The sequence below is a fragment of the Microbacterium sp. 2RAF4 genome, assembly GCF_052115285.1.
Lineage (GTDB): Bacteria > Actinomycetota > Actinomycetes > Actinomycetales > Microbacteriaceae > Microbacterium > Microbacterium oxydans.
Genome location: NZ_JBFRGI010000001.1, coordinates 337,731 through 794,829 on the forward strand (window position 1 = coordinate 337,731; position 457,099 = coordinate 794,829).

Here is a 457,099-nt window from a genome sequence, read left to right on the forward strand (position 1 = left end):
ATTCCCCGAGGCTTCGAGCTGCGCCAGGGCGATGTGACCCGCGTTCGGTTCGGCTCTCGCGAAGGCGCGCCAGCCCAGGTGCCCGCCGACCCAATAGCGCCGGCGCGCAGCCTCGTCACCCAGATAGGTCTGGATCGTCATCGGATCGCTGCGCGTCCTGGCGCCTTCGCCACGATAAGCGGGGATACCGGAGTCGGTGGAGATGCCGGCGCCGGTGAGGAGTGCGATGCGCTTCTCGCGCAGCAACTCGGCGGCGTGGGCGATGGTGGCCGACAGCTCGGCGGGATTGGACACGCTCACAAGACCTCCTCGAGCGAGTCTACGGTGCCGTGACCGCCCAGGGCCTCCACGAGAGCCGCCGACGCAGGAGCGAACGCCTCAGCGAACGGTGCAGCGCCGTGTCCGGACGGTGGCAGAGTGGACATCGTGGATCTCCTGCCTGTGACCGACGCCGCCGACCGACGTCTCGACGACTACCGCGGCCTCACCGATACCGCACTACGAGCCCTGTCGGAGCCGTCTGGGGGGCTCTACATCGCGGAATCGACGAAGGTGATCGCGCGCGCGGTCGCCTCCGGCCACCGTCCCCGCTCCCTCCTGGTGCAGGAGCGCCGGGTGGACGACATCCGGGCCATCGTCGGCGACCTCGACGTGCCCGTGTACGTCGTCCCGGACGAGGTGGCGGAGGCGGTGACGGGCTTCGCGGTACACCGCGGAACCATCGCGTCCATGCACCGACCAGAGCTGCCCTCCGTCCGGGAGGTGATCGACGGCGCTTCCCTCGTCCTGATCCTGGAGAACATCGGGGATCACACGAACGTCGGAGCGGCCTTCCGTGCCGCAGCAGGTCTCGGTGCCGACGCGGTGCTGGTGTCTCCTGGCGGAGCCGATCCGCTGTACCGTCGCAGCGTCCGTGTCAGCATGGGCACCGTCTTCCAGGTGCCGTGGACCCGCATCCCGGACTGGGAGTCCGCGATCGCGGATCTCCACGCCGACGGCTTCGACATCGCCGCGCTGGCGCTGCGCGACGACGCGGTGACGCTCGACGCGTATGCCGCCGAACGCCCGCCACGTGTCGCCCTGGTCATGGGGTCGGAAGGCGACGGACTATCGCGCGAAGCCATGGACGGGGCGGACACCGTGGTAACGATCCCGATGTCCGGTGGGGTCGATTCCCTCAACGTGGCATCAGCGGCAGCGGTCGCCCTCTGGGCGATGAAGGCCTGACGCTCAGTCCCTCCCGGGAAGGACGACAGGGGAGGGCTCCGGACGCTTCGCGGCGAGGTTATCGCCGGATGACTGGTGACGGAGCCTTCTGAGCACCCACGGAACCAGGTGCTCCCTGGCCCAGCCCAGGTCTTCCGAGCGCGCCTCTCGCCAGGTGCGCAGCGGGAACGGCTCGGGTTGCATGGCTTCGAGATCGTTCGGCACGTTCAGGGCGCGCAAGGCCATGCGGGCCACCTCGTGGTGGCCGAGCGCGTTGTAGTGCAGTCGGTCATCGTCGAAGAAGCGCATGTCCTGCACGACCTTGAGCGCCCACTGATCGGCCACGATGCAGTCATATCGCTCGGCGATGGTGCGGATGTTCTCGTTGTAGATCGCGACCTTTCCGCGGAAGGCGCGGAAGACCGGAGTGAAGGCGGTGTCGATGCCGGTGAACAGCAGCACGGCGGCGCCGGTGGAGGACAGCCGGGCGACGGCGTCTTCGAGCTGGCTCGCGATCGCATCAGGGTCGGTGCCGGGACGGATCACATCGTTGCCGCCCGCACAGATGGAGACCAGGTCGGGGCGCAGTGCGACGGCCGGCTCGATCTGGTCGGCGACGATCTGGGCGATCAGCTTGCCGCGGACGGCGAGGTTCGCGTAGGCGAAGTCGTCGACCTGCGCGGCGAGCACCTCGGCGACGCGGTCCGCCCAGCCGCGGTGGCTCCCCGGATTCGCCGGATCGGGGTCGCCGATGCCCTCCGTGAACGAGTCGCCGACCGCGACGAATCGGCGCCACGGGTGCGCGGTGTCGTTCGGGATGTAGGGGGTCCGAGTCGAATCCTGATCGGTCATCCAGCTCTCCTTCGCGAACGATCAGCGACGCGGCGGTGACCGCGACGCAGTGACCGAGCCTACCCGCAGGCCGCGGTGCGGGGCAGGGCACGCGCGGGAATCGCGGGGAGTGATCCGGTGTCCCCGGCAGCGATTATCGTGGACTCGATGCTCTCTCCGTCCTTTCCTCAGCGTGCCCCATGGGGAACCGCGAACAAGCTGCGTGCCTGGCAGCAGGAGGCCCTCGAACAGTACTTCGCAGCGGATCAGCGCGACTTCCTCGTCGCCGCCACACCCGGCGCAGGCAAGACCACGTTCGCACTCACCCTCGCCGTCGAACTCATGCGCATGGGTGAGGTCAACCGCATCATCGTGGTCGCACCGACCGAGCATCTCAAGACCCAGTGGGCGGACGCCGCGGCACGCGTGCACATCCGCCTCGACCCGCGCTTCCGCAACAGCGACTGGGCACCGGCACGGCACTATCACGGTGCCGTCGTGACCTACGCGCAGGTCGCCGCGAAGTCCTCGGTGCACCGGCATCTGACGGAGGACGCCAAGACCCTCGTGATCCTCGATGAGGTCCATCACGGCGGCGATGCGCTGAGCTGGGGCGACGCCATCCGAGACGCGTACGGGCCCGCGAAGAGGCGCCTGCTGCTGTCCGGCACGCCGTTCCGCAGTGACACGGCACCCATCCCGTTCGTGGAGTACCACCCGGATGAGTCCGGCGCCCGCATCTCGCGCACCGACTACAACTATGGCTACGGTCGGGCGCTGGCCGACGGCGTCGTCCGGCCCGTGCTCTTCCACATGTACGCGGGCAAGATGCGCTGGCGCACCACCACCGGCGACGAGCTCGAGACGCACCTGGGCCAGGACAACACCAAGGACGTGACGTCGCAGGCGTGGCGCACGGCGCTCGACCCCGAGGGCGAGTGGATGCCGGCCGTCCTGTCGGCCGCGGACAGACGGCTCACGGAGATCCGCCACCACGTCCCCGACGCCGGTGGTCTCGTGCTGGCGACCGACCAGACGGTGGCGCGCGCCTACGCGAAGATCCTGCACAGCATCACGGGCCAGCAGGCCACGGTCGTGCTCTCCGACGATGCGACGGCGTCGGAGCGGATCGAGAAGTTCAGCGCCAACGATTCCCGGTGGATGGTGGCGGTGCGCATGGTGTCGGAGGGCGTCGACGTACCGCGTCTCGCCGTGGGGGTCTATGCGACGTCGTCCTCGACTCCGCTGTTCTTCGCTCAGGCCATCGGCCGGTTCGTGCGAGCCCGACGTCGTGGCGAGGCCGCGAGCGTGTTCCTTCCGCAGGTCCCCGTGCTCATGGGGCTTGCGAACGAGATGGACAAGCAGCGCGACCATGCGCTCGACCGCCAGTCGAAGGAAGACGACGGCCTGGAGGATTCGCTGCTCGAGAGTGCGAACCGTGAGGAGGAGACCTCGGACGCGCTGACGCAGGAGTTCACCTACCAGGCGCTCTCGTCCGTCGCCCACTTCGACCGGGTGGTGTTCGAAGGCCAGGAGTTCGGACAGCTGGCTGAGCCGGGGACCCCGGAGGAGGAGGAGTTCATCGGCTTCCCCGGTCTCCTCGAGCCCGAGCACGTCCATGAGCTCCTCATGCAGCGCCAGTCCCGCCAGTCCCGCCTGCGGGAGGCGCGAGAGGCCTCCACACCGCCCGACGAGTCGACGACGCTGCCGCCGCCCCTTCACCGCACCCTCAAGGAGCAGCGGCAGCTGCTGAACAGCCTCGTCGGTCTCTACGCGCGTCAGAAGGGCGAGCCGCACGGCGCGGTGCATGCCGAGCTCCGCCGCATCTGCGGGGGACCGGCGGTCGCGCAGGCCACCGTGACGCAGCTGCAATCGCGCATCGAGGTTCTGCGAAAGCGCGTACGCTCCTGACGTGATCTGTTCCATGCCCGCGCAGGGACAGCGCTTCGGATCCCCGAAATGCTGTCAATCCGCGTCTGGGTGAGGTCGCGCTGAGCGTCCGCGGATAGCGTTGAACGGTTGCCCACGTACTGGGCGACCGCCATCTCTGGAGGATCCATGACAGCCCCCGCTGCCGCCACCCCGACTCCCGCCGATCGTCGGCGCTGGGCGCGCTACCTCGTCGAGGAGCGCGCCGAGGGCGCCGTCTATCAGAAGCTCGCCGCACGCAGAGAGGGCGAGGAGCGCGACATCCTGCTGAGCCTCGCCGAGGCGGAACGTCGCCATGAGCAGCATTGGCTCGATCTCCTCGGCGAGGAACCGAGGCGTCTGCCCCGCGCCGGGGTCCGCTCGCGCCTCCTCGGATGGATGGCCGGTCGTTTCGGATCGATCTTCGTGCTCGCCCTGGCACAGAGCGCCGAGGCACGGTCGCCCTACGATTCGGAGCAGTACGCCACTCCGGCCATGAGGGCTGACGAGAAGGTGCACTACGAGGTCGTGCGCGGGCTCGCTGCGCGCGGTCGCAGACGGTTGTCCGGTTCGTTCCGCGCGGCTGTGTTCGGCGCCAACGACGGTCTGGTGAGCAACCTTGCACTGGTGCTCGGGATCGGCGCCACGGGGGTGAGTTCCGGCTTCGTGCTCTTCAGCGGGATCGCCGGTCTCCTGGCTGGCGCGCTGTCGATGGGAGCAGGCGAGTTCGTCTCGGTGCGTTCCCAGCGCGAACTGCTCGCGGCGACGGAGGCCAATGAGGACGCACACGCATCAGCGGGAGATCTCGACATCGACGAGAACGAGCTCGCTCTCGTCTATCGTGCCCGCGGCATGGCGCAGGAGGAATCCCTCGCGCGTGCACGCCGCATCGTGAAGGCGGCGCAGGCCGGCGTGCGTCAGGCTGCGACCGGTCCCGTGAACGTCCAGCGAGGCGATGACCACGAGATCGTCGGCAGCGACTGGACGGCGGCCATCTCCAGCTTCCTGCTGTTCGCCTCCGGTGCGATCATCCCCGTGCTGCCCTGGATCTTCGGGCTTCAGGGCACTACCGCGATCGTCGTCGCCCTCGTGCTCGTCGGCATCGCCCTCCTGAGCACCGGCGCGATGGTGGGGGTGCTGTCCGGGGGCCCGCCTCTTCGTCGAGCGCTCCGCCAGCTCGCCATCGGATTCGGGGCTGCGGCGATCACCTACGCGCTCGGCGTGCTGTTCGGCGTCGGCGCAGCCTGACCGATCCGCCATCCGGCGGGTGGGCTGCGTGCCCGCCGGATAGCGGAAGACGAACCCGATCGCGGAACGCGAAGAAGGCCCCGGATCCTGGGATCCGGGGCCTTCTTCTTCCTGTGCGCGGAGGGGGACTTGAACCCCCACGCCCTTACGGGCACTACGACCTCAACGTAGCGCGTCTACCATTCCGCCACCCGCGCAGGTTTTGGATGATCGTTGCCGACCGAAGAATGACATTACCATGTCCTCCGCGGCCTCTCGAACCGAGGCGCACGCCCGGGCGTGGCGCGACGTTTCGATAGCCTGGACCCATGACTGAACCGTCCCTCCCGGAGGTCGTCCGCATCGCGAGCGACCTGATCCGCTTCGACACCTCCAACTTCGGCGGCGGCAACGCGAAGGGCGAGCGGGAAGCCGCGGAGTATGTCGGGGCCTACCTGGAGGGACTCGGACTCGAGGTCGAGTACTACGAGCCGATCCCGCGCCGCACGAACGTCATGGCACGCGTGGCGGGACGCGACAGGGACAAGCCCGCACTCGTCGTGCACGGGCACCTCGACGTCGTCCCCGCCATGGCCGAGGGCTGGAGCGTCGACCCGTTCGCCGGACTGGTGCAGGACGGGATGCTCTGGGGCCGTGGAGCCGTGGACATGAAGAACATGAACGCGATGATCCTCACCTCGGTCGCCGAGATCCTGCGTGCGGGGGAGAAGCCGGAGCGCGACCTCGTTCTCGCGTTCTTCGCCGACGAGGAGAACGGCGGGGTCGAAGGGTCGGCGCTCGTCGTGCAGAATCGCCCTGACTGGTTCGAGGGTGCCACGGCCGCGATCAGCGAGGTCGGCGGCTACTCGATCACAGTCGACGACCGCCGCGCCTATCTGCTGCAGGTGGGGGAGAAGGCCCTGATCTGGATCCGCCTGGTGGCGAAGGGACGAGCGGGCCACGGCAGCCGCCTGCACGACGACAACGCGGTCACGAAGCTCGCTGAGGCCGTCGCCGCGATCGGACGCACCCGGTGGCCGATCCGCCTGACTCCGACCACCAGAGCGCTGCTCGAGGGACTGAGCACGCTGTCCGGCCGCAGCGCCGACGACCCTGACGCCCTCGCCGCAGCCGCAGGGCCCGCCGAGGCCTTCCTGCGCTCCTCGTTCCGCACGACGACGAACCCGACGGCGCTGACGGCGGGCTACAAGCACAACGTGATCCCGGAACGGGCGGAGGCGCTCATCGACGTGCGCGTCATCCCCGGGACCGAGGACGAGGTGCTGGCCGAGCTCCAGCAGATCGTCGGCGAGGAGATCGTGATCGAGACGGTCGTCCGGGACATCGGAATGGAGACGCCCTTCGAAGGGGATCTCGTGGAGGCGATGGTCGCCAGCATCGGCCGTCATGACCCCGGGGTCCCGGTGATCCCCTATCTGCTCGGTGCCGGCACCGACAACAAGGCGTTGGCGTACCTCGGGATCACGGGCTACGGCTTCGCACCCCTCAGGCTCCCGGCCGACCTCGACTTCACAGGCATGTTCCACGGAGTCGATGAGCGAGTACCCGTAGAATCGCTTGTCTTCGGCCAGCGGGTGCTGACCGATCTGCTGCGCACGTACTGAGCGCCGCGCGCTCCGTGCCTCCTCCGACCTGAAAGCCCTCCATGCACCTGCTCGAAGCACTGATCCTCGGCGTCGTCCAGGGACTCACCGAGTTCCTCCCGATCTCCTCCAGCGCACACCTGCGCATCCTCGGGACGTTCCTCCCCTCGGGTGAGGACCCGGGCGCGGCATTCACCGCGATCACCCAGATCGGCACCGAGGCCGCGGTCGTCGTGTTCTTCTGGCGCGACATCGTACGCATCGTGACCCAGTGGTTCCGCTCCCTCGTGGGGAAGGCGCCTCGCAACGATCCGGACGCGAGGATGGGCTGGTTGATCATCATCGGCAGCATCCCGATCGTGGTGCTCGGCCTGCTCTTCCAGGACCAGATCGAGACCGTGCTGCGCTCGATGTGGATCGTCGCGGTCATGCTGATCGTCTTCGGAATCCTGCTCGGTGTGGCCGATTACGTGGGGGCGAAGCGCCGCAAGCTCGACGACCTGACCTACCCGCACGGCATCGCGTTCGGGTTCGCGCAGGCACTGGCCCTGATTCCCGGCGTCTCCCGTTCGGGCGGAACCATCACCATGGGCCTGTTCCTGGGCTACGAGCGCGCCGCGGCTGCGCGTTATGCGTTCCTGCTGGCGATCCCGGCGGTGTTCGGCAGCGGCTTCTACCAGGTGTTCAAAAGCTGGGACGAGCCCTCGTTCTTCTCCTTCGGCGATACCCTTGCTGCGACCGGCATCGCGTTCGTCGTGGCGCTCGGCGTGATCGCGTTCTTCATGAACTGGATCTCGAAGCGGAGCTTCCTGCCGTTCGTGATCTACCGCATCCTGCTGGGCACCGTGCTGCTCGTGCTGCTCGGCACCGGCGTGATCGCCGCCTGAGCGCGACTCAGCGCTTGCGGTCTCCCGGACCGTCGTCCCGTCGACGGAGATAGCGCTCGAAGGCCTGGGCGATCGCGTCTCCCGAGGCTTCGGGGGAGTCCCACGTGTCGCGCGTGCGCTCGAGCTGGCGGATGTACTCCGCCATGTCCTCATCCTCGGAAGCGGCGGCATCGATGGACGCCTCCCACGCGGCAGCCTCCGTCCGCAGCGCCTGACGGTCGACATCCACGCCGGTGAGCTCCTCGAGCCGGTCCAGCAGCGCGAGGGTCACCTTCGGCGAGGGAGTCGCCGATGCGACGTAGTGCGGCACACTCGCCCACAGGCTCGCGGTGGGGATTCCCGCGTTCTCGGCGAAGTGCTCGAACACCGTGAGGATTCCCACCGGCCCCTCGTACATCGATCGTTCCAGGGCGTGCGCCTCGCGCACCTGCTCGTTCTGGCTGGAGGCGAAGATCGATATCGGCCGGGTGTGCGGCACATCGGAGAGCATCGCACCGAGTGTCACCAGCCCGGTGATGTCGTCGCGCAGCGCGACGTCGATGAACTCGGAGGCGAACGCCTGCCACGTGCGCGCGGGCTCGGCGCCGGTGAGCAGCCAGATCTCGGGACCGGGACCGGGATCGCGCGGACGCCACAGTCCTGCCTCCGGCCAGGTCAGCTGGCGTCGCCCCTCGGCGTCCATGCGTGTCGATGGGCGCGTGTACTGGTAGTCGAAGTACAGCTCGGGGTCGACGGAATGCACGAGGTCGTACTCTGAGGATTTCCGCAGTGCCTCGATGGCGCCGCTCGCTGCTTCACCCGCATCGTTCCAGCCGTCGAAGGCGGCGATGACGATGCGCGGACCGAGAACATCCATCGAGGCTCCCTTCGAGATGGCGGTCGTGATCCTTCCAGGCTAGTCCGCGGAGGCGGGATGCGGGCGGCACCACGGCTAGCATGGGTTCAGTGAGCAGAAAGCCCAGCGCGGTCCTGTGGGACATGGACGGAACACTCGTCGACACCGAACCGTATTGGATGGCGGCCGAGACGGCGCTCGTCCAGTCGTTCGGAGGCTCCTGGACCCATGAGGATGCACTGCAGCTCGTGGGAAGCGGCCTGATCGACAGCGCGGTCATCCTGCAGAACGCCGGAGTCGCCATGGAAGCCGAGGCCATCGTCTCGCATCTGACCGACGTCGTGCAGGAGTCGCTGCGCACCCAGGGCGTCCCGTTCCGCCCCGGTGCGCGCGAACTGCTCCGCGACCTCCGCGACGCGGGGATCCCCACAGGACTGGTGACGATGTCGTTGCGTCGCATGGCGCTCAACGTGGTCGACCTGATCGAGTTCGACGCGTTCGACATCGTGGTCGCGGGCGACGACGTGGACAACCCCAAGCCCCATCCGGAGCCCTACCTGCAAGCAGCCGCTCTTCTGGACGTCGACATCGCCGAGGTGATCGTCATCGAGGACTCGCCGACCGGGGTGCGGGCAGGCCTCGCCTCGGGCGCGCTCACCCTCGCCGTCCCGCACATCGTGCCCCTCGACCACCTCGGCGCTCACGAGCTTTGGGACACGCTGGACGGCCGGGGCGCGATCGACCTCACCGACCTCTACGACAGCCGCGCCACCGCGACAGGAGCCGCCCGATGACCGAAGCCAGCCCGAACCGGCCGAGTGGCCCCTTCCGCGCCGGCGATCGTGTGCAGCTCACCGGGCCCAAGGGGCGTCTGCACACCGTGACGCTCCGCGAGGACGGCGAGCTACACACGCATCAGGGTGTGCTGCGCCACCGCGACCTCATCGGGCTTCCCGACGGCTCCGTCGTGGCGAACAGCTCGGGGCACGACTATCTGGCGCTGCGTCCGTTGCTGCGCGATTTCGCGATGTCGATGCCACGCGGAGCGGCGATCGTGTACCCGAAGGACGCGGCTCAGATCGTGATGCAGGCCGACATCTTCCCCGGCTCGGTCGTGGTCGAGGCAGGCGTCGGTTCCGGCGCTCTCTCCCTCTCGCTCCTGCGCGCTGTGGGGCCGGCGGGAACGCTGATCTCCTTCGAACGCCGCGAGGACTTCGCCGATGTCGCACGCGGCAACGTCGAGACGTTCTTCGGGGAGCGCCCTGACACCTGGCGTGTCGTGGTCGGCGATCTCGTGGAAGCCCTTCCCCGCGAAGTCGCGCCCGCCTCCGTCGATCGCGTGGTCCTCGACATGCTCGCTCCGTGGGAGTGCATGGACGCCGTCGCCGATGCGCTGACCCCCGGTGGCGTCGTGCTCTGCTACGTGGCGACAGCCACTCAGCTCTCCCGCGTGGCGGAGTACATCCGCGCCACGGGCCTCTTCACCGAACCCGATGCCTCCGAGACGATGGTTCGCGGCTGGCACGTGGAGGGCCTCGCCGTGCGGCCTGATCATCGCATGGTCGCGCACACAGGTTTTCTGCTCACCGCGCGCAGGCTCGCGCCGGGTGCGGTCGCCCCCTCCGTGAAGAGACGTGCTTCCAAGAGCAGCTACGGCGACGAAGACGTCGAGGCCTGGACCCCTGGAGCCGTCGGCGACCGCGAGATCAGCGACAAGAATCTCCGCAAGCGCGCACGGGAGGCCGAGAAGGCTGCGGAAGGGGCGCGCCTTGCCGCGGCATCGCGCGATTCCGGGCACGCGACGGAATAGACTGGAGCGCGTGCGTAAAACGTCCGCCGTTCTGGCCTCCCTCAGCCTCGCCGTCCTCGCCCTGACAGGCTGCACCGCGACCGCATCCGACGGTGTCGCCGCCTGTGATCGCGGTGGTGACGACAAGATCCTGAACGTCGCCGACGTGAGCGGCGACCTCGGTTCGCTGCCTGACGTCGAGGTCTTCGGGCCCGTCAAGTCCGACAAGACGGCCTTCGCCGATGTGACAGTCGGCGATGGCATCGCGCTGGGGTCGAAGTTCCAGCCGGTGGTGCTCGACATCGCGTTCTACGGCGGTGACAGCGGCAAGAAGCTCTACCAGTCCGAGTTCAACGGCGACCAGAGCCGCGTGCACAGCATCGACTACTGGGCGCAGCGCTCCGCCGGTCTGTCCGACGTGCTGGAATGCGCGACCGAGGGCAGCCGGGTCCTCGCCGTGCTCACCCCGGAGGACTTCGGCGAGCAGAACGTCCAGGCGTTCGGACTCGACAAGGGCGAGAACATCGTGGCGGTCATCGACGTGCTCGATGTGATGCCGGCGAAGGCATCCGGCGCGTTGCAGTTCAACGACGCGCGAGGACTCCCCACCGTGGTGCGCGCTCCCGACGGCACGCCGGGCGTCATCATCCCCGACGTTCCCGCCCCCAAGGAGATCACCACGCAGACGCTGATCAAGGGCGACGGTCCGAAGGTGAAGAAGGACGACATCGTCGTCACGAACATCATGGGCGTCGGCTGGGACGACAAGAAGGTCACCACGAGCTCGTGGGGTGCCGACGCCAGCGTCAGCGTGGCCGCCGAACAGCTCGTCGGAGCCACGGTCGGCTCCCAGCTCCTCGTCGTGTTCCCGGCCGCAGAGAACGCTCCGGCCACGGCGGTCGTCGTCGACATCCTGGGCGCAGTGACGGCGCCCACGCCGTGATGGCAGCCCGGATCCCCGCGGAGGAGCGTCTGACGAATCTCGTCGTGGCGCTGATGGCCACGGAGATCGGGTTGACCAAGCAGCAGATCCTCGACAACGTCTCCGGCTACCGGCAGCGCGCCGAGGCCGGCACCCGATCGGATGCGCTCGAGAAGATGTTCGAGCGCGACAAGGACGAGCTGCGCTCGCTCGGTGTACCCATCGAGACCATCGGGGATGCAGCAGACCCGAATGATCTCCGCGAGGCGCGCTATCGCATCCCGCAGGCGGAGTACGACCTCCCCAGCGACATCGAGTTCTCGCCGGCCGAACTCGCGGTGCTGCAGCTCGCCGGAAGCGTATGGAGCTCCGAATCGGTCTCCGGGGACGCACAGTCCGGGGTCCGCAAGATCCGCGCACTCGGCATCGACGGCGACGAGCCGATCATCGGGTTCGCGCCGCGCATCACAGCGCGCGATGCGGCGTTCTCGCCTCTGCAGGATGCGATCGAGCGGTGCAGGGTGGTCACGTTCGAGTACCTCAAGCCCGGAGAGGATGCGCCGCGCCGACGCCGCATCCGGCCGCTGGCTCTGGTCGACTACGAGGCGCGGTGGCATGTCTTCGGCATCGACGTCGATGTGGAAGAGGACCGCACCTTCCTGCTCAGTCGAATCGTCGGGGACGTACGCGTGACTCCCCAGAGCTTCGACCCGACGCTGCGCGACGGTGCGGGAGACCGTGCACTCGCCGGGCTGGAGCGTGTCGCCGCCGAGAACTCGGCCCTTCTGGAGGTCACCCCCGGCACGGAGGCGGCGCTGCGGCTGGGACGACGCGCCTCGCCTGCCACGCAGGGCATCAACGTACCCTTCGTGGACCTGCACATCCTCGCCGACGAGCTCGCCTCGTACGGACCGGAGGTGCGAGTGGTCGACCCTGCACCGCTGCGGGACGCCGTGATCTCGCGGCTGCGTGCCGTCGTGGACGCCCACTCCGGAGCGGAGGAGGCGAAGTGAGCGCGACCTCGAAGCCCCTGCTCGCCGCCGATCGCGTGCGTCTGTACCTCACGCTGGTCCCCTATCTCCTGGAGCACGGACAGGTGTCCCTCGAGGAGGCGGCCGCAGAGTTCGGCGTCACAGCGCAGGAGATGCGCGGGATGGTGGAGAAGCTCACCGTGATCGGGCTCCCCGGAGAAGCGGGGTACTGGCAGCAGCCGCAGGAGATGTTCGACATCAACTGGGACCTCCTCGATCTGGAAGACGTGATCGAGATCACCAACGATGTGGCTCTGCGCCGCGTCCCGCGCTTCACCGCCCGCGAGGCTGCGGCGCTGCTCGCGGGGCTCCAGATGGTCGCAGCGGTCCCGGCCGTCTCGGACTCGGGTCTCGTCGCCGGGCTGATCTCCAAGCTGTCCCGCGGTGCGGCCGACGCGCCCGCCGACGTCGTCGTCGCCCCCAGCGCCGTCGACGAGGTCAGGGAGGCGGTGGCCCGCGGACTGCACGAGGGCGTCGCGATCGCGTTCACGTATCAGGCTCCCGATGCCGCGCCGACCACTCGCACCGTGGACCCGATGCAGATCCTCATCACGAACGGTCAGTGGTACCTCCAAGGGTGGTGCCATCTGCGTCAGGCCATGCGCACCTTCCACCTCGACCGTGTCAGCGCGCCGACGCTCACCGACATCCCGATCACGCATCAGGGCGATCACGTCCCCGAAGCCTTCGCAGGGCTCGAGGAGGAGCGGACCGTCACGGTGCGGGTGCCGGAGAGGCTGGCTCCGCTGCTCGGCGGATTCGTGCCCACCGGAACCACCGACGCGGTGGACGGTGCGGTCACCGCGCAGCTGCACCTCGCGGACCCGCGGGGCATCAAGCGGCTCGCCGCGCGCTTCGGCGGCGCGATGGAGGTGCTGGAGCCGACCGTAGCCCGCGCGGCGACCCGCGAGTGGGCTGCTGCGGGACTCGCGCTCTATCACCAGCCCGAAGCAGAGGTTTGATCTGTAGACTGGATCGAACGCTCACCGACGACGGGAAACCTGACATGTTCGCTGGAATGCAAGGCTGGCACCTGCTGATTGTGCTCGCCGTGATCCTCCTCCTGTTCGGTGCGGCCAAGTTGCCGGCTCTCGCGAAGAGCATGGGCCAGTCGGCTCGCGTGTTCAAGGGCGAGATGAAGGCCATGAAGGACGACGACGCCGCTCGCACCGACTCCGCAGCCGCCGAGCCGACCACGGTGAAGGACTCGGGCATCGACCCTGAGACTCCGCCCCGCGCCTGACCGGCCGTGGCAGCCATCGAACCGACCGTGATGCCGAAGGCGGATCGGGATCGGCGGATGTCGCTCGGCGCGCATCTCGTCGAACTGCGCAAGCGCCTGATGTTCGCTGCGCTCGCTCTGCTCGTGGGAATGGTGATCGCCTTCCTCATCGCCGATCCGATCATCAACTTCATCACCGAGCCGGTCCGTATCATCGCCGAGAAGCGCGGAGACGATTTCAGCGCGCTCAACTTCGGCACCGTCACGGCCGCGTTCGACATGCGCATGCGCATCGCGTTCTCCATCGGCATCTTCCTGTCCGCTCCCGTATGGCTGTGGCAGATCTGGGCGTTCATCATGCCCGGACTCACACGCAAGGAGGTCAGGTACACCGTCGGATTCGTGGTCGCCGCCGTTCCGCTGTTCTTCGCCGGCTGCTACCTCGGCGTCATGATCATGCCGCACATCATCGAGCTGATGTGGAGCTTCACCCCGGCAGGGGCGACGAACCTGTACTCGGCGCAGGAGTACTACGACTTCATCTTCAAGCTGATGATCGTGATCGGCATCTCCTTCGTGCTGCCGGTGTTCCTCGTCGCGCTCAACCTCGCAGGTGTGATGTCCGGACGGGCGATCCTCAAGGGGTGGCGCGTCGCGATCATCATCGCGACGGTCTTCGCCGCGCTCGCGACGCCAGCGGCAGACGTCGTCAGCATGCTGATGCTGGCCGGCATCCTCATCGTGCTGTTCTTCGCCGCTGCCGGTCTCTCGCTGATCTTCGACCGACGCAAGCGCAAGCGTGACGAGGCATCAGGGCTTCTGCCGGATCCGGCATGAGCTCGCCCTCGGAGAAGTACGCCCGCGCGCAGGAAGCGGGGGAGCATCCGCAGTCGACGGCTTTCGCAGCGCTGCAGAAGTTCGATCTCGACCCGTTCCAGGTCGCCGGGTGTCACGCACTCGAGAGCGGACGAAGCGTGTTGGTCGCTGCGCCGACAGGCGCAGGCAAGACGATCGTCGGCGAGTTCGCGATCCACCTCGCGATGCAGACGTCGAGCGACAAGGCCTTCTACACGACGCCGATGAAGGCGCTGTCGAACCAGAAGTTCCGCGAGCTGGTCGACGTCTACGGGGCTGATCAGGTGGGCCTGCTCACCGGCGACACCAACATCAACGGCAATGCACGGATCGTCGTCATGACGACCGAGGTCCTGCGCAACATGATCTACGCCGACTCCGCGGCGTTGAGGGACCTGCGCTACGTGGTCATGGACGAGGTCCACTATCTCGCCGACCGGTTCCGCGGGGCGGTGTGGGAAGAGGTCATCATCCACCTCCCCGCCCGCGTCCGCCTGGTGTCGTTGAGCGCGACCGTGTCCAACGCGGAGGAGTTCGGCGACTGGCTGGACACGGTACGCGGCGATACCGAGGTCATCGTCTCCGAGATCCGTCCCGTGCCGCTCGAGCAGCACGTCCTCGTCCGTGACGACCTCCTGCCTCTGTTCGACGATCGGGCGGGTCTGGCCACCGCGCAGGTCAACCAGGAGCTCATGCGGATCCGCTCCGCGACGGGCACGACGTACGAGAACAACCGGCAGGCGCAGTCGTACCGCAGCGATCGCCATGCCGGACGCCAGGCGAAGCGCCCACCGCGCGGGGGACGGCGTCCGGTCCGTGCCGCCAACGCGCGCCGCATCGAGCGGATGGACCGCCCCGACGTCGTCCGTCTGCTCGAACGCGCGAATCTGCTCCCGGCGATCTTCTTCATCTTCAGCCGCGTGGGGTGCGATGCCGCGGTGCAGCAGGTGCGCCGCTCCGGCATCAGGCTCACCTCCAACGAGGAGCGCGCGGACATCCGTACCATCGTCGAGGAGCGCACGCGGACCCTCCAGGACGAAGACCTCGGTGTGCTCGGCTACTGGGAATGGCTCGACAACCTCGAACGCGGGGTCGCCTCGCACCACGCGGGCCTGCTGCCCGCTTTCAAGGAGGTCGTCGAGGAGCTCTATCAGCGCAAGCTCGTGAAGGTCGTCTTCGCCACCGAGACGCTCGCCCTCGGCATCAACATGCCGGCGCGCACCGTCGTCCTCGAGAAGATGGAGAAGTTCAACGGCGAAGCCCGTGTCGCCATCACCTCGGGGGAGTACACCCAGCTCACTGGCCGCGCGGGCCGTCGCGGCATCGACGTCGAGGGCCACGCCGTCGTGCAGTGGACGGAGGGCATGGACCCGCAGGCGGTCGCTGCGCTCGCTTCCCGGCGCACATATCCGTTGAACTCCAGCTTCCGCCCGACCTACAACATGGCCGTGAACCTGATCGACATGTTCGGCAAGCCCAGGGCACGGCAGATCCTGGAGTCGTCGTTCGCGCAGTTCCAAGCAGATCGGGCGGTGGTCGGGCTCGCACGCCAGGTGCGCGAGGCCGAGGAGTCGTTGGCCGGCTACCAGAGCGCGATGGCCTGTGAGCACGGGGACTACCCCGAGTACGCGGCCATCCGGCGGGAGCTGAGCGACCTCGAGAAGAAGAACCGACAGGACTCGCACGCCCCTCGCGCTTCACGCGACAAGCGGATGAAACGCATCCAGTCCTTGCGCACGCAGATGCAGCGGCACCCGTGCCATCGCTGTCCAGATCGCGAAGCTCACGCACGATGGGCGGAACGGTATTGGAAGCTCAAGCGACAGACCGATCGGATCCGCCGGCAGATCGAGACGCGCACCGGCACGGTCGCACGTGTCTTCGACCGTGTCGTCGAGGTCCTGGAGACGCTCGACTACCTCACCGAAGTCGACGGGCAGACGGCGTTGACCGAAGCGGGACGTACCATGCGTCGCATCTACGGGGAGCGGGATCTGCTCGTCGCGGAGTCACTCCGTCAGGGGCTGTGGGCGGGCCTGGATGCTCCTTCGCTCGCGGCGATGGCGTGCTGCCTCGTCTATGAGCCTCGCCGTGACGAGGCGAATTCCGGGGAGCGGGGCCTGCCTCGAGGTGCCTTCCGGGCGGCGTACGAGAAGACCACGACGCTCTGGGCCGAGCTCGACGATCTGGAGCAGGATCACCACCTGCCGGGGAGCGAACCGCTGGCGGCAGGGCTGGCCGGCGCGATGCACTCCTGGGCCCGCGGCGGCATGCTCGACCGCGTGCTCATCGACGCCGACATGGCTGCGGGAGACTTCGTGCGGTGGGCCAAGCAGACGATCGACCTGCTCGATCAGCTCTCGATCGTCGCTGAAGACGCCGCGCTCGCGCGAACGGCGCGGGCCGCGCTCGATGGCGTGCGCCGCGGCATCGTCGCCTACTCGTCGATGTGAGATGGACGGAATGACCTCGACACCCGCGCCACGACGCGCCCTCCTGCCCCTCTGGGCTGCTGTGCTCGCCGCCGGACTGGCCGCCCTGGTGATGAACCTGGCGTATCCGGCGGCCGCGATCTGGATCTTCGCCTTCCCCGCGACAGCTCTTCTGCTGCTCGCGCTGAGAGGACGACGGTTCGGGGGAGCGCTGCTTGTCGGGCTGGTCTACGGCATCCTGTTCTTCGGGCTCCTGGTCTCCTGGACATCGCGATACCTCGGTCCCATCCCGTGGGCGGCTCTCAGCGTCGTCGAGGGGGTGCTGACGGCGTTCGCCCTCATCCCGATAGCGCTCGCGTATCGCTGGCTCCCGAAGGCCTTCCCCGGGACAGCGGGGCGCCTTCTGGGGCTCCCGGCCGTCGTCGCCGCTCTCTGGGTCGGCCGCGAGCTGTTCGTCGGTTCCTGGCCCTATGGCGGCTTCCCCTGGGCACGTATCGGCATGAGTCAGGCCGAGAGTCCCCTCGCATCCGTCTCCTCCTGGGTCGGCGTGAGCGGGCTCAGCTTCCTCATGGTCCTCGTCGTGGCGATGCTGATCGAAGCCGTCCGGCTGCGCGCATGGCGTCGGCCGTTGTGGCTGATCGCGCCGGCAGCCCTCGTGGTGGTGCTGCTGTTCACCCCGCTCTTCCCGACAGCGCCCAGCGGCTCGATGCGGATCGCCGCCGTGCAGGGGAACGGCCCGACGGGATACTTCGACGATCGCGAGCCGTTCGCAGTGATCCAGGCGCAGACAGAGGCGACCGCCCCCCTCTACGGCGAAGACGTCGATCTGCTGGTCTGGCCGGAAGGGTCTTTGGACGGCGACCCTTTCCAGAGCGATGCGCTGGCACGGCGGATGACCCTCATCGCGAACCGGATCGACGCACCGCTCCTCGCCAACGCGGCGACGGGGCGTGACGACCGCTTCTTCAACACCTCGATGCTCTGGAATCTCGACGGCACAGCGACGCAGTTGCACGACAAACGCCATCCCGTCCCGTTCGGCGAGTACGTGCCGGATCGCCCGTTCTTCAACGCGCTCGCCCCCGATCTGATCGGTCTCATCCAGCGGGAGTACACGCCGGGTTCGAACCCTCCGATCGTCGACGTCGGCGGGGTCCGCGTCGGTCTCGCCATCTGCTTCGACGTGATCTACGACGATGTGATCTGGCAGGGCCTGAACGCGGGGGCAGAGGTGCTGGTGTTCCAGACGAACAACGCCGACTTCCGCGGCACAGACGAGAACCTGCAGCAGCTCGCCTTCGCACGGATGAGGGCCATCGAGACCGGGAGAAGCGTGGTGAACGTCTCGACCGTCGGCACGAGCCAGGTCATCCGTGCTGACGGCTCCACGGTCACGAGCCTTGACGCAGATGAGGCCGGAGCCATGCTCGAGGATGTCGAGCTGCGCTCCGGCCTCACGGCTGGTGTGGTGCTGGGCCCCTGGATCCAGGCAGTAGTGCTGTGGGGCGGTGTCGGCGCGCTCCTCGTCGGGTGCTGGCGCGCCAGGAGGCGCTAGGCGCCGATCTTCTCGCGGGTCGGGTCTTCACCGGCACCGCGGCGGGCCCGGATGAAGGCGAGGCGCTCTTCCAGCAGCTCCTCGAGCTCGGCGCGCGTACGGCGCTCCAGCAGCATGTCCCAGTGCGTGCGCGCGGCCTTCTCGTCGCTCGCCTCGAGCGTGACGGCCTGGCCGTCGACGTTCAGTCGAGCCTCGGCACCGCAGGCGCGGCACTCCCAGGTCTGGGGCGGCTCGGCATCCGCCGCGAACATCAGGTTCGTGACGTGGCCGCATGTGTCACAGGTGTAGGTGGTCTCACGGCGCTCCATGAAAACGACGCCCTCTTCGCTCTGTAGGCTCTGGGCGCCGAGTCGGATGCCGCGCAGGCTGCGATCTGCCATTGTGTGGTCCTCTCGTCGCTGTCAGGTATAACGCTCCAGCCTGTGGGCTTCATCCACGCGGGCGAGTTCTCGGCGGAACTCACAGGTTAATCCCAGCGGCGGAGGTTATGGGGCGGGTCGTCGCTAACGAGGGGCGAGAGTTTTCAGGGCGAGATCGGCACGGTCCGACACGATGCCGTCGACACCGAGGCCGATGAGACGGCGCATGTCCGCGGCATCATTGACGGTCCAGATGTGCACCTCCACCCCGTGCCGGTGTGAGGCTCGCAGAAGAGCGGGAGTCAGCACCGTCAGTGCGCGGTGGCGCTCCGGAATCTGCAGAGCATCGATGCCGCGAAGGATGCGCGCGGGGGAGAGGCGGAGTGCCGAGAGCGCGCGCAGGGAGGCGATCGTCGCGCTGCCCCCGGACGTGGCCGGACGCAGCGCCGCCCCTGCCCGCAGCACGGACGCCACCGTTCCGCGCCTGTTGGCGTCGGAGAAGCTCGTCACGAGCACCCGGTGCGTGTCGTCGACCAGGATCTTCCCGAGAGGCTCGACAGCCGACGAGGTCTTCACGTCGATGTTGAACCGCACGTCCGGGAAGGAATCGAGTGCTTCTGCGACGGTCAGAAGCCCCCCGTGGTCCTCGAACAGGGTTCGCAGCTCACGTGTACTCACCTCACGGACCGGCCGGGGGTCGCCGGTGAGTCGTGCGATGTCGTCATCGTGGAAGAGCACCACGTCGCCGCTCGCTGTGACCTGGCAATCGGTCTCGATGTACTCGACGCCGGCGGCGTGGGCGGCCGCGAAAGCCCCCGCCGAGTTCTCCCAGACGCCAGAATCCTCGCCCGCTGCGGTGATCAGACCACGGTGGGCGAGGACTCGGGGACTCCGCGTCTTCGAGAAGTACGGGTGCGTCACGCGCCGGGAAGCGTGTTCGACGGGCTCTGGCCGGGCTTCGGCGTGAACGCGCTGCCGATGCCCTTGAGCGCCTCGGTGAGCTCGCTGGGGATGATCCAGAGCTTGTTGGACTGCCCCTCGCTGATCTTCGGCAGCATCTGCAGGTACTGGTAGGCCAGAAGCTTGTCGTCCGGCTCGCCCTGGTGGATGGCGCTGAAGACATTCTGGATGGCCTCGGCCTCACCCTGTGCACGGAGCACTGCGGCCTGCTTGTCACCTTCCGCACGGAGGATCTCCGCCTGCCGCGCTCCCTCGGCTTCGAGGATCGCGGACTGCTTGGTCCCCTCCGCGGTCAGGATCGCGGCACGGCGGTCCCGCTCGGCGCGCATCTGCTTCTCCATCGAGTCCTGGATCGAGATGGGCGGGTCGATCGCCTTGAGCTCGACCCGGCCGACGCGGATGCCCCACTTGCCGGTCGCCTCGTCGAGGACGACCCGCAGCTGACCGTTGATGTTGTCACGGCTCGTGAGCGCTTCCTCGAGGTTGAGGCCACCGACCACGTTTCGAAGCGTGGTGGTCGTCAGCTGCTCGACCGCGCCGAGATAGTTCGCGATCTCGTAGGTCGCCGCACGCGCGTCCGTCACCTGGAAGTAGACGACAGTGTCGATCGAGACCACGAGGTTGTCCTCGGTGATCACCGGCTGCGGCGGGAAGGATACGACCTGCTCGCGCATGTCGATCAGAGGCCGCAGCCTGTCGATGAACGGCACCAGCACGTTGAGACCGGGTGTCAGCGTCTTGTGATAGCGCCCGAGACGCTCGACCACCCCCGCCGTGGCCTGCGGGATGATGCGGATCGCTCGAGCGACGGTGACCACCACGAAGATGATCACGGCGATAACGAGGATCCACAGGATCGCTGTGGGGATGAACGATGCGTCGTTCACGGGGTTCTCCTAGTCGTTCACGGGGCGGACGATGGCCGTGGCGCCGTTGATCGCGGTCACGGCGACCGGGGCGCCTTGGGGGATGGGAACGGGGGTGGCGGTGCGTGCGGTCCAGGTGTCGCCGTTCGCGAGCTTGGCCTGGCCGGAGATCTGCGTGATGTCGTTCAGCGCGATCCCACGAAGGTCGATGAGGGCGTCGACGTTCGACCTGGTCGGATCCTCGCCGCGGTGCAGACGTCTGAGAAGGGGAGGGCGCAGGAACAGGATGAATAGGGCGGCAGCGGCGGCGGCGATGATCACCTGCAGCCACACCGGGACACCGACCAGATCCGTGACGAGACCGACGACTCCGCCGAAGCTGAGCATGAGGAACGTGAAGTCCAGCGAGAGCATCTCGATCACCAGGAAGACGGCGATGAGAACCAGCCAGCCGATCCACGCCCATTGCTCGATGAACGTGACGAACGTCACGATGTTGTCCATGCGGCCTCCTTTGTGGTCAACGTATCACGCGCAGAGCGCTCGATCAGGGCGCCACTGCGTGCACTTGGTAGGGTGTGAAGGCCGTGCGATCACGGCTTTTTTCGCGCATCATGAGGAGTCACCGTGACCGACGTTCTTCCCGCAGGATCCCTCGACGGCAAGGTCGCCCTTGTCACCGGTTCATCGCGGGGGATCGGCGCCGACACCGTCCGCTACCTGGCGGAGGCCGGTGCCGATGTCGTCGTCAACTTCCGCAACAAGGCCCCGCGCGCCGAGAAGCTCGCCGCCCAGCTGCGGGAGCTCGGTCGCCGTGCACTCGTCGTGGGTGCCGACCTCACCGACCCGGAGTCCGTCGCGGCGATGTTCGAGGCGATCCGGGCGGAGTACGGCCGCCTGGACGTGCTCGTGCTCAACGCCTCAGGGGGCATGGAGTCGGGCATGGCTGCGGACTACGCACTCACCCTGAACCGCGACGCCCAGCTCAACGTGCTCGATGCCGCCACGCCGCTGCTCTCGGACGGAGCGCGCGTGGTGTTCGTCACCAGCCACCAGGCGCACTTCATCCGCACCACACCGACCATGCCGGAGTACGAGCCCGTGGCCCTCTCCAAGCGCGCAGGCGAGGACGCCCTCCGGGAGCGCATCCCCGGCCTCGCTGAGAAGGGCATCGGCTTCACGGTCGTGTCGGGCGACATGATCGAGGGCACCATCACCGCGACACTGCTGGAGCGAGCGAACCCTGGGGCGATCGCCGAGCGCCGGGAATCGGCGGGCAAGCTCTACAACGTCTCGGAGTTCGCGGCCGAGGTCGCCAGGGCGGCCGTCGACGCGGTGCCCGCGGACAACACGCGCCTCGTCGGTGACGTGAGCGCTTTCGCTGCCGAGTAGCAGTACGAGAAGAGCGGCCCCGTCTTGCATCGCAAGTCGGGGCCGCTCTCGTTTCAGACGGTGAGCGTCAGCTCGTCGCTCCGCCCTGAGCGGCGGAGACGTACTCCTTCGCATCCCGACCGAGCGTGATGGCACGGACGATCTGGATGATTCCGAGCACGACCAGCGAGATCCCCAGCAGCAGCCAGAAGGCGAAGCCGGCGATCAGCGGCGAGAACAGCACGATGATTCCCGCGACGATGCTCAGGATCGCGTACAGGACCGTCCAGACGCGTGATCCGTCGCTGCCCAGCAGGGACAGAGCGACGATGCCGTCGACGATCCAGCTGACACCGATGAAGATCACGACCACGAAGGCGAGCGTGGCCGCAGCGACGTTCAGGTTGAAGAATGCGATCACACCGGCAGCGATATAGAGCAGCCCGAGGACGATGTGACCGACGCGCGCCCACCCGCCCTTCGCGCTCGAGAAGATGCCGAGGCCGACATAGACGAGTCCGGCGACGATGAGGTACGAGGCGAAGATCGCCGTCACGATGACCGCGGACTTGACCGGCCAGACGAGGAGGACGATACCCGCGATCAGCGCGAGGACACCGGCGACCGCCAGCGTGACGCGGATCGACTTGAACAACGACTTCGCCTCTGCGAGTGGTTCAGACATGGTGGGGACCCCTTTCTGAGAAAATCCTGTGAGGATGCCCCTCAGGGTAGCGCCCCTGAGGTCAGGAGCGGGGGAGAAGCGCCCGCCCGCGTTTCTCTTCGTCACGCCGGGAAACTCCCCGACATGATTCCCCGACATGGCAAGATCATCCTCGTGACGGACCTCGACCACGCCCGGCTGCGGGAGCTCGCTGTCATGCGACGGGTCCGCGATCGCATCGATCGGGAGTACGCCCGACCTCTGGATGTCGAGGCACTGGCGCGCGGAGTGCACATGTCAGCCGGGCATCTGAGCCGGCAGTTTCGCGAAGCCTACGGGGAGTCCCCGTACTCGTATCTGATGACGAGGCGGATCGAACGCGCCATGGCTCTGCTGCGGCGCGGCGACCTGACGGTGACGGAGGTGTGCTTCGAAGTCGGATGCTCCTCACTCGGCACGTTCAGCACGAGGTTCTCGGAGCTCGTCGGTGTCTCACCCAGCGTGTACCGTGAACGCGCCACCACTATCGAGGGCATCCCGTCCTTCCAGGCGAAGCAGGTCACGAGACCGATCAGGAATAGAGAAGCGCCGCGCCCCGATGCCCACCTAACGTGAGAGCCATGAGAATCAGCATCCACTACGCATTCCTTCCGCACACCGATGCAGAAGCCGCTCTCGCGTTCTACCGCGACGCTCTCGGATTCGAGGTGCGCAACGATGTCGGCTACGACGGATTGCGGTGGCTCACCGTCGGCCCGGTCGGACAGCCGGAGACGTCGGTCGTCCTCCACCCGCCGGCAACAGATCCAGGCATCACCGATTCCGAACGGCAGACGATCCTCGAGCTGATCGCGAAGGGCAGTTACGCTGCTCTCACCCTCGCGAGCGACGACGTCGACGCGCTCTTCGAGAGCCTGGTCGAGCACGGCGCCGATGTGGTGCAGGAGCCGATGGACCAGCCCTACGGTGTGCGCGACTGCGCGTTCCGCGATCCGGCCGGAAACCTGCTCCGTATCAACCAGACCGCATAGACCAGACCACCTGATCTCTCCACCGCAGACCCGAAGGACGCCGATGAGCACCGAAGCGCACCCTGCCGACACCCATGACCTCATCCGCGTCCAGGGCGCCCGTGAGAACAACCTCAAGGAGGTCAGCGTCGACATCCCGAAGCGCCGATTGACCGTCTTCACCGGTGTCTCGGGCTCGGGCAAAAGCTCCCTCGTCTTCGACACGATCGCCGCCGAATCGCGCCGGATGATCGATGAGACCTACAGCGCTTTCGTGCAGGGCTTCATGCCGTCGGTGCCGAGGCCCGATGTCGATGTCCTCGAGGGACTGACAACCGCGATCATCGTGGACCAGGAGCGGCTCGGCGCGAACCCGCGTTCGACAGTCGGCACGGTGACGGACGCCAACGCGATGCTGCGCATCCTGTTCAGCAAACTCGGGCAGCCGTACATCGGCGGACCCACCGCCTTCTCGTTCAACATCCCGACGCAGAGAGCCAGCGGCGTGATGACGGGCCCTGGCGGCGAGAAGAAGATCGTGAAGGACGCGATCTACCTCGGCGGCATGTGCCCGCGCTGCGAAGGCAGGGGAGCGGTGTCCGACCTCGATCTCGCCCAGATCGTCGACGAGTCGCGATCACTCGACGAGGGGGCCATCATGGTTCCCGGCTACACGGCGGACGGCTGGATGGTGAAGGGCTTCTCCCAGTCGGGGTTCTATCCTGCCGATAAGCCGATCTCGCAGTTCACCGACAAGCAGCGTCAGCTCTTCCTCTACGGAGAGGTCACGAAGGTCAAGATCTCCGGGATCAACATGACCTATGAGGGTCTGATCCCGAAGATCACCAAGTCGATGCTGTCGAAGGACCTCGATGCGTTGCAGCCGCACATCCGCGCTTTCGTCGAGCGCGTCGCCACCTTCGCGGTGTGCCCGGAGTGCGACGGCACGCGACTTACCGAGGGGGCGAGGTCGTCGAAGATCGAGGGCGTAAGCATCGCGGACGCATGCCGCATGCAGGTGACAGACCTCGCGGATTGGGTCCGGGGGCTCGACCTTCCTGGCGCGGGTCCGCTGCTCCAGGCGCTCAGCGCGAACCTTGATGCCTTCGTGACTCTCGGGCTCGGCTACCTCAGTCTCGAACGGCCTTCGGGCACACTGTCCGGGGGAGAGGCGCAGCGCATCAAGATGCTGCGCCACCTCGGTTCCTCGCTCACCGATATCACCTACGTGTTCGACGAGCCGACCATCGGGTTGCACCCGCACGACATCCAGCGCATGAACGGGCTCCTGCTGCAGCTGCGCGACAAGGGGAACACGGTGCTCGTGGTCGAGCACAAGCCCGAGACGATCATGATCGGTGACCATGTCGTCGACCTGGGTCCCGGTGCGGGCAGCGCCGGCGGGGAGATCTGTTACGAGGGAACGGTCGACGGGCTGAAGGCCAGCAGCACGAAGACCGGCGATCACCTCGAGGACCGGGCGCAGTTGAAGGAATCGGTGCGCACCGGCACCGGCGCGATCGAAGTCAGAGGCGCGACGGTCAACAACCTGCAGGACGTCGACGTCGACATCCCGACGGGCGTGCTCACCGTCGTCACGGGCGTGGCGGGCTCGGGCAAGAGTTCACTCATCCACGGGTCGGTCTCGAAGCGCGACGGCGTCGTGGCGATCGATCAGGCCGCGATCAAGGGCTCGCGACGAAGCAACCCCGCCACGTACACGGGCCTCCTGGAGCCGATCCGCAAGGCATTCGCCAAGGCCAACGGCGTGAAGCCCGCTCTGTTCAGCGCGAACTCAGAGGGCGCCTGCCCTTCGTGCAAGGGAGCCGGCGTGATCATCACGGAGCTCGGGTTCATGGACACGATCGAGACACCCTGCGAGGACTGCGGCGGCAAGCGCTTCCAGGCAGCTGTTCTCGAGTACAAGCTCGCCGGCAAGGACATCACCGAGGTGCTCGATCTGCCCGTCTCGGAGGCGCGGGTCTTCTTCGGCGATGGCGAGGCGAAGCTGCCCGCGGCTTCCGCGATCCTCGGCCGGATGGAGGACGTGGGTCTCGGCTACCTGTCGCTCGGGCAGCCGTTGTCGACCCTGTCCGGCGGTGAGCGTCAGAGGATCAAGCTCGCGATCCAGATGGGAGAGAAGGGCGACGTCTACGTGCTCGACGAACCCACGACCGGCCTGCACCTCGCAGATGTCGACAAGATCCTCGGGCTGCTCGATCGGCTCGTCGATGCCGGGAAGACGGTGATCGTCATCGAACACCATCAGGCGGTGATGGCCCATGCGGACTGGATCATCGATATCGGCCCCGGCGCCGGCCATGACGGCGGCAAGATCGTGTTCGAAGGGACACCTGCAGATTTGGTATCCCAGAAAACCACGCTGACGGGGGAGCACCTCGCCGCCTACGTCGGATCGTAGGGACCATGCCGGTCGACCGCTCCCACATTCGCGTCAAGGCCATGCCGGTCGACCGCTCCCACATTCGCGTCAAGGCCATGCTTGTGGCCGCCCACAGCGACGGCGCTCGGCACCTCGTCAGCCAGCACGGTGCGACGGTGGAGAACCCACTGGGTTTTCACCGTCTGATCGGCGGCGGTGTCGAGCTCGGCGAGACGCATGAGCAGGCAATACTCCGTGAAGTCCAGGAAGAGCTCCAAGCCGATGTGGTCGACCTGACACTCCTGGGCGTCATCGAGAGCATCTTCCGGTACAACGGCGAGCTCGGTCACGAGATCGTCGCGCTGTACTCCGGCAGACTGCACCCAGAGCCTGCACTGGAGGGCGGCACGCTCACGGAGTCCGACGGATCAATGGTGCCGATCCTGTGGCGCCCGTTCGACGACGACGATGTGTCGGCACCGCTGTACCCGTCCGCGGCGAACGGATGGATCCGAGACATCGTCGCCCATGCGACCGTTCCCGGAGCATGAGGGGCGTCGAGGGCACCGAGACCAACCTCTTCGCACCACTCTCGAGTCCTGAGAGATATCCGATAATGCACATTATGTCAGCATGCGTGCATGCGTATGCGCTATCCAACTAGCGCATACTGTCGAGCATGGCACGTAAACGGCTCCCCCAGGCGCCGGAACTCCTCACGACCGTGTGGACGCTCACGCCTGCCCGAGCACGTCTTCTGCAGCTGCCCGTTCGTCGTCGCGGTGCGTCTGCTGGTCCCGGTACGCGGTGTCGTAGGTGTACTCGTAGCCGGTGCCGGCGGTGAGTGCGAGCTGGGCGGCGCTGAGCCCTTCGACGAGGACGTTTCGGAGGAGGCGCCCGTACTTGTCGACGTCGGTTTGGGGCGGGTCGGGGATGAGTTCGACGTGGCGGCCGTAGAGCAGCTGGTCAAGGAACGTGCGAGCCTCTTCGGCGTAGCACTCGCTCGCCTCTCCCCCGCGTCCGATCTCCGGGGATAGGACGAAGTCAGTGTGTCGAGTGCGTCAGGCTGGCTTCGATCGATGGACGGAGCAGCCAAGAGATTTAGTCGGTTGGCAGGGCTTTGTCTGTCGACCGAACGTCCTACAGACACAGAGCTTGCGGGTCGGCGATGCTGTAGCTTCCAGTTACTCAGGGAGATAGCTCATGACGAAGAAGTTCTTGACAGCATCGTCACGCGGGGCGAAGGCGCTGATAGCCGAGGGCGGTCACCAGGTCGAAAGTGCTACATTTCATTTATGATGGTGTGGATCGTGTACTTGGAGGAATCCCCTGGTTTCATCGGCGTTTTTGACGTCGAAAGCGACGCGTACGAATTCCAGGAAAAGTATGCGGCTGATAGCGGACTCTCAGTTCTACTTACCCCCGTCTCTGTGCCTTATCGGGTCGCAGGAACAGATGGGGCTCTTTATTCGCAGTAGACGCTACGACTCCCCTACCGCGCGTCAAGCGGCTCGAGTGTCTAGCAGAAGTTCTAGTTAACTAGAAACAGATATTCAAAGATGAGGCACCGTCACCACCGCAAGTTCGGTATTATTATCGCTGGATCATTGATCCTCGGGACCGTAGCAGCCGGCGGCAGCCCGTCTTACGCGGCATCATCAGGGAACGACGCGCCCGACCTCCCGCCACTCACAGCGGTGAGCTCGGCGGACGTTCCCGACGAGTACCTCGTCTACCCGGATGGAACACCACTTTCTGCTGATGCGGTGGTGATGACGGACGCGGAGATGGATGCCCTTGGGTCGGACACGAGCATCGGCGCTCCTGAATCGACGCCCGGTGCGACCACGAGGGCGACGGTAGTAGGAAATTGTCATTTTGCGGTGGGACAAATGTGGAAGAGATCATCCGGAAGCGGGCTCCCCTCCAGTTCAGTGGGCGCGAAGCCAGCAATCTCTAGTTGTTGGGGAGCCGTCACCAAGACGTACATCAGGTCCATCGTTTTCATGCATAACGGGTGGCTCTGGGTTCCCGTTACTAAAGCCTTCGAGAGTTTTGGCACGTGGAACATGGTGCAAAAAAGTGTCCAGTACGCATGCAATGGGACCAGGCAGCACACGTTCCGCGTTGTCTCCTATTTCAAAGCCTCTGGGGCCAACGATGTCATCGCTGCGGAAGCTGAGCTCAGCTCCGGCGATTACAAGCTCCAGTGCGGGTAAAGAACTGTCTGATCTCATGACGCGGTGAGCAATCGCTGCACAGAGCCGCGACTACGAACGACGACTACTCTCGAACAAGACGCTCGTCGACGCACTCGAGTCCGCATCAGCGGAAGTCAAGCGAGGCAGGATCGTCCCGGCTGAATAGATGTCATCTCAGGTAGCGGAAAGCAACCCGTCCCCCTCAGACTCGCGTGAGCGGGAGATGCGGGAGCGGCGGGAACTCGACGTCGATCGGATCTCCCGCAGCCACGCGCCCGCCCCGCGACACGATGCCCATCACGCCGGCGAGGCGGACGACCTGGCCGTCACCGGCGTTCCGCACCACCTGCTTGAGCAGCCCGGACTGGAATCCGTTGATCTGCTGGCACGGATTGCGAAGCCCGGTGACCGTCACCACAGTCTCTCCGATTCGCAGTCGTGCTCCGACAGGCAGCGAGAGCAGATCGATGCCGTGCGTCGTGATGTTCTCGCCGAGGTCCCCTGGAGCCACGAGATGACCACTCTCCTTCAGCGTCTCGAAGAGCTCGCCGTGGATCAGATGCACCTGCCGGAGATTCGGCTGGGACGGATCGGCGGCCACCCGCGATCGGTGCTTGACCGTCGCTCCACAGTGCGCATCGCCGTCGACACCCAGACCCTCGAGGAGCGAGATCGATCCCCGTGTCTCCTTGCTGAACGTGTGAGAAGCACTGGAATGGACCGCGACGACCCGAGCGAGCATGTCTTCATTGTTCCACGAGCGACCAGCCGCTCGCCGTGCAATGATCGGGGCGTGACTCCCCCTACGCATGCGCCCGCTGGCTACGTCTGCCCGTTCTGCGCTTTCCTCGAGGGCACGCATGACGACCACAACCTGCCCGCAGACGTCGTCGCTGTCACCGAGCGCGCCTATGCCCGGATCGCTCCGAAGTGGTGGCCTGGGAACCCGGGCGCGGTGCTTGTCATCCCTCGGACGCATGTGGAGAACATCTACGACCTTTCACCGTCGGACAGCGCGGCGGTGTGGGACCTCACCCAGAGAGTCGCCATCGGCATCCGCTCCTCGTACGCGTGTGAGGGCACCTCGATCCGCCAGCACAACGAGCCTGCCGGAGGCCAGGACGTCTGGCATCTTCACGTTCACGTGTTTCCCCGCTATCCGGACGACCGCCTGTACCAGCGGCACGATGAGGCGGAATGGGTCGGTCCGGCCCACCGCGAAGCCTTCGCGAGCAGGCTCAGGACCGCCCTGGGTATGCCGTTCCAGCTCACCTGACATCCGTCAGGCCGAAAGCGTTGCGAGAATGGCCCGATGGCTCTCACAGGCAGCGGCTCCACCCGACTCGTCATCCTTCGCGGCGATGCGGCGTCGGGGAAGACGACCACGGCAACATCGTTGCGCACAGCGCTGGGCGCACGCGTCGCTCTGATCTCTCAAGATCACTTCCGCCGCGAGCTCCTCCATGAGCCGGATCGGCGGAAGCTCTCCCGCGACGCCAGCGTCCTCATCATCGCCACCGCCCGCCAGGCGCTCGACCTCGGGTATGACGTGATCCTCGACGGCGTGTTCAATCTGCGCGACTACTCAGAGGCGTTCGAACGGTTGTACCGAGACCACCTCGGGTCCACACGCATCTACCAGTTCGACGTCGGTATCGAGGAGACGATTCGCCGCCACGCGGGCAGGTCACTCGCGAAGGAGTTCGGGGAGGAAAAGATCCGCGAATGGCACGACGGGTGGCAGCCACTCCCCTGGTTCGAAGAACGACGGATCGGCCCCGAGATCGGGACCGCTGAACTGGTATCGATCATCGTGGAGGATCTCAGGGGACCGGCGCTCCCCTCCCCTGGGCCGTCATAGACTCGCCGCGAAGACGGCTGTACACGAACATATCCCTGCGCTTGTGGCCGATCCTCTGCCAGGAGCGAAGCAGCCCTTCCCGCGTGTATCCCGCCCGTTCCGCCGTCCGAAGCGAGCCATCGTTGACCGGATCGATGTGCAGCTGCAGCCGGTGTATCTCCGGCACACTCCATGCCCACTCCGTGAGGGTCTGCAGCGCGCTTAGAGCGTGCCCCCGGCGGCGGCGCGACGGTCTGATCCAGTAGCCGATGGTCGCCCGACCCTGGTCCCGCTCGCGAAACCACAGCCCGATCTGGCCCACGCATTCTCCGTCGATCTCGATCGCGAAGGAGTACCCGACGCCGGTAACGGCACGTTCGTGCTGTCGCTCCAGCCACTCCTCAGCGAGGCCGACATCGGCCACGGTGGGAACGGTGGTGACATCCGTGATCGCTGGATCCGATGACGCCTCCCGCACAGCATCGGCATCACCGGCCGCGAACGGACGAAGGACGACGCCACGAGCAGACATCCGTGGGACGATCAACCCTTTCAATTCCGCCATCACCCGCCCCTCCCCTAGAGGCCGACGCTGAAGGTGATCATGGGCTCGCCGCCGAGCGGATGAGGAACCGGACCGGAAACAGGCCGGAATCCCTGCTGTTCATAGAGCCGGATGGCGGGGTTTCCTCGCCGCACAGCGAGCTCGACCGTGGAGTACCCGGCGTCCTTCGACGCCAACATCGCGTCCTTGAGCAGAGCCCTTCCGATCCCCTTGCCGGAAGACGCAGGGAGCACCGCGATTCGCTCCAGCACTGCCCCAGTCGCATCACCGGACTTCGGTGCCGTCAGCGCGAAACCTGCAAGGGGCTCCCCTGCCAGAGCGAACCGGATGAGAGGCCTGTCGAACAGCTTGCGCATGCGGGCGGCGACTGCGTCCGCGTCGACCTCTCCGTCGCGGTGTCGAAGAGACTGCACCCAGAGATCGACACATCTCGCGATGTCTTCCACTGTTCCCGCGGTGATGTCCGTCATAGGGGCAATCGTCGCACGGTCGACATGTCCTACGCCGCGAACCGGGCGCTAGCGCGCGGACCACACCCCGAGCTCGGTGCCAGACGGATCCGCGAAGTGCAGCCGCCGCCCACCCGGGAACTCATACGGCTCCTGCAGGATCGTGCCCCCGGCCGCCACGATGGCCTCCTTCGTGGCGTCCAAGTCCTCGGAATAGAGCAGCACCAGAGGGCCGCCCGCGGGACGCGCCTCGTCGGCGAGTAGCAGACCCCCGGCTTCGTTCCCGTCGCTGCGTGGAGACACGATCCCCGCATAACCGGGGCCGTAGTCGTTGAAGTGCCAGCCGAACGCATCGGCGAAGAAGCGCTTCGAGACATCGAGGTCGGTGACGACGAGCTCGATGTAATCGAGTGAGTGATGCAGAGGTGTGCTGGTCATGGCGCCAGGGTAGCTCCCGCCTGCGACATCACAGATCTCATCTGCGGCATCGCAGAGGAGTAGCGTTGAGGGGTGCCGCAGGTCTCCCACTCCCCCGTCTCCACACCGGGGTGGCGGGCCTGGCTGATCTGGTCGGTCGGCGTCGCGGCCTATGTGCTCGCGATCACAAACCGCACCTCGCTCGGGGCGGTCGGCGTCGAAGCAGCCGACCGGTTCAACGCCGACGCGTCGACGCTGGCCCTGTTCGCCGTGGTCCAACTCGCGGTGTACGGCGGGATGCAGATCCCCGTGGGAATACTGCTCGACCGATTCGGGTCCCGGCCGATCATGACGATCGGGATGCTGCTCATGGCCGCCGGCCAGTTGACCATGGCCCTGTCCCCCAGCATCGGCATCGCGATCGTCGCGCGCGTGCTGCTCGGAGCCGGAGATGCCGCCATCTTCCCCGCCGTGCTGCGCCTGGTGGCCACCTGGTTCCCCGCGCAGCGAGGACCCCTCATGGTGCAGTTCACCGGCATCATCGGCCAGGCAGGGCAGCTCATCGCCCTCGTCCCCGTCGCCGCGCTGCTGCACGCCACCACCTGGACCATCACCTTCGGCAGCATCGCCGGGCTCGGAGTGCTGTTCACGATCCTGGTGGCGCTCGTCATCCGCAACCACCCGGTCGAGCGCGGCGCTGATGTCACGGTGAACACCGACACGGGAGTCGTGCGCGTCGTCACCTCAGCGATAGATACCGGCGTCGGCATACGCGCCGCCTGGGCGCACCCAGGGACCCGCCTCGCCTTCTGGTCGCACTTCACCACGCCGTTCGCGGGAACCGCGTTCGTGCTTCTCTGGGGAATGCCGTTCCTCACGGCGGCGGAGGGCCTGGATGCCGCACACGCCGCGGGCATCATCTCCGTATATGTCGTTGCCGGAATGCTTCTCGGTCCCATCATCGGCGATCTCTCGCGTCGACTGCCCAACCACCGCTCTCTCGCCCTCGTGCTTCCGGCCGTGGGAGTCCAGATGGCAGCGTGGATCTCTGTCATCGCTCTCCCCGACACCGCACCGCTCTGGCTCCTCTACGTCCTGGCGATCGCTCTCGGGACCGGTGGTCCCGCCTCGATGATCGCCTTCGATCACGCCAGGACGCACAACCCGACGCACCGCCTCAGCACCGCCACCGGCGTCACGAACGCCGGAGGTTTCATCGCCGCGCTCATCGCGATCTTCCTCATCGGTCTCGCGCTCGATCTGCAAGGCGCCGGCACGCCGGAGACCTACTCGCTGGAAGCCTTCCGCATCGCATTCCTCATGCCGATCCCGCTCTGGATCATCGGCACCGTCTTCATCCTCGTCGAACGCAAACGGACGCGCGTCCGTATGGGGCTCGACCCGGAACGCCGTCGCTGACGCCGCGCACGAGCTGCGTCCGGAGTTCAGCGCAGGAGGTGCTGCAGCGTCTCGATCACGAGCTCCACACTGAGATGCTCAGGAACGTCGGTGTCTCCCGCCTCGAACTCCGCGAGCTCCACGCCCTGCACGGCACCTCCGGGCAGTGCGGCGAAGATCGAAGCGATCTGGTGCGGCAGAAGCCCTCCCCCGATGCGATAGGCCGCAGGGATGTAACCGGGCTCGAGCACGTCCCAGTCGACGTGTATCCATACCGGGCGTCCGGCGATGATGTCGACGATGCGCTCAGGCGTGCTCTCCGCCGGCCCAAGCACGGCGACTCCTGCCTCCGCCAGAAGGTCTCCCTCGGCGGGGTCGATGTCCCGGCCACCGACGACGATCACCTGCTTCGGGTCGATGCCGGAACCGTGGCCGCTGTCCCAGAGGCCGCACGCCGCTGCGAGCACCATGCCGCCGAGGTACCCCGACTCCGTCGTCTCCGGGGTGTTGAAGTCGCCGTGCGCGTCGATCCACAGCACCACCGCATCCGGGTGATGCTCCGCGACCGTGGGGAGCGTGCCGAGGCTCACAGCGCAGGTGTTGGTGATCAGCAGGGGTGTCGTCCCCGCGGCAAGGGCGTCCTGCAGCGCAGCCCGGATCCCCTGGAGCGTCTGCTCCGCCTCCGGCAACGCCGTGGTCCAGTCATCGACGACACCCGGGGTCGGAGTGCCGATGGTCTGTGCCTCGATCGACAGCAGGGACGACACTGCATCGCCCACTCGGCGCGCGCCGACCAAGGCGCCGTCGGTACGGTCGGCCACCCGGCCCTGAGAGACGATGAGCGAATAGGAGGATGCCATGTCCCTCAGCCTGGCATCAGCACGGCCAGAGCGACAAATGCGCTCCTCTCTCGCGGATGCCACCGATGCCATGAGCGGAGGATCGGTGCGCCTCAGTCGCGGCGCGGGGTCCATCCCGATGGCAGCGGACCATCCTGGAAAGCGCGCTCTCGATCGGTTCGCGCGGACCAGCCCTGTGCCTGATCCATGGTGTCGAAGGCACCTCGAGCGAGCCTCAACCCCACGTCGTCGTGATGCATGCGTGCCGCTCCCCCTCGGCGCACGGATGCCCGAACACTCCAGGCGTCGTCGGCGAAACCGCCTCCGCGGAAGACCCGGTAGTCGTCGTAGCGGGCGGGATCGAGCAGGTCCCAGCACCACTCCCAGACATTGCCGAGCGTATCGAAGAGCCCGTTGAGATTCGGGAGCTTCCCGCCCACATCCTGCGGCGAAGAAACCCCGTCCGCCGCCGTCCACGCCGCGTCCGCGAGCGGCGCATAGTGAGGGCCCGTCGAGCCGGCACGACAGGCGAACTCCCACTCCGCCTCTGTGGGCAGTCGGTATCCGTCCGCCGTCGTATCCCACGTGATGTCCTCACCGTCGAACGAGTAGCTCCGCTCCAGTCCCTCCCACTCCGACGCGGCGTTGCAGAAATGCACCGCTCGCAACCAGCTGAGATCCGCGGCAGGGCGGCGGGGATGCCGTGCGGGAATGCCGAGCACCTCGGCGAGTTGTTCCTCCGTCACCGGGTACACGCCGATCTCGAATGATTCGAGAGTGACATCGCGCCTCTCCTGCCGGCGAGCGTCGTGCAGCGACACCGTGCCGGCGCTGATGGCCGCGAGCTCGAAATCACTCACCGGGTTCGGGCACTGTCGAACGGCGTCATGAGCGCTCTGTCGAACGACGTCATGAGGGCACTCGTTCGACCCACGACGGGTACTTCGCCGCGCGGCCGTCTCCCGACGACGTCCTGGTCACACGCCGCCGTACCCAGGGCCCGACGAACTCGCGGTAGTAGGCGAGGCCCGAGGGGCCCGCACCGAGTCGATCGCTCGGAGCCCACCACGTCTCCGGGGGCTCGAAGCCGAGAGCGTGCAGCACGCGGGCGGCCACACGGTGGTGACCCGATGCGTTCATGTGCAGCCTGTCCTCCGCCCAGTAGGCGCCGCGAGAGAGCTCACGGTCAGGCCAGTTGAGTGCGCGGATCACGTCCGGACGATCTTCGACGCGACGCAGCACGGCTTCGGACAGCAGATCACCCCGCCGCTGCACGAGAGAGCCCATCGGGAGCTGACCGCTCGGGTTCGCTCCGGAGAGCAGGATCATCGTCACCCCCTCCTCGTCGCATCGGCGCAGCACACGGCTGAACGCGTCGGCGATGTGCTCGACGTCGGTGCGCGGGCGCAGCATGTCGTTGCCGCCGCCGTTGAACGAGAGATGCGTGGGGCGCAGGGCGAGCGCGGGTTCGAGCTGCTCTTCGACGATCGGCCAGGCGAGCTTGCCCCTGATTGCGAGATTCGCGTACTGGACGGGGTGCCCGGCGGCGTCGGCCCACCCTTGAGCCGCCAGATCGGCCCAGCCCCGCTCCCGTCCATCCGGGAGGACATCACCGACACCCTCGGTGAACGAGTCGCCGATCGCCACGAATCGTACATCTGCCATCATCCCAGCCTATTGCGGGACGACGACGCACGGCGCCGGGACCAGATGGGTCTCCCCGCGTCAGCGGTCGTCGAGAGCCTGGCCTCCGCGATCGACGAGTCCCCACGCCGCAGCCGCAGCACCGAGGAAACACACGCCGAACACCGCGAACAGCAGCGGCGCGCCGCCCCCGACCAGGAGGATCGGCACGGACAGCGGTGCGACGATCGATGCGATGCGCCCCACTCCCGCGGCCCAGCCCGCGCCGGTGCCCCGCAACGAGGTCGGATAGATCTCCGGGGTCACCGCGTACAGGGCACCCCACGCTCCGAGGTTGAAGAACGACAGCGCCATGCCGGCGGCGATGATGGCGCCCTCCGTCGTCGCCGTGCCGAAGATCACAGCCGATACTGCGGAGCCGAGGAGGAAAACGGAGAGCGTCAGCCGACGACCCCAGACCTCGATGAGCCATGCGGCCACCGCGTAGCCGGGGAGCTGAGCCAGCGTGATGATGAGCGTGAACCCGAAGGAGCGCACCAGGTCGAAACCGGCATCGACGAGGATGCTCGGGATCCAGATGAACGCTCCATAATAGGCGAAGTTCACGCCGAGCCACACCAGCCAGAGACATAGTGTGCGCAGCCGGAACTCCCGATTCCAGAGCGTCGCCAACCGCGCGCGGGCGGTGACGGCGATCGCACGTGATGCCGGCTCTCTCCTGATGGCGGGAGCCGCTTCCACGCGCGCCTCCGCCTCGAAAGCGGAGACGATGCGGTCGGCCTCGGCGATCCGCCCCCGCGACGCGAGCCAGCGCGGCGACTCGGGCATCCGCCAACGCACGAAGAGCGCGTACACCGCCGGTATGGCCCCGAGCGCGAACGCCCAGCGCCAGCCGTCCTCGGAAGCGGGGATGACGAGGAACCCGATGAGAGCGGCAGCCGTCCACCCGAGTGCCCAGAACGCCTCCAGTACGACGATCAGGCGACCGCGGATTCGGGCGGGGGCGAACTCGCTCACGTAGGTCGATGCCACAGGAAGCTCGGCGCCGAGCCCGAGGCCGACGAGGAATCGGAGAACCAACAGCGCCGCGAGCCCGCCGACGAGCGCGCTGGCTCCGGTGGCGAGGCCGTACACGAGCAGCGTCAGCGCGAACACCTGCCGCCGTCCGTAGCGGTCCGCCAGGAGGCCGCCGAGGGTCGCACCGATGGCCATGCCGATGAAGCCGACAGAGGCGATCCAGCCCGCCTCCCCCTTGGTCAGCCCCCACTGCTGCGTGAGAGCCGCGAGGATGAAGGAGATCAGACCCACGTCCATCGCGTCCAGCGCCCAGCCGAGACCGGAGCCCGTGAGCAAGCGGAGATGCTTACGCGTGAACGGCAGGACGTCGAGGCGCTCAGCCAACGATGAGCGGCTCGGCAAGGCGGTGTTGGCCATGCTCCTCATCGTAGAGCCGAGCGCCGCGCGCCCTGCGCTCGATGACGTCAGTCGTTCGAGGCGAGGATCCGCTTCACGCGCGGGATCACCTCGGTTCCGTACAGCTCGATGCTGCGCATCATCGACTCGTGCGACAGGGTGCCCGTGGCGTACTTGAGGTCGAAACGCCCGAGGCCCAGCGTGGTGATCGTGTCGGCGATCTTCGCAGCGACCCGATCCGGCGACCCGGCATAGATCGCCCCCTCCGGCCCCACGTCGTTCTGGAAACGTGCACGGCTGTACACCGGCCACCCGCGCTCGCGGCCGATGGTGTTGTTCATCGCCTCGAATCCGGAGTACGCGGCATCCCAGGCTTCCGTGTCTGTCTCGGCGATGTGGCCGGGCGAGTGCACCGATACGGGATGAGATGTGGTGCCGAACGATGCGACCGAGCGGTGGTACAGATCGACGAACGGCTTGAACCGCACTGCCGGACCCCCGATGATCGCAAGCATGAGGCCGAGACCGTGTCGAGCGACACGGACGACCGACTCCGGGCTTCCGCCCACGCCGACCCAGGTACGCAGACCCTTCTCGGTCTTCGGGAACACGTTCGCGTTCTCCAACGACGGACGCATCGTTCCCGACCAGGTCACCGGCTCCTCCTTCAGGAGCTCCACGAACAGTTCGAGCTTCTGCTCGAAGAGCGCGTCGTAGTCGCGCAGGTCATAGCCGAACAGGGGGAAGGACTCGATGAAGGAACCGCGCCCGAGCACGACCTCGGCCCGGCCGTTCGACAGCGCGTCCAGCGTCGAGAAGCGTTCGAACACGCGTACGGGGTCGTCGGAGGACAACACCGTCACCGCCGTGCCCAGCCGGATGTGCTCCGTGCGCGCAGCGATCGCTGCCAGCACCATCTCCGGGGCGGACACGGCGAACTCGGTACGGTGATGCTCCCCCACCCCGAAGAAGTCCACGCCCACGGAATCCGCGAGTTCCGCCTGCTGCACGATGTTGCGGATCGTCTGCGCCCCCGTGAGGAGCTCCCCGTCCGCATCTCGCGTGATGTCGCCGAACGTGTCCAGTCCGAATTCGATGCCCATGTCATCCCTTCCTATTCAGATGAATGAACACGCGCCCGTCCGGACGCATTCCCGTCAGCGCGGGAGCAGAGCGGTGCGCAGCGTGTCGAGCCCGACGCCGCCCATATCGAGCGCCCGCTTGTGGAAGTCCTTGAACGAGAACGCATCGCCTTCCGCCGCCGCGCGAACACCATCGCGGACCTGCTCCCAGATGCGCTGGCCCACCTTGTACGACGGCGCCTGTCCCGGCCACCCGAGGTAGCGGTTCACCTCGAACTGCACGAACTGGTCCGACATGTTCACGTTCGCGCGCATGAAGTCGAGCGCGTACTCCGCGTCCCACACGCCTGTGCCGTCGAGACGGGGCTTGCTGAGATGCACGCCGATGTCGAGCACCACACGGGCCGCCCGCATGCGCTGACCGTCGAGCATGCCGAGTCGATCCGCGGGGTCGTCGAGGTAGCCGAGCTGCTCCATGAGACGCTCGGCGTAGAGCGCCCAGCCTTCCGCATGGCCGGACGTGCCAGCGAGCAGACGGCGCCAGGAGTTGAGCTCTGCCCGGTTGTAGACGGCCTGCGCGATCTGCAGGTGGTGTCCGGGGACGCCCTCGTGGAACACCGTGGTGAGCTCGCGCCAGGTATCGAACTCGGTGACGCCTTCGGGGACCGACCACCACATGCGACCGGGACGCGAGAAATCATCCGTGGGCCCCGTGTAATAGATGCCACCCTCCTGGGTGGGAGCGATCATGCACTCGAGTGTGCGGATCGCCTCGGGGATGTCGAAGTGCGAGGCGCCCAGTTCAGCGACGGCTCTGTCGCTCGTCTCCTGCATCCACCTCTGCAGGGCGTCGGTGCCGACGAGCTTGCGTGCGGGGTCGGCCTCGAGATGGGCGACGGCCTCCTCGACCGAGGCTCCCGGGAGGATCTCGTTCGCGATGGCGGTCTGCTCCGCCACCATGCGGGCGAGTTCTTCGCGACCCCATTCGTACGTCTCGTCGAGGTCGATCGTCGCGCCGAGGAAACGGCGGGAGTTGAGGGCGTACAGCTCGCGGCCGACGGCGTCTACCTCGTCCGCGGCGGGGGCGAGCTCCTCGGCGAGGAAACGGCGGAGTTCGTCGTAGGCGACGCGTGCAGCTGCCGAGTTGTCCGCGAGCGTGCGTGCGAGGGAGGCCGGGAGCTGACCCTCGTCCGGGTCGGCCTCGGCGACGAATGCGGCGAAGAACCCGTCGTCGGCCGTGTATCGGTCGATCTGCGTCGCGACCTCGACCACCTGACGGCGTGCCGGCGTCACTCCTTCGGCGATCCCCGTCCGAAGCGTCTCGACGTACCCCCGGAGCGCATCCGGAACGGCGGCGAGACGGGTCGCGATCACGTCCCAGTCCTCCACGGTCGCGGTGGGCATCAGGTCGAAGGCGGCGCGCACGTCTTGCGCGGCCGAGGCGATGACGTTGAGGTCGCGCAGGTGCCACTTGGCGTCGTGGAGTTCGAGATCGAGGCGGAGTTCGGCGCTGAGATCGGTCTTCGTCACCTCATCGATCGCGTCGACGGGCTCGAGTGCCGAGAGCCGGTCGAGTGTCGCGCGGGTAGCTGCAGCGATCTCCTCATGCCCCTGTGGGCTCAGGTCGCCGAAGCGGTCGTTCACCTCGTCGCGGCCGATGTACGTCCCGAGCGTGGGAGCCAGTACCGCGATCGTGTCGACCCATTCATCGGCGACGGCGTCGATGGCAGAGGGGGTGCGAGGAGCTGAAGTCATACCTTTCAGCCTAATCCCCGGCCCCCTCCCACCGCCGGAGGTCAGTGCGCGGCTTCATTCCAATCACGACCGCGGCCGACCTGCACGTCGAGCGGCACGGACAGCTCGGCAGCATCGCCCATCCGCGCGCGGACGATCCGCTCCGTGGCGTCCCACTCCCCCGGCGCGACCTCGACCACGAGTTCGTCGTGGATCTGCAACAGCACCCGCGAGGAGAGGTTCTCGGACCGGAGGTCGTCATGGATGTGCAGCAGCGCAATCTTCATGATGTCGGCGGCGCTGCCCTGGATCGGAGCGTTGAGGGCGGCGCGCTCTGCGTTCTCGCGGAGCACGCGGTTCGGACTCGCGAGGTCGGGGAACGGGCGACGGCGTCCGAAGATTGTCTCGGTGTAGCCGACCTCCTTCGCCTTCATCACCGATGCCCGCAGATAGTCGCGCACGGCGCCGAACCGTGCGAAGTATTCGACCATTAGCTGCTTGGCCTCGGACTGCTCGATGCGCAACTGCTTCGACAGTCCGAACGCGGAGAGCCCGTAGACCAGACCGTAGGACATCGCCTTGACCTTGGTGCGCATCGCCGCCGTGACATCGCTCGGCTCGACACCGAACACGCGCGCTCCGACGAAACGGTGCAGGTCTTCCCCGCTGTTGAAGGCCTCGATCAACCCCTCGTCGCCGGACAGGTGCGCCATGATGCGCATCTCGATCTGGGAGTAGTCGGCGGTGAGCAGAGCCTCGTAGCCTTCGCCCACCTCGAACGCACTGCGGATGCGGCGTGATTCCTCGGTGCGCACCGGGATGTTCTGCAGGTTCGGGTCGGTGCTCGAGAGCCGCCCGGTCTGGCTTCCGGTCTGCACGTAGGTGGTGTGCACGCGGTGGTCGTCGCCGATCGCCGAATCGAGCGACTCGATGATCTGGCGCAGCTTCGTGGCCTCACGGTGCTGCAGCAGGAGACTCAGGAACGGATGCGGATTGCTCTCCTGCAGGTCGGCGAGCACCGCGGCGTCGGTCGAGTAGCCGGTCTTGGTCTTGCGGGTCTTCGGCAGCTGCAGGTCTTCGAACAGAACCTCCTGCAGCTGCTTGGGCGAGCCGAGGTTGAACTCGCGGCCGACGACGGAGAAAGCCTCTTGTGCGAGACCCTCCGCTCGGGCCGCGAGCTCACCCGAGAAGGTCGACAGCACGTCGTGCGACACGGCGACACCCGCGACCTCCATGTCGGCGAGGGTGAGCAGCGTGGGCAGCTCGATGTCGTCGAGGACCTTCGCGACCGACTCCGGGATGTCTTCGCGGAGAGCATCGGCGACCCGCAGAGCGAACCACGCCTCCTGAGACGGCGTCGCGCCCTCGGTCTCGGGAACGAGCTGGGAAGGATCGGCCTCGGGGAGCTTCTCGCCCAGGTAGCGCTCGACGAGGTCGGAGAGGGTCTTGTCGGGGAAGCTCGGCCGCAGCAGCCAGCCGGCCAGACTCGCGTCGTACGCGAGACCGCGAAGGCGGATGTCCTGGCGGATCAGCGCCTTCACCTGCGGCTTCGCGTCGTGGAGCACCTTCGGCGCATCGGACTCCAGCCACCCGCGCAGAGCACCCGCGCTCTCATCCGACCAATCGGCCTCACGGAGTTCGGTGAGCGTGGCAGCACCGATGCGCACGGGGACACCGCCCTGGGTAGTGACGCGGAGCGCGACATCGCCTTCCTGTGCTGCAGCCCAGTTCGCAAGGTCGGAAGCAGCCACCTCGACGGGCACGGGGAGCACCACGACCGAGGCAGGGTCGTCAGCGACGTCGCCGGCACCGACGGCCTCGAACACCCGCGGCAGAAGGGTGCGGAACTCGAGACGGGCGAAGATGTCGCGCACGGCCTGCGCATCGATCGGTGCGACGGCGAGGTCGGCCGGGCCGACCGGAAGCTCGACGTCGGTGAGCAGACGGTTGAGCTTGCGGTTGCGACGGACGTCTTCGATGTGGTCGCGGAGGTTGCCTCCGACGACGCCTTTGATCTCGTCGGCGCGGGCGATCAGTTCATCGAGCGATCCGAACTGCGTGAGCCACTTGACCGCGGTCTTCTCGCCGACCTTCGGCACGCCGGGCAGATTGTCGCTGGTCTCACCCACGAGCGCGGCGATATCCGGGTACTGCTCCGGTCGCACCCCGTAGCGCTCCTGAACGGTCGTCGGGTCGTAGCGCTTGAGCTGGGAGACCCCCTGCACCGACGGATACAGCAGCGTGACGTCTTCGTTGACGAGCTGTATGGTGTCGCGGTCTCCCGAGACGACGAGCACTTCGAAACCCTGTTCTGCGCCTTGGGACGCGAGAGTGGCGAGGATGTCGTCCGCCTCGATCCCCTCCTTCGTCAGGACAGGGATGGACATGGCGGCGAGGCAGTCCTGCAGCAGTGGGATCTGTCCCTTGAACTCCTGCGGCGACTCGGACCGTGTGGCCTTGTACTCGGGATACTCATCGGTGCGGAAGGAGTGCCGCGAGGTGTCGAAGGCGATCGCAAGATGCGTCGGCTTCTCCGCCTTGATGAGGTTGACCAGCATCGACAGGAACCCGTAGATGCCGTTCGTGTGCTGCTTGTCCTTGGTCGTGAAGTTGTCGACCGGGAGCGCGAAGAAGGCGCGGTAGGCGAGCGAGTGGCCGTCGACGACCATGAGGGTAGGCTTTGCGGAGTCCGTCACCCTGTCAGCCTAACGAGGACGACGGACACCCGCTGAGGAGGATGCATGGGCGATGTCGCGATGAGCGAGGGACTCGACTGGGCGACGGCTCGGGGAATGGGTGCCCTTGCCGAGAAGATGGGTATGGAGTTCGTCGAGTTCAGCGTCGAGCGCTGCGTCGCGACGATGCCGGTCGAGGGCAACACCCAGCCCGTCGGACTCATGCACGGCGGGGCGTACGTGGTCCTCGGGGAGTCCCTCGGGTCGATGGCCGCGAACCTGCACGCCGGGGCCGGAAGGCTCGCTGTCGGGGTGGACATCAATGCGACACACACGCGATCGGCGACCTCGGGCCTGGTCACCGGCGTCTGCACGCCCGTGCACCTGGGACGAAGCATCACGGTGCACGAGATCGTGGTGACTGACGATCAGGGTCGTCGTTGCTCGACCATCCGCATCACCAACATGATCAAGGACCTTCCCGCCGGGCGCTGAGCGGTTCCTCCAGCAGGCGCTGGAACAGCAGATGATCCTGCCACTCCCCCGCGATGAGGAGGTACTTCGGCGCCGTCCCGATGCGCTCGAACCCGTTTCCGAGCAGCACGCGCTGCGAGCCGAGGTTGTGCAGCAGCGTGGCCGCCTGGAGTCGGTGCAGCCGAAGCTCGGTGCGGGAGTGCTCGATCACCCTCGCGACCGCGCGGCTTGCAAGCCCACGGTGCAAGCGCGTCGCGTCCACCCAGTAACCGAGGTCTGCGCTCCAGAACGCCCCCCGGACGATGTTGTTGAGGTTCATCCGTCCGCGGATCTCACCATCGTCGGACTCGATCACGAAGCGGATGCTGCGTCCGGCCGATGCGTCGTCCACACAGTGCTGTGCGTGCTCCTCCTGCGAGGCGACGGTGAAGAACGCCTCCGAGCGCGTGGGCTCCCACGGTTCGAGATGCTCGCGGTTCGCCAGATACGCACGCGAAAGGGCGGCACCGTCGCCCAGGCGCACCGGCCTGAGGATGTGCTCGGAATCGAGCCGGAAGGGTCCGGCGCTCACCGCTACTTCTTGGGAGCGAGCTGCTCGATGATCGCCTTCGCGACGTCCTGCATCGTGAGACGACGGTCCATGGAAGCCTTCTGGATCCAGCGGAAAGCCTCGGGCTCGCTCAGCCCCATCTTCTCGTTGAGCAGGCCCTTGGCCCGGTCGACGAGCTTGCGGGTCTCGAAGCGCTCGACCATATCGGCGACCTCTGCCTCGAGCGTGATGATCTGCTCGTGGCGGGCCAGCGCGATCTCGATCGCCGGAAGGAGGTCGTTCGGCGTGAACGGCTTCACGACGTAGGCGAGAGCACCGGCCTCGCTGGCACGCTCGACGAGTTCCTTCTGGCTGAACGCCGTGAGGAGCACGACCGGAGCGATGTTCCCCTTGTGCAGCTTCTCGGCCGCGCTGATGCCGTCGAGCTGAGGCATCTTGACATCCATGATGACCAGGTCCGGGCGGAGCTCGGTGGCCAGAGCGACCGCGGTCTCCCCGTCACCGGCCTCGCCGACCACATCGAAGCCGTTGTCGCGGAGGATCTCGACGATGTCGAGACGGATCAGCGACTCGTCTTCGGCGACGACGACGCGTCGGGGTGCGGATGACGTGGGCTGCTCAACCTGCTCTTCTTGCTCTGTCACACACCCATCCTAGTGGAGTGCCCCTGTCTGCAGGCCTCAGGCGCTCGGCGCGGACGGTCGCGCCTCCTGCTCTGCGCTAAAGTCGTAGACGCGACACACGAGCCGGCGTGGCGGAATGGCAGACGCGGAGCACTCAAAATGCTTTGTCCGAAAGGGCGTGTGGGTTCGAGTCCCACCGCCGGCACACTGACGTGGTGAGGATCGCGAGCACGTAGCGATCATCCGCCGTTACCGAGGCACCTGGGCGCGCCGTAGTCGTCTCCTTCGGCCCGACCGCGCTACGGGCGCTCATCCGTGCGAGGTGAGACCGGCCGGCCCTGCAGGAGCACCGCTGGTACACCTGAGGCATGACGATTCCGCCGAGCGCACGACCGAACCGGCTCTCCGAGGCGTGGGTACGCGCTCTCACACGCGTCGTCTACGTCTGGGCGTGGGTGCCCACGAACGTGCACAACCGCATAGCGGCCTTCGAACGGCTTCCCGGTCCAGGGCGAATCGGCGGCATGGTGCCTGGCGCTCCTCCAAACCGTGCCTGCATGCTGACGGAGTACATACAGCCCGCGGAGCGGATGGTCGCGTGCCCGAACCAGGACGTGGCTTACGGCGTCGGCTCGCTCGACCCGAAGACGTCTCCCGTCGTCATCCAGGTCCCCGATTTCGGATCCCGGTTCTGGGTCTACGAGCTATGCGATCAACGCACGGACAGCTTCGCCCGCCTCGGCGCGATGTACGGCTCCGCGCCGGGCCGATACCTCGTTGTGGCGGACGACTGGTCGGGTGAGGTGCCCGAAGGAATCGTCGACGTGTTCCGGCTGCCGACGCGCATCGGCATCTGCATTCCCCGTGTCTTCTTCGCGGACAGCGACGAGGACCGTGAAGCGGTGCAGGAAGTGCTGAACCGGATCGACGTGTACCCGCTGGACGAGTACGACGGCACCGAGAAGGTCCGCGACTGGTCGATGATCCCCGACTTCCCCGCTCCGCCGAGTGACGGCGGCGAAGTCGCGTGGGTGGACCCCGCCGACTTCATAGAACGGCTGCAGGATGTACTGCGCGATGTCCCCGCGCGCGACGGCGAAGAGGCTCTATATGCTCAGGCCGCCGACGTGGTGCGGGCTGCGGAGAGTCCCGAGCTCCGCGTCGCCATCCTCGATGAGGCGGCACGCGTGGAGGCGGAAGTGGTCGCGCCGTTGTTCGAGTTCCGCAACTACGGCATCCTTTTGCCCGGCAATTGGACGACCGTCGACAACAATGCCGATTTCGGAGCGGACTACCTCACCCGCACGGCGATCGCCCGGTCGAACATCTTCACCAATGCCCTCTTCGAGACGCGCTACTTCTACCTGGATCTCGACTCTGCAGCGGAGCGCCTCGACGGAGCGAACGACTACACCGTAACCTTCGTCGCTGACGCTCTGCCGCCCGCGCGCGGATTCTGGTCGCTCACCGTCTACAACGAGCAGCACTTCTTCGAGCCCAACCCGATCGGCAGATACTCGATCGGCACCAAGACCACCGGCCTCCGGCTCGACGACGACGGCGCGCTCAGCATCACGATCTCGAGGAACGATCCACAAGACGATCGCAACTGGCTCCCCGCCCCCGCAGAGAAGTTCAGCCTGTACCTGAGGCTCTACTGGCCCGACCAGTCCGCCCTGGACGACTCTTGGACGCCTCCCCCGGCGAAACGCGCCAGAAGACCGCCCGACGCTCGGGTCTCGGCGACGGCCGAACAACCTACTCCGACAGGGCCGCGAGCTCGGCCAGGACGCGTGGATGCGCGAGGATCCGGAAGTGCCCGCCGGTGTCGAGGCGCACGTTCTTGGCGCCGGCCAGTTCGCTTCCCTCGGGGATGTGAGGGTCGAACGCCGCGTACACCGAGACGATCCGCTCGTTCACCGTCACCTGGTGCGCCAGATCCACGATCGACGGGTCACCAGGGGAGAACGCACGAAGCGTTCGGGAGAGCATCAACCGGGCATAGCGCGACCCACCGAACGGTGCTGCGATCGCGAGCATCGACCGCACGCGTGTGCCCGCAGGACCGGTCATCACGGTCTTCCCCGCAAGGCCGCCCTTGCTGTGCGCGACCAGGATCACGTCTTCGAGCCCACGATCCTCGAGAAACGCCGCGACGACCGCGGCCATCTCGGCCACAGGACGCTCGTTCCGGTGGAGCGCGTCGACGATGTGCACGGGATGGCCACGTTCATGCATCGCGACGACCAGCGGCTGCAGGAACCTCCAGGTCTCGTAGACGCCGGGGAGCACGACGATGTGTGCAGCATTCCCGGAGACGAAAGACGACGGGTCGGTGCGGTCGAATGCTGCACGGACCTGCCAGTACCCCGCATACGCATAATCGGCGATCCACCATCGCGCGTTCCTCAACACGCCGATGACGGCCCCCTTCGACGACGATGCGCATCCATGCCTGAAAGCTACCCGATGCGGACGACAGAGGGGGTAGGACCGAAGCCCCACCCCCTCTGGACGACGTACGTCAGACGCCGGCCTTGTAGATCGGCGCGGCACCGCGGATCGCATCGCCGACCTTGTGCACGCGAAGGTCGTTCGTGGATCCGACGATTCCGGGAGGGGAACCGGAGATCACGACGACCTTGTCCCCTTCCTCGGCCAGACCGTTGCCGAGCAGGTACTCATCGACCTGGTGGTACATCAGGTCGGTGTGCTGGACCATGTCGACCAGCGTCGAGCGGATACCCCACGTCAGCGCCATGCGGCGGCGGATGCCGGGCTCCGGGGTGAAGGCGATCATCGGGATGCGCGAGCGCAGACGCGACAGGCGACGGGCGGAGTCGCCGGACTGCGTGAAGACGCAGAGGAACTTCGCGTCGACGAACTCGGCGACCTCGAGAGCGGCGAGGGTGATCGCGCCACCCTGCGTGCGGGGCTTGGCCGTGAGCGGCGCGATGCGCTCCAGGCCGTGCTCCTCGGTCGACTCGATGATGCGCGCCATGGTCTCGACCACCACGACCGGGTAGTCGCCCACGCTGGTCTCGCCCGAGAGCATGACAGCATCGGCTCCATCGAGCACGGCATTCGCGACGTCAGACGTCTCGGCGCGGGTCGGCACCGGGCTGTTGATCATCGACTCGAGCATCTGCGTCGCGACGATGACCGGCTTCGCCATGCGGCGGGCGATCTCGACGGCGCGCTTCTGCACGATCGGAACGGCCTCGAGCGGCAGCTCGACACCCAGGTCGCCGCGGGCCACCATGATCGAGTCGAACGCGTCGATGATCTCCTCGAGCGCGTCGACCGCCTGCGGCTTCTCGACCTTGGCGATGACGGGGACGCGAACGCCCTCCTCCGCCATGATCTCGTGGACGCGGATGACATCGGCGGCGTTGCGCACGAAGGACAGCGCGATCAGGTCGGCGCCGATGCGCAGACCCCAACGGAGGTCCTCCTCGTCCTTCTCGCTCAGCGCAGGGACGTTCACGGCGACGCCGGGGAGGTTGATGCCCTTGTTGTTCGAGACGGCACCGGCGACGATGACCTTGGTGGTGACCGTCACACCGTCGGTCTCGACGACCTCGACGCGGACCTTGCCGTCGTCGATGAGGAGGAAGTCACCGGGCTTGACGTCCTGCGGGAGTCCCTTGAACGTCGTTCCGGAGATCTCCTTGTTGCCGATGATGTCCTCGGTGGTGATCTTGAAGATGTCGCCCTTGGCGAGTTCGTAGGGTCCGCCTTCGAACTTGCCGAGACGGATCTTCGGGCCCTGCAGGTCGACGAGGATCGCGACGGGGCGCCCAGCGTCCTCAGCGGCACGGCGCACGTTGGCATAGTTGTTCTCGTGCACGGAGTAGTCACCGTGGCTGAGGTTCAGTCGGGCGACGTCCACGCCCGCATCGATCAGTGCGCGCACCGTCTCATAGGTGGAGGTGGCGGGGCCCAGGGTGGCGACGATTTTCGCGCGTCTCAAAGATTGCTCCAGGGTAGAAGTGGGGGATGGTGAATCAGGCGACGGTGCCGGCCTCAGCCTACGCGGGCTGGAGTCCGATCGCGACATCGCTCGGACGCACCGGCTCCGGGAGCACGGTGGTGCCCATCAGGAACCGGTCGACGTTGGCCGCCGCTGCACGTCCCTCGGCGATGGCCCACACGATGAGCGACTGTCCACGGCCGGCGTCGCCGGCGACGAACACACCCGGCACCGTCGACTCGTAGGAGGAGTCGCGTCGGAACGCACCCCGATCGGTCACCTGGGGAAGCGTCTCCTCGGTGTAGCCGTCCTGCTCCGGTCCGGTGAAGCCCATGGCGATCAGGATGAGATCGGCCGGGATCTCCCGCTCGGTGCCGCTCTTGGGCACACGCCGACCGTCGACGAACTCCGTCTCGGCGACGCGCAATGCACGGACCTCGCCGACGTCGTTGCCGAGGAACTCGACGGTGGAGGCGAGGAACACGCGCTCTCCGCCCTCCTCGTGAGCGGAGGAGACCTCGAACAGGGTCGGCATCATCGGCCACGGCTGGTGGTCGGGACGGGTGTCACCCGGCTGCTTGCCGATCGCGAGGTTGGTCACGCTGAGCGCGCCCTGCCGGTGCGCGGTGCCGATGCAGTCCGCCCCCGTGTCGCCACCTCCGATCACGATGACGTGCTTGCCCTCGGCACTGATCTGATCCGTGACCTTGTCGCCCGCCACCGCGTGGTTCGACTCGACGAGGTACTCCATGGCGAAGTGGACGCCGTCCAGGTCGCGGCCGGGGATCGCGAGGTCACGCGGAACCGTGGAGCCGGTGGCGATCACGACCGCGTCGTACCGCGCACGCAGGTCCGGCCAGGAGATGTCCTTGCCGATCTCGACGCCGGCGCGGAAGCGCGTGCCCTCCTCCTGCATCTGACGAAGGCGCGCTTCGAGCTGCGTCTTCTCCATCTTGAAGTCGGGGATGCCGTAGCGCAGCAGTCCGCCGATGCGATCGTCGCGCTCGAAGACCGCGACGGTGTGCCCGGCCCGGGTGAGCTGCTGGGCAGCGGCGAGTCCCGCAGGGCCGGACCCGACCACCGCGACCGTCTTGCCCGTCAGCCGCTCCGGCGGCTCCGGCTCGACCCAGCCCTTCGAGAAGGCCTCGTCGATGATCGAGACCTCGATCTGCTTGATGGTCACAGCCGGCTGGTTGATGCCGAGCACGCACGAGCTCTCGCACGGTGCGGGGCACAGCCGCCCCGTGAACTCCGGGAAGTTGTTCGTCGCGTGCAGGCGCTCGATCGCGGCGCGACCCTCACCTCGCCACGTCAAGTCGTTCCACTCCGGGATCAGGTTGCCGAGCGGGCATCCCTGATGGCAGAACGGCACGCCACAATCCATGCAGCGCCCTGCCTGACGGCGCAGGACCTGCTTGTCGCCGGGCTCATAGACCTCTTTCCAGTCCATGATGCGCACGGGCACGGGGCGACGTGCGGGAAGTTCCCGCTCGGTCACCTTCAGAAAGCCTTTGGGGTCAGCCACCGGTCACCTCCAGGATGCGGTTCCACACGATGTCGCCGTCGGGGTCGATCCCCTCGGCCAGCGCCTCCTCGCGCATGCTCCGCACGGCGGCGAAGTCACGAGGGAGCACCTTCACGAACTCTGCGGCAGCCGCCTCGAAGTTCTCGAGAAGACCCGCGGCCAGCGGAGACGCCGTGCGCTCCACGTGTGCGACCAGCAGGCTCCGCAGCACTTCGAGATCCGCGCGGTCGAGCGGTTCGAGGAGCAGCTCGCCGCTGCCGAGCGACTGCGCGTTCACCTTGCTGGTGTCGAGGGCGTGCACGTAGGCCACTCCCCCGGACATCCCGGCGCCGAAGTTCCGTCCGGTCGAACCGAGGATCACCGCGAGCCCGCCGGTCATGTACTCCAGAGCGTGGTCGCCCACGCCCTCGACCACGGCGGTCGCACCCGAGTTGCGGACGAGGAAACGCTCGCCGACGACGCCCGAGATGAACATCGTTCCCGAGGTCGCGCCGTAGCCGATCACGTTGCCGGCGATCACGTTCTCGTGGGGCGCGATCTTGGAGCCTCGCGGCGGACGGATCGTGATGTCACCGCCCGAGAGCCCCTTGCCGACGTAATCGTTGGCATCGCCCTCGAGCCGCAGGACGATGCCCGGCGGCAGGAACGCCCCGAGCGACTGACCGGCAGTGCCGTGCAGAGTCACGTCGATGGTGCCCTGCGGCAGACCGGCTGCTCCGTGCCGTGACGTCACCTGATGACCGAGCATGGTTCCGACCGCACGTTCGGTGTTGGCGATGGGCAGCTCGACCACGACGGGCTCGCCGTTGAGCAGCGCGCCCTTCGCGATGTCGATCAGCTTCACGTCGAAGTGCTTCTCGAGCTCGTGGTCCTGGCTGCGTGCGCTGCGACGCGGTTCGCCCGCCGGGAACACCGGGCCTTCCAGCACCGGAGTGAGGTCCAGCCCCTCCGCCTTCCAGTGCTCGACCGCGGCATTGACCTCGATGAGGTCGGCACGGCCGACGATCTCGTCGATCGAGCGGTAGCCGAGCTCGGCGAGGAGTTCGCGCACCTCTTCGGCGATGAACTCCATGAAGTTCACGACGAACTCGGGCTTGCCCGTGAAGCGCTCGCGCAGAACCGGATTCTGCGTGGCGACACCGACGGGGCACGTGTCCAGGTGGCAGACGCGCATCATGATGCAGCCGCTGACGACGAGCGGAGCGGTGGCGAAGCCGAACTCCTCCGCGCCGAGCAGCGCTCCGATGATGACGTCGCGGCCGGTCTTGAGCTGACCGTCGACCTGCACCACGACGCGATCCCGCATGCCGTTGAGCATGAGCGTCTGCTGCGTCTCCGCGAGGCCGAGCTCCCACGGCGTGCCCGCGTGCTTCAGCGAGTTCAATGGGCTCGCGCCCGTTCCACCGTCGTGACCGGACACCAGGATCACGTCGCTCAGCGCCTTCGCGACACCGGCCGACACCGCGCCGATGCCCGACTGGCTCACCAGCTTGGTGTGGATGCGGGCCTCGGGGTTCGCCCTCTTCAGGTCGAAGATCAGCTGCTTCAGGTCTTCGATCGAGTAGATGTCGTGGTGCGGCGGCGGGGAGATCAGTCCCACACCGGCGGTGGCGTGACGGGTGCGCGCGACCCAGGGGTACACCTTGGTGGGCGGCAACTGGCCGCCCTCGCCGGGCTTGGCTCCCTGAGCGAGCTTGATCTGGATGTCGTCCGCCTCGGTGAGGTACAGGCTCGTCACACCGAACCGCCCCGACGCGACCTGCTTGATCGAGCTGCGACGCTCGGGGTCGACCAGGCGGTCCGGGTCCTCGCCGCCCTCGCCCGTGTTCGACTTCGCGCCGATGCTGTTCATCGCGACGGCGAGCGTCTCGTGCGCCTCCTTGGAGATGGAGCCGTAACTCATCGCACCCGTGGAGAAGCGCTTGACGATGGCGGAGACCGGCTCCACCTCGTCCAGCGGGACGGGCTTGCGGGTGCCGGTGCGCAGCGTGAACAGCCCGCGCAGCGTCTTCAGCTCGGCGGCCTGCTCATCGACGAGCTTCGTGTACTCGCGGAAGATGTCGTAACGTCGCGTCCGCGTCGAGTGCTGAAGCTTGAACACCGTCTCGGGATTGAAAAGGTGCGGAGAGCCGTCGCGGCGCCACTGGTACTCGCCGCCCGTCCAGAGCCTCTCGTGCGCACGCGCTGCCGCATCCTCCGGATAGGCGTAGTCGTGGCGTGCCTGGTTCTCGGCGAAGATCTCCTCGATGCCGATGCCGCCGAGCTTCGACTCGGTGCGCGTGAAGTACGCGTCGATGAACTCCTGGCTGAGGCCGACCGCCTCGAACACCTGAGCCCCGGCGTAGGACGACACGGTGGAGATGCCCATCTTCGACATGATCTTCAGCACGCCCTTGCCGAGCGCGTAGATCAGGTTCTTGACGGCCTTCTCCGTCGTGATGCCGGTGATGTAGCCGGTGCGCACGAGGTGCTCGACCGTCTCCATCGCGAGGTACGGGTTGACGGCGGAGGCGCCGTAGCCGATCAGGGTCGCGACGTGGTGCACCTCGCGCACGTCTCCGGCTTCGACGATGAGACCGACCTTCATACGGTTCTCGCGCCGGATGAGGTGGTGGTGGATCGCCGAGACCATGAGCAGTGACGGGATCGGTGTCAGATCCTTGTTCGAGTCGCGGTCGGACAGGATGATGAACTCGGCACCGTTCTCGATGGCCTCGTCCACCTCGGCGCACATCTCGGCGAGCCGGTCGGCGAGCGTCTGAGGGCCGGCGTCGAAGTGGTACAGGCCGCGGATCGTCGCACTCGACCGACCGGGCATGGCCTTGTCGATGTGGCGGATCTTCGCGAGCTCGTCGTTGTCGATCACCGGGAAGTCCAGAGACACCGTGCGGGTGTGCTCCGGCCCCCAGGTGAGCAGGTTGCTCTCCGGTCCGAGGCCCAGCTTGAGGCTCGTGACCACCTCTTCGCGGATCGAGTCGAGCGGCGGGTTGGTCACCTGCGCGAACTGCTGCGTGAAGTAGTCGAACAGCAACCGCGGACGCTTGCTGAGCACGGCGATTGGCGTGTCCGAGCCCATCGCGCCGAGCGGTTCGACACCGGTCTGCCCCATCGGCGTGAGGAGGATGCGGACCTCTTCCTCGGTGTAGCCGAAGGTCCGCTGACGACGGGTGATCGACGCCGGCGGGTGCACGATGTGCTCACGCTCGGGAAGCTCGGCCAGACGCACGGCACCGGCATCCAGCCACTCCTGCCACGGGTGCATCGTGGCGAGGTCGCGCTTGAGCTCGCTGTCCTCGATGATCCGACGCTGCGACGTGTCGACCAGGAACATCTTGCCCGGCTGCAGGCGCCCGCGACGCTTGATGCGCTCGGGTTCGAACTGGAGAACGCCGGTCTCGGATCCGATGACGACCAGTCCGTCGGTCGTCTCCGTCCAGCGTCCAGGACGCAGGCCGTTGCGGTCGAGCGTCGCCCCGACGAGGGTGCCGTCGGTGAAGATGAGGGCGGCCGGTCCGTCCCACGGCTCCATCTGGTTGGAGTGGTACTCGTAGAACGAGCGCAGCTCCGGCGAGATGTCGGCCTGCTTCTCGTACGCTTCCGGCACCATCATCATGATCGCGTGGGGCAGGCTGCGCCCGGTCAGCGTGAGCAGCTCGAGCACCTCGTCGAACGAGGCGGAGTCGCTGGCGCCGTCGGTGCAGATGGGGAGCAGCGGCGTGATGTCGCCGAGGAGCTCGGATTCGAGCTGCGATTGGCGGGCGCGCATCCAGTTGCGGTTACCGCCGACGGTGTTGATCTCACCGTTGTGGGCGAGCATGCGCAGCGGCTGCGCGAGCGGCCACGACGGGAAGGTGTTCGTCGAGTAGCGGGAGTGCACCACGGCGAGCTCGGACGCGAAGCGCTCGTCCTGCAGGTCGGGATAGAACGGCTCGAGCTGCAGAGTCGTGACCATCCCCTTGTAGCCGAGGGTGCGCGCCGACAGGGAGACGAAGTAGGCGCCGAGCTCGTGGCCCGCGCGCTTGCGCAGACGGTAGGCGACGCGGTCGAGCGCGATGCCCGTGAGGGGCGCGTCGGAGTGCGTCGCGCCGCCCGCGCTGACGAAGAGCTGCTCGAACGCGGGGCGCGCCTCATCGGCGAGCTTGCCGAGGTTCTCGTTGGCGGTGGGCACCTCACGCCAGCCGAGGACGCGAAGCCCCTCGGAACGGGCGATCTTCTCGATGCCGGCCTTCTGCTGGCGGCGCTCGCTGGAATCGCGAGGCAGGAACGCCAGTCCTGCGGCGTACTCCCCCACCGGCGGCAGTTCGAAGCCGACCACGGCGCGGAGGAACGCATCGGGCATCTGCGTCAAGATGCCGGCGCCGTCCCCGGTGCCCGCATCCGAGCCGATGGCTCCACGGTGCTCCAGGTTGCGCAGGGCCTCGAGGGCCAACGCGATGATGTCATGCCCGGCTTCGCCGCGCAGGGTGGCGACCATGGCTAGGCCGCAGGCGTCCTTCTCGAACGCCGGGTTGTACATGCCCTGCTTCGGGGGGTATGCGCCGGAGGCGCCGTAAGGGGGCTGGAAGTACACCAGTTACCGTCCTCAGATCTTCGAGTGAAACCCGGGGACGACGTCGGCCCGCTCGTTCAGTGCAATGGTTCTCCCGCTACGAGGCGGCGTTATCGAGAGCCGTCCTCGCTCGTGGGAGCAGTGCTTGTGGCGGTGGCTCCTGCGGTGACTTCTTCGGCCGGAGGCTCGCTCACGTCTACGAAGTCAGAGGTATTGTCCTGCGATTGTACAACAGCGTCCGGGTCGGTCCGTTCGCGACCGGGCTGGTACGGCGAGGGCTCCAGTCCGGGGTGACGGCGCGTCTGCACGATGAGGATCGCGAGACCGATGAGCACGCCGATGATGGCGGCGAGGACGTTGCTGCGCAGGCCGAGGATGATCTCGCTCGGATCGATGCGGATCGACTCCCAGACGATGCGACCGGCGCTGTACCAGATCAGGTAGATCGCGAAGAGGCGACCCCACTGGAAGAAGAGCTTGCGACCGAGCCACAGCAGGACGATGACGCCGAGACCGTTCCAGATCACCTCGTACAGGAAGGTCGGGTGGAACAGCGTGCCCTCGGGGAGTCCCGGGGGGAAGGCCGAGTTGGTGGACGGGATCTCCAGACCCCAGGGCAGATCGGTGGGGAGCCCGAAGAGTTCATTGTTGAACCAGTTGCCGAAGCGACCCATTGCCTGTGCCAGCAGCAGACCGGGTGCCAGCGCGTCGGCGAGCGTCCAGAAGCGGATGCCTGTCCAGCGGCACCCGAGGTACGCGCCGATGGCACCACCGATGAGCGCGCCGAAGATCGCGATGCCGCCCTCCCAGATGGCCCAGACGGAGCCGGGCTGGAACGGGTTCCACGTGTTGATGCCCTCGCCGAAGTAGTCGTTCGGGTGGGTGAGCACGTGGAAGATGCGCGCGCCGATGATCGCCAGCGGCACCGCGAGGATCGAGATGTCGATCACGACCCACGGCTCCGCTCCGCGCTTGGTGAGGCGGTGGTTGGTCAGGAACGTCGCGGCGATGATCCCGGCGATGATGCACAGCGCGTAGAAGTGGATCCGGACCGGCCCGAGGTCGAAGTACGAGACCGTGGGGCTCGGGATGCTGGCGAGCACGTTCGTGAAGGTGCTGTGGAGCGCGAGTGACATGAGTGCGATTCTAGTTCTCGTGATCGGGGCGTGCCGACGAGGTGCCGGAGGCCAGGTTTCGGGTGACTTCTGCGAGGGCCGGAACTCCGCCGTCACGCAGAGCGCGGACGAGCGCCGTGCCGACGATGGCGCCGTCGGCGTACTCGGAGACTCCGGCGATCTGCTCGGCGGTGGAGATGCCGATGCCGACGCAGGCGCGGTGGGCTCCGTGCGCCCGCAGACGTCCGACGAGAGTGCGGGCAGCGCGATCGAGTTCGGCGCGCTCCCCCGTGATGCCCATCGTCGAGACCGTGTACACGAACCCGGTGGAGGACTTCACCACCAGGTCGAGGCGTTCATCGGAGGAGGTCGGTGCCGCCAGGAACACGCGGTCGAGGCCGGTCCTCTCGCTGGCGGCGATCCACTCCCCTGCCGCGTCTGGTGTGATGTCCGGCGTGATGAGGCCGGCACCGCCCGCGGCGAGCAGGTCATCCGCGTAGCGGTCGATGCCGTACTGCATGACGGGGTTCCAGTAGGTCATCACGAGCACGGGGACATCGGTGGCCTCCGTGATGGCACGGATCGCCGTGAAGAGGTCGGCCATCCGGAAACCCGCAGCCAGAGCCTTGGTGGTCGCCTCCTGGATGATCGCGCCGTCCATCACGGGGTCGCTGTACGGCGGTCCCAGCTCGATGATGTCGACGCCGTTCTCGGCCAGCGCGATGGCTGCCTGGATGCTCGTCTCGAGATCGGGGAAGCCGACGGGCAGGTACCCGACGAAGGCGCTGCGGCCCGCGTCCTGCGCACGCTGGATGGCTTGTTCGACGCGGCTCACAGCTGCGGTTCCCCCTTCGCGACGCGTTCTTCCTCTTCGCTCTCCTGCTCGACGTCGTGAGCCAGCGCGGCCTCGTCGTAGAGCTGGAAGTAGCGTGCCGCAGTGTCCATGTCCTTGTCACCGCGGCCGGACAGGCAGACGGCGATCAAGCCATCGGGCCCGAGTTCGCGACCGATGCGCAGGGCCCCGGCGAGGGCATGCGCCGACTCGATGGCGGGGATGATCCCCTCGGTGCGGCTGAGCAGACGCAGCGCCTGCATCGCCTCGTCGTCGGTCGCAGGGATGTACTCGGCGCGACCGATGTCGGCGAGCCAGGAATGCTCGGGGCCGACACCGGGGTAGTCGAGTCCGGCCGAGATGGAGTGCGACTCGATCGTCTGGCCGTCGGCATCCTGGAGGACGTAGGTCTTCGCCCCGTGGAGCACGCCGGGGCGGCCGCGCTCGATCGACGCCGCGTGCTTCTCGGTGTCGACACCGTCGCCTGCTGCCTCGACGCCGTAGAGCCGGACACCCTCGTCGTCGAGGAACGCATCGAACATGCCGATCGCGTTGGAGCCGCCGCCGACGCATGCCATGACCGCGTCGGGAAGACGTCCCACCTCGTCGAGCAGCTGCGCGCGGGCCTCTTCGCCGATGATCTTCTGGAAGTCGCGGACCATCGCGGGGAACGGGTGCGGACCCGCCGCCGTGCCGAAGATGTAGTTGGTGGTCTCCACCGAAGCGACCCAGTCGCGATAGGCGTCGTTGATCGCGTCTTTGAGCGTGCGCGAGCCGGACGTCACCGGGACCACCTCGGCGCCGAGGAGGCGCATGCGGGCCACGTTGAGCGCCTGCCGCTCGGTGTCGACCTCACCCATGTAGATGGTGCAGTCCAGACCGAACAGCGCTGCCGCCGTGGCCGTGGCCACTCCGTGCTGTCCGGCGCCGGTCTCCGCGATCACGCGGGTCTTCCCGAGGCGCTTGGTGAGCAGCGCCTGGCCGAGCACGTTGTTGATCTTGTGGGACCCGGTGTGGTTGAGGTCTTCGCGCTTGAGGAAGATGCGCGCGCCGCCGGCATGCTCGGCGAATCTCGGGACCTCGGTGATCGCGGAAGGGCGCCCGGCATAGGAGCTGAGCAGATGCGCGAGCTCGTCACGGAACGACGGGTCGACGATCGCGGCCTCGTAGGCCACCGTGAGCTCATCGATCGCCGCGATGAGCGACTCGGGCATGTACCGCCCGCCGAACTCGCCGAAGAAGGGGCCGTGCTGGTCGCGCAGGCTCATCATGCCTCCAGGAAACTCTTGAGGGTGGCGACGGGGTCGCCGGTCACGAGCGCCTCGCCTATCAGCACGACGTCGGCGCCCGCGGAACGGTAGTGCACGACGTCAGCGGGAGTCAGAACCGCCGACTCGGCGATCTTGACCGCCGTGTCGGGGATGCGCTCGACCAGGCGCCCGAACAGGTCGCGATCGAGTTCGAGAGTCTTCAGGTCACGTGCGTTGACGCCGATCAGTGGGGCGCCGAGGTCGATCGCGGCCTCGAGCTCGTCAGCGGAATGCGTCTCGACGAGCGGCGTCATGCCCAGCTCGCCGATGAAGCCGAAGAGGTCACGCAGCACATCGGGCTCGAGGCCGGCGACGATGAGCAGGACGAGATCTGCGCCGGCTGCGCGCGCCTCCAGCACCTGGTAGCGGGTAGCGATGAAGTCCTTGCGCAGCACGGGGAGCGAGACCCGCGCGGTGACCGCCTCGAGGTCGGCGAGGCTGCCACCGAAACGACGTTCCTCTGTGAGCACGCTGATCGCGGACGCCCCACCCGTCTCGTACAGGGATGCCTGAAGAGCGGGGTCGGGGATGTCGGCGAGTGCACCTCTCGAGGGACTCGCACGCTTGACCTCCGCGATGATCTTCACGCGATCCGCAGGGGCGAGGAACGAGAGCGCGTCCTTCGCCGCTGGGCGGGCGAGAGCATCTCGTTCGAGGGCGGCCAGCGGTCGCGACAGGGCGCGACGCTCGGCGTCTGCGACAGCGCCGGCCGTCAGGTCGGCGAGCACCATTAGTGCGCCTTCGGAGCGTACTTCGGACCCTTCACGCCGTAACCGGCCTTTGCCAGCGCCCAGCCGACGATCGCGCCGATCGGGACGAGGGCCACCGCGGCGATGACGAGGGCGGGCTGCTCGAAGCAGAACGCGACCGTGGCGGCGGCGACGCCGACCAGCATGATGACCACAGCGGTCCAAGCGGCAGGCGAGTGTCCGTGGCCGGGATCGGCGATCGGGTTGGTCATGTTCTCCTCCGGGGGACGACGTGCGGTTCGGATTCAGTCTATCGGGGTCAGCGTGTCGGATCGGTTCCCCGGGACAGCTCGTCCCAGGAATCGACGGCATCGACGGGCCCATCGTGCGCGACGTCGACGCGGTCGGTGCGGTACCGGCGTCCACCGGCCTTCCACCCGCGCCAGGTCGTGAGGACCACGACCGAGGCCGCCAGCAGGATCACCCAGCCCACGAGCGCGATGTACGGCCAGGCCGACGGCACGATGCTCGCGACCACCTCATGGACCGCCATGCCTCCCGCCAATCCGGTCACCTCGGTCACGGTGGCCCCGACGGCGTCGAAGGGTTCGGAGAGCAGCAGCTGGAGGGTCGACCAGCCGAGGAACACCGCTGTCGCCGCCGCGAGCACGCCGAAAACGAGGCGCACCGGCTTTCCCGCGATCGACAGTGCGGCGCCGAGAGCGAGCACGGCCAGGCTGAGCGGCGCGAGAAGCACCAGGGCGGACGCTCCGGGGACCAGGATCGCCTCGCCCGCGTCGGCGCGCTCCACGGTCAGCCAGGTCTGAGTCGACGAGATGATGCCGATCGCCCCGGCGAGAAGGAAGCCGGAGACGGACAGCGCGCGACCGCGTTTCGCGAAGCTCATGACCGATCCGTTCCGGTGACGGCCTCGAGGTCGTTGGTGTCGAAGCAGGTGCGCGTGCCGGTGTGGCAGGCGGGGCCGGTCTGCGCCACGAGGAGCAGGATCGCATCGCCGTCGCAGTCCAGGCGCGCCTCGTGGACGACCTGGATGTGTCCGGACGTGTCGCCCTTTCGCCAGTATTCCTGACGAGAGCGGGACCAGTAGGTCGCCCGTCCGGAGGTCAGGGTGCGCCGCAGCGCCTCGGCGTCGACCCAGGCGAGCATCAGCACCTCGCGCGTGTCCCACTGCTGCACGATGACCGGCGCGAGCCCGTCGGCATTGAAGTCGACCTGCGAGATGCGCTCGTCGACGGGTGTGGTCTGTGCTTCCGCGTCGCTCATCGGACGAGAACCCCCTCCGCGCGAAGCGCGTCCTTGACGTCGCCGACCGTGAGAGCGCCGGTGTGGAACACGCTGGCCGCGAGGACGGCGTCGGCTCCGGCTTTGATGGCGGGCGCGAAGTCCGATGCCTTTCCGGCACCGCCGGACGCGATGACGGGCACGGACGCCGCCTCCCGCATCAGGCGCACGAGCTCCAGGTCGAAGCCGTCTCTGGTGCCGTCCGCGTCGATCGAGTTCACGAGAAGCTCGCCCGCTCCGCGCTCCGCCGCCTCCCGGGCCCAGTCGAGGGCGTCGAGGGTGGTCTGCGTGCGGCCGCCGTGCGTGGTGACGACGAAGCCCGAGTGGGTCGTCGGCGCACGTTTCACGTCGAGTGAGAGCACGAGCACCTGCGCACCGAAGCGGTCGGCGATCTCACCGATGAGTTCCGGGCGCGCGATGGCCGCCGAGTTCACGCCGACCTTGTCCGCGCCGACCGACAGCAGGCGCGCCACGTCATCGACGCTGCGCACTCCCCCACCGACGGTGAGCGGCACGAAGACCTGCTCCGCCGTCCGCTGCACGACGTCGTACGTCGTGGCGCGCGCGTCGACCGTAGCAGTGACATCGAGGAAGGTGATCTCGTCCGCGCCCTGCGCCGCGTAGTGCCTGGCGAGCTCGACCGGGTCACCCATGTCGCGCAGGTTCTCGAAGTTCACCCCTTTGACGACACGCCCATCGGCGACGTCGAGACACGGGATGACACGGCTAGCGAGCGTCATCAGAGCCTCGCGTTGTGGATCGCGGTGACGAGGATGGCCCGTGCACCCAGCGCGTAGAGAGCGTCCATCACGGGGTTGACCCGCGAACGGGCCACCATGACGCGCACAGCAACCCACTCGGGATCGCGCAGCGGCGAGACCGTCGGCGACTCCACGCCCCCGGCGATCTTCACGGCGTCGTCGAGGAGCGCGACCGGAAGGTCGTAATCGATCATGACGAAGCGTCGAGCGACCATGACACCCCGAAGACGGCGGAGCAGCGTGTCAGCCCCCTCGGCGTCGACGGGTCCGGCGATGAGCACCGCCTCCGACTCCAGGATCACGGGGCCGAACACCTCGAGCCCGGCCTGACGCAGCGTCGTGCCGGTCTCGACGACATCGGCGACGGCGTCGGCGACACCGAGGCGGACCGCGGACTCCACCGCACCGTCGAGGGGCACGAGGTCGACGGCGATGTCACGCTCGTCGAGGAACGCATCGACGAGGCCGGGGTACGACGTCGCGATACGGAGGCCGTCGAGCTCGCTCACATCGGTATAGCGTCCGGTCGGCGCGGCGAAGCGGAACGTCGAGCCGGCGAAGCCGAGCGCTTCGATCTCGCGCGCACCGGGCATACGTGCATCGAGCAGGAGGTCGCGACCGGTGATACCGACATCGATCGCGCCGGAGCCGACATAGGTGGCGATGTCCTTGGGGCGGAGGAAGAAGAACTCGACGTCGTTGTCGGCGTCGATGACGTGCAGGGTCTTGGGGTCTCGTCGGCCGGCGTAGCCCGCCTCCGCGAGCATGTCGGCGGCGGTCTCGGAGAGCGAGCCCTTGTTGGGAACGGCGATGCGCAGCATGGATGGCTTTCAGTTCGAGGGGGTCGGAACGGAGCGCATCACAGATGTCGATAGACGTCCTGCAGGCTGAGCCCCTTCGCGAGCATCATCACCTGGACGTGGTACAGCAGCTGGGAGATCTCCTCGGCGGCGGCTTCGTCGGACTCGTACTCCGACGCCATCCACACCTCGGCGGCCTCTTCCACGATCTTCTTGCCGATCGTGTGCACGCCGCCGTCGAGCTCGGCCACGGTCCCCGATCCGGCAGGGCGGGTCTCGGCCTTGACGCTGAGCTCGGCGAACAGCTCGTCGAAAGTCTTCACGCTTCCAGGCTAGCGGCTCCGGCGAGGTCTCTCAGCCGGGTGACGGCCGCCTCGATGTCGTCAGCGCCGTACACGGCCGAGCCCGCGACGAATGTATCGGCGCCCGCGGAGGCCGCGATCTCGATCGTGCGGTCGGAGATGCCGCCGTCGACCTGGAGCCAGACCCGGGAGCCGCGCCGACGGGCTTCTTCCGCCAGAGCGCTCAGCTTCGGCATCGTCTCCGGCATGAAGCTCTGCCCGCCGAACCCGGGTTCCACGGTCATCACGAGGATCTGATCGAACTCGTCGAGGATCTCGAAGAGCGATTCGACAGGTGTCGCCGGCTTCACCGCGACCCCGGCCCGAGAACCGATGTCACGAAGGCGACGGGCGAGAGCGACGGGATCGTCGGCGGCCTCGAGGTGGAATGTGACGCTCGCAGCGCCGATCTCGGCATACTCGGGCGCCCACCGCTCGGGGTCCGTGATCATCAGGTGCACATCGAGCGGAATCGGACTGGTGGCCTGGATGCGCTCGACCATCTGCGGACCGAAGGTCAGGTTCGGCACGAAGTGGTTGTCCATCACGTCGACATGCGCGAAGTCGGCGGTCGCGATCTTGGCGAGGTCCGCCTGCATGTTCACGAAGTCGGCGGCGAGGATGCTCGGGTTGATGCGCGGGGCGCGAGGGAGTTCCACAGTCCTAGTCTTCCTTCTCGGATGAGGTGTCGTCGATCGATGAGCGCTGCAGGAGCGCGAGGAACATCGCGTCCGTCCCATGTCGGTGCGGCCAGAGCTGTGCGCTGCCGGAACCCACGCTGCCGGAACCACCCCTGCCGTCCTCCGCGAGATCGATCGGGCCCAGGGCGACATCGGCGATCACGGCTCGCGCATCGAGCTCGCGTACATCAACGCGGTCGCGGAGCACTTCCTTCACGACGCCCGTGGTCTCCGCGAGATGAGGCGAGCACGTGACGTACGCCACGATCCCGCCCGGGGCGAGGGCATCGAGGGCGGCAGAGAGCAGCTCGACCTGGAGCGGCACCAGCTCGGCGACGTCGGCCGGGGACTTCCGCCATCGCGCTTCAGGACGCCGACGCAACGCCCCCAGACCCGTGCAGGGGGCATCCACGAGGATGCGGTCGAACTCCCGCGGTCGGGATGCGGCCAGCGTCCGCCCGTCCTGCTCGTGCACCACGATCTCACCGGGGACGGCCCGCAATGCCTTGCGCACCAATCGGGCCCGCACCGGGACGACCTCGTTCGCCTCCAGTGTGACGTCGTGCTCACGGGCGACAGCCGCGAGGAGCGCCGTCTTGCCTCCTGGCCCCGCGCACAGGTCGAGCCAGCGCTCACCGGCGGTGATGGGCGCGGCGCCGGCCAACGCGAGTGCCACGAGCTGGGATCCCTCGTCCTGCACGCGCACGGTCCCTCCGGACGCCTCGACGACATGCCGGGGGTCGCCGCCGGCCGAGGCGAAGGCCGTGGGCGCGTACGGCAGACGAGGCTCCCCTGGTTCGGCGAGCCCGGGGAGCGCGACGAGCGTGACATCGGGCGATGCGTTGTCGGCCTCGAGAAGCGCCTCCAGCTCCTCGCCGCGCCCCTCGGCGATCAGAGCACGACGCAGAGCGCGGATCACCCACACCGGGTGCGCGGAACGCAGGGCGAGTCGTTCGTCGTCGGAGCGTGCGCTGCTCTCGATGCGTTCCTGCCACTCGTCGCCTGATTCCCGTGCGATACGACGGAGCACGGCGTTCGCGAAGCTCGATGCTCCCCGACCTGACTCCGTGGCGACCAGGTTCACCGACTCGTTCACCGCGGCGTGCGAAGCCACCCGCGTCGCCAGCAGCTGATGCACGGCGAGTCGCAGGGCGTCGAGGACGGCGGGATCGATGCTGTCGGGAGAACGATCCGCCGCCGCGGCGATGATCGCGTCGTAGGTGCCGAGCCGGCGCAGCGTGCCGTACGTCAGCTCGGTCGCGAGAGCAGCGTCCTGGGGGGTGAGCTGTGCTTCGGCGATCGCCGAGGGCAGCACGAGGTTCGCATAGGCATCGGTCTCGGAGACCGCACGCAGCACGCCGTACGCGACTCGTCTCGCGGGCTGCACGGTGCGGGCGGGACCGCGCTGACCCCCGCGATACGCGTCGCCCGATCGCTGCGCCCCACGCGCACCGGCGTTCTTCGGTGCCGTCTGACGGTTCCGTCGTTCATCGCTCATGATCCGGCCACCAGTTCGTCGCCTCCACGCAGACCGTGCCACCAGTCGACCGCGTTCATCGCGCCCTTGCCCGCCGGCTGGACCCTGGTCACCGCGAGTGCTCCCGTGCCGGTGCCGATGTGGAGAGCCGTCTTGGTGCCACGGAGCCGGCCCGGCGCGAGGGGCTCGGCTTCAGGGGCCGGCGTGGCTTCGAGCACCTTGAGAGGTTGACCTGCGACCGTGGTGTGCGCACCCGGTTCCGGGGTCACACCGCGGAAGTGGGCGAACACGGTGTCGAGCGGCCGACGCCAGTCGAGCAAACCGTCAGCGAGCGAGAGCTTGGCCGCGAAGGTGGGCTCGCCCTGTTGCGGTATCGACGACGCCGTACCCTCGGCGATCGCGGCGACCACCTCGGCGAGGAGCTGCGCGCCGTCGGCGGCGAGGAGCTCGAGTGCCTCCCCCGCGGTGGTTGCAGGGGGAACATCGACCTCGCGCATGGCGTAGACATCGCCGGCGTCGAGTTCCGCGACCAGCTGGAAGACGCTCGCGCCGAGCACCTCGTCCCCGGCGATCAGCGCACGCTGGACAGGAGCGGCTCCGCGCCAGGCCGGCAGCAGCGAGAAGTGGAGGTTGATCCAGCCCGCCCTGGGCGCGGACAGCAGCGGCTCGCGCACGAGCCCGCCGTACGCCACGATCACCCCGAGGTCCGCCTCGAGCGCGGAGATCTCCGCTGTCGCCGCGTCGTCCAGGCGCGCCGTCTTGATCACGGGAAGACCCAGATCCGCAGCGGCCTGCGCCACCGGAGACGGAGTCAGGGTACGACGACGGCCCAGAGGGGCGTCGGGGCGCGTGACGACCGCAGCGATGTCGTGGGACTCTGCGAGTCGCTGGAGACTGGGGACGGCGGCGGCCGGTGTGCCGGCGAAGACGAGGCGCATGAAGGTTCTCCGGAAGGGTCAGAGCTCTGGTTCGAGGATATCGAGGCGGACGGAGAGGGTGCTCTTGGTGGCGCGCCCTTTTCGGCGACGACCGCTCACGGCTTCGGCGACGACCGCCGCGCGCAGGGCCGTCGCCACCCGCGCTCCTGCACCGTAGTCGAAGCGGACGAGCGCACGCACCCGTGGGGGCACGTCGTCGGTCTCGACCGGGACCGGGCCGAGCACCGCGTCGGAAGGCAGGGCGAGATCGTCGAGCGCGGCGAGGGCATCAGCGACGGCGGGAACCGATCCCTGTACGAGCGCCACGCGCGTCGTCGGAGGCATGTGCAGAGGTGCTCTGCTCTCCAGCTCCGATCGGGCGTGGCCGACCTGGTTCCAGGTGGCCAGCGCCTTCGCGGCCGCCCCGTTGACGCCCACGAGGTGCACGGGCGCACCGGGGGCCGCCAGCGCGGCCGCATTCGACCACCACCGCAGACAGGACTCGGCGACCCGCAGGTCGGGGGCCTGGAGCATCCTCGGCCCGTCGAGCAGCACGACAGCGCGGTATCCCCCATCGGCGATCGGCTCGGCACCACGGGTCGCGACCACGAGTGCGGGCTTCGCCGGAACCCGCTCCACCGGATGAGCGCCGTCCGCGACGATCACCCTCACGCCGGGGAACGCGCGCCCCAGCTCGTCGGCCGTGCGCTCGCTGCCGGACGAAGCCAGGCGGAGCTTCGTCGACGAGCAGGCGGGACACGTCCACGCACTGGCTCCGCGTCCGCACCATCCGCACACCGGTACGGCACCGCGATGCTTCGCACCGAGTGGACCGCCGCAATGGGCGCACCGGGCGGGTGCCCGACACTCCGCGCACACCAGCGAGGGAGAGAATCCGGGGCGCGACACCTGCACGAGCACCGGACCCTCCGCCGCCGCGGTGCGTGCGGCGAGGAACGCGGACGACGGCATCCGCTGCGCCGTCGGCTGCTCCATCTCCTGGGGCGTGCTGAGGACGACCCTCGGCAGCACTCGACGTGTGGCTCTGACGTCCTGCAGCCAACCGAGGACGACCAGCCGTTCGACATCCGTCGTGCGCGTGTGGCCGGCGAAGAGCAGCGCCGACCCCTCCAGTTCTTGACGCAGCAGTGCCGCGTCCCGTGCATTCACATACGGGGCCAGCGGTTCCCCGAGAAGCGGGTCGCCGTCGTCCCAGATCGCGACCAGGCCGGCGACGACGGGTGAGTACACGGCCGAGCGATTGCCCACCACGATGCACGGGGCGTCTTCGAGCGTGCGGAGGAAGCCACGATAACGGTCGGGGTTGGTCTGCCGGGAGTCGTGACGGACCACTGCGGCGGCGGGGACGAGCGCCTCCAGAGCCGCGAGGAGCCGATCGAGATCGCGACTGTCCGGGACGACGATGATCGATGATCGTCCCGCAGCGAGCATCCGTGCGGCCGATGCCGCAAGCAGACGGGCCCAGCCCTGTACGCCGTCGACGAGCTGGGGAATCGCCTCGACCGCGGCCCGACCACCGGAGTCGAGCACGGCGCCGAGCCCCTCGTACAGATCGACTGTGCTCTCCGCGACGTCCAGTGCATCGGCCTCGGGGACCTCGGCAGGCGTATCGGCCGTCCAGGCCTTCTCGACACGCACCTGACGTTTGGGGATCACCAGGCGCAGCACGTCGGAGGCCGAGCCCGCTGCCCGGTCGGCGACGCGACGAGCGAGTGCGTGCAGACGCGCGGGGAGCACGGGCACCGGAGACACGACGCTCTCGACCTCCGAGAGAGCCCGGTCGGCGTCGTCCTCCGCGTCGATGTCGACGACGTAGCCGTCGATCACGCGTCCGGCGGTTCGCAGGGGCACCCGTACGCGAACACCCAGGGGCACATCCCCCAGCTCGGGGGGAAGGGCGTAGTCGAAGAGCCGATCGAGTTGCGGAAGAGGGGAATCGAGGAGCACGCGCGCGATGCGCCGGCTCTCCGCAGGCATCAGGACCGCGGTCCCATCAGAGCCCGGCAGCGCGGCGCAGCTCTTCGACGCGGTCGGTGCGCTCCCAGGTGAAGTCCGGGAGCTCACGCCCGAAGTGCCCGTATGCCGCGGTCTGCGCGTAGATCGGGCGCAGCAGGTCGAGCTGCTCGATGATCGCCTGCGGGCGGAGATCGAACACCTCGTTGATCGCCCGGGTGATGATCTCGTCCGACACCTTGCCCGTGCCGAACGATTCCACGTACAGACCGACCGGGCGTGCGACGCCGATGGCGTAGGCGACCTGCACCTCGAGACGGTCGGCCAGCCCCGCGGCCACGGCGTTCTTGGCGACCCACCGCGTTGCGTACGCGCCGGACCGGTCGACCTTCGACGGGTCCTTGCCGCTGAAGGCGCCGCCGCCGTGACGCGAGGCTCCCCCGTAGGTGTCGATGATGATCTTGCGCCCGGTCAGACCCGCGTCCCCCTTGGGGCCGCCCGTGACGAAGGGCCCGGCGGGGTTGATGTACAGGGTGACGTCGTCGAGGTCGAGGCCAGTGGTCGCGAGCACGGGGTCGATCACGTGCTCCCGGACCTGGGCCTTGACCTCGTCCTGGGAGATGTCGGGGTGGTGCTGCGTGGAGACCACGACGGCGTCGACGGTCTTCGGCGTGAAGCCGTCGTAGCCGAGCGTGACCTGTGTCTTGCCGTCGGGGCGCAGGAACGGCAGCAGGCCGTTGCGACGCACCTCGGTGAGCCGCTCGGCGAGGCGGTGCGCCGTCCAGGCGGCCATCGGCATCAGCTGCGGCGTCTCGTTCGTGGCGAAGCCGAACATGATCCCCTGGTCGCCGGCACCGAGACCGTCCAGCGGATCGATCGAAGACCCGTCGCGGTGCTCCTGGGCACTGTCGACGCCGTGGGCGATGTCGGTCGACTGCTCGCCCACCGAAACGCTGACACCGCAGGAGGAGCCGTCGAAGCCGGTGTCGCTCGAGGTGTAGCCGATGCCGTTCACGACCTGGCGGACGATCGTGGGGATGTCGACGTAGGCGTCGGTGCGGATCTCGCCTGCCACGTGGACGAGTCCGGTCGTGACGAGCGTCTCGACGGCGACGCGGGAGCCCTTGTCCTTCGCGATGAGTCCGTCGAGGATGCTGTCGGAGATCTGATCGCAGATCTTGTCCGGGTGTCCTTCGGTGACGGACTCGGACGTGAACAGACGCAGGGCGCTCATCGATACTCCAGAACGGGACGGACAGAGGGAGGGTGTTGCACCCATTCTGGACCGCGCCTCCGACAGAACGGAGGCGCGGCCTGGAATATCACTCTGCGTGACGAAGGCGGAGCTTGTCCTCGTTGATCTCGTGCAGCGCGATCGTGAGCGGCTTGTCCTCGACGGACGAGTCCACGAGCGGGCCGACGTTGTCGAAGAGGTTTCCCTCGTGCAGGTCGGAGTAGTAGTCGTTGATCTGACGCGCGCGCTTCGCGGCGTAGATGACGAGCTCGTACTTCGAGTCGACGCGGTCGAGCAGGTTGTCGATGGGGGGATCGATGATGCCGTTGTTGTGTCCGGCCATGGTGAGACCTCCTGATCAGGCGACGGGATCGTCGCGAAGACGGTGCGAAAGGCGCGCGAAGACGCTCAGCGCGCAGAGCTTGTAGACAATTCTACGACCTCGCGGGCCGCAGTGGCGACGTCCTCGTTCACGATGAGGTGGTCGAACTCGTTCTGAGCGGCGAGTTCGACCTTCGCGGTACGCAGCCTCCTGGCCCGTTCCTCGGCGTCTTCCGTACCTCTCCCGACCAGTCGATGCACAAGTTCGTCCCAGCTCGGGGGCAGCAGGAAGATCAGCGTCGCGGCCGGTTCGGCGGCACGCACCTGCCGCGCGCCCTGCAGGTCGATCTCGAGCAGTACCGTCTTGCCTTCGGCGAGAGCGGCGTCGATCGGGGCGCGCGGTGTGCCGTACCGGGAGCGGTTGTGCACCACGGCGTACTCGAGCAGCTCGCCGTCGGCGATCAACCGGTCGAACTCGTCGTCGTCAACGAAGTAGTAGTGCACGCCATCGATCTCACCGGGACGCGGCGGCCGGGTGGTGGCCGAGACCGAGAGGTGGATCTCCGGGTTGTGCTCGCGGATGTGCGCGGCGACAGTGCCCTTTCCCACGGCGGTGGGACCGGCGAGAACCAACAGGCGACTGCGTGCAGCGCGGGGAGCCGCCGGCGGGAACCGGGAGTCCAGCCAGGCCTCCAGCACCCGACGCTGGCGAGCGCCGAGACCTCCGAGACGCTTGACCGGCGATATGTGCAGCTCTTCGAGCACGCGGTCGCGCTTCCCCGCACCGATTGCGGGGAGCGCCAGCAGGAAGTCGGTGATGCGCATCGATCCTTCGACCGAATCGGCGTCTCCCGTCGCGCGGTGCAGGACCGTCTGCGGCGTCACCACGCGCATCGTGAGGTCGCGTTTCACCGACGCCCTCGCGCGCCGACGCTCCACGGCACGGCGTGCGGCGGCCGCCCTGTCGACCTCGGGAACCGTACGCTGCGCGTCAGGCACGCGCCACCTCCAAGTACTCGGCCGCGCGAGCGGTGATCGTGGCAGCCAGATGATCGGGGCCTGCGCCGAGGATGCTGCGGCTCTCGCTCGCGATCACCGCATCCGACATGGGCCCGAAGCGCGCCCGGAGATCGACAGGCGTGGCGCCCTGCGCGCCGAAGCCCGGAGCGAGGATCGGAGCCACGGGGCCGAACGGGTGGATTCCCGCAAGGGCCCAATCCACGGTCGCACCGATGACGAATCCGAAACTGCCCCACTCCCCCGCGTCTGCCCGCGCGGCGTTGCGGGCGGAGACCTCGCCGATCACCGATCCGGAGACGGTCTCACCGGTCGAGGTGACCGCGCGCTGCAGGCCCTCGGCCTCGGGGTTGCTGGTCGCGGCCAGGACGAAGACTCCCTTGTCGTGCTCCTCGGCGAAGGCGAACGCCCCGTCGAGGGCGCCCACTCCGAGGAAGGGACTGACGGTGAGCGCGTCGGCCTCCAAAGGCGAGCCGGGTGTGAGCCATGCGCGTGCGTAGTCGCCCATGGTCGATCCGATGTCTCCGCGCTTGGCATCGGCGATCACGAGCAGATCGGCCGCTCGTGCGGCCGCGAGCACGTCTTCCAGCGCGGCGACGCCCCGCGAACCGAAGCGCTCGAAGAACGACACCTGGGGCTTCACGAGAGCCACTCGCCCGGCGGCCGCCTCGACCGTGCGCAGACCGAAGTCCCGCACACCGCGCGCGTCGTCGGGGAGCCCCCACGCAGCGAGCAGCGCCGCGTGGGGGTCGATTCCGACGCAGAGAGGGCCGTGCGCGCGCAGCGCTGCCCGTACGCGTTCGCCGAAGCGTCGGCTCACAGTGCCGCCTTCCGGTCCAGCGCGTACTCCTGGAGGCTCTTCACCTGGAAGCCCTCATGGGCGGCATCCATTCCGCTCACCGCCGCGCCGAGCACGGCGATCGTGGTGAACAGCGCCTTGTCGGCGGCCACGGCTGCAGCGCGGATCTCGTAGCCATCTGCGCGAGCCGCGCCACCGGACGGGGTGTTCACGACGATGTCGATCTCCCCGTCGTTGATGAGGTCGACGATGTTCCGGGCGCCGGACTCCTGCGTCTCGCTGTACTTCTCGACGACCGTCACCGCGATGCCGTTGCGCGAGAGGATCTCGGCTGTGCCCTCGGTCGCGACGATCGTGAAGCCGAGCTGCTGCAGGCGGTGCGCGGGAAGGATGACCGCGCGCTTGTCCGAGTCGGCCACCGAGATGAAGACGGTGCCGGACGTGGGCATGCCCCCGTAGGCCGCTGCCTGGCTCTTGGCGAACGCCGTCGGGAAGTCACGATCGATGCCCATGACCTCGCCGGTGGAGCGCATCTCCGGTCCGAGCACGGAGTCGACCGTCTTGCCGTCGGCGGTACGGAACCGCTTGAAGGGCAGCACAGCCTCCTTGACCGAGACGGGAGCGTCCAGCGGAACACGCGAGCCGTCCTGCTCCGGCAGCATGCCCTCGGCGCGCAGCTCGGCGACGGTGGAACCGGTCATGATCCGGCTCGCGGCCTTCGCCATCGGGATGCCCAGCGCCTTGGAGACGAACGGCACCGTGCGGCTGGCGCGCGGATTCGCCTCGATCACGTAGAGCACGCCGGCGCTGATGGCGAACTGCACGTTGAGCAGTCCGCGCACGCCCACGCCCTTCGCGATGGCGAGGGTGGCCTCGCGCACGCGATCGACGTCCGTGCGACCCAGCGAGACGGGAGGCAGCGTGCAGCTGGAATCGCCGGAGTGGATACCGGCCTCCTCCAGGTGCTCCATGACGCCGCCGATGTACAGGTCGGTGCCGTCGTAGAGCGCGTCCACGTCGAGCTCGATCGCGTCGTCGAGGAAGCGGTCGACCAGCAGCGGCTTGCCCTCCTCGATGACGACCTCGCCCGCGGTGCGCACGAAGTAGTCGCGCAGTGAGGCCGTGTCGTAGACGATCTCCATACCGCGCCCACCGAGCACGAAGCTCGGACGCACGAGTACCGGGTACCCGATCTCCTCGGCGATGCTCACCGCTCCGTCGACGTCGATCGCCGTGCCGTTGCGCGGTGCGACGAGGCCGGCCTCGTCGAGGAGACGGGAGAACAGCTCGCGCTCCTCTGCGAGATCGATCGCCTCCGGACTCGTGCCGAGAACCGTGTAGCCGGCGGCTTCGATGCCCTTCGCGAGTCCCAGCGGCGTCTGGCCGCCGAGCTGGCAGACGACGCCGAGGATGGTGCCGCTCGCCGCCTCGGCGTCGAGAACCTCGAGCACGTCCTCGAGCGTCAGCGGCTCGAAGTACAGGCGGTCGGAGGTGTCGTAGTCGGTCGAGACCGTCTCCGGGTTGCAGTTGACCATGACGGTCTCGAACCCGGCGTCGGAGAGCGCGAACGACGCGTGCACGCACGAGTAGTCGAACTCGACGCCCTGACCGATGCGGTTCGGTCCAGAGCCGATGATGACCACCTTGGTGCGCTCGGACGGAGCGACCTCGGTCTCGAAGTCGTAGCTCGAGTAGTGGTAGGGCGTGAGAGCGGGGAACTCGCCCGCGCACGTGTCGACCGTCTTGTACACCGGACGGATGCCGAGGCCATGGCGGACGCCGCGGACCTCGTTCTCGGACGTGCCGCGGAGCTCGGCGAGCTGCGCGTCGGAGAAACCGTGCTCCTTGGCGTAACGCAGAGTCGCCGCATCCAGCTCGGGAGCCGTCCGCACGATTTCCGCGACCTCGTTGATCAGCACGATCTGGTCGAGGAACCACGGGTCCATGGCGGTCGACTCGAAGGCCTGCTCGACCGTCGCACCCTTGCGCAGCGCCTGCTGCAGCGTGACGATGCGTCCGTCGGTCGGCGTCTTGGCGACCTCCAGGAGCTCTTCCACCGAGCGGTTCTCCTCGCCCCAGTGGAAGCTCGACCCGCGCTTCTCGAGCGAGCGGAGCGCCTTCTGCAGCGCGGTCGCGTAGTTGCGCCCGATCGCCATGGCTTCGCCGACCGACTTCATGGTCGTGGTCAACGTGGCGTCCGCCGCCGGGAACTTCTCGAATGCGAAGCGGGGCACCTTGACGACGACGTAGTCGAGCGTCGGCTCGAAGCTCGCCGGTGTGACCCCGGTGATGTCGTTCGGGATCTCGTCGAGGCGGTAGCCGAGGGCGAGCTTCGCGGCGAGCTTCGCGATCGGGAAGCCGGTGGCCTTCGAGGCGAGGGCGCTCGAGCGGGAGACGCGCGGGTTCATCTCGATCACGATGATGCGCCCGTTCGTCGGGTCGACCGCGAACTGGATGTTGCAGCCGCCGGTGTCGACGCCGACGGCGCGGATGATGTCGATGCCGATGTCGCGCATCTTCTGGTACTCGCGGTCGGTGAGGGTCAGCGCCGGAGCCACCGTGATCGAATCGCCCGTGTGCACGCCGACGGGGTCGACGTTCTCGATCGAGCAGACGACGACCGTGTTGTCCGCCGTGTCGCGCATGAGCTCGAGCTCGTACTCCTTCCAGCCGAGGATCGACTCCTCCAGGAGCACCTCGGTCGTCGGGGAGTCACGCAGACCCGCGCCTCCGATACGACGCAGATCCTCCTCGTCGTAGGCGAAGCCGGAACCGAGGCCGCCCATCGTGAAGGAGGGACGCACCACGAGCGGGTAGCCGAGCTTCTCGGCACCGGCCAGGAGGTCGTCCATCGTGTGGGCGATGACGCTCTTTGCGACGTCGGCGCCCGCTTCGAGCACGAGTTCCTTGAAGACCTGTCGATCCTCGCCCTTCTTGATCGCATCGACCTTGGCGCCGATGAGCTCGACACCGTATTTCGCGAGGATGCCGCGCTCGTCGAGGGCCATGGCCGCGTTCAGAGCGGTCTGCCCACCGAGAGTCGGGAGGATGGCATCCGGCTTCTCCTTGGCGATGATCGTCTCGATGACCTCAGGGGTGATCGGTTCGATGTACGTCGCATCGGCGAAGTCGGGATCGGTCATGATCGTGGCCGGGTTGGAGTTGACCAGGATGACCCTGACGCCCTCCTCGCGCAGCACGCGGCACGCCTGGGTGCCGGAGTAGTCGAACTCGCATGCCTGACCGATGACGATCGGGCCGGAGCCGATGACGAGGACGGATTTGATGTCGTCGCGCTTGGGCATTACTTGGAGTCCTTCTGGCTGGCGATGACCAGGTCGCGGAACCTGTCGAAGAGGTAGTTGGCGTCGTGGGGGCCCGCAGCCGCCTCGGGGTGGTACTGCACCGAGAAAGCCGGGATGTCGAGGGCGCGGAGTCCCTCCACCACGTTGTCGTTGAGGCCGACATGGCTGACTTCCACCTTGCCGTAGCCGTGGGGGCTGTCGAACGTCCCCTCGATCGGCGCCTCGACCGCGAAGCCGTGGTTGTGGGCGGTGATCTCGACCTTGCCCGTCTGCTTGTCGAGCACCGGCTGGTTGATGCCACGGTGTCCGAACGGCAGCTTGTAGGTGCCGAGACCGAGAGCCCGACCGAGCAGCTGGTTGCCGAAGCAGATGCCGAAGAACGGGAGTCCTTCGTCGAGCACGGAGCGCAGCAGCTCGACGTGATCACCCGATGCCGCGGGGTCGCCGGGGCCGTTCGAGTAGAAGACGGCGACCGGATCGACCGCACGGATCTCGTCGATCGTCACGTTCTGCGGAAGCACGTGCACCTCGAAGCCGCGAGCGGCCAGGTTGTCGATCGTCGCCTGCTTGACGCCGAGGTCGAGCACGGCGAGGTTGCCGATCCGCTCCCCCAGCGCCGTGGTCACGGTGGCGACGTCGACCGAGACCTCCGCCGACAGGTTGCGGCCGGCCATCTCGGGAGCCTCGCGGACGATGCGCACCTGCTCCTCCGGGTCGAGCGCGGCATCCGGACCGGAGAAGATGCCACCGCGCATGGAACCCGCCGAGCGGATGTGTCGGGTGACCGATCGGGTGTCGATACCGCTGATGCCCACGATGCCGTCCTCCACGAGGACGTCGTCGAGCGAGGCGTTCGCACGCCAGTTCGACACGACCCTCGAGGGGTCGCGCACGACGTAGCCGGCGACCCAGATGCGACGCGATTCCGCGTCTTCGTCGTTCATGCCGGTGTTGCCGATGTGAGGCGCCGTCTGCAGAACGATCTGCCCCGCGTAGGACGGGTCGGTGATCGTCTCCTGGTAGCCGGACATGCCGGTCGAGAAGACGACCTCGCCCAGAGTGCGCCCACGGGCGCCGTAGGCGCGGCCGATGTGGCGCGTGCCGTCTTCCAGGACGAGGACGGCGGGGTCGGGGAGCCGGGCCGCTGAGGCCTGCTCGGAGGGCGTGGAGAGTGTCATGACGTTGCTCCTGTGTCGGGGGCGGCGGGGACGAGCCGCTGCAGGTCGGAGATGAGGTTCTGAGGTTCGCCGGTGGCGACGCGCAGGTAGCTGTCGACGATCGTGTCGTCGTCGATGTTCCATGCGATGCGCACGAGACCACCCGGCTCGACGACACGGTCGATCGTGACCGTGGCGCGGTCGACGGCGACCAGACGGTCTTTCGCCAGGAAGACCGTCGGCGTGCCGTCGAGGCAGAGGGCGATGCCGCGATCCGTGACGGCCACTTCACCGCGGGCCCGGTATGCGAGAGGCGACACCGCGAGACGCTCGAGCGGCTGTCCGTGCCGCGTCGTCGACACGTACAGCACCTCGTCGCGGCGGGCGACCTCCGCATGCTCGGGTACACCCAGCGGGGCCGAGAACACGGAATCGCGGCGGATTCGTCGTCGCCAGGCGCGCAGCATCACCAGCAGCACCAGAAGGGCGACCGCGATGGTGATCGCGACGGCGAGATCCCGAGCGCTCATGCGCCGAGCTCCTCGACGACGCTGCCCCCGTCGACCGTGAGGACGCCGCCGTGCACCGTGTACTCCACCCGCCCGGGAAGAGCACGGCCGAGATAGGGTGAGTTCACGCTGCGACCGTGCAGGTCTGCTTCGGTGAAGACGCCGTCCGCCGACGCGTCGTAGAGGGTGAGCTGCGCCGGCTGCCCGACCTCGAGCGGTGTGCCGTGGCCGGAGAGGCGTCCGATCCGCGCCGGTGCTGCGCTCATCACGCGCGCGATGTCCGCCCACTCGAGCAGCCCGGTCTGGACCATCGACTGGTGCACGACGCGCAGCGCGCTCTCGAGACCCACCATGCCGTTCGCCGCAGCCTGCCACTCGCACGCCTTGTGCTCGCTGGGGTGCGGCGCGTGGTCGGTGGCGACGATGTCGATCGTGCCGTCGGCGAGACCCTCGCGCACGGCGAGCACGTCCTCTTCCCGACGCAGGGGCGGATTGACCTTGTAGCGCGCGTCGTATCCCCGCACGAGCTCGTCGGTCAGCAGCAGATGATGCGGCGTGACCTCGGCCGTGACGTCGATGCCGCGCTTCTTGGCCCAGCGGATGATGTCGACGGAGCCGGCCGTCGACAGGTGGCAGACGTGCAGGCGGGAGCCGACGTGCTCTGCCAGCAGCACGTCGCGCGCGATGATCGACTCCTCCGCGACGGCGGGCCAGCCGGCGAGGCCCAGCTCAGCGGACACCGTTCCCTCGTTCATCTGCGCCCCCTCGGTGAGACGGGGGTCCTGGGCGTGCTGTGCGATGACGCCGTCGAAGGACTTCACGTACTCCAGAGCCCGACGCATGATGAGCGGGTCGAACACGCAGAAGCCATCGTCGCTGAAGACGCGCACCTGGGCGCGCGAGGTGGCCATGGCGCCGAGCTCGGCGAGACGTTCGCCCTTCTGTCCCACGGTGACGGCCCCGATGGGCTGCACCGTCGCGTAGCCGGCCGCCTCGCCGAGGGCGAGCTCCTGCTCGACGACCCCCGCCGTGTCGGCGACCGGCGAGGTGTTCGGCATCGCGAACACGGCGGTGAACCCGCCGGCGGCGGCCGCCCTGGTGCCGGTCAGAATCGTCTCCGACGCCTCGTACCCGGGCTCGCGCAGGTGGGTGTGCAGGTCGACGAGCCCCGGCAGCGCGACCAGGCCAGCAGCGTCGATCACGCGCGCGCCGGTGCGGGTGAGACCCGTCCCGATCTCGGCGATCCGCCCGCCCTCGATGATGATGTCGGCGCTCTCGGCACCGAGCAGCTGCGCACCGGTGATGACGAGGGTCTCGTTCACAGGTCTCCCCCTCGTTCGTCGTCTCGTTCTCCTGCGAGCAGCAGGTACAGCACCGCCATGCGGACGGATACTCCGTTGGTGACCTGTTCCAGCACCGTCGAACGGGCGGAATCGGCAGCTTCGGAGGAGATCTCCAGTCCCCGGTTCATGGGTCCGGGGTGCATCACAATGCTACCGCCCGGAAGCGCGGCCACTCGCCGTGCGTCAAGACCCCAGCGACGGGAATACTCCCGCTCAGTCGGGAAATACGCGGCATTCATGCGTTCCAGCTGAATGCGGAGCATCATGACGGCATCCGGCTCGTCCGCGAGCGCCTCGTCGAGGTCATAGACGACCCGGACCGGCCAGAGCGACACGTTCTGCGGAACCAGCGTCGGCGGAGCGACCAGGGTGACATCCGCGCCGAGCGTGGTGAGCAGCCAGACGTTCGATCGCGCGACCCGCGAGTGCAGGACATCGCCGACGATCACGACCCGAAGTCCGCGGAGATCCCGTCCGCGGCTTTCAGCACCGAAACGCCGCTTGCGGATGGTGAAGGCGTCGAGCAGCGCCTGCGTGGGGTGCTCGTGGGTGCCGTCGCCGGCGTTCACCACCCCGGCCGAGATCCAGCCGCTGGTGGCGAGGGTCTGCGGGGCACCGGAACCCGGGTGGCGGACCACGACGGCGTCGGCGCCGATGGCCTCGAGCGTCTGGGCGGTGTCCTTGAGGCTCTCGCCCTTCGAGACGCTGGAGCCCTTCGCCGCGAAGTTGATCACGTCGGCGGAAAGGCGCTTGGCGGCGGCCTCGAACGAGATGCGCGTGCGGGTCGAGTCCTCGAAGAAGAGGTTCACGACGGTCTTGCCCCGCAGCGTCGGAAGCTTCTTGACCTCGCGCGACTGCGTGTCGGACATGTCCTCGGCGACGTCGAGGATGCGAAGCGCGGTGGTGCTGTCGAGGGTGCGGGTATCGAGGAGGTGTCTCATTCGCCGATCGTCACCTCCTCCGCCCCATCGTTCTCGAAGAGGCGAACGTTGACCCGCTCCGTGCGCGCCGAGGGAATGTTCTTGCCGACGAAGTCGGGGCGGATCGGGAGCTCCCGGTGCCCGCGGTCGACGAGGATCGCCAGGCGGACGACGGAGGGTCGTCCGATCGACTGGATCGCATCCAACGCCGCGCGGATGCTGCGGCCCGAGAACAGCACGTCGTCCACAAGCACCACGGTCTTGCCGTCGATACCCCCGACGGGGATCTCCGTCGGCTGCGGCGAGCGGGTCGGGTGCTTCGCGAGGTCGTCGCGGAACAGCGTCACATCGAGGGAGCCGACCGGAACCGACTGCTGCGCGATCTCGCTGATCAGCAGGCCGAGGCGATGGGCGAGAGTGACGCCGCGGGTCGGAACGCCCAAGAGGACGAGGTTCTCGGCGCCCCGATTGGATTCGAGGATCTCGTGCGCGATCCGGGTCAGCGCTCGTGAGATGTCGGCTTCGTGCAGCACAGTGCGCATGCTCATCGGCCGCTCCCTTCTCCGCCTCACAGGACGGTGTTAAAGGTTGCTTGTGATGTCAGTCTATCGGAGCGCTCCGCTCTCCGCTGATCAGCTCGCCTCCTGCAGCACGGGGTCGGTGACCTCGTCGATCTTCGAGGAACGGATCGGGTGCCCGGCCGTGGACAGGCAGCGTCCCGTCTTCAGGTCCCACTTCCAGTCGTGCATGCTGCACGTGAGGATGCCGTCCTCGTCGACCTTGCCGGTCTTGGTGAGGTCGGCGCGCAGGTGCGGGCAGCGGCGCTGCACGACCCAGTCGCCGATCTCGGCGTCCTCTGTCTGGTCGGTCTGCTCCTGGTACCAGTTCTCGACGTACTCGATGCGGTCGACCGAGAGACACTTGAGGAACGTGGTGAGGAACTCGTTGAACTTGCCGCTGCGGCCCACCGAGAACTGCATCGAGAGGAAGATCGAGTTCGACCAGTCGATCTCGTGGTCGACGATGTTCGTCGAGACCAGATCTGCGGGGATCGTGTACCAGTAGATGCACTCCTCCCCCGCGTACTCGCGGACCTTCGCGCGGGGGAAGTCGACCACCATGTCCAGCTCGCCGATGCGGAAGCGGACACAGCCTCCGACGCCGAGCCGGATCGTGCGGGACTTCTTCAGCAGCGGTTCCCACCACTCCTTGATCGCGGCCAGCATCTCGGCGGGCGGGATGATCTCGGCGCGGGAGGCCTCCTCGTCGCGGATCTCCTGCTGACGGGATGCACGCTGCTCTTCGAGGTACTCCCACTTCTCGTCGAAGATGTGAGCGATCTCCGCTTCGGTGTACAGGGTCTGCTCGCTCGTCACCTCGCCGCCCTCGACCGTGACGACGGTGCCGGGGATGAAGAGCTGTCCGTCGTACTGCGGAGCGAGCTCCTTCATGTGCGCGAGGAACTGCTTCTGGTCCGTGAAGATCGACTCGCCGTTCTTTCCGAGACCGTTGAAGTCGAACAGGTCGTCGCGGAGGAACATGGGCGGCCCTGCCATCGGGAAGACGTGCGGGGCATCGACCTTCTCGATGTAGTACATGGCGCGCTTGTTCTGCGCCTCGCGCTTGAGACGCGCGAAGTTCTGCTTGGCATCGAGGGGCAGGTCGTAGACCATGGGCCACCAGATCGCGCCGGACACCTGGGTGAAGTACGCGTCGGGCTTGCCGAAGTCGAGGAGCTTCTCGAGGTCGAGCGGGTGCGAGTCGTTCTGGTTCAGCATCGAGCCGGTGCCGTCGTCGACGCTCAGCGAGGAGTCGCCGATCGGTCCGTCGCTGGGCGCCCGGAGCGGCGTGATCATCATCTTCAGCTCGCCGCGCTGGATCACCTGTCCGGCCGGGGCGTACGTGATGTTCGTGTAGCCGAGGGCGCGGATGTCCTTCTCGAGATCATCCGTCGGGTACTCGGGCAGCAGCACCTCGATGTCCTTGCGGATGTACCGCTCGAGGAGGCGCGGGTCGAAGTGGTCGCGGTGGCGGTGCGAGATCCACAGGAAGTCGGCGTCACGTCCGTAGCGCTCCCAGTCCAGGCCGCGGTTGTCGGGGAACGGGAACCATGATCCGTAGAACGATGGTCCGAGGACCGGGTCGCAGATGATGTTCCCGCCGACCGTCTCGATGAACATCCCGGCGTGGCCGAGTCCCGTGATCCGCATTGCATTCCTCCCGAAAGTGAACCGTTCGATTGTACCGAGGGGTCCCTGTGCGACCGGTCGGCACCGCCGTGAGTATTCCGGTCAGCCCTCGAACAGCCCGCGGATGTCGTCGGCGGAGAGTGACTGCGCGAACAGCGCCTCGTCGTCCAGCACCGCGGTGAACAGCCGCGCCTTCCGGCGCTGCAGGTCGAGCACCTTCTCCTCGATCGTGCCGGTGGCGATCATCCGATAGACGAACACCTGGCTGTCCTGGCCGATGCGGTGCGTGCGGTCGACGGCCTGCGCTTCGGCGGCCGGATTCCACCACGGGTCGAGCAGGAACACGTAGTCGGCCTCGGTCAGGGTGAGACCGAACCCTCCGGCCTTCAGACTGATCAGGAACACGGGCTGCTCGCCGGACGTGAACCCGTCGACGACCTTCTGGCGATGCCGCGTCGAGCCGTCCAGGTGGGCGTACGGGATGCCTGCGGCATCGAGGCGGGCCGCCGCCAGGTCGAGGAACGACGTGAACTGGCTGAACACGAGCGCCCGGAGGCCTTCCGCCTGCAGCTCGATCACACGCTCGATCAGCACGTCGAGCTTGCGGGAGCCGATCTTCGCGTCTTCGGGATCGATCAGCCCCGGCGCGAGGCTGAGCATGCGCATCAGGGTGAGCGAGCGGAACACGATGAATCGGTTGCGATCCAGGTCTTCCAGCAGCCCGAGGACCTTCTGGCGTTCGCGCTGCAGGACCACGTCGTACAGGGCGCGGTGGGAGGCACTGAGTTCGACCTCGAGGATCTGCTCCTGCTTCGCGGGCAGGTCTGGCGCCACCAGCTCTTTCGTACGCCGGAGCAGGAGCGGTCGGATGCGCCGACGCAGCTGCTCGAGACGGCGCTGGCGATAGGCTCCGCCCTCCTCGTTCTCCGGCACCTTGCCCTGCTCGATGGGCTGGATGTACTGCTCGCGGAACTTCCGTGCAGAGGCGAAGAGTCCCGGCGCGGTGAGCTTCAGCAGAGCCCAGAGCTCGCTGAGGCTGTTCTCCATCGGCGTTCCGGTGACGGCGAACGTCACATCCGCTCTGAAGGAGGCGACGGCGCGGTGCAGCTTGGTCGCCGGGTTCTTCACGAACTGTGCTTCGTCGAGGATGAGACCCGCCCAGTCGATGCGCGCGTACTCGACCTCGTCGAGGCGGGCGACGGCATAGGTCGTGATGACGACATCGGCCCCACGGACGCCGTCGTCGAGGGACGGGCCCTGTGTGGATCCCCGCAGAAGCACTCGCAGGCTCGGGGCGAACCGCGCCGCCTCGCTGCGCCAGGTGGCGAGCACCGAGGTGGGAACCACCACGAGGAAGGGCCGCCGCTCCCCCGCTTCCCGCGCGTGCACGATGAGCGCCAACAGCTGGAGCGTCTTGCCGAGGCCCATGTCGTCGGCGAGGATGCCGCCGAGGCGATGACTCCAGAGGAAGGCGAGCCAGTCCAGCCCCTCACGCTGGTAGGGACGGAGGTCGGCCGTGAGACCCGACGGCACGGCGACGGCAGGCACCGAGGCGGCGGTGCGAAGGCCCTCGGCGGTCGCGCGCCAGGTGACGGCGGGCAGAGCTTCATCCGCGAGGTCTTCGAACTCCTCCCAGAGATCCGTCTGGTAGCGGCTGATCCGCGGGCCGGTCTCCCACTCCTCGAGCTCACCAGCCTCGTCGATCAGCTCGCGCAGCCGATCAAGGGCACGATGATTCAGCGAGAAGTAGCTGCCGTCGACGAGGAGGAGTTTCTCCCGGCCCTTGCTGAGTGCCGTGAACAGCGGTTCGAACGGGATGGTGCGTCCGTCGATCTTGACCAGGACTCCGAGATCGAACCAGTCCCGGTCGCTGCTCTCCACGGTCGACACCGTGATCTCGGGCTCCCCCGTGAGCTCGTGGTAGCTCTTCCGACGCCCCGAGACCGCTACCAGGACGCCCTCGGCCTCGAGCGCGGGCACGAGTCGCGTGATGAACTCGGCGGCCGCGACGTCATGGAACGACCCCGTCGAGGTGAGCTCTTCCCCGAGGTGTTCGGCCCATACCGAGCACAGGCCCTCGCGGAGCGCATCCTCGGCGGCGGTGTCGCGCACGGCATCCCCGTCCTGCGCGAACGGAACCCTTCCGAAGCCGCGATACTCCCACTCGAACAGGTACTTGACGGTGTCGCCTCTATGGAAAGACAGCGCGAGCACCGGGCGCGGGGCCGGCAATGCGGGGAGCTCGACACGACCGGTAGGACGCACCTCGATCCGACGCGCCAGCAGCGGGTAGGCGTCGCGGAAGAACGCGCCCTCGTCGCCCGCGGGAACCTCGAGACCTGTCTTCGCACCGAGCAGGGCGTGCACGGGCTCGCTGAGGGGCACCTCGGCGAGCGTCACGCTGATCGCACTCCCCCGCTGGGAGATCTCGTAGACACCGCTGTGTCCGATCGTCTGCACCGAGGAGGGTTCCGCATCGTGCCCGTCGATCACGATGTGAGGGTGCACGATGAGACCTCCGTCGTCACCGCGTCCGACGGTCGCGCTGATCTCGGCGCGATCGGCGAGCACGACGGTCGTGCTCTTCTGCATGGCCACGAGAGGGATCCCCACTTCCGAGGCGGCGCGAAGATGTCCCCAGAGGAGCCCTGACTCGATCAGATCTGCGACGAGCCAGTCGCCGGCCGTGCCGGACAGGAGCGTGTCACGCGCGATGCTGAGCAGGTCGGCGAACCACCGTGAGCGATCACGTCCGTACTGCGTCGGCGAGCGTCTTACCGCATCCCAGGTCGCAGCCCCCTGCACCCAGGAACCGGTCGAGGGGCTCTGCTCGAGCGGCCGGATCCCGAGCAGGATCTCGCCTGTGCGTGTGGCGACATCGCGGGCGGTCGCGGTCCGTTGGGGACGGGATGCCCACGGGTTCGCCCCGCGGCCGTCGCGCACTCTGAGCTCGATGCCGAGCGCGAGCGACGTATCGGCGTCGACGCGCGCCGGACCGAGGATGTTCCTCCAGTTCGCCGACGACGCGTCTTCCGGTCGAGCCGGGTCAGAAGCGAGGGACATGAGGCCATCCTCTCCGACACCGCCGACAGTGCCGCCGCGCGCGACGGATCAGGCGGCTCGGGCCACCCGCGCGAGGACGCCGTGCACGAACGCCCCGGAGTCGTCGGTCGAGAACTCCTTCGCGAGCTCCACGGCCTCGTCGATGGCGACGGCAGTGGGAACCTCGTCGTTGTGGAGGATCTCCCACACAGCGATGCGCAGCAGGGCGCGGTCGACAGCGGGCATCCGCTCGAGCTTCCAGTCCCTGCTGTGGGTCGTGATCTGCTCGTCGATCTCGTCGCGCGAGTCGATGATGCCGTCGACGATCTCCCTGGCGTACAGCCACGAGGCCTCACGGGCGGGCTCGCTCGCCGCGCGCTTCGCCTCGGCAGCCAGCGTCACCGCGAGGTCGTCTCCGCGCACATCGGAGGAGAACAGGATGTCGAGAGCGCGCTTGCGCGCCTTCGTCCGAGCGCTCACGCCTTACTTCTCGCGGCCGAGGTAGTCACCCGTGCGGGTGTCGACCTTGACCTTCGTGCCGCCCTCGACGAACAGCGGCACCTGGATCTCGTAGCCGGTCTCGAGCGTGGCGGGCTTGGTGCCGGCCGAGGAACGGTCGCCCTGCAGGCCAGGCTCGGTGTAGGTGATCTCGAGGATCACCGACGCCGGCAGATCGATGTACAGCGGGTTGCCGTTGTTCAGGGCGATCGTGACGTTCTGGTTCTCGAGCAGGAAGTTCTTCGCGTCGCCGACCGTGGCGGCGCCGACCGTGATCTGGTCGAAGTCGGTCTGATCCATGAAGACGTAGCCGTCGCCGTCCGTGTACAGGTACGTGTAGTCGCGGCGGTCGACGTTCTCGATCTCGATCTTCGCGCCGGCGTTGTAGGTGCGGTCGACGACCTTGCCCGAGACGACGTTCTTGAGCTTGGTGCGCACGAACGCACCGCCCTTGCCGGGCTTGACGTGCTGGAACTCGATGACGCTCCAGAGCTGCCCGTCGATGCTGAGGACGACGCCGTTCTTGATGTCTGCGGTAGATGCCATGCGCTGCGAGTTCCGTTCGTGAGTCTGCGGGGTCGGGCGGAGCCGACAGTCGATTCTAAGGGATGAGTGCTGCGAGCTGCCGCACGGCGTCCGCGTAGCCGTCCACTCCGCGCCCGACGACGCGAACGGCGGCGACGTCGTCGAGGTACGAGTGGTGCCGGAACGCCTCGCGAGCGTAGACGTCGGAGATGTGCACCTCGGCGAACGGGAGCGACACTCCGGTGAGCGCGTCACGCAGCACCACGGACGTGTGCGTGAGGCCGCCCGGATTGATCACGATCGCCGCGCAGTCTTCGCGCGCGGCGTGGATCGCATCGATCAGCACCCCCTCGTGATTGCTCTGCACTGCGCGCACCTCGAAGCCCAGGTCCGCCGCAGCATCGGCGGTGAGGCGCTCGACGTCGGCGAGCGTCGCGGTGCCGTAGATCTCCGGCTCGCGCGAGCCGAGCAGATTCAGATTCGGCCCATTGACGAGGAGGATGCGTCGGGTCACGCGCCCACCTCCTGGTAGGCGGCGAACATCAGCGACTCGTCCGGAGCCTGCAGCACCGTCGGCTTCGCGATGTCGTCGAGCAGGATGAATCGCAGCATGCCTCCGCGGCTCTTCTTGTCGCGCTGCATCGTGGCGAGCAGCTGTGGCCACGCACCGGCACGGTACGACGTCGGAAGTCCCAGCGATTCCAGGATCGTGCGGTGGCGCTCGGCTGCCGTGTCCGACAGTCGTCCCGCGAGACGCGAGAGCTCGGCCGCATACAGCATGCCGACCGAGATCGCGGCGCCGTGACGCCACCGGTAGCGCTCCGCGTGCTCGATCGCGTGGCCGAGCGTGTGGCCGTAGTTGAGGATCTCCCGCAGTCCGGCCTCGCGGAAGTCGTCCGACACGACCTCGGCCTTCATCCGGATCGCGAGCTCGACGGCACGACGGAACTCCTCGGTCGTCGGGTCGACGGCGCGTGCGGGATCTGCTTCGACGATGTCGAGGATCTCCGGCGCCCAGATGAAGCCGGCTTTCACGACCTCCGCGAAGCCCGCCGTCGCTTCGTTCGGGCTCAGGCTGGCGAGTTCGTCGAGATCGCCGACGACGGCCGACGGTGCCCAGAACGCCCCGACGAGGTTCTTGCCCTCGGCCGTGTTGATACCCGTCTTGCCGCCGACAGCCGCGTCCACCAATCCGAGAACCGTCGTCGGCACCTGGACGAGCTGCACGCCGCGGAGCCAGGTCGCGGCGACGAAGCCGGCGAGGTCGGTGACGGAGCCTCCGCCGTAGCCGATCACGGCATCGGAACGCGTGAAGTCGGCCTGACCCATGACCTGCCAGCAGAATGCGGCGACCTCGATCCGCTTGCCCTGCTCGGCATCGGGGATCTCCGCGAGGAGCACCTCACGCGGCCCATCGGCAGCATCGGCGAGGAGGCGGTCGCGCAGTTCGGCAGCGCGCGCCGCGAGGGTCGGCGGGTGCACGACGAGCACCTTGCGCACGCCCGGTGCGAGCGCGGCCGAGACCCGATCGAGGATCCCCCGTCCGATCGTGATGTCGTAGGCGTCGTCTCCGGTGACGCTGATGGTCGTCGTGCTCATCGCTGCTCTCTCCTCCATGCCACGATGTCGTCCGCGATCTTCTGCATCGGACGACGTGAGGTGTCGAAGGTGGCCGAGGAGACCTCGTCGTACCACCCTCGGCGCTCCTCGAAGATCTTCTTCCAGCGCTCCAGCGGGTCCTCCCCCGCCAGCAGCGGACGGCTGCTGCCGCGCAGCCGATCGGCGACGGCCTCGGGGCTCACGGTCAGGAACACCACCGGATGCTCGGCGAGCAGGTCCCGCGTGGCGGCCTTCGTCACCGCGCCTCCGCCGAGCGATATCACGCCCCCTTCGGAGAGCGCCTCGGCCACAGCCGCCCGCTCGAGGTCGCGGAAGTGCTCCTCACCATGCTCCCGGAAGATCACGGAGATCGGACCGTGAGCGGCGACGATCCGCTTGTCGGTGTCGATGAAATCGACCCCGAGCCGGCGCGCCACACGCCGACCCACGCTGGTCTTGCCGGCGGCCATCGGACCGACCAGCACCAGCGTCAGCGGGTCAGCCGCGCTCGTCATGCGCGATGAGCGCCGCCTCGGACGCGGGAGTCGTGCGCAGCTCTTCGGGGATGCCCGCCAGGTATCCGTCGAGGTTGCGACGGGTCTCGCGGATGCTGTCTCCGCCGAACTTCTCCAGCACGGCGTTCGCGAGCTCGACCGCGACCATGGCCTCGGCGACGACGCCCGCTGCCGGCACGGCGCACACGTCGGATCGCTGGTGGTGGGCGGTCGCGTCGTCTCCGGTGGAGATGTCGATCGTTCGCAGCGCATGCGGCACGGTGGCGATCGGCTTCATCCCTGCGCGCACGCGGAGCACCGTCCCCGTCGACATGCCGCCCTCGGTGCCACCGGCTCGATCGGAACCGCGGGTGATGCCCTCGGCGGTGGCGAAGAGCTCGTCGTGCGCCGCAGACCCCCGCCGGCGCGTGGTCTCGAAGCCGTCGCCGACCTCGACACCCTTGATGGCCTGGATGCTCATGAGCGCCTGCGCGAGGCGCGCGTCGAGGCGACGGTCCCAGTGCACGTGGGAGCCCAGTCCGGGCGGGAGCCCGTAAGCGAGGACCTCGACGATGCCACCGAGGGTGTCGCCGTCCTTCTTGGCGTCGTCCACCTCAGCGACCATCAGCGCGGAGGTCGTCGGGTCGAAGCACCGGAGCGGATCCGCGTCCAGCGCGTCCACGTCGTCCGGTGTGGGCAGCGGAGATCCCTCCGGCACGCGCACCGGACCGATCGACAACGTGTGGCTGACGAGCCGGATACCGAGCTCGCCGAGGAACGACCGGGCGATCGCACCGAGTGCGACGCGTGCGGCGGTCTCCCTGGCGCTCGCCCTCTCGAGGATAGGACGGGCCTCGTCGAAGTCGTACTTCTGCATTCCGACGAGGTCGGCGTGACCAGGACGTGGACGCGTGAGGGGTGCGCTGCGCCCACGGGACTTGTCCGTGAGCTCCACCGGTTCGGGGTTCATGACCTCGATCCACTTCGGCCACTCGGTGTTGCCGATGCGGAGCGCGATCGGACTGCCGAGGCTCTTCCCGTGTCGCACGCCGCCCGAGATCGTCAACTCGTCCTGCTCGAACTTCATCCGTGAGCCGCGACCGTAGCCCAGCTTGCGCCGAGCCAGATCGGCCTGGATGGCCTCGGAGGACACAGGGACGCCGGAGGGCAGTCCCTCCATGACGGCGATGAGTTCTGGGCCGTGCGATTCGCCGGCCGTGAGCACGCGGAGCATTGCTCCAGTCTCCCATGGGTTCGACCGGCGCCGCGCCGCGTTTCGTCGTCCGCGCCGACCGTGTCAGAGAGCGGCGCGCATGGCGGCTATCACCGAGTCCTCGTCCGGCAGCGCGATCGCCGGATCTCCGTTCCGGAAGATGCGGATCTGGCGCACGGCCTGGTGCAGCAGCATGCCGAGTCCCGAGATGGCACGGTCTCCGCCCCACAGCGCGGCGAGGGCAGAGGGCCAGGGCGCGTACGCCACATCGAAGAGGGCTCCGCCTGACACAGCCAGTGCCTCGGTGACATCGGCGGAGAGCTCGGCGCCTCCGGGCAGCGTCGCCACGGTGAGGTCGACGTCCGACAGCGGCGCGTCGAAGGAGTCGACGTCGACGATCACTCCGAGCCGTTCGCCGAGTTCCACGAGTGCGGCGGCGGCTTCGGGGCGCCGCGCTCGGACGTCGACACGCACGGCGCCCAGCTCGGATGCGGCGACGAGTGCGGACGAAGCCGTGGCCCCCGCACCGAGAATGCGCACGTGCCCTGCCTCGGGCACGTCCGCCTCGGTGAGAGCGTCGACGATCCCGCCCACATCGGTGTTGAAACCGGCGAGGTGCTCCCCCAGCAGGAGCGTGTTGACCGCTCCGGTCAGCTCTGCGTGACGGTCGACCTTCACCGCCGCACGGAACGCCGCCTCCTTCAGGGGCATGGTCAGCGAGAGGCCCCGCCACGTGTCGTCGAGCCCGTTGAGTGCCGGTTCGAATTCATCAGCGGCGACCCGACGCCGGCCATAGACCCAGTCGAGCCCGAGCACGCGATACGCAGCGGCATGGAGCGCAGGCGACTTGGAATGCGCGATGGGATCGCCCCAGACCGCCAGACGAGAGCGCGTCACCGTCTCAACAACCGGCGTCGGGGTTCGCCCGGCACCACTCGCGCCATTTCTCGATGCCCTGCTCGTGCTCGGCCATCGTCTCGGAGAACTGCGTCTCCCCCGTCGCCAGGTTGATCGTGACGAAGTACAGCCACGGGCCGTCGGCAGGCGCCATCGCGGCCTTGATGGCGGCATCGCTCGGGCTGGCGATGGGAGTCAGCGGCAGACCGGTGCGCACATAGGTGTTCCAGTCGTTGTCGTCCTCCAGAGCTTCCTTGGAGCTCGAGACGACCCCCTCATGCAGCGAGCCGTACCCGTACTGCGCCGTCGAGTCCATCTGCAGCTTCATGTCGATGTCGAGACGATTCTGGATGACCCTCGACACCTTCGCGAAGTCGTCGAGCCGGCCTTCGCGCTGGATGATCGACGCGATCGTGAGGATCCGCTCCGCATCGGCGGCGGGTACGCCTGCCGCGTCGAGCGATTCCCGCGTGCGGTCCACCATGCGCTGGATCACCTGCGGCGCCGTGACTCCCGGGTCGAACTCGTACACCGCGGGGAACAGCCAGCCTTCCAGACTCGGTGCGTCCACCCCGTACGCCGAGGGGTCTTGAACCGCCGCTTCGAAGTCGGCCAGCGGAAGACCGAGCGTCTCAGCCATACCGGGGAGGGACGAGACGATCGTCCCGCCCTCGGAGACCGAGACGGCGTTGGCCATCTTGTTGCCATCGTCCTTCAGCGCGGCCAGGGCGGCTTCTGCCGTCATCTTCTTCTGCAGGCGGTACACGCCAGGGTAGAAGGTCACCGCGAGGTTCTCGTCGACGATGTAGTCGTAGAAGACGTCTTCGGTCTTCGTCACACCGGCCTCATAGAGGGCGGTAGACACAGGACCCCCGGTGTCGCCCTGCTTGATGGTGACGAGGGCTTCGCCGTTGGCCAGCCCGGGCTCCCAGTCCTTCGACTCGCCCCACCCCATCGCGTCACTGATCTTGTCGCCGTAGGCGTTCCACACCCACGCGCCGCCGGCGGCGATCCCCCCGAAGATGGCGAGCACGATCACGAGCGCGATCAGGCAGCCCTTCCGCCGCTTCTTCTTCTTGGGCTTCGCCTCGACGTTGTCGTCGTGGGGAACGAAGAGGGCGTCGAGTCCGCCGCCGATCGCGGGCCCCGGCACATCGGCGACAGGAGCCGCCGCAGGGACGGCCACGGCGTGTGCCCGTGTCGTCGCGTCAGCCTCGTGAGCCGCGTCGGCAGAGGCTCGCACCGGAGTCGGAGACGGTGCCGACGCGTCCGGGCCGGTGGCGTGATCGGCAGATTCGCGCACCGGCGCATTCGAGGGGTGTGCCGCCGGGCCGGCGGTGCCGCGGGCCGGTGTGGCCGTCCCCTCACCCGCAGCCGCTTCCCTCGCGGCGCGTCGCGACCCGGGGGCAGGCGCGCTGTTGTCCACGGTCGGAATCTGTCTCGTGGGTTCGGGCAGATTCTCGAACAGGTCGCCCAGCCGGGCGTCGGTGTCGGGCTCGGGTGTGGCGCTGTCACGTTCAGACATCGTCAGGCGTGCTCCTCGTCAGGCGAGATGGTGGCACCGGCCGGGTTTCCGGTGCTCTTCTCCATGTCGATCGCCTGCTGCAGAAGCACCACGGCGGCGACCTGATCCACAATGCTACGAGACTTCTTCTGAGATCTCCCGGAACTGCGCAAAGCTGCGTGGGCGGTCACGGTGCTCAGTCGTTCGTCCACGAGCCGCACCGGGAGCCCGCTGCGCACCTGGAGCGCGGCCGCGAACTCACGGGCATCCGTCGTCGAAGGGGTGTCCGCTCCCTGCATGTTCACCGGCAATCCGACGACGAACTCCAACAGGTCGTACTCCTGCGCGATCTGGACGATGCGGTCGATCGAGGCGTCATCCCGCGGCACGGTCTCCACCGGCACCGCGAGCATCCCGTCGGGATCGGAGCGCGCGACACCGACCCTCGCTCTTCCCACGTCGATGCCGAGACGCACTCCGCGACGGAATCCGCTCACGCGCTGTGCAGCTCCTGGGAGATGGCGTCGAGCGCCGCGGAGAGTGCGGTGACATCCGCTCCGCCGCCCTGTGCGACGTCGTCTCGTCCACCGCCGCCGCCGCCGAGCACCCCGGCTGCGCGTTTCGCCAGCGCACCGGCCTTCGCGCCGGCCGACCGCGCCGCCTCGTTGGTGGCGACGACAACGACAGGGCGTCCGTTGACCACGGCGCCCAGTGCCACGACAGCCGCATCCGAACCGAGGCGATCACGGACGCCGTTGACGAGATCGCGCACGTCATCCGCAGAAGCCACGTCACCGAGGTTCTGCGCAGCCAGCCGGAACGCTCCGACGCGCGTCGCAGCCTCGACGATCGAGGGAACCTGACCCGCCCGCTCCTTCGCCTCGAACTGCGCGATACGCTTCTCTGCCGCCTTGAGGCTCGCGGTCAGATCGGCGATACGCTCGGGCAGCTGCTCGCGAGGAGTCTTCAACGAGCTGGTGAGCTGTGAGACGATGGCACGCTCAGCGGCGAGCTCACGGAAGGCATCGGCGCCGACGAGCGCCTCGATGCGGCGGTTCGATGCGCCGACCGACGACTCGCCGACCAGGCTCACCAGTCCGATCTCGGCACTCGTGCTCACGTGCGTACCGGCGCACAGCTCGCGGGACCACGGGCCGCCGATGTCGACCATGCGCACCACGTCGCCGTACTTCTCGCCGAACAGGGCCATGGCCCCGGCTTCCTCGGCCTCGTCGAGCGAGACGATGCGCGTGGTCACTTCGAGCGAGTCCTGCACCGCGCGGTTCGTGATCTCCTCGATCTCGCTGCGGGTGTCTGCCGAGAGCGCCTGCGACCACGCGAAGTCGAAGCGCATGTAGCCGGCGCGGTTCAACGATCCTGCCTGCGTCGCCGTCGGACCGAGCGTGTCGCGCAGCGCGGCGTGCACGAGGTGCGTCGCCGAGTGGGCCTGGCGGGCAGCACGGCGGTTCGCTGCATCCACGACCGTGGTCGCGATGTCGTCGACGGCGACGCTTCCGCGCGTGACCTCGACGGTGTGGCTGATCAGACCGGGAACCGGCTTCTGCACATCCAGCACTTCGAGGACGTAGCCCGGGCCCACGATCGTGCCCTTGTCGGCGACCTGGCCGCCGGACTCGGCATACAGCGTCGTCTCGGCCAGCACGACCTCGGCGATCTGCCCCTCGGCGGCGCTGCGCACGGGAACGCCGTCGACGAGGAGTCCGAGCACACGCGACTCGACCTCGAGCGCCGTGTACCCGTCGAAGCCGGTCTCGCCCAGGGCGCGCAGCTCACGGTAGACCGACACGTCGGCGAGCTGCCGCTTGCGGTTGCGGGCGTCGTCCTTGGCGCGCTGACGCTGCTCCTGCATGAGATTGTCGAAGGCGGAACGGTCGACGTCCAGCCCCGCCTCCTCGGCGACCTCGAGCGTGAGGTCGATGGGGAAACCGTAGGTGTCGTGCAGAAGGAACGCCTCCGGCCCGCTCAGCGTCTTCCCGCCGCCCTTCCTGGTCTCGTCGAGCGCCAGGTCGAGGATCGTGGAGCCGGCGACGAGGGTGCGACGGAACGTCTCCTCCTCGGCGAACGCCGACGCCGAGAGCACCGGCCAGTCCTTCTCGAGCTCGGGGTACGTGGTCTTCATCACGTCGCGCGACGCGGCGAAGAGCTCGGGGAAGACCGGCTCGTCGACGCCGAGCAGCCGCATCGAACGGACCGTGCGGCGCATCAGACGGCGGAGGATGTATCCCCGTCCCTCGTTGGAGGGGCGGACTCCGTCGGAGAGGAGCATGAGCGAGGACCGGACGTGGTCGGCGACGACGCGGAACCGCACGTCGTCCTCATGCTGCACGCCGTAAGGGCGTCCGGAGAGTTCGACGGCGCGATCGAGCACGGGCCGCACCTGGTCGGACTCGTACATGTTGTCGACGCCCTGCTTGAGGAAGGCGACGCGCTCGAGACCCATCCCGGTGTCGATGTTCTTCATCGGGAGCTCACCGACGATGTCGAACTCGGTCTTGCCGCGGATGTTCTCGATGAAGTCCTGCATGAACACGAGATTCCAGATCTCCAGGAACCGCGAGTCGTCGACGGCGGGGCCGCCGTCCTTGCCGTAAGCGGGGCCACGATCGAAGAAGATCTCCGAATCGGGGCCACCCGGACCGGGCTGACCGGTGTTCCAGTAGTTGTCCGCGCGGCCGAGACGCTGGATGCGCTCGGGCTTGAGCCCGATGATGTCGCGCCAGATCGCTTCGGCCTCGTCGTCTGTCTCGTAGACCGTGACCCAGAGGTCCTTCTCGTCGAAGCCGAGACCGCCGTCGGACTCCGAGCTGGTCAGCAGCTCCCAGGCGTAACGGATCGCGCCTTCCTTGAAGTAATCGCCGAAGGACCAGTTGCCCAGCATCTGGAAGAACGTCCCGTGACGGGCGGTGCGGCCCACCTCTTCGATGTCATTGGTGCGGATGCACTTCTGCACGTCCGCGATGCGCGGGTGCGGAGCGGGCACCACCCCGGTGAGGTACGGGATCATCGGCACCATTCCGGCGACGGTGAACAGCAGAGAAGGGTCGTCGCTGACCAGAGAGGCGGAGGGGACGATGAGGTGGTCGTTCTTCTCGAAGAAGTCGAGGTAACGCTGCGCGATTTCCGCAGTTTTCATAGAGGTGCCAGGTGTCCTAGGTCGCGTGGAGAGATGGTCGCGTGGAGCGATGCTGCGCGAGGCGCGCGGGAGATGTCAGTTCTGTTCCGGCTCTGCGAGCCGAGCGTCTTCGGCACGGTATGCGTCGCCGATCAGGGAGGTGAAGCCGTTGATGCGGGCATCGACCTCGGCGAGGATGTCATGACCCCGCGGGTCCTTGTTCATGAAATGGGCCGCGACGAAGCCGCCGATCACTCCGATCAGGAACCACTGCAACTTCTTCATGACGCCATCCTTGCCTCTGAGCCGCGAAGGCGCGGTGATCCCATCGTATGCAAAAACGACGAGAGGCGTCGGGTTTCCCCGACGCCTCTCGTGTATGCGGTGTATCAGCGAGCCGCGTAGTACTCGACGACGAGCTGCACTTCACAGGTCACGGGGACCTCGGCGCGCTTCGGGCGACGGACCAGACGCGACTGGAGCTTGTCGAGCTCGACCTCGAGGTAGCCGGGAACGGGGGGCAGGACCTCGGCGTGACCGCCGGCTGCTGCCACCTGGAAGGGCTCGGTGCCCTCGCTCTTGGGCTTGACGTGGATGAGCTGACCCGGCTTCACGCGGAACGACGGGCGGTCGACGAGCTGGCCGTCGACCAGGATGTGACGGTGCACGACGAGCTGGCGAGCCTGCGCGGTGGTGCGGGCGAAGCCCGAACGAACGACGAGTGCGTCGAGACGCATCTCGAGCAGCTCGACCAGGTTCTCACCGGTCAGGCCGTCCTGACGACGAGCCTCGTTGAACGTGTTGCGCATCTGCTTCTCGCGGATGCCGTACTGCTCACGCAGACGCTGCTTCTCACGCAGACGGACGGCGTAGTCGCTGTCTGCCTTGCGCTTGGTGCGGCCGTGCTCACCCGGAGCGTACGGGCGCTTCTCGAGGTAGCGGGCGGCCTTCGGGGTGAGTGCGACGCCGAGGGCGCGGCTGAGACGCACCTTGCGGCGGTCCTGGGACTTCGTGGTCACGAAGCGTTCCTTCCGATGACGCGGTCGCGGCTTTCGCGACTCGCGGACGTATCGTCCGCGTTCTGCCTTGGAGCGCACGCCGGGGCGCCAGCAAGGTGGGGTGTGAACGAGGAGATGCCCGAAAACTCGGTTTCGAGCCGCTCAAGTCTAACAGATCGTGCCTCTCGACCGGATCTGCGGCTCAGCGATCGCCGAGGATGCGACGGATGCGCTCGAGCCGGGAACCGATGTCACGCTCCGCGCCGAGGTTCTTCGGCTGGTAATAGCGTCGACCATCCAGCTCATCCGGCAGATACTGCTGGGGCACGATCCCGAATTCGCTGTCGTGCGAGTAGACGTACCCGCGGCCGTGCCCGAGCCGCTTCGCGCCCGGATAGTGGGCGTCGCGCAGATGCAGCGGAACCCTGCCGAAACCTCCCGCACGAATGTCGGCGATCGCGGCATCGATGCCCACGTAGGCGGCGTTCGACTTGGCCGTGGTCGCCAGGTACACGGTCGCCTCTGCGAGCGGGATGCGTCCCTCCGGCATGCCGATGAACGCCACCGCATCGGCGGCGGCGACGGCGATGACCATCGCCTGCGGGTCGGCGAGGCCGACGTCTTCCGATGCGGAGATGACGAGGCGCCTGGCGATGAACCGCGGATCCTCCCCCGCCTCGATCATGCGGGCGAGATAGTGCAGCGCGGCGTCGGGGTCGGATCCCCTGATCGACTTGATGAACGCGCTGATGACGTCGTAGTGCTCATCACCCTGACGGTCGTACCGCAGCAGCGCCTTGTCGACCGCCTGGGCGATGTCATCGGCGGAGACCTCGGGCGGCCCCGTGCTCTCGTCCTCCTCGCCACCGGCGCCGTCACCGGGCTCGCCTGTCTTGGCGTGTGACAGGGCCACGGCAGCGCCGGCCTCCAACCCCGTGAGGGCGCGCCGAGCATCCCCCGATGCGAGTCTCAGGAGGGCGGATCGGGCTTCGTCGCTGAGCGTGACGGTTCCGTTGAGGCCCCGCGCGTCGGTCACCGCACGGTCGAGGAGCACGCCGATGTCCTCGTCGGTCAGCGGCTGCAGCGTCAGCAGCAGAGAACGCGAGAGTAACGGCGAGATCACGGAGAAGGAGGGGTTCTCCGTGGTCGCGGCGATGAGGATCACCCACCCGTTCTCGACCCCGGGCAGCAGAGCGTCCTGCTGCGCCTTCGTGAAGCGGTGGATCTCGTCGAGGAAGAGGATGGTCGTCTGACCGTAGAGATCGCGTTGATTCACCGCCTCCTGCATGACTTCGCGCACGTCCTTGACACCAGCGGTGATGGCGGACAACTCGACGAAGCGTCGCCCCGACGAACGTGCGATGGCCTGTGCCAGCGTGGTCTTGCCGGTGCCTGGCGGCCCCCACAGGATGATCGATACGGCTCCCGGCGCTGCCGCCTTCGGATCAGCGAGGGCGACGATCGGCGAACCCGCCCGGAGCAGGTGACGCTGCCCGGCGACCTCGGCGAGCGAGGTCGGGCGCATGCGCACGGCGAGGGGCGTCTGCCCGGAGAGCAGCGGCGCGGAAGGGGTCACCCGCCAAGGCTACTCGGGGCGAGCGACATCGCCGTCTCAGGAAGTCGCCGTCACTGGAAGAGGTCGACGAACTCGAGCTGCCTCGCCTGCCCCGTCGTGCCGAGGGAGATCTGGTTGCCCGGCGCCGAGGAGACCACACGTGGTTGCCAACCGATGTTCGAAACGTGCCCTCGCCCTGACACCGTGTTGCCCGGACTCCACACGCGGAGGGCCTCCATCCGAAGCCCTCGACCGGTCGTCCCCGCCGTCACCTCGGTACCGGCACCCTGCGTGCAGACGGGCGTCATCCACCCGATGTTCTGCACGTGCGCCTGAAGGCAGATGACCTTGCCCGTCTGCTGGCGCACCGCGACCGCTTCGAGGCGCAGTCCTTGCCCCGTCGTGCCGCCCCCAGCGATCCATCCCCGCTGGGCGACGTGACTGCGCACGGAGGCGTCCCGCAGCGACACCGTCGGAGTGGGCGTCGATACCGGATACTTGGCGAACACCTGTGTGGCATAGCCGTTGACGAGACCGATGCCGATCGTCGTGTAGTCGCCGAGGATGTTCGCGCGGTGCCCCGGCGAGTTCATCCATGCTGCGACGACAGTCGCCGACGAATAGCCGGACGCGACGTTCTCGGCTGCCCTGCTCCATCCCCCGGGGATCTGGCTCGAATACTGCGGGTTGTGGTACATCCGGCCCTCGCGGGACTGGGTCGCCGACCAGTTCTGTGCGACCGTCGTCACATCCCCGTCCAGCACCAGCGGCGCAAGTCCGTTGGCGGCCCGTGCGGCGTTCGTATCCGCGAGAATCCGTGCGATATCCGCATTCGGCGGTGCGATCTCCGCCGCGCTCACCGGCGGCACGACACCGAGGACGGCTGCCGCGCTGACGACGAGGGCCGCGACGAGGTTTCGGGTCCACCGCATGAGTGTGCTCCTTTTCGGACGGAGGCGATCAATAGCCCAAAAGTAGCCGCTCGGCCACGGAATGGCGAGCCTTCGGCGCCGAGCCGTGCCGAGCGGCCGTACGCAGCGCATCGGTGCGAAGAGTTGACGACGCTAGGCTCTGAGGCGAGGTCGCACAGCGACACAGTGAGGGGAAACAGGGCAGATGGCAGCACGCGGATCCAAGAATGCACAGCAGCGCACGCAGGCGGAACGCGCCCGCATCCATGCGGCACGCAACGCCGTGCACGAAGGACTGATCCGTCGCCGTACCAGAGACAACGCGATCGGGGTCATCGTCGGCATCGTCATCGTGTCGGCTGCGGTCGCGAGCCAGGTCGTGCATGCGCAGGTCACGGCGCCCGAACCCACGCCCACTCCCACGGTTGCTCCGACCGAGACGCCGACTCCCAGCGACGCACCGGCTCCCGCCGAGACGCCCGCTCCCAGCGAGGAACCGGCGCCGACCGAGTAGCCTGCACACGCTCTCATGCCCCTCGCCCTCATCGGGGCTCTGCGACCGCAAGGCGATAACCCCGCTTCACGACCGTCTGGATGAGATCGCTCCGCCCCAGGGAGTCGCGCAACCGCCCGACGGCGACTTCCACCGCTCGATCACTGCGACGCCCACCCGGGAGCACCCGACCGAGCTCCGCACGCGAGAGCACGCGGCCGCGGGCGAGGAACAGTGCTTCGATCAGCGCGACCGCTCCACCCGACAGGGGGACGAAGCCGTCGTCGAGCACGACACCTCCGCTGCGCACCTCGAGGAGCCCGGCCACTGTGAGAACGGATCCTGCTCCGCTTCGATAGTGCGCGAGGACGCTTTCCGCCAGCCCGGCCTGCGTCGACGGCTCGATGTGTCGAGCACGGAGCCCGATCGCTCGCAGCCGGCTCGCCTCCCGTTCCTCGACGGCGATGAGGAGCAGCCGTTCCGCCTCCGCCCTCCGCCGGTTCGCGTCGAGGGCACCGGAACTCGCCACCGCCTCGACCCACGCCGCCGTCGACGCCGTGAACAGCACAGCATCCGCGCCGCCGGCTCCTGCTCGGTGCGCGGCACGACGCAGGCCGACCGGAGCCGGCGTCGGTACGCGCGGCGTCACGACGCGCAGCAGCTCGGCCCCCGCTCTTTCCAGGACGCGACGCCAGTCGTCATCGTTCGACCCGCTGCTCCCCGCGGAGTGACCTCCGGCGGTTCGCGCATCGTCCGACACGATGATCCTGCATCCTGCGAGCACCGGGCGTGCCCCCGAACGCCCGGCCGTCATGCGGGGTTCTCCGCGCGCAGCGGCGAGGCACGGTGCCGACCGATCGAGCGACCGCGATCGGCCCAACCTGCGTCCATCGTTCTGACGATGTTCTGCGAGGCGTCGGTCGACGGCCTCGGTTGCGGTGGCTCGGATCCGCCGCTCGGGAGGGACGGCTCCTGAGCGTCGCCCGAGCCCGTGAGCAGCGGGGGCTCTTCGCCGAGGATCCCGGCCGCGGCCAGTCGTTCCCGCAACGCTGGATGCTGTCCGCGACGGACTCCCCGCAGCTCGATCCGCGAGTCGAGGATCTGCAGCGACAGGCCGAGGTCCAGAGCGATACAGCCGATGTCGACGAGCTGCTGGGGGCCGAGCTCCCCTCCCTTCGCGGCGGAGAGGCTCACGCGGCTGCCGGCCGACGCCGAGCCGACCACACGACGGGCTCGCCCTCCTGGGGCGTCTTCCCCTCGCTGCGGCAACCGCTCGTCAGCCAGCTCCATGAGTGCACGAGCCACAGCCAGGCTGCAACGCGCACAGTCGGGCTCTCGCCCGAGACGCACCCCGAACTCGGTGAAGGTGGTCAACCCTTCTGTGCGGATCACTTCCCGGAGTTCGCGCGATGACATCCCGATGTGGACGCAGACCGGGATCGTCCCACCCTGGTCCGGAGCCGTACGACCCAGTTCCTCGGCGACCTCGCCCCGTAGCCGTGCACCGACGGCCCGCCGAAAGGCGACGTGTCCGCTCGTATCGCCGACGAGGACGCCCCCGAGGAGAGTCTGCGCATCGTCGCTCAGGACCAGCTTGCGGTAGGCACCGCCGCGACGGGAGAGCGTGACGACGTCGACCGCACCCCGAGAAGCCGCCCACGGCTCGCCGAAGCTCACGATGTCGACCCCGGCGATGGTGCGGTGGAAATGGGCTTCGTGCCCGGTGAACCGTGTCACTCCCCCACACACTCGCTCCGCCGCGACCTCCGCCGTGGAGTGCGCGCCGGCGGCGGAATCCACGGCACGTTCGTCGAAGCAGGCCACCTCGCCGATCGCGAGGATGTGCGGATCCGAAGTGACGCACCGCTCGTCGATGATCACCCCGCCCTGCGCGTGCACACCGAGCCCCGCATTGCGGGCGAGTTCGTCACGTGGTCGCACGCCGACGGTGAACAGCACTACATCTGCCCGCCGGAACGTCCCGTCTTGGAACTCGAGAGCGGTGACCGCACCCGAGTCGTCCGCGTCGAGCCGCGTCGTCCTCGTGCGTGTGCGCACCGCGATGCCTCGATCCTCGAGAGCGGACTGCAGCACGCCGGCGCCCACCTCGTCCAGCCGATCGGGAAGCAGGCGATCCGCATACTGCACGATCGTGGTGGCGACCCCCGCCTCGTCCAGCGCGACCGCGGCTTCGAGCCCGCGTCGGCCTCCTCCGATCACGACGCCGCGCAGCGGGCGCCCGAGGACGCCGGATCGCACCTCCACGAAGGTCCTGATCGCTTCCGCGTCCTCGATCGAGTGCAGCACGAAGCACCCGGGAAGCCGAGCTCCCGATACGGCCACCTGCGAAGCGAACGAGCCGGTTGCGAGCACCAGGGTGTCGTAGGAATATGTGCGCCGGGAGCGCGTCCGCACGGTGCGGGCCGTGCGATCGATACGCAGCACGCGGTCATCACGCACCAGCCGGACGCGGTCGTCGCGGAAGACGGAGCGGTCCAACTGGAGCCCTGCAGGATCGTCACCGGAGAGGAGCCCCGCCACCTCGGATCTGTCGTACGGCCCGTGACTCTCATCTCCGATGACGGTGATCCGCGCGGCCGTTCCCGGGTCGCGGAGCAGGCGCTCCACGAACCGATGCGCCGCCATCCCCGCTCCGACGACGACGATCTCGCCCGGTGGGGATGTGGTGTCCTTCATACTGCTCCTGTCGACCGGATGGCTGTCGTCCTGGCGACACTAGGAGGGCCGTGTTTCCCGGAGATGACGAGCTGTGTGTCCTCCGTCGAAAGATCTCATCACAGAACGGTAACGATCCCGCGTGATGCCCGGGCCTCACCCGTGGCGCTCGGGCGTACTAGGCTGAGCCTCGTCCTTTCCGCCTCCCGCGGCCCGACCGCGCAAGGAGAATCACGTGTCTGCCAACGAGCCCACGAAGCCGACTCCCCCCGTCCCCGGACCCCCCTCCGTGCCTATGCCGCGCAAGGCGCCGACGCCGGCCGCTGTCGCGCCTGCCGCACCGGTTCCCGCCGCGTCATCGACGTCGGCGGAATGGGGGCGCGTCACCGAGGACGGAACCGTCGAGGTCAAGGAGGGCGACGCCTGGCGCGTCGTCGGCCAGTACCCGGACGGCACGCCCGATGAGGCCCTCGCCTACTTCGTCCGCAAGTTCGACGACATCGCCTTCAAGGTGCATGCGCTCGAACAGCGCCATCAGGCCGGCGGCGCGTCAGCGAGCGACCTCGTCAAGCAGGCGAAGCACCTGATCGACGAAGCCACCGATGCGGCTGCGGTCGGCGACCTGGCCGGTCTGCGCGATCGACTCGACGCCCTGACCTCGTCTCTCTCGGAGGCGACGGAGCAGGAGGCGAAGCAGGCGAAGGAACTCGTCGACAAGGCGATCGCCGAGCGAACCGAACTCGTCGAGCGCGCCGAGGCGATCGCCGCACGTGACCTCAGCAAGGTGCAGTGGAAGCAGGTCACGGCTGAACTCGGAGAGCTGTTCGACGCCTGGCAGGCGCAGCAGCAGAACGGGCCGCGCCTGTCGAAGGGCATCTCCCAGCAGCTCTGGAAGCGTTTCCGCGACGCGCGGGCTGTCGTAGACAAGCAGCGCCGCGCCTTCTACTCCGAGCTCGATGACGCCCACAAGGTCGCCCGCGACGCGAAGACCCGTCTCGTGGAGCGCGCGGAAGCCCTCGCCCCCCGCGGCACCGACGGCATCCCCGCCTACCGCAACCTCCTCGACGAGTGGAAGGCGTCCGGCCGCGCCGGTCGCAAGGCCGATGACGCGCTCTGGGCGCGCTTCAAGGCTGCGGGCGACGCCCTCTATGCCGCCCGTGCCGAGGAGGCTGCCGCTGAGGAAGCGGATTCCGCTCCGAAGATCGAGGCACGCGAAGCACTCCTCGAAGAGGCGAAGGGTGTCGCAGACGAGCCCAACATCAAGCGAGCTCGCGCTCTCCTGACCCGCATCCAGCGGCAGTGGGACGAGATCGGGCGCATCTTCCCCCGGGACAAGGAGCGCGCGCTCGACGACAAGCTGCGCGCCATCGAGCAGGGCCTCAAAGCCCGTGAAGATGTGGACTGGAGGAAGAACAACCCCGAGACCAAGGCACGCGCGAACGACATGAGCTCCCAGCTGCTGGAAGCCATCGAGAAGCTCGAGGCCGAGGTGGCCGCGGCAGAGCAGGCCGGCGACAAGAAGGCCGCCAAGGCCGCAGCGGATGCTCTGGAAGCACGCCGGGCCTGGCTGAGCGCACTCGGCGGCTGAACCCTTCTCCACAGGTCCCGCACGACGACGGACGAGGCGGGGTGCACTGCGTCAGACTGACGTGATGCACCCCGCACTTCTATACCTGCCCGGCGTTCGGCTGAGTGAGGCGGAGCTCAGCGCGGCGCGGATCGACGGGCATGTGGTCGAGGTCGGAGACGCCTTTGTCCCGGCGGACCTGATCGAAGGCTCGGATGTCAGGGCGAGCAGTGTCGCATCGCTGGTGCGTGCGGGAACCGCGGCGTCAGGGCCGACGGCTGCGTGGATCCATGGCGCCGGCGATCGTGCGCCGGGCGTGCATCATGTGCGACGGTGCGTCGAACGACGGATCCGAGCAACGACGAACTCACGACTCGTCTTCCACGACACCGTCGTCGCCTCTTGCGATCTGGAGTCGATCGGCGGAGTCCTCGTCACCACGCCCGTGCGGACGATGCTCGATCTCGCCACGACGGTGCATCGCGACCCTCGCGTGCTGACCTGGATGGACAGACTCGCGCTCGTGTCGCCCGAGGTGCCGGAGGAGGCCTCCGCCATGCTGCGCGGCATGTCGCGCGTTCCCGGAAGCCGCGCGGGTCGGGCCGTGCTGGACAGGCTCGCAGTCAGGAAGAGGTGACGCGATAGACGTCGTACACCGCGTCGATCCTGCGCACCGCGTTGAGCACGCGATCGAGGTGCACGGCATCACCCATCTCGAAGACGAATCGGCTCAGAGCGAGTCGCTCGTCCGTCGTGGTGACCGTCGCCGAGAGGATGTTGACATGGTGCTCGCTCAACACGCGCGTGACATCGGAGAGAAGTCCCGAACGGTCGAGCGCCTCGACCTGGATCTGCACCCTGAAGACGCTCTTGGTGGTGGGAGCCCACGAGACCTCGACGAATCGATCCTGTTCGGCACCCAGCGCCTTCACGTTCACGCAGTCGGCACGGTGGACCGAGACGCCGCTTCCACGGGTCACGAATCCGACGATCTGGTCGCCCGGAACCGGGGTGCAGCACTTCGCGAGCTTGACGAGGATGTCATTGGCGCCGCGCACCAGCACGCCGGAGTCACCCGACCGCGGCTCGCGCGTCTGCACGCTGCCGGGAAGGTCGATGGCCCCCGTCGCGGGGTCGTTCGCCGCGACCAGTGCGGTGACCTTCTCCAGCACGGATTGGGTCGAGACGTGTCCCTCGCCGACGGCCGCATAGAGCGCGGAGACGTCTTCGTAGTGCATGCCCCGCGCCACTTCCGTGAACGAGTCATGGCTCATGAGTCGCTGCAGCGGCAGGTTCTGTCGACGCATCGCCCGTGCGATGGCCTCCTTGCCCTGCTCGATCGCCTCCTCGCGGCGCTCCTTCGTGAACCACCCGCGGATCTTGTTGCGGGCGCGCGTGCTCGCGACGAACCCGAGCCAGTCCTGGCTGGGTCCCGCGTCGGGGTTCTTCGAGGTGAACACCTCGACGACGTCGCCGCTCTTGAGCTCGGACTCCAGAGGCACCAGGCGACCGTTGACCTTGGCCCCCATCGTGCGGTGGCCGATCTCGGTGTGCACGGCGTAGGCGAAGTCCACCGGGGTCGCACCGGAGGGCAGTCCGATCACGCGGCCCTTCGGCGTGAAGACGTAGACCTCCTTCGCGCCGATCTCGAACCGGAGCGACTCGAGGAACTCCCCGGGATCGGCGGTCTCGGCCTGCCAGTCGGAGATGTGCGCGAGCCACGCCATGTCGGTGTCGGATGCACGGACCTCGGTCTTGCCCCCGCCGTTCATCCGTTCCTTGTACATCCAGTGCGCAGCTACGCCGTACTCGGCCTGCTGGTGCATCTCATGCGTGCGGATCTGGATCTCGACCGTGCGGCCGGCGGGGCCGATCACCGTGGTGTGCAGTGACTGGTAGAGGTTGAACTTGGGTGTGGCGATGTAGTCCTTGAAACGACCGGGCAGCGGAGTCCAGCGTGCGTGGATGGCACCGAGCACCGCGTAGCAGTCGCGCACGGAGGAGACCAGCACCCGGATGCCGATCAGGTCGTAGATGTCGTCGAACTCACGACCGCGGATGACCATCTTCTGGTAGACCGAGTAGAGCTGCTTGGGACGCCCGACGACCTTGCCACGGATGCGGAGATCCCGCAGGTCTTCGTCGATCTCCTCGACGACCTGGTTCAGGTACTTCTCGCGCTGCGGGGTGCGCTGCGCGATGAGGCTGTGGATCTCGTTGTAGATCTTCGGGTGCAGCACCGCGAAGGAGAGATCCTCGAGCTCCGACTTGATCGCCTGGATTCCGAGGCGATTCGCCAACGGAGCGTAGATCTCCAGGGTCTCCTTGGCCTTCTTCGCCGCCTTCTCCGGCGGGACGAAGCCCCAGGTGCGCGCGTTGTGGAGGCGGTCAGCGAGCTTGATCAGCAGCACACGGATGTCCTTGGACATCGCGACGATCATCTTGCGGACGGTCTCGGCCTGCGCGCTCTCGCCGTACTTCACCTTGTCGAGCTTGGTGACGCCGTCGACGAGCATCGCGACCTCGTCGCCGAATTCGGCGGTGAGATCCGTCAGCGCGTACCCGGTGTCCTCGACGGTGTCGTGCAGCAGCGCTGCGGCGATCGCCCGCGGCCCGAGACCGAGCTCGGCGAGGATCTGCGCGACCGCGAGCGGGTGCGTGATGTACGGCTCACCGCTCTGGCGCTTCTGCCCCTCGTGCTTCTCCTTGGCGACCGCGTACGCTCTCTCGATCACCGAGAAGTCGCCCTTGGGGTGGTTCGCCCGAACGGTGCGGATCAAGTTGTCGAGGTCGTTGATCCTCGACGCGCGGGAGAAGATGCGGGGAACCAGCCGTCGCAGACTCGAGCCCTGCGATGACGTCTGCGGTTCCGCCATCTACTCACCTCCTGATCGATCAATCCTACGCGTGCTGTGCGGGACCGGGCCCGCTGAGGAACCGATCAGACCTCGACGGCCGCCCTGCTGCGAGCCTCTCGGATGCGGGCATCACGTGCCTTCAGCTGCGGCTCGTTCTCGCGGAACAGCGAGTAGAGCGGGGCAGCCACGAAGAGCGTCGAGTAGGTCGCCACGAGGATACCGACGAAGATCGACAGCGAGATGTCGGTGAGCGACTCCGCCCCCAGCCAGAAGGCGCCGATGAAGAGCACTGCGCCGACCGGCAGAGCAGCGACGACGGACGTGTTGATCGAGCGCACGAGCGTCTGGTTCACCGCGAGGTTGACCGACTCGCCGAACAACCGGGCAGACTTCTCCCCGTCTTCGGTCGTGTTCTCGCGGATCTTGTCGAACACGACCGTGGTGTCGTACAGCGAGTACGCGAGGATCGTGAGGAAGCCGATCACGGCCGCCGGCGAGATCTCGAAGCCGGCCAGCGCGTAGATGCCCACCGTGATCACGAGCACGTCGAGGAGACCGATGATGGCCGCGGCCGACATCTTCCAGGTACGGAAGTAGATCGCCAGGATCAGGAAGGTCAGGGCGAGGAAGATCGCGAGACCCCACAGCGACTGCTTGGTGACGTTCTCCCCCCACGCGGGTCCGATGAAGGAGGACGTGACGTCGGACGGATCGACGCCGTAGGCCTTCGCCAGCGCCTCGCCGACCTGCTGGGTCTCGGCGGCGCTCATCTGGTCGGTCTGGACGCGGACGTCCTTGCCGCTGACGACGACGACCTTGGTCGCAGCGCCAGGGACGACCGACTGCACGGCTGTGGTCGCCGTCTCCTGATCGAGGCTGTCCGGGGCCTGCACGGTGAACTGCGATCCACCCGTGAACTCGATCGAGAACTGGATCGGCCGGATGAGCGGCACCAGTGCCGAGCCGACGACCAGGATGATCGCGATGATGAACCACAGACGGCGCTTGCCGACGAACGGGAAGGAGGTCTTCCCCGAGTAGAGGTTGTTGCCGAACTCATTCATGGAAGGCATCAGGCGTCTCCCTCACTTCCGGCTTTGGTGGATCTCTCGCCCGTGAGGGCCTCGGCGCGCTTGCGTTCGGCGATCGTCTGTCTGCGGTCGGCCTCGCCGCGAGAGCGCGCGTTCTTCGCGCCCCTCCCTGCCGACGCCGTGGTGACCTCCCGGTACTGCGAGCGGCTGCGATAGACGGCCCCGAGAGCCTCGGGATCGAGTCCGGAGAGCTTGTGTCCGCCCCCGAAGAAGCGGGTGCGCGCGAGCAGTTGCATCACCGGGTGCGTGAAGATCACGAAGATGAACACGTCGATGAGGGTCGTGAGTCCGAGAGTGAAAGCGAAGCCCTTCACCGTGGCATCGGCCAGGATGTAGAGCACGACCGCCGCGAGGATGTTGATCGACTTGGAGATGTAGATCGTGCGCTTCGCACGACCCCAGCCATCCTCGACCGCCGCGGTGATCGACTTCCCGTCACGGAGTTCGTCTCGTATTCGCTCGAAGTACACGATGAACGAGTCGGCGGTGAAGCCGATGGACACGATGAGACCTGCGACACCGGCGAGCGAGAGGCGGAACCCGATTCGCCACGCCAGGATGCAGATGATGACGTAGGTGAGCACCGCCATCACCGCGATCGACGCGATGATCACCGACCCGAGCGCTCGATAGACGATGAGCGAGTAGATCGCCACCAGCGCGAGTCCGATGAGGCCCGCGATCAGACCGATCTGCAGCTGCTGCGTGCCCAGCGTCGCCGAGATCGTGTCGGAGCTCTGCACGGTGAAGCTCAGCGGAAGGGCACCGAACTTGAGCTGGTCGGCGAGCGTGGTCGCGGACTCCTGCGTGAAGCTTCCGGAGATGCTGGGGCGACCGTCGAGGATCTGCCCGTTCATCCGCGGAGCGCTGATCACGTTGCCGTCCAGCACGAAGGCGAACTGATCCCGCGGCGTGAGTCCGTCGATGCGGTTCTGGTTCAGGCGGGTGCTCACCTTGCCGAACGCGTCTGCGCCGTCGCCGTTCATCGTCAGCTGGACGAGCCACGCGCCCGACTTCGGGTCACGGCCTGCCGAGGCATCGGTGATGGCCGTGCCGTCGAGCTCGGCCGGTCCGAGGATGTACTTGGCGCTCCCGTCCGCCGAGCACGCGATGAGCGGCTGGTCCTTCGGCGCCTTGGAGGCGTCGTTGTCCGGGTTCGCGCAGTCGTATGCCTGGAACTCCGCGGCCAGCTTGTCAGTGACCCAGGAGAGATCGCTCGCGTCGGTCGGCTCGGCCGTCGGCGTCGAGTTCAGCCCCGGATCCGGGCTGGGGTACGGCGTGGAGTTGCCGTCTTCGCCCACGAACTCGTTGGTCGCCGCCGTCGTGTAGAGCACGGGACGGAACTCGAGCTGAGCACTGGACTGGATACGCTCCCGCGTCTGCGCGTCGGCCTCACCGGGGATCTGGACGACGATGTTCTGTCCGCCCTCGGTCGTGATGTCGGCCTCGGCGACACCGGACGCATCGACACGCTGGCGGATGATCGCCGCGGCCTGGTCGAGCTGCTCGGACGACGGAGCCGCTCCGTCCTCGGTCTCCGCGCTCAGCACGATCTGCGTGCCGCCCTGCAGATCGAGGGCGAGCTCAGGTGTCCACGAGCTCGCGGCCTCCCCGTTGCTGTCCTTGAAGACGTACACGCCCAGCGCGTTGATGCCGAAGAGCACGCCCGTCACGAGGAGCAGGCCGAGAAGGACCCGCCAGGCGTGACGGACGGGAGAGGATGAAGCCACGTGTGTTCAGCTTTCTGGAAGGACGGAGATCCGAGGGGCCGCGTCGGCCTCGGCGTTACTTGTCGTCGGCGTCGCGCTCGAGACGGGCGCGGGTCTCCTCGGGGGTCTCGACAGCCGGAGCGATCGGCTCATCGGCGACCGACTCCTCGACGACGCGCTCCTCGACGACGTCGTCCTCAGGTGCGTCGACGACGGCGTCCTTCGGCTCGACGACGCGGAGGATGGCCTGGCTGTGCACGTCAATGATGGTGCCGGGAGCGATCTCGACGAGTGCAGGGGTGTCGAGGTCATCGGGGTCGTACGCGACGATCGTCCCGTAGATGCCGCCCTGCAGGAGCACCTTGGCGCCCGGAACGGTCTTGGTGGCCTTCTCCTCCTGCTCGGCCTTCATCTGCTTCGTGCGCTTGCGCGTGTTGAAGATCATGAAGACGAGGAGAACGGCGAGGAGGCCGAAGAGCAGGAATTCCATGGGCATGGGGGAAGCGCCTTTCTCAGGTGCACGCTCCAGCCTTTGGGCGCGCGAAGGTATCCGGGAAGTCTTCAGTGATTATAGGTCATCCAACTTAAGCATCCCGTCCGGATGCGCGACACCCAGGTGCGCGTACGCCTCCGGCATCGCCACACGGCCGCGGGGAGTGCGCCCGAGGAACCCGATGCGCACGAGGTACGGCTCGACCACGCTCTCCACGGTCTCGGCTTCCTCACCGACGGCGACAGCGAGCGTGCTGAGGCCGACCGGGCCACCGCGGAACCGTCGGACGAGCGCGTCGAGTACGGCACGGTCCAGGCGGTCGAGACCGATCGGGTCGACGTCGTACAGGTCCAGGGCCGCGCGCACCTCGCGGATGGTCGCCACTCCCCCCGTGTGCACCAGCGCATAATCGCGCACCCGGCGAAGGAGGCGGTTCGCGATGCGCGGGGTGCCGCGGGAGCGGCGGGCGATCTCGGCGAGCGAATCGGTGGGGAGGTCGACGCCGAGCACGGCCGCAGATCGTGCGATCACCTGCTCCAGCTCGCCCTCCTCGTAGAACTCGAGGTGCCCGGTGAACCCGAAGCGGTCGCGGAGCGGGTTGGGCAGCAGCCCCGAGCGGGTCGTCGCACCGACCAGTGTGAACGGCGAGAGCTCGAGCGGGATGCTCGTCGCCCCCGCACCCTTTCCCACCATGATGTCGATGCGGTAGTCCTCCATCGCGAGGTAGAGCATCTCCTCGGCGGAGCGCGCCATGCGGTGGATCTCGTCGATGAAGAGCACCTCACCGGGGACCAGGCTCGAGAGCAGAGCGGCGAGATCACCGGCGTGCTGGATGGCCGGACCGCTCGACAGCCGAAGCGGACGTTCGCTCTCGTGTGCGACGATCATCGCGAGCGTCGTCTTCCCCAGGCCGGGCGGTCCCGCCAGGAGTATGTGATCGGCGGGACGACTCTGGATGCGGGCGGCCTCGAGAAGCAGCTGCAGCTGACCGCGCACCTTCTGCTGGCCCACGAACTCGCCGAGGCTCGTCGGACGCAGGGCGCCTTCGATGGCGAGTTCGGTCTCGTCGGAGGGCTCGCTGGCGTCGAGGGGATCAGACACGTGCCTGGCCTCCCTGCGCCGGGCCGAGCAGTGCGAGCGTACGACGAAGCAGAGAGGCGACGGATGCGCTCTCCGCCTCTGTGGCATCCGCTGCCGTCTGGGCGGCGGCGTCGGCGGCGACCTTCTCCGACCAGCCGAGGCCCACGAGTGCCGCGGCCACCTGAGTGACGACGTCGGCACCTCCGGCGGCGGCCGGCTTCGCCGGAGCCGCGAACGCCTGGACCTTCCCGGCGAGCTGCAACACGATGAGCTTCGCTGTCTTGGGGCCGATGCCGGACACGCGGCGGAAGGGAGCGTCGTCCTCCGCCGTGACGGCCTCGGCGATCTGATCGCTCGTGAGGTGCGAGAGAACGCCCAGTGCCGACTTCGGACCGACGCCGGTCACGCTGATCAGCAGTCCGAAGATCTCGAGCTCGCCGCGGTCGGCGAAGCCGAACAGCGACAGCGAGTCCTCACGGACGATGAGGCTGGTGTGCAGCAGCAGCTTCTCCCCCACTGTCGCGGTGTGCGCGACGTCGGCGGGCACCGCGACGGCGAATCCGACCCCGCCCACATCGATGACGACCTGATCGGAGGCCGCATGCAGGACGACGCCGTGCAGAGAGGAGATCATCCCCTCAGCCTACGGCGTCGCTCGTAGGTATGTTCGACCGACACGCTTCTCAGCCTCGGCCCAGGCACGCTGGGCGGGCGTCAGAGCACCAGGGGCGGTGGCCGCTGCTCCCCCGCGACGCCAGGCGTGGCAGAGGGCGATAGCCAGCGCGTCGGCGGCATCGGCCGGCTGCGGCAGCGCGTCGAGGCGCAGGATGCGGGCGATCATCGTCTGCACCTGCCGCTTGTCGGCGGCACCGTACCCGGTGACGGCCGCCTTGACCTCGCTGGGTGTGTGCGTGGCGGCGGGGAGCCCCGACTCGGAGGCGATCAGCAACGCGACACCACTGGCCTGCGCAGTTCCCATCACCGAGTGCGTGTTCTGCTGCGCGAACACCCGCTCGACGGCGACGGCATCTGGTCGATGCTCTGCGATCACGGCACGGATGCCGGCGGCCACAATCGAGAGACGCTCCCCGATCTCCGCTTCCGGCGAGGAACGGATCACCCCGACGTGGACGAGCGTTCCGCGGCGCGATCCGTCGACATCCACGACCCCCACACCGCAGCGGGTGAGACCGGGGTCGATGCCGAGCACGCGCAGAGAGGAGGTCACTCCCCCAGGCTAAGCCGCGGAACCGTCACCGGTCACCCGGCGCGCCTAGGCGTCGTCGTTCTCCAGCTCCGCCTGGACCTCGGGGCTCAGATCGAAATTGGTGAACACGTTCTGCACGTCTTCGCTGTCTTCCAGCGCATCGATCAGACGAAAGATCTTGCGCGCGGTGTCGGCGTCGATCTCGACCTTGAGGTTCGGTACGAACTCGACGTCGGCGGACTCGTAGTCGATGCCGGCCTCCTGGAGCGCGCTGCGCACAGCCACCAGGTCGGTCGCCTCCGTGATCACCTCGAAGCCTTCGGCGTGCGGTTCGATCTCCTCCGCGCCGGCCTCGAGCGCCGCCATCATCACGTCATCCTCGGTGGTGCCCTCGGAGCCGACGACGATGACGCCCTTGCGACTGAAGTTGTAGGCGACGCTGCCGGGGTCTGCGAGCGTGCCGCCGTTCCGGCTGAGAGCCGTGCGCACCTCTGCGGCCGCCCGGTTCTTGTTGTCGGTCAGACATTCGATCATGAGCGCGACGCCGTTGGGGCCGTATCCCTCGTACATGATCGAGAGGTACTCGACGGCCTCGCCGCCGATACCGGCACCGCGCTTCACCGCGCGGTCGATGTTGTCCTTGGGGACCGAGGTCTTCTTGGCCTTCTGCACCGCGTCGAAGAGGGTGGGGTTGCCCGCCAGGTCCGGTCCGCCGAGCTTGGCGGCGACCTCGATGTTCTTGATGAGCTTGGCCCAGGACTTCGCGCGCCTGGAGTCGATGATGGCCTTCTTGTGCTTCGTGGTCGCCCACTTGGAATGCCCGGACATAAGTCTCCGCTCGTCGTATCCGCATGAGCTCGCGCTCAGCGCATCGTCCATTCTAACGAACGCCTCGGGTGGCGCAGGATGGGAGCATGCGCAGATCACGACACATCTCTCCCGCCCTCCGCTCGGCAGAGGTTCTTGATGGCGCACCGGCGCCCGCCGACACCTTGCGGTATCTGCTCCACCTCCCGGACGGCTACGACGAAGATCCGAACAGGCTCTGGCCGCTCGTGCTCTTCCTGCACGGTGCGGGGGAACGGGGTTCCGACCTCGATCTCGCCGCCGTCCACGGTCCACCCCAGCTGGCGGACGCGGGGCAGGAGTTCCCGTTCATCCTCGTCACACCCCAGTGCGCCTCAGCGAGTCAATGGGTCGCTGAGCTCTCGACGCTGGCCGCGCTGATCGATGAGGTGAGCTCCGCACACCGGGTCGATGCGGAGCGCGTGTCGGTGACAGGACTCAGCATGGGCGGATTCGGTACCTGGTCGCTCGCGGTGCGCTATCCCGATCGATTCGCGGCGATCGCACCAGTCTGCGGTGGATTGTGGATGCAGAGCGCCGCTCCGATCCGCGCCATCCCCTCCTGGGCGTTCCACGGCGACGCGGACGACGTCGTGTCGATCGCCGAGACCGAGCGGATCGTCGACGAGCTGCGGGCCCTCGATGCCGACGTGCGTTTCACTCGGTACGCGGGCGTCGGTCATGACTCATGGACCGAGACGTACGAGAACCCCGAACTCTACGAGTGGATGCTCTCCCATCGGCGCGGAGTCGAACGCGACGGACCCGGCGTCGAGGGAACAGCATGATGACGACGGGAGCAGATCGGCTCCGGCCCGACTGGCGCACGCTCCCGCCGCCGCTTCGGACTCGGATCATCTCCGCGATCGGGGGTGACCTCGTGCAGGACGCGCCAGCCCATGGCGGCTTCAGCGCCTCCTATGCGGGCGTCATCACGACCACGACGGGGCGCGCATTCGTGAAGGCCTGCGGTGCGGATTGGCACGCGGACTCTCTGCACTTCCTCCGCGAGGAGACGCGCACGCTCTCGCATCTGCCGACCACCATCGCCCCTCGACTCCTCGCCGCCATCGACGACGGGACCGGCACGGCGCTCGTGATCGAAGCGATCGACGGCCGCCACCCGAGCAGGCCGTGGACGACGGCAGATCTGCACGCCGTGGCCGAGGCCCTGCACATGCTGTCGATCACCCCTGCACCTTCGAGTATGTCTCGAGCGGAAGATGTCATGATCCCCGGTTTCACCCGGTGGACGGAGATCGCGGCGGATCGGCGGATGCGCGAGGCACTCCCCCACAGCCTTCCCGCGCGGATGGCGGAGTTGCTGCGCCTCGAGCAGAGCTTCCACAGCGCGGTACACGGCGACGTCATCGTGCACGACGATGTGCGCGCCGACAACATCCTGATCAGCGAAGGACGAGCACACCTGCTCGACTGGCCGCACGCGCGCAGGGGCGCCGCGTGGATCGACCTTCCCTGTCTACTCCCGAGCGTCGAGGCATCCGGAGGCCCTCTCTGCGAGGAGGCATGGGCCGTGTTCGAAGAGCACGGCGCACCTTCTCAGGCTGAGCTGCTCCCCGTGATCTCCGCCTTCGCGTCGTTCCTCTGGTTCCAGCAGGCGCAACCTGAGATCGCGCAACTCCCAGGATTGCGGGAGTTCCAGCGCGCGCAGGCGATTCCGGCCCTGCGATGGCTCTCGGGCCTGATCTGACGATCTACCGCGCCATAGCGCGGCGACGCGCGTCTGCGCGAACGAGGAATCGCTCGTGGAACCTCGTCTCACCCGTGATCTCCGGATGGAAGCTCAGACCGAGCAGGTCACCCTGCTCCACGGCGACCACGCGTCCATCGGGCAGGGACGCCAGCACGTCGGCCCTCGGGCCGACCGACTCGACAACCGGCCCGCGGATGAATGCGGCGGACACCGGATCCCCGCCGAGAGCGGGAACGTCGAGTTGCGCCTCGAATGATTCGACCTGACGGCCGAAGGCGTTCCGGCGCACGACGACATCGAGCCCTCCGAACGGCTCCTGCCCCTCGATGGCGTCGACGATCTCGTCGGCGAGCATGATCAGTCCCGCGCACGTGCCGAGGACCGGCATACCGGCGGTGATGGCTTCGCGGATGGGCTGCTGCATCCCGAAGACCCGCGACAGCTTGTCGATCACGCTCGACTCGCCGCCCGGGATCACGAGACCATCGACCGACACGAGGTCGTCGGGACGGCGCACGAGCACCACGTCGGCGCCCAGCCTCGAGAGCAGGTCGGCATGCTCGCGCACGTCGCCCTGCAGCGCGAGCACGCCGACGCGGGTGCTACCAGCCACGCTCGGCGAGACGGTGCGGCGCGGGAAGGTCGCTGACGTTGATGCCCACCATGGCCTCGCCCAATCCACGCGAGACCTCGGCGATGACTTTGGCGTCGTCGAAGAAGGTCGTCGCCTTGACGATCGCCTTCGCGCGCTCCGCGGGGTTGCCCGACTTGAAGATGCCGGACCCGACGAACACGCCGTCGGCGCCGAGCTGCATCATCATGGCCGCGTCCGCAGGGGTCGCCACGCCACCGGCGACGAACAGCACGACGGGGAGCTTGCCTGTCTCGGCGATCTCTGCAACCAACTCGTAGGGTGCCTGCAGTTCCTTGGCCGCGACGAACAGCTCGTCCTTGGGCAGGGCCGTGAGAGCCGCGATCTCGCCGCGGATCTTGCGGATGTGCTTCATCGCCTCGGAGACGTCACCGGTCCCGGCCTCGCCCTTGGAACGGATCATGGCTGCACCCTCGTTGATGCGGCGGAGTGCCTCACCGAGATTGGTCGCGCCGCAGACGAACGGGACCGTGAAGCCGTACTTGTCGATGTGGTTCACGTAATCGGCAGGCGAGAGCACCTCCGACTCGTCGATGTAGTCCACGCCGAGTTCCTGCAGCACCTGCGCCTCGACGAAGTGACCGATGCGCGCCTTGGCCATCACGGGGATGGACACCGCGTCGATGATGCTGTCGATCATGTCGGGGTCGCTCATGCGGGAGACGCCACCCTGCGCGCGGATATCGGCCGGCACGCGCTCGAGCGCCATGACGGCGACGGCGCCGGCGTCTTCGGCGATCTTCGCCTGCTCAGCCGTGACGACGTCCATGATGACGCCGCCCTTGAGCATCTCGGCGAGGCCGCGCTTGACGCGCGGCGATCCGGTGGTTGTCTGGTCTGCCATGGGAACTCCTGTCGGATGCACCGAAGTCGGGTTTGATCTAGATCAAACATAGCACTGTCCGATTCGACCTAGAATCGCTGAGGAGGACCATGAGCGACCAGATCACAGGCACCACCGCTGCGGACATCGCCGACAGCGTGCGCTCCCTGCGCGACCGCGGAATCCTCCGACCTGGCAGCGTCCTCCCCCCGGTGCGGGAACTCGCCGCCACGCTCGGCGTCAACCGGAACACCGCCGTCGCCGCGTACCGGCAGCTCGCCCAGGCGGGGCTCGTGCTGTCCCGCGGACGAGCAGGGACCATCGTCGCCGGATTGGAAGCAGTGGCGCAGGAAGGCTATGCGCCCGACACCGTCCTCCGCGACATCGGTACGGGGAACCCCGACCCCCGGCTGATCCCCGACCCTGCACCGGCGCTGATGACCATCGCGTCCCGCCCTGTGCTCTACGGCGAGCCCGTGATCGATCGCGGACTCGAGGAGTGGTCGACGCACTGGATCGCGCGCGACCTCGAACGCGTCGACTTCCGTATCACCGTGACCAGTGGCGCGGTCGACGCCGTCGAGCGGTTGCTCGCCCAGGCGCTGATGCGCGATGACGCCGTCGCCCTGGAGGATCCCTGCTTCCTCGCGAGCATCCACACCGTGCGACTGGGCGGCTATCGCGCGGTTCCTGTCCCCGTCGATGCCGAGGGCATGACCGTCGACGGTCTGCGAACCGCGTTGGAGGCGGGCGTCCGTGCCATCATCTGCACACCGCGCGCGCAGAATCCGACCGGCGCGAGCCTCACCGCCTCCCGCGCCGCTGAGCTCCGTGCCGTGCTCGCCGACCACCCGTATGTGCTGATCATCGAGGACGACCACTTCTCGATGCTCTCGCAACGGCCGTACGAGTCGCTCATCGGACCCGACCATCGCAGGTTCGCCCTCGTGCGCTCCGTCTCGAAATTCCTGGGTCCTGACATGTGCCTCGCGATCGCAGCGACGGACGCGGAGACCGCCGAGCGCCTGGCGATGCGGCTCAGCCCCGGAACGACGTGGGTGAGCCACCTGCTGCAGCGTCTCGCCCTCACACAGCTGACCGACGAGACGGCGATGTCGGAGGTGGCAGCGGCCGCGGAGCACTACGCGCAGCGCAACGCCGCCTTCGCCGAACGACTACGAGCGAGCGGTATCGATGCCACGGTGTCCGACGGCATGAGCCTGTGGGTCGAGTTCTCCCAGCCTGCTCGGACCATCGCCGACCGCCTCATGCGCCGCGGATGGCTCGCCCGCACCGGCGACGACTTCGCGCTCGATGAGAAGGCGGAGCCCTCTCATCACCTGCGTCTGACCGTGCATGACCTGTCCGACGATGAAGCCGAGTCGCTGGTCGCAGATCTCGTCGCCGCCGGGCGATGACCACACCTCGCGGGCACCGGCCCGCCCTGAACGAAAGAGTCGGAGAATGAAGATCCTCTCCATCCAGTCAGCCGTGGCCTACGGGCATGTGGGCAACTCGGCCGCCGTGTTCCCGCTGCAGCGCATCGGTGTCGAGGTGCTGCCCGTCTACACCGTGAACTTCTCCAACCACACCGGCTACGGCGCCTGGCGCGGCCCCCTGATCGCGCCGAACGATGTCCGCGAGGTCATCACCGGCATCGAGGAACGCGGTGTCTTCAGCCAGATCGACGCCGTTCTCAGCGGCTACCAGGGCGGAGAGGGCATCGGAGACGTGATCATCGACGCCGTCGCACGTGTGAAGGCCGCGAACCCTGACGCGGTGTACGCCTGCGACCCGGTCATGGGCAACGCGAAGTCGGGCTGTTTCGTCGCCCCCGCGATCCCTGTGCTGCTGCGTGAGCGCGTGGTTCCCGTCGCCGACATCATCACCCCGAACCAGTTCGAGCTCGGCTTCCTCACCGACACCGAGCCTGACACGCTGGAGTCCACTCTCGCGTCGGTCGACCTCGCGCACGCGATGGGCCCGCGCACCGTGCTCGTCACCAGTGTCGAGCGCCCCGATCGCGAAGAGGGCACGATCGAGATGCTCGCCGCCGACGAGAAGGGTGCCTGGCTGGTGCAGACTCCGCACCTGCCGATGAAGGCGAACGGTTCCGGGGATGTGACCGCCGCGCTGTTCACGGCGCACTACGTCGAGACCGGCAGCGCCAAGGTCGCGCTCGAGCGCACGGCGTCCAGCGTGTACGACCTGCTCAAGGCGACGCTCGAGTCCGGAGAGCGCGAGCTGCAGCTCGTCGAGGCCCAGGAGTTCTACGCGAACCCACGGCTGCAGTTCACGGCTCGTCAGGTGCGCTGAGCCGGGCGTCCGTCATCCGGTGGGGATGGGGAGCTCTCGATACGCGGCGAGCCAGTCGGGGTGGTCATCGGGGCAGAGATGCTTCATGCCTGAGATCGCCAGGCCTCCGAGCATGAAAGGCAGAGCGGGGTCGCTCTCTTCGAACGCATTCGACCACGAGCCGATGATCTCCGACGAATCGATGTGCTCGCCGACCTTGCCCGCATCGACCCGGTGCTCGGACTCGATCGCGACGAGGCAGACGTCGATCGTGAGCTCGAGGCTCATCCAGGCGACGTCCTCGTCGGGGATGCCTGCCCAGACTCCGCTCTCGATCACCTCGTCGACCAGCGCCTGCTGTGCCGGGGTCTTCGGGGACAGCCGCCCCTCGTTCTCTGCGAACCCCTGGGCGAGGTAGAAGGCGCGCCCCTCGTCCTCCACGCTCGGCAGTGTCGGTGTCGGTGTCGGTGTCGCCGTCCGCTGGGGATCGGGCTGCGGTGCACAGGCGACCATGGATGAGGCGAGACCGAGGACGATCACGGCCGCGGCGAAGCGACGCCGGAGAGACATCGGGTTCAGCTCAGCGAGGGTCACGCGTTCGGATGCGGCCAGGCCGCCGCCACGGCTTCGCGCACCTCGCCCAGCAGCTGCGGGAGCGCCTTGGTCTTCGCGATGATCGGGAAGAAGTTCGCGTCCGATGTCCAGCGCGGCACGACGTGCTGATGCAGATGGGCGTCGACGCCGGCACCAGCCACGGCACCCTGATTCATCCCCAGGTTGAAGCCGTCGCAACGCGACACCTCGCGCAGCACCCGCATCGCGGTCTGGGTGAGCGCGCCGATCTCGGCCACCTCCTCGGGCGTCGCCTGGTCATAGGTGGCGATGTGGCGGTAGGGGCAGACCAGCAGATGGCCGGAGTTGTACGGGAAGAGGTTGAGCAGCACGTACGCCGTCTCGCCGCGTGCGACGACCAGCCGCTCGGCATCCGGGAACTTCGGCGCCTCGCAGAACGGGCATTCTTCGCGCAGGGGCTCCGGTCCCGCCTGGATGTACGCCATCCGGTGCGGGGTCCACAGCCGCTGGAACTCGTCCGGCACCCCGGCGAGGCGTCCGGCATCCTCCAGCGGCTGCTCCCCGTCGGTCACGCCAGGTCCCCTGCTGTCTGCACGAGGGCATGGGAGTCGATGGCCGCGCGGATGCGAGCCACGGCGTCTGCGATCGGCACACCGTTCTCCTGCGCCCCGTCACGGTAGCGGAACGAGACGGTGCCAGCGTCACGGTCCTTCTCCCCCGCGATCAGCAGCAGCGGCACCTTGCCGGTCGTGTGCGTGCGGATCTTCTTCTGCATGCGGTCGTCGGACGTGTCGAGCTCCGCGCGCACGCCCTGCGCGCGGAGGGTGTCGATCACGTCGCCCAGGTAGTCGGCGAAGTCGTCGGCGACCGGGATGCCCACGACCTGCACGGGCGACAGCCACACCGGGAAGTCGCCGGCGTAGTGCTCGAGCAGGATCGCGAAGAACCGCTCGATCGAGCCGAACAGCGCACGGTGGATCATGATCGGGCGCTTCTTCTGCCCGTCCTTGTCCATGAACTCGAGGTCGAAGCGCTCCGGAAGGTTCGGGTCGACCTGGACCGTCGAGAGCTGCCAGGTGCGACCGATCGCATCACGCGTCTTGAGGTCGATCTTCGGGCCGTAGAACGCGGCCTCACCGGGGACCTCGGTCAGCTTGAGCCCCGAGGCCACCGCGACACGGCGCAGCGCGTCCGTCGACGACTCCCAGAACTCGTCCGAGCCGATCCACTTGGACTTCTCGTCATCCTTCATCGACAGCTCGAGCTCGAAGTCGGTCAGACCGAAATCGCGGAGCATCGAGAGGATGAACTCGAGGACCTTGGCGACCTCGGCCTCGAGCTGGTCGGGCGTGACGAACAGGTGCGAGTCGTCCTGGGTGAAACCGCGCACGCGCGTGAGACCGTGCAGTGCGCCGGAGAGCTCGTTGCGGTAGACCGTGCCGTTCTCCGCGAAGCGCAGCGGGAGGTCGCGGTAGCTCCGGGCGCGCTCCTTGTAGATGAGGATGTGCATCGGGCAGTTCATGGGCTTCAGGTAGTAGTCCTGGCCCTGCTTGGTGATGTTGCCCTCGTCATCGCGCTCCTCGTCCATCACGATCGGCGGGAACATGCCCTCCTTGTACGTGACGAGGTGGTTGGAGGTGAGGAAGAGGTCTTCCTTCGAGATGTGCGGCGTGTACACGTAGGTGTACCCGCCCTCGATGTGGCGCTTGCGGGCGTGCTGCTCCATCTCGCCGCGGATCACGCCGCCGCGCGGGTGCCAGACGGAGAGCCCCGACCCGATCTCCTCGGGGAACGAGAACAGATCGAGTTCCTTGCCGAGGCGGCGGTGGTCGCGCTTCGCGGCCTCTTCCAGTCGGTGCTGGTAGGCGCGCAACTCGTCCTTCGTCGGCCACGCCGTGCCGTAGATGCGCTGCAGCTGCGGGTTCTTCTCACTGCCGCGCCAGTACGCGGCCGCGATGCGGGTGAGGTCCCATCCGTTGCCGATCATGCGCGTGTTGGGCAGGTGCGGTCCGCGGCAGAGGTCCTTCCAGACGACCTCGCCGTCACGGGTCGTGTTGTCGTAGATCGTCAGCTCGCCCTCGCCGACCTCGACGGAAGCACCCTCAGCGGCTTCCTTCCCGCCCTTGAGGCCGATGAGCTCGAGCTTGAACGGTTCGTTCGCCAGCTCGGCGCGTGCCTCCTCGTCGGTCACGACACGGCGGACGAACCGCTGCCCCTCACGCACGATGCGCTGCATCTCCTTGGTGATGGCCTTGATGTCCTCCGGCGTGAACGGGGTCTCAACGCCGAAGTCGTAGTAGAAGCCATCGGTGATGGGCGGGCCGATCCCGAGGTTCGCCTGCGGGTTGATGCGCTGCACCGCCTGCGCCAGCACGTGAGCAGCCGAGTGACGGAGGATGTTCAATCCGTCCGCGCTGTCGATCGTGACCGCCTCGACCTCATCGGTGTCGGTCACGGTCGTGGCGAGATCCTTGAGGTCGCCGTTGACGCGCATCGCAACGACGTTTCGGTCAGTGAACAGGGCGAAGCCGTCATTCGGCCGGGCGTTTTCAGGCACAGAAACTCTCTCCATCTGGGTCGATACCCAGGTTACTCGCATGATCCCGTCGTCCTGACCGCGGCGAGCATGTCCGTGACCGTGGTCTCATGGGAGCCCGTTCATGCGCCGGGGATCACGATTCCCGACTCGTAGGCACGGATCACCAGCTGGGCCCGATCGCGCGCGTGCAGCTTGGACATGATGCGATTCACATGGGTCTTCGCGGTGTGAGGTGAGATCACGAGTTCTTCGGCGATGTCCTGGTTCGAGGCGCCGCCCGCCACGAGGAGCAGCACCTCGCGCTCGCGGTCGGTGAGCCGTCGCAGCGGTTCGCCGTGCCATGCCTCGGCACGCGGGAGCTGCGGCAGCACCGAGCGCTCGATCAGCGAACGAGTCGCGGCCGAGGAGAGAAGCGCATCCCCTCGGTGCACGACCCGCACGGCGTCGACGATCTCCTCGGGCTCCGCTCCCTTGCCCACGAAGCCGCTGGCGCCGGCTCGGAGGGCTGCCACGACATAGTCGTCCTCCTCGAACGTCGTCAGGATGAGCACGCGGGTCGCCGATGACGGGGACGAGCCCGTGATCTGCGCGGTGGCCGCGATCCCATCGAGCTCAGGCATCCTGATGTCCATCACGACGACATCGGGGCTCGACCGGCGTGCCAGCGCGACGGCATCTCGCCCGTTCGCCGCTTCGCCGATCACCTCGACGCCGCCGTCGAGCAGGATGTCGCGGACGGCCTGGCGCACCAGCGGCTGATCATCGACCACGAGCACGCGGATCATCGCCCGCTTCCTTCGAGCGGGATCCGCACATCGAGGTGGAACTCCTCGCCGGCACTACCGGCCTGCACGTCGCCGCGGACGGCGACGACACGCTCGCGAACCCCTCGCAGCCCGTGACCCCCGGGCGCGGCAGGAGGACTCGCCTCAGCTGCCGCGGGATTGACGAGGGTGAGTCGGAGGAAGTCCTGCTCAGTGCGGATCCGGACGAGCGCCGCGTCGCCGGCTCCATGCTTGTGAGCGTTCGTCAATCCTTCGAGGACTGAGAGGAACGCGACGTGGTCGCTTGCCGGCGACAGCTCCGGTCGATCCGGGTCGTCCTGCAGCTCGACACGGAGCCCTGCCTCGCGGAACTGTGCGACCAGAGCGTCGAGGCCGGCGAGTCCCCGCTGCGGGCGCAGATCACGGACGTCCTCAGGATCGTCGGACCGAAGAAGTGCCATCAGACCCCCGATGTCGGCGAGAACCGTGCGCGAGGAACGACGGATCGTGCTCAGCGCCTCCCGCGCACGCTCCGGCCGGAGGTCCAGCGCGGATGAGGCCACACCGGCGTTCAGACTGATGACCGAGATCTGGTGCGCCACCACGTCATGCAGGTCGCGAGCGATGCGCACCCGCTCCTCCGCGACCCGACGTCGCGCCTCCTCCTCTCGTCCCTGCTCTGCACGTTCCGCGCGTTCGGTCATCGCGATGACGAATTCCCTGCGAGACCGGGTGGCGTCTCCCAGTGCCCCGGCGAGAGCGACGATGAACACGAACTGCAGCGCGCGAGCGTCCCAGAGATCGCCGCCGAGCGGGATCGCACTGACGAAGAACACGATCACCGTCGTCGCGCCGACGGCGGTGATCCCCACGAGACGCCCTCGCCGCTCCACCGTGGCGAATGCACTGATCGCCACAGCGATGAGCGCACTCGGCGACACCACTCCAGCGAACGCCAGGAACACCGCGCACGCCAGACTGACACCGAGCGCGAAGAGCGGGAAGCGGCGGCGGAACAGCATCGCGGCCGCCGGCAGGAGTGCGACCACGATCAGCCATCCGTCAGCGCGGAAGCCGTCGTCGGGGAACGGCGACACGGCGAACAGCATCACGACGAGCACGGCGAGCACGTCGCCGGACAGCGCCGCGATTCGTGGAGGACGAACTGCCGGCATCACACCAGTATTCCCCGCCCCGTCGCGCTGTGGATCCCCCGACGGGATGAGGCGGGATACCGCGATCGCGGTACGCGAATGCCCACGGCACGACGATGCGGCAGCACATGCGTATCGGGAAGCTGGAAAGGACGCTGCACACGGAGTGCGCTCGGAGAGGTCTGTATGAACAAGCACGTCAAGAGAACGCTCATCGCGGTCGCCTCCGTCATCGGGGTGGTCGCGCTGGGCCTTGCGACGACCTCCGTGGGAAACGCGGTCGCGACCGCGGTCGAACAGGATCGGATCGAACCCTACGGGCAGAAGGTCACTGTGGACGGTCGGCAGATGAACGTACTGGTCGTCGGCGAGGGCGCGGAAGACGTGGTGCTCCTTCCCGGCTTCGGCACCGCATCGCCCGTCCTCGACTTCGAGCCGCTCGTCGCCGAGCTCGCGCAGGACCATCGTGTCATCGTGGTGGAGCCCTTCGGCTATGGGCTGAGCGACGGCACGGATGAGCCGCGCACCACCGAGAACATCGTGAGCGAGACGCACTCCGCCCTGCAGCAGCTGGGGGTCGACGACTACGTGCTGATGGGGCACTCCATCGCGGGCCTCTACGGCATCCAGTTCGCGAATCGCTATCCCGACGAGGTGCGGGCGTTCGTGGGTATCGACAGCAGCGTCCCCGGGCAGCCGGGCTCAGACACGGAGCTGCCGGTCGGACTGTTCGGCGCTGCGAAGAACCTCGGGCTCGCTCGACTCATCGCCTCTATTCGCGGCACGGGGTACGACGAAGCCGTGTACTCCGAAGAAGCACGCGCGCAGATCGCCCTGCTCACCGATCGGAACACGCTGAGTCCGACGTACCTGAACGCGATGTCGCTGCTCCCCGCGAACTTCCGAGACGCGCTCGGAACGAGTTTCCCCGAAGACCTTCCCCTGCTGCTGTTCGTCGTCTCCGACAACCCGACCGTCCCCACGTGGCTGCAGGTGCACGAGGAGCAGGCCGCAGCCGTCGCGGATGGCACCGTCGTGCCGCTCGACGGAGAGCACTACCTCCATCACACCCACGCTCCGCAGATCGTCGATGCGTTCCGCTCCTGGGAGCGCGAGAGGCCTTCTCTTGCGGAGTGAGTCGGAACTCACAGCGGACGTCGTCCGCGCACCGGGGAGCATCACGTAACGTGAACGGATGGACAGAGCAGTCGCACGATGGATCCTGGCGGTCGCGCTCGGCGCGATCGGGGTCGGCCACTTCCTCAGCACCCGCGGATTCCGTGTGGTCGTGCCCGATTGGGCGACCCGCCTGACCCGACTCGACAAGGACACGATCGTGATCGCCTCCGGCGCCGCCGAGGTCGCGCTCGCCGCAGGGCTGCTCACCCTCCCGAAGGAGCGCCGCCGCATCGGCTGGGCGACCGCCGCGTTCTTCGTCGCGGTGATGCCGGGGAACATCCACCAGTGGCGGACCAAGCGCTCGACGCCGGGACTCGACACGGATGCACGACGTCTCGGCAGGCTCTTCCTGCAGCCGCTCCTGGTCCTGTGGGCGCTGTGGGCCACGGGCGACTCGACGCCACGCGGCTCACGCGGCCGTCGGCGTCGCGCGTGACCCGAGATCGCGCTCTCCAGGAGAATGGCACGATGACGTCCCCCTCGCTCGTGTGGTTCCGTGATGATCTCCGGCTCGCCGACAACCCGGCGCTTCGGGCCGCGATCGATCGTGGAGAACCGGTGATCGCGCTGTACGTGCTCGATGAGGAATCCCCTGGGATCAGGCCTCTCGGCGGCGCGGCCCGCTGGTGGCTCCACCATTCGCTCACATCACTCCAGGAGCGCCTGAGCGAGCGTGGCGGAGCTCTCGTGCTGCGGCGCGGCCCCGCTGAGCGCGTCGTGCGTGAGCTGGTCTCGGAGATCGATGCGGGAGCCGTGTTCTGGAACCGACGGTACGGCGGCGCCGAGCGCGAGATCGATGCGTCTCTGAAGACAGCCCTGCGGGCGGACGGGATCGAGACCGTCTCGTTCGCAGCCTCCCTGCTGCACGAGCCGTGGACTGTGACGACGGGCAGCGGAACGCACTACTCGGTGTACACACCCTTCTGGCGCGCATGCCTCGCCCTCCCTGCCCCTCGCGCTCCCCTGCCGGAGCCCCGATCGATTCCTGGCTTCGGCGATGCACCGGCATCCGATGAGCTCGACGACTGGGGTCTACTGCCCACCCGACCCGACTGGGCCGGCGGACTGCGCGAGGCCTGGGAACCCGGCGAGCCCGCCGCGCGACGACGTCTGCGTCATTTCCTCGATGAGGACCTCCGGGACTATGACAGGGCGCGGGACGAACCTGCCGCCGGAGCCACGTCCCTGCTGTCTCCGCACCTCCGCTGGGGGGAGATCAGTCCCTTCACGGTGTGGCATGAGGCTGTCGGCGTGGACGGAGCGGGAGGGTTCCTCTCCGAGCTGGGATGGCGCGAGTTCGCCTGGCACACGCTGTACCACTCCCCCGATCTCGCCACCGAGAACCTCCGTGCGGAGTTCGATGCCTTCCCCTGGCCGCCTCTGGACCCCGCGCATCTGGACGCCTGGCAGCACGGCGAGACAGGTGTGCCACTCGTGGATGCGGGGATGCGCGAACTCTGGCACACCGGCTACATGCACAACCGGGTGCGGATGGTCGTCGCCTCCTTCCTGGTCAAGAACCTGCTCATCGACTGGCGCCGCGGAGAGGAGTGGTTCTGGGACACGCTGGTCGACGCCGACGAGGCGAACAACCCGTTCAACTGGCAGTGGGTCGCAGGTTCGGGCGCCGATGCCGCACCGTATTTCCGCGTGTTCAACCCCGAGCTCCAGGCGAAGAAGTTCGACCCCCAGAACCTCTACATCTCCCGGTGGGCAGCCGACGCTCCCACAGAGCCGATCGTCGACCTCGGCGAGACGCGGAAGGATGCGCTCGCCGCCTACGACGTGGTGAAGAGAGCGCCGAAGCCACCGCGCGAGTGAGCGGAGCGCGGACGCGGCACGGCGGCCTGCGGTGGGGCGTCCGCGCCGTCCATGCCAGACTGGTGCCGTGACCGAGTCCAGGAAGCCAGCCGTCATCCGCGGCTTCGCTGCTTCCTCTCTGGCGATCTTCGTCGCCCTCGCCGGTCACGTCTCCGGCGGAGGGCAGATGCCCGGACCGCTCGGGATCCTCGTGCCGTGGGTGTTCTCATTCATGATCTGCGTGCTGCTCGCGGGGCGGTCGCTGTCGCTCATCCGCCTCGGGCTCTCCGTGGCGATGAGCCAGTTCCTCTTCCACACGCTCTTCGTTCTCGGCACGGTCACGCCGTCCGGCGTCTCGATACCCCACGTACACGGCGGCCCTCTGGTGATCCCGCCGACGACGGGCATTCCGGCGGAGGTGAGCGCTGACGCGTCCATGTGGCTCGGACATGCTCTCGCCGCCGTGCTGACGATCGCGGCGCTGTACCGCGGTGAGCGCCTGCTCATCGCCGTGCGGGATCTCGCCGCGCAGCTCATCCGCTGGGTGCGTAGGCGTGTCGATCACGTCCTCCAGTCCCCAGGCATCGACGCCGTCGATGCACTTCCTGGGCGGTTCGACGTCGATGAGGCCACCAGCCTCATCCTTCTCGCGACTCTCAGAGGTCGCGCACCCCCTCTCGCCGCTGCGATCTGATCCGCGCCCTGGGCCCACCGGCCTCGTGGTGCGTCACCGCCGCGCGCTCCATGCGCGCGGGGTCTGAACGCATGCATGAACGTCGCGCACGCGACGTCTGATGAGAGGCCATTCCCATGTCCCCTGTCCGCAGGATTGCGGCCGGGTTGGCGTTGGCGACGGTCGCGACCCTCGCGATCGCCACGCCCGCGTCCGCCCACGACCAGCTGGTATCCAGCACTCCGGCCACCGACGAGCAGTTGGCGTCTTCCCCCGGAAGCATCACGATGACCTTCTCCGGCGAGCTCCTGGTCCTCGACGAGTCGCTGACCGGGGCCGTCGTCCTGGTCGTCGACGCCTCGGGAAGGGACTGGGTCGCCGGCGACGTCACGGTCGCCGGGCGCACCGTCACGGCCCCGCTCGCTCCGGAGATGCCTGTCGCCGGCTATCAGGTGCGCTGGCAGGTCGTGTCGGAGGACGGACACCCGATCGCGGGTGTCATCCCCTTCGCGGTCGGCGATGCCGAGCCGATGCGGGCCCCGACGGCCGGCGGCTCGACAGAGAGTCCTCCCGCATCGGCAGAACAGTCGGAGCAGACCGCAGCAGATTCCGGCGGCATCCCCAGGGTGCTGCTCATCGGCGCAGGCGGGGCGGCTGTCGCCGTCCTCGCCTTCGTCGCCATTCGATTCCTTCGCCGTCCTCGGACGGCAGCCGCACCGCCGGAAGCCGGCGAATCCGCGGCAGATGACCTGTGAAAGGCACCATCATGAACACCACGAAGCACCTTCCCCGCCTGGCAGCTGTGATCGCTGTCTCCCTCCTCGCGCTCACGGGGTGCTCTCCGGAGAGCACGCCGACCGAATCGGCGCCCCGCCCGGCCGGCGACACCGTCACCATCGAGGATGCCTGGGTCAAGTCGGCCGACGAGGGCATGTCGGCAGGATTCGGCACACTCGTCAACAGCGGTGACGACGATGTGACCGTCGTCTCCGTCGCGTCCGAGGCGTCGAACATGCTCGAGCTGCACGAGACCGTCGAAAACGAGGCCGGAGAGATGGTGATGCGCGAGAAGGACGGCGGCTTCATCATCCCCGCCGGCGGGAGCCTCCTTCTGGAGCCCGGCGCGAACCACATCATGATGATGGATCTGACCGGTCCCCTCGCCGCAGGCAGTGACGTCACCTTCACCTTGACCTTCTCCGACGACTCGACATTCGAGTTCACCGCACCCGTCAAGGATTACTCCGGTGCGAACGAGAACTACGAGGGCGACGACATGCAAGACGGCTCGGGGCAGTGATGTCGGCGCCCGCTGAGGGCGCCCGCTCCCGTCGCACCGGGTCGACCCGGCGACAGTTCCTCCTCGGAGGAGCTGTCGCCGGCGTCGGCGCGGTCGCGGCCGTCGGAGTGGATCTCGCCCTGAACGATCAGAAGGACGACACGAAGCCGGTCGCCGCTCCGATGAACGGCGAGCAGACGGTGCCGTTCTTCGGTACACACCAGGCCGGTGTCGACACCGCAGCGCAGGCTCACGGTGTCTTCGTGGGCCTCGACCTCCATGATGATGTGGACCGCGACGGGCTCGTCCGCTTGATGCGGATACTGACGGACGACGCGGCCCGGCTCACACAGGGCCTCCCCGCCCTCGCCGATTCCGAGCCGGAGCTCGCCCTCGCACCCGCGCGGCTGACCATCACCTTCGGCTTCGGCCCCGACCTGGTCGCACGCGCAGGCGGAACGAGCCCGTCGTGGCTCGCGCCTCTGCCGGCGTTCGGCGTGGATCAGCTGCGCCCGGAGTTCTCGGACGGTCACCTTCTGCTCCAGATCGCCGGTGACGATCCGCTGACGGTCGCCCATGCAACGAGGATGCTGTTGAAGGATGCCCGTGGCTTCGCGAGCATCCGATGGACCCAGCAGGGCTTTCGTCGCGCCTACGGCACAGAGCGCCCGGGGACGACCATGCGGAACCTCTTCGGGCAGGTCGACGGCACGACCAACCCCGAACCGGGCACGGCGGACTTCGACGGAATCGTGTGGAGCGCAGACGGGTGGCTGGCGGGCGGCACGGGCATGGTGCTCCGACGCATCCGGATGGATCTCGACAAGTGGGATCGGCTGGACCGCGGCGGACGGGATGCCTCCGTGGGGCGGACTCTCGCCAACGGCGCACCGCTGACCGGAACGGAGGAGTTCGACGAACCGGACTTCGAGGCCAAGACGTCGATCGGATTCCCCGTGATCCCGCAGTTCGCGCACATCCGGCGCGCTCGCGGCGATGGCAGCGAGAAGATCTTCCGCCGCGCGTACAACTACGACGAACGTCCGGTCGGCGCCGAGGTCTCCGAGTCCGGGCTGATCTTCATCTCGTTCCAGGCCGACATCGAGCGGCAGTTCATCCCTATGCAGCGTCGACTGGACGAGCTCGACCTGCTCAACGAATGGACCGTCCCGATCGGCTCAGCAGTGTTCGCCATCCCACCCGGATGCGGGGAGGGCGGGTACATCGGGGAGACGCTTCTCGCGTGAACCGGCGGCGGATGTCGGGTCCGATGAACGGATGTCGGCGCGAAAGCCCGGTTCGGGCCCGACATCCGCTCATCGATCCGACATCCCCTACTCGGGGGGGGAAGAGCAGCGCGGAACACGAAAAAACCCCCGGAAATCCGGGGGTTTCTATCTGTGCGCGATACTGGGATCGAACCAGTGACCTCTTCCGTGTCAGGGAAGCGCGCTACCGCTGCGCCAATCGCGCCCGTTGGGGCTATTCAGTTTTCCCGTGAGGTGGCGACGGGATTCGAACCCGTGTAAACGGCTTTGCAGGCCGGTGCCTAGCCGCTCGGCCACGCCACCGTGTGGATTGACCCCACGTGCTGCACGCCTTCCTGAGAAGACCTGCTGCACTCGAGCGGATGACGAGACTCGAACTCGCGACCCCAACCTTGGCAAGGTTGTGCGCTACCAACTGCGCTACATCCGCATTTCGTTCCCGGTTGTCCCGGGCACTCATGAAACATTAGCCGAAGATCTGCACTCCGCCAAACCGGCAGCGAATCTCGCGCGTGTCTCGCCGAGTGGTCTTCACCGCCCCGAAGCGTCCGGTAGTATCGGTTGACGTACCCCACAGGTATGGGCGATTGGCGCAGTTGGTAGCGCGCTTCCTTCACACGGAAGAGGTCATCGGTTCGAGTCCGGTATCGCCCACTATCCAGCCCCCGGTCCTTCCGGGGGCTTTTCTGTTGCATCGCCACGCGCCCCGCGAGGTTTCTGAGAACTTGCTATGGTCGAAAGACGCTCGTCCCCCGAGCGATGATCACCGGCCCACCGTGATCTCACGCGTCAGATGCCCGAACGCTCGCCGACGCGATCCACGAATCCCGTTCGAGGATGCACTGCTGTTCGGTGCGCCCGGAAACGGCCGTCCCGAAAGGAGCCGCACCCCGGGCCACTCGTCTGTGTGCTGCGATGCGCCTCAGTGGTCCAGGTTCGTTCTCACCATGTCGACCGCTTACCGCAGCCCCCGCAATCCCCAACACCAGACGACGCAGTACTCCCCCACCTAGCGGGACTCGTTCTCCATCGACAGGCGGCATCGCCGCATCACGACGAGAAAGCGAGTACCCGGTGGAAGAATTCACCACACTGTCAGGCCCGATCGTGGTCCTGCTCATGCTGCTGTTCTTCGGCGGCAGCCTCTACATGTCCATCCGCATCTCCCGAAGAAGGGAGAACGCCGACGGATACATGACCGGCGGCGGCAAGATCGGCTTCGGCATCTCGGCCGCGTCGATGACGGCCACCTGGATCTGGGCATCCTCGATGTACGCCTCTGCGACATCCGGATACACCTACGGCATCTCCGGGCCCATCCACTACGGCCTCTGGGGCGCGCTGATGATCCTGCTCATCTACCCCTTCGGGCGACGCATCCGCAAGGTCGCGCCCCACGCGCACACCATCGCCGAAGTGATGTTCGCCCGGCACGGGCGCTCGAGCCAGCTCATGCTCGCCGGCTCCAACGTGCTCGGGAGCCTGATCAGCCTCACATCGAACCTGATCGCCGGCGGGGCGCTGGTCGCGATGCTGTCGCCCTTCACGTTCACGCAGGGCATCGTCGCCATCGCGATCGGTGTCCTCGCCTACACGCTGTGGTCCGGTTTCCGGGCCTCCGTGCTGACGGACTTCGCGCAGGTCATCGCCATGCTGGGGGCGGTCGCGATCATCGTCCCGGTGATCTTCTTCGCCGCGGGGGGACCCGAGTTGTTCGTCACGGGCGCGTCGAACCTCACGCCGCAGCAGGGAGACTTCTTCTCCTCGGATGCGTTCTTCAACCAGGGAGCGCCGTACATCGCGGCCGTGCTGGCCTATGCCATCGGGAACCAGACCATCGCGCAGCGTCTCTTCGCGGTCCGCGAGGACCTGATCAAGAAGACGTTCGTCACTGCGACCTTCGGCTACGGCGCATCGATCATCGGTATCGGCATGCTGGGCGTGCTCGCCCTGTACGCCGGAGTCCAGCCCATGGACGGCGATGTGAACAACCTGATCCCGCAGATGGCGTCGACCTATCTGCCGCCGCTGCTGATCTGCGTGTTCTTCGTCATGATCATCGGATCGCTGTCCTCCACTGCGGATGCCGACATGACAGCGCTCTCGTCGATCATGATGGCCGACGTCTACGGACAGAACATCGCGGGGAAGAAGAACGCGAGCCCGAAGACGATGCTGCTCGTCGGCCGACTCACGATGATCGGTGCGACGGCCGCTGCGCTCTGCTTCGCGTCGATGCAGTTCAACATCCTCGACCTGCTGGTCTTCGTCGGCGCGATGTGGGGAGCACTCGTCTTCCCCGTCATCGCGAGCTTCTACTGGGATCGCGTCACGAACTCCGCGTTCAGCATCGCCGTGATAGCCGCCCTCGCCGCATTCCTACCGGTGCGTTTCGAGTGGATCTCGCTATCCGGCGGTTGGGGGCTCGTGAGTGACATCCTGTCGGTCATCGGGATCGGGGTGGTCCTCGCCCTGATGTCGTTCGGCTTCTTCGGCCTGCGGGTGGCACTGATCGTCGGCGTGCTCGCCACCGTCATCTCGGCCCCGTTCGCGATCGGCTTCCTCCACGAGTACCCGGTGCTGTCGGGCTCGCTGGTGGCCTACGCGGTGAGCACGCTCGTCTGCGTGGGGCTCACCATGTTGAACAGGACGAGGAGATTCGACTTCGACCTGATCAAGGAACGCACCGGCAGCTTCGACACCGTGGCGGTCGCGCCGACCGCCGATGTGAAGGGCGACAACACGCTCGCCGGAAAGGACGCCTGATGGAGACCCTGCTGTTGACCGCCTACGTGCTGGTGTGGCCGATCATCGTCGTCGGCGTGCTCACCGTCGTGATCCGCGCTTTCGTGAGAGATGCCAAGGAAGCGAAACGCGAAGGACGCGACATCATCTGACGACCGAGGACCCCGCTCAGGCAACGACGATCGCCTGTGCGGGGTCTTCGGGGTACTGACCGTAACTCCCGGCCTCAGACGACCAGGCATAGCGTCGAGTCATGACCACTCACCTCACACTGAACAACGGCGTCGCGATGCCCGCACTGGGTTTCGGTGTCTTCCAGACTCCCCCCGTCGAGACCGCGGACGCCGTCGCTTCCGCTCTCGAGGTCGGATACCGACTCATCGACACCGCGGCGGCATACGGGAACGAACGCGGCGTGGGCGACGCGCTCCGGGGGTCGGGTTTCCCGCGCGACGAGGTCTTCATCGAGACGAAGGTCTGGATCTCCGACTACGGGTATTCGGAGACGCTCCACGCGTGGGAGAAGAGCGTCCGCAAGCTGCAGGTCGACGTGATAGACCTCTTCGTCCTCCACCAAGCCCTTCCCGGCGAGTTCGATCGCACCATCAGCGCCTACAGGGCTCTCGAGGCCCTGCTCGCGGAGGGCAAGGTCCGAGCGATCGGCGTGAGCAACTTCATGGTGCCCCATCTCGAACTGCTGCTCGCAGAGACCACCGTCGTGCCGGCGGTGAACCAGATCGAGGTGCACCCGTACTTCTCGCAGAAGCCGCTGCAGCGGTTCGGCACGGAGCACGGCATCCTCACCCAGGCATGGTCGCCGATCGGCGGCATCACGTCGTACCGAGGAGACGAATCCCGGAGCACGTTCAACGACCCCGTGATCCGTGCGATCGCCGAGGCGCACGGCAAGACGGCCGCTCAGGTGATGTTGCGCTGGCATCTCCAGAACGGCGTCCAGGCCATTCCTAAGTCCGTCACGCCCGCTCGCATCACCGAGAACTTCGATGTCTTCGACTTCGTCCTCAGCGCCGATGAGATCAGCCGCATCGACGATCTGGACTTCGGTGTGCGCGGTGGACCTGAGCCTGAGGCCATCACGCTTGAGGCGTTCGGGCGCGAGATTCCCGAAGAGTGAGGTCGGCGCCGGCCGCCGCGCTACTCGATCTGGACACGGACGACGCGGTCGTCGCCTTCGCGCGGATCGCCACGCCCGTCCGTGTTGTTCGTGAGGATCCAGAGCGACCCGTCCGGAGCGACCGCGACGTCACGCAGCCTCCCGAGCGCGCCGACGAAGTGCTCCTCGACGCTGCGGAGGTCGGAGAGCGGCACACTCCGAAGTCGCTCTCCTCGGAGGTTCGCGATGAAGATCGATCCCGATGTCATCGCGATGCCACTCGGACTCGCGATGTCCGGCTGCCACTGCTGGACGGGATCGATGAATTCGTCGCGATCGGCGATGCCCTCGACCGTCGGCCACCCGTAGTCGCCGCCCGGGATGATCACGTTCAGTTCGTCCCAGGTGTCCTGCCCGAACTCACTCGCATACAGGATGCCGTCCTCATCCCACGCGAGCCCCTGCGGGTTGCGGTGGCCGAAGCTGTAGACGGGTGATCCGGCAACAGGATTGTCCTGTGGGATCTCCCCGTCGGGCGTGATGCGGAGGATCTTCCCTGCCAGCGAGTCCAGGTCCTGTGCGCCATCGCGATCTCCTGCGTCTCCGACCGTGACGTAGAGCATGCCGTCCGGGCCGAAGGCGATCCGTCCGCCGTTGTGGTTCCCCGCGGCCGGGAGATCGGAGAGGATCGTCTCCGACCGGCCGAGCTCCATCGCCCCCGGCAGCCCCGACAGGGCGAAACGCTGCACCCTGTTCTCGTCGGCGGCCGTCGAATACGTGTACAGCCACGCATCCCGTACCGCGATGCCGAGGAGCCCGCCCTCGCCGCGCGGCTCGACTCCGGGAACCACGCCGACCTCACGCAGCGCCCCCTCTTCCGAGACCTCGACGATGCGGGCGGTGTCACGTTCACTGATCAACGCGACGTCTCCGGAGAAGGCGATGGACCAGGGGGCCGCCAGACCTTCCGCGATCGTCGTGACTTCGCCGAGTGACATCTGCCCGGACTCCGCAGGGCGCGTCGGGGCCGGTGGCGTGGGATTGGTCGGCGCGCACGCGACAAGTGCGATCGCACCAAGCCACAGGGCAAGCGACGTCTTCACCATCCGCACTGCCGCCACCATCCTCGCTCCCTCCGCCGATGGACTCGACACTATTCGCGTCGCAGGCCAGGGAGAAGGCCGCGTGTCCGAGGCGGCGCGTAGCCTGCCACGGTGTCGTCCGAACTCACGCTCCCGGGTCCGTGCGCCCTCTGCGGGAACGCGCGGGGCATCCGCCGAGACGGTGCCTTGTGCTGCACCTCCTGCGGCTGGCGCTACGGTGACGCTCCCGATCCCGACCTCCACCTCCCCCGGGTCGACGTGGTCTACTACATCCGCTTCGACCGCCGCGTGAAGATCGGCACGAGCCGCCGTCCGCGGCAGAGATTGGCGAGCATCCGGCATGAAGAGCTCCTCGCCTTCGAGCGCGGAGGGCGATCTGTCGAGCAGCAACGCCACAGGGACTTCGCCGGCATCCGTGAAGGAGGCGAATGGTTCACGTTCACGGATGAGCTCCGCACCCACGTCGCCGCGCTCCAGCGGGAGGGCGATCCCTGGCGGCTCTATGGCCGCTGGGTGAGCGACGCGCTCCGCGGCGTCGAAGGCACACGGGACTAGCCGGACATGACGATGCCGGGCGACTGCTTCGGGAAGTCCAGTCGCCCGGCACCGCGTCCGGGGGTGGGGTCAGGCCGTCGCGGCGCGTCCCCGGGCGGTCGCGGGCTGCGGCTGGGAGAACAGCACCACGAGGATCACGGCGACCCCGACCACGACGTGCGGGAGCCAGACGTTGAGCGCCTCACCGGCGAATCCGAAGATCCACGGCGAGAGAGCGAGGAACAGACTGGCGACGATGTCGAACACGAGGTGGACGGGCATCGGGATGAATCCGAAGGGGCCCCACTCGTACTTCGTGAAGAGGCTGTAGACGATCAGACCGACGCCGAGCACGATCGGGATGATGACCGCTGCTCCGCCGACGCTCGCGAAGCCGAACAGCCAGGGGGCGGCGATGAGCGCGATGCCGACGATGTAGTCGAGGACTCCGTGGACCTTGGTGGGGATGAAACGCATGATTCCTCCTTGGGTGGCGCCGCTTTTCGCGACTCACCGATGGTTCGAAGCACACGTCCGATCGGATTGCTCCCCGGTTCATGCGATTTCTCCGCGTCGGAGGCAGCCGAGACCTCAGCCGTCGACGGACCAGCCGTAGCGCCGTGCGAGAGCTGCTCCGACACGGTCGTAACGGCGGCGGTCGAGGACAGCGGCCTCGCGACGCAGCCCGCGCTCGTGCACGCTGTACAACTGTTCGATGTCCACCCAGGACTCTCGGCCCTGAGAATCCCACGCGCCCGACCCGATCGAGAGGTAGTCGTGCTCCCCGTCGTGCGGCTTGCTGGTCATCCGCACCGCGTAGACGCGATCGGCGGACTCACGCCCGATCACGAGCACGGGGCGGTCTTTCCCGCGCCCGTCGTTCTCCTCGTACGGGACCCAAGTCCAGACGATCTCGCCTGCATCCGGTGCGCCGTCCCGCTGCGGCGCGTAGGCCACTCGCAGACTCCGGATGCGCCCCGGGTCGATGCGTACGGTCTCCGTGCCGCGACCGCGTCCGCGATCCGCGTCCCGCTCCGAACGCGAGGCACCCTCCTGAGGGGTGCGTAGACGCGCGTCCGGGCGCCTCGGACCTGATGTCCGAGACGCCCGGCCGGAGCCCACTGCCTTGAGCAGGATCTCCGCGAGTGTTGCCAGGATGCCGTTGGTCTTGCTCACACGGTCACCCTAACCGCAGATCACGCGTCGGCGAGTGCGTAGCCCTCCTCGCCGTGCACGACCTGGTCGACACCGGCGATCTCGTCTTCGTTCGTGACGCGGAAGCCGATCGTCTTCTGGATGGCGAAGCCGATGATGAAGGCCACGACGAACGAGTAGATCAGCACGCCGAGGGCGGCGATCAGCTGCACGGCGAGCTGGCGCGCATCCCCACCGACGAACAGTCCGGTCTCGGTGGCGAAGAACCCGAGGTAGAGCGTTCCGATGAGGCCGCCGACGAGGTGGATGCCCACGACATCGAGCGAGTCGTCGAAGCCCAGACGGAACTTCAGCTCGATGGCGAGTGCGCAGACGACACCGGCGAGTGCGCCGAGCAGCAGGGCCCAGCCCGGCGTGAGGTTGGCGCATGCCGGGGTGATCGCGACCAGACCGGCGACGGCTCCCGAGGCGGCGCCGACCGAGGTGGGCTTGCCGTCCTTGATCTTCTCGACCAGGATCCAGCCGAGGATGGCTGCGGCGGTCGCACCCAGAGTGTTCAGACCGATGAGTCCCACACCGCCCATGTCCTCCGCGAGCCACTCGGCGCCGGCGTTGAAGCCGAACCAGCCGAACCACAGCAGGGCGGCACCGAGGAGCGTCAGCGGCACGTTGTGCGGCTTCAGGATGCCCTTCTGGAAGCCGATGCGCTTGCCGAGGACCAGAGCCAGGGCCAGGGCCGCGGCACCCGCGTTGATGTGCACGGCCGTTCCGCCGGCATAGTCGATCACGCCGATGCCGCTGTCCTCACCGAAGAGCGTGGTGCCGAGGTTCATGATCCAGCCACCGCCCCAGACCCACGCGGCCACGGGGAAGTAACCCACCGTCGCGAAGATACCGGCGAAGATCAGCCAGCTGCCGAACTTCGCGCGATCCGCGATCGCCCCGGAGATCAGGGCGACGGTGATGATCGCGAAGGTGGCACCGTAGGCGACGCCGAGGAGAGCGACGTTCGACCCCTCGCCTGCGGCCAGGCTCGACAAGCCGAAGTCGGCGAACGGGTTGCCTGCGAAGGCGGTCGGGCTGTCGACGGCGCTCATCGAGAAGCCGAAGAGAATCCACAGCACGGCGACGAGTCCGATGGAGCCGAAGCTCATCATCATCATGCTGACGACGCTCTTCGCCTTGACGAGACCGCCGTAGAAGAAGGCGACGCCGGGCGTCATGAGCAGCACCAGCGCTGTCGCGGTGATCGCCCACGAGATGTTGCCGGGAGCATCCATAGGAAAACCTCACATCCGAAGTAATTGAGAGCTTCAGTGTGACGACCTGCGGTTTCGCCAATGCGTGAGGTTTGTTTCCCCGCTGTTACAGCGCGGCTCCGCCCGTGAACATCGCGTTACGCGCGCCTCCGGGCTTACGCAGAATGTGTCAGGGCGTTGAGTCGGGAGATGGCGCGCAGGTACTTCTTGCGGTACCCGCCGGCGAGCATCTCGTCGGAGAACACCGCATCGAGGCCGAGCCCGGTGGCGAGGATCGGGATCTGCGCGTCGTACACGCGGTCGACGAAGGCGACGAAGCGCAATGCCTCCGACTGATCGGTCAGCCGACGGACGTCGCGCACACCCACGCCGCCGAGGCCGTCGATGAGTCGGATGTAGCGCGACGGATGCACCTGTGCGAGGTGGCGGATCAGATCGTCGAAGCGGTCATCAGACGCGGCGCCTGTCGCCGCAGCTGCCGCGACGGCCGCAGCGTAGGCGTCGTCGTCGAGCACCACGGCGTGACCGTCGAGGGCGCGCTGGCGGAAGTCGACGCCGTCGATGCGCAGCGTCTGGAAGCTGTCGGACATGGCATGGATCTCGCGCAGGAAGTCCTGTGCGGCGAAGCGTCCCTCACCGAGTGCGTTGGGAGGGGTGTTCGAGGTGGCGGCGAGCCTGGTGCCAGTCGGAACGAGCTCGCCCAACAGGCGCGTCATGACCATCGTGTCGCCCGGGTCATCGAGCTCGAACTCGTCGATGCACAACAGGTCGGCGCCCTTGAGCAGGTCGACGGTGTTCTTGTAGCCGAGCGCGCCGACGAGGGCGGTGTACTCGATGAACGAGCCGAAGTACTTCCGACGAGCCGGCATCGCGTGGTAGATCGAGGCGAGCAGGTGTGTCTTGCCCACACCGAATCCACCGTCGAGGTAGACGCCCGGTTTGAGCTCCGGCTCCTTCTTCGCCCGACTGAACAGACCTCCGCGCTTCACGGGGGCACCTCGTCCGGCGAAGCGCATCAGCGTCTCCTTCGCCTCTTCCTGCGAGGGGTAGGCGGGGTCCGCGCGGTAGCTGTCGAACGTCGCAGTGTCGAACTGCGGCGGCGGCACCAGGCTCGCCAGCATCTCGGGTCCGCTGACGGTCGGCTGGCGCTCGGTGAGGTGCACGATTCCCGTGCGGCTGGTCGGGTCGGTCATCACGGTCCTGGATCAGGTGCTCACCTGTGTCGAAGTCTTACGAATCGGGCGCAGGGTGCTCGGCGGGGATCTATCGTCGAAGGGACGGAACAACACTACGCCGTCTGCAGCAGCACCCTCGTCCGCTCAACGCTTCGGAGACCCCATGGCCATCGAGTTCGATTCCTCCTCCCCCAAGTTCGCCGAGTACGCCGAGCCGGGCCGCCTCGTGACCACGCAGTGGCTCGCGGAGCGGCTGGGGACCCCCGGCCTCGTGGTGGTCGAATCCGATGAAGACGTCCTGCTCTACGAGACCGGCCACATCCCGGGAGCGGTGAAAGTGGACTGGCACACCGAGCTCAACGACCCGGTGGTGCGTGACTACGTCGACGGCGAGGGCTTCGCCGAACTGCTCAGCCGCAAGGGCATCGCCCGTGACGACACGGTCGTGATCTACGGCGACAAGAACAACTGGTGGGCCGCCTACGCCCTCTGGGTGTTCTCCCTGTTCGGCCACGAGGACGTGCGCCTGCTCGACGGCGGACGTGACCGCTGGATCGCCGAAGGACGGGAACTCACCCGGGAGGCGACCTCCCGGCCGGCCACGGAGTACCCCGTGGTCGAGCGCGACGACTCCGTGATCCGCGCCTACAAGGAAGACGTCCTGGCGCACATCGGCAGCCCTCTGATCGATGTGCGCTCGCCCGAGGAGTACTCCGGTGAGCGCACCACGGCACCCGCGTACCCCGAGGAGGGGACGCTGCGAGCGGGGCACATCCCCACCGCGCAGAGCGTGCCGTGGGCGAAGGCGGTCGCGGAAGACGGCGGTTTCCGCCCCCGGGCCGAGCTCGACGCGATCTACCGTGACGGCGCCGGCCTGAATGACGGCGACGACGTCGTCGCCTACTGCCGTATCGGTGAGCGGTCGAGCCACACCTGGTTCGTGCTCAAGCACCTCCTCGGGTTCGAGAACGTCCGCAACTACGACGGTTCCTGGACGGAGTGGGGCAGCGCAGTGCGCGTGCCGATCGTCGCGGGCTCAGAGCCGGGTACCGTCTGAGCGTGTGACAATGACAGGGATGAGCACGAGCGACGTTCCTGACACCCTTGCCGAGATCCGCGAGGGATTCCTGGAGACCCCGGAGTCGGATCGGCTCCTCCTGCTGCTCGAGTTCTCGGACGAGCTCCCGGACGTCTCCGACGAGGTCGCGGCGCACCCCGAGATGTACGAGCGGGTCGCAGAGTGCCAATCTCCCGTGTACATCCACGTCGAGGTGCAGGACGACATCGTGACCATGCATGCGACGGCGCCTCCGGAGGCGCCGACCACCCGCGGGTTCGCGAGCATCCTGGTGCAGGGGCTCACCGGACTCACCGCCGATGAGGTGCTCGCCATCCCGAACGACTACCCGCAGTCGATCGGCCTCACCAGAGCCGTGTCGCCGTTGCGTATCGGAGGCATGACCGGGATGCTGATGCGGGCGAAGAACCAGGTCATGCAGAAGCGCTGAGACCCTTGGCGTCGAGCCAGTCCGTGATCGCGGTGGTCCATCCGGTCTGGTCGTAGTTCCACAGCTTCGTGTGACGGGCGACCGCGAACTTCGGCATCGTCACGAGGTCGGGGCGCGCGTTCTGAAGGGCATGGGACGAATCCGCTGGCACGAAGCCGTCGTCGTCGCTGTGCAGGATCAGGATCGGTGCGGTCAGTTCTTCCGCCCGGGCGACCATGTCCAGGCGATCGAAATGGATCGGCTCGTCTGCGCCGCTGAGGCGCGCGGTGAGAGGCATCTGCAGCGCCCCCATGGCGAGCTCGGGCAAGGGCGGCCGCACTCCGGCGAGCTTCGCCTGGAACCGCAGCACCGTGCGCCAGTCGACGACAGGGGACTCGAGGATGATCCCCGCGATGCGGTCTCTGTGGCCCGAACTCACCGCGGCCTGCAGCGAGACCGCTCCCCCCATCGACCAGCCCATCAGGATGACCTGCTCTGCGCCGTGTCGGAGCGCGTACGCGATGGCGGCATCGACGTCACGCCACTCCGACGCCCCGAGCGCATACGCACCGGCCCTGGTGCGGGGAGCCTCGCCATCGTTGCGGTATGACACCACCAGGGTCGGAAGACCCGCGGCGTGCATGACCGGCACGGCGCGAAGGCACTCCGCCCGTGTCGCTCCTCGGCCGTGCACCTGGATCACCCACGTCGACGACGATGCAGGGAAGTACCAGGCAGGGCACGGGCCCGCGGGAGAACCGATCAGAAGGTTCTCCCACTGCAGGTGCAGCTCGCTCGGAGTGGAGTAGTAGTAGCCGCTGAATGCCGCAGCGCGATCCACTCGCGCACCGGGTTCGATCTGCGTGAGCAGCTTGCGTCGCACGGTCGTGCTGTCTGCACTGAGCACCGCACCGAGCTTGACGTAGCCGTACGTCCCTGTCGTGAACAGGCCGTAGCGCCCGGGGAGCTCGGTGTCGGGAGTGCGCTGCAGTTCGATGGTCTGCGCACCGGTATCGACCGCGAGGATCTGCGTATCGGTCGGTCGGCGCATCGGGGTGACGACCCGACGGGCTACCGCGAACACGACGAGAGCGAACGCTGCCCCGAAGGCGAACAGCGCGGGGACAAGGAGCGTAACGGCGTGCCTGAGACTCTTCATCGCTTCCTGACTCTAGCCTGTTGCCGTGACCGCACACCCCGAGGCCGGGACGCCTTTCGAGAGCGCCGTGGCCGAACTGCGCGAGACCGAGTTCCGCGATGACATCACGGTACGCGAGATCGCCACGCCACAGGGCCTCGCACCCTTCGCCATCGCCCTCGCCGCCGACGTGCGCCCGGAGAGCGACGGCGAGTCGGTGTACGGCACTGGCCGGTTCGTCCTGCTGCACGATCCGGACGAGCCCGGCGCATGGGGCGGCTCGTGGCGCATCGTCATCTTCGCGCAGGCTCCACTGGAGACCGAGATCGGCACCGATCCCCTGCTCGCCGACGTCACCTGGTCGTGGTTGGTCGATGCGCTCGATTCGCGGGATGCGGTCTATCACTCGGAATCGGGGACGTCGACGAAGACGCTGTCGAAGGGATTCGGCGGGCTCGCCATCGAAGGCGACGGCGCGCAGATAGAATTGCGTGCGTCCTGGACTCCGGAGGGCCCGTTCCGACCGCACGTCGAAGCATGGGCCGAGCTGGTCGGAATGCTGGCGGGACTTCCGCCCGGCTCCGAGGGCATCGCCGTGATCGGCGCGCGAAAGGCTGTACGTGACTGAATACTCCGTGATCTCGGATGCTGAGGAGTTCCGCGCGGCCTGCGCCGTGCTCGCTGCGGGCACCGGCCCCGTCGCCGTGGACGTGGAACGCGCGTCCGGCTTCCGTTACTCGCAACGCGCCTATCTGGTGCAGGTGTTCCGGCGCGATGCCGGGGTCTTCCTCTTCGACCCGCCGGCCATCGGCGACTTCGCTCCTCTCCAGGAGGCGATCGGAGACGTCGAGTGGGTTCTGCATGCCGCGAGCCAGGACCTGCCCTCACTGCGGGAGCTGCGCCTCGAGCCTCCGGTGATCTTCGACACCGAACTCGCGTCCCGTCTGCTCGGGCACGAGCGGGTCGGACTCGGCGCCGTCGTCGAGGACACGCTGGGCATCACGCTGAAGAAGGAGCACTCGGCGGCCGACTGGTCGACGCGTCCGCTCCCCGACTCCTGGCTCGAGTATGCCGCGCTCGACGTGCTGCACCTGATCGATGTCCGCGATGTCCTCGTGCTCGAGCTGGGGGAGCAGAACAAGACGGAGTACGCCGCCCAGGAGTTCGCCGCCACTCTCGCCCGCGCGCCCAAGCCACCGAGGGAAGACCCCTGGCGCCGGCTCAGTGGCCTGCACCAGGTGCGCGGTGCTCGCAACCTCGCGGTCGCACGTTCGCTCTGGCAGGCCCGTGAGGCCTACGCACAGGACCAGGACGTCTCCCCCGGCCGGCTCGTTCCCGACCGTTCACTCGTCGCCGCAGTGATGGCCAACCCTCCGTCGAAGCAGGCCCTCGCCGGCATCAAGGAGTTCCAGGGCCGCGCGAGCCGCACGCAGCTCGACAGGTGGTGGCAGGCGATCGTCGATGGGCGGGCATCGGAAGAGCTCCCGCGCGAGCGTGTCCCGAGCGACACGCTTCCTCCCCCGCGCGCATGGGCCGATCGCAACCCCGAAGCGGATGCGCGGCTCAAGGCCGCGCGTCCTGTCGTGGAAGCCATCGCCGAGGAGTTGGGGATGCCGACCGAGAACCTCCTCACCCCGGAGTACCTCCGCCGCGTGGCATGGGATCTCCCCGGTGAGACGGCGGAGGAGATCGGGGATGCGCTGGCAGCACTCGGAGCCCGCCCCTGGCAGATTGAACAGACCGCACAGAAGATCGCGGCCGCCTTTGTAGAGGCGGCGCAAACGCCCGACAGCACCTCCGCACCCGCTTCGTAGGTTCGAACCAACCGATTCCTCCCTGTTTCCCGGGCTTCATAGACTGAGGCCACGCACTAACTTGGAGGCAGAGTGGCCGAGATCTCGGACGTCTTCTTCGTCGATGGAGTACGCACCCCTTTCGGGCGCGCCGGCGAAAAGGGCATGTACTGGAACACCCGCGCGGATGACCTCGCCGTCAAGGCGACCATCGGCTTGATGGAGCGCAATGCCTCCGTCCCGGCCGACCGCATCGACGACGTCGCCATCGCGGCGACGAGCCAGACCGGCGACCAGGGGCTGACGCTCGGGCGCTCGGTGGCGATCCTCGCGGGCCTTCCGCAGACGGTGCCCGGCCTCGCGGTCGAGCGCATGTGCGCCGGCGCGATGACCAGCGTCACCACGATGGGCGCATCGATCGGTGTCGGCATGTACGACTTCGCCCTCGCCGGCGGCGTCGAGCACATGGGGCACCACCCGATCGGCGGGAACGCCGATCCGAACCCGCGGTTCGTGGCGGAGAAGATGGTCGACCCCGGTGCGCTCAACATGGGTGTCACGGCTGAGCGCATCTTCGACCGCTTCCCGCACCTCACCAAGGAACGCTCCGACCGCTTCGGCATGTTGAGCCAGCACAAGGTGCAGGCGGCATACGACGCAGGCAAGATCCAGCCCGACCTCGTGTCCGTGGCGATCAAGGGTGCCGACGGCGCCTGGGGCCTCGCCACCGAGGACGAAGGTCGACGCCCGCAGACCACGATGGAAGACCTCGCCGCGCTGAAGACGCCGTTTCGCCCGCACGGACGCGTCACCGCAGGCACCTCGTCCCCTCTCACCGACGGCGCGACGATGTCGCTGCTCGCCGGTGGTGGTGCGGTCAAGGAGTTCGGACTGGCACCGAAGATGCGGATGGTCTCGTTCGCGTTCGCCGGGGTCCAGCCCGAGATCATGGGCATCGGCCCGATCCCGTCGACCGAGAAGGCCCTCAAGAGAGCCGGTCTCACGATCGACGACATCGGTCTCTTCGAGCTCAACGAGGCCTTCGCCATCCAGGTGATCTCCCTGCTCGACCACTTCGGGATCGCCGACGACGATCCGCGTGTCAACCAGTGGGGCGGCGCCATCGCCCTCGGGCACCCGCTCGCCGCGTCCGGTGTGCGCCTCATGATCCAGCTCGCGGCGCAGTTCGCCGAGCGTCCCGACGTCCGCTACGGCCTCACCGCCATGTGCGTGGGTCTCGGCCAGGGCGGTTCGGTCATCTGGGAGAACCCGCACTACGACGGCAAGAAGAAGAAGTGAGCGCGAACGTGACCGACTACGACGACATCGACTTCTCCCCCATCCAGGCGCTCACCGAGGGCGAGGTCATCACACAGTCGCCGGTGCGCGACATCCGTCTCGCCTCCGGCAAGGTGCTGGCACTGATCACGCTCGACAACGGCCGCGATCACACCCGCCCGAACACGCTCGGACCCGCGACGCTCACCCAGCTGGGCGAGACACTCGACAGCCTCAAAGCCAGGGCAGCGACCGGCGAGATCCAGGCGGTCGGCATCACCGGCAAGCAGTACATCATGGCGGCCGGCGCCGATCTCTCGGACATCAGCAAGGTCGGGTCCAGGGACAACGCGCGCCTCATCGCGCAGTTGGGCCACAAGGTGCTCGGCAAGCTCGGCGACCTCGGTGTGCCGTCCTTCGCGTTCGTGAACGGACTCGCGCTCGGCGGCGGGCTGGAGATCGCGCTGAACTCCACATACCGCACGGTCGACGCCTCGGCGGCGGCAGTGGCGCTTCCCGAGGTCTTCCTCGGCATCATCCCCGGCTGGGGTGGCGCCTACCTGCTGCCGAACCTCATCGGTATCGAGAACGCGCTCGAGGTGGTCATCTCGAACCCGCTCAAGCAGAACCGCATGCTGAAGCCGCAGCAGGCGTTCGACCTCGGGATCTTCGACGCGATCTTCCCCGCGGCGAACTACCTCGAGAACTCGCTCTCCTGGGCGGATGCGGTACTCGGCGGCACGAAGGTCGAGCGCAAGAACGAGCCGGGCAAGCTCGAGCGCCTCACCAAGTGGCCGATCGCGATCAAGATGGCGCGCGGCATGCTGGAGTCGAAGATCGGCACCGTGCCGAAGTCGCCGTACGCCGCCCTCGAGCTGCTCGACAAGGCGAAGAGCGGCACCAAGGCGGAGGGCTTCGCCCGCGAGGACGAGGCGCTGGCGGAACTCGTGACCGGGGACCAGTTCGCCGCGTCGATGTACGCGTTCGACCTGGTGCAGAAGCGTGCGAAGCGTCCGGTCGGTGCGCCCGACAAGCAGCTCGCGAAGAAGGTCACCAAGGTCGGCATCATCGGCGCCGGTCTCATGGCCAGCCAGTTCGCACTGCTGTTCGTGCGCAAGCTCCAGGTGCCTGTGCTCATCACCGACCTGGATCAGGCACGCGTCGACAAGGGCGTCGCCTACATCCATGAGGAGATCGGCAAGCTCGAGGCCAAGGGACGTCTTGACTCCGACAGCGCGAACAAGCTGCGTGCGCTGGTCACCGGCACGACCGACAAGAGCCTCTACGCGGACTGCGACTTCGTCATCGAGGCCGTGTTCGAAGAAGTCGGCGTCAAGCAGCAGGTGTTCGGTGAGATCGAGAAGATCATCGCCGAGGACGCGATCCTCGCGACCAACACCTCCTCCCTGTCGGTCGAGGAGATCGGGTCGAAGCTCGCGCACCCGGAGCGTCTGGTCGGTTTCCACTTCTTCAACCCGGTCGCAGTCATGCCGCTGATCGAGATCGTGAAGACCCCGGTGACCGCCGACGCCGCGCTGTCGACGGCCTTCGTGGTCGCGAAGAACCTGGGGAAGAACGCGGTGCTCACCGCCGACGCCCCCGGCTTCGTCGTGAACCGGCTGCTCGCGAAGGTCATGGGCGAAGCCGCACGTGCCGTCTACGAGGGCACGCCGATCGCCGAGGTCGAGAAGGCCTTCGGACCCCTCGGACTCCCGATGGGCCCGTTCCAGCTGATCGACCTGGTCGGCTGGAAGGTCGCCGCCCACGTGCAGGACACGATGGTGCATGCGTTCCCCGACCGGTTCTACGCCAACGAGAACTTCCACGCGCTCGCCGAGCTCGACACGGTCGTGGAGAAGGACAAGGGCGGACGCGTCGTCGGCTGGAGCAAGCAGGCGGAGAAGGTCTTGAAGCCGGCGGTGGGCAAGACTCCGGCCACGGCCGCGACCATCCTCCAGCGCGTGCAGGACGGTCTGGCGCAGGAGATCAAGCTCATGCTCGACGAGGGCGTCGTCCCCGAGGTCGAGGACATCGATCTGTGCCTGATCCTCGGCGCCGGTTGGCCTTTCATCGACGGCGGCGCCTCGCCGTACCTCGACCGCGAAGGTGCATCCGAGCGGGCTTTCGGCGGCTCCTTCCACACCCCGCAGATCCGCGGCGTCGAAAGCCGCTGATCGCCGGACACGATCCCGCGAAGCGCCCCACAGGATTCTCAGCGAATCCGGTGGGGCGCTTCGTCGTCCGACGCCCCGACAAGCCCTAGCCTGGATCGATGATCTCTCGCCCGTCTCCGCGCACCGCCGAGCAGCCGATGGCCTTCAGCCGGCGCGAGTTCTGGCGCGGCGCCGTTGCGGCCTGGATCACCTTCAACGCCCTGTTCCTCCTGGTGACGACCGTCGTCCTCGCCATCATGTCGCGCTCCCTGCAGACCGTCTTCTCGATCCTGATCCTGGTGGCATGGTTCCAGCTGCTCTTCGTCGTGGCCACCTCCGCTCTGGCGACCGTCATCGGCAGCGGGGCCGCCGTCGTGCTGGGCCGGCTTCTGCGGACCACGGCGGGCATGCGGCGACACCTCATCGCTTTCGCAGGACTCGGTCTCGTAGTCGGAGGCGTCGTCATCGCGGTCGTCGGCACCTGGCCCACGAACCCGACCGGGGAGTTCGGGTCTTTGTTGACGAACATCACCGAGCCGTACATCGCACTTCCGCTACTGGGGATGAGCGCCGTCAGCGTCGCCTACGGCTGGTACTGGACAGCGTCACGGGCGCTGTCCGAAGACCCTGCACCGCATAGCCCTGTCATCGAGGCTCAGCTCTCCGGCTGAACCGGGCGCGCGTCGTCTTCACCGCGATGAGGCCAGTACGACAGCGCCCGCTCCGCCAGTGCGGTGATCGTGAGAGAGGGATTCACCCCGGGATTCGCGGGCACGGCGGCACCGTCGACAACGTGCAGGCCGGGGTGTCCCCAGACCCGGTGATACCCGTCGATGACACCGTCCGTGGGTGACGCCGAGATGACGGCACCGCCGAGGAAGTGCGCGGTGAGGGGGATGCCGAACACCTCCGGCCAGGATCCACGTGCAGCGGCGGGCACCCCGCCATCCGCCTCGACCCGCGCGGCGATCGCCGCCGCCGCCGCATGGGCCTGGGGCAGATAGCTCGGGTTCGGCTCCCCGTGTCCCTGTGCGCTCGTCATGATGAGGCGGCCGAAGCGGCGGCGCAGGGAGAGCGTCAGCGAGTTGTCCGCTGTCTGCATGACCAGCGCGATGATACCCCGCTCGCTCCAGCGGCGGAGGCTCCCGAGACGGAACTGCCGCACCGGGGAACGGAGCATCTGGGCGACCAGACTTCGCAGTCGCACCCCTATCGGGCGTCCACCGGGGACGATGACGGTAGCGAGTGCACCCATCAGGTTCGACCCTGGCCCGTAGCGGACGTTCTCGACGTGCGTCCGGTCGTCGACGTGGAACGACGTGGTGATCGCGACGCCGCGGGCGAGCTGCAGCGAGTTCGGGACGCTCACGGCCACCGCACCGTCGAGGGCCTCCGAGTTAGTGCGGGTGAGCCGACCTACGGCGTCCGAGACCCGCGGCAGAGCCCCGGACTCCTTCATCCGGTGCAGCAGCTGCTGCGTGCCCCAGGTGCCGGCAGCGAGCACGACCTGCCCGGCCGTCACGGTCTTCCGCGCATGGCGGAACCAGGCCCCGCTGCGCTGCGTTGTCACCGCGAACCCTCCTTCGGGGAGCTCACGCACCTCACTCACCGTGCGGAGGGCCTCGATCGCGACTCCGCGGCGCTCCGCGAGAGCCAGGTAGTTCTTCATGAGCGTGTTCTTCGCGCCGACGCGACAGCCCACCATGCAGTTGCCGCACAGTGTGCACCCGGTGCGATCGGGCCCCTCGCCGCCGAAGAACGGGTCCGGCGTGCGCTCCCCCGGCTTCCCGAACCAGACCCCGACCGGCGCGTGCCGGAACATCGAGCCGACGCCGAGATCGTCAGCGGCGCCGGCCATGATCCGCTCCACAGGGCCCGTGTGCGGGTACCGGTCGACGACTCCGAGCATCCTCTTGGCCGTCGCATAGTGCGGTGCCAGTTCGGGCTCCCACTCCGCGATGCCCTGCCACTGCGGGTCGGCGAAGAAAGCCGCGCCCGGCTGATACAGCGTGTTCGCGTAGTTGAGCGATCCGCCGCCCACCCCCGCCCCGGCCAGGATCATCACGTGCGGCAACCGGTGGATACGCTGCACACCGTAACAGCCGAGCGCTGGCGCCCAGAGGTAGCGGCGGACGTCCCAGCTGGTCTTCGCGAAGTCGTCGTCCTCGAGGCGGCGGCCCGCCTCGTAGACGCGAACACGGTAGCCCTTCTCCGCCAGTCGCAGAGCAGCGACCGAACCTCCGAAACCGGAACCCACGATCACGACATCCTCGTCGAACTCAGTCATCGCTCTCCTTCGGCACCATCATCGTCAGCGCGCCGGGAAGCACCGAGATGGTGCACTCATCCTCGCCGATGCGCTCGCCGTCCGCGTAGACCACGAGGCCGGGTGCCGACACCGTGACGGACCGGGCACGACGGTGCGCGACCTCACCGCGCGCGAGATGCGTTCCGCGCAGCAGCAGCGGGAAGAGACGCAGCAGGCGCATGCGGCCCAATGGCGCGACATGGACGATGTCGAGGAGTCCGTCGTCAGGGACTGCTCCGGCGCAGATCGGCATACCCCCTCCGTAGCTGGACGTGCTGCCGGCGGCGATCAGCGTGCCCGGCGAGCTCCTGGCGGCTTCCCCGTCGACGGCGATGCGGAAGTCCATTGTCCGCAATCGCGCGAGCTCGATGAGCAGCGCAAGGTAATAGCGAGGTGCGCCGTGCGACCAGCGGAGCCTGTTGGTGCGGTCGCTGACCTTCGCGTCGAAGCCCAGCGCCGCGATGGTCAGGAAGCTCCGGCTGCCCTTCGCCGTGCGAACGACACCGACGTCGATCGCTCGCGGCACGCCGATGAGGGCGAGTTCGGCGGCAGCCCGTGCGTCAGCACGCGGGAGCCCCAGGGCTCGGGCGAGATCGTTCCCCGTGCCCGCTGGCACCAGGACGACCGGGACGGAGGCGGCGCACACCGTGTCGAGCACTCCGGCCAGCGTGCCATCACCGCCCACGACCACGAGGAGACGAGGGCCGTCGGCCAGCGCGTCGACGGCGAGCCGGGCGGTGTCGGCGGCGGAGGCACCCGCGTACGTGCGCACCTCGGCACCGCGCTCCCGGAGAAATCGAACGGCTGCCTCCGCCGCTCGCCCGCCCCGGCCCTTTCCGGCGAAAGGGTTCGCGAGCACGGCGATGTGCTCGGACACGTCAGTGCGTCCGTTCTGCGGGGATCACGGCGCCGGGGTTGAGTATGCCCTCGGGATCGAGCTCCCTCTTGATGGCGGCGAGGATGCGGACCCCGGTCTCCCCGATCTCCTGACCGAGCCACGGCGCATGGTCCCGCCCGACCGCGTGGTGATGGCTGATCGTTCCCCCTGCGGTGATGATCGCATCGTTCACACGCGCTTTCACCGGCTCCCATGCACGGAGCATGTCGGTGCGGACTCCCGCGAGGACGGTGAAGTACAGAGACGCGCCGGTCGGGTAGATGTGGGAGACGTGGCACATGACGTAGGACTTGGCACCGATGTCCGCGAAGCCCTCCTTGAGTGCCGCCTCGACCGCCGAACGCAGCGCCTGCAGGTTCGACCACGTCGTCGCGGTCTCCAATGTCTCGCAGAAGACACCGGCGTCGAGAAGTGAATCGCGCAGATAAGGTCCGTCGAACCTGGTCCTGAGCCAGTCCTCTGCCGGGCCTTCCCCCGAGGAGGTCCCGCCCGCCGCGGCGAGGTGAGCGCCGGCATGGGCCCGTCGTTCCGCGATGTCCTCGCCCTCGTACACCGTGACCACGCTGGCACCCTTGGCCAGTGCCTTGCCGATCCGCCCGACCTGGGCGAGGCTGACAGCCGTCTCCGCTTCGTCGGAGAGCCGGATGACCGTCGGACCGCCGCTCAGCTGCGCGACACGACGGAGCCCCTCGGCTCCACTGGCGAAGTCCGGAAACGACCAGGCCTCGAACACCCTCGCGCGCGGGATCGGGTGAACGCGCACCCGCACCTCGGTGATCACGCCGAAGATGCCCTCGGAGCCGAGGAACACTCGGATCAGGTCGGGCCCTGCGGCAGAGCCCGGCGACCGCCCGAGCTCGATGTCGCCGGTCGGAGTGGCCACTCTGATCCCGGTCACCATCGTGTCGAAGCGCCCGTTCCCCGCGGAGTTCTGCCCCGAAGACCGAGCCGCCGCGAATCCGCCGATCGTGGCGTAGCGGAAGCTCTGGGGAAAATGACCGAGCTCGAACCCGCGCGCGGACAGCAGCGCCTCCGCCTCCGGACCCGTCGTTCCGGCCGCGAGGACGGCCTCGCCGCTGGTCTCGTCGAGCCGGACCATGCCGCTCAGCCGTCGCAGATCGAGACTGACCACCGCGTGATGCGCGCCCCGTTCCGGATCGAGCGCGCCGACGACGCTCGTCCCGCCACCGAAGGGGATGACGGCGACACCTTGCGCCGCCGCGGCATCGAGACACGCACGGACCTCGTCATGGTCGGCGGGGCGGACGACGGCGTCCGGTGCGTCCTGTCGTGCCTCGCGTCGTCGGAGCAGGTCGGGTGTCGAGCGCCCGCCCGCGTGACGGACGCGGGCCTCCGGTGTGTCGTCGACGTTCTCGAGGCCGACGGCGACGACGAACGCCGCACGGTCCTCCGCTGTCAGACGCGACGGGCGCAGCTGCACCTCCGAGAACTCGACGGCCGGAGCGGGCGTGCGGACACGACCCAACAGCATCGGCAGCAGAGCACGCACCGGCAGAGGCAGCCCCTTCGCCTTCGCCGGGTCGCCCCAGCCGTTCCACCTCATCAGCGGGTCCGCATCGACCCTGCCGTTCTCTTGGCCCATGCGTTACAGTGTGACACATCATGGAAGAACGTCAACCTCTTTGGGATGCCACGCAGACGAAGATCCTCGACGCGGCCGATGCGCTGATCGAGAGGCGCGGCGTGCACGGCGTCACCGTCGCGGAGCTCGCCCGGCGCGCAGAGCTGAGTCGGCCGACGATCTACCGCAATTGGAACGACGCCGACGACGTCGTCCGTGCAGCACTGCTGCGCCGTGTGACCGCCATCCTGAGCGCCTTCCCCGCGACTGCGGCCTCCAGGCCCGCCCTCGTCGACGACGTGCTGCGCTTCATCGGCCTGTTCCGGAGCGACGCCCTGTATGCACGACTGCTGGCCGACGAGCCGGAAGCGTTCACGCGATACACCCTGCAGCGCGTGGGTTCGAGCCAGCGCATGATCCTCGGGTGGCTGTCCGCAGCGATCGAAACCGCACAGCTCGACGGATCGGTGCGCGACGGTGCACCGCAGGAGATCGCCGTCATGCTGCTGCTCATCGCCCAGTCCGCGGTGCTCTCCCACGGAACGGTCTCCGATCTGATCTCGGAGTCAGCATGGGAGCGCGAACTGCGGGCCGCCCTCGACGGACTGCTGCGCCCATGATCAGGGAGCCATCCGCGCTCAATGTCGCGCGACGGAGGACGGAGCTCACGCTCGCAGCCGAGGAACGGGTCGACGTGCTCGTGATCGGCGGCGGCATCACGGGCGCGGGAGTCGCACTCGATGCTGCCTCTCGCGGACTCACCGTGACGCTGATCGAAGCCGAGGATCTGGCTTTCGGCACCAGCAGATTCAGCTCGAAGCTCGTGCACGGGGGCCTGCGCTACCTCGCCACCGGAGACTTCGCGACCGCGCGGGAGAGCGCGCACGAACGCCATCTCCTGATGACGTCGATCGCCCCTCACCTCATCCGCCCCCTCGGACAGCTCCTGCCGTTCTCGCAGGCCGTCACGCTCCGTCAGCGCGTCGCAGGCACTGTGGGCATGGGACTGGGCGATCTGCTGCGGATGCGCGCACATACCCCGCGTCGGGTCCTCCCTGCTCCCGCAGTGGTCTCCGCGCACACGGCCATGCGGTTGATGCCGGCCCTCGACCAGCGGGGCCTCCGCGGCGGGATGCTGTCGTATGACGGTCAACTCGTCGACGACGCGCGCCTCGTCACGACGGCGGCCCGCACCGCAGCGGCTCTCGGCGCCCGAATCCTCACCCGGGTCCGTGCCCTCTCCCTGCGCGCAGACGGAGCCTCGGTCGAGGAGGCGACGACGGGCGAGCGTTTCGAGATCCGTGCACGTGCGGTCGTCAACGCGACGGGGGTGTGGGCGGGAGCACTCGATCCGTCGATCACCGTGCGGCCGAGTCGAGGGACCCATATCGTGCTCGACGCCGCCGACCTCGGCGCTCCGTCGACGGCACTGACGATTCCCCACGAAGGGTCGATCAGCCGATACGTCTTCGCTCTGCCACAAGAACACGGACGACTGATCGTCGGACTCACCGACGAAGACTCACCCGGCGCGGTCCCGCGGGTCGCCCAGCCGACCGAGACGGAGATCGAGTTCCTCCTCCACAGCCTCAACCGTGTTCTCGCCACCGCCGTCCGACGCGATCAGGTTCGTGGCGCCTTCGCCGGCCTGCGGCCGCTTGTCGACAGCGGAACCGACTCGACGGCCGACATCTCCCGTCGGCACCTGGTGGCGGCATCGGAGTCGGGATTCATCTCGGTACTCGGCGGAAAACTGACGACCTATCGACGCATGGCCGAGGATGCCGTCGATCTCGCCGTCACGGCGCGGAGGCTGCCGTCGCGACAGAGCCGCACCGCGTCATTGCGGCTCGCGGATCGTGACGTCCCCTCATCGGACGAGCTGCTGGACCAGGCGACGGCGCTGACCGCGGCGGAGGTCGAGTACGCCGTTCGCGTGGAGGGGGCGATGACGGTCGACGATGTCCTCGACCGGCGCACGCGCATCGGACTCGTCGACGCAGATCGCTCCCGCTGTCGCCCTGCGGTCGAGTCCGTCGTGGCCCGGGCGATCTCCGAGCTTCTCTGAGACCGGATCACGGCGCGGTCGGAGCCGTCGCGTATCCACTGCACAGCCGGGCAGGGAACGTCCGGCGAACACCGCATGAAATCAGTGCGTGCAGGCCGCCCGACGACACGTCGGCACCCGGCGAACCTGCACAGTGGTGACATGGACATGCTCTTCACGATGCTGGGCGGCAAGGGGATGTCGGGCCTGCTGAAGACCGGAACGGCCATCCTCACCACTCTCCTGGTCCTCCCCGCTCTCCTCAAGCTCTTCATCGTCACGGTCGACGAGGGCTGGGCGGCGATCCGAACCCGCAACGGCAAACCCATCATCCGCAACCGCCCTCAACGGCGTCCGTCCCCGCGCGGTGGCGCGGTCGGCGAAGTCGTCGTGCTGGCCCCGGGCTCGCACGGGGCGTTCCCCCTGTTCTACTGGTACAAACTCGTCGACGTGCGGTGCCGCGCGACGGATCTGCCAGCGCGGGAGCTGAGCGGTGCGAGCGGTCATCAGCATCGCGTGCACGCCTCGTTCGAGTGGCGTCCCCTACCGACGGGGCACGATCTGCGCGTCTTCGAGTTGGACGTCGTGAACGTGAAGGAACGCGCCTCGAACATCGTCGGCGCGGCGCTGCGCGATGTGGTCCGCAGTCTCGAAGGAGCCGAGCTGCCGCACAACGATGAGATCAACACCCGGGTCGTCGCGGCCAGTGCCGACGAAGTTCGCCGCGCCTGCGGCGTCGAGCTGGTGCGCGTGATGGTCACCGGCGATGCGCTCACCGACGGCTATCTGCTGTCGACCGCGCTCCGAGACGTGGATCGCGGAGCCCAGGCCGTCGCTGCGCTGCACGCACTGAACTGATCTCCCCCGGCACTCCGCTGGAGCGAGGGCACTCCGCTGGAGCGAGGGCACTCCGCTGGAGCGAGGGCACTCCGCTGGAGCGAGCGCACCGTGGGCGGGGTCTCAGTGCCGTTCGTGCAAGGGAAGGTCGATCGTCCCGGTCTCGCCCGCGTGACGCGCCTTGGGGATGCGCGTCCCGAGCACCTGCGACACGATGTCCTGCGCGATCTTGGGTGCGGTGAGCCCCGCATCGGCGAGGATCTGATCGCGGGAGGCGTGATCGATGAACTCGTCGGGAAGACCCAGCTCGTCCACCGCCGTGTCGATCCCCGCCTCGCGAAGGACCTGCCGGACACGGGTGCCGATGCCGCCCACCCTGATCCCGTCCTCGATCGTGATCACGAGGCGATGGTGAGCCGAGAGCTCCACGATCGACGGCTGCACCGGGATCGCCCATCGCGGATCGATGACGGTGGCGCCGATGCCCTGCGCGCGAAGCCGGTCAGCGACATCGAGCGCCAGTTCCGCGAAGGGGCCGATGGCGACGATGAGCACATCCTCCGTCTCGCCGCGGGCGAGCACGTCGACGCCGTCGCTCAGCCGCTCGATGGCCGGGAGGTCGGCGGACACCTCCCCCTTGGGGAAGCGGATGACCGTCGGCGCATCCTCGACGTCGACCGCCTCTCGGAGGGCTTCGGTCAGTCGGGTGCCGTCGCGGGGCGCGGCGATGCGGATGTGCGGGACGATCTGCAGCATGGCGAGGTCCCACATCCCGTGATGGCTCGGCCCGTCGGGGCCGGTCACACCGGCGCGATCGAGGACGAACGTGACCCCGGCGCGGTGCAGCGCCACGTCCATCAGCACCTGATCGAAGGCACGCCCCATGAAGGTGGCATACAGGGCGACGACGGGGTGCAGTCCCCCGTAGGCCAGTCCCGCGGCCGACGCCACGGCATGCTGCTCGGCGATTCCCACGTCGTAGACGCGGTCGGGGAAGCGCTCGGCGAACGGCGCGAGGCCCGTCGGTCGCAGCATCGCTGCGGTCATGGCGATCACATCATCACGCTGCTCACCCACGGAGACCAGGGCGTCGGAGAAGACGTCGGTCCACCCACGACCGCCCGAGGACAGGGTCTCCCCGGTCGTCGGATCGATCTTGCCGACGGCGTGGAACTGGTCGGCCTCGTCGTCGCGGGCCGGCTGATAGCCGCGGCCCTTCTCGGTGATCGTGTGGACGATGACGGGGGCACCGTACGACTTCGCCAGCTCCAACGTCTCGAGCAGCGCAGGGAGGTCGTGCCCGTCGACGGGGCCGAGGTACTTGATGTCGAGGTTCGAGTACAGCGCCTCGTTGTTCGTGAACCGCGAGAGGAAGCCGTGGGTACCGCCGCGGACACCTCTGAACACGGCACGGCCGACGGGACCGAAAGCACGGAAGAGACGGTCGGAGCGCTGATGCAGGTCCTTGTATGCCGCAGCCGTGCGCACTCGGTTGAGGTAACGCGACATGCCGCCGATCGTCGGCGCGTAGGAGCGTCCGTTGTCGTTGACGACGATGACCAGGTTGCGGTCGTTGTCATCCGAGATGTTGTTCAACGCCTCCCAGGTCATGCCACCGGTCAGCGCGCCGTCACCGACCACCGCGACCACATGCCTGTCGGCGCGGCCGGTCGCCGTGAGCGCCCGGGAGATGCCGTCGGCCCAGCTGAGCGAGCTGGAGGCGTGGGAGGACTCCACCACGTCATGGGCGCTCTCCCCTCGCTGCGGGTACCCCGCGAGTCCGCCGCGCACGCGCAGGCCGGAGAAGTCCTGGCGGCCCGTGAGCAGCTTGTGCACGTAGGACTGATGTCCGGTGTCGAAGATGAAGGGGTCTTCCGGAGACGAGAACACGCGATGCAGCGCGATCGTCAGCTCGACGACACCGAGGTTGGGGCCCAGATGGCCGCCGGTGCGGGACACGTTCTCGACCAGGAACTCGCGGATCTCCGCGGCGAGTTCCGCCAGCTGTTCGGTCGAGAGGGCATCCAGATCGCGGGGTCCAGAGATGCTCTGAAGAATGGGCATCTGCGCCTCCTCACAGGCTTCGTCAGAGACGCCCGACACGGGTGCGGGCGTCGTCCTGATCCTACCGCCCCGGGCAGGGAAAGCTCCGAGGCTGGAGACCCCCTTGACACGACGGAGGGGCCCGTGTCCGAAGACACGAGCCCCTCCGTCATGCGATCAGACGAGCGAGCGCAGCACGTACTGCAGGATGCCGCCGTTGCGGTAGTAGTCCGCCTCACCGGGGGTGTCGATGCGCACGACCGCGTCGAACTCGACCGGCTGCTTGCCCTCGGGCGAGTGCTCGCTCGGGGTGGCCGTGACCCTGACCGTCTTCGGCGTGACGCCGTTGTTGAGCTCCTCCAGGCCGGAGATCGAGACGATCTCGGTCCCGTCGAGGCCCAGCGACTCCCAGCTCTCACCGGCGGGGAACTGCAGCGGCACGACTCCCATGCCGATCAGGTTCGACCGGTGGATGCGCTCGAAGCTCTCCGTGATGACGGCCTTGACGCCGAGCAGGCTCGTGCCCTTGGCCGCCCAGTCACGCGACGAACCGGAACCGTACTCCTTGCCACCGAAGATCACGAGCGGTGTGCCCTGAGCCTGGTAGTTCATGCTCGCGTCGTAGATGTACGACTGCGGACCGCCCGGCTGCGTGAAGTCGCGGGTGTAGCCGCCTTCGACGACCTGCCCGTCGTTCACAGCGGAGACCATGAGGTTCTTGAGGCGGATGTTCGCGAACGTTCCGCGGATCATCACCTCGTGGTTTCCGCGACGCGAGCCGAAGGAGTTGAAGTCCTTGCGGTCGACGCCGTGCTCGGTGAGGTACTGGGCCGCGGGCGTTCCCGGCTTGATGTTTCCGGCCGGCGAGATGTGGTCGGTGGTCACCGAGTCGCCGAGCGTCGCCATCACACGAGCACCTTCGATGTCCTTCACCGGGGTGAGCTCCATCGTCATGCCGTCGAAGTACGGTGCCTTGCGGACGTAGGTGGAGTTCTCGTCCCACTGGAACGTGTCGTCGTCCGGCGTGGGCAGGTTGCGCCAGCGCTCGTCGCCGTCGAACACCGTGGCGTACTGCTTGATGAACTGATCGCGCGAGATCGACGAGTCGACGATCTCCTGCACCTCGTCGGGCGTCGGCCAGATGTCCTTCAGGAAGACGTCTTCACCGTCGCTGCCCTTGCCGAGTGCGTCGTTGTCGAAGTCGAAGTGCATCGACCCCGCCAGCGCGTAGGCGATGACCAGCGGCGGGCTGGCGAGGTAGTTCATCTTCACGTCGGGGCTGATGCGACCCTCGAAGTTGCGGTTGCCCGAGAGGACGGCCGTGACGGCGAGGTCGTGCGAGTTGATGGCCTCGGAGACCTCTTCGATCAGCGGTCCGGAGTTTCCGATGCAGATGGTGCAGCCGTAGCCGACCGTGTAGAAGCCGAGCCCTTCGAGGTCCTTGTCCAGCCCGGACTTCTCGTAGTAGTCGGTGACGACCTTGGAGCCGGGGCCGAGCGTGGTCTTGACCCACGGCTTCTGCTTGAGCCCCTTCTCGAGCGCCTTGCGTGCGACGAGACCGGCGGCGATCATGACCGACGGGTTCGACGTGTTGGTGCACGAGGTGATGGCAGCCAGGGTGACGGCGCCGTTGTCGAGGATGTACTTCTCCCCGTCGGGCGTGGTCACGGGGACGGGCTTGGACGCGTTCGCCGGGGCACCGCTGTTGATGTGCACCGGACGCGTGGTCGTCGGCTCCTCCTCACCGGGAACCGAACCGGGGTCAGACGCCGGGAAGGAGTGCTTCGACTCGAGGTCGACGACCGAGTCCGAGGTCGACGCGGTCGCGTACGCCAGGATGTCCTGCTCGAACTGCGACTTCGCCTCCGAGAGGAGGATGCGGTCCTGCGGGCGCTTCGGGCCGGCGATCGACGGCACGACGGTGCCGAGGTCGAGCTCGAGGTACTCGCTGAAGGTGGGCTCGTGCGATGCGTCGTGCCAGAGCTTCTGCTCCTTGGCGTAGGCCTCGACGAGTGCGACGGCCTCGTCGCTGCGGCCGGTCAGGCGCAGGTAGTCGAGGGTGACGTCGTCGATCGGGAAGATCGCCGCCGTGGAACCGAACTCCGGCGACATGTTGCCGATGGTGGCGCGGTTCGCCAGCGGCACGGATGCCACGCCCTCGCCGTAGAACTCGACGAACTTGCCGACGACGCCGTGCTTGCGCAGCAGGTCGGTGATGGTGAGCACGACGTCGGTCGCCGTGACACCGGCGGGGATCTCACCGGAGAGCTTGAAGCCGACCACGCGAGGGATGAGCATCGACACGGGCTGGCCGAGCATGGCTGCCTCGGCCTCGATGCCACCGACGCCCCAGCCGAGCACGCCCAGACCGTTGACCATGGTGGTGTGCGAGTCCGTGCCGACGCAGGTGTCGGGGTAGGCGCGGAGCACGCCGTCGACATCGCGGTCGTAGATGACCTTGGCGAGGTGCTCGATGTTCACCTGGTGCACGATGCCGGTCCCGGGCGGGACGACCTTGAAGTCGCTGAAGGCGGTCTGGCCCCAGCGCAGGAACTGGTAACGCTCGCCGTTGCGCTCGTACTCGATCTCGACGTTGCGCTCGAGTGCGTTCTCGGAGCCGAACAGGTCGGCGATGACCGAGTGGTCGATGACCATCTCGGCGGGCGAGAGGGGGTTGATCTTGTTGGCGTCGCCGCCCAGAGCCGTCACGGCCTCGCGCATGGTGGCGAGGTCGACGATGCACGGGACACCGGTGAAGTCCTGCATGACCACGCGCGCCGGCGTGAACTGGATCTCGGTGTTGGGCTCAGCCGCTGCGTCCCAGGACCCCAGCGCCTCGATCTGCGCCTTCGTCACATTCGCGCCGTCCTCGGTGCGGAGCAGGTTCTCCAGGAGGACCTTGAGACTGAAGGGGAGCTTCTCGAAACCGGGCACCGTGTCGATGCGGAAGATCTCGTAGTCGGTGCTGCCGACTGTCAGGGTGCTCTTGGCACCGAAGCTGTTCACCGTGGACACGAATCCGTCTCCTTCTATTCGGATGGGAGCGACAGGCGCCTCCATCTTGCTCGCCAGTGAGCCCCTGCGGCTAGCAAGGGGGACCTAACCAGTCTGCTCCGGGAAGCGCACCGGCGAAAGCCTGCGATTTATCTTGATGTCAAGATAAATCTATCACGCCTCGGGGGCATCCTCGCGCGCAGGCTCGCGGGGGTGGAGCGCCCGTACGACCAACCAGGTCACGGCGATGAGTGGTGCGAACAACGGCAACCCCATGATGAGCTTGAGCGTCCCGAGCGCCGTGACGTCGCCGGCGAGATACAACGGCAGCTGGACGGCGAGGCGCGCGAAGAACAGCGAGGCCCAGGCGATTCCGAGCCAGAAGTACGCACGTCGCTTGCGGCGGTCGGTGCGCCAGGTGGTGCCCTCCCCCATCAGGAATCCGACCGCGAGGCCGATCAGCGACCATCCGATCAGTGCGGAGACCAGGATGACCGATCCGTAGACCGCGTTCGTGATGAGTCCTGGCACGAAGTTGTCTGCGCCGCGTCCGGTCCACAACGCGAGCGCTGCGGCGGCCACAGCCGCGATGAGACCACCCAGCGCGGCCGAGGGCGGCGACTTCTGCACCAGCCGGATGAGGGTGAACACCGCGGCCAGGCCGACCGACACCCCCAACGACAGGATCAGCGGTTCCGGACGGATGGTGAAGAGGATGACGAAGGCGAGGCTCGGCAGCACGGACTCGAGAATGCCGCGCCATCCCCCCATCGCCGTCCAGACCACCTTGTGGGTGCTGGAGCTCTCAGCGGGATCGAGACCGGCACGACGCGCGGCACCGCCGAGCGCCGCCCCGAGGATCTCGGAGGTGCTCTTCTCGCGTTCGGCGTCGGGCTCGGGAACGCTCACGCGGAACCCGGAGTCGCCGGCATCTTCAGCGGGATCAGGTCGCGCGGCGGCATCGGCGAACCGCCGCGGACGACGACGATCGAGCGGAAGAGGTCCTCGACCTTCTCGGCGGCCTCAGGGTCGGACGCTCCTGCGCCGCCGATCACACCGCGCAGGAACCAGCGCGGGCCGTCGATGCCGATGAAGCGTGCGAGACGCAGCCCTGACCCCTCCGCCGCGGTGGCGGGAACCTCCGCGAGGAGCTCCTTGCCCAGTGGGCCTTCCCGCTCTTCGACGCGACCGCCCTGCGCTTTGACCTGGTCGCGGAGCTGCACACGGGTCTCGTCCCACAGTCCGCCGGAGCGCGGCGCCGCGAACGGCTGCACCTGCAGCGAGGAGTCCGCGTAGTCGAGGCCGACCGCCACGATGCGCTTCGACTGCTCCTCGACCTCGAGGCGCAGATTCAGGCCTTCGCGCGGCAGTATCTTGATGCCGCCGAGGTCGATGTACGGACGGACCGGGTTCGCCTCGGAGTCATCGAAGGGCCCGTCGGTGGCACGGTTCAACGGTGCCGACTTCGAAGGGGTCTCGTTGTTGTCAGTCATTGGCTCGTCCTGCTTCGCTCTGGTGGGTCGCTGCCTGGTATCCGGTGGAGCCGAATCCACCGGCACCGCGGACGCTGTCCGGCAGCACGTCGACCGGGATGAACGTGGCGCGCGTGACCGGCATGATGATCAGCTGCGCGATACGATCGCCGACCGCCACATCGTACGCGCTCTTGGTATCCGTGTTGATCAGACTCACTTTGATCTCGCCGCGATAGCCGGCGTCCACCGTTCCGGGAGAGTTCACGATCGAGATGCCGTGCTTCGCGGCCAGGCCGCTGCGCGGTACGACGAATGCCGCATAGCCGTCCGGCAGGGCGATGCTCACCCCCGTCGGCACGAGAGCGCGCTCCCCCGGCTCCAGGCGCACCGCTTCGGCCGCGACGAGATCGGCTCCGGCATCTCCCGGATGCGCATACCCGGGCACCACTGCAGCGATAATGGGGACATCAACGGAATCGGTCACCCCATGAGGCTAATGCAGAACCCCGTCACAGACTCACGTCCCCGCTACCGCGAGAGGCTCTCCCCGAGCCTCTGGCTGCTCGTGACCGTCGCGGTCGCCGGCCCGATGGTCTCGCTCGTCTTCGTGCCCATCGGCTCGACCGTCGCGCTCGTGGTCGGTGCAGCGGTCTCGGCCCTGCTCGTGTTCGGTGTGATCGCCGCCACACCGGTCGTGTCGGTCGTCGGCTCCACCTTGCACGCAGGTCGTGCGCACATCGACACGAAGCACCTCGGAGCACCCACTGCACTGACGGGTGAGGAAGCCCGTCATGCCCGCGGCCCCGGTCTCCCGGCACGCGGGTGGCACCTGATCCGCGGCGGCATCGACGGCGTCGTCGTCGTGCCGAACCTCGACCAGGACGACCCCGTCGAGGCATGGACGATCTCGACGCGGACGCCCGACCGGCTCGTCGCCGCGATCCGCGCTTCCCAGGCCTGACAAGCTCACTCAACGACAGCGCGCCCCTGACCGAGACGGTCGGGGGCGCGTGATACGTCGCTCGAAGGACTGCTTACGCAGCGCACTCCTTGCAGATGGGCCCGGATGCGCCCTCGTGGTCGAGCTGCGAGCGGTGCTTCACGAGGAAGCAGCTCATGCATGTGAACTCGTCCTGCTGCGCGGGCAGCACGACGACATCGAGCTCGAGATCGGAGAGGTCGGCACCCGGGAGGTCGAAGCTCGACGGGTTGTCGGAGTCTTCGTCCCCGCTTGAGCCGGAGTTCTTGTCCGGCACACGCTCCTTGAGGGCTTCGATCGACTCGGAGTCGTCTTCGCTCTTTCGGGGGGCGTCGTAATCGGTTGCCATGCGGTAGATCTCCACTTTCATGGTGCGAGTGGGTGGTGCGCCGTCGGGTATTCGGCGGCCATAGTTTGCACGACCAGACGACATAACGCAAATGCTCGTCCGTGCGACAGAGGAAACTCACGGCACGCCCACGCTATTCCCGTCCGCGACCCCTCACGCGTGACACCATGAACGGACACCCATCAGAGGGGCATTCGCATGGAAAACGTCACCATCGTCGGCACAGAAGCAGGAGTCCTCGTACTCGCGACCGAGTCGGGCGAGCGGTTCGCGCTGCCCATCGACGACATGCTGCAGCGCGAGATCCGACGCGCCACCCGTCAGAGCGAGCCGACGGCCCAGAAGCTCGCTGCGAGCCCGCGCGACATCCAGGCTCAGATCCGCGCCGGGCTCACCGCACCCGAGGTCGCGGAGCTGCTCGGCATCAGCATCGAAGACGTGGCTCGATTCGAAGGACCCGTCCTCGCCGAGCGCGAGCACGTGATCGGACAGGCCCTCGCCGTGCCCGTCCTGATCGGCAGCGAGGTCGAGCCGGACGCGCAGCCGACCTTCGGTGTGGCCGTCCGCGCAAAGCTCGCCGAGATCGAAGCCACCTCCGAGCGCTGGGCGAGCTGGAAGGAGGACTCCGGCTGGACCATCAAGCTCGAGTTCACCGCCAACGACGTGGACCACGACGCCCGTTGGAGCTTCGATCCTCGCCGCAGCGCGCTCTCACCGCTGAACGCGGACGCGACGCAGCTGTCACGGCAGGGCTCTCTCCCCGAGGGCCTCATCCCTCGCCTGAGAGCGGTCGATGCAGAACGGACCTCCCCGTACAAGGATGAGAGTCGTTTCGACTCCGGCGCGTTCGGACCCCGACTGGTACCCGCACCCGAAGCGGACGTGGAAGACCCCTCGCTCCCCGCCCGCTCCGACGCGGCGGCGCAGGATGCCGCGATCAAGCGCGCTCCTGCCGCGCAGACGACGAGTCCGGAGACGGCGGACCTCCTCGAAGCGCTGCGCCGCCGCCGCGGACAGCGGGAGACCGCACCACTGCTCGACGAGGTGGAGGACACGGATCGCTCGGACCAGAATCCGATCGCGCTGTTCGAGGCCCTGGAGCAGCCCGACGAAGACCCGGAGCCCCCGCAGCCCGCGCCACAGACCAACAGCTCGGACACCGGCGACTCCACGGGACGCCGCCGTCGTCGGAACGCGATGCCGTCGTGGGACGAGATCGTCTTCGGCGCACGCACCGATGAGTGAGACGCCACCCGTGTGATCCCCGCCCGCGGCGAGAATGAGGATCTTCGTCAGCGTTCGAACGCGCCGAGCCGGATCACCGGTACCTGTCTCTCCTCCGGCGTGAGCGCGCCGTGCTGGCCCACCATCCCGCGACTGCGCTGGTCGGCTGCCGTACCGTCGTAGAGAGCCCAGGCGCCGCGAGCGATCGCGAGCAGGTCGCCGATGCGCGATGCAGCGGCATCGGTGACCTTCGGTCCGAAGAGTCCGTGACGTATCGCCTCCTCGCGGGTGAGCACGTCGGCCACCCCCTCCAGGTCAGCACGCCATCGCGTGGTCACTGCCGCGGGGTCCACTTCGGGCTCCAGGTACGCGTGCAGCATGCGCGGCTCGCCGCCGATGTGGCGAATCCCCGCGACGTGCTCCTGGTCCAGGACGACCTGACGGTTCGGCGCCACATCGACCATCCCGTGATCCGAGGTGACCACGACGCCCACGCCCGCCGGGACACGTGCAGACAGCGCCGCGTCGACGTCTTCCAGCGCGGCGATCCACTCCGGGGAGGCGATGCCGTACTTGTGACCTGCCTTGTCGACCTCCGGCAGGTAACAGTAGACGAGCGACCCCGGGTGCGCGCGAGCGAGCTCATATGCGGCTTCGACCCGCGAGGAAGCGGTCGTCGCGGGAACGAACTCGGCACCGCGCAGAGTGGCTCTCGTGAAGCCGCTGTGTGCGTAACCGGCGAACCCGACGGCGAAACTCCGGTGTCCGTCGCGGGCCGCTCGCTCGAAGATCGTCGGGGCCGATTGCCAGGTGAGGGGATCGATGCCGTCGGTCTCCCAGCCGCTGAGCTGGTTGACGAGCACATCGCGGTCAGGATCGATCACGCGGTAGCCGACGAGCCCGTGCTCCCCCGGCCACACACCCGTGACGATGCTCGTGAGCGCCGCCGCCGTGGTGGTGGGGAACACCGACTGGGCGACGTCCTTCTTCGCCATCCCCGAGGTGAGGGATCGCGCGTGTCCGGCATGTCCACGCAGGCTGATCGCCCCGAGCCCATCGATCACCACGAGCACGACCGATTCCGCGCGCGGCAGAACCTCGGATTCGCCTCGGAGGGCGGCGAACAGGTCGCCCGCCACCCCGACGACACTCCGGGCGCTGGGCGCCGCGGACGGTAGCATGAAGGACATCCGAGCCAGTCTGACACAGGCTCCCGTATGCCCCCCAGGAAGTCCATGCCGAAAACTCCGCCGCCCGAGCCCGTCGAGGAGCGCATCCAGGACATCGACCTCTCCAGCGAGATGCAGGGTTCGTTCCTCGAGTACGCGTACTCGGTGATCTACTCACGTGCCCTGCCCGATGCGCGCGACGGTCTGAAGCCCGTGCAACGCCGCATCCTGTATCAGATGGCCGAGATGGGCCTGCGTCCGGACCGCGGCCACGTCAAGAGCGCGCGCGTCGTCGGCGAGGTCATGGGAAAGCTGCACCCCCACGGCGACTCGGCGATCTATGACGCGCTCGTGCGGCTCGCGCAGGAGTGGGCGCTGCGTGTGCCCCTGGTCGACGGGCACGGCAACTTCGGCTCCCTCGACGACGGTCCCGCTGCCGCCCGATACACCGAGGCACGACTCGCCGCCGCCGCACTGGCCCTCACGGAGAACCTCGACGAGGACGTCGTCGACTTCATCCCGAACTACGACGGTCAGTTCCAGCAGCCCGCGGTGCTGCCGGCCGCCTTCCCGAACCTGCTCGTCAACGGAGCGAGTGGTATCGCCGTCGGCATGGCGACCAACATGGCGCCGCACAACCTCATCGAAGTGGTCGCGGCGGCCACACATCTCCTCGAGAATCCGGATGCGACGACCGAGGAGCTGATGGAGTTCGTCCCCGGACCCGACTTCCCCTCCGGCGGGATCCTGATGGGACTCGACGGCGTCAAGGACGCGTACACGAACGGACGCGGCGCTCTCAAGGTGCGGGGCAAGACCTCCATCGAGCCGCTCGGCCCGCGACGCACCGGCATCATCGTGTCCGAGTTGCCGTACATGGTCGGCCCCGAGCGACTGCTGGAGAAGATCCGCGATGCGGTGCAGTCGAAGAAGCTGCAGGGCATCAGCGACGTCACCGACCTCACCGACCGCAACCACGGCCTGCGCGTCGCGATCGGCATCAAGACCGGCTTCGACCCGAACGCCGTGCTCGAGCAGCTCTACCGGCTGACTCCGCTGGAGGACTCGTTCAGCATCAACAACGTCGCCCTGGTCGATGGCCAGCCGCGCACGCTGGGCCTCAAGGAGATGCTGAGCGTCTACGTCGGTCACCGGCTCGAGGTCATCACCCGCCGCAGCCGATACCGTCTGAAGCGGCGCGAGGAGCGTCTGCACCTGGTAGAGGGTCTGCTCATCGCGATCCTCGACATCGACGAGGTCATCCAGGTCATCCGCTCCTCCGACGACTCGGAGCAGGCCCGCACGCGGCTGCGCTCCGTCTTCGACCTGAGCGAGCTCCAGGCGGAGTACATCCTCGAATTGCGCCTGCGTCGTCTGACGAAGTTCTCGCGGATCGAGCTGGAGTCCGAGCGCGATGCTCTGCTCGCGGAGATCGCCGCGCTTCGGGAACTGCTCGACAGCCCGATGCTGCTCCGCGCCGCGGTCGCCAAGGAGCTCGACGCCGCCGCCGATGCTTATGGGACGCCCCGGCGCACGCTCCTGATGAACGCGGCTCCGCCCAAGCCCCGAGCCACCAAGGGGGCGGTCGATCTGCAGATCGCCGATGCGCCCACCGTGCTCGTGCTCTCGACAACGGGACGCACCGTCCGCGTCGACCTCGGCGAGGGCCAGGAGCTCACCGTCCCTGCACGGCGCAGCAAGCACGATGCGATCCTGACCACCGTCGAGACCACCGTCCGCGCCGAGATCGGGGCTCTGACCAACCTCGGTCGCGTCGTCCGCTTCTCCCCCGTCGACCTCCCGTCCGTGCCGGCGACGTCGGTGCAGCTCGCCGCCGGCACTCCGCTGCGCGACTACCTCGGCATCACGACCAAGGGCGAGCGCGTTCTGGGTTTCGTGCGTTTCGACAGCGAGACTCCGATCGCCCTCGGCACCGCTCAGGGCACGGTCAAGCGCATCGTCCCCTCCAGCCTCCCTGTGCGTCCTGACCTCGAGGTCATCGGCCTGAAACCGGGCGATACCGTGGTCGGGGCGGCAGAGGCTCCGGACGACGCCGAGCTGGTGTTCGTGACGACCGACGCGCAGCTGCTGCACTTCGCGGCTTCCGCTGTGCGCCCGCAGGGCGCCCCGGCCGCAGGAATGGCCGGGGTCAAGCTCGGCTCCGGCGCATCAGTGCTCTTCTTCGGCGTCGTCGATCCCGCCGCAGAGTCCGTCGTGGCCACCGTATCCGGAGGCGACAGCGCTCTTCCCGGCACAGAGCCCGGGCGCGCCAAGGTGTCGTCCTTCGCGGAGTATCCGTCCAAGGGGCGTGCTACCGGAGGCGTCCGCGCCCATGCCTTCCTGAAGGGCGAGGACCGGCTGACGGTCGCATGGGTCGGACCCAACCCGCCGCTCGCCGTCGATCCGACAGGCGCGGTCCGCAAGCTTCCGGAGAACGGAGCGCGCCGCGACGCGTCCGGCCAGCCCGTCGAAGGCGTCATCGGCAGCATCGGTCGCACACTGGTCTGAGCACAGGGCGAGCGGTCCTACCCCGCACAAGAGACGAGAAGCCGGCCCGGTCTGCACCGGGCCGGCTTCCTTTCGTCTGACGTCTCAGGCGTCGATGGACTCGCGCGACAGCCGGTCGGAGGAGTCGATGATGAACTCGCGGCGCGGAGCCACCTCATTCCCCATCAGGAGCTCGAACACGCGCCCAGCGGCTTCCGCGTCTTCCATCCGCACGCGACGCAGCAGACGACCCGACCTGTCCATGGTGGTGTTCGCCAGCTGCTCGGCGTCCATCTCTCCGAGGCCCTTGTAGCGCTGGATCGGCTCGTGCCAGCGCTTGCCCGCCTTGCGGAGCTTCGCCAGCAGCGCGTGCATCTCCTGCTCGCTGTACGTGTAGATCGTCTCGTTCGGCTTCGACCCCGGATTGATCACGATGATCCGGTGCAGAGGCGGCACGGCGGCGAAGACGCGACCGTGCTCGATCAACGGCCGCATGTAGCGGAAGAACAAGGTCAGCAGCAGGGTGCGGATATGCGCGCCGTCGACATCGGCGTCGCTCATGAGGATGATCTTGCCGTAGCGGGCTGCGTCGATGTCGAACGTGCGACCGGAGCCTGCACCGATCACCTGGATGATCGACGCGCACTCGGTGTTCGAGAGCATGTCGCCCACGGAGGCCTTCTGCACGTTGAGGATCTTGCCTCGGATGGGCAGCAGCGCCTGGAACTCGCTGTTGCGCGCATTCTTCGCCGTGCCGAGGGCCGAGTCGCCCTCGACGATGAAGAGCTCGCTGCGTTCGACGTCGTTCGTGCGGCAGTCGACGAGCTTGGTCGGAAGGGTCGAGGATTCGAGCGCGTTCTTGCGGCGCTGGGTCTCCTTGTGCGCTCGCGCCGAGACGCGAGCCTTCATCTCCGACACGACCTTGTCGAGCAGCTGCGACGCCTGGATCTTGTCGTCACGCTTGGTCGAGCCGAAGCGCTCAGCCAGGTCCTTGCGGAGCACCTGAGCCACGATCTGCCGCACGGCGGGGGTTCCGAGGATCTCCTTCGTCTGGCCCTCGAACTGCGGTTCGGGGACGTTCACCGTGAGGACGGCCGTCAGCCCGGCGAGCACATCGTCCTTCTCGAGCTTGTCGTTGCCGACCTTCAGACGTCGGGCGTTCTGCTCCACCTGCGCGCGGAGCACCTTGAGCAGCTCCTGCTCGAAGCCCTGCTGGTGCGTGCCGCCCTTCGGCGTGGAGATGATGTTGACGAAAGAGCGGATCTTGGTGTCGTAACCGGTACCCCACCGCAGTGCGATGTCGACGGCACACACCCGCTCCACCTCGGTCGCGACCATGTGGCCATCCGGCTGCAGGACAGGGACGGTCTCCTTGAACGTGCCCTCCCCCTGAATGCGCCAGTTGTCGGTGATCGGCGGGTCGATCGCGAGGTAGTCGACGAATTCGGAGATTCCGCCTTCGTACAGGTAGGAGGTCTCGGTGGGTCCGAGGGTGATCGTCTCGCCGTCGGAGTCGGGCACGGGGACGACCTGACCCGCCGCACGCTCGTCCTTGACGAGGATCTCGAGGCCAGGCACCAGGAAGGCGGTCTGTCGAGCCCGGGTCTCGAGCTCGGAGAGCTGGAAAGCCGCGTCCTTGGTGAAGATCTGACGGTCGGCCCAGTAGCGGACACGCGTTCCCGTCACACCGCGGGGCGCCTTGCCGATGACGCGCAGCTCGCTGTTCTCCTGGAAGGGAGTGAACGGCGCATCCGGCCGCTTCTCACCGGAGTCCGTGAAGATGCCGGGCTCCCCGCGGTGGAAGGACATCGCGTAGGTCTTGCCGCCGCGGTCGACCTCGACGTCGAGGCGCTCGGAGAGGGCATTCACCACAGAGGCGCCGACACCGTGCAGACCACCGGATGCGGCGTACGACCCGCCTCCGAACTTTCCGCCGGCGTGCAGCTTGGTGTACACGACCTCGACACCGGTGAGCCCGGTGCGCGGTTCCACGTCGACCGGGATTCCGCGGCCACGGTCGTGGACCTCGACGCTGCCGTCGGCGTGCAGGATGATGTCGATCTTCGTCCCGTTGCCCGCGACCGCCTCGTCGACCGAGTTGTCGATGATCTCCCACAGGCAGTGCATGAGGCCGGGCGACCCGTTCGACCCGATGTACATTCCGGGCCGCTTGCGGACGGCCTCGAGGCCTTCAAGCACCTGGAGATGATGGGCGGAGTACTCGGCATTCACAATCTCCGAGTCTAATCTCGCGAGGTACCTCTCCTCTGCAGACACTCCCCGCGCGAGGCCAGTCGGGAAGCCGCGCGTACGCGCTGAGCGAAACACGCCGCAAACCGGGCATGCGTACAGGTGGCGCGTGGTTGTATTGAGCACATCGCTCAGCGAAGCCGACACCCGAGGAGGCACCGAGATGAATGCAACGACCGAACGTGACACCTCCACTGTCGAGTTCCGTCTGACCGCCATGGATCGCTGTGATTCGTGCGGCGCTCAGGCGTACATCGCCGCTGAGGTGAACGGATCCGAGCTCCTGTTCTGCGCCCACCACGGCCGCAAGTACGAAGAGAAGCTCCGCAGCATCGCCACCAGCTGGCACGACGAGACCGCGCGTCTCATCGAGACGGTCTGATCGGTCCGCTGATCCTGGTCTGCTGATCACAGTCCGCTGATTCCGCTCAGCGGCTACGAGATCAGCCGATGACGGTCAGTCGGCGACGACTCTTCGCACTCGCGGTGTGAGCCGGGTGAGGATCTCTTCTCCCACGGTGTCTATCCGCTCGGCGAGGGTCGTCGCCGACGCTTCTCCGTGCGCACCGCACCCGAAGATGACGACCTCCGCCCCCACCTCGGCACCGCGCCACCCCTCGACGATCGATGAGGTGTGCCCGACGGAGACGAGAGCCCTCGCTCCTTCCGGTGTTCCGACCTGGATCCCGGAGAGCGTCGAGGGAAGCCCGTCGAAGCTGCCGAGGCTGATAGTCACACGATCCCCGTCGACGGCGGACACCTTTGCGACGAGGCTCGCTGCGGGGTGGACTCCCTCGAGCTCCGGTCCCTCTGCCGACCGGATGCCGTAGCAGAACGCCCCGATGCGCGAGACGGTTCCGCGCAGTTCGGGACGCCACCACGATGCTGCGGATGCGGTCAGGTGCAGTGCCGCGGGGACCGCGCCGGTCTCCCCCACGATGCGCACCGCATCGAGGAAAGCGGCTTGCGCGATGTCGTCTTCCTCGTCGCTCGCTTCCGCGATATGGCTCCACACACCTTCGAGTTCGAGCACACCGGCGCGCTCGGCCCGTCTCGCCTCGTCGACGGCCGATGCCCAGTCCTCCGGCAGGATGCCGTTGCGGTGCAGGCCCGTGTCGATCTTCAGGTGCACGCGTGCCGTCGTCCCGAGCGCCTCGGCCCGCGCGATGACCCGCCTGAGGTAGTCGGTGGTCCCGACCCCGAGATCGAGACGCTGCATCAGCGCATCGTCGATCTCCGAGTCCGTCGAGGTCGCCCAGGCGAAGATCCTGGCGTCGCCGCCGGCGAGTCTGCGGACGGAGAGTCCGGTGCGGATGTCATAGCTGCCAAACCAGTCGACCCCCGCCTCGACCGCAGCCCTCACTGCCCAGGACAGCCCGTGCGCGTACGCGTCGTCCTTGACCACGAGCATCAACGCGGACGGGGTCACCCGGTCACGCACTGCCTCGATGTTGGCGCGGAAGATGCTGCTGCTCAGGCGCACCTCGGGGCGGCTCACGCTTCCCACCCCCTCACGGCGTGGGCGCCGGCGACGGCGACCAGCTCCGCCGCGGTCATCCCGGTGACATCCGCCCAACGCGCGACTCCGGATGCGGACGGACCGGTGCCTCCGAAGTATGTCACCTCGGTGTCGACATCGATGTCTGCTCCCTGGAGGTCGACGACGCACACGTCCATGGCGACACGCCCCACGATGGGCATGGATGCCTCCCGGATCTCCACAGTCGCGTGATTGCCGAGTGCGCGCACGATGCCCTGAGCGTAGCCACCCGTCACGAGTGCGACCGTGGTCTCTCTCTCCGCGCGATACGTGTAGCCGTAAGAGACGGCATCCCCTGGCTGGAGCCGCTTGGTGGAGAGGACCCGCCCTGCCAGCCGCATCACCGGCCGAGCCGCAAGCTGACCCTTCCCATCGGGGAGACCGTAGAGGAGGTTGGCGTCGATGTCGGGTTCACCGGTCGTGACACCGCGGATGCCCTCGAGCTGCAGCGCCTCGACCTCGCCCTGCGCGTCGACGAGGACGCGCTCCGCACCGGCGGCGGTCACGACCTGGGCGACGGCGAGGACACCGTGTCCCCAGGCATCGCGTCTGAGGTCGGCGATCGTTCCACCGGCAGACACCGCTGCCGAGGCTCCTGCGGCCAACGCCGCGCGGGAGATCATGGCACGTGGCAGGGAGCTGGAAGTCGTCTCACACACGCCCTCCAGCCTAGCTTCAGGCTTCCAGGTCGACCTCGCGGGCCCCCGTAGACTGGAGGGGACCCCGACCCTGGAGCCTCATGTCTCGACTTTCCCTCGCGCCCCGCATCCGCTATCTGATGGGACGTGCCCGCCGCATCGACGTCGGATCGGTGGTGGAACGCGCCAAGGAGGCCTCGGCCCAGCACCACAAAGCCGTGCCGGCGATCGTCGTCGACATGCTGTGGTCGGCTGCCCGTCACAACGTCGGCTTCCAGGACTACATCGACTACGACTTCGCCATGCTCACGAAGGCCGAGCGCGAGACGTACATGACCCATCCGGTCTCGAACCAGCTCTCGCAGCGCTACGATCACCCCGACTACCGCTGGATCTTCCAGGACAAGGTCGAGTTCGACAAGCAGTTCTCTCCGTTCCTGAAGCGCGAGTGGATGGTGGTCGAGGAGGGGAACGCCGAGGCCGTGCGCGAGCTCACCCAGCGTCTCGGCACGATCGTCACGAAGGAGCCGGTCGGACAGGCCGGCACCGGAGTGCATCGCTATCACGCCGCCGAGATCGAGGACTGGGACGAGTTCCACCGCGGGCTGCTGGCGCGAGGCGAGCTCCTCATCGAGGAGGTCATCCGACAGCACGATGCGCTGGCGGCCGTCTGCCCCGGCACGGTGAACACCACCCGCATCACCGCGTTCTTCGACGGCGAGAAGGCTCACATCCTCGCCATGGCTCAGAAGTTCGGCCGCGGCGCCGTGAGCGACCAGATGACGTTCGGCGGCTTCTACACGATGCTCGACGAGAACGGCCACGCGGTCGGTGCCGGGTACGACTCCCACGGCCACGTCCATGAGACCCACCCCGACTCCGGCTTCCGCATCGCCGACTTCCAGCTGCCGTACATGGACGAGGTGCGCGCCTTCATCGATCAGGTCGCGCGGGTCGTGCCGCAGGTGCAGTACGTCGGCTGGGACATCGTCGTCTCCCCGGACGGGCCGGTCCTCGTCGAAGGCAACTGGGGCGCGGGCGTCTACGAGAACAAGCCCAGCGTGACCGGTATCCGCACCGGCCACAAGCCCCGCTACCGCGAGGTCATCGGCTTCTGAGACGCAGAGACGAAAATGCCCCCGGAGAGATCCGGGGGCATTCTTCGTACGGGGCTCAGACTTCGCGGACGATGCCGAGCGGCGTCGACTCCAGCCCCTGACCGAGCGGATTGTCGCCGAGGATCCTGACGAGACGCTGCTCGCCCGCCTTGTCGAGAGTCGAGCCGAGGATGTTCCCGCCGAGGTCGTTGATGTCCACCACGGCGACCTCGGCCTGACCGCCGATGAGCGCCTTCAGACGAGCCGCCACGCCATCGGGATCCTTGGGTCCGAGCACCACGGCCTCGTTGTATGGAGGAATGGTGTGCTTGGTGGGACCGTCGATCGCCCGTGCCTTGTCGCCCGCGATCCGATAGAAGTCGCCGCGACGACCGAAGGCCTTGGTCACGGCTGCGACCGCGGAGGCGAACAGGATGCGCGGAGTGCCGCACTCCCGCAACGCCATCTCCATCGTCTCCGGCATGCCGAGACCGATGCCGTAGGGCGTGCGCGTGACGTACTTCGAGAGGAAGAGCGCGAGCTTCCGAGGCTTGATCTCGTCGAGGCGGTAGGACCGCCCCTGCGTGATGGCCACGATCTTCTCGGTCACGAAGAGGAGGTCGCCCGGCTGGACGGCATCCTTCGCGTACTCGCTGATGATCGCGTCCAGGTCGTCCTGGGGCATGACCACGCGGGTGCGCAGCGGGATGCGGGCGTAGCTCTTGCCGTCGACGCTCGCCTCGAGGGCCTTGCCGTCGTTCGCCTGGCTCATTCGAGGTAGTCCCGCAGGGACTGCGAGCGGCTCGGGTGACGCAGCTTGGCCATCGTCTTCGACTCGATCTGACGGATGCGCTCACGCGTCACGCCGAACGTGTCACCGATCTGGTCGAGCGTCTTCGGCTGACCGTCGCCCAGCCCGAAGCGCATCCGGATCACGCCGGCTTCGCGCTCGGAGAGCGAGTCGAGGAGCTGCTCGAGCTGCCGCTGCAGCATCGTGAAGCCCACGGCGTCGGCGGGGACCACGGCCTCGGTGTCCTCGATGAGATCACCGAACTCGCTGTCGCCGTCTTCGCCGAGCGGGGTGTGCAGGGAGATCGGCTCGCGGCCGTACTTCTGCACCTCCACGACCTTCTCCGGCGTCATGTCGAGCTCGCGGCTCAGCTCTTCCGGAGTGGGCTCGCGACCGAGGTCCTGCAGCATCTGCCGCTGCACGCGGGCGAGCTTGTTGATGACCTCGACCATGTGCACCGGGATGCGGATCGTGCGGGCCTGGTCGGCCATGGCGCGAGTGATCGCCTGACGGATCCACCAGGTGGCGTAGGTCGAGAACTTGAAGCCCTTGGTGTAATCGAACTTCTCGACCGCACGGATGAGACCGAGGTTGCCCTCCTGGATCAGATCCAGGAACTGCATGCCGCGACCGGTGTAGCGCTTGGCGAGGGAGACGACGAGACGGAGGTTCGCGCCGAGCAGGTGGCTCTTCGCGCGCTGGCCGTCGCGGGCGACCCACTGCAGGTCGAGACCGAGCTGGCTCGTCTTCTCAGCCGCGGTCATCGCCGACAGCTTCTCCTCGGCGAAGAGACCCGCCTCGATGCGCATCGCGAGCTCGACCTCTTCGGCCGCGTTCAGCAGTGCGACCTTTCCGATCTGCTTCAGGTAGTCCTTGACCGGGTCGGCGGTCGCTCCCGTGATCTGCGTCGAGTAGACCGGCACCTCTTCGTCATCCTTGGACGAGATGACGATCGCGCCGGTTGGCAGCGGCTCGGTGAAGGCCGGCTTCGCATCCTCGTCTTCGTCCTCCTCGACAGCAGCAGCTGCGGGAGACTCGTCTTCTTCGACGACGTCCTCGGACTTCTTCTTCTTGACGGGGGCGCGCTTCGCGGCAGCACGCTTCGCCGCGCTCAGGGGTGCGGGCTTCTCGGGCGCATCGGTCTCGACCGGAGCGTCGGCGGTCGTCTCTTCGGCAGCCTTCTTCGTCCGGGTGTTCTTCGTCGTGGCAGGAGTCACGTTTCGCCTTTCACGGAGCTGCTGTGTAGCCCCGGGACATTTCGGACACTAGTAAGACCCTTGTCAAGTCCAATGCTCGAAAACACTGATTGACAACGGGTCAGAGTCCTAGTATCGCACACGTGTGGCGATGCGGACGCATTCCGGCGAACTTCGCGCGAATCCCGCTGTGCGCCGCCTCAGCCGCGGCCAGGCTTGTCCTCATCGCCGGACGGCCGAGAGGCCAGGTAGCGCTCCAACTCGGCCGCGAGCTCATCGGCGCTCGGGAGGTCCCGTTCGCTGAAACCCCCCTCGTCGTAGGAGTCGTCGTCGGGGTTTCGCCCCGCCATGTAGGCGTCGTACCGGCGCTCGAGGTTGTGGACCATCTGCTGGAGCTCGTCGTTCCCCGAGACCTGCTCGTCGACGCGTGCCAGATAGTCCTCGCGGCGCTCCAGGACGGAATCCAGGATGAGGACGAGTCCCGTCGATGCCATCAGACGCTCCGCTGCCGCGATGACGGCATCGGGGTTCTCTGTCTCCGCGAGGTAGTGCGGCACGAGCAGGACGAAGCCCACCGATGCGTCCCCACGCTCGACGAATCGGAATTCGAGGAGGTGACCGGCCGTTGCCGGCACCTGCGTGCGCGGACGCCACACGGAGTGCGCGACGGTCAGGTCACGCCGATTCCCACTGACTGTCGTGCCGATCGGACGCGTGTGCGGAACGGGCATCGCGATCGAGTGCACCCAGTGCAGTCCAGAGACCTCGAACTCCGCCGCGAGGGCGAGCACGGTGGTCGCGAAACGATTCCATGCGAAGTCCGGTTCGTATCCGGCGAGCAGCAGGAAGGGACGACCGAGTGCGTCCGTCGCGAGCGACAGTTCGAGCCTCGGCGGCTTGAACTCGGTCAGGTGGTCCTGGTCGAAGGAGATCACCGGCCGCCGCGCGCGATAGTCGAGCAGTGCATCGTTGTCGAACACCACGACGGGCTCAGGGGAGGCGGTCTCCCGAAGGTGATCGATCAGGCCGGAGACGGCGCTTCCCGCGTCCGTGAAACCGGTCAGAAGCAGCACCAGCGGCAGGCCGTGCGGCACTGTCGGCGCATTCGCGACGCGTTCATGGATCTCACCGGAGAGGGGCATGTGTCCATGCTACGAGCAGCTGCCTACCCCGGGGCGCGGCGCATCATGCTGAGAGCGAACACGCGGAGACTGGGCGGACGACCATGGTGTGACGGAGATCCTAGGATGGAGGCATGACGCTTCCCGTGCTCTCGCACACCACCGATCAGTTCCCTGGAAGCGCTGCAGATGCCGCAGTGCTCATCGTCGCCGCTCTCCCCGATTCGGCGGAGTCGCTGGCCGGATACCCCGGACTCGCCGATGCGCTGGCCGGCGTCGGATTCACCGGTTCGGTCGGATCGTTCACCCGCGTGTACGTCCCCGAGGTCACGTCTTCGCCGTTCGCGGTGGTCGGCGTCGGAAGCTCGCCGGACGCTGCCGCGGTGCGCAACGCGGCAGGCACGGCGCTGCGCTCGCTCACCGGCTTCGAGCACGTCGCAGTGGCTCTCGCCGACGGCCTCGAATCGTTCGCCGCTGCAGCCGCCGAGGGGGCGGTGCTCGGCGGGCACAAGTTCGACGGCTACCGCACGGAGAAGGGCAAGGCGCGCGCCACGTCGATCACGCTCCACGCCGCGGTCGACGACGACGACGTCGAGTACGCCCAGGTCCTGGGAGACGCGGTAGCGCTCATTAAGGATCTCGTGAACGTCCCCGCAGAGTGGCAGAGCCCGGCGCAGCTCGCGCAGAGCGCCGCCGACAGCGTGGCCGACCTCGACGTCACGGTCGAGATCCTCGACGAGAAGGCTCTCGCCGAGCAGGGCTTCGGTGGCATCCTCGGCGTCGGTCAGGGGTCGGATCGCCCTCCGCGTCTCGTCCGCCTCGAGTACTCCCCCGCCGACGCCTCACGGCACATCGCACTGGTCGGGAAGGGGATCACCTTCGACACCGGTGGTCTTTCCCTAAAGCCGGCAGCCTCGATGGTCGGCATGAAGTTCGACATGGCGGGCGCGGCGACCTCTCTCGCGGCGATCCGCGCCATCGCCACGCTGGGCCTCCCGGTCCGAGTGACCGCGTGGCTGTGCATCACCGACAACATGCCGTCAGGGCGTGCGCTGCGCCCTGGCGATGTCATCCGCATCCTCGACGGGACCACTGTCGAGGTCCAGAACACCGACGCCGAGGGTCGACTCGTGCTCGCCGATGGTCTCGTCGCCGCGAGCCGTGAGAACCCGGACGTCATCATCGACGTGGCGACTCTCACGGGCGCCATCGTCGCCGCGCTGGGGCATCGGCACACCGGCGTCTTCGGCGACGTCGACACGGTGTCCTCGTTCATGTCCGCCACCGCTCAGGTCGACGAGCCGGCGTGGCACATGCCGCTGCCGGACTACATGGAGGAGTCGCTCGAGTCCCCCATCGCCGACCTGCAGAACGCGAACATGGGCGACAGGATGGGCGGCGCGTCCTACGCCGGCCTGTTCCTGCGTCGCTTCGTCGGTCGCACCTCGGACGCCGAGGATGCCCCGCGCATCCCGTGGGTGCACCTCGACATCGCGGGATCCGGCGAACACGCCGGCGCCCCGTACGGCTTCACCGAGAAGGGCCCAACGGGGGCGATGGTCCGATCGATCGTCGCCTTCGCCGCAGCATCCCACACGGAGGCATGACCTATGACAACCCACACCTTCGACATCGTCGTCCTGGGCGGCGGCAGCGGCGGTTATGCCGCGGCGTTGCGCGCCAGTGAGCTCGGCAAGTCCGTCGCGCTGATCGAGAAGGACAAGGTCGGCGGAACCTGCCTGCACCGGGGATGCATACCGACCAAGGCGCTGCTGCATGCCGCAGAGGTGGCGGAGCACGTGCGCGATGCCGCGTCCGTCGGCGTCACCGCAAGCCTGGAGGGCATCGATCCGGCGGGGGTGCGCACGTACCGCGAAGGCATCGTCGCCAAGAAGTACAAGGGGCTGGAGGGGCTGGTCAAGGCGCGTGGGATCACCACCGTCGGCGGACTCGGCCGGCTGAACCCCGATCACAGCGTCAGCGTCGGCGACGACGTGTACGTGGGTACAGACGTCGTGCTCGCGACCGGCTCGTACAGCCGCTCGCTTCCCGGCCTGGAGATCGGCGGGCGGATCCTCACGAGCGAGCAGGCACTGGCCCTAGACGTGATCCCCGAGCGCGTGCTGATCCTCGGCGGCGGTGTGATCGGGGTCGAGTTCGCGAGCGTGTGGCGGTCGTTCGGGTCAGAGGTCACGATCGTCGAGGCTCTGCCGCACCTCGTCCCGAACGAGGACATCGCCCTCAGCAAGGGTCTGGAGCGTGCGTTCCGGCGCCGCGGCATCCAGTACTCCCTCGGGACCCGATTCCAGGGTGCGGTCCAGGATGAGACATCCGTCACCGTGACCCTCGAAGACGGCAAGGAGTTCACGGCGGACTACCTCCTCGTGGCCGTGGGACGCGGTCCGGTCACCTCCGACCTCGGATTCGAAGAGGCCGGCGTGACGCTCGACCGCGGTTTCGTGACCGTCGATGACAACCTGCGCACCGGAGTTCCCGGCGTGTGGGCGGTCGGAGACATCGTGCCCGGTCTGCAGCTCGCACATCGCGGATTCCAGCAGGGCATCGCCGTCGCCGAACGCATCGCGGGGCTGTCCCCCGTGAACATCCCCGACTCGCAGATCCCGAAGGTCACGTATTCGAGCCCGGAGGTCGCTTCGGTCGGGGTGACCGAAGAGGCAGCAGTCGCCGCCCACGGTGCCGACGCGGTCATCGCCTACGAGTACAACCTCGCAGGCAACGGCAAGAGCGAGATCATCGGGACGGGCGGGCTCGTGAAGGTCGTCCGCCTCAAGGACGGCCCCGTCGTCGGCGTCCACCTGCTCGGCGACCGCGTCGGCGAGCTCATCACGGAAGGACAGCTCGCCGTCGCCTGGGAGGCGCACCCTGAGGACATCGCTCCCCTGATCCACGCCCACCCGACCCAGAGCGAGGCCCTCGGGGAAGCCTTCCTCGCCCTGGCCGGCAAGCCCCTGCACGCCCTCTGAGCACCAACCGGTGCCCGAGTCACTAAGCTAGACAAGCGTCATACAACTTCTTGAAGGAGACTCAGTCATGAGCACATCCGTCGTCCTCCCCGCTCTCGGCGAGAGCGTCACAGAGGGTACGGTCACCCGCTGGCTCAAGCAGGTGGGAGACACCGTGCAGGCGGACGAGGGCCTGCTCGAGATCTCGACCGACAAGGTCGACACCGAGATCCCCTCCCCCGTCAGCGGCGTGATCGAGGAGATCCTCGTGGCCGAAGACGAGACCGTCGAGGTCGGCGCGCTCCTCGCGCGCATCGGCGATGGCAGCGGAGCGGCTCCCGCCGCAGACGCGCCCGAAGCCGCGGCCCCCGAAGCCGAATCCGCCCCCGCGGAGGCCGCCCCCGAGCAGGCCGCACCTGCTGCGAACGCTGCTCCGGCTGCGCCCGCACCGGCGGCAGAAGCACCGGCGCCCGCCGCAGAGGCCGCTCCTGCCGCCCCCGCGGGCGATGCCACCGACATCGTGCTCCCCGAGCTGGGCGAGAGCGTCACCGAGGGCACCGTCACCCGTTGGCTCAAGCAGGTCGGTGACAGCGTCGCCGTCGACGAGGCCCTTCTGGAGATCTCCACCGACAAGGTCGACACCGAGATCCCGTCGCCGGTGGCCGGCGTGGTCCAGGAGATCGTGGCCGGTGAGGACGAGACCGTCGCAGTCGGCGCCGTGCTCGCACGCGTCGGCTCCGGCGCTGCTCCCGCGGCTGAGGCCCCGGCGCCCGCTCCCGCGGCCGAAGCACCCGCTGCGCCTGCAGCTGCAGCGCCCGCCCCCGCGGCCGAAGCGCCTGCTGCTCCGGCTCCCGCCGCTGCTCCGGCTCCCGCCGCTGCTCCGGCTCCCGCTCCGGCTCCTGCGGCTGCTCCGGCTGCCGCTCCGGCTCCTGCGGCTGCGGCTCCCGCCGAGACGAAGCTCGCGCTCCCGACCGAGAACGACAACCTCTATGTCACGCCGCTCGTGCGTCGTCTGGCCTCCCAGCAGGGAGTGGACCTGGCTTCCGTCACCGGAACCGGTGTCGGCGGTCGTATCCGCAAGGAGGACGTCCTGAAGGCAGCGGAGACGGCGACGGCAGCGCCCGCTGCTGCGGCACCCGCTGCTCCCGCGCCGCTCGAGGTCTCTCCGTTGCGCGGCACCACGCAGCCGATGTCGCGTCTTCGCAAGGTCCTCGCGAAGCGTGCCGTCGAGTCGATGCAGCAGACGGCCCAGCTGACTACGGTCGTCGAGGTCGATGTCACCGCGCTCGCGGACTACCGCGACAGCGTGAAGGCGTCGTTCCTCGAGAAGACGGGCGACAAGCTCTCCTTCCTGCCGTTCTTCGCGCTCGCAACCGCAGAAGCGCTGCAGGCGTTCCCGATCGTGAACGCGACGGTCGACGGCGAGAACATCGTCTACCCGGCCAGCGAGAACGTCTCGATCGCCGTCGACACCGAGCGTGGACTGCTCACGCCGGTGCTGCGCGACGCCGCCTCGAAGAACATCGCGCAGATCGCGCACGAGATCGCCGATCTGGCCGCTCGCACCCGCGACAACAAGCTGAAGCCCGATGAGCTGGCCGGCGGGACGTTCACTCTGACCAACACGGGCTCCCGCGGCGCGCTGTTCGACACGCCTGTGGTGTTCCTCCCGCAGTCGGCGATCCTGGGCACCGGTACCGTCGTCAAGCGCCCCGGACTCGTCAAGGTGGGCGGTGCGGATGCGATCGCCGTCCGGTCCTACGTGTACCTCGCGCTGTCCTACGACCACCGGATCATCGACGGCGCGGACGCGGCGCGGTTCCTCGGCGCCGTGAAGGCCCGCCTCGAGGCTGCGCAGTTCGCCGCTCAGCTCGGAGCCTGATCGACACGAGTCATCCTGGCTGGTCCGCGACGTCATAGACGTCGCGGACCAGCCATTTCTCGTCTGTGCGGAGGAGGACGACGACGGTCTCGTCCGAAGACGCGTCGTCGGCCGTGCCCGCATCGCTCTCAGAGGTCGCACGCAATCTCATGACCGCCACGTCGCCGTAGGCGTCGACCAGCTCGGGTGCCGTCGGAACCCGGGTCTTCGCGCTGAGCACATCGACGATCCCCTCCGCGTTCCCGGCCACCGCGCTCGTGCACGCGCCGTCTCCAGCGGCGTCGCACTCCGCGATGATCCGCAGGAGCGCGGACAGCGCCTCGACAGGATCGTCGGAGTCAGCGGACCCCGGCTCCGTGGCCCCGGTCTCCGCGACATCCGTCTCCCGGGGCGTCGGGATGTCGGACGCCTCCCCGGAGGACGCCGGCGGCGGTGTCTCCGTGTCGCCGGGCGCGCCACGGGCGCTTGTCTCCAAGTCACCACCGGGAAGGAGCAGTCCTCCCACCAGTACGGCCGCTGCGGCGCCTCCTGCGATGGCAAGGGAACGCAGACGGGCCTTGGAACGAGCCGTCGATCGTCCGCCTCCCCTCCTCGGCGGTGCGGATCGGGCGTGAGGATCCTGCGACCGTCTCTCCGAGCGCACACGCAGCTCGAAGATCACCGTCTGCGCGGCGTCGACGACCGCGCTGATGGCGCGAGGGCGGCCCGCGTCCCGCTGGCGGACCCGATCTGCGCGCAGGCGCGGCGCGCTCTCCTGAACCACGGCGACGCGGGGACCGACCGCCCGAGCGACATCCCGTGCCCGCTCCGGGGTGTGGAACTCGCGCCGGAGAGGCTGCGGCGCAGCGACATCGAGCACCGTGGTCTCCCATGCTTCCGTGAGCTTGCGAGGCAGACGCGGCTGAGCGAGGGTCTTACGCAGACCCTCTCCGATGGCAGACAGGGCGCGACGGACCACCTTGTCCGCGCTCTGCTCGCCGAGAAGGTCGAGGATCTCCACCACACCGGTCCTGACATCGGTGCCCTCCCCGATGACGAAGACAGGCCGCCCACCGTCGGTGAGCCACCACGTGCCGGTGTGCACCCCATCGAGGCCTTCTCCCAACTCGTCGAGTCCACGAAGGAGGCTGACGACGAGAGTGCTGGTCTCCCCCGCAGTGATGTCTGATCCAGCTGCCGCTCGACGGCCCAGGTACCCGCGCACCCGATCCGTGCACCAGGGGAACAACGCGTCGTGACCGTCCCGGCGCCGGCTGACGTCGATGGGAGCGGCGATGTGTTCGGCCCCCGAGTAGCGCCATCCCGACCATCCGCCGAGGCGCGCGGCATCCACTCTGACGACCACCTCGTCGCCGTGGGTGACCAGCGTGCCCGGGAACGGTCCCTCGGCGGGATCGAGGGTCCGCACCACACGGTGCGCCCGCGGCACGAGCGGCGTCCCCCCACCGTCGTCGATCGCGATGTCTTCCATTCCTCCATCTCACCGCGGAGATCGTCCCGAAAGGTGCCCAGGCCGACCGTCGGGACGGATCCCTTCTGATGCCTCTGCAGTGCAGGACGAGTGGAATCCGGCTGCTCCGCTCCGCGCGAACGCCGACATCACGAGGTCGTCAGACTCGGTAGGCTGGTGCTCATGGCAAAGCGTGCTCCTGAACCCGAAAAGCGTCCTGGGTTCTTCTCCCAGATCAAGTCCCTCTTCCGGTTCACACGTGAGGCCTACTCCTGGCTGCCGTGGGCACAGGCTGCGATCCTCATCGGCGGCGTCCTGCTCGGGCTCGTCGCGGGCTATCTGATCCCCCCCTTCCAGGTATGGACGCTCGTCCTGTGGGGTATCACGGGTCTGATGCTCGGCATCCTCGGCGCGCTGTTCCTCATGACGCGGCTCTCGACCTCCGCCATGTACAGCAAGATCGACGGCATGCCCGGTGCGACCGGCCACGTGCTGAGCACCAGCCTCGGTCGCAGCTGGCAGGCCTCGGAGACTCCCGTCGGCATCAACCCGAAGACGCAGGAAGCGGTCTACCGCACCATCGGCCGCGGGGGCATCGTCATCGTCGGCGAAGGTGCACGCGGGCGACTGACACGCCTGGTGAACGAGGAGCGCAGCAAGGCCCAGCGCGTCGCGCACGGCGTCCCGATCACCGTCCTGTATGTCGGACACGGTGACGACGAAGTGGCGATCGCCGATCTCTCGAAGACGATCAAGAAGCTCCCGAAGGCGATCGACAAGGCGACGATGGCCGCGGTCATCCGTCGCGTCGACTCGGTATCGCAGTCGCTTTCCTCGCTGCCGATCCCGAAAGGCATCGACCCGACGAAGGTGCGCTCTCAGCGTCCGCGCTGATCACACGCACCGCACAGCTCAAGAGCGCGGCCGTCCTCCTGCGAGGACGGCCGCGCTCTCTCGTTCACTCGGAGAGCGGCTGCCGGGGCAGACGACGGACCTTCGCCCGACGACGTCGACGCTCCGGGACCATCGATCGCATCTCGTCGAGCTTTCCGAAGCAGAACAGCCGGTCGTCGGCTTCGAGCACGACATGCTTGCGGGGATTCGGGATCACGCTGACGCCGCGGTGCAGGGTGAGGACCGTGATGTCCCTCTCCCACAGTCCCGCTTCGCCCAACGTCTTCCCGACCAGGTCGACCGCACCGTGCACCATGAGCTCGGCGACACCGTAGCCCGTAGAGACCGTGAGACGCTGGCGCACGTCGATCTCCGGGAAGGCGACCTGCCCCGCGATGTAGTCGATGATGGCACCCGCGACATCGAGCTTCGTCGCGGTCTCGATGCCCTGGAGTCCGGGCGAGGAGTTGACCTCCATGACCAGCGGACCGTCTTCGCCCTCGAGCATGTCGACACCCGCGACCCGCAGGCCCATGATCTGCGCAGAGCGCACCGCCGCGCGCTCGTAGACGGGATCGAGCTCGACCGCCTCGACAGACCCTCCGCGGTGCACGTTCGATCGGAACTCGTCACCGGCAGCGGAGCGTCGCATCGCGGCGACGACGCGGTCGCCGACGACCAGCGCTCGGATGTCGCGTCCGCGGCTCTCCGCGATGAACTTCTGGATCAGCACGTTCTGCTTGGTCGAGTGCAGCGTCTCGATGATCGCCTCGGCCACCTTCACCTGCGGAGCGAGGATCACCCCGATTCCCTGGGTGCCCTCGAGCAGCTTGATGACGACCGGAGCTCCGCCGACCCGCTCGATCGCCGGTCGCACGTCCGCGCGGTTGCGCACGAAGGCCGTCGGCGGCATCGCGATGTTGTGGCGCGAGAGGATCTGGTTCGCGCGGAGCTTGTCACGGGCGCTCGAGATGCCGTTGGCGGTGTTCGGCGTGTAGACGTCCATCTGCTCGAACTGACGGACGACGGCTGTGCCGAAGTAGGTGATCGAGTTGCCGATGCGAGGGAGGATCGCGTCGTAGTCGCTGAGCTGTCGCCCTCGGTAATGCAGGTCGGGTTCATCGGCCGTGAGATCGATGGCGAAGCGCAGGGTGTTGAGCACCTTGACGTTGTGCCCACGCTGGAGCGCGGCTGCACGCAGACGCTGGGTGGAGTACGCCTGCGGCGCGCGGGAGAGCACTGCGATCTTCACGGGGGATTTTTCCTGCCAGGATGTATCAGGTGAGTAGGACTACCCCCCATTCAAACACCCTTACGGGGTGGCGAGAATGGGTGAGCCTGCCCGATCTCGGGGTGGACTGGCTCAAGGCCAAGATCGACACGGGTGCGCGCACCTCCTCGCTGCACGCTTTCGACATCGTGGAGTTCGAGCAGGACGGCGAACCGTGGGTCCGTTTCAAGGTGAAGCCCTGGCAGGACAGCCAGGAGGACGCGGTGGTGGTCGAGTGCCCCATCCACGATCGCCGTGCCGTTCGGAGCTCATCCGGGCACGCCCAGGAGCGGCTCGTGGTCGAGCTGCTGATCCGGCTCGTCGATCGCGAGGTGCTGGCGGAGGTCACGCTGAGCAACCGCGACGAGATGGGCTTCCGGATGCTCATCGGTCGTGAGGCGCTGCGCCGGGGCTACGTCGTCGACCCTGCCCGCTCCTTCCTCGGCGGACGAGCACCACGCGAGGCGCGCCGGCGCAACCGCGGCCGCGACTGACACCGTCGGGCGGAGCCGTCAGGTACGGATGAGAACCGTGCCGACCGCCTTATCGTGCAGACCGCGCTGGTCGGCGTCCCAGATCACGGCGGGCACGACGACCACGAGCAGGAGCGTGCGGACGATCGGGCGCCACAGCCCGACCCAGCTCCCGTCGAGACGGGCGAGACGCATGCCGAGGATGCGGTGCCCCGGGCTGCCGCCTGCGGTCGGGATGAAGACGATCTGCAGCACGGCGAACACCAGCATCGGGGCGAACTGGCTCAGACCCGCTTCCGTCGGCAGAGCGAACTGATTGAACCCGAGGAAACCGGTGGCGATGATCGTCGCCGCCGTGTAATCGATCAGAAGCGCGCCGATCCGGCGGCCGGGACGGGCGATGCTCCCCGAACCGGATTCGGGCAGTCCGAGTCGTTCACCGGGGTACGCGTTCACTGCATCCGTCACTCCCCCAGCCTACCGAGCATGAAATGACGTGCTGACGCCCTCACGCTCGTAACACGCCCGAAACAAAGCGGATACCGTAGAGAAATCCCCCGTCCGTACTCTGCAGAGTGGCCGTGAAGCCATCGATCCGCATTACAGGAGTCGTACATGTTCAAAGATTCGTCCGAGGTACTGACCTACATCAAGGAGAACGACGTCAAGTTCCTTGACATCCGTTTCACCGACCTCCCGGGTGTACAGCAGCACTTCAACATTCCTGCATCGACGGTCGACGAGGCGTTCTTCACCGACGGTCAGCTGTTCGACGGCTCCTCGATCCGCGGCTTCGCGAGCATCCACGAGTCCGACATGCAGCTCATCCCCGATGTCACGACGGCGTACGTCGACCCGTTCCGCGAGGCGAGCACGCTCGTCATGCTCTTCGACATCTACAACCCGCGCACCGGCGAGATCTACTCGAAGGACCCGCGTCAGGTCGCGAAGAAGGCCGAGAAGTACCTGGCCTCGACCGGAATCGCCGACACCGCGTTCTTCGCCCCCGAGGCCGAGTTCTACATCTTCGACGACGTCCGCTACAACGTCACCTCGAACTCCAGCTTCTACAGCGTCGACTCCGAAGAGGGCGCCTGGAACACCGGTCGCGAGGAAGAGGGCGGCAACCTCGGGAACAAGACCCCCTACAAGGGCGGGTACTTCCCGGTCAGCCCGGTCGACAAGACGGCCGACCTCCGTGACGACATCACCCTCAAGCTGATCGACGCCGGTTTCATCCTCGAGCGCTCGCACCACGAGGTCGGCACGGGCGGCCAGCAGGAGATCAACTACCGCTTCGACACCATGGTGCACGCGGCTGACGACATCCTGAAGTTCAAGTACATCGTCAAGAACACGGCCGAGGAGTGGGGCAAGGTCGCGACCTTCATGCCCAAGCCCCTCTACGGTGACAACGGCTCGGGCATGCACACGCACCAGTCGCTGTGGAACGACGGCAAGCCGCTGTTCTACGACGAGGCCGGCTACGGACAGCTCAGCGACATCGCGCGCTGGTACATCGGCGGCATCCTGGCGCACGCGCCCGCCCTGCTCGCCTTCACCAACCCGACGCTGAACAGCTACCACCGTCTGGTCAAGGGCTTCGAGGCTCCCGTCAACCTGGTGTACTCGGCCGGCAACCGCTCCGCCGCGATCCGCATCCCGATCACGGGCTCGAACCCGAAGGCGAAGCGCATCGAGTTCCGCGCACCGGATGCTTCGGGCAACCCCTACCTCGCCTTCGCCGCGCAGCTCATGGCAGGCCTGGACGGCATCAAGAACCGCATCGAGCCGCACGAGCCGGTCGACAAGGACCTCTACGAGCTTCCCCCCGAGGAGGCCAAGGACATCCCGCAGGTCCCGAACTCGCTGCTCGACTCGCTGGACGCCCTGGCTGCCGACCACCAGTTCCTCCTCGAGGGCGGCGTGTTCACCAAGGAGCTCATCGAGACCTGGATCTCCTACAAGTACGAGAACGAGATCCTGCCGATGGCACAGCGCCCGCACCCGTTCGAGTACGAGCTGTACTTCGGGGTCTGACCCGATGAACCCACCTACCGAAGGGTAGGCCGCAGCTTCATGCAAGAGCCCGTCTCCGCCTCGGTGGAGACGGGCTCTTGCGTGGTCCTGGTACCTGCGCGGAGTTCACGGGCCGCCCATCGATCGTCGACCGGGCGTCATCGTCCGGAGCCGCCACTCATCCGTACCCGCCTCGCCCGCGCGTGCACACCGCCTTGACCGCGGTGATGAGGGATGATCGACTACGGAAACACAGATCCGACCGGGGGAACCATGCGCCGTAGAAGAGTCATCGCGAACACCGACGCACACAGGCCGGTCGCCGCCGCGCCGTCCCAGCCTTCCAACGCGGTCGTCGCGTATGCAAGGACCAACCCGTTCATGTTCGGCCTGCTGGGTGCCCTCGGGGTGCTGGTCGCCCTGGCCATCGGCGGAGTGATCGGCCAGCTCGCGACCGTCTTCGTCTACATCGGAGTGGCGGTCTTCCTGGCGCTCGGCCTCGACCCGATCGTCTCGTTCATCGAGAAGAAACTCCCGCGCCCCGCCGCCGTCGCCATCGTCGTCGCTGCCGTGCTCCTCGCCTTCGCCGGCATCATCCTCGCCATCGTCCCGCTCCTCGTGGAACAGGTCAGCAACCTGATCAAGGACGGTCCACAGATGGTCAAGGACTTCATGGCCAGCGACTGGTTCAAAGATGTGAGCGGCCAGTTCGGCTCCACGATCGACGATGCCGTGCAGGGCATCCTCGGCTTCGTTCAGGACCCCAACAACTTCTTCGACATCGGCGGCGGCGTCTTCGCGGTCGGCGCCGGTATCGCCGGCGGCTTCACCGGTGTCACCATCGTCCTGATCCTGACGCTGTACTTCATGGCATCGCTGCGCAGCATGAAGCACCTCGCGGCACGCTTCGTCCCGGCGTACCAGCGGGACACCTTCAGCGGCCTCCTCGAAGACGTCTCCGGGGCCGTGGGCCGCTATGTGATGGGCCAGGCCAGCCTCGCGCTGATCAACGGCATCCTGAGCCTGATCTTCCTCACCATCATCGGCGCGCCCGTTCCGGCGCTGCTCGCACTCATCGCCTTCATCGGGTCGATGATCCCGTTGGTGGGAACGCTGACGGCGTCGATCATCAACTCTCTGATCTGCCTGTTCGTCTCCCCCGTGACGGCGCTCATCGCGATCATCTACTACCTGATCTACATGCAGATCGAGGCCTACATCCTCTCGCCGCGGATCATGAGCAAGGCCGTCGCGGTGCCGGGAGCGCTCGTCGTCATCGCCGCCGTCGCCGGCGGTGCACTCGGCGGCATCCTGGGAGCCCTCGTGGCGATCCCCGTCGCCGCGAGCATCATCATCATCGTGCAGAAGGTGACGTTCCCGGCCCAGGACAGGAAGATCGTCCCGCCGGCATCGGCGCGCTGATCACGACTCCCGTCGGGCCACCTCAGCGGACGAGGAGAGCGCCGGCCTCGACGCGGACGTCGAATGACGACACCTCGCCCATCTCCTCGCCATCGATCTCGAACACGAGGGGTGTCTTGAGCTCGACGGAGATGGTCTCGACCGGGAGGTGGCGCGCCGAGTCGGTGCTGACGGCCTCATCCGTCGCGCCGAACAGGCGACGGATGCCGTTGTCCCACACGAATGAACGCAGCGTATCGAGCCACTGCAGCGCGCCGTCAGCGCTGATCATCAGCACGTCGAGCTTGCCGTCGTCCAACACGGCGTCCGGCAGCAGCCGGATGCCGCCCTGCACCATCCCGCAGTTGCCGATCAACATGGTGTGACCGCGGACCGCGACAGCCTTCTCCCCGTCGATCGTGAGGGTGATGTCGGTCATCTCGGTACCGGCGAGAGCGCGTCCCATGGCCTCGACGTACGCAAGCCAGCCCGCCTTGGACTTGAGGTCGTCGTCGGTCTCCACCAGCATCTGGGCATCGACCCCGAACCCGACCATCACGGCGAACGCGTGCTCGGTTCCGTCGTACGACACCCAGCCGAGGTCGATGCGACGGGGCTCGGCGTCGCGCACCCGCTCCAGTGCCGCCTTCACGTTGTTCAGCGGTACCTCGAGGTTCCGCGCGAGGAGGTTGCCGGTCCCCTGCGGCACGATCCCGAGCGCCGTCTCGGAACCCGCCAACGACTCGGCGACCGCGCGCACCGTGCCGTCTCCCCCGACGGCGACCACGATGTCGCGGCCGTCCTCACGCGCCTCGCGAGCCATGCCGCGACCCGGGTCCTCGGGGGTCGTCTCCCACCAGCGGATGTCGTACCGCTCGTCGAACACGTCGCTCACCGCGGCTTGCAGGACCTCCTGCTCGACCTTCGAGGGGTTCCAGACGATGCCGATTCGCGCGTTGGTCATATCGTCAGCTTGGGACACGACACGCGATACCGCAAACCGACGCCCTCGACTCACCCGTAGAAGAGCTGCTCGAAGGTCTTCCTGGCGCGCCGGGTCACCCCGAGGTAGTCCTCCTCGAGTTCTGTGGCGGAGCGATCGGGATAGCCGAGCAGTCGACCGATCGCATCGAGCTGACGGCGATCCGCGGGGAGCACATCGCTGGTCTGCCCCGTCAGCAGAGTGATCGCCGACCTGAGACGGCTGGAGAGCAGCCACGCCGCGCGAAGACGTGCGGCGTCGTCCTCTGTGACCAGGTCGGCGGCGACGGCGGCTTCGAGCGCACCGAGCGTCGACGTCGTGCGCAGCCCGGGGACACCGTGCGCATGCTGCAGCTGGAGGAGTTGGACCAGCCACTCCACATCGCTCAGCGAGCCGGGGCCGAGCTTCAGGTGGCGACGGGGATCAGCACCCTGTGGCAGCCGCTCCCCCTCGACCCGCGCTTTGATGCGCTTGATCTCGCGGGTGCCCTGGAGGTCGATGGACTCCGGGTAGCGGATCGTGTCGGCAAGCGCCGTGAACCGGGCGATCAGCTTCGCGCTTCCCGCCACTCCGCGCGCCCGGAGCAGCGCCTGGGCCTCCCACGACAGCGACCAGCGTCGGTAGTACTCCGCGTATGCCTCGATGGAGCGGACGATCGGACCGTTCCGCCCCTCCGGCCTCAGGTCGGCGTCGAGGTCGAGCGGCAGCCGGTGATCGGTCAGATGCTCGCGCAGGCCGGCCACGATCTGCGTCGCGAGCTTCTGCGCGCGCTGAGGATCGACACCGTTCGCGTCGTAGACGTAAAGGATGTCGGCATCGGATCCGAAGCCCAGCTCGGCACCGCCGAAGCGCCCCATCGCGATGACGGCGAAGTCGAGGGCCTCGTCCTCGACCGGGACGACCTCGCGCATCACCGCGCGGAGAGCGGCCTGGATCGTCGCCTCGGTGATCTCCGTGAGTGCGGTGGCGACCTCTTCGATCGTGAGGACATCGAGCACTGCCCCCATGGCCGTGCGCAGGAGCTCTCTCCTCCGCAGCGCTCTGACGGCCCGCAGCGCATCGCCGATCGTCTCATGGCGCGTCTGGATCGCCCTGGCCTCCTCGTCGAGGGCCGCGGCCCCGCGCGGGCGCAGCCGCCCAGCATTGTCCAACCAGGCCACGGACTCCGGGATCCACTCCAGGAGCTCGCCGATGTACCGGGAGGATGACAGCAGGCGGGTGAGGCTCTCCGCCGCCCCCGACGAATCGCGCAGCATCCTGAGGAACCACGGGGTGTCCCCGAGACGCTCGCTGATGCGGCGGAAGGCGAGGAGCGCGTAGTCAGGATCGCTGCCGTCGGCGAACCACCGCACCATGATGGGCATCAGGTGTCGCTGGATGGTCGCCTTGCGGCTGAGCCCGCTCGTGAGGGCGCCGATGTGGCGGAGCGCGCCGGCCGGATCCCGGAAGCCGATGGCTGCCAGGCGGTCGTGCGCCTGCGCGGCGGAGAGGGTGCGTTCCTCCTCCGGCAGACCGGCGACAGCGCTCAGCAGTGGGCGGTAGAACAGGCGCGTATGGATCTCGCGCACCTCCCGCCGCACGCTCTCCCAGCGGGCCCACACGCCGTCGCCGCTCTCCGCGAGGCGCGTGCCCCTCGCCAGGATCCGCAACCCGGCCGGAGTGCGTGGCATCAGATGCGTGCGGCTGAGCTCTCTCAGCTGGAGGCGATGCTCCATGAGCCGGAGCAGGCGATAGTCCTCGGCGAACGCCGCCGCGTCGACCCGCCCGATGTAACCGCCCTCGACGAGCGCATCGAGGCTCTCGAGGGTCCCGCGCGTGCGCAGCGACTCGTCGGTGAGGCCGTGGACGAGCTGCAGCAGCTGCACGGTGAACTCGATGTCGCGAAGACCCCCCGCCCCGAGCTTCAGCTGATACGGAGCGTCATCCGGGTCGATGTGCTCCATCACGCGCTCCCGCATACGCTGCACGCTCTCGACGAAGTCCTGCCGCGCGGCACTGGACCAGATCTTCGGCTGCACCGCGGCGATGTACTCCGCCCCGAGTTCCGCATCTCCGGCGAGGGGACGCGCCTTGAGCAGAGCCTGGAACTCCCAGCTCTTGGCCCAGCGGTCGTAGTAGGCGAGATGGGATGCGAGCGAGCGGACCAGAGCACCTTGCTTGCCCTCTGGACGCAGCGCGGCATCGACCTCCCAGAGCGGCGGTTCCACCTCGATCGCGTCGAGGTTGCGCATAGTCTCGCGCGCGAGCCTGGTCGCGATGTCGATGGCACGCGCCTCCGTGACGACCTCTTCATCGCTGCTGCCGCCCACGAAGATCACGTCGACGTCGCTGACGTAGTTCAACTCCCGAGCGCCGGCTTTTCCCATGCCGATGACGGCGAGACGGGTCGCCGCCACCTCATCCCGATCCATCGACTCCTGCACCCGGGTCTTCGCCACCGCGAGCGATGCCTCCAGCGCAGCACCCGCGAGGTCGGCCAGCGCCGCCGAAACGGGGCCGACCGCCATCTCCGGTGCCGTGCGCGAGAGGTCGAAGGCGGCGATGGCAGCGAGATTGCGCCGGTAGGCGACTCTGAGCGCGACGACCGTCTCGTCCCCGCCTGACTTCGCGAAGCCGTCGCTGGCACCGACCGAGGCCAGCAGCCGCTCCTGGAGCTCCCCCGGCGACGGCAGACCGGTGAGGGGAGCTGCCAGGACGTTCAGCTGCTCCGGGTGGCGGAGGAAGAACTCGGCGAGACCCTCCGAAGCGCCGAAGAGCCGCCAGACACCGCGCCGCGTCTCCTCGTCGCCCAGGAGCTTCCTCAACGACGCCGCATCCCGACGCGCCACCCGGAGCAGCCCGCGGACGGCGGCATCGGGGTCCGCGGCTTCGGCGGCCTCGAGCAGCACCGTCCGCGGCTGATCCAGAATGGCCGCCAGCTCGGCGAGGGATGCCGCGGCCTCGCTCAGCTCGGAGAAACCGAGCCTCGCCAACGCGGAGAGAGAGACGGAGTCGTCAGGACGCGCCATCGGGCGGGTCAGAGCAGCTCGAGGTTGCTCTTCAGCTCGAACGGGGTGACCTGACCGCGGTAGGCCTCCCATTCCTTGCGCTTGTTGAGCAGCACGTAGTTGAAGACCTGTTCGCCCAGAGTCTCCGCGACGAGCTCGGACGCCTCCATGTACTCCAGAGCGTGGTCGAGGCTCGCCGGCAGTGCCTCATAACCGAGAGCGCGCCGCTCGGCATCGCTCAAGGACCACACGTTGTTCTCGGCCTCGGGCGGGAGATCGTATCCCTCCTCGATGCCCTTGAGTCCGGCTGCGAGCAGGAGCGCGTAGGCGAGGTACGGGTTCGACGCGGAATCGATGCCGCGGTACTCCACGCGGGAAGACTGGCTCTTGTTCGGCTTGTACATCGGCACGCGGACGAGCGCGGAACGATTGGCATGGCCCCAGGTGACGAAGCTCGGCGCCTCATCGCCGCCCCAGAGCCGCTTGTACGAGTTGACGAACTGGTTGGTGACCGCGGAGATCTCGTTCGCGTGACGGAGGAGGCCCGCGATGAAGTGCCGACCCGTCTTCGACAGCTGGTACTTGGCGCCCTCTTCGTAGAAGGCGTTCTGGTCGCCCTCGAAAAGCGACATGTGCGTGTGCATACCGCTTCCGGGCTGGTCGCTGAGCGGCTTCGGCATGAACGTCGCATAGACGCCCTGCTCGATCGCCACCTCCTTGATCACCGTCCGGAAGGTCATGATGTTGTCGGCCGTGGTGAGGGCGTCCGCGTATCGGAGGTCGATCTCGTTCTGACCGGGCCCGCCTTCGTGGTGGCTGAACTCGACCGAGATGCCGAGGTCTTCCAGCATCCGGACCGAACGGCGACGGAAATCGTGCGCGGTGCCGCCCGGCACGTTGTCGAAGTAGCCTGCCGAGTCGACGGGCACGGGGCCCTCCGGTCCGAACGACGAGGACTTGAGCAGGTAGAACTCGATCTCAGGGTGCGTGTAGAACGTGAACCCTGCGTCCGCGGCCTTCGCGAGCGTGCGCTTGAGCACATGACGGGGATCGGCGACGGCCGGCTGGCCATCGGGAGTCGTCAGGTCGCAGAACATGCGCGCGGTCGGGTCGATCTCGCCGCGCCAGGGCAGCGTCTGGAACGTCGTCGGATCGGGCTGGGCGAGCAGGTCGGACTCGTAGGTGCGTGTCAGCCCCTCGATCGCCGAACCGTCGAACCCGATTCCCTCCGCGAAAGCGCCCTCGACCTCGGCCGGCGCGATGGCCACCGACTTGAGAGTGCCGATCACGTCGGTGAACCACAGTCGCACGAACTTGACGCCGCGCTCCTCGATGGTCCGGAGGACGAAGTCCCTCTGCTTGTCCATGGCTACTCTGCGCCCTGGCCCTTTGCGTCGCCCGTGTTCTGGGAGCCCTTGACGTCCCAGCCCTGCTCGACGGCCTCTTCCTCGGCCCAGGCGCGCGAACGCTCTTTGACGACCTCCGGAGCACGACGGGCCTCAGCCTCGGTGTCGAACGGACCGATGCGGTCGATGGAAGGCGAGATCATCCCGAACTCGATCTCGCCGGTCGTGGAGTTGTACCAGTACTTGTGGTCGCCGTCAGACATGTCTGCCCCTTCTTCACGTGATGTCATCGATCCTACTGGCGTGCACCGCGGTCGCTAAGCTATCGCCCATGGCAAAAGCGATCGGCGTCGACATCGGCGGCACGGGTATCAAAGCAGGAATCGTCGACCTCGAGCACGGAATCATGGCGTCCGACCGGGTGCGGGTACCCACCCCCGAGGGCGCATCACCCCAGGACGTGCTGACCGCGGTGCAGACCGTGCTGAAGACCCTCGACGTGCACGACTCGACCCTGCCGCTCGGCGTCGCGTTCCCGGCGATCGTCAAGCGCGGCAAGACCCTCTCCGCTGCCAATGTGTCCAAGGAATGGATCGACTTCGACGCCGAACGGTTCTTCCGCGACGGTCTCGGTCGCAACATCGTGTTCGTGAACGACGCCGACGCCGCCGGTGTCGCCGAAGCCCGTCACGGAGCGGCCAGGGACGTGCGCGGTTTCACGCTCCTCACGACGCTCGGCACCGGCATCGGATCGGCTTTCCTCTACGACGGGGTGCTGCTGCCCAACACCGAACTCGGCCACCTCAACTTCCGCGAGTACGAGTCGGTCGAGACCTATGCCGCGACGTCGGCACGCGAGAGGGAGAACCTGAGCTGGGCCGAATGGGCGGAGCGTCTGCAGGCGTTCTACTCGCACATCGAGTTCCTGTTCAGCCCCGACCTGTTCGTGGTCGGTGGCGGCGTCTCGAAGAACGCCGGAGACTTCCTCCCGCTGCTCGACCTCAAGACCCCGATCGTCCCGGCGATCCACCGCAACAACTCCGGCATCATCGGCGCGGCGTCCCTCGCCGGAGACTGACCCTTCGACAGGCTCAGCGACCCAGATCCGCACGAAGGCCCCGACGACTCTGCAGTCATCGGGGCCTTCGTTCGTGTGAGGCGAATGGGCCGACCTGTACGCCGGGTTCTGTTCCGGGGTTCTTCGCCCCTTCGACGGCCATCTCTCTCGGCGACACGTTGCCGTGGCACTCTAGCGGTCTACCCGAGGACTCGGCGAGCCGCGTCAACATCCTCTGTCTGACCTTGCTCCGGACGAGGTTTACCTGGCGGGCCATGTCACCATGGCCCCCGGTGGTCTCTTACACCACCCTTTCACCCTTACCCCTTGCGGGGCGGTCTGCTCTCTGTGGCACTTTCTCGCGGATTGCTCCGGGTGGGCGTTACCCACCGTCCTGCCCTGAGGAGCCCGGACGTTCCTCGGTACGGTTGCCCGTAACGCGGCCGTCCAGTCGACCCATTCGCCTTTCCAGTCTACGTTCTCCGGAGCACACGGCCGGCGGCTACTTCTCCGCGGACTCCGCGATGCGCAGGTCGAGGGGCACGTCGATGGGAAACGAGCCGAAGAGCCTCGTCGTGGCCGTGGCCGCCGCCTCTCGCACCGCCTCGGCAGCCTCTTCCGCGTGTTCCAGCGGAACGTGGAGGATCACCTCGTCGTGCAGGAAGAACGCCAGGTGCGCAGAGCGAGCGAACGGACCGGATGCCGCCGCCTCGGCGAACACCTCCGGGATCTGCTGCAGACGATGCCGGATCTCAGCGAGCCAGATCAACGACCACTCGGCAGCAGTGCCCTGCACCACGAAGTTCCTGGTGAACCGACCCCAATCGCGTCCGCGCCGCCGCGCGAGCGCGACGACCGCGGGGTCGGCGTCCGCATCGGTCGCGTCCGCCTGCAGCCGCATCCACTCCGTCGACGGACGCGGCGATGACCGCCCGAGCCAGGTCGAGACGATTCCCCCGTCCTCACCCGTGCGCGCCGCCGCATCCACGAGTGCCATCGCCTTCGGGTACACCTTGCGCAGCCGCGGGACCAGCCGGCCGCTGTCGCCGGTCGTCGCACCGTACATCGCTCCGAGAACCGCGTACTTCGCCTCCTCACGGGTGGAGACGGCCCCAGACGCCACGACGCCCGCGTAGAGGTCGCTCCCCCGCGCCGCACGCGCCATCGCCTCGTCGGAGGCCATCGCGGCGAGCATCCGCGGCTCGAGTTGCGCGACGTCTGCCACGACCAGCGTCCACCCTGGGTCGGCTCGGACAGCGGGGCGCAGACTCCGCGGAAGCTGAAGCGCCCCTCCGCCGGCGGACGCCCAGCGTCCCGTGACGACACCACCGGGGATGTAGACGGGGCGGAACCGACCCTCGTGCACCCACTCCGCCAACCATGCCCATCCGTTGGCGCTGAGCAAGCGGGAGAGCTTCTTGTAGGCGAGGAGGGGCTCCACGACCGGGTGCTCATGCTGAGCGAGCTCCCATCGACTCGTCGACTCCACCTGCACCCCCACACGGTGCAGGGCCCTGAGTAGCTTCTGCTGGCTGTCGAGGTGGAGCGACGGATCGCCGAGGAGCGCGCGCACCCGATCGCCCAGTTCGACCATGCGACTCGGTGCTCCCCCGGCGGCGGGGCGGGTGCCGAGGGTGTCGGTCAGGATGGCATCGTGCACGCCTTCATCCCAAGGCAGTCCCGCGACCCGCATCTCCTCCGCGATGAGTCCACCTGCCGACTCCGCGGCGCACAGCAGGGTGAGTCGTCCGTCCTGTGCAGCGGCCATCACGCTCCGCTGCGCGCGGTACTGATCGAGTGCGGCCGTGATCGCATCGTCACCGCTCACGTCGTCGAACACGTCGAACAGCGACGGCACCGCCGCCGTCGGCTCGCGCCTCTCCCACTCCGGCGAGGGCGGGAGCGGGATCTGCACCGACGACGTGTCGCGCAGGATGGCGTGGCACAGCACCAGATCGTGACTGCGGGTGATCCGCACGCCGTGCTCGAGCAGGAACGCGTAGGTCTCGGCGGCGCTGCGCATGATCCACCGCGGGGCATCGGAGTCTTCGACGGAGCGCACCCATTCCGGGAGCTCAGCAACGCGCAGGGACGTGCGATCCAGCTCCTCGTCGTTCCGATCGAGCTCGATCGCGACGTACTCCTGCGCTCCGACGGAGACGAGTGCGATGCGGCGTTCGACCCCCGCCGCCGGCGCCGTCATCGCCGACGCGCGCAGGCGCGACTCATGCGAGCCCGGACTCCTCGGTGCGCACCAGGATGCACCCGCATTCGGGGCAGGACACCACGAGGTCGTCCGCCGCTCGCCTGATGTCGTTCAGGTCCGTGCTGGGGAGCAGGATGCGGCACCCCTCGCAGGTGCCGCGGGTCAGCAGAGCGGCACCGGCGCTGTTCTTCGCGCGGCGGTCGTACTCCGCCAGCAGGGCCGGAGACACGGTCTCCGCGACAGCCGCGCGATCGCGGGCGAGCTGTGCACCGAGGTCGGTGGCTGCTGCGACGTCCGCCTTGGCCTGCGCGGTGAGCGCCGACCCCTCGGCAGTCGTCGTGTCGAGGAGCGCTTGCTGCGCGGCGACGGCGGCCTCTGCCTCTTCGAGACGGCCCATGACGTCGAGCTCGGCGTCTTCCAGATCGCTCTGTCGGCGGGCGAGGCTGGCGAGCTCGTGCTCGAGTGCCTGCGCGTCCTTCGGATTCGTCGATGCGGCCAGGCGCTCGGCGTCGCGGTTCCGACGCGCCTCGACGACGGCGACGTCGGACTCCAGGCGCTTCAGTTCGGTGCGCACGTCGTCTCTGGTACCCGCGAGTGCGGTCAGCTCGCGGAGCTGGTCCTGACGGATCGCCACGAGCTCGCTGATCCGCCCTGCCTGACTCGGCTTGGTCCTGGCACGCTCGGCCTGCGCGATGCGCCGGTCGAGGTCGGCGATGTCGAGCAGGGTGCGCTGGTTCTCGGGGGTGGCGTTCACGCTCTCAAATCTAGTCGCTGTCGCGACATCCGCCCATCAGTGCAGATCGCCGTCGACGTAGTACCAGCGACGGTCCTCGCGCACGAAGCGGCTGCGCTCATGGAGCGAGCCTCTCGTGGTGCCCTGGTGCCAGAACGCCTCGAACTCCACGACGCCCTCACGGTCGAACGGGCCCCCGGCCACGCGGTCGATCACGAGCAGCCGCCGCCACCGCAGATCCGGTTCGAACTCGATCGCCTCCGGTCGAGTCGTCGGATGCCACGTGCGCAGGAGATGCGCCTCGTCCCGCAGCGAGAACGCGGTGTAGCGCGAACGCATCAGGCGTTCGGCCGTCGGCGCCGTCGCTCCGTCGAGGAGCGGTCGGCAGCATCGGCCGTACACGTCGCCGGATGAGCAGGGGCACCGATCGTGTTCGTCGATCGTGACGTCATCCGACGCCATCTCCGCCTCCGATGTCATCCGTCCAGCGTACGCTCGGGGAAAAGGCCAGAAGGAGCACCGTGACCACTCAGCCCGTCGTCCCCTCGTTCACCGCCCACAACGGGTTCGCCCTCCCCGCGATCGGCCTGGGCACCTACGCCCTGAACGGCGATGCCGGGGCGGAATCGGTCAGCGCCGGCATCGGCGCCGGCTACCGGCTCGTCGACACCGCGTTCAACTACGAGAACGAGGGCTCGGTGGGCCGTGGGGTCGCAGCTTCCGGGGTCGCACGATCCGACGTGATCGTCACCACGAAGCTCCCCGGACGACACCACCCCTCGGCGAAGGCGCGCACCAGCATCGAGGAGAGCCGCTCCCGCCTCGGACTCGACGTGACCGACCTGCATCTCATCCACTGGCCCAACCCCAGCCAGAACGAGTACGTCCAGGCATGGGCCGCGCTCGTCGACGCCCAGGCCAGAGGCGTCGTCCGCCAGATCGGCGTCTCCAACTTCCTCCCGGAGCACCTGGAGCGCATCGAGCACGAGACCGGGGTCAGGCCCGTGGTCAACCAGATCGAGGTGCATCCGTACTTCCCGCAGGACGAGCAGTTGGCCTACCACCGCGAACGCGGCATCCTCACCGAAGCGTGGAGCCCGTTGGGACGAGCGAAGGAGCTCTTCGACGAACCGGTGATCACCGAGATCGCGTCGTCCCGTGGCATCACCACCGCGCAGACGGTGCTCGCATGGCATGTGGCCCGCGGCACGGTCTCCATCCCGAAGGCCTCGTCGCTCGAACACCAGGTGACGAACCTCGCCGCCGCCGAGATCGTGTTGGACGACGCGGAGGTGGCCGCGATCACCGCGCTCGGTCGCGCGGACGGGCGCCTCTTCGACGCCGATCCGCGGACCCACGAAGAGTCCTGACGACGCAGGTCAGACCTTCTGCGTGCCCAGAACCCGCAGGAACTCGAGCTTGCTCGCGGATTCGCTCCCCGGCGCTGCCGTGAGCACGATGAGCGCCTGCGACTCGTCCTCGGTGAACAGCGCCTGACAGTCGACCTCGATCTCACCCAGCTCGGGATGCACCATCACCTTGTGCTGTTCGAATCGTCGACTCACCTCGTGGGCGTCCCACAGCTCCACGAACTCCGGGCTGCGCGCTGTCAGCTCCGCGACGACGTCACCCGCCCTGGATCGAGCGCCCATCACGCCGTATGCGGCACGCAGCGAGCCCACGAGCGCACGCGCCTGTCTCGGATGGTCGGCTTCCCGGTAGCGCAGCCGCTCGGTGTCGGGGTACGCGAACCAGCGGTAGATGCCGCTCCGGTCGAGCCCCGTGAGAGTGGTCGCATCGCCGATCAGCGGACGGGATGCGTCGTTCTGCACGAGCACTTCGTCGAGCACCGAGACGACGAACGCGGGGGTGTCGTGCAGCCGGTCGAGCACGCGGAGGATGCCCGGGCGCACATACTCCGCGTGCCGGGCACGATCAGGGGCGCTGTGACCGCAGAGCCGGAAGAGATAGTCGCGCTCGTCTTCGGTCAGCCGCAGCGCCCGGGCCAGGGAGGTGAGGATCTGCACGCTCGGCTGAGGCCCGCGTCGCTGTTCCAGCCGCGTGTAGTAGTCCGTCGACATCGTCGCAAGTTGCGCGACCTCTTCTCGTCGCAGACCCGCGGTGCGACGCCGCGGTCCTGCCGCGAGTCCGACGTCGGCGGGGCTCAGCGCCTCGCGTCGGCGGAGGAGGAATTCGGCCAGTGCATCGCGGTCCACCCCTGAAGTATCCCCCGGTGCCGGTCGACGTTCCAGGGATCGCCGGTCCCTGGACGACCGCTCTCTGGAGCACCACTCGCACGGGTCCGACTCTGGAGACATGAACATCAGCGGAAACACCATCTTCATCCCCGGTGCCACGAGCGGCATCGGTCTCGCCCTCGCGGTGCGGCTGCGGGAACGGGGGAACACCGTGATCGTCGGAGGACGCCGCGAAGACCGTCTCGCGGCGATCGCACACGAGCATCCCGACATCCACACCGTGCGGATCGACACGACGGATGCGAGCAGCATCGACGCAGCGGCCGCCGAGGTGCTCGCCTCGTACCCCGGCCTCAATGTGCTCATCACGATGGCGGGCATCATGCGGGCCGAGGACTGGAGCACGCCCTCGGGTTTCCTCTCCACCGCGGAGGAGACGGTCGTCACCAACATCCTCGGCCCCATCCGCCTCATCGCCGCCTTCATCGAGCGCCTCCGCGCCCAGGACGACGCGACGATCATGACGGTCTCGTCCGGGCTCGCGTTCGCCCCGCTCCGGGTGACGCCCACCTACAACGCCAGCAAGGCCGCGATCCACATGCTCAGCGAGTCCCTGCGCCTGCAGTTCGAGGGAAGCAGCGTGTCCGTGCTCGAACTCGAGCCTCCCGCTGTGCGCACGGCGCTCATGCCGGGTCACGAGGACAACGGGTCGGCGATGCCGCTCGATGAGTTCATCGACGAGGTGATGGCTCTGATCGAAGCCCGGCCCGACGCCACCGAGATCCAGGTCGAGCGGGTGAAGTTCCTCCGCTACGGCGAGGCCCGCGGTGACTACGATCAGGTCGTCGCGGCGCTGAACCGCACAGATCCGCACGGTCGGTGATGCAGTGCGGGGTGTCGGCTTGCGACCGGCACTCCGCTCACGGGCGCAGGGATGCCGCCGCATCCGTGAGTGCGTCGGCGGACTGGCGCAACAGGGCCAGCTCCTTGTCGGAGAACGATGTGTTCCGGATCGGCACCGCCCCCGTCGCGCTCACGATCGACGGCACCGAGAGTGCGACGCCGTCGATACCGTGGAAATCACGCAGCACGGTACTCACCGGCATCACGGCGTGCTCGTCGCTCAGGATCGCCTCGACGATGCGTGCACTCGACAGCCCGATCGCGTAGTTGGTCGCACCCTTGCCCAGGATCACCTTGTACGCGGCGTCACGCACGTCCACGGCGATCTCCTGCAGCTCATCGAGGGTGAATCGCGGGTGCCCCGGAGTCTCCCACTCCAGGATCGGCACCGTGCCGATCGTCGCACGGGACCAGAGCGGGAACTCGGTGTCGCCGTGCTCGCCGATGATGTGCGCGTGGACGCTCGCGGTCGAGACGCCGGCGCGCTGTCCGAGCTTCCAGCGCAGCCTCGAGGTGTCGAGCACGGTTCCCGAGGCGAAGATGCGCTCGGGTGCGAGCCCGGTCTCCTCCTGCGCGATGACCGTCAGCACGTCGCAGGGGTTCGTGACGATCACGTAGATCGCGTTCGGGGCGACCTCCAGCAGATCAGGCATCATGCCGCGGATGATGCCTGCGTTGACCTCGGCGAGCTCGATACGGGTCTGGCCGGGCTTCTGCTTCGCGCCGGCCGTGATCACGACGACGTGCGAACCCGCGGCGACGGAGATGTCGCTGCCGCCGATGATGTCGCTCGAGCCCGTGAACTGCGTGCCGTGAGCAAGGTCGAGCACCTCGGCCTCGACCTTCTCGGTCGCGATGTCGTAGAGCGCGACATGCCGCGCGGAACCCCTGATCAGTGCCGCATAGGCGACACTCGACCCCACGCTTCCCGCGCCGACGACCGTGAGCTTCGAGTTCTCGATGATCTCCATGCGCTCAGTCTCGCAGTGGAACGTGTCGATACGGGAGGGCTGTCGCCGGAAGAATGCTCCCGAACCGTCAGAGCGCGGCGGCCACAGCGTCGGCGGCCGTCGGGTGCGTGAAGCGGAAGCCGGATCGCTCCAGCACCTGCGGGCGCACATCCGCATCCGGAAGCAGGAGGGAGTCGGCGGCATCGCCGAGTGCGATTCGGAGTGCCCAGGCGGGGGCGGGGAGCCAGAACGGCCGGTGCATCCGCTCGGCGAGAGCGCGCCCGATGTCGTTCGCCGACGCGGGGGTGGGCCCCGTGAGGTTGACCGGCCCGGAGATCTTCGCGTCGAGGATGTGACGGATCGCACGCACCTCGTCATCGAGCGAGATCCAGGGCCAGATCTGCGTGCCGTGCCCGAGCGGGCCCGAGACACCGAACCGGGTCAGCTGGATGAGCGGCTTGAGCACTCCTCGTCGATGGATGACCGGGGCGGTGCGCAGCAGCGTGACCCTGGTGTGATCCTCCGCGCGTCGGGCTTCGGCCTCCCACCGCACCGTCAGATCCGCCAGGAACGTCTGCCCTGCAGCGGAGTCTTCCGTGAGGATCTCCCCGGGAGCGGAGCCGTAGTATCCGACGGCGGATGCCGAGACGAGAGCCGGCGCATCGGCCCGTAGCGCACGGAGGGCGGTCGTCAGGGTGCGGGTGGACTGCAGCCGCGAGTCGACCAGCTGACGACGGTAACCGCGCGTCCAGGGAAGCCGGCCGACGCTGGCACCCCCGAGCGCGATCACGGCGTCGGCGCCTGCCACGACATCAGGGTCGAGCGCGCTCTCCCCCGGCTCCCACTGCGCCTCATCCTCGGATCGCGGCGCACGGCGGACCAGGGTGGTGACCTCGATGCCGTCGGTGCGCAGCGAAGCGGCCAGAGCGGAACCGATCAGGCCAGAGGCCCCGCTGATGACGATGCGTCCCGCCATGGGTGAAAGCTCCCCGCTGTCGATTCTGGAGTCCTGCCGTGCGGTACAGCGTACGCGCCGCGCTGCGCCCGCCCATCTGGTCTTGCCCCAGCGACCGTGACGCGGTATGCACCGGAGCGGATCATTCGGCGCGCCTGTAGTGCGTCACGATCGCGCCGTTGTGCAGCGGCTCCGCCGAGACCAGCTCGAGCTTCCGCGTCTCGGACGACCGGTCTCGGAACAGGGTCGGACCGTGCCCCGCGATCCGGGGGTGGATGAGGAACCGGTATTCGTCGATCAGATCGAACCTGTCGAGTTCGGCGGCGAGGGCACCGCTGCCGAGGAGGACACCCCCCGGCGTCTCGTCCTTGAGTCGCTGCACGCCCTCTCGCAGGTCCCCGGCTATCCGATGGGTGTTCGTCCAGGGGAACTCGTCCCGCGTGGAAGACACCACGTACTTCGGTTTGACCTCGAGCGCGAGCGCCCACTCCCGCAGCGCCGGTGGAGCCTCCACCTCGCCGCGAGCGACCGCGGGCCAGGCGTCCTCCATCATCTCGTAGGTGGTTCGACCCCAGAGCATGGCGCCGGAATCCTCCAGCAACCGCGTGAAGTACGCGTGGGTCTCGTCATCGGCGATCCCCTCCTCATGATCGACGCAGCCGTCCAGGGTGATGTTGAGGCTGAAGGTCAGTAGTCCCATGCGGGGAGCCTAGATCTGCAGCGAGGCGACCGCCAGGGAGTCGACGGGAAGCCGAAGGGCATCTGGTCCCCGCATCCGCCCGATAAGGTCGCGACCATGGGTTTCTCAGTGCTCGGGCTCGCGCTGAGTCTCGCCGTGTTCGTACCCAACCTGCTGCTGCTGTGGTTCCCTCCTCGGCCGGCGATGGAGCGCGTCACCGTGCCGACGATCGTCGAGGTTCTCGAGCGTTCGGGGCAGGCAGTCTGCGTGACGGTGCCGGTGATCACAGTGGGTGCTCGCGTGCTCTGGTGGTGGGCGATACCCGTGGGGATCCTCGTCGTGGCGTACTGGGCCCTCTGGGTGCGGTACCTCGTGTCGGGCAGACGACGGTCGTCGCTGTTCGCCTCGATCGTCGGACTGCCCGTACCCATGGCTCTGCTACCTGTCGGTGTGTTCCTCGCCGGTGCCGCATGGTTCCAGAATCCCTGGATCGCGATTGCGGCGGCGGTGCTCGCTGCCGGGCACATCCCGAGCTCGCTGATCGCTGCGAAGCCTCGGTAGTGCTCGCGGCGGGGTAAGCCGTCTCGGACGGTGCGATGGCGACGTTACGGAGCGCTGCGATGGCTACGGACGTTCGATCCCTTCGAACGTCTCGAGCATCTTCCTGGCGTGGGTGGTGGGGTCCTAGGGCATGTCGCCGAGCCCCTTCGTGGTGGGCTCAGCGGACACCGGCTCCCACAGCTCATCGGACCTGCCGCTTGCGAGGGCGAGGACGGCGTCGCGGACGACGGTGTCGCGTGAGAGGACCTCGTCGCTGGCACCGGGGCGCTTCTGGCCGACGATGCCGTGCATCTCGGTGCCGTGAACGGCGAGCGCACCGTCGAGCGGGCCTATGGCAAGCAGGTGTGCGCGTCCTCCGGCGGCGGTGTGCGCGAGTGCGCCTCGAACTTGGGGCAACGTGAAGGAGAAGTTGGTGAGCAGGGCACTGCGGACCTGGATCGGGCTGCGTCCGTGGGTGTCGAAGGCGGAGATGATCTTCTTCGCGCGGCTGCGGCGGATGCGATTGCGGTGGGAGAACTCCGTGATGAGGTTGTCGATACTGCCGGGGTCGAAGTCTTCTGCCCGGTTGTGTACCCACCAGTCGGTTTCGCCGGTGGTGCTGCTGAAGAGGATGTCGATGTCCTTGTGCCGCCCGGACGCGAGGACACGCATGGGGTGATCGCCGAGCACACCGCCCGGTTGGTCCCTGTCGTCGACGACGGCGATCACATCGTTGTCGATGCCATGCTGTACGCCCGGGTCGGACGCCTGGGTGCCCGCCATCGTCTCGGCCAGCAGATGCGCATCGATGTTCAGGAGCTGCTCGGGGTCGTCCTGGATGTCGAGGGCGGTGAGGACGGCATGGGCGCGTTCCTCGGCCCCCCAAGCGGGCACCTGTCGTGAGGGCATGCCAGAGAAGGCGGCGATGTGGTGGTAGAGCCCGTCGGCGGTGGGGGCCGCCAGTAGTTCCAGGGTGGAGAACGCACCGGCACTGTGCCCGGTGACGGTGACGTTGTTCGGGTCGCCGCCGAACCGGGCGATGTTGTGTCTGACCCATTGCAGAGCGGTGATGATGTCCTGCAGGCCGAGGTTCGATGCTTCGGCGAGCTTGCCGCCGTACTGGGACAGCGACAGCCACCCGAAGGCACCGAGGCGGTAGTTGATCGACACGCCGATGACGCGTCCCGTTGCGGCGAGTCCTGCGGCGTTGGAGACGGTCTGGGTGTTCGCGCCGAGCATCCACCCGCCACCGAAGACGTAGACGACGACGGGGAGCTGCTGGTCGCCGGCGCCTTCGGGTGCCCAGACGTTGAGATTCAGGCAGTCTTCACTGAACCCGTTGTCGGCCTCCAGCCAGGAGGTGTCTCCCGCTTGCAGGGGCGCAGGGCCCTTCTGGTCGTAAGGCAGGTCGGGGTTGAAGGGCAGCAGGGTGGGCTTGCGGAATCGGTCCGCGGTGGCGAACGGGATGCCCAGCCAGGAGCGGACGGCGTGTTCGTTGCTCAGCGCGTTGCCGGTGTCCGTCATGGAGAGTCCTTTCCGGGGTCTCGATCGGCGCCGGCAGCGTCGGAGCCGTCGCCTGTGGTGCCGGAGCGATCGGCACGCAGCCCGGCCCAGTGGCGGAGGCGTTCGGTGATGGCGCGTTCGTATCCGCCCGTGGTGGGTTCGTAGAAGGTCTCCCGGGGCATGCTGTCGGGGAAGTAGTTCGCACCGGAGAACCCGGCCTCGGTCTCAGGATCGTACTGATAGCCCTTCCCGTAACCGAGGTCCTTCATCAGCCGGGTGGGGGCGTTGAGGATGTGCGCCGGGGGCATCAGCGAGCCGGTACGCTTCGCGGCGGCCCAGGCTTTGTTGAAGCTCCGATATACGCCGATCGACTTCGGAGCGGTCGAGAGATACAGCACCGCTTGGGCGATCGCGATCTCGCCTTCCGGCGAGCCGAGTCGTTCGTACACATCCCAGGCGGCGAGGGCCTGCTGGACCGCCTGCGGATCCGCCATCCCGATGTCCTCGTTCGCGAATCTTGTGATGCGCCGGGCGATGAACAGCGGGTCCTCGCCTCCGAGCAGCATCCGCGAAAGCCAGTACAGGGCGGCGTCCGGATCGGAACCACGCATCGACTTATGCAGCGCGGAGATGAGGTTGTAGTGGCCTTCCTGCGACTTGTCGTACAGCGGAGCTCGTTTCTGGACCGCGGCCGCAAGGGTGGCGGTGTCCACCGGGGCGGGCAGGGTCTGGACCTGCTCGATCATGTTGAGCAGATACCGGCCGTCGCCGTCGGCCATCGCGACGAGCGACTCTCGAGCGTCTGAATCGAACGGGAGCGGCTTTCCGAGGAGGTCTTCGGCTCGCCCGATGAGTGTTCCGAGGGCCGCGTCGTCGAGGCGTTTCAGGACGAACACCTGGCAGCGGGACAGGAGGGCGCCGTTGAGTTCGAAGCTCGGGTTCTCCGTCGTCGCACCGACCAGGACGATGGTGCCGTCTTCGACGTACGGCAGAAACGAGTCCTGCTGAGCCCGGTTGAACCGGTGGATCTCATCGACGAACAGCAGGGTGCCCTGCCCGATCTCGCGGCGCCGCTGCGCTGCCTGGAACACCTTCCGCAGGTCCGCCACGCCGGCGAACGTGGCTGACAGGGGTTCGAAGGCGAGGTCTGTCTGTTCGGCGAGGAGCCGGGCGATGGTCGTCTTCCCGCATCCGGGTGGCCCCCACAGCACCATGGACACGAGTCGTCCAGCCTCGACCATCCGCCCGATCGGCGCATCACCGGCCAGGAGGTGATCCTGTCCGACGACCTCGGTGAGCGTGCGCGGACGCAGTCGGTCGGCCAGCGGTCGGGAGGCGTCGTCGACGTTGAAGAGGGGTGGCTGTCCGCTCATCATTCGTGCTTTCGCCCGGCGTGCTCGTTGGCCAGCTCGTACGAACCCTCCACGAGGTCGGTGATGAGCGTGGGCGTGATGCCCGGGCCGGCACCGATGGAGACCCAGTGGCGCTTATCGAGATAGTGCCCCGCCGTGATGGTGTCATGGTCGCGGCGCAGAGCGTCGCCGAGGTGCGGGTCGACTTTGACGGTGATGATCTGCAACTCCGGGTCGTCCTCTGTGACGATGAGGAACACCTTGTCCCGCACTTTCCACACCTCCAAATGCGGAGTGAACGGGCGTCCGCGAGTGACCTCGTCGAGAGACGCGGCCACGTCTCGAGCGGTCTGCTGCATCTGCGCACCGGACAGGGTCATGATTCCCTCCTCCCGACGGTCTCGGGACCGAACGGATGCACAAGATCGGCGCCGGGGAGCTCATCCGTCCGCGCTCGCGCGGGTTGGTGCAGCGCCTCGCTGTTCATGCCTCACCTCTCTATCGCTGGGCTTGTTGTGCGTACCACTGTACGCACTACAATATGTACCAGTGTACGCATCATGCCCAGCGAGGAGAAGCCGTGCGTCGAGGAAAGCCGAACGACCCGGGACGACGCGATCGCATCCTGGCAGCGACCCTGGACGCGATCCGGGCCGACGGCGTTGCAGCAGTGTCCTACCGTGGTGTCGCGGCGCGCGCCGGGGTGCCTCTGGGGTCGATGACCTACTACTTTCCGTCGCTGGAGGGGCTCATCGTCGACGCGTTCGACTCGACGCGCGGTCACCTGGAACCCCGGTGGGCCGAACCGCTGCGAAAGGCCCGCACACACGCCGACGTGGTCGATGTGCTCGTCGACGCGACCCTCGGGGCCACGGCGCCCAGCCTTGACGACATTCGCCTGTACCTGGAGATACGCCACTTCGGCGCGCGCAATTCCCGGGTGGCCGAGGTCCTGCAGGCCGTCGAAGACGACGCCATCTCGATGGCCCGCCACGTGCTCCCGCGCGAGACCGCACTGACGACCAACGCGTTGCTGTGGGGGTGGTGGAGTCACCGCCTCGCACACCCCGACGCGGAACTCGAGGAGCCGACCGTCCGGCGCGCGTTCGAAGCGCTCGTCACCCTCCCCTCCCCCGCCCACACGATTCACGAGAAGGAGCATCACCGTGCCTGAGACCATGCGCGCCATCCGTCTGACCGGCCCTGTCGCCCCCGACGGACTCATCGTCAGCACCGTCCCCGTCCCCGATGTGGGACCTGATCACGTGCGCATCCGCGTGAGGGCCTTCGGTGTCAACGAGTCCGAGGTCACCAGTCGGCGAGGCGAGTCCGGCCCCGACTTCTCCTTTCCCCGGATCTTGGGCATCGAAGCCGTCGGCGTCGTCGATGCCGTCGGTGACGGCGTCGACTTCGCTCCCGGGCAGAAGGTGGCCACCATGATGGGCGGCCTCGGACGAAGTATCGACGGCAGCTACGCGGAGTACACCGTCGTCCATGCGGCCGACGTGATCCCGTTCCACACCGACTTGGGCTGGGACGTCGTCGGCGCCCTCCCCGAGATGCTGCAGACCGCGCACGGCTCACTCACCACGGGGCTCGGTGTGAAAGCGGGCCAGACCATACTGATTCACGGCGGCACGTCCACCGTGGGACTCACCGCGATCGCGATCGCCCACCTCCTCGGCGCCACCGTCATCGCCACGACCCGCAGCACCGCGAACGCGGAGCTCCTCTCCCGAGTGGGCGCCGATCACGCCCTCATCGACGACGAGACCCTCCCTGAGGCCGTTCGCGCCATCGCGCCGAGCGGGATCGACGGCGCGCTGGAGTTCGTCGGAGCCCCAGCCCTCCTGAACATGCTCTCCGTGATCCGACCTGGAGGTGTCGCTTGCTTCGTCGGTGCGCTCAGCGACGAGTGGACGATCCGGGACTTCGACCCGTTCACCATCCCCTCGGGCGTGCGCCTCACCAGTTATGCCGGCGAAGCACGCGACCTGCCCGCGGAGGCACTCGACCAGTATCTACGCGCTATCGAAGGCGGCGTGATGAACATCGTCATCGGCAGCACCGGGGACGGACTAGAGAAAGTCGCTGACGCACACCGCTACCTCGAGGCGCGCCACCAGCCGGGCAAGTACGTCATCGTCCTCCCTTGACCCCGCAACGGGCGGCCACGAGGACGTGGAGGTGGGCCCTGCCGGGATCGAACCGACGACATCCACGGTGTAAACGTGGCGCTCTACCAGCTGAGCTAAAGGCCCTGGTGCGCTCAGTCTATCGGGCGGACGATGCGCACCCGTGTCGTGGAAGAGGGATAGGCTGAACCCGGCGCGCGTTGTGCACAGCTGACAAGGCTGCCCGTGTCGCTTCCCGTTTCCTTGGCATGACCTGCCAGCTTGACGAAAGGTTCCCCCGTGACCGTGCACGACCAGGATCCGTACTCCCAGGGTCCCCAGGACAGCGACCCGGAAGAGACGGGCGAATGGCAGCAGTCGCTCGATGAGCTGGTTGACGCCAAGGGCCACGGACGTGGCCGCGAGATCATGCTCAGCCTCCTCAAGCGCTCCAAGGAGCTGCACCTGGGCGTGCCGATGGTCCCGACCACCGACTACATCAACACCATCGCGCCGGAGAACGAGCCCGAATTCCCGGGCGACGAAGAGGTCGAGCGCCGGTACCGCGCGTGGATCCGCTGGAACGCGGCCATCACGGTGCACCGCGCCCAGCGCCCCGGCATCGGCGTCGGTGGTCACATCTCGACCTACGCGTCCTCCGCGGCGCTGTACGAGGTGGGCTTCAACCACTTCTTCAAGGGCGCGGACCACCCCGGTGGCGCCGACCAGATCTTCATCCAGGGCCACGCCTCCCCCGGCACCTACGCCCGTTCCTTCCTCGAGGGGCGCCTCACCGAGGACCAGCTCGACGGCTTCCGCCAGGAGAAGTCGCACGCGCCGAACGGCATCCCGTCCTACCCGCACCCGCGCCTCATGCCGGAGTACTGGCAGTTCCCGACGGTGTCGATGGGCCTCGGCCCGATCAACGCCATCTACCAGGCGATGTCGAACAAGTACCTCGAGAACCGCGGCATCAAGGACACGTCCCAGTCGCACGTCTGGGCGTTCCTCGGCGACGGCGAGATGGATGAGGTCGAGAGCCGCGGACAGCTGCAGGTCGCAGCCAACGAGGGACTGGACAACCTCACCTTCATCGTCAACTGCAACCTGCAGCGCCTCGACGGCCCCGTGCGCGGCAACGGCAAGATCGTGCAGGAGCTCGAGTCGTTCTTCCGCGGCGCGGGCTGGAACGTCATCAAGGTGGTCTGGGGTCGCGAGTGGGACGACCTACTCGCCCGCGACACCGAGGGCGCGCTGCTCAACCTCATGAACGTCACCCCCGACGGCGACTACCAGACGTACAAGGCCGAGTCCGGCGCGTACATCCGTGAGCACTTCTTCGGCCGCGACGAGCGTGCCGCCGCCCTGGTCGAGGACTACTCCGACGACGACATCTGGAACCTCAAGCGCGGTGGCCACGACTACCGCAAGGTCTACGCCGCGTTCAAGGCCGCGACCGAGCACAAGGGCAAGCCCACCGTCATCCTCGCGAAGACCGTCAAGGGCTACGGCCTCGGACCGCACTTCGAGGGCCGCAACGCGACCCACCAGATGAAGAAGATGACGCTGGACAACCTCAAGACGTTCCGCGACGCCATGCACATCCCGATCACGGATGCGCAGCTGGAGGAGAACCCGTACCTGCCCCCGTACTACAACCCGGGCCCCCAGGACGAGACGATCCAGTACATGCTCGAGCGCCGCAACGCACTCGGCGGGTTCCTCCCGGAGCGCCGCTCGACCCACGTCGGGCTCTCCCTCCCGGACGACACGGCATACGCCCTGCCCAAGAAGGGCTCCGGCACGCAGGAGATCGCCACGACCATGGCGTTCGTCCGCCTGCTGAAGGACCTGCTGCGCTCCAAGGAGTTCGGTCACCGCATCGTGCCGATCATCCCCGACGAGGCGCGCACGTTCGGCATGGACGCCTACTTCCCGTCGGCGAAGATCTACAACCCGAACGGCCAGCACTACACCTCGGTCGACCGTGAGCTCCTCCTCGCCTACAAGGAGAGCCCGCAGGGCCAGATCGTGCACGTCGGCATCAACGAGGCCGGCGCTCTCGCCGCCTTCACCGCGGCGGGCACGTCCTACGCCACGCACGGCGAGCCGCTGATCCCCGTCTACATCTTCTACTCGATGTTCGGCTTCCAGCGCACGGGCGACGCCCAGTGGGCTGCCGGCGACCAGATGGCCCGTGGGTTCATCATGGGTGCCACGGCCGGTCGCACCACCCTCACGGGTGAGGGTCTCCAGCACGCCGACGGTCACTCGCACCTGCTCGCCGCCACCAACCCGGCGACGATCTCGTACGACCCTGCCTACGGCTACGAGATCGCGCACATCGTGCGCTCCGGTCTCGAGCGCATGTACGGCGGACAGCACGAGGACCCGAACGTGATGTACTACATCACGCTCTACAACGAGCCTCTCGTGATGCCGGCCGAGCCGGAGGACGTGGACGTCGACGGCATCGTCCGCGGCATCCACCGCGTCTCCGTCGGTGAGGGCGAGGGACACCGCGCACAGCTGTTCGCGTCCGGTGTCGGACTCCCCTGGGCTCTCGAAGCGCAGGAGCTGCTGAAGAAGGACTGGGGCGTGATCGCCGATGTCTGGTCGGTCACCTCGTGGACCGAGCTGCGCCGCGACGGCCTCGCCGCCGACGAGCACAACTTCCTGCACCCCGAGTCCGAGCCGCGCACCGCGTACCTCACTCAAAAGCTCCAGGGCGCTGAGGGACCGGTCGTCGCGGTCAGCGACTTCATGCACGCCGTGCAGGACCAGATCCGTCCGTGGGTCCCGAACCGCTTCGCCACTCTGGGTGCCGACGGCTTCGGCTTCTCCGACACCCGTGCCGCCGCACGGCGCTTCTTCAAGATCGACGGCCCGTCCATCGTGGTCCGCACCCTGCAGTCGCTCGCCGAGGACGGCAAGGTCGACCGTTCGCTCGCGGCCCAGGCGATCGAGAAGTACCGTCTGCACGATGTGAACGCCGGGACCAGCGGCAACGCGGGCGGCGAAAGCTGAGCCCACGGTGACAGGTTCTTCTCCCTCCGGCATGGACAAGGCCGCGACACTCACCTGGCTGCGCCGGATCTCCGGTGACATCGCTTCGGTGACGATCAAACGCCTGGAGGACACCCTCCCGTGGTACGCCGACATGCCACCAGCCCGCCGCTCCGCGGTCGGGCTGGTGGCCCAGGCGGGTATCACCTCGTTCATCCAGTGGTATGAAGACCCCACCTCCACGCCGTGGATCGCCGCCGACATCTTCGCGGCCGCCCCGCGTGAGCTGCTGCGCAGCGTGAGCCTTCAGCAGACTCTGCAGCTCATCCGCGTGACGGTCGAGGTCACGGAGGAACGCGTCGCCGGACGAGGCGACGATCTGCGGGAGGCCATCCTCCTCTACTCCCGCGATGTGGCCTTCGCCGCCGCCGATGTGTACGCCAGAGCCGCCGAAGCCCGCGGACTCTGGGACGCCCGGCTGGAGGCCCTCGTCGTCGATTCGATCCTCACCGGCGAAGCCGACGAGGAGCTGCCGAGCCGGATCGCCGCACTCGGATGGCATGGTCATGGCGAAGTGGCCGTGCTCGTGGGCACGACGCCCGCGCAGTTCGACGTCGACCTGGTTCGTCGCACCGCGCGCAAGCTCGCGGTCGACGTGCTCATCGGAGTGCAGGGTTCCCGGCTCGTGCTGGTCCTGGGGCGCGCCCGCGTCGAGGGGCAGGAGGGCGAGGAGGAAGAGCTCGGATTCCGGGAGATCGCCTCACGCCTCGAGCCCTCGTTCGGTCCGGGCTATGTCGTGCTCGGGCCGGAGGTCGCCGCGCTCGTCGATGCGAGCCAGAGTGCCCGTGCCGCTCTCGCGGGTTTCGCGGTCGCCCGCGCATGGCGAGGTGCTCCCCGTCCGGTCGAGGCCGACGATCTGCTGCCCGAGCGCGCACTCGCCGGTGACCCGCTCGCCAAGCAGACCCTCATCGAACGCATCTTCCGCCCGTTGCAGGCCCACTCGACAGACCTGGTCACCACGCTGTGGAGCTACCTCGACAACGGGCGCTCCCTCGAGGCGACGGCACGCGAGCTCTTCGTGCATCCCAACACCGTGCGCTATCGCCTGAAGCGCGTCAGCGAGGTGATCGGCTGGGATGCCACCGGCCCCCGCGAGGCCCTCATCCTGCAGACCGCGCTGATCCTCGGCTCGATCGGCGCCGCGGACCAGGTCCGTCGACGCACTCCGCTTCGCCGCCCTCCGCGCTGAGTCAGCTTTCTGTACGCCACACACAAGGGTTTTTCGGAATCTTGTGATGGATCATCCACCACTTCGCCTCGATCGTTGGCAGACTGGGTGGGTGATTGTCGTCGTATGCCCTGGACAGGGCTCGCAGACCCCTGGTTTCCTCGCCCCCTGGCTCGAGCTCGACGGAGTGGCCGACCGCCTCGCCGCGTACTCGGACGCGGCGGGGGTCGACCTGATCGAGCACGGGACGGTGTCTGACGCCGACACGATCCGGGACACACGCGTCGCGCAGCCCCTGATCGTCGCCGCCTCGCTGATCGCCGGTGACGCACTGACGCAGCGAGCCGGACGCCGCGCCGACGGCATCGCCGGACACTCGGTCGGTGAGATCGCCGCGCTCGTCGGCAGCAACGTGATCGATGCCGACACCGGGATGCGCCTCGTGGGCATCCGCGGGCGGGCCATGGCTGATGCCGCGGCGCAGGAGCAGACCGGTATGAGCGCCGTGCTCGGAGGCGACGAAGACGCGCTCCTCGCCCGCCTCGCCGAACTCGACCTCTCCCCCGCCAACTACAACGGCGGCGGTCAGATCGTCGTCGCCGGTGCCCTCCCCGCACTCGCCGCACTCGCGGAGGAGCCGCTCAAGGGCACCCGCGTGGTCCCGCTGCAGGTCGCCGGAGCGTTCCACACGCAGTACATGGCTTCCGCCGTCACAGCCCTCCGTGATGCCGTCGCCGACGTCGCGCCGGCAGATCCCGACATCACCCTGTGGACGAACCGCGACGGCTCTGCTGTCACGGACGGCGCGCAGGCGCTGAACTTCCTCGTCGACCAGGTGTCGTCGCCGGTGCGATGGGACCTCTGCATGCAGTCGTTCGCCGAAGCCGGCGTCACCGGTGTGATCGAACTGGCACCGGCCGGCGCTCTGGTGGGTCTCGCCAAGCGCGGCCTCCGTGGTGTCCCCACCGTCGCCGTGAAGACCCCTGAAGACCTCGAGGCAGCCGTCGCGCTGCTGAACGGAGAAGCCGCATGAGCGTCACCCTCGCCCAGCTCACGGGTCCCGCGTACACGCGCATCTACTCGTACGGCGCCGCCCGCGGCGAGAACGCCGTGCCCAACGAGGACCTGATCGGCCCGATCGACTCCAGCGACGAGTGGATCCGTCAGCGCACCGGCATCGTGACCCGCGCTCGCGCCGACAAGGGCACGGACGCGATCGACCTGGCCACCACGGCGGCTGCCGAGGCGATCGAGAAGTCGGGCGTTCCGGCCGACCAGGTCGACCTGGTGATCGTGGCGACGATCAGCAACCCCAAGCAGACCCCGTCGGTCTCGGCGATCGTCGCCGATCGAGTCGGAGCGAATCCCGCTGCCGCGTACGACATCAACGCCGCCTGCGCCGGATACGCCTACGCGATCGCCCAGGCCGATGCACTGATCAAGGCCGGGGCCGCCCGCTACGCGCTGGTCATCGGCACCGAGAAGCTCTCCGACGTCGTCGACCCGACCGACCGCAGCATCTCGTTCCTCCTCGGAGACGGGGCGGGCGCCGCACTGATCGGTCCGAGCGACACGCCCGGTATCGCCCCCGCCGTCTGGGGATCCGACGGGTCCAAGGCCGACGCCGTGGGGATGAACGGCACCCTCACCGACTTCCGCGACGGCGTGGTTCCGTGGCCGACCCTGCGCCAGGAGGGCCCGACGGTCTTCCGCTGGGCGGTCTGGGAGATGGCGAAGGTCGCGCGCGAGGCGCTGGACAAGGCGGGAGTGGAGCCGGGCGACATCGCCGCCTTCATCCCCCACCAGGCCAACATGCGGATCATCGACGAGTTCGCGAAGCAGCTGAAGCTGCCGGAGACCACGGTCATCGCACGCGACATCGAGACCACGGGCAACACCTCGGCTGCATCCATCCCCCTGGCCAGCCACCGTCTGATGGCCGAGCACCCCGAGCTTTCCGGTGGACTCGCGCTGCAGATCGGATTCGGCGCGGGACTCGTGTTCGCCGCACAGGTCGTCGTCCTTCCCTGAGAATGCGCTGACTTTCCCTAGACTGTTCCACGGTTCCGAAAACAACCCGCAAGAAAGAGGAAGACCACATGGCTTTCACCAACGATGAGGTCCTCGCTGGCCTCGCAGAGCTCATCACCGACGAGACCGGCATCAACGCTTCCGAGGTCGCCCTCGAGAAGTCGTTCACGGACGACCTCGACATCGACTCCATCTCGATGATGACGATCGTCGTCAACGCCGAGGAGAAGTTCGGCGTCACCATCCCCGACGACGAGGTCAAGAACCTCAAGACCGTCGGCGACGCCGTCAACTTCATCGTCGCGGGCCAGGAGTAATCCCGGCAGGATGCCACCCCCGCACCTCGCGGGGAGTGGCATCCTCCGACCTGCCCTCTCACCCGTTCGACTTCGTTTCGACAAGGAACCACACCCCATGACCAAGCGCATCGTCGTCACCGGCATCGGCGCCACCTCCGCCATCGGCGGCACGGCCCCGGAGAACTGGACGAACCTGCTGGCCGGCATGTCCGGCACCCGCACGCTCGAACACGACTGGGTGCAGCAGTACGAGCTGCCCGTCACGTTCGCCGCCGAGGCGATCGTCCGCCCGGAAGAGGTCCTCCCCCGTCATGAGGCCAAGCGCCTCGACCCGTCTTCGCAGTTCGCGTTGATCGCGGCGCGCGAGGCATGGGAGGACGCAGGTTCCCCCGAGGTGGCTCCCGAACGGCTCGGCGTCGACTTCGCCACGGGGATCGGCGGCCTCTGGACGCTTCTCGACGCGTGGGACACCCTGCGCGAGAAGGGGCCACGTCGGGTGATGCCGCTCACGGTCCCGATGCTCATGCCGAACGCCGCTGCGGGCAACCTGTCGCTGCAGTTCCATGCACGTGCCTACGCGCAGACGGTGGTCAGCGCGTGCGCGTCCAGCACCGAGTCGATCATCCACGCTCTCCACCACCTCCAGGATGGCCTGGCGGACGTCGTGATCGCCGGCGGCACCGAGTCGGCGATCCACCCCATCACGATGGCCTCCTTCGCCTCCGCGCAGGCGCTGTCCCGCCGGAACGACGACCCGGCCCACGCCTCCCGCCCCGGCGCGATCGACCGCGACGGGTTCGTCATGGGCGAGGGTGCAGCCGCACTCATCCTCGAGACCGAGGAGCACGCGAAGGCACGCGGAGCCAAGATCTACGGGTATGTGCTCGGCGGCGGAGTCACAGCCGACGCCTACCACATCACCGGCAACGACCCCGAGGGCAACGGTGCGGCACGAGCCGTGACGCAGGCCCTCGAAGAAGCCGGCGTCACGGCCGACCAGGTCACGCACATCAACGCGCACGCGACGTCGACGCCGGTGGGCGACCCGAACGAGTACGTCGCGCTCAAGAAGGTCTTCGGCGAGCGGATCGACGAGATCCCGGTCTCCGCGACCAAGGCTTCGACCGGACATCTGCTCGGCGGCACCGGCGCGCTCGAGGCGATCTTCTCGCTCCTCGCCCTGCGCGATCGCGTCGCACCTCCGACCATCAACATGACGGAGCCGGACCCCGCGGTCCCGTTCCGGCTCTCGGGCGAAGCCACGCCTCTCGGCGACGGCCCGCAGATCGCGATCAGCAACTCGTTCGGCTTCGGTGGACACAACGCGGTCCTCGTGCTCGCCAGCGCCGACTGATACGCCACGACGAAGAGCGGCCCTCGGGATTCCGAGGGCCGCTCTTCGCATATGCATGAGGATCAGACGGATGCATGAGCATCCACCGGTACTCGGTCATACCCGTGTGCACAGGTCATGCAGATGCGCGCTGATCCGTCAGGCGGAGCGGAGGGTCCCGAGCTTTCGCGATCGGGACTCGCGCATCCGCGTGATGCGCGGGAGGAACCAGCCGATCAGCGGACCGACACCGAAGGCGAAGAGCACGGTGCCGACGCCGACGGGGCCTCCCAGGAGGAAGCCGACGAGCAGCACGCTCCCCTCGATCAGCGTGCGCACCAGCCACACCGCCCAGCCTGTTCGACGAACGAGTCCCGTCATCAGGCCGTCACGAGGGCCGGGACCGAAGTCTGCGGCGATGTAGAGGCCGGTCGCGAAAGACAGCAGAAGCAGCCCGAAGACGAACATCGGCGCGCCGATCCATACCGAGGACGGTTGCGGGATCAGCGCCAGCGCGAGATCCGCACTCGGACCGACGAGCAGGGCATTCAACACGGTGCCCAGTCCCACGCGTTGGCGCAACGGGATCCAGAGCAGAAGGACGACGATCGAGACCAGCACGGTCATGACGCCGTACCCGAGCCCGGTCTGCTCCGCGAGACCGAGTGCCAGCACGTCCCACGGTGCCACTCCGATGCCACCGCGCACCATGAACCCGAGCGCGACACCGTAGAGGAACAGACCGACGAGCAGCTGTGCGAACCGCTCGGCGAGGTCACGCCGACTGGTGGCGGTCACGGGAAGGAGCACGGAGCGGAGGAGCATTCCTCCACTCTGGCCCCTGTCCCACCATCCGAAGCGATACCACTCACCGCAAAGTGGCCTGCATAGATCAGTCCACTTTGCGTCATGCTGGACATATGGGATCACGTCTCGTCGAACAGCTCGGGGTGCACAACGTCGCCGGCGCCACGGCATCGGCGCTCGCAGACCAGATCAGGGCGCTGATCCTCGACGGCCGCCTGACCGTCGGCGAGCGTCTTCCGAGTGAGCGTGCCCTTGCGCTCGAGCTGCGCCGTTCCCGCTCCACGATCACCCGGGCGTACGGGGTCTTGGAATCGGACGGCTACGTCTCGCGCCTGCATGGGGGAAGCACGCGGGTCACCCTCCCGAATGGGCATACCGCTCCTGGAGCGGAGGCCGACGACGAATCGATCGACCTCTCCATCGCATCGATGGACTCTACCCCGGGACTGTACGACGCGACCGTGCGGTCGCTGCCCCGTCTCGCGGCGCTGCGCGGCACCAGCGGGTACTCGCTCCGTGGACTCCCCGACCTGCGCGAGGCGGTCGCGCAGCGCTTCCGCGATCGCGGCGCACCGACGTCGGCCGACGAGATCATCATCACCTCCGGAGCGCTCAACGCGATCAATCTGATCCTCGCGGCGATCGGGCGTCGCGGGGAGAAGGCGCTGGTGGAGCAGCCGACCTTCCCTCACGCACTCGAAGCCCTGCACCGCCACGGGTACCGGCTGGTTCCGACGCCTGTGGATGCCGACGGGTGGGATGCCAGGCACCTGAACGAGACGCTGCTCAGCGCCCGACCACATGTCGCCTACCTCATCCCCGACTTCCACAACCCGACCGGAGCGACACTTCCCGACGATGAGCGGTCGCGGATCGCGACCACCGCCCGCAACGTGGGTACCCATCTTGTCGTCGACGAGACGACGACCGAACTCGACATCGACCGGGGATGGTCACCGATTCCGATGGCCGCGGGCGGCCCCAATGTGATCACCGTCGGATCGATGTCGAAGATCGCCTGGGGCGGGATGCGCATCGGCTGGGTCCGTGCGGAGCGCTCCGTCATCGCACGGCTGCTCGCCGTGCGCCCCTCCTTCGAACTCGGCACGGCCCTGCTCGAGCAGTGCATCGCCGTCGAACTCCTCGCCGACATGTCGGCGCTCACAGCGCATGTCCGTCGACGTCTGCACGACGGACGCAGCGCCGTCGAGGAAGGAGTGGCCGCCATCCCCGGGTTCCAGATGCCGCGCACGCCTGGCGGGCTCTCCGCCTGGGTCGACATCGGCACGCCGCTGTCGACCGCGCTCTCTCTCGCCGCACGCGAAAGGCAACTCGTCCTACCTCCCGGCCCACGCTTCACGACGGGCGGAGTGCTCGAACGTCGACTGCGCATCCCCATCACATTGCCGCCCGAGCGAATGTCGGAGGCCATGCGGCGGTTGTCCCTGGCCTGGGACGACGTGCGCGGCGGGAGCCCGTCCGCGTCCGGTGCGTTGCAGCACGCGGCCGTCATCTGACACGGACGACGAGGACCCCGCCTCGTTTCCGGGGCGGGGTCCTCTTCGTGCGGAGCGGGGATACGTCTTCTCAGCGTCCGGGATCACTCACCGGCATCCGATACTCACGCCTCCCCCGTCCCGGTCTGTGCGGTCGGGCTAGCCGACCTTGTGCAGCCAGACGACTCTGGCGTCGTCGCTGGCATGACGGAAGGGTTCCAGTTCCTCATCCCATGCCGACCCCAGGGCGATGTCGAGTTCGCGCTGCAACTCGACGGCGCTCCCGGCGGCGATCTCCATGGCGTAGCGGATGCGGTCCTCGCCGACCACGATGTTGCCGGCTGCGTCGGTCTGGGCATAGTGGATGCCGAGGTCGGGCGTGTGCAGCCACCGGCCGCCGTCGCTGCGCGGCGTGGGGTCTTCGGTCACCTCGAAGCGGAGGTGCTCCCACCCGCGGATCGACGTCGCGAGAGCCGCGCCCGTACCGACGGGACCATCCCAGTAGAACTCCGCCCGTCGGGCACCCTCGAGCACCGGCTGCTCGGTCCAGTCGAAGTTCACCGCACGCCCGATAGCGCGACCCACCGCCCATTCGAGGTGCGGGCAGAGCGCGCGAGGCGCAGAGTGGATGAACACCACTCCGCGTGCGTAAGCCGTCGCCATGATCTCTCCGTTTCATCAGGTGCGTCTTCCCCAACGACCTGAACCACGAAGTGGCGAGAATATGCGGTTGTGCGCCCATTCTCGCCGAGATCCCCGCAAATCACAAGCATGTGATTCCCACGACGAAGGCCCCGGTCCGTAGACCGGGGCCTTCGCGGATCAGCGAGTGCTCATGCCTCGCTCATGGCCTGCTTGACCTGCTGGCCCTTCGCGGCGTAGTAGGCCGCGCGAGCAGCGTCCTTGCGGGCCTGCTCGGCATACCCGAACTCGAGCGTCTCCTGGTCGACCTCGTAGTTGGGCACGTCATCGGTGCCGTGGTACTTCTCGATGTAGGCGTCGAGCTCGGGGCCCGAGGTCCACGACGTGATGAGGCAGTAGCGGGGCTCGGTGCCGTTGTGGGTGGCCGCGTGCCACAGACGCTGCGTGTCGACGATGAGCTGAGCGCCGGCCGGGAGGGCGATACGGTACTCGATGCTCGGGTCGGTGCGGTTCTCACGCAGCACGAAGTAGCTGTCCTTGTCGTCCGTGAGGTTGAAGAAACCACGGACGACCCAGCCGGTGCCATCGGGGTTGAGGCGGTTGTTGTCGTCCTGGTGCAGGTTGTAGAGGCAGTCACCGTACGGCGTCGGCTGCAGCTCGATGACGCGGCACCGCCCCACGTTCGCACCCGGTTCCTGGGCGCGACGCGTCAGGTTCGGGGCCTTCTCGGTCTGGGAGTCGATCCAGACGCCGTCCTTGTCGGTGCGCGGCGGCTTGTGGTTCCAGAAGCCATTGCACTCGATGTCACCGAAGGCACTGGCGAGGGGGGCGAAACGGGTGTCGCCCGACGACTTCCAGTCGTTGTACTCGATGTCGAGCCATTCCTTGGGGTCGAGTTCCTGGTTGTAGCTGTCGAGGACGACGAAGCCCTTTTCCTCGAGCGCAGCGGACTTGATGTAACCCATGATCGAGTCATGTTCCTTTCATCGGGGGCCAGCACGTTTTAACAGGCCCTGATAAGGCAAGCCTAACAGCGAGCCCCGCGAGCCCCTCGGAGGTCGGCCGTGGATAACCGAATAGACTGATCGGGGCGCCCGGCGAGGCCTCGGCACCCGTCGCAACGGGAGGACGAGACACCAGCATGAGCACCGCGACCAACGTCGAGGCGACAGCAGTCAACACGATCGAGTGGCTCGCGGCGGGCGGCACCACCATCGTGGTCCCCGTGTATCAGCGGCAGTACCGATGGGACATCGGCGGCTGCGAACGACTGCTGTCCGATATCCGCGCTGTGGCAGGTGAAGACGACGCCCACCGCCACTTCATCGGCTCGATCCTCTCCGCGGAGGACGGCGTCTCGTCCGATGCCGACCTCATACTCATCGACGGCCAGCAGCGCATCACCACGCTGATGCTGCTGGTCGCCGCGCTGCATCACTCGATCCGCGACACCGACCCGCCCCTTGCGGCCGATCTCGAACGCGTGCTCGTCCGCTCCGATTCCCCCGATCGCACGAAGCTGCGCCCCCACGACGCCTGGGCTGACCTGTATGAATCGGTCGTGTTGGATCGACGCGGCGATGCCGACCGCGAGTCGCGCTTCGACGACAACTACGCCTTCTTCCGCAGTCAGATCCATGTCGACGAGGTGCCGACCATCTGGCGAGGACTGCAGAAGCTCGAGCATGTGTCTATCACCCTCGGCGCTCGCGCCAACGCCCAGCAGATCTTCGAGAGTCTGAACTCGACGGGCGAACCGCTGCGTGACCATGAGCTCATCCACAACTACATCCTCATGGGACTCAGTCACGCCGAGCAGGTCGACGTCGAGACACGCTTCTGGCTGCCGATCGAACGGCACACCGGTGAGGCGATCGGCGCCTTCTGGCGGCACTACCTCGTGTTCATCACCGGCCGCGAGGTCGCCGCGAACGGGGAGCACGGCGTCTACAGCGCCTTCCGGCAGTCGTTCCCCCGCGTCGACGTCGCCCACCTGCAGGCCCATGCGGCGCAGTGGCGACACTATGCGGAGATCTACGGCATCCTGCTCGACCCGTCGCAGGAGCAGGACCCTGAGATCGCGCAGCAGCTGCGTCACGTCAACACCTTCGGTCGTTCCTCGTACCCTCTCGTGATGAGCGCGTACAGCGACCACGTCCGCGGGGTCATCGATCGCGAAGAATTCATCGAAACCCTGGAGTGGCTGCAAGCCCTGTACCTGCGCCGCGCGCTGGTGAACCTGCCGGCCGAACGACTCGTCGCGAGACTGTGCCGTGCTCGCCGTGACGGCAGGGATGCTCTCGCGCGGGCGTTCGCTCGCATCACCCCGTCGGACGAGCGGGTGAGCGCGGTGCTGAAGTACAGCGAACTCCCCCACCCCGCCTACGTGCTCGGACGGTTGGAAGGCGTGGACGACCTCGACGCGTACGACATCGAGCACATCGTCCCGTCCGTGCCGGGCGACGCGTGGTCCGGTGACGGGACACGCCAGTGGAGCGACTACTCCGAGGACGAGCAGAACAGCCATCGCGCCCTCGCCCCGACCCTCGGCAACCTCACCCTGCTCGAGGAGCACCTCGCGGAGCGCGTGTTCGGCGCCTCGTTCCCTGTCAAGCGCTCGGACGCGTACGCACGCAGCACGGTACCGGCGACGCGCGAGTTGGCCGAGGTCGACTCGTGGAACACCGCGGCGATCACACGCCGTACCGTCGCGCTCACCTCCGACCTGATCCGCATCTGGGCGCGACCCGCCCTGCCCGAGATCGACGACGACGGACTGACTCCGATCCTGGATGCCGTGCGCCGCCGCGGGTGGCCGACCGGATGGGAGCGGGAGTTCGACTACGTCGAGTATCGAGGTGAGCGCTGGGAGGTGCCGGACGTGAAGTACCTCTTCAACCGGGTCTTCCGCCGCGCCTGGACCGACACGAGAGACGCGGCCCTCGCCTACTGCGCCGCACACGGAGGGCCCATCTATCAGGACATGGCCTGGAAGGGGCAGTGGGACGAGCTCGGCGAGGGGCACTTCCTCTACATGGGCTGGGATTCCAACTACATGATGACCGCTGTGCAGGGTGTGCTCGAGGAGTCGGGCATCGCCTCGGAGGTCTTCGTCAAGTACTCCTACATCGGGAATGTGATGTGAACATGAGCACCATCGTGCGCAAGCTGCAGGATCTCACCGTCGAAGAGCACACTCTCACGGTCCCTCTGGTGTGGGGTGACCCCACGGACCATCGAACGATCGACGTCTTCGCGCGCGTGGTCGCTCGCGAGGGCGGTGAGACCCTCCCCTACCTGGTGTTCCTGCAGGGCGGACCCGGCCACGAAGCGCCGCGGCCCTTCCACTCGTCGACGTCGCCCGCCTGGCTCGACGAGGCGCTCGCCCACTACCGTCTGGTGCTTCTCGACCAGAGAGGCACCGGACGTTCGACCCCGGTCGGCGATCTCGATCTCGAACGTGGGGCGGCAGCGGTCGCCGAGTATCTGACTCATCTGCGGGCCGACGCGATCGTGCGCGACTGCGAGGCCCTGCGCGAGCACCTGGGAGCCACCACCTGGAGCGTGCTCGGACAGTCCTTCGGCGGCTTCACGACGCTCGCGTACCTCTCCACAGATGCCGCATCCCTCGAAGACGTGTTCATCACCGGCGGGCTCAGCGCGGTGGGGCGCCACCCCGACGATGTCTACGCTCTCTGCTACGACAAGATGCGGGATGCCTCCGAGCGCTACTACCGCCGTTTCCCCGAGCACCGCGACGCGATGCGAAGGCTCGTCGATCTCGCGGATGCGGGCGACATCGTCCTCCCCGACGGAGAGGTCGTCTCCCGCTCGCGCCTGCGGTCGATGGGGTCGGCCCTCGGCACCGACGACGGATGGCAGACCGTCTGGTCGCTCCTGGAGCGCGATCCCGCCTCCAACGCCTTCCGGTACGACCTGATGCACGCGATGCCCTACGACGGCCGCAACCCGCTGTACTTCGCCTCCCACGAGTCGAGCTACGCCGATGGCCACGCCACTCGGTGGTCCGCCGAGCGCACCGAACCCACGGACTTCCGCGACGACCCGACGCTGTTCACGGGCGAGCACATCCGCCGCGAGTGGACCGAGTCGGTGCCGGCCTTCCAGCCGTGGCGTGATGTCGCCCTCGAGCTGGCGGAGTTCGAGTGGCCGCAGATCTACGACGCCTCAGCGATCGCCGCATCGGACACCACCGGCGCCGCCGCGGTCTACGTCAACGATGTCTACGTGCCCTACGAGTTCTCGATCGAGACCGCGAAGCTCCTGCCAGGGGTACAGCTCTGGCAGACGAGCGAGCATGAGCACAACGGCCTGCGTTCCGGCCCCGTGCTCTCCCGCCTGATCGACCTCGCCCACGGTCGACGCATCCGCTGACGGTATCCGCCGAGAGGAGGATGTCCTCTGCTCGCCTTCCACCTACGCTGGGGGCATGAACGAGGGTTGGGGTGTGGTCGTCACCGCGGGCGTGCTCCTGCTCGTGGTCTCTACCGTGATCGTCGTGGTCGCCTTCGGGTTCTCGAGGGTGCCCCTCGAGAAGAAGTACGAAACGAGCGGAGGCGGACTCGGCGGTGCGTTCGACGCCGTCTGGTCGCCGTCGGCGCACGAGGCCGGCATCGAACGCGACCGTCAGACGCAGCGCACCGCTCCGGCACCATCTCCTGGCGATCCACCGGACGCGATCGACGACGGTCGGATACGACTCGATCTCTGAAGCGAAGAAGCGCCCGGGGACACACGAAGAAGGCCCCACGCTCCGAGGAGCATGGGGCCTTCCGTGTGGCAGTCGTTACTTGGACGAGCCGCCGAAGCCCTTGAAACGCTGGTTGAACTTCTCGACGCGGCCGGCCGAGTCCATGATGCGCTGCTTGCCCGTGTAGAACGGGTGCGAAGCCGAGGAGATCTCGACGTCGATGACGGGGTACTCCACGCCGTCGAGCTCGATGGTCTTGTCGCTCGAGACGGTCGAACGGGTGAGGAACGTCTCGCCCGAACCCAGGTCGCGGAACACGACAGCCTTGTACTCGGGGTGAATGTCAGTCTTCATGGGATTCCTTAGTTGCTGCCCTGGATTGTGCCAGGGACGAGGGAAGTCTGCGGTGCAGAGAGCACCAAGGGTCGATTCTATCAGACCCTGATCAGGACGCCGCGCGCGCGGCGTAGCGTCCGTCTTCGCTGCTGAGCACGATCGGCATCCCGAACGTGTCGGTGAGCGCCTCGGCAGTGAGGGTGTCCGCGATGGGACCGGCCGCGACGACGGCGCCGTCGCGGATCAACATCACGTGGGTGAACCCGACCGGGATCTCCTCGACGTGGTGCGTCACCATCAGCATGGCCGGCGTGGTCGGGGACGACGCATATCCGCTGAGGAGCGCGAGGAGCTCCTCACGGGAGCCGAGATCGAGGGAAGCCGTCGGCTCGTCGAGCAGCAGCAGCTCGGGATCGGTCATCACGGCACGCGCGATCTGGACCCGCTTCTGCTCGCCGTCGCTGAGCGTACCGAACGTCCGGTCGGCGAGGTGGTCGAGACGCCAGTCGCCGAGGACACGGAGCGCCCGACGCTCATCGATGTCCTCGTAGTTCTCGTTCCAGCGGCCGAGCACGGAGTACGCGGCGGTGAGCACGGTGTTGAGCACGGTCTCGTCGCGGGGCACGCGCTTGGCCATCGCCGACGACGCGAAGCCGATGCGCGGCCGCACCTCGAACACGTCGGTCCTGCCGAGGGTCTCCCCCAGCACGGTCACCGTTCCGGCCGTCGGGTGCATGAGCGTGTCGGCCAGCTGCAGCAGGGTCGTCTTGCCCGCCCCGTTCGGGCCCAGGATCACCCATCGCTGGTCGTCGTCGACCCGCCAATCCACGTGATCGATGATGTTGCGCCCCTCACGGCGCACGACGACGTCGGTGAATTCCAGAGCGCTCGGCATGCCCCCAAGCCTATCGGCTCAGGCGGTCAGCTCCGCGTAGAGCGCGCGGGTCGTCTCGGCGATCGCCGCCCAGCTGAACTCGCTGCGTGCCCTCTCGCGCCCGGCTTCGCCGTACGCACGCGCGCGATCGGGGTCCATCGCGACCTCGGTGAGCACGGCTGCGAGGTCGGCCACGTAGCGCTCCGGGTCGACCGGCGTGCCCGTTCCGTCCTGCACCTGCTCGATCGGCACGAGTCGACCGGTCACGCCGTCGGCGACGACCTCGGGGATACCGCCGGTCGCCGTCCCGACGACCGCCGCACCACAGGCCATCGCCTCGAGGTTCACGATCCCCAACGGCTCGTAGATGGAAGGGCAGACGAACGTCGTCGCGGCCGTGAGGATCGCCGAGAGCTCGTCGCGGGGAAGCATGCGCTCGACCCAGATGACACCGTCCCGCTCCTGCTGGAGCAGGCGCACACCCTCCTGGACCTCCGCCATGATCTCCGGCGTGTCCGGAGCACCCGCGCAGAGGACGAGCTGCACCTCGGGAGGGAGGAGCCGCGCCGCCTGCAGCAGGTACGGCAGCCCCTTCTGCCTCGTGATGCGGCCGACGAAGACGACAGATGGACGTGCGGAGTCCATCCCGATCGATCGCAGGAAGGGTTCGTCGTGCACCGGACGCCACCGGTCGACGTCGATCCCGTTGTGGATCACCCGCACCTTCGCCGGGTCCACCTGCGGGTAGCTGCGCAGGATGTCGGCGCGCATCCCGGCGCTCACCGCGATCACGGCCGCCGCATTCTCATAGGCCAGTCGCTCGATGCCGCTCGACACGGCATAGCCACCACCCAGCTGCTCGGCCTTCCACGGCCGAAGGGGCTCGAGGCTGTGCGCCGTCAGCACGTGAGGGATGCCGTGCAGCTGCGAGGCGAGATGACCGGCGAAGTTCGCGTACCAGGTGTGACTGTGCACGATGTCGGCGTCGGCGATGGCCGACACGATCTCCAGATCCGTGCCGAGCGTCTGGAGCGCGGCGTTGGCTCCGGCGAGTTCCGTCGGCGTGCGATAGGCGAAGGTGCCCGCCTCATCGCGCGGTGCCCCGAAGGCGCGGACCTGGACGTCGACGTGCAGCCGGAGCGCTGCGACGAGCTCGGCGACGTGCACGCCGGCACCGCCGTAGACCTCCGGCGGGTACTCCTTCGTGATCATTTCAACTCGCATGTCTGAACGCTAGTACAGCGAGGAGGATGGCATCTATGGTGGAGCCATGTCCGCTCCAAAGAAGGTCTTCGGGATCATCCTCGCCGGCGGCGAGGGCAAGCGCCTCATGCCCCTCACGGCCGACAGAGCGAAACCCGCAGTCCCGTTCGGCGGACAGTACCGACTCATCGACTTCGCCATCTCCAACCTCATCAACTCGGGCCTCCGGCAGATCGTCGTGCTGACGCAGTACAAGTCCCACAGCCTCGACCGGCACATCTCGCAGACCTGGCGCATGTCGGCTCTCCTCGACTCGTACGTCACCTCGGTGCCCGCTCAGCAGCGCCTCGGCAAGCGGTGGTTCTCCGGCTCCGCCGACGCGATCCTGCAGAGCATGAACCTCATCAACGATGAGAAGCCCGACATCGTCGTCGTGATCGGTGCGGACCACGTCTACCGGATGGACTTCCGACAGATGCTCGAGGCGCACATCGAGTCGGGCGCGAAGGCCACGGTCGCGGGGATCCGCCAGCCGCTCGCACTCGCGTCGCAGTTCGGCGTGATCGACGCCGACGCGGAGTCGGGTCGGATCAAGCAGTTCCTGGAGAAGCCGACCGACATCGCCGGGCTCGAGGACTCGCCGAACGAGGTACTCGCCTCGATGGGCAACTACATCTTCGACGCCGATGCGCTGATCGCCGCCGTCGAAGCCGACGGGGAGTCCCCCGTGTCCGGTCACGACATGGGCGGCGACATCGTCCCGTACTTCGTCGAGCGCGGCGAAGCAGGCTACTACGACATGAAGCAGAACGAGGTTCCTGGGTCCTCGCCACGCGACCGCTCGTACTGGCGGGATGTGGGAACCATCGACTCCTTCTTCGATGCGCACAGGGACCTCATCTCTACGCTGCCGATCTTCAACCTGTACAACATGGAATGGCCGATCCACTCGCAGGCGGTGAACTCTCCGCCTGCGAAGTTCGTCAGGGACTCCGTCGGTCGCATCGGCAACGCGATCGACTCGATCGTCTCCCTCGGATCGGTGCTGTCGGGCACGCACCTGGAACGCAGCGTGGTCGGCCCGTGGACGCTCGCGGGGGGCGGATCGACCATCACGGACTCGGTCGTGTTCGATCACGTGCAGGTCGGGCAGGGTGCGCGCATCCACCGCGCCATCCTCGACAAGAACGTCGTCCTGGCCGACGGCGCGACGGTCGGAGTCGATCGCGAACGCGACCTGGCCCGTGGCTTCACCGTCACCGAGTCCGGCATCACCGTCGTGGGCAAGGGCGTCTTCATCGAGCGCTGACGCGTCATGCGGCGCTCAGGCGGTCCGGGCGGTCGCTAGGCTCGACGGGTGACCGCTGCGCGATTCCTCGTCGTCCTCGATGCCGATTCCACCCTCATCCGCAACGAGGTGATCGAACTCCTCGCCGACGAAGCAGGCCGTCGTGCCGAGGTGCAGGCGGCGACCGAGGCGGCGATGCGCGGCGAAGTGGATTTCGCGACGAGCCTGCGCTCCCGGGTCGCGGCGCTGGCGGGAGTCCCCGTGTCGGCGTTCGAACGCGTGCGGGCACGCATCGAGCCCACCCCCGGAGTGCGGGATCTCACGGCGGCCGTCCACGACCGCGGCGGTGTCGTCGGCGTCGTCTCCGGTGGGTTCCATGAGATCCTCGACGGCGTGGCTCCGGAACTCGGCGTCGACCGCTGGCGAGCGAACCGCCTGGGCGTCGCGGGAGGGGTGCTCTCCGGCCAGGTCGACGGCGACATCGTCGACGGAGCCGCGAAGGCCGCATCCCTCCAGGAGTGGGCCGCGGAACTCGGTGTCGGCCCGCGCGCCACGATCGCCATCGGCGACGGCGCCAACGACCTGCCGATGATGGCGGTGGCGGGGCTCGGAGTCGCCTTCAACGCGAAGCCCACCGTACGGGAGAGCGCCGCACTCGTGGTCGGACCGCAGGATCTCTCCGAAGTCATCGCTCTGCTTCCCTAGGCGGATTCCTCTGGCGAATGTCCGACGCCGGCCTTAGCGTCGACGCATGGACATCATCCTCATCCCCGGGCTCTGGCTCGATGCGTCCAGTTGGGAAGACGTCATCCCTTCTCTGGAAGCGGCAGGGCATCGCGCTCACCCGCTCACCATGCCCGGTCTCGGCGAACCGGCGTCGGCGTCGTCCGAGGTCGGCATCTCGGATTGGGTCGATGCCGCGGTCGCGGCGGTCGACGCGCTTTCCGGTGACGTCGTCGTCGTCGGTCATAGCGGCGGAGGAAACGTCGCATGGGGTGTCGTCGATGCGCGCCCCGAGCGTGTCGACCGGGTCATCTTCGTCGACACGGCGCCCCCGCCGACAGGAAGCGGCATCAGCGAGTTCGAACTCGTCGACGGCGTGGTCCCGTTCCCGGGGTGGGACTTCTTCCCCGACGAGGACGTTTACGATCTCGATGAGGCGACCCGTGTGCGCACGACACCGCTCACCCGGAGCGTGCCAGCGAGAGTGCCGACCGACGGCATCGTCCTGCGTGACCGGGCGCGGTATCGCGTGCCGGCGACTCTGCTCATGGGCGGCGTGGATCAGTCCGCGTTCGAGGAGATGATCGACCAGTGGGCCGGGTATGCCGACGAGTTCCGTGCGATCGACGATGCCGAGGTGGTTCTCATCGGCTCCGGGCACTGGCCGCAGTTCTCCGTGCCTGAACGGCTCGGAGAACTGCTCACTGCCTCGATCGCGAGGTGAGCACCACGGTGCGGATCAGTGGCCCATCCCGAGTCCACCATCGACGGGGATGACCGCGCCCGAGATGTAACCGGCGTCGTCACCGGCGAGCCACGTGACCACGCCAGCCACCTCGTCGGGGGTCGCGAACCGCGCGGCGGGGATGCTCGCCTTGTACTGCTTCTGTGTCTCCTCGGGGAGCTCCGCGGTCATGTCGGTCTCGATGAACCCCGGAGCGACGACGTTCGCGGTGATGCCGCGCGCACCGAGTTCGCGCGTGATCGAGCGGGCGAAGCCGACGAGGGCGCTCTTCGACGCCGAGTAGTTCGCCTGGCCGGCGGACCCATACAGACCGACGACACTCGAGATCAGGATGATACGACCGAACCGAGCGCGCAGCATGCCCTTCGAGGCGCGCTTCACCACGCGGAATGTGCCGCCGAGGTTCGTCGCCACGACGCTGTCGAAGTCGTCCTCGCTCATGCGCATGAGGAGGGTGTCCTTGGTGATCCCCGCGTTCGCGACGACGATCTCCACCGGGCCGAGCTGCTGCTCCACCTCGGTGAACGCGGCGTCGAGCGCGGCGGCATCCGTGACATCCGCCCGGACGGTGAGGGTTCCCTCCGGTCCTTCGCCGCTACGCGCGGTCACCGCGACACGATATCCGTCCCGCACGAAGCGCTCCGCGATGGCACGGCCGATACCGCGGTTTCCGCCGGTGACGAGGACGACGCGCTCAGCGCTCATGAGGACACTCCTGCTCTGGACCTGCGGCCCGAGGTCTCGGACCGTCATCGATCCTACCGACGATGCCCCGAGCGACGATGCCGCGGGCCACCACCGCGACGTTGACACATGCGGACGCTGCTGGAACCCTGATCGAGACGAAAGGGCACCATCGTGAGCGACAACCCCACTCCTCCCCCGCCAGGCGACGCACCGTTCGCGCCGGAACCGCCGGCCCCGCTGAGCGCCCCGCAGGCCGCCCCCGCCCTCCCCGCGTATCCGACCGCGCCGTACCCGCCCCAGCCGCCGCAGACCGTCCAGCCGCCGCAGCCCGGTCAGGCCTACCCCGGTGCCCCTCCCGCGTATCCCGCCCCCGCCCCGCAGGCGTGGCCGGTGCAGCCGACCCCCGGGACCGCGACCCCCTACGGAGCCTACGGCGCACCCGCCTACCCGGTTGCTCCACCGCGTCCCACGAGCGGACTGGCCATCACATCCCTGGTGTGCGGCATCGCCGGTGTCGTCCTGATCTGGGCGTTCGTCCCTATCCTCGCCTCCATCGCCGCCGTCATCACCGGCCATATGGCGATCAAGCAGACCAAGAACGATCCGAGCGTCGCAGGACGCGGAATGGCCATCGCCGGGCTGATCCTCGGTTACGCAGCGATCGCCATCGGTGCCTTCACGCTCATCAGCGTGATCATCAGCTTCCTGTTCGTCGGAGCCTTCAGCCTGCCGTTCATCTTCTCGCGCTGATCCGCGGCCGAAGCGGCACGCCGGGAGGCCCGCACCGGCGTAGGCTTGAGACATCGTGAAGAACGCGCGTCAAGTCCCGGCCGTCACCTCCCTGCCGCAGTCTCCGCAGGACGAGGGTGACCACCGTGTGCGTCGTTACGTGCTCACGATGTCCATCCGCATCGCGTGCTTCGCCCTGATGGTGCTGGTGCAGCCGTACGGGTGGTACACGTGGGTCTTCGGGATCAGTGCGGCCGTGCTCCCGTACATCGCCGTGGTGTTCGCCAACGCGGGCAGCGACAGCACCGAGATGACAGCCGAGTCGCCGCGACAGGAGCTGGAGGGTCCCGGGCCCGCCCCGATCGCGAACGAGACGACCAGCCCCCAGGTGTTCACGATCCACGAAGGCCCGAAGGACCGATGACAGAGCTCGAATGCTCGCGCGCCGGCTGCCGGAGCGCGGCGACCAGACAGGTCGTATGGCGCAACCCTCGCATCCACGCCGCCGACCGGGAGAAGATCTGGCTCGCGTGCGACGAGCACGTGGACTACCTCCGCGACTACCTCGCGGCGCGGGACTTCCCGGTGACCGTTCGTGACGGGGCTCCCGCATGAGTCAGCGAGTGATCCGGTGGGGCGTCTACGTGCTGATCGCCATCGGATTCGCGATCGCGTGTGTCTTCCTGTCGAACTGGCAGTTCGAGCGGAACGAGACGAGAGCCGCGCAGATCGAGCTCGTCGAGCAGAACTACGACGCCGAGCCTGTCCCCCTGGCAGACCTCATCGGGGAGGACGGCGCTCTCGACCCCTCGGATGAGTGGCGCCCGGTGACCCTGCAGGGCGAGTATCTGAGTGACAAGCAGCTGCTGGTGCGAAACCGCCCGCACGGCGGGACGAGCGCCTTCGAGGTGCTGGTGCCGTTCCGTGACGCCGACGGGCGCGTGTTCATCGTCGACCGGGGCTGGGTGCCTCCGGGCGACGGAGACGCTCCGGATTCCGTGCCGGCACCGCCCACGGGCGAGGCAGAGGTCACTGTGCGCCTCCGACCGGGCGAACAGCTTCCGGCATCAGGTCGCGGCGCCCCGGAGGGTCAGGTGCCGACCATCAACCTCCCGGCCATCGCCAAGCTCGTCGACGGCGATGTGATCACCGGCGCCTACGGCCGCATCATCAGCGAGAGCCCCGCGGGCGGAGGCAGTCTCGGTGGATTCGACTCCCCCACGGATGACCCCGGCCCGCACCTGTCGTACGCGATCCAGTGGATCCTGTTCGCGCTGATGGGCTTCATCTTCATCGGCTACATCATCCGGACGGAGATCGTGAAGCACCGCGAAGAGGTCGAAGGCGTGCCGTCTCCGATCAAGGTCAGCCGCCGCAAGGACCATGACGCCGACGTGGAGGACGAGCTGCTCGACGTACGCTGACGGCCGTCAGCCGCGGTCACTCCGCCGACCACGGCATGGGACGCTCCGGCAGTCGCGAGCTGTCGTCGGGAAGGGGTGGTAGCGCCTCCCCACCCGCTCGAAGGCAGAGCCACCGCAGTTCGCCGGGGCTGTCCGGCCGTGCTCGCCACGTACGGGCGACCCCTTGCCCCACCCGGACCACGGTCCCCGGCCCTACTTCCACCACATCATCGTCGAGACCCATCTGCCCTCGCCCATCGAGGAAGACGTACACCTCCTCGATCTTGCGGTGCACGTGCCAGTACCCCGCTTCCTCCCCCGGCTGCAGGGCATTCGCGGTCATCCCGATGTACTGCATCGTCAGTTCGTGATCCACGACACGACGCCCATCCCGCGAACGCGCGGCGTCGAAGCCGCCGTGATGCGCGCGCCATTCCTCGAGCGCTCCGATCTCCACCACCTGATAGCCGCTCATGCGTGCTCTCCCTCTCCGACCGTCGTCCCGGTCATGGCCGCGGCCCCTGCCACCGTGAAATCCCACGCGGCTTCCGTTCTCCGATACACGATCCGCGTGTGATCACGGTCGGCTGCCCCTTGCCAGAACTCGACGCGGGTCGGCACGAGCCTCCACAGGGCCCAGTCCCCCGGCGCGATGCCCGCCCTTGCCGCCGCAGACCGCGCCGCGAGATCGGCAGCGCTCTCGGCCTCTCCAGCCTCCTGAACCCGTCCACGCACACGGACGGCTCTCACGAGCGGCTGCCACCAGAAGTTCAGCGCTCCGACAGGGTTGCTCGCGATCTGTCGCCCTTTGCGAGACAAACGCGCACCGGCGAAGGCCCACCCTCGCGCGTCGACGTTCTTGAGGATCAGCGTCCGAGCATCCGGTATGCCGTCTCCGTCGACCGTCGCCAGGGTCGCCGCATGGGGCTCGGGGACTCCGGCGGTAACCGCATGTCGGATCCAGTCCAGGAAGAGCGGAACCGGGTCGACGGGAAGTTCCGTGACATCGAGCGCTGGCGCGACACCGGTGAGCGCCGCTTGTGCACGCAGCCAGCTCCCGGTATCGGATGAGGGCGATCGGGGGTCCGTCGGCATGTTCTCGACTATGCCACGGTTCCGATCATTCGGCGTCGGAACGGTGACGGCGCCGCACGAGTACCGCACCGACCCCGGCGACAAGCAGAAGCACGCCCAGCAGAGCCGCGCCCCACGGGGCGTCGCCACCCGTGGTCGGCAGGTTACCGGTGGAGGGCGAGGACGGTGTGGGAGATGGCGAAGGCGAGGGCGGACCGGACTCCCAGACCGCGTACAGGACCAGGTCAGCGGCGAGATCGGAGACCGTGAGACGGTCGAACGCCGGATCGGCTTCAACCGCGGTCGGCGATGTCGACCACCCCAGGAAGGCGGTGCCGGCGCCGACGAATCCGAGGTCTGATGCCCCGGGGTAGGTGACAGACGCCCCGGGAGGCCCGTCCCAGATCGCCTCCGCACGGTCACCGGCGTTCTCGTGGAACGTCACCGAGAACCGAGGATCCGGATCGGCGTATGTCGCGACCAGAGTGAGGTCGGCACCCGAGAATCTGATCGTGCGCTTCACCTGGTACAACCCGTCTCGGGGCACGGGGCTGGTGATGATGCGGGCGACGGCCATGGACGGCTTGCTCCATCCGACGAACACCTCATCGCCACGGGTGAGAGAGGACCCGTCGGCGACGATGGCGCTCGAACCGGTGTCGTACGTGTACGGATCGACCGGCACCGTGCCGCCCGTATTCCCTCCGCCGTCGTAAGTGATCGTGAATGGAGCGCCCACCGGCTGCTGCCAGCGTGCGTAGAGCTCGAGATCCGAGCCGACGGGTGTGTCGAAGTCGTACGGGACGAAGTAGCCGGTCTCCGTGCGCTGGTACCAGCCGACGAAGGTCTGTCCGTCCGGCTGCGGCGGCAACGGATCCGGTGCCGCGACCGTCGCCTGATCCTCGACGGTCTGTGTGAGATCCGCCAGCGGTGCAGGAGACGACGGGTGGTCGAAGAATTCGACGGTATGCGGGTCCGTCAGCCATTTCGCGTACAGGGCCAGGTTGCTCGCCGGCATCGTCGCACCCTCGAACGTGAACGGCACGTTGAAGGCGGAATCGGTGAACCACCCGAGGAAGATGTCGCGTCCTCTGGTCGGATCGGCGGGCGCCATAGCCTCCAGCGAACTCTCGTACGGGATCCCGCTCACAGGCGGGATCGCGGTACCCCCACCCGTGACGAAGGTGAGGGTGTAGGTGTTACGACTGTAGAACTGATACCGGTATGCGTCGTTCGTGTTCCGACTGTTGTTGAGCTGATACAGGTGCCCCGAAGCCGAATCCAGCTGGAAGTAGTTGCCGTGCGTGTTGACGCCCGTCCCGTAGCCGACGAAAGACGAGTACCCGTCGATCACACCGGCGACCTGACGATCGCCCACCGATGCCCAGTACCACGGCGTGCGATAGGTGCCGAAGATCTGATGCCCCGGTTCGATCGCCTGTCGTACCGTCGTCTTGTCGTTGTTGTAGAGCGTCGCCACGCGCACGGGGTCATTGGGGGTGCCGTCAGGGCCGAGGACCACGTCCGGCGCATTCTGCGACTGGTCCAGCGACTCCACGAAGTCGTAGCGCTGCGTCAGGACCTGGGTGCTCGACGCGGCCATCTTGCCCGTCATGGCCATGGTGCGCGCGCCGAGGTCCACCGACCCGGCATCTGCCGCCACTCCGGTGTAGCTCGCGGTGAACGTCTCCGGGGTGAACTGCTGCGGTCCCCACCCGCGCAGCACACAGTTCTGATCCTGTGTGCCTGCATCGTAAGCGGTGATCATGCTGGACCCGTCCGACTGCGAGAGCGGGACGGGCGCCACGCCCGCGGCCTGCATGTTGAACCCGATCTTCTCGCGCACCGAGAACGTGCCCAACAGCTGTCCTCCGCCCGGCACCGTCGACCGGAAGTAGTCCGTGCCGCTCACGTCCATCGTCACGTCGTAGGTGCCCGCAGCGTTGCACGCAGCCGGGACGTTCGCAGAGCTGCCAGGCGCGATGAGTACGAAGTCGGCTCTCCACAGCGCTCGTGTGAGATACACGTTGACCACGGTCGATCCGTCGCCGCGCACGACGACATCCTGCTGACTCACCGCGAGATCGGCGAAGGCGAGCGGATCGGACTGGACGACCGCGGGATCGAGTTGAGCGCGCACCAGCTCCTGGATGCTGACCGGGATCTGCCCCTTCGCGGTCGGTCCTGCGACGGTCGCCCCGGCGATCGCGCTGGACGCGATGTCGTCCAGGAACGTGTACGTCGCGGGGTCGGCGAGCTGGGCAGGGCTGAGGGCGCCGTCAGCCGCTCCCCAGTCGGGGACCGGCTCGCCCGCCGGGCTGAAGACCGGAGCGGGATAGACGTCGGGGACGACATTCGCCTTCTCCAGCCAGTAGCTGACGTGGTACTCGACGCTCTGACCGGTCCAGCCCGCGTAGAGCGTGGTCGCCGCTGTGATCGGGAACGTGAGCGGCAAGGAGCGCGCTTCGTCCGCCCACCACCGGTCGAACGCATATCCGGTTCGCGTCGGTTCCGCAACGGCGGCCAGATCCGCCTCTGTGAAAGCCGTGTCCGGCTCGATCACGAAGACGGGATTCACCGCCGTCCCATCGGTGATGAAGGAGACGGCGAAACCCGAGGCCAGCTTCGGGATGAGGCGGAGGTCGGATGTGACCGGAGAGGAGAAGTCGTACGGCGTCTGCGTGCTGTCCCCCTGCCGATACCACTGCCCTGTGAAGACCTGGCCTTCGGGGACGTGCACGACGTCGGGAGCGATCTCTCCGAGCGGCTGCCCATTCCGCACTTCGTCGGCGTCGATCACTCTTCGCGCGTCGTCACCGCTCGGCCCCGCCAGGAACTGGACGGTGAAGACGTCGGCGAAGCGGGCATCGACCACGAGGTCGGTCGTGACGACCGTGGTCGCGAATTCGAACGGCACCTCGACGCCGCCCGACTGCGTCACCCATCCGTCGAAGATGCCGTCACCCGCGGGGGGCGCGGGTTGGCGCGGCACGAGACCACCGTCCACGACGTCGACGCGGGAGACCTCGGCGTCGAGCGAGCGGAAGATGACCGTGTGGTAATTCCAGATGCCCGGTGTGGAAGGCCCACCGACCGGAGCGGCCGCGAACGCAGGCAGAGCGACGACCGCTGGAGAGATCAGCGCGATCGCGAGAGCGGCGGCAGCCGCTCTCAGACGATTTCTCGTGAACCTGATGCCGTCACCTCCCCCGACGTCACCGTACGAACAGATCGTTACAGTGTGCCATCGCGACGGTCACGCGGCTAGAGGCACGTGTCCGAGGGGTCGGTGGGGGTCGATGATTCCGACGTCACGCGAGCTCGATGAGGTCCTGGTACTCCTGGCTCCAGATGTCCTCGACACCGTCGGGCAGGATCAGCACACGCTCGGGGTTGAGCGACTGCACCGCACCGGGGTCGTGCGACACGAGCACGACAGCGCCCTCGTAGTGCGCGAGCGCGCCGAGGATCTCTTCTCGGGAGGCGGGATCGAGGTTGTTGGTCGGCTCGTCGAGCAGCAGCAGGTTCGCCGACGACACGACGAGCGTCGCGAGCGACAGACGCGTCTTCTCCCCACCCGACAGGACCCCTGCAGGCTTCAGCACATCGTCGCCGGTGAACAGGAACGACCCGAGCACCTTGCGCGCCTCGGTCTCGGTGATGTGCGGAGCGGCCGAGACCATGTTCTCCAGCACCGAGCGATTCACGTCGAGGTTCTCGTGCTCCTGGGCGTAGTAGCCGACCTTGAGGCCGTGTCCCGGCTCGAGCTGCCCGGTATCGGGCTGATCGACGCCGGCGAGCATCCGCAGCAACGTGGTCTTGCCGGCGCCGTTGAGCCCGAGGACGACGACCTTGGACCCACGATCGATCGCCAGATCGACATCGGTGAAGATCTCGAGCGAGCCGTACGACTTCGAAAGGCCGGACGCCATCATCGGGGTCTTGCCGCAGGGGGCCGGCTTCGGGAAGCGCAGCTTCGCGACCCGGTCTTCCTGACGAACCTCGTCGAGCCCCGCGAGCAGTTTCTCCGCACGCGCGATCATCTGATGCGCCGCAGCCGCCTTCGAGGCCTTCGCACCGAAACGGGCCGCCTGCAGCTGCAGGGTCGTGGCCTTCTTCTCGGCGTTCGCGCGCTCCTTCTTGCGGCGTTCCTCGTCGGCCACCCGCTGTCGCAGGTAGTTCTTCCAGTTCATGTTGTACGTGTCGATGACCTGACGGTTCGCGTCGAGGTAGAAGACGCGGTTGACCGTCTCCCCGACGAGTTCCACGTCATGGCTGATCACGATCAGCCCGCCCTTGTAGCCCTTGAGGAACTCGCGCAGCCACACGACACTGTCGGCGTCGAGGTGGTTGGTCGGCTCGTCGAGGATCATCGTCTGCGCGTCGGAGAAGAGGATCCGCGCGAGCTCGATGCGGCGACGCTGTCCACCGGAGAGGGTCGACAGCGGCTGGTCGAGGATGCGGTCGGGAAGCGACAGGTTGTTGGCGATGGACGCCGCCTCCGCCTCCGCCGCATAGCCGCCCTGGGCCTCGAACTGCTCGGTGAGCCGGGCGTAGCGCTTCATCGCCTTGTCGGCCACCGCGGGGTCGTCCGAGCCCATCGCGAGGGCCGCCTCCGTCATCCCGAGGTTGAGCTGACCGAGCCCACGGGCGTCGAGGATGCGTGTGCGCGCGAGGTCTTCGGGGTTACCCGAACGCGGGTCCTGCGGAAGGTAGCCCAGTTCGCCGGAGCGGGTCACGCTTCCGCCGGACGGCAGCACGTCGCCGGCGAGCACCTTGGTGAGCGTGGTCTTCCCGGCCCCGTTGCGGCCGACGAGTCCGATCTTGTCTCCGTCGGCGACGCGGAACGAGACGTTCTCCATCAGCAGGCGCGCGCCAACGCGGATCTCGAGGTCGTGCACGGCAAGCACAGCGGACGTCCGTTCTTTCGGGGAGGGTGTTCGGCCGATCGGCCAGCCTCCCAGTATAAGCCGCGTCGCCGGGAGTCGCGGTCAGCAAGATCAACCTGAAGAGTGAGCACGCCGATACTCCGGTGGGATGCCGGCCCCCTCACTCCCCGCATAACGTGCCGGAGTGGACATCCTCAACGACCTGATCATGCAGGCCATCGCCTCGCCCTGGCTGTACCTGGTGCTGTTCGCCGTCACCATCGTCGACGGCTTCTTCCCCCCGGTGCCCAGCGAGACCGTGCTCGTGGCCGCAGCCGCCGTGGCTGCCTCGACGGGTGAGGGAAATCTCCTCCTTCTCGGGGCGGTGGCGGCGATCGGGGCGGCGATCGGTGACAACATCGCGTTCCTGATCGGACGAGGGCTGGGCACCACCCGCTTCGCCTGGATGCGCAGACCGCGCGTCGCCGCAGCATTCGCGCATGCCCAATGCGCACTCGACCGTCGCAGCGCCACGTTGATCCTCGGTGCCAGGTACATCCCCGTCGGAAGGGTGGCGGTCAACATGTCGGCCGGGGCTCTCGACTTCCCCTGGCGGCGATTCCTCCCTTTGAGCCTGATCGCCGGAATCAGCTGGAGCGTGTTCAGTCTCGTCATCGGTCTGCTCGCCGGCGCCTGGATCAAGGACCAGCCTCTGCTCAGCGCGGGGCTCGGCATCGTCGTCGCTCTGCTCGTCGGTCTGGTGATCGATCGGATCGCCGCCGCCCGCCGCCGCCGTGCCGCGGCGCCTCAACTGGCAGGATGAGAGCCATGGCACGCCGCCGCGAGCGTTCACCTCGCCGAACACGCATCAGCCGTCGCACCGCCGCCTTCGTGGCACTGTGCGCGGCAGTGGTGGCGCTGTTCACGGTGCTCGTCTCGCTGCAGAGCGTCCTGTACGGCACACCCGTCCCGTTGTCGTTCATCCTCGGAGCGGCGCTGTGCGCCTCCCCACTGCTGGCGATCTCTCATCCTCGCTGGGCCGTCGGCCTCTTCACGGCAGCGGCCCTCGCTCTTCCGCTCACCGTCGTTCCCGAGCTCGCGATCGCTTCCCCGTGGCCCTGGTCGGTCCCTGCTCTGCTGACATTCATCCTGTTCGTCGGAGTCGTCACGTTCCTCCACGGTGCGCGGCTCGGCGCGTTCGCGCTGATCCTCGGGGCGATCGCCTCGCTGGTCTCACCGATACTCCGCCCCGACATGGTGGCTGTGCCGGAATCGTCCGCCAGCGCCACCGCCGACCTCATCGTGACGACCTCCCTCGCCTCGGCAATGTTCCTGATCGCTTCACTGATCGCGGGACGCGTCAGGGTGGCGGCCGAGCTTTCACGGGAGAGGGAGCACAGCGCACTCGAGGAGGCCAGACGCGCACTCGTGGAGGAACGCACGAGGATCGCGCGCGAGCTGCACGACGTCGTGGCGCACAGCATGTCGGTGATCCAGGTGCAGGCCTCGACCGCGAAGTACCGCATCTCCGGACTGGATGACGCGGCCGTCGCGGAGTTCGACGACATCGCAGCGACCGCGCGGAGTTCGCTCACCGAGATGCGGCGCATGCTCGGCGTGCTGCGCACCGAGGACCAGACTGCCGAGCTCGCCCCGCAGCAGGGCATCGATGACATCCCCTCCCTGGTCGACAGCATCCGCCGCGCCGGCGTCGAGGTCGGACTCGTCCTGGAGGGTGGGGACGCCGCCACGGCGGCAATGCCCGCGGTCCAGATCGCCGCCTTCCGCATCGTCCAGGAGGCCCTGAGCAACGCCGTCCGTCACGCCCCTGGGGCCCGGATCGCCGTGCGCGTGCGCGGCGAGTCCCGATCGATCCGGATCGTGGTGCACAACACCGCCCCGCCCCGCCTTCCGGACGGTCACGGCGGCGGATACGGTCTGCGCGGCATGCGGGAACGCGCGGAACTCCTCGGCGGGAGCCTGTCCGCCGGCCCCTCGACCGACGGAGGTTGGGAGGTCGAGGCCGTCCTCCCGGTCAGTCCGGACGGGACAGTCGGCCCGCATGATCGATCGCCGGCCGATCTTCCTTCATCTGCCACCCCTCTCGACGCCACCCCTCTCGATGCCACCCCTCACGACACCGCCCGTCACGACACCACCCCTCACAACACCGCCTCCCACAACACCGCCTCCCACAACACCGCCTCCCACAACAAGGAACACTCGTGACGATCAACGTGCTCATCGCCGATGACCAGGCCATGGTCCGTGCCGGTTTCGGGGCACTCCTCGACGCCCACGACGGCATCAGGGTGGCCGGCCAAGCGGCCGACGGTGCGGAGGCGGTCACGCTCGCGGCACGCCTCGACCCCGACGTGATCCTCATGGACGTGCGGATGCCGGAACTGGACGGCATCGAAGCCACTCGTCGCATCCTCGGGCCTTCATACCCCGCGGCGCATGTCCCGCGGATCATCATGCTCACGACGTTCGACATCGATGACTACGTGTACGACGCACTCGAGGCCGGTGCCAGCGGTTTCCTACTGAAGGATGCGCTGCCGGAGGAGCTCGTGCACGCCGTGCGCGTCGTCGCCGGCGGTGATGCTCTCCTCGCTCCCAGCGTGACACGACGCATGATCGAGCAGTTCGCCGGACGCCGACCCCGGACTCCACGCACGGCGACGGCGCTCGCCGACCTCACCGACCGCGAACGGGAAGTACTCGTGCTCATCGGACGAGGGCGCTCCAACACCGAGATCGCCGCCGACCTGTTCATCGCCGAGCAGACCGTCAAGACACATGTCGGCAAGGTGCTCGCCAAGCTGAACCTCCGTGACCGCGTGCACGCCGTGATCCTGGCCTACGACACCGGGCTCGTCGAGCCTTCGTCCTGACGCGTCCCGCCGTGGAATCCCGTCGGCTCATCGCCTCGACTCATCGCCTCGACGCATCGCCTCGACTCATCCCGTCGTAGGGGGTACGACGGGACCCGAGGGTGATGTCCCCGCCCGCACCGCGTCCATAGTCTCCTGGAACACCGCTTCCGAGGAGGACTCATGGCCATCGTCCAGACACCGCCCGTCGCAGCCGCCGCGCCGCGCACATCCCGCGATACGGGCATCGACTTCCTGCGGGCTCTCTGCGTGCTCGGCGTCGTGCTGCTGCACGCGATCATGGTGGGCGTCACCGTCGGCGATTCCGGTCCGGTCTTCGAGAACGCCAGCGACGACACCGCGTGGATCGCTCCGCTGAGCTGGCTCCTGCAGGTGATGCCGCTGTTCTTCGTGATCGGCGGATTCTCCGGATTCCTCGCCCATCAGCGGATGCGGCAGCGCGGTGGCACGGCAGTCGGATTCGTCGCCGGCCGCGTGCACCGGCTGTTGCGGCCGGCGATCCTGACGATCGCGGTCGTCGGCCTCGCGCTCGCTCTGCTCACGATCTTCGGCGTGCCCGCCGACCTCATCGCGACGGCCGGCTTCCGCTACGGCCAGCCTCTCTGGTTCCTCGGGGTCTTCCTCCTCTGCCAGGCGCTTCTCCCCCTCTTCGCCGCCGCCCACCAGCGTGCGCCGCTGTGGACCATCGGCGCACTCGCCGCTGCGGCGATCGTGATCGACGTCCTCCGTGGAGCCTCCGGCATCGAGGGCCTGGGCTTCCTGAACCTCGCCTTCGTCTGGATGACCCTCCAGCAGCTCGGCTTCTTCCTCGCCGACGGACGCATCGAGCGTCTCAGCCGACGGATCCGCATCGCTGCGGGCCTCGCTGCCGTCTTCGCGCTCCTCATGACCTTCGTCGTCGGCGTCTACTCCCCCGACCTCATCGCGAACATCAATCCCCCGACGGCTGCCCTCCTCCTCGTGGGGGTCGCGCACACGAGTCTGCTCTCCCTGCACCGTGAGCGTCTCGAGCGATTCAGCCGACAGCCGCGCGTGGCCGCGTTCACCGCCTTCGTGACGGTGCGGACCATGACGATCTACCTCTGGCACATGCCCGTATTGCTGTTGATGGCGGGCTCGACCGCCGCGTTCGCGCTCCTGACCGGCGCCGCGCTCCCGGCACTGGACAGCGCGGCGTGGTGGACGGGACGACCGCTGTGGCTCGCGACCGCGCTCACCCTCACAGCCGTCGTCGCCGTCGCGTTCACCCGGTTCGAAACGCAGTCCGCACCCGCCTCCACGTCTTCGCTCGGTCGCATCGTCACCAGCACTCTCAGCGCCCTGGCGGGGATCGTCCTGCTGCTGGTTCTCGGCACGTCCGTCGCAACCGCCCTGATCGCACTCGCGCTGATCGCTGGTTCTCTGCGTCTGGCGACAGTCCCGACTCCGCGGTCGGCAGGGAAACGACCGTCGCCGGTCCCCGTCGCACCGGTCCCCGTCACGCCGGTCCTCGCGTGAGTCAGCCGAGGCCCCTGGCTGCCAGCGCGTCTCCGACATCGTCCGCGTGCTTGAGAGCGAGCACGAGCAACGGCACCACCGTGCGGATACCCAGCCGCGCACCGCGAGCCTGCTCCGCCTCCCGCACACGCATGGCGAACCCCGTGATCACCGGGACGGTCGTGAGGGTCAGGGAGATCGTCAGGGCGACCGCCTCCGGATCGACTCCGAGCCGACGCAACGGTCGCAGCAGCTGTTGCAGGACCTCGAGCAGCGCTGACATCCTCGTGGTCAGAGTGAGCAGACCGGCGAGGAGCAGCACCGCGACCACCCGTCCCGTGCTGATCCATGCCGCCTCGGGCGACACGAAGATCAGGAGAGCGGCAGCGAGCACGAGCACGATCCAGCGCAGGCGCCACACCTCGGCGGCGAGCACGCGGAACGGGAGTCCACTCACGCGGTAGAGCCCCAGCACCACGAGGAGCGCGACCGCGATGCTCACCGGATCATGCGGATACAGTGACAGGACGAGCGCTCCGACCGCCAGCATCCCGAGCTTGAGCGCAGCCGGCGCCCGGTGCACGATCCCCGTCCCCGGGTGATACAGCGCGATCACGCGCACGCCGCCCGATACGCAGCGATCACATGCGAGGGGGCTCCAGAGGCCACGATGCGTCCCTCGTCGAAGAGCAGCGCGGTGTCGCAGCGAGAGGCCAGTTCGAGGTCGTGCGTCACGATGACGATCTGCGCCTGGACCCCGAGCAGGAGATCGGCGATGCGACGGGAATTGCGCAGATCGAGCAGGGTCGTCGGCTCGTCGGCGACGATCACCCGCGGGTCGGCGATCAGCACGGAAGCCAGGGCGAGCATCTGCTTCTGCCCGCCGGACAAGGCGGATGCCGGAACGTCCGCGTGCTCCGCAAGGCCGTGCGCCGCGAGCGTCTCCCTCACGCGCGCGGAGACGTCGGACTTCGACCGCCCTCGGAGCGAGAGCGCGAGATCCTCGGCCGGGGTCGGCATCAGGATCTGCGCATCAGGGTTGGTGAAGACGAAACCGACGAGCTTGCGCACCGCGGCCCGCTCTCGAACGGTGTCGAGTCCGTGCACCGAGACGGTTCCGTCTCGCGGAGCGACGAGGCCGTTGAGGAGGCGCGCGAAGGTCGACTTGCCTGAGCCGTTGGCCCCGATCACCGCCGTCGTCCGTGCGGTCAACCCGACGCTGACGTCGTGCAGCACCATGCGCCCGTCGAGCTCGACCGACACCCGGTCGAGGGCGATCGGGGCCGGTCCGATCGATGAGGAACTCTCCACCGCTGCTTCCTCCGCGTCGCAACCTGAACACTGTTCACCTGAACGTCGTTCACTATAATCGGAGCATGAGCCCAGAGCCCAATCCGGCCCGACACGATCGGGACAGCGTGGCACGCCGCGCGCTCGCTCTGCTCGACGAGGTCGGACTCGCCGACCTCTCGATGCGGCGTATCGCCGCGGGCCTCGATCTGCAGCCGAGCGCCCTCTACTGGCACTTCGCGAACAAGCAGGAACTGCTCGCCGAGCTCGCCGACCGGATCACCGCGTCGATACCGCACGGCGGGACGGACATCATCGTCACGGCGCGCGGCATCCGCGATGCCCTCTTCGCCTATCGCGACGGAGCCGAGCTGGTCCTCAGCACCTACGCACTCCAGCTCGGTTCCTCCACTGCGCAGAAGGCTCTGGTCGACACGTTGCGCGCACAAGGAGCCTCGGATGCCGAGGATCGAGGAATCGCCATCCTCCACTTCGTCCTGGGACACGCCACGCTCGTGCAGCAGCGCATGCATGCCGACAGCCACGGCGCCCTCCCGGCCGCGGAGGACGCCGATGTCACCGCCGGACTCGACCGCGTCTTCGATCTCGGAGTAGCTGCCCTGGCGGGAGCGCTCAGGTCGCCGGAGACTCGGCCGCGTGCCCGAGCCTGAGACCGGGCACCACAGCCAGCGCCACGAGGGCGATGCAGAAAGCGAAGACGGCACTGAACGCCCCGGCTCCGCCACCGAGCGTCGCCACACCGAGACCCGCGAGCGCGATGGCGACAGCCGATCCTGAGGCGTCCGAGATCGACAGCGCTGACGAGTTGAACCCCTGATTGGTCTCGTTCGAGTACGCGAGCGTCAACACGGTCAGGCGCGGGTAGAGCAGGCCCATCCCACCGCCGGCGAATGCCCAGCCGATGACCACCAGAGCGGGCGAGACGTCGAACACCGCAGCGACGAGCACGCACAGCATCGCGATCAGCAGCGAGCCCAGGCTGATCGCCGTGATGCGGTGGTTGCCCAGACGCTCTCCGAACCGACCCTGCAGGGCTGAGGCGCCCGCCCACGCCAGCGCTGCCAGCATCAGGGCGATGCCCGCCCAGGTCGCACTGAAGTCGAACTTCCTCATGAGCAGATACGGGATGTACGCCTCCGCGGCGAAGAACGCACCGGCGACGATGCCACGCATCAGCACGACGCTGGGCAGCCCGGGACCGGCTCGAAGCGTGCGCTGCGGCAACAGCGGCAGCACCGCGAACCCGATCGCCAGCACGGCTCCGACCGCGACGGGCCACCCGATCGACGGCTCCATCTCGGCTGAGAAGCCGATGACGACGGCGAGCACTGCGACCACCACCGCGAGCAGCAGCCGGACGACGAGTGCCGTCCGATCCTGCGGCTCCCCCTGCCCGAGGTCGACTCCACGGAGGCGCACCGCGATCATGAGGAAAGCCGTGGCGGTGAGCACCGCCACGCCGAGGAAGGCCCAGCGCCAGTCGAGATACTCGGCGACGGCTCCCGCGAGGAACGGACCGACCATCGACGGCACGACCCAGGCCGCCGCGAAGGCGGCGAAGATGCGCCCGTGCAGGTGGGGCGGGTACAGCCGCGCGACCACGACATACAGCGCGACCGTCTGTCCACCCGTCCCGAGCCCCTGCACCAGTCGCCCGATCAGGAACTGGTGCATCGTGACGGCGAAACCCGAGATCAGCAGGCCGATGATGAAGAGCGACACGGCGACGTACAGCGCGCCGCGGGGACCCCGGGCGTCAGACCATGCCCCGGTCGCGACCATGCCGATCACGCTCGTGGCCAGCGTCCCCGCGAAGGCGACGGCATAGAGCGCCTCTCCATCCAGGGCCGCGCTCACGATGGGCATGACGGTCGTGACGGCGAGAGCCTCGATCGCCGCAAGGAAGATCAGTGCGACCGCGCCGAGAGTCACCCAGATGCGGTGACGGTCCCAGATCGTCGCGGCCTCGGACGGGGCGGTCATCGCCCGACGAGCGACGCGATGCGCTCGATGGCCTCGGTGATGATCTCCGGACTGGTGCCGAAGTTCAACCGCACGTGACCTGCACCCTCCGCGCCGAAGGCGGGCCCGAAGTGCAGGGCGACCTTCGCGTCCTTCAGAATCCGTCTGGCCGGGTTGTCGCCCCACTCCAACGTGGTGAGGTCGATCCACGCCAGGTAGCCGGCATCGGGGATGCGGTACCGCGCTCCGGGGAGGTGCGCGGCGAGCAGGTCCTCGAGCAGCAGCCGGTTCTCGTCCAGAGTGCGCAGCAGCCCGTCGAGCCATTCGTCGCTCTCCTCCGAGAACGCGGCGACAGCGGCCAGCAGGCCGAACTGGCCGGTGCGCCATTCGACCTCGACCGGGAGTCCGCGCACCACGGCGCTCGTCTCGTCGCCGGCCGTGACCATGAGGGCGCACTTGAGTCCGGCGAGGTTGAACGCCTTGCTCGCACTCACGAGCGCGTACCCCACCCGCTGCGCGGCGTCGCTCACCGCGAGGAAAGGCGTGAACCCCGACCCCGGCTGGGCGAGCGGGGCGTGGATCTCGTCCGACACCACGGCGACACCGAACTCGTCGGCGAGCTCCGCGAGAGCAGTGAGGCTGTCGCGGCCGTGCACCGTGCCGGTGGGGTTGTGCGGGTTGCAGAGCAGGATGGCCGTCGCTCCGTCTTCGAAGGCGGCACGGATCCCGTCCAGGTCCAGCTCCCACCGGGTCCCGGTGTCGCGGAGGGGAACCCGTTCGACCTCTGCACCGGCTTCGGCGACCAGATCGTAGAAGGGTGGGTAGACAGGTGGCGTCACCACCACGCGCTCCCCCGGCTGCGTGACACGGCGCAGGATCTCGACGATCCCCATGCTCACATCCGCCGTGCTGCGGATTCGCGCGGGGTCAGGCTCCCAGCCGTAACGTCGGGACGCGAAGTCCGAGAAGACCTCCGCGAGAGGAGTCCTCGACGCCATGTAGCCGGTGTCGCCGATCTCGACCGCACGCTGCAGGGCCGCCGTGACAGCGGGCGCGAGGGGGAAGTCGGTCTCGGCGACGAACAGGGGAAGCACGTCGGCCGGATACTCGCGCCACTTCTCGCTCGTACGCTCGCGAAGCTCGGTCAAGGGCAGGGCTTTCACCTGAAGCATTCGTTCTCCCGAGTCTCGCCCCGCACCGGTGCGGAGTCAGCGAAGCGGGCGCGTAGTCGCGCCCGCTTCGTCCTGCATGACGTTCTGTGAGGTCAGATCGCGAATCCGAGAGCGCGCATCATGTCGCGCCCGTCGTCCGTGATCCGCTCCGGACCCCACGGCGGCATCCAGACCCAGTTGATCCGGAAGCGATCGACAACGCTGTCCAGTGCCTGAGCAGTCTGGTCCTCGAGCACATCCGTGAGCGGGCAGCCGGCGCTGGTCAGCGTCATGTGGATGACGAGAGCGTCGTTCTCGTCATCCCAGGCGAGGTCGTAGATGAGGCCGAGGTCGACGACGTTGATCCCGAGCTCGGGGTCCATGACGTCTTTGAGAGCCTCGGTGACCGCGTCGTACTTCTCGTCCGTGAGGGTCGCTGTCATGCGATCAGCCTACGCCTCGATGGGGGCTGCAGGGTCGAGGAAACGGTCGTATCCCTCGTTCTCCAGCCGGTCGGCGAGCTCGGGGCCGCCCTCTTCGACGATCTTTCCCGCGACCACCACGTGGACGAAGTCGGGGCGGATGTAGCGGAGGATACGGGTGTAGTGCGTGATCAGCAGCACGCCGAGTCCGGTGGACTCCTTCGCGCGGTTGACGCCCTCGGAGACGATCTTGAGCGCGTCGACGTCGAGGCCGGAGTCGGTCTCGTCGAGCACGGCGAACTTCGGCTTCAGCACCTCGAGCTGGAGGATCTCGTGGCGCTTCTTCTCACCACCGGAGAAACCCTCATTGACGTTGCGCTGCGCGAACTTCGGGTCCATGCGCAGGTTCGACATGGCCTCCTTGACGTCCTTGGTCCAGCCGCGGATCGCCGGCGCTTCGCCGTCGAGGGCGGTCTTGGCCGTGCGGAGGAAGTTCGTCACCGTCACGCCGGGGATCTCCACCGGGTACTGCATCGCGAGGAACAGGCCGGCACGGGCCCGCTCGTCGACGCTCATCTCCAGCACATCCTGACCGTCGAACGTGATCGAACCGGACGTCACCGTGTACTTCGGGTGACCGGCGATCGTGTACGCCAGCGTCGACTTGCCGGAGCCGTTGGGGCCCATGATCGCGTGGGTCTCACCCGTGTTCATGGTGAGGTTGATTCCGTTGAGGATCGGGGTGGTCCCCGCCTCGGTCTCGACCGTCACATGCAGGTCGCGGATCTCGAGAACAGACATTCTTCAGACTTCCTTAATCACAGTCGGATCGATGAGCACGTCGTCGCCGTCGATCTGGACGACGTAGACCGGGACCGGCTCATACGCGGGGAGATTCTGGGGCTTGCCGGTGAGGAGGGAGAACGCGGAGCCGTGTGCCCAGCACTCCACCGTGTCGCCCTCCACGAAGCCCTCGGACAGCGAGATGTCGCCGTGGGTGCAGGTGTCGCCGATGGCGTGGATCACTCCCTCACCGTCCTTGATCACCGTGATGGGCACCCCGCCCGGGTCCACGCGCAGAGGCGTGTCCTGTTCGAGGTCGGAGACGCCGCAGACGCGTTCGGCGGTCATGCGCTCACCTCGGCGAGCTCCGCCTCGATGGCCGCCAGCAACTCGGTCTCGAGGGCGGGGATGCCGAGGCGCTGCACGATATCGGTGAGGAATCCGAGCACGACCAGACGACGGGCCTCCTCCTCGGTGATACCGCGAGCCTGCAGGTAGAACAGCTGCTCGTCGTCGAAACGACCGGTCGCACTGGCGTGCCCGGCTCCCAGGATGTCGCCGGTCTCGATCTCGAGGTTCGGGATCGAGTCGGCACGAGCACCCTCGGTCAGCACCAGGTTGCGGTTCGCCTCGTAGGAGTCGGTGCCCGTGGCGTCGGCGCCGATCAGCACGTCGCCGATCCAGACACTGTGTGCGCCCTCACCCTGCAGCGCGCCCTTGTAGAGGACATCGCCCTTGGTGTGCGCACCCTTGTGGTGCAGGTAGACCTGGCTCTCGAGGTGCTGACCGCCATCGGCATAGGACAGCCCGTAGAGGTATCCCTCGGATCCGGCACCGGTGAGCTCGACGCTCGGGTTCACGCGCACGACACCGCCGCCGAAGCTGATGACGAAGTGCTTCAGCGTGGCGTCGGCACCGACGGTCGCCTGGTGCGCCGCGGCGTGCACCGCATCATCGTCCCAGCGCTGCAGGCTGATGACCGTCAGGCTGGCCCCGTCGCGCACGATGATCTCGACGTTCTGCGCGTACTGCGCGGAGCCCGAGTGGTCGAGGACGATGGTTCCGCGCGAGTGCGGCCGCGCCTCGATGAGGATCTGGCCGAAAGCGCGCTTGTCCGCTCCCGCACCCTCGATGGGGACCGTGATCGGCTCGCTGAGCTCGACATCGGCCGGAAGCTGGATGTGCAGGCCGCGCGGGCCGTGCTTCCACGCCAGGGCGCTGGGAAGATCTTCCGGACGGAAGAACTCCCCATAGGGACCGTCTTCCCCCTCCGAAGGCTCGAGGAACGCCTCGACCTCGTTGAGACCGTAGGTCACGGCGTCGTCGTCGCCGGCTTCGTCGGCGAACAGCCCGCCGAGCTTCGCCACGGGGGTGTGCTTCCAGTTGACCTCACGCCCGGTCGGAGCACCGAAGTCGGAAGGTTCGAACGAGTACGGACGTTCGGAGCGGGTCTGCACCGGGACGAAGCCCGCTGCCGCGACCTGAGCCGCCGGATCGATGTGCGCGTTCGTGTGCTGCGCCTCACTGGGCGCTGTCGTCGAGGCCGCCATTTAGCCGACCGATCCTTCCATGCCCATCTCGATGAGCTTGTTCAGTTCCATGGCGTACTCCATCGGCAGCTCTCGGGCGATCGGCTCGATGAAGCCGCGCACGATCATCGCCATGGCCTCGTCCTCGGGCATGCCGCGGGACTGCAGGTAGAAGAGCTGCTCCTCGCTGACCTTGGAGACCGTGGCCTCGTGCCCCAGCTGCACGTCGTCGACACGGATGTCGATCGCCGGGTAGGTGTCGGAGCGCGACTTCGTGTCCACGAGCAGTGCGTCGCAGCGCACAGTGTTCGCGGAGTGGTGCGCAGCGGCATCGACTCGGACCTCGCCACGGTAGCCGGCACGGCCGCCACCGCGTGCGATCGACTTCGAGACGATCGACGACTGCGTGTACGGCGCCATGTGGATCATCTTCGCGCCCGCGTCCTGGTGCTGACCGGGTCCGGCGAAGGCGACGGACAGGGTCTCGCCCTTCGCGTGCTCGCCCATCAGGTAGATCGACGGGTACTTCATCGTCACCTTGGAGCCGATGTTGCCGTCGACCCACTCCATGGTCGCGCCCTCGTAGGCCACGGCACGCTTGGTGACGAGGTTGTAGACGTTGTTCGACCAGTTCTGGATCGTCGTGTAGCGCACGCGGGCGTTCTTCTTCACGATGATCTCGACGACGGCCGAGTGCAGGGAGTCCGACTTGTAGATCGGCGCCGTGCAGCCCTCGATGTAGTGGACGTAGCTGTCCTCGTCGGCGATGATCAGGGTCCGCTCGAACTGGCCCATGTTCTCGGTGTTGATGCGGAAGTAGGCCTGCAGCGGAATCTCGACGTGCACGCCCTTGGGGACGTAGACGAACGATCCGCCCGACCAGACGGCGGTGTTCAGCGCGGCGAACTTGTTGTCACCGGCGGGGATGACCGTGCCGAAGTACTCCTCGAAGAACTCGGGGTGCTCGCGCAGAGCGGTGTCGGTGTCCATGAAGATGACGCCCTGAGCCTCGAGGTCCTCGCGGATCTGGTGGTACACGACCTCGGACTCGTACTGCGCGGCGACTCCGGCGACCAGGCGCTGGCGCTCGGCCTCGGGGATGCCCAGACGCTCGTAGGTCTCACGGATCTCGGCGGGAAGGTCTTCCCACGTCTGCGCCTGCTTCTCGGTGGAGCGGACGAAGTACTTGATGTTGTCGAAGTCGATCTCGCTGAGGTCGGCGCCCCAGGTCGGCATCGGCTTGCGCCCGAAGAGCTGGTATCCCTTGAGCCGGGTCTTCAGCATCCATTCGGGTTCGTTCTTGAGGCTCGAGATCCCCCGGACGACATCTTCGGAGATGCCGCGTTTCGCGATGGCACCCGCAGCATCCTCATCGTGCCAGCCGAATTCGTACACCCCCAGACCGTCAAGCTCCGGGCGGTCGATCAGCACATCCGACATCCAACACTCTCCTCACAGGTCCCAAACGGTGTCATCCGCCCCGACACACCTGATCCCCGTCGAGTCTGCGGGAGCGGGTGCCGTTGGTGGGCCCTCATCACCGGCGCTTCCATCGCGCCTAAACTGTTGACGATGCTTCAGCGCTGTCAGCGCCCATCGCAACAATCCGATTCTACAGGTTCCGCCTGACGGACGGGCCATGCTCGCCACGTCTCGCGCGGTCCGGAGGACTTATGCCCGAGACGTTGATCCCCGCCACCTCGACGACGCGAGGAATCCCTCCCCGTTCCGCGTCCTGGGGGCGCGCGTTGACGGTCTTCGCGTGGTTGTCGTTCCTCAGCGAGACCATCATCATCGGCACAGGTGGAGCCGTCCGCCTCACCGGTTCCGGCCTCGGATGCTCGGACTGGCCGCTGTGCACCCCGGACTCCCTGGTGCCCATCCTCGAGGTGCAGGGCATCCATGGGATCATCGAGTTCGGCAACCGTCTGATGACCGGGGTCGTCGGCATCATCGCCCTCGTCGTCGTGTTGCTGGTGCTGCACCTCTTCACCGGGAAGCGCGGGCTCGTCAACGCGCTCTGGTTCGCCCTGGGCGGGATCGTCGCGGCCGTCGCCGCGTTCGCCATCGCCGCTCCCCTGCACTTCCCCGCCTCGCCGATCGCCCTGGGGGTGCTGCTGGTCGCCGTGATCGCTGCGGCAGTCCGCTCCGTGCGCTCGACTCCCACCAGGCGCGACCTGGTCCTACTCGCCTGGCTCGTGCTGATCGGCGTCGTCGCGCAGGCCCTCGTCGGCGGCATCACCGTCTTGACCGGGCTGAACCCCTTCATCGTCGGTTTCCACTACACCTCGTCACTGCTGCTCGTCTGCATCACCGCGGCCTTCCTGGTGCGGCTCCGGACGCCCGCCGGCCCGCGAGAGCGCGCGGTGCCCGCCTGGTTCGCAGCCGTGACCCACGTGACGGGCCTCGCACTGGCCGTCACGATCGTCTTCGGTGTCCTCACGACGGGGTCAGGACCGCATTCCGGCGACGCCGACGTCCTGCGCCACGGCTTCGATGCGACCGTTCTGGCACACGTGCACTCCTGGCCCGGCTACATCCTCGCCGCGCTGGTCGTCTTCCTGACGGTGACCGCCTGGGTACAGCGCCTGGAGCCCCGCCGCTGGCTCCTCGTCCTCGTGCTCGCGATCCTCGTCCAGGTCGGTGTGGGCGTCTGGCAGGCGCGAGAGGGTCTCCCCCCGCTCCTCGTGGGGATCCACATGGTGCTGGCCTCGCTCTCGGCGGCCACCTACACGGTCGTCGTGCTGCATCTGAAGCGCACGGCCGCCGTCGAGGACTGATCTGCGCACAGTCGACTCATAGCTCCCGCATCGCGGGCTCATCAGCGCATCCGCAAGGGTGGGCGTCATGAACAAGTCACTCACTCGAAGCATCGGATTCTGGCTGCTCCTGGTCGTCTCCCTCGCCACGACGGCCGTCGGCGCCTGGCTGATCTCCGGTCAGATCGCCACGATGACGACCACGCTGCTCGATGGCACCGCCACCGGCGTCGAGGTGTACGTCGGACAGTCGCTCGTCGTCGTGGGTGCCGGGGTGCTGGCCGCCGGGATCGTCGGCATCCTGCTCACGCTCGGGCTCGTCGCCGCCCGCGCACTCGTGGCATCCCCCGCTCCTGCGGTCGTCGAGGCGATCGACTGGACCGCCGCCCCCGACGAGACGCGCGCACCTGTCGCGGACACCGCCTCCCCCGTCACCGACACCGCGGCGGACACCGACGCGGGATCCGACATCGCTGCGGCGCCGGCGGCCACGCTCGATGACGCACCCGCGAAGGACCCGAACTCGGACGACTCCCCGTCGATCACCCGCTGAGCACCTGTGTTCAGGTGATCCCTGAGCACGGAACGACGGAGCGGCGCCGAGGATATCCTCGGCGCCGCTCCGTCGTCTCGGAAGACGAGCTTCCCTGCTTCGGGTCAGAACGGAAGCAGCGGGTCGACCGCGACCGCGACGAAGATCAACGTCAGATACGTGATGGACGCGTGGAACACCCGCATCGGACGCGGCTCGGTCCCGTGGACGGCGCGGTTGTAGAGCCGGTGCGATTCGTAGATGAACCACCCACCGAACACCGCGGCGGACACCGTGTACACCAGCCCCATGCCCGCGATCGGGACCAGGAGGAGCGAGCAGGCGACGGTGGCCCACGCGTAGAGGATCACCTGGAGGCCGACCTGGGAGGCGTTGCGCGTGACACCCAGCATGGGGACGTCGACGTCTTCGTAGTCGTCCTTGTACTTCATCGACAGCGGCCAGTAGTGCGGCGGCGTCCACAGGAAGACCAGGAGGAACAGGATGAAGGCGGGCCAGTCGAGCGAGCCGGTGACGGCAGACCACCCGATCAGCACGGGGAAGCAGCCGGCGATACCGCCCCAGATGATGTTCTGCTCGGTACGGCGCTTGAGGATCATCGTGTAGATCACGACGTAGAAGAAGATGGCCGTCGCCGACAGCGCAGCGGTGAGCCAGTTGGTCGTCAGCAGGAGCCAGCCCGTCGAGGCGACCGCCAGTGTCCAGGAGAAGATGAGCGCGCCGCGCGGGCTGACCTCTCCCGTGACGAGCGGACGGTTCTCGGTGCGATGCATGTGCGCGTCGATGTCGCGATCGAGGTACATGTTGAACGACGCCGCGGAACCGGCGCTCATCGAGCCGCCGATGACAGTGGCCAGCACGAGCCACAGATTCGGCATTCCCCCCTGCGCGAGGAACATCACCGGCACGGTGGACACGAGCAGGAGCTCCAGGACACGCGGCTTGGTGAGGGTGATATAGGCCTTCACCGTGCGACCGATGGACGACTTCCTCACGGTCTGATCAGACATCGTCGAGATCTCGATCGCCTCCTCCGCACGTGTGACCGGACAACCTCTCCAGTGTATGACACGGGATGACGTGCTCCGGCTCCCGGTCCCGCGTGGTGCGGCTCACGTCACCGCTATGCTGAAACCACTCGCGCGCCCGGCGATGTGCACCTCACCGTGACGTTGCGGACCTGCCAGGGAATACGGGCGCCCTCGAAACTGTCGGAAAGGGCATGAACGTGTCGGAATTGCAGTGGGATGAGATCGATCGACGCGCGGTGGACACCGCACGAATCCTGGCGGCCGATGCCGTCGAGAAGGTCGGCAACGGTCACCCCGGCACCGCGATGAGCCTCGCTCCCGCCGCGTATCTCCTCTACCAGCGCGTTCTGCGCCACGACCCGACCGATGTCGACTGGCTCGGGCGCGACCGCTTCATCCTGTCGGCCGGCCACTCGTCGCTCACCCAGTACGTCGAGCTCTACCTCGGCGGCTTCGGACTCGAGCTCGACGACCTCAAGGCCCTCCGCACGTGGGGCTCGCTCACCCCGGGCCACCCGGAGTACGGCCACACCAAGGGCGTCGAGATCACGACCGGTCCTCTCGGTCAGGGCCTGGCCTCCGCCGTGGGCTTCGCCTACGCCGCACGCTACGAGCGCGGCCTGTTCGATCCCGAGGCCGCTGCGGGCACGAGCCCGTTCGACCACTTCGTGTACGTGATCGCCGGCGACGGCGACCTGCAGGAGGGCGTGACGAGCGAGGCCTCCTCGCTCGCGGGCCACCAGCAGCTCGGCAACCTGATCGCGATCTACGACTCCAACCAGATCTCCATCGAAGACGACACGAACGTCGCCTTCACCGAGGACGTCGCCGCTCGCTACGAGGCCTACGGCTGGCAGGTGCAGGTCGTCGACTGGAAGAAGTCCGGCGAGTACGTCGAGGACGTCGCCGAGCTGTACTCGGCGATCGAGGCCGCCAAGGGTGAGACCTCGAAGCCGTCGCTGATCATCCTCAAGACCATCATCGGCTGGCCGTCGCCGGGCAAGCAGAACTCCGGCAAGATCCACGGCTCGGCACTCGGTGCGGACGAGCTCGCCGCCACCAAGAAGGTCCTCGGTTTCGACCCCGAGGAGCACTTCGCCGTCGCCGACGACGTGATCGAGCGCACTCGCGGACTCGCTGCGCGTGCGGCCGAGGTGCGCGCGGCCTGGCAGGAGTCGTTCGACGCGTGGGCCGCCGCCAACCCGGAGAAGAAGGCTCTTCTGGACCGCCTCGAGGCACGCGAGCTGCCGACCGACATCGCTGCTGCGCTTCCTGTGTTCGAAGCCGGCAAGGAGGTCTCTACCCGCGCCGCATCCGGTCAGGTCATCAACGCCCTCGCTGCGGAGCTTCCGGAGCTCTGGGGCGGTTCTGCCGACCTCGCCGAGTCGAACCTCACCACGATCAAGGACGCCCCGTCGTTCATCCCCGCTGAGTGGTCGACGCACGAGTGGTCGGGCAACCCCTACGGTCGCGTGCTGCACTTCGGCATCCGCGAGCACGCCATGGGCGCGATCATCAACGGCATCGTCCTGCATGGCCCGACCCGGGCGTTCGGCGGCACATTCCTGATCTTCAGCGACTACATGCGTCCGCCCGTGCGTCTGGCTGCGCTCATGAACGTGCCCAGCATCTTCGTCTGGACCCACGACTCGGTCGCGCTCGGCGAGGATGGCCCGACGCATCAGCCGATCGAGCAGCTCGCGACCCTCCGCGCGATCCCGAACTTCACGGTCGTGCGCCCGGCTGACGCGAACGAGACCGCGGCCACCTGGCTGGAGATCCTCCGCCGCCACGAAGGTCCCGCCGGCATCGCGCTGACGCGCCAGAACATCCCGGTGTTCGAGCGTGGAGAAGGTGCGGCCGAAGGCGACACCTTCGCCTCCGCCGACAATGCCGCAAAGGGCGCCTACGTTCTCGCCGAGGCGCCGAACGGCGCTCCGGACGTCATCATCGTCGCCACCGGATCCGAGGTGCAGCTCGCGGTCAACGCCCGCGAGGCTCTCGCCGCCGAGGGCGTGAACGTGCGCGTCGTCTCCGCTCCGTCGCTGGAGTGGTTCGACGAGCAGGACGCCGAGTACCGCGAGAGCGTGCTCCCTGCCGCCGTCACCGCCCGCGTGTCGGTCGAGGCGGGCTCGGTGCTCAGCTGGCGCGGCATCGTGGGCGACCGCGGCCGCTCGGTCGGCATCGACCACTTCGGCGCCTCCGCCGACTACAAGACCCTCTTCGAGAAGTTCGGCATCACCACCGAGGCCGTCATCGCGGCCGCCCGCGAGACCATCGCGGCCAACAGCACCAAGGAGAACGCATGAGCACCCCCACCGCGCAGCTCGCCGCCGCAGGCGTCAGCATCTGGCTCGACGACCTCTCCCGCACCCGCATCTCCTCCGGCAACCTCGCCGAGCTGATCTCGTCGCGCAACGTGGTCGGCGTCACCACGAACCCGACGATCTTCGCCAACGCGATCACCGACAAGAACGACACGTCGTACGACGCGCAGGTCACCGAGCTCGCCGGGTCCGGTGCCACCGCGGAGGAAGCGGTCTTCGCCGCCACCACGCAGGACGTCGCCGCAGCCCTCGACGTGTTCCGTCCCGTGTGGGAGGCCTCCGACCACGTCGACGGCCGCGTCTCGATCGAGGTCTCCCCCGATCTCGCGCATGACACCGCGGGTACCGTCGCGCAGGCCAAGGAGCTGTGGGCCAAGATCGACCGCCCCAACCTGCTCGTCAAGATCCCCGCGACCAAGGCAGGTCTCCCGGCCATCGCCGAGGCCATCGGAGCCGGCATCAGCGTCAACGTGACGCTGATCTTCAGCCTGGAGCGCTACGCCGAGGTCATCGACGCGTACCTCACCGGCCTCGAGACCGCGAAGGCGGCGGGCATCGACCTGTCGACCATCCACTCGGTCGCCTCGTTCTTCGTGTCGCGCGTCGACACCGAGACCGACAAGCGCCTCACCGCGATCGGCACTCCCGAGGCGGAAGCCCTCAAGAGCAAGGCAGGCCTCGCCAACGCCCGCCTCGCGTACGAGCTGTTCGAGAAGACGTTCGCCGGAGACCGCGCCACGGCGCTGCTCGGCGCCGGGGCGAACCTGCAGCGCCCGCTGTGGGCGTCGACCGGTGTCAAGGACCCGGCCCTTCCCGACACCCTCTACGTCACCGAGCTCGTCGCCCAGGGCGTCGTCAACACCATGCCGGAGAAGACGCTCGAAGCCACCTTCGACCACGGCGTCGTCACCGGTGACACCATCACCGGCGGCTACGACGACGCCCGCGCCGTGTTCGCGGGGATCGCCGAGCTCGGCATCGACTTCACCGACGTCACACAGGTGCTCGAGGACGAGGGGGTCGCGAAGTTCATCGACTCCTGGCACGACCTGCTCGCGCAGGTCACCGAGGCTCTGGAGTCGCAGCGATGACCTTCTCGATCCACACGTCCGGCGCCGCGCGCGCCGCGATCGACGAGACGGTTCCCGCCCTCGTCCACGACCTCGTCGCCTCCCGCATCACCAGTGGCGACGCGACCCTCTGGGGTCCTGCGGCGGAGGCGGAAGCATCTGTACGACTCGGATGGGTGGAGGCCGTCTCGGTCTCGCGTCCACTCGTCGCCGAGATCGTCGCACTCCGCGCCGACCTCAACGCCAAGGGCGTGACCCGGGTCGTGCTGGCCGGGATGGGCGGCTCCTCGCTCGCGCCCGAGGTCATCGCGCAGACGGCCGGCGTGCCGCTGACGATCCTCGACTCGACCGCTCCCGGCCAGGTGCTCGCCGCCCTCGATGAAGGGCTCGCCGACACGGTGCTGGTCGTATCGTCGAAGTCCGGCTCCACCGTCGAGACCGACTCCCAGCGCCGCACGTTCGAAGCCGCGTTCCGCGATCTCGGGATCGACCCCGTCGAGCGCATCGTGGTCGTCACCGATCCCGGTTCGCCGCTCGACGCCTCCGCCCGCGAGGCGGGGTACCGCGTCTTCAACGCGGACCCGAACGTCGGCGGCCGCTACTCGGCGCTCACCGCCTTCGGACTGGTGCCGTCGGGGCTCGCCGGTGTCGACATCGACGAACTGCTGAACGAGGCCGAGGCGTCGCTGCTAGAGGTCGCCGTCGACTCGGCGGAGAACCCCGCTCTGCGTCTGGGCGCGGCGATCGCGGCCACGAACCCGCGACGCGACAAGCTCGGTCTGATCACCGACGGCACGCACATCAAGGGTCTTCCGGACTGGATCGAGCAGCTCATCGCCGAGTCCACCGGCAAGGAGGGCACGGGGATCCTCCCGGTCGTGCTGCTCCCCGTCTCCCCCGAGCTCGACCCCGTGCCGGCCGACCTGCAGATCGTGCGACTGGTCGACGACGCCAACGAGTTCCACCTCCACGAGCGTCACGAGGGCGAGATCCTCGTCAGCGGCACGCTGGGCGCCCAGCTCATCGTGTGGGAGTACGCGACCGCGATCGCCGGACACCTGCTGCACATCAACCCGTTCGATCAGCCCGACGTCGAGTCGGCCAAGGTCGCCGCCCGCGGACTGCTCGACGCTCGCCCCGAGCCCACGGCGCCGGCATTCGTCGAGAACGGTGTGGAGGTCCGGGTCTCCGACCCCGCCCTCGCCGCCTCTGGCACGGTCGAAGGCGTGCTGGACGCCCTCTGGGCCCAGCTCCCCGCCGACGGCTACGTATCCATCCAGGCGTACGTCAATCGCCTCGAAGTGCCGCAGCTCCAGGGCCTGCGCGAGCTCGTCGCCGCGGACTCCGGACGGCCGACCACCTTCGGGTGGGGACCCCGTTTCCTGCACTCGACCGGTCAGTATCACAAGGGCGGCCCCGCGCAGGGAGTGTTCGTGCAGATCCTCGAGCGCACCGAGGTCGATCTCGAGATCCCCGACCGGCCCTTCACCTTCGGGCAGCTCATCCAGGCCCAGGCCGCCGGTGATGCCGCCGTGCTCGCCGAGCACGGACGCCCCGTCGTCACGCTGACGATCACCGAGTCCTCGGACGACGTGCTCGCCCTCTTCGAAGCCGCACAGAAGTAACAGCAGGAGAATCCCCCACCGATGTCTGTTCCCATCTCGCGCGGGCACAACCCGCTGCGTGACCCCGATGACCGCCGTCTCAACAGGATCGCAGGGCCCAGCGCCCTCGTGATCTTCGGCGTCACCGGAGATCTCTCACGCAAGAAGCTGATGCCAGCGGTCTACGACCTCGCGAACCGCGGTCTGCTCCCTCCCGGGTTCGCCCTCGTGGGATTCGCCCGACGCGACTGGGAGGACCAGGACTTCGCCCAGGTCGTCTACGACGCCGTGAAGGAGCACGCCCGCACGCCGTTCCGCGAAGAGACGTGGACCCAGCTGCTGCAGGGCATCCGCTTCGTCTCGGGCGAGTTCGACAACCCGGACTCCTTCCGCAAGCTGCGCGACACCATCGAGAAGCTCGACGTCGAACGGGGGACGATGGGCAACCATGCGTTCTACCTGTCGATCCCGCCGAAGGACTTCCCGCTGGTCGCGAAGCAGCTCAAGGAATCCGGTCTCGTCGGCGAGAACAGCGACGATGACGAGCGCTGGCGTCGTGTCGTGATCGAGAAGCCCTTCGGACACGATCTCGAGTCCGCGCGGGCTCTGAACGCTGCTCTCGAGGTGGCCTTCCCTGCCGACTCGATCTTCCGCATCGACCACTACCTCGGCAAGGAGACGGTTCAGAACATCCTGGCCCTGCGCTTCGCCAACGAGCTGTACGAGCCGATCTGGAACCGCAACTACGTCGACCACGTGCAGATCACGATGGCCGAGGACATCGGCGTCGGCGGACGTGCGGGGTACTACGACGGCATCGGCGCCGCACGAGACGTGATCCAGAACCACCTGCTGCAGCTTCTGGCGCTGACAGCGATGGAGGAGCCGATCAGTCTCTCGGCCGAGCACCTGCGCGCCGAGAAGGAGAAGGTCCTCGCGGCCGTGCATGTGCCGGACGACCTGTCCCTCGCGACCGCCCGCGGGCAGTACGCGGGCGGATGGCAGGGTGGCGAGAAGGTCACCGGCTTCCTGGAAGAGGAGGGGATGAACCCCGAGTCGACCACGGAGACGTATGCCGCGATCAAGCTCGAGATCGACACCCGCCGCTGGGCGGATGTGCCGTTCTACCTGCGGACGGGAAAACGTCTCGGCCGCCGTGTGACCGAGATCGCCGTGGTCTTCAAGCGCGCGCCTCAGCACCTGTTCGGCCGCGGCAACGCTTCCGAGCTCGGACAGAACGCGCTCGTCATCCGCGTGCAGCCGGACGAGGGCGTCACGATCCGCTTCGGATCCAAGGTGCCCGGCAGCGGCTCCAATGTCCGCGACGTGACGATGGACTTCGGCTACGGCCACGCCTTCACGGAGGCGAGCCCTGAGGCGTACGAGCGTCTGATCCTCGACGTCCTCCTGGGCGATCCGCCGCTGTTCCCGCGGCACGAGGAAGTCGAGCTCTCCTGGAAGATCCTCGACCCGGTGGAGAAGTACTGGGCCGCCCAGGGCGGCCCGGTGGAGCAGTATGCGCCCGGCTCGTGGGGACCGGCATCCGCCGACGACCTGCTGGCCCGCGATGGACGAGTCTGGAGACGCCCGTGATCATCGACCTTCCCGACACGACCGTCAGCCAGGTCGCGAAGCAGCTGGTCAAGGTGCGCGAGGAGGGCGGAGCCGTCGCCCTCGGCCGCGTGCTGACTCTCGTCATCGCCGCCCGCAACGGAGTGGCGGAGGCGGCGATCGACGCCGCCAACGACGCTTCGCGCGAGCACCCGATGCGTGTGATCGTGATCACCACAGGTGAGGGCGAATCCCGCCTCGACGCGCAGATCCGCGTGGGCGGAGACGCCGGAGCCAGCGAAGTCGTCGTCCTGCGCGCCTTCGGAGACGCCGCGAGCAACGAGGAGAGCCTCATCACGGGCCTCCTGCTGCCCGACGCCCCCGTGGTCGCCTGGTGGCCCGAGTCCGCGCCCGTCGCACCGGCGCAGTCCCCGCTCGGCAAGATCGCTCAGCGCCGCATCACCGATGCCGCGACGGCGCACGATGTCCGCGACCGGCTCGCCCTCCTCGGTGAGACTCATGCCCCGGGCGACACCGACCTGGCGTGGACGCGCCTGACCCACTGGCGCGAGCAGCTCGCGGCCGTGCTCGACCAGCCGCCGTACGAGCCGATCACCGGCGTCGAGGTGCGCGGAGCCTCGGCATCCCCGTCCACGGCGCTGTTGGCCGCGTGGCTGCAGATGGCTCTCGATGTGCCGGTGCAGTGGTCGTACGAAGACCCCGACCACTGGGCTGAGGGCATCAAGTCGGTGCGCCTGACGCGCGATTCCGGAGACATCCTCCTGGAGCGCCCGACTCCGGGCGTCGCCGTGCTCACGCAGCCGGGCCAGCCGAACCACGACCTGCACCTTCCCCGACGCACACTTCGCGAATGCCTCGCAGAGGAGCTGCGTCGACTGGACCCCGACGTCCTGTACGGTCGAGTGATCACCGAGGGCTGGGAGAAGCTGGGTCCGCCCGAGACTGGAGAGTGACGTCGATGACGACATCGTCCGCAGAGAAGCGCGTGGTGGTGGAAGCCACCCCCGCCGCCCTCGCCACCCGCGTGGCCGACCGGTTCCTGACGCGGGTGCGTGCTCGCACCCGCAACGGGCGGATCGCACACATCGCCCTCACAGGAGGATCGATGGGTGGAGCGGTGCTGCGTGCCGCGTCCGAACACCCTCGTGTTGCCGAGATCGACTGGTCTCTGGTGCACTTCTGGTGGGGCGACGAACGGTTCGTGCCGCGCGACGATGTCGATCGCAACTCTCTGCAGTCTCGACAGGCGCTGCTCGACCACATCGCCGTGCCCGCGGAGAATGTCCATGAGGTCGCCGGGCCCGACAGCGGACTGACCCTGGACGAATCCGCCGCGGCTTACGCCGAAGAGCTCGCGCGGTTCGGCACCGACGAGCACCCGTGGCCCTCGTTCGCCGTGTGCTTTCTCGGTGTCGGCCCCGACGGCCATGTCGCCTCGCTCTTCCCGGATCGCGAGGAGGTCACGGTGACGGATGCCGCCGTGCTCGCCGTACGGGACTCCCCCAAGCCGCCGCCGGAGCGCGTCACTCTGACCCGCCCGGTACTCAACTCGTCGAAACGCGTATGGCTCGTGCTGACGGGTGCGGACAAGGCATCGGCGCTGGGCCTCGCGCTTGCGGGTGCCAGCTACACGAGCGTCCCTGCCGCCGGGGCGAAGGGCCGCAAGCGGACGGTCTTCTTCGTGGACGAGGCCGCAGCCTCGGAGGTCTCCGTCGACCTCATCGACCAGGCCTACTGAGTCCTGCGAACGCAGCCCCGCCTGCGGACCGGCTTACGAGTGTTCCGAGGATCCGTCGCGCCACGGCGGCGTGTCCGGTCCGGCGGAGCCGTCGGCGCGCTCGGGAGAGCCCATCGACGAGGGTGATGTCGTGGAGTCCTCGTTCCCGCTCCGCCCGGGAGCGCCCGGTGCACTGCCGCGCGGGATCCCCAATTCCTGGCTGTCGCTGAGCACCTGGGGATGGTATCGGGCGAGCCCGACGACGCCCCACACGGCGATCCCGCCTGCCACCGCGAAGATCACGAGCACCCACCACGGTGCGGCGGCTGCTTCGCCCAGCACGACCATTCCGATCAGCACCGCGACGAGCGGGTCGACGACGGTGAGTCCGGCGATCACGAGGTCGGGCGGACCCGAGCTGTAGGCCGTCTGCACGAAGTAGGCGCCGACGGCCGCTGCCGAGATGAGGGCGAGCACGCAGATGGCGGTGATCCACTCGAACTGGCCCGCCTCGATGCGCTTGATGACGACCTTGGCGAGCGTTGCCACGAATCCGTAGAGGATGCCGGCGCCGATCACGTAGAACAGTGCACGCATGCGGCGCCGCAGGATCAGCCAGCATGCGCCGAGGATGATGATGACGGCGAGCAGGAGCGCCAGGATGGTGAAGAGCTCGCGGTCGGTCACCTCTTGCTCGGTCGCGTAGATCGCGGCGAAGAAGACGAAGAGGAAGATCCCGCCGACGCAGCAGATGATGGCGGTCAACGATTGCCGTGTCGGCGAGTGGCCGGAGATCCGCGCGTTGAGCAGGGTCGTGATCACGAGCGCGATCGCTCCGAGCGGCTGAACCACGATCAGCGGTGCCTGCACGAGCGCGGCGAGCTGACAGATGACGGCGAGGCCGAGCATGAGCGTGCCGATGAGCCACGACGGGCGCGTCAGGAGGCGCTTGAGCTGATCGAAGCTCAGCCCCGAGGCACCGGTGGCACCGCTGAGACGTTCGACCTTCTCGACGCCGCGGTGCTGGTACTGCGCGCCGAGGGACATGAAGACGGCGCCGGCGAGAGCGAGCGGGATACCGAGCAGCAGACCGGGGTTCTGGAACGCGCCGACGAGCTGATCGCCGACGTCCTCGACCGCATTCATCCACACCCCGGCATTCACAGTACGACCCTACCTGGCGAGTACCGCCGACTAGGGTTGTGACGTGGCTGTACTTCCGATTCGCATCATGGGCGATCCCGTCCTGCACTCCCCCGCCTCCCCCGTCGACGAGATCACGGACGACATCCGCAGTCTGGTCGCGGACATGTTCGAGACGATGGATGCAGCACCGGGAGTCGGCTTGGCCGCCCCGCAGGTCGGCGTGCCCCTGCGGATCTACACCTACGCATACGTCGATGACGACGACCAGCCGTGGCGTGGAGTCCTCATCAACCCCGAGCTCTGGATGGTTCCTCTCGAACCGGGCGAGCCCGATCCGGACCTCGAGTCCGAGGGCTGCCTCTCCTTCCCGGGCGAGCGATTCCCCCTGCGTCGGTCGGAGCGCGTCCACGTGACGGCGACCGATCTGGACGGGCAGCCGGTCTCCATCGACGTCGACGGCTGGCGTGCCCGCATCATGCAGCACGAGTTCGATCACCTCGACGGCATCCTGTACGTCGACCGTCTCTCCGACGGAGACTGGAAGACGGTGCAGAAGATCGCCCGCAAGCGCGGTTGGGGGCGGCCCGGCGCGAGCTGGTTGCCGGGCGTCGACGACCTCGAGGGATGACCCGCTCCCAGCCGAACCACAGTCTCCTCCGAGTTGCGTCACAGACTCGGTGACGGCTAACGTGTTCGCGGCGGGGGCTTTCATCGTGCCTCCACATCACGCTTCGGAGGGGAAACAATCATGATGAAGTTGCGCGATCGACGGGCTCTGATGCTCGCAGGATCGGCAGTGGCGCTTTCGGTCGCCCTGACCGGTTGCAGCGCCCTCAACAGTATTCTCGGCAGCGGTTCGGGCGACGCCAACCGCGATGAGGAGACAGGTCAGGTCACCGAGAGCTCGAACGTCGGCGTCTTCTCGGTGAAGCTGGGCGACTGCATGCTCGACACCGGAACCGGCATGCTCACCGATGCCAACGTCCTTCCCTGCACCGACCCGCACGACCAGGAGGTGTACTACGAGATCACGATGCCGGACGGCGAGTTCTCCGACTCCGACATCGACGCGGCGACGCAGGAGTGCGTCGGAGACGCGTACACCTCGTTCGTCGGCGTCGCCTACGACGACTCCGCTCTCAACGTCACGACGCTCGTTCCCACCAAGGACTCCTGGGAGCAGAACAACGACCGCGTGATCCAGTGCATCATCTTCGACCCGGCCGGACAGACCACCGGGTCCCTGGCGGGCGCCGCACGCTGACCCGCAGTCGCAGAGAAGGGCTCCGCCTCACGGCGGGGCCCTTCTTCGTCCCCCGGGTGGTTCAGTCGTCCGAGGCGCGCAGAGCCAACCAGGCAGCCACGCGGTCGTCGGGGTCGGCCATGGAGAGTCCGATCAGATCCTCGATCCGTCGGATCCGCGCTGCCAGGGTCTGCCGATGGATTCGCAGTCGTGTCGCACTCTCGCCCCAGGCGCTGTTCGTTGCGAGGAAGACACGCAGCGTCTCGATCAGCTCCGGGTACTGTCCACCCCTCAGCGGGTCCAGGAGCCTCCCGATACGCTGCGTCTGGTCCGCCCCCAGGTGCCCGAGCACCAGGGACACGGTGGGGATGGACTCGTACCGGACGACACGCTCACCACCCGCCCGCGCGGTCTCGCTCGCCTGGCGGGCTTCGTCGACGCTGCGGGCGAGCGCGTCCGTCGCACTCGGGCGACCGAGACCGAGGTAGAGCGTCGAGGCGAAGGTCCGCACGCGGTGCGCGATCTCCTCCGCGTGTTCCTCCCGGACGACACCGCGGATCAGTCCGCGCTGAGCGGCGAACACATGCTCAGCTCCGAGCTCGTCGAGCCACAGCGCGAGCAGATGCTCGGTATCGACGCCGCTCGTGCGCGAGAGCAGTGCGAATCCCATGAGACTTCTCTCGTGCACACCCCAGCGGCGGAGGAGCCGCGTAGCCTCCTCCCCACCCTCGAGCACGGTCTCCAGCATCATCGACCGCCCGAGACGCTCGAGGTGACTGCTGTCACGCGTGCGCATCAGCAGGTCCAGCAGGGCCGCCGCTTGAGAGCTGAGTTCCCTTCCGCGCCCTGAGCTGTCGTTGCGCGGGGCGGTGACGAGCTGCGCGGTGATGTCCTGACCGGGGCCGACCGGATGCACCTGCAGGGCGCGATGGCGCACCCGGACGGGGCGACCGACAGCGACCGCGATCGCGTCGTCGATATGCAGGCTTCCCGCCCCGGCCGTCGTGATGACCTCGCCATGTCGGTCGAGAAGCACCGCCCAGCCGTCGATCCGGTGCGCGAGCTCGGCGATGACACCGGTGATGCCGCTTCGCCGCGCGGCGAGGGTCAGCACGCGCATCGCAGAGGTGATCGCCCTGGCTTCGGCTGCCTGGTCGACGGCGAGCAGGGCGGTCAGCGTCGGCGCCAACAGGTCGTCGGCGATACCTGCTCCGACGATCGACGTGATGCGTCGTTCCTCGAGCACCTGGCGGACTGTCGGCGTGTCCACTGCGGTGACCACGACCGCGTCCTGGAGCAGTGCGAGCCTCTCCGGGTCGTCGACCAGCTCGCCGACCCGAGCGCCATCGACGACGACCAGGGTGGTGAAGAGGTGTTCGGAAGGAGCGCTGAAGGAGTCGAGTCCGACGACGGAGTTCACGTGACGCGAGCTCGGCACCGCTCCGTCCAGAAGCCGTCCTTGGAGGTATCGCGCCACGGAGGCGACATCACGAGCCACCTGCCGATCATACAAAGTGTGATTCACGGCGAGCGAATCCACACATTCGTCGAATGCCTCCAGGTCGGCAGTCTCCTAGCATCGTCGGCATCCCCACTTACCCGAAGGATGTCATGAAAGCTGTTGTCTTCCGCGATCCGCAGTCCCCGATCGAGTTCGTCGACGTCGACCTCGCTCCGCCCCGAGCCGGCGAGGTGCGCGTGCGCATCGCGGCTGCGGGCGTCTGCCACTCCGACCTCCACGTCAAGCGCGGCGAGTGGGACGCCGCCGCGCCCCTGGTGATGGGTCACGAGGGCTCCGGTGTCGTGACCGAACTCGGCGAGGGCGTCACGACCCTGGCGGTCGGCGATCACGTGGTCCTGAGCTGGGTTCCGCCGTGCGGGGAATGCCGCTACTGCCGCGCCGGCCATGAGGCGCGCTGCCAGAAGGTGGCGACGGTCGTCGCTCCGCTTGGCGTGCTCTTCGATGGCACATCACGCCTGAGCCGCGACGGTGAGCAGCTTCACCACTACCTCGGCGTCTCCTCCTTCGCCGAAGAGGTCGTCGTGCCCGCGTCGGGTGCCGTCAAGGTCCGTGACGACGCCCCGCTCGACGTCGTCGCGGTCGTCGGCTGCGCCGTAGCCACCGGTGTGGGTGCGGTTCTCAACACGGCGGCGGTCGAACCGGGATCGACCGTGGTCGTGATCGGCTGCGGGGGCGTCGGCCTCAACGTGGTCCAGGGCGCGCGACTCGCCGGTGCGGAGCGCATCGTCGCGATCGACGTGCGTCCGGAGAAGACGCAGATGGCGCTGCAGTTCGGCGCCACGGACCGCATCGACGCCTCCCAGGGCGATGCCGTGGCGCAGCTGCGCGAGCTCATCCCGGACGGTGTCGATTACGCTTTCGACGCCATCGGACGCACCTCCACCACCGAGCAGTCGATCCAGATGCTCGGCCTCGGTGGTGCGGCCGTGATCGTCGGGCTTCCCCCGACGGGCGCCCGCGCATCGTTCGAGCCCCTCGTCCTCGCCGAGGCGGACCAGCGCATCCTCGGCTCGAACTACGGCTCGGTGCGCCCCTCCATCGATGTCCCGGCCCTCGTCGACCGCTACATGGACGGACAGCTCAAGATCGATCCGCTGATCTCGGGCCGCCGCCCCCTTGCCGAGGCCGCAGCCGCGCTCGATGACCTCGAGACCGGCTCGGCGCTGCGTACCCTGCTCATCCCCTGAGCAGCCGTCATCCCCTGACCACCCTTCACTCCCTCACCCCTTCACCCTGAAACCCGAATCCAGGAGAACCATGTCAGACACCGTCGTCGCCCCGCCTGGCGCACCCCGGGATGCCGGTCTTCGCACCGGCGTCATGAGCGGGCCCGAGCTCGCCGCCCAGGCCATCGCCAACATCGCTCCCAGCGCCGTCATCGCCTTCACGGCGGCGGCCATCTTCCTCGGTGCGGGCAACGGCACCATCTACGCCTTCGCCCTCGCCACGATCGTGATCCTCTGCGTCGGGTACTGCGTGGTGGTGTTCGCCCGCAAGCACGCCTCCGCCGGCTCCCTGTACACCTACGTGTCGAAGGGCCTCGGCCCGTTCGGTGCGTTCCTCGCGGGCGTGACACTGCTGATCGGCTGCTTCGGCATCGCGGCGGCCTCGCTCAGCGGGTCGGTGAGCTACATGGCGCAGTTCCTCAGCATGCTGGGGCTCCCCGCGCAGGGACTCGGCTGGGACATCGGCCTCGCGATCGTGCTCGGCGGCCTGGCGACACTGTTCACCATCCGCGGCATCCGCCTGTCCGCGCGGGTCTCCCTGGTTCTCGAGCTCGTGTCCGTGGGCATCATCCTCGTGCTCCTGGTCGCCGCGCTGGTCTGGGCGGGTCCCGCCGCCTGGGACCCCGCGCAGGTGCTCGCGACCGGTTCGTCGTTCCAGGGGATCGCGTCCGGCATGGTGCTCGGCATCCTCGGCTTCGTGGGTTTCTCCTCCGCCGATGCCCTCGGGCGCGAGGCCAAGGAGCCGTACAAGGCGATCCCCCGCGCGATCATGTGGAGCGCTCTCGGCGTCGGCGTGCTCTACGTCTTCGCCGCCTACACGCAGATCACCGTGCTCGGTGACGATCTCGCCACCGCCTCCAGTCCGCTGGAGAGCATGTCTGCCCTGATCGGGATGCCCGGCTGGTTCGCCGCGGTGCTCACCTTCGGCGTCTCCGCGTCGTTCTTCGCCGTCGTGGTCGCACCCCTCAACGTGATCGGTCGCATCGTCTACGTGATGGGCAAGGAGGGCGTCGTCGCCGAGCGATTCGGACGCACGCACGAGCAGCACCTGACACCCCACCGCGTCTTGATCATCGCCGGGGCGGCGGCCGTCGCGGTCGACATCGTGCTGCTGCTCTCGGGAGCGGCGACCGCCGAGATCCTCGTGTGGGTGAACACCTGGGGCACCTACGGCTACATGGTGGCGTACGCCCTCGTGGCGATCGCCTGTGTGGTCTACACGCAGCGGGCGAAGATGCGCAACGGACTCGTGAAGGTGTGCGCGACCGTCGCAGTCGGCACCATGGGCTACGTCTTCTTCGCCAACGTGTGGCCTGTGCCGGCGTTCCCCTACAACGTCATCCCCTACGTGTTCCTGGTGACGGTCGCCCTGGCGCTCACCCGGTACGGCTATCTTGCACGGCGTCGTCCCGACGTCATCGCCCGAATCGGCAACACCGAGACGAGCGCGATGGAGGGTGTCGGCTGACCCGGCGTCTCTGACGAGAGGAGCCTCTCCCCACGAGGAGGGGCTCCTCTCGTCGCATCAGAGACTCGGTGCGACTTCCGGGCGCGCCGACAACGAGAAAAGCCCCCTCCGTGGAGGGGGCTTTTCTCATTGGCTCCCCGGCTTGGACTCGAACCAAGAACCTGCCGGTTAACAGCCGGCTGCTCTGCCAATTGAGCTACCGAGGAATGTGCACCGCTGAGCGGGCAACTCGACAAGCTTAGCAAACTCCCGGAGGTGTTCACGACACAGCGGCACGGTTCCGGGATGCCGGGCGTGTCGGGGTCAATGCCGCGAATCCGACTCCGCGTTCGGTACCCAGAGCAGGTCCTTGCCGACTCCGCGTGCCACGACATGTCCGTTGCGGAGCATGAGGGTCTCGGCGTTCAGCTCGCGGATGAAGTCGGCGTCGTTGGTCACGAGGAGGGCCGCCATCGACTGCTCCCTGCGACGACGGGTGATCGCGTCGAAGACCACCGGACGCACCTCGAGGTCGAGGTTCGCGAGCACCTCGTCGGCGATGAGCACCTTCGGCTCGAGCACGAACGACCGGGCGATGGCCACACGCTGGCGCATGCCTGCGCTGAGTTCGTAGGGGAACTTCGCCGCGGTGCCGAGCGGCAGATGCAGCTCGTCGAGCAGCATGGCCACGCGGATCGAGAGGGCTTTGGTGTTCACCCGGCGCTCCCGGATGAGGATCGGCTCCGCGATCACCTCGTTCACGGTGAGCCGAGGCGGCAGGTCTGCCCCGGCACCCTGTGGCACGAAACCGGTGCGATAGGTGAGGATCCGGTGTTTGCGACCGGGACGGCGCACATCGACGCCACAGACCTGGGCCCGGCCTCCGACGACCTTGACCGAGGGATCGGTGGAGCCGGCGAGAGCGGCGACCAACGTCGACTTTCCTGAACCCGTGGGTCCGGCGACGCAGATGAGCCCACCGGGCGCCAGCGAGAAGGTGACACCGTCGACCGCGCGCGTCGGCATCCCGTGGCCGATGCGGTCGATCACCAGATCTGAGCAGTCGATCGCGTTCGTTGATTCGGGCCTGCGGGACATGACTCCATCCTGCCGCCTGCGCGACCCCGCTCCCCGTTACGACTCGGCGAAGCGCTGACGCTCTGCGTCGATGTCGCGCAGACGCATCCGCAGCGCGCGACCACCGTCGGAATCGGCGGGCACGCGCTGCACCGCACCGAGGAGCTCCTGCTTCTCGTGCTCGAGCTGCCGGAGCACGAGCCTGCGGGCGAGGTCGGCCACGGTGGCCACGGCCCGCTCCTCCGTCCGCTCGGGGAACGGCGTCATCAGCAGCTCCCCCGCGAGGGAGCGGTAGGGCTCACGGACGCCGTTCACGGCCTCGGTCACCCAGCCGGCCCTGGTGCGGTCCGGAGCGGCGGCCACGGCTTCACGCACCGCGTCCAGACCAGGCGTGCGGAACGGAGCTTCCAGCGCCCTGTTGAGAAGGCTCTGATCGACCTGGTGTCCGTACTGGAGAGCACCCATCAGCGCATCGCGCTCGACCGCGACATCGGGGCTGCGCGGCAGACTCGCCAGCGTGACCGGCGCGACGACGGGCGCGCCCGTCACGGCATCGATCTGCGGAGTCTCGCGCCGTGCCTGCTGCGGTGTCGGGCCGCCACGGGCCGCGCGCTCGACCTCGCTGCGCACTTCCGTGGGGTCCATGCCGAGTCGACGAGCGAGCACCCGCTCGTATCCCGGCCGGAGAAGCTGATCGCGGATCTCCGCCACGATCGGAGCGGCCGCGCGCAGAGCTCCGACGCGGCCTTCGACGGTGGAGAGATCGAAGCCGCTGAGCTTGCGATCGATGGCGAACTCGAACATCGGCTGCTTCGTGTCCATCAGCCCACGAACCGCGGCATCTCCCCGCTGGAGGCGCAGATCGCACGGGTCGAGACTGTCGGGCGCGACCGCGACGAAGGTCTGCGCGTTGAATCGGTCATCTTCCGTGAAGGCGCGCAGGGCCGCCTTCTGACCGGCTTCATCACCGTCGAACGTGAAGACCACCTCGCCTGAGGCGTTGTCATCACCCATCACACGGCGCAGCACCTTGATGTGCTCGGTGCCGAACGCCGTGCCGCACGTGGCGATCGCCGTCGTGAGCCCCGCGAGATGGCAGGCCATCACATCGGTGTAGCCCTCGACCACCACGACCCGGCGAGGGTCGCCTCTGGCGATGTCGCGCTTGGCGAGGTCGAGCCCGTACAGCACCTGCGCCTTCTTGTAGATCGGCGTCTCCGGGGTGTTCAGATACTTCGGTCCCTGGTCGTCGTCGAACAGCTTGCGGGCGCCGAAGCCGATCGTCTGCCCCGACACGTCCCTGATCGGCCACACGAGACGTCCGCGGAATCGGTCGTAGACACCGCGCTGTCCTGTCGAGACGAGGCCGGCGTTGCTGAGCTCCTCGCGGGTGAACCCCTGCGCGGTGAGCGCCTTCAGCATGCCGTCCCACCCACGCGGAGCGAAACCGACTCCGAAATGCGCTGCAGCCCCTGCATCGAACCCGCGCTCCCCGAGGAAGCGACGTCCTGCCTCGGCGTCCGGGGTGAGCAGCTGGGCGCGGAAGAACTCCGCAGCCGCGGTGTTGGCTGCGTACAGCCGGCTCCGCCCGCTCGTCTCTGGGGCGGCTCCGCCGTCCTCGTAGTGCAGCGTGTACCCGATGCGGCCGGCGAGACGCTCCACCGCCTCCGTGAAGCTGACGTGGTCCATCTCCCGGAGGAAGGAGTACACGTCGCCCGACTCCCCGCATCCGAAGCAGTGGTAGTACCCCACCTGCTGCCGGACATGGAAACTCGGGCTCTTCTCGTCGTGGAAGGGACACAGGCCCTTGAGGGATCCGACTCCCGCGGGCTTCAGCGCCACGCGCTCGCCGATGATGTCGGCGATGTTCGTCCGCGCCTTCACCTCATCGACATCGGCCTGACGGATCCGCGGCATCAGTGCGCTCTTTCCGCGACGGGAACGCGCTCGGTGTGAGGCCGCGCACCGGGGCGGGCGTGACGGGGAGTCCAGATCCCCACCTCGGCCGGGTCGATCTCCCCGACGAGACGGTTGTGCCAGTCGATGGCGCTCTGATCGGTGAGGCTCGCGATCTGATCCACGACGACCCTGGCGCGCTGGGCGTCGGTCTCCGCCGCGATGAAGTCGGCTGCGAACGCGGGCTCGAGCACATCGGAGCCGGCGGACCACAGCGCATCGGTCGACCAGAGCGCATCGGCGAGCCGCTTCAGCACGCGCCGCTGCTCCTTGTAGACGCCCTTGCGGGCTTCGATCGTGACGATGGCCTGGCCCATGATGCCCTTCAACACGGCGATCTCCACCTCGATCACCCGCGGGACGATGACGTGGGCGTTGTACCGGACCAGCGCCTTCGCTCCGTACGCCTCCCTGGTGGCGGAGACCGAAGCACGGGCGAAGCGTCCGATCAGATCGCTCGTGAGGTTCTTGAGCCGCGCGAGAGCCTGGCGGGAACGATCGAACGACGAGAGCCACATCGGCTGCGATGCCAGGCGGTAGAGCGCGTCTGCGAGCTCGTCACGCGTGAAGTCGTACCCGACCCACTGCTGAATCCGCCCGACGAGCGCGTCATGCTGGGCCGGGTCGGCGAGCTGGGCGACGTCGACGTAGCCGTTGACGATCGCATCCTCGAAGTCGTGGACGGAGTAAGCGATATCGTCCGAGAGGTCCATGATCTCGGCTTCGATGCATCGGAGTCGACCAGGCGCGCCTTCGCGCATCCAACGGAACACGGCTTCATCCTCGGGATACACGCCGAACTTCAGACGTCCACCGGGATCGGGGACCGGGCTGTCGACCGTCCACGGGTATTTGCACGTCGCGTCGAGGCTCGCGCGGGTCAGGTTCAGGCCGACTGAGCGATCGCTGTCGTCGAGCACCTTCGCCTCGAGTCGGGACAGGATGCGCAGGGACTGGGCGTTCCCCTCGAACCCCCCGATGGGCTCTGCCCACTCGTTCAGTGCCCGCTCGCCGTTGTGGCCGAAGGGAGGATGACCCAGGTCGTGGCTGAGGCACGCAGTGTCGACGACATCGGCCGACACGTCCAGTGCGACAGCGAGTTCGCGCCCGACCTGAGCCACCTCGAGGGAATGCGTCAGACGGTTGCGGGCGAAATCCGCGGTGCTGGCAGGGCTGAGCACCTGCGTCTTCGCGGCGAGTCGGCGCAGCGCGGCGGAGTGCAGGACACGGGCACGATCACGAGCGAAGTCGTTGCGCTCGGATCGATGGGTCTCGGCGAAGAAGCGTTCGGCGTCTCGCGCGTCGTAGCCGTCGGCGCGCAGGCCTGGCCGGGGGTCAACCGCCACTGTTCTCGATCTCCGCTCCACGCATCATCTCCGAGGTGTCGGATGCGATCTCCCGCGACTCCAACCACTTATCCGGCAGGGCTGTGCGCTTCGGGTGTCCCGCCCGCCCGCGCTGCCCCTCGGCGTCCGCACCGGGATAGGGCGCCGTGTGATCGAGCCGGCCGAGGAGGTGATCGATCTCGGCGAGGCTGGAGGCCGTGGCGAGCCCGGTGCGGATGTCGCCCCCGACCGGGTAGCCCTTGAAGTACCAAGAGACGTGCTTGCGGATGTCACGGCATCCGCGATCCTCGTCCTCGAAGAACTCGACCAGCAGCTCGGCGTGGCGGCGGAAGGCGTTCGCGACGAAGCCGAGCGTCGCATCGACCGTCTTCCCCTCCCCGCCGAACGCGGTCGCCAACTCGCCGAACAGCCAAGGGCGCCCGAGGCAGCCGCGCCCGACCACCACTCCGTCGCAGTCGGTCTGCGCCATCATGCGCACCGCATCGTCGGCCGACCAGATGTCGCCGTTGCCGAGCACCGGGATGCTCGTCACTGCCTGCTTGAGTTCACCGATGGCATCCCAGTCCGCGAACCCCGAGTAGAACTCGCCAGCGGTCCTCGCGTGCAGCGCAACCGCGGCCGCCCCCGCATCTTCGGCCGCTCGCCCCGCGTCGAGGAAGGTGAGGTGGTCCTTGTCGATGCCCTTGCGCATCTTCACCGTGAGAGGGATGTCGCCTGCGGCTTTCACCGCCTGGTCGACGATGTCGGCGAACAGCTTCGACTTCCACGGCAGCGCCGCTCCCCCGCCGCGGCGGGTGACCTTCGGCACCGGGCACCCGAAGTTGAGGTCGATGTGATCGGCGTGATCCTCGGCGACGATGATCCGAACGGCCTCGGCGATGGTCTTCGGGTCGACTCCGTAGAGCTGGATGGACCGCGGCGTCTCGGACTCGTGGTGCCGGATGAGTCGCATCGTGGTCTCGTTGCGTTCGACCAGCGCCCGCGAGGTGATCATCTCGCTCACGTAGAGCCCGGCGCCGTACTCGCGACACAGTCGTCGGAAGGCGGTGTTGGTGATCCCCGCCATGGGTGCGAGGACGACCGGCACGTCGAGATCGATCGGGCCGATGCGAAGAGGGCGGGCGGGGGCTGTGGCGAGAGTCATGTCCTGTCCATTCTCCCAGACGCGGAGCCCGGAGGGATGCGGCGATCTAAGCTGTGCATATGACCGAATCCTCGCTCCGCACGATCCCGTTCACCGATGCGAAGGGCGAGGAGAAGACGCTCGACGATCTGGGCGCCGACGTGGTGCTCGTCGTCAACGTCGCGTCCAAGTGCGGGCTGACGCCACAGTACGAGCAGCTGGAGGAATTGCAGCGTCTGTACGGCGATCGCGGGTTCACCGTTGTCGGCTTCCCGTGCAACCAGTTCTTCGGTCAGGAGCCCGGCTCTGTCGACGACATCCTCGAGTTCTGCTCGACGACCTATGGCGTCACCTTCCCCGTCAACGACAAGGTCAAGGTCAACGGCAAGAACGCCGCCGAGTTGTACAAGGCGCTCAAGGCGACTCCCGACGCCGGTGGCAAAGCCGGCCGCGTGGAATGGAACTTCGAGAAGTTCCTCGTGCTGCCGGACGGGGACGTCCTGCGCTTCCGGCCGAAGCAGAAGCCGGACGCCCCCGAGATCGTCAGTGCGATCGAAGCGGCGCTGACCCGCTAGAACGCGCCGGCCCGTCAGACGGCCGCGGTCTCCGGTTCGGCCTCTCCGCGCTTGGACCAGAGGTCGCGGAGAACGTTCTCGAACGCCGCGGGCGGCTGCGCTCCGCTGATCCCGTACTGGCCGTCGACGACGAAGAACGGCACGCCCTGGATGCCGTAGGCGCGGGCCTGCGCCTGGTCCTGACGCACGGCGGGCAGGTACTGCTCACTCTCGAGGGCTGCGCGGGCACGGTCGGCGTCCAGCCCGACCTCGACAGCCAACTCGACGAGATCGTCGATGCGGCCGACATGCTTGCCCTCGGTGAAGTAGGCGGACATGAGCCGCTCCTCCATCTCGTGCTGCAGCCCCTCGGCCTTGGCGAAGTGCAGCAGCTCGTGCGCCTTCACCGTGTTCGTGTGCTGCAGCAGATCGAACCGGTACTCGAGGCCGGCGTTCGCCGCCACACCCGTCACGTTCGAGAGCATCTGCTCGACCTGCTCGCGCGGCATGCCCTTGTGGCCGGCGAGGAAGTCGATCTCGTCGCCGTCGAAGTCGACGGGGGTGTCGGGCGAGAGCTCGAACGAGTGGAAGGTGATGTTGACCTGCGGTGCGTCCTCGTCGGCGGCGACCGCTTCCAGACCCTTCTCGAGGTTGCGCTTGCCGATGTAGCACCAGGGGCAGGCGATGTCGGACCAGATGTCGATGGAGATGGGTTCAGTCACACTGCTATGCAACCGCATGCACCTCCGGGCTATTCCAGACCCGATCCGACCCGCGGATAGGATTCACGGATGCTCTCCGCCGACGATCCGCTGCCGTCCGTCCCCGAGCGCGTGCTCGTGGCCGGCGTCTCCGGGTCCGGCAAGACCACGCTCGCCCGACGGCTGGCCCACCTGTGGAGCCTGCGCCATGTGGAGATCGACGGCCTGTTCCACGGCCCCGAGTGGACGCCGCGCCCCGAGTTCCTCGACGACGTGCGGGCCTTTGCATCGGAGGAGCACTGGGTCACCGAGTGGCAGTACACGAGCAAGGGAACGGACGACATCCTCCCCCCGCGCGCACAGCTCGCGATCTGGCTCGACTACCCGTACCGCGTGGTGCGAGGCCGCCTGATCCGGCGCACGCTGGCTCGAGGCGTGCTGCGACTCGAACTCTGGAACGGCAACCGCGAGAAGGGCCCATGGACCATGTTCAGCCGCGACCCGGAGGAGAACATCCTCGCCTGGCAGGCGGCGACACTTCACAAGTGGACGGAGCGCTTCCCCGCGTTGCAGGAGCGCTTCCCGCACCTCACGATCGTCCGTCTCCATCATCCCCGGGAGACGAGACGGTGGCTGCGTGCTCAGGCAGAGGCGTCGGGAACGTCGATCGCACCGCCGAAGCGACGGTCGCGCGACAGGTAGATCCCGATCGCCCGCCACAGCTCCTCCCTCGAGAAGTCTGGCCAGAGCGTGTCGAGGAAGACCATCTCGGCGTACGCCGACTGCCACAACAGGAAGTTCGAGGTTCGTTGCTCGCCCGAGCTGCGCAGGAACAGATCGACGTCCGGCATGTCGGGGACGTACAGATGGCGGCGGATCATCTTCTCGGTGATGGCCTTGGGCTTCACGCGCCCTGCCGCGACATCGTCGGCGATCGCCCGCATGGCATCCACGAGTTCGACCCTGCCGCCGTAGTTGACGCACATCGTGAGCGTGAGCACGTCGTTGTCGCGGGTCAGCCGCTCAGCGTGCTGCAACTCCTTGATGACGCTGCCCCACAGGCGAGGCTTGCGGCCGGCCCAGCGGATGCGCACACCCCATTCGTTGAGCTGATCGCGACGGCGGTGCAGCACGTCGCGGTTGTACCCCATGAGGAAGCGGACCTCTTCGGGGGAACGCGCCCAGTTCTCGGTCGAGAAGGCGTACACCGAGAGGTGCTTGACCCCCGCCTGGATCGCGCCGGCGACCACATCGAGTAGGACCTCCTCACCCGCCTTGTGCCCCTCGATGCGGTTGAGTCCCCGACGGTTCGCCCACCGGCCGTTGCCGTCCATGACGATCGCCACGTGCTCGGGCACGGCCCGGAACGCGGGCGGGTACGCCCCTGTCCAATCCAGCGGTCGATAGGGGACGGCGTCCTTGTGCGTGTACGGCTTCGGGCTCACCGTGCTCCTTCTGAAGTGATGTCTGACACGTGGGAGAGGGAGCGGATGCCGCGCTCCAGGTGCCATTGGGCGTACGCGGAGACGAGTCCCGAGGCTGCAGCAGTGTCGGCCGGCGCCGCTGCGTCGATCACGTCCCACTCCCCCGCGATGAGCGAACGGAGTAATGCCAGGGTCTTCTCTGCGACACGCGGGCTGCCTGCCGGGGCGCAGTTCTGGCACACGAGCCCACCGAGCTGGGCGACGAATCGCGAGTGCGGCCCTGGGGTGCCGCAGCGGGCGCACTCGTCGAGCGATGGCGCCCAACCCGACAGCGACATCACCCGCAGCAGGTACGAGTCGAGGATGCTCCGTGCGACATGCTCTCCCCGCGACAGCGCCCGCAGTCCGCCGACGAGCAGCAGGTACTGATCGGGAGTGGCCTCCGCGTCGCTCAGACGGTCCGCTGTCTCCACCATGGCGTTCGCCGCGGTGAAGCGGTCGTAGTGTGCGGCGATATCGGTGCCGTAGGAGCCGAGAGACTCGGCCTGCTGCACGATGTCGAGTGAGCGGCCCTGGTAGAGCTGCACGTCGGCGACCATGAACGGCTCTAGTCTGGCTCCGAACTTCGACGACGTCCGCCGCACGCCCTTCGCGACAGCACGCACCTTGCCGTGCCGTCTCGACAGCATCGTGACGATGCGATCCGCCTCACCGAGTTTGTGGGTGCGCAGGATCACCGCTTCGTCTCGATAGGTGGGCACCCTTCGATTATCCTCCGTGCGCGAGAATGAACGGGTGACCGAACCGCTCTTCATCATTCCGCTCTGGGCGGACCTGCTCGGCGTCGGCCTCGGCGGAGTCCAGGGCGCGATGTTCGCATCGGGTTTCCAGGGTCAGAGACGGCTCGACTGGCTCGGGGTGGCCATCATCGGCATCATGATCGGGATGGGCGGTGGTCTGATCCGTGACATCCTGCTCGGGCAGACTCCCGCCACGCTGCAGAATCAGTGGTACCTGGTCACTGCGGCCGGCGCCGCGCTTCTGGGCATGCTGCTCGCCGGGCTCTTCACCCGTCTGAACACCGCCATCGTCGTGCTCGACGCCGTGGTGATCGGCATGTTCGGCGCCTTCGGCACGAGCAAGGCCCTCGCCTTCGGGATCCCCGAGGTGCCGGCGGTCTTCATCGGCGTCTGCGCCGCAGTCGGAGGAAGCGTGCTCCGCGACATGCTCATGGGCCTGCCGACCGCGATCATGCACGTCGGCTCGCTGTACGCCGTCGCCGCCGGCGCGGGATGCACATTCATCGTGGTCGCCGTCGCGGTCGGCATGCCGATCCCCCTCGCGGCGGTCATCGGCATCGTCGTGACGGCCGTGATCCGGATCCTCGCGGTGACGTTCGACGTCTCGCTCCCGGAGCAGCGCCGTCTCTACCGCCGTAAGGTCGCCGCGGAGACCGGCGCGATCGCGATCGTGAAGCCGCAGGACTGAGCCGGCTCAGGCGCCGCGGAGGCGGTCCGCGCTGCGTATCATGCCGGCGAGCCCGTCGATCACTCGGGCGAGACCGAAGTCCCACGCCGTTCGAGCGTCGTAGGGAGCGCCCATGGCCTCCCCTGCAGCCTGACCCACCGACCTGGCGAGCGGCATCTCCTCCCCGAGGTAGGCCGCCAGACGTGGTGCGGCCTCAGCCCATGAGGCCGCGAACGCCGCCACGCGCTCCTCCTCGCGCATGCGCGCCGCCGCAGAGAGACTGAAGTCCAGCACGAAGCTCAGCGCCGAATCGCGCTCCACGTCGCTGAGACCGAGGCCGTCGAAAGCATGGAGCTCCCGGTCGTACTTGGCGATCGTGCCAGGACCGAATGCGACACGTGGATCGTGGATGTCGACGAGCCAAGGATGAGCGCGGAGGAGGCGCAGGTTGTCCTCGGCGACCGCCCGGACCGCCGCACGCCAGCCCGAGGCCTCCGCGGGCTCACTGCGAAGACCGGTGTGCATCGCATCCGCCATCAGCACGAGCAGGTCGGCTCGACTGTTGACGTGCGTGTAGATCGACATCGGGGTGAGGTCGAGGGACTGCGCCAGAGCTCGGATGGTCACCGCGCCGAGGCCGTCGGCGTCGGCCAGTGCGACGGCACGATCCACGACGTCGTCCGTCGAGTGACGCGCCTTCGGGCCGCGCTGTCGGGTCACGGGAGCCGCGCGGCTGTGCCGCCAGAGCAGATCGACGAGATTCTTGGCCATCGGGAATAGCCTAGACCGCTTCCGGCTTAACCTTGTACGCTGTACAGACTTTTGGAATGGAGAACCGTGAACATCACTCAGACCGCCCTCTCGTTCAACGTCCCCGACGTGGCGGCCTCCGCCGCCTTCGCCACGACCCACTTCGGCTTCGAGGAGGCGATGTCCGCGGAGGGCTTCGTCTCGTTGCAGCACCCGGGACCAGTCCCGAACGTGATCTTCCTCGAGACCGGGCTCCCGACGTTCCGCCCTCAGGAGATCGCGGGCTCTGCCGGTCAGGGCACCCTGATCGTCTTCGTCGTCGACGATATCGACCAGGAGTTCGCCCGCATCGCCGACGCGGGTGCTCGTGTGGTCACCCCTCCCGAGACCGAACCCTGGGGTGAGCGCTACGGTCAGTTCGCCGACCCCAACGGCCTCATCTGGCAGCTGGTGCAGTGGATGGACTGACCTCCACCTCGAATCACGCGATCGGTCCCATCCTGCCGACGGATGCCACCGATCGCGTGATTCGAAGGGGGATCAGACCGCTGCCAGCTCCTGCTGACGCGTGCGGATCGAACGGTTCACACCCGAGACGATCGCCTTGAGCGATGCGGTGGAGATGTCTCCGTCGATGCCGACGCCCCACAGGCGCTGGTCGCCGACCTGCAGCTCGACGTATGCCGCGGCCTGCGCGTCTCCGCCGGCGCTGAGAGCGTGCTCGACGTAGTCGTAGACCGTGATGTCGAAGCCCTGTCCACGCAGCACCTCGACGAATGCCGCGACAGGACCGTTGCCGTTGCCCGTGACGGACACCTGCTGATCATCATCGCGCAGCACGACATCGAGTGCCACGTCACCCGACATGTCGCTCCGGGTCTGGGTCGCGAGCAGCTCGAAGCGCCCCCACTTGGCAGCAGTGTCGGCGGCGGGGAGGTACTCGTCATTGAAGATCGACCAGATCTGCTCGCTGGTGACCTCGCCACCCTCGGCATCCGTCTTGGCCTGCACGACTCCGGAGAACTCGATCTGCAGCTTGCGGGGCAGATCGATCGCGTGGTCGGCCTTGAGCAGGTAGGCGACGCCACCCTTGCCCGACTGCGAGTTTACGCGGATCACCGCTTCATAGGAGCGGCCGAGGTCCTTCGGGTCGACGGGCAGGTACGGCACCGCCCACTCGATCTCGTCCACCGTCACGCCCTGCGCCTCGGCCTTGGCCGCCATGGCCTCGAACCCCTTCTTGATGGCGTCCTGATGCGAGCCGCTGAACGCGGTGAAGACGAGGTCACCCGCCCACGGGCTGCGCTCGGGCACCGGCAGCTGGTTGCAGTACTCGACCGTGCGCTTGACCTGGTCGATGTCGCTGAAGTCGATCTGCGGGTCGATGCCCTGCGTGAACATGTTGATCCCCAGCGCGACGAGGTCGACGTTGCCCGTCCGCTCACCGTTGCCGAACAGGCAGCCTTCGATGCGGTCGGCCCCGGCCATGTATCCGAGTTCGGCGGCCGCGATCGCGGTGCCGCGGTCGTTGTGCGGGTGCAGCGAGAGGATCACGTTCTCGCGGTGCGCGAGGTTGCGACTCATCCACTCGATCGAGTCGGCATACACGTTCGGCGATGCCATCTCGACGGTCGCCGGGAGGTTGATGATGACCTTGCGGTCGGGCGTGGGCTCGAAGACCTCGATCACCTGGTTGCAGATTTCCACGGCGAACTCGAGCTCGGTCCCCGTGTAGCTCTCGGGCGAGTACTCGTAGTACACCTTCGTGTCGGGGACCGTCTTCTCGAACTCCCGGCACAGCCGGGCGCCCTCGAGCGCGATGTCGATGATGCCCTGCTTGTCGGTGCGGAAGACCACCTCACGCTGCAGCACGCTCGTGGAGTTGTACAGGTGCACGATGGCCTGCTTCGCTCCCGCGATCGCCTCATAGGTGCGGGCGATCAGGTGCTCGCGCGCCTGCGTCAGGACCTGGATCGTGACATCGTCGGGGATGAGGTTCTCTTCGATGAGCTGACGCACGAAGTCGAAGTCGGTCTGGCTCGCCGAGGGGAAGCCGACCTCGATCTCCTTGTACCCCATGCTGACGAGCAGCTCGAACATGACGCGCTTGCGCTCGGGCGACATCGGGTCGATGAGCGCCTGGTTGCCGTCGCGGAGGTCGACCGCGCACCAGCGGGGCGCCTCGGTGATGCGAGCATCGGGCCAGGTGCGGTCAGGCAGATGGACGGTGATCTGCTCGTGGAACGGCCGGTACTTGTGGATCGGCATCGCGGACGGGCGCTGGGTGTTCTGCATGATGGGGCTTCTTCTCTTCGTCAAGATGAACGGGCCAACACAAGCGCCGCGACGAGGAAGGCCCTAGCTTTAGGACTCGTCGCGGCAGCTAAGAAGAAGCAGACCGCCGAAAGGCATGTGGTCATGCTAGCAGGGTTGTCTCCGGCGATTCGACGGGTGTGAGACGTTTCCTGCGCTGTCGACACTCCCCGATATGAGCACTTCGCCGCGTCGCCTGACCTTCGCCGTCGCCTCCGCCTTCGGCCTCCTGCTCCTGAGCGCCTGCACCTCCGGGCCCGGAGGCTCTGCGGCTCCGACGAGCACGTCCGCGCCTTCCGGGCAGGGCCTCGAACACGCCCGACCAGATCTCCCGGACGGGCGCGTCATCGGCGTGGGCACGGTGCTCGACGTGGCGGGCGACGTCGAGCTGTGCCTGGGAGCGATCATGGAATCGTACCCGCCCCAGTGCAGCGGAGTGCCTCTCGACGGCTGGTCCTGGGATGGAGTCGAGGGCAGCGAGTCCAGTGGAGAGACCACCTGGGGTGCCTACGCCGTCTACGCGACCTACGACGGTGAACGGCTCACCAACACCGATCCGCCGATCATGCTCGCGTTGTTCGACCCGATCCCACCGGAGGATCCGACGGACGGCGTCGACGGCACCACACCGACCGACGAGCTCGCGAGGATCCAGGACGACATCACCGCCCGTCTCGGTGGGGAGGCGCTCGCCGTCAGCACCGACCGCGGCTACGTCCAACTCAGCGTCACGTGGGATGACGGCGCCATCCAGGAAGCCGCTGACGCGGAGTACGGCGACGGCGTCGTGATCGTGAGCTCAGCGCTTCGGGAGATCGACTGAGCTACGGGATCAACGCGAGCTTGCCGCCGGGGTGACCCGTGGCGAGAAGCCGGTGGGCCGCGCGTGCCTCGGAGAGTGGAAACGTGCGGGCCAGGGGAACGACGAGATCGCCGTTCTGCGCCAGAGCGATCAACTCGCTGCGGACCTCATCCCGGAAACGTGCGCTCTCGGGCATGGAGCCGGCGATGGCGAGGATGCCAGCGGTCGTCGCGCGGTCGGCCGCAGCGATGGTCACGATCCGCCGACGGTCGCCGACCAGTTCGAGCGACGCATCCACTGCTTCGTCCGTCCCCACGGCGTCCAATGCTGCGCCGATCGGCCCGTCCGCCAGAGCGCGCACACGCGCCGCGAGCCCCGAGCCGTAGCGCACCGGGATCCCTCCGAATCGTCGCACCTCCTCGAACCGGGACTCGCTCGCTGTTCCGATGACGCGTATGCCGCGGAGGTGTGCCTGCTGCAGCACGCTCACGCCGACAGCACCGGAGGCACCGTGGAGCAGAATCGTCTCCCCCGGCGCTGCGCCGGTGACGGCGAGCATCTCCGCAGCGGTCGTCCCCACGAGGAGCAGATTCGCCGCCTCCGGATGCGTCAGGGTCGACGGCTTCGCGAACACCTTCTCAGCCGGGACCGCGACCTCGGTCGCATAGCCGCCTCGCACGCGGAAAGCGATGACCTCGTCGCCGATTTCGACAGCGCCCGAACCGATCCGGGTACCCTGGCCGATGGCTGAGACCTCTCCCGAGACCTCGTACCCGATCGGCACCGGCAGCTCGAGGCCCGGTCGGCCAGCAGCGACATGTTTCGCGTCAGCGGGGTTCACTCCGGCGGCGAGGACGCGGATGGTGACCATCCCCTGTCCCGGGGCCGGAATGTCGTGCTCCACGAACTCCCAGTGGTCGGGAGAACCCCAGCTCGCCGCGACCCAGTGCCGCGCTCGCGAGACCACCATCGACATCGCCGGGTCCTGCTCAGAGGACGCAGCGGAGGTTGTTGACCGCACCTGCGAGGTTCGCCCAGCTTCCCGCGTTGACTGTGGTGACCGTGGTGGTGCCGTTTCGAGCCTGCACAGAGCCGGTGCCCCGCGCATTGGCGACCGACTTCGCGATGAACGTGGAGGGGATCGTGTTGACGCTGCACACGCTGAACGTCAGCTTGTTGCCGCCGAGCGACCCGGCGCTGTAGGCGCAGAACCGGTCGGTCGCACAGCTCCCCACGGAACGCGCCGTCCTCGCGGAGACCGACCTGATCGAGAGCTCCATGCCGAGAGCGGGCCACACCGCATGCGTCGAATCGATGATGACACCGCCGGGCACTTCCTCGAGCATCGCGATGATCTCGGGAGCGACACCGTCGTCGCCCTGCAGAGCCGCCTGCGCCGGTGCCGCGCTGAGAAGGGACAGCGCGCTCAGCAGTGCCGCGGCGACGATACTCGTCCGCCTCACCTGATCTCCTCCTCATCGAGGTCCCACATCTGATACGAGATGATCGAACCGGCGGCGAAGACGTCGTCTGCGATCAGGACCGTGCGTTCGACGCCGACGATCCTGCCGGTGTCACGGGAGACCAGGATCAGGTCGCTGGCGGCACCGTCCGGAGACATGACCCTGACGCCGTTCACATCCCGACCCAGACGATCCTTCGTCATCCCCAGCGCTTCCCCGCCATGCGCCTCCTCGAGGAGTGCGAGCAGCTCGCGGTGCTGCGCGTTCGTGAGCGTCCACTGATCGAGGACCGATGTGAAAGCCACCTCGACGTCGTACGCCGTCGGGTTCTCCGGCATGCCGAAGGCACGGAGGATGGCGATCATGTCCTGACGCGTCTCGCCTGGCACCTCGGTCCACGGGGTGTAGAAATCGCCCGGAGCCATGACGAGGTCGGTGACGACCTCTCCACTGCTGGTCACCTCGGCGGCATTGCTCGCCACCGCGTCCTCTGGATCGTAGGGGACGCCGGCGATGATCGTCATCCGACCCGAGCCGTCCGGTTCCCACGTGAGCGTGGAGAGCTGCGGGACGACCTTGCTGACCTTCGCCTCGACCTCGACCGAGAACCCCCAGAAAGCGGTCCGGACAGCGCGCTCCGGTGCTGCGGGTCCGGTCGAACCGGCGAGAGCGGTGTCGGCGTCGTCCACCATCTGCGTGACCGTGGTCGAGCCTTCGAAGTCGAGAGGCGATGGCATCCCCGCCACCGCGGCACTCTGAGGTGAGAAGACCGCGAAGGCCAGGGCGGTCGATGCGGCGACCGCCGTCAGCCCGGAGGCCCAGCCGAGGGCCTGCCGACGTCGCCTGCGGGGCGCCGCGCTCGTGCGGAGGATACGGTCCCTGGTCGCGAGAGCCCGGGCATCGGGCGCCGCTTCACGCGGTGTCGGTGCGGGATCGGCGTCGATCAGCATCCGTTCGAGTACGGCGTCGTCAATCATCACCCGTTATCAGCCCCTCCAGACCCAGCTCCGCACGCAGGCGTTCCCGCGCACGTCCCAGCGACTTCCGCACCCGGAACTCGGAAGTGCGCGACAACTCCGCGATCTCCCCCACCGTGAGTCCGTCCCAGTACGTGAGCATGATGATACGCCTTTGGCGGGGAGTGAGGACAGCCAAAGCCCGCATGACCGCCACCCTGCCGACAGGATCGGGTTCGCCGTCCTCGCCGGAGACTCCGAGCCGCACGGCATCGAACACACCGTGCGGTGCGGACGTACGACCGGAGCGGGCCTGCAGTCGCCGATCCGCCGCCCGCAGGAGCCAGACCCGACTCGGCGGACGTGCAGGGCGCAGCTTCGTCCACGCGAGCAGGAAGACCTCCGAGACGATCTCGGTGACCTCGGCCTCGGCGTCGACCACACCCTCGATGTGGTGTCGAACTGCTGCCCAGTGTTCGTCGAACACCCGGCTGAAGACCTCGTCGCGCAGCGGATTCGGGTCTTCGCTGCGGCCGCTCATGTCGCCGGGGTCGGCGGCCTTCCCGCCGCCATCGACGTGGTGCCGGATGTCATCTCAGAACCCGAGCCTACCGAGCTGCTTCGGGTCGCGCTGCCACTCCTTCGCGACCTTCACGTGCAGCCCGAGGAAGACGCGCGTCCCCAGCAGTTCCTCGATGCCCGCACGCGCTCGCGCGCCCACTTCGCTGAGCCGCTTGCCCTTGTGCCCGATGATGATCGCCTTCTGGCTGTCGCGCTCCACGACGATGGATGCGTGCACGTCGGTGAGATCGGTACCCTCCCTCGGCGCGATGTCGTCGATGACGACGGCGATCGAATGCGGAAGCTCGTCGCGCACGCCCTCGAGGGCGGCCTCGCGGATCATCTCGGCGATCCGGTCCTCCTGCGACTCGTCGGTCGTGATGCCCTCCGGGTACAGCGCAGGGCCCTTGGGCATCAGCGTCAGGATCTCGTCCGACAGCACGTCGAGCTGCTCGCGGGTGAGGGCGGACAGCGGGACGACCGCGGCCCAGTCCTCACGCAGCGAATCGACCTCGAGCAGACGCTCCGTGACCTCGTCACGGCCGGCCGCATCCATCTTGGTCACGATCGCGATCTTCTTCGCGCGCGGATACCCGTCGAGGGACGCGGCGATCCGCCTGTCCCCCGGCCCGACCTTCTCGTTCGCCGGAACGCAGAAGCCGATGACATCGACGTCGCCCAGCACCTGCTCCACGAGGTCGTTCAGGCGCTCACCGAGCAGCGTGCGCGGCTTGTGGATTCCCGGGGTGTCCACGATGACGAGCTGCCCCTCCGGGCGATTGACGATGCCGCGGATAGCGCGACGCGTCGTCTGCGGCTTCTCGCTCGTGATCGCGATCTTCTCGCCGACGAGGGCGTTCGTGAGCGTCGACTTCCCGACGTTGGGGCGGCCGACGAAGGTCACGAAACCGCTTCGGGTGTCGTCAGTCATCGTGTCGATCTCCTTCATCCTGCGAAGCGTCGGGTTCGCCCGCCGCACGTTCCACGAACACCGTCGCGATGCCTCTTCCACGCCCGCGCGACGCACCGCCGGTGAGCACCAGACCTTCCACGGTCGCCGTTGCGCCGGGCTGGGGAACCTGTCCCAGCGCCTTGCCGAGCAGACCGCCGATCGAATCCACGTCCTCGTCCTCGAGCTCGAGCCCGAACAGATCGCCGACGTCTTCGAGTGAGAGGCGAGCACTCACGCGGTATCGTCCGTGACCGAGATCGACGAACTCCGCCGATACCTGATCGTACTCGTCGGAGATCTCGCCGACGAGTTCCTCGATGAGGTCCTCGAGAGTCACGAGGCCCGAGATCCCGCCGTGCTCATCGATCACCAGACAGACGTGCACGGCATCGCGCTTCATCTGCTGCAGGAGGGTCTCCGCTCGCATCGATTCGGGGACGAAGGTCGCCGGCCTCGCGATCGGACGGATCGACGCCGCGCGCCACGCACTGTCATCACGGTAGGCGAACTGGACGAGATCCTTGAGGTACAGCACTCCCACGACGTCATCGGCCTCGTCGTCGACGACCGGCATCCGGGACACGCCGCGGTTCAGGAAGAGCGACATCGCCTCGTCGGTCGTCGCCGTGGCATCGACCGTCACCATCTCGGTGCGCGGCACCATCACGGCGCGGACGAACTGATCGGTGAAGTCGAAGACGGAGTGGATGAGGTCGCGGTCGTCCTCTTCGATGAGATCGTTCGACGCCGCCTCGTCGACCATGCTCAGCAGCTGATCCTCGCTGGTGAAGGAACTGCGTCCTGTGCCGGGGGTGACCCGGTTCCCCAGCAGCACCAGGCCTTGCGCGAGGGGGCCGAGGATGATGCGGAGCCCGCGCACGATCGACGCGGTGCCGCGGATCATGCCCTCGGCGTGCTGACGTCCGAACGACCGCGGGCTCGCTCCCACGAGCACGAAGGTGATCGCCGTCATGAGCACCGCGGCGGCGAGCATCGCCCACCAGTTGTTCTCGATCAGGATGGTGAAGGCGACCGTCACGAGAACGGCGGCCGTCACCTCTGCGAGGACGCGGATGAACGCCACTGCGTTCACATGGGCGTCGAGGTCGGAGGCGATACGCTCCAGTGCCCTGGCTCTGCGGCCCTCCGTCGCCATGTCGGCGAGTCCGGCACGCGAGGTCACCCCGTACGCCGCATCGATCGCGGCCATGAGACCGCCGAACGCCACGAGCAGCACGGCGGCGATCAGGAGCAGAACAGCAGTCATCGTCGGCGTTCAGCAGCCGCGAAACCCTGGATCAGCTCCTTCTGCAGTCCGAACATCTCACGCTCCTCGTCGGGCTCGGCGTGATCGAAGCCGAGGAGGTGCAGCAGACCGTGTGTCGTGAGCAGGATGAGCTCATCCATCAGGGTGTGTCCTGCCGCCTGCGCCTGCGTCTCGGCCACCTGGGGGCAGAGCACGATGTCTCCGAGCAGGCCGGGGGCGGTCGGGCGGTCCTCGGTGCCGGGGCGCAGCTCATCCATCGGGAAGCTCAGCACGTCGGTGGGGCCGGGCTCATCCATCCACTGCACGTGGAGCGCCTCCATGGCGCCCTCGTCGACGAGGACGATGGCCACCTCGGCGTCAGGGCTGACATGCAGCTGCGCGAGATTGAAATCGGTCAGTCGCTGCAGCACGGTCTCGTCGACGACGATGGCCGACTCGTTGTTGATCTCGATCATGAGAGTCCTCGTTTCGGGGCGCGATCACGCGGTCCTGGTCGTTGTGCTCCCCTGCGATCGGCACGGTTGGCGAATTCTGCCGCCTGCTCGCGCTCGAATCGCTGTGCGGTGCGCTTCTCGTCGTACTCGCTGTACGCGTCGACGATGCGTCCGACCAGCGAGTGCCGTACCACGTCGTCGCTGGTGAGACGGGAGAAATGGATGTCATCGATGCCGTCGAGCACTCGGGTGACCAGGCGGAGTCCCGATGATCCCTGCGGCAGGTCGACTTGCGTGATGTCGCCAGTGACGACCATCCGCGTGCCGAAGCCGAGACGCGTGAGGAACATCTTCATCTGTTCGGGTGTGGTGTTCTGAGCCTCGTCGAGAACGACGAACGAGTCGTTGAGGGTACGGCCGCGCATGTAGGCGAGGGGCGCCACCTCGATCGTGCCGGTCGCCATCAGACGAGGGACGATCTCGGGGTCCATCATCTCGTTGAGAGCGTCGTACAGCGGGCGGAGGTACGGATCGATCTTGTCGGTGAGCGTGCCGGGGAGGAAGCCGAGCCGCTCTCCCGCTTCGACCGCGGGGCGGGTGAGGATGATCCTGGTGACCTCCTTGCGCTGGAGCGCCTGGACGGCCTTCGCCATCGCGAGGTAGGTCTTGCCCGTACCGGCCGGACCGATGCCGAACACGATCGTGTTCTCCTCGATCGCGTCCACATACTCCTTCTGCCCCAGCGTCTTCGGACGGATGACCTTGCCGCGCGTGGTCAGGATCGCCTCGCCGAGAACCTCGCTGGGGCGCGGCCCACCTTCCTGACGCAGCATCCGTGCGGAACTGGACACATCGCTCGGCGCCAGATCCTGCCCGGCCTTCGTCATCGCGAGCAGCTCCTCGACCAGCGCCCTCGCCTTCGCGACCGCTTCGGTGCCACCGCTGAGGGTGATCTCGTTGCCACGGACGAGGACCTGCACATCGCGGTGCTCACGCTCCAGCATCCGCAGCAGCCGGTCCTGCGGTCCGAGCAGCTGCACCATGGCGACGCCGTCCGCGTAGATCTTCTCGACCGTCTCGGGAGGCCGGTCGCCCAGGCTCCGCTGCTGGGGTTCGTGGTTCTCAGGCACCGACACTCTTCTCAGTCAATCCGCCGGCCAGCACGTGCGCGTGGACGTGGAAAACGGTCTGTCCGGCGTTCGCGCCGGTATTGAAGACGAGGCGGAAGTCGCCGTCCTCCGTGTGCTCCGCCGCGAGCTCGCCCGCGAAAGCGACCATCTCGGCGAGCAGAGAGGGATCTGCGGCCGCGACCTCGACGACATCTCGATACTCTGCGGACTTCGGCACCACGAGCAGATGCACGGGCGCCTGCGGGGCGATGTCGCGCAGCGCGAACAGCCGGTCGGTCTCGCCGATGATCTCGGCAGGGATCTCCCCGTTCAGAATGCGCGTGAAGATCGAGGGTTCCGTCATATCGTCAAGTCTACTGACCGCAGCGTGATGACGACCTCGAGCCCGTCGCGTGCCGGTCGGGCGGGGTCACCATCGACCGAGCGCCACCGACAGCACGGCGATCGCGGCCGGGCCCGCGGTCGAGGTACGGAGCACCGTCTCTCCGAGGAGCACGCGCTCGGCCCCCGCCTCCGTCAGGCGGCGCAGCTCCTCGTCCGAGATCCCGCCCTCCGGTCCCACCACCAGCACCAGGTCGCGGCCGTCCGGCTCTATCTCCGACAGTCGCGTGGGCGCCGTCGGGTCGAGCAGCAGAAGGCGCTGCGAGGCTGCTCGCTCCGTGAGTTGAGCCGTCGAGACCGGTGATGCGACGGCGGGCACCCAGGCCCGGTGGGCTTGCTTGGCGGCCTCGCGGACGATCGTCGCCCAGCGCTCTCGTCCCTTCACCGCCTTCGGGCCCTCCCACCGCGAGACGCTCCGACTCGCCTGCCAGGGAACGATCTCGTCGACGCCGAGCTCGCACGCCGCCTGCACGGCGAGCTCATCGCGATCTCCTTTCGCGAGAGCCTGGACCAGGACGACCCGAGGCGTCGGGGCGGGGTGCTCGACGCGCTCCGCGACACGGACCTCCACACGAGAAGGAGACACCTCCTCTGCCCCACCGGTCAGCCACACGCCCGCGCCGTCTCCGACGGTGACTGCCTCACCGACGCGAAGACGACGGACGACGGCCGCGTGCTTGGCTTCGGCTCCGGTCAACGACACCAGGTCGCCGACTCGGGCATCCGTCGACGATTCGACGAGGAAGTGCAGTGCCATGATCAGTGGCTGCGGAAGCGGTCGCGGAGCTTGGAGAAGAGTCCCTGCTGGAACTGAGCCAGCTGGGGCTCCGGCGACTTCGCCTTCTTCGCGAAGTCCTCGATCAGCGCGCGCTGCGCGGAGTCCAGCCGGGTCGGGGTCAGCACCTGGACGCCGACCCGCAGATCGCCACGCTGGGTGCCGCGGAGCGGGGTGATGCCCCGTCCCTTGATCGTGAGCACGTCACCGGACTGCACACCGGGACGGATCTCGAGGTCGACCTCGCCGTCGAGTGCCTGGATCTTGGTCTCGGTACCGAGGATCGCATCGGTCATCGACACCTCGAGGGTCGCGAGCAGGTCGTCTCCCTCGCGACTGAACGCCGCGTGCGGGTTGACGGTCACCTCGACGTACAGGTCACCGTTCGGTCCGCCCGCTTTGCCGACCTCACCGGAACCGGGAAGCTGCAGGCGGAGCCCCGTCTCGACACCGGCGGGGATGTCGAGCGACACCGTTCTGCGCGAACGCACGCGGCCCTGCCCACCACAGGTGCCGCAGGGATACGGGATGGTCGTGCCGTACCCTTCGCAGGTACCGCAGGGCTGAGAGGTCACCACGTTGCCGAGAAGGCTGCGCACCTGACGCTGCACGTGGCCGGAGCCGCCGCAGATGTCGCACGTGACGGGCGAGGTGCCTTCCTGACAGCACGACCCCTGACACGTCTCGCACAGCACGGCGGTGTCGACCTCGATGTCCCGATGCGCGCCGAACACGACGTCGCCGAGATCGAGCGTGACCCGGACGAGGGCATCCTGACCCCGCTCCCGACGCGACCGCGGACGCGCACCGCGCCCTCCCCCCTGAGAAGCGCCGAAGAAGGTCTCGAAGATGTCGCCGAAACCGCCGAAGCCGCCGAAGTTCCCCGCGGCGCCGTCTCCGCCGCCCATGTCGTAGCGACGGCGTGACTCGTCGTCGCTGAGGACATCGTACGCATGCGTGACGAGCTTGAACTTCTCCGCAGCGTCGTCCCCGGGGTTCACATCCGGGTGCAGCTGCCGGGCGAGGCGTCGGTACGCCTTCTTGATCTCATCGGTGGAAGCGTCCCGGGACACCCCGAGAACCTCATAGTGGTCCGCCACAATCGCCTTTCTGCGTGTGTTCTCGTGGCGACCGCGTCAGCGGCCGGCCTCGTCTTCGTCGAGCATCCGCGACAGGTAGCGGGCCACGGCCCGCGCTGCGGCGAGATTGCTCGGGTAGTCCATGCGCGTCGGCCCCATCACGCCGACTCGCGCCGTGCCGCTGGGTGCGGCGTAGTTGCTGGCCACGATCGACGCCTCACCGAGGCCGAAGGGGGCATTCTCTGTGCCGATGCTGGCCGCGAGCCCGTGCTCGTCGGTCACCATCTCGCTCATCAGTCGCAGCAGCGTCACCTGCTCCTCGATCGCCTCGAGAAGCGGATGGATGCTCCCGCGGAAATCCTGTTCCCGACGCGCGAGGGTCGCCGCCCCCGCCATCACCAGACGTTCCTGACGGAAGCCGCCGAGCTCGTCGACGACGACGCCGGCGAGCGTGCGGAGCACCGCGTCCTGAGGCTTGTCCTCCGCCCCGAGCAGCAGCTGGAGACGGTCGGATGCCTCACCGATGCCCTGCCCGGTGATCAACGACGACAGGCGTGCACGCAGCACCGCGAGGTCGGACTCGTCGATGATCTCCGGCAGAAGGGCGATCCGCTGGGAAACGCCGCCGGCATCGGTGACCAGCACGATCAGGAGTCGGTTCGGCGCCAGGGCCACCAGTTCGACATGCGTCACGTGCGCGCGCGCGAACGACGGATACTGCGCGAGCGCGACCTGACCCGTCAGCTGCGTCAGCACCCGCACCGTGCGCACCATCAGGTCGTCGAGATCGGCCGGTTCGCCCAGGAACGACTCGATCGCCGAACGCTGTGCCGAGGAGAGCGGGCGCAACTGGGCGAGATGATTCACGAAGACGCGGTAGCCCTTGTCTGTGGGGACCCTCCCCGACGAGGTGTGCGGAGCGGTGATCAGCTCTTCATCCTCGAGCAGCGCCATGTCGTTTCGGATCGTGGCGGCCGAGACGCCGAAGGAATGCCTGTCGACGATGGACCGGCTTCCGACGGGCTCGTGGGTCTCGACGTAGTCCTGCACGATCGCGCGGAGAACCTGCAGCCCTCGCTCTGTGACCATCGCCCTTCCCTTCCGCTGGCACTCGGACGTTCAGAGTGCCAATCCTACCCCGTGCAGCTCCGGGTTCTCCGTACCGCGGACGGACGACTCTAGGATGACGCTCATGACATCCTCCCCGCGCGCCACCCTGTCGAGCGGCATCATCCGTGGCTCTGAGGAGGCGGGGGTCGCCCGCTACCTCGGCATCCCGTACGCCATGGCGCCGTTCGGCGAGAACAGGTTCCGCGAACCGCAGCCTGTCTCGACCTGGGACGGCGTGCGCGACGCACTGGAGTTCGGCCCCACTCCGCCGCAGGTTCCGTATGCGGGCGCCATCGGCGAGCTGCTCGGCTCGGTGCGGATCGACGGAGACGACATCCTCACGGCGAACGTCTGGGCTCCGTCCGACGCATCCGGCGCCCCCGTGCTGCTCTGGATCCATGGCGGCGCGCTCGAGCGCGGCACCGCCGCGCTTCCGCTCTATGACGGTGCGGTCTTCGCGCAGGCGGGAATCGTCTTCGTGTCGATCAACTACCGACTCGGCTCAGAGGGGTTCTCCGTCCTGGAGGGCGCCCCGCGGAACCTCGGACTGCGCGATGCCGCCGCTGCCCTCGAGTGGGTGCACCGTGAGGTCGTCGCTTTCGGCGGCGACCCGACACAGATAACGGCGATGGGCGAGTCCGCCGGTGGAGCCATCGTCGCCGGACTCCTCGCTCGGACGGACTCCCGCGCACTGATCAGTCGCGCCATCATCGAGTCCGGCCCGCTTCAGGCGCAGATTCCGAAGAAAGCGGGACGTGTGACGGCCCGGCTCGCGAAGCGACTCGGAGTACGCGCTGACCGCGATTCCTTCGCCGCTCTGACGCCTGAGCGGCTGTTGGACGCACGGAAGGCTCAATCCGTCGGATCGTCTCCCCTCGGCGGGGCTCCGGCGTTCCAGATCGCCATCGACCCCGAGAGCCTCCCCCGGTCACCGCACGAGGTGCTTCGCGAGATAGACACCCCGATACTCATCGGGAGCAACACCGACGAGTATCGGCTCTGGTTCCCCCCAGAGGTGCTGGCAGGCATCGGGGAGCTGAGACTGCAGGCCGCGCGGCTGTTCTCCCGCATCCCTCGACGTGCGGTGACGGCCTATCGGTCCGCATTCCCCGGCGCCGGCGCTGGCGAGATCCTGGGGCAGCTCATCACGGACGTGATGCTGCGTGCACCACTGAGCCGGGTGGCAGCCGCGCGCCCGGAGAAGACGCACGTCTACGAGTTCGCCTGGCGGAGTCCTGTCCGCGATCTCCGCGCAGCGCACGCGCTCGAGCTGGGGTTCGTGTTCGATCGCCTCGATGACGAGGAAGCCGCACGTCTGGCAGGTCCTGACGCTCCGCGTGACCTCGCGACCGAGATGAATGCGGCGTGGGTCGGGTTCGTGACGTCTGGCGATCCGGGCTGGCCGGCCTACGGTCGCGAGCGCCTCACGCGCGTGTTCGACACCCGGAGCACGACGGTGCCGCAGAGACGCATGACCGGGATGGATCTGCTTCCCGGCTGACAGACTCGTCGGCTGACAGACTCGTCGGCGTCGGGCTTCAGTCGGTCAGCTCGCGAACGACGGCATCGGCGAGCAGGCGACCGCGCAGCGTCAGCTGCACGCGCCCCTGGAGCGCTGCGAGTGGTTCGACGAGACCGTCGGCGATGAGTCCGGCGACCCTGCTCCTGTTCGCGGGCGGCACGTCGTCGATCGCGATCCCCTCGCGGATGCGGCTGAGGAGCAGGATCCGCTCGAGCGTGCGCGAGTCGTCGTCCGGGCGCTCCGTACCTGCTGCCGGCGACTCGGATGCCGCAAGGCGCTGGGCGTAGGCCGCGGGGTGCTTCACGTTCCACCAGCGCAGACCCGCGACGTGGCTGTGCGCTCCGGGACCGAAGCCCCACCAGTCATTCCCCCGCCAGTACGCGAGGTTGTGTCGGGAGCGGCGATCGGGCGTGCGGGCCCAGTTGCTCACCTCGTACCAGTCGAAGCCGCCGGCAGCGAGGCGGTCGTCGGCGAGCTCGTACATGTCGGCCTGGAGATCGTCGTCAGGGGTCGGCACCTCCCCGCGGCGGATCTGACGCGCGAGCTTGGTTCCGTCTTCGATGATGAGCGCGTAGGCGGAGATGTGGTCCGGCTCCAGCGCGAGTGCGGCATCGAGCGACGCCTGCCAGTCGGCGAGGGACTCCCCCGGTGCTCCGTAGATCAGGTCCACACTCACGGCGAGGCCCGCATCCTTCGCGGCGGCGACGGCCGTACGCACGTTCTCCGGGCGGTGCGTGCGGTCGAGGGCGGCGAGCACGTGGGGAACGGCAGACTGCATGCCGACCGACATCCTCGTGACTCCTGCTCGTGCCAAGGTGTGCGCCACCTCGGGCGTCACCGTGTCGGGGTTCGCCTCGACCGTGACCTCCGCGCCCTCCGCCAGGCCGAACGCATCGGTCGCCGCTCCGAGCATGCGTGCGAGGTCGCCGGCGGGGAGGAGCGTGGGAGTACCACCACCGAAGAACACGGTATCCATCGGCCGCAGCGCTCCCGCGTCATCCAGCACTCGACGAGCGAGGGCGATCTCCGAGATCAACGTCGACGCGTAGTCCTCCTGCTTCGCCCCGCGCAGCTCGGTCGAGGTGTAGGTGTTGAAGTCGCAGTAGCCGCAGCGCACCGTGCAGAACGGGATGTGCAGGTAGGCGGAGAACGGCACGTGCTCATCGATCCGAAGATCTGCCGGCAAGCGTCCGTCCGCCGGGGCGGGGTCTCCGAGAGGAAGTGGTCCCGCCATCAGACGGGAGTCGCGTACAGCGGGGAGATCGCCCGAAGATAGCGTGCGAAGAGCTCGCGGCGGCGACGCTTCACGAGAGCGGGGATCGTGCGATAGAGCAGGCCGTTCGGCGCATCGAAGGCGCGCACGGTGAACCACACCTCGTCGTTGTCTTCACGCCAGTCCACGTCGAACGACTCTTCTCCGCTGACCACCGATCCGCCGACGGTTCCGAGGACGAACCCGACACGACGAGTCTCCTCCGTGACGGAGATCACGCGGAGCTCGGAGTCGGCTCGCATGCCCGCGACGCGCCCGCGGAGGTGCAGGGTCATCCCCGCGCCGACGAACGGCATGCCCTCCGCGTCGTAGCGCTGCTCGACGTCGCGCTTGCTCGGAGCGATCGGGTTGCCCTCGGCATCGAAGCTCACGCCCGCGTAGGCCGGTCCCGGTGCGGGTCGCACGTCTTCGACCGTGAGGCCGGCAGCGCGCTGGGCCGTCCACGACAGAAGCGCTTCGCCGGCGGTCTGGAAGCGTTCGATCCCGCTGCCGATCCGCCAGGATTCCTCCGCCGGGATGCTGCGCTCCGGCGGGTACTGCATCAGATCCGGAGCATGGGTCGCACCCACGGCCGCATAGTCCACCGTGTCGTCTCGGAAAGTCCCGCGCCGCATGACTTCCACCCTACTTCGGGTTACCTGAGCGAACACCCCCACGCGCCGCGGAGCGTCACATCGTGGCTCAGCGTGAGACCGACGACGACCCCGCCTCGTCCTGGACGATGCGGATGTACCGGCCGTGCGTGGATCGCTGCAGCAGCAGGAGTGCCGGCGCCAGCAATCGCCAGAACCACGTCGAAGGACGCGAGACCGATCGCGCGACGAAAACACCGTGCTCGTCGATCAGGAACGACTCCTCGCCGTAGATCGGATGCCCAGGACGGGTCTCGTAGCCGAAGCCGCTCTCATCCGCCCAGACGACGCGTACGGGCTCCACGAATCGAATACCGATCAGACGCTTCGCGAGCACGCCCTCGACGCCCGCGGCAGGCGCACCGGAAGGGACTTCGAATCCCGCGCGGCGCTTGAACTCCCACGAGCTCACCAGCGCGGCGACCGCAGCTCGCGCGGCAGGGCCGACGACCGTCGAACGCTCGGAGAGTCGCATGCCCTTCGGCACCGCGCGGATCGGGCCGCGCGTCATCCCGCGCTCATACGCCGGGAACGGCACCGGCTACTTCTTTTCCTTGCCTTCGACGTCGCCGGAGAGCGCAGCGATGAACGCCTCCTGCGGCACCTCGACGCGACCCACCATCTTCATGCGCTTCTTGCCCTCCTTCTGCTTCTCGAGGAGCTTGCGCTTGCGGGTGATGTCACCGCCGTAGCACTTGGCCAGCACGTCCTTGCGGATCGCGCGGATCGTCTCGCGGGCGATGATGCGCGCACCGATCGCGGCCTGGATCGGCACCTCGAACTGCTGACGAGGGATGAGCTTGCGCAGCCGCTCCGCCATCATCGTGCCGTAGGCGTAGGCCTTGTCGCGGTGCACGATCGAGCTGAAGGCATCGACCTTCTCCCCCTGCAGGAGGATGTCGACCTTCACCAGGTCCGCTTCCTGCTGACCTGAAGGCTCGTAGTCGAGCGACGCATAGCCCTGGGTCTTCGACTTCAGCTGATCGAAGAAGTCGAAGACGATCTCGCCGAGCGGCATGTTGTAGCGCAGCTCGACGCGCTCCTCGGAGAAGTACTCCATGCCGAGCAATGTGCCGCGACGCGACTGGCACAGCTCCATGACGGTGCCGACGTAGTCCTTGGGCAGCAGGATGGCTGCCTTGACCATGGGCTCCGACACCGAGCCGATCCGCCCATCGGGGTACTCGCTCGGGTTCGTGACGGTGACGGTCTCGCCGGTGTCGCTGGTGAGCACCTCGTAGATCACGCTGGGTGCCGTGGTGATGAGGTCGAGTCCGAACTCCCGCGCAAGACGCTCGGTCACGATCTCCAGGTGCAGGAGTCCGAGGAAGCCGCATCGGAATCCGAACCCGAGGGCGACCGAGGTCTCCGGCTCGTACTGCAGGGAGGCATCGGAGAGCTTCAGCTTGTCCAGGGCCTCGCGGAGTTCCGCATAGTCGCTGCCGTCGATCGGGTAGATGCCCGAGAACACCATCGGCTTCGGGTCGGTGTACCCGGGGAGCGCTTCGGATGCGGGCTTGCGGGCGTTCGTGATCGTGTCGCCGACCTTGGAGAGACGGACATCCTTCACGCCGGTGATGAGGTAGCCGACCTCGCCGACCCCCAGCCCCTTGGTGGGAGTCGGCTCCGGGCTGGACACGCCGACCTCGAGAGCCTCATGGTTCGCGCCGGTCGACATCATCTGGATGCGCTCGCGGGGCGACAGGCTGCCGTCGATCATGCGGACGTACGTGACGACGCCGCGGTAGGCGTCGTACACCGAGTCGAAGATCATGGCGCGGGCCGGAGCATCCGCGTCACCCTTCGGCGCCGGGATCTCCTGGACGAGCCTGTCGAGCAGGTCCTCCACGCCGGCGCCGGTCTTGCCGGAGACCCGCAGCACGTCTTCCGGCTTTCCGCCGATGAGGGAGGCCAGCTCCTTCGCGTACTTCTCCGGGTCGGCCGCCGGCAGATCGATCTTGTTCAGCACCGGGATGATGTGGAGATCGTTCTCGAGCGCGAGGTAGAGGTTCGCGAGGGTCTGCGCTTCGATGCCCTGCGCGGCGTCGACGAGCAGGATCGCGCCCTCGCAGGCGGCGAGGGACCGGGACACCTCGTAGGTGAAGTCGACGTGACCCGGGGTGTCGATCATGTTCAACGCGACGGTCTGCCCATCGAGCTCCCAGGGCATCCTGACCGCCTGGCTCTTGATGGTGATGCCGCGCTCACGCTCGATGTCCATGCGGTCGAGGTACTGCGCGCGCATGTCGCGATCCGAGACGACGCCCGTGATCTGGAGCATGCGGTCGGCGAGCGTCGACTTGCCGTGGTCGATGTGGGCGATGATGCAGAAATTACGGATCTGCGCAGCCGGCGTCGCGGCAGGCTGAAGAGGGGTGAGAGCGCGTGGGGACATGTCCACTCGATTGTACGGTCAGGGGAGGCTAATCCCCGATTCGGCCATACCGGTGATAGTCTCCCGAAGTTGCCAGGGAAAATCCGTGACACCGGATCCCGTAAGCGATAAGACTCCGTCATACACCCCGTGATGGTCGTCGCGTCGCAGAGTTCGGTGGATGGCGATTGTGTATCCAACTGACTCAGCGTTGCGTCGGCAGATCCCGAGCGCGTCTGTAGAAGAGAAAGACTTACCCCCCTTGATCAAGTACCTCTTGCGCCGAGCACTCGGCTGGCTGCTCATGATCGTGGTCGCCACGAACCTCACGTTCTTCCTGGCGTGGGGCTTCCTCGATCCGCGCAGCAACTATGTCGGGCGACGGCCTCCGCTCTCCCCTGAGCAGATCGACAACGTCCTGATCCCGCGCAACCTCAGCGACACCGTCCCGCTGATCGAGCGGTGGTGGAACTGGTTCAGCGGCATCCTCTTCCGCTGGGACTGGGGCGTGAGCCCCACGGGGCAGTCGGTCAACGAGCAGGTGTCGTACCGCATGTGGGTCAGTGCCGAGCTGGTGCTCGGCGCGACGATCATCGCAGCGGTGCTCGGCATCTGGCTGGGCGTCTACACGGCATCGCGACAGTACAAGCTCGCCGACCGCATCGGTCAGGCGACGTCGATCATCACGATGAACGTGAACATCATCGTCGCCGGCCTCGCCGTGGTCCTCCTCGCGATCGCCCTCAACGAGTGGACCGGCGTCCGCATCTTCTACGTCACCGGTTCGTCGAGTCCCGGGGTGACGGGGTTCTTCCCCGTCCTCGTAGACACCCTGCAGCACCTCACTCTTCCCACGATCGCGCTCGTGATCGTCGGGTACGCCCAGTACCACTTCCTGCAGCGGTCGCTCCTGCTCGACAACATCAATGCCGACTACGTGCGCACCGCCCGCGCCAAGGGCCTGACCAAGTCGCAGGCGATCCGGAAGCACGCCCTGCGAACGTCGCTCATCCCGGTGGCCACGCAGGTCGCCTTCACGATCCCGACGATCTTCACGGGCGCCGTCCTGACGGAGCGGATCTTCGCCTGGCAGGGCATGGGGCGGTACTTCCTCGACACCATCAACAACAACGACATCAACGGCGTGGTCGCCGTCGCCGCCTTCGGCGCCGTGCTGACCGCGATCGGCGCAGTGCTCGCCGACATCGTCGTCGTCGTTCTCGACCCGCGAGTGAGGGTGAGCTGACCATGACCACCGATATGATCGACCCCCTCGTCGAGCCGCCGGCAGCCCCGCCGACCGCCGATCGGGCATCAAGCAAGTCGCTGTCCAAGTGGACGCTCTACACCCGCCGGTTCATGCGCAACAAGCCGGCCGTCGGTGGCGTCATCGTCCTCCTCGTCCTGATCCTGTTCTCCACACTGGGACCGTTGCTGTCGCAGTACCAGGTCGACAGCATGGACTTCCTCGCATTGAGCCAGCCACCGTCCGCCGCGCATTGGTTCGGCACGAACGGCGCTGGCAACGACACCTACACGCAGACGGCGATCGGTCTGCAGCGCTCTCTCATGATCGCTGTCACCGTCTCCGTCGGCACCACGATTCTCTCTGCCCTCGTCGGCACAGCCGCTGCCTACTTCGGCGGCTGGTTCGAGCGGTTCGCTCTGCTCTTCATCCACTTCATGATGGTCGTCCCGACCTTCCTGCTGCTGTCGATCATCTCGAACGACTCCGGTGGCGTGTGGTGGGTGATCGCCTTCGTGATGATCTTCGTCGGCTGGTTCTTCCCGGCTCGCATCATCTGGACCATGACACTCTCGCTGCGCGAGCGCGAGTACGTGCAGGCAGCGCGCTACATGGGCGTGCGCGGCCTGCGCATCGTGACCCGGCATCTGATCCCGAACATCGGATCGCTGCTGGTGATCAACTTCACCCTCGGCATCGTCGCCGCCGTGACGACCGAGACCGGCCTGTCGTTCATCGGCTTCGGCGTCAAGATCCCCGACGTCTCGCTCGGTTCGCTGATCGGCGAGGGCAGCTCCTCCATCATCAGCTCCCCCTGGCTGTTCTACTTCCCCGCGCTCGTCCTGACCCTGCTCACCGTCTCCATGGCACTCATCGCCGACGGACTGCGCGACGCCCTCGATCCCACCTCGGCTGCAGGAGGCCGCGCATGAGCCCTGTACTCTCCGTCCGCGACCTCAAGGTCAGCTTCGCCTCCGAGTCCGGTCGAGTCGACGCTGTCCGCGGCGTCTCCTTCGACCTCGAAGCCGGAAAGACGCTCGGCATCGTCGGAGAGTCGGGCTCGGGCAAGTCGGTCACTTCCCTCGCCGTGATGGGACTGCTCGACGAGAACGCCAAGGTCACCGGCTCGATCGTCTTCGACGGTCAGGAGCTCCTGGGCAAGACCGATACCCAGCTCTCCGCCATCCGCGGCAACGGGATCTCCATGGTGTTCCAGGACCCGCTCACCTCGCTCACCCCCGTCTACACGATCGGTGCGCAGCTGATCGAGGCGCTGACGGTGCACCGCAACCTCAGCGTCAAGGACGCGACCGCCCGGTCGATCGAGCTCCTGAAGCTCGTCGGCATCACCGAGCCCGAGAAGCGGATGAAGTCCTTCCCGCACGAATTCTCCGGTGGCATGCGTCAGCGCGTCGTCATCGCCATCGCGATGGCCAACAACCCGAAGCTGATCATCGCCGACGAACCGACCACGGCTCTCGACGTGACGATCCAGGCGCAGATCCTCGACCTGATCGAGAAAGCCCAGGCCGAGACCGGCGCGGCCGTCATGATGATCACCCACGACATGGGCGTCGTCGCCCGCACGGCCGACGACGTGATGGTCATGTACGCAGGCAAGCCCGTCGAGCAGGCGCCGGTGCGCGAGCTGTTCCATCAGACGCGGATGCCGTACTCGATCGGCCTCCTCGGTGCGATCCCCCGCGTGGACAAAGCCGAGAAGGAGCCGCTCACGCCGATCAAGGGCAACCCGCCGCTGCTGATCAACCTCCCGGATGCGTGCCCGTTCGCCGACCGCTGCCCCATCGTCATGGATGCCTGCCGCACCCGCGAGCCCGAGCTGCTGCCCGTGCTCACCGGCGGCGGCGAGGAGCACCGTGCCGCATGCATCCGTGCGAACGAGATCACCGACGGCGGCCTTCTCAGCGGCCTGCCCGTCTACCCGGTGCGCGAGGAGCTGGAGAGCGCTCTGACCCGTCTGCCCCGCGAGGAGCGACCCATCACGCTCGAGGTGAAGAATCTCACCAAGACCTTCCCGCTCCTCAAGGGGTCGTTCCTGAAGCGCAAGGTCGGCGAGGTGCACGCGATCAAGGGCATCAGCTTCGACGTGCGCGAGGGCGAGACCCTGGCCATCGTCGGCGAGTCCGGTTCCGGCAAGACGACGACGCTGCTGCAGATCATGGACATGGTCAAGCAGACCGACGGAGACATCATCATCGCCGGCACCAGTGTCAACGACATCCGCAGCCACAAGGTGGAGCGGGAGCTGCGACGCGACATCCAGATCGTGTTCCAGGACCCGATGGGGGCGCTCGATCCCCGTATGACGGTCGCGGACATCATCTCGGAGCCGTTGTCGGCCATCGGCACTTCGAAGGCCGAGGCTCACCGCCGTGTGCAGGAGCTGATGGATCTCGTGGGACTCAACCCCGCACACAGCGATCGTTTCCCGCAGGCGTTCTCGGGGGGTCAGCGTCAGCGAATCGGCATCGCCAGAGCTCTGTCCACCAACCCGAAGATCCTGGTGCTCGACGAGCCGGTCTCCGCGCTCGACGTGTCGATCCAGGCCGGCGTGATCAACCTGCTCGACGATCTCAAGGTCAAGCTCGGGCTGTCGTACCTGTTCGTCGCGCACGACCTGTCCGTCGTCCGTCACATCGCCGACCGCGTCGCCGTGATGTACCTCGGAGACTTCGTCGAGCACGGCGATGTGGACGATGTCTTCGACAATCCGCAGCACCCGTACACGAAGGCGCTGCTGTCGGCGATCCCGGTTCCCGACCCTGATATCGAGCGTACGCGCGAGCGAGTCGTCTTCGATCCGGCGACGCTGACGGCGCGGCCTGTCGCCTCCTGACCGGCCCACGGATCACCGTCCGGTAACGGTTGGCCCGGATTCACCTGCCGCAGGAGCATTCGTGCACCCGGCGAACTATTCTCCCCTTATGACACGCCGCAAGGCGAAAGGAGCACCATGAAGCAGTACAAGCTGATGGGAGCGCTGGCACTCACCGGCGCTTTCGCACTCGCGCTCAGCGGGTGCGCTGCCGGCAACACCGGTAGTGGCGACAATGGCGACGCCGGCGAGAAGACCGACGTCGAGATGGCGAACTACAACCCCCAGCCGCGCGAGAACCTCAAGGAGGGTGGCACGGTCAACTTCGCCATCCGCGAGGTCCCGCCGCAGCTGAACTCGTTCAACAGTGACGGCAGCGCCGATACCGCGCGTATCGCCGCCTGGTACATGCCTCAGATCATCCTCATGAAGCCGGATGGCACGCAGTACAAGAACGACAACTACCTCTCCGAGTGGAAGCACGAGGTGAAGGACGGCAAGACGGTCCTGACCTTCACGTTCACCGATGAGGCGCACTGGAACGATGGCACCGACATGGACTGGACTGCCATCGACGCCACGTGGAAGGCCAACCGCTCCTACGACGAGGGCTTCAACCCCAACGCCACCGACGGCTACAAGGACATCGAGTCGGTCGAGCAGGGCGACACCGCGAAGACCGCGATCGTCACCTTCAAGGGCGAGTTCGCCTGGCCGCAGATGCCCTTCAACGGCGGCGTGATCCACCCGGCTCTGGCCGACCCGACCACGTTCAACGAGGCGATGATCGAGAACCCGCACCCCGAGTGGGGCGCAGGTCCGTACACGGTCAACGAGTTCGACGCCAACAAGGGTTACATCTCGTTCAAGCCGAACCCCGAGTGGTGGGGCGACGCTCCTCTGCTCGACGAGGTCACCATGACCGGCATGGACGCCCAGGCCGGCGTCAACGCCTTCAAGAACGGTGAGGTCGACATGGTCGAGACGGGCTCTCAGGAGCTCATCGACCAGGTCAAGGACGTCGACGGCGCGAAGGTCTACCGTGCGCAGCAGACCGCCAACACCATCCTGCAGGTCGACTCGACCAAGCCGCAGTTCCAGGATGTCAAGGTCCGTGAGGCGTTCTTCAAGGCCATCAACATCGACCAGCAGAAGCAGATCGCCTGGAACGGCCTCGGCTACGAAGAGGACCCGGCCGGCTCGCTGACCCTGTTCTCGTTCCAGCCCGGCTACTCCGACTCCATGAAGGAGGCCGGCTGGAAGTTCGACGTCGAGGGCGCCAAGAAGCTCCTCGACGAGGCAGGCTGGGAGGAAGGCTCCGACGGCATCCGCGAGAAGGATGGCGTGAAGCTCTCCGTCGTCTACCCGATCTGGGCCGACTCGGCGACGCAGAAGGCTCTCGCACAGTCGCTGCAGGCGCAGGAGAAGGCGATCGGCATCGACGTCAAGGTCGAGGTTCGTCCGGCCAGCCAGTTCTCTTCGGACTACACGTCGAAGAACTGGGACGTCTCCGGACTCCGCTTCACCTCGTCCGACCCGTTCGGTGCGGCCTGGTTCTGCCAGCTGTACTGCTCGGACTCCGGCCTGAACCTGTCGGGTGTCGGTGACGCCGAGCTCGACGCCGAGATCAAGGACAAGGTCGAGTCGCAGAGCGACCCCGAGGCGCAGACCGCTGCCGCGATGAAGCTCGAGCCGGAGATCTACAAGCGCTGGGGCCTCATCCCGCTGTACAACGGACCGCAGATCTACACCGTCAAGGAAGGCCTGGCGAACCTCACGCCCGAGCCCTACGTCGGACTGGACCTGTTCGGCATCACCCCGGTCGAGAACGTCGGCTGGGAGAAGTAACACCCTCTGCACGAATCGTGTCGAAGCGGGGCCGGTGGTTCATCCACCGGCCCCGCTTTCCTTATGCTGAACCCGTGAGCGCACAGATCGTCTTCGTGCACGGCATCCGTACTTCGGCCACGATGTGGCGGTCGCAGGCCGTCTATCTCGAGGAGCGGGGACACGCCTTCACCGCCGTCGACCTTCCTGGCCACGGATCCCGGATGCAGGAGGACTTCACGCTGCACGAGGCGCTGCACACGATCGACGTCGCAGTGCGCGCGGCTGCTGACAAAGGACCCGTCGTCCTCGTCGGCCATTCCATGGGCGGGCTGCTCTCACTCGCCTACGCCGGCAGTGCCGAAGCTCCACCGATCGCAGCCCTGGTCGCCGCCGCCTGCACGTCCCTGCCCCGCGGCACCGGTCTCGCCGCGTACCGTCTGTTCGCCCGCGCCGTCGACTCCCTCCCCGATCGCGGGATGTGGCTGACGCGGCAGATGCTCGCCGCCACCATCCCGCTCGAGAACCGTTCGGACTTCGCCGCCGGCGGCTACGCGCTCGACACGCAGGATGCCGCGCTGCGCAGCCTCGCCGCACTCGATATCGCCACAGCCGTTCCCCGCATCGCCGTTCCGCTGTGGTTCGTAAACGGGCAGTACGACCAGCTGCGGCTGAACGAGCAGCTGTTCCGACGCCTCGCACCACATGCTGAGCTGATCGTCGTGCCACGCGCCACCCACCTGGTCACCGCGATGCGTCCGGAGATCTTCAACGCCGTGCTGCAGCTCGCCATCGCGACCGTCGAGCAGGCGGACGCAGCGCGAGCGGATGCAGAAGGCCCGGACGCAGAAGGCCCGAACGCAGGAGGCCTGGACGCAGAGGACCTGGACGCAGACGAGCTCACGGCGCGCTCACGCCGCCGGGGACGGCTGCCGAGCGAACGCCGTGAGGAGTCCGCCGACCAGTGACAGCACGGCGGCTGCGACGAACACGAGCCAGAATCCGCCGACGAATGCGACCAGGCCCGCTCCCAGCACCGGTCCGATGAGCTGCCCGAGGGCGGCCGTCACGTTCACGATTCCGAGATCCCGCGCGTGGTCCTGCGCATCCGGGAGGAGATCGGCGGCGAAAGCGAGGCCGACCGTGGAGAACGCTCCGTATCCGAGACCCATGAGCGCCGCGGCCACCATGGTCATCTCGAATGTCGGGACGAGGGCGATCGCCACCCCGGATGCCGCTTGCACGACCGTCGCGGCGACTGTGAGCGTTCTCCTGTTGCCGGTGCGGTCGGACACGATGCCGGTGACCACGGAGGTGACGACGACGAAGACCGTGTAGACGACGATGAGCAGCAGCAGATTGTCCTGGGCTGTCGCGCTGGGCTGCCCGAGGCCGTGCAACAGGAAGAACAGGAACAGCGCGGTGCCGAGGGCATTCCCCACGTTCGTCACCAGACGACCGGAGAGCATCCACGCGAAGTCGCGGTCACGGAGCGAGGCGAGCCGGCGCCCTCCGCTGTGCTTCGGCCTCAGCGCCTCCGTACTCGGCGGATCGGGCAGCAGGAATGCGGTCGCCGTACCGACCACCGCGATGATACCGGCGAGCAGCCAGTACCCCTCGCGGATTCCGAGGCCGAGAAGTACGACGAGCCCCACTCCGACGACGATGCCGACGGCCTGACTGGAACCGACCGCGGCCGATGCGGCACCTCGCTGCGTCGTCGGGAGCTGATCGGCGATGAGCGCGGTGAAGGCCGCCGATGACACGGCGACGCCGATCGACACGCCCACCCAGCCTGCACCCACGGTCCACGGGCCGTCGGCGTAGCCCGTGAGCACGAGGCACACCGCCGTCAGCAGAACCCCGCCGACCGCCCAGGGGCGACGGCGGTGTCTGCCTGCGGCCGCGCGGTCCGAGAGCGCACCGGCGGCGGGACCCGCGAGGATGCCTGCGAGCCCGCCGATGCCCAGAACCAAGCCCGAGGAGACGACCCCACGGATCCAGTCGTCTTCCGGAGTGTCCAGCTGCAGCGGGAGGAGGAGCTGCACCGGAGTGAGCTGTACGGTCCAGATCGCCAGCCACGCGAGCGTGAACAGCGACATCCATCGCGCGCCGGCCCGTATGGTGCGGGGGTGCTCGGCGGCGGTCATCGCCTCTCCCCCGCTGCCTGCGAACTCCGGATGACCTCTCGGTACCAGTCGTACGAGGCTTTGGGCGTTCGCTCGCCCGTCTCGAAGTCGACGTGGACGAGGCCGAATCGCTGGGTGTAGCCGTCGGCCCATTCCCAGTTGTCCAGCAATGACCACACCGTGTACTCCTCCACCGGCACGCCGGCCGAGATCGCGTCGCCGACGGCCTGCAGATGCCCGGCGAGGTACGAGATGCGGTCGGCGTCCTCCACGCGGGTCGCGCGCTCGGGCTCGGGGAAGGAGGCGCCGTTCTCCCCGATGATCACGGGCGGCATGTCGGGATGGCGACTATGCAGGTCGATCAGCAGGTCGCGCAGCGCGCCGGGCATGATCGGCCATTCGGGACCGAATCCGGTGACCGGAACGCCAGGCGTCGGCACGATGTCGAAGGGGATCGGGCTTCCCTCTTCGGCGTTCGTGACCGTCGTCGGATTGTAGAAGTTGATGCCGTAGAAGTCGATCGAGTGGCCGATGGCTGCGAGGTCGCCTTCCTGCACGGGCATCGCAGGCAGGCCGAGTGCTTCCAGATCAGGGTAGGTACCGGCGAGGAGGGGCTCGCTGAAGACCCTGTTGTGGATCAGGTCGTAGACCGCCGCGGCCTCGTGGTCTTGGGCGGTGTCACCCAGCGGCAGGACCCAGGTGTGGTTGTTGACCAGACCCACCGAGACGGCACCGCGATCTCGGAGCACCGCCCCTGCGCGGGCGTGCGCCAGCAGCTGATGATGGGCGGTAGGCAGGGCGCCGAACAGGAGTTGCTTGCCTGGCGCCAATGCACCGACCGCATACCCCTGGAGGGTCGTCATCGCGGGTTCGTTGAGGGTGTACCAGTTCTGCACCCGATCACCGAGGCGATCAGCCACGAGCACCGCATAGTCGGCGAAGCGCTCGGCAGTGTCGCGCTCGATCCACCCGCCGTCGGCTTCGACGCTGCTCGGCATCTCCCAGTGGTACAGGGTGGGGAACGGCTGGATCCCGGCGTCGAGAAGCATATCGACGATGCGCGAGTAGTGGTCGAGCGCTGGGGTGTCTCCAGGACCCAGGCCGTCGGGCTGGACGCGAGCCCAGGGGATCGAGAACCGGTATCGGTCGAGTCCGAGACCGGACGCGAGAGCGACGTCGCGTTCGGGGTGCCGGTAGCTGTCGCACGCCGGGTCGGCTATGGATCCGTCGAGGACGGCACCCGGCCTCTCGACGAAGTCATCCCAGATGGATCGCCCGGATGCGCCGGTGGGCCGGGAGCCCTCGATCTGGAAGGCGGACGTCGCTGCGGACCAGCGGAGCCCGGAGGGCATGGACGAACGGGGCGGCTCGAGGGTCATGTGGCTCCTAGACATCAGTGTCGGGATAATGATGATTCTGCACCCGGTACCGTCGAATCCGCGACTGAGTCCCGCGTTCTCTCCGCCGTTTCGCGTCAACGGCCCGTCTGCTGGTAGACTCGACTCTTGGCTTGCGTGTGGGTTCTTCCCTCACGACCGCTGTGCAGCAGCCCTCTTCTGCTGCCGGCATTCCGAACACTCCTGTACAGAAAGCGTCCACACGTGGCAAACATCAAGTCGCAGATCAAGCGCAACAAGACCAACGAGAAGGCTCGCGAGCGCAACAAGGCCGTGAAGAGCGAGCTCAAGACGGTCATCCGTACCACTCGTACGGCCGTCTCCGCCGGCGACAAGGCAGCAGCCGAGGCCGCCCTCAAGAAGGCCGCCGTCAAGCTCGACAAGGCCGTCAGCAAGGGTGTCCTGCACAAGAACCAGGCGTCGAACCGCAAGTCGGCTCTCGCCAAGCAGGTCGCTTCCCTCTGAATCGACGCTTCTGAGAAAGGCCCGCCCCGATATCGGGGCGGGCCTTCTTCATGTTCGGGTGAAAGCACCGGCGATGGACTATTCGCCGAAAGGCTGTCGTGTGGCGATGACCGTGACCATGCGCTCCAGCGCGAAGATCGGATCGCGCGCGGCGCCCTTCACCTCGCCGTCGGCTCTGGCCGTGGCCTGGATCGCCATCCCGAGCGAGCGCTCGTTCCAGCCCGCCAGATCACGACGGGCACGGTCGACCTGCCAATCCTTCATCCCCAGGCGTTGCGCGAGTTGACGGCTCGGCTCCCGGTTGCCTGCCACGCGAGCCATGGTGCGCAGCTTCATGGCGAAGGCTGCGACCATCGGGACCGGGTCCGCCCCCGAGGAGAGCGCCTGACGGAGGGCCATGAGCGCCTCGCCGTAGCGGCCGGCGATCGCGGTGTCGGCCACGACGAACGCCGAGACCTCGACTCGTCCGCCGTAGTACTTGGTGACGATCTCCTCGGTGATGTCGCCGTCGACATCGCCGATGAGCTGCTGGCAGGCTGCGGCCAACTCCGTGAGATCGTCGGCGAATGCCGAGACCAGGGCGCGCAAGGCCGGAGGCGCAATACGCTTCTTCGCCGCGCGGAACTCACCGGCCGCGAAATCGACCCGATCGCCGTCGCGCTTGATCGCCGGGCAGGCGATCTCGATGCCGCCGCCGGAACCACCGCGAAGAGCGTCGAGGAGCTTCTTGCCCCGCACGCTCGCTCCGGTGTGCCGGAGGATGACCGTCGCCCCCTCCTGTGGGTTGTCGAGGTACGACACCGCCTCCTGGATGAACGCATCGGAGCATTTCTCCACGCCGGAGACGCGCACCAGACGCGGTTCTCCGAACAGGGAAGGCGACGTGAGTGACAGGAGCGTCCCTGGTGCGTAGTCATCGGCGCGCACGTCGCTGACTTCGAGTGCAGGGTCTTCGGCCCGGAGGTAGTCGCGCACACCGGCGATAGCTCGCTCGGCGCAGACCTCTTCCGGACCGGAGACCAGCACGATCGGGGCCGGGCGCGGCTCGCGCCAGGAGACCTGGGGGATCTTGGTGGGCTTCGCGCCGCCACGGGAAGGGGTACGCGAAGCTGCCATGGAACCAGCCTACCGGCGGTCGCCGACATGGCTCCGCCGTCACGGGGGCGTCTTCTCCGTCCAGATCTGCAACGCCCCGTCATCGAGTGCGAGCAGGATGCGCCCGTGCCCGTCGGTACGGAGCACACGTGCACCGGCGCCGGTCAGAACATCGATCGTCTCGGCGCGGGGGTGTCCGTAGTCGTTGTCCGCTCCGACGCTGAACAACGCCACGCGCGGCCGGATCTGCTCATACAGCTCTGGATCCTGATCCGCGCTGCCGTGGTGAGCCACCTTCACGACTGCGTACGGGGCGAGTCCGACGGCCCTCTGCAGCATGCGCTGTGGTGCGGCGGACAGGTCGCCGAGGTAGAGGGAGCGCGGCACGCCTCCCCCGGCGAACTCCAGCACGACGCTCGCGTCGTTGCCGGCGGGGAACGACGGTGATCGACGTAGCGGCCAGAGCACGCGCCAGGCGGCATCGCCGAGCATGCCGCGCCGTCCCGCCGATGCCTCCTCGACCTCGGCACCTCCGTCGGCGAGGTCGTCGATGAGGCGTCGATCGCGCGGATCAGCCATCGGTCCGTGCAGAACCGTCGACACGCGCGCCTGCACAGCAGCGCTCCCGCCGACGTGATCGAGGTCGAAGTGCGTGAGCACCAGAAGATCGATGTGCTCGACGCCGAGCGACCGCAGACATGCGGACAGCAGCTCCGCATCGGGGCCGGTGTCGATCAGCGCCACCTGGCCTGCCGAGCGCACGAGCACCGCGTCGCCCTGCCCGACGTCGCACGCCGCGATCGCCCAGCCGTCCGGAGCCGTCGCGGTCGCCAGCGGTCCATCGAGGAGTACGCGTGACCCGGCGAGCGAGAGCACCACCACGAGCACAAGTGCCGCAACCCGCCTCAGCCAGCGAGAGATCCGCCCGGCTGACGTCGCCTCCGTCGAGCCCGCGGCGCGTACGAGGACTGCGGCGATCGCTGCGCTCAGCAGAGCCACCAGGAGTGCACTGCCGACACCTGCCTGCAGGGTGATCTGCGCGCTCGGAAACCGCGCCGTGGTGGTGGCGGTCGTCGCGATCCAGGCGGCGGGGAGCCACGCCGAAGCCGCAAGGAAGTCGGCGAGCATCGGCAGCGGTGCGGCCAGGCACGCGAGAAGCCCGATCACCGTCGCGACCGGCGCCGCGGGCGCGGCTATCAGATTCGCAGCGATTCCGACCAGGGACTGCTGCTGAGCGAACAGCGCGATGATGGGGCCGCACGCGAGCTGCGCGGCGAGCGGGACCGCCAGAGCCAGCGCGACGGGTCCTGGCACTGCTCGTCTCAACCCGTGGGCGAGGGACGGGGCGAGCAGGATCAACGCCCCCGACGCGACGACGGACAGCGCGAACCCCGGAGTCGCCGCCAACCACGGATCCGCGACGAGGATCCCTGTCGCGCACAGAGAGAGCACTCCCGCCCCGGCGCTCGGCCTCCCGCACAGGATGGTGAGCATCCCCACCGCTGCCATCACTCCAGCCCGGACGACGCTCGGCTCCGGAGTCACCAGCACGACGAAACCCGCCAGGCCCACAAGCGACAGCACGAGGCGCAACCGACGGCCGCCCCCGCAGAGGGCCGTGAGCCAGAAGATCGCGCCGACGACGATCGCGCAGTTCGCGCCGGAGACGGCGGTGAGGTGGCTGAGCCCACTCGCACGCATGTCGTCATTCAGGGCCGGCGTCACCGCGCGGGTGTCGCCGACCGCGAGGCCGGGCAGGAGGCCTGCTCCGGGCTCCGGCAGGCGCAGTGCCCTCCCCACGAACGTGCTCTTGATCGCGGCTGCCGCGGCGAACACACCGGACGCGGGGTCGACGATCTCGGCATCGCTCGCGAAGATCACGAGAGCCGAGCGCTCCCCGGCTTCGGTGATCGATGACTCCCCCACCACCCGTATCCGCGCACCAAGGTCGAACCCGTCGGCGGGTTCCACTCCGACGCGGACCGGCGCTGTGGAAGGAGCCGCCCGCCCAGGCGGCCCGAGTGTCATGGCCGCCGCCTCGAACCACAGCCGCCCGTCCCGTCCGAGCGATGCCGAGGAGGTGACCTCGGCCGACGACTCGATGACGCGCCCGCCCCACGCGCGCGCCTCATCCCGCGCCGGAAGAGCGAACCCGACGGATACGGCCGCACTCGCCATCGCCGACAGTAAGACGATCGTGACACCGACCTCGGCACGTCGAGTGGCCTCGGCTCGCGATCCCGTGCGGCTGAACACCAGCACACCTGCCGCAGCTGCGGTGCATGTGCCGGCACAGACCCACGCGAGTTCAGGCAACAGCACGCACAGCAGCGCGGCACCCCATACGGCTGCCGCCACAGGCAGTAAGCGCAGATCGCGCGCCCTCACACTCTGACCCCGTCGCGCAGGCCCGAGAGGAGCTTCTCGCCGATGCCGGGCACGGCGAGAAGGTCGTCGATGGAGGCGAACCGACCGTTCTCCTCTCGCCAGGCGACGATCCGCTCCGCCAGCGCCGGTCCGATGCGCGGAAGCGTCTCGAGCGCGGTCTGATCCGCCGTGTTGAGATCTATCCGCTCGTCGCCCGGTGGCGCTGCTGCCCCGCCGGGCGCATCCGTCATCGCGCCTACCGCCGGCACGACGATCTGCTCTCCGTCTTCGACCACGCGTGCGAGGTTGACGGCGCTCAGGTCCGCGTCGCTGGTCGTTCCGCCGGCAGCGGCCACCGCATCGACGACTCGCGCGTCGAGATCGAGCACGTAGAGCCCCGGCTTCTCAACAGCGCCGAGCACGTGCACGTACAGCTCGCCGGTCGAGGCGGGTCCTGAGCTTGCACCGGCTCCGTTGCCTGTGTCCGCGAGTGACACGGTGTCGACAGGCGCCGATTGACCACGCAGGATGCCGACCCCGACGGCAGCCGACAGCACGACGAGTGCCAGCACCACCGCGGCTCCCACGCTCAGGCGCAGGCGGCGCCGGGGCGGAGGTGGTGTCTGGGGAGAAGCCATCCGGCAACGCTAGACGGATCGCACTGTTCGGCCCGCGGCTCCGGACAGCAGCCGTGGACAAGGGCCCGAGACTGTGTGCTGTGCAGGACGCTGCCTCCGCACCACGGCGTATACATCTCAGGCGCGATGCAGCTACATCTCACGTCGGATGCCCTCCGCACATCGGACCCATATCGTCGAGATCATGCCCTCGACCCGTCTGTCCTCACGCAGCGTGCTTCCCTTGATCCTCACGACCGGCTTCGCGGTTCTCGTGCTGGCGCTTCCGGTGCCAGGAAGCCTGAGTGTGCTCGGTACGCGGGGGCTGCATTCCGCGGCCGCGGGGATGCCGGGAATCGAGTTGATCTCCGAGGTCGGGCTGATGCTCCTCGCCACGATCACCGCCGTGACGCTCGGTCGCGCCTGGTGGACCCGTCGGGATCGTCGACCACAGCTCGTGATGGCCGCTGCAGGCGTCGTCATCGCCTACCTCCTGAGCGAGGGAGCAAAGCTCGTCTTCGCCCAGGAGCGCCCGTGCGCGGTGTGGACGATCGCCACCGAGTGCCCGCCGCCGGGAGACTGGTCACTGCCGTCGAACCACGCCACGCTCGCGTTCGGAGCCGCGGCCGCCATCGCTCTGACGGTCGGACGTTCCTGGCTCATGTGGTCGGCGATGGCGCTCGCTGCGGTGGTCGCGGTCGCGCGGGTCGCCCAGGGCGTCCACTATCTCCACGACATCGCGCTCGGCGCAGCGCTCGGCGTCTTCGTACCTATCGTCCTCGTCGCCCTGTCGGAGAGGTCTCGACGGTCTTCCTCCGGCGGAACGCAGGCACACCCCGAATGACATCAGGGACCTCGCGGCGCACCGCGAGGTCCCTGATCGGATCGTCCACCGTGGAGAAGAGCCGGTCAGCCCTTGACGACGAAGCTCACGATCTTCGGTGCGCGCACGACGACCTTGACGATCTCGCGATCGCCGATCGAACGGATCACCCGCTCGTCGGCCCTGGCCAGGGCCTCGAGCTCCGACTCGCCGATGCGGGCGGAGACTTCGAGCTGGGCGCGCACCTTGCCGCCCACCTGCACGACAGCGGTGATGGTGTCCTCGATCAGCAGTGCGGGATCGGCGGAGCGCCAGGTCACCAGCCCGACAGAAGGCTCATGTCCGAGCATCTCCCACATCTCCTCCGCGGTGTGCGGGGCGATGAGGTCGAGCATCACGGCGATCGTCTCCGCGGCCTCGCGCACGGCGGGATCACCGGCGCCAGCGGCACTGTCGATCGTCTTGCGCGTGACGTTCACCAGCTCCATCAAGCGCGCGACCAGCACGTTGAACTTCGTCTGCTCGACGAGCGCCGGTGCCTCGGAAAGGAGCTTGTGCGTCGCGCGGCGGAGAGCGGCGTCACCACCGTCGAAGACCACATCGACCGGGCTGGACACCTCCCCCGCGATGCGCATCGCACGCGCCAGGAACTTCTGGGCGCCGGTCGTCGAGACGTCCGCCCAGTCCTTGTCGTCCTCCACAGGACCGGCGAAAGCGAGGCCGACACGAAGCGCGTCGGCGCCGTGCGCGTCGAGCTCCTCCTGGAACAGCACCAGGTTGCCCTTGCTCTTGGACATCTTCTGTCCGTCGAGCAGCACCATGCCCTGGTTGATGAGGTTCGAGAACGGCTCGGTGAAGTCGATCAGGCCCATGTCGAACAGGACCTTCGTGATGAAGCGCGCGTACAGGAGGTGCAGGATCGCGTGCTCCACGCCGCCGATGTACGAGTCCACCGGCGCCCAACGCGCCGCCTGAGCCGGGTCGAACGCCACGGTCTCGCTGTTCGGCGACAGGAAGCGCAGGAAATACCAGGAGCTGTCGACGAATGTGTCCATCGTGTCCGGGTCGCGCAGCACCGGGTCACCGGTCTCCGGGTCGGTCGTGCGCGCCCAGTTCTCCGCACCACCCAGCGGCGAGGTGCCCTTGGGCTTCAGATCCAGCCCTTCGACACTCGGCAGCTTCACGGGAAGCTTGTCCTCGGGTACCGGGATGATCGTGCCGTCCTCGGCATGCAGCATCGGGATCGGGGTACCCCAGAAACGCTGACGGGAGATGAGCCAATCGCGCAGACGGTAGTTCTTCGCGGCACGACCGGTACCGGAAGCCTCCAGCTGCTCGATCGCACGCGCGATCGCATTGCGCTTGGAGAGCCCGTTCAGTGCACCGGAGTTGATCATCCGCCCCTCGCCCGTGAGCGCGATGCCGGTGCTGGCCGGACTCTGCTCCTCGAGCGCTGCTCCCGTATCGATCGGCACCCCCTCGTCATCGACCTCGATGACGGGCATCGCACCCGTGACAGGGGCCGTGGTGTCGACGACCACCTTGACCGGCAGGTCGAAGGCTCGGGCGAAATCGAGGTCGCGCTGGTCGTGCGCGGGCACGGCCATGACCGCGCCATGGCCGTAGTCGGCCAGCACGTAGTCCGCCGCCCACACCGGCAGCTTCTCGCCGTTGACGGGGTTGATCGCGTAGCGCTCCAGGAAGACACCGGTCTTCGGACGGTCCGTGGACTGCCGATCGATGTCCGTCTCCTTCTGCACCTGCTCCAGGTACGTCTGGAACCGCTCACGCACCTCGTCGGGCGCGCCGGCCGCGAGCTCCGCGGCCAGGTCGGAGTCCGGAGCGACCACGAAGAACGTGGCACCGTGCAGCGTGTCGGGTCGCGTCGAGAACACCGTGACCGGCTCCTCGCGCCCCTCGATGAGGAAGTCGACATCGGCTCCCACCGAGCGACCGATCCAATTGCGCTGCATCTGCAGCACCTTGTGCGGCCAGAAGCCCTCGAGCTGATTCAGGTCGTCCAGCAGTCGATCCGCGTAGTCCGTGATCCGGAAGTACCACTGCGTCAGCTTCTTCTTGACGACCTCGTAGCCGCAGCGCTCGCAGCGCCCGTCGACGACCTGCTCGTTCGCGAGCACCGTCTGATCGTTCGGGCACCAGTTGACGGGGCTCTTCTTGCGATACGCCAGGCCGCGCTCGTACAGCTTCAGGAACAGCCACTGGTTCCAGCGGTAGTACTCGGGGTCGGACGTGTGCAGGACACGGCTCCAGTCGAAAGAGACGCCGTACTGCTCGAATCCGACCTTCTGCTGCGCGATGTTCTGGTAGGTCCACTCACGCGGATCGGCACCCTGACGGATCGCCGCGTTCTCCGCCGGCAGGCCGAAGGAGTCCCAGCCGATCGGGTTCAGGACGTTGTGTCCGCGGTGGCGCCAGAAACGAGCCACGATGTCGGAGTAGAGGTAGTTCTCCGCGTGCCCCATGTGCAGGTCACCGGAGGGGTAAGGGAACATCGCGAGCACGTACCGGCGCGGCCGGGTGTCGTCATCGCCGCCCGTGAGGAACGTGCCGTTGTCCGCCCAGTACTTCTGCCACTTGTTCTGGATGGCGTGCGCCGACGGGGTCTCGTCGTCGGCAGGAGCGGTGGACAGGTTCTCAGACAACGAACGCACGACCAATCTGGTGGAAAAAGCGGGATCAGTTCAGGATATCGGAACGCCAGAGGGCAGGCATTCCGGCGCCGAGCGCGGCGAGCGGCGCCCGAGCCTTGGTCGCGACCTCGGCCACCTCGGATGCGGCGACGGACCCCCAGGTGATTCCTCCGCCGGCACCGACGACTGCCTGCTCCTCATCGATCAGGATGCTGCGGATCACCATCGCCAGGTCGAGGGCACCGTCGACGCCGATGTATCCGAAGCATCCGGCGTACACGCCGCGAGGCCCGCCCTCCAGCTCGTGCAGGCGAGTCATCGCCGAGAGCTTCGGGGCACCGGTCATGCTCCCCGCGGGGAACGCCGCACCGAGCAGATCCCCGACCGTGGTCCCCTCGACCGCGACACCGCTGACCGTGCTCACCAGCTGATGCACGGCGGGATAGCTCTCCACCACCCAGAGTCCCTCGACACGGATGCTCCCCGCTGCGCACACCTGCGAGAGGTCGTTGCGCATCAGGTCGACGATCATCACGTTCTCGGCACGTTCCTTGGGATCTGCGGCCAGCTCTGCGGCGAGCGCAGCGTCTGCGACCGGATTGTCGCCTCGGGGTCTGGTGCCCTTGATGGGTCTGGTGCGGATGATGCCGCCCGCTGCGTGGAGGAACTGCTCCGGGCTCGCACTCAACAGAGTGCGTCCACCGATCCGCACGAAGCCCCCGTGATGCGCGGGGGTCGAGGTACGGAGGCGGTGGTAGACCTCGACGGCATCATGCGCGCCGGACACGGTGAAGCGGGTGGTCAGGCACAGCTGGTACGCGATGCCCTCGCGGATGAGCTCTCGGCAGCGTTCGATGAGGGCGGTGTACTCGTGCGGGTCGTGCCGTGCTTCGGCGACGCGCGCCAGGGGCCCGGCAGTGGCTGTCAGAAACCGGTCCCGGTTCTGGCTCTCTGCCCTCGTATGCGCGGTGACCGCTGCTTCCCAGCTCTCCAGTTCGCTCTCAGCACTGAGCGCCCAGACCCGTCGGTGCGAATGGTCGAAGGCGATGAGTCGCTCGGCGCTCAGCCATGCCCCATCTGTCTCGTCGCCCGTAGGGGTCACGGGTGCCCCCGCAGCCGCGGCGCCGCTCTCGTAGTCGAGCCAGCCCACCCAGCCCCCGGTGAACGGCGGCAGCCCCGGCGGTGGGGCGGCAACGTCGAGGCGGACGTCGCGCGGAAGCGTCGAGCGCTCCCCCGTACCGATGAAACTCCATCCCGTCGTCGCGTCCGCGCCGGCGTCGAGCCAGAAGATGTCGGCGCCCCCCGCTTCGAGCATCGGGAACACCGACGACGGCTCCGTCCACTCGGGAAGGGGTCTGGCGCTCAGCTGTACAGGCACCTTGCCAGCCTAGGACCGGGCGGCTCCCGTATTCTCGTGGGGTGGACGACCTCCTGATCTGGCTCCTCGACACCGTGCAGTCGATCGACCCGGTCGCACGCACGCTCATCGCCGGGCTCGCCGTGATGCTGGAGACGAGCATCCTGATCGGTCTCATCGTCCCCGGTGACACGATCGTGATCATCGCCTCGATGGGTGTCGCCACTCCCCTGGAGGGCATCGCAATGGGCGTCGCCGTCGTGATCGGCGCCCTCATCGGCGAGAGCATCGGCTTCTGGCTGGGTCGCTGGCTCGGACCGCGCATCCGCGTGTCCTGGTTGGGACGCAAGATCGGCGAGCACAACTGGGTGCGCGCCGAGAACTATCTCGAGCGCCGAGGGGGCATCGCGATCTTCCTCTCGCGTTTCCTCCCCGTGCTGCACTCTCTCGTCCCTCTCACCGTCGGCATGAGCGAGTACCCGTACCGCAGGTTCCTGGCCTGGACAGCCCCGGCCTGCGTGCTCTGGGCCACCGCGTACGTGAGCGTCACATCTCTTGCGGCCGGCAGCTTCCGCGAGCTGGTCGACCGCGTGCACTTCGCGGGCTACATCTTCGTCGGCGTCATCGCACTGTTCCTGCTCCTGGCGTTCCTCGGAAAGAAGCTGCTGCAGCGCCTCGAAGCCCGCCACCTGGAGGGACCCGAAGCGGAGGCCGACGCCGACGTGAAAGACTGAGCCAATGGCATCGGCTCCCCCAGCCCCCCGGATCCACTGGTTCGCCCGACTCGAACATCGCCTCCATGTCTGGCGTGAAGGTCGTGCGCGCCGTCGTGGCCGCGTCGCGACGATCCTGCCCTTCCCCGGCTACGGCGGACCCGGGTGGGTGCGCGTGGTCGGACGTGTGCTGATCGTGCCCCCGCAGCGCCGCACACGTGACGGCGAACCGGCGAGTGTGCGCGGATGGCGCAGCTTCGTCGGCATCCCCGTGGGCTTCGCATCCGTCAGCGTGCATTTCGGTGACACCACCCATCAGGTGGCGGCCGACCGCGGTGGCGTGGTGGACGCCAAGATCCGCGTCGACCTCGAACCCGGCTGGCAGACCTTCACCTTCTCCGTCGAGGGCCAACCCCCCGTGGAGGCGAGAGCGTTCATCGTCGCCGAGGAGACCACGTTCGGTGTGGTCTCCGATGTCGATGACACCGTGATGGTGACGGCACTACCACGTCCGTTCATCGCGTTCTGGAACTCCTTCGTGCTCGACGAGCACGCCCGACTCCCCGTCCCCGGGATGGCTGTGCTCCTCGACCAGTTGCTGCGACAGCACCCCGGCGCTCCCATGGTGTATCTCTCCACCGGCGCCTGGAACGTCGCACCCACCCTGTGGCGCTTCCTCGGTCGACATCTCTTCCCCGCCGGCTCCATGCTCCTGACCGACTGGGGACCGACGCACGAGCGCTGGTTCCGCAGCGGCCGCGAGCACAAGCTGACCAACCTGCGACGACTGGCGACCGAGTTCCCGCACGTGAAGTGGCTCCTGATCGGGGATGACGGGCAGCACGACGAAGCCATCTACAGCCAGTTCATGGACGAGTACCCGGAGTCCGTGGCCGGCGTCGCGATCCGTCGCCTGCTTCCTGCCGAGGCCGTGCTCGCCGGTGGGCGCGCCGGACACGAGCCGCACTCCGAGGACACCGCGCCCTGGGTCAGCGCCGAGGACGGCGCCGGCCTTCGCGACCTGCTCGGCGAAGCCGGCATCCTGCACTGACATGCCCATCGCCCGCCAGGAGTGGCTCCTTCGCGAGGAGAAGCACCGTGAACGTGCCGACGAGCTCACCGCCGCGCACCGTGACAGGGCGACCAGGGCCGAGAAGCACCCGGTGTGGGATTTCCTCTTCACCTACTACTCGTACAAACCGGCTCAGCTGCGTCGCTGGCACCCCGGTGCCGGTGTCGAGCTCGCGGAGGCCGTCGAGCGACTCGAGTGGCGGTGGTACACGACAGGCAGCAGTGTGGACAACGCCGTTCCCGATGCGGCGGCTTTCGGCAGGGAGAAGGCGGAACTGGCATCCCTCATCGAGAGGATGCTCCGTCGCACGGCATCGCGCCCCGGACAGTTCGGGTGCTTCGGACTGCACGAGTGGGCCATGGTGTACCGCGCGGACGAGACCCGTCACTCCGTCCCGTTGCGCCTCGGGAGGGACGGAACCGACGCGGTGGTCGAGAACCACGACCTTCGCTGCACCCACTTCGACGCCTTCCGCTTCTTCACTCCCGAGGCCGTGCCCCGCAACCGCGCCTCGTTGAGCAGGGAGGAGCAGCCTCTGTTCGAGCAGCCGGGCTGCCTGCACGCGGGCATGGATCTGTACAAGTGGGCCACCAAGCTGGGCCCTCTCATCCCGGGTGAACTGCTCCTCGATTCGTTCGAGCTCGCTCGGGACATCCGCCTCCTCGACATGGAGGCCGCGCCCTACGACCTCTCGCCCTGGGGCATCGTGCCCGTGCCCATCGAGACTCCGGAGGGCAAGGCGGAGTACGTCCGCCGGCAGCGAGGGTTCGCAGATCGTGGCGCGGCACTCCGGTCGGCCCTGCTGGATGCGTGGCTCGGCAAGGGAGGCCGCGAAGCGGCCTGAGCGTCAGCCGACGGGCTCGCAGTCGTCGCAGATCGCCCATCGGGCCGTCGCGGCAGCCATCTGCATACGCAGCGCGACCACCCGTGTCGCGGCTTCTTCGAGCCTCTCGGCCGGAAGCGTGCCCGCATCGACCGCCGCCGCGATGCCTGCCGCCATCGCTCCGGCCGTCTGCGCGTCGGAACCTGCGATCATCAGCACCAGGTCGTTCCCTGCGGCGATCGCCGCCACACCGTTCGCGACCGGATCGGCATAGGCGGGGTCTCCCGACGACAGCAGCATCCCCAGGTCATCTGTCACCGCCACTCCCGTGAAGCCGAGCTCCTCTCTGGCGATGTCGTGCCAGACCGGTGAGAGCGACGCGGGAAGCGGGTCGATGTCCGTATAGGCCAGGTGACCGTACATCAGCAGCGAGGCCCCGGCGTCGATGCCGGCCTCGAAAGGCACGGCTTCCGTGGCACGCCATTCCTCCCGATCCATCGTCGAGCTCGGGATCGCCCGGTGCGAGTCGCCGGGCGCAGCACCGTGGCCAGGAAAGTGCTTCAGAGTCGAGGCGACGAACTGCTCCTGTGCGGTGGTCGCCGCCGCGACGCGCTCGGCGGCGGACCCGGGGTCGGTTCCGAGTGCCCGGCCGTGGATGAACGAGCCGGGATCGGACGTGTAGTCCGCCACCGTGCCGAAGTTCACCGTGATCCCCGCGCGCGCCACCAGGGCCCCTCGTGCGGAGAACGCCGCCGATGTCTCCACGACCGGGAGCCCCTTCAGCGAGGTCGAAGCGGGGAAGCCGTCGCCGTGTAGACGGGAGACGAGGCCGCCCTCCTGATCCACGGCGATGAGCGGCGGAAGAGCGGGGTCGATGGTGAGGGCGGCCGTGAGAGCCTGGAGCTCGGCTTCCGTCGCGGGGATGTTGGCGCCCATGAGGATGAATCCCCCCAGTCCCGATGCCATGTAGGCACCCAGTGCCGCCGGATCGGTTCCCGCAACGTGTCCCATGACCACCGTCGATGCTTGCTCCGCCACCGGCATCACCCTCACCCGCTCTTCAGCGCGTTCGACGAACCTCTCGGAGAAGACGCCAGAGGAAGCCGTCGCTGCGGCGACGTGCATCGCCGTAGCTGTGGACGTGGCCGTGGACGTGGCTGTGGACGTGGCTGTGGCTGGCGTCGATGCGCACAGCCCCGCCATCGCGGCGAGCGCCAGGGCACCCACCACGTACCTGCGGACCCGAGACGTCATACTCGTCGCGGTGATGAGGAGGCGTCAGCAGGACAGCGCATCGGCGATGGGGACTGCCGAGCCGACGTCGCCGTTGCCGAAGCGGATCGTCCGGCCTACCGTGCACGGTTCCTGCAGGGAGGCCGCGATCACAGCTGCGACGTCGGCGCGGGACACGGCCCCCCGCCCCGCGGGATCGATCTGGATGCGTCCGGTCGGGTCGTCGAAGGTGAGAGTCCCCGGAGCGAGGATGGTCCCTTCGAGATCGGTGCCGCGCAGATGCTCGTCCGCAGCCCACTTCGCATCTGCGTAGGGGAAGAACGAGTCGTCCCGCGGGACACCGTGGTCGGCGGTGGAGCCGAGCCACGACACCATCACGTACCGCCGGACGTCTGCGCGCTCCGCCGCGTCCATCGAACGCTGCGCAGCGTCACGGTCGACGGCATAGGTGCGCTCGGGCGACCCGCCGCCGGCGCCGGCCGACCAGACGACGGCATCGTGCCCGCGGATGATCTCGGCGAGCGCGTCGACGTCCATGCTCTCGACGTCGGCGACCAGGGCTCTCGCCCCACCGGCTTCGACCTCGGAGGAATGCTCAGGGTTCCGGATCACCCCCGTGACCTCGTCTCCCCGTGCGGCGAGGAGCGGCGCGAGCAGCAGGGCGATGCGGCCGTGGCCGCCGAAGACGATGATTCGCGACATGCCTTCACCCTACGCGCCCTCTCCGACCTCAGCGCGGGGTCTGGTCGCTGTCGATCACGAAAGCCTGCGGATGGCCGGGGAGGTAGCGCACCACGATCAGCTCGCCGCCGGGGATGTAGGCGTCGCGGTCCGGGTACACGGCCGGAGTGAAGAAATTGCTCTCCAGCGTGTACTCGACGCCCTCGGCCGTCGTGAACGTCACCCAGTCGCCGTCGAGGGTCGCCGCCGTCGGACGTCCGTTGTCATAGATGTACGCGCGGGTCACCGGAACGCCGGTGAGGCTGAGGATGCCGATCACCAGACAGCCGAGCATGAGGAAAGCCAGGATCCGCGCGCCGATGCGTATGATCGCAGCCCCGGTCCGTCCGCGCGGGCGCTGATCGGGGCGCAGCAGCCCTTCCCTCTGGCGGATCGCCCGCAGCTCGCCACCCGGTACGGTTCCCCTGGCGGAGAGCGCGAACAGGCCCAGGATGGAGAAGCCGGCGATGAACACCATCGCGTATCCATGCGACGCCGGGAAGTTCACGAGCCAGATGAGGGTGTCCATCGGGTTCATCGTCCCGCCTCCTTCTCGATCGTCACCGCGACGGTGTGCGGGTCCTCCCGCCGGTAGTACGCCCAGACCGGAGCACCGACCTGCAGATGCGGGATGGCCTGCGGATACACGAACACGGTGGTGTCCGCCTCCCAGGTCGCCGCACCTTCCGGCGCCATCAGCACACGGAGCGCGAGCTCGCTCTGCCCTTCACGACGTCGCCCCGTCGGACGGACCTCGAGCACGGAGGCCGTCACCGCGGTGCCGCTGGTGCGTGCGCGCACCTGCGACGGATCGATCAGACCGCGTTCGATCCTCCACTGGAGCATGGCGTCACGCACCGCGGGATCGGTGAGGTCTGCGAGCACCACGGTGTCCTGGTCGGTGAGGCTGTATCGCACCGGGACGGGGAGCCCGACCTGCAGGGCGGACATGTCTGAGGCGTCGACCAGCATCCGCATCTGGGCGACGAACTCCTCCCCGCTGTTCGGGGTCACGCGGATGAACAGGTCGTACTGGGGCACGTCGTTGACGGTCAGACCGGTCCGGCTGACCTCGACGATCGTGCCGACGCCGATCTGCGTCTCTCCGCGCACCGTCTTGCGGCGCCCGAGGCCGGACAGCATGCCTCCGAAGGTCAACAACAGCCCCCAGGCGACGCCGATGAGGATCGGGGCGCCCAGGGTGTCCTCTCCGGCGAAGGGAAGGATCGAGTGTCGTTGATCGACTCCGAACAGTCCCTCGCCGACCCACACGACGAGCCAGGCGGAGAGCAGCAGCCAGACGACGAGGAACACGATGCGGAGCATGCTCTCAGCGTATCCAGAGTCCGGTTCCCTCCCCGACCCGGACGGTGTTCCTCGTGCGGGACACGGTCCTCTACACTCGGGGCAACGACACCGCCCCGAGGTGTCCTCCGGACAGCAGGACGACGATGCCCACACCGCTGATCGAGCGCGAGATCACCGCGCCTGTGTCTCTCACCACCCCGGACGGGGAATTGAACCGGGACGCGCTGGGCTGGTCACGCACCCCGGTCCACGACACCTCCGGCATCCCCGGGCGCGGTCAGTGGGGCCGCAACAAGCGGTGGGAGTACTGGAACGTGATGACGCCATCCCACATCATCGCGTTCACGGTGTCGTGCGTCGACTACATGTCGCTCCACGAGGTGTGGGTTCTCGATCGAGCGACCGGGCGCGACATCGGCACCACGGTGATCTCGCCCGGGAGCCGCAGTGCGACGCTGCCTGCTTCGATCGGCGCTGGGCCTGCGAGGGCGCGCACCCGTCGGATCACGATCGACGTCGACGAGAGCTTCGACGGCACCCGCCTGCGCGGGAGTGCTCCCCGCGTCTCATTCGACCTGCTCGCCGGCCGTCCTGCCGGGCATGAGGCGCTGGGGGTCGTCGTACCGTGGCGGCAGGGTGACGCCATCCCCCGGTTCCAGTACACGGTGAAAGACGTCGCCCGTCCGGCCAGTGGCACGGTGACGGTGGATGGCGTCGCACACGATGTTCCCGCCGGGAGCTGGGCGGTGCTCGACCACGGTCGCGGACGCTGGCCGTACCGGGTGCAGTGGAACTGGGCGGCCGCGAGCGGTGTCGTCGACGGACGCGTGATCGGACTGCAACTCGGCGCGAAGTGGACCGACGGTTCCGGGGCGACCGAGAACGCGGTATCCGTCGAGGGTCGGCTGTCGAAGATCAGCGAAGAACTCGTGTGGGACTACGACCCTGGACACTTCATGCGCCCGTGGCACGTGCACGGAGCGAGCGCCGATCTCACCTTCACGCCGTTCTACGACAAGCGCTCCCGCACCAATGCCGTGGTGATCGCCAGCTCCACGGACCAGCTGTTCGGCGTCTGGTCGGGCTGGGTGCTCGACGACACCGGAGCACGGGTGCGCGTGGACGGCATCGAGGGGTTCGCTGAAGAGGTGCTCAACCGCTGGTGACGCGCGCTTCTGCGGACTTCAGCGCGCGCTGCACGCCCTTCGCAGCGGAGCGACCGGCCCGATTCGCGCCGATCGTGCTCGCAGACGGCCCGTAGCCGACCAGCTGCACGCGAGGATCACGGACGGCGGTCGTTCCGCGTCCGTTCCGGTCGAGCTGGATGCCTCCGGCAGCGCTGCGCAGATGCAACGGCGCCAGATGACCGATCGCGGGCCGGAAGCCGGTCGCCCACAGGATCACGTCGACCCGCTCGAACCTGCCGTCGGACCAGCGCACACCGTCGGGTTCGATGCGCTCGAACAGCGGACGCCGGTCCGCGTAGGCACCCAGACGCTCCGCTTCCCGCTCCTGCGGGCGGAGCATGAGTCCCGTGACACTGACCACGCTCTGCGGAGGAAGCCCTGCGGCGACGCGCTGTTCGACGAGCGCGACCGCTGCGGCTCCCGCCTCCGGAGTGAAGTCGTCATCGCGCCAGACCGGCTCACGGCGGGTGACCCACAGCGTCTCGGTGATCGGGGCCAGCGCGCCGAGGAACTGCACGGCTGAGGCGCCACCGCCCACGACCAGCACCCGCTTGCCGATGAAATGCTCCGGTCCCGGATAGTCGACGGTGTGCAGCTGCTCTCCGACGAACGTCTCCATGCCGGGGAAATGCGGGAGGAACGGATGGGACCAGGTACCGGTCGCATTCACGATCGTGCGGGTCGCCCACTCCCCCTCCGCGGCTCGCACGACCAGGAGACCGTCGCGGTCCTCCACCCGATCCACGTGGACGGGGCGCAGCACGGGAAGTGCGTGCTTCTGCTCGTACGACGCGAAGTACGCCGGCACCGCCTCGTTGGCGCGCGCTCCGTCACGGGCGGGAGGTGTGTCTCCCGGCAGCTCCGCGACGCCGTGCACATCCCGCATCGTCAACGCATCCCACCGATGCTGCCACGCGCCACCCGGGCGCTCGTCCGCATCGAGGACCACATGCGGGATAGCGAGCCTGGACAGGTGGAACGACGCCGAGAGACCGGCCTGTCCTGCGCCGATCACGAGACTGTCGAGGATGCTCACGCCGGATCCAACACGCGACGCCGCGTGCTTGTTCCTCCGCGCCTTCTCAACCGCGTCCTCATCCGCCGTGACGCGCCCGGGATGCCCACGCCGATTGGTGCTCGCGTCGATTCGTGTAGTACTCTTTTCAAGTTGCTCCGGCTGGTTCGGAACAGCGTCTGGGCCTGTGGCGCAGCTGGTAGCGCACCTGCATGGCATGCAGGGGGTCAGGGGTTCGAGTCCCCTCAGGTCCACAGAAAAAGCCCCCGGTTCTCCGGGGGCTTTCTTCGTCTCGCGGGACGGTGCGACGGGATTGACGCGACAGGAGGCCCGATGACGGAGACACCTCTCGCCTATGCCGACCGGGTGCGTGCGGATCGCGGCTATCTGACGGTGAGCGAGCTCATCGCGGACGTCGGGAACGTCTTCCTCGACCCGTGCTCCACGCTGGTGTCCACTCACGCACGAATGGGTTCGGGGAACGTCTTCTTCCCGAACGTCCGGTTGGACGCCGACCCGGAGTCGCTTCGCATCGGTGACCGCAACCACTTCTTCGAGGGCACCAGGATCGCAGCCGGCGGCGGCGGACGTATCGACATCGGCGACGACAACGAGTTCGCCCGCATGCGGTGACGGTGCTCGCCGATCGCCCCGACTCGACGATCGCCGTCAGAAGCCTGGTCCGTCTTCGCGGAAGGATCGACCTCTCCGGCGCGTCCGTTCTGGAAGACGGCTCCCAGATCCTCGGCGATGTCAGCGCGATCAGCGTCGAGCTCGGCGGTGGAAGCAGCTACCGGGACGCCGACCCCGATCGGCGTGGCGCCGTTCTCAAGGGCCGAGGGCGCGCCGCTCGGATCGTGCTGCGTCGCGGACAGGTCATCAACGGCGACGGCGACTTCGCTGCGGCCGCTGTCGAGTGCCAGTCGGTCTACCACCCCCGGCCCGACCGCTCGATCGACGCAGAGCGCTGAGGCGCCTAGCGCGCGCCTTCCCGACCGTCAACCCGATTCAGCGTCGTCGACGCGCGCCCTACCGTGAAGGCATCTCCACGAAAGGACGCGACCATGTCGAACCCCATCATTCCTCCCGTGCCTCCGATCCGCCCCGATGACGACGCCGCCGTCGGTGTACCGACACGGGACGTCGACGGCGAGCGTGTGCTCGATCCCGACGTCGACGATGCACTCGTCGACAGCGCCGAGGCCGACCGTGTCGCCGCAGGAGCGGACGACGACGACGCCCACGACGACTGAGCATTCAGAGGCGTCCAGCCTGGACCCCGTCGTCGCCCACCGCTCCGCCTAGACTTGCCTCATGGCACCGGTGGCGGCGACGTGGTCAGGAAGAGGCTCATCGAGCGTCTTCCGCGGCGTGCTGTCCGCCGTGCTCCTCGTAGCCGCGATCATCCTCGGGCTCCTCGGGATGCACACCCTGAATCTGCACGGCACGCCAGCCGCCGATGCACCGGCAGCAGTCGCGATGTCGGTGAGCGACACCGCCACGACGCCCGCTCACCATGTGGCCGCTCGGCACGGCGCGGCGCAGGCTCACCCATCCGGGAACTCGACGAACGCCGGCGACATGTCCTGTGCGGGTTGCGGCAGTGACGACCACGCCGGCATGGCGATGATGTGCGTGCTCGCTCTGCTGCTCGCACTCGTGCTGGTCATCGCTCCCGCTGTGCTCCGCGCCTGGGCGACCACCGTCTTCCGGTCCTCTCCGACCGCGGCTCTCACCTCACGTCTGCTCCCCCGCACCCCCTCGCTTCACGTTCTCTGCATCAGTCGCACCTGAGCGGCCGTCGAGCCCGCACCCCTGGCGCCCGGCTCCACACCACTCACCTTGCGCGCCGTCATCGGCGTGCGCGCGACGACTATGCGTATTGGAGAACACCATGAAGAAGATTCGTGCTGCGGCCACGACCGCACTCGCCCTGTCCACGGTCCTGCTGCTGTCCGGCTGCGCGATCGACGGCACTGACGGCTCGATGCCGGGGATGGACCACGGCTCGTCGTCGGCACCCGCCGGTGTCGACGAGGCGGACATCATGTTCACCTCGATGATGATCGTCCACCACCAGCAGGCCATCGAGATGAGCGACATCGTGCTCGCGACACCCGGGGTCGACCCGGCCGTCACCGCTCTCGCCCAGCGGATCAAGACCGCTCAGGGACCGGAGATCCAACAGCTCGAAGGCTGGCTCGACGAGTGGGGCGTCGGCTCCGACGATCGCGACGCGGGTGCGATGGATCACGGGGACGGGATGATGAGCGACGACGACCTCACGGCCCTCCGCGCGGCCGACGGCGCCGAGGCCTCCCGACTGTTCCTCGAGCAGATGATCGCGCACCATGAGGGAGCCGTCGAGATGGCGCAGACCCAGGTCGACGAAGGAAGCGACCCGGAAGCGGTCGAGCTCGCCCAGACGATCATCGACGCGCAGACGGAGGAGATCCAGGAGATGAAGGACCTCCTCTCCTCTCTCTGACCCACCCCCGGGCCGGTGTCGGCGCCGCGCAGTGCGGCACCGGCCCTCCTCCGCACGAAGGAACCACGCCATGAACCACCCCACCACGCCCGTCGTCATCCACCCGCTCCGGCGGCGTCGGCTGTCCGTCGCGCTCGCCGCACTCGCTGTGACCGGTATCGCGCTGACCGGATGCTCGGCCGGCTTGCAGACAACGCCCTCGCAGACCTCACCCTCGCAATCGACCTCCACGCCATCGACGGACGCCGGCCCGGAGGCATCGGCACAAGAGCTGCTCGCCGTCCACGATCTGGCGGGTCTCGACGTCCGCGAGGTGATCGCACGGCTCGAGGCGACAGCCATCGTGGACCGCCCCGATGACCTCATCGCCTCGGTACAGCCCGACACGCTCGTGGTTCGAGACGCCAGGGGCAGGGAGGGCAGACTTCCCCTGCCCGACGACGCCGTCTACGTCTCGATCGCGCCGTTCCGCGATCAGACCCACGAGTGCCACTTCCACAGTCTCACGACGTGCGTGGGCGAGCTCGCCGACACGGAGGTCCGAGTCACCCTGACGACCGACGACGGGAGCCTGGTCGTCGACGAGACCCGACGAACCCAGGACAACGGCTTCGTCGGCGTATGGGTGCCCCGCGGCCTCGAGACGACGCTGACCGTCGCGAGCCAGGGACGGATCGGCTCCGTGCCACTGTCGACGACCTCTCCCGACGACCGCACCTGCATCACGGATCTCCAGCTGCGGTGAGCCGATCGACGACGCGCTGAACTCGTCCTGCCGCCGCGTGGCATGAAGAAGCGCACCTCTCCGTGTACGGAGGGGTGCGCTTCTGCTGTCGCCGTACCGCCTTCTAGGTCGCGAGCAGCGGCGGCACGTGCGAGATCGAGATCGGGCGCGTGGCCCTGCTCGACCCACGCATCCTCTCGACGTCCTCCAGCACTTCGAAGGCCGTGCCGTATCGGGACGCGAGTGGAAGGTCGCGAAGCCACGTGACCTCGACCTCGGTCTCAGCCAGTTCGTACACGCACGCCACCACGTGGCGCGGATCGTTCGGCGAGTAACGGAGGTCGTTGATCACCCACTCCGACGCCGTGATGCGATTCAGTATGAAACGTGGATCCGGAAGTTCAGACATGTGCGGGCCCTCCAGGACTCTCTCTTCTTCAAAGAGTGCGCCACGGATCGGCTCGCGCAAAGCCCCTTGACACTGCACGCGAAGGATGCCGCCGCGGAATCAGGAGGCGTTCTCGGCGGCCTCGGCCGAAGCGACCTGCGCGCGCCACCAGGGAGTCTCGATGAATCCTCGCTTCATGAACACCAGTTCCATGGCCGCGTTCCATCCTCTGACTCCTTTGAGGTGCGCGATGGTCCCGGTGAGGAAGTCGTGGAGCGTCTCGGTGCTCGGCAGGATGATCTCGCAGTAGAGCGAGTTCTCCTCGAGCGCCGCGGCCAGGAAGCGCACCGACACGTGCTGGGCGAGAGTGCGTGCCACCGAAGCGATCCGAGAGGGCTCCACCCGAAGGATGAGAAGTGTCTCCGCGCTCATGCCGAGTGCGGACGCCGGAACCATGGTCACGGTGGTCAAGCACCCGCCGTTGCGCATGCGTTCATAGCGACGACGGACGCTGCTCTCGTTCATGTCCAGTTTGTCGCCGATCGACTGGAAGGAGGCACGACCGTTGTGTCGAAGTTCCTCGACGATCGCGCGGTCCGCGTCATCGAAGTGTGTGGGATCGCAGGTGTTCGGCGCGGGCATGTACGACTGCGGGTCGCTCGCGGCTTCGGCGTGCGCGTCGTAGAGCTGCCTCCCCCAGTCGAAACTCACCTTGTAGGTGTGCACGACCAGGTCGCTGCGCCAACGCTCGACACCCGATATCGCCTGCAGATCCGTGAGGACGTGCGCGTACGTGGCGGAATCCCCCGGGATGACGACCTCGGCGAACACGTCGAACTTGCCGGTGACCAGCGTCACGAATCGGACGTAGGGCGAACCGATCAGAGCCTGCGCGACGCTCAGCTGTGACCCGGGCGTGCAGTTGATCCGGACGAAGAAGGTCTCGACATGGCCTTCGCTGCCCAGCGTCGGAACGATCCCGACCCGCACCAGCCCCTCAGCGAGCAGCTGCTGTCCGCGTCGGGTGACCGTGGAGACGGAGGCTCCGGCGAATTCGGCGATCGACGTCCAACTCGCCCGGCCGTCCTGCTGTAACGCGACGACGATCCGTCGGTCGAGGTCGCTCACTTCCCTCGTGAGATCGACGCGGCTCATCGGGTCGGCGGGTACACCCGGCGCAGGAACGTGCGCACGGTCTTCGTCCACGCCTCTGCCTCCTCGATCTGCGGGGAGTGCCCCGACTTCTCGAACACCACCATCTCGGAGTCCGGGATGAGATCGGCGATCGTCTGGCTACACGATACTGGCGTGATCCAGTCCGTCCGGCCCACGGTGATGAGTGTCGGCACACCGATCTCGGGCAGACGCGGTTTGAGGTCGTAGTTCGGAAGATTCACCGAGAAGGCGTAGTTGTGCGCGCGATAGCGGTACGGCGTCGCCTGTACCTTGCGCTCGGTCGCTTCCGGGTCGTACACGAAGTCGTACAAGGGCAGGATCTCGCGCCAGCAGTCCTTCAGGTCCTCGTCGTCGTATACCTGTCCCACGTCGATGCGGTCGAACTTCTCCATGTCGATCGTGACACGGTCCGAGGCGAGGGCGTTCTCACGCGCCAAGTGGGCGTTGGAGTTGTCCGGAGAGGTGTCACGCAGCACGATAGCCTGCACGCGCTCCGGGTATCGCAGGGCGTACTCCATGGCCATGAAACCGCCGTACGAGCCGCCGGCGATCACGATCTTCTCCACGCCGATCCACTCCCGCAGACCGTCGATGTCCGCCGCCCACTGCTCGTGACTGTAGGTACCGAGGCCCTCGCTCGCTCCGCTGCCGCGCGCATCGAACACCACGACGCGGTACTCGTCGGCGAGACGACCGAAACTGGCTCGCGGTTCGGCGCGGGATCCGAGGCCGGGGGCTCCGTGATGGGTGATGATGACTGGAGCGCCCTCGGGACCGAGGACCTCGACAGCCAGGTGGTTCCCGTTGATCTCGACCCATTCGTGGTCACTGGTGGCTGCGGCGAACTCCGGGGATACCGGCGGCGTGGATGTCATGTTCTCTGCTTCTCTCGGATTCCGTGGGTCAGAGCGCGATCGTGCACTCGTCGAGGCTGCGCGGGAAGGTGGTCAGGGGTTCGGCGCCGGTGGCGGTCACGAGCATGCTGTCGCTGATCCGGTAGCCCGCGTGCCCCGGCACATAGATACCGGGTTCGTTCGAGACGACCATTCCCGCCTCGAGCTGCGTGGCGTCTCCGTCTTCCAGCCATGGCGCCTCGTGCATGCCCAGACCGATGCCGTGCCCCTGCCGGTGCCGGATGTACTCTCCGAGTCCGGCGTCGCGGATCACATCGAGGCACAGGCGGTTGGCCTCACGGCACTCGAGCCCCGCGCGGATGGTCTCGCGACCGAGCAGCTGTGCCGCGTGGATCGTGTCGTGGTACCGCCGCTGCTGCGCGGTGGGCTCGCCCAGCACGAAGGTGCGCTCCCCCTCGATGAACCGACCGCCGACCGCGCACCCCAGAGAGAGCATGAAAGTGTCACCGGCCTTGAGACGGTTCACCGAGGGGAGCCCGTGCGGGAAGGCGGAGTTCGGCCCTGAATAGACCAGCCCCCCGGCCAGCAATGAGGCGACGACGACGTTGCGGTGCTCGGCGTACATGATGCCGGTCCCGGTCGCGGTGACATGTCGCTCGAGCTCGGCCTCGGTCGGAAGTTCTCCCCCGGCCGCGACCGCCGCCTGCGCCAGCTGCACGCCGGCGTCGAGCATCCGGTCGGTGACCCGGGCCGCTTCACGGTGCAGCTCCACCTCCTCGGGGAACTTCACGTAGCGGGCGCGGGTGAGCAGCCCCGAGGCGACGAGATCGGCATCGGGCATAGCCTCCCTCGCCGCAGACAGGCGGGCGTATGGCATCGAGGCTGCGAACCCGACCCGGCCGCGAGGCGAGACCGCACGGGCGAGCACCTCGAAGGGAGCGACGACACCGGGATACTCGAAGAACGCGACCAGATCCGCGCGCGAAGACTGCGATTCGGCGTACTCGCGTTCCAGCTCGGGCAGCAGCATGACCGCGCGGCCTCCCGCCTCGAGCCAGATCGCCACCGGACGCTCGGACGGGTGGTGGAAGAAACCGGTGAGGTACGCGATGTCCTCGGGGTGATCGGTGAGGAAGGCATCGAACCCCTCTTCGGCCATCCACTCGCGCACCCTGGTCTGTACCCGGTCGAAGAACTCAGGCGGGAGACGCTGGTCGAACTCGGTCATCACGGACTCCTATCGGGCGAGGTGGCGCGGGTTCCGCGCGTCGTTGTAGGCGATCGAGAGCAACGTCGCGGAGAGCACCAGGATGAGGATCGCGATCGAGGGGAAGAGCGTCAGCCACCAGGCACTGACCATCGCTCCGGCCTGCTGCGCCTCGTAGAGGATGCGCCCCCAGGACCAGGTCGTCGGGTCGCCGAGACCGAGGAAGGCCAGTCCCGCGGCCGAGAGCACAGCCCGTGAGGCCGTCACCACCACCGAGACGACGACCACCGGGGTCACGGCGGGCAGCACGTGCTTGGTGATGATCCACACCGGAGACGTGGTCATCAGCCTCGACGCGTCGACGTAGGGCAGACCGACCACCGTGAGCGCCTGAGAACGCACAAGGCGGGTGACCTCCGGCCAGGAGAACGCGGCGACCACGAAGATGATGGTCGACGTGCTAGGCCCCACCAGCGCGGCGATCAGGATCATGAGCGGCAGCACGGGGAGGGAGAGCGTCATGTCGACGATCACGCTGATGAAGCTGTCGAGCTTGCGGAAGTAGGCTCCGAGGACCGCGATGATCGTGCCGAAGACGATCGCGATCAGCGAGGCCGCCACGGCCACCAGCACACTCTGCTGCGTGCCCCAGATCACCTCGGAGAACACGTCCCGCCCGAGAGCATCGGTGCCGAACCAGTGGTCACCGCTCGGCGGACGCAGCACGTCGGGTCCGTAGCTGGCCGGATACGGAGCGATCAGCGGCGCGGCGAGAGCCACGATCACGAGCAGGATCAGCAGTCCGAGGGAGATCATGCCGAGCGGGTCACGGCGGAACGCACGCCACGTGTGGGCGCTCGCCCGCTCGCTGCCTGCAGCGGTCGGCTCGCTCGGGGTCAGTGCCTCTGCGGAGGGCATAGGAGCGGTCATGAGGTCTTCACTCTCGGGTCCAGGTAGCCGTAGATGATGTCGGTGATCGTGTTCGCCACGACCACCGTGACGGCGAGCATGAGGAACGCGCCCTGCAGGACGGGGAAGTCGAGCTGGGTGACTGCTTCGTAGATGCCACGGCCGATGCCGGGGTAGGCGAACACCGTCTCCGTGAGCACGGCGCCGCCGACCAGGAAGCCGAGCTGCAGTCCGATCAGGGTGGTGGTCGGGAGCAGGGCGTTGCGCAACGCATGCTTCCAGAGGATGCGGCTGCCGCGGATGCCGTTCGCCTTGGCGAGGAGGATGTAGTCCTCGCCCAGCGTCTCGATCAACGTCGATCGCATCGTCAGGACGTAGGAGCCCACCTGGATCAGCATGAGCGACACCGCGGGCAGGACGAGGTGCTGCGCGACGCTCAGATACCACTCGAAGCCGTAGGTGTTGTTGGTGTAGGCCCCACCGATCGGGAACCACCCCAGATTCAGACCGAACACGAACAGCAGCAGGATCGCGACGCTCGGCACGAACAGCGACTGCCCGGTGACTCCGAGCACCTGCACCGCCCGATCGACGAACCGCCCCTTGTGGGAGGCAGCGGCCACACCGAGCGGTACTCCGATGAGGATCGTGAGCACCAGCGCCGTGATGGTCAGCAGGAGCGTCCACGGCAGCCGCTGCAGCAGGACGTCCGTGACCGGGATCGACTGCGTGAAAGAGATGCCGAGGTTCCCCTGTAGCAGCTGCCACATGTAGAGCCCGTACTGCACGATCAGGGGCTGATCCAGGCCATACTGCTCGAGGATGGTCGCCCGGATGTCGTCCGTCATGTTCGGACTCGCCAGCGCCAGCGCCGGGTCGCCGGGAAGCAGACGCAGCAGCAGGAACGTCACGGTCACGGCGAACCAGATCGTGAGCAGACCGCGACCGGCGCGACGGAGAATGAACGATGCTCGGGACACCCGGGCGACCTTCCTCGAGGTTTCGGTGGTTGTTACTCGACCGGGTGCGCGCTCGCGAGCGAGAGCGGGTTCACGATCGAGAGCAGCTCGCTCGGCTTCGCGATGAAGCCGGCCCACTCGTCGCTGGCTGCGAAGAACAGGTTCTGCGTGTACATGATGTTGTCGTAGACCTGCTCATGGACGATCTTGTTCGCGTTGCGCATGATCGAGATCTTCTCGTCCTGGTCGAAGGTGACCATTCCCTCCTCGATCAGGGCGTTGAGGTCGGGATCGTCCACGTGCGTGTAGTTGATCGCCCCGCCGGGGAGATACGACAGCGAGAAGTTCGTCACCGGGTCGTCCATGATGGCGAAGTTGCCCGCATAGATGTCGTAGTCGCCCTCGCTTGTCATGGAGAGGTAGGTGTTGCGCTCGGTACCCTGCAGCTCGATCGTGATGCCGGCTTCTGCCGCGCTGTCCTTCACCATCTGGGCCCACTGGCTGGTGACGCTGTCCTGCAGCGAGTAGATCAGCCGGAACGAGACCGGGAACTTCCCGCTCGCGTCCGCCGCGTAGCCGGCCTCCTCCATGAGGGAGCGCGACTTCTCGGGGTCGAACTCGTACTCCTTGACCGACTTGTCGTAGTACTTCGCGAGCACCGGCATCAGCGCACTGGAGCCCGTCGAGACGGCCTGCCCTTGCAGCACGACGGTGCGGATCGCGTCGTAGTCGACGGCATGGGCGAGTGCCTGACGGACCTCGGTCTTCGCGAGGTCCGGCCTGTCCATGTTGTAGACCAGGTGGGCGTAGCCGAGTCCCGGAGCCTCGATGACCTGCAGACCGTCGGTCTTGCCGAGCTGCTCGACCTGTGCCGGCGGCAGCGCGTTCGCGATCACATCGATCTCGCCGCTCTGCAGTGCCAGGATCTCGGTGTTCACGTCCGGATACACGCGATACACGACCTCGGCGGGTCCGGGGACGCCGCCCTTGACGAGCGGGTAGTCCTCGACGCGCTTCAGCGTGTAGTGCTGACCCACCTGGAAGTCGCTCATGATGAACGGGCCCATGCCCACCCATCCCCCGTCGCTGCCGTCGTTCGCGAACTCGGCGATCGATCCCTTCGGCTCGAAGACGTGCTGCGGGACGACGACGCCCCAGAACCCGATCTCCTCGACGATGGACGAGTCGGGCTGGGTGAGGGTGAGCTCGACACGGGTGTCCGACACGGCTGTCGCGGTGTCGAGGTTGCCGAGCTGTCCGTAGAACGTGCCGGGGGCCTGATCGCGCTTGACCGCGTTCAGGGTCCACGCCACGTCTTCGGCGGTGAGGGGCTCACCGTCGCTCCAGGTGAGGTCGTCACGGATCTCGTAGAAGCCCGTGGTGTCATCCACGTAGCCCCAATCCGTGGCCACGTGGGCTTCCTTGCTGCCGTCGTCGCTGATGCTCAGCAGGTGCGGGTACATCAGGTTCGTGATCCACGAATCCGTCCTGCTGTTGCCGAGCACCGGGTTGAAGTTCACGACATCCGTCGTCGTGCCGATGCTGATCGTCTCGTCGCTCGGACCGGTGGAGCCGGAGGACTCCCCCGGTTCCGGCGCGGACGGGGCGCACGCGGCGAGACCGACGGCGAGAGCCGCGGCCGCACCGAGGGCGAGGAACTTGCTGTACTTCATCAGACCCAGACCTCCTCGAGTACGCGCATGGTGTTCCCTCCGACGACGGCGCGAATCTCGTCGTCGGAGTAGTCGTGCTTCACGAGCCAGCCGATGATGTTGTAGAAGGCTTCGGCCGGGTTCTCGATGCCGTCGACGTACGGCTGCTTCTCGTAGTCGACGTTGGCGTGCGCCTGCCCCAGCGACAGGTTCGACGAGAACGCGTCGTGCAGGCCGACGTGGTCCCCGAACAGCGTGTCCGGTCCGAAGCTCACATGCTCCAGGCCCACCAGGTCGACGCAGTACTGGAAGTGATCCATCACCGACTCCAGCGAGTGCTTCGGGTGCTGGGGCGAGATGGTGGTGTGCGGAGCCGCCTCGATGCCGATCACACCGCCGCGCTTGGCGCACTCGATGATCGTCTCGTCGGTCTTCATGCGGTTGGTCGGCCACAGCCCACGAGCACCGGCGTGCGTGATGAACACCGGCTTCGTCGAGTGGGCGATCACATCGAGGCACGTCTGGTCCCCGGAGTGGGAGATGTCGATCGCGATGCCGAGCTTGTTCATCCGCTCGACCGCGCGCTCGCCGAAGTACGTCAGTCCGCCGTCGCCCCGCTCCTTCAGTCCGCCTCCGAGCATGTTGGCCTCGGAGTAGGCGATGCCCATCTGACGCACGCCGAAGCCGTACAGCACGTCGAGGCGGTCGACCTCGTTCTCGATCATGGTCGAGGCCTCGAGCGCGAAGATGTGCGCGACTCGGCCGGTCTCCGCCGCGTGGCGGATGTCCTTGATCGACTCGGCCTTGATCACGAAGTCCTGGTGCGCGAGGTCGGCCATGCGAACACCGAGGTCGAACAGCACGTCCTGGTACTTCCACCCGGCGTCGCTCGAGATGCAGCAGGTGCCGTCCATGCCGTTGTCGAACACGGCCGTGAGTCCGGAACGGGCGAGACCCTGGTAGCCGGTGGGTTCGCGACCCTGGCGGATGTGGTCGCGCAGCTCGCCCATGTCCTCGGGGAAGACCTGCACGTGCTCGTGCAGGGAGATCACGGTCTCCTCGCGGAGCAGGCGCTCGGTGCGTTCGCGCTGCGCATCGCTCAGGCCGAGATCGTAAGCCGGGACGCGGCCGATCTGCTTGGCGTAGCGGAATTCGCGGTAGTCCTTGCCGGCTTCCAGATAGTCGTACGCGGTGTAGCCGGTGTACCGGCCAGCTTGTTCGAGCACGGATGCGCTCCTTCGTTTCGATGATGCGGGTGTCCCACTCGGTCACCAAGCGGGAGTTTCCTCGAATCTGGAGGATTTCGGCACAGATGTCAACTGCTGTGATTATTTCCAGACGAAATGTTTCCTGTTCGAAACAATTCAGAGGCTGGAAGCTGGCATGATGGCACCCATGGAGAACGCACCCGCCCCCCGGAACACCGTCGTCCTGGACGTCAAGGGACTCACCGTCACCCTCACCGGCGGAGGCCGGCGCAACCGCGTGGTCGATGGCATCGACATCACCGTGCGCCGGGGCGAGGTCTTCGCACTGCTGGGCGAGTCCGGATCAGGAAAGTCCATGACCGCGCGCGCGATCATGGGCCTCATCGACAACGGGGATGTGGAGGCGGACACCCTGACGCTCAGCGGGACCGATCTCCTCTCCCTCTCCGCCGAACAGCACAGGCGCCTGCGGGGTGTGCACGTCAGCCTGGTCATGCAGGACGCCCTTTCCGCGTTGAATCCGGTTCTCAGCATCGGCGATCAGATCATCGATCTGATCCGTGCTCACCGCAGCATCGGCCGGAGCGCAGCCCAGGCGCGTGCGGTCGAGCTGCTGGCCCTCGTCGGTATCCCCACCCCCGACAAGCGCGTGCACGATTACCCGCACCAGTTCTCCGGCGGCCAGCGCCAGCGCATCCTGATCGCCATGGCGATCGCGCTGGACCCTGATCTCATCATCGCGGATGAGCCGACGACCGCGCTCGATGTGACGGTGCAGGCCCAGATCCTCGATCTGCTGCTCTCCCTGCGTGATCGACTCGGAATGGGGATCCTGCTCATCACGCACGACCTCGGTGTCGTGATGGAGGTCGCGGATCAGGTCGCCGTCATGCGCACGGGTCGCATCGTCGAAACGGGATCCGCCGACGTCGTGCTCACCGAGCCGCAGCATTCGTACACGGTGCAGCTGCTCAACTCGATGCCGCGAGATGTGAGCCCGGCGGCGCAGGATACCGACACCCCGCCGATCCTGGAAGGACGCGGCCTCGAGCGCACCTTCCGTTCGGGAAGCGGGCGCCGTGCGCACCGGGTCGCCGCCGTAGCCGACGTCGACCTCGACCTCCGCCAGGGCGAGATCCTGGCGATCGTCGGCGAGTCCGGAAGCGGCAAGTCGACTCTGGCGCGGATGCTGGTCGGGCTCGACTCCCCCGATGCGGGAACCCTGCGCTACCGCGACCAGGATGTGACGAGAGGGCGGCTCCGCGATCGGAAGATCCTGCGGCGTGGGGTGCAGATGGTGTTCCAGGACCCCTACATGTCACTCAACCCTCGGATGACCGTGCAGCAGATCATCGCTGAACCCCTCGCCGCGACGCACTCGGGAACGCCGTCGAGCAGGCGCGAGCGCGTCGCCGAGCTGCTGGAACTCGTCGGTCTCACCGCCGAGATGGGTTCGCGCTTCCCGCACCAGTTCTCCGGCGGACAGCGTCAGCGCATCGGCATCGCTCGGGCACTCGCACTCGACCCGGACGTCCTGGTGTGCGACGAACCCGTCTCGGCGCTGGATGTGTCGATCCGCGCGCAGATCATCGACCTCCTGTGTGAGCTGCGGGAGCGGCTGGGCATGTCGATCGTCTTCATCGCGCACGATCTCTCCCTCGTGCGGCACATCGCCGACCGCGTCGCGGTCATGTACCTGGGCGAGATGGTCGAGATCGGTGAGACCGAAGACGTCTACCTTCGCGCACAGCACCCCTACACCCGGTCGTTGCTCTCGGCCATTCCTCCCCAGACACGCGCCGACCGGGGCATGCTCGCGCGCCGCACGCGAATGAGCGCATGAGCGCGCATGAGCGCGGAATCAGCGCCCCGGTCGCACCGTGAGGTCGGTGATCGCCGCATCGCGAGGAAGATCGAGGGCCGTCAGGATGGTCGTGACGACGGCGTCAGGTGTGATGAACCGCTCGGCGTCGTAGTCCTGGCCCTCCTGCTGGTGCACGCGCTCCTGCATGGGGGTGGCTGTGCGCCCGGGGTAGATCGACGTCACCCGCACTCCGCGCGCGGACTCCTCGGCGCGCAGCGCATCGGCAAGCGCGCGGAGACCGTGCTTCGACGCGGCATACGCCGACCACCCGGCGTTCGCGCGGAGGCCCGCTCCCGAGTTGACGAACACGATCTGCCCCTGCGACACGCGCAGGACGGGCAGGAGCAGGCGCGTGAGCTCGGCAGGGGCGATGAGATTCACGGCGAGCTGCTGCTCCCACAGTGCGGGAGCGAGATCAGCCACATCGCCGAGGTCGACGACGCCGGCGGCGTGGACGAGCGCGTCGATCCGGTCGGGCAGCTGCTGCTTAGACAGCGCCCACGACAGTCGCCCCGGCTGTGAGAGGTCTCCGACGAGGACGGAAGCTCCGGGAAGCGTCTCCGCGATCTGTCTGGCACGCCCGGCATCGCGGGCAAGCGCAACGACGTCATCGCCGCGATCCAGCAGCCGGCGGGCGAGGGCGGACCCGATGCCGGAACCCGCACCGGTGACGAGGTGCGTGGACACGTCAGCTCTGGTCGGTGGCGGCAGGCACTGCCACGTCGATCGGAACGACGGGGCAGTCCTTCCACAGACGCTCCAGCCCGTAGTACACGCGCTCCTCCTGGTGGAACACGTGCACGATCAGGTCGCCGAAATCGAGCAGCACCCAGCGAGCTTCCGCCCGGCCCTCTCGGCGGACGCGCTTGTGTCCGGACTCGATCAGGCGGTCTTCGATCTCGTCGGCGATCGCGGCGACGTTGCGCTCGCTGTTTCCGGTGACGAGCAGGAAGATGTCGACGAGCGGAAGCGGCTCGGAGACGTTCAGTGCGACGAGATCCTCGCCGCCCTTGTCGACGGCGGCTTGTGCTGCGAGGCGCAGCATCTCTTCGGCGGTTTCAGGTGATTGCATCAGAACACATTCGTGGTGATGGCGATGATGACGACGACACCGACAGCGAGGGCGAGCCCTCCGGCGACGATCGCCAGCGTGATCATCAGCCGGTTGCCCTTTTCAGGCGCCGGCGGACGGATCACCTCGCCGGCGGGCTTGATGGTGCTGACCGCCGAGCTGGCGGCGATCGGCGTAGGCGACGACGCGGGGGGAAGCTCGCCGTCGATGAGAACGGCGTCGACATCCTTGCCGTCGGTGGTTCCGAGTGCGTGGCCCTGCGAACCCATGCCCTGCGGCAGTTCGTACGACCCCGTCACGAGGATCTCGCCGGTCGATGCGACGGGACCGGAGAGCGATCCCTCTCCGGCAGAGGGTGTGAAGATCAGCGCATTCGGCGCGGAGTGCTGGGAGCCCGTCGAGTCGCCGACCGTGAGCAGTTCGTCGAAGGACGGACGGAACGGCGCATGCGGGTCGGGAGCGTCTGCGAGCAGCCCCTCGCCGAAAGCGGAGTTGACGGTCGGACGCTCATCGCCGAGGGCCTCATCCCCGGCATCGTCGACATCGGCGAGGACGTCGTCGGGATCCTGCTCGCCGGCGTCCTCCGCCTCGGCGGGAAGCCCGAGGGCCGCAGCCACGTCGTCCTCATCACCGGTCGACGCCGCTGTGGTCTCCAGCGGGACTTCGCCCACTGCGTCTGCGGCGACCGATGCCCGGACCGGCTCTACGGCGACGTCGTCGTCATCATCATCATCATCGGCATCGCCGGGCTCTTCGTTGCGGGCGAAGTCAGGGACACCCGACACGATCTCCGCGGGCGCGACAGCGGCGTCGGCGGGGCTCGCCTCGGCGGACTGCTCTGCCTCCCGGTCGCCGGCAGCAGCGACGCCGTCTTCCGAGGCCTCGTCCGGTGTGACCACGGGCACGGAGGCCGTGCGGACCTTCTCGAGCTCGCGCACCTGACGACGCGTGAGCGGTGCGTCACCGTTCGCGGCGTCGACGACCGGTGCCGGCGCGACCTCCACGGGGTCGGCAGCCCGAGGCAGCGGCGGCGCGGGGGGCGCGGCTTCCGCCGCGGCGGCGGCCTCCTCGCTGGTGATGACGGGGGTCGAACCCGTCAGACGGATCTCCCGCAGCTGCTTGCGCGTCAGCGGACCCTGCTCCTGGCGATCCGATGTACTCATGCCTTGCTCCGATACAGATGATGCTTCGCTATGTACTGAACGACCCCATCAGGGACCAGATACCAGACCGGCTGATCGTCGCGAACGCGTTCACGGCAGTCCGTCGACGAGATCGACAGCGCCGGCACTTCCAGTTGACTGACGTTGTCGCTCGGGAGGCCGTCGGTGCTCAGGACATGTCCCGGGCGCGAGACCGCGACGAAGTGGGCCAACTCCCACAACTCATCATGGTCCCTCCAACTGAGAATTTGCGCTACGGCGTCGGCTCCGGTGATGAAGAAGAGGTCCGCATCCGGACGATCGCGCTTCAGATCGCGCAGCGTGTCGATCGTGTAGGTGGGCCCCTCACGGTCGATGTCGACCCGGCTCACCGTGAACTGCGGGTTCGACGCGGTGGCGATCACCGTCATCAGGTAGCGATGCTCGCTCGGAGAGACGCCCGACTTCTGCCACGGGTGGCCGGTCGGAACGAACACCACCTCGTCGAGGCCGAAGGAGTTCGCCACCTCGCTGGCTGCGACCAGGTGGCCATGATGGATGGGGTCGAACGTGCCACCCATCACACCTATGCGCGGGGGGCGCGTGGTCGCAGCGTCGTTCATGGGGGCCTAGTGGCCGTGTCCCGCCTCGTGGCCGTCCTTGCCGTGCTGTGCGGCCCAGGCCTCGGCCTTGGCCGAGTGGCGGTTGGCGACGTTCTTGTACGAGAAGGTCACCAGCCCGAGGAAGGCGAACACGACCGCAGCGATGGCTCCGAAGATCACCGTTTCGAGCGCGACGTTGCCGTGGTGCTCGGTTTCGGCAGCGGCCATCGCGATCTGTGCGACGAGGTTCATCCTGACTCCGTTTCGTGGCGTGCTGTTCGGGATCCTGTGAGGTACAGCGTCCCCCAGTCTAGCCCTCAGCCGCGGGTCTGCCCCGACCCACGCGCCAGCCATTTCGTGCTGGTCAGCTCTGCCACGCCCATCGGTCCTCGCGCGTGCAGCTTCTGGGTAGAGATGCCGACCTCCGCGCCGAAGCCGAACTCGCCGCCGTCCGTGAAGCGGGTCGACGTGTTCACCATCACGACGGCGGAATCCACCTCGGCCAGGAAGCGCTCCGCATTGCGCGTATCGGTGGTGATGATCGACTCCGTGTGACCCGTGCTGTAGCGACGGATGTGGTCGAGCGCCTCATCCAGGGACTCGACGACCTTGATCGCGATGTCGAGGCTGAGGTACTCGGACTCCCAGTCCTCCTCGGTGGCGGGGATCACGTTCGACATGAGGCCGACGACCATGTCGTCGCCGTGGATCGCGACGCCCTCACTCTGCAGCGCGCTTGCCACCAGCGGGATCAGACGCGGTGCCGCCTGACGATGCACGAGCACGGTCTCCACCGCGTTGCACACGCTCGGCCGCTGCACCTTGGCGTTCACGACGATGTCGCTCGCCCAGTCGTCCGGGGCGGTCTCATCCAGGAAGATGTGGACGTTGCCTGCCCCTGTCTCGATGACGGGCACCGTCGATTCGGTGACGACGGTCTCGATGAGGCCGGCACTCCCCCGCGGCACCAGGACGTCGATGAACCCCCGCCCGTGCATGAGCGCCTTCGCGCCGTCCCGGCCGAAGTCGTCCACCGTCTGGATCGCCTCGGCTGTGAGCCCCGCGCCCTCCACCGCGCGCCGCATCACGTCGACGAGCACGGTGTTCGACTCACGAGCGGCACTCCCCCCACGCAGCACGACGGCGTTGCCCGACTGCAGCGCGAGAGCGGCGATGTCGACCGTCACGTTGGGTCGGGCCTCGTAGATCGCGCCGACCACTCCGAAAGGCACGCGCACCTGTTCGAGGGCGACACCGTTGGGCATCCGATGGCCGCCGACGACGCGTCCGACCGGGTCTCCGAGAGCGGCCACCTCGCGCACCGCGGCCGCCAGTGCCGCCACACGCTTCTCGTCGAGACGCAGCCGATCGATGAGCGACTCCCCGATGCCCTCGGCGCGTCCGCGGGCGATGTCACGACCGTTCGCCTCGATGATCTGCGCAGCGGAATCGCTCAGCGCCACAGCGATCGCTTCGAGCACTCGCGCCTTCTCATCGCTCGTGAGAGCAGCTGTGGCGCGAGAGGCCTCTTTGGCGCGCTCCAAGCGCACCTGCGGGGTCTGGTCGGTCATCCGCCCAGTTTATGAGGTGGCCGGCTCGAACCAGGTCCCTATTTCGGCGCCGGCCAGGGCCTGCGCCACGAGGTCGGCGCTGGTGACCAGCACACCGATGCCAGACGCCGCGGCGAGACGGGCGGCGGAGACCTTGGTCGCCGCTCCCCCGGTGCCCACGCTGTTGACGACGGTCGCCCCGAACTCCAGGCCGGTGAGATCGGCGTTCGGCGCGACCACGTCGATCGGCTCGGCTCCGGGATCGGTCGGAGGCTTCGTGTACAGCGACTCGATGTCGCTGAGCAGGATGAGGGCATCCGCTTCGATCAGCTGAGCGACCAGCGCACCGAGCCGGTCGTTGTCTCCGAAGCGGATCTCCTGTGTCGCGACCGTGTCGTTCTCGTTGACGATCGGCAGCGTGCGCAGGCCGAGCAGGCGCTCCATCGCGCGACGGGCGTTGGAACGCGACGTCGGGTTCTCGAGGTCACCGGTCGTCAGGAGCACCTGGCCGGCGACGATGTCGAACGGACGCAGAGACTCCTGATAGCGGTACATCAGGATGTTCTGGCCGACGGCCGCCGCGGCCTGCTGCGTCGCGAGGTCGGTCGGACGAGCATCCAGCCTCAGGAAGGGGATGCCGGAGGCGATGGCACCCGACGACACCAGCACGACCTCGATCCCCCGTTCGTGCGCCGCAGCCAGGGCCTCGACGATGACGGGGATCCGCCATGAGGAGTCCCCGCTGATCGAGGACGACCCGACCTTGACGACGATGCGGGACGCGGTGGCGAGATCCGCGCGGGTGTGTGCTGTCACTCGCCGTCCTCGCGGTACGCCGCGAGACGCTGCGTCTCCACCTCTGCGCGGGCTTCGGCCTTCGCGTCCATGCGCTCGTAGTACTGTTCACGGCGCTCGGAGGTGGTCCGGCGTGCGTTCGGAGCCAGACGCGGGTCGGTTCCGCGAGGCGCGGCCATCGCCTCGGCGGCGGACGTCATGGTGGGCTCCCAGTCGAACACGATGCTGTCGCCCTCGCCGATCACGACGGTCGACCCCTGCACGGCGCCGAGTCGGAACAACTCGTCCTCTACGCCGAGCTTCTCGAGCCGATCCGCGAGGTAGCCCACGGCCTCCTCGTTCTGGAAGTCGGTCTGCTGCACCCAGCGGACCGGCTTCTCGCCCAGGATGCGGTACACGTTGCCGTAGGTGCCGCCCTCGACCCGGATGGTGAAGTCCTTCTTGGAACCACGCGGGCGGATCACGACGCGCTCCGGCGGTGTCTCGAGCGCCGCTTCGGCGCGGGCCTTCTCGACCAGCTCACCCAGCGCGAAGGTGAGCGGGCGCAGCCCCTCGTGCGAAACGGTGGAGATCTCGAACACGCGGAACCCACGAGCTTCGAGATCGGGGCGGACGAGGTCGGCGAGGTCGCGCGCCTCCGGGACATCGATCTTGTTCAGCGCGATGAGCTGCGGGCGCTCCAGCAGCGGAGTCTGTCCCTCGGGGACCTCGTACGCGCCGAGCTCCGCGAGGATGACGTCGAGATCGGAGATGGGATCGCGCCCGGGCTCGAGAGTCGCGCAGTCGAGCACGTGCAGCAGTGCGGAGCAGCGCTCGACGTGGCGGAGGAACTCGAGACCGAGCCCACGGCCCTCGCTGGCGCCCTCGATGAGACCGGGAACGTCCGCGACGGTGTACCGGAAGTCGCCCTGCTGAACGACGCCGAGGTTCGGGTGCAGGGTCGTGAAGGGGTAGTCGGCGATCTTGGGCCGCGCGGCCGAGATCGCGCCGATCAGGCTCGACTTGCCGGCGGACGGATAACCGACGAGAGCGATATCGGCGACCGTCTTGAGCTCGAGGACCACGTCGCCCTCGTAGCCGGGCGTGCCGAGCAGGGCGAAGCCCGGTGCTTTGCGCTTGGGGGTGGCGAGAGCGGCGTTGCCGAGCCCACCCATCCCGCCCTTCGCGACGACGAATCGCTCGCCGGGGATGATCATGTCGATGAGGACTTCACCCGCGGTGTTCTTCACCACGGTGCCGACCGGCACGGGGAGTTCGAGCGTCTCACCGAGGAAGCCGGAACGATGATCGCCCATGCCGGGACCGCCGTTGCCGGAGGACCGGTGCGGCGAGTGATGGTACGACAGCAGCGTTCCGGTCTGCGGGTCCGCCACGAGGACGACGTCTCCGCCGTCGCCGCCGTTGCCTCCGTCGGGACCGCCCAGCGGCTTGAACTTCTCGCGGTGCACGGAAACGCAGCCGTTGCCGCCCTTACCCGCACGCAGGTGCAGTGTGACGGTGTCGACGAACGTGACCATGTGCGGATTCCCCTGTATGTGAGTGGTGTTTCGGTGGGCAGATACACGGACGGGGCGAGCCGAAGCCCGCCCCGAACCGGATAACTAGTGTCGCGCTGTGATCACTCAGCTGCAGCGACGATGTTGACGACCTTGCGGCCGCCCTTCGCGCCGAACTGGACCGCACCGGCGGCCAGAGCGAACAGCGTGTCGTCGCCGCCACGGCCGACGTTGACGCCGGGGTGGAAGTGCGTGCCGCGCTGACGGACGATGATCTCGCCGGCGAGGACCTGCTGACCGCCGAAGCGCTTCACGCCGAGGCGCTGAGCGTTGGAGTCACGACCGTTACGGGTTGAGCTTGCGCCCTTTTTATGTGCCATGTCCTAGTCCCCTCTGGCTTACTTGATGCCGGTGATCTTGACGCGCGTGAGCTCCTGACGGTGGCCCTGGCGCTTCTTGTAGCCGGTCTTGTTCTTGTACTTCTGGATGATGATCTTCGGGCCGCGGAGGTTGCCGATGACCTCAGCCGTGACCTTGACCTTGGCCAGCGAGTCAGCGTCGGTGGTCACCGTGGCGCCGTCGACGAGCAGCACAGCGGCCAGCTCGATCTTCTCGCCCTGGGCAGCCTTGACACGGTCGAGCTGAACGATCGTGCCGACCTCGACCTTCTCCTGCCGCCCACCGGCGCGCACTACTGCGTAAACCACTTCATACCTGTTTCGTTGGGGAGCTCGCGGCTCCGAGATCTCACGGGAAGACTGTTGCTTGCATGCACCGTGGAACGGCGGGCGCGAACGCAAGGCTCTCCGCTTCGACCGACGAGGACGACGCGGCATACGCACCAAGGGACTACTTTACCGGATGCGGGTCGGTGTCGCAAAGCGAGGTGGATCCGCACACCGCGGTGCGCTCCATCAGCCCCTGCCCCACCGGCGCGGACATAGGCTGAAAGCGTGACCGTACTCGTCGACGACCCGCTCTGGCCCGCCCACGGACGCCTGTGGGCGCACCTCGTGAGCGACGAGAGCCTCGACGAGCTCCACGCGTTCGCACGCGAGAACGACGTCGCCGCACGCGCTTTCGACCTCGACCACTACGACGTGCCGGAGGACATCATCCCCCGGCTCGTCGCCGCCGGCGCCCAGCATGTCGCGGGCAAGGAGCTGGTGCGCCGACTGATCGCCTCAGGACTCCGAGTCCGCAGCCGCGACCGGCGCTGACGGCTCGTTGTTCACCGAGACGGGCGTGCCGGTGAGCGCCGCGGTGCTCACCCGACGACGTCCTCGCCCCTGACCCGGCGCCTTCGGCTCCGGGAGAGCGTCGAGGACGGAGTCGAGCAGCGCTTCGGCGGGAGACTTCGGGCCCTTGCGGTCGCCGCCTCGCTTCTTGCGAGCCTTCTTCGGACGATCGGCGGCTGCCGGCGCTTCCGATGCGACGTCGGCGGCCTCGGCTCCCGGTGCCCCCTCCGCCGCCGGAGCGATGGTGGAGGCGGCGATCTGCGCGAGGGCCGACTTCGCACCCTCCGTGATGCTGTGGGTGACCGCGGAGGCAGCCGGAGCGCTCTGGTTCTGACCGTTCCCGTTGCCACCGCCGCCGCGCTGACGACGCCCGCTCTGCCCGTTGCCGCCGTTGCCGCCGTTGTTGTTGCCGTTGGCGCGGTGCTTCACGACCGGATCGTGGTGCACGATGACGCCGCGCCCGGCGCAGACCTCGCAGGCCTCGCTGAACGTCTCGAGCAGGCCGAGCCCCAGCTTCTTGCGCGTCATCTGCACGAGCCCGAGCGAGGTGACCTCGGCGACCTGGTGCTTGGTCCGGTCGCGGCTCAGGCATTCGATCAGGCGCCGCAGCACGAGATCGCGGTTCGACTCCAGGACCATGTCGATGAAGTCGACGACGATGATGCCGCCGATGTCGCGCAGGCGCAGCTGGCGGACGATCTCCTCCGCTGCCTCGAGGTTGTTCTTGGTGACCGTCTCCTCGAGGTTTCCCCCCGAGCCGACGAACTTGCCGGTGTTGACGTCGACGACCGTCATGGCCTCGGTGCGGTCGATCACGAGCGAGCCACCGGAGGGCAGCCACACCTTGCGGTCGAGGGCCTTCTCGATCTGCTCCGTGATGCGGAACGCATCGAACGGATCGGTCTCGTCCTCATAGGCCTCGACGCGCTCCAGCAGATCGGGAGCCACGCTCTCCAGGTAGGCACGGATGGTCTGCTGCGCATCCTCGCCCTGGATGAGCATCTTGGTGAAGTCCTCGTTGAAGACGTCGCGGACGATCTTCACGAGCAGGTCGGGCTCCGCGTGCAGGAGCGCGGGCGCCTGCTGGTTCTCGACCTGCTTCTGGATGTGCTCCCACTGCGAGGTGAGACGCTGCACGTCACGCGTGAGCTGGTCCTCGGTGGCGCCCTCGGCCGCGGTACGGACGATCACGCCGGACGACTCGGGCAGCACCTCCTTGAGGATGCGCTTGAGCCTCGCCCGCTCGTTGTCGGGGAGCTTGCGGCTGATGCCGTTCATCGACCCGCCTGGCACGTACACCAGGTAGCGGCCGGGCAGGGAGATCTGGCTCGTCAGGCGGGCACCCTTGTGTCCGACCGGGTCCTTGGTGACCTGAACGAGCACGCGATCGCCGGGCTTGAGCGCCAGTTCGATGCGGCGCGGCTGGTTGCCCGTCTCGACGCCGTCCCAGTCGACCTCGCCGGAGTACAGCACGGCGTTGCGTCCACGACCGATGTCGACGAACGCGGCCTCCATGCTCGGCAGGACGTTCTGCACGCGGCCGAGGTACACGTTTCCGATGAGCGATGCGTCCTGATTGCGGGCGACGTAGTGCTCGACGAGCACGCCGTCCTCGAGGACACCGATCTGGGTGCGGCCGTTCTTCGAGCGCACGACCATCTTCCGATCGACGGATTCACGGCGTGCGAGGAACTCGGCCTCGGTCACGACGGGGCGACGACGACCGGCGTCACGCCCGTCCCGGCGACGCTGCTTCTTCGCCTCGAGGCGGGTGGATCCCTTGATGGCCTTCGGCTCGGTGATGTACTCGACGACGCGCTGACGCTGACGCGGCTCTTCGCGCTGGTCGTCTCCCTCGGAACCGCCACGGCGGCGACGGCCGCGGCCGCGACCCGCGGGCTCGTCCTGCGACTGCTCGCGCTCGGCGATCCGGTCGAAGATGCGCTCGCGCCCCGGCTGTGCGGGGAGCGGGACGATCTCAGGCGCGTAGAAGTGCAGCTGTGTGGAGACCTGCGAGACGAATACCTCGGGAAGCAGACCGAGCGACACGGCCGTCACCGGACCCGGAGCTTCGGGAGCGGCCGGAGCCTCCTCCTCGGTGATGATCGCCTCGACGGCGGTCGTCGACTGCGCGACCGACTCCTCTGCGGTGGCTTCCTCGACGACTCCGTCTTCCGAGGGCTTCTCCGCGACGGCGGACTCCCCCTCCGGCACCTCGAGCGCCTCGGCAGCAGCCTGGGCCTCGGCAGCCGCTTCCGTGTCAGCGGCAGCTTCGGCTTCCGCCTCGGCTACGGCGTCGGCGACGGAATCGGCCGCAGCAGCGGCATCGTCGGCAGCAGCCGCGGCATCGTCCGCCGCGGCGTAGCCGGCGGCGACAGCATCGGCAGCGGCGTCCTCGGCCCGTTCAGCGGCGTCGGAGTTCTCGTCACCCTCGATCGACGCCTCTGCAGGGGCATCGACATCCGGAGCGGTGGGCTCCGTCAGCTCTCCCGCGGCGTCAGCCGGGAAGTCGAGGGTGGGGGCGTTGTTGTCATTGTTCTCATCGGCCATCTCTGGCTTACTCCCTGCACGGGACACTCGGTGCCCCGTGAAATCTCATGCGGTACCCGCGGGTTCCGCGAACTCACTCGGTCTGCGACCGGCTCATGGCTCTGATCGCGTGGGGCATTGGACCCCGAAGTCTTCTCGACGCGTGTCGCGGCAAACGCCGTTCATCGCATCACAGGCCATTATCGCACCAAGTGGGTCGGTTCGCGGCATCCCGTCGTTCGCAGCGAGTTTTGTCTGGCCTGTTCTCGCCCCATCCATAGCAGTCGCTGGGATAATCCCCAGTATGAGCGAGCAGCGCACCCGCCCCGTCGTCTACGCCGTCTGGCTGATCATCGCGAGTGTGGTGGGCTGGTTCGCCGCCTTCCAGTTGACGGTCGAGAAGTTCGTGCTCGCGGCCAATCCCGACGCCGTGCTGAGCTGCAACGTCAGCGTGATGATCCAGTGCGGGAAGAACCTCGAGTCGTGGCAGGGAGAGGTCTTCGGCTTCCCGAACCCGATCCTGGGTATCGCCGGGTGGATGGCGCCCCTCTTCGTCGGCGTCGCACTGCTCGCCGGTTCACGGTTCCCCCGGTGGTTCTGGCTGACCTTCGGCGCCGGCGTGACCTTCGCGTTCGGCCTCGTCTGCTGGCTGATCTGGCAGAGCATCTACGCCCCCAACCTCGGCGTGCTCTGCCCGTGGTGCATGCTCACCTGGTCCGTCACCATCCCGACCTTCTTCGCCACCATGCTGCACCTGACTCGAAACGGCAGCTTCACCCGCAACGAGAAGGTGCAGGAGCGCGCGAATCGGCTGATGGCCTGGGTCCCGCTCGCCACGATCCTCGCGTACGCCGTCGTGATCCTCCTCGCGCAGCTGCGCGGCCTCGACCTCCTCGGCGAGGTCATCGGCATGATCTTCTGAGGCCGCAGCACGGAAAGAGCCCGTCCACCGAGATTCGGTGGACGGGCTCTTCGCATGTGGACGGGTTCTCAGTCGAACCAGATGCCCAGCTCGCGCGCGGCCGACTCCGGGCTGTCGGAGCCGTGCACCAGGTTCTGCTGCACCTTGAGGCCCCAGTCGCGACCGAAGTCGCCACGGATCGTGCCCGGTGCGGCGGTCGTCGGGTCGGTCGTGCCCGCGAGAGAGCGGAAGCCCTCGATCACGCGGTTGCCCGCGAGCCGGATCGCGACAGACGGGCCGGAGAGCATGAACTCGAGCAGCGGCTCGTAGAACGGCTTGCCCTCGTGCTCGGCGTAGTGCTCGGCGAGCAGGTCGCGGTCGGGCTCGACCAGACGGATGTCGACGAGGGCGTAGCCCTTCGCCTCGATGCGGGCGAGGATCGCGCCGGTGAGGCCGCGAGCGACGCCATCGGGCTTGACGAGGACGAGGGTTTCTTCGGTGGCCATGTCATTCACTCTCTGTGTCTGAGATCTGCGTGGTCTGAGTCTCGGTCGTGGGCTCGACGGGGCGTCGTGCGTCCAGTCGGGCCCCTCCGATGGTCGCATACGCCCACATCCCGCCGAAAATCAGGACGACGAGCAGGATGGAGGGGACGAAGAACGCCGACAGCGCGACGAGAGCCTGGACGACCCACCCGGCGGTGAGCGCCCACGGCTTCGTGATCATCCCCGCGATCACGATGCACGCGAGGGCGAGCACCGCCCCGGCGACGATCGCCCACCACTGCTCGACGCCCTCGGGGAGCTGACGCAACCCGAAGATCGTGAGTCCGACGAGGAAGACCACGATCGCCTCGAAGCCCAGGACGACGGGGGCGAGCTTCTGCACGAGGGTGCGCGGCGGGCGCGGACGACGCACTGGGGTGGCATCGGCGCTCATGCGCGCCACCCCGCCTTCCAGTCCTCGTCCTGCGACAGCGCGATCGCCTCTCCGGCGAGCACCACGGAGCCCGCGATGATCACCGCGCGGCGGTCGGAGGAGGCAGCCCACTCGCGCGCGGCATCGGCGGCGTCGGCGAAGGAGTGATGCACGGTCGCCCGCTGGCCGTTCTGCTCCACGAGATCGGCGATCGCATCGGCGTCGCTCGCGCGATCCGAATCCGGAGCGGTGGCGAACACATGTGCCACCCGCGGCGCCAGCTCGGCGACGATGCCGGCGGCATCCTTGTCGGCGAGCACACCGAGCACCAGACCCCACTCGTCGAAGTCGAAGCTGTCGTCCAGTGCCTGCGCGAGCGCCTTGGCTCCGTGCGGGTTGTGCGCCGCGTCGACGATCACGGTCGGCGCGATACCGAGCAGCTGCAGCCGGCCGGGAGAAGTGCTCTCCTGCAGGCCCGCGGTGACGATGTCGGCCGCGATGCGCCGCGTTGCACCGCCGATCAGCGACTCCACCGCGGCGACCGCGAGGGCGGCATTGTGCCCCTGGTGCGCCCCGTACAGCGGGAGGTACTCCTCGGTGTAGTCCCCCGCCAGGCCTCGGATCGTGAGCAGTTGCCCACCGACCGCGAGTTTCTGCTCGGCGAGACCGAATTCCTCGCCCTCGAAGGCGATGGTGGCGTTGCGCTCCGCAGCCACGCGGCGCAGCACCTCGGCGGCCTCCGCGGGCTGCTGAGCGGACACCACGGCGGCGCCCTCCTTGATGATGCCCGCCTTGACCTCGGCGATCTCGGCGATCGTGCTGCCGAGGCGGTCGGCGTGGTCGATGTCGATCGGCGCGAACACCGCGACGTCGCCGTCCGCCGTGTTGGTGGAGTCCCACTCCCCGCCCATGCCGACCTCGAGCACCAGCACGTCGACCGGCGCATCGGCCACGGCGACGAAGGCCAGCACGGTGAGCAGCTCGAAGAACGTCAACGGCGCATCGCCAGCGGCCTCGAGCTCCGCGTCGACGATGTCCACGAACGGCTCGATCTCGTCCCAGGCGTCCGCGACGGCCTCGTCCGCGATGGGCTCGCCGTCGATCATGATGCGCTCGGTGAAACGCTCCAGGTGTGGACTCGTGAACAGTCCGGTGCGCAGATCGTGCGCACGCAGAAGGCTCTCGACCATCCGGGCCGTCGACGTCTTGCCGTTGGTGCCCGTGATGTGCACGACGCGGTAGGTGCGCTGCGGGTCGTCGAGGAAGGCAAGGATCCGTGCGGTGCGCTCCTTGCGCGGCTGCACCCAGCGCTCTCCCGCTCGGCTCAGCAGTGCCTCGTAGACGGCATCCGCCCTGTCAGCAGCACTCATGCTCCCGCTCCCATCCTGGTCACGTCGATCGTGAAGTCGCCGATGTTCGCATACGTCCCGGCGGAGATCACCGCGGAGAACTCCGGCGTCGCGCTTCCTGCACCGACGAGGACCGCACCATGACCGAAGATCGAGTCGCCCTGCGCATCGATCACGAAGTACTCCTCGGCGAGGGTCTCCGCAGCGATGCCTGCCAGCTCGAACGCCGAGACGACGGCCGCGGTGTCCGCATCGTCCTGGAATCGGAGGACCAGCCGGATGCGGTCGCTCACGTCGAAGTCGGCGTTCTTGCGCGTCTCCTGCACGGCGCGGATCACGTCACGGGCGAGCCCCTCCGCCTCGAGCTCGGGGGTCGTCCTGGTGTCGAGCAGGACGAAGCCGCCGCTCGGCACGATGGCCAGGGCCTCCCCCTCCGGGCGGCCGGTCGTCTCGAGCACGAGCTCGTACTCCGACGGCTCCAGGGCGATGCCGCCGGCCGTGACGACGCCGGACTCCTCGCTCCAGTCGCCAGAGCGTGCAGCCTGGATCGCCTTCTGCACGTCCTTGCCCAGACGCGGACCGGCCGCGCGGGCGTTGACGCTGAGACGGTGCGCGATGCCGTACTCCGCTGCCGTGTCGTCGGCGAGCGCGACGAGTTCGACCGACTTCACGTTGAGCTCCTCGCGGAGGATGTCCTCGAACTGTCCGAGCGACGCGGCGAGAGGCGAGACCACGGTGAAGCGGGCGAGCGGAAGCCGCACGCGCAGCTTCTCCTTCTTCCGCAGCGCGTTGCCCACGCTCGACAGCTCGCGCACGGCGTCCATGGCATCGCGGATCTCGTCCGCTGCGGGGAACTGCGCCTCGTCCGGCCAGTCGGTCAGGTGCACGCTGCGTCCACCGGTCAGGCCCTGCCACACGCGCTCGCTGATGAGGGGCACGAGAGGCGCCGCGACGCGGGTGAGCGTCTCGAGCACGGTGTAGAGGGTGTCGAACGCCTCACGGCTCTTCGGGTCCTCCGTCACGCCTGTCCAGAAGCGATCGCGCGAACGTCGGATGTACCAGTTCGTCAGCACCTCGGCGAAGTCGCGCAACCGCGCGGACGCCGTCGTGGAGTCGAGCCCCTCGAGGTCGGCGCGCACCTCACGGACGAGGTCGCCCAGACGCGCCAGGATGTACCGGTCGAGCACATCGGTGGAATCGGTGCTCCACTGCGCCTCGTAGCCGGCGGCGCCCGACGCGTTGGCGTAGGTCGCGAAGAAGTACCACGAGTTCCACAGCGGCAGCAGGAACTCGCGGACCCCGGAGCGGATGCCCTCCTCGGTGACCGCGAGGTTGCCACCACGCAGCACCGAGCTCGACATCAGGAACCAGCGCATCGCATCGGAGCCGTCGCGATCGAGCACCTCGGACACGTCGGGGTAGTTCCGCAGCGACTTCGACATCTTGTAGCCGTCGCTGCCGAGCACGATGCCGTGGCAGCTGACACCCGTGAACGCCGGTCGGTCGAAGAGCGCGGTCGAGAGCACATGCATGACGTAGAACCAGCCGCGGGTCTGTCCGATGTACTCGACGATGAAGTCCGCCGGGGAGTGCGAGTCGAACCACTCCTGGTTCTCGAACGGGTAATGCACCTGGGCGTAGGGCATCGAACCGGAGTCGAACCACACGTCGAAGACGTCCTCGATGCGGCGCATCGTGCTCTTGCCCGTGGGGTCGTCGGGGTTCGGCCGGGTGAGGTCGTCGATGTACGGTCGGTGCAGGTCGACCTCGCCCTCCGGGTTGCGCGGCAGCGTGCCGAAGTCGCGCTCCAGCTCCTCCAGCGAGCCGTAGGTGTCGACGCGCGGGTACTCGGGGTCGTCGCTCTTCCAGACCGGGATCGGCGATCCCCAGTAGCGGTTGCGGCTGATCGACCAGTCGCGCGCGCCTTCGAGCCACTTGCCGAACTGTCCGTGCTTGACGTTCTCCGGCACCCAGGTGATCTGCTCGTTGTTGGCGAGCATGTCGTCCTTGATGTCCGTGACGCGGATGAACCAGCTCGACACCGCCTTGTAGATCAGCGGGTTCCGGCAGCGCCAGCAGTGCGGGTACGAGTGCTCGTAGCTCTGCAGGCGGATCAGACGGCCGTTCTCGCGGATCAGCCGCACGAGGGGTGTGTTCGCGTCCATCCACAGCTGGCCCGCGACGTCCGTGACGTTCGGGAGGAAGCGCCCGCCGTCGTCGAGCGACAGGATCGTGGGGATCCCCGCAGCACCGGCGACCCGCTGGTCGTCCTCACCATAGGCCGGAGCCTGGTGGACGATGCCGGTTCCGTCGCTGACGGTGACGTAGTCGTCCACCAGGATGCGCCAGGCGTGCTGGGTTCCATAGGTCTCGGTGTCGGCGTAGTAGTCGAACAGCCGGTCGTACGTCACGTCCTGCAGGTCGGCACCGCGCACGGTCGCATCGACGGCGGCGAGCGCGTCATCGGTGCTCTCGTAACCGAGGTCCTTGGCATAGCCGCCGAGGAGCTGCTTCGCGAGCAGGTATCGGTGGGCCGACGCCTCGACAGCGGCGTCCGTCGTCCCCTCGGCCTGATGCACGTCCGCCGCGCCGTGGGGCCCGGCCGGCAGCACCACGTACTCGATGTCGGGACCGACGGCGAGCGCGAGGTTGGTCGGCAGGGTCCAGGGCGTGGTGGTCCATGCGAGGGCGCGGACTCCGGTGAGCCCGAGCGATTCGGCCTTGGCTCCGGTCAACGGGAAGGTGACCGTGACCGAAGGGTCCTGGCGCATCTGGTAGACGTCGTCGTCCATGCGCAGCTCGTGCGCGCTGAGCGGGGTCTCATCGCGCCAGCAGTACGGGAGCACCCGGTATCCCTCGTAGGCGAGGCCCTTGTCGTACAGGGTCTTGAACGCCCAGAGCACGCTCTCCATGTAGCCAAGGTCGAGCGTCTTGTAGCCCCGGTCGAAGTCGACCCAGCGCGCCTGACGGGTGACGTAGTCCTGCCACTCGTGCGTGTAGGCCAGGACCGAGCTCTTCGCCTTCGCGTTGAAGACGTCGATGCCCATCTCCTCGATCTCGGCCTTCTCGGTGATGCCGAGCTGCTTCATGGCCTCGAGCTCGGCGGGAAGCCCGTGCGTGTCCCAGCCGAAGACGCGATCGACCTTGTGGCCGGTCATCGTCTGGAAGCGTGGGAACACGTCCTTCGCGTACCCCGTGAGCAGATGGCCGTAGTGCGGAAGGCCGTTCGCGAAGGGCGGGCCGTCGTAGAACACCCACTCCGGCGATCCCTCGCGCTGTGAGATCGACGCGCGGAAGGTGTCGTCCGCCTCCCAGAACGCGAGCACCTCCTCCTCGATCTGCGGGAAGCGAGGGCTGGGCGCGACGGAGTCGGCGGCGGGGCCGAAGGCGGAACGGGGGTAGGTCATCGTGGCTCGCAGTGGTCGTCGTGGCGGATGCTCATACGAGGACGACCCTCACGGACCGCGGTACCACCTCGCGTGCCGCGCCCTGCGGCGCGACCACTCTCACTGCGGCTGTGACGGGCCTGCCCCGCTCGGTTCTACTGAGCGCGACCCGAAGGCCGCGCCGTTCTTCCGAGAGCTCCCCGGTGATGGCCGGATCGATGCTCGTCCCACCAGTGTACGCGTGCCCACTGCTCCCCGGCGCATGGTCCTCTCCCGGATGGCGACCCCCCGCACGGCCGCGCCCGATGTCGTCGGCCCGCCCTACGCTCGGAACATGCCCCGCACTTCCGACTCCCCCGCGTCTCCCCGCGTCACGGCGCCCGATCTGCCGCCGGTGCTCGAACCGGCTCTGGCCGCCCGCAGTGCCGACCTCGTCGCCGCTCGACTCGATCTGGCCGGCACCGTCGACCTCGCCTATTCGACGGTCGAGCAGTGCGTCGTGAGCGCAGACGCCGATGCCGTCGATCTCACGGGGGCGTCGGTCGTCGACGTCGACATGTCGGGTGTGCGCATCGCCTCCCTGCGCATGCGCGACGCGGGTGTGCGGCGAGTGCGGATCAACGGCGGCCGCATCGGGACCCTCGACCTCAGTGAGGCGCATGTCTCCGAGCTCGACCTGCGCGATGTGCGCATCGACTACCTCAACCTCGGTGCGGCGAAGGTCACCGATCTCGAGATCACAGGGTGCGCCATCCGCACGATCGACATGCCGCGGGCCGAGCTCACGCGAGTGCGCTTCACGTCCACATCGAGTGACGAGGTGGACCCACGGGGCATGCGGGCGAAAGACCTCGACCTGCGCGGGCTCGACGCTCTCGGCTACCTCGACGCCAACAGCCTCCGCGGTGCCACGCTCACCTCGTTCCAGGTGCAGCAGCTGGCACCCGTGCTCGCCGCGGGAATCGGCATCCTCGTCAAGGACTGACGGCGCCGCTCGCGTCGATCAGCTCCCTCGTGAACGGATGCTGCGGTGCCGCGAACACCTCCGACGTCGGCCCCTGCTCCACGATCCGGCCGTCCTGCATCACCAGCACGTCATCCGCGACCGACCCCACGACATCCAGATCGTGGGAGACGAGGATCATCGTCAGCCGACGTTCGCGCTGCAGCCCGTCGAGCAGACGCAGCACCCGCTCTCGCACCGAGGGATCGAGCGCGGACACGGGTTCGTCGAGCACCAGCACGTCAGGATCGGCGGCGAGGGCACGGGCGATAGCCGCCCGCTGCCGCTGTCCACCGGAAAGGGCATTCGGACGTCTGTCGGCCAGTGCGGGAGCGAGGCCGACCTCGGCGAGAAGCTCGACCACCCGAGCAGGGCGCACGGAGCGGGGCACACCACCAGCCTCCAGCGCTTCCTGCAGCGATCGACCGATCGTCCAGCGCGGGTCGAAGGCGCCGAGCGGATTCTGATGCACCAGCTGCACCCGTCGCGGGGCGTTCCACTCCACAGTGCCGCTGTCCGGGGCATCGATTCCGACGATCATGCGAGCGAGAGTGGTCTTGCCCGACCCCGACTCCCCCACGATGCCGAGCGTCCGCCCGTCCCTCGCCACGAATGAGGCATCGACGACCGCTGGCACGGTGTCGAAGCTCCGTGACACGCCGTCGATTCTCAGCACCGATGCGGAATCCGTCGGGGCGGCGGTTCGGGGTTCGTGGATCGTCGCGGCGATGAGCTGCTTCGTGTACTCGTGTCGAGGGTTCTCGAGCACCTCGGCCACCGGACCGGACTCCACGACCACGCCGCTCCGCATCACCAGGACACGATCGGCGATCCGACGGACCGCTGCGAAGTCGTGGCTGATGAACACGAGCGCCGTCCCCGCGTCGGTGATCTCACGCAGCAGTCCGAGGATCCGCGCCTGCACGGTGGCGTCGAGTGCGGTGGTCGGCTCGTCCGCCACGAGGACGGCCGGGTCCGCGGCGAGTGCGGATGCGATCAGCGCTCGCTGCCGCAGACCTCCGGAGAGTTCGTGCGGGTGCTGTCGCGCGCGGCGCTCCGGGTCGGGCATCCACACCCGTTCCAGCAGCTCCTGGACACGTGCCGCTCGCGGCGCCCGTCCCCGGACGACCCTGTGGAGGAGCAGCGGCTCGGCGATCTCCGCTTCGACACGCCTCAGCGGGTCCAGGGAGACCAGCGCGTCCTGGGAGATGAGTGCGATCCGCGATCCGCGCACACCCCGCCACGTCCGCTCGGAGAGGCCGGCTGCATCCGTCCCGTCCACCACGAGGCCGTCCAGGGTGACGTCGGCGGCTGCGGGAGTCAGCCCCAGCAGGGCACACGCCGTGAGGGACTTGCCGGCGCCGGATTCCCCCACGATCGCGACGCACTCACCGCGGTCGACGGCGAAGGACACGTCATCCACGACCTGCTTGCCGTCGAACGAGATCCGGAGTCCTCGAACCTGCAGTGCAGCGTTCATCCTGTCCTCCCGTCTGCGCGAGCCCGAAGGATTCGTCCGATGACGGTGGCCGAGACCACGGTCAGTGTGATCGCGACGCCGGGGAAGAGGGAGATCCACCAGGCCTGGCCCAGCACGTTGCGGCCCCCGGCGAGCATCAATCCCCACTCCGGCGTCGGCTCGGACGGTCCCAAGCCCAGGAAGCTGAGCCCCGCAGCCGCGAGGATGCTCGAGCCGATGCCGATGGTGGCGAGCACACTCAGCGCGCCGAGCACGCCCGGCAGCACGTGCCTGCGGAAAGCGCGCCAGCGCGGGACGCCGAGGATGTGCGCGGCTTCGACGTGCTCGGTGACGCGGAGCGTCTGCGTCTGCACGCGCGCCAACCGGATGTACACCGGCACGGCGGCCAGGGTCACCGCGATCGCGATGTTCACCGGTCCCGGTCCCAGCACGGCGATGACGACGAGCGCGACCAGGAACTCCGGGAACGCCATCAGCACGTCGTTCACCCGCATCACGGTGGTGTCGACGCCCCGCGGTGCGACCCCGGCGAGCGCGCCGATCATGAGCCCGAGGACCAGAGCCACTCCGGTGGCGAAGAGCCCGATGCCCAGCGATCTCCCCGCGCCGTGGACCACCCGCGAGTAGACGTCGCGCCCGCTTTGATCAGTGCCGAAGAAGTGCTCCGCGCCGGGCGGCAGCAGGGCGGAGCGGACATCGGTCTGCAGCGGATCGTGCGTGGCGAGGACTCCCGGCCAGAGCGCCGCGAACACGATCACGGCGCTCACCACGATGGCCGACCAGAGGAGCACAGCCTGCGCGCGCCTCATCGGACGCTCCGGTCGCGTGCTGCCTTGATACGCGGGTCGATCAGCGGGTGCACGATCTCGACCACCAGGTTCACGGTGACGAATACCACGGCGCTCAGAAGGATGATGCCCGTGATGACCGGAAGATCGCGGTCGCTGATCGCCGCGAGCGTCACACGTCCGAGACCGGGTCGGGCGAACACGGTCTCTACCAGCACTGCTCCGCCGAGGACGGAACCGGTCAGATAGGCGGCGAGCGTGACGGCGGAGGCTGCGCCGTGACGCAGTCCGTGCCGGAGCGTGAACCACGAAGGACTCGCCCCCCGTGCGCGCACCGTCTCAGCGAACGGCATGCGCTCGGCCTGCACGAGCCCGTCCCTCAGCACCTGGCTGAGCAACGCAGCCACCGGGAGCGCGAGAGTCACCGCCGGGAGGACGATGGTGGCGGGGTTGCGGGCTCCGGAGACCGGGAACCATCCCAGTCCGAAGGCGAAGACGCTGAGGAGGATCAGTCCGATCCAGAACACCGGAGACGAGAGCACCACCAGTTCCACCGCCGCGGCAACCGTGCGTCCCGCATCGCCGCGCACGAGAACGGCGACCCCGATGGCGAGCACGACGGCGATCACCAGTGCGAGCGCGGAGAGCTGCACCGTCGCTCCCAGCTGGCGTCCGATCACCTCCGTGACCGGCATCCGCAGCTGGTACGACTCCCCCAGGTCCCCGCGAGCGAGTTGTCCGATGAAACCGAGGTACTGCTCCCACGGTGGCCGATCCAGTCCCAGATCGGCACGGATGCCGTCCTTGACCGCCTCACTCACCTGTGCCTGGGGGCCCAGCATCACCGATACAGGGTCGCCGGGGATCACCCGGAACGCGAGGAATGCGACCGTGGCGGCACCCCAGAGGACGATGACGACGGAGGCGATCAGGCCGGCGATGCGGACGAGAGCAGCCTTCACCACCCGTGCCCTCCGCTCAGACGGCGGTTCAGCCGACGGTCACATCGTAGAACAGCGGACGGCCGTAGAGGTCGTACTCGACGCCCTCGACGCGGTCGCCGACGGCCGTGATCGCCGACGGGCTGTACAGCGGCACGATTGCGGTGTACGTGGCGTTCCACTGCTGCAGCTGGGTGTACAGATCGTTCCGCGTGTCCTGATCACTCGTCGCGACGGCCTGCTCCAGCAGCGCATCGATCTCGGGGTCGCTGACCTGCGAGGCGTTCTGGAAACCGTCGGTGTGCAGGTGACTGCGCAGCAGGTCGGGATCGACGCCGGAGAAGCCCCAGTCGGTCAGGTCGAACGTCTTCGGCTCATACTGCTCGTTGTAGGCGCCCGGTTCGAGAACCTCGCGCTCGACCTCGAAGCCGATCCCCTTGAGGTCGGACTGGATCGCGTTGGCCAGCGCGGCACGGTCGTCGGGAACCGGAGTCCAGGCGATCCAGCGCACCGAGAGGCGCTTGCCGTCCTTCATGCGGATCCCGTCGGTGTCGCGGGCCGTCCAGCCGGCTTCGTCGAGGAGCGTGTTCGCCGCATCCTGGTCGAACGGCCAGCTGCCCTCGAGGGATGCGTCGTAGCCCGGAGTCGTCGACCCGAGGATGCTCCACGCCCGCGGGAACTGCCCGAAGTAGATCTCCTCCACCGCAGCATCGATGTCGATGCCGCGGGCGAAGGCCTGACGCACCTTCTCGTCGGCGAAGACTCCGTACTTCTCGTTCAGATAGAGGGAGTACGGCAGACCCGGGTACTCGATCGAGTCGACCGTGATGCCGTCGCCGAGGTCCTTCGCGAGGTTCGGCGGGATGTTGCTGGCCAGATCGGCCTCACCGCTTTCGACGACCCCGGCGCGCACAGACGCCTCCGGCTGGATCTCGACGCGCAGGGTCTCGAACTTCGGAGCCTCAGCGTCGTGCGGGCCCCAGGCGTAGTCGTCGTTGCGGGTGTACACGATCTCCTGGTCGGGCGTGTACTCGGTGAGCTCGAACGGGCCGGTGCCGACGGTGATGCCGGGGCCGCCCGCTTTGAGCTTGTCGGCTGACTTCTCCAGCACCGCCGGCGAGTAGAAGCCGAGCTGCGGGGTGCTCGCCGCCTGCAGGAACGGTGCGTAGGGCTGCGTGAAGGTCACCTTCACCGTGTGATCGTCGACGACCTCGGTGCCGTCGTAGAAATCGGCGCCGAGCATGCTGGCTGCCTGGGCCGATGCGGTCTCGGGGTCGACGATGCGGTCGAAGTTCGCCTTGACGGCAGCGGCGTCGAACTTCTCGCCGTCGGTGAAGGTCACGTCGTCGCGGAGCGTGAAGGTGTACTCCGTGCTATCCGGTGAGACGTCCCAGCTCTTCGCGAGCCACGGGCTGAACGATCCGTCGTCCTCCTGGAAGACCAGGGAGTCGAGCACCGCCCGCTGCACCATGCCGGAGACGTCGAGCTGGCTGACCTGCGGATCCATGTGCCCTGCGGACAGATTCGCGCCCTCGATCGACCACACGAGCTCCCCATCCTCCCCATCGGCACCGGGCGCAGCACACGCACTGAGCACCAGCGCAGCAGCGGCGGTGAGCGCCGCGAAGGGCAGGAGACGGCGCACAGATCTTGCGGGCATGACGATTCCTCTGGACGAGCGGGTCGGGGTTCCTCCATCCTACGGCTGATTCTTGGACGGGGTCGATCTGCACCGGCGACCCGTCACCGTGACGCTCGGTAGACTGTTCGGCACACCCCACACTCAGGCACGCTCACACAGTGCCGCATACATCGCTCGAGGAGACCTCCATGCCTGCTTCTGAAACGGCACAGAACCCCATTCCCGACAAGCCCGCACTCGAAGGTCTCGAAGCGAAGTGGGACGCCGCCTGGGCGGGGCAGGGTACGTACCTGTTTGACCGTCTGCGCGCCGCCGAGCTCGGCCGTGAGGGCGTCTACTCGATCGACACCCCGCCGCCCACGGCCTCCGGCAGCCTCCACATCGGTCACGTGTTCTCCTACACGCACACCGACGTCAAGGCGCGGTATGAGCGCATGCGCGGCAAGACCGTGTTCTACCCGATGGGCTGGGACGACAACGGCCTGCCCACCGAACGCCGCGTGCAGAACTACTACGGCGTGCGCTGCGACCCGTCGCTCCCCTACGACTCCGACTTCACCCCGCCGTTCGAGGGCGGCGACAACAAGTCGAGTCGCGCCGCGGACCAGCAGCCGATCAGCCGTCGCAACTTCATCGAGCTGTGCGAGCGCCTCACGATCGAGGACGAGAAGCAGTTCGAGGCCCTGTTCCGTCAGCTCGGGTTGAGCGTCGACTGGACGCAGACCTACCGCACCATCTCCGACGACACGATCCGGCAGAGCCAGCTCGCGTTCCTGCGCAACATCGAGCGCGGCGAGGCCTATCAGGCCCTGGCACCCACGCTGTGGGACATCGACTTCCGCTCCGCGATCGCGCAGGCCGAGCTCGAGGACCGCGACCAGCAGGCCGCGTACCACACGATCGAGTTCCCCTTCGCGGACGGTTCCGGCTCCATCGCGATCGACACCACGCGCCCGGAGCTCCTCCCCGCGTGCATCGCGATCGTGACCCACCCCGAGGGACCGCACAAGCACCTCATCGGAACCAAGGTGCGGACGCCCTACTTCGGTGCCGAGATCGAGATCCACGGCCACCACCTCGCCCAGCCCGACAAGGGCACCGGCGCGGCGATGGTCTGCACCTTCGGCGATGTGACCGACATCATCTGGTGGCGCGAGCTGCGCACCGCTGCCGGCGAGTCCCTGCCGAACATGACGGCGATCGGTCTCGACGGCCGATTCCTCGCCGAGGCCCCATCGATCGTGACCGACGCCGACGCGCGTGCCTGGTACACGGAGAACGTGGCGGGCAAGACCGTCTTCAGCGCCCGCAAGGCGATCGTGGAGAAGCTGCAGGAGACCGGCGACATGACCGCCGTCGGCAAGCCGTTCCAGCACGCCGTGAAGTTCTTCGAGAAGGGCGACCGCCCGCTCGAGATCGTCTCGACCCGGCAGTGGTACATCCGCAACGGCGCCCGCGACGGTGAGCTGCGCGATCAACTCCTCGCGCACGGCACCGAGCTGGCGTGGCACCCCGACTTCATGCGGGTCCGCTATGAGAACTGGGTCGGCGGCCTCACCGGCGACTGGCTCGTGTCCCGGCAGCGCTTCTTCGGCGTGCCGATCCCGCTCTGGTACGCGCTGGACGAGAACGGCGAGCGCGACTACGACCGCGTGCTCACCCCGGATGCGGCCGCGCTGCCCATCGACCCGACCACGGATGTCCCGGCGGGCTACACCGAGGACCAGCGCGGGGTTCCTGGCGGGTTCGATGCCGAGGCCGACATCCTCGACACCTGGGCGACATCCTCCCTGACCCCGCAGCTCGCGGGCGGCTGGAAGCGCGACGAGGAGCTGTGGCAGCTCACCGCGCCGTTCGACCTGCGCCCGCAGGGACAGGACATCATCCGCACCTGGCTCTTCTCGACCATGCTGCGCTCCACGCTCGAAGACGGCCGCACCCCGTGGAAGAACGCCGCCATCTCCGGCTTCATCGTCGACCCCGACCGCAAGAAGATGTCGAAGTCGAAGGGCAACGTGGTCACCCCGGCCGACGTGCTCGACGCCCATGGCTCTGACGCGGTGCGGTACTGGGCGGCCTCGAGCCGACTCGGCATGGACGCGGCCTTCGACCCGCAGAACCCGACCCAGGTGAAGATCGGTCGGCGTCTCGCCATCAAGGTGCTCAACGCCGCGAAGTTCGTGCTGTCGTTCCCGGTGCCCGAGGGCGCGCAGGTGACCCACGCGCTCGACGCCTCGATGCTCACGGCCCTCGATGGGGTGGTGGCCGAGGCGACCGCGGCCTTCGACCGGTATGACGCGGCGAGGGCGCTGGAGTTGACCGAGGCGTTCTTCTGGACGTTCTGCGACGACTACCTGGAGCTCGTGAAGGAGCGCGCCTACAACCAGAACGACGTCGGGCAGGCCTCGGCCGCCCTCGCGCTGCGTCTGGCGCTGTCCACGCTGCTCCGGCTGCTCGCCCCGGTGCTCTCCTTCGCCACGGAGGAGGCCTGGTCCTGGTTCGAGGAGGGCTCCGTGCACACGGCTGCGTGGCCCGAGAAGCTCGGCATCGAGGGCGACCCGGCCGTGCTGGCCGCCGCGAGCGAGGCGCTCGTCGGCATCCGGCGCGCGAAGACCGAGGCGAAGGCATCGCAGAAGACCCCGGTCTCCCGTGCCGCCATCGCCGCTCCCGCAGCGAAGGTCGAGGCCCTGCGCGCCGCGGCGGATGACCTCCGCGCGGTCGGCCGCATCGCCGAGCTCGAGATCACCGAGGCGGAGGAGTTCGCCGTCACGGCGATCGAGCTCGCGCCGGTCGAGGCCTCCTGATGCAGCTCGGCACGCGCTGGGCCACGGGTGCGCAGCCACCGGCCTCCGTCCCCGAGGCGCTGCGTCCCGCCATCGCCGACGTCGAGTCCCAGGGACTCACCGGCCACTGGACCCTCACCTGGCTGGAAGGGCGTGCGATCGCGGAGCTCGACGCCGGCTGGGAGGTCCTCCAGACCGCGTCCGGTGAGGTCGTCGCCCGCCCGTTCGCCGACTGAACCCAGGCCCCGCCGTCGCGACGAGACCCCCTGATACCCATGCGGACATCAGGGGGTCTCGTCGCGTGGCCCCGGGCCACGGAGTCAGCGGCGGGTCACGCCCAACTGCGCGAGGGCATGGTCGACGGCACGGGGGTCCTGCCGGCGGGTCTGTTGTTCGCGCAGCAGATCGAGCGAGAGCTCACGCCGCTCCGCACGGTGTGAGATCCGGTTCTCGACGTACGTTGTCAGCCGATCGGCCAGTCGGAGCAGCCGACGCTCGGTGCGGGTCGGTGCAACGAGATGGAGAGTTGCGGCGGTCATGATGCCTCCTCGTGGTCGACGGCGGGCGAGGTCGTGCGCGGGGTCGGCAGATCGAAGAGCTCGGCGCGGAGCGATACCCGCCGCACATCCGGCCCTTCCTGACCCCGGTACCGCTCGATGGCACTCTCGACGATGGCTTCGAGTTCCTCGCGAAGCGCCATCGCCTGCTCCGGTGTCATGTCGAGGTGCGTGGTGATGGTGATCCCGACGTCTCGCCACGCTTTCGGCACCTCGGCCTGCGGTCGGTTCAGGTAGCTCATGAGGGTCTCGTGGCGGACGCGGAAGAACTCCGAGGTGACGATCTGCGCTGCTGCGCGGTTCGCCGGCGAGGTCATCTCATCGGGGCCGGGCACGTCGATGCGCCCCTTGGGCCGCTCCCACCATCGTTCCCTCGCGGTGCCCCGCCCCTCGACCTCGCGGATCAGGTCGTGAGCTGCGAGCGCACGCAGGTGATAGCTGGTCGATCCCGATGTCTCTCCCACGAGGGCCGCAAGAGAACTGGCGGTCTGCGGCCCTCGCGCCGCGAGGATGTCGAAGATCTTGACCCGCAGCGGGTGCGCCAGCGCCTTGAGCGCGCTGGCGTCGAGTGTCCTGACCTGCGTCTCGTTCGTCATGCATGCAAAGATACTCTTGCAAAGATTTCTTTGCAAGCATTTCTTTGCATGCGTTCTCAGCCGACCGCGTCGCGTGCGGCGACGAAGGCACCGACGCAATGCTCGATCTGCTCCGCCGTGTGCGCCGCCGACAACTGCACGCGGATCCGTGCCAGACCACGCGGTACGACGGGGAAGCTGAACGCGGTCACGTAGACGCCACGCGCCTGCATCTCCTGAGCGATCCGTGCCGTCTTCGCCGCGTCCCCGAACATGACGGGGACGATGGGGTGCTCGCCTGGAAGCAGATCGAACCCCTCCGCCGTCATGCGCTCGCGGAAGAGTGACGCGTTTCCACGCAGCCGGGCACGAAGGTCCGCGGACCCCTCGACGAGATCGAGGGCGGTCAGCGTACCGGCGACGATCGCGGGGGCGAGCGTGTTCGAGAACAGGTAAGGACGAGAACGCTGGCGCAGCAGAGCCACGATCTCGGCGTGTGAGGCGACGTACCCGCCCGATGCGCCTCCGAGCGCCTTGCCGAAGGTTCCCGTGTAGATGTCGACACGATCGGCGACGCCGCAGAGCTCCGGCGTGCCACGGCCGTTCTCCCCGACGAAACCGACCGCGTGGGAATCGTCGACGAAGACGAGGGCGTCGTAACGGTCGGCGAGATCGCAGATCTCGGTCAGCGGCGCGATGTAGCCATCCATCGAGAACACGCCGTCCGTCACGATCACACGGAATCGGGCGTCCATTGCCGCCTGCAGCTGCGCCTCGAGATCGGCCATGTCCCGGTTGCGGTACCGCAGCCGCCTCGCCTTCGAGAGTCGGATGCCGTCGATGATCGAGGCGTGGTTCAGTTCATCGGAGATGATGGCGTCCTCGGCCCCGAAGAGCGTCTCGAACACTCCCCCGTTCGCATCGAAGCAGGACGAGTACAGGATGGCCTCGTCCGTGCCGAGGAAGTCGGCGAGGCGGCGTTCCAGCTCGAGATGCTGCTCCTGCGTGCCGCAGATGAAGCGCACACTCGCAAGGCCGTAGCCCCACTCCTCCAGCGCTGTCGTCGCGGCCGACAGGATACGCGGATCGTCGGCGAGACCGAGGTAGTTGTTCGCGCAGAAGTTCAGCACGTCAGCGCCGTCTGCGGTGATCTCGGCGTTCTGCGGCCCGCGGATGCCGCGCTCACGCTTGGTCAGACCGGCCTCCTCGATCGCCGCCAGTTCGCCTGACACATGCTTCTGAAAAGCCCCGTACATCACAACTCCGTCCAGTCGAGGATGATCTTGCCCGTTCCCGCCGATTCGGCGGCGGCGAATCCGCGTTCCCATTCGCGAGCAGGGACGACCTCGGCGATCACTCGACCGATGGCGTCCCGCAGGGGCGCACTGGTCTGCAGCATCGCCCCCATCGCGTTCCACGTCTCGAACATCTCGCGTCCGTAGATCCCCTTGATCGTGAGCATGTGGGTGACGAGCTTGCCCCAGTCGATCCCGAACCCGGCACTCGGCAGACCCAGCATCGCGATGCGTCCACCGTGGTTCATGTTGTCGATCATGGCGGGGAGGGCCGACGGCGCACCGCTCATCTCGAATCCGATATCGAAACCCTCGCGCATTCCGAGCGCCTGCTGCGCGTCTCTGATGTCGCGGACTGAGACGTCGACGACTTCGTCGGCGCCCATCCGACGGGCCATCTCCAGACGCGGTGCGCTGACATCCGTCGCTGTGATGAACCGGGCCCCGGCGTGTCTGGCGACCGCGATCGCCATGAGCCCGATGGGGCCGCAGCCGGTGACGAGCACGTCCTCTCCGACGAGCGGGTATGTGAGCGCCGTGTGCACCGCGTTGCCGAGCGGGTCGAAGATCGCGCCGAGTTCGGGAGTCACCTCGGCATGGTGCACCCACACGTTCGCCGCAGGGAGCGAGAGGTACTCCGCGAACGCGCCGTCCCGCTGCAGACCGAGGCCGATCGTGCGGATGCACATCTGCCGTCGCCCTGCCCGGCAGTTGCGACACGTCCCGCAGACGATGTGGCCTTCACCGGAGACGCGATCGCCCACGGAGATGTCGTGCACGCCGGGTCCGACCTCCACCACTTCTCCGTAGAACTCGTGACCGGGGATCAGCGGGGCGGCGATCGCCGACGCCGCCCAGTCATCCCAGCGGAGGATGTGCAGATCGGTCCCGCAGATGCCGGTGCGCAGCACCCGGATGACGACCTCGTCGGCGCCGACCCTCGGATCGGGGCGCTCGACCAGCTCGAGCCCCGCGCCTGGCGCCGCTTTGTACAGTGCTCTCATACGGGCAGTCCCTTCATGATCTCGATCACATCGCATTCACGGTTGTAGAGCAATCGGCATCGTCTGCACCCTCCATGTAGCCGCAGCTACACTTTCCTCGTGGAACTCCATCAGCTGCAGATCCTGAGAGAGCTCGGCGCCCTCGGCAGCGTGACGGCTGTGGCAGACGCGCTCCGAGTCACTCCGTCCGCGGTCTCCCAGCAGCTCGCGGCCCTACAGCGAGGTGTGCCGACACCTCTCACCCGCAGGGTCGGGCGCACGCTCGCTCTCACACCTGCAGGTGTAGTGCTGGCGACCGCCGGCGCCGAGGCGATCGACGCCATGGCGGCGGCGCGCAGCGCCCTGGACGACTTCGAGGAGTCCGCGACGGGAACCGTGAGTATCAGCGGGTTCCACAGCGTGGGGCAGGCGCTGTTCGGAGCACTCGTGCGGGAGCTGTCGACCGCGGAGAACGCACCATCGGTGCAGCTCACGGACGAGGATGTCGCGCAGACGGAATTCCCTGCGCTCACAGCGCGCTACGACCTCGTGCTCGCACACCGCATGGAGCATTCGGAACCGTGGCCCGTGCAGGGTGTGCGCAGCCTCACCCTGATCCGCGAGCCCCTGGACGTTGCAGTGGCGACATCGCATCCCCTCGCAGGCTGTGCCAGCGTCACACCGGCCGATGTCGCGGGAGAGCGATGGGTCACCAGTCGCATCGGCTACTCCCCCGACGATGTGCTCCGAGCCGTGTCGGCGGTAGCCCATCGACCCGTCGACATCCAACATCGCATCAACGACTACGGCGCGGTGTCGGCCGTCGTTGCCGCCGGAGGGGTGATCGGGATGCTCCCGCGCTTCACCTCGCGCAGCGTCGACGACCGCGACCTCGTGCGCATCCCCCTCGAAGGTGTGAGCACGCACAGGATGATCGACGTGCTCGCGCGGCCAGAGACGCTTCGTCGTCGATCGGTCCGCGTGGTCGTGGAAGCCCTCAGCGGGGTGATGACGCGCCTGAGCGAGATCGGATCCTGAGCGCGGCCGGAGCGGTGGATAGGCTCGGAGGATGACCGACGAGACCAACCCGCTGCTGCAGCCGTCGACGCTTCCCTACGGGCTCCCCGACTACGCCGCGATCCGGCCGGAGCACTATCTCCCCGCGTTTCAGGCGGGTTTCGAGGAGCATCTCCGCGAGATCGAGCGCATCACCGTGGTGCGCTCGATGCCCACGTTCGAGAACACCCTCGAGGCGCTGGAGAGATCCGGCGAGCTCCTCGATCGTGTCGCGCACACCTTCTACACCGTGAGTTCGGCCGATGCGACGCCCGAGATCCAGGAGATCGATGAGCAGCTCGCGCCGCTCGTGGCCGCGCATGAGGATGCGATCACGCTCGACAGCCGGCTCTACTGGCGCGTGCAGCACGTGTACGAGCAGCTCGACGCGCTGAACCTCGACCCGGAGCAGCGGTACCTCGTGGAGCGCCATCACCGCGAGATGACCTTGGCCGGTGCGGGCCTCGACGACGACGCGAAGGCGCGGCTGACCGCCCTGAACCAGAAATTGTCGACCCTGACCAACACGTTCGAACGCAATCTGCTGAACGACACCAACGACCTGGCCGTGGTGTTCGACGCGGCCGACGAGCTCGACGGGTTGAGCGCGGGAGAGCTCTCCGCTGCCGCACGTGCCGCCACGGACAGAGGCTTGGACGGAAAGCTCCTGATCACTCTCCCGCTCTTCACCGGGCACCCTGCTCTGGCGCAGTTGCACTCGCGGGAATCGAGGCGACGCATCATGGCGGCCTCGCTCGCGCGCGGGTCTCGCGACAACGCGAACGACAACCGCCCCGTCCTGCTCGAGATCGTGCGTCTGCGGGCGGAGCGTGCGAAGCTGCTCGGCTACGACTCGCACGCCGCCGCCGTGACCGCGGATGAGACGGCAGGAAGCCCGGAAGCCGTCGAGCAGATGCTCCGGCGCCTCGCCAGACCGTCCGCGCGCAATGCCCGGGCCGAACGAGCGGCACTCCAGACGATCGTCGACGAGACCGAGCAGACGCCGTTCCCGGTCGAGGCGCACGACTGGGCCTATTACACCGAGCGGGTGCGCACCGCACGATACGACATCGACTCCAGCGCGCTTCGGCCCTGGTTCGAAGCGGAGCGCGTGCTCCAGGACGGCGTCTTCTTCGCGGCGACGCAGCTCTATGGCGTCACGTTCTCCGAGCGCGATGACCTCGCCGCATATCACGCAGGCGCGCGCGTCTTCGAGGTGCGCAACGCCGACGGATCACCGGTCGGTCTCTACGTGCTCGATCTGTACACGCGCGATTCCAAGCGCGGCGGCGCGTGGATGAACGCGATCGTCAGCCAGTCGCGACTCCGCGGCACCGCTCCGGTCGTGGTCAACAACCTGAACGTGCCGCTCCCCGGGGAAGGCGAGCCGACGCTCCTGACGCTCGACGAGGTGACCACACTGTTCCACGAGTTCGGGCACGCTCTGCACGGACTGTTCGCGACCGTCACCTACCCGCACTTCGCGGGGACGAACGTGTTCCGCGACTTCGTCGAGTTCCCGAGCCAGGTGAACGAGATGTGGATCCTGTGGCCGGAGGTCCTCGAGAACTATGCGCGTCACCACGAGACCGGCGCAGCGCTCGATCCCGCGATCGTCGAGCGCCTGCGAGCGACCGAGACGTTCGATCAGGGGCACGCGACCAGCGAGTATCTGGCTGCCGCATGGTTGGACCAGGCCTGGCATCGTCTCGGCACGGATGCCGAAGTCGACGACGTCGCTGCTTTCGAGGCCGCCGCTCTGTCGGACATCGGGCTGGACGACCCGGCCGTGCCGACACGGTACTCATCCACCTCCTTCGCCCACGTGTTCTCCGGCGGCTACAGCGCCGGCTACTACTCGTACATCTGGAGCGAAGTACTCGACGCCGACACGGTCGACTGGTTCCGAGAGAACGGTGGTCTCACCCGGGCGAACGGCGACCGGTTCCGCGCACGACTCCTCGGCGTGGGAGGCGCCAAGGATCCGCTCGAGGCATACCGCGACTTCCGGGGCCGCGATGCGGAGATCGATCCGCTCCTGAAGAGGCGTGGACTGGGCGACTGAGGCGTGAGACGCTGAGCGCATGAACGCCTTCCGCGACGCCCCGTTCGGTCCTGCGGACCGCCTCGACCTCGAGCCGGTCCCCCTCGCTGTCATCCGCCATGAGGGCATCCGCCTCTCCGATCTCTCCGAGGCGTTCGACGCAGGCTACTCGGCGATCGCTCTCACCTTCGCCGGAGACGTGCTCGTCCCGACGGGCCCGGCACTCGCGGTGTATCACGGTAATCCGATGGGCGTTTTCGACCTGGAACTCGGCTTCCCCGTGCAGTCGGCACCGGCGAATCCCATCCCCACCGCGAGCGGGCGCGTCATCGTCGCCTCGACACTGCCCTCAGGACCCGCGGTCGCGACAACGCTGTTCGGCTCCTACGAGGAACTGGGCGGCGCATGGGCCGCCCTCGTCGAGCGCGCGTCGGCGCAGGGGCTTCGTCCCGGGGGAATCTGGATCGAGGTCTACGTCTCCGACCCGAGCGCTCCGGCGGCAGAACTGCGTACGGACCTGATCATGCCGATCGGCTGACGACGCCCGACACGCGCACGGCCTCGTACGGAATCACCGTCCGAGCCGGTCCATGGCTTTGTACCAGGTGAGCTGGTGGTAGCTCTGCGTGAGGTGGTCGCCGAGCCCATCGAGCGACAGCACATGCACGACGATCGACTCGGTGTCGTCGAGAGATTGCTCTGCGACGCGCGCACACCCGCGCGCGAGGAAATGATGCACCCGGTTCGTGTGATTGCCGAAGTTCGCCCAGGTCGAGCCGAGATCGATGAGGTCGTCGGCGGCATGCCCGGTCTCCTCGAGCAGTTCACGGCGCGCCGCGTCCTCCGGCGACTCATCAGGCTCCACTCCCCCGCCGATGGTGCCGACGGCCACGACGCCTGCACCGTGTCGATACTCTTCGACGACGATGGCGTCGTCGTTCCGGTCGAGGGCGAGGACGGAGATCCAGTCCCCGTACTCCAGCACGTAATAAGGGGCGATCGACAGACCCCTGCCATCCACGCACTCGTCGACATGGAGGCGGATCCACCGGTCGGCGACGAGCGTCTCCCGCGCCACGGTCTTCCAGGGAGCCGGATCCGCGCTCATGCGCTCTTACGCTTGCGCTCCATCACGATGGTGGGCGGCGCGCCTTCGTCGACGGCGGCGCGGGTCACGATGACCTTCGCCACGTCCTCGGCGGAGGGGATCTCGAACATGATAGGTCCGAGCACGTCTTCCAGGATCGCCCGAAGACCGCGAGCACCGGTCTTGCGCTCGACGGCGAGGTCGGCGATGGAGCGCAGTGCCTCTTCTTCGAACTCGAGCTGCACGCCGTCGATCTCGAACATCCGCTGGTACTGCTTCACCAGCGCGTTGCGCGGACCCGTCAGGATGTCGATCAGCGCATCCTGGTCGAGCGGCGACACGTTGGTGACGACCGGCAGACGCCCGATGAACTCGGGGATCAGCCCGAACTTGTGCAGGTCTTCCGGGAGCACCTCGCTGAACAGGTCGAGGTCCTTGCCCTTGTCGTGCAGCGGGGCGCCGAAGCCGATGCCGTGCTTGCCGACGCGGGCCGACACGATGTCTTCGAGACCCGCGAAGGCTCCGGCCACGATGAACAGCACGTTGGACGTGTCGATCTGCAGGAACTCCTGGTGCGGGTGCTTGCGACCCCCCTGGGGCGGAACTGAGGCGACCGTGCCCTCGATGATCTTCAAGAGAGCCTGCTGGACGCCCTCACCCGAGACGTCGCGGGTGATGGACGGGTTCTCGGCCTTGCGGGCGATCTTGTCGACCTCGTCGATGTAGATGATGCCCTGCTCGGCACGCTTGACGTCGTAGTCGGCGGCCTGGATCAGCTTGAGGAGGATGTTCTCGACGTCTTCGCCGACATAGCCGGCCTCGGTCAGAGCGGTGGCATCGGCGACAGCGAACGGAACGTTGAGGCGCTTCGCGAGCGTCTGCGCGAGGTACGTCTTCCCACAGCCGGTCGGGCCGATGAGCAGGATGTTGCTCTTGGCGATCTCGACCTCTTCCGCCTTCTGCTCAGCGGTCTGAAGAGTGCCGTGTGCGCGAACGCGCTTGTAATGGTTGTAGACGGCGACGGAAAGAGCGCGCTTGGCCGGCTCCTGGCCGACGACGTACTCCTCGAGGAAGGAGAAGATCTCACGCGGCTTGGGAAGCTCGAACTCGGCGACACCGTCTGCGGACGATTCCGCCATGCGCTCTTCGATGATCTCGTTGCACAGTTCGACGCACTCGTCGCAGATGTACACACCGGGGCCGGCGATGAGCTGCTGCACCTGCTTCTGGCTCTTTCCACAGAAAGAGCATTTGAACAGGTCAGCGCTTTCACCGATGCGGGCCATGCGCGTCCTCCTAGGGGGGATCAGAGATCGTCCTTCGAGCCTAACCGCTGCATACGACACCGGGCCGCATTGAGGGCACTCGACATCGCGACCACTGGACGGCCTTCCTTCTCGGCCAAGCTCCCCACCGGAGCCCCAGCCCGCATCGAACCCGCAACCACCAACACGGTGCGGGGCTTCGCCGCCCTCAACGCTGGGGTGGCAAGAAGAAGGTCGTCTCGTACGAGCGCACCTCGCCGTTCACGTCACCTACGGTCGCGATAGTGTAAGGGCTGAGATTCAGCGTGTCTCCCACGTACAGCGGCGTGAGGTACGCCTGATCGGTCGGCTCGTCGGACAGGACGCTACCGCGGCGCATCGCGTTCAGAGCGGCAAACGAGTACGAGCCGACACAGAGTCGTCCGATGATCGCCTCTGTGAAGTCGTCGGCCGCGACCACATACGACGCGAGGGTGCCGTCTGGTGCGTAACTCACAGTCCCATTCGCCCCCTCCCGCGGCCCCATGTCCACCATGCCCGCGTACAGCCCCACGTCCAGCAGCTCACCGCTCGAGATCGTCCCGTCACCTCCCGGACGCTTGCACTCCACTGCCGTCGAGGCAGCCGCGCTCGGCGTCGGTTGGGCACTCGAACTCGCAGTCGGCGCAACAGCCGCGGTTGTCTCGGCGACTTCAGGCATCGGGTCGGTGCAGCCAGTGAGCGCGACAACAGACAGAGCGGCAAGGAGCGCCGCGGCAACCGCGGCTGTGCGATCAGACATGTACGAACGCTAGCTCTCGGGCGTCGGGGAAAGCCAGTGCCCCGTCCGGCGAGAGCCGAACGGAGCACTGAACACTGCTGTTCGGTCAGACCATGCTCTTCGTGTGCCAGACCGTCTTCACCTCGGTGAAGGCGCCGATCCTCTCGGGAGAGGCGACGACGTCACCGGGGGTCAGCACACGCTTGAGCGTCTCCGCTGCGGCGATCTGCATGTCCACCCAATCCAAGGCGCCGGCACCCGCGAGGTCGAGAGCGTTCACGTCCTGGTGCGAGGCGAGCCACGGAGCCATCTCCGCGGGTGAACCCGTCAGCACGTTGACGACGCCACCGGGGACATCGCTGGTGGCGAGGACCTCGGCGAGGCTGATGGCCGAGAGCGGATGCTGCTCGCTCGCGATGACGACCACGGTGTTCCCGGCGACCAGCGCGGGAGCCACGACCGACACCAGGCCGAGCAGTGCCGAGTCCTGCGGTGCGACGATCGCGACGACGCCCGTCGGCTCCGGCACGGAGATGTTGAAGTACGGCCCGGACACCGGATTGGCATTGCCCGCGACCTGGGCGTACTTGTCGCACCAGCCTGCGTACCAGACCCAGAGGTCGATCGCTTCGTCGATCTGAGCGGCGGCTGCGGCCGAGGACACACCTTCCTGCGCCGAGATCTCGTCGATGAACTGCGACCGGCGACCCTCCAGCACCTCCGCGACGCGGTACAGGACCTGTCCGCGGTTGTACGCTGTCGCACCGGACCATCCCTTCACCGCAGCACGGGCCGCGACCACGGCATCGCGGGCGTCCTTGCGGGACGCCTTGGCGGCGTTCGCGAGGAAAGCCCCCTTGGAGGAGAGCACCTCGTACGTGCGGCCGGACTCGCTCCGCGGGAACGCTCCGCCGATCGCGAGCTTGTAGGTCTTCGGCACGGTCAGTCGCTTGCTCATGCTGCGGCTCCCTTGAGGTAGGCGGTGAGCCCCTGACGGCCGCCCTCGCGACCGTATCCGGACTCCTTGTAGCCGCCGAACGGACTCGACGGGTCGAAGCGGTTGAAGGTGTTCGCCCAGATGACACCGGCACGCAGGCGATCGGCCACCGCGAGGATGCGCGATCCCTTGTCGGACCAGATCCCGGCAGAGAGGCCGTACGGCGTGTTGTTCGCCTTCGCGATCGCCTCTGCAGGCGTGCGGAACGTGAGCACCGAGAGCACAGGCCCGAAGACCTCGTCACGGGCGATGCGATGCGACGCCTCGACGCCGGTGAAGATCGTCGGCGCAAACCAGAAGCCCTGCTCCGGGATCGCGCACTCCGCCGTCCAGCGCTCTGCGCCCTCGGCCTCGCCGATGTCGCTCAACTCGCGGATGCGGGCGAGCTGAGCCGCGGAGTTGATCGCCCCGATGTCGGTGTTCTTGTCGAGGGGGTCACCGAGGCGGAGGGTGGACAGGCGCGACTTGAGCCGGTCGACGACCTCGTCGTGGATCGACTCCTGCACCAGCAGACGGCTTCCGGCACAGCAGACGTGGCCCTGGTTGAAGAAGATTCCGTTGACGATGCCCTCGACCGCCTGATCGATGGGAGCGTCGTCGAACACGATGTTCGCGGCCTTGCCGCCCAGTTCGAGCGTCAGCTTCTTCGGCGTGCCGGCGACGGCCCGGGCGATGTCGCGACCGACACCGGTCGAGCCGGTGAAGGCCACCTTGTCGACGTCGGGGTGACGCACGAGAGTGGAGCCCGTGGCTCCGGCACCCGTCACGATGTTGACGACACCGGTCGGCAGGTCGGCCTGCTGCAGGATCTCCGCGAAGATCAATGCCGTCAGCGGCGTGGTCTCGGCCGGCTTGAGCACGACCGTGTTGCCGGCGGCGAGGGCGGGAGCGATCTTCCAGGCCAGCATCAGCAGCGGGAAGTTCCACGGGATGATCTGCCCCGCGACGCCGAGCGCCCGCGGGTTCGCGCCCAGTCCGGCGTGATCGAGCTTGTCGGCCCAGCCCGCGTAGTAGAAGAACCAGGAGGCGACGAGCGGCACGTCGACGTCGCGGCTCTCCTTGATCGGCTTGCCGTTGTCGAGGCTCTCGGCGACGGCGAGCTCTCGTGCGCGCTCCTGCACGAGGCGGGCGATGCGGAAGAGGTACTTCCCGCGGTCGCGGCCGCTCATCTTGGACCAGGTCTTCTCGTAGGCGCGGCGCGCGGCGGCGACTGCACGGTCGACGTCCTCATCGCTCGCCGATGCGATCTCGGCGATGTGCTTCTCGGTCGCCGGTGAGATGGTGTTGAAGGGGGTACCTGATCCATCGACGAACTCGCCGTCGATGAACAGACCGTAGCTGTCCTTGAGGTTCAGGACCGCGGTGGACTCCGGTGCGGGAGCGTATTCCAGAAATGACATGTTCGTCTTCCCGTCAGTCGATCGTGACGTAGTCGGGGCCCGAGTAGTGGCCGGAGCTGAGCTTCTGCCGCTGCAGGAGCACGTCGTTGAGGAGGCTGGAGGCGCCGAAGCGGAAGAGGTGCGGCTGGAGCCATTCCTCGCCCACGGTCTCGGCGACCGTGACGAGGTACTTCACCGCGTCCTTCGACGAGCGGATGCCACCGGCCGGCTTCACGCCGATCTTCTCGCCGGTGCCGCGGTACCAGTCACGTACGGTCTCCAGCATGAGGAGCGTCGTCGGGAGGGTGGCGGCGGGCTGCACCTTGCCGGTCGAGGTCTTGATGAAGTCCCCTCCCGCCAGGATCCCGAGCCACGAGGCGCGCTTGATGTTGTCGTAGGTGTTGAGCTCACCGGTCTCGAGGATCACCTTGAGAGAGGCGTAGGAGCCGTCCTCACGGCGGCAGGCCTCCTTGACCTGGGCGATCTGGTCGAAGACCAGGCCGTACCGGCCGGACAGGAATGCGCCACGATCGATCACCATGTCGATCTCATCGGCGCCGGCAGCCACCGCCTCGGCGGTGTCGGCGAGCTTGATCGCAAGCGAGGAGCGTCCGCTGGGGAATGCCGTGGCGACGGCCGCGACGGAGATCAGGCCGTCATCGGGGTCACCGTGCATCCCGCCGAGCGCGGTCACCGCGTCGCCGACCATGTCGCCGTACACGCAGACCGCTGCGACCCGCGGGGTCGAGGGATCCGCAGCGTCCGGGTTCTTCGCCTTGGCCACGAGAGAGCGCACCTTGCCGGGAGTGTCGGCTCCCTCGAGCGTCGTGAGGTCGATCAGCTTGATGATCGTGTCGAGCGCCCATGCCTTCGAGGTGGTCTTGATCGAGCGGGTCCCGAGCCCGGCAGCGCGCTGCTCCAGGCCGACGGCATCCACGCCGGGAAGTCCGTGCAGGAATCGCCGGAGCGTGGCGTCGTCGGGCTCGCCGCCCAGAACGTCCACCGCCGTCCTGCGACTGAGTTCTTTGGTCGTCACTGTTCCTCCAACAATGCTCGTGCTGTGGTCTCATCGGTCACCAGAACGCCACACAGGCCGCTGGTGACCACGGTGCGTGCGATGTCGTGCTTGGCGGGGCCCGCCGTGACGAAGATCGCACGCGCGGCTCCGCGCAGACGGTCGAGAGAGACTCCGACGGTCCGTGCATCGAGCTGCGAGTCGACGATGTTGCCCTCCGCGTCGACGTAGCGCCCGAGGACGTCGCCGACCGCGCCGCGTCGTGCGAGCTCTTCGACATCCTCTGCGCTGAGGTAGCCGTTCTCGACGTGAGCCGACGAGGCATCGCAGGGTCCGGCGGTGAACAGGAACGCCTGCGCTTCTGCTGCCTCTTCGAGGACGGCGGCGACGGTGCGGTCGGACTCGATCGCCTGCTTCGTCTCCACACGCTCGAGGATGGCCGGACTCGGCAGCAACGAGACCTGGCCCGAAGCGCGCTGAGCGATCGTGACGGCGAGGCCGGCAGCGCCGCCGGAGCGTCGGTTCAGGCTCACTCCCCCGTTCAGCTGCACCACGGTCACGCCGTTCGCCCAGCCGTCCGGAAGCGCCTCGGCGACGGCGCGGAGTGTACGGCCCCAGCTCACCCCGAGGGTGCGGGGAACGGGCCGCAGCGCGGTCAGGAAGTCGGCCGCGGCCTGAGCGACGCGTTCGAGAGTGCCGTCATCGCCTTCCGGAGCCGGCACGACCACGGCATCCGTGAGGCCGAAGCGCTCGACGAGAAGCCGCTCCAGGCCGAGTCGGCGGGCGCGGGGGTGCACGATCTCGATGCGGACGATGCCGCGTTCGCGGGCCTGGGTCAGCAGACGACCAACCTTCCAGCGCGAGATCTTGAGGAGTCCGCCGATCTCGTCCTGGGTCTTGTCCTCGTCGTAGTACAGCTCGGCGACGCGAACCATGAGCAGATCTTCTTCCACGGCATCCTCCTTCCTCATCCAGAGTAGGCCCTCGTCAGCGTTCGCGCACCACAGTGCTCATATGCGCACTTAGTCGTCGGGTCCTGCACATCCGCCGGGCACGACGAAGGGCGCCCGTCGGATGACGGACGCCCTTCGCGATCGGTCGGATCAGACGCGCTTGCGCGTCGTGAGCACCTGGTCGACGATGCCGTACTCCAGCGCCTGCGCGGCGGAGAGGATGTTGTCACGATCGATGTCGCGGTTCACCTGCTCCGGGGTGCGGTTGGTGTGTCCGGCGAGCGTCTCCTCGAGCCAGGTGCGCATGCGGAGGATCTCCGCGGCCTGGATCTCGATGTCGGACGCCTGGCCGTGGCCTGCCTCCCCCATCGCCGGCTGGTGGATGAGCACGCGGGCGTTCGGGAGCGCGAGACGCTTACCCGGTGCACCGGCAGCGAGCAGCACGGCCGCAGCCGAGGCCGCCTGCCCGAGCACCACGGTCTGGATCTGCGGCGCGACGTACTGCATCGTGTCGTAGATCGCCGTCATCGCGGTGAACGAGCCACCGGGCGAGTTGATGTACATCGTGATGTCGCGCTCGGCGTCCTGGCTCTCCAGGACGAGGAGCTGTGCCATCACGTCGTCGGCCGAAGCGTCGTCGACCTGCACGCCGAGGAAGATCACGCGGTCTTCGAACAGCTTGTTGTACGGGTCCTGGCGCTTGAAGCCGTACGCGGTGCGCTCCTCGAACTGCGGCAGCACGTAGCGGCTGGAGGGAAGGTCACCGGCTGAGCGGAAGGTGGGTGTGTACATGAGCGTCCTTTCGCTTTCCGTTACTCGGTGTCCTGGTCGGTTCCGCCGCCGCCGATGACGTCGGAGGCCGATTCGCGGATGTGATCGACGAAGCCGTACTCGAGCGCTTCCTCAGCCGTGAACCAGCGGTCGCGGTCTCCATCGGCGTTGATCTGCTCGACCGACTTGCCGGTCTGGGCAGCGGTGATCTCGGCGAGGCGGTTCTTCATCGACATGATGAGCTGCGCCTGCGTCTGGATGTCGCTCGACGTTCCGCCGAATCCACCATGGGGCTGGTGCAGCAGCACGCGTGCGTTGGGCGTGATGTACCGCTTGCCCTTGGTGCCGGCGGTCAACAGCAACTGCCCCATGGAGGCGGCCATTCCGATGCCGACCGTGACGATGTCGTTCGGCACGAACTGCATCGTGTCGTAGATCGCCATGCCCGCGGTGATCGATCCGCCGGGCGAGTTCACGTAGAGGTAGATGTCTCGCTCGGAGTCTTCTGCGGCGAGGAGAAGGATCTTCGCGCAGATCTCGTTCGCGTTCTCGTCGCGCACCTCCGACCCCAGCCAGATGATGCGGTCCTTCAGCAACCGATCGAAGACGCTCGTTGCGAGGAGGGGTTCTGCAGCCATGTCAGCTCCTGATTCCGTGTTTCAGTGATTCGAATCTACCGGCGACAACGCAGCGCCCAGGCCGTGTTCGCCGTCGGCATATCAGGTGTCGGCGTCCGCGATCTCGTGGGCATAGGCCGTCATAGACCGGTGGTAGCGCGGCAGATGCGGGACGAGGGCGAGCAGTGCCACGGAGAGACCCTCCGCCGGGCGCCCGGCGCTGGCCAGGATGAGGGAATGCACGCAGGCGACGGCGTCGCGATAGGGGCCGTCCGGCGCGAGCTCCGCCTCCGCACGGATCACGGCGAGTGCTTCGTCGTACTCGCCGAGGTTACGCAGAGAACTGGCCATCTGGATCACGCACTGCGGACGGTGCTCACCGTCCAGCCCCAGGGCCAGCGCGCGTCGATACAGGGCGACAGCCTCCGCCGGCCGGCCAGCGGAATCCCGTGCACCGCCGCGCTCGAACTCCGCGCGAGCGTCGTCGGGGCCGCGCTCGGCGGCGAGGGCGTCGATGCGGCTGATCGTGTCGTCACCCACCTCTTCCCCCGTCGCGTCGTCCCACACCTCGTCGATGCGCTCATCCCACGTCTTCATCGCTGCCCTCTCCTCGGATGGAAAAGAGGGCGGATGCCGCAGCACCCGCCCTCTTCACTGGATCGTGTTCGATCACTCGGCCTTGTCGGCCGCCTTCTTGGCCGGTGCCTTCTTGGCAGCAGGCTTCTTGGCCGGCGCCTTCTCGGCGGCGGGCTTCTCGGCGGCGTCGGCTTCGGCGGCCTTCTTGGCCGGAGCCTTCTTGGCAGCGGGCTTCTTGGCAGGAGCCTTCTTCGCCGGCTTCTCCTCGGCTTCCGTGGACTCCGCCTCAGCAGGCTCGGCCTCGTCATCGGTCACGATGAAGTCGGACAGATCGACGGGCTTGCCGTTGCTGTCGACGACCTTCACCTTGCCGAGTGCGATCGCGAGCGCCTTGTTCCGCGCGACCTCGCCGACGAGCGCCGGGAGCTGGTTCGAGGACTGCAGCGCCTCGACGAACTCCTGCGGGGCCATGCCGTACTGGGCAGCCGACTGGATGAGGTACTGCGAGAGCTCCTCCTGCGAGACCTGCACATCGGCCTGCTCGGCGATCGTGTCGAGGAGCACCTGCGTGCGGAACTGCTTCTCGCTGGCCTCGGTGACCTCGGCGCGGTGCACGTCGTCCTCGAGACGGCCTTCGCCCTCGAGGTGGTTGTGCACCTCGTCCTCGATGAGCTGCGGCGGAACCGGGATCTCGATCTGCTCGAGCAGCACCTCGACGAGCTTGTCGCGTGCGGCGGAGCCCTGCGTGAACACGCCCTGCTGAGCGACGCGCTCCGCGAGGCTCTCACGGAGCTCGGCGATCGTGTCGAACTCGCTCGCGATCTGCGCGAAGTCGTCGTCGGCCTCGGGAAGCTCGCGCTCCTTGACCGCCTTGACCGTCACGGAGACCTCGGCCTCGGACCCGGCGTGGTCGCCACCGACGAGAGCGGAGCGGAACGTGGTGTCCTCGCCGGCGGTGAGCGACTCGATCGCGTCGTCGATGCCCTCGAGCAGCTCGCCGGAGCCGATCTCGTAGGAGACGCCGTCGGCGCGGTCGATCTCGGCGCCGTCGATCGTGGCGACGAGGTCGAGCTCGACGAAGTCACCCTTCGCGGCAGGCCGGTCGACCGGGACGAGCGTGCCGAAGCGGGCGCGCATGTTGTCGAGCTCTGCGTCGAGCGCCGCGTCATCGGCCTCGACGGCGTCGACGGTCACGGTGATGCCGTCGTAGGAGGGCAGCTCGATGTCGGGACGGACGTCGACCTCGATGTCCACGAGCAGGTCGCCCGAGAAGTCCTTCTCGTTCGGCCACTGCGTGATGTCGGCCGCAGGGCGCCCCACGACGCGCAGCTTGTGCTCGTTGGTCGCCTCGCGGAAGAACTTGTCCAGGCCTTCGTTCACGGCGTGCTCGATGACGGCGCCGCGACCGATGCGCTGGTCGATGATCGGTGCCGGGACCTTGCCCTTGCGGAAGCCGGGGATCTGGACGTCCTGAGCGATGTGCTCGTACGCGTGAGCGATGCTGGGCTTGAGGTCGTCCGGGGTGACCGTGATGGTGAGCTTGACCCGGGTCGGGGTCAGCTTCTCGACGGTGCTGTTCGCCATGCTGGTGTGTTCTCCTTGTGATTTCCGCTTCGAATCGCGGCTGTAAGGTCCGTGGGGGCCGTGTCGGGGCGACAGGAGTTGAACCTGCGACCTCCCGCTCCCAAAGCGGGCGCTCTACCAAGCTGAGCTACGCCCCGGGGAATCCGCATGCGGATTCAGCCCCACCGAGTCTAACGGACAGGAGCATGCGTCAGAGTCCGGTATAGTCGATGAGTCGGTTACCGAACCTTTCGGGGCTCGGATTCCGGGGCTGTAGCTTAGTGGTAAAGCCTTAGTCTTCCAAACTAATGATGCGGGTTCGATTCCCGTCAGCCCCTCCACTCGAGAAGGCCCCCGCCATACGGCGGGGGCCTTCCGCATTTCCGGACGCGTCGTCGAATACGCTGACAGCATCGCTGAACGCAGGCTCCGACCGGAAGGCATCATCGAATGGGTCAGTCGCCCCTCGACGGCGGGCATCAGCTTCCCGTCGCTTTCTCGTCCGGGGCCCCCTCCGCGTCGACGCGGTCGCGACGGAGGAGACGGCCGGGGCTCGTCATCGGCCTGCTCGGCGGCGCCGCGCTGATCGCGGGGCTGGCCATCGTGCAGGTGAGCGCGAACCTCGGGTACGACGACGCCGCGTCCCGCTATGAGAGCGCAGCACAGACGACGTCGACCGCGAAGACGAAGCTCCGCGCCGACATCGCTGAACTGCGGACCGTCGTCGACGCAGCGGGGCAGGTCGTCGCAGGGGGTGATCAGCCGATCTCCGTGCCCGACGAGCTGCACGCGAGCTTGGCCTCTGCCGTCGAAGGCGGCACCGCCACCGCGTCCGACGCGGAGGGCGTGGTCGCCGTGGAGATCGGTGCACTGGGCGAGAAGCCCGACTGGTTCTGGGAACTGTTCGGCGCCACCGCGGCGCTCGAGCAGCGACGTGACGAGGTGGATGACCTGTCCGTCGAGCTCGCCGACGCGGCCGGCGACATCTCGTCGGCGCACACGGCGATGACGGAGAGCGGCCTCGCGGTGATCACGACGGCCGGAGCGGCTGCGTCCGGATTCGAAGCGGCCCATCTGTCAGCACGCAACGATGCGGTGATCGCCTTGCGCGACGCTGCCGCCGATGCAACCGCCGCGACGACGCTCGACGAAGGCACCGCAGCCGTCTACCTCGCCCTGCAGACCGCGGCAGCGCAGGTCGTCGCCACCGAGAGCGAAGAGCTGGCGGAGAAGGCGGGCCCGCTCCTGAATGCCCGGCTCGAGATCGAAGCGTTCGCCCGCTCCCTCGCTCCCGGCGTCCTCCTCGACTTCGATTGGGCGCCGGTCGTCAGCGGCGCCGGTTACAACGGCAGCATGGGCGGCTACACGACCTGGTGGTGGGGCGATTCGGGGCGGGCGACCATCGCGTTCTCGAACTCGGTCGCCGAGCAGTGGCCGGCCGTTCGCAGCAAGGCTCTGATCGCGCACGAGGTGGGGCACGCGATCAGCGTGAGGTGCCAGAGCATGTACGACTCCTCCACGCAGGACAGCATCGAGAAGTGGGCGACGGCGTGGGCCATCAGCATGGGCTACACCGATGATGCGAACGGCGTCTGGGCGTACGGGTACCCGCCGCAGAGCTACATCGATGCGGCGGCGGGCTGCCGCTGACCGCCGCCGCCTGATACGGAAGAAGCCGCCGCGATCGCTCGCGACGGCTTCTTCGGTGTCAACTCGAGGTCACTGCCCCCGACGCTCGCGCAGCTGCGTGAGCGCGTCGTCGAGCAGCTGGACTGCTTCCTCGTCCGTGCGGCGTTCCTTCACGTAGGCGAGGTGCGTCTTGTACGGCTCCGCCTTCGCGAGCGCAGGAGGATTCTCCTTGTCACGACCGGCGGGGAGCCCGGACTGCGGGTGGTCGATCGTCTCCGGGATCTCTTCCTCGGGAAGACCGGCGGCGAAGTAGCGGACGGTCTCGTTGCCGAGTCCATCCCAGTAGGAGACCGCGATGCGGTCGGCGTGATAGCCGTGATCCTGCTCGCCCATGGGGCCGGAACCCACGCGGGTGCCGCGGATCGCGTTTCCACCGGTAGCCATCAGATGACCTCGAATTTCGTGATGAGGCCCAGCGCGACGATGGAGACGAACCATGTCAGAGCCAGGACGACGGTGAAGCGGTTGAGGTTCCGCTCCGCGAGACCGGAAGAGCCGACCGCAGAGGTCATGCCCCCGCCGAACATGTCGGAGAGGCCGCCGCCGCGGCCCTTGTGCAGGAGGATGAGGAGGGTCAGCAGAACGCTGGTGATGCCCAGCACGACCTGCAGGACGAACTCGAGAATTGCCACGAGAAAGAGCCTTTCGCTGGGGCCGGAGCGCCCCCGTAACGGTCAAGTATACGGTGCAGCGGGGCCGAAGCCCCGCCGCACTCACACGCCGACGTGCTTCTCGAAGCGGATGATCGCGGCGAACTCGTCGACCACGAGGCTTGCGCCTCCGACCAGCGCGCCGTCGACATCGGGCTCGCGCATGAAGCTGGCGATGTTCCCCGACTTCACCGAGCCGCCGTAGAGGATGCGCGTGCGCGCTGCCGCGTCGTCGCCGAGAACCTTCGCGATGACCGCACGCAGAGCTGCGCAGACGTCCTGCGCCTGCTGAGGAGTCGCCGCCTGACCGGAGCCGATCGCCCACACGGGCTCGTACGCGACGACGATGTCCGCCTTCGGCGAGACTCCCTCGAGCGCTGCCTCGAGCTGCGAGACCGGAACCGCGCTGGCACCGAACTTCTCGAGGTCGCCAGCTGTCTCGCCCACGCAGATGACCGGTACCAGGCCGTGCTTGAGCGCTGCCTTGACCTTGGCCGCCACGACATCGTCACCTTCGGAGTGGTACTCACGACGCTCGGAGTGGCCGATGATCACGTACTTCGCATCGAGCTTCGCCAGGAACGCTCCCGACACCTCGCCCGTGTAGGCGCCCGAGTCGTGTGCCGAGACATCCTGCGCTCCGAGCGCGAACGGGATCTTGTCCGCGTCGATGAGGGTCTGCACGCTGCGGATGTCGGTGAACGGCGGGAAGACCGCCACCTCGACGGATCCGTCCTCGTGCTTCGCATCCTTCAACGTCCAGTGCAGCTTCTGCACGAACGCGACCGCCTGCAGGTGGTCCAGGTTCATCTTCCAGTTTCCCGCGATCAGCGGGGTACGAGAGTTCACGCCCATCCGAGGACCTCCAGCCCAGGTAGTTTCTTGCCCTCGAGGAACTCGAGGCTCGCGCCGCCACCGGTCGAGATGTGACCGAACTGGTCGTCACTGAAGCCGAGCTGACGCACGGCTGCAGCGGAGTCTCCCCCGCCGACGACGCTGAGGCCGTCGACCTCGGTGAGCGCTTGCGCGACGGTCTTGGTGCCCGCTGCGAAGGCGGGGAACTCGAACACCCCCATGGGGCCGTTCCAGAACACGGTCTTCGACTCGCGGATGACCTCGGCGAAACGTGCCGCCGTCTCCGGACCGATGTCGAGCCCGATGCCGGAGGCACCGAACGGCGTCGACTCGATCGCGTCGGCCGCGGCGACTTCGTGCGCGGCGTCGGCGCCGAAGGACGCGGCCACGACGACGTCCGTGGGGAGCACGAGCTCCACGCCGCGTTCCGCCGCTTCCGCGATGTACCCGCGCACCGTGTCGAGCTGATCCTCTTCCAGAAGGCTCGAGGCGACGGCGTGCCCCTGGGCCTTGAGGAAGGTGAAGAGCATTCCGCCACCCACCAGGATCTTGTCCACGCGCGGGAGCAGGTGCGAGATGACGCCGAGCTTGTCGCTGACCTTCGAGCCGCCGAGCACGACCGCATAGGGGCGCTCGGGGTTCTCGGTCAGGCGGTCCAGCACGTCGAGCTCCGCGGCGATCAGCAGACCGGCCGCCGACGGGAGCAGCTCGGCGAGCTCATAGACGCTGGCCTGCTTGCGGTGCACGACGCCGAACCCGTCGGAGACGAGCACGTCGCCGAGTTCTGCGAGCTCGGCTGCGAAAGCGGATCGGGTCGCATCGTCCTTCGAGGTCTCCCCCGGGTTGAACCGCAGGTTCTCGATCACGACGACCCCGCCGTCCTCGAGCGATGCGACGGCCTCCTTGGCGGATTCGCCGACCGTGTCGCGCGCGAACGCGACCGGGGCACCGAGCAGCTCGGACAGCCGCTGAGCCACCGGCTCGAGGCTGTACTGCGGGTCGGGCGCACCGTCGGGCCGGCCGAGGTGCGAGCACACGACAACACGGGCGCCCGCGTTGATGAGTGCGTTGAGGGTCGGCAACGAGGCGCGGACACGGCCATCGTCCGTGATGATCCCATCCCGCAGGGGGACGTTGAGATCACAACGGACGATGACGCGCTTGCCCTCGAGCGACCCCAGGGTGTCCAGGGTGCGCAGAGTCATGTGTCTGAGCTTAGAGGCGCTCGGCCACGTACTCGGTCAGGTCGACGAGACGGTTGGAGTAGCCCCACTCGTTGTCGTACCAGCTGGAGACCTTGATCAGGTTGCCGCTGACGTTGGTCAGCGTCGAGTCGAAGATCGACGAGTGCGGGTTGTGCACGATGTCGCTCGAGACGATCGGGTCCTCGTTGTACTGCAGGTAGCCGGCGAGGCGACCCTCGGCAGCGGCCTTCTTGTAGGCCTCGTTGACCTCGTCGACCGTCAGGTTCTCGCGGTCGGTGATGAGGGTGAGGTCGACGATCGATCCGGTGGGAACCGGAACGCGGTACGAGGAGCCGCTCAGCTTGCCCTGGAGCTCCGGGAGCACCTCGCCGATGGCCTTGGCCGCACCGGTCGAGGCCGGGGTGATGTTGATCGCGGCGGCACGGGCACGACGGAGGTCGCTGTGCGGGCCGTCCTGCAGGTTCTGGTCGGCGGTGTACGCGTGCGCGGTCATCATGAATCCGCGGTCGATGCCGAACGCGTCGTTGAAGACCTGAGCCAGCGGCGCGAGGCAGTTCGTGGTGCAGGACGCGTTGGAGATGATGTGGTCGGTCTCCGGGTTGTACGTGTCCTCGTTCACGCCCATGACGAACGTGCCGTCGACGCCCGTGCCGGGTGCCGAGATGAGGACCTTCTTCGCGCCGGCCTCGATGTGCTTCTTGGCGAGCTCGGCCTTGGTGAAGAAGCCGGTCGACTCGATCACGATGTCGACGCCCAGCTCGCCCCACGGGAGGCCTGCGGGGTCGCGCTCGGCGAATGCCTTGATGGTCTTGCCGTTGACGGTGATGCTCTCGTCGTCGTAGCTGATCTCGGCGTCGAGGACGCCGCCCACCGAGTCGTACTTCAGCAGGTGCGCCAGGGTCTTGTTGTCGGTGAGGTCGTTGACGGCGACGATCTCAAGGTCTGCTCCCTGCGCGAGAGCCGCGCGGAAGTAGTTGCGTCCGATGCGGCCGAAGCCGTTGATACCGATCTTGACAGACACTCAGGTCTCCCTGTTTCTCGTGCATCGCACGCGGCTTTCCAGCGAGCGTGAGGTGCGGGGTTTTTTGGCTGAGAGGGCGTCCCGACGAGCCGTGGCCCGTCGGGACGCGACCCGATTACGACAGTACCAGCAGGCCGTTCGTCTGCTGACGGGCGACCTCGAGACGCTGGGCGACGTTCTCCCAGTTCGCGATGTTCCACGCGGCCTTGACGTAGTCGGCCTTCACGTTGAGGTAGTCGAGGTAGAAGGCGTGCTCCCACATGTCGAGCTGGAACAGCGGGATGGTGCCCTGTGCCGTGTTCGACTGCTGGTCGAAGAGCTGCTGGATGATGAGGCGCGAACCGATCGAGTCCCAGCTGAGCACCGCCCAGCCGGAGCCCTGGATGCCGGTGGCTGCGGCGGTGAAGTGCGCCTGGAACTTCTCGAACGAGCCGAAGTACTCGTCGATCGCGGCCTTCAGCTCGCCCTCGGGCTGTCCTCCGCCGTTCGGCGAGAGGTTGGTCCAGAAGATCGAGTGGTTGACGTGACCGCCGAGGTTGAAGGCGAGGTCCTTCTCGAGCTTGTTCACGTTCGCGAGGTTGCCGCTCTCGCGAGCCTCGGCGAGCTGCTCGAGAGCGGTGTTCGCGCCGGCGACGTAGGTCGCGTGGTGCTTGTCATGGTGCAGCTCCATGATCTTGCCGCTGATGTGCGGCTCGAGGGCTGCGAAGTCGTAGGGAAGGTCGGGGAGCGTGTAGGTCGCCATATCGCTTTCATCCAATCCGCGCCGCGCCGCGGCGCTTGCCGATCCTCCGCGCCGCCGATGTGCGGCGTAGAGCGGACGTGATTCATCCTACTGACGACAACGCGGCTGCGGTCCCGATCCTTCCGCCGTATGACGAAGACCCGCCGTCCGGATGCCGGACGACGGGCCTTGGTCGAGGATGCGGATCAGACGTCGAGTCCGACCGGGACCGCGGCTTCCGTTCCGGGAATGCCCTCCTGCTGCGCGCGCTTGTCGGCCATCGCCAGCAGGCGGCGGATGCGGCCGGCGACGGCGTCCTTCGTCAGTGGTGGGTCGGCATGATGCCCCAGCTCGTCCAGGCTGGCGTCACGGTGGGCGAGGCGGAGCTCTCCGGCCACCTTCAGATGATCGGGGACCTCGTCGGCCAGGATCTCGAGGGCACGCTCGACACGCGCGCACGCGGCCACGGCGGCCTGCGCGGATCGGCGCAGATTCGCGTCGTCGAAGTTCACCAGGCGGTTGACGCCGGCTCGCACCTCGCGGCGCTGGCGAAGCTCCTCCCAGGCGATCGCGGTCTTCTGCGCTCCCATCTCGTTCAGGATGGTGCGGATGGCCTCGCCTTCGCGCACGACCACGCGCGGCATACCGCGCACCTCACGAGCCTTCGCAGCCACTCCGAGTCGATGCGCGGCGCCGACGAGAGCCATGGCCGCCTCCGAGGACGGGCAGACGACCTCGAGCATGGCGGAGCGTCCTGGCTCGCTCAGGCTTCCGGCCGCGAGGAACGCGCCGCGCCACAAGCCTGCTACCTCGGCCCGGGAACCGGTGGTGAGCCGGTTGGGAAGCCCACGGACGGGCCGTCGACGCTGATCGAGCAGACCCGTCTGACGGGCCAGGGTCTCGCCCTGCGCGATGACGCGCACAGCCCAGCGTGCACCGTCGTTCGCGGTGCTCGACTGCACCTGGGCGATCTCCGGGCGCACGCCGTAGATCTCGGCGAGGTCGCGGGCGACGCGTCGTGCGAGAGTCTCGGCATCCACCTCGGCCTCCACGGCCACGCGGCCGGCGATCGAATGCAGACCACCGGCGAACCGGAGGATGGCGGTCACTTCCGCGACTCGCACCGTCGGGGGTGCGTTGCGGATGCTGACCAGCTCGGCCTTGACGTCGGTGGTTAGTGCCACGACACTCCTTCACGTTCACGCGCCGGATCGCGACGCAAACGTCCAGCTTACTCGGCCGGACGGCCCGCTACTCTCGGCCCAGATCCCGGTGACGGACGTTCACGGCCACTCCGGGGATCGCAGCGAGGCGGCGCGCCAGCTCTTCCGACATCGCCACGGAACGGTGCTTCCCGCCGGTGCAGCCGATCGCGATCGTCGAGTGGCTCTTGTTCTCGCGCTGGTATCCCTCCAGCACGGGCACCAGCGCCTTCGAATAGGAGTCCAGGAACTCCATCGCGCCTTCGCGGGAGAGGACGTACTCGCGCACGGGCTCGTCCTGTCCTGTCTGACCGCGCAGCTCCTCGTTCCAGAACGGGTTCGGCAGGAATCGCATGTCTGCCACGATGTCGACGTCGGTCGGAAGCCCGTACTTGAATCCGAAGCTCAGCAACGTGACGCGATGCCGCGCCTCGCCCTCCGCCGAGAAGATGTCGGAGACGTGCGTGGCGAGCTGGTGGATGTTGAGCATCGAGGTGTCGATCACCAGGTCCGCGCCTTCGCGGATCGGAGCGAGGCGCTCACGCTCGGTGCGGATGCCGTCGAGCAGAGTCCCCTCCCCCTGCAACGGATGCGGTCTGCGCACGGACTCGAATCGACGCACCAGCACGTCGTCCGACGCGTCGAGGAATAGCACGCGGACGGAACCACGGGAACGCAGCGCACGCGCCACACCGGGGAAGTCGTCAAAGAGGTTGCGTCCACGGACGTCCACGACGGCGGCGACCTTGGGCAGCGCCGTGCCACCCATGTCGGTCAGATCGAGCAGAGGGCGCAGGATCTGCGGGGGCAGATTGTCGACCACGTACCAGCCGAGGTCCTCGAGTGCGTTCGCCACCGTCGTCCGACCTGCGCCGGACATTCCCGTGACGATGAGGAACTCGCCCTTTTCCCCGTCAGACATCGCTCAGTGCTCCCTCTCCCCCTCGGCTTCCAGCCTAGCGAGTGGAGAGGTGCGTGTGGATGTTCTGGGCGAGCACGGGTCCGATCCCCTGGACCTCTTCGATCTGCCCCGGTTCTGCCGCGCGAAGCGCGGTGACCGAGCCGAAGTGCTTGAGCAGCACCTTGATGCGCGCGGCACCGAGCCCCGGAACCTCGGCGAGGACGGAGCCGATGTCGTTCCGCCGCTTCCTGCGCTGATGCGTGATAGCAAACCGGTGTGCTTCGTCGCGAAGCCGCTGCAACAGGTAGAGGGCCTCGCTCGTGCGCGGAAGGATCACCGGGAAGTCCTCGCCGGGAAGCCAGACTTCTTCGAGTCGCTTGGCTATGCCGCACACCGCGATCTCGGTGTGTCCCGCGTCACGGAGTGCCCTGGCCGCCGCTTCGACCTGAGGCTGTCCGCCGTCGACCAGGAGCAGCTGCGGTGGATACGCGAAGCGGGGCTTCCGGCGTGCTGTGGCCTCTCCGACGTCTTCCCCGACGACCTCGTCTGTCGTCGGGTCGACCATCTCCGGCTCTTCGGGGCGGTCGAGGTAGGCCAAGCGACGACGGAGCACCTGATACATCGAGTCGGTGTCGTCCGTGGTCTCGGCGATGTTGAACGAGCGGTACTGGTCTTTGCGGGGAAGGCCGTCCTCGAACACCACCATCGAGGCGACGACATTCGTGCCGCCGAGGTGCGAGATGTCGAAGCACTCGATCCGCAGCGGCGCTTCGTCCATTCCGAGCGCCTCCTGCAGGTCGGTGAGCGCCTGCGTGCGGGCGACGTAGTCCGTCGTACGCCGCGTCTTGTGACGGATCAACGCCTGCTGCGCGTTCAAGGTCGCCGTGCGCATGAGATCTGCGCGTTGGCCGCGTTGCGCCACCGCGATCTCGACCTTCTTGCCGCGCCGCTCACGCAGCCACAGTTCGAGCTCCGCGGCGTCGTCGGGCAGCGTGGGCACCAGGATGCGGCGCGGCACGTCCTGCGCTTCGCCGTAGGCCTGCTGGAGAACCTGCTCGACCAGTTCGCCGCTGGAGATGTCGATCTCCTTCTCGATCGTCAGAGCGCGCACACCACGGACCCTGCCGCCGCGGATCACGAAGTGCTGCACCGCCGCCGCCAGCTCATCCTCGGCGATGCCGAACAGGTCGGCGTCCTCATCGCTGGGGAGCACGAGCGCACTCTTGCCCAGCACGGCTTCGATGGCCGAGAGCTTGTCCCGGTACTTGGCTGCTGCCTCGTAGTCCATCGCCGCCGACGCGGCCAGCATCCGCTTCGTGAGCTCGCGCGTGAAGCGCTCATCACCACCGGCCATGAAGGCGACGAAGTCGTCGACCATGGCGCGGTGCTCCTCGATGCTCACCGTCATCGAGCACGGACCACCGCACTTGCCGATCTGGCCGGGGAAGCACGGCCTGCCCGTCTGCATGGCGCGACGGTAGCTCGAGTCGCTGCAGGTGCGGATCGGGAACGCCTTGATCATCAGGTCGATCGTCTCGTGCACGGCCCACACCTTCGGGAAAGGGCCGAAGTAGCGAGCGCCGGGGATCTTCCGGTTGCGCGTGACGATCACACGCGGTGCTTCGTCCGCGAGCGTGACAGCCATGAAGGGGTACGACTTGTCGTCCTTGTACCGCACATTGAAGGGCGGATCGAACTCCTTGATCCACATGTACTCGAGCTGCAACGAGTCGACATCGGTCGGGACCACGGTCCACTCGACGGAAGACGCCGTCGTGACCATGCGACGGGTCCGCTCGTGAAGGGTCCGCAGCGGCGCGAAGTAGTTCGACAGCCGCTGGCGGAGGTTCTTCGCCTTCCCCACGTAGAGCACGCGACCGGCAGAGTCGCGGAACCGGTACACGCCGGGGTCGGTGGGTATCTCCCCCGCCCGCGGCTTGTACGGCAACACGTCGGCCATCAGCTGGCCTTCCGCGCGGAGCGCCCCTCACCCAGGATCTCGGCGAGGAAGAGACCGGTGTGGCTCTCCTCGACGCGCGCGATCTGTTCCGGGGTGCCCGTGGCGACGATCTGTCCGCCGCCCGAACCGCCCTCAGGGCCGAGATCGATCACCCAGTCCGCCGACTTGATCACGTCGAGGTTGTGCTCGATAACGATGACGGTGTTGCCCTTGTCGACCAGTCCGTTGAGCACCTCGAGGAGCTTGCGGACGTCTTCGAAGTGCAGACCCGTCGTCGGCTCGTCGAGCACGTAGATGCTGCGTCCGTTGCTGCGTCGCTGGAGCTCGGTCGCGAGCTTGACGCGCTGCGCCTCTCCCCCGGACAGGGTCGTCGCCGACTGGCCGAGTCGCACGTACCCGAGCCCGACGTCGACGAGCGTCTTCATGTAGCGGTGGATCGCCTGGATCGGCTCGAAGAACTCAGCTGCCTCCTCGATCGGCATCTCGAGCACCTCGGCGATGTTCTTGCCCTTGTAGTGCACGGCGAGCGTGTCGCGGTTGTAGCGCTTCCCGTGGCAGACCTCGCAGTCGACGTACACGTCGGGCAGGAAGTTCATCTCGATCTTGATGGTGCCGTCGCCCGAGCAGGCCTCGCAGCGGCCGCCCTTGACGTTGAAGCTGAATCGGCCGGGCTGATAGCCGCGGACCTTCGCTTCGGGAGTCTCGCTGAACAGGGTGCGGATGCGATCGAACACGCCCGTGTACGTAGCAGGGTTCGACCTCGGGGTGCGACCGATCGGCGCCTGGTCGACGTGCACCACCTTGTCGAGGTTGTCGAGTCCGGTGACCCGGGTGTGCTTGCCTGGGACGGTTCTCGCACCGTTCAGTCGCGACGCCAGCACCTGGTAAAGGATGTCGTTGACGAGAGACGACTTCCCGGAGCCACTGACCCCGGTGACTGCGGTGAGGACGCCGAGCGGGAAGTCTGCGGTGACGTTGCGGAGGTTGTTCGCCCGAGCGCCCACGACGCTCAGCATCCGCTTCTTGTCGATCTTCCTGCGCTTCTTCGGCATCGGGATCTCGCGGCGGCCGGACAGGTACTCCCCGGTCATGGACTCGGTGTCGGCGAGCAGCGCGGAGTACGGCCCCGAGTGGACCACCGCGCCGCCGTTGACGCCGGCACCAGGGCCGATGTCGACGACCCAGTCCGCTGCTTCGATCGTCTCTTCGTCGTGCTCCACCACGATCAGCGTGTTGCCGAGGTCGCGCAGCGTGAGCAGCGTCTCGATCAGACGGCGATTGTCGCGCTGATGCAGACCGATCGACGGCTCGTCCAGCACGTAGAGGACCCCGGTCAGTCCGGAGCCGATCTGCGTCGCGAGACGGATGCGCTGCGCCTCACCACCGGACAGCGAGCCCGCCGAGCGGCTGAGGTTGAGGTAGGACAGTCCCACCTGCAGCAGGAAATCGAGACGCAGGCGGATCTCACGCAGCACCTGAGCCGCGATCTTGGCTTCACGCTCGGTGAGCGTGAGCGTCTCCATGAAGGCACGCGCGTCGGCCAGGCTCAGGTGCGAGACCTCGGCGATCGAGTGTCCGTGCACCTGCACCGCGAGGACCTCGGGCTTGAGCCTGTCGCCGTCGCACACGGGGCACGGCACCTCGCGGAGGTACTCCCCCCAGCGGTTGCGCTGGTTGTCCGACTCGGCCTGCAGGTACTGGCGCTCGATGTACGGCACCACACCCTCGAAACCCGAGGTGTAGCGCATCTCGCGACCGTAGCGGTTCTTCCATTTCACGGAGACCTTGTAGTTCTCGCCACGCAGCACAGCGTTCTGCACGTCGGAATGCAGTTCACGCCACGGAGTGTCCAACGAGAAGTCGAGGTCGTTCGACAGTCCTTCGAGCAGCCGCTCGTAGTACTGGAACAGCCCCTTGCCCTGCGTGGTCCACGGGATGATGACGCCCTCGCGGATCGAGAGGTCTTCGTCACCGAGCATCAGGTCGACGTCGACGGACATGCGCGTGCCGAGGCCGGAGCATGCGGGGCAGGCTCCGAACGGCGCGTTGAACGAGAACGTGCGCGGCTCGATCTCGGTGAGCGTGAGGGCGTGGCCGTTCGGACAGGCGAGCTTCTCGGAGAAGGTCTGCCACGCGTCGTCGCCCTCGCCATCGACGTAGTTGATCTGCACCACACCGCCGGCGAGTCCCAGAGCGGTCTCGACCGAGTCGGTCACTCGTCCCAGGATGTCGTCGGATGCGACCAGGCGGTCGACCACCACGGCGATGTCGTGCTTGTAGCTCTTCTTCAGAGTGGGAGGCTCGGCCAACTGGATGAGGTCGCCGTCGACGATCGCGCGTGAATATCCCTTCGCGCCGAGTTCACGGAACAGGTCGACGAACTCGCCCTTCTTCTGAGAGACGATCGGCGCGACCACCTGATACCGCGTGCGCTCGGGGAGCTCCATGAGCTGATCCGCGATCTGCTGCACCGTCTGACGCTGGATCCGCTCGCCGCACTCGGGGCAGTGCGGGATGCCGATGCGCGCCCAGAGCAATCGCATGTAGTCGTAGATCTCGGTGATCGTGCCGACCGTCGACCGCGGGTTGCGGTTGGTCGACTTCTGGTCGATCGAGACGGCCGGGCTCAGCCCTTCGATGAAATCGACGTCGGGCCGATCGACCTGACCGAGGAACTGGCGCGCGTACGCGCTCAGCGATTCGACGTAGCGGCGCTGCCCCTCGGCGAAGATCGTGTCGAACGCGAGGCTGGACTTTCCCGATCCGGACAGGCCGGTGAACACGACGAGCGAGTCGCGGGGAATGTCGATGTCGACGTTCTTGAGATTGTGGACGCGGGCACCGCGGACACTGAGTTTTCCGGGGGAGGCAACGGGGACGATGGGCACCGGACAAGTCTACGAGGGGCCACGGACATTGGCTCCGTCGTGCCGCACCGCGATGCTCTCCCCCTCCGCCCCTTCGGACTCTCGGGGGTGAGCGTCCGCTCTCCGGGCGGCGTGCAGGGCCAGCAGGACGCCGCCGGCGAGCGCCGCGGCGGCCAGCGGTGCGAGCGGGGTGAGCCCGTGCACGACATCCGAAGGCGCAAGCAACCACACGGCGAACACGAGGGGCTGCGCCAGCAGCTGGATGACGAGGAGTCGCGCAAGGCTCGGACCCAGAACGGGAAGCGCGACACGCGAGGAGATCGGGATCACGAGACTCAACGATGCGAGCACATGGATCGCGTGCACGAGCAGGACGGCCAGGGCGCTGCGCCCTGGATCCGGGTCCGTCAGGAGGACGCCGAACACGAGGCATGCGGCTGCCAGCCAGGCGGCCAGGGACCGCGGGAGCACGACGGCGAGCACTGAGGCGATCACGGCCACGCCCTGCCAAAGCGGAAAGGGGACGAGCACGAGCGCCCCTCCCCACGCGATACCCACCACCAGCAGTCGGACGACGATCCCTGGAACGGCCGCCCGCACCCGGAACGATCGGAGCCGGCGCCTCATAGCCGTCCCATCCGCATCCGCTGCTGGCGAAGAGCAGCGAGCCGCAGCGCGACGTCGACATCGGATTCCTTCCATCTGACGACCTCGACGCCGGCGTGCCGGAGTTCGACGAGGATGTCGGAGCGCTCCGCCAGCAGGGTGCGCAACGCGATGCGCTGTTCGCGGGTGAGTCTGCTTCCCTCCGGTGCGGGGAGGACGTCGACGGCGACCACGGCATGGCCTGACGCCCGCCAGCGAGTGACCAGCTGAGCGGCGGCACCGTCGAAGAACGTGGAGAGCACGAAGATGATGGATCCCGGCGGCACGACCGGAGACCGACGATACCGGGAGTCGTCCGCACTCTGGCCCGTCGCCGCGATCACGTCGCGAAGGCGGGCGAGGTGACGCGGGCCGCCGCCGGAGGGAAGGCTGCGGCCACCGTGCGACAGCGCGTGGTACGACACCCGGTCGCCGACACCGATCGCAGCGGTCGCGATCGACAGCGCGGCTTCACGGGCGTGATCCAGCGAGGTGACGCCCGACCGGTCGGCGTCGTCCGTTCCCCAGGAGGCGACGACCGCTCCCAGGTCCTCCGCGGTGTCGATCGCGATCACCACCGACGAGTCGCTGAGGGCGGCTGTGCGTCGCACGAGCAGGTCGCCGGGTCTACGGGCGGCGCGCGCGGTCGCCCGCCAGTCGACACGGCGCAGCTCGTCACCGGGGGCGAACGGATGGATGTCGCGGAAATCGCCGCCCTGGCCGGGCCGAGATCCCTCGTGGGCCCCGTGCAGGCCCGTGAGACGTGGCGCGACCGGCAACTGCCCGATGTGTACCTGCCTCGGGGGCGTGTGCCACTCCAGTGCGACGCGAGGTGCGACCTCCGAAACCCAGGCGCCGTCGAGAGCCGCCCCGCGGGCCGTCACGCCGACGAGCTCGACAGGACCCGAGTGCTGCAGACGGTTGCGCGATGCGAGGACGGAGCGCCCTGGCAACACGTCGGCGACCCCGGACCGACGTTCCTCCTGATCGACCGTGACCTGGAGCCAGCCGGTATCGAGGTCGGCGTCCACCGCCCCCACCACATCCGACGAAGGGGCCGCCCCCTCTGGTCGTGCCCGCAACTCGATCGACAGCACGCCGTCGCGGGGACGGCGCAGCAGCGCCCACACTGTCGCCAGTGCGAGAGGGAGACCGATACCGACCACGTCGGGCCGAGAGAACACGAGGCCGACAGCTGCGACGATCGCGGAACCCGCGAGTCCTATCGCGATCACAGGCGTCCGATTCCAGCGCACGCGCGAGCGCGCCGCGATGCGGACCGACTCGGTCACCGCAGCGCAGCCACTGTCGGTGGGACCGGAGTCCCCTCGACCACCGTCGCGACGACCGAACGAGGATCCACACCCTGGGCCCAGGCCTGCGGCGTCAGGGTGAGTCGGTGAGCGAGGACGGACCCCGCGATGCGCTTGATGTCGTCCGGTCGGACGTAGTCGCGATCATCCAGGGCGGCGAGCGCCCGGCCGAGCAGGACGAGAGCCTGTGAACCCCGAGGAGAGGCACCGACGGCGACGTGCGCCGCGTCCCGGGTGGCCCTCGTCAGCTCGACGCAATACCTCGCGACATCGGCATCGACGTGGATCCGTTCGACCGCCGCCTGGATCGCGAGGAGCCCTGCGCCGTCGACGACGGGCTCGACGGAGGCATCCTGGCTCTGCCGTCGCACGCGGTCGAGGATGATGCGGGTCTCATCCTCCGGCACGGGGTAACCGACCGCGAGCCGCACCATGAAGCGGTCGAGCTGCGCCTCGGGAAGTGCGTACGTTCCCTCGTACTCGATGGGATTCGACGTGGCGATCACGTGGAAGGGACGAGGCAGGGCGAAGCTGTTGCCCTCGACCGTCACCTGATGCTCCGCCATCGCCTCCAGCATCGCCGATTGTGTCTTGGGCGTCGTGCGGTTCACCTCGTCGGCAAGGAGCAATCCGGTGAAGATCGGCCCAGGCCGGAACACGAACTCGCCGGTCGCCGGTGCGTAGACGTAAGAGCCCGTGACATCCCCGGGAAGCATGTCCGGGGTGCACTGCAGACGTCGGAAGTCGAGGCCGAGCGCCGAGGCCAGGCTCCGCGCGGCGAGCGTCTTCCCGAGGCCGGGCACGTCTTCGAACAGCACATGGCCGCCAGCGAGGATCGCGGCGAGGGCGATCGTGAGAGGCTCGTCCATCCCGACGACGGCTCCACGGACGCTGTCGAGCACCCGGCGCCCGGTCTCGGCGATCTGCGTGGTCTCCTGGCTGGTCATCCGGGCTCCTCCATGTCGTTCGGGATTCGGTCGATCGCATCGAGCACCATCTCGATGTCGGTGCGCTGCACCTCGCGACGGTGAAGGGCGGCGCGCACCCCCTCGCCGAGGAGTGCGTCGATGCGTGCGTGCTGTGCGGGGTCGTCGAGGTCGAGACCGTGCAGCGCGAGGCGTCTTCGCAGCACCGCCTGCACGCGACGCACGACCACGTGTCCGGCGACCCCCGTGCGGGTGTTGATCGCCCATGCCATGCGGGAGACCTCGGAGCCGTGCGAACTGCGGCTCGGCTCTTCCGGAGGCCACTCGGGACCGACCTCGATGAACTCCTGACGGCAGGCGAAGACCACTGCAAGGGCGAGGATCATCCAGGCGAGCACGAACGGTTCGGGGAATCCCAGCTGTCCGAGCAGGAGGAGCACGCCCGCAGCGCCGACGACACCGACGCTCACGACGAGGACGCGTCTCTTCATCGCCACCCCTCCTGGATGCCGCGAAGACACTCGGCAGCTCGGGCACGATCGTCTTCGTCGGCATCGTGACCGCCGAAGCGGACGCGTTCGTAGAGGCCCAGCAGGGTGACGACGTCGTCGGTGATCCCGGCGCGCCTGCCGATGATGCGCACGGTGAACTCTGACGGTGTCTCGTTGACACCGCGCCCCGCACCGGCGTCCGCTGCGGATTCCTCCAGTCCCACCCACGCCGCCACGATGCTGTCGCCGGGTCGGGACCGGTCATCGACCGTCCGCAGCGCCTCCGCGATGCCGCGCCGGATCGTCGCCTCGTCCGGGTCGACCCCGACCGCAGGCGCTGCGACGACGTGTGCATCGAATCCCGACGTCGCTCGGCGCGAGAGAGGACGGTCGCGCCAGAGGCCGACGAGGTAGCGGATCAGGAGGCGGGCGCCGAAGAACACCATCGCGAGCACGGCGGCGAGGACGAGCGCGGCGAGGACGTATCCGATGATCGCGAGCAGCGGAGAGTCCTCCGGTGGATCCATCGGCGGGGGTGCGGTCTCCGCCGGCGCCGTCGGCCCCGTGCCCTCGCCGGCCCGTGGCTCGGCATCGGCGAGCCATCCCCCGAACTGCGGGAGCCCCTGCGCCGCTGCAGCGAACATGATCGTCGCGAAGAAGCCGGCGATCGCGATGAGCGGAAGCAGCAGTATTCGTGGGCGATTCGACCTGGCAGGCTCAAGCACCGGGACCGAGGGCTCGGAGCGGGGCATGCCCCCACCCTAGGGGCTGCGCCTCCCCCAGCCCGCCATCACCTCCGGCAGCGTCAGACGCCACCGGCAGGTCAGCCGAGGTCAGGACGGCGCCCGGCGAACGGGCCGAGACCGTCGCGGAGCGCCGCGATCTCGTCGATCCCCATGCCGACCGCGGCCATCACCTGGTGCGGGACTTCCACCGCGCGCTCGCGCAGCGCAGCGCCCGCCGCCGTCAGAGTGATCTCGAGTCGCCGCTCGTCCTCGGTGCTTCGCTGGCGCGCGACCAGCCCGTCGGCCTCGAGCCTCTTCACGAGCGGGGACGCGGTGGCGGGCTCCATGGCCAGGTCTACGGCCAGGTCGTTCAGCGTGCGAGGAGCTCGTTCCCAGAGCGCCAGCATCACGAGGTACTGCGGGTGCGTCAGGCCGAGGGGCTCGAGGATCGGTCGATACAGGGCGACGACGTTGCGCGCCGCTGTCACCAGGGCGAAGCAGAGCTGGTTCTCGAGCCGGAGCAGGTCGTCGGTGGGGGTCACAAGGGAGACTATACATCTGCACTAATAGTTAGTACACTAATCAACATGGCACAGGACTCCGACCGCCCGCCCCTCCGCACTCGCATCCGCGAAGCAGGAGGACTGTACTCCTGGGTGAACACGAACCTCATCCGGTTCGCAGGACCCGCCTCCGTCGGCCCGTACGAGAAGACGCCCCCGCCCAGCGCGGCCGAGCGGGCCGAACGCGCCTGCCCTCTCTGCGGGGCTCCGATGACGCAGCACGAGATCGACCGCTCCGGGCCCAAGACGCTGGTGCACTGCCCCTAGAGCGAGCGGCCGCCCCGCGCCCTGGCACGCGGTCGTTGAGAGCACGGGGCTCCGTGTCAGCCCTGCTCCGAGTTCTCCGCCCTCGAAACGGCGGACTCTCGAGCGACATCGAGCCAGAACATGAGCGCTGTGTCGTCCTCGATCGCCGCCTGCGAAACGTCGAGCCACCCCGAACTCATGGTGCGCGCCCCCATCACCGCACGTGCCGCACCTGGCTCGGTGAGCAGTGCGGCGCCGTCTTCATCCGTCACACGGACCAGCAGCACTCCCCCGGGCCGCGCGCCCACCAGGATGTGCCCGTCGTCCAGGAACGCTCTCGTACCGAACATGCGCCGCTCTTCGATCTCGGTGTCCGTTCCGAGCAAGGCGCGCACACGATCCGCCAGCTCGTTCCCCGCAGCGTCCATCGTTCATCCCCGCTTACGCGTGTCCGGCGCGCTCCATGGCGCGGAGTTCCTTCTTGAGATCCTGCACCTCATCGCGCAGGCGCCCGGCCAGCTCGAACTTGAGCTCCGCGGCAGCCGCGAGCATCTGGTCGGACAGATCCTGGATGGTGGCCTCGAGTTGCTGCGCGCCCTCGGCGGCGATCCCGGTACGGCGCAGGTTGGGCGTCGGCGATTTGCCCTTGCCCGTCGCGCGGCCACGACCCGAGAGCATCTCCGCCGTGTCGGCGCCTTCACGTGCCAGCACCTCGGTGATGTCGGCGATGCGCTTGCGGAGCGGCTGCGGGTCGATGCCGTTCTCCTTGTTGTACGCGACTTGCTTCTCCCGACGTCGGTCGGTCTCCTCGATCGCCTTCGTCATGGAGTCGGTCATCTTGTCGGCATACATGTGCACTTCACCGGACACGTTTCGTGCCGCACGGCCGATGGTCTGGATCAGAGACGTGCCCGAGCGCAGGAACCCCTCCTTGTCGGCGTCGAGAATCGCCACAAGGGAGACCTCTGGGAGGTCGAGGCCCTCACGCAGCAGGTTGATACCCACGAGAACGTCGTACACGCCAGCGCGCAGCTCGCTCAGCAGCTCGACGCGGCGCAGCGTGTCGACGTCGGAATGCAGGTAGCGGACACGCACACCGTGCTCGCCGAGGAAGTCGGTGAGCTCTTCGGCCATCTTCTTGGTGAGCGTCGTGACGAGCACACGCTCGTCACGCTCGACCCGCACGCGGATCTCCTCGAGCAGGTCGTCGATCTGCCCCTTCGACGGTTTCACCACGATCTCCGGGTCGACGAGGCCGGTCGGGCGGATGATCTGCTCGACGACGCCGTCGGCGATCCCCATCTCGTACTTTCCGGGAGTGGCCGAGAGGTACACCGTCTGTCCGATGCGGTTCTTGAACTCGTCCCAGCGCAGCGGACGGTTGTCCATCGCGCTCGGAAGACGGAACCCGTGGTCGACCAGCGTGCGCTTGCGAGAAGCATCGCCCTCGTACATCGCGCCGATCTGCGGCACGGTCACGTGCGACTCGTCGATCACGAGCAGGAAGTCGTCGGGGAAGAAGTCCAGCAGCGTGTGCGGAGGCTCACCCGGCATGCGACCGTCCATGTGACGCGAGTAGTTCTCGATGCCGGAGCAGAAGCCCAGCTGCTGGAGCATCTCGAGGTCGAAGGTCGTGCGCATGCGCAGACGCTGCGCCTCGAGGAGCTTGCCCTGACGTTCGAACTCGGCGAGGCGCTCTTCCAACTCGTGCTCGATCGTGCCGATGGAGCGCTGGATAACGTCGGTACCGGCCACATAGTGCGATGCCGGGAAGATCGGCACGGCGTCGAGCTTCTCGATGACCTCACCGGTCAGGGGATGCAGCGAGTACAGCGCCTCGATCTCGTCGCCGAACAGCTCGATGCGGATGGCGTGCTCTTCGTAGACGGGGATGATCTCGATGGTGTCTCCGCGCACACGGAAGTTGCCCCGCGAGAAGTCGACATCGTTGCGGTTGTACTGCATGGCGATGAACTGACGGATGAGCGCATCGCGGTCATAGCGCTCCCCCACCTGGAGGGCGACCATGGCCCGCAGGTACTCTTCCGGCGCCCCGAGTCCGTAGATGCAGGACACGGTGGAGACCACGATGACATCGCGTCGGCTCAACAGCGAGTTGGTCGTCGAATGCCGCAGTCGCTCGACTTCGGAGTTGATCGACGAGTCCTTCTCGATGAAGGTGTCGGTCTGCGGTACGTATGCCTCCGGCTGGTAGTAGTCGTAGTACGAGACGAAGTACTCGACAGCGTTGTTGGGCATGAGCTCGCGGAACTCGTTCGCGAGCTGGGCGGCCAGGGTCTTGTTGTGGGCCAGCACGAGGGTGGGGCGCTGGACCTGCTCAACCAGCCAGGCCGTCGTCGCGGACTTTCCCGTACCCGTCGCCCCGAGCAGCACCACGTCCGTCTCACCGGCATTGATGCGCGCCGCCAGATCGGCGATGGCCTTCGGCTGGTCTCCGGCCGGCTCATACTCGCTGATGACCTCGAAGGGGCGGACACTGCGCGTGGGTTGCATACCTCCAGCGTATGCCGCCCCTCCGACATCGAGGCCGTCGCGCAGGATCAGCCTCGCACGGGAGCCCACACGTACGGCGTCGTCGTCGACACCTTCACCAGTCCCGACCGCTCCAGGATCGGGCGCGAGAACTCGGTGGAATCGGAGTGGAGGTAGCGGACCCCGCGCGCGAGAGCCGACCGCGCCCGCTCCGCCGTGAGAGCGCGGTAGATGCCGCGGCCTCGCCACTCCGGGACCGTCGCACCGCCCCAGAGACCGGCGAACTCGGTGCCGGCCACCGGCTCGAGCCTCCCGGCGCTGATCACCACGTCGTCCACGACAGCGATCCACAGCTCGGCAGAAGGGTCTTCGCGCAGGTGCACGACGAGCTCCTCCGATCTCGAACGCCAGTCGGGGTCATCGAAGACGCGACCCTGCATCTCACCCGCCGCGAACACGTCGGCACCACTGCGGCTCCGCCTGATCGTGACGCGCTCAGGAACGTCGACGTGCCGCGCGAGCGGAGCGGCCTCACCGATCATGATGGACTCCGGCTCCTCCGGCACGAAGTCGCGAGCGACAAGAGCGTCGTGCAGGCCGGGAGCACGATCGTGAGCGCGGGTCTTCCACTCGACCGACCTCACCTCCGGACGCCCCCCGAAGTGGTCGACCGCCGCGCCGACCAACAGCGCGACGTCGTCCGCCTCCACGTCGCCGAGCTGGGCATACGTGACGAAGCCGCGTCCGCCGGGGAACGTCGCCATGAGGAGCGGTCCGTGCGCCGCTGCGCTCGACGCCCCCGCGATCTCAGGATCTCTGCGGAGCTGACGGTCGTACGCTTCCAGGAGCTGCAGCTGCATGATGAGATCCTCTCAGAGGGCGGGCCGGCCGCTCTCCGCGCCGCGGAGAGCGGCGACCGCCGCGAGCGCGGCAGCACCGCACATCGCGACGATGACGGCGACGAACCAGCCCCAGGTCGTCGCACCGAACACGAGACCGAGCAGCCACCCGAACACGCTCGACCCGGCGTAGTAGGCGAAGTAGTACAGCGAGGATGCCTGCGCCCTGCTGGCGGGGTCGGCCGCGACGGGCGTCCACCCCGAGGCGATGGCGTGGGCGCCGAAGAACCCCGCGGTGAACAGCACGAGCCCTGCCAGGACGAAGCCGGCCATCGGAAGCAGCAGCAGTGCGGCCCCTACGGCCATCACTCCGATCGAGGCGAGCAGGACCGGGAATCGCCCAGCCCGCGAGGCGAGCGCCCCGGCCCATGGCGAGGACACCGTGCCAGCCAGGTATGCCAGGAACAGCAGGGTGACCAGCCAGGCGGGAAGGAGGAACGGTGCGGCCGAGAGATGGAACCCGAGATAGTTGTACACCGCGACGAAGGCACCCATCAGCAGGAATCCCTGCGCGTACAGGGCCCACTGCAGCGGTGAGCGCAACGGCGCACGCAGCTTCGCCAGGATGCCCGGCCCTCGATCGACGCGCAGACGACCGGGGACGAATCCTCTGGCGCGGGGCGTGAGCCAGAGGAACAGCACGGCGGCGAGCGCGCACATGACCGCGACAGAGAGGATGCCGGTCCGCCAGCCTCCCACTTCCCCGATGATCCCCGAGACGATGCGCCCGAGCAGTCCACCGACCGTGGTCCCGGCGATGTAGCTCCCTGCGGCAGTGGCGGCGTGACGTACTTCGACCTCTTCGCTGAGGTAGGCCAGTGCCACTGCGGGTACAGCCCCCAGCGCCATCCCCTCCGCGAATCGCAGGACCAGCAGCACGGCGATCTCCCCGCTCAGCGGAGCGACGAGGCCCAGTCCCGTGGCTGTGAGCACCCCGGTGGCCATGGCCGGCACGCGGCCGATGCGATCGGCCACCATCGACCAGGGGATGACGGCCAGCGCCAGGCCGAGTGTGGCGGCCGACACACTCAGCGCAGCCGTCGCCGGCGTGACCGAGAGCTCGGTCGAGATCTGCGGCAGCACGGCCTGGGCCGAGTACAGCTGGGCGAATGTCGCGACCCCGGCGAAGAACAGACCGACGAGGAGCCGGCGGTACTCGCGTGATCCCGGGGCGTGACCCGCGAACGTCACCGCGAGCTGATCCGGTGCCAGAGGGCGTCGGCCTGCTCGATCGTGCTCTCCACAGTGCCCGACGTATCGATCACGACGTCGGCGATCGCGAGACGACGGTCGTCGGATACCTGGGCGTCGATACGCTCCTGAGCTGCGCGCTCACTCATGCCGCGCAGCTCGACGAGCCGCTCGCGGCGCACATCAGCCGGCGCATGCGCGACGACGATGAGATCCCACGGATCGTCCACCCTCGCCTCGACCAGGAGCGGCACGTCGTAGACGACCACGGCATCCGCGTCGCCGCGGAGGGCCGCATCGAAGCGTCGCTGGGATTCCTCACGGACCGCGGGGTGGACGATCGCGTTGAGCTGCGCGAGGAGAGCGGCATCGCCGAACACCTTCGCACCGAGCGCCGCCCTGTCGAGTGAGCCGTCCGGGGAGATGACATCGTCGCCGAAGGTCTCGGCGATTCTGACGAGCACCGGCGAACCGGGAGCCTGCACGTCGCGCACGATCTGATCGGCGTCGACGATGACGGCACCGTGCTCGGCCAGGCGGCGGGCGATGGTCGACTTCCCGGAGGCGATACCGCCGGTGAGTGCGATGAGAGGCATGCGGTCAGTCTAGGCTTCGCCCCCGACGCGACTCATCTCGCGCGCAGCTGGCGGCGGGAGCTGATCACACCGGTATCGAAGCCGGCCAGGTGGAGTCCGCCATGGAACCGCGCGTGCTCGATCTTGATGCAGCGGTCCATCACCACGGACAGCCCCGCGCCCTCGGCGATCGCCGCGGCATCCTCGTTCCATGAGCCGAGCTGCAGCCACAACGTCTGCGCGCCCGCCTCGATGGCCTCCTGCGCCACGCCGGGAAGGTCGTCGTGGCGTCGGAACACGTCGACGATGTCGGGCACGACGGGCAGGTCGCTCAGGGTCGCGTAGACGGGCTGCCCGAGGATCTCGGTCTCCCGCGGGTTCACCAGGTACACGTCGTAGTTCGTGCTGGAGAGCAGGTACGTCGCCACGAAGTAGGACGCGCGGGCGGGATTGTTCGATGCCCCGACGATCGCGATCGACTTCGCGCGTCGCAGAAGGCCGAAGCGCTCCTGCTGGGTCGGTCCGCTCCAGGTCCGCCCCGACACAGCGACCGCGACGGGTGTCGCACCGGGCAGCGCACACGCCGCTGCATCCGTCACGGCAGGCAGCGCGCAGGCATCGCCCGTGCTCATGGTGCTCATCGGTTCGCTCCCGTCGCCGTGGTGAGGGCCTGGTCGAGGTCCCAGATGATGTCGTCGGAGTCTTCCAGACCGACCGAGATGCGGATGAGGTCAGGGCGCACACCCGCGGCGACCAGCTGATCCTCGGTGAGCTGCCGGTGCGTCGTCGAGGCCGGATGGATCACGAGGGTGCGCGCGTCGCCGATGTTCGCGAGGTGCGAGGCCAGTTGCAGGTTCTCGATCAGGGTCTCCCCCGCCGCGCGACCGTCCGGCGCCGCGACGCCGAACGTGAAGACCGAGCCGGGACCGAGAGGCAGGTACTTGGCTGCGCGTGCGTGGTGCGGGTGTCCTTCGAGCCCGGCCCACGTGACGTAGGCCACACGAGGGTCCGAGGCGAGCCAGTCCGCGACGACCCGGGCGTTCGCGAGGTGGGCGTCTATGCGCTGCGGAAGCGTCTCGATCCCCTGGAGGAGGTTGAACGCCGACTGCGGGCTGAGCGCGGGGCCGATGTCACGCAGTTGCTCGGAACGGAGCTTGGTGAGGAAGCCGTACTCGCCGAAGTTGTCCCACCACTTGATGCCGCCGTACGACTCGACGGGTTCGGTCATCTGGGGGAACTTGCCGTTGCCCCAGTCGAAAGCGCCCTTCTCGATGACGACGCCGCCGAGGGTGGTCCCGTGCCCTCCGAGGAACTTCGTCACGGAGTGGATGACGATATCGGCGCCATGCTCGAGCGGGCGAGCGAGATAAGGCGTGGCGAGCGTCGCGTCGACCACGAGCGGGACACCGGCCGCGTGGGCGATCTCGGCGAGCCCTTCGATGTCGGCGATCTCGCCCGAGGGATTGCCGATCATCTCGACATAGACCACCTTCGTCTCCGGACGGATCGCGGCGGCGAAATCCTCGGGATCGGTCGAGGCGACGAACGTGGTCTCGACCCCGAAGCGACGCAACGTGACGTCGAGCTGCGTGACCGTGCCGCCGTAGAGCTGGGCGGCGGCGACGACATGGTCGCCAGCACCGACCAGGGCCGCGAACGTGATGAACTCCGCGCTCATGCCGGAAGCCGTCGCGACGGCGCCGATTCCGCCTTCCAGGGATGCGAGTCGCTCTTCGAGAGCCGCGACCGTGGGGTTTCCGATACGCGAATAGATGTTGCCGTACTTCTGCAGGGCGAACAGGTTGCCGGCATCCGCGGCATCGTCGAAGACGAACGAGGTGGTCTGGTAGATCGGTACCGCTCTGGCTCCGGTTGCGGCATCCGGCGTTCCCCCCGCGTGCAGGGCTCTGGTGCGAAATCCGAAGCGGTGCTCTTCGGTCATGATGTCCTCGATTCAGGAGCGGAGTTCAGGGGCGGAGTTCAAGAGCGGAGTTCCGCTGTGGAGAGCACGTCGGCGATGTCCGCGACGGCCCAGGGGTTCTGCAACGACGTCGTGTCGCCGAGCGGCTGGGCCTCGCGACCCTCCCTGCGAGCCTGCTCGGCCTCCCACAGCTGTGCCAGGAGCCTGCGCATGATCTTGCCCGACCGGGTCTTGGGCAGGTCGGGGACCACGACGACGTGCTTCGGTTTGGCGACGGGACCGATCGACCGGGCGACCTGGGCGCGGAGGTCGGCCGGCGTCACCTCGGCCCGCCCCGAAGCCGTCACGAACGCGACGACGGCCTGACCGGTGACGGGATCCGAGACCCCGGCGGAACCGGCCTCGCCGACGGTGTCGTGAGCGACGAGGGCCGACTCGATCTCGATGGTGGAGAGTCGGTGACCCGAGACGTTGACGACGTCATCGAGTCGCCCGAGGATCCAGATGTACCCGTCGGTGTCGACGGTCGCCCCGTCGCCGGCGACGTAGAAGCCGCCGAACTCGCCCCGACCGGCATAGGCCGACCAGTACGAGTCGCGATAGCGCTCCGGATCACCCCAGACGGTGCGGGCCATGCCCGGCCAGGGTCGGCGCACGACGAGCGTCCCCGAACGTCCCGGTTCGACCTGACGTCCCTCGGCATCGACCACCGCGGCATCGATCCCCGGCAACGGCACCGAGGCCGAGCCCGGCTTGAGGCGCGTGACGCCAGGCAGCGGGGCGATCATCGCGGCACCGGTCTCGGACTGCCACCAGGTGTCGATCACCGGCAACGCATCGCGGCCGAAGTTCTTCCGGAACCATACCCAGGCCTCGGGGTTGATCGCCTCGCCCACGGTGCCGAGCAGACGGAGCGTCGAGAGGTCATGTCCTCCAGGGAGATCGGCGCCGAACCAGGTCATGAAGGTACGGATCAACGTGGGCGCCGTGTAGTAGACGGTCACGCCGTAGCGCTCGATGATCTCGAGGTGTCGCTCCCGGTGCGGCGAATCAGGCGTGCCTTCGTAGATGACCTGGGTCAGCCCGTTCGACAGCGGACCGTAGATCTCATAGGTGTGCGCGGTCACCCAGGCCAGATCGGCCGTGCACCAATGCACGTCGTCGGGCTTCGCGTCGAAATGCGCCCAGTGCGCCCAGCTCGCCTGCGTGAGGTATCCGCCCGACGTGTGGACGAGCCCCTTCGGCTTCCCGGTGGTGCCGGACGTGTAGATGATGAAGAGGGGATGCTCGGCATCGAACGCCGGGGCGTCGTGCGTCGGAGATGCCGTGTCGACAACCTCGTGCCACCACACGTCCCGACCGTCGGTCCACGGCACCTCCTGGCCCGTGCGCCGGAGCACGAGCACATGCTCGAGCTCGGGAAGGTCCGCCGCCGCCGCATCGGCCGTCGACTTCACCTCGGTCGCGGTGCCGCGTCGGAACTGTCCGTCGCTCGTCACCAGCAGCTTCGCTCCGGTGTCCTCGAGGCGGAAGCGCACGGCCTCTGCGGAGAATCCCCCGAACACCAGGGAGTGCACGGCTCCGATCCGGGCACAGGCGAGCGTGATGACGATCGTCTCCACGAGCACGGGCAGGTAGATCACCACGCGATCACCCGGCTCGATGCCGAGCGCCACGAGAGCATTCGCGGCGCGTGCGACCCGCTGTTGCAGATCAGAGTACGTGACCGCGATGCGGTCGCCCGGCTCCCCTTCGAAGTACAGTGCCACCTTGGCTCCCCGACCGGCATCTACGTGCCGGTCGACGCAGTTGGCGGCCACGTTGAGCCGGCCTCCGACGAACCAGCGCGCGGCAGGAACCGCATCTCCGATCGGAGGCTCCCACTCGTGCGCGGTGTCCCACGGCTTCGCCCAGTCGAGGCGTCGACCGGCGTCCTCCCAGAACGCGATGGGATCCGCTGCCGCGCGCGCATAGGCCTCACCGGAGACGTTCGCCTCCAGGAAGTCGTTCGACGGCTCGTAGACTCGCGTCTCCTGCAGTCGTGCCTCGGTCACGCTCATACCCACCGTCGCAGCAGGTATTTCTCGGCCAGGGCGAGGACGCCGTTGGTCACGGTACCGAGCAGTGCCAGCAGCACGATCGAGAGTAGGATGCGATCGACACGGCCACTGTTCTGGGAGTCGGTCAGCAGGAAGCCGAGTCCCATCGAGGAAGCGATGAGTTCTGCGGCCACCAGGAACAACCACGCCTGTGCGAGCGCGAGGCGGAGCCCGGAGACGACGGACGGTACGACCGCGGGCAGTTGCACGATACGGAACAGCGACCATCCGCGCAGGCTGAACGAGCGCCCTGCCTCCACGAGCTGCGGATCCACGTGTCGGAGCGCCGAGGCGACGGTCGTGTAGACGGGGAAGAAGGCTCCGATCGCGATCAGCGTGACCTTCGACTCCTCACCGATCTGCATCCAGAGGATGAGCAGCGGCACCCAGGCCAGCGAGGGCACGGCCCGCACGGCGGCGAGCGTCGGGCTCAGCAGCACGTCCCCGAGCCGTGACAGGCCCACCACACCGGCCGCAGCGAGTCCGATCACGGAGCCGATCGCGAATCCGAGCAGCACGCGCTGCACCGAGATGGCGATGTGCGTCCAGAGCTGCCCGGTCTCGGCCAGCTCGATGCCTGCCTGGAGGACCGAGAGGGGTGTGGGCAGACGGTAGGGCGGGACGAGTCCGTTCGTCGTCACCACCTGCCAGACGATCAGGATGATCGCCGGGAGCAGCAGCCCTGCAGCGATCCGCACGACAGGACGATCCCAGGATCGTCTCGCGCCGCGGCCCGGGCGTCGGAGCTCGCCCTTGGCGAAGTCGAGCGCGTCCCGCGAGTCCGCGGGCACGAGCACGCGCTGGTCGAGTTCGCTCACTCGCCGCCGACCGCCTTCTCGGCGAACGTCGCGTTCACGATCGAGGACAGCGCCTTGTCCACCGAGTCCTTGCCGCCCTGCACGTCGCCGGACTCGACGAGCACCGGCGCGATCTTCTCCAGGACGCCGATCTGATCGTCACCCGGGATACCGCTCACGTCGAGGTTCGAACGCTCCTGGATCACGGTGGTGGCGACCCCGATGTCGATGCTTGCCACCTCGGCGAGGAGCTCTGCCGTCTTGTCAGGGTTCGCCAGCGCCCACTCTCGTGCCTTCTCGTACGCGTCCACGACCGCTTGCGCGAGGTCGGGGTGGTTCGTGATGAAGTCCTCGGTCGCGTTCAGGAACCCGTACGTGTTGAAGTCGACGTTGCGGTAGATGAGCTTGTCACCCGACTCCGCCTCGGCGGCTGCCATGATCGGGTCGAGACCGGACCATGCCTCGACCGAACCGCCGTCGAGGGCGGCGCGACCGTCCGCGTGCTGGAGGTTCTGCACCTCGACGTCCGACAGCGACAGGCCCCCCTCTTCGAGCGCCTGGAGCAGGAAGAAGTAGGGGTCGGTCCCCTTGGTCGCGGCGACGGACTTGCCCTTGAGGTCTTCGATCGACGTGATGTCGCTGTCTGCTCCCACGACGATCGCCGCCCATTCGGGCTGCGAGAAGATGTCGATGACCTGGATGGGCGAGCCGTTCGCTCGGGCCAGGAGCGCTGCGGAGCCGGCCGTTGAGCCGACGTCGACCGAGCCGGAGCGCAGCAGTTCGTTCGCCTTGTTGGAGCCGGCGGACTGCACCCACTCCACGGTGACGTCATCTCCGAGGATGTCCTCCAGGATGCCCTGGTCGCGGATCACGAGGCTCAGCGGGTTGTAGGTCGCGAAGTCGATCGACAGGGTGTCGGACGACCATTCGCTCGTTCCGGATGTGGGCTTCGCGTCGGTCGCAGCAGCGTTCTCTCCGGCGACGCAGCCGGTGGCGACGAGCATCATCGTCCCCGCGATAGCGATCGCAGGGATGAATCGGCGGGTGGTGATGCTCATCGGGTCTCCTCGGCGGTGCGGTGGTGGGTGTCGACGCCGAGGCCCTCGAGGAGCTCGGCGCGCAGGTCTGCGAGACCACGATCGGCGCGGTCACGGGGGCGGGCGCCTGGCACGGTGATCGTGCGGGCGATGGATGACTCGTCAGGCTGGGTCGCGCTCAACGTGCGAAGAAGCAGGACGCGATCAGCGAGGTAGAGCGCTTCCTCGACATCGTGCGTGACGAGGAGCACGGTGGTCGGCTCTGCGGCGTGGATCTTCAGCAGCAGATCGTGCATGCGCAGGCGCGTGAGCGCGTCGAGCGCCCCGAAGGGCTCATCGAGCAGCAGGACACCGGGGTTCCTGGCGAGAGCTCTGGCGAGGGATGCGCGCTGCGCCATCCCGCCGGACACCTCTCGCGGTCGCTGATCTGCGGCATCGTCGAGGCCGACCAGGTGCAGGAGTTCTCGCACGCGTTCGCGGCCGGCGCGGCGAGCGGTGCCCCGCGGCAGGCCCAGTTCGACGTTCTGCGCGATCGTCCGCCACGGGAGCAGTCGGGGCTCCTGGAAGGCGACGGCGGTGCGCTCGTCGACCGCCGCGACGGGTGTGTCCTCGAGGCGGATGGCACCCCGCGTCGGGGAGTCCAGACCGCCGACCAGACGGAGGAGCGTCGACTTTCCACAGCCGGAAGGCCCGACGACGGCGACGATCTCTCCGGCGGAGACCTCGAGGTCCACGCCTCGCAAGACGTCGCGGCGTCCCCGCGCGAGCGGGAAGGACCGTTCAACGTGTTCGAGCCGCACGTCCTGCGCTGCACCTGCCGCTGCAGAGGCATCGGTCGTATGCGGCGCCGGCAGCAGGGTGGTCATATGCCCATGCTGGCCGAGCAGGTGGTCTGTTACGAATGCGGTCGTAATGTTGCGTCACGGGAGGGCAGCCGTGATCCGGACATGCGAAACGGGCCGCCACGCCCGCCCGAAGGCGAGGTGACGACCCGTTTCAGAATGCTGCTTAAGCGTTGCCGCCCGAGAGCTTCTCGCGCAGAGCCGCGAGAGCCTCGTCATCCGCGAGGGTGCCGGCGCCGGCAGCCTCGCTCGTGAAGGACTGGCCGCCGAAGTCTTCGCCGGCTGCAGCCTCGGCCTCGGCCGCCTTGACGACCTGAGCCTTGTGCGCCTCCCAGCGAGCCTGGGCTGCAGCGTACTCCTGCTCCCATGCCTCGCGCTGGGCGTCGAAGCCTTCCTTCCACGCACCGGTCTCGGCGTCGAAGCCCTCCGGGTACTTGTACTCGCCGTTCTCGTCGTACTCGGCGAGCATGCCGTACAGGGCCGGGTCGAACTCGGTGCCGTTGGGGTCGACCGACTCGTTGGCCTGCTTCAGCGACAGCGAGATGCGACGACGCTCGAGGTCGATGTCGATGACCTTGACGAAGACCTCTTCGCCGACGGAAACGACCTGCTCGGCCAGCTCGACGTGCTTGCTGGAGAGCTCGGAGATGTGGACGAGGCCCTCGATGCCGTCTGCGACGCGGACGAACGCACCGAACGGAACGAGCTTGGTGACCTTACCCGGCGTGACCTGACCGATCGCGTGGGTACGGGCGAAGACCTGCCACGGGTCCTCCTGCGTCGCCTTCAGCGACAGGGAGACGCGCTCGCGGTCCAGGTCGACCTCGAGGATCTCGACGGTGACCTCCTGGCCGACCTCGACGACCTCGGAGGCGTGCTCGATGTGCTTCCAGGAAAGCTCGGAGACGTGCACGAGGCCGTCCACGCCGCCCAGGTCGACGAACGCACCGAAGTTGACGATCGACGAGACGACACCCTTGCGGACCTGACCCTTGTGCAGGTTGTTCAGGAACGTGGTGCGCGACTCCGACTGCGTCTGCTCGAGCAGCGCGCGGCGGCTCAGGACGACGTTGTTGCGGTTCTTGTCGAGCTCGAGGATCTTGGCCTCGATCTCCTGGCCGAGGTACGGCGTGAGATCGCGGACGCGGCGCAGCTCGATGAGCGAGGCCGGCAGGAAGCCACGGAGGCCGATGTCGACGATGAGTCCACCCTTGACGACCTCGATGACCGTACCGGTGACGACGCCGTCGTTCTCCTTGATCTTCTCGACGTCTCCCCAGGCACGCTCGTACTGCGCGCGCTTCTTGGAGAGGATCAGACGGCCTTCCTTGTCCTCCTTCTGGAGAACGAGGGCCTCGACCAGATCGCCGACAGCGACGACCTCGTTGGGGTCGACGTCGTGCTTGATCGAGAGCTCGCGCGAGGGGATGACACCCTCGGTCTTGTAGCCGACATCGAGGAGGACCTCATCGCGGTCGATCTTGACGATCGTGCCTTCGATGATGTCGCCGTCGTTGAAGAACTTCAGGGTCTTCTCGACCGCGGCCAGGAAGTCCTCAGCAGATCCGATGTCGTTGATGGCGACCTGCTTGGTGGCCGGGGCGGTCGTTGCGGTAGTCATGTAGTGGGTTGTCCTTGTTGAATGGAGACTCGGGCTGAGAGGCAAAGACCGCGCACGGCCGACAGCATGCTTCACAGCAGTTGGATTTTGGTTTTCTCGCCACGAGGGCATGCGCATGCACGCCACGAGTGACGGTTAAGGCTATCAGAAGTTCTCATACAGCAGGAGTCGGATTCGGCGGACCGACCGACTGTGGATAACTCCCGCGCGCCCGTGGCGCTCCCGACTACCGTGGCGGGGTGATCTCGCCGACCCCCGCTCCCGTCATATCCCGCCGCTTCGGCGCGCTCGCGATGGCCCTCGGCGTCGTGATCCTCGCCGGGCTGCACGCCGACGCCAGCTCCGACGCCCACTCCGACCGCAGCGTTCGCCTCGGAAGAAGAAGCCTTCGCCGCCGCAGAGGAGACCTTCACCGAGTATGCGGAGGCGACGAACAGCGCCGATCTCACCGACCCAGCTTCGTTTGCAGAAGTCTTTGGCTGGCTCGCGGGCGAAGCGCTCGCGTCCGCCCGTGAGAACTACAGCCAGTTTTATGCCGCAGGAATCACTCGGAGCGGCTCCTCCACTTTCGATACCTTTACTCCGATTGACTACGCGGACGCCACTGTCACAGCTCGCACTTGTCTCGACGTGTCAGAGGTGCAGTTGTCTTACGCGGACGGCACCTCCGCGGTCCCGGCGGATCGACCGCCGCGTCAGGCGATCGAAATCGTGTTCGTCATAGCCGATACGGATACCAAACTCGCTGTTTCCTCGACCACTCAAACAGAGAACCTCCAATGCGGGTGATCTCCCGGCCACGTGCCTGGTTACTCCTGTTCGGAGCTGCAGTCGTTGTGCTCGGGCCCCAAGACACACCCCCTCCTCAAGCCGGATTTGATGGGGCCTGGGTGTCGACTAACGCAGGAACGGTGGTGATCTCGGGCACCCAGACCCAACCCTCTTCCGACGCACCCGACCGTAACTCCCCCCGAGAAGACTCCCCACCCTCCGCCTCCGGCCCCCGATTCCCCGTGCACGAATTCGACTTCGACTCATGCCTCGATGACTGGAACAGTTCTCGCGGGTGCTTCCGCGCGGTGTCCGATGAGGAGCCTCCGACCGACCCCGCGCCGGACGCCACAGCCGCCCCGGCCATCACCATCGACGATCTCGCGCAGTTCGCCCCCGATCCCGTGGCGAATGTGGGCGAGCCCGACAACCTCGGCGTAGCCGGCATGCCCACGAACTTCGTCGCCGCGGCCGCGGTGCACACCCGCTCGGGATCGCTCTTCGGCACGGATCTCACCGTGCGGTTCAGTCCTGTCAGCTATGAATTCGTGCATGGCGACGGCACGTCCGCGACCTCGAGCACAGGCGGACAGACCTGGTCAGCACTCGGCCAGGCACCGTTCACGCCCACCACGACGAGCCACACCTATGACGAGCGCGGCACGTACCGGGCTCACGTCACCGTGCGCTACACCGCAGAGGTCGATCTGGGCGGGGGCTGGTTCCCGGTGGCCGGACAGCTCACGATTCCCGGTCCCGCTCGGGAGATACGCATCTTCGAGGCGCACACGGCCCTCGTGGCCCACACCTGCGAGCAGAGACCGACAGCACCGGGGTGCTGAGCCGGACGAGCAGACGAGTTATCGCACGGCGGTCACGACCGCCGCAGCACCGTCGGCGTCGACGAAGCCCTCGAGGGTGAGGTCGGCGTCGTCCTCGATGCCTTCGGCAGGTACGAAGGTGATCTGCGGGACCAGGTCCATCGTGCACACCTCGTTCGCACTCGGCTCCAGTCGGATGGTCCCTTCGTTCGCACTCACGGTTTCCAGCGTTCCCGATGCCGGCACGCAGGTGGAAGAGCCCCATGTGAGGATCGCGAGCTCGTGCGCATCGATCCACGCCGCCGCGGAGGTCTGCGGCGACATCCGATCGGCCGGGATGATCTCGCCCGCTGCGAGCGCCGGCAGGGTGAGCTCGGTCTTCTCTCCCCCGGGCTCGGTCACCGTCAGATCGACAGGGCGGGAGGAGTCGAACCCGGCAGGAAGGCCGAGGTACAGGCCGTGCGCCGTCTGCACAGCGGCACACACCTGGTCCGCGCTGTCGACGAGCACGATCTCCAGCGACTGCTCCCCCGCCACGAGGTCACCGATCTGCGGTGCGCATGCGTCGCCCCACGTCTTCAGCACGAACGAGGTCGCATCGAGCCACGCCGCCCGCGGCGCATACGAGGCATCGGACACGTCGGGGTCGGATGTCGACTCCGGTGCCGGGGACGTGCCCGCTGATGTCGCGCAGCCGACCAGGACTCCGGAGAGCACCACCCCGCCCAGGATCACAGCGGACAGCGTTCGAGGGAGAGCATTCATACTCCTGTGTGTCACGACATCCAGGATCGTCTCATCTCACGGCTGGTGGGCCACGCCGCCGACGCAGGGGCCAGTGCCGGGTCGGAGACCCGTGTCAGACTGTGCTCGTGACCGATCGCCTCATGCTGCTCGACACCGCCAGCCTCTACTTCCGTGCGTTCTACGGCGTCCCCGACAAGGTGACCGCACCGGACGGTTCTCCGATCAACGCGGCACGGGGTCTGCTCGACATCGTCGCCAAGCTCGTCACGCTGTACGAGCCCACGCATGTCATCGCCTGCTGGGACGACGACTGGCGCCCGCAGTGGCGTGTCGACCTCATCCCGAGCTACAAGACGCACCGCGTCGTCGAGGTCATTGCGAATGGGCCCGATGTCGAAGAGGTACCCGACCCGCTCGAGGCGCAGATCCCCCTCATCCGCGAGACGCTCGCTGCGATCGGCATCCCCATCATCGGTGTCGCCGACCATGAGGCCGACGACGTCATCGGCACCTTGGCCACCGACGCCACGATGCCGGTCGACATCGTCACGGGCGACCGTGACCTCTTCCAGCTCGTCGACGACGCCCGCGATGTGCGTGTGATCTACACCGCGCGCGGCATGAGCAATCTCGAGGTCGTGACTGACGCGACGGTCGTCGCGAAGTACGGGGTACTCCCCTCCCAGTACGCCGACTTCGCCACGATGCGCGGCGATTCCTCCGACGGCCTCCCCGGCGTCCCCGGTGTCGGGGACAAGACCGCGGCGACGCTGCTGCAGGCGCACGCCGACCTCGAGGGCATCCGCGCTGCTGCGGAAGCAGGAGAAGGCATGAGCGCAGGGGTACGCGCGAAGATCCTCGCAGCGACCGCCTACCTCGACGTGGCTCCGACGGTGGTCGCGGTGGCCAGGTCGCTCCCCATCACTGCGCCGGACATTCCCCTCCACGTACTCGACTCCTCAGAGGTCGACGCGGCGAACGCCCTTGCCGAGAAGTGGAATCTCGGCGGCTCCATGACGCGCGCGGTCGCCGCTGTGTCGAAGGCCGCCCTCGCGTCCTGATCGTTCCCGAGGCCGCTGCGTCTACTCGGCCCAGGCGAGGAGTCGGGAAAGCCCCCACGTCGTGACGATCCGCGAGGCGGGAACGCCTGCACGCTCTGCGCGTTCGGCGCCGTGATCGAGCAGGGAGAGCTGACCTGGTGCGTGCGCATCCGAGTCGATGGAGAACAGGCATCCCGCCTCGAGGGCGATGGCGATCAGTTCGTCCGGCGGATCCTGCCGCTCGGGGCGGGAGTTGATCTCGACGGCGACGCCGTTCTCGGCGCACGCGGCGAAGACCGCAGCCGCATCGAACACCGACTGCGGGCGGGTCCCCCGCTCTCCTTGCACCAACCGCCCGGTGCAGTGGCCGAGCACGTTCACCCGCGGATGCGACACCGCGGCGATCATCCGCGCGGTCATCGGTCGTGCGTCCATGCGCAGTTGGGAATGCACGGACGCGACGACGATGTCGAGCTCGCCGAGCAACGAGTCCTCCTGGTCCAGCGTGCCGTCCTCGAGGATGTCGACCTCGATCCCGGCCAGTAACGTGAAGCCCTCACCGGACTCGTTGCGCACCAAGGGAATCTGCTCCCGCAGCCGTTCGGCGGAAAGCCCTCGTGCCACTCGAAGGCGCGGCGAGTGATCGGTGATCGCCTGATACTCGTGCCCCAGCGCACGCGCCGCTGCGGCCATCACCGGAATGGGCGTGGTGCCGTCGGACCAATCCGTGTGCGCATGGAGATCGCCGCGCAGCTTCGATCGGAGCACGGATACCCGCTCCGGCTCGACATCGCCGCGCAGTTCGACCAGGTACTCCGGCACCTCGCCGGCCTGAGCCTGACGGATCACCGCGAACGTCGACTCCCCGATCCCCTTCGCCGCCCGCAGCCGCGTGGGGTCGGCGCGGACGTCCTCAGGAAGGTCCTGCAGCGTCGCCGCCGCCTGCCGGAACGCCTTCGCTCGATACCGGGAGGCCCGCTCGCGCTCGAGCAGAGAGGCGATCTCCAGCAGCGCGTCGACGGGATCCACGGTCACTCCTTCGGTGCAGCCAGCTCGCGACTCACCGAGATCCACTGGTCGAGCTTGGCCAGCGCGCGGCCATCGTCCACCGCAGCCGCTGCCTTGTCGTATCCCTCACGAAGGCGTTCGAGGATCGGTCGCTGCACCTGTGTGGCGTCCTGGGAAAGCTCGAAGGCGACGATGCCCGCGGCGGCGTTGAGGAGCACGATGTCCCGCACCGCGCCCGTCTCGCCCGCGAGGGTTCGCCTGAGCACCTCTGCATTGTGCTGCGGTGGCCCTCCGATCAGGTCGGCGAGGTCGGCGATCGGGATGCCAAGATCGCGCGGGTCGAGATCGTGCTCGTGGATGTCTCCGCGCGTGACCTCCCAGATTCGGCTGTGCCCCGTGGTGGTCAGCTCGTCGAGCCCGTCATCCCCTCGGAAGACGAGCGCCGTCGCGCCACGCGTTCGGAACACACCGGTGATGAGGGGAACCCGCTCGATCTGGGCGACGCCCACCGCATTGGCCTCCGCGCGGGCAGGGTTGCAGAGCGGTCCGAGCATGTTGAAGACCGTGGGAACGCCGAGCTCGGCGCGGACCGAACCGGCGTGCCTGAACCCGGGGTGGAAGGCACCCGCCCAGGCGAACGTGATCCCGGTGCGATCGAGGATGGAGGAGACCGACGACGGATCGAGCGACAGCTCGAGACCGAGGGCTCCGAGCACGTCGGAGGAACCGGACGCGGAGCTCGCGGCACGGTTGCCGTGCTTGACCACCGGGACTCCGGTGGCGCCGATGATGATCGCCGCGGTCGTCGAGACATTCACCGTGCCGACGCGGTCGCCGCCGGTGCCGACGATGTCCAGCACGTCAGGAGAGACGGGAAGAGGCACCGCGGCCTCGAGGATCGCGTCACGGAAGCCGACGATCTCGTCGATCGTCTCCCCCTTCGCCCGAAGCGCGACCAGGAAGCCGGCGAGCTGAGCCTCGGTGACGCTCCCCTGCATGATCTGGCGCATCGCCCACGTCGACTCCCACACACTGAGATCGCGGCGCTCCAACAGGGAGGTGAGCACGTCGGACCAGGTCAGGGAATCAGCCATGTGTGCGATCCTATCGGCGCGGAGAAAACATGCAGATGCTTCCGGGCGGACGTGCGATCAGCGCCCACCCCTTGTTTCCCGCGGATTCACCGGCTATTCGCAGTGTTTTCTTAGGGTCCCCTAAGTCGAACTCAGGCAATCCTGGGCCCGCAGGTGCAAGAATCACGCCCGCGGATCGGCCATAATGGAGGGGTGACGACCTCAGCGACGTATGCCCCGGCGGCGAGAACGATTAAGCGGCCCAACCCGGTAGCTGTCGGCACCATTGTGTGGCTCGGCAGCGAGGTGATGTTCTTCGCGGGACTCTTCGCGATCTACTTCACCCTCCGCAGCACCTCTCCGGAGCTGTGGGCGGACCGGACCGAGCTGCTGAACGTCCCGTTCGCCGCAGTGAACACTGCGATCCTGGTGCTCTCCTCGTTCACGTGCCAGATGGGCGTGTTCGCGGCAGAAGACCTGCAGCCCTACAAGATCGGCAAGGGACAGAAGAACGGCGCCGGCCGCCGTCGCCTGTTCGGCTGGGGAATGGTCGAGTGGTTCTTCCTCACCTTCGCCCTCGGCGCCATCTTCGTCTCCGGCCAGGTCTGGGAGTACGCGCAGCTGGTGGCTGAAGGCATGCCGATCAACGCCGACTCGTACGCCTCCGCGTTCTACCTGACCACGGGCTTCCACGCCCTGCACGTCACGGGTGGCCTGGTCGCGTTCCTGCTCGTCATCGGCCGCGCCTACGCGGTCAAGAACTTCCGGCACAAGGAGGCGACCTCCTCGATCGTGGTGTCCTACTACTGGCACTTCGTCGACGTCGTCTGGATCGTGCTGTTCCTCGTTATCTACTTCCTGAAATAAGAGCGGAGCTGATCCCCGAGATGGCACGAGAGAAGAAGCGCCGTTCCAGCGGTCGTCGCAGCCCTTTGGCGGCGGCCGCGCTCATCGGAGCAGGCCTCATGATCACCGGCGCCGTGTACGCCGGCGCGTCCGCAGCGTTCGCCGCGACCGACACCCAGTCGGCTGCGACCTCGCAGCTGACGGTGGAAGACGGCAAGAAGCTGTTCACCGCCAACTGCGCCACCTGCCACGGTCTCGACCTGCAGGGAACCGCCAACGGCCCCAGCCTGTACGGCGTGGGTGAGCTGGCCACCGAATTCCAGCTGTCGACCGGCCGCATGCCGCTGCAGATGCAGGGCCCGCAGGCTCCGCAGAAGGCACCGCAGTTCACTGAGGACCAGATCCTCGCCATGGCCGCCTTCGTCCAGTCCGAGGCTCCTGGCCCGACGTTCCCGTCGGACCACATCCTCGACGGCAAGGGCGATGTCTCCAACGGTGCGGAGCTCTTCCGCGTCAACTGCGCGATGTGCCACAACGTGGCCGCAGCCGGTGGAGCGCTCACCGAGGGCAAGTACGCTCCCGGTCTCGGCGAGACCAGTGCACTGCACATGTACGCGGCCATGGTCACCGGCCCGCAGAACATGCCGGTCTTCGGCGACATGAACCTGTCCGACGAGGACAAGCGCGACATCATCTCGGCACTGCTCTTCCAGCAGCAGTCCGTGCAGATCGGTGGATTCTCGCTCGGCTCGCTCGGACCGGTCTCCGAGGGCCTGTTCGTGTGGATCTTCGGTATCGGCGCGCTCGTCGCCGTCACCGTGTGGATCACGGCGAAGTCCAACTGACGCTTAATCATCGAAGAGGAACGTACGAGGAGCACCATGGCACACGACGACGACTCGCAGGCTCTTGACAGGGCCTACCAGCCCTCTCCAGGGCTGGGTGTCGCAGTCAGCGATCCCGTGCAGAACCCCGGGCTTCCGCCGCACCGCGAGCGGATGACCGATAAGGACCCGCGCGCAGAGAAGGCCGCTGTCCGCACTGTCTACACGCTGTTCTACCTCTCGCTCGCCGGGAGCATCTGGGCGGTCGCCGCCTACATGCTGTTCCCGATCGAGAGCGGCGCGCTCATCGACATCCGTCAGAACAACCTCTTCATCGGTCTCGGCATCGCTCTCGCGCTGCTGGCCCTCGGCATCGGTGCGATCCACTGGTCCAAGGCGCTCATGTCCGACAAGGAGTTCATCGAGCACCGCCACCCGACCCGCGGCAAGGACTCCACGCGCGAGGCGGCCATCCAGGCCTTCTCCGACGCGAACGAGGAGTCCGGCTTCGGACGCCGCACCGTGATCCGAAACTCGCTGTTCGCGGCCCTCGTCGCCTCGATCATTCCCGGTGTGACGCTCTTCCGCGGACTGGCTCCGCACTCCACACCGGATGACCCCACTGCGGGCGACCCGGTCGTGCTTCTCAAGCACACCATGTGGGAAGAGGGAGCACGCCTGGTGCGCGACCCCGACGGCACACCGATCCGCGCTGCCGACGTCACGCTCGGCTCCGCGTTCCACGTGATCCCGGAAGAGCTCGCCACCCTCAGCCACAGCGATGGCTACCTCGAGGAGAAGGCCAAGGCCATCGTGCTGATGATGCGCCTGCGTCCCGAGCAGCTGATCGAGGCTGAGGACCGCAAGGACTGGTCGTACGACGGCATCGTCGCCTACTCCAAGGTCTGCACGCACGTCGGTTGCCCTGTGGCACTGTACGAGCAGCAGACACATCACCTGCTGTGCCCGTGCCACCAGTCGCAGTTCGACGTCACGGACCACGCAAAGGTCATCTTCGGCCCGGCGGCACGTCCGCTGCCGCAGCTGCCCATCACCGTCGATGACGAGGGCTACCTGGTCGCACGCAGCGACTTCACGGAACCCGTCGGCCCGAGCTTCTGGGAGCGCCATTGAGCACCGCAACGCTGTCCAAAGAGGACAAGGACACCAAGGCGCCCCTCGGCGGTCGCTTCGTCGGTGCCGCGTCGAACTACATCGATGAGCGCACCAGCCTCTCCGGCTTCGTCAAGGAGCTGGGACGCAAGATCTTCCCCGACCACTGGTCGTTCATGCTCGGCGAGATCGCCCTGTGGAGCTTCGTCGTCGTGTTCCTCTCCGGAACCTTCCTGACGTTCTTCTTCCAGGCATCGATGGTCGAGACCCACTACACCGGCGCCTACGCGCCGATGCGTGGAATCGAGATGTCCGCGGCCCTCGAGTCGTCTCTGCACATCTCCTTCGACCTGCGCGGTGGCCTTCTGGTCCGCCAGATCCACCACTGGGCGGCTCTGGTGTTCATCGCCGGCATCGGCGTGCACATGCTCCGCGTGTTCTTCACCGGTGCGTTCCGCAAGCCGCGCGAGCTGAACTGGGTGATCGGTTTCATCCTCTTCATCCTCGCGATGGCCGAGGGCTTCACCGGCTACTCGCTCCCCGACGACCTGCTCTCGGGTAACGGTCTCCGCATCATCGACGGCATGATCAAGGGTCTCCCCCTGATCGGAACCTGGACCTCGTTCCTCCTCTTCGGCGGCGAGTTCCCCGGCACCGACATCGTGGGGCGTCTCTACACGCTGCACATCCTGCTGCTGCCGATGCTCGTCATCGCGCTGATCGTCGTGCACCTGATGCTCATGATCATCAACAAGCACACGCAGTTCGCCGGTCCCGGCCGTACGAACGACAATGTCGTGGGCTACCCGATGATGCCGGTCTACATGTCCAAGATGGGCGGCTACCTGTTCATCGTCTTCGGCACCATCGTGCTGATCGCGACCTTCTTCCAGATCAACCCGATCTGGAACTACGGCCCGTACGACCCCTCCCCCGTCTCCGCCGGCACGCAGCCGGACTGGTACATCGGCTTCGCGGATGGCGCCCTGCGTCTCGCTCCGTCGAACTGGGACATCGTCTTCCTGAACCACACCTGGTCCTTCGGAATCATCGCGCCGGTTCTGGTCCTCGGTCTGTTCATCGTTGCCGTGGCGATCTACCCCTTCATCGAGGCGTGGGTGACGGGCGACAAGCGCGAGCACCACATCGCTCAGCGTCCGCGCAACGCCGCGACCCGTACCGCGATCGGCGTGGCCGGCGTGATCTTCTACGCCGTGTTGTGGGCCGCTGCATCGTCCGACCTCATCGCGACGCACTTCATGCTCACGATGGAAGGCGTGATCCACACGCTGCAGGCGCTGCTGTTCCTCGGACCGATCCTCGGCTACTTCGTCACCAAGCGCATCTGCATCGCGCTGCAGAAGAAGGACCGCGAGATCGTCCTGCACGGTTACGAGTCGGGCCGCATCGTCCGCCTCCCCGGCGGCGAGTTCATCGAGGTGCACCAGCCCGTCGACAAGTACGACCGCTGGAAGCTCATCGACGTCGACACCTACGAGCCGCTCGTGGTGCGTCCGAACGCGAAGGGGCGCATCCCGTGGACGGAGAACCTTCGCTCCTCGATCTCGCGCTGGTTCTTCGAGGACCGTCTGGCGCCGCTCACCCAGGCGGAGGTCGAGGCCGCGGATGCTCACCAGCACCACGTCACGGCTCAGAACGACGAGACCGAGGCTGCAGAGATCCAGGGTGCGCATGAGCGTGCAGGATTCCCCGACGCCCCGCTCACAGTCGATGAGACGCACGTCGACGAGACGCCGAACACCCCCAGCACGGTCATCGCGACCGAGCCGGTGAAGAAGCCTCGGAAGAAGTCGGAGGATGGCGAGTAGTCGCCTCTCCCCCACAGATGAAGGCCTCGCCCCTCCGGGCGGGGCCTTCATCGTTGTCGACGGGATGAGAGGATCGAACCATGTCTTCTGCCGTGCAGCTGATCCGTGCCACTTCCCTCGCCCATGCTCCCTATGCCTACGCCGCGACAGCTCCGTCCGGATCACGCCTCATCTTCCTCGCCGGAGCATGTCCGCTCAACGACGACGGCTCGACCGCCGCGCCTGGCGACTACGCGGCACAAGCAGCCAAGTGTGTGGAGACACTCGAGGAAGCGCTCGACGTCGCCGGTGCCTCCCTCACCGATGTCATCAGCACGCGGGTACTGGTGGCCTCCTCGTCCCAGGCCGACCTCGTCACCGCCTGGGATGTGGTCCACGCCGCTTTCGGCGCGCACGACGTCCCCAGCACCCTCCTCGGTGTCACGGTGCTCGGATACGACCACCAGCTCGTGGAGATCGAAGCCATCGCCGCCGTGGCCGACTGACCTCGGCGGACTGATCCTGGCTGCCTGATCATGGAGATCGTCATCCGTCCGGCCACCCCTGACGACGACGCCGCCACCGAACGCATCGAGATCGCCGCGGATGCGCTGCTCGTCGACCGCTTCGGTGCTGTCGACTGGCCTCCCCCGACACCGGCGGCCGAACGGTCTTCGTCGCCGGGGTTCGTGGTGGTCGCGGAGTACACGGACGCCGCAGGCGCGCCCACAGTCGTCGGTTTCGCACACGTGCTGGAGATCGCTGGCCATGCGCATCTCGAACAGCTTTCCGTGCTCCCGTCATACGGGCGCCGAGGAATCGGTCGCCGACTCGTCGAGGCTGCTCTCACGGAGACTCGGAACCGCGGGTACGAACAGATCACGCTCCGCACGTATGTGGACGTGCCCTGGAATGCCCCTTTCTACAGCTCCTGTGGTTTCGTCGCGAGCGAACCGGACACTCCGCTGCTCCGGAAGCTCGTGAAGGTCGAATCCGAGCTCGGTCTCTTCGAGTACGGTCCGCGCGTGCAGATGACTGCCTCGCTCTGAGCCGTGGGAGCGGAACAGGCGTCCTGCGATTCGTGCGCAGGATGACCGCATTCGCACGTCACGAGACGGGATTCCGCTGTCAACGTCTCGCATCGGCTCCCTAGGCTGAGTGGATGATCGATCGCACCGACTTCTATGAGGCCAAGCTGACCTACGAGACCGACTCCAGCGACGTCCATGCCGCCTTCAAAGCCGGTGAGAACCTGGTGGTGGTCGACGTCCGATCGGACGAGGCATGGGCTCAGGGGCGCGTCGCCGGCGCCGTGCACATGCATTACAGCGAAATCGCCTCCCGCGCCCCGAGGGAGATCCCTGCGGACGCCGACGTCGTGGTGTACTGCTGGAGCCCTGGGTGCAATGCAGGTGCGAAGGGTGCGCTCGAGTTCGCGCGCCTCGGCTACCGGGTGCGCGAGATGATCGGCGGCTTCGAATACTGGGTCAGGGAAGGGTACGCGGTGGAGGACGCCGATGGCGTGCATCATCGCCCAGTGGATCCGCTCACCGGGATCGCTCGGATCCGCACCCGCGCCTGAACGCGGCTGTCGCAACACAGGAAGAAGGCCCCCGGACGGATCCGGGGGCCTTCTTTCCGATACGCGGTATCAGCGGGCGAAGTTGCCGCGGTAGTACTCGTACACCCAACCGACGATCGCGACGACGAAGATCGCCAGCCCGATCGGGAGGAGGAAGTGGCCGACTGCCAGGCCCACCACGAAGACACCGGCGGATGCGGCGAGGACGATGGGCCACCAAGACCACGGGCTGAACTCGCCGAGCTCGGGGTCACCGTCGTCGATGTCCGACGTCAGGATGTCCTCAGGCAGCTCGCCGCGCTGCGCCTTGTGAGTGCGGTCGAGGTAGAACGCGATCATCGCGGCCATGAAAGCGGCGAAGAACAGGGCGACCGTGCCGACCCACTCGACCCGCATGGCGAAGTCGTCGTTAGGCGTGGCGAGGATGTGCCAGCCGGTGTAGACGACTCCGACGAGGGCGAAGAACGCCGTCAGAATCCACCAGAGAATGACGTTGTCGCGCATGAGTTAGTGGGCCTCTCGCTCGCCGGGAGCCGTCGTGGCGAACTCCGCAGCTTCCGGGTGATTCAGGTCGAACGCAGGACGCTCGCTGCGAATGCGCGGGATCGACGTGAAGTTGTGGCGCGGCGGCGGGCAGGACGTCGCCCACTCGAGCGATCCGCCGTAGCCCCACGGGTCGTTGACCGTGACCTTCGGAGCCTTGCGTGCCGTGATCCAGACGTTCAGGAAGAACGGCAGCATCGAAGCACCGAGGATGATGGCACCGACCGTCGACACCTGGTTCTGCCAGGTCCAGCCGTCGGCCTCCGAGTAGTCGGCGTAACGACGCACCATGCCGTCGACACCCAGCCAGTGCTGGATGAGGAACGTCATGTGGAAGCCGATGAACAGCAGCCAGAAGTGCACGTAGCCGAGACGCTCGTTCAGCATGCGCCCTGTCCACTTGGGCCACCAGAAGTAGAAGCCGGCGAACATGGCGAACACCACGGTTCCGAACACCACGTAGTGGAAGTGGGCGACGACGAAGTACGAGTCGGACAGGGCGAAGTCCAGCGGCGGAGCCGCGAGGATGACACCGGTCAGACCACCGAAGACGAACGAGACGAGGAAGCCGAGGGCGAAGACCATCGGCGTCTCGAAGGTCACCGAGCCTCGCCAGAGGGTGCCGATCCAGTTGAAGATCTTCACACCCGTCGGCACAGCGATGAGCATGGTCATCAGAGCGAAGAACGGCAGCAGGACCGAGCCCGTCACGTACATGTGGTGAGCCCACACGGCGACGGACAGCGCCGCGATGGCGATCGTCGCGTAGACCAGGGTCTTGTATCCGAAGATCGGCTTGCGGCTGAAGACCGGGAAGATCTCGGAGACGATGCCGAAGAACGGCAGCGCGATGATGTAGACCTCAGGGTGTCCGAAGAACCAGAACAGGTGCTGCCAGAGCAGCACTCCGCCGTTGGCCGGGTCGTAGATGTGCGCACCGAGGATACGGTCTGCAGCAGCAGCGAAGATGGCCGCGGCCAGCACCGGGAACGCCATCAGGATCAGCAGGCTCGTGATGAGCGTGTTCCACGAGAAGATCGGCATGCGCCACATGGTCATACCGGGCGCACGCATCGTGATGATCGTGGTGATGAAGTTGACGGCTCCGAGGATGGTACCGAAACCGGAGATGCCGAGACCGACCATCCAGAGGTTTCCACCTGCACCCGGGGAGAACGACGCTCCCGCCAGCGGCTGATATGCGAACCATCCGAAGGAGGCCGCGCCCTGCGGGGTGAGGAAGCCGGCGACGGCGATCGTGGAGCCGAAGAGGAAGAGCCAGAAGGCGAAGGCGTTCAGACGCGGGAAGGCGACGTCCGGAGCACCGATCTGCAGCGGCAGGATGGCGTTGGCGAACCCGGCGAACAGCGGCGTCGCGAACATCAGCAGCATGATCGTGCCGTGCATCGTGAAGAGCTGGTTGTACTGCTCCTTCGTCGGGATGATCTGCATGCCCGGCGCGAACAGCTCCGCGCGGATGACGAGAGCCATCACACCGCCGAGGAGGAAGAACATCACCGACGCGATCAGGTACATGTACCCGATCGTCTTGTGGTCGGTGGAGGTGATCCACTTGACGACGATGTTGCCCTTCTGCTCGACGCGCGAGGAGCTCATGAGAGCGGCCTGACGTGCGGGCAGAGTGCTGGGACGCGAGCGGGGGGACTCGTCGGTACGGGGAGCTTCTGTGGTCGACATGGCTTACTCCCCTCCTTCCTCGGTGTCGGTCTTCGGGGTGGTCCCCGGTAGGTTCGCGAGACGGTCGTACGCACCGGTGATGTCGCCGGTGTTGCCCTTCTCCTCGAGCGATGCCACGTAGGCGTCGTACTCGCTCTGGGAGACCACCTTCACGTTGAAGAGCATCATGGAGTGGTATTCACCGCAGAGCTCGGCGCACTTACCGGCGTACTCGCCCTCTCGAGTCGGGATGAACGACCAGGAGTTGTCCTTCCCGATGAACATGTCCTTCTTGTACAGGAAGTCGATGATCCAGAAGGAGTGGATGACGTCGCGCGACTGAAGGTTGATCGTGACCTTCTTGTCGACGGGCAGCACCAGGGTCGGCAGCTGCGCCTGGTCGATGTTGCCGTCCTTGTCGGGCTGCGCCTGGACACCCATCGTCCAGACGGCGTCGGAGTTGTCCTCCTCCTCGCCGTCGTACTGGAAGTCCCACGCCCACTGCTTCGCGATCGCGGTGATCTCGACGTCGGGGTCGTCCCACTTCGCCTCGATCTCGGACTGGTCGCGAGCCGTGAAGAAGAACATGCCCAGCACGAGGATGAGCGGCACGATCGTGTAGAAGATCTCGATCGGCATGTTGTAGCGCATCTGCACCGGGAGGCCGGTCTGGCCCTTGCGGCGGCGGTAGGCGATCGCAGCCCAGGCCATCAGGCCCCAGGTGATGATGCCGACCGCGAGGAGCACGATCCAGGAGTTGACCCAGAGCGACGAGACGCGCTCGGTCTGGTTGGTGGCTGCGGGACCACCCTCCACGAAGCCCGGAAGAAAGCCGTTCAGCTCGGTGGGAGAGCATCCCGCCAGGGCCAAGGCTGCCGCAACTCCCACAGGGAGGGCGGCCCAACGAAGGCTGCGTTTCGAGGGCACGATGCACCTTTCAGATCGCGAACAGAGCACACCCAAGTCTAGGGCAACCTCACACCTGATTCATGCCATCCACGCAGGTAGTGAAACCAGAACGGCCGCCGTCACCAGCGGTGACGGCGGCCGTATGCACGGAGCGGGATCAGTGGAAGCTGTCGCCGCAGGCGCAGCTTCCCGCCGCGTTGGGGTTGTCGATCGTGAAGCCCTGCTCGGAGATCGTGTCCTTGAAGTCGATCGCCGCACCGTCGAGGTACGGGACGCTCATGTTGTCGATGATGACCTCCACGCCGTCGAAGTCGACGGTCTCGTCACCCTCGAGGTAGCGCTCGTCGAAGTACAGCTGGTAGATCAGGCCCGAGCATCCGCCCGGCTGCACGGCAACGCGCAGCCGCAGATCGTCGCGGCCCTCCTGCTCCAGGAGGTTCTTCACCTTGGTGGCGGCAGCGTCGGTCAGGGTGACGCCGTGTGCGCGGGTGGTCTCTGGGGAGAGTGTGGTGTCGCTCATGTCGCTCCTTGTGACGGGCCGCGGGTGCACGGCTTCTCGGACGATTCTACCGCCGCTGATCTCAGACGGCTCCGCGTTCTTCCTCATTCATGCGGGCGAGCAGCAGCGCTTCGGTCGCGATCGCATGGCGGAAGGTGTCGAGATGCAGCGACTCGTTCGGACTGTGCGCCCGCGAGTGCGGGTCCTCGACACCGGTGACCAGGATCTGCGCGTCGGGGAACTCCCGCACGAGGTCCGCGATGAACGGGATCGACCCGCCCACCCCGAGGTCGACCGGAGCGACCCCGTAGCCGTCGCGCATGGCGTCGCGGGTGAGGGCGACAGCCCAGCCGCTCGTGTCGACGAGGAAGCCGTCACCGAGGTCGATGTCCGAGAAGGCGAGTTCTGCTCCGAACGGCGCGTGCGCGCGGAGATGACTCTCGAGTGCGTCGTAGGCCTCCCTGCCGGTCTGGCCCGGTGCCACCCGCGCGCTGATGACCACCGTCACCTCGGGGAGCAGGGTGTTGGAAGCCGCCGCCACACTGGTGGCATCGATCCCGATGACCGTCACCGAGGGCTTGTTCCAGATCCGGCTGAGGATGGTGCCGCCGCCGATCGGCGTGGTGCCGGGCAGCAGACCCGCCTCGTCGCGGAGCGTCGCCTCGGTGTATTCAGGAGTGGGAGCATCCCGCTCGGTCATCCCCTCGACCGCGACCGAGCCGTCGGCGTTCCACAGTGTGGAGAGCAGGGTGACGGTCGCCATCATCGCATCGGGCACGGCTCCGCCGAACATACCGGAGTGCGAAGCGTGGTCGAGGGTGCGCACACGCATCGTGAAGCGCGCGTTGCCCCGGAGCGAGACCGTGAGCCCCGGGGTCACGGAGTCCCAGTTCCCGGAGTCGGCCACGACGATCGCGTCCGCGCGGAGAGCGTCTTTGTTGTCGGAGAGGAACTGCGCGAACGACCGGGAGCCGTACTCCTCCTCCCCCTCGATGAACATCGCGATGCCCAGGTCGAGGTCATCGCCCAGCACCTCGCTGACGGCACGGATCGAGGCGATGTGCGACATGATGCCGGCCTTGTCGTCCGCTGCCCCACGTCCGTAGAGACGCCCGTCGCGCACCGTCGGCTCGAACGGCGGGGTCTCCCACACGGCGTCGTCCCCCGGAGGCTGCACGTCGTGGTGGGCGTAGAGGAGGATCGTCGGCTTGCCGTTGCGCGCGGCACGCGTGGCGAGCACGGCCGGCTGCCCCTGCTCGTCCGTCCCGGGGATCGCGGCGCGGAGCACGCGCACCTCGTCGAACACACCGGTGTCGGATGCGAGCGCGGCGACGGCCTCCGCGCTGCGTTCCAGCTGCGTCTGATCGAACGCCGGCCAGGCCATGCCCGGGATGCGCACGAGGTGGCCGAGATCCGACAGCGCAGAGGGGATCCCGGTCGCCACGGCCTCGAGGACGGCGGCGTCGGACTCACGGGGAGGAACAGGAGAGGTCATGCGAGTAATCTTAAGGTGATCCCCCACCGGCGAACCGAGGAACTCCGTGTCCACTACCCCTACCTCCCCTTCCACGAACGACGACGCACCCGAGACGACCTCCGTCGGCAAGGGGCGCGCGACGCCGAGCCGTGCGGAGCAGGAGGCAGCTCGTCGTCGGCCCCTCGTCGCCAACACCAAAGAGGCGAAGGCGGCGGCGAAGGCGGAGCTCAATGAGCGCCGCGCCCGCGCACAGGCAGGCATGGCAGCCGGTGAGGAGAAGTACCTCCCGGTTCGCGACAAGGGCCCGCAGCGCCGCTGGGTCCGCGACTACGTCGACGCGGGGTGGCACCCGGCCGAGTTCGTGATGGGTGTCATGGTGCTGGTCATCCTCGCCTCGCTGGTGCCGGCGAACACGGCCATCTCCTTCTACGCCTACATCGTGATGATGGGCTACCTCGTGATCGCGATCGGCGGCATGATCCTGCTGGGCATGCGGGTCAAGCGCAAGGCGGCCGCGAAGTTCGGCAAGGACCGACTCGAGCGCGGCCTCGGCTGGTACGCGGCGATGCGCGCGCTGCAGATGCGCTTCATGCGTCTGCCCAAGCCGCAGGTCAAGCGCGGTCAGTACCCCGCCTGAGCAGTCCCCTGTTGATCTCGCGACCCCAGAACGGGCCGCGGTACAGGAACGCGGTGTAGCCCTGCACGAGCGTGGCACCTGCGTCGAGGCGCTCCTGCACGTCGGAGGCGGTCTCCACTCCCCCGACGGCTATGACGCAGAAATCTGCGGGAACGGCGTCGCGCACGATGCGCAGCACTTCGAGGGACCGCTTCTTCAGCGGCGCCCCGGAGAGTCCACCCGCTCCCGCAGCCTCGACGGTCGCCGCGTCCGTTCGCAGCCCGTCTCGGCTGATCGTCGTGTTGTGGGCGATGATCCCCGCCAGTCCCTCGGCGACGGCCAGCTGAGCGATCGCCGTGATCTCGTCATCCGGGAGGTCGGGCGCGATCTTCACGAGAAGGGGCGTGCTGCCTGAGGCTTCCCTGACGGCGCGAAGAAGGGGAGCGAGCGTCTCGACAGCCTGCAGGCCACGCAGTCCCGGCGTGTTCGGTGACGACACGTTGACAGCCAGGTAATCGGCGAGCGGAGCGAGGCGCATCGCCGAAGCCACGTAGTCGCCGGTCGCATCTTCGACGTCGACCACACGGCTCTTGCCGATGTTGACGCCGATGATCGTGTCGGGCGCGCCGCGCCGCAGCCGCGCGAGCCGACGAGCGGCCGCATCCGCTCCCGCGTTGTTGAAGCCCATCCGATTGATCACGGCTCGGTCTTCGACGAGACGGAACAGCCGCGGCTTGGGGTTCCCCTCCTGAGGGATCGCCGTCACGGTGCCCACTTCCACGTGCCCGAACCCCAGTGCGGCGAGTCCCCGCACGCCCACCGCGTTCTTGTCGAACCCCGCAGCGACACCGAACGGTGAGGGGAAAGTGAGACCGAGGGCTTCGACCTGAAGCGACGGATCTGGTCGGGTGAGAGCCCGCGTGGCCCAGGAGAACGGAGGTGCACCGAGCACACGGATCACCGCCATGCCGGCGTGGTGGGCGAACTCGGGGTCGAAGCGCGACAGGACAGCGCGGAAGAGCAGCGGATACATCCCTGCCAGATTACCGCTCCGCGGACTCCCGCTTCGTGTGGTCGGCGCGCAGGTCGGTGATGGCGGCCTCGAAGTCTTCGAGCGAATCGAACGCCTGATAGACGCTGGCGAACCGCAGGAACGCGACCTCGTCGAGCTCGCGCAACGGTCCGAGGATGGCCAGACCGATCTCGTTCGTGTCGAGCTGCGAGACGCCGGTCTGCCGCACGGCCTCTTCCACGCGTTGAGCGAGCACCGCGAGGTCGCCCTCGGTGACCGGACGCCCCTGGCAGGCCTTGCGCACGCCCGTGATGACCTTCTCCCGACTGAACGGCTCCATCACCCCGGAACGCTTGATCACGTTGAGGCTCGCGGTCTCCGTCGTGGTGAATCGGCCACCGCACTCCGGGCACTGTCGACGACGCCTGATCGAGAGTCCGTCGTCGCTGGTGCGCGAATCGATGACGCGGGAATCGGGGTGTCGGCAGAAGGGGCAGTGCATCTGACCGATCCTACGCGGTGAAGCGCGCCTCGATCGCTTCGCCGTGGGCAGGAAGCACCTCGGTTTCGGCGAGGGCGACGACTCCAGCCCGCACAGCCGCCAGCGCATCTCTGTCGTAGGAGATCACCTGCTGCGGGCGGAGGAAGGTGTACGACCCGAGGCCCGGTGCATAGCGCGCCTGGCCTCCGGTCGGCAGGACGTGATTGCTGCCTGCCATGTAGTCCCCGAGGCTGACGGGCGTCTGGTCGCCGACGAACACGGCCCCGGCGCTGGTGAAGTCCGCGGCAGCCTCCTCGGCGTCGACGAGGTGGAGTTCGAGGTGTTCCGGCGCATAGGCGTTGCTGAAGGCGGTGGCCATGTCGCGATCGTCGACGAGGACGATCGCGGACTGCGGCCCCGACAGCGCGGCCGCGACACGTTCGCTGTGGCGTGTGCCGGCGGCGATGCGCTCCACTTCGGCGGCCACCTTCTCGGCCAGATCCGCCGCGTCCGTCACCAGCACCGCTGATGCCTGTTCGTCGTGCTCCGCCTGGCTGACGAGGTCTGCGGCGATGAGCCGAGGATCCGCGTGGGCGTCGGCGACGACGAGGATCTCCGTGGCTCCGGCTTCCGAGTCCGTTCCGACGACGCCGGCGACGGCGCGCTTGGCGGACGCGACGTAGTTGTTCCCTGGACCCGACACGACGTCGACAGGATCGAGGTCGAGCGAAGGCACTCCGTGGGCCAGCGCGCCGATCGCGCCCGCGCCGCCCATCGCGTAGACCTCGGTCACACCCAGCAGCGCGGCCGCCGCGAGGATCGTCGGGTGGATACGTCCGCCCTGGTCCGACTGCGGCGGCGATGCCAGGGCGATCTCCTGGACGCCGGCGATCTGTGCCGGCACGACGTTCATGATCACGCTCGACGGATACACGGCTTTACCCCCGGGGATGTAGACCCCCACGCGGTGCACCGGCTGCCAGCGTTGCGTGATGACGGCCCCCTCCCCGATGCGCGTCACCTGCGTCGCGGGAACCTGGGCTGCCGACGCGAGGCGCACTCGGCGGATCGCCTCCTCGAGAGCACTCCGCACCTCAGGCGCGAGCTCTTCCAACGCCGTGACGAGGTGATCGGCAGGCACGCGCACGTCGTGCTCGGTGACCCCGTCGAATCGTTCGGCCTGCTCGCGAAGAGCAGTCTCACCGCGCTCGCGCACGTCGTCGACGATGCGCGCTGCGGTGTCCAGCGCTTCGGCTCTGGCCTGCGTGGCTCTGGGGACTGCGGCGAGCATGCCGGCGGGCGAGAGCTCACGCCCTCGCAGATCGATCGTGCGCATTGTCAACCCTTCGTGATGTCGGAGATGTCGTGGAGGTAGCCGATCCGTCCGTCATCATGTCGGACGACGAACGCACCCCCACGGTCCTCGATCACGAGAGCCCACGCGCTCGGGCCGATGCGGAAGAGAGGCTCTCCGCGCTCGTCATGGACGTCGCGCTCGGACGGCGCGAGGATCCAGAACGGCTGGGCTGCGGGCGCCGTCGCTCGGGGATTCGTCGCCTCGAGGTCGGCGTCCGTGACACCTTCCAGGATCAGCGGCTCCGGCTCTTCCGCGGCCGTGCTCGTCTCATACGTCGCCGCTGTCTCGAGCAGCGATTCGATGCTCCCGGTATCGGAGACGATCTCCGGCTCCTGGCTGCGGGAGCGACGTGAGTACGAGGGGACGTAATCGTCGTCGGACTCCTCCGGCGTGGTGCCGATCCCGCCACCGGACGCGTGCGCGGTGAGCGGCACCTGCTCGGCGAGGTCGAAGCGAGCGATCTCGTCCGTGGCCTGGTGGCCCGACAGCTCGACATCGCGGTCGATGACGAGAGGAAGAGCCGAGCTGTCGACGATGACGTCGGTCTGCGTCTCGACCTCTTCAGACACGTCGAGCTCGTCGGAGGTCGCAGGTACGCGCGACGGCTCTTCGACCGTGTCACTGGTCGCGGGCTCGGGACGTGGTCGCGCGATCACGGGACGAACGGGGTTCGCGTTGCGGTGCGCGAGCGTCACGAGACGCCCGTGGAAGTCTTCCTTGAGCCCCGGGATGATCGGGGCGAACACCGTGAGGACGACGAGCGCCACAGAGGTGACGACCAGGGCGACTCCGTTCCATGGGAGGGTCCAGACGCCGCCGGAGACGAGCGCGGAGATCGCGAGCCACAGACTGCCGATCCAGACCACGGCGGACACGGAGAACGCGACAGAGGCGAACTGATCGATGCCGAGTGAGCCGACCCGGCGGATGCCGTCGGGCGAGAATCGGCGGAGCACCAGAAGGAACACGGCGACGGTGGGCAGCGCGATCGGAAGCACCCACTGGATTCCGACGCCCCAGAGCGAGAGGTCGCCGATGAGCGGGAAGAACGAGAACACGAACGAAAGCAGCCACACGCCCACGATCAGTAGCTCGCGCAGCGTGAACCCGAGGATTCCGAACTCCGGCGTGACCTCTTCGTCGTAGAGGACACCGTCGTCGTCGCTGAAGACCTCGTCCTCAGGATCCGTTTCGGGGAGATCCGTGCTCATGCGTGGTCCTTTCGTCACGGGGCTCGACGGGTGGTTTCGTCGTGCTGCCGACGGCTCACGATCCTACCCCGCTCACCCCAGACAGGTGGGCCCGAGCAGCGACTTGAGGTCACCGAACAGATCCGCGGACACCTTGACGGGCATCGGCACCTCGAAGACCTTCGCCGTGCCGCCCCGGTGCACGCGGAGCACCACCTCGGTGTCTCCGTTGTGGCGCCGGAGCACCTCCGCGAGTTCCGTCATCACCCGCTCGGTCGCTCGCTGCTCGGCGAGGACGAGTGCCAGCGGGCCGGCGGCGTCGAAAGAGCCCACGTCGGGAGCGAACGCCGACTGCGCGTGCAGGTTGAGCCCGTCGTCGCGCCTGGACACGCGCCCGCGCACGGCGAGGATCGCGTCCTGCTGCAGCGTGTGCTGGAACTCGGTGTACGTCTTTCCCATGAACATCACGGTGACCTCACCGTTGAAGTCCTCTACGGTGATCATGCCGTACGGGTTTCCGCTCGCCTTGGCCACGCGGTGCTGCACGCTGGTCACGAGTCCGGCCACCGTCACCTGGTCGCCGTCCTGCAGGTCTTCGGAGTTGTTCAGATCGTTGATCGAGATCGACGCATGCTTCGCGAGCGGTACCTCGAGTCCGGCGAGAGGGTGGTCCGACACGTAGAGCCCGAGCATCTCCCGCTCGAACGCGAGCTTGTCCTTCTTGACCCACTCGGGTCTGGCCGGGACCTTCGCCGGCGCGACCTCTTCGGTCCCGTCGTACAGGCTGTCGAAGTCGAAGCCGATCGCCCCCTGGGCCTCGTTGCGCTTGCGGTCGACCGCCGCCTCGACCGCATCTTCGTGCACCTCGTACAGCGCGCGACGAGTGTCTCCCATGGAGTCGAACGCGCCCGCCTTGATCAGGGACTCGACGGTGCGCTTGTTCGAGACGTGCAGAGGAACCTTCTCGAGGAAGTGATGGAACGAGGTGAAGCGCTCGTCCTTGCGGGCCTGGACGATGCCTTCGACGACGTTGCTGCCGACGTTGCGCACGGCTCCGAGGCCGAAGCGGATGTCGTCGCCCACGGCGGCGAAGAAGTTGATCGAGTCGGAGACGTCGGGCGGGAGCACCTTGATGCCCATGCGACGGCACTCGTTCAGGTACAGCGCCATCTTGTCCTTCGAGTCGCCGACGCTGGTGAGCAGCGCCGCCATGTACTCGGCGGGATAGTGCGCCTTGAGGTACGCGGTCCAGTACGACACCAGGCCGTACGCGGCGGAGTGCGCCTTGTTGAAGGCGTAGTCCGAGAAGGGCAGCAGGATGTCCCACAGGGCCTTGATCGCCGCCTCGCCGAAGCCGCGTTCCTTCATACCGCCGGCGAAACCCTCGTACTGCTTGTCGAGCTCGGACTTCTTCTTCTTGCCCATGGCGCGACGGAGGATGTCTGCCTGTCCGAGGCTGAAGCCGGCGACCGCCTGAGCGATGGCCATGACCTGCTCCTGGTAGATGATGAGTCCGTAGGACTCCTGCAGGATCTCGGCGAGAGGCGCTTCCAATTCAGGATGGATCGGAGTGATCTCCTGCAGGCCGTTCTTGCGCAGGGCGTAGTTCGTGTGCGAGTTGGCACCCATGGGCCCCGGACGGTACAGGGCGATGAGTGCCGAGATGTCGCCGAAGTTGTCGGGCTTCATCAGCCGCATCAAGGAACGCAGAGGCGGGCTGTCGAGCTGGAACACGCCGAGGGTGTCTCCGCGGGCGAGCAGCTGATACACGCCGGGGTCGTCGAGGCCGAGGTGCTCGAGGTCGAGCTCCTCACCGCGGTTGGTACGGATGTTGTCGAGCGCGTCGGAGATGATCGTGAGGTTGCGGAGCCCCAGGAAGTCCATCTTGATCAGACCGAGCGACTCGCACGACGGGTAGTCGAACTGCGTGACGATCTGGCCGTCCTGCTCACGACGCATGATCGGGATGATGTCGAGCAGCGGGTCGGATGACATGATCACACCGGCGGCGTGCACACCCCACTGGCGCTTCAGCCCCTCGAGACCCAGCGCACGGTCGAAGACGGTCTTCGCCTCCGGATCGGTCTCGATCAGCGTGCGGAACTCGCTCGCCTCCTTGTACCGCGGGTGCGCCGAGTCGAACATGCCGTCCAGGGGCATGTCCTTGCCCATCACGGGCGGCGGCATCGCCTTGGTGAGACGCTCTCCCATGCTGAACGGGAACCCGAGCACGCGCCCGGCGTCCTTCAGCGCCTGCTTGGACTTGATGGTGCCGTACGTGACGATCTGCGCGACGCGCTCGGAGCCGTACTTCTCCGTGACGTAGTCGATGACCTCGCCACGGCGCCGGTCATCGAAGTCGACGTCGAAGTCGGGCATCGACACACGGTCGGGGTTGAGGAATCGCTCGAAGATCAGTCCGTGCTCGAGCGGATCGAGGTCGGTGATCCTCATCGCGTACGCGACCATCGATCCGGCACCGGAGCCACGGCCAGGACCGACCCGGATGCCGTTGTCCTTCGCCCAGTTGATGAAGTCGGCGACGACCAGGAAGTATCCGGGGAACCCCATCTGCAGGATGATGCCGGTCTCGTACTCGGCCTGCTTGCGCACCTTGTCGGGAATGCCACCCGGATAGCGGTAGTGGAGCCCGGCCTCGACCTCTTTGATGAGCCAGCTGTCCTCGGTCTCGCCGTCCGGCACCGGGAATCGCGGCATGTAGTTCGCCGAGGTGTTGAACTCCACCTCGCATCGCTCGGCGATCAGCAGCGTGTTGTCACATGCTTCCGGGTGGTCTCGGAAGAGCTGCCGCATCTCGGCCGCTGTCTTGATGTAGTAGCCGTCGCCGTCGAACTTGAACCGATTCGGGTCGTCCATCGTCGAACCCGACTGCACGCACAGGAGAGCCTCGTGCGCATCGGCCTCGTGCTGGTGCGTGTAGTGCGAGTCGTTCGTGGCGACCAGGGGGATGTTCAGGTCCTTCGACAGCCGGAGCAGATCTGTCATGACGCGCCGCTCGATCGACAGACCGTGGTCCATGATCTCGGCGAAGTAGTTCTCCTTGCCGAAGATGTCCTGGAACTCGGCTGCTGCCGCGCGTGCTGCGTCGTACTGCCCCAGTCGCAGACGTGTCTGGATCTCCCCCGAAGGGCAGCCTGTCGTGGCGATGAGTCCCTTGCCGTAGGTCTGGAGCAGCTCGCGGTCCATACGCGGCTTGAAGTAGTACCCCTCCATGCTCGATCGCGAGCTGATGCGGAAGAGATTGTGCATGCCCTCGGTGCTCTGGCTCCACATCGTCATGTGGGTGTACGCGCCGGAACCCGAGACGTCATCGCTCTTCTGGTCGGGCGAGCCCCACTGCACACGAGTCTTGTCGCTGCGGTGGGTGCCGGGGGTCATGTACGCCTCGAGCCCGATGATGGGCTTGATGCCGGCGTTTCGGGCGGCGTTGTAGAACTCGAAGGCCGCGAAGGTGTTGCCGTGATCGGTGACGGCGATCGCGGGCATCCCGTATTCGGCAGCCGCCTGGGTCATCGCATTGATCTTCGCCGCACCGTCGAGCATCGAGTACTCGCTGTGCACGTGCAGGTGGACGAAGGAGTCGGATGCCATGCCTTCGAGTCTACGGCGGGGCCCCGACACCGGAGGTCGGTGCCGGGGCTCTGTCGAAACTCGTCACGGAAGCGTGTCGACCACACTCGTCTCGAAGGTCATCCGGACGTCCGGAACGTCACTCGGGATCACCCCTTCGCCGACCGAACTGGTGTCAGTGATCTCGGTCACGAGGCCCGTCGCCATCTCGATCGTCACCGTGTAGCGCCTCAACGATGTCTCCGCAGTCTCAGACGAGCCGAGCTGCGAGTCGAACGTGACCACCCGTTCGCCGTTCAGCTCGGCACCCACCGTCGACCCGGGGAGCAAACTGAGTGCGCGGTACATCGACGCTCGCAGCTCCGGGTCCCCGACGTTGTGCGAGAGCAGTCCGATGATCAGCCACCCGACCTTTCCGTCGGCCCATCCCTGCTCGTCCGAACCCAGGTAGTCGTGGATCCACCCGATCATGGCGTCGGGGTCACGTGGCATCGAATCGAAGAACCACAGGACGTCTTCGATCCCGCCCTCGGACAACCGGGGGGCGGCCGAGGCGAACAACGAGACGGCCGGCCCGTAGCCCTGCATCGCCGCGCTCTGTCCCGCATGCCCCTCCGTCTGGTCGCCGTAGACGCTGCCCGCCACCGGAGCCCCCCATTCTCCGTACCACTGCGAGTGCAGATCTGCAGGAGCGTAGTCGGCGCCACTGCGACTGATCACCCACCCACTCGACGCCGCCGCTCGCGAGACGCTGTAGCCGGGTTGCCCTGCGACACCCAGATCGGCATCGAACACACCCAACGACTCCGTCGTCCATGCACGGCGCTGATACTGTCCGGGGGCAAGCTGGGGCGGCGTGAATCCCGCGGCTGAGTTCGCAGCTCCCAGGAGCGCCTCAGGCCCTGTCATCGGGGTGGCTGTGGGGGTCGGCGCCGGGCTCGGCACGAGCACCGGACCCGGCGCACGTGTCGGCACCGCTTCCACCGTGGGCGCGGGGGCCGGCGCGGCGATACCGCTCATCACGAGCACCCCGGTGGTGACCGCAGCCACCGCGCCGAGCGAGCCTGCGGCTATCAGCCACGACCTCCGTGCTCCTCGAGCACGTACCGGCCTGCGCTCACCCTCGATCTCGGTCAGGAGAACAGCTCGCGCGGCCGCGATGTTCTCCTCAGCGCCCTCGATGTCGGGCCTGGTCTGCTGGGCCTTCTCAAACATGTCCAAGGGTCTCCCCCTTCTGCTGCTGCTCGAATGCCTGGATCCTTCGGGTGGAGTCCAGCCGTGTGCGGACCCTGTTCAGGCGCGATCGCACCGTTCCCACCGGTACGGCGAGTGCGACGGCGATCTCCTCGTACGTCAGCCCCTCCCACGCGTAGAGCAGGAGCGTCTCCCTGTCCTTCGGGGCGAGGGCCGCGATCCGCGTTCTCAGGGATTGGACTTCGCGCTCGGCGTCGACCCGAGACATCGCGTCGTCCAGGCCTCCGAGCGAAGAATGCTCCTGCTGAGAGATGGACGCTGCGAAAGACCTCCAGTGCTTCGCTTCGAGCGCACGGTGGCGGCGGATCAGGCGCGAGGCTATCCCGAGGAGCCACGGCGCCGCCGACTCGACGTCCGTGTCGAAATCGGCTCGGCGGCGGAATGCGACGAGGAACGTCTCGCTCAGGACGTCCTCCGCCCCATGCCGACCGATGCGATACGTGGCGAATGCGTTGATGGCGCGCGCGTGTCTGTCGAAGAGCTCGGCAAACGCCGCCGGCTGCTGAAGAGATCGCTGGATGATCTCGCTGTCTGTGGTCACGCTATGTATTGGCCGTGCGCCGCAGAGCGGTTCACGGTTTCTTCGACGGCGTCGACGATGCTCCGAGCTCGAGCCGCATCAGGACTCGGGGGAACCCGTCGAGCACGGACCGGGTGTCGGCGGCCCTCTCGAACCCCGCGCTCTCGAACAGCGACCGAGTACCGACGTATGCCATCGTCAGGTTCACCTTCTCGTCGCCGTTGTCGACGGGGTAGCCCTCGATCGCCGGAGCCCCGCGCTCTCTCGCGTAGGCGACCGCGCCCTCGAGGAGCGCGTGCGTTACCCCCTGCTTCCGGTACCCGGGCCGAACCCGGAAGCACCACAGCGACCAGACGTCGAGATCGTCGACGTGCGGGATCAGCCGGTTTCGGGCGAAGCTCGTCTCCCGACGCGGCTGGAGGGCGGCCCACCCGACCGGTTCCCGGTCGAGGTATGCGATCACTCCGGGTGGAGGATCCTGATGGCAGAGTTCACGCACGCGATCGGCACGAGCTTGCCCCTTCAGCGCAACATTCTCCTTGCTCCCGATTCGATAGCTCAGGCAGAAGCACACGTTCGACGTCGGCTTCCTCGGCCCGACGAGTGTCGCGACGTCGTCGAAATCTGTGGCGGGATGAACCTCGATGGTCATGCGCCCAGTGTCACGCACGTCACGGACACACGTCGGCGAGACACGGGGATCATTCCCCGCGCAGCACATCCAGAGCGTGCTCGAAATCCGCAGGGTAGGGAGACTCGAACTGCACCCAATCACCCGTCGTCGGATGCGCGAAGGCGAGCTGATGCGCATGCAACCACTGGCGGGTGAGCCCCAGCCGCGCCGAGAGCGTCGGGTCGGCACCGTACAGCGGGTCGCCGACGCACGGGTGTCGGTGCGCAGCCATGTGCACGCGGATCTGATGCGTGCGGCCGGTCTCGAGGTGGATCTCGAGCAGCGATGCGCCGGGAAAGGCCTCGAGGGTCTCATAGTGCGTGACGGACGGCTTCCCATCCGGGACGACGGCGAACTTCCAGGAGTGATTGGGATGGCGCCCGATCGGGGCGTCGATCGTACCGGCGAGCGGATCTGGGTGCCCCTGGACGACGGCGTGATAGATCTTCTCGACCGTGCGGTCCTTGAACGCCTGCTTCAGCACCGTGTAGGCGTGCTCCGACTTCGCGACGACCAGGAGGCCGCTCGTGCCCACGTCCAGCCGGTGCACCACGCCCTGACGCTCTGGCGCGCCACTGGTCGAGACACGGAAGCCCGCTGCGGCGAGGGCACCGACGACTGTGGGCCCCTCCCAGCCGAGGGAAGGATGGGCTGCGACGCCCGTCGGCTTGTCGACGACGACGATGTCGTCATCGTCGTAGACGATGCCGAGCTCCGGCACCGCGATCGGGACGATCTTCGGCGCCTCCTTCGGCTGCCATTCGATGTCGAGCCAGCCGCCCCCTCGCAAGCGATCGGACTTGTCGAGCGTGACGCCGTCAAGGCGCACTCCTCCCGCGGCGGCGACGTCGGCAGCGAAGGTGCGGGAGAAACCCATCAGTTTCGCCAGGGCCGCATCGACACGCGTGCCGTCGAGGCCGTCGGGTACCGGCAGTGACCGCGACTCCACGGTCAACGTCCCTCCGCTGCGGGTGCCGCGCCCTCCGAAGGCGTGTCGTCGACCTTTCGCCGTGGTGCCGCGTCGGCCGCATCGGCTGCGTCGACCATGTCGCCATCGGTGTCGGTCGCCTCCATGGCCGCTGCAGCCTCGGCCTCGGCCTCGGTCTGCACCAGCTGGTGATCGCGCTCCCGCGTACCGTCGAAGCGCAAGCCGACGACAACGAGCAGCGCCACGGAGATCATCCCCGTCACGATGAAGACGTCGGCGACGTTGAAGATCGCCGGCATCATCCACGGCATCGAGATCATGTCGACGACATGTCCTACCGGGAAACCGGGCTCACGGAACAGACGGTCGCTGAGATTACCGAGCACTCCGCCGAGAAGGCAACCGAGGACGACAGCCCACAGCCGGGACTTGAGACCGAATGCCTTCCAGACGATCACGCCTGCCACGACCGCGAGGGCGATCGTGAAGATCCACGTGACTTCGGACCCGAGCGAGAAGGCAGCTCCGGGATTGCGCACGTAGTACAGCTGAAGGAACTCGCCGAGCACGGGAACCGGCTCCTGATAGGGCAGGTTCTCGATCGTGAGGTACTTCACAAACTGATCGGCGGCCAGCACGAGCGCTGCGAGAATCGCAACGATCGCGCCGGCCGCCGACCGAGGAAGGGGACGGCGTCCTGACAAGAGGGCGCCTTACAGACCGATCGCGGAGACGGGGGTCGAGTCCGTGGAGGTCGACTTCTCGTCGAGCTCGCGGAGCTGGCCCTCGATGTAGCCGCGCAGCTGCGAGCGGTAGTCGCGCTCGAAGTTGCGGAGCTCCGTGATCCGAGCCTCGAGCGTGTTGCGCTCGCGCTCGAGACGTGCGGTCTCTTCGCGCTGCTTGGCCTCGGCCTCGGTGCGGATGCGCGCGACCTCGGTCTCAGCCTCGGTGATGAGCTGGTTGCGCTTGGCCTCACCCTCGGCCACGTGCTCGTCGTGCAGACGCTGCGCGAGCTCGATGATGCCGGCGGTGGCGGTCGCGGATCCGGTCGGAGCCGGCTCTGCCGGAGCCTCGACGACAGGAGCGGCGGCGGGGGCCTCGGCAGCGGGAGCGGCGGCCTCAGGGGCAGCACCGGACTCGTACGCGGCCAGCTTGGCCTTCAGCTCGACGTTCTCCTCGAGAGCCTTGCGCCACTCGATGACGATCTCGTCGAGGAAGTCGTCCACCTCGTCCGGGTCGAAGCCGTCCTTGAAGCGGACGTGCTGGAACTGCTTGGTGACGACGTCATCCGGGGTAAGTGCCATGGGTGGCTCCTCTTTCGATGAGTTCGATTGCCAGTATCGATGTATGGCGTGGTCGTGATGTGGCGCGAACCCGGGGCGCGCACCTGGGTGCCAGCATAGCCCCCGCGCATCGGTGCCGCGATGTCACGACACTCAGAGAGTGGGAAGTCGCCGCAGCCGGAACACAGGACACGCCGGTGATTCAGCGGACGAACAGTCGGACGATGTTCATCAGAATCAGAACGATCAGCAGTGTGAGCGCGAACCCGAAGTCGAGCGACAGCGAACCGATCCGCAACGGCGGGATGATCCGTCGGAAGAACCGGATGGGCGGATCGGTGAGCGTGTAGACCGCCTCAGCGGCGACGAGCCCGAAACCCTTGGGTCGCCACTCCCGATTGAACATCGGGATGTAGTCCAGGATCAGCCGCGCGAAGAGCACGATGACGTAAAGGAGGAGCACCAGATGAACGATGCTCGCGAGGACCGAGACCAGCTGCACGGGCTAGGACTGGTCGAAGCTCGCAGACTCGGCGTCTGCGTGTGCGATGCCCCCGTGACCCGAGACCGCGATGTTCTCCGGCGAGAGCAGGAACACCTTCGAGGTCACGCGCTCGATCCGGCCGTAGAGGCCGAGCGAGAGCCCGCTCGCGAAGTCGATGAGGCGACGCGCATCGGCATCGCTCATCTGCGAGAGGTTGATGATGACCGGGACACCCTCGCGGAAGCTCTCCGCGATCAGCTGGGCGTCGCGGTACTGCTTCGGGTGGACGGTGAGGATCTCGTTCACGGCTCCTGCAGACGGCTGGCGGACGGCGACGGGGCGGCGAAGCGGTGTGACGGGGGCCGGTGCCGGCTCCTCGCGGTCACGATCACGTTCGCGGTGAGCGCGGGCTGGCGCCTGCGCTTCTTCTTCGTAGACCTCTTCCTCATCGGCGAGGCCGAGATACACCATGGTCTTCTTCAGTGGGTTACCCATCGTGTCCTCCGGTTCGAACGTGTCGGGCTGGTCTGTTCACAGGTTAACCCCGCTCGGGCCGGGGGCCGGTGATTGCGGAACCGATCCGCAGGTGTGTCGCGCCGGCGGCGATCGCCTCGACGAAGTCCCCCGTCATCCCGGCCGAGATCCACGATGCCGAAGGATCGATCGCTCGGACGCTCTCCGCGATGCCGTGCAATCGTGCGAAGGCGGGGGCAGGCTCCTCGTCGAGCGGCGCCACGGCCATCACGCCGCGCAGGCGTAACGACGGCAGCGAGAGGACGTGCTCCGCGAGAGCGACCGCCTGCGCCGGCGCCACTCCCCCGCGGCCGGGATCATCGGTGAGGTTGATCTGCACCAGCACGTCCAGCCGATCGTCATCATCGGCCGCGCGGTGCAGGGCGTCGGCGAAGCGGTCGCGATCGACCGAATGCACGACCGCCGCGCTCCGTCGGATCGCGCTCGCCTTATTGGTCTGGCCCTGGCCGATGAAATGCCATCGCAGGTCAAGCTCGGTGAGCTCGCTCTCCTTCGCCGACAGCTCCTGCTGACGGTTCTCGCCGACGTCGCGCACTCCGAGCTCGTGAAGGTCGCGCACCAGCGATGCCGGATGGAACTTCGTCACCACGATCCTGGTGATCTCGTCGTGATTCCGTCCCACGGCGTTCGCGGCCGCGGCGATCTCGTCATCGATCGCCGACAGCCGCGCAGCCAGAGGCGCGAGCCCCGGGACGTCGACCGGAGAGATCACTTCAGGAATTCAGGGATGTCGATGTCGTCGTCCGCGAAAGCCGGCTCGATGCTGGTGGTCGGAACACGCTGCTGGACCGGCTCGGGCTTGACCGGCTCGGGCTTGCTGTCCGTCTCCTCATCGAGCGCCACCTCGGGGAGCGGAGTCGTCGAGGGCCGGGAGACGACCATCGGGTCCAGCCGCAGCGAGGGCTCACCGCCGTCGAAGCCTGCTGCGATCACGGTCACGCGCACCTCGTCGCCGAGCGTGTCGTCGATGACGGTACCGAAGATGATGTTGGCCTCGGGGTGAGCGGCTTCCTTGACGAGGTCTGCCGCGTCATGGATCTCGAAGATGCCGAGGTTGGAACCACCCTGGATGGACAGCAGAACGCCGTGCGCACCCTCGATGCTCGCTTCGAGGAGCGGGGATTCCACGGCCAGCTCTGCAGCCTTGATCGCGCGATCTGCACCGCGAGCGGAGCCGATGCCCATGAGGGCGGAGCCTGCTCCCTGCATCACGGACTTGACGTCGGCGAAGTCGAGGTTGATGAGACCCGGGGTCGTGATGAGGTCCGTGATGCCCTGCACACCGGCGAGGAGGACCTGGTCGGCCGTGGCGAACGCCTCGATCATCGAGATACCGCGGTCGCTGATCTCGAGGAGACGGTCGTTCGGCACCACGATGAGGGTGTCGACTTCTTCCTTGAGCTTGGAGACGCCGGCCTCAGCCTGGCTCTGGCGACGGCGCCCCTCGAAGGAGAACGGCTTGGTCACGACACCGATGGTGAGGGCGCCGATGGACTTCGCGATGCGTGCCACGACGGGAGCCCCACCGGTTCCGGTACCGCCACCCTCGCCCGCCGTCACGAAGACCATGTCGGCGCCGGTCAGCGCCTGCTCGATCTCCTCGGCGTGGTCCTCGGCGGCACGACGCCCCACCTCGGGATCGGCACCTGCGCCGAGACCGCGGGTGAGTTCACGACCGACGTCGAGCTTGACGTCGGCGTCGCTCATGAGCAGCGCCTGCGCATCGGTGTTCACGGCGATGAACTCGACTCCGCGGAGGCCGAGATCGATCATGCGGTTCACGGCGTTGACGCCGCCACCGCCGACGCCGACGACCTTGATCACGGCGAGGTAGTTCTGGTTCTGGCTCATGGCCGGCCTCCGATTATTCGAGCCTGGAAGTGGGTGAACCTTAAACCTCAACTAGAGGTGTAAAGTATTTCCCGGTATTGCGTTCTCTTTGATCGAAGGTAAGCGCCGCCCGGCCGTGGATGCGCGAAGACACGGGCGTGTCGCCCCATTCCCGGCGAAAGCACTCAGCCGACGACGGCGACTTCGGGAGAAGTCACGTCGATCGAGGCCGCCGCCGGGTTCGCCGCCATCGTCTTCGACAGCACGACGGCCTTCAGCGCCGACTCCTCCGCACTCCCCCAGACCACCGTCAACCCACCGTTGAGGGTGAGGGTCACGTCGTCCGCCGTCGTCGCGCGGACGCCGGTCAGAGCGGCGCGCACGTCCGCGGGAAGAGTGCGCACGACGAGGCCCGCGCTCCGGAAGGCCGCCGATTCGACGCCGCCGACGACATCGAGCACGGGCTGCCCAGCCGGCTGATCGGAGGTGGTCGAAAGGACCACGCCGGCCGCGTCCACCAGCGTGTAGCCGGCGTCAGAGCGGAGCACGCCGACGGGCGTGCGCTCGACTATCCGCACGGTGAGGTCATGCGGCGGGCGCGCTTCGAGGGCATAGGTCTCGATGAGGGGGAAGCCCAGCAACGCGGCCTTCACCTTGCTGGAGTCGACCAGTGCGAGTGGAGTGCCGAGCTGATCCCCCAGCGCCGCCTCGATCGCGGCGGGATCGAGACTCGTGGCACCGTCCACGGTGATCTTCTGCACGGCGAAGAGCGGACTGTACGCTGCGGCGACACTGCCCCCGACCAGCAGCAGTGCGGCGCCGATGCCGCTCAACCAGGCGATCCTCCTCCGCCGCGACCTCTGCGTGAAACGCCGGATCTCCGCACGAAGGGCTTTCCGACGCGCACGTGCCGCGCGCCAGACATCCATCGTCGACGTCGGCTGCGGGTCCTCGACCGCGGTGTTGTCCGGATCCTCGCCGGGTGCCGTGTCTGAAGTCGACGGAGAGTCCTGATCCGCTCCGGGATCGCGTCGCCGCCGACGAGACCTCTCCTCCGGCGCGGCGTCCTTCTCGTCCGGAGACTCCGGACTGGTCGGAAGCGGTGCGGGCCGGCGCATCGGCTACTCCTCGTCGGTCCGGCGCAGAGAGTCCAGGACCTGCGGGATGATCTGGTACACGTTGCCGCACCCGAGCGTGACGACGAAATCGCCGTCTCGCGCGACCGAGGCGGTGTAGTCGGCGGCCTGCTGCCAGTCCGCGACGTAGTGGACGTGCGACGGGTCACGGAACGCACCGCTGACGAGCTCGCCCGTGACACCGGGCACGGGGTCTTCCCTGGCCCCGTAGACGTCGAGCATCACGGTGTGGTCGGCGAACTGCTCCAGGACGTCGGCGAACTCCTGATACATGTGCTGCGTGCGCGAGTAGGTGTGAGGCTGCTGGATCGCGATGATCCGACCGGACCCGGCGATGCTGCGCATGGCTTCGAGCGCCGCGCGCACCTCCGTCGGGTGGTGCGAGTAGTCGTCGTACACGGTGACTCCACGCTCGACGCCGTGCTGCTCGAGGCGACGCACCGTACCGGCGAAGCCCTCCACCGCTCGAACGGCGTCGGCGAGCGGATAGCCGAGGGCGCGGAGAACGGCGACGGCGCCGGCCGCATTGATCGCGTTGTGGATGCCGGGGACGGCGAGCTGCATCCGGGCGTGCTCGTCGCCGTGCGTCAACGTGGCAGCGACCGGTCCCGCCGCGACGATGTCGGTGACGCGCACATCCGCGCCATCCGCCTGTCCGAAGGTGAGGACGTTCGGGTGCGACAGGCCCGCACCGACGCGCAGTGCGCCTGCGTCGTCACTGGAGATCACCACGGCCTCGGTCGCGGCGTCGGCGAACTGCACGAACGCCTGATGGAAGGCCTCGTCGGAGCCGTAGTGGTCGAGGTGGTCGGGATCGACGTTCGTGATGAGCGCCACAGCCGTGTCGTACAGGAGGAAGGTCCCGTCGGACTCGTCCGCCTCGATGACGAAGAGGTCGCCGCTCCCGGTGGCGCTGGACGTGCCGAGCTGCTCGATCACACCGCCGTTGACGAAGTGCGGATCGGCACCGAGATCGCGCAGCGCCGTGACGATCATGCCCGTCGAGGTGGTCTTGCCGTGGGCACCGGCCACCGAGACGAGGCGCCGGGTGCCGATCAGCCAGTGCAGAGCCTGGGACCGGTGGATGACATGGAGGCCCCGCTCCTTGGCGGTGACGAACTCCGGGTTCTCCGGCCAGATGGCGCCGGTGTGCACGACCGTGTCGGCATCGCCGAGGTGGGCGGCATCATGACCGACGTGGACCGTCGCCCCCGCGGCGGCCAGCGCCCGCAGGTTGTCGCTGTCTGCGCGGTCGCTGCCGGACACACGGATGCCCGCGTCGAGGAACATCCTGGCGAGTCCGCTCATCCCGGATCCACCGATGCCGATGAAGTGCGCGGAGGTGATCGTCTCGGGAATGGGGAGGGAGAGGTCGGGTCTGATCATGTCCGCTTCAGTCTACTTTTCTTCGGCCTCGTGGACGCGTCAGGCGGCCGCGAGTGCACGGTCGATGAGGGTGATGACGTTCTCGGTTCCCGCACGGGTTCCGGCCGTCTGAGCGGCGGCAGCCATCCTCGCGATGCGCGCCCGGTCTTCCAGCAGCGGCACCACGATGCGCCGAACGGCATCGCCGTCGAAGGTCGCATCGTCGAGCAGCTCGGCAGCTCCGGCAGCGACGGCCGAGGCGGCGTTCAGACGCTGCTCACCGTTTCCCACGGAGTACGGGACGTACAGCGCGGGTATTCCGAGCGCGCTGATCTCGCTCACGGTCGCCGCGCCGGAACGGGAGACGATCAGATCCGCGACGGCGAAGGCCAGATCCATGTGGTCGACGTAGCGGCGCAGCACGTAGCCGTCCGCACCGGGATCTGCCAGATCACTGCGCTCACCGGTCACGTGCAGCAGCTGCCATCCGGCGGCGAGGACGTCTCGCCACGAATCAGCGAGCGCCTCGTTGAGTCGCTGTGCGCCCAGCGAGCCGCCGAAGACCAGGAGCACGGGCCGTTCGGGGTCGACGCCGAAGTAGTCCGCCGCTTCGGCGCGCGACGCCGCGCGATCGAGAGCGATGACCTCCCGGCGCAGAGGCATGCCGACGACCTCACCACCGCGAAGCGGGGTCCCCTCGAACGCGACGCCGACGGCAGCTGCCCGCCGCGCACCGAGCACGTTCGCCAGCCCCGGCTTGGCGTTGGCCTCGTGCACGACGAACGGCACACGCTCACGGCGGGCCGCGACATAGGCAGGAGCGGAAGCGTATCCCCCGAAGCCGACGACCACGTCGATGCCGTGCTGACGGATATGGGCGCGCACCTGCGAGACGGCGCGGCGGAACCGTGCGGGGAATGACATCGCCTGCGTGTTCGGTCGGCGCGGGAACGGCACCTTGTCGACGATCAGGAGCTCGTAGCCGCGCGCGGGGACCAGTCGGGATTCGAGCCCCTCGGCGGTGCCGAGCACCAGAACGGAGGCCTCGGGATCGCGGGCGCGGAGGCCATCGGCGACCGCGAGCAGGGGATTGACGTGACCGGCGGTGCCACCGCCGGCGAGGAGATACGAAGTCACCTGGTGACCCTACCCCGCTCAGCTGGTCGCTTCTCGGTCACAGGAATCGTGCGCGCGAATGCGAGCAGCACTCCGCACGCGATCAGCACGGCGAGCAGAGCCGTGCCGCCCTGCGACATGAACGGGAGCGGGACGCCCATGACGGGGAAGACGCCAATGACGACGCCGACGTTCATGACGGCCTGGCCGACGATCCACACGGTGATGCCGCCGGCTGCCACCCGGATGAAGGGGTCGGAGGTCTTGCGGATGATGTGGAACGCGCCGATCGTGAAGAACGTGAAGAGGGCGAGAACGACGATGCACCCGATCAGTCCCAGCTCCTCGCCGACGATCGCGAAGATGAAGTCGTTGCCCGCTGCAGGGAGCCACCCGTACTTCTCCTGGGAGTTGCCGAGACCGAGACCGAAGATGCCACCGGTCGCCATTCCCCAGATCCCGTGGATCGACTGGTAGCAATCGGTGTAGTAGAGCGCCATGTTGTCGCATGTCGCGGTGATGCGCCGCATGCGATCTTCGCTGGACAGCGCATAGGCGAGCACGGCGACGACCCCGAGGATCAGCGGGATGATGAACAGCCGGAGCTTGACCCCCGAGAAGAACAGGCAGCCGAGCAGGATGAGCACGAGCACCATCGCCGTGCCGAGATCCTTACCCGCGAGGACGGTGCCGATCGCCAGCGCCCCGACCGGGATCACCGGGATGAAGACGTGATGCCAGGTGCCGAGCATCGCACGTTTGCGCAGCAGCACGGCCGCGATCCACAGGGCGAGAGCGAGCTTGAGGAACTCGGACGGCTGGAGGGTGAAGCCTGCGATCCGGATCCAGTTCCGGTTTCCGCCGTCTTCGATCCCGAGCGGAGTGAACACGAGCATCTGCAGGGCCACGGCGCCGAAGAGCGCCGGCCACGCCATCCGTTTGAGGAACTCGATCGGCAGGCGGCTGATCAGGAACATCAGCGGGATGCCGAGGAGTGCGAACACCCCTTGACGAAGCACACCGTCCAGCGGATTGACGCCCTTGGACACGGCAGTGGCGCTGGTCGCCGACAACACCATCACGAGGCCGAACAAGGTGAGCAGCAGGGCGGTCGACGCGATCAGCAGGAACTCGGTCGACACCGGGGTGAACCGGCGCCCGAGCGAGACCCTGGCTGCGAGACCGCCGGCTTCAGAGCGCGGAGGGCGGGATACCTGTGTCATCGGCACTCCCCCGGTCGATCCAGTCCCGCACCGCCTCGGCGAAGCGATGGCCCCGTTCCGCGTAGCCGGAGAACTGATCGAAGGAAGCCGCCGCCGGGGCCAGCAGGACTGTTCCCTCGTCGTCGACGATTCCCGCGGCGATCTCCACGACACGGTTCATGACCTGTCCAGTGTCACCAGCATCGACCTCGAACACCGGCACCCCGGGCGCGTGTCGCCGGAATGCCGTGACCACGGCAGAGCGCTCGACGCCGATCACCACGGCCGCCCGGGCCGTCGTCCCGACGTCGGCGACCAGGTCGGAGATGTCGACGCCTTTCAGGTCCCCGCCGAGCACCCATACGGCTCCCGGGTACGCGCGCAATGATGACGCGGCTGCATGCGGGTTGGTGGCCTTGGAGTCGTCGATCCACGTGACGCCGCGATGCCGCGCGATCACCTGGATGCGGTGAGGATCGAGGCGGAAGGACTGCAGGGCCGTGTGGATGGCCTCGGGCTCGACACCGAGCGACCGCGCCAGAGCGCTCGCCGCGAGGATGTTCTGCACGATGTGGGGAGCGGACAGACCAGCGGCGTCGAGGTCGGCGACGGTCGTCAGCTCGAGAGCGCTGCGAGACCTGTCGTCGAGGAAGGCCCTGTCGACGAGAAGGCCCTCCACCACGCCGAGGTCGCTCGGACCGGGGATCCCCAGGTCGAAGCCGATCGCCCTGGCGCCTTCGACGACCTCCGCCTCCTCGACCATCTGCCGTGTGGCCTCGTCCGCCTTGTTGTAGACGCACGCGATCCGCGTGTTGCGGTAGACCACGGCCTTCGCGTCGCGGTAGGCCTGAGCACTCCCGTGCCAGACGAGATGATCGTCGGCGAGGTTGAGACACACGGAGGCGTAGGGGAAGAGCTCACCCTCGGCCCGCGACTGCCCCAGGTACCAGAGCTGGTGGCTGGAGAGTTCGACCACGAGAACGTCGAACCCTGCAGGATCACGTACCGCGTCGAGCACCGGCACGCCGATGTTGCCGCACGGAGCCGCACGCAGTCCTCCCTCGACGAGGAGGGTGGCTGTCAACTGCGTCGTCGTGGTCTTGCCGTTCGTGCCCGTGATGAGCACCCAGTCCGCCGGAGCGCCGTCGGAGCGCAGGACCTTGTCACGGACGCGCCAGGCGAGCTCGACGTCTCCCCAGATCGCGATATCCGAATCCTGCGCCCACCGGATGACCGGGTGCGACGGCGAGAACCCCGGCGAGGCGACGATGACCTCGGGGGCGAACTCTCCCAGCACGGCAGGGACTTCTGCGAGCGAACCCAGCTCGAGCCGGGCGCCGATGACAGGGAGCAGGCGCTCGTACTCCTCTTCGGCGGCCTCGCTCAGCACGAGCACGTCCGCGCCGAGTTCGGCCAGCGTGTCGGCGACCGAGAACCCGGTCATGGAGAGACCGAGGACGGCGACCCGCAGGCCGCTCCAGTCCGCGTTCCAGCTGGTGAGGCCCGCGAGCCGATCAGTCGACACGGGTCAGCCATTCGACGTAGAAGAGACCCACCGCGGAGACCGCGAGCAGCCCGGCGATGATCCACATGCGAACCACGATCGTGACTTCGGACCAGCCACGCATCTCGAGGTGGTGATGGAACGGGCTCATCAGGAACAGCCGCTTGCCGCGCGTGATCTTGAAGTATGCGCGCTGCAGGATGACCGAGCCGGAGGAAAGGACGAAGACACCGGCGATCACGAGCAGGAGCAGCTCGGTCCGCGTCAGGATGGCCATCGCGGTGATGACACCGCCGATCGCCATGGACCCGACGTCGCCCATGAAGACCTTCGCCTTCGGGGCGTTCCACCACAGGAAGCCGATCAGGCTGGCGGCGAAGGACGCGGCGATGATCGCCAGGTTGAACGGGTCGCGCACCTCGTAGCATCCGCCGAGAGCATCGGGGTCTCCGCCGATGCAGGGCTGCTTGAACTGCCAGAAGGCGATCAGGCTGTACGCGCCGACGACGATGACGCCGGCTCCGGCCGCGAGACCGTCGAGACCGTCCGTCAGGTTCACGCTGTTAGAGGTGGCGACCCCGATGATCGAGATCCACACGAGATAGAGGATCCAGCCGAGGATCACGCCGAAGGCGAAGAGGTTGAGCCAGGTGATGTCGCGGAACAGCGAGATCGCGGAACTCGCGGGCGTCTGGCCCCATTTGTTCGGGAAGTTCAGCGCGACGATGCCGAAGGGGATCATGACCAGCAGCTGACCGATCACCTTGCGCCAGCCCGACAGCCCGAGACTGCGCTGGCTGCGCACCTTCATGTAGTCGTCGATGAACCCGACGGCACCGAAACCGACCATCAGCCAGATCACGAGCAGCGCCGAGAGCGCCGGCACCTCTCCGCTGACCAGAACGCCGGTGAAGTAGCCGACCATCGAGCCGACGATGAAGATGACGCCGCCCATCGTCGGCGTTCCGCGTTTCGCCTCATGGCTCGGGTTGTGGACGGACTCCGGGGTGCGGATCACCTGCCCCCAGCCCCACTTCCGGAAGAGCCGGAGGAAGACGGGGGTCAGGAACAGGGTGAAGGCGAGCGAGATCGCCGCCGACATGATGAGAGACCTCACGAGAACAATTCTCCCAGACGATCGCCGAGATGCCGGAGGCCCACGGAGTTGGATGACTTCACGAGCACGCGATCGCCGTCGCGGAGCTCGGTGCGCAGATACTCGAACGCCGCGTCCTGGTCGGGCAGATGCACAGCCTCGCTGTCCCACGAACCCTCTCCGACGGCGGCGAGATACAGCCGTCGCGCCTCGGCGCCGACGACCACGATCCGCTGGATGTTCAGACGCACGGCGAGCAGCCCGATCCTGTCGTGCTCCTCCCCCGCGCTCTCGCCGAGCTCGCTCATGGCACCGAGGACGGCGACCGTGCGCTCTTCGGGGCCGGTGATCTGCGCGAGAGTGCGCAAGGCAGCGGCCATGGAATCCGGGCTGGCGTTGTAGGCGTCGTTGATGATCCGAACGCGGTCGTTGCCCAGGGGCTGCATCCGCCACCGCTCGGCGATCTCGACGGTCTCGAGACGCGCCACGGCATCGACGGGCGCGACGCCCAGGACCAGCGCCGAGGCGATCGCTGCCAGAGCGTTGGAGATGTGGTGAGCCCCGAGGACCCGGAGCAGCAGGGGCAGACTCTGCCCGCCGACCTCGACGATGCAGGAGGTGCCGGAGGCCGACACCTCGATGTCGTGGGCTCGCACATCGGCTGTCGGGCCCTGGCCGAAGCCGACCGTGCGCAGGCCGCGGGAGTCCGCGAGCTCCCGCATCGCCGCGACCCTGGGGTCGTCGACGTTCAGCACAGCCGTCCCCGGCACACGGGCCGCCGCGACGAGTTCGGCCTTGGCCTTCGCCGTCGCTTCGATTCCGCCGAAGCCGCCGGCGTGCGCCATGCCGACCATCAGCACCACGGCGACGTCGGGCTCCACGAGGCCGGCGAGGTGGGCGATGCTCCCCGGAGCCGCCGCTCCGAACTCGCTCACGAGGTACCGCGTGCTCTCCGTCACGCGGAGCATGGTGACGGGAGCGCCGACTTCGTTGTTGAACGACTTCACGGGCGCGACCGTCTCGCCCTCGTCCTCGAGGATGCGTGCGAGGAAGTTCTTGGTGGTGGTCTTGCCGTTGGACCCCGTGATGCCGACGATGCGGAGCTCACCCGCGGCACGGACTCGCGCGACGACCTCTCTGGCGAGTGCCCCGAGAGCGGTGACGGCGTCCGCGACGATGATCTGGCTCACCGCGACGTCGACGGGATGCTCGACGATGGCCAGCACGGCGCCCGCCTCGACGGCGGATCCGACGAATCGGTGACCGTCGGTCTCGGCTCCGGGTTTGGCCACGAAGAGCGAGCCGGGGCCCATCATCCGCGAATCCGTGTCGACCAGGCCATCGACCACGGTCTCGGGTGTGTCTGGTGCGACCACGCGAAGATCACCGCCGACTGCGGCGGCGATCTCAGCGAGCGTCAGGGCGATCATGTCATCTCCATGCGCGGCTCTCGCCGACTATCCGAACTTGGGGAGGAGCTCGTCCATCGGGACAGAGGACGGCATCACGCGATAGGTTTTCATCACCTGCGTCATCGCCTTCTGGAAGGCGGATGCGGTGGCCGCGGACGATACAACCTTAGTCGGCTCGTCGAGGGTGACCACGACGACGTACTGCGGATCGTCGACCGGCGCGAACCCCACCATGCTGGTGTAGTACACCCCGGACTTGTATCCGCCGTTGCCGTCGGAGACCTGGGCAGTACCCGTCTTGCTGGTCACGCGGTAGCCCGGCACCTGGATGCGCTCCGCATTGCCGCCCTGCACCGCGACGTTCTCCAGCATCCGGGTGAGCTCGCCTGCCGTCTGCTCCTTGATGATCTGCTCGTGCTTCGGGTCTGCCGGTGTGGTGACCTTGCCGTCGGATCCCGTGCACGACTCGACGAGCGAGAGGTCGATCTTCTCTCCACCGTTGGCGATCGCCTGGTAGGCGCCGGCGAGCTGGGCAGCCGTCACCGTGAAGTACTGACCGAACGTGGTCGTGTACAGCGACTGGCTGTCCCAGTCCTTGACGGGGTGCAGGATGCCGCCGACCTCGGACGGGAAGTCGAGCGTCTTGTCGCCGACCCCGAACCGCTCGAGGTAGTCGTAGCGGACCTCGGGACTCACCATGGTGCCGAACTTCGACAGCGCGACGTTCGACGAGTCGATGAGTCCGCCGGCGAGGGTGTAGTTGTAGGCGGGGTGGGTGAATGCGTCGTTGACGACGGCACCGTTCGGGAACTTCTCGCGGGAGGCCGCACTCACGGTGCTGTAGGGGGTGAGGCCGGCGCCCTCGATGGCCGCGGCCGCGGTGATCGCCTTGAACGTCGATCCCGGTTCGAAGTCCTTGTGGAAGATCTGGCTGGCCCTCGTCGCCGGGGTCGAAGCATCGAGATCGTTGGGATCCAGCGCGGGCCACTCGGCCGCCGCCCTGATCTTGCCGGTCTTCACCTCGACCACCGTGACCGTGCCGCCCTTGGCGCCCTGGGTCTGCGCCTCCTCGGCGATCATCTGCTGCAGGTACCAGTTGAGGTCGCTGTTGATGGTCAACTGCACGGAGCCGCCGTTCACGGCGTCGACCGTGCGCTCGCTCCCGGGGATCACGACGCCGTCCTTGCCGATGCGATAGCTCTCCTCGCCGTCGACGGGCGCGAGGCAGGAGTCGTCCAGCTGCTCCACGCCGGCCTGCGCCTCACCGGAGCTGTCGAGGTAGCCGAGGAGGTTTCCGGCGACCGCACCGTTCGGGTAGACCCGGGTCTCGCGCGCCTTGAGGGCGAGATAGGAGCCGACTCCCAGGTCCCGCAGCTTCATGTACTGCTCGGTGTTCAGCCCCTTCTTGAGGGGTGCGTACTGGCTGTTCGGATTCTCCGCGAGGGCGTTCGACACCAGTGCACGCACTTCCTCCCCGGTCTGCCCGGTGATGGCCGCGATCTTCTCGGAGGCCTCGGCCCACGGCAGCTTGGGGTCGTTCTCCTCCATGAGCATGATGACCTGGGGGCTGAGCTGGGCGTCGTAGACCATCACGCTGGAGGCGAGCACTGTGCCGGAGGAGTCGACGATCGATCCGCGCTGCCCGGAGATGGCCGAGCTCGCCCCGATGTGCTCGAGAGAGTCGGAGACATGCTCATCGGCGCTGACCACCTGGATGTCGACCAGCCGCACGACGAAGGCGCACAGCACCGCAAGGATGACGGCGAGGGCGACGACTGTGCGTCGCCGCGGTCCGCGGGTGGCTCGTGTCGTCATGGGATCTCTCCGTCGATCGTGGGTGTCAGTGCGTCGTGGGGCTCGGCAGGCCGTCGGTGATCGACGGCGGAAGGTCCTGCGTCGGCTGCTCGGTCGTCGCTGCGCCGTCCGTCTCCTCCGCAGGAGGGGGTGGCGGTTCCACGATGAGCGAGTTGCTCACGGCTCCGACGCCGTCGGGGTTGACCGTCGAGGTCCAATCGGCGCCGTCGCCGGTACCGAAGACGGCTCCATCGCTGAGGCGCAGATACGACGGCGACCCGGCGACCACCATTCCGAGGCCGGCCGCGCTGCTCGCGAGCACCTGCGGGGAGCTGACTCCGGTCAGTTCCTCCTGGAGAGCGTGCGTCTTGAGATTCAGCTCGCGCTGCTGCGACGAGAGACTGGCGAGGGTGAACGAGTCCTGGGTGATCGCGAGCGAGAGCGCGATCTGCGCGGCACCGATCGCGAGTGCTCCCCCCAGTGCGATGAGGGCATAGGCGAGCTTGGGCTTGCGGCGGGCGACGGGACGTGTGACCGGCTGCAGCTTCCGCTGCGGGGTCCTCTCCGGCGCGACCGGCTGTACCGGCTTCCGGACGACGGCGTTCAGGCTCATGCGCTCTCCCGCAGCTTCTCGGCGGCGCGCAGACGCACCGGGATCGCCCGCGGGTTGCGCGCGCGCTCATCATCGTCGGCGAGTTCTGCTCCCTTGGTCAGGATGCGGAACCGCGGGGCGTGTTCGGGGAGCTCGACCGGAAGACCCGCGGGTGCGGACGACGCCGCCGCGGCGGCGAACGCCTGCTTCACGAGGCGGTCTTCCAGCGACTGGTACGACATCACGACGATGCGTCCTCCGACGCTGAGCGCATCCATGGCCGAGGGGATAGCGTCGGCCAACACGTTGAGTTCCGTGTTGACCTCGATGCGCAACGCCTGGAACACGCGCTTGGCGGGGTGACCCGCTCGTTGAGCGGCAGCGGGAGTAGCCGCGATCAGGATGTCGACGAGCTCGCCCGACCGCGTGATGGGCTGCTTCTGACGTGCCTCGATGATGAAGCGGGCGTAGCGGCCTGCGAGCTTCTCCTCGCCGTACCGCTCGAAGATGCGACGGAGGTTGCCTTCGCTGTACGTGGCGATGACATCGGCGGCGGTGACCCCCTTGGTCTGGTCCATCCGCATGTCGAGCGGAGCGTCCTTGGAGTACGCGAAGCCACGCTCGGCCTCGTCGAGTTGCAGGGAGGACACTCCGAGATCGAAAAGAATGCCGGACGCGCCCTGGGCGTGCAGGCCGATTTCGTCGTACACCGTGTGTACGAGAGTCACACGGTCGCGAAAGCGTGCGAGCCGCTCCCCCGCGATGCGCAGTGCATCGGTGTCGCGGTCGAGCCCGACCAGACGGATGTTCGGGAAGCGTTCGAGCAGCGCCTCGGAGTGGCCGCCCATGCCGAGCGTGGCGTCGACGAGGACCGCACCGTCCGCGTGAAGGGAGGGAGCGAGCAGCTCGACACAGCGGTCGAGCAGGACGGGGGTGTGGATGTCTCGGAGGTTCATGATCTTTCTCGGGGTGACCTTCGGCTCTGATCCCCCTCCGCTTCTCGACCCGGCACCGGGGAAGTGTGTCGGGGCGGGAGCGGCGGGGCATCACAGCCGTGGTCAGAAGAGTCCCGGAATCACCTCCTGCTCGAGGTCGGAGTAGGTCTCCTCGCCGGCGGCGAGGTAGGCGTTCCAGCTCTCGGCGTCCCAGATCTCGGCGTGGGCGCCGACTCCGGTGACGATGAGTTCCTTCTGCAGACCTGCGTACTGACGCAGGTGCGCCGGGATGGTGATGCGGTTCTGGCTGTCTGGCATCTCCGCGCTGGCTCCGGAGAGGAACAGGCGCATGAAGTCACGTGCCTGCTTGTTGGCGAGCGGCGCCTGCCGGATCCGCTCGTGCATCGCCTCGAACTCGGCCGTGCTGAACACGTAGAGGCACCGTTCCTGCCCTCGGGTGACGACGATGCCGCCGCCGAGGTCTTCGCGGAACTTCGCAGGAAGGATGACCCGTCCTTTGTCGTCCAGCTTCGGAGAGTGCGTACCCAGCAACATCGGCCATCACCCCCTCTGCGTCCGGCCAACTCGAGGTGCGCCCCACTTTACTCCACTTTCCTCCACTTACCTACGACCAATCCGCAGACTATCGCGGTCAGCTTGAGCGGGCACCCTGAAAAGCCGCGAGATTCCGCGGTGGAGGAAGGTGGAGGGCAAGTGGAGGGATCTCGCGGGTCAGCGGCCGGCCCTCCCCCGCCCGGAGTTAACGACAGAAGCCCGGATGCTGAGCATCCGGGCTTCGGTGGTGAAGATCTGAGAGAGGTCAGTGACCGTCTTGGCGTCGATCCCATCGATCGTTCATCCGATCCATGAAGGACGCGGATTCCTGTCGCTTGGGAGCGGAGTGCTCTCGTGGTGCCGTCGCGGTCGTCCGCCGAACGGGCGTCACGGCGACCATGACTCCGGCGAGCATCGCCGCGAATCCGACGACGCCGACGACGATTCCCCAGACACCGCCGAGGATGACTCCGGCGACCAGACCACCGACACCGGCGAGCAGGAGGAGCGCACCGTAGACGAGATTTCGGTAGCTCAATGCTCGATCACCGGACGGCGCGGTGACGACGTCGGCATCATTGTGAAGGAGATGGCGTTCCATCTCGTCGAGCAGACGCTGCTCCTGTTCGGAGAGTGGCATTTCGTCCCCCTCGGGTATCGTGCCTTCCATTCTACGCGCGCGAAGGCGTTCGGGGCTAGCAGTTCGGCCTCCCCTTGCTTTACGTATGCTGGGAGTCGTGCCGTCCTCCTCCCCCGTCCCCGACGCCGTCGCCGCACACCTCGACCGCTTTCTCTCGCGGATGCGGGACGAAGCGACGGACTACGGTCCGGACGCGGTGGCGTTCCTCGACGCGGCCGCCGGCACCCTCGACGGCGGCAAACGCCTGCGTGCGCGCTTCTGTCACGCAGGTTGGCGTGCCGTCTCGGCCTTCGGGGACCGCCGCGATGCGACAGAACCCGACGCCCTGTGGGACATCTGCACCGCGCTGGAGATCTTCCAGTCCGCGGCCCTCGTCCACGATGACCTGATCGACAACTCGGACACGCGCCGTGGTCGTCCGGCTGCGCACCGCGCGCTCGAGGCCTCCCACCGTGCCGCGGGATGGACGGGAGACGCAGACGCCTTCGGCCGCGCATCCGCGATCCTTCTCGGCGATCTCCTCGTCGCCTGGAGCGACGACCTGCTGGAATCCGCCCTCGACGGGCAGCCGCACGCGCGCACCGTGCGCTCCGAGTACGCGAGGATGCGGAGGGATGTCACCACCGGGCAGTTCCTCGACATCGCCGAAGAGTCGGCGTGGAGCGTGAACGATGGGAGCCTGCACGCGGAACGGGCGCTGCGCGTGGCATCCCTCAAGTCCGCGAGGTACAGCATCGAGCAGCCCCTGATCCTCGGCGGCGCGTTCGCCGGAGCCGACCCTGATCAGACGGAGGCCCTGCGCCGCTTCGGACATCCCGTCGGCATGGCCTTCCAGCTGCGCGACGATGTGCTCGGAGTGTTCGGCGACCCGTCCGTCACGGGCAAGCCGACCGGGGATGACCTCCGGGAGGGCAAGCGGACCGTCCTGATCGCTCTCACCAGACAGACGCTCGACGCCTCCGCACGGAACCTGATGGACGAGATGCTGGGCGACCCGGAGCTCACCCCGCAGCAGGTGACGTTCCTCCAGGCCACCATCCGTGAATCGGGGGCCGTTGATCAGGTGGAGGCGATGATCACCGGCTATGCGCGCGACGCCGATCGCGCACTGTCAGGTGCCCGCCTGGACAACGCCGCCGTCGGCGAGCTGCGTGATCTCGCACGAGCGGCGACGGTGCGCTCGGCCTGACGGGTCAGGCGAGCGTGCGCGCCAAGCGCCGCACCGAGCTCTTGTGCCCGGCCAGCAGCGCGTTGATCGGGGAACGCCCCAGGCTCTCCTCCTCCGCGAGGAGCCAGTCGATCAGCTCGTCGTCGGTGAACCCGGCGTCCTGAAGCACGATCACGGTTCCGCGCAGTGAGCTCAGCGGGTGCCCGTCGACGATGAAGACGGACGGCACCGCGAATGCTCCGTTGCGACGAGAGCCGACGAGATAGTGCTCATCGATCAGACGGCGCACACGGCCGAGGGGTTCGTCGAGCACCTCGACGAGGTCGGGCATCGTCAGCCACTCGACGGCGGCAGGGGTTCCGGCAACGTTCTCAGACACGTCGCCCACTATCTCACCTCCGGATGATCCGCGCATGTCGGCACTCCAGTCACACCGTTCACTTGCGTCACTTCTGTTGACTTCTGTTTACATCCGTGTCAGCGTGAAAAGCTCGAAAAAGGGGGCAGACCTTGATTCTGAAGACCGCCACGCGTCGAACGCGACACCTGCAGATCGGAGTGCCTGCAGCGGTGCTCGGAGCACTGGCGACCGCTCTCACCGCTGCGCCGGCCGGAGCGACTGCGCACACGGACACGTCTGCCGTCGAGCGGCCTCGCCTTCTTCCCGCACGTGTCGCACCCAGCGAGGCGGCACCATCGACCTACCGCGTCCAGCCCGGCGACACGGTGTCGGCGATCGCCTCGCGGTTCGGTTTGCGCGCGGTCGACGTCCTGACCTGGAACGGCCTGT

General features: G+C 67.6%; 438 protein-coding genes, 11 tRNA genes, 1 other RNA gene and 1 pseudogene (2 of these 451 only partly in view). 154 read left to right on the plus strand and 297 right to left on the minus strand.

Translation table 11 applies throughout. From position 1 onward, the window contains the following. Both AB4070_RS01665 and AB4070_RS01670 read right to left on the minus strand, forming a co-directional pair. Positions 1-300, minus strand: partial view of a Sir2 family NAD-dependent protein deacetylase gene (locus tag AB4070_RS01665; RefSeq protein WP_441978639.1) — the 5' end (the start) only. The gene continues 540 nt to the left of window position 1, outside the view; 300 of the gene's 840 nt are visible here — the first part of the coding sequence; its start codon is at positions 298-300; the stop codon falls past the left edge of the window. After that, positions 297-425: a hypothetical protein gene (locus AB4070_RS01670; RefSeq protein ID WP_441978640.1), complete on the minus strand. Its 129-nt coding sequence runs from the start codon at positions 423-425 to the stop codon at positions 297-299. Before AB4070_RS01670 ends, AB4070_RS01665 begins: the two co-directional genes overlap by 4 nt. A gap of 1 nt (position 426) precedes the next feature. On the opposite strand from AB4070_RS01670, the gene AB4070_RS01675 reads away from it, so the two are divergent. Beyond that, the gene (locus AB4070_RS01675; protein ID WP_441978641.1) at positions 427-1,227 is read left to right on the plus strand and encodes a TrmH family RNA methyltransferase; all 801 of its coding nucleotides are present in this window, start codon (positions 427-429) and stop codon (positions 1,225-1,227) included. Positions 1,228-1,230: 3 nt separating this feature from the next. Here AB4070_RS01675 and AB4070_RS01680 read toward each other — a convergent pair whose 3' ends face one another. Next, positions 1,231-2,058, minus strand: a complete 828-nt coding sequence (locus AB4070_RS01680; protein ID WP_441978642.1) for an SGNH/GDSL hydrolase family protein — start codon at positions 2,056-2,058, stop codon at positions 1,231-1,233. 147 nt (positions 2,059-2,205) lie between these two features. On the opposite strand from AB4070_RS01680, the gene AB4070_RS01685 reads away from it, so the two are divergent. Together AB4070_RS01685 and AB4070_RS01690 are read left to right on the plus strand one after the other, a co-directional pair. Beyond that, positions 2,206-3,948, plus strand: coding sequence for a DEAD/DEAH box helicase (locus AB4070_RS01685; protein ID WP_045265279.1), 1,743 nt, complete (start codon positions 2,206-2,208; stop codon positions 3,946-3,948). A 147-nt stretch (positions 3,949-4,095) separates the two neighbouring features. Next, entirely contained in the window at positions 4,096-5,193 is a 1,098-nt protein-coding gene (locus AB4070_RS01690) for a VIT1/CCC1 transporter family protein (RefSeq protein WP_441978643.1), read from the plus strand. A gap of 114 nt (positions 5,194-5,307) precedes the next feature. On the opposite strand, the gene AB4070_RS01695 is transcribed toward AB4070_RS01690, so the two are convergent. Next, positions 5,308-5,390 (minus strand) — tRNA-Leu (locus AB4070_RS01695). Positions 5,391-5,501: 111 nt separating this feature from the next. On the opposite strand from AB4070_RS01695, the gene AB4070_RS01700 reads away from it, so the two are divergent. Both AB4070_RS01700 and AB4070_RS01705 read left to right on the plus strand, forming a co-directional pair. Beyond that, entirely contained in the window at positions 5,502-6,797 is a 1,296-nt protein-coding gene (locus tag AB4070_RS01700; protein ID WP_441978644.1) for a M20/M25/M40 family metallo-hydrolase, read from the plus strand. Between the two features lie 41 nt (positions 6,798-6,838). Further along, positions 6,839-7,663: an undecaprenyl-diphosphate phosphatase gene (locus AB4070_RS01705; protein WP_017830635.1), complete on the plus strand. Its 825-nt coding sequence runs from the start codon at positions 6,839-6,841 to the stop codon at positions 7,661-7,663. A gap of 7 nt (positions 7,664-7,670) precedes the next feature. Here AB4070_RS01705 and AB4070_RS01710 read toward each other — a convergent pair whose 3' ends face one another. Beyond that, a complete protein-coding gene (locus AB4070_RS01710; RefSeq protein WP_441978645.1) occupies positions 7,671-8,519 on the minus strand; it encodes a PAC2 family protein in 849 nt (282 codons plus the stop codon). Between the two features lie 80 nt (positions 8,520-8,599). On the opposite strand from AB4070_RS01710, the gene AB4070_RS01715 reads away from it, so the two are divergent. From AB4070_RS01715 to lnt, 9 genes are read left to right on the plus strand one after another with little or no spacing between them, the layout of a single operon-like run. Beyond that, positions 8,600-9,292, plus strand: a complete 693-nt coding sequence (locus AB4070_RS01715) for an HAD family hydrolase (RefSeq protein ID WP_441978646.1) — start codon at positions 8,600-8,602, stop codon at positions 9,290-9,292. Further along, positions 9,289-10,308, plus strand: coding sequence for a tRNA (adenine-N1)-methyltransferase (locus AB4070_RS01720; RefSeq protein ID WP_441978647.1), 1,020 nt, complete (start codon positions 9,289-9,291; stop codon positions 10,306-10,308). The genes AB4070_RS01715 and AB4070_RS01720 overlap by 4 nt, the downstream gene beginning before the upstream one ends. 10 nt (positions 10,309-10,318) lie before the next feature. After that, the gene (locus tag AB4070_RS01725) at positions 10,319-11,230 is read left to right on the plus strand and encodes a hypothetical protein (RefSeq protein ID WP_441978648.1); all 912 of its coding nucleotides are present in this window, start codon (positions 10,319-10,321) and stop codon (positions 11,228-11,230) included. Then, entirely contained in the window at positions 11,230-12,222 is a 993-nt protein-coding gene (locus AB4070_RS01730; RefSeq protein ID WP_441978649.1) for a helix-turn-helix transcriptional regulator, read from the plus strand. The genes AB4070_RS01725 and AB4070_RS01730 overlap by 1 nt, the downstream gene beginning before the upstream one ends. Next, positions 12,219-13,202 carry a helix-turn-helix transcriptional regulator gene (locus AB4070_RS01735; RefSeq protein WP_441978650.1) on the plus strand — a complete coding sequence of 328 codons (984 nt, stop codon included), beginning with the start codon at positions 12,219-12,221 and terminating at the stop codon, positions 13,200-13,202. Before AB4070_RS01730 ends, AB4070_RS01735 begins: the two co-directional genes overlap by 4 nt. A gap of 44 nt (positions 13,203-13,246) precedes the next feature. Then, complete coding sequence (tatA, locus tag AB4070_RS01740) at positions 13,247-13,483, plus strand: Sec-independent protein translocase subunit TatA (protein ID WP_021200561.1); 237 nt, start codon at positions 13,247-13,249, stop codon at positions 13,481-13,483. Between the two features lie 57 nt (positions 13,484-13,540). Continuing rightward, complete coding sequence (gene tatC, locus AB4070_RS01745; RefSeq protein WP_045265395.1) at positions 13,541-14,299, plus strand: twin-arginine translocase subunit TatC; 759 nt, start codon at positions 13,541-13,543, stop codon at positions 14,297-14,299. Beyond that, a complete protein-coding gene (locus tag AB4070_RS01750; protein ID WP_441978651.1) occupies positions 14,296-16,770 on the plus strand; it encodes a DEAD/DEAH box helicase in 2,475 nt (824 codons plus the stop codon). Before tatC ends, AB4070_RS01750 begins: the two co-directional genes overlap by 4 nt. A 1-nt stretch (position 16,771) precedes the next feature. Next, complete coding sequence (gene lnt, locus AB4070_RS01755) at positions 16,772-18,304, plus strand: apolipoprotein N-acyltransferase (RefSeq protein ID WP_441978652.1); 1,533 nt, start codon at positions 16,772-16,774, stop codon at positions 18,302-18,304. On the opposite strand, the gene AB4070_RS01760 is transcribed toward lnt, so the two are convergent. From AB4070_RS01760 to AB4070_RS01775, 4 genes are all read right to left on the minus strand, one after another. Further along, positions 18,301-18,684, minus strand: a complete 384-nt coding sequence (locus tag AB4070_RS01760) for an RNA polymerase-binding protein RbpA (RefSeq protein ID WP_021200565.1) — start codon at positions 18,682-18,684, stop codon at positions 18,301-18,303. The two genes, lnt and AB4070_RS01760, sit on opposite strands and share 4 nt — an antisense overlap. 123 nt (positions 18,685-18,807) lie before the next feature. Further along, positions 18,808-19,584, minus strand: a complete 777-nt coding sequence (locus AB4070_RS01765) for a glycerophosphodiester phosphodiesterase family protein (RefSeq protein WP_441978653.1) — start codon at positions 19,582-19,584, stop codon at positions 18,808-18,810. Continuing rightward, positions 19,581-20,510 (minus strand): SPFH domain-containing protein, encoded by a 930-nt coding sequence (locus AB4070_RS01770; protein WP_441978654.1) that lies wholly within the window; start codon positions 20,508-20,510, stop codon positions 19,581-19,583. Before AB4070_RS01770 ends, AB4070_RS01765 begins: the two co-directional genes overlap by 4 nt. A 9-nt stretch (positions 20,511-20,519) precedes the next feature. Beyond that, positions 20,520-20,993: an NfeD family protein gene (locus AB4070_RS01775; RefSeq protein ID WP_046746995.1), complete on the minus strand. Its 474-nt coding sequence runs from the start codon at positions 20,991-20,993 to the stop codon at positions 20,520-20,522. Between the two features lie 123 nt (positions 20,994-21,116). On the opposite strand from AB4070_RS01775, the gene AB4070_RS01780 reads away from it, so the two are divergent. Continuing rightward, positions 21,117-21,881: an SDR family oxidoreductase gene (locus AB4070_RS01780; RefSeq protein WP_441978655.1), complete on the plus strand. Its 765-nt coding sequence runs from the start codon at positions 21,117-21,119 to the stop codon at positions 21,879-21,881. Between the two features lie 67 nt (positions 21,882-21,948). Here the strand turns inward: AB4070_RS01780 and AB4070_RS01785 are convergent, their stop codons facing one another. Further along, the gene (locus AB4070_RS01785) at positions 21,949-22,545 is read right to left on the minus strand and encodes an HdeD family acid-resistance protein (RefSeq protein ID WP_282846631.1); all 597 of its coding nucleotides are present in this window, start codon (positions 22,543-22,545) and stop codon (positions 21,949-21,951) included. A 123-nt stretch (positions 22,546-22,668) separates the two neighbouring features. Here AB4070_RS01785 and AB4070_RS01790 point away from each other — a divergent pair, with 123 nt between their 5' ends. From AB4070_RS01790 to AB4070_RS01805, 4 genes are read left to right on the plus strand one after another with little or no spacing between them, the layout of a single operon-like run. Continuing rightward, positions 22,669-23,139 carry a helix-turn-helix transcriptional regulator gene (locus tag AB4070_RS01790; protein WP_441978656.1) on the plus strand — a complete coding sequence of 157 codons (471 nt, stop codon included), beginning with the start codon at positions 22,669-22,671 and terminating at the stop codon, positions 23,137-23,139. 5 nt (positions 23,140-23,144) lie between these two features. Next, the gene (locus AB4070_RS01795) at positions 23,145-23,555 is read left to right on the plus strand and encodes a VOC family protein (protein WP_045265296.1); all 411 of its coding nucleotides are present in this window, start codon (positions 23,145-23,147) and stop codon (positions 23,553-23,555) included. A gap of 43 nt (positions 23,556-23,598) precedes the next feature. After that, positions 23,599-25,956 (plus strand): ATP-binding cassette domain-containing protein, encoded by a 2,358-nt coding sequence (locus AB4070_RS01800; RefSeq protein ID WP_441978657.1) that lies wholly within the window; start codon positions 23,599-23,601, stop codon positions 25,954-25,956. Positions 25,957-25,961: 5 nt separating this feature from the next. Then, the gene (locus AB4070_RS01805) at positions 25,962-26,468 is read left to right on the plus strand and encodes an NUDIX domain-containing protein (RefSeq protein ID WP_441978658.1); all 507 of its coding nucleotides are present in this window, start codon (positions 25,962-25,964) and stop codon (positions 26,466-26,468) included. A gap of 183 nt (positions 26,469-26,651) precedes the next feature. On the opposite strand, the gene AB4070_RS01810 is transcribed toward AB4070_RS01805, so the two are convergent. Continuing rightward, complete coding sequence (locus AB4070_RS01810) at positions 26,652-26,942, minus strand: thermonuclease family protein (RefSeq protein WP_441979021.1); 291 nt, start codon at positions 26,940-26,942, stop codon at positions 26,652-26,654. A 1,378-nt stretch (positions 26,943-28,320) separates the two neighbouring features. Beyond that, on the minus strand, positions 28,321-28,860 hold the full coding sequence (locus tag AB4070_RS01815) for an MOSC domain-containing protein (protein WP_441978659.1): 540 nt from the start codon (positions 28,858-28,860) through the stop codon (positions 28,321-28,323). Here AB4070_RS01815 and AB4070_RS01820 point away from each other — a divergent pair. Further along, positions 28,834-29,394, plus strand: coding sequence for an HIT family protein (locus AB4070_RS01820; RefSeq protein ID WP_441978660.1), 561 nt, complete (start codon positions 28,834-28,836; stop codon positions 29,392-29,394). The genes AB4070_RS01815 and AB4070_RS01820 overlap by 27 nt on opposite strands. Before the next feature lie 36 nt (positions 29,395-29,430). Beyond that, the gene (locus tag AB4070_RS01825; protein WP_441978661.1) at positions 29,431-29,979 is read left to right on the plus strand and encodes an AAA family ATPase; all 549 of its coding nucleotides are present in this window, start codon (positions 29,431-29,433) and stop codon (positions 29,977-29,979) included. On the opposite strand, the gene AB4070_RS01830 is transcribed toward AB4070_RS01825, so the two are convergent. Genes AB4070_RS01830 through AB4070_RS01840 form a run of 3 tightly spaced genes read right to left on the minus strand, consistent with a single transcriptional unit; the run spans position 29,942 to position 31,410 of the window. Beyond that, a complete protein-coding gene (locus AB4070_RS01830; protein WP_441978662.1) occupies positions 29,942-30,490 on the minus strand; it encodes a GNAT family N-acetyltransferase in 549 nt (182 codons plus the stop codon). The genes AB4070_RS01825 and AB4070_RS01830 overlap by 38 nt on opposite strands. Positions 30,491-30,537: 47 nt before the next feature. Next, on the minus strand, positions 30,538-30,993 hold the full coding sequence (locus AB4070_RS01835; RefSeq protein ID WP_441978663.1) for a GNAT family N-acetyltransferase: 456 nt from the start codon (positions 30,991-30,993) through the stop codon (positions 30,538-30,540). 48 nt (positions 30,994-31,041) lie between these two features. Next, a complete protein-coding gene (locus AB4070_RS01840; protein ID WP_441978664.1) occupies positions 31,042-31,410 on the minus strand; it encodes a VOC family protein in 369 nt (122 codons plus the stop codon). A 72-nt stretch (positions 31,411-31,482) separates the two neighbouring features. On the opposite strand from AB4070_RS01840, the gene AB4070_RS01845 reads away from it, so the two are divergent. Next, complete coding sequence (locus AB4070_RS01845; RefSeq protein ID WP_441978665.1) at positions 31,483-32,808, plus strand: MFS transporter; 1,326 nt, start codon at positions 31,483-31,485, stop codon at positions 32,806-32,808. A 26-nt stretch (positions 32,809-32,834) separates the two neighbouring features. Here AB4070_RS01845 and AB4070_RS01850 read toward each other — a convergent pair whose 3' ends face one another. The 7 genes from AB4070_RS01850 to polA form a co-directional block, all read right to left on the minus strand. Then, positions 32,835-33,647 (minus strand): arginase family protein, encoded by an 813-nt coding sequence (locus AB4070_RS01850; protein ID WP_441978666.1) that lies wholly within the window; start codon positions 33,645-33,647, stop codon positions 32,835-32,837. 92 nt (positions 33,648-33,739) lie between these two features. Then, entirely contained in the window at positions 33,740-34,486 is a 747-nt protein-coding gene (locus tag AB4070_RS01855) for a formylglycine-generating enzyme family protein (RefSeq protein ID WP_441978667.1), read from the minus strand. Positions 34,487-34,535: 49 nt separating this feature from the next. Further along, entirely contained in the window at positions 34,536-35,291 is a 756-nt protein-coding gene (locus tag AB4070_RS01860; RefSeq protein WP_441978668.1) for an SGNH/GDSL hydrolase family protein, read from the minus strand. 60 nt (positions 35,292-35,351) lie between these two features. After that, on the minus strand, positions 35,352-36,704 hold the full coding sequence (locus AB4070_RS01865) for an MFS transporter (RefSeq protein ID WP_441978669.1): 1,353 nt from the start codon (positions 36,702-36,704) through the stop codon (positions 35,352-35,354). A 47-nt stretch (positions 36,705-36,751) separates the two neighbouring features. Continuing rightward, complete coding sequence (locus tag AB4070_RS01870; protein WP_441978670.1) at positions 36,752-37,786, minus strand: LLM class flavin-dependent oxidoreductase; 1,035 nt, start codon at positions 37,784-37,786, stop codon at positions 36,752-36,754. Between the two features lie 54 nt (positions 37,787-37,840). Further along, on the minus strand, positions 37,841-39,520 hold the full coding sequence (locus tag AB4070_RS01875) for a DUF885 domain-containing protein (RefSeq protein ID WP_441978671.1): 1,680 nt from the start codon (positions 39,518-39,520) through the stop codon (positions 37,841-37,843). A 41-nt stretch (positions 39,521-39,561) separates the two neighbouring features. Beyond that, positions 39,562-42,195 (minus strand): DNA polymerase I, encoded by a 2,634-nt coding sequence (polA, locus tag AB4070_RS01880; RefSeq protein ID WP_441978672.1) that lies wholly within the window; start codon positions 42,193-42,195, stop codon positions 39,562-39,564. Between the two features lie 45 nt (positions 42,196-42,240). Between polA and AB4070_RS01885 the strand changes: the two genes are divergently transcribed. Next, entirely contained in the window at positions 42,241-42,669 is a 429-nt protein-coding gene (locus AB4070_RS01885; RefSeq protein ID WP_046747117.1) for a hotdog fold thioesterase, read from the plus strand. Here AB4070_RS01885 and AB4070_RS01890 read toward each other — a convergent pair. Both AB4070_RS01890 and AB4070_RS01895 read right to left on the minus strand, forming a co-directional pair. Then, on the minus strand, positions 42,644-43,219 hold the full coding sequence (locus AB4070_RS01890) for a GNAT family N-acetyltransferase (protein WP_441978673.1): 576 nt from the start codon (positions 43,217-43,219) through the stop codon (positions 42,644-42,646). The two genes, AB4070_RS01885 and AB4070_RS01890, sit on opposite strands and share 26 nt — an antisense overlap. A 2-nt stretch (positions 43,220-43,221) precedes the next feature. Continuing rightward, complete coding sequence (locus tag AB4070_RS01895; protein ID WP_441978674.1) at positions 43,222-43,842, minus strand: ANTAR domain-containing response regulator; 621 nt, start codon at positions 43,840-43,842, stop codon at positions 43,222-43,224. Between the two features lie 101 nt (positions 43,843-43,943). Between AB4070_RS01895 and AB4070_RS01900 the strand changes: the two genes are divergently transcribed. Continuing rightward, positions 43,944-44,026 (plus strand) — tRNA-Leu (locus AB4070_RS01900). 352 nt (positions 44,027-44,378) lie between these two features. Next, a pseudogene (locus tag AB4070_RS01905) lies at positions 44,379-45,431 on the plus strand (DUF1254 domain-containing protein); the annotation flags it as partial. Positions 45,432-45,579: 148 nt separating this feature from the next. On the opposite strand, the gene AB4070_RS01910 reads toward AB4070_RS01905, so the two are convergent. From AB4070_RS01910 to AB4070_RS02125, 44 genes are all read right to left on the minus strand, one after another. Beyond that, positions 45,580-46,236 carry an alpha/beta hydrolase gene (locus AB4070_RS01910; RefSeq protein ID WP_441978675.1) on the minus strand — a complete coding sequence of 219 codons (657 nt, stop codon included), beginning with the start codon at positions 46,234-46,236 and terminating at the stop codon, positions 45,580-45,582. 109 nt (positions 46,237-46,345) lie between these two features. After that, entirely contained in the window at positions 46,346-47,794 is a 1,449-nt protein-coding gene (gene pyk / locus AB4070_RS01915; RefSeq protein ID WP_113681968.1) for a pyruvate kinase, read from the minus strand. A 58-nt stretch (positions 47,795-47,852) separates the two neighbouring features. Further along, positions 47,853-49,319, minus strand: a complete 1,467-nt coding sequence (locus AB4070_RS01920) for a glutamate synthase subunit beta (RefSeq protein WP_441978676.1) — start codon at positions 49,317-49,319, stop codon at positions 47,853-47,855. After that, positions 49,312-53,835, minus strand: coding sequence for a glutamate synthase large subunit (gene gltB, locus AB4070_RS01925; RefSeq protein ID WP_441979022.1), 4,524 nt, complete (start codon positions 53,833-53,835; stop codon positions 49,312-49,314). The genes AB4070_RS01920 and gltB overlap by 8 nt, the downstream gene beginning before the upstream one ends. Positions 53,836-53,978: 143 nt before the next feature. Then, a complete protein-coding gene (gene lgt / locus AB4070_RS01930; RefSeq protein ID WP_441978677.1) occupies positions 53,979-55,004 on the minus strand; it encodes a prolipoprotein diacylglyceryl transferase in 1,026 nt (341 codons plus the stop codon). Between the two features lie 10 nt (positions 55,005-55,014). Next, a complete protein-coding gene (gene trpA / locus AB4070_RS01935; RefSeq protein WP_441978678.1) occupies positions 55,015-55,818 on the minus strand; it encodes a tryptophan synthase subunit alpha in 804 nt (267 codons plus the stop codon). Continuing rightward, positions 55,815-57,083 carry a tryptophan synthase subunit beta gene (trpB, locus tag AB4070_RS01940; RefSeq protein WP_282846723.1) on the minus strand — a complete coding sequence of 423 codons (1,269 nt, stop codon included), beginning with the start codon at positions 57,081-57,083 and terminating at the stop codon, positions 55,815-55,817. Before trpB ends, trpA begins: the two co-directional genes overlap by 4 nt. Continuing rightward, entirely contained in the window at positions 57,083-57,853 is a 771-nt protein-coding gene (gene trpC / locus AB4070_RS01945) for an indole-3-glycerol phosphate synthase TrpC (protein ID WP_282846724.1), read from the minus strand. The genes trpB and trpC overlap by 1 nt, the downstream gene beginning before the upstream one ends. A gap of 2 nt (positions 57,854-57,855) precedes the next feature. Further along, positions 57,856-58,086: an HGxxPAAW family protein gene (locus tag AB4070_RS01950; RefSeq protein ID WP_441978679.1), complete on the minus strand. Its 231-nt coding sequence runs from the start codon at positions 58,084-58,086 to the stop codon at positions 57,856-57,858. A 47-nt stretch (positions 58,087-58,133) separates the two neighbouring features. Continuing rightward, positions 58,134-58,721 (minus strand): Trp biosynthesis-associated membrane protein, encoded by a 588-nt coding sequence (locus tag AB4070_RS01955; protein ID WP_441978680.1) that lies wholly within the window; start codon positions 58,719-58,721, stop codon positions 58,134-58,136. Next, positions 58,718-59,098 carry a phosphoribosyl-AMP cyclohydrolase gene (gene hisI, locus AB4070_RS01960; protein ID WP_441978681.1) on the minus strand — a complete coding sequence of 127 codons (381 nt, stop codon included), beginning with the start codon at positions 59,096-59,098 and terminating at the stop codon, positions 58,718-58,720. The genes AB4070_RS01955 and hisI overlap by 4 nt, the downstream gene beginning before the upstream one ends. Continuing rightward, a complete protein-coding gene (gene hisF / locus AB4070_RS01965) occupies positions 59,095-59,856 on the minus strand; it encodes an imidazole glycerol phosphate synthase subunit HisF (protein WP_058631197.1) in 762 nt (253 codons plus the stop codon). Before hisF ends, hisI begins: the two co-directional genes overlap by 4 nt. Beyond that, on the minus strand, positions 59,856-60,698 hold the full coding sequence (hisG, locus tag AB4070_RS01970; RefSeq protein ID WP_046747130.1) for an ATP phosphoribosyltransferase: 843 nt from the start codon (positions 60,696-60,698) through the stop codon (positions 59,856-59,858). Before hisG ends, hisF begins: the two co-directional genes overlap by 1 nt. Before the next feature lie 38 nt (positions 60,699-60,736). Further along, positions 60,737-61,000, minus strand: a complete 264-nt coding sequence (locus AB4070_RS01975; protein WP_045265324.1) for a phosphoribosyl-ATP diphosphatase — start codon at positions 60,998-61,000, stop codon at positions 60,737-60,739. Beyond that, positions 60,997-61,677, minus strand: a complete 681-nt coding sequence (gene rpe, locus AB4070_RS01980) for a ribulose-phosphate 3-epimerase (protein ID WP_441978682.1) — start codon at positions 61,675-61,677, stop codon at positions 60,997-60,999. The genes AB4070_RS01975 and rpe overlap by 4 nt, the downstream gene beginning before the upstream one ends. A gap of 4 nt (positions 61,678-61,681) precedes the next feature. Then, the gene (locus AB4070_RS01985; RefSeq protein WP_441978683.1) at positions 61,682-63,196 is read right to left on the minus strand and encodes an RsmB/NOP family class I SAM-dependent RNA methyltransferase; all 1,515 of its coding nucleotides are present in this window, start codon (positions 63,194-63,196) and stop codon (positions 61,682-61,684) included. Continuing rightward, on the minus strand, positions 63,193-64,113 hold the full coding sequence (fmt, locus tag AB4070_RS01990) for a methionyl-tRNA formyltransferase (RefSeq protein WP_441978684.1): 921 nt from the start codon (positions 64,111-64,113) through the stop codon (positions 63,193-63,195). Before fmt ends, AB4070_RS01985 begins: the two co-directional genes overlap by 4 nt. Positions 64,114-64,131: 18 nt before the next feature. Further along, positions 64,132-66,090, minus strand: a complete 1,959-nt coding sequence (locus tag AB4070_RS01995) for a primosomal protein N' (protein WP_441978685.1) — start codon at positions 66,088-66,090, stop codon at positions 64,132-64,134. A gap of 16 nt (positions 66,091-66,106) precedes the next feature. Then, positions 66,107-67,300 carry a methionine adenosyltransferase gene (gene metK / locus AB4070_RS02000; protein ID WP_441978686.1) on the minus strand — a complete coding sequence of 398 codons (1,194 nt, stop codon included), beginning with the start codon at positions 67,298-67,300 and terminating at the stop codon, positions 66,107-66,109. 88 nt (positions 67,301-67,388) lie between these two features. Continuing rightward, entirely contained in the window at positions 67,389-67,643 is a 255-nt protein-coding gene (rpoZ, locus tag AB4070_RS02005) for a DNA-directed RNA polymerase subunit omega (protein ID WP_017204385.1), read from the minus strand. 65 nt (positions 67,644-67,708) lie between these two features. Beyond that, positions 67,709-68,620: a guanylate kinase gene (gene gmk / locus AB4070_RS02010; RefSeq protein WP_441978687.1), complete on the minus strand. Its 912-nt coding sequence runs from the start codon at positions 68,618-68,620 to the stop codon at positions 67,709-67,711. Continuing rightward, positions 68,613-69,458, minus strand: coding sequence for an orotidine-5'-phosphate decarboxylase (gene pyrF, locus AB4070_RS02015; RefSeq protein WP_441978688.1), 846 nt, complete (start codon positions 69,456-69,458; stop codon positions 68,613-68,615). Before pyrF ends, gmk begins: the two co-directional genes overlap by 8 nt. After that, the gene (gene carB / locus AB4070_RS02020; protein ID WP_441978689.1) at positions 69,455-72,742 is read right to left on the minus strand and encodes a carbamoyl-phosphate synthase large subunit; all 3,288 of its coding nucleotides are present in this window, start codon (positions 72,740-72,742) and stop codon (positions 69,455-69,457) included. Before carB ends, pyrF begins: the two co-directional genes overlap by 4 nt. Then, positions 72,742-73,920 carry a glutamine-hydrolyzing carbamoyl-phosphate synthase small subunit gene (carA, locus tag AB4070_RS02025; protein WP_441978690.1) on the minus strand — a complete coding sequence of 393 codons (1,179 nt, stop codon included), beginning with the start codon at positions 73,918-73,920 and terminating at the stop codon, positions 72,742-72,744. Before carA ends, carB begins: the two co-directional genes overlap by 1 nt. Beyond that, entirely contained in the window at positions 73,917-74,429 is a 513-nt protein-coding gene (locus AB4070_RS02030) for a PH-like domain-containing protein (RefSeq protein WP_378875024.1), read from the minus strand. The genes carA and AB4070_RS02030 overlap by 4 nt, the downstream gene beginning before the upstream one ends. Beyond that, positions 74,426-75,730 carry a dihydroorotase gene (locus tag AB4070_RS02035; RefSeq protein WP_441978691.1) on the minus strand — a complete coding sequence of 435 codons (1,305 nt, stop codon included), beginning with the start codon at positions 75,728-75,730 and terminating at the stop codon, positions 74,426-74,428. Before AB4070_RS02035 ends, AB4070_RS02030 begins: the two co-directional genes overlap by 4 nt. Next, the gene (locus tag AB4070_RS02040) at positions 75,727-76,692 is read right to left on the minus strand and encodes an aspartate carbamoyltransferase catalytic subunit (protein ID WP_441978692.1); all 966 of its coding nucleotides are present in this window, start codon (positions 76,690-76,692) and stop codon (positions 75,727-75,729) included. Before AB4070_RS02040 ends, AB4070_RS02035 begins: the two co-directional genes overlap by 4 nt. Continuing rightward, complete coding sequence (gene pyrR / locus AB4070_RS02045) at positions 76,689-77,219, minus strand: bifunctional pyr operon transcriptional regulator/uracil phosphoribosyltransferase PyrR (RefSeq protein WP_282846670.1); 531 nt, start codon at positions 77,217-77,219, stop codon at positions 76,689-76,691. The genes AB4070_RS02040 and pyrR overlap by 4 nt, the downstream gene beginning before the upstream one ends. 84 nt (positions 77,220-77,303) lie before the next feature. Next, on the minus strand, positions 77,304-78,881 hold the full coding sequence (locus AB4070_RS02050) for a Rieske 2Fe-2S domain-containing protein (RefSeq protein WP_441978693.1): 1,578 nt from the start codon (positions 78,879-78,881) through the stop codon (positions 77,304-77,306). An 81-nt stretch (positions 78,882-78,962) separates the two neighbouring features. After that, complete coding sequence (locus AB4070_RS02055) at positions 78,963-81,923, minus strand: DEAD/DEAH box helicase (protein WP_441978694.1); 2,961 nt, start codon at positions 81,921-81,923, stop codon at positions 78,963-78,965. 48 nt (positions 81,924-81,971) lie between these two features. After that, a complete protein-coding gene (gene nusB, locus AB4070_RS02060) occupies positions 81,972-82,382 on the minus strand; it encodes a transcription antitermination factor NusB (RefSeq protein ID WP_045265339.1) in 411 nt (136 codons plus the stop codon). A 3-nt stretch (positions 82,383-82,385) separates the two neighbouring features. Beyond that, a complete protein-coding gene (efp, locus tag AB4070_RS02065) occupies positions 82,386-82,946 on the minus strand; it encodes an elongation factor P (RefSeq protein ID WP_441978695.1) in 561 nt (186 codons plus the stop codon). A 55-nt stretch (positions 82,947-83,001) separates the two neighbouring features. Then, on the minus strand, positions 83,002-83,439 hold the full coding sequence (aroQ, locus tag AB4070_RS02070; protein WP_441978696.1) for a type II 3-dehydroquinate dehydratase: 438 nt from the start codon (positions 83,437-83,439) through the stop codon (positions 83,002-83,004). Then, positions 83,436-84,524: a 3-dehydroquinate synthase gene (gene aroB / locus AB4070_RS02075; RefSeq protein ID WP_441978697.1), complete on the minus strand. Its 1,089-nt coding sequence runs from the start codon at positions 84,522-84,524 to the stop codon at positions 83,436-83,438. The genes aroQ and aroB overlap by 4 nt, the downstream gene beginning before the upstream one ends. Next, positions 84,521-85,039 carry a shikimate kinase gene (locus AB4070_RS02080; protein ID WP_441978698.1) on the minus strand — a complete coding sequence of 173 codons (519 nt, stop codon included), beginning with the start codon at positions 85,037-85,039 and terminating at the stop codon, positions 84,521-84,523. Before AB4070_RS02080 ends, aroB begins: the two co-directional genes overlap by 4 nt. After that, the gene (gene aroC / locus AB4070_RS02085; protein ID WP_441978699.1) at positions 85,023-86,252 is read right to left on the minus strand and encodes a chorismate synthase; all 1,230 of its coding nucleotides are present in this window, start codon (positions 86,250-86,252) and stop codon (positions 85,023-85,025) included. The genes AB4070_RS02080 and aroC overlap by 17 nt, the downstream gene beginning before the upstream one ends. 63 nt (positions 86,253-86,315) lie before the next feature. Then, a complete protein-coding gene (locus AB4070_RS02090) occupies positions 86,316-87,128 on the minus strand; it encodes a shikimate dehydrogenase (protein WP_441978700.1) in 813 nt (270 codons plus the stop codon). 4 nt (positions 87,129-87,132) lie between these two features. Beyond that, positions 87,133-88,653, minus strand: a complete 1,521-nt coding sequence (gene mltG / locus AB4070_RS02095; protein WP_441978701.1) for an endolytic transglycosylase MltG — start codon at positions 88,651-88,653, stop codon at positions 87,133-87,135. Between the two features lie 2 nt (positions 88,654-88,655). Next, the gene (gene ruvX, locus AB4070_RS02100) at positions 88,656-89,129 is read right to left on the minus strand and encodes a Holliday junction resolvase RuvX (RefSeq protein WP_441978702.1); all 474 of its coding nucleotides are present in this window, start codon (positions 89,127-89,129) and stop codon (positions 88,656-88,658) included. Then, entirely contained in the window at positions 89,126-91,786 is a 2,661-nt protein-coding gene (gene alaS, locus AB4070_RS02105) for an alanine--tRNA ligase (protein WP_441978703.1), read from the minus strand. The genes ruvX and alaS overlap by 4 nt, the downstream gene beginning before the upstream one ends. 75 nt (positions 91,787-91,861) lie before the next feature. Beyond that, positions 91,862-92,050 carry a hypothetical protein gene (locus AB4070_RS02110; protein ID WP_282846679.1) on the minus strand — a complete coding sequence of 63 codons (189 nt, stop codon included), beginning with the start codon at positions 92,048-92,050 and terminating at the stop codon, positions 91,862-91,864. Positions 92,051-92,154: 104 nt separating this feature from the next. After that, positions 92,155-92,784, minus strand: a complete 630-nt coding sequence (rpsD, locus tag AB4070_RS02115) for a 30S ribosomal protein S4 (RefSeq protein ID WP_441978704.1) — start codon at positions 92,782-92,784, stop codon at positions 92,155-92,157. 181 nt (positions 92,785-92,965) lie between these two features. Next, positions 92,966-94,288 (minus strand): replication-associated recombination protein A, encoded by a 1,323-nt coding sequence (locus AB4070_RS02120; protein WP_441979023.1) that lies wholly within the window; start codon positions 94,286-94,288, stop codon positions 92,966-92,968. Between the two features lie 101 nt (positions 94,289-94,389). Then, complete coding sequence (locus tag AB4070_RS02125; RefSeq protein ID WP_441978705.1) at positions 94,390-95,250, minus strand: CAP domain-containing protein; 861 nt, start codon at positions 95,248-95,250, stop codon at positions 94,390-94,392. Between the two features lie 184 nt (positions 95,251-95,434). Here AB4070_RS02125 and AB4070_RS02130 point away from each other — a divergent pair, with 184 nt between their 5' ends. Further along, positions 95,435-95,743 (plus strand): hypothetical protein, encoded by a 309-nt coding sequence (locus AB4070_RS02130; RefSeq protein WP_441978706.1) that lies wholly within the window; start codon positions 95,435-95,437, stop codon positions 95,741-95,743. Positions 95,744-95,771: 28 nt separating this feature from the next. On the opposite strand, the gene AB4070_RS02135 is transcribed toward AB4070_RS02130, so the two are convergent. Next, positions 95,772-96,482, minus strand: coding sequence for a winged helix-turn-helix domain-containing protein (locus AB4070_RS02135; protein WP_441978707.1), 711 nt, complete (start codon positions 96,480-96,482; stop codon positions 95,772-95,774). 50 nt (positions 96,483-96,532) lie between these two features. Next, positions 96,533-98,419, minus strand: coding sequence for an FAD-dependent oxidoreductase (locus AB4070_RS02140; protein WP_441978708.1), 1,887 nt, complete (start codon positions 98,417-98,419; stop codon positions 96,533-96,535). Positions 98,420-98,633: 214 nt separating this feature from the next. Between AB4070_RS02140 and AB4070_RS02145 the strand changes: the two genes are divergently transcribed. Continuing rightward, positions 98,634-99,986 carry a DUF349 domain-containing protein gene (locus AB4070_RS02145; protein ID WP_441978709.1) on the plus strand — a complete coding sequence of 451 codons (1,353 nt, stop codon included), beginning with the start codon at positions 98,634-98,636 and terminating at the stop codon, positions 99,984-99,986. 64 nt (positions 99,987-100,050) lie between these two features. After that, a complete protein-coding gene (locus AB4070_RS02150; RefSeq protein WP_441978710.1) occupies positions 100,051-100,602 on the plus strand; it encodes a type IV toxin-antitoxin system AbiEi family antitoxin in 552 nt (183 codons plus the stop codon). Here AB4070_RS02150 and AB4070_RS02155 read toward each other — a convergent pair. The 8 genes from AB4070_RS02155 to AB4070_RS02190 form a co-directional block, all read right to left on the minus strand. Then, positions 100,589-102,841 (minus strand): RelA/SpoT family protein, encoded by a 2,253-nt coding sequence (locus AB4070_RS02155; RefSeq protein ID WP_046747156.1) that lies wholly within the window; start codon positions 102,839-102,841, stop codon positions 100,589-100,591. The genes AB4070_RS02150 and AB4070_RS02155 overlap by 14 nt on opposite strands. Positions 102,842-102,906: 65 nt before the next feature. Continuing rightward, positions 102,907-103,896, minus strand: a complete 990-nt coding sequence (gene secF, locus AB4070_RS02160) for a protein translocase subunit SecF (RefSeq protein ID WP_046747157.1) — start codon at positions 103,894-103,896, stop codon at positions 102,907-102,909. Further along, positions 103,896-105,644: a protein translocase subunit SecD gene (gene secD, locus AB4070_RS02165; protein ID WP_441978711.1), complete on the minus strand. Its 1,749-nt coding sequence runs from the start codon at positions 105,642-105,644 to the stop codon at positions 103,896-103,898. Before secD ends, secF begins: the two co-directional genes overlap by 1 nt. 55 nt (positions 105,645-105,699) lie before the next feature. Next, positions 105,700-106,119, minus strand: coding sequence for a preprotein translocase subunit YajC (locus AB4070_RS02170; protein ID WP_441978712.1), 420 nt, complete (start codon positions 106,117-106,119; stop codon positions 105,700-105,702). A 72-nt stretch (positions 106,120-106,191) separates the two neighbouring features. Further along, entirely contained in the window at positions 106,192-107,217 is a 1,026-nt protein-coding gene (gene ruvB / locus AB4070_RS02175) for a Holliday junction branch migration DNA helicase RuvB (RefSeq protein WP_282846691.1), read from the minus strand. Beyond that, positions 107,210-107,830, minus strand: a complete 621-nt coding sequence (ruvA, locus tag AB4070_RS02180) for a Holliday junction branch migration protein RuvA (protein WP_378875047.1) — start codon at positions 107,828-107,830, stop codon at positions 107,210-107,212. Before ruvA ends, ruvB begins: the two co-directional genes overlap by 8 nt. 9 nt (positions 107,831-107,839) lie before the next feature. Continuing rightward, a complete protein-coding gene (ruvC, locus tag AB4070_RS02185) occupies positions 107,840-108,424 on the minus strand; it encodes a crossover junction endodeoxyribonuclease RuvC (protein ID WP_046747162.1) in 585 nt (194 codons plus the stop codon). A gap of 45 nt (positions 108,425-108,469) precedes the next feature. Further along, positions 108,470-109,231 carry a YebC/PmpR family DNA-binding transcriptional regulator gene (locus tag AB4070_RS02190; RefSeq protein WP_046747163.1) on the minus strand — a complete coding sequence of 254 codons (762 nt, stop codon included), beginning with the start codon at positions 109,229-109,231 and terminating at the stop codon, positions 108,470-108,472. Between the two features lie 86 nt (positions 109,232-109,317). Between AB4070_RS02190 and AB4070_RS02195 the strand changes: the two genes are divergently transcribed. Next, the gene (locus AB4070_RS02195; RefSeq protein ID WP_441978713.1) at positions 109,318-110,037 is read left to right on the plus strand and encodes a dienelactone hydrolase family protein; all 720 of its coding nucleotides are present in this window, start codon (positions 109,318-109,320) and stop codon (positions 110,035-110,037) included. Beyond that, a complete protein-coding gene (locus tag AB4070_RS02200) occupies positions 110,034-110,960 on the plus strand; it encodes an aminoglycoside phosphotransferase family protein (protein ID WP_441978714.1) in 927 nt (308 codons plus the stop codon). Before AB4070_RS02195 ends, AB4070_RS02200 begins: the two co-directional genes overlap by 4 nt. A gap of 4 nt (positions 110,961-110,964) precedes the next feature. On the opposite strand, the gene pdxT is transcribed toward AB4070_RS02200, so the two are convergent. Next, a complete protein-coding gene (gene pdxT, locus AB4070_RS02205; RefSeq protein WP_441978715.1) occupies positions 110,965-111,576 on the minus strand; it encodes a pyridoxal 5'-phosphate synthase glutaminase subunit PdxT in 612 nt (203 codons plus the stop codon). After that, positions 111,566-112,459 (minus strand): pyridoxal 5'-phosphate synthase lyase subunit PdxS, encoded by an 894-nt coding sequence (gene pdxS / locus AB4070_RS02210; RefSeq protein WP_441978716.1) that lies wholly within the window; start codon positions 112,457-112,459, stop codon positions 111,566-111,568. The genes pdxT and pdxS overlap by 11 nt, the downstream gene beginning before the upstream one ends. 89 nt (positions 112,460-112,548) lie before the next feature. Between pdxS and AB4070_RS02215 the strand changes: the two genes are divergently transcribed. Next, positions 112,549-113,856 carry an aminotransferase class I/II-fold pyridoxal phosphate-dependent enzyme gene (locus AB4070_RS02215; protein ID WP_441978717.1) on the plus strand — a complete coding sequence of 436 codons (1,308 nt, stop codon included), beginning with the start codon at positions 112,549-112,551 and terminating at the stop codon, positions 113,854-113,856. A 46-nt stretch (positions 113,857-113,902) separates the two neighbouring features. Continuing rightward, complete coding sequence (gene pdxY, locus AB4070_RS02220) at positions 113,903-114,754, plus strand: pyridoxal kinase PdxY (protein ID WP_441978718.1); 852 nt, start codon at positions 113,903-113,905, stop codon at positions 114,752-114,754. A gap of 12 nt (positions 114,755-114,766) precedes the next feature. Here the strand turns inward: pdxY and AB4070_RS02225 are convergent, their stop codons facing one another. From AB4070_RS02225 to AB4070_RS02245, 5 genes are all read right to left on the minus strand, one after another. Further along, complete coding sequence (locus AB4070_RS02225; protein WP_441978719.1) at positions 114,767-115,303, minus strand: hypothetical protein; 537 nt, start codon at positions 115,301-115,303, stop codon at positions 114,767-114,769. Between the two features lie 20 nt (positions 115,304-115,323). Then, a complete protein-coding gene (locus AB4070_RS02230; protein ID WP_441978720.1) occupies positions 115,324-115,878 on the minus strand; it encodes an HIT family protein in 555 nt (184 codons plus the stop codon). Beyond that, positions 115,875-117,878: a threonine--tRNA ligase gene (gene thrS / locus AB4070_RS02235; protein ID WP_441978721.1), complete on the minus strand. Its 2,004-nt coding sequence runs from the start codon at positions 117,876-117,878 to the stop codon at positions 115,875-115,877. Before thrS ends, AB4070_RS02230 begins: the two co-directional genes overlap by 4 nt. An 86-nt stretch (positions 117,879-117,964) precedes the next feature. Then, positions 117,965-118,630, minus strand: coding sequence for a response regulator transcription factor (locus AB4070_RS02240; protein ID WP_441978722.1), 666 nt, complete (start codon positions 118,628-118,630; stop codon positions 117,965-117,967). Continuing rightward, positions 118,627-119,784: a histidine kinase gene (locus AB4070_RS02245; RefSeq protein ID WP_441978723.1), complete on the minus strand. Its 1,158-nt coding sequence runs from the start codon at positions 119,782-119,784 to the stop codon at positions 118,627-118,629. The genes AB4070_RS02240 and AB4070_RS02245 overlap by 4 nt, the downstream gene beginning before the upstream one ends. 165 nt (positions 119,785-119,949) lie before the next feature. Between AB4070_RS02245 and AB4070_RS02250 the strand changes: the two genes are divergently transcribed. From AB4070_RS02250 to AB4070_RS02280, 7 genes are all read left to right on the plus strand, one after another. After that, complete coding sequence (locus AB4070_RS02250; RefSeq protein ID WP_441978724.1) at positions 119,950-120,900, plus strand: alpha/beta fold hydrolase; 951 nt, start codon at positions 119,950-119,952, stop codon at positions 120,898-120,900. A 58-nt stretch (positions 120,901-120,958) separates the two neighbouring features. Continuing rightward, positions 120,959-121,378, plus strand: a complete 420-nt coding sequence (locus tag AB4070_RS02255; protein ID WP_441978725.1) for a DoxX family protein — start codon at positions 120,959-120,961, stop codon at positions 121,376-121,378. Positions 121,379-121,410: 32 nt separating this feature from the next. Beyond that, the gene (locus AB4070_RS02260) at positions 121,411-122,763 is read left to right on the plus strand and encodes a cryptochrome/photolyase family protein (protein WP_441978726.1); all 1,353 of its coding nucleotides are present in this window, start codon (positions 121,411-121,413) and stop codon (positions 122,761-122,763) included. A gap of 67 nt (positions 122,764-122,830) precedes the next feature. Further along, positions 122,831-123,436, plus strand: a complete 606-nt coding sequence (locus AB4070_RS02265; protein WP_441978727.1) for a hypothetical protein — start codon at positions 122,831-122,833, stop codon at positions 123,434-123,436. Positions 123,437-123,552: 116 nt separating this feature from the next. Further along, on the plus strand, positions 123,553-124,170 hold the full coding sequence (locus AB4070_RS02270) for a copper resistance CopC family protein (RefSeq protein WP_441978728.1): 618 nt from the start codon (positions 123,553-123,555) through the stop codon (positions 124,168-124,170). A gap of 11 nt (positions 124,171-124,181) precedes the next feature. Next, the gene (locus AB4070_RS02275; RefSeq protein ID WP_441978729.1) at positions 124,182-124,715 is read left to right on the plus strand and encodes a copper chaperone PCu(A)C; all 534 of its coding nucleotides are present in this window, start codon (positions 124,182-124,184) and stop codon (positions 124,713-124,715) included. Then, a complete protein-coding gene (locus AB4070_RS02280; RefSeq protein WP_441978730.1) occupies positions 124,715-125,941 on the plus strand; it encodes a Dyp-type peroxidase in 1,227 nt (408 codons plus the stop codon). Before AB4070_RS02275 ends, AB4070_RS02280 begins: the two co-directional genes overlap by 1 nt. 154 nt (positions 125,942-126,095) lie before the next feature. Here the strand turns inward: AB4070_RS02280 and AB4070_RS02285 are convergent. From AB4070_RS02285 to AB4070_RS02295, 3 genes are all read right to left on the minus strand, one after another. Continuing rightward, positions 126,096-126,167: transfer RNA gene (locus AB4070_RS02285), tRNA-Val, on the minus strand. 27 nt (positions 126,168-126,194) lie between these two features. After that, positions 126,195-126,265 (minus strand) — tRNA-Cys (locus AB4070_RS02290). 54 nt (positions 126,266-126,319) lie between these two features. Beyond that, positions 126,320-126,392 (minus strand) — tRNA-Gly (locus tag AB4070_RS02295). A 151-nt stretch (positions 126,393-126,543) separates the two neighbouring features. On the opposite strand from AB4070_RS02295, the gene AB4070_RS02300 reads away from it, so the two are divergent. The 4 genes from AB4070_RS02300 to AB4070_RS02315 all read left to right on the plus strand — a co-directional run bounded on the left by AB4070_RS02300 (position 126,544) and on the right by AB4070_RS02315 (position 129,842). Continuing rightward, positions 126,544-126,616 (plus strand) — tRNA-Val (locus AB4070_RS02300). A gap of 465 nt (positions 126,617-127,081) precedes the next feature. Next, the gene (locus tag AB4070_RS02305) at positions 127,082-128,728 is read left to right on the plus strand and encodes a sodium:solute symporter family protein (RefSeq protein WP_441979024.1); all 1,647 of its coding nucleotides are present in this window, start codon (positions 127,082-127,084) and stop codon (positions 128,726-128,728) included. Further along, complete coding sequence (locus AB4070_RS02310) at positions 128,728-128,859, plus strand: putative transporter small subunit (RefSeq protein ID WP_441978731.1); 132 nt, start codon at positions 128,728-128,730, stop codon at positions 128,857-128,859. Before AB4070_RS02305 ends, AB4070_RS02310 begins: the two co-directional genes overlap by 1 nt. A gap of 101 nt (positions 128,860-128,960) precedes the next feature. Next, positions 128,961-129,842 carry an aldo/keto reductase gene (locus tag AB4070_RS02315; RefSeq protein WP_441978732.1) on the plus strand — a complete coding sequence of 294 codons (882 nt, stop codon included), beginning with the start codon at positions 128,961-128,963 and terminating at the stop codon, positions 129,840-129,842. A gap of 20 nt (positions 129,843-129,862) precedes the next feature. Here the strand turns inward: AB4070_RS02315 and AB4070_RS02320 are convergent, their stop codons facing one another. Beyond that, positions 129,863-130,819: a PQQ-dependent sugar dehydrogenase gene (locus AB4070_RS02320; protein WP_441978733.1), complete on the minus strand. Its 957-nt coding sequence runs from the start codon at positions 130,817-130,819 to the stop codon at positions 129,863-129,865. Positions 130,820-131,035: 216 nt separating this feature from the next. Here AB4070_RS02320 and AB4070_RS02325 point away from each other — a divergent pair, with 216 nt between their 5' ends. Further along, on the plus strand, positions 131,036-131,479 hold the full coding sequence (locus AB4070_RS02325) for a GIY-YIG nuclease family protein (RefSeq protein WP_441978734.1): 444 nt from the start codon (positions 131,036-131,038) through the stop codon (positions 131,477-131,479). A gap of 69 nt (positions 131,480-131,548) precedes the next feature. Here AB4070_RS02325 and AB4070_RS02330 read toward each other — a convergent pair whose 3' ends face one another. From AB4070_RS02330 to zapE, 4 genes are all read right to left on the minus strand, one after another. After that, positions 131,549-131,935 carry an SPW repeat domain-containing protein gene (locus AB4070_RS02330; protein ID WP_441978735.1) on the minus strand — a complete coding sequence of 129 codons (387 nt, stop codon included), beginning with the start codon at positions 131,933-131,935 and terminating at the stop codon, positions 131,549-131,551. A gap of 114 nt (positions 131,936-132,049) precedes the next feature. After that, positions 132,050-132,634: a type II toxin-antitoxin system PemK/MazF family toxin gene (locus AB4070_RS02335; protein WP_441978736.1), complete on the minus strand. Its 585-nt coding sequence runs from the start codon at positions 132,632-132,634 to the stop codon at positions 132,050-132,052. A gap of 20 nt (positions 132,635-132,654) precedes the next feature. Next, positions 132,655-133,893 carry an ammonium transporter gene (locus AB4070_RS02340; RefSeq protein ID WP_046747195.1) on the minus strand — a complete coding sequence of 413 codons (1,239 nt, stop codon included), beginning with the start codon at positions 133,891-133,893 and terminating at the stop codon, positions 132,655-132,657. A gap of 134 nt (positions 133,894-134,027) precedes the next feature. After that, the gene (gene zapE, locus AB4070_RS02345) at positions 134,028-135,065 is read right to left on the minus strand and encodes a cell division protein ZapE (RefSeq protein WP_441978737.1); all 1,038 of its coding nucleotides are present in this window, start codon (positions 135,063-135,065) and stop codon (positions 134,028-134,030) included. A 145-nt stretch (positions 135,066-135,210) separates the two neighbouring features. Here zapE and AB4070_RS02350 point away from each other — a divergent pair, with 145 nt between their 5' ends. Both AB4070_RS02350 and AB4070_RS02355 read left to right on the plus strand, forming a co-directional pair. Continuing rightward, positions 135,211-136,104 (plus strand): sulfurtransferase, encoded by an 894-nt coding sequence (locus AB4070_RS02350; RefSeq protein ID WP_441978738.1) that lies wholly within the window; start codon positions 135,211-135,213, stop codon positions 136,102-136,104. 19 nt (positions 136,105-136,123) lie between these two features. Then, positions 136,124-136,555 (plus strand): SufE family protein, encoded by a 432-nt coding sequence (locus AB4070_RS02355; protein WP_441978739.1) that lies wholly within the window; start codon positions 136,124-136,126, stop codon positions 136,553-136,555. Here the strand turns inward: AB4070_RS02355 and AB4070_RS02360 are convergent. After that, a complete protein-coding gene (locus AB4070_RS02360) occupies positions 136,539-137,693 on the minus strand; it encodes an alpha/beta hydrolase family protein (protein ID WP_441978740.1) in 1,155 nt (384 codons plus the stop codon). The genes AB4070_RS02355 and AB4070_RS02360 overlap by 17 nt on opposite strands. Before the next feature lie 25 nt (positions 137,694-137,718). Between AB4070_RS02360 and AB4070_RS02365 the strand changes: the two genes are divergently transcribed. The 5 genes from AB4070_RS02365 (at position 137,719) to AB4070_RS02385 (ending at position 143,567) form a co-directional block, all read left to right on the plus strand. After that, the gene (locus tag AB4070_RS02365; RefSeq protein WP_058631752.1) at positions 137,719-138,300 is read left to right on the plus strand and encodes a DUF3000 domain-containing protein; all 582 of its coding nucleotides are present in this window, start codon (positions 137,719-137,721) and stop codon (positions 138,298-138,300) included. Beyond that, positions 138,293-139,486: a ribonuclease D gene (locus AB4070_RS02370; RefSeq protein ID WP_441978741.1), complete on the plus strand. Its 1,194-nt coding sequence runs from the start codon at positions 138,293-138,295 to the stop codon at positions 139,484-139,486. Before AB4070_RS02365 ends, AB4070_RS02370 begins: the two co-directional genes overlap by 8 nt. Positions 139,487-139,558: 72 nt before the next feature. Beyond that, complete coding sequence (locus tag AB4070_RS02375; protein ID WP_441978742.1) at positions 139,559-140,764, plus strand: thiolase family protein; 1,206 nt, start codon at positions 139,559-139,561, stop codon at positions 140,762-140,764. An 8-nt stretch (positions 140,765-140,772) separates the two neighbouring features. Beyond that, positions 140,773-142,917, plus strand: coding sequence for a 3-hydroxyacyl-CoA dehydrogenase NAD-binding domain-containing protein (locus tag AB4070_RS02380; protein WP_441979025.1), 2,145 nt, complete (start codon positions 140,773-140,775; stop codon positions 142,915-142,917). Between the two features lie 98 nt (positions 142,918-143,015). Next, entirely contained in the window at positions 143,016-143,567 is a 552-nt protein-coding gene (locus AB4070_RS02385; protein ID WP_441978743.1) for a hypothetical protein, read from the plus strand. Here the strand turns inward: AB4070_RS02385 and AB4070_RS02390 are convergent. Genes AB4070_RS02390 through AB4070_RS02400 form a run of 3 tightly spaced genes read right to left on the minus strand, consistent with a single transcriptional unit; the run spans position 143,552 to position 147,705 of the window. After that, positions 143,552-145,183 carry a GMC oxidoreductase gene (locus AB4070_RS02390; RefSeq protein WP_441978744.1) on the minus strand — a complete coding sequence of 544 codons (1,632 nt, stop codon included), beginning with the start codon at positions 145,181-145,183 and terminating at the stop codon, positions 143,552-143,554. The genes AB4070_RS02385 and AB4070_RS02390 overlap by 16 nt on opposite strands. Then, the gene (locus tag AB4070_RS02395; RefSeq protein WP_441978745.1) at positions 145,176-146,081 is read right to left on the minus strand and encodes a YegS/Rv2252/BmrU family lipid kinase; all 906 of its coding nucleotides are present in this window, start codon (positions 146,079-146,081) and stop codon (positions 145,176-145,178) included. Before AB4070_RS02395 ends, AB4070_RS02390 begins: the two co-directional genes overlap by 8 nt. A gap of 1 nt (position 146,082) precedes the next feature. After that, complete coding sequence (locus tag AB4070_RS02400; protein ID WP_441978746.1) at positions 146,083-147,705, minus strand: FAD-binding oxidoreductase; 1,623 nt, start codon at positions 147,703-147,705, stop codon at positions 146,083-146,085. 20 nt (positions 147,706-147,725) lie between these two features. On the opposite strand from AB4070_RS02400, the gene AB4070_RS02405 reads away from it, so the two are divergent. From AB4070_RS02405 to AB4070_RS02415, 3 genes are all read left to right on the plus strand, one after another. Further along, a complete protein-coding gene (locus AB4070_RS02405) occupies positions 147,726-148,304 on the plus strand; it encodes a TetR/AcrR family transcriptional regulator (RefSeq protein ID WP_441978747.1) in 579 nt (192 codons plus the stop codon). Further along, a complete protein-coding gene (locus AB4070_RS02410; RefSeq protein WP_441978748.1) occupies positions 148,301-149,752 on the plus strand; it encodes an FAD-dependent oxidoreductase in 1,452 nt (483 codons plus the stop codon). The genes AB4070_RS02405 and AB4070_RS02410 overlap by 4 nt, the downstream gene beginning before the upstream one ends. Positions 149,753-149,893: 141 nt before the next feature. Next, positions 149,894-150,589 carry an SPFH domain-containing protein gene (locus AB4070_RS02415; protein ID WP_441978749.1) on the plus strand — a complete coding sequence of 232 codons (696 nt, stop codon included), beginning with the start codon at positions 149,894-149,896 and terminating at the stop codon, positions 150,587-150,589. A 102-nt stretch (positions 150,590-150,691) separates the two neighbouring features. Here the strand turns inward: AB4070_RS02415 and dxs are convergent, their stop codons facing one another. The 5 genes from dxs to dut form a co-directional block, all read right to left on the minus strand. Further along, positions 150,692-152,632 carry a 1-deoxy-D-xylulose-5-phosphate synthase gene (gene dxs / locus AB4070_RS02420; protein ID WP_441978750.1) on the minus strand — a complete coding sequence of 647 codons (1,941 nt, stop codon included), beginning with the start codon at positions 152,630-152,632 and terminating at the stop codon, positions 150,692-150,694. 156 nt (positions 152,633-152,788) lie between these two features. Beyond that, complete coding sequence (locus AB4070_RS02425; protein ID WP_441978751.1) at positions 152,789-155,626, minus strand: aconitate hydratase; 2,838 nt, start codon at positions 155,624-155,626, stop codon at positions 152,789-152,791. A gap of 153 nt (positions 155,627-155,779) precedes the next feature. Next, positions 155,780-156,514: a DUF3159 domain-containing protein gene (locus AB4070_RS02430; RefSeq protein ID WP_441978752.1), complete on the minus strand. Its 735-nt coding sequence runs from the start codon at positions 156,512-156,514 to the stop codon at positions 155,780-155,782. Further along, positions 156,511-157,098, minus strand: a complete 588-nt coding sequence (locus AB4070_RS02435) for a DUF3710 domain-containing protein (protein WP_045264797.1) — start codon at positions 157,096-157,098, stop codon at positions 156,511-156,513. Before AB4070_RS02435 ends, AB4070_RS02430 begins: the two co-directional genes overlap by 4 nt. Continuing rightward, positions 157,091-157,564, minus strand: a complete 474-nt coding sequence (gene dut, locus AB4070_RS02440; RefSeq protein WP_282848772.1) for a dUTP diphosphatase — start codon at positions 157,562-157,564, stop codon at positions 157,091-157,093. The genes AB4070_RS02435 and dut overlap by 8 nt, the downstream gene beginning before the upstream one ends. 12 nt (positions 157,565-157,576) lie before the next feature. On the opposite strand from dut, the gene AB4070_RS02445 reads away from it, so the two are divergent. After that, on the plus strand, positions 157,577-158,041 hold the full coding sequence (locus AB4070_RS02445) for a DUF3093 domain-containing protein (RefSeq protein ID WP_441978753.1): 465 nt from the start codon (positions 157,577-157,579) through the stop codon (positions 158,039-158,041). A gap of 73 nt (positions 158,042-158,114) precedes the next feature. Here AB4070_RS02445 and AB4070_RS02450 read toward each other — a convergent pair whose 3' ends face one another. Next, a complete protein-coding gene (locus AB4070_RS02450; RefSeq protein ID WP_046747247.1) occupies positions 158,115-158,408 on the minus strand; it encodes a DUF4193 domain-containing protein in 294 nt (97 codons plus the stop codon). Positions 158,409-158,606: 198 nt separating this feature from the next. Here AB4070_RS02450 and sepH point away from each other — a divergent pair, with 198 nt between their 5' ends. After that, positions 158,607-159,653 (plus strand): septation protein SepH, encoded by a 1,047-nt coding sequence (gene sepH, locus AB4070_RS02455; RefSeq protein WP_441978754.1) that lies wholly within the window; start codon positions 158,607-158,609, stop codon positions 159,651-159,653. Positions 159,654-159,700: 47 nt separating this feature from the next. On the opposite strand, the gene AB4070_RS02460 is transcribed toward sepH, so the two are convergent. Continuing rightward, positions 159,701-160,822 carry an alkaline phosphatase family protein gene (locus AB4070_RS02460; protein ID WP_441978755.1) on the minus strand — a complete coding sequence of 374 codons (1,122 nt, stop codon included), beginning with the start codon at positions 160,820-160,822 and terminating at the stop codon, positions 159,701-159,703. A 45-nt stretch (positions 160,823-160,867) separates the two neighbouring features. Here AB4070_RS02460 and AB4070_RS02465 point away from each other — a divergent pair, with 45 nt between their 5' ends. Further along, positions 160,868-163,309 carry a DNA gyrase/topoisomerase IV subunit A gene (locus tag AB4070_RS02465; RefSeq protein ID WP_441978756.1) on the plus strand — a complete coding sequence of 814 codons (2,442 nt, stop codon included), beginning with the start codon at positions 160,868-160,870 and terminating at the stop codon, positions 163,307-163,309. A gap of 84 nt (positions 163,310-163,393) precedes the next feature. On the opposite strand, the gene AB4070_RS02470 is transcribed toward AB4070_RS02465, so the two are convergent. Then, positions 163,394-165,520 carry a DNA gyrase/topoisomerase IV subunit B gene (locus tag AB4070_RS02470; protein WP_441978757.1) on the minus strand — a complete coding sequence of 709 codons (2,127 nt, stop codon included), beginning with the start codon at positions 165,518-165,520 and terminating at the stop codon, positions 163,394-163,396. A gap of 181 nt (positions 165,521-165,701) precedes the next feature. Here AB4070_RS02470 and AB4070_RS02475 point away from each other — a divergent pair, with 181 nt between their 5' ends. Beyond that, a complete protein-coding gene (locus tag AB4070_RS02475) occupies positions 165,702-165,920 on the plus strand; it encodes a DUF7455 domain-containing protein (RefSeq protein ID WP_270408822.1) in 219 nt (72 codons plus the stop codon). A gap of 75 nt (positions 165,921-165,995) precedes the next feature. Here the strand turns inward: AB4070_RS02475 and AB4070_RS02480 are convergent, their stop codons facing one another. Both AB4070_RS02480 and AB4070_RS02485 read right to left on the minus strand, forming a co-directional pair. Continuing rightward, entirely contained in the window at positions 165,996-167,036 is a 1,041-nt protein-coding gene (locus AB4070_RS02480) for an alanine racemase (protein WP_441978758.1), read from the minus strand. Beyond that, a complete protein-coding gene (locus tag AB4070_RS02485; protein ID WP_441978759.1) occupies positions 167,033-167,737 on the minus strand; it encodes an alanine racemase in 705 nt (234 codons plus the stop codon). Before AB4070_RS02485 ends, AB4070_RS02480 begins: the two co-directional genes overlap by 4 nt. Positions 167,738-167,817: 80 nt before the next feature. Between AB4070_RS02485 and AB4070_RS02490 the strand changes: the two genes are divergently transcribed. Further along, entirely contained in the window at positions 167,818-168,834 is a 1,017-nt protein-coding gene (locus AB4070_RS02490; RefSeq protein ID WP_441978760.1) for a sugar-transfer associated ATP-grasp domain-containing protein, read from the plus strand. Between the two features lie 55 nt (positions 168,835-168,889). Here the strand turns inward: AB4070_RS02490 and AB4070_RS02495 are convergent, their stop codons facing one another. From AB4070_RS02495 to AB4070_RS02505, 3 genes are all read right to left on the minus strand, one after another. Then, complete coding sequence (locus AB4070_RS02495) at positions 168,890-169,585, minus strand: coenzyme F420-0:L-glutamate ligase (protein ID WP_058631768.1); 696 nt, start codon at positions 169,583-169,585, stop codon at positions 168,890-168,892. Then, positions 169,582-170,820: an RNA polymerase sigma factor gene (locus AB4070_RS02500; RefSeq protein ID WP_441978761.1), complete on the minus strand. Its 1,239-nt coding sequence runs from the start codon at positions 170,818-170,820 to the stop codon at positions 169,582-169,584. The genes AB4070_RS02495 and AB4070_RS02500 overlap by 4 nt, the downstream gene beginning before the upstream one ends. Before the next feature lie 179 nt (positions 170,821-170,999). Beyond that, the gene (locus AB4070_RS02505; protein ID WP_441978762.1) at positions 171,000-171,941 is read right to left on the minus strand and encodes a proteasome assembly chaperone family protein; all 942 of its coding nucleotides are present in this window, start codon (positions 171,939-171,941) and stop codon (positions 171,000-171,002) included. Between the two features lie 113 nt (positions 171,942-172,054). Between AB4070_RS02505 and AB4070_RS02510 the strand changes: the two genes are divergently transcribed. The 3 genes from AB4070_RS02510 to sucB all read left to right on the plus strand — a co-directional run bounded on the left by AB4070_RS02510 (position 172,055) and on the right by sucB (position 176,765). Further along, the gene (locus AB4070_RS02510) at positions 172,055-173,527 is read left to right on the plus strand and encodes a leucyl aminopeptidase (RefSeq protein ID WP_441978763.1); all 1,473 of its coding nucleotides are present in this window, start codon (positions 172,055-172,057) and stop codon (positions 173,525-173,527) included. Positions 173,528-173,530: 3 nt separating this feature from the next. Next, a complete protein-coding gene (gene lpdA / locus AB4070_RS02515) occupies positions 173,531-174,904 on the plus strand; it encodes a dihydrolipoyl dehydrogenase (RefSeq protein WP_441978764.1) in 1,374 nt (457 codons plus the stop codon). Between the two features lie 67 nt (positions 174,905-174,971). Continuing rightward, on the plus strand, positions 174,972-176,765 hold the full coding sequence (gene sucB / locus AB4070_RS02520) for a 2-oxoglutarate dehydrogenase, E2 component, dihydrolipoamide succinyltransferase (protein WP_441978765.1): 1,794 nt from the start codon (positions 174,972-174,974) through the stop codon (positions 176,763-176,765). 10 nt (positions 176,766-176,775) lie between these two features. Here the strand turns inward: sucB and AB4070_RS02525 are convergent, their stop codons facing one another. Continuing rightward, positions 176,776-178,236: a hypothetical protein gene (locus AB4070_RS02525; protein WP_441978766.1), complete on the minus strand. Its 1,461-nt coding sequence runs from the start codon at positions 178,234-178,236 to the stop codon at positions 176,776-176,778. A 162-nt stretch (positions 178,237-178,398) separates the two neighbouring features. Between AB4070_RS02525 and AB4070_RS02530 the strand changes: the two genes are divergently transcribed. Then, complete coding sequence (locus AB4070_RS02530; RefSeq protein WP_141369459.1) at positions 178,399-179,109, plus strand: DUF4191 domain-containing protein; 711 nt, start codon at positions 178,399-178,401, stop codon at positions 179,107-179,109. A gap of 64 nt (positions 179,110-179,173) precedes the next feature. Here AB4070_RS02530 and AB4070_RS02535 read toward each other — a convergent pair whose 3' ends face one another. Next, positions 179,174-180,361, minus strand: coding sequence for a RimK family alpha-L-glutamate ligase (locus tag AB4070_RS02535; protein WP_045264814.1), 1,188 nt, complete (start codon positions 180,359-180,361; stop codon positions 179,174-179,176). Between the two features lie 20 nt (positions 180,362-180,381). Here AB4070_RS02535 and AB4070_RS02540 point away from each other — a divergent pair, with 20 nt between their 5' ends. Beyond that, complete coding sequence (locus tag AB4070_RS02540) at positions 180,382-180,873, plus strand: ATP-dependent zinc protease family protein (RefSeq protein ID WP_441978767.1); 492 nt, start codon at positions 180,382-180,384, stop codon at positions 180,871-180,873. Between the two features lie 18 nt (positions 180,874-180,891). Here the strand turns inward: AB4070_RS02540 and AB4070_RS02545 are convergent, their stop codons facing one another. Then, a complete protein-coding gene (locus AB4070_RS02545) occupies positions 180,892-181,320 on the minus strand; it encodes an RDD family protein (protein WP_441978768.1) in 429 nt (142 codons plus the stop codon). Between the two features lie 147 nt (positions 181,321-181,467). On the opposite strand from AB4070_RS02545, the gene glnA (AB4070_RS02550) reads away from it, so the two are divergent. After that, positions 181,468-182,892, plus strand: coding sequence for a type I glutamate--ammonia ligase (glnA, locus tag AB4070_RS02550; RefSeq protein WP_046749104.1), 1,425 nt, complete (start codon positions 181,468-181,470; stop codon positions 182,890-182,892). Positions 182,893-183,105: 213 nt separating this feature from the next. Further along, positions 183,106-184,293 carry an AI-2E family transporter gene (locus AB4070_RS02555; protein ID WP_441978769.1) on the plus strand — a complete coding sequence of 396 codons (1,188 nt, stop codon included), beginning with the start codon at positions 183,106-183,108 and terminating at the stop codon, positions 184,291-184,293. Positions 184,294-184,315: 22 nt separating this feature from the next. Here the strand turns inward: AB4070_RS02555 and AB4070_RS02560 are convergent, their stop codons facing one another. From AB4070_RS02560 to AB4070_RS02575, 4 genes are read right to left on the minus strand one after another with little or no spacing between them, the layout of a single operon-like run. Next, positions 184,316-185,236 (minus strand): diacylglycerol/lipid kinase family protein, encoded by a 921-nt coding sequence (locus tag AB4070_RS02560; RefSeq protein WP_441978770.1) that lies wholly within the window; start codon positions 185,234-185,236, stop codon positions 184,316-184,318. 50 nt (positions 185,237-185,286) lie between these two features. After that, positions 185,287-188,262: a bifunctional [glutamine synthetase] adenylyltransferase/[glutamine synthetase]-adenylyl-L-tyrosine phosphorylase gene (locus AB4070_RS02565; RefSeq protein ID WP_441978771.1), complete on the minus strand. Its 2,976-nt coding sequence runs from the start codon at positions 188,260-188,262 to the stop codon at positions 185,287-185,289. An 8-nt stretch (positions 188,263-188,270) separates the two neighbouring features. Next, complete coding sequence (gene glnA, locus AB4070_RS02570) at positions 188,271-189,608, minus strand: type I glutamate--ammonia ligase (RefSeq protein WP_046749109.1); 1,338 nt, start codon at positions 189,606-189,608, stop codon at positions 188,271-188,273. Positions 189,609-189,610: 2 nt separating this feature from the next. Continuing rightward, positions 189,611-189,850 (minus strand): hypothetical protein, encoded by a 240-nt coding sequence (locus tag AB4070_RS02575; protein WP_046749110.1) that lies wholly within the window; start codon positions 189,848-189,850, stop codon positions 189,611-189,613. A gap of 68 nt (positions 189,851-189,918) precedes the next feature. Here AB4070_RS02575 and ppgK point away from each other — a divergent pair, with 68 nt between their 5' ends. Continuing rightward, a complete protein-coding gene (gene ppgK / locus AB4070_RS02580) occupies positions 189,919-190,665 on the plus strand; it encodes a polyphosphate--glucose phosphotransferase (RefSeq protein ID WP_441978772.1) in 747 nt (248 codons plus the stop codon). Positions 190,666-190,746: 81 nt separating this feature from the next. On the opposite strand, the gene rnpB is transcribed toward ppgK, so the two are convergent. The 4 genes from rnpB to AB4070_RS02600 form a co-directional block, all read right to left on the minus strand. Next, positions 190,747-191,103: RNase P RNA component class A (rnpB, locus tag AB4070_RS02585), an RNA gene on the minus strand. Positions 191,104-191,146: 43 nt separating this feature from the next. After that, the gene (locus AB4070_RS02590; RefSeq protein WP_441978773.1) at positions 191,147-192,847 is read right to left on the minus strand and encodes a bifunctional 3'-5' exonuclease/DNA polymerase; all 1,701 of its coding nucleotides are present in this window, start codon (positions 192,845-192,847) and stop codon (positions 191,147-191,149) included. 22 nt (positions 192,848-192,869) lie between these two features. Then, entirely contained in the window at positions 192,870-193,604 is a 735-nt protein-coding gene (locus AB4070_RS02595; protein WP_441978774.1) for a zinc ribbon domain-containing protein, read from the minus strand. A 36-nt stretch (positions 193,605-193,640) separates the two neighbouring features. Further along, positions 193,641-194,063, minus strand: a complete 423-nt coding sequence (locus AB4070_RS02600) for a YchJ family protein (RefSeq protein ID WP_441978775.1) — start codon at positions 194,061-194,063, stop codon at positions 193,641-193,643. A 41-nt stretch (positions 194,064-194,104) separates the two neighbouring features. On the opposite strand from AB4070_RS02600, the gene AB4070_RS02605 reads away from it, so the two are divergent. Then, a complete protein-coding gene (locus AB4070_RS02605; protein ID WP_441978776.1) occupies positions 194,105-194,953 on the plus strand; it encodes an aldo/keto reductase in 849 nt (282 codons plus the stop codon). Positions 194,954-194,962: 9 nt separating this feature from the next. Here the strand turns inward: AB4070_RS02605 and AB4070_RS02610 are convergent, their stop codons facing one another. Beyond that, complete coding sequence (locus AB4070_RS02610) at positions 194,963-195,799, minus strand: helix-turn-helix transcriptional regulator (RefSeq protein WP_441978777.1); 837 nt, start codon at positions 195,797-195,799, stop codon at positions 194,963-194,965. Positions 195,800-195,899: 100 nt separating this feature from the next. Between AB4070_RS02610 and AB4070_RS02615 the strand changes: the two genes are divergently transcribed. Further along, on the plus strand, positions 195,900-196,664 hold the full coding sequence (locus AB4070_RS02615; RefSeq protein WP_441978778.1) for an SDR family oxidoreductase: 765 nt from the start codon (positions 195,900-195,902) through the stop codon (positions 196,662-196,664). Between the two features lie 37 nt (positions 196,665-196,701). Here AB4070_RS02615 and AB4070_RS02620 read toward each other — a convergent pair whose 3' ends face one another. The 3 genes from AB4070_RS02620 to AB4070_RS02630 form a co-directional block, all read right to left on the minus strand. After that, positions 196,702-197,655: an L-lactate dehydrogenase gene (locus AB4070_RS02620; RefSeq protein ID WP_441978779.1), complete on the minus strand. Its 954-nt coding sequence runs from the start codon at positions 197,653-197,655 to the stop codon at positions 196,702-196,704. Positions 197,656-197,722: 67 nt separating this feature from the next. Next, positions 197,723-198,610 carry a TIGR01777 family oxidoreductase gene (locus AB4070_RS02625; RefSeq protein ID WP_441978780.1) on the minus strand — a complete coding sequence of 296 codons (888 nt, stop codon included), beginning with the start codon at positions 198,608-198,610 and terminating at the stop codon, positions 197,723-197,725. A 121-nt stretch (positions 198,611-198,731) separates the two neighbouring features. Continuing rightward, on the minus strand, positions 198,732-199,289 hold the full coding sequence (locus AB4070_RS02630) for a dihydrofolate reductase family protein (protein ID WP_441978781.1): 558 nt from the start codon (positions 199,287-199,289) through the stop codon (positions 198,732-198,734). A gap of 96 nt (positions 199,290-199,385) precedes the next feature. Here AB4070_RS02630 and AB4070_RS02635 point away from each other — a divergent pair, with 96 nt between their 5' ends. Next, positions 199,386-199,829 carry a hypothetical protein gene (locus tag AB4070_RS02635; protein ID WP_441978782.1) on the plus strand — a complete coding sequence of 148 codons (444 nt, stop codon included), beginning with the start codon at positions 199,386-199,388 and terminating at the stop codon, positions 199,827-199,829. Positions 199,830-199,952: 123 nt separating this feature from the next. Here AB4070_RS02635 and AB4070_RS02640 read toward each other — a convergent pair whose 3' ends face one another. From AB4070_RS02640 to AB4070_RS02650, 3 genes are read right to left on the minus strand one after another with little or no spacing between them, the layout of a single operon-like run. Beyond that, positions 199,953-201,332, minus strand: a complete 1,380-nt coding sequence (locus tag AB4070_RS02640) for a carboxylesterase family protein (RefSeq protein ID WP_441978783.1) — start codon at positions 201,330-201,332, stop codon at positions 199,953-199,955. Further along, the gene (locus tag AB4070_RS02645) at positions 201,329-202,684 is read right to left on the minus strand and encodes a replication-associated recombination protein A (protein WP_441978784.1); all 1,356 of its coding nucleotides are present in this window, start codon (positions 202,682-202,684) and stop codon (positions 201,329-201,331) included. The genes AB4070_RS02640 and AB4070_RS02645 overlap by 4 nt, the downstream gene beginning before the upstream one ends. Next, positions 202,684-203,043 (minus strand): MmcQ/YjbR family DNA-binding protein, encoded by a 360-nt coding sequence (locus AB4070_RS02650; RefSeq protein ID WP_441978785.1) that lies wholly within the window; start codon positions 203,041-203,043, stop codon positions 202,684-202,686. The genes AB4070_RS02645 and AB4070_RS02650 overlap by 1 nt, the downstream gene beginning before the upstream one ends. A gap of 200 nt (positions 203,044-203,243) precedes the next feature. On the opposite strand from AB4070_RS02650, the gene AB4070_RS02655 reads away from it, so the two are divergent. Continuing rightward, positions 203,244-203,837 (plus strand): TetR/AcrR family transcriptional regulator, encoded by a 594-nt coding sequence (locus tag AB4070_RS02655; RefSeq protein WP_441978786.1) that lies wholly within the window; start codon positions 203,244-203,246, stop codon positions 203,835-203,837. Then, the gene (locus AB4070_RS02660; RefSeq protein ID WP_441978787.1) at positions 203,830-204,819 is read left to right on the plus strand and encodes a zinc-binding dehydrogenase; all 990 of its coding nucleotides are present in this window, start codon (positions 203,830-203,832) and stop codon (positions 204,817-204,819) included. Before AB4070_RS02655 ends, AB4070_RS02660 begins: the two co-directional genes overlap by 8 nt. Before the next feature lie 32 nt (positions 204,820-204,851). On the opposite strand, the gene AB4070_RS02665 is transcribed toward AB4070_RS02660, so the two are convergent. Then, positions 204,852-204,924: transfer RNA gene (locus AB4070_RS02665), tRNA-Val, on the minus strand. Positions 204,925-205,077: 153 nt separating this feature from the next. On the opposite strand from AB4070_RS02665, the gene aceE reads away from it, so the two are divergent. The 6 genes from aceE to AB4070_RS02695 all read left to right on the plus strand — a co-directional run bounded on the left by aceE (position 205,078) and on the right by AB4070_RS02695 (position 212,695). Next, entirely contained in the window at positions 205,078-207,804 is a 2,727-nt protein-coding gene (gene aceE / locus AB4070_RS02670) for a pyruvate dehydrogenase (acetyl-transferring), homodimeric type (protein ID WP_441978788.1), read from the plus strand. A gap of 31 nt (positions 207,805-207,835) precedes the next feature. Beyond that, positions 207,836-209,032 (plus strand): PucR family transcriptional regulator, encoded by a 1,197-nt coding sequence (locus AB4070_RS02675; protein WP_441979026.1) that lies wholly within the window; start codon positions 207,836-207,838, stop codon positions 209,030-209,032. Between the two features lie 91 nt (positions 209,033-209,123). Then, entirely contained in the window at positions 209,124-210,044 is a 921-nt protein-coding gene (locus tag AB4070_RS02680) for an ACP S-malonyltransferase (RefSeq protein WP_441978789.1), read from the plus strand. After that, a complete protein-coding gene (locus tag AB4070_RS02685; RefSeq protein ID WP_441978790.1) occupies positions 210,041-211,042 on the plus strand; it encodes a beta-ketoacyl-ACP synthase III in 1,002 nt (333 codons plus the stop codon). The genes AB4070_RS02680 and AB4070_RS02685 overlap by 4 nt, the downstream gene beginning before the upstream one ends. Positions 211,043-211,110: 68 nt before the next feature. After that, complete coding sequence (locus tag AB4070_RS02690; protein WP_017202249.1) at positions 211,111-211,359, plus strand: acyl carrier protein; 249 nt, start codon at positions 211,111-211,113, stop codon at positions 211,357-211,359. A 97-nt stretch (positions 211,360-211,456) separates the two neighbouring features. Continuing rightward, entirely contained in the window at positions 211,457-212,695 is a 1,239-nt protein-coding gene (locus AB4070_RS02695) for a beta-ketoacyl-[acyl-carrier-protein] synthase family protein (protein WP_282845884.1), read from the plus strand. A 138-nt stretch (positions 212,696-212,833) separates the two neighbouring features. Here the strand turns inward: AB4070_RS02695 and yczE are convergent, their stop codons facing one another. After that, the gene (gene yczE / locus AB4070_RS02700; RefSeq protein ID WP_441978791.1) at positions 212,834-213,499 is read right to left on the minus strand and encodes a membrane protein YczE; all 666 of its coding nucleotides are present in this window, start codon (positions 213,497-213,499) and stop codon (positions 212,834-212,836) included. 95 nt (positions 213,500-213,594) lie between these two features. Between yczE and yczR the strand changes: the two genes are divergently transcribed. Further along, positions 213,595-214,998, plus strand: coding sequence for a MocR-like transcription factor YczR (gene yczR / locus AB4070_RS02705; protein WP_441978792.1), 1,404 nt, complete (start codon positions 213,595-213,597; stop codon positions 214,996-214,998). A 138-nt stretch (positions 214,999-215,136) separates the two neighbouring features. Here yczR and AB4070_RS02710 read toward each other — a convergent pair whose 3' ends face one another. Together AB4070_RS02710 and AB4070_RS02715 are read right to left on the minus strand one after the other, a co-directional pair. After that, complete coding sequence (locus tag AB4070_RS02710) at positions 215,137-215,640, minus strand: DUF3145 domain-containing protein (protein ID WP_046749126.1); 504 nt, start codon at positions 215,638-215,640, stop codon at positions 215,137-215,139. A gap of 170 nt (positions 215,641-215,810) precedes the next feature. Next, a complete protein-coding gene (locus AB4070_RS02715; RefSeq protein WP_021200730.1) occupies positions 215,811-216,584 on the minus strand; it encodes a hypothetical protein in 774 nt (257 codons plus the stop codon). A gap of 176 nt (positions 216,585-216,760) precedes the next feature. Here AB4070_RS02715 and AB4070_RS02720 point away from each other — a divergent pair, with 176 nt between their 5' ends. From AB4070_RS02720 to AB4070_RS02730, 3 genes are read left to right on the plus strand one after another with little or no spacing between them, the layout of a single operon-like run. After that, positions 216,761-218,764, plus strand: coding sequence for a DUF262 domain-containing protein (locus AB4070_RS02720; protein ID WP_441978793.1), 2,004 nt, complete (start codon positions 216,761-216,763; stop codon positions 218,762-218,764). A 2-nt stretch (positions 218,765-218,766) separates the two neighbouring features. Then, a complete protein-coding gene (locus AB4070_RS02725; RefSeq protein ID WP_441978794.1) occupies positions 218,767-220,014 on the plus strand; it encodes an alpha/beta fold hydrolase in 1,248 nt (415 codons plus the stop codon). Between the two features lie 55 nt (positions 220,015-220,069). Further along, a complete protein-coding gene (locus AB4070_RS02730; protein WP_441978795.1) occupies positions 220,070-220,351 on the plus strand; it encodes a hypothetical protein in 282 nt (93 codons plus the stop codon). Between the two features lie 75 nt (positions 220,352-220,426). On the opposite strand, the gene AB4070_RS02735 is transcribed toward AB4070_RS02730, so the two are convergent. From AB4070_RS02735 to glgA, 3 genes are all read right to left on the minus strand, one after another. Then, on the minus strand, positions 220,427-220,684 hold the full coding sequence (locus AB4070_RS02735; protein WP_021200734.1) for a type B 50S ribosomal protein L31: 258 nt from the start codon (positions 220,682-220,684) through the stop codon (positions 220,427-220,429). Between the two features lie 91 nt (positions 220,685-220,775). Further along, the gene (locus AB4070_RS02740) at positions 220,776-221,561 is read right to left on the minus strand and encodes an ABC transporter ATP-binding protein (protein WP_179516044.1); all 786 of its coding nucleotides are present in this window, start codon (positions 221,559-221,561) and stop codon (positions 220,776-220,778) included. A gap of 18 nt (positions 221,562-221,579) precedes the next feature. Then, complete coding sequence (glgA, locus tag AB4070_RS02745) at positions 221,580-222,764, minus strand: glycogen synthase (protein ID WP_441978796.1); 1,185 nt, start codon at positions 222,762-222,764, stop codon at positions 221,580-221,582. A gap of 46 nt (positions 222,765-222,810) precedes the next feature. Between glgA and glgC the strand changes: the two genes are divergently transcribed. Genes glgC through AB4070_RS02760 form a run of 3 tightly spaced genes read left to right on the plus strand, consistent with a single transcriptional unit; the run spans position 222,811 to position 225,478 of the window. After that, positions 222,811-224,052 carry a glucose-1-phosphate adenylyltransferase gene (glgC, locus tag AB4070_RS02750; protein WP_045264846.1) on the plus strand — a complete coding sequence of 414 codons (1,242 nt, stop codon included), beginning with the start codon at positions 222,811-222,813 and terminating at the stop codon, positions 224,050-224,052. A gap of 48 nt (positions 224,053-224,100) precedes the next feature. After that, positions 224,101-224,736 (plus strand): phosphoserine phosphatase SerB, encoded by a 636-nt coding sequence (serB, locus tag AB4070_RS02755; RefSeq protein ID WP_441978797.1) that lies wholly within the window; start codon positions 224,101-224,103, stop codon positions 224,734-224,736. Between the two features lie 46 nt (positions 224,737-224,782). Further along, a complete protein-coding gene (locus tag AB4070_RS02760; RefSeq protein WP_441978798.1) occupies positions 224,783-225,478 on the plus strand; it encodes an alpha/beta fold hydrolase in 696 nt (231 codons plus the stop codon). Positions 225,479-225,493: 15 nt separating this feature from the next. Here AB4070_RS02760 and AB4070_RS02765 read toward each other — a convergent pair whose 3' ends face one another. Beyond that, the gene (locus AB4070_RS02765) at positions 225,494-226,204 is read right to left on the minus strand and encodes a beta-ketoacyl-ACP reductase (protein ID WP_017830420.1); all 711 of its coding nucleotides are present in this window, start codon (positions 226,202-226,204) and stop codon (positions 225,494-225,496) included. Positions 226,205-226,357: 153 nt separating this feature from the next. Between AB4070_RS02765 and AB4070_RS02770 the strand changes: the two genes are divergently transcribed. The 4 genes from AB4070_RS02770 to AB4070_RS02785 are packed head-to-tail and all read left to right on the plus strand — an operon-like array spanning position 226,358 to position 228,339. Next, positions 226,358-226,936, plus strand: coding sequence for a DUF4190 domain-containing protein (locus AB4070_RS02770; protein ID WP_441978799.1), 579 nt, complete (start codon positions 226,358-226,360; stop codon positions 226,934-226,936). Positions 226,937-226,991: 55 nt separating this feature from the next. After that, entirely contained in the window at positions 226,992-227,339 is a 348-nt protein-coding gene (locus AB4070_RS02775) for a DUF3099 domain-containing protein (protein WP_441978800.1), read from the plus strand. Next, positions 227,336-227,530 carry a hypothetical protein gene (locus AB4070_RS02780; protein WP_046749137.1) on the plus strand — a complete coding sequence of 65 codons (195 nt, stop codon included), beginning with the start codon at positions 227,336-227,338 and terminating at the stop codon, positions 227,528-227,530. Before AB4070_RS02775 ends, AB4070_RS02780 begins: the two co-directional genes overlap by 4 nt. Further along, complete coding sequence (locus AB4070_RS02785; RefSeq protein ID WP_441978801.1) at positions 227,527-228,339, plus strand: SURF1 family cytochrome oxidase biogenesis protein; 813 nt, start codon at positions 227,527-227,529, stop codon at positions 228,337-228,339. Before AB4070_RS02780 ends, AB4070_RS02785 begins: the two co-directional genes overlap by 4 nt. A gap of 16 nt (positions 228,340-228,355) precedes the next feature. Here AB4070_RS02785 and AB4070_RS02790 read toward each other — a convergent pair whose 3' ends face one another. The 4 genes from AB4070_RS02790 to abc-f form a co-directional block, all read right to left on the minus strand. Continuing rightward, on the minus strand, positions 228,356-228,793 hold the full coding sequence (locus AB4070_RS02790; RefSeq protein WP_441978802.1) for a cupin domain-containing protein: 438 nt from the start codon (positions 228,791-228,793) through the stop codon (positions 228,356-228,358). Further along, positions 228,790-229,413 carry a pyridoxamine 5'-phosphate oxidase family protein gene (locus AB4070_RS02795; RefSeq protein WP_441978803.1) on the minus strand — a complete coding sequence of 208 codons (624 nt, stop codon included), beginning with the start codon at positions 229,411-229,413 and terminating at the stop codon, positions 228,790-228,792. The genes AB4070_RS02790 and AB4070_RS02795 overlap by 4 nt, the downstream gene beginning before the upstream one ends. A gap of 25 nt (positions 229,414-229,438) precedes the next feature. Continuing rightward, positions 229,439-232,384, minus strand: coding sequence for an InlB B-repeat-containing protein (locus tag AB4070_RS02800; RefSeq protein ID WP_441978804.1), 2,946 nt, complete (start codon positions 232,382-232,384; stop codon positions 229,439-229,441). A gap of 319 nt (positions 232,385-232,703) precedes the next feature. After that, positions 232,704-234,302 carry a ribosomal protection-like ABC-F family protein gene (abc-f, locus tag AB4070_RS02805; RefSeq protein WP_017202270.1) on the minus strand — a complete coding sequence of 533 codons (1,599 nt, stop codon included), beginning with the start codon at positions 234,300-234,302 and terminating at the stop codon, positions 232,704-232,706. Between the two features lie 163 nt (positions 234,303-234,465). On the opposite strand from abc-f, the gene AB4070_RS02810 reads away from it, so the two are divergent. The 4 genes from AB4070_RS02810 to AB4070_RS02825 all read left to right on the plus strand — a co-directional run bounded on the left by AB4070_RS02810 (position 234,466) and on the right by AB4070_RS02825 (position 238,654). Next, positions 234,466-235,083 carry a DedA family protein gene (locus AB4070_RS02810; protein ID WP_441978805.1) on the plus strand — a complete coding sequence of 206 codons (618 nt, stop codon included), beginning with the start codon at positions 234,466-234,468 and terminating at the stop codon, positions 235,081-235,083. A gap of 5 nt (positions 235,084-235,088) precedes the next feature. Continuing rightward, positions 235,089-236,489, plus strand: a complete 1,401-nt coding sequence (locus tag AB4070_RS02815; protein WP_441978806.1) for a sensor histidine kinase — start codon at positions 235,089-235,091, stop codon at positions 236,487-236,489. Beyond that, the gene (locus AB4070_RS02820; RefSeq protein ID WP_282845909.1) at positions 236,486-237,157 is read left to right on the plus strand and encodes a response regulator; all 672 of its coding nucleotides are present in this window, start codon (positions 236,486-236,488) and stop codon (positions 237,155-237,157) included. The genes AB4070_RS02815 and AB4070_RS02820 overlap by 4 nt, the downstream gene beginning before the upstream one ends. A gap of 162 nt (positions 237,158-237,319) precedes the next feature. Beyond that, entirely contained in the window at positions 237,320-238,654 is a 1,335-nt protein-coding gene (locus AB4070_RS02825; protein ID WP_441978807.1) for an acyltransferase family protein, read from the plus strand. Position 238,655: 1 nt separating this feature from the next. On the opposite strand, the gene AB4070_RS02830 is transcribed toward AB4070_RS02825, so the two are convergent. Next, positions 238,656-239,249: an energy-coupling factor transporter transmembrane component T family protein gene (locus tag AB4070_RS02830; protein WP_441978808.1), complete on the minus strand. Its 594-nt coding sequence runs from the start codon at positions 239,247-239,249 to the stop codon at positions 238,656-238,658. Continuing rightward, positions 239,246-239,944, minus strand: a complete 699-nt coding sequence (locus AB4070_RS02835) for an energy-coupling factor ABC transporter ATP-binding protein (protein WP_441978809.1) — start codon at positions 239,942-239,944, stop codon at positions 239,246-239,248. Before AB4070_RS02835 ends, AB4070_RS02830 begins: the two co-directional genes overlap by 4 nt. A 65-nt stretch (positions 239,945-240,009) precedes the next feature. On the opposite strand from AB4070_RS02835, the gene AB4070_RS02840 reads away from it, so the two are divergent. Further along, positions 240,010-240,594, plus strand: a complete 585-nt coding sequence (locus tag AB4070_RS02840; protein ID WP_441978810.1) for a TetR family transcriptional regulator — start codon at positions 240,010-240,012, stop codon at positions 240,592-240,594. On the opposite strand, the gene AB4070_RS02845 is transcribed toward AB4070_RS02840, so the two are convergent. From AB4070_RS02845 to sufB, 7 genes are all read right to left on the minus strand, one after another. After that, entirely contained in the window at positions 240,557-241,927 is a 1,371-nt protein-coding gene (locus tag AB4070_RS02845) for an MFS transporter (RefSeq protein WP_441978811.1), read from the minus strand. The two genes, AB4070_RS02840 and AB4070_RS02845, sit on opposite strands and share 38 nt — an antisense overlap. Beyond that, positions 241,924-243,078 (minus strand): MalY/PatB family protein, encoded by a 1,155-nt coding sequence (locus tag AB4070_RS02850; protein ID WP_441978812.1) that lies wholly within the window; start codon positions 243,076-243,078, stop codon positions 241,924-241,926. Before AB4070_RS02850 ends, AB4070_RS02845 begins: the two co-directional genes overlap by 4 nt. Positions 243,079-243,170: 92 nt before the next feature. Continuing rightward, complete coding sequence (locus AB4070_RS02855) at positions 243,171-243,500, minus strand: metal-sulfur cluster assembly factor (protein ID WP_021200756.1); 330 nt, start codon at positions 243,498-243,500, stop codon at positions 243,171-243,173. Between the two features lie 9 nt (positions 243,501-243,509). Then, on the minus strand, positions 243,510-244,280 hold the full coding sequence (gene sufC / locus AB4070_RS02860) for a Fe-S cluster assembly ATPase SufC (RefSeq protein WP_046749145.1): 771 nt from the start codon (positions 244,278-244,280) through the stop codon (positions 243,510-243,512). 3 nt (positions 244,281-244,283) lie between these two features. Beyond that, positions 244,284-244,610 (minus strand): non-heme iron oxygenase ferredoxin subunit, encoded by a 327-nt coding sequence (locus tag AB4070_RS02865; RefSeq protein ID WP_441978813.1) that lies wholly within the window; start codon positions 244,608-244,610, stop codon positions 244,284-244,286. After that, positions 244,607-245,812 (minus strand): Fe-S cluster assembly protein SufD, encoded by a 1,206-nt coding sequence (gene sufD / locus AB4070_RS02870; RefSeq protein ID WP_441978814.1) that lies wholly within the window; start codon positions 245,810-245,812, stop codon positions 244,607-244,609. The genes AB4070_RS02865 and sufD overlap by 4 nt, the downstream gene beginning before the upstream one ends. Then, entirely contained in the window at positions 245,813-247,231 is a 1,419-nt protein-coding gene (gene sufB, locus AB4070_RS02875) for a Fe-S cluster assembly protein SufB (protein ID WP_021200759.1), read from the minus strand. A gap of 233 nt (positions 247,232-247,464) precedes the next feature. Between sufB and AB4070_RS02880 the strand changes: the two genes are divergently transcribed. Together AB4070_RS02880 and AB4070_RS02885 are read left to right on the plus strand one after the other, a co-directional pair. Next, the gene (locus tag AB4070_RS02880; RefSeq protein ID WP_441978815.1) at positions 247,465-248,571 is read left to right on the plus strand and encodes a COX15/CtaA family protein; all 1,107 of its coding nucleotides are present in this window, start codon (positions 247,465-247,467) and stop codon (positions 248,569-248,571) included. 67 nt (positions 248,572-248,638) lie between these two features. Beyond that, positions 248,639-249,103, plus strand: coding sequence for a hypothetical protein (locus AB4070_RS02885; RefSeq protein ID WP_441978816.1), 465 nt, complete (start codon positions 248,639-248,641; stop codon positions 249,101-249,103). Positions 249,104-249,207: 104 nt separating this feature from the next. Here AB4070_RS02885 and AB4070_RS02890 read toward each other — a convergent pair whose 3' ends face one another. Further along, on the minus strand, positions 249,208-250,113 hold the full coding sequence (locus tag AB4070_RS02890) for a heme o synthase (protein WP_441978817.1): 906 nt from the start codon (positions 250,111-250,113) through the stop codon (positions 249,208-249,210). 218 nt (positions 250,114-250,331) lie between these two features. Here AB4070_RS02890 and tkt point away from each other — a divergent pair, with 218 nt between their 5' ends. From tkt to pgl, 6 genes are read left to right on the plus strand one after another with little or no spacing between them, the layout of a single operon-like run. Continuing rightward, entirely contained in the window at positions 250,332-252,443 is a 2,112-nt protein-coding gene (gene tkt / locus AB4070_RS02895; RefSeq protein WP_441978818.1) for a transketolase, read from the plus strand. After that, positions 252,440-253,552, plus strand: a complete 1,113-nt coding sequence (tal, locus tag AB4070_RS02900; RefSeq protein ID WP_441978819.1) for a transaldolase — start codon at positions 252,440-252,442, stop codon at positions 253,550-253,552. Before tkt ends, tal begins: the two co-directional genes overlap by 4 nt. Then, positions 253,549-255,156, plus strand: a complete 1,608-nt coding sequence (locus tag AB4070_RS02905; protein WP_441978820.1) for a glucose-6-phosphate isomerase — start codon at positions 253,549-253,551, stop codon at positions 255,154-255,156. The genes tal and AB4070_RS02905 overlap by 4 nt, the downstream gene beginning before the upstream one ends. Before the next feature lie 21 nt (positions 255,157-255,177). Further along, positions 255,178-256,728 carry a glucose-6-phosphate dehydrogenase gene (zwf, locus tag AB4070_RS02910; RefSeq protein ID WP_046749152.1) on the plus strand — a complete coding sequence of 517 codons (1,551 nt, stop codon included), beginning with the start codon at positions 255,178-255,180 and terminating at the stop codon, positions 256,726-256,728. Continuing rightward, positions 256,725-257,660, plus strand: a complete 936-nt coding sequence (locus tag AB4070_RS02915; RefSeq protein WP_441978821.1) for a glucose-6-phosphate dehydrogenase assembly protein OpcA — start codon at positions 256,725-256,727, stop codon at positions 257,658-257,660. Before zwf ends, AB4070_RS02915 begins: the two co-directional genes overlap by 4 nt. A gap of 5 nt (positions 257,661-257,665) precedes the next feature. Beyond that, the gene (gene pgl, locus AB4070_RS02920; RefSeq protein WP_441978822.1) at positions 257,666-258,445 is read left to right on the plus strand and encodes a 6-phosphogluconolactonase; all 780 of its coding nucleotides are present in this window, start codon (positions 257,666-257,668) and stop codon (positions 258,443-258,445) included. Between the two features lie 33 nt (positions 258,446-258,478). On the opposite strand, the gene AB4070_RS02925 is transcribed toward pgl, so the two are convergent. Beyond that, complete coding sequence (locus AB4070_RS02925; protein ID WP_441979027.1) at positions 258,479-259,570, minus strand: DMT family transporter; 1,092 nt, start codon at positions 259,568-259,570, stop codon at positions 258,479-258,481. Positions 259,571-259,631: 61 nt separating this feature from the next. Between AB4070_RS02925 and def the strand changes: the two genes are divergently transcribed. Then, a complete protein-coding gene (gene def, locus AB4070_RS02930; RefSeq protein ID WP_441978823.1) occupies positions 259,632-260,198 on the plus strand; it encodes a peptide deformylase in 567 nt (188 codons plus the stop codon). Positions 260,199-260,318: 120 nt separating this feature from the next. Beyond that, positions 260,319-260,834 carry a hypothetical protein gene (locus AB4070_RS02935; RefSeq protein WP_441978824.1) on the plus strand — a complete coding sequence of 172 codons (516 nt, stop codon included), beginning with the start codon at positions 260,319-260,321 and terminating at the stop codon, positions 260,832-260,834. A gap of 61 nt (positions 260,835-260,895) precedes the next feature. Here AB4070_RS02935 and AB4070_RS02940 read toward each other — a convergent pair whose 3' ends face one another. Next, positions 260,896-262,311, minus strand: a complete 1,416-nt coding sequence (locus AB4070_RS02940) for a PucR family transcriptional regulator (RefSeq protein WP_441978825.1) — start codon at positions 262,309-262,311, stop codon at positions 260,896-260,898. A gap of 113 nt (positions 262,312-262,424) precedes the next feature. On the opposite strand from AB4070_RS02940, the gene AB4070_RS02945 reads away from it, so the two are divergent. Together AB4070_RS02945 and AB4070_RS02950 are read left to right on the plus strand one after the other, a co-directional pair. Continuing rightward, entirely contained in the window at positions 262,425-263,522 is a 1,098-nt protein-coding gene (locus AB4070_RS02945; protein WP_058633211.1) for an alcohol dehydrogenase catalytic domain-containing protein, read from the plus strand. A gap of 70 nt (positions 263,523-263,592) precedes the next feature. After that, entirely contained in the window at positions 263,593-265,029 is a 1,437-nt protein-coding gene (locus AB4070_RS02950) for an APC family permease (RefSeq protein ID WP_441978826.1), read from the plus strand. 130 nt (positions 265,030-265,159) lie between these two features. On the opposite strand, the gene AB4070_RS02955 is transcribed toward AB4070_RS02950, so the two are convergent. From AB4070_RS02955 to dusB, 5 genes are all read right to left on the minus strand, one after another. Next, a tRNA-Asn gene (locus AB4070_RS02955) sits at positions 265,160-265,235 on the minus strand. A 97-nt stretch (positions 265,236-265,332) separates the two neighbouring features. Beyond that, positions 265,333-266,106 (minus strand): ATP-binding cassette domain-containing protein, encoded by a 774-nt coding sequence (locus AB4070_RS02960; protein WP_441978827.1) that lies wholly within the window; start codon positions 266,104-266,106, stop codon positions 265,333-265,335. Positions 266,107-266,142: 36 nt separating this feature from the next. Beyond that, positions 266,143-268,002 carry a DNA primase gene (gene dnaG / locus AB4070_RS02965; RefSeq protein ID WP_441978828.1) on the minus strand — a complete coding sequence of 620 codons (1,860 nt, stop codon included), beginning with the start codon at positions 268,000-268,002 and terminating at the stop codon, positions 266,143-266,145. After that, positions 268,002-269,387 carry a deoxyguanosinetriphosphate triphosphohydrolase gene (locus AB4070_RS02970; protein ID WP_441978829.1) on the minus strand — a complete coding sequence of 462 codons (1,386 nt, stop codon included), beginning with the start codon at positions 269,385-269,387 and terminating at the stop codon, positions 268,002-268,004. The genes dnaG and AB4070_RS02970 overlap by 1 nt, the downstream gene beginning before the upstream one ends. Beyond that, positions 269,377-270,531, minus strand: coding sequence for a tRNA dihydrouridine synthase DusB (gene dusB, locus AB4070_RS02975; RefSeq protein WP_441978830.1), 1,155 nt, complete (start codon positions 270,529-270,531; stop codon positions 269,377-269,379). The genes AB4070_RS02970 and dusB overlap by 11 nt, the downstream gene beginning before the upstream one ends. Positions 270,532-270,590: 59 nt before the next feature. Here dusB and AB4070_RS02980 point away from each other — a divergent pair, with 59 nt between their 5' ends. Continuing rightward, positions 270,591-271,085, plus strand: coding sequence for a glutathione peroxidase (locus AB4070_RS02980; RefSeq protein ID WP_441978831.1), 495 nt, complete (start codon positions 270,591-270,593; stop codon positions 271,083-271,085). 14 nt (positions 271,086-271,099) lie between these two features. Here AB4070_RS02980 and AB4070_RS02985 read toward each other — a convergent pair whose 3' ends face one another. Next, the gene (locus AB4070_RS02985) at positions 271,100-271,786 is read right to left on the minus strand and encodes a DsbA family oxidoreductase (protein WP_058631369.1); all 687 of its coding nucleotides are present in this window, start codon (positions 271,784-271,786) and stop codon (positions 271,100-271,102) included. Between the two features lie 69 nt (positions 271,787-271,855). Here AB4070_RS02985 and AB4070_RS02990 point away from each other — a divergent pair, with 69 nt between their 5' ends. Continuing rightward, positions 271,856-272,467, plus strand: coding sequence for an AAA family ATPase (locus tag AB4070_RS02990; RefSeq protein ID WP_441978832.1), 612 nt, complete (start codon positions 271,856-271,858; stop codon positions 272,465-272,467). On the opposite strand, the gene AB4070_RS02995 is transcribed toward AB4070_RS02990, so the two are convergent. Both AB4070_RS02995 and recO read right to left on the minus strand, forming a co-directional pair. After that, the gene (locus AB4070_RS02995; protein ID WP_441978833.1) at positions 272,407-273,210 is read right to left on the minus strand and encodes an isoprenyl transferase; all 804 of its coding nucleotides are present in this window, start codon (positions 273,208-273,210) and stop codon (positions 272,407-272,409) included. The genes AB4070_RS02990 and AB4070_RS02995 overlap by 61 nt on opposite strands. Beyond that, complete coding sequence (gene recO / locus AB4070_RS03000) at positions 273,207-273,950, minus strand: DNA repair protein RecO (protein ID WP_046749187.1); 744 nt, start codon at positions 273,948-273,950, stop codon at positions 273,207-273,209. The genes AB4070_RS02995 and recO overlap by 4 nt, the downstream gene beginning before the upstream one ends. A 34-nt stretch (positions 273,951-273,984) precedes the next feature. Here recO and AB4070_RS03005 point away from each other — a divergent pair, with 34 nt between their 5' ends. Continuing rightward, complete coding sequence (locus AB4070_RS03005; protein WP_378875160.1) at positions 273,985-274,677, plus strand: trimeric intracellular cation channel family protein; 693 nt, start codon at positions 273,985-273,987, stop codon at positions 274,675-274,677. A gap of 6 nt (positions 274,678-274,683) precedes the next feature. On the opposite strand, the gene AB4070_RS03010 is transcribed toward AB4070_RS03005, so the two are convergent. Further along, on the minus strand, positions 274,684-275,427 hold the full coding sequence (locus AB4070_RS03010; RefSeq protein WP_441978834.1) for a TetR/AcrR family transcriptional regulator: 744 nt from the start codon (positions 275,425-275,427) through the stop codon (positions 274,684-274,686). A 66-nt stretch (positions 275,428-275,493) separates the two neighbouring features. Between AB4070_RS03010 and AB4070_RS03015 the strand changes: the two genes are divergently transcribed. Next, the gene (locus tag AB4070_RS03015) at positions 275,494-275,874 is read left to right on the plus strand and encodes a VOC family protein (protein ID WP_441978835.1); all 381 of its coding nucleotides are present in this window, start codon (positions 275,494-275,496) and stop codon (positions 275,872-275,874) included. Between the two features lie 72 nt (positions 275,875-275,946). Here AB4070_RS03015 and leuA read toward each other — a convergent pair whose 3' ends face one another. Continuing rightward, positions 275,947-277,701, minus strand: coding sequence for a 2-isopropylmalate synthase (leuA, locus tag AB4070_RS03020; protein ID WP_441978836.1), 1,755 nt, complete (start codon positions 277,699-277,701; stop codon positions 275,947-275,949). Between the two features lie 193 nt (positions 277,702-277,894). Here leuA and AB4070_RS03025 point away from each other — a divergent pair, with 193 nt between their 5' ends. Next, positions 277,895-278,542: a hypothetical protein gene (locus AB4070_RS03025; protein ID WP_441978837.1), complete on the plus strand. Its 648-nt coding sequence runs from the start codon at positions 277,895-277,897 to the stop codon at positions 278,540-278,542. 1 nt (position 278,543) lies between these two features. On the opposite strand, the gene AB4070_RS03030 is transcribed toward AB4070_RS03025, so the two are convergent. The 12 genes from AB4070_RS03030 to hrcA all read right to left on the minus strand — a co-directional run bounded on the left by AB4070_RS03030 (position 278,544) and on the right by hrcA (position 288,608). Then, on the minus strand, positions 278,544-279,491 hold the full coding sequence (locus tag AB4070_RS03030; RefSeq protein WP_441979028.1) for an NADP-dependent oxidoreductase: 948 nt from the start codon (positions 279,489-279,491) through the stop codon (positions 278,544-278,546). A 19-nt stretch (positions 279,492-279,510) separates the two neighbouring features. Beyond that, the gene (locus AB4070_RS03035; protein ID WP_441978838.1) at positions 279,511-279,984 is read right to left on the minus strand and encodes a hypothetical protein; all 474 of its coding nucleotides are present in this window, start codon (positions 279,982-279,984) and stop codon (positions 279,511-279,513) included. After that, positions 279,981-280,961: a hypothetical protein gene (locus tag AB4070_RS03040; protein WP_441979029.1), complete on the minus strand. Its 981-nt coding sequence runs from the start codon at positions 280,959-280,961 to the stop codon at positions 279,981-279,983. Before AB4070_RS03040 ends, AB4070_RS03035 begins: the two co-directional genes overlap by 4 nt. After that, on the minus strand, positions 280,954-281,481 hold the full coding sequence (locus AB4070_RS03045; protein WP_441978839.1) for an RNA polymerase sigma factor: 528 nt from the start codon (positions 281,479-281,481) through the stop codon (positions 280,954-280,956). Before AB4070_RS03045 ends, AB4070_RS03040 begins: the two co-directional genes overlap by 8 nt. Before the next feature lie 54 nt (positions 281,482-281,535). Then, positions 281,536-282,432 carry a GTPase Era gene (gene era / locus AB4070_RS03050; protein WP_046749411.1) on the minus strand — a complete coding sequence of 299 codons (897 nt, stop codon included), beginning with the start codon at positions 282,430-282,432 and terminating at the stop codon, positions 281,536-281,538. Further along, a complete protein-coding gene (locus tag AB4070_RS03055) occupies positions 282,425-283,720 on the minus strand; it encodes a hemolysin family protein (RefSeq protein WP_441978840.1) in 1,296 nt (431 codons plus the stop codon). The genes era and AB4070_RS03055 overlap by 8 nt, the downstream gene beginning before the upstream one ends. Further along, positions 283,717-284,175 (minus strand): rRNA maturation RNase YbeY, encoded by a 459-nt coding sequence (gene ybeY, locus AB4070_RS03060; RefSeq protein ID WP_441978841.1) that lies wholly within the window; start codon positions 284,173-284,175, stop codon positions 283,717-283,719. Before ybeY ends, AB4070_RS03055 begins: the two co-directional genes overlap by 4 nt. Beyond that, positions 284,172-285,197 (minus strand): PhoH family protein, encoded by a 1,026-nt coding sequence (locus tag AB4070_RS03065; protein WP_441979030.1) that lies wholly within the window; start codon positions 285,195-285,197, stop codon positions 284,172-284,174. Before AB4070_RS03065 ends, ybeY begins: the two co-directional genes overlap by 4 nt. Before the next feature lie 79 nt (positions 285,198-285,276). Continuing rightward, positions 285,277-285,627 carry an HIT domain-containing protein gene (locus AB4070_RS03070; RefSeq protein ID WP_441978842.1) on the minus strand — a complete coding sequence of 117 codons (351 nt, stop codon included), beginning with the start codon at positions 285,625-285,627 and terminating at the stop codon, positions 285,277-285,279. Between the two features lie 66 nt (positions 285,628-285,693). Continuing rightward, on the minus strand, positions 285,694-286,422 hold the full coding sequence (locus tag AB4070_RS03075; protein WP_441978843.1) for a 16S rRNA (uracil(1498)-N(3))-methyltransferase: 729 nt from the start codon (positions 286,420-286,422) through the stop codon (positions 285,694-285,696). 2 nt (positions 286,423-286,424) lie between these two features. Next, positions 286,425-287,540, minus strand: coding sequence for a molecular chaperone DnaJ (gene dnaJ / locus AB4070_RS03080; RefSeq protein ID WP_061018470.1), 1,116 nt, complete (start codon positions 287,538-287,540; stop codon positions 286,425-286,427). Between the two features lie 36 nt (positions 287,541-287,576). Continuing rightward, the gene (gene hrcA, locus AB4070_RS03085) at positions 287,577-288,608 is read right to left on the minus strand and encodes a heat-inducible transcriptional repressor HrcA (protein WP_441978844.1); all 1,032 of its coding nucleotides are present in this window, start codon (positions 288,606-288,608) and stop codon (positions 287,577-287,579) included. A gap of 103 nt (positions 288,609-288,711) precedes the next feature. Here hrcA and AB4070_RS03090 point away from each other — a divergent pair, with 103 nt between their 5' ends. Further along, entirely contained in the window at positions 288,712-290,130 is a 1,419-nt protein-coding gene (locus AB4070_RS03090) for a carboxylesterase/lipase family protein (RefSeq protein ID WP_441978845.1), read from the plus strand. A gap of 37 nt (positions 290,131-290,167) precedes the next feature. Here AB4070_RS03090 and hemW read toward each other — a convergent pair whose 3' ends face one another. From hemW to lepA, 4 genes are all read right to left on the minus strand, one after another. Then, positions 290,168-291,385: a radical SAM family heme chaperone HemW gene (gene hemW / locus AB4070_RS03095; RefSeq protein ID WP_441978846.1), complete on the minus strand. Its 1,218-nt coding sequence runs from the start codon at positions 291,383-291,385 to the stop codon at positions 290,168-290,170. Then, a complete protein-coding gene (locus tag AB4070_RS03100; RefSeq protein ID WP_046749203.1) occupies positions 291,385-292,038 on the minus strand; it encodes a DUF1990 family protein in 654 nt (217 codons plus the stop codon). The genes hemW and AB4070_RS03100 overlap by 1 nt, the downstream gene beginning before the upstream one ends. A 67-nt stretch (positions 292,039-292,105) precedes the next feature. Next, on the minus strand, positions 292,106-292,567 hold the full coding sequence (locus AB4070_RS03105; RefSeq protein WP_441978847.1) for a DUF1990 family protein: 462 nt from the start codon (positions 292,565-292,567) through the stop codon (positions 292,106-292,108). Between the two features lie 30 nt (positions 292,568-292,597). Further along, the gene (gene lepA, locus AB4070_RS03110; protein ID WP_045264906.1) at positions 292,598-294,451 is read right to left on the minus strand and encodes a translation elongation factor 4; all 1,854 of its coding nucleotides are present in this window, start codon (positions 294,449-294,451) and stop codon (positions 292,598-292,600) included. Positions 294,452-294,692: 241 nt separating this feature from the next. Between lepA and AB4070_RS03115 the strand changes: the two genes are divergently transcribed. From AB4070_RS03115 to AB4070_RS03135, 5 genes are all read left to right on the plus strand, one after another. Then, positions 294,693-295,676 (plus strand): ABC transporter permease, encoded by a 984-nt coding sequence (locus tag AB4070_RS03115; RefSeq protein WP_046749205.1) that lies wholly within the window; start codon positions 294,693-294,695, stop codon positions 295,674-295,676. Positions 295,677-295,678: 2 nt separating this feature from the next. Beyond that, positions 295,679-296,608, plus strand: coding sequence for an ABC transporter permease (locus tag AB4070_RS03120; protein ID WP_441978848.1), 930 nt, complete (start codon positions 295,679-295,681; stop codon positions 296,606-296,608). Continuing rightward, positions 296,605-298,533, plus strand: coding sequence for an ABC transporter ATP-binding protein (locus AB4070_RS03125; protein WP_441978849.1), 1,929 nt, complete (start codon positions 296,605-296,607; stop codon positions 298,531-298,533). The genes AB4070_RS03120 and AB4070_RS03125 overlap by 4 nt, the downstream gene beginning before the upstream one ends. Positions 298,534-298,650: 117 nt before the next feature. Further along, positions 298,651-300,360: an ABC transporter family substrate-binding protein gene (locus AB4070_RS03130; protein WP_378875178.1), complete on the plus strand. Its 1,710-nt coding sequence runs from the start codon at positions 298,651-298,653 to the stop codon at positions 300,358-300,360. Between the two features lie 74 nt (positions 300,361-300,434). Then, positions 300,435-301,307, plus strand: coding sequence for an alpha/beta fold hydrolase (locus tag AB4070_RS03135; RefSeq protein ID WP_441978850.1), 873 nt, complete (start codon positions 300,435-300,437; stop codon positions 301,305-301,307). Here AB4070_RS03135 and AB4070_RS03140 read toward each other — a convergent pair. After that, positions 301,251-302,489 carry an MFS transporter gene (locus AB4070_RS03140; RefSeq protein WP_441978851.1) on the minus strand — a complete coding sequence of 413 codons (1,239 nt, stop codon included), beginning with the start codon at positions 302,487-302,489 and terminating at the stop codon, positions 301,251-301,253. The genes AB4070_RS03135 and AB4070_RS03140 overlap by 57 nt on opposite strands. After that, positions 302,486-303,847 carry a glycoside hydrolase family 1 protein gene (locus AB4070_RS03145; protein WP_441978852.1) on the minus strand — a complete coding sequence of 454 codons (1,362 nt, stop codon included), beginning with the start codon at positions 303,845-303,847 and terminating at the stop codon, positions 302,486-302,488. The genes AB4070_RS03140 and AB4070_RS03145 overlap by 4 nt, the downstream gene beginning before the upstream one ends. 222 nt (positions 303,848-304,069) lie before the next feature. Here AB4070_RS03145 and rpsT point away from each other — a divergent pair, with 222 nt between their 5' ends. Beyond that, positions 304,070-304,330: a 30S ribosomal protein S20 gene (gene rpsT, locus AB4070_RS03150; RefSeq protein WP_017830351.1), complete on the plus strand. Its 261-nt coding sequence runs from the start codon at positions 304,070-304,072 to the stop codon at positions 304,328-304,330. 78 nt (positions 304,331-304,408) lie between these two features. On the opposite strand, the gene holA is transcribed toward rpsT, so the two are convergent. Genes holA through AB4070_RS03165 form a run of 3 tightly spaced genes read right to left on the minus strand, consistent with a single transcriptional unit; the run spans position 304,409 to position 308,430 of the window. Then, positions 304,409-305,446 carry a DNA polymerase III subunit delta gene (holA, locus tag AB4070_RS03155; protein ID WP_441978853.1) on the minus strand — a complete coding sequence of 346 codons (1,038 nt, stop codon included), beginning with the start codon at positions 305,444-305,446 and terminating at the stop codon, positions 304,409-304,411. 39 nt (positions 305,447-305,485) lie between these two features. Then, positions 305,486-307,783 (minus strand): ComEC/Rec2 family competence protein, encoded by a 2,298-nt coding sequence (locus AB4070_RS03160; RefSeq protein WP_441978854.1) that lies wholly within the window; start codon positions 307,781-307,783, stop codon positions 305,486-305,488. Positions 307,784-307,809: 26 nt separating this feature from the next. After that, positions 307,810-308,430 carry a ComEA family DNA-binding protein gene (locus AB4070_RS03165; protein WP_441978855.1) on the minus strand — a complete coding sequence of 207 codons (621 nt, stop codon included), beginning with the start codon at positions 308,428-308,430 and terminating at the stop codon, positions 307,810-307,812. Positions 308,431-308,614: 184 nt separating this feature from the next. Between AB4070_RS03165 and AB4070_RS03170 the strand changes: the two genes are divergently transcribed. Next, a complete protein-coding gene (locus AB4070_RS03170; protein WP_441978856.1) occupies positions 308,615-309,253 on the plus strand; it encodes a phosphatase PAP2 family protein in 639 nt (212 codons plus the stop codon). Between the two features lie 65 nt (positions 309,254-309,318). Here AB4070_RS03170 and leuS read toward each other — a convergent pair whose 3' ends face one another. Both leuS and AB4070_RS03180 read right to left on the minus strand, forming a co-directional pair. After that, positions 309,319-311,895 (minus strand): leucine--tRNA ligase, encoded by a 2,577-nt coding sequence (gene leuS / locus AB4070_RS03175; protein ID WP_441979031.1) that lies wholly within the window; start codon positions 311,893-311,895, stop codon positions 309,319-309,321. A 34-nt stretch (positions 311,896-311,929) separates the two neighbouring features. After that, positions 311,930-313,261, minus strand: coding sequence for an anthranilate synthase component I family protein (locus AB4070_RS03180; protein ID WP_441978857.1), 1,332 nt, complete (start codon positions 313,259-313,261; stop codon positions 311,930-311,932). A 41-nt stretch (positions 313,262-313,302) separates the two neighbouring features. On the opposite strand from AB4070_RS03180, the gene AB4070_RS03185 reads away from it, so the two are divergent. From AB4070_RS03185 to AB4070_RS03195, 3 genes are read left to right on the plus strand one after another with little or no spacing between them, the layout of a single operon-like run. After that, positions 313,303-313,974, plus strand: coding sequence for a DedA family protein (locus AB4070_RS03185; RefSeq protein WP_441978858.1), 672 nt, complete (start codon positions 313,303-313,305; stop codon positions 313,972-313,974). Positions 313,975-313,978: 4 nt separating this feature from the next. Further along, entirely contained in the window at positions 313,979-315,004 is a 1,026-nt protein-coding gene (locus tag AB4070_RS03190; protein ID WP_441978859.1) for an App1 family protein, read from the plus strand. Position 315,005: 1 nt separating this feature from the next. Beyond that, entirely contained in the window at positions 315,006-315,869 is an 864-nt protein-coding gene (locus AB4070_RS03195) for a 3-methyladenine DNA glycosylase (RefSeq protein WP_441978860.1), read from the plus strand. A 3-nt stretch (positions 315,870-315,872) separates the two neighbouring features. Here AB4070_RS03195 and AB4070_RS03200 read toward each other — a convergent pair whose 3' ends face one another. From AB4070_RS03200 to AB4070_RS03215, 4 genes are read right to left on the minus strand one after another with little or no spacing between them, the layout of a single operon-like run. Then, positions 315,873-317,102: a glycoside hydrolase family 3 N-terminal domain-containing protein gene (locus AB4070_RS03200; protein WP_441978861.1), complete on the minus strand. Its 1,230-nt coding sequence runs from the start codon at positions 317,100-317,102 to the stop codon at positions 315,873-315,875. Between the two features lie 24 nt (positions 317,103-317,126). Next, complete coding sequence (locus AB4070_RS03205; protein ID WP_441978862.1) at positions 317,127-317,783, minus strand: SDR family oxidoreductase; 657 nt, start codon at positions 317,781-317,783, stop codon at positions 317,127-317,129. 28 nt (positions 317,784-317,811) lie between these two features. Next, on the minus strand, positions 317,812-318,339 hold the full coding sequence (locus AB4070_RS03210) for a hypothetical protein (protein WP_441978863.1): 528 nt from the start codon (positions 318,337-318,339) through the stop codon (positions 317,812-317,814). Continuing rightward, a complete protein-coding gene (locus AB4070_RS03215) occupies positions 318,336-319,127 on the minus strand; it encodes a hypothetical protein (protein ID WP_441978864.1) in 792 nt (263 codons plus the stop codon). The genes AB4070_RS03210 and AB4070_RS03215 overlap by 4 nt, the downstream gene beginning before the upstream one ends. Before the next feature lie 125 nt (positions 319,128-319,252). On the opposite strand from AB4070_RS03215, the gene AB4070_RS03220 reads away from it, so the two are divergent. After that, positions 319,253-320,275: a DUF2804 domain-containing protein gene (locus tag AB4070_RS03220; protein ID WP_441978865.1), complete on the plus strand. Its 1,023-nt coding sequence runs from the start codon at positions 319,253-319,255 to the stop codon at positions 320,273-320,275. Here AB4070_RS03220 and AB4070_RS03225 read toward each other — a convergent pair. Next, a complete protein-coding gene (locus AB4070_RS03225; RefSeq protein WP_441978866.1) occupies positions 320,262-321,332 on the minus strand; it encodes an NAD(P)-binding domain-containing protein in 1,071 nt (356 codons plus the stop codon). The two genes, AB4070_RS03220 and AB4070_RS03225, sit on opposite strands and share 14 nt — an antisense overlap. A gap of 160 nt (positions 321,333-321,492) precedes the next feature. Between AB4070_RS03225 and AB4070_RS03230 the strand changes: the two genes are divergently transcribed. The 7 genes from AB4070_RS03230 (at position 321,493) to AB4070_RS03260 (ending at position 324,544) form a co-directional block, all read left to right on the plus strand. Then, positions 321,493-321,565: transfer RNA gene (locus tag AB4070_RS03230), tRNA-Ala, on the plus strand. Positions 321,566-321,644: 79 nt separating this feature from the next. Then, on the plus strand, positions 321,645-321,944 hold the full coding sequence (locus AB4070_RS03235; RefSeq protein WP_441978867.1) for a hypothetical protein: 300 nt from the start codon (positions 321,645-321,647) through the stop codon (positions 321,942-321,944). Next, complete coding sequence (locus tag AB4070_RS03240; protein WP_441978868.1) at positions 321,941-322,282, plus strand: hypothetical protein; 342 nt, start codon at positions 321,941-321,943, stop codon at positions 322,280-322,282. The genes AB4070_RS03235 and AB4070_RS03240 overlap by 4 nt, the downstream gene beginning before the upstream one ends. A gap of 93 nt (positions 322,283-322,375) precedes the next feature. Then, positions 322,376-322,564, plus strand: coding sequence for a hypothetical protein (locus tag AB4070_RS03245; protein WP_282845978.1), 189 nt, complete (start codon positions 322,376-322,378; stop codon positions 322,562-322,564). Positions 322,565-322,625: 61 nt separating this feature from the next. Further along, positions 322,626-323,105, plus strand: coding sequence for a DUF6153 family protein (locus tag AB4070_RS03250; RefSeq protein ID WP_441978869.1), 480 nt, complete (start codon positions 322,626-322,628; stop codon positions 323,103-323,105). A gap of 100 nt (positions 323,106-323,205) precedes the next feature. After that, on the plus strand, positions 323,206-323,799 hold the full coding sequence (locus tag AB4070_RS03255) for a DUF305 domain-containing protein (RefSeq protein ID WP_441978870.1): 594 nt from the start codon (positions 323,206-323,208) through the stop codon (positions 323,797-323,799). Positions 323,800-323,869: 70 nt separating this feature from the next. Continuing rightward, the gene (locus tag AB4070_RS03260) at positions 323,870-324,544 is read left to right on the plus strand and encodes a CueP family metal-binding protein (protein WP_441978871.1); all 675 of its coding nucleotides are present in this window, start codon (positions 323,870-323,872) and stop codon (positions 324,542-324,544) included. Positions 324,545-324,647: 103 nt separating this feature from the next. On the opposite strand, the gene AB4070_RS03265 is transcribed toward AB4070_RS03260, so the two are convergent. The 8 genes from AB4070_RS03265 to AB4070_RS03300 form a co-directional block, all read right to left on the minus strand. Beyond that, the gene (locus tag AB4070_RS03265; RefSeq protein ID WP_046749229.1) at positions 324,648-324,932 is read right to left on the minus strand and encodes a hypothetical protein; all 285 of its coding nucleotides are present in this window, start codon (positions 324,930-324,932) and stop codon (positions 324,648-324,650) included. Positions 324,933-325,031: 99 nt separating this feature from the next. Then, positions 325,032-326,066: an Lrp/AsnC family transcriptional regulator gene (locus AB4070_RS03270; RefSeq protein WP_441978872.1), complete on the minus strand. Its 1,035-nt coding sequence runs from the start codon at positions 326,064-326,066 to the stop codon at positions 325,032-325,034. Continuing rightward, the gene (locus AB4070_RS03275; RefSeq protein WP_441978873.1) at positions 326,063-326,962 is read right to left on the minus strand and encodes an alpha/beta fold hydrolase; all 900 of its coding nucleotides are present in this window, start codon (positions 326,960-326,962) and stop codon (positions 326,063-326,065) included. The genes AB4070_RS03270 and AB4070_RS03275 overlap by 4 nt, the downstream gene beginning before the upstream one ends. 28 nt (positions 326,963-326,990) lie before the next feature. Then, positions 326,991-328,169 (minus strand): M24 family metallopeptidase, encoded by a 1,179-nt coding sequence (locus AB4070_RS03280; RefSeq protein WP_441978874.1) that lies wholly within the window; start codon positions 328,167-328,169, stop codon positions 326,991-326,993. Positions 328,170-328,178: 9 nt separating this feature from the next. Beyond that, positions 328,179-329,078, minus strand: coding sequence for an ABC transporter permease (locus tag AB4070_RS03285; RefSeq protein WP_174799766.1), 900 nt, complete (start codon positions 329,076-329,078; stop codon positions 328,179-328,181). Further along, on the minus strand, positions 329,075-330,037 hold the full coding sequence (locus tag AB4070_RS03290; RefSeq protein ID WP_046749232.1) for an ABC transporter permease: 963 nt from the start codon (positions 330,035-330,037) through the stop codon (positions 329,075-329,077). Before AB4070_RS03290 ends, AB4070_RS03285 begins: the two co-directional genes overlap by 4 nt. Positions 330,038-330,069: 32 nt before the next feature. Next, a complete protein-coding gene (locus AB4070_RS03295; protein WP_441978875.1) occupies positions 330,070-331,689 on the minus strand; it encodes an ABC transporter substrate-binding protein in 1,620 nt (539 codons plus the stop codon). Next, positions 331,689-332,894, minus strand: coding sequence for a dipeptidase (locus AB4070_RS03300; RefSeq protein WP_046749234.1), 1,206 nt, complete (start codon positions 332,892-332,894; stop codon positions 331,689-331,691). Before AB4070_RS03300 ends, AB4070_RS03295 begins: the two co-directional genes overlap by 1 nt. 169 nt (positions 332,895-333,063) lie before the next feature. On the opposite strand from AB4070_RS03300, the gene AB4070_RS03305 reads away from it, so the two are divergent. Then, positions 333,064-334,719: a dipeptide ABC transporter ATP-binding protein gene (locus AB4070_RS03305; protein ID WP_441978876.1), complete on the plus strand. Its 1,656-nt coding sequence runs from the start codon at positions 333,064-333,066 to the stop codon at positions 334,717-334,719. Positions 334,720-334,737: 18 nt separating this feature from the next. Here the strand turns inward: AB4070_RS03305 and AB4070_RS03310 are convergent, their stop codons facing one another. From AB4070_RS03310 to rplU, 10 genes are all read right to left on the minus strand, one after another. Beyond that, positions 334,738-335,427 (minus strand): SDR family oxidoreductase, encoded by a 690-nt coding sequence (locus tag AB4070_RS03310; RefSeq protein ID WP_441978877.1) that lies wholly within the window; start codon positions 335,425-335,427, stop codon positions 334,738-334,740. A 1-nt stretch (position 335,428) separates the two neighbouring features. Next, entirely contained in the window at positions 335,429-335,812 is a 384-nt protein-coding gene (rsfS, locus tag AB4070_RS03315; protein ID WP_441978878.1) for a ribosome silencing factor, read from the minus strand. Then, positions 335,812-336,975, minus strand: coding sequence for a hypothetical protein (locus tag AB4070_RS03320; protein WP_441978879.1), 1,164 nt, complete (start codon positions 336,973-336,975; stop codon positions 335,812-335,814). Before AB4070_RS03320 ends, rsfS begins: the two co-directional genes overlap by 1 nt. Then, a complete protein-coding gene (nadD, locus tag AB4070_RS03325) occupies positions 336,972-337,577 on the minus strand; it encodes a nicotinate-nucleotide adenylyltransferase (protein ID WP_021198523.1) in 606 nt (201 codons plus the stop codon). Before nadD ends, AB4070_RS03320 begins: the two co-directional genes overlap by 4 nt. A gap of 6 nt (positions 337,578-337,583) precedes the next feature. Further along, on the minus strand, positions 337,584-337,808 hold the full coding sequence (locus tag AB4070_RS03330) for a hypothetical protein (protein ID WP_021198522.1): 225 nt from the start codon (positions 337,806-337,808) through the stop codon (positions 337,584-337,586). 65 nt (positions 337,809-337,873) lie between these two features. Continuing rightward, complete coding sequence (locus AB4070_RS03335) at positions 337,874-339,127, minus strand: glutamate-5-semialdehyde dehydrogenase (RefSeq protein ID WP_441978880.1); 1,254 nt, start codon at positions 339,125-339,127, stop codon at positions 337,874-337,876. A 9-nt stretch (positions 339,128-339,136) separates the two neighbouring features. Then, entirely contained in the window at positions 339,137-339,922 is a 786-nt protein-coding gene (gene proB, locus AB4070_RS03340; RefSeq protein ID WP_441978881.1) for a glutamate 5-kinase, read from the minus strand. After that, a complete protein-coding gene (gene obgE / locus AB4070_RS03345) occupies positions 339,919-341,418 on the minus strand; it encodes a GTPase ObgE (protein ID WP_046749240.1) in 1,500 nt (499 codons plus the stop codon). The genes proB and obgE overlap by 4 nt, the downstream gene beginning before the upstream one ends. 101 nt (positions 341,419-341,519) lie before the next feature. Next, a complete protein-coding gene (gene rpmA / locus AB4070_RS03350; protein ID WP_028501603.1) occupies positions 341,520-341,777 on the minus strand; it encodes a 50S ribosomal protein L27 in 258 nt (85 codons plus the stop codon). Between the two features lie 18 nt (positions 341,778-341,795). Continuing rightward, the gene (rplU, locus tag AB4070_RS03355; protein WP_028501602.1) at positions 341,796-342,104 is read right to left on the minus strand and encodes a 50S ribosomal protein L21; all 309 of its coding nucleotides are present in this window, start codon (positions 342,102-342,104) and stop codon (positions 341,796-341,798) included. 246 nt (positions 342,105-342,350) lie between these two features. Here rplU and AB4070_RS03360 point away from each other — a divergent pair, with 246 nt between their 5' ends. Next, positions 342,351-342,617 (plus strand): DUF4031 domain-containing protein, encoded by a 267-nt coding sequence (locus AB4070_RS03360; RefSeq protein ID WP_441978882.1) that lies wholly within the window; start codon positions 342,351-342,353, stop codon positions 342,615-342,617. On the opposite strand, the gene AB4070_RS03365 is transcribed toward AB4070_RS03360, so the two are convergent. Continuing rightward, positions 342,582-345,185 (minus strand): Rne/Rng family ribonuclease, encoded by a 2,604-nt coding sequence (locus AB4070_RS03365; RefSeq protein WP_441978883.1) that lies wholly within the window; start codon positions 345,183-345,185, stop codon positions 342,582-342,584. The genes AB4070_RS03360 and AB4070_RS03365 overlap by 36 nt on opposite strands. A gap of 283 nt (positions 345,186-345,468) precedes the next feature. Between AB4070_RS03365 and AB4070_RS03370 the strand changes: the two genes are divergently transcribed. Beyond that, on the plus strand, positions 345,469-346,086 hold the full coding sequence (locus AB4070_RS03370) for a vitamin K epoxide reductase family protein (RefSeq protein ID WP_441978884.1): 618 nt from the start codon (positions 345,469-345,471) through the stop codon (positions 346,084-346,086). A gap of 68 nt (positions 346,087-346,154) precedes the next feature. Here AB4070_RS03370 and ndk read toward each other — a convergent pair whose 3' ends face one another. The 4 genes from ndk to ileS are packed head-to-tail and all read right to left on the minus strand — an operon-like array spanning position 346,155 to position 351,739. Then, a complete protein-coding gene (ndk, locus tag AB4070_RS03375; RefSeq protein WP_017830321.1) occupies positions 346,155-346,571 on the minus strand; it encodes a nucleoside-diphosphate kinase in 417 nt (138 codons plus the stop codon). 1 nt (position 346,572) lies between these two features. Beyond that, positions 346,573-347,004, minus strand: coding sequence for a DUF4233 domain-containing protein (locus AB4070_RS03380; protein WP_441978885.1), 432 nt, complete (start codon positions 347,002-347,004; stop codon positions 346,573-346,575). Then, positions 347,001-348,353, minus strand: coding sequence for a bifunctional folylpolyglutamate synthase/dihydrofolate synthase (locus AB4070_RS03385; protein ID WP_441978886.1), 1,353 nt, complete (start codon positions 348,351-348,353; stop codon positions 347,001-347,003). The genes AB4070_RS03380 and AB4070_RS03385 overlap by 4 nt, the downstream gene beginning before the upstream one ends. Next, complete coding sequence (gene ileS, locus AB4070_RS03390) at positions 348,350-351,739, minus strand: isoleucine--tRNA ligase (RefSeq protein WP_441978887.1); 3,390 nt, start codon at positions 351,737-351,739, stop codon at positions 348,350-348,352. Before ileS ends, AB4070_RS03385 begins: the two co-directional genes overlap by 4 nt. Before the next feature lie 313 nt (positions 351,740-352,052). On the opposite strand from ileS, the gene AB4070_RS03395 reads away from it, so the two are divergent. Then, a complete protein-coding gene (locus tag AB4070_RS03395) occupies positions 352,053-352,703 on the plus strand; it encodes a pentapeptide repeat-containing protein (RefSeq protein WP_441978888.1) in 651 nt (216 codons plus the stop codon). Here AB4070_RS03395 and AB4070_RS03400 read toward each other — a convergent pair. The 4 genes from AB4070_RS03400 to AB4070_RS03415 are packed head-to-tail and all read right to left on the minus strand — an operon-like array spanning position 352,693 to position 357,590. Beyond that, positions 352,693-354,201 (minus strand): ATP-binding cassette domain-containing protein, encoded by a 1,509-nt coding sequence (locus tag AB4070_RS03400; protein ID WP_441978889.1) that lies wholly within the window; start codon positions 354,199-354,201, stop codon positions 352,693-352,695. The two genes, AB4070_RS03395 and AB4070_RS03400, sit on opposite strands and share 11 nt — an antisense overlap. Continuing rightward, positions 354,198-355,010 (minus strand): ABC transporter permease, encoded by an 813-nt coding sequence (locus AB4070_RS03405; protein WP_441978890.1) that lies wholly within the window; start codon positions 355,008-355,010, stop codon positions 354,198-354,200. The genes AB4070_RS03400 and AB4070_RS03405 overlap by 4 nt, the downstream gene beginning before the upstream one ends. Next, the gene (locus AB4070_RS03410; protein ID WP_441978891.1) at positions 355,007-355,954 is read right to left on the minus strand and encodes an ABC transporter permease; all 948 of its coding nucleotides are present in this window, start codon (positions 355,952-355,954) and stop codon (positions 355,007-355,009) included. The genes AB4070_RS03405 and AB4070_RS03410 overlap by 4 nt, the downstream gene beginning before the upstream one ends. Positions 355,955-355,979: 25 nt before the next feature. Continuing rightward, on the minus strand, positions 355,980-357,590 hold the full coding sequence (locus AB4070_RS03415) for an ABC transporter substrate-binding protein (protein WP_441978892.1): 1,611 nt from the start codon (positions 357,588-357,590) through the stop codon (positions 355,980-355,982). 170 nt (positions 357,591-357,760) lie between these two features. On the opposite strand from AB4070_RS03415, the gene valS reads away from it, so the two are divergent. Both valS and AB4070_RS03425 read left to right on the plus strand, forming a co-directional pair. Beyond that, positions 357,761-360,376 carry a valine--tRNA ligase gene (valS, locus tag AB4070_RS03420; protein ID WP_441978893.1) on the plus strand — a complete coding sequence of 872 codons (2,616 nt, stop codon included), beginning with the start codon at positions 357,761-357,763 and terminating at the stop codon, positions 360,374-360,376. Next, complete coding sequence (locus AB4070_RS03425) at positions 360,376-360,591, plus strand: hypothetical protein (RefSeq protein WP_441978894.1); 216 nt, start codon at positions 360,376-360,378, stop codon at positions 360,589-360,591. The genes valS and AB4070_RS03425 overlap by 1 nt, the downstream gene beginning before the upstream one ends. A gap of 84 nt (positions 360,592-360,675) precedes the next feature. Here AB4070_RS03425 and AB4070_RS03430 read toward each other — a convergent pair whose 3' ends face one another. From AB4070_RS03430 to tdh, 4 genes are read right to left on the minus strand one after another with little or no spacing between them, the layout of a single operon-like run. Then, positions 360,676-360,894: a hypothetical protein gene (locus tag AB4070_RS03430; RefSeq protein WP_441978895.1), complete on the minus strand. Its 219-nt coding sequence runs from the start codon at positions 360,892-360,894 to the stop codon at positions 360,676-360,678. Next, positions 360,891-361,508 carry an ArsR/SmtB family transcription factor gene (locus AB4070_RS03435; RefSeq protein ID WP_441978896.1) on the minus strand — a complete coding sequence of 206 codons (618 nt, stop codon included), beginning with the start codon at positions 361,506-361,508 and terminating at the stop codon, positions 360,891-360,893. Before AB4070_RS03435 ends, AB4070_RS03430 begins: the two co-directional genes overlap by 4 nt. 56 nt (positions 361,509-361,564) lie before the next feature. Continuing rightward, the gene (locus tag AB4070_RS03440) at positions 361,565-362,743 is read right to left on the minus strand and encodes a glycine C-acetyltransferase (RefSeq protein WP_441978897.1); all 1,179 of its coding nucleotides are present in this window, start codon (positions 362,741-362,743) and stop codon (positions 361,565-361,567) included. After that, complete coding sequence (gene tdh, locus AB4070_RS03445; protein WP_441978898.1) at positions 362,743-363,786, minus strand: L-threonine 3-dehydrogenase; 1,044 nt, start codon at positions 363,784-363,786, stop codon at positions 362,743-362,745. The genes AB4070_RS03440 and tdh overlap by 1 nt, the downstream gene beginning before the upstream one ends. Before the next feature lie 99 nt (positions 363,787-363,885). Between tdh and AB4070_RS03450 the strand changes: the two genes are divergently transcribed. The 3 genes from AB4070_RS03450 to AB4070_RS03460 are packed head-to-tail and all read left to right on the plus strand — an operon-like array spanning position 363,886 to position 367,403. After that, entirely contained in the window at positions 363,886-364,803 is a 918-nt protein-coding gene (locus tag AB4070_RS03450) for a LysR family transcriptional regulator (protein WP_441978899.1), read from the plus strand. A 31-nt stretch (positions 364,804-364,834) separates the two neighbouring features. Next, positions 364,835-366,886 carry a M3 family metallopeptidase gene (locus AB4070_RS03455; protein ID WP_441978900.1) on the plus strand — a complete coding sequence of 684 codons (2,052 nt, stop codon included), beginning with the start codon at positions 364,835-364,837 and terminating at the stop codon, positions 366,884-366,886. Positions 366,887-366,905: 19 nt separating this feature from the next. Continuing rightward, positions 366,906-367,403, plus strand: a complete 498-nt coding sequence (locus AB4070_RS03460) for a GyrI-like domain-containing protein (RefSeq protein WP_441978901.1) — start codon at positions 366,906-366,908, stop codon at positions 367,401-367,403. A 33-nt stretch (positions 367,404-367,436) separates the two neighbouring features. On the opposite strand, the gene AB4070_RS03465 is transcribed toward AB4070_RS03460, so the two are convergent. The 12 genes from AB4070_RS03465 to AB4070_RS03520 all read right to left on the minus strand — a co-directional run bounded on the left by AB4070_RS03465 (position 367,437) and on the right by AB4070_RS03520 (position 378,006). Further along, positions 367,437-367,973, minus strand: a complete 537-nt coding sequence (locus AB4070_RS03465; protein ID WP_441978902.1) for an NUDIX hydrolase — start codon at positions 367,971-367,973, stop codon at positions 367,437-367,439. After that, positions 367,970-369,238, minus strand: a complete 1,269-nt coding sequence (gene clpX / locus AB4070_RS03470; protein ID WP_046749262.1) for an ATP-dependent Clp protease ATP-binding subunit ClpX — start codon at positions 369,236-369,238, stop codon at positions 367,970-367,972. Before clpX ends, AB4070_RS03465 begins: the two co-directional genes overlap by 4 nt. 187 nt (positions 369,239-369,425) lie before the next feature. Beyond that, positions 369,426-369,998 carry a hypothetical protein gene (locus tag AB4070_RS03475; RefSeq protein WP_441978903.1) on the minus strand — a complete coding sequence of 191 codons (573 nt, stop codon included), beginning with the start codon at positions 369,996-369,998 and terminating at the stop codon, positions 369,426-369,428. 85 nt (positions 369,999-370,083) lie between these two features. Next, positions 370,084-370,935 carry an aldehyde dehydrogenase family protein gene (locus tag AB4070_RS03480; protein WP_441978904.1) on the minus strand — a complete coding sequence of 284 codons (852 nt, stop codon included), beginning with the start codon at positions 370,933-370,935 and terminating at the stop codon, positions 370,084-370,086. Further along, positions 370,932-372,374 (minus strand): aldehyde dehydrogenase family protein, encoded by a 1,443-nt coding sequence (locus AB4070_RS03485; protein ID WP_441978905.1) that lies wholly within the window; start codon positions 372,372-372,374, stop codon positions 370,932-370,934. Before AB4070_RS03485 ends, AB4070_RS03480 begins: the two co-directional genes overlap by 4 nt. A gap of 13 nt (positions 372,375-372,387) precedes the next feature. Beyond that, positions 372,388-373,389 (minus strand): deoxyribose-phosphate aldolase, encoded by a 1,002-nt coding sequence (deoC, locus tag AB4070_RS03490; protein WP_441978906.1) that lies wholly within the window; start codon positions 373,387-373,389, stop codon positions 372,388-372,390. After that, positions 373,386-374,321 (minus strand): sugar-binding transcriptional regulator, encoded by a 936-nt coding sequence (locus AB4070_RS03495; RefSeq protein ID WP_231728769.1) that lies wholly within the window; start codon positions 374,319-374,321, stop codon positions 373,386-373,388. The genes deoC and AB4070_RS03495 overlap by 4 nt, the downstream gene beginning before the upstream one ends. Before the next feature lie 150 nt (positions 374,322-374,471). After that, positions 374,472-375,113 carry an ATP-dependent Clp protease proteolytic subunit gene (locus tag AB4070_RS03500; protein WP_046749265.1) on the minus strand — a complete coding sequence of 214 codons (642 nt, stop codon included), beginning with the start codon at positions 375,111-375,113 and terminating at the stop codon, positions 374,472-374,474. Between the two features lie 20 nt (positions 375,114-375,133). Beyond that, on the minus strand, positions 375,134-375,730 hold the full coding sequence (locus AB4070_RS03505; RefSeq protein WP_017830295.1) for an ATP-dependent Clp protease proteolytic subunit: 597 nt from the start codon (positions 375,728-375,730) through the stop codon (positions 375,134-375,136). 81 nt (positions 375,731-375,811) lie between these two features. Next, positions 375,812-376,306 (minus strand): tetratricopeptide repeat protein, encoded by a 495-nt coding sequence (locus tag AB4070_RS03510; protein ID WP_441978907.1) that lies wholly within the window; start codon positions 376,304-376,306, stop codon positions 375,812-375,814. A gap of 72 nt (positions 376,307-376,378) precedes the next feature. Next, a complete protein-coding gene (tig, locus tag AB4070_RS03515) occupies positions 376,379-377,869 on the minus strand; it encodes a trigger factor (protein ID WP_441978908.1) in 1,491 nt (496 codons plus the stop codon). Between the two features lie 63 nt (positions 377,870-377,932). Further along, positions 377,933-378,006 (minus strand) — tRNA-Pro (locus tag AB4070_RS03520). 109 nt (positions 378,007-378,115) lie between these two features. Between AB4070_RS03520 and AB4070_RS03525 the strand changes: the two genes are divergently transcribed. Together AB4070_RS03525 and AB4070_RS03530 are read left to right on the plus strand one after the other, a co-directional pair. Further along, positions 378,116-378,189 (plus strand) — tRNA-Gly (locus AB4070_RS03525). 109 nt (positions 378,190-378,298) lie between these two features. Then, the gene (locus tag AB4070_RS03530) at positions 378,299-379,498 is read left to right on the plus strand and encodes a hypothetical protein (protein ID WP_441978909.1); all 1,200 of its coding nucleotides are present in this window, start codon (positions 378,299-378,301) and stop codon (positions 379,496-379,498) included. A 69-nt stretch (positions 379,499-379,567) separates the two neighbouring features. Here the strand turns inward: AB4070_RS03530 and AB4070_RS03535 are convergent, their stop codons facing one another. The 16 genes from AB4070_RS03535 to AB4070_RS03610 all read right to left on the minus strand — a co-directional run bounded on the left by AB4070_RS03535 (position 379,568) and on the right by AB4070_RS03610 (position 395,561). Further along, positions 379,568-379,921, minus strand: a complete 354-nt coding sequence (locus tag AB4070_RS03535; protein ID WP_017830291.1) for an RNA polymerase-binding protein RbpA — start codon at positions 379,919-379,921, stop codon at positions 379,568-379,570. Next, a complete protein-coding gene (gene secG / locus AB4070_RS03540) occupies positions 379,921-380,169 on the minus strand; it encodes a preprotein translocase subunit SecG (RefSeq protein WP_017202783.1) in 249 nt (82 codons plus the stop codon). The genes AB4070_RS03535 and secG overlap by 1 nt, the downstream gene beginning before the upstream one ends. Before the next feature lie 81 nt (positions 380,170-380,250). Then, complete coding sequence (tpiA, locus tag AB4070_RS03545; protein WP_282848425.1) at positions 380,251-381,042, minus strand: triose-phosphate isomerase; 792 nt, start codon at positions 381,040-381,042, stop codon at positions 380,251-380,253. Next, complete coding sequence (locus AB4070_RS03550; RefSeq protein ID WP_441978910.1) at positions 381,033-382,247, minus strand: phosphoglycerate kinase; 1,215 nt, start codon at positions 382,245-382,247, stop codon at positions 381,033-381,035. The genes tpiA and AB4070_RS03550 overlap by 10 nt, the downstream gene beginning before the upstream one ends. 10 nt (positions 382,248-382,257) lie before the next feature. Further along, positions 382,258-383,268 carry a type I glyceraldehyde-3-phosphate dehydrogenase gene (gene gap, locus AB4070_RS03555; protein WP_193761921.1) on the minus strand — a complete coding sequence of 337 codons (1,011 nt, stop codon included), beginning with the start codon at positions 383,266-383,268 and terminating at the stop codon, positions 382,258-382,260. A gap of 115 nt (positions 383,269-383,383) precedes the next feature. After that, on the minus strand, positions 383,384-384,010 hold the full coding sequence (locus tag AB4070_RS03560) for a superoxide dismutase (protein ID WP_025105027.1): 627 nt from the start codon (positions 384,008-384,010) through the stop codon (positions 383,384-383,386). Positions 384,011-384,195: 185 nt separating this feature from the next. Beyond that, on the minus strand, positions 384,196-385,173 hold the full coding sequence (gene whiA / locus AB4070_RS03565; protein ID WP_017830285.1) for a DNA-binding protein WhiA: 978 nt from the start codon (positions 385,171-385,173) through the stop codon (positions 384,196-384,198). Between the two features lie 67 nt (positions 385,174-385,240). Continuing rightward, positions 385,241-386,113 (minus strand): RNase adapter RapZ, encoded by an 873-nt coding sequence (gene rapZ / locus AB4070_RS03570; protein ID WP_046749271.1) that lies wholly within the window; start codon positions 386,111-386,113, stop codon positions 385,241-385,243. Between the two features lie 34 nt (positions 386,114-386,147). Then, positions 386,148-388,052 carry an excinuclease ABC subunit UvrC gene (gene uvrC / locus AB4070_RS03575; RefSeq protein ID WP_441978911.1) on the minus strand — a complete coding sequence of 635 codons (1,905 nt, stop codon included), beginning with the start codon at positions 388,050-388,052 and terminating at the stop codon, positions 386,148-386,150. Further along, the gene (gene uvrA, locus AB4070_RS03580; RefSeq protein WP_113680975.1) at positions 388,052-390,940 is read right to left on the minus strand and encodes an excinuclease ABC subunit UvrA; all 2,889 of its coding nucleotides are present in this window, start codon (positions 390,938-390,940) and stop codon (positions 388,052-388,054) included. The genes uvrC and uvrA overlap by 1 nt, the downstream gene beginning before the upstream one ends. Positions 390,941-390,949: 9 nt before the next feature. Next, a complete protein-coding gene (locus tag AB4070_RS03585) occupies positions 390,950-391,546 on the minus strand; it encodes a hypothetical protein (protein ID WP_441978912.1) in 597 nt (198 codons plus the stop codon). Continuing rightward, on the minus strand, positions 391,543-392,856 hold the full coding sequence (locus AB4070_RS03590; RefSeq protein ID WP_441978913.1) for a DUF58 domain-containing protein: 1,314 nt from the start codon (positions 392,854-392,856) through the stop codon (positions 391,543-391,545). The genes AB4070_RS03585 and AB4070_RS03590 overlap by 4 nt, the downstream gene beginning before the upstream one ends. Further along, positions 392,853-393,824: an AAA family ATPase gene (locus AB4070_RS03595; RefSeq protein ID WP_441978914.1), complete on the minus strand. Its 972-nt coding sequence runs from the start codon at positions 393,822-393,824 to the stop codon at positions 392,853-392,855. Before AB4070_RS03595 ends, AB4070_RS03590 begins: the two co-directional genes overlap by 4 nt. Next, positions 393,821-394,294 carry a hypothetical protein gene (locus AB4070_RS03600; RefSeq protein WP_441978915.1) on the minus strand — a complete coding sequence of 158 codons (474 nt, stop codon included), beginning with the start codon at positions 394,292-394,294 and terminating at the stop codon, positions 393,821-393,823. The genes AB4070_RS03595 and AB4070_RS03600 overlap by 4 nt, the downstream gene beginning before the upstream one ends. Beyond that, positions 394,291-395,046: a DUF4129 domain-containing protein gene (locus AB4070_RS03605; RefSeq protein WP_441978916.1), complete on the minus strand. Its 756-nt coding sequence runs from the start codon at positions 395,044-395,046 to the stop codon at positions 394,291-394,293. Before AB4070_RS03605 ends, AB4070_RS03600 begins: the two co-directional genes overlap by 4 nt. 71 nt (positions 395,047-395,117) lie before the next feature. Then, positions 395,118-395,561 (minus strand): MarR family winged helix-turn-helix transcriptional regulator, encoded by a 444-nt coding sequence (locus AB4070_RS03610; protein ID WP_193761926.1) that lies wholly within the window; start codon positions 395,559-395,561, stop codon positions 395,118-395,120. 45 nt (positions 395,562-395,606) lie between these two features. On the opposite strand from AB4070_RS03610, the gene AB4070_RS03615 reads away from it, so the two are divergent. Then, entirely contained in the window at positions 395,607-395,849 is a 243-nt protein-coding gene (locus AB4070_RS03615) for a hypothetical protein (protein WP_105724504.1), read from the plus strand. A 56-nt stretch (positions 395,850-395,905) separates the two neighbouring features. Here AB4070_RS03615 and AB4070_RS03620 read toward each other — a convergent pair whose 3' ends face one another. The 12 genes from AB4070_RS03620 to rpsA form a co-directional block, all read right to left on the minus strand. After that, positions 395,906-396,256, minus strand: a complete 351-nt coding sequence (locus AB4070_RS03620; RefSeq protein WP_441978917.1) for a TfoX/Sxy family protein — start codon at positions 396,254-396,256, stop codon at positions 395,906-395,908. Positions 396,257-396,269: 13 nt separating this feature from the next. Then, positions 396,270-398,342 (minus strand): excinuclease ABC subunit UvrB, encoded by a 2,073-nt coding sequence (gene uvrB / locus AB4070_RS03625; RefSeq protein ID WP_046749425.1) that lies wholly within the window; start codon positions 398,340-398,342, stop codon positions 396,270-396,272. 47 nt (positions 398,343-398,389) lie between these two features. Beyond that, positions 398,390-399,181 (minus strand): GNAT family N-acetyltransferase, encoded by a 792-nt coding sequence (locus AB4070_RS03630; RefSeq protein WP_441978918.1) that lies wholly within the window; start codon positions 399,179-399,181, stop codon positions 398,390-398,392. Between the two features lie 12 nt (positions 399,182-399,193). Then, on the minus strand, positions 399,194-400,411 hold the full coding sequence (locus AB4070_RS03635) for an MFS transporter (protein WP_441978919.1): 1,218 nt from the start codon (positions 400,409-400,411) through the stop codon (positions 399,194-399,196). Beyond that, the gene (gene coaE, locus AB4070_RS03640) at positions 400,408-401,007 is read right to left on the minus strand and encodes a dephospho-CoA kinase (protein ID WP_441978920.1); all 600 of its coding nucleotides are present in this window, start codon (positions 401,005-401,007) and stop codon (positions 400,408-400,410) included. Before coaE ends, AB4070_RS03635 begins: the two co-directional genes overlap by 4 nt. A 32-nt stretch (positions 401,008-401,039) precedes the next feature. After that, a complete protein-coding gene (locus AB4070_RS03645; protein ID WP_441979032.1) occupies positions 401,040-401,618 on the minus strand; it encodes a CoA-binding protein in 579 nt (192 codons plus the stop codon). Between the two features lie 5 nt (positions 401,619-401,623). After that, positions 401,624-402,928 (minus strand): O-acetylhomoserine aminocarboxypropyltransferase/cysteine synthase family protein, encoded by a 1,305-nt coding sequence (locus AB4070_RS03650; protein WP_441978921.1) that lies wholly within the window; start codon positions 402,926-402,928, stop codon positions 401,624-401,626. Between the two features lie 38 nt (positions 402,929-402,966). Further along, positions 402,967-404,967, minus strand: a complete 2,001-nt coding sequence (gene acs / locus AB4070_RS03655) for an acetate--CoA ligase (protein ID WP_441978922.1) — start codon at positions 404,965-404,967, stop codon at positions 402,967-402,969. After that, on the minus strand, positions 404,964-405,824 hold the full coding sequence (locus AB4070_RS03660) for an ABC transporter permease (protein ID WP_441978923.1): 861 nt from the start codon (positions 405,822-405,824) through the stop codon (positions 404,964-404,966). Before AB4070_RS03660 ends, acs begins: the two co-directional genes overlap by 4 nt. Next, the gene (locus tag AB4070_RS03665) at positions 405,821-406,861 is read right to left on the minus strand and encodes an aliphatic sulfonate ABC transporter substrate-binding protein (RefSeq protein WP_441978924.1); all 1,041 of its coding nucleotides are present in this window, start codon (positions 406,859-406,861) and stop codon (positions 405,821-405,823) included. Before AB4070_RS03665 ends, AB4070_RS03660 begins: the two co-directional genes overlap by 4 nt. After that, on the minus strand, positions 406,858-407,706 hold the full coding sequence (locus AB4070_RS03670; protein WP_441978925.1) for an ABC transporter ATP-binding protein: 849 nt from the start codon (positions 407,704-407,706) through the stop codon (positions 406,858-406,860). Before AB4070_RS03670 ends, AB4070_RS03665 begins: the two co-directional genes overlap by 4 nt. 142 nt (positions 407,707-407,848) lie before the next feature. Next, positions 407,849-409,303, minus strand: a complete 1,455-nt coding sequence (rpsA, locus tag AB4070_RS03675; RefSeq protein WP_046749289.1) for a 30S ribosomal protein S1 — start codon at positions 409,301-409,303, stop codon at positions 407,849-407,851. Between the two features lie 1,013 nt (positions 409,304-410,316). On the opposite strand from rpsA, the gene AB4070_RS03680 reads away from it, so the two are divergent. Then, positions 410,317-410,916, plus strand: a complete 600-nt coding sequence (locus AB4070_RS03680) for a hypothetical protein (protein ID WP_441978926.1) — start codon at positions 410,317-410,319, stop codon at positions 410,914-410,916. Positions 410,917-410,934: 18 nt separating this feature from the next. Here the strand turns inward: AB4070_RS03680 and AB4070_RS03685 are convergent, their stop codons facing one another. Beyond that, complete coding sequence (locus AB4070_RS03685) at positions 410,935-411,660, minus strand: hypothetical protein (RefSeq protein ID WP_441978927.1); 726 nt, start codon at positions 411,658-411,660, stop codon at positions 410,935-410,937. A gap of 107 nt (positions 411,661-411,767) precedes the next feature. On the opposite strand from AB4070_RS03685, the gene AB4070_RS03690 reads away from it, so the two are divergent. Then, positions 411,768-412,703: a 5'-3' exonuclease gene (locus AB4070_RS03690; protein WP_441978928.1), complete on the plus strand. Its 936-nt coding sequence runs from the start codon at positions 411,768-411,770 to the stop codon at positions 412,701-412,703. A gap of 21 nt (positions 412,704-412,724) precedes the next feature. Here the strand turns inward: AB4070_RS03690 and AB4070_RS03695 are convergent, their stop codons facing one another. Together AB4070_RS03695 and trpD are read right to left on the minus strand one after the other, a co-directional pair. Further along, entirely contained in the window at positions 412,725-413,711 is a 987-nt protein-coding gene (locus AB4070_RS03695; RefSeq protein WP_441978929.1) for a PHP domain-containing protein, read from the minus strand. Between the two features lie 2 nt (positions 413,712-413,713). Further along, positions 413,714-414,784: an anthranilate phosphoribosyltransferase gene (trpD, locus tag AB4070_RS03700; protein WP_441978930.1), complete on the minus strand. Its 1,071-nt coding sequence runs from the start codon at positions 414,782-414,784 to the stop codon at positions 413,714-413,716. 192 nt (positions 414,785-414,976) lie between these two features. Between trpD and ctaE the strand changes: the two genes are divergently transcribed. The 7 genes from ctaE to AB4070_RS03735 all read left to right on the plus strand — a co-directional run bounded on the left by ctaE (position 414,977) and on the right by AB4070_RS03735 (position 420,936). Further along, on the plus strand, positions 414,977-415,630 hold the full coding sequence (gene ctaE / locus AB4070_RS03705) for an aa3-type cytochrome oxidase subunit III (RefSeq protein WP_029261593.1): 654 nt from the start codon (positions 414,977-414,979) through the stop codon (positions 415,628-415,630). A gap of 20 nt (positions 415,631-415,650) precedes the next feature. Next, the gene (gene qcrC / locus AB4070_RS03710) at positions 415,651-416,454 is read left to right on the plus strand and encodes a cytochrome bc1 complex diheme cytochrome c subunit (protein WP_441978931.1); all 804 of its coding nucleotides are present in this window, start codon (positions 415,651-415,653) and stop codon (positions 416,452-416,454) included. 36 nt (positions 416,455-416,490) lie between these two features. Beyond that, on the plus strand, positions 416,491-417,567 hold the full coding sequence (gene qcrA / locus AB4070_RS03715; RefSeq protein ID WP_441978932.1) for a cytochrome bc1 complex Rieske iron-sulfur subunit: 1,077 nt from the start codon (positions 416,491-416,493) through the stop codon (positions 417,565-417,567). Further along, positions 417,564-419,375: a cytochrome bc1 complex cytochrome b subunit gene (gene qcrB / locus AB4070_RS03720; protein ID WP_441978933.1), complete on the plus strand. Its 1,812-nt coding sequence runs from the start codon at positions 417,564-417,566 to the stop codon at positions 419,373-419,375. Before qcrA ends, qcrB begins: the two co-directional genes overlap by 4 nt. Positions 419,376-419,455: 80 nt before the next feature. Continuing rightward, a complete protein-coding gene (locus AB4070_RS03725) occupies positions 419,456-419,860 on the plus strand; it encodes a RidA family protein (protein WP_441978934.1) in 405 nt (134 codons plus the stop codon). Between the two features lie 30 nt (positions 419,861-419,890). Further along, positions 419,891-420,403, plus strand: a complete 513-nt coding sequence (locus tag AB4070_RS03730; RefSeq protein WP_441978935.1) for a GNAT family N-acetyltransferase — start codon at positions 419,891-419,893, stop codon at positions 420,401-420,403. Positions 420,404-420,516: 113 nt separating this feature from the next. Further along, entirely contained in the window at positions 420,517-420,936 is a 420-nt protein-coding gene (locus AB4070_RS03735) for a rhodanese-like domain-containing protein (RefSeq protein WP_441978936.1), read from the plus strand. A 69-nt stretch (positions 420,937-421,005) separates the two neighbouring features. Here the strand turns inward: AB4070_RS03735 and ctaF are convergent, their stop codons facing one another. From ctaF to AB4070_RS03760, 5 genes are all read right to left on the minus strand, one after another. After that, positions 421,006-421,440 (minus strand): aa3-type cytochrome oxidase subunit IV, encoded by a 435-nt coding sequence (gene ctaF, locus AB4070_RS03740; RefSeq protein ID WP_046749300.1) that lies wholly within the window; start codon positions 421,438-421,440, stop codon positions 421,006-421,008. A gap of 3 nt (positions 421,441-421,443) precedes the next feature. Next, positions 421,444-423,177, minus strand: a complete 1,734-nt coding sequence (gene ctaD, locus AB4070_RS03745) for an aa3-type cytochrome oxidase subunit I (protein ID WP_441978937.1) — start codon at positions 423,175-423,177, stop codon at positions 421,444-421,446. A 3-nt stretch (positions 423,178-423,180) separates the two neighbouring features. Beyond that, positions 423,181-424,083 carry an aa3-type cytochrome oxidase subunit II gene (ctaC, locus tag AB4070_RS03750; RefSeq protein ID WP_441978938.1) on the minus strand — a complete coding sequence of 301 codons (903 nt, stop codon included), beginning with the start codon at positions 424,081-424,083 and terminating at the stop codon, positions 423,181-423,183. 139 nt (positions 424,084-424,222) lie between these two features. Continuing rightward, a complete protein-coding gene (erpA, locus tag AB4070_RS03755) occupies positions 424,223-424,585 on the minus strand; it encodes an iron-sulfur cluster insertion protein ErpA (protein WP_017830247.1) in 363 nt (120 codons plus the stop codon). A 61-nt stretch (positions 424,586-424,646) separates the two neighbouring features. Further along, on the minus strand, positions 424,647-426,059 hold the full coding sequence (locus tag AB4070_RS03760) for a dipeptidase (RefSeq protein ID WP_441978939.1): 1,413 nt from the start codon (positions 426,057-426,059) through the stop codon (positions 424,647-424,649). 46 nt (positions 426,060-426,105) lie between these two features. Between AB4070_RS03760 and AB4070_RS03765 the strand changes: the two genes are divergently transcribed. After that, positions 426,106-426,678, plus strand: a complete 573-nt coding sequence (locus AB4070_RS03765; protein ID WP_046749303.1) for a DUF3043 domain-containing protein — start codon at positions 426,106-426,108, stop codon at positions 426,676-426,678. On the opposite strand, the gene AB4070_RS03770 is transcribed toward AB4070_RS03765, so the two are convergent. The 27 genes from AB4070_RS03770 to AB4070_RS03900 form a co-directional block, all read right to left on the minus strand. Further along, positions 426,653-427,690: a quinone-dependent dihydroorotate dehydrogenase gene (locus AB4070_RS03770; RefSeq protein WP_441978940.1), complete on the minus strand. Its 1,038-nt coding sequence runs from the start codon at positions 427,688-427,690 to the stop codon at positions 426,653-426,655. The two genes, AB4070_RS03765 and AB4070_RS03770, sit on opposite strands and share 26 nt — an antisense overlap. 10 nt (positions 427,691-427,700) lie before the next feature. Then, a complete protein-coding gene (gene nrdR / locus AB4070_RS03775) occupies positions 427,701-428,171 on the minus strand; it encodes a transcriptional regulator NrdR (RefSeq protein WP_441978941.1) in 471 nt (156 codons plus the stop codon). Positions 428,172-428,181: 10 nt separating this feature from the next. Further along, a complete protein-coding gene (hisD, locus tag AB4070_RS03780; protein ID WP_441978942.1) occupies positions 428,182-429,486 on the minus strand; it encodes a histidinol dehydrogenase in 1,305 nt (434 codons plus the stop codon). 2 nt (positions 429,487-429,488) lie between these two features. Continuing rightward, positions 429,489-430,718, minus strand: a complete 1,230-nt coding sequence (locus AB4070_RS03785; protein WP_441978943.1) for a hypothetical protein — start codon at positions 430,716-430,718, stop codon at positions 429,489-429,491. Positions 430,719-430,790: 72 nt separating this feature from the next. After that, positions 430,791-434,309, minus strand: coding sequence for a DNA polymerase III subunit alpha (gene dnaE / locus AB4070_RS03790; RefSeq protein WP_441978944.1), 3,519 nt, complete (start codon positions 434,307-434,309; stop codon positions 430,791-430,793). Positions 434,310-434,372: 63 nt separating this feature from the next. Beyond that, on the minus strand, positions 434,373-435,503 hold the full coding sequence (locus tag AB4070_RS03795) for a hypothetical protein (protein ID WP_441978945.1): 1,131 nt from the start codon (positions 435,501-435,503) through the stop codon (positions 434,373-434,375). After that, positions 435,496-436,083 (minus strand): RNA polymerase sigma factor, encoded by a 588-nt coding sequence (locus tag AB4070_RS03800; RefSeq protein WP_441978946.1) that lies wholly within the window; start codon positions 436,081-436,083, stop codon positions 435,496-435,498. The genes AB4070_RS03795 and AB4070_RS03800 overlap by 8 nt, the downstream gene beginning before the upstream one ends. A 31-nt stretch (positions 436,084-436,114) precedes the next feature. After that, the gene (locus AB4070_RS03805) at positions 436,115-436,714 is read right to left on the minus strand and encodes a GNAT family N-acetyltransferase (RefSeq protein WP_441978947.1); all 600 of its coding nucleotides are present in this window, start codon (positions 436,712-436,714) and stop codon (positions 436,115-436,117) included. 49 nt (positions 436,715-436,763) lie between these two features. Beyond that, positions 436,764-437,684: an RluA family pseudouridine synthase gene (locus AB4070_RS03810; RefSeq protein WP_441979033.1), complete on the minus strand. Its 921-nt coding sequence runs from the start codon at positions 437,682-437,684 to the stop codon at positions 436,764-436,766. Between the two features lie 2 nt (positions 437,685-437,686). Continuing rightward, complete coding sequence (gene lspA / locus AB4070_RS03815; RefSeq protein ID WP_441978948.1) at positions 437,687-438,367, minus strand: signal peptidase II; 681 nt, start codon at positions 438,365-438,367, stop codon at positions 437,687-437,689. Positions 438,368-438,376: 9 nt separating this feature from the next. Next, entirely contained in the window at positions 438,377-438,967 is a 591-nt protein-coding gene (locus tag AB4070_RS03820) for a DivIVA domain-containing protein (protein ID WP_282848389.1), read from the minus strand. Positions 438,968-439,148: 181 nt separating this feature from the next. Further along, positions 439,149-439,448 (minus strand): YggT family protein, encoded by a 300-nt coding sequence (locus AB4070_RS03825; RefSeq protein WP_046749317.1) that lies wholly within the window; start codon positions 439,446-439,448, stop codon positions 439,149-439,151. A gap of 3 nt (positions 439,449-439,451) precedes the next feature. Continuing rightward, positions 439,452-439,925 carry a cell division protein SepF gene (locus AB4070_RS03830; protein ID WP_046749318.1) on the minus strand — a complete coding sequence of 158 codons (474 nt, stop codon included), beginning with the start codon at positions 439,923-439,925 and terminating at the stop codon, positions 439,452-439,454. A 43-nt stretch (positions 439,926-439,968) separates the two neighbouring features. Further along, positions 439,969-440,676, minus strand: coding sequence for a YggS family pyridoxal phosphate-dependent enzyme (locus tag AB4070_RS03835; protein WP_441978949.1), 708 nt, complete (start codon positions 440,674-440,676; stop codon positions 439,969-439,971). Next, a complete protein-coding gene (gene ftsZ / locus AB4070_RS03840; RefSeq protein WP_441978950.1) occupies positions 440,673-441,815 on the minus strand; it encodes a cell division protein FtsZ in 1,143 nt (380 codons plus the stop codon). Before ftsZ ends, AB4070_RS03835 begins: the two co-directional genes overlap by 4 nt. Positions 441,816-441,979: 164 nt before the next feature. Continuing rightward, positions 441,980-442,912 (minus strand): FtsQ-type POTRA domain-containing protein, encoded by a 933-nt coding sequence (locus AB4070_RS03845; RefSeq protein ID WP_441978951.1) that lies wholly within the window; start codon positions 442,910-442,912, stop codon positions 441,980-441,982. 3 nt (positions 442,913-442,915) lie between these two features. Further along, complete coding sequence (gene murC, locus AB4070_RS03850) at positions 442,916-444,316, minus strand: UDP-N-acetylmuramate--L-alanine ligase (RefSeq protein ID WP_441978952.1); 1,401 nt, start codon at positions 444,314-444,316, stop codon at positions 442,916-442,918. 39 nt (positions 444,317-444,355) lie between these two features. Then, on the minus strand, positions 444,356-445,432 hold the full coding sequence (locus tag AB4070_RS03855; protein WP_441978953.1) for a UDP-N-acetylglucosamine--N-acetylmuramyl-(pentapeptide) pyrophosphoryl-undecaprenol N-acetylglucosamine transferase: 1,077 nt from the start codon (positions 445,430-445,432) through the stop codon (positions 444,356-444,358). Next, a complete protein-coding gene (gene ftsW / locus AB4070_RS03860; protein WP_046749429.1) occupies positions 445,429-446,634 on the minus strand; it encodes a putative lipid II flippase FtsW in 1,206 nt (401 codons plus the stop codon). The genes AB4070_RS03855 and ftsW overlap by 4 nt, the downstream gene beginning before the upstream one ends. Beyond that, on the minus strand, positions 446,603-448,138 hold the full coding sequence (gene murD / locus AB4070_RS03865) for a UDP-N-acetylmuramoyl-L-alanine--D-glutamate ligase (protein ID WP_441978954.1): 1,536 nt from the start codon (positions 448,136-448,138) through the stop codon (positions 446,603-446,605). Before murD ends, ftsW begins: the two co-directional genes overlap by 32 nt. Further along, on the minus strand, positions 448,128-449,234 hold the full coding sequence (gene mraY, locus AB4070_RS03870) for a phospho-N-acetylmuramoyl-pentapeptide-transferase (RefSeq protein WP_046749324.1): 1,107 nt from the start codon (positions 449,232-449,234) through the stop codon (positions 448,128-448,130). Before mraY ends, murD begins: the two co-directional genes overlap by 11 nt. Beyond that, positions 449,231-450,643: a UDP-N-acetylmuramoyl-tripeptide--D-alanyl-D-alanine ligase gene (locus tag AB4070_RS03875; protein ID WP_441978955.1), complete on the minus strand. Its 1,413-nt coding sequence runs from the start codon at positions 450,641-450,643 to the stop codon at positions 449,231-449,233. The genes mraY and AB4070_RS03875 overlap by 4 nt, the downstream gene beginning before the upstream one ends. Positions 450,644-450,670: 27 nt before the next feature. Next, a complete protein-coding gene (locus tag AB4070_RS03880; RefSeq protein WP_441978956.1) occupies positions 450,671-452,440 on the minus strand; it encodes a peptidoglycan D,D-transpeptidase FtsI family protein in 1,770 nt (589 codons plus the stop codon). Between the two features lie 25 nt (positions 452,441-452,465). After that, a complete protein-coding gene (locus AB4070_RS03885; protein ID WP_441978957.1) occupies positions 452,466-453,032 on the minus strand; it encodes a hypothetical protein in 567 nt (188 codons plus the stop codon). Then, on the minus strand, positions 453,029-453,967 hold the full coding sequence (rsmH, locus tag AB4070_RS03890) for a 16S rRNA (cytosine(1402)-N(4))-methyltransferase RsmH (protein ID WP_046749328.1): 939 nt from the start codon (positions 453,965-453,967) through the stop codon (positions 453,029-453,031). The genes AB4070_RS03885 and rsmH overlap by 4 nt, the downstream gene beginning before the upstream one ends. Positions 453,968-454,069: 102 nt before the next feature. Then, positions 454,070-454,501, minus strand: a complete 432-nt coding sequence (gene mraZ / locus AB4070_RS03895) for a division/cell wall cluster transcriptional repressor MraZ (RefSeq protein ID WP_017830220.1) — start codon at positions 454,499-454,501, stop codon at positions 454,070-454,072. 265 nt (positions 454,502-454,766) lie between these two features. Next, positions 454,767-455,141 carry a DUF3040 domain-containing protein gene (locus AB4070_RS03900; protein WP_046749329.1) on the minus strand — a complete coding sequence of 125 codons (375 nt, stop codon included), beginning with the start codon at positions 455,139-455,141 and terminating at the stop codon, positions 454,767-454,769. A gap of 97 nt (positions 455,142-455,238) precedes the next feature. Here AB4070_RS03900 and AB4070_RS03905 point away from each other — a divergent pair, with 97 nt between their 5' ends. Next, positions 455,239-456,330, plus strand: coding sequence for a polyprenyl synthetase family protein (locus tag AB4070_RS03905; protein WP_441978958.1), 1,092 nt, complete (start codon positions 455,239-455,241; stop codon positions 456,328-456,330). A 4-nt stretch (positions 456,331-456,334) separates the two neighbouring features. Here the strand turns inward: AB4070_RS03905 and AB4070_RS03910 are convergent, their stop codons facing one another. Next, a complete protein-coding gene (locus AB4070_RS03910) occupies positions 456,335-456,697 on the minus strand; it encodes an Rv2175c family DNA-binding protein (RefSeq protein WP_441978959.1) in 363 nt (120 codons plus the stop codon). Positions 456,698-456,819: 122 nt separating this feature from the next. On the opposite strand from AB4070_RS03910, the gene AB4070_RS03915 reads away from it, so the two are divergent. Next, positions 456,820-457,099, plus strand: partial view of a LysM peptidoglycan-binding domain-containing protein gene (locus AB4070_RS03915; RefSeq protein ID WP_441978960.1) — the beginning only. Its footprint extends 944 nt past the window's final position; only the first 280 of its 1,224 coding nucleotides appear in the window; it begins with the start codon at positions 456,820-456,822; the stop codon falls past the right edge of the window.

Excerpts from the sequence above, each read along its gene's own strand:
- glgA (WP_441978796.1), bottom strand. The coding sequence starts at position 222,764 with ATGCGAGTTGAAATGATCACGAAGGAGTACCCGCCGGAGGTCTACGGC.
- tal (WP_441978819.1), top strand. The coding sequence starts at position 252,440 with ATGAGCACCCCCACCGCGCAGCTCGCCGCCGCAGGCGTCAGCATCTGG.
- AB4070_RS03140 (WP_441978851.1), bottom strand. The coding sequence starts at position 302,489 with ATGACCGCCGCCGAGCACCCCCGCACCATACGGGCCGGCGCGCGATGG.
- sepH (WP_441978754.1), top strand. The coding sequence starts at position 158,607 with ATGGAAAACGTCACCATCGTCGGCACAGAAGCAGGAGTCCTCGTACTC.
- AB4070_RS02785 (WP_441978801.1), top strand. The coding sequence starts at position 227,527 with ATGAGTCAGCGAGTGATCCGGTGGGGCGTCTACGTGCTGATCGCCATC.
- AB4070_RS03845 (WP_441978951.1), bottom strand. The coding sequence starts at position 442,912 with ATGCGCCGGCCCGCACCGCTTCCGACCAGTCCGGAGTCTCCGGACGAG.
- trpD (WP_441978930.1), bottom strand. The coding sequence starts at position 414,784 with ATGGCTGATTCCCTGACCTGGTCCGACGTGCTCACCTCCCTGTTGGAG.
- AB4070_RS03250 (WP_441978869.1), top strand. The coding sequence starts at position 322,626 with ATGGCACCGGTGGCGGCGACGTGGTCAGGAAGAGGCTCATCGAGCGTC.
- AB4070_RS02150 (WP_441978710.1), top strand. The coding sequence starts at position 100,051 with ATGCACCCCGCACTTCTATACCTGCCCGGCGTTCGGCTGAGTGAGGCG.
- AB4070_RS02530 (WP_141369459.1), top strand. The coding sequence starts at position 178,399 with ATGGCAAAGCGTGCTCCTGAACCCGAAAAGCGTCCTGGGTTCTTCTCC.
- AB4070_RS01760 (WP_021200565.1), bottom strand. The coding sequence starts at position 18,684 with ATGGCAGATCGCAGCCTGCGCGGCATCCGACTCGGCGCCCAGAGCCTA.
- AB4070_RS02620 (WP_441978779.1), bottom strand. The coding sequence starts at position 197,655 with ATGGAGATCATCGAGAACTCGAAGCTCACGGTCGTCGGCGCGGGAAGC.
- AB4070_RS03595 (WP_441978914.1), bottom strand. The coding sequence starts at position 393,824 with ATGACCAGCCAGGAGACCACGCAGATCGCCGAGACCGGGCGCCGGGTG.
- AB4070_RS03605 (WP_441978916.1), bottom strand. The coding sequence starts at position 395,046 with ATGCCCCGCTCCGAGCCCTCGGTCCCGGTGCTTGAGCCTGCCAGGTCG.
- AB4070_RS02865 (WP_441978813.1), bottom strand. The coding sequence starts at position 244,610 with ATGACCGCCGAACGCGTCTGCGGCGTCTCCGACCTCGAACAGGACACG.
- AB4070_RS03320 (WP_441978879.1), bottom strand. The coding sequence starts at position 336,975 with ATGAGTACATCGGATCGCCAGGAGCAGGGTCCGCTGACGCGCAAGCAG.
- AB4070_RS03130 (WP_378875178.1), top strand. The coding sequence starts at position 298,651 with ATGAAGCAGTACAAGCTGATGGGAGCGCTGGCACTCACCGGCGCTTTC.
- AB4070_RS02260 (WP_441978726.1), top strand. The coding sequence starts at position 121,411 with ATGACGTCCCCCTCGCTCGTGTGGTTCCGTGATGATCTCCGGCTCGCC.
- AB4070_RS02685 (WP_441978790.1), top strand. The coding sequence starts at position 210,041 with ATGAGCGTCACCCTCGCCCAGCTCACGGGTCCCGCGTACACGCGCATC.
- AB4070_RS03220 (WP_441978865.1), top strand. The coding sequence starts at position 319,253 with ATGCCCACACCGCTGATCGAGCGCGAGATCACCGCGCCTGTGTCTCTC.
- dxs (WP_441978750.1), bottom strand. The coding sequence starts at position 152,632 with ATGCCCATTCTTCAGAGCATCTCTGGACCCCGCGATCTGGATGCCCTC.
- AB4070_RS02980 (WP_441978831.1), top strand. The coding sequence starts at position 270,591 with ATGACCGAATCCTCGCTCCGCACGATCCCGTTCACCGATGCGAAGGGC.
- AB4070_RS02790 (WP_441978802.1), bottom strand. The coding sequence starts at position 228,793 with ATGAGCGGCTATCAGGTGGTGGAGATCGGAGCGCTCGAGGAATGGCGC.
- AB4070_RS03735 (WP_441978936.1), top strand. The coding sequence starts at position 420,517 with ATGATCGATCGCACCGACTTCTATGAGGCCAAGCTGACCTACGAGACC.
- ftsZ (WP_441978950.1), bottom strand. The coding sequence starts at position 441,815 with ATGAGCCAGAACCAGAACTACCTCGCCGTGATCAAGGTCGTCGGCGTC.
- AB4070_RS03280 (WP_441978874.1), bottom strand. The coding sequence starts at position 328,169 with ATGACCGAGTTCGACCAGCGTCTCCCGCCTGAGTTCTTCGACCGGGTA.
- AB4070_RS03265 (WP_046749229.1), bottom strand. The coding sequence starts at position 324,932 with ATGTCTGAACTTCCGGATCCACGTTTCATACTGAATCGCATCACGGCG.
- ndk (WP_017830321.1), bottom strand. The coding sequence starts at position 346,571 with ATGGCCACCGAAGAAACCCTCGTCCTCGTCAAGCCCGATGGCGTCGCT.
- AB4070_RS02795 (WP_441978803.1), bottom strand. The coding sequence starts at position 229,413 with ATGCCGACGGACCCCCGATCGCCCTCATCCGATACCGGGAGCTGGCTG.
- AB4070_RS01995 (WP_441978685.1), bottom strand. The coding sequence starts at position 66,090 with ATGCCTGCGGAGAGCCGGCGCATCGCGCGCGTGCTCCTCGATTCCCCT.
- aroC (WP_441978699.1), bottom strand. The coding sequence starts at position 86,252 with ATGCTCCGCGTGCTCACGGCCGGCGAATCGCACGGCCCAGAACTCATC.
- AB4070_RS01680 (WP_441978642.1), bottom strand. The coding sequence starts at position 2,058 with ATGACCGATCAGGATTCGACTCGGACCCCCTACATCCCGAACGACACC.
- hisI (WP_441978681.1), bottom strand. The coding sequence starts at position 59,098 with ATGAGCGACGCGGAAGCACAGACCACACCCGTCGACGAGCGCATCTCG.
- AB4070_RS02405 (WP_441978747.1), top strand. The coding sequence starts at position 147,726 with ATGGAAGAACGTCAACCTCTTTGGGATGCCACGCAGACGAAGATCCTC.
- tpiA (WP_282848425.1), bottom strand. The coding sequence starts at position 381,042 with ATGGGCGTGAACTCTCGTACCCCGCTGATCGCGGGAAACTGGAAGATG.
- AB4070_RS02740 (WP_179516044.1), bottom strand. The coding sequence starts at position 221,561 with ATGCCGAGCGCTCTGGAATTCACCGACGTCGTCGTGCGCCGTGAGGGG.
- AB4070_RS03070 (WP_441978842.1), bottom strand. The coding sequence starts at position 285,627 with ATGACGGAACCCTCGATCTTCACGCGCATTCTGAACGGGGAGATCCCT.
- AB4070_RS03430 (WP_441978895.1), bottom strand. The coding sequence starts at position 360,894 with ATGACCGCCGCAACTCTCCATCTCGTTGCACCGACCCGCACCGAGCGT.
- AB4070_RS01955 (WP_441978680.1), bottom strand. The coding sequence starts at position 58,721 with ATGAGCTTCGCGAAACGCGGTCGCGCGCTGTCCGTCTCCGGCTTCCTT.
- AB4070_RS02275 (WP_441978729.1), top strand. The coding sequence starts at position 124,182 with ATGAACACCACGAAGCACCTTCCCCGCCTGGCAGCTGTGATCGCTGTC.
- glnA (WP_046749109.1), bottom strand. The coding sequence starts at position 189,608 with ATGGACAAGCAGAGGGACTTCGTCCTCCGGACCATCGAGGAGCGCGGC.
- AB4070_RS03195 (WP_441978860.1), top strand. The coding sequence starts at position 315,006 with ATGCCCATCGCCCGCCAGGAGTGGCTCCTTCGCGAGGAGAAGCACCGT.
- carA (WP_441978690.1), bottom strand. The coding sequence starts at position 73,920 with ATGACACTCTCCACGCCCTCCGAGCAGGCCTCAGCGGCCCGGCTCCCC.
- AB4070_RS03010 (WP_441978834.1), bottom strand. The coding sequence starts at position 275,427 with ATGGCCAAGAATCTCGTCGATCTGCTCTGGCGGCACAGCCGCGCGGCT.
- nrdR (WP_441978941.1), bottom strand. The coding sequence starts at position 428,171 with ATGCACTGCCCCTTCTGCCGACACCCCGATTCCCGCGTCATCGATTCG.
- hisG (WP_046747130.1), bottom strand. The coding sequence starts at position 60,698 with ATGCTGCGCATCGCCGTTCCCAACAAGGGCTCGCTCTCCGAGACCGCC.
- AB4070_RS03400 (WP_441978889.1), bottom strand. The coding sequence starts at position 354,201 with ATGAACGCTGCACTGCAGGTTCGAGGACTCCGGATCTCGTTCGACGGC.
- AB4070_RS02880 (WP_441978815.1), top strand. The coding sequence starts at position 247,465 with ATGCCCGAGACGTTGATCCCCGCCACCTCGACGACGCGAGGAATCCCT.
- hisF (WP_058631197.1), bottom strand. The coding sequence starts at position 59,856 with ATGACGCTCGCTAGCCGTGTCATCCCGTGTCTCGACGTCGCCGATGGG.
- AB4070_RS02950 (WP_441978826.1), top strand. The coding sequence starts at position 263,593 with ATGTCAGACACCGTCGTCGCCCCGCCTGGCGCACCCCGGGATGCCGGT.
- AB4070_RS02650 (WP_441978785.1), bottom strand. The coding sequence starts at position 203,043 with ATGACCCTGTCCGGTGCGCAGATGCAGCAGACCGCTCGAGACGTGGCC.
- AB4070_RS03030 (WP_441979028.1), bottom strand. The coding sequence starts at position 279,491 with ATGGTGGTCTCGCGAGCGCGGCACTGGGTCGCGGCGAGCTGGGGTTCT.
- AB4070_RS03205 (WP_441978862.1), bottom strand. The coding sequence starts at position 317,783 with ATGTCGCGAATCATCGTCTTCGGCGGCCACGGCCGCATCGCCCTGCTG.
- ybeY (WP_441978841.1), bottom strand. The coding sequence starts at position 284,175 with ATGATCGAGATCAACAACGAGTCGGCCATCGTCGTCGACGAGACCGTG.
- AB4070_RS02125 (WP_441978705.1), bottom strand. The coding sequence starts at position 95,250 with ATGCGGTGGACCCGAAACCTCGTCGCGGCCCTCGTCGTCAGCGCGGCA.
- AB4070_RS01785 (WP_282846631.1), bottom strand. The coding sequence starts at position 22,545 with ATGTCTGAACCACTCGCAGAGGCGAAGTCGTTGTTCAAGTCGATCCGC.
- AB4070_RS02630 (WP_441978781.1), bottom strand. The coding sequence starts at position 199,289 with ATGGGACTACTGACCTTCAGCCTCAACATCACCCTGGACGGCTGCGTC.
- AB4070_RS03385 (WP_441978886.1), bottom strand. The coding sequence starts at position 348,353 with ATGAGTGCTGCTGACAGGGCGGATGCCGTCTACGAGGCACTGCTGAGC.
- AB4070_RS03685 (WP_441978927.1), bottom strand. The coding sequence starts at position 411,660 with ATGAATGCTCTCCCTCGAACGCTGTCCGCTGTGATCCTGGGCGGGGTG.
- AB4070_RS02730 (WP_441978795.1), top strand. The coding sequence starts at position 220,070 with ATGAACGAGGGTTGGGGTGTGGTCGTCACCGCGGGCGTGCTCCTGCTC.
- AB4070_RS01750 (WP_441978651.1), top strand. The coding sequence starts at position 14,296 with ATGAGCTCGCCCTCGGAGAAGTACGCCCGCGCGCAGGAAGCGGGGGAG.
- AB4070_RS01795 (WP_045265296.1), top strand. The coding sequence starts at position 23,145 with ATGAGAATCAGCATCCACTACGCATTCCTTCCGCACACCGATGCAGAA.
- qcrA (WP_441978932.1), top strand. The coding sequence starts at position 416,491 with ATGGCACACGACGACGACTCGCAGGCTCTTGACAGGGCCTACCAGCCC.
- AB4070_RS01870 (WP_441978670.1), bottom strand. The coding sequence starts at position 37,786 with ATGGGCATCGAATTCGGACTGGACACGTTCGGCGACATCACGCGAGAT.
- sufB (WP_021200759.1), bottom strand. The coding sequence starts at position 247,231 with ATGTCGGATGTGCTGATCGACCGCCCGGAGCTTGACGGTCTGGGGGTG.
- AB4070_RS02565 (WP_441978771.1), bottom strand. The coding sequence starts at position 188,262 with ATGGCGCGTCCTGACGACTCCGTCTCTCTCTCCGCGTTGGCGAGGCTC.
- AB4070_RS02190 (WP_046747163.1), bottom strand. The coding sequence starts at position 109,231 with ATGTCCGGGCATTCCAAGTGGGCGACCACGAAGCACAAGAAGGCCATC.
- era (WP_046749411.1), bottom strand. The coding sequence starts at position 282,432 with ATGACTGACGACACCCGAAGCGGTTTCGTGACCTTCGTCGGCCGCCCC.
- AB4070_RS02490 (WP_441978760.1), top strand. The coding sequence starts at position 167,818 with ATGTCTCGACTTTCCCTCGCGCCCCGCATCCGCTATCTGATGGGACGT.
- carB (WP_441978689.1), bottom strand. The coding sequence starts at position 72,742 with ATGCCCAAGCGCGACGACATCAAATCCGTCCTCGTCATCGGCTCCGGC.
- pdxY (WP_441978718.1), top strand. The coding sequence starts at position 113,903 with ATGAAGATCCTCTCCATCCAGTCAGCCGTGGCCTACGGGCATGTGGGC.
- leuA (WP_441978836.1), bottom strand. The coding sequence starts at position 277,701 with ATGCAGAACACCCAGCGCCCGTCCGCGATGCCGATCCACAAGTACCGG.
- AB4070_RS01830 (WP_441978662.1), bottom strand. The coding sequence starts at position 30,490 with ATGTCTGCTCGTGGCGTCGTCCTTCGTCCGTTCGCGGCCGGTGATGCC.
- AB4070_RS03045 (WP_441978839.1), bottom strand. The coding sequence starts at position 281,481 with ATGAGCGGCCGCAGCGAAGACCCGAATCCGCTGCGCGACGAGGTCTTC.
- AB4070_RS02110 (WP_282846679.1), bottom strand. The coding sequence starts at position 92,050 with ATGAAGAAGTTGCAGTGGTTCCTGATCGGAGTGATCGGCGGCTTCGTC.
- AB4070_RS03040 (WP_441979029.1), bottom strand. The coding sequence starts at position 280,961 with ATGATTGACGACGCCGTACTCGAACGGATGCTGATCGACGCCGATCCC.
- AB4070_RS03830 (WP_046749318.1), bottom strand. The coding sequence starts at position 439,925 with ATGGGTAACCCACTGAAGAAGACCATGGTGTATCTCGGCCTCGCCGAT.
- AB4070_RS03305 (WP_441978876.1), top strand. The coding sequence starts at position 333,064 with ATGGAGAACGCACCCGCCCCCCGGAACACCGTCGTCCTGGACGTCAAG.
- AB4070_RS03760 (WP_441978939.1), bottom strand. The coding sequence starts at position 426,059 with ATGACCTCTCCTGTTCCTCCCCGTGAGTCCGACGCCGCCGTCCTCGAG.
- tatA (WP_021200561.1), top strand. The coding sequence starts at position 13,247 with ATGTTCGCTGGAATGCAAGGCTGGCACCTGCTGATTGTGCTCGCCGTG.
- AB4070_RS02590 (WP_441978773.1), bottom strand. The coding sequence starts at position 192,847 with ATGACGGCGCCGGCGGCGGGGGTCGAACGCCGCATCGCACTCGTCTCC.
- glgC (WP_045264846.1), top strand. The coding sequence starts at position 222,811 with ATGTCCGCTCCAAAGAAGGTCTTCGGGATCATCCTCGCCGGCGGCGAG.
- trpB (WP_282846723.1), bottom strand. The coding sequence starts at position 57,083 with ATGAGCCTGCGCGACCAGCACGGCCCCTTCTTCGGCGAGTTCGGCGGG.
- AB4070_RS02765 (WP_017830420.1), bottom strand. The coding sequence starts at position 226,204 with ATGAGCGCTGAGCGCGTCGTCCTCGTCACCGGCGGAAACCGCGGTATC.
- uvrB (WP_046749425.1), bottom strand. The coding sequence starts at position 398,342 with ATGCAACCCACGCGCAGTGTCCGCCCCTTCGAGGTCATCAGCGAGTAT.
- AB4070_RS01670 (WP_441978640.1), bottom strand. The coding sequence starts at position 425 with ATGTCCACTCTGCCACCGTCCGGACACGGCGCTGCACCGTTCGCTGAG.
- AB4070_RS02890 (WP_441978817.1), bottom strand. The coding sequence starts at position 250,113 with ATGTCTGATCAGACCGTGAGGAAGTCGTCCATCGGTCGCACGGTGAAG.
- AB4070_RS03505 (WP_017830295.1), bottom strand. The coding sequence starts at position 375,730 with ATGGCTGCAGAACCCCTCCTCGCAACGAGCGTCTTCGATCGGTTGCTG.
- AB4070_RS01775 (WP_046746995.1), bottom strand. The coding sequence starts at position 20,993 with ATGGACAACATCGTGACGTTCGTCACGTTCATCGAGCAATGGGCGTGG.
- AB4070_RS03105 (WP_441978847.1), bottom strand. The coding sequence starts at position 292,567 with ATGACGCGCGGCCCGATCCGCGCGGTGCCGAAGGGCATGCGACTCTCC.
- AB4070_RS02215 (WP_441978717.1), top strand. The coding sequence starts at position 112,549 with ATGAGCGACCAGATCACAGGCACCACCGCTGCGGACATCGCCGACAGC.
- lepA (WP_045264906.1), bottom strand. The coding sequence starts at position 294,451 with ATGTCCCCACGCGCTCTCACCCCTCTTCAGCCTGCCGCGACGCCGGCT.
- pdxS (WP_441978716.1), bottom strand. The coding sequence starts at position 112,459 with ATGGCAGACCAGACAACCACCGGATCGCCGCGCGTCAAGCGCGGCCTC.
- AB4070_RS03535 (WP_017830291.1), bottom strand. The coding sequence starts at position 379,921 with ATGGCTACCGGTGGAAACGCGATCCGCGGCACCCGCGTGGGTTCCGGC.
- AB4070_RS03730 (WP_441978935.1), top strand. The coding sequence starts at position 419,891 with ATGGAGATCGTCATCCGTCCGGCCACCCCTGACGACGACGCCGCCACC.
- AB4070_RS03215 (WP_441978864.1), bottom strand. The coding sequence starts at position 319,127 with ATGCTCCGCATCGTGTTCCTCGTCGTCTGGCTGCTGCTCTCCGCCTGG.
- AB4070_RS02710 (WP_046749126.1), bottom strand. The coding sequence starts at position 215,640 with ATGGCGACGGCTTACGCACGCGGAGTGGTGTTCATCCACTCTGCGCCT.
- AB4070_RS03805 (WP_441978947.1), bottom strand. The coding sequence starts at position 436,714 with ATGACCATCGAGGTTCATCCCGCCACAGATTTCGACGACGTCGCGACA.
- AB4070_RS03620 (WP_441978917.1), bottom strand. The coding sequence starts at position 396,256 with ATGGACGCTGCGGGGAACGAGCTGGCGGATCGTGTGCGCGCCTTGCTC.
- AB4070_RS03100 (WP_046749203.1), bottom strand. The coding sequence starts at position 292,038 with ATGCGGCGCGGGACTTTCCGAGACGACACGGTGGACTATGCGGCCGTG.
- yczR (WP_441978792.1), top strand. The coding sequence starts at position 213,595 with ATGGGATCACGTCTCGTCGAACAGCTCGGGGTGCACAACGTCGCCGGC.
- AB4070_RS02460 (WP_441978755.1), bottom strand. The coding sequence starts at position 160,822 with ATGTCCTTCATGCTACCGTCCGCGGCGCCCAGCGCCCGGAGTGTCGTC.
- AB4070_RS02735 (WP_021200734.1), bottom strand. The coding sequence starts at position 220,684 with ATGAAGACTGACATTCACCCCGAGTACAAGGCTGTCGTGTTCCGCGAC.
- AB4070_RS03190 (WP_441978859.1), top strand. The coding sequence starts at position 313,979 with ATGGCATCGGCTCCCCCAGCCCCCCGGATCCACTGGTTCGCCCGACTC.
- AB4070_RS02200 (WP_441978714.1), top strand. The coding sequence starts at position 110,034 with ATGATGACGACGGGAGCAGATCGGCTCCGGCCCGACTGGCGCACGCTC.
- AB4070_RS01685 (WP_045265279.1), top strand. The coding sequence starts at position 2,206 with ATGCTCTCTCCGTCCTTTCCTCAGCGTGCCCCATGGGGAACCGCGAAC.
- AB4070_RS03275 (WP_441978873.1), bottom strand. The coding sequence starts at position 326,962 with ATGACATCCACGCCGCCGGTATCCCCGGAGTTCGCCGCAGCCACCAGT.
- AB4070_RS02495 (WP_058631768.1), bottom strand. The coding sequence starts at position 169,585 with ATGAGCCAGGCGAACGACGGCAAGGCCCTCGAGGCGAGCGTCGACGGC.
- AB4070_RS02355 (WP_441978739.1), top strand. The coding sequence starts at position 136,124 with ATGAGCACGAGCGACGTTCCTGACACCCTTGCCGAGATCCGCGAGGGA.
- AB4070_RS03820 (WP_282848389.1), bottom strand. The coding sequence starts at position 438,967 with ATGGCACTTACCCCGGATGACGTCGTCACCAAGCAGTTCCAGCACGTC.
- rapZ (WP_046749271.1), bottom strand. The coding sequence starts at position 386,113 with ATGTCTGACGGGGAAAAGGGCGAGTTCCTCATCGTCACGGGAATGTCC.
- AB4070_RS02885 (WP_441978816.1), top strand. The coding sequence starts at position 248,639 with ATGAACAAGTCACTCACTCGAAGCATCGGATTCTGGCTGCTCCTGGTC.
- AB4070_RS02225 (WP_441978719.1), bottom strand. The coding sequence starts at position 115,303 with ATGTCTCTCCGGCGTCGCTTCGCCGCGGCCGTGATCGTCCTCGGTCTC.
- AB4070_RS03900 (WP_046749329.1), bottom strand. The coding sequence starts at position 455,141 with ATGCCACTCTCCGAACAGGAGCAGCGTCTGCTCGACGAGATGGAACGC.
- AB4070_RS02255 (WP_441978725.1), top strand. The coding sequence starts at position 120,959 with ATGGACAGAGCAGTCGCACGATGGATCCTGGCGGTCGCGCTCGGCGCG.
- AB4070_RS02715 (WP_021200730.1), bottom strand. The coding sequence starts at position 216,584 with ATGGGTTACATCAAGTCCGCTGCGCTCGAGGAAAAGGGCTTCGTCGTC.
- erpA (WP_017830247.1), bottom strand. The coding sequence starts at position 424,585 with ATGAGCGACACCACACTCTCCCCAGAGACCACCCGCGCACACGGCGTC.
- AB4070_RS02575 (WP_046749110.1), bottom strand. The coding sequence starts at position 189,850 with ATGTCTGACGGCGACCACAAGTACTGGTACAACTCCACGACCGGCGAG.
- AB4070_RS03440 (WP_441978897.1), bottom strand. The coding sequence starts at position 362,743 with ATGTACGGGGCTTTTCAGAAGCATGTGTCAGGCGAACTGGCGGCGATC.
- AB4070_RS02540 (WP_441978767.1), top strand. The coding sequence starts at position 180,382 with ATGTATCAGGTGAGTAGGACTACCCCCCATTCAAACACCCTTACGGGG.
- AB4070_RS02725 (WP_441978794.1), top strand. The coding sequence starts at position 218,767 with ATGAGCACCATCGTGCGCAAGCTGCAGGATCTCACCGTCGAAGAGCAC.
- AB4070_RS03255 (WP_441978870.1), top strand. The coding sequence starts at position 323,206 with ATGAAGAAGATTCGTGCTGCGGCCACGACCGCACTCGCCCTGTCCACG.
- tatC (WP_045265395.1), top strand. The coding sequence starts at position 13,541 with ATGTCGCTCGGCGCGCATCTCGTCGAACTGCGCAAGCGCCTGATGTTC.
- nadD (WP_021198523.1), bottom strand. The coding sequence starts at position 337,577 with ATGAACGACGCTGCGACCACGCGCCCCCCGCGCATAGGTGTGATGGGT.
- AB4070_RS03875 (WP_441978955.1), bottom strand. The coding sequence starts at position 450,643 with ATGATCGCCCTGACGCTCGCTGAGATCGCCGCCGCAGTCGGCGGTGAT.
- AB4070_RS02815 (WP_441978806.1), top strand. The coding sequence starts at position 235,089 with ATGGCACGCCGCCGCGAGCGTTCACCTCGCCGAACACGCATCAGCCGT.
- AB4070_RS01800 (WP_441978657.1), top strand. The coding sequence starts at position 23,599 with ATGAGCACCGAAGCGCACCCTGCCGACACCCATGACCTCATCCGCGTC.
- valS (WP_441978893.1), top strand. The coding sequence starts at position 357,761 with ATGCCTGCTTCTGAAACGGCACAGAACCCCATTCCCGACAAGCCCGCA.
- AB4070_RS03125 (WP_441978849.1), top strand. The coding sequence starts at position 296,605 with ATGAGCCCTGTACTCTCCGTCCGCGACCTCAAGGTCAGCTTCGCCTCC.
- AB4070_RS02055 (WP_441978694.1), bottom strand. The coding sequence starts at position 81,923 with ATGTCCCTCGCTTCTGACCCGGCTCGACCGGAAGACGCGTCGTCGGCG.
- rpmA (WP_028501603.1), bottom strand. The coding sequence starts at position 341,777 with ATGGCACATAAAAAGGGCGCAAGCTCAACCCGTAACGGTCGTGACTCC.
- AB4070_RS01875 (WP_441978671.1), bottom strand. The coding sequence starts at position 39,520 with ATGACTTCAGCTCCTCGCACCCCCTCTGCCATCGACGCCGTCGCCGAT.
- fmt (WP_441978684.1), bottom strand. The coding sequence starts at position 64,113 with ATGCGCCTCGTCTTCGCCGGCACACCGGCCGCCGCCGTCCCCAGTCTC.
- rsmH (WP_046749328.1), bottom strand. The coding sequence starts at position 453,967 with ATGAACCTCCGAGACATCCACACCCCCGTCCTGCTCGACCGCTGTGTC.
- AB4070_RS02155 (WP_046747156.1), bottom strand. The coding sequence starts at position 102,841 with ATGGCGGAACCGCAGACGTCATCGCAGGGCTCGAGTCTGCGACGGCTG.
- rsfS (WP_441978878.1), bottom strand. The coding sequence starts at position 335,812 with ATGCAATCACCTGAAACCGCCGAAGAGATGCTGCGCCTCGCAGCACAA.
- AB4070_RS02140 (WP_441978708.1), bottom strand. The coding sequence starts at position 98,419 with ATGAAGGACACCACATCCCCACCGGGCGAGATCGTCGTCGTCGGAGCG.
- AB4070_RS03615 (WP_105724504.1), top strand. The coding sequence starts at position 395,607 with ATGGCACAGGACTCCGACCGCCCGCCCCTCCGCACTCGCATCCGCGAA.
- AB4070_RS02505 (WP_441978762.1), bottom strand. The coding sequence starts at position 171,941 with ATGCCCCTCTCCGGTGAGATCCATGAACGCGTCGCGAATGCGCCGACA.
- yczE (WP_441978791.1), bottom strand. The coding sequence starts at position 213,499 with ATGCTCCTCCGCTCCGTGCTCCTTCCCGTGACCGCCACCAGTCGGCGT.
- AB4070_RS02305 (WP_441979024.1), top strand. The coding sequence starts at position 127,082 with ATGCTGCTGTTCTTCGGCGGCAGCCTCTACATGTCCATCCGCATCTCC.
- AB4070_RS02400 (WP_441978746.1), bottom strand. The coding sequence starts at position 147,705 with ATGGGCCAAGAGAACGGCAGGGTCGATGCGGACCCGCTGATGAGGTGG.
- AB4070_RS02250 (WP_441978724.1), top strand. The coding sequence starts at position 119,950 with ATGAACAAGCACGTCAAGAGAACGCTCATCGCGGTCGCCTCCGTCATC.
- AB4070_RS02760 (WP_441978798.1), top strand. The coding sequence starts at position 224,783 with ATGGACATCATCCTCATCCCCGGGCTCTGGCTCGATGCGTCCAGTTGG.
- AB4070_RS02315 (WP_441978732.1), top strand. The coding sequence starts at position 128,961 with ATGACCACTCACCTCACACTGAACAACGGCGTCGCGATGCCCGCACTG.
- AB4070_RS02510 (WP_441978763.1), top strand. The coding sequence starts at position 172,055 with ATGACGCTTCCCGTGCTCTCGCACACCACCGATCAGTTCCCTGGAAGC.
- AB4070_RS01825 (WP_441978661.1), top strand. The coding sequence starts at position 29,431 with ATGGCTCTCACAGGCAGCGGCTCCACCCGACTCGTCATCCTTCGCGGC.
- sufC (WP_046749145.1), bottom strand. The coding sequence starts at position 244,280 with ATGTCTGTTCTCGAGATCCGCGACCTGCATGTGACGGTCGAGACCGAG.
- alaS (WP_441978703.1), bottom strand. The coding sequence starts at position 91,786 with ATGAAAACTGCGGAAATCGCGCAGCGTTACCTCGACTTCTTCGAGAAG.
- AB4070_RS03245 (WP_282845978.1), top strand. The coding sequence starts at position 322,376 with ATGTCGAACCCCATCATTCCTCCCGTGCCTCCGATCCGCCCCGATGAC.
- AB4070_RS01730 (WP_441978649.1), top strand. The coding sequence starts at position 11,230 with ATGGCAGCCCGGATCCCCGCGGAGGAGCGTCTGACGAATCTCGTCGTG.
- ppgK (WP_441978772.1), top strand. The coding sequence starts at position 189,919 with ATGGCAAAAGCGATCGGCGTCGACATCGGCGGCACGGGTATCAAAGCA.
- AB4070_RS03415 (WP_441978892.1), bottom strand. The coding sequence starts at position 357,590 with ATGCCCGCAAGATCTGTGCGCCGTCTCCTGCCCTTCGCGGCGCTCACC.
- AB4070_RS02675 (WP_441979026.1), top strand. The coding sequence starts at position 207,836 with ATGGACAAGGCCGCGACACTCACCTGGCTGCGCCGGATCTCCGGTGAC.
- AB4070_RS02330 (WP_441978735.1), bottom strand. The coding sequence starts at position 131,935 with ATGCGTTTCATCCCCACCAAGGTCCACGGAGTCCTCGACTACATCGTC.
- AB4070_RS03485 (WP_441978905.1), bottom strand. The coding sequence starts at position 372,374 with ATGTCATTTCTGGAATACGCTCCCGCACCGGAGTCCACCGCGGTCCTG.
- AB4070_RS02845 (WP_441978811.1), bottom strand. The coding sequence starts at position 241,927 with ATGACCGCCCCGTCCGAGGCCGCGACGATCTGGGACCGTCACCGCATC.
- AB4070_RS03500 (WP_046749265.1), bottom strand. The coding sequence starts at position 375,113 with ATGTACACACCCACCTTCCGCTCAGCCGGTGACCTTCCCTCCAGCCGC.
- AB4070_RS02080 (WP_441978698.1), bottom strand. The coding sequence starts at position 85,039 with ATGACGAGCGCGGCTGACCCGCTGACGCTGGTGCTGGTCGGTCCGATG.
- rpsA (WP_046749289.1), bottom strand. The coding sequence starts at position 409,303 with ATGACTACCGCAACGACCGCCCCGGCCACCAAGCAGGTCGCCATCAAC.
- AB4070_RS01715 (WP_441978646.1), top strand. The coding sequence starts at position 8,600 with ATGGGTTCAGTGAGCAGAAAGCCCAGCGCGGTCCTGTGGGACATGGAC.
- AB4070_RS02905 (WP_441978820.1), top strand. The coding sequence starts at position 253,549 with ATGACCTTCTCGATCCACACGTCCGGCGCCGCGCGCGCCGCGATCGAC.
- AB4070_RS03170 (WP_441978856.1), top strand. The coding sequence starts at position 308,615 with ATGCCCTCGACCCGTCTGTCCTCACGCAGCGTGCTTCCCTTGATCCTC.
- AB4070_RS03200 (WP_441978861.1), bottom strand. The coding sequence starts at position 317,102 with ATGACGTCTCGGGTCCGCAGGTACGTGGTGGGTGCCCTGGCGCTCGCC.
- ftsW (WP_046749429.1), bottom strand. The coding sequence starts at position 446,634 with ATGACACAGGTATCCCGCCCTCCGCGCTCTGAAGCCGGCGGTCTCGCA.
- AB4070_RS02825 (WP_441978807.1), top strand. The coding sequence starts at position 237,320 with ATGGCCATCGTCCAGACACCGCCCGTCGCAGCCGCCGCGCCGCGCACA.
- aroB (WP_441978697.1), bottom strand. The coding sequence starts at position 84,524 with ATGAGCACGACGACCATCAGCGTCACCGGAGACGACGCCTACGACATC.
- AB4070_RS02170 (WP_441978712.1), bottom strand. The coding sequence starts at position 106,119 with ATGCCCATGGAATTCCTGCTCTTCGGCCTCCTCGCCGTTCTCCTCGTC.
- AB4070_RS03670 (WP_441978925.1), bottom strand. The coding sequence starts at position 407,706 with ATGACCACCCTGCTGCCGGCGCCGCATACGACCGATGCCTCTGCAGCG.
- AB4070_RS03335 (WP_441978880.1), bottom strand. The coding sequence starts at position 339,127 with ATGACCGACCAGACCCCGCAGGTGCGCTTGGAGCGCGCCAAAGAGGCC.
- AB4070_RS03530 (WP_441978909.1), top strand. The coding sequence starts at position 378,299 with ATGGGTCAGTCGCCCCTCGACGGCGGGCATCAGCTTCCCGTCGCTTTC.
- AB4070_RS03435 (WP_441978896.1), bottom strand. The coding sequence starts at position 361,508 with ATGACGAACGAGACGCAGGTCAGGACACTCGACGCCAGCGCGCTCAAG.
- hemW (WP_441978846.1), bottom strand. The coding sequence starts at position 291,385 with ATGGCGGGACCACTTCCTCTCGGAGACCCCGCCCCGGCGGACGGACGC.
- AB4070_RS02780 (WP_046749137.1), top strand. The coding sequence starts at position 227,336 with ATGACAGAGCTCGAATGCTCGCGCGCCGGCTGCCGGAGCGCGGCGACC.
- AB4070_RS02635 (WP_441978782.1), top strand. The coding sequence starts at position 199,386 with ATGGGTTTCTCAGTGCTCGGGCTCGCGCTGAGTCTCGCCGTGTTCGTA.
- AB4070_RS02935 (WP_441978824.1), top strand. The coding sequence starts at position 260,319 with ATGATGAAGTTGCGCGATCGACGGGCTCTGATGCTCGCAGGATCGGCA.
- tdh (WP_441978898.1), bottom strand. The coding sequence starts at position 363,786 with ATGAGAGCACTGTACAAAGCGGCGCCAGGCGCGGGGCTCGAGCTGGTC.
- lpdA (WP_441978764.1), top strand. The coding sequence starts at position 173,531 with ATGACAACCCACACCTTCGACATCGTCGTCCTGGGCGGCGGCAGCGGC.
- AB4070_RS02350 (WP_441978738.1), top strand. The coding sequence starts at position 135,211 with ATGGCCATCGAGTTCGATTCCTCCTCCCCCAAGTTCGCCGAGTACGCC.
- AB4070_RS03650 (WP_441978921.1), bottom strand. The coding sequence starts at position 402,928 with ATGACCGAAGAGCACCGCTTCGGATTTCGCACCAGAGCCCTGCACGCG.
- AB4070_RS03235 (WP_441978867.1), top strand. The coding sequence starts at position 321,645 with ATGACGGAGACACCTCTCGCCTATGCCGACCGGGTGCGTGCGGATCGC.
- AB4070_RS02445 (WP_441978753.1), top strand. The coding sequence starts at position 157,577 with ATGCAGAACCCCGTCACAGACTCACGTCCCCGCTACCGCGAGAGGCTC.
- AB4070_RS02840 (WP_441978810.1), top strand. The coding sequence starts at position 240,010 with ATGAGCCCAGAGCCCAATCCGGCCCGACACGATCGGGACAGCGTGGCA.
- AB4070_RS02990 (WP_441978832.1), top strand. The coding sequence starts at position 271,856 with ATGCTCTCCGCCGACGATCCGCTGCCGTCCGTCCCCGAGCGCGTGCTC.
- AB4070_RS03665 (WP_441978924.1), bottom strand. The coding sequence starts at position 406,861 with ATGAGCATCACCACCCGCCGATTCATCCCTGCGATCGCTATCGCGGGG.
- AB4070_RS02340 (WP_046747195.1), bottom strand. The coding sequence starts at position 133,893 with ATGGATGCTCCCGGCAACATCTCGTGGGCGATCACCGCGACAGCGCTG.
- AB4070_RS02720 (WP_441978793.1), top strand. The coding sequence starts at position 216,761 with ATGAGCACCGCGACCAACGTCGAGGCGACAGCAGTCAACACGATCGAG.
- AB4070_RS02130 (WP_441978706.1), top strand. The coding sequence starts at position 95,435 with ATGGCAGCACGCGGATCCAAGAATGCACAGCAGCGCACGCAGGCGGAA.
- AB4070_RS01985 (WP_441978683.1), bottom strand. The coding sequence starts at position 63,196 with ATGAGCGATGAACGACGGAACCGTCAGACGGCACCGAAGAACGCCGGT.
- AB4070_RS03090 (WP_441978845.1), top strand. The coding sequence starts at position 288,712 with ATGACATCCTCCCCGCGCGCCACCCTGTCGAGCGGCATCATCCGTGGC.
- metK (WP_441978686.1), bottom strand. The coding sequence starts at position 67,300 with ATGAGCGCCCTGCGTCTGTTCACGTCCGAGTCCGTCACCGAAGGACAC.
- AB4070_RS01950 (WP_441978679.1), bottom strand. The coding sequence starts at position 58,086 with ATGACCAACCCGATCGCCGATCCCGGCCACGGACACTCGCCTGCCGCT.
- ileS (WP_441978887.1), bottom strand. The coding sequence starts at position 351,739 with ATGACCTACCCCCGTTCCGCCTTCGGCCCCGCCGCCGACTCCGTCGCG.
- AB4070_RS03795 (WP_441978945.1), bottom strand. The coding sequence starts at position 435,503 with ATGTTTGAGAAGGCCCAGCAGACCAGGCCCGACATCGAGGGCGCTGAG.
- AB4070_RS03885 (WP_441978957.1), bottom strand. The coding sequence starts at position 453,032 with ATGAGCCTGAACGCCGTCGTCCGGAAGCCGGTACAGCCGGTCGCGCCG.
- AB4070_RS02560 (WP_441978770.1), bottom strand. The coding sequence starts at position 185,236 with ATGACCAACGCGCGAATCGGCATCGTCTGGAACCCCTCGAAGGTCGAG.
- AB4070_RS03475 (WP_441978903.1), bottom strand. The coding sequence starts at position 369,998 with ATGTCTGATCGCACAGCCGCGGTTGCCGCGGCGCTCCTTGCCGCTCTG.
- dnaG (WP_441978828.1), bottom strand. The coding sequence starts at position 268,002 with ATGCCGCGGATCCGTCAGGCCGATGTCGATGAGGTGAAGGCGCGGACG.
- AB4070_RS02855 (WP_021200756.1), bottom strand. The coding sequence starts at position 243,500 with ATGACAGCGACCCTCACGGACGAGAAGTACGACGCGGTCACCGAGGCT.
- AB4070_RS02050 (WP_441978693.1), bottom strand. The coding sequence starts at position 78,881 with ATGCGGATCACGGGACTCGGCCACGCCGGGATGTTCATCGAGACGGTC.
- sucB (WP_441978765.1), top strand. The coding sequence starts at position 174,972 with ATGAGCACATCCGTCGTCCTCCCCGCTCTCGGCGAGAGCGTCACAGAG.
- AB4070_RS02465 (WP_441978756.1), top strand. The coding sequence starts at position 160,868 with ATGCCGAAAACTCCGCCGCCCGAGCCCGTCGAGGAGCGCATCCAGGAC.
- AB4070_RS02360 (WP_441978740.1), bottom strand. The coding sequence starts at position 137,693 with ATGAAGAGTCTCAGGCACGCCGTTACGCTCCTTGTCCCCGCGCTGTTC.
- AB4070_RS02645 (WP_441978784.1), bottom strand. The coding sequence starts at position 202,684 with ATGAGCGGACAGCCACCCCTCTTCAACGTCGACGACGCCTCCCGACCG.
- rpoZ (WP_017204385.1), bottom strand. The coding sequence starts at position 67,643 with ATGGCCGGACACAACAACGGCATCATCGATCCCCCCATCGACAACCTG.
- lnt (WP_441978652.1), top strand. The coding sequence starts at position 16,772 with ATGGACGGAATGACCTCGACACCCGCGCCACGACGCGCCCTCCTGCCC.
- AB4070_RS03270 (WP_441978872.1), bottom strand. The coding sequence starts at position 326,066 with ATGAGCCGCGTCGATCTCACGAGGGAAGTGAGCGACCTCGACCGACGG.
- AB4070_RS02245 (WP_441978723.1), bottom strand. The coding sequence starts at position 119,784 with ATGCCGGCAGTTCGTCCTCCACGAATCGCGGCGCTGTCCGGCGACGTG.
- AB4070_RS03645 (WP_441979032.1), bottom strand. The coding sequence starts at position 401,618 with ATGAGCACGGGCGATGCCTGCGCGCTGCCTGCCGTGACGGATGCAGCG.
- dnaE (WP_441978944.1), bottom strand. The coding sequence starts at position 434,309 with ATGGCATCCGACTCCTTCGTCCACCTGCACGTGCACAGCGAGTACTCG.
- AB4070_RS02960 (WP_441978827.1), bottom strand. The coding sequence starts at position 266,106 with ATGTCCCGCAGGCCCGAATCAACGAACGCGATCGACTGCTCAGATCTG.
- AB4070_RS03295 (WP_441978875.1), bottom strand. The coding sequence starts at position 331,689 with ATGAAGTACAGCAAGTTCCTCGCCCTCGGTGCGGCCGCGGCTCTCGCC.
- ctaF (WP_046749300.1), bottom strand. The coding sequence starts at position 421,440 with ATGCGCGACAACGTCATTCTCTGGTGGATTCTGACGGCGTTCTTCGCC.
- AB4070_RS02640 (WP_441978783.1), bottom strand. The coding sequence starts at position 201,332 with ATGACGGACACCGGCAACGCGCTGAGCAACGAACACGCCGTCCGCTCC.
- obgE (WP_046749240.1), bottom strand. The coding sequence starts at position 341,418 with ATGGTCACGTTCGTCGACACCGTCACACTGCACCTGCGTGCGGGTAAG.
- AB4070_RS01860 (WP_441978668.1), bottom strand. The coding sequence starts at position 35,291 with ATGGCAGATGTACGATTCGTGGCGATCGGCGACTCGTTCACCGAGGGT.
- dusB (WP_441978830.1), bottom strand. The coding sequence starts at position 270,531 with ATGACTCTCGCCACAGCCCCCGCCCGCCCTCTTCGCATCGGCCCGATC.
- AB4070_RS02525 (WP_441978766.1), bottom strand. The coding sequence starts at position 178,236 with ATGGAAGACATCGCGATCGACGACGGTGGGGGGACGCCGCTCGTGCCG.
- AB4070_RS02410 (WP_441978748.1), top strand. The coding sequence starts at position 148,301 with ATGATCAGGGAGCCATCCGCGCTCAATGTCGCGCGACGGAGGACGGAG.
- AB4070_RS01850 (WP_441978666.1), bottom strand. The coding sequence starts at position 33,647 with ATGGCATCCTCCTATTCGCTCATCGTCTCTCAGGGCCGGGTGGCCGAC.
- AB4070_RS01690 (WP_441978643.1), top strand. The coding sequence starts at position 4,096 with ATGACAGCCCCCGCTGCCGCCACCCCGACTCCCGCCGATCGTCGGCGC.
- AB4070_RS01840 (WP_441978664.1), bottom strand. The coding sequence starts at position 31,410 with ATGACCAGCACACCTCTGCATCACTCACTCGATTACATCGAGCTCGTC.
- AB4070_RS03055 (WP_441978840.1), bottom strand. The coding sequence starts at position 283,720 with ATGACTGCTGTTCTGCTCCTGATCGCCGCCGTGCTGCTCGTGGCGTTC.
- hisD (WP_441978942.1), bottom strand. The coding sequence starts at position 429,486 with ATGCGCACGATCGATCTGCGAGGGCGTGAGCTCTCGCCCGCCGGCATG.
- AB4070_RS02415 (WP_441978749.1), top strand. The coding sequence starts at position 149,894 with ATGGACATGCTCTTCACGATGCTGGGCGGCAAGGGGATGTCGGGCCTG.
- pgl (WP_441978822.1), top strand. The coding sequence starts at position 257,666 with ATGACGACATCGTCCGCAGAGAAGCGCGTGGTGGTGGAAGCCACCCCC.
- AB4070_RS02615 (WP_441978778.1), top strand. The coding sequence starts at position 195,900 with ATGAACATCAGCGGAAACACCATCTTCATCCCCGGTGCCACGAGCGGC.
- gltB (WP_441979022.1), bottom strand. The coding sequence starts at position 53,835 with ATGTACAACCCGGCGTTCGAGAAGGACGCCTGCGGCCTAGCCATGGTC.
- AB4070_RS02850 (WP_441978812.1), bottom strand. The coding sequence starts at position 243,078 with ATGCTTCAGGTGAAAGCCCTGCCCTTGACCGAGCTTCGCGAGCGTACG.
- AB4070_RS03365 (WP_441978883.1), bottom strand. The coding sequence starts at position 345,185 with ATGGCCGATGAGAACAATGACAACAACGCCCCCACCCTCGACTTCCCG.
- uvrC (WP_441978911.1), bottom strand. The coding sequence starts at position 388,052 with ATGGCCGACGTGTTGCCGTACAAGCCGCGGGCGGGGGAGATACCCACC.
- AB4070_RS03145 (WP_441978852.1), bottom strand. The coding sequence starts at position 303,847 with ATGACCCTCGAGCCGCCCCGTTCGTCCATGCCCTCCGGGCTCCGCTGG.
- AB4070_RS03770 (WP_441978940.1), bottom strand. The coding sequence starts at position 427,690 with ATGTATCCGCTGCTCTTCCGCGCTGTCCTGTCGCGCTTCGACCCCGAG.
- AB4070_RS03330 (WP_021198522.1), bottom strand. The coding sequence starts at position 337,808 with ATGAACCTCGTCGCACAGATCGCGATGGCCGCTGCCGAAACCGAGCAC.
- thrS (WP_441978721.1), bottom strand. The coding sequence starts at position 117,878 with ATGGAGAGAGTTTCTGTGCCTGAAAACGCCCGGCCGAATGACGGCTTC.
- AB4070_RS01835 (WP_441978663.1), bottom strand. The coding sequence starts at position 30,993 with ATGACGGACATCACCGCGGGAACAGTGGAAGACATCGCGAGATGTGTC.
- clpX (WP_046749262.1), bottom strand. The coding sequence starts at position 369,238 with ATGGCCCGCATCGGTGAAAGCGCTGACCTGTTCAAATGCTCTTTCTGT.
- AB4070_RS02390 (WP_441978744.1), bottom strand. The coding sequence starts at position 145,183 with ATGACTGAGTTCGACGAGGATGTCGTGATCGTGGGTTCCGGTTTCGGA.
- AB4070_RS02270 (WP_441978728.1), top strand. The coding sequence starts at position 123,553 with ATGTCCCCTGTCCGCAGGATTGCGGCCGGGTTGGCGTTGGCGACGGTC.
- AB4070_RS02385 (WP_441978743.1), top strand. The coding sequence starts at position 143,016 with ATGATCTCTCGCCCGTCTCCGCGCACCGCCGAGCAGCCGATGGCCTTC.
- murC (WP_441978952.1), bottom strand. The coding sequence starts at position 444,316 with ATGATCAGACCCGACCTCTCCCTCCCCATTCCCGAGACGATCACCTCC.
- holA (WP_441978853.1), bottom strand. The coding sequence starts at position 305,446 with ATGGCAGCTTCGCGTACCCCTTCCCGTGGCGGCGCGAAGCCCACCAAG.
- mraZ (WP_017830220.1), bottom strand. The coding sequence starts at position 454,501 with ATGTTGCTGGGTACGCACTCTCCGAAGCTGGACGACAAAGGACGGGTC.
- AB4070_RS01720 (WP_441978647.1), top strand. The coding sequence starts at position 9,289 with ATGACCGAAGCCAGCCCGAACCGGCCGAGTGGCCCCTTCCGCGCCGGC.
- AB4070_RS03600 (WP_441978915.1), bottom strand. The coding sequence starts at position 394,294 with ATGAAGAGACGCGTCCTCGTCGTGAGCGTCGGTGTCGTCGGCGCTGCG.
- coaE (WP_441978920.1), bottom strand. The coding sequence starts at position 401,007 with ATGCCTCTCATCGCACTCACCGGCGGTATCGCCTCCGGGAAGTCGACC.
- AB4070_RS01815 (WP_441978659.1), bottom strand. The coding sequence starts at position 28,860 with ATGCTCGCTCGGGTCGTCGCGGTCCATTCCAGTGCTTCTCACACGTTC.
- AB4070_RS03425 (WP_441978894.1), top strand. The coding sequence starts at position 360,376 with ATGCAGCTCGGCACGCGCTGGGCCACGGGTGCGCAGCCACCGGCCTCC.
- AB4070_RS03025 (WP_441978837.1), top strand. The coding sequence starts at position 277,895 with ATGAGCACTTCGCCGCGTCGCCTGACCTTCGCCGTCGCCTCCGCCTTC.
- AB4070_RS03460 (WP_441978901.1), top strand. The coding sequence starts at position 366,906 with ATGAACGCCTTCCGCGACGCCCCGTTCGGTCCTGCGGACCGCCTCGAC.
- pyrR (WP_282846670.1), bottom strand. The coding sequence starts at position 77,219 with ATGAGCATGCGCACTGTGCTGCACGAAGCCGACATCTCACGAGCGCTG.
- AB4070_RS01790 (WP_441978656.1), top strand. The coding sequence starts at position 22,669 with ATGATTCCCCGACATGGCAAGATCATCCTCGTGACGGACCTCGACCAC.
- AB4070_RS01700 (WP_441978644.1), top strand. The coding sequence starts at position 5,502 with ATGACTGAACCGTCCCTCCCGGAGGTCGTCCGCATCGCGAGCGACCTG.
- AB4070_RS03405 (WP_441978890.1), bottom strand. The coding sequence starts at position 355,010 with ATGAGGCGCGCGCAGGCTGTGCTCCTCTGGTCGGCCATCGTGGTGAGC.
- AB4070_RS03285 (WP_174799766.1), bottom strand. The coding sequence starts at position 329,078 with ATGACCGCTCCTATGCCCTCCGCAGAGGCACTGACCCCGAGCGAGCCG.
- AB4070_RS03630 (WP_441978918.1), bottom strand. The coding sequence starts at position 399,181 with ATGCAGCTGCAGCTCCTGGAAGCGTACGACCGTCAGCTCCGCAGAGAT.
- lgt (WP_441978677.1), bottom strand. The coding sequence starts at position 55,004 with ATGTCACTCGCGCTCCACAGCACCTTCACGAACGTGCTCGCCAGCATC.
- AB4070_RS03550 (WP_441978910.1), bottom strand. The coding sequence starts at position 382,247 with ATGACTCTGCGCACCCTGGACACCCTGGGGTCGCTCGAGGGCAAGCGC.
- AB4070_RS03260 (WP_441978871.1), top strand. The coding sequence starts at position 323,870 with ATGAACCACCCCACCACGCCCGTCGTCATCCACCCGCTCCGGCGGCGT.
- AB4070_RS03455 (WP_441978900.1), top strand. The coding sequence starts at position 364,835 with ATGACCGACGAGACCAACCCGCTGCTGCAGCCGTCGACGCTTCCCTAC.
- AB4070_RS03465 (WP_441978902.1), bottom strand. The coding sequence starts at position 367,973 with ATGAGCGCGGATCCGGCTCCCTGGAAGACCGTGGCGCGGGAGACGCTC.
- tig (WP_441978908.1), bottom strand. The coding sequence starts at position 377,869 with ATGGCGAACAGCACCGTCGAGAAGCTGACCCCGACCCGGGTCAAGCTC.
- AB4070_RS03380 (WP_441978885.1), bottom strand. The coding sequence starts at position 347,004 with ATGAGCGCCGATGCCACCCCAGTGCGTCGTCCGCGCCCGCCGCGCACC.
- AB4070_RS03480 (WP_441978904.1), bottom strand. The coding sequence starts at position 370,935 with ATGAGCAAGCGACTGACCGTGCCGAAGACCTACAAGCTCGCGATCGGC.
- glnA (WP_046749104.1), top strand. The coding sequence starts at position 181,468 with ATGTTCAAAGATTCGTCCGAGGTACTGACCTACATCAAGGAGAACGAC.
- secF (WP_046747157.1), bottom strand. The coding sequence starts at position 103,896 with ATGCCTTCCATGAATGAGTTCGGCAACAACCTCTACTCGGGGAAGACC.
- mltG (WP_441978701.1), bottom strand. The coding sequence starts at position 88,653 with ATGTCTGAACGTGACAGCGCCACACCCGAGCCCGACACCGACGCCCGG.
- AB4070_RS02030 (WP_378875024.1), bottom strand. The coding sequence starts at position 74,429 with ATGAGCGCTCGGGATCTCGCCGTCGCGATCACCATCGCGGTCGCCCTT.
- AB4070_RS03560 (WP_025105027.1), bottom strand. The coding sequence starts at position 384,010 with ATGGCGACCTACACGCTCCCCGACCTTCCCTACGACTTCGCAGCCCTC.
- ctaD (WP_441978937.1), bottom strand. The coding sequence starts at position 423,177 with ATGTCGACCACAGAAGCTCCCCGTACCGACGAGTCCCCCCGCTCGCGT.
- AB4070_RS02450 (WP_046747247.1), bottom strand. The coding sequence starts at position 158,408 with ATGGCAACCGATTACGACGCCCCCCGAAAGAGCGAAGACGACTCCGAG.
- AB4070_RS01805 (WP_441978658.1), top strand. The coding sequence starts at position 25,962 with ATGCCGGTCGACCGCTCCCACATTCGCGTCAAGGCCATGCCGGTCGAC.
- AB4070_RS01865 (WP_441978669.1), bottom strand. The coding sequence starts at position 36,704 with ATGGCCAACACCGCCTTGCCGAGCCGCTCATCGTTGGCTGAGCGCCTC.
- AB4070_RS03370 (WP_441978884.1), top strand. The coding sequence starts at position 345,469 with ATGAGCGAGCAGCGCACCCGCCCCGTCGTCTACGCCGTCTGGCTGATC.
- AB4070_RS03785 (WP_441978943.1), bottom strand. The coding sequence starts at position 430,718 with ATGAGCACGGATCTCCCCGAAACGGATCCTGAGGACGAGGTCTTCAGC.
- AB4070_RS02120 (WP_441979023.1), bottom strand. The coding sequence starts at position 94,288 with ATGCGCCCGACCTCGCTCGCCGAGGTCGCCGGGCAGCGTCACCTGCTC.
- AB4070_RS02945 (WP_058633211.1), top strand. The coding sequence starts at position 262,425 with ATGAAAGCTGTTGTCTTCCGCGATCCGCAGTCCCCGATCGAGTTCGTC.
- AB4070_RS03065 (WP_441979030.1), bottom strand. The coding sequence starts at position 285,197 with ATGGTGCAGCTGCTCGGACCGCAGGACCGGCTGCTGCGGATGCTGGAG.
- sufD (WP_441978814.1), bottom strand. The coding sequence starts at position 245,812 with ATGGCGGCCTCGACGACAGCGCCCAGTGAGGCGCAGCACACGAACGCG.
- AB4070_RS01820 (WP_441978660.1), top strand. The coding sequence starts at position 28,834 with ATGGACCGCGACGACCCGAGCGAGCATGTCTTCATTGTTCCACGAGCG.
- AB4070_RS02600 (WP_441978775.1), bottom strand. The coding sequence starts at position 194,063 with ATGACATCGGAGGCGGAGATGGCGTCGGATGACGTCACGATCGACGAA.
- AB4070_RS02555 (WP_441978769.1), top strand. The coding sequence starts at position 183,106 with ATGATCGACTACGGAAACACAGATCCGACCGGGGGAACCATGCGCCGT.
- AB4070_RS02310 (WP_441978731.1), top strand. The coding sequence starts at position 128,728 with ATGGAGACCCTGCTGTTGACCGCCTACGTGCTGGTGTGGCCGATCATC.
- AB4070_RS03510 (WP_441978907.1), bottom strand. The coding sequence starts at position 376,306 with ATGAAGACGTGGGATGAGCGCATCGACGAGGTGTGGGACGACGCGACG.
- AB4070_RS03880 (WP_441978956.1), bottom strand. The coding sequence starts at position 452,440 with ATGACGACACGAGCCACCCGCGGACCGCGGCGACGCACAGTCGTCGCC.
- AB4070_RS02690 (WP_017202249.1), top strand. The coding sequence starts at position 211,111 with ATGGCTTTCACCAACGATGAGGTCCTCGCTGGCCTCGCAGAGCTCATC.
- ruvA (WP_378875047.1), bottom strand. The coding sequence starts at position 107,830 with ATGATCTCCTCTCTGCACGGCGTCGTCCTGCATGCGGCCTCCGATCAG.
- AB4070_RS03120 (WP_441978848.1), top strand. The coding sequence starts at position 295,679 with ATGACCACCGATATGATCGACCCCCTCGTCGAGCCGCCGGCAGCCCCG.
- zapE (WP_441978737.1), bottom strand. The coding sequence starts at position 135,065 with ATGACCGACCCGACCAGCCGCACGGGAATCGTGCACCTCACCGAGCGC.
- AB4070_RS03165 (WP_441978855.1), bottom strand. The coding sequence starts at position 308,430 with ATGGCTTCTCCCCAGACACCACCTCCGCCCCGGCGCCGCCTGCGCCTG.
- AB4070_RS02280 (WP_441978730.1), top strand. The coding sequence starts at position 124,715 with ATGTCGGCGCCCGCTGAGGGCGCCCGCTCCCGTCGCACCGGGTCGACC.
- AB4070_RS03725 (WP_441978934.1), top strand. The coding sequence starts at position 419,456 with ATGTCTTCTGCCGTGCAGCTGATCCGTGCCACTTCCCTCGCCCATGCT.
- AB4070_RS01710 (WP_441978645.1), bottom strand. The coding sequence starts at position 8,519 with ATGGATGTTCTCGGTCCGCGCATCGTCATCGCCGCCTTCGACGGCTGG.
- AB4070_RS02475 (WP_270408822.1), top strand. The coding sequence starts at position 165,702 with ATGAATGCAACGACCGAACGTGACACCTCCACTGTCGAGTTCCGTCTG.
- zwf (WP_046749152.1), top strand. The coding sequence starts at position 255,178 with ATGTCTGTTCCCATCTCGCGCGGGCACAACCCGCTGCGTGACCCCGAT.
- AB4070_RS01705 (WP_017830635.1), top strand. The coding sequence starts at position 6,839 with ATGCACCTGCTCGAAGCACTGATCCTCGGCGTCGTCCAGGGACTCACC.
- qcrC (WP_441978931.1), top strand. The coding sequence starts at position 415,651 with ATGGCACGAGAGAAGAAGCGCCGTTCCAGCGGTCGTCGCAGCCCTTTG.
- AB4070_RS02925 (WP_441979027.1), bottom strand. The coding sequence starts at position 259,570 with ATGAATGCGGTCGAGGACGTCGGCGATCAGCTCGTCGGCGCGTTCCAG.
- AB4070_RS02435 (WP_045264797.1), bottom strand. The coding sequence starts at position 157,098 with ATGACTGACAACAACGAGACCCCTTCGAAGTCGGCACCGTTGAACCGT.
- AB4070_RS02195 (WP_441978713.1), top strand. The coding sequence starts at position 109,318 with ATGCGCAGATCACGACACATCTCTCCCGCCCTCCGCTCGGCAGAGGTT.
- efp (WP_441978695.1), bottom strand. The coding sequence starts at position 82,946 with ATGGCATCTACCGCAGACATCAAGAACGGCGTCGTCCTCAGCATCGAC.
- AB4070_RS03585 (WP_441978912.1), bottom strand. The coding sequence starts at position 391,546 with ATGAGGCGCCGGCTCCGATCGTTCCGGGTGCGGGCGGCCGTTCCAGGG.
- AB4070_RS02695 (WP_282845884.1), top strand. The coding sequence starts at position 211,457 with ATGACCAAGCGCATCGTCGTCACCGGCATCGGCGCCACCTCCGCCATC.
- AB4070_RS03210 (WP_441978863.1), bottom strand. The coding sequence starts at position 318,339 with ATGAACCCGATGGACACCCTCATCTGGCTCGTGAACTTCCCGGCGTCG.
- AB4070_RS02320 (WP_441978733.1), bottom strand. The coding sequence starts at position 130,819 with ATGTCACTCGGCGAAGTCACGACGATCGCGGAAGGTCTGGCGGCCCCC.
- AB4070_RS02240 (WP_441978722.1), bottom strand. The coding sequence starts at position 118,630 with ATGATCCGCGTGCTCGTGGTCGATGATCAGCCGCTGGTGCGCCAGGCC.
- hrcA (WP_441978844.1), bottom strand. The coding sequence starts at position 288,608 with ATGGTCACAGAGCGAGGGCTGCAGGTTCTCCGCGCGATCGTGCAGGAC.
- AB4070_RS02625 (WP_441978780.1), bottom strand. The coding sequence starts at position 198,610 with ATGGCGGGACGCATCGTCATCAGCGGGGCCTCTGGCCTGATCGGTTCC.
- AB4070_RS01885 (WP_046747117.1), top strand. The coding sequence starts at position 42,241 with ATGGGCGATGTCGCGATGAGCGAGGGACTCGACTGGGCGACGGCTCGG.
- AB4070_RS02040 (WP_441978692.1), bottom strand. The coding sequence starts at position 76,692 with ATGAGACACCTCCTCGATACCCGCACCCTCGACAGCACCACCGCGCTT.
- acs (WP_441978922.1), bottom strand. The coding sequence starts at position 404,967 with ATGAGCGTGACCGAGGCACGACTGCAGGAGACGCGAGTCTACGAGCCG.
- AB4070_RS03395 (WP_441978888.1), top strand. The coding sequence starts at position 352,053 with ATGCCCCGCACTTCCGACTCCCCCGCGTCTCCCCGCGTCACGGCGCCC.
- AB4070_RS03075 (WP_441978843.1), bottom strand. The coding sequence starts at position 286,422 with ATGGCACTGCACTTCCTCGTCGAATCGTCGACGGATGCCCGAGTCGGC.